Origin of the sequence: Bradyrhizobium sp. NP1 (assembly GCF_030378205.1) — a bacterium.
Classification (GTDB): Bacteria; Pseudomonadota; Alphaproteobacteria; order Rhizobiales; family Xanthobacteraceae; genus Bradyrhizobium.
In genome coordinates, this window is sequence record NZ_CP127385.1 from 5,894,477 (window position 1) to 6,350,203 (window position 455,727).

Here is a 455,727-nt window from a genome sequence, read left to right on the forward strand (position 1 = left end):
CGCGGTGGTGCAGTTCGTCGGCCAGCTGGCCGCGGCCCAGATTGCCGAGAAGATCGGCGACAGCAAGTTCCTGCTGGCGGCCTCGGCGCTGGCGATGGCCGCGCCCTATCCGATGTTCACGCTGGTCGAAACCAAGAGCCAGATCGGCATCGTCGCCGGCGTCTCGATCGCGACCCTCTGCGCATCGGGCTTCTATGCCGTGATCGCCGGCTATGCCAGCAAGGTATTCCCGGTCGAGGTCCGCTACACCTCGATCTCGGCGGCCTACCAGCTTGGCGGCGCGATCTTCGGCGGGTTTACCCCCATCATCGGCGTGATGCTCTCGTCGAGCTACCCCAACGTCTGGATGCCGCTCGCGATCTTCTACAGCATCCTTGCCGGCGTCTCCTTCCTCGGCGTGCTGCTGCTTTCGTACACCGGGTTTGCGGCCCAATACGGCCAGGCATCGACGCAGCCGACAATGCCCATCAAGGCGGCGGCAACGAACTGATGTGAAATGACGGCGGCGCGCCAAGGCGCCGCCGTCCCTTGCGCCCTCCACCTTTCGGGCCAGGGCCAAGCCGGGACGACGACAATGTCCAAGCCAGATCTCTTCGCCGCGCAATCCGCAGCGACGGCGGACAAGGTACGCTGCGATGCATGCCCGGTGATGTGCTACATCAGGCCGGGCGCGGCCGGCGCCTGCGATCGCTACGCCAACGACAACGGCACGATCGTTCGCGTCGATCCCCATGTCGTGCTGGAGCGGACCGTGTCCGGCGGCGGCAGCCTCGTTCCATTCGCCGGAGCTCCCGACTGGGACGGCAATGTCGTCCACGAAAAGAGCCTGTTCGTGACCGCGATCGGTGCAGGCACAACCTACCCCGATTACAAGCCGGCGCCGCTGATCGTCGCATCCGACATCGCCGGCGTCGACATGGTGACCGTCGTCACCGAGGGAATCTTCAGCTACTGCGGCGTCAAGATCAAGATCGACACCGATCGTCATCTCGGCAAAGAGACCGCACTGGTCCGCGCGCAGGGCGAAGTCGTCGGGCACGTGACGACCGGTGAATACGGCTCGCAGATGCTGTCGCTCGGCGGCGTCGATCACCTCACCGGCGGCTCCAAGAAGGAAGGCCGGGTGACCTGCGATACCATCATGGATCTCTGCAACGGCAACGCCGTGGAGCTTGCCATCGACGGCGGCTCATCGGTGGTCGTGCAGGCAGGCAAGGCGCCGATCGTCAATGGCGTCGCGGAAACGCGCATGCGCGCCGGGTGCGGCTCGGCGACGATCGGCATGTTCGCGAAGCAGTGGCAGGGCAAGATCGACGAGGTGGTCGTGGTCGACGATCACATCACCGGCGTCTGGACCGAGCATCAGGCCGGCAAGATGCTTGGCTTGCGTCCAACCGGTGTGAAAGTAAAAGGTCGCCGCTCGACGCCCGGCCGCTACTTCCAGGTCGCCGAGCCCGGCGGCGGCTGGGGCGGCACCGACGTCACCGATCCCCTGTCGATTCTCGGGCCGTTCGATCCAAAGGAGGCGTGGCCGGGACTGCGCATGCTGATGGTCAGCACGACCGGCGAGCAATGGGCCTATTACGAGCTCGACGACGCACTGCGGCCGGTCGAGCGGCCCCTGCCCGCTGCGCTCGTTCCGACCGTCGAGCGGATTGCCGAGAACTGCGAGCCGGCGCTCTGCAACGTGCTGTTCATGGGCGGCGCCGGCGGCTCGCTGCGATCGGGCGTCACCGAGAATCCGGTTCGGCTGACCCGGTCGGTCAAGGATGCGCTGGTTTCCGTTACCTGCGGCGGCGCGCCAGTCTATGGCTGGCCCGGGGGCGGCATCACCTTCATGGTCGACGTCACGCGCGTTCCGCCCGGCGCCTTCGGTTATGTACCCACACCGGCGATCGTCGCCCCGATCGAATTCACGATGCGACGCGCCGACTATGCGGCGCTTGGCGGACATCTCGACCATATCCGCCCGATCGACTCGCTGCGCGCTGCGCAATCCTGACCGGCCGTTCCCTTCTCTCTATCCGGTTTGGCGGCGCGACGCAGCGATCGCCGTTTCCGGCATCACAGGAACGCGGGGGCATCGGAGGCGACGCGCGTCGCGATCACCCTCGAACGCCCTGAGGCGATCGCGCGGCAACGGCGGCTTCGGCCGCGCAGCTGATCAGCGGCATCAGGACACCTCGGGCAGCCAGACGGTGAAGGTCGTACCTTTGCCGGGTTTGCTCGCAACCGAAATCCTGCCCCCTTGACGCGTCACGAGCATCTGACTGACCGACAGGCCGAGCCCGGTACCCTCGCGCCTTTTGGTCGTGAAGAACGGATCAAAGATTCTCTGCATCACCTCCGGTGTCATGCCGGCGCCCGTATCCGCAACCTCGATGACGACCCCGGGACGGCCATCCAGGTCCTGGTCGAACGTCCGCACCGCGAGCCGCCCGCCATCCAGCATGGCATGAATCGCATTGACGATCAGGTTGACGAGGACCTGTTGAAGTTCGGTCCGGTTCATCAGGACAAGCCGCGACGCACTGTCTTCGCGCTCGACCGCAATCGTGGTCTTCTTGAGCAGATGCTGAACGAGCGGCAAAGTGTCGGAAACAATGTCCGCGACGGCCTGCGGCTCCAGGTAGCCGGCATATTCCTGCGGCTTGGCGAATTGCAGGAGCTTGGTCACGATTTCGCTGATGCGATGCATCTGCTCGTCAATCAGGCGAAACTCCGTCCTCGCTGCCTCGGCCTTCTCGCCCATCAGGTCCCGGATCACCTCCAGGTTTCCCTGCATGACCGCGATCGGATTATTGATCTCATGCGCGACGCCAGCGGTGATTTCGCCGATCGCCGCGAGCTTCTCCGACATGACGAGCTGCCTCGTCGTCGTCTCCAGTTGAAGATTGGCTTGCTGCAGCCTGAGGGCACGTTCCTCGACGCGCCGGTTCAATTCCTCGTTCCATTGACGCAACTGCGTGTCGCGCTCCTGAACCTGATCGAGTAGATGATCGAGATGGAGCGCTACCTGACCGATCTCGTCCTTGCTCTCGACATCGCCGGTTCGCGCAGCCAGATCGCCGCTTTCCACCCGGGCGATCGTGCCGGTCATTCGCTCGAGCGGCCGAAAGATGCCGCTGGCCCACTTCAGGAATAAAGGAACGGTGGCAGCAGCCGCCACAAGGAACGCAGCCGCGATCCCCAGCAGGGCCTGGTGCTTCGCTTCGGTGAACGGCTGTTCCAGAAATCCCACATAGAGCATGCCGGCCCGTCGGCCATAGCTGTCGATGATCGGCTCATAGCCCGAGATGTACCAGTCGCTCACGACGAAAGCGCTGCCGAGCCAGGTGCGCCCCTGGTCGAGCACCGCAGCCCGCACCGCTGCCGACACCCGGGTTCCGAGGGCGCGGCGTCCCTCGAACAATCGCACATTGGTGCTGATCCGGACATCATCGAGAAACAACGTGGCTGTGCCCCGGCTGCCTTCGGGCAGGCCGGCGTCGTGGTAGACCAGGTCGTTGATGGTGTCGATAAAGCCAAGATTCCTGTTCAGCAGCATGCCGCCGACCAGCGCCGCACGCCGGCCGTCGGGCAGCAGCAGGGCGCTGGCCGAATGGATCACCATGCCGCGCGTCTCCAGCGTGCGACCGGCATCCGCGATGTCGTTGGCCGGGATCAGTTCAAGACGCGCGCGCTGCGCAAGCTCGGGCGATATCGCGGCAAGATCTGCGCTATCGAATATGTCGATGCCCGTCCTTGCTTGGCCGCCGAGCGCTGCGCGGATGACCGGCCAGTCCCATCGCACCGATGACGATCCGATGGGCCGCGCGCCCGCGATGATCCGTCCGTCGTCGCCGACCAGATAGAGAAAATCGAACCTGAGGGCTTGCGCCTTCTCCGTCAGCAACGCGGCGAGGCCCTCGTTGACGGAGCCACCTCCCGCAAGGAGATCGCGAAACCGCGCCGATTCGCCCACGGAGACGAGCTGTTGTTCGGTGCTCTCGAGGATCCGCGCCAGGTATTGATGGGCAATGGTCAAATCGCCATTGACCTTGGAGATCAGCGCGGCATCGAATTTGGCGTTCCAGCGGTAGATGGTGATGGCAAGCAGCAGCGGCAGAATGACCAGCATCGGCAGGAGCGCGATCGCCAGCAGGCGGTAACGGACCGATCGCCTGCCAGACGCCGGCATGACCTTATACATGCCAGGCCGCACATTTGCGGTCGATCGTCTTGCGCGAGATACCGAGCCGGCGTGCAGCTTCCTCGCGATCGCCGCCCGCCTCGCGGAGCACGGATAAAATATGCCGTCGCTCCACTTCCGCCAGACTCTGGCCGCCCTGCTCATCGGAATCAGCGGCCCTTTCGAAATCCTCCGGGAAGCCGCCGAGGATCACCGTTCGCTCCACGAGGTTGCGCAATTCGCGGATATTTCCGGGCCAGTCATATCTCGAAAGCGCGGCGCGCACCCTGTCGTCGATCGCGACAGGCGGCATGCCGAGCTGCTGGGTGAGCTCGCGCATGAAAAGCGCCGCGAGATACTGCACGTCCTCGCCGCGATCCTTCAGCGGCGGCAGACGAATTTGCATGACGTTGATCCGAAAGTAGAGGTCGGACCGGAAGGTGCCCGCCTCGACGCGGCTTTGCAGGTCAGCGTTGGTGGCAAAGACGAAACGGGCGTCGAACGGAACCTCCCGCTCCGAGCCGACCGGCCGCACGCGGCGGTCTTCCAGGACACGCAGCAGCTTGCTCTGCAAGAGATACGGCAGCTCGCCAATTTCGTCGAGGAAGAGCGTGCCGCCCTGCGCATGCATGAACAGGCCTTCGCGGTCACGGCCGGCGCCGGTAAATGCCCCCTTCAAATGGCCAAACAATTCGCTCTCGATCATGTCAGGCGGAATGGCGCCACAGTTGACCGGCACAAAGAGCTTGTCGGCCCGGTTTGACAGCGAATGGAGCAAGCGGGCCGCCACGTCCTTCCCCGTTCCCGATTGCCCCGTGAACAAGACCGAGGTCGGCAAGGGAGCGACGCGCGCGATGGTCTCACGCACTTTATGGATCGCGGCAGAATCGCCGAGCAGCTTGTCGCGCAAAAGAACCTGATGTGATGCCGATCTCAGTTCCTGGCGCAGCACGTCGTTCTCACGCTGCAGCCGGGTCCGATCGAGACAGCGCGCCACGGCGTTGAGCAGCTGGTTCGATCGGAACGGTTTCAGAACAAAGTCGACGACGCCGGCACGCAAGGCCTCTATCGCGGTGTCCAGATCGGCATAAGCGGTCATCAGGATCACATCGGCGAAGAAGCCGATCGTCCGCTGCTCTGCGAGCCAATCAAGACCGTTCCTGCCGGGCATGATGTTGTCGAGGATCACGACATCGAACGGCTGCTCGTCGAGCTTGCGCGATGCCTCCTTCGTGTCCGCAGCCTCCTCGATCCGCTTGCAGCGCGGCTTGAGCGTCCGAACCAGGAAGTTGCGCATGCCAGGTTCATCGTCGACCACCAGGATGGACGCCTGGGCCAGCCATGGACCAAACTCCGGATCAGCTGCGGCTGCACCGATCCTGCCGGTTGTCTCCAGGGGCATTCGGCTTCCTTCCGGCGCACCAGTCATGCGCTCTCCCTCGATGGTAAGGCCGTCTCGGCGGTAAGGCAAAGAGCTTCGGTCATCAGCGAGAGCCCTGCCCTTTGTCGTGCACCGCCCAGCCCATCGCTGCCCTCAGCGCGTCGCCGGCCGGCCACTCTTGATCGCGAGGCGCTGCGACAGCCGGCGGAGATCAACCACCATCCGCTCGTGGGTGCCTCTTCCGATCTCCTCGACTTCGTCGCGCGCCGTCACGGCGAAGGCGATGCGCCGTCCATCGACCTCGACCACTTCCGCCTCCGCCGTCACGCGCTGCCCGACCGGCGTCGCGGCGAGATGACGAACGTCGACCACCGTGCCGAGCGCGCTCTCGCCGGGCTCCAGGTAGCCGCGCACGGCGTTGAGGGCTGCATTTTCCATCACCAGGACCATGATCGGCGTCGCCAGTACCGGCGGCAGCATCGCATCCTTGAACCGGTTCGCCAGATGTTCGGGTGCGACGACCAGTGTGAAGCTTCCCTTGGCGCCCAGTGGAATCGCCTGCATCTCTCACCTCCTTGCTTCCGTTGAGAGCCTCCCGCGCGACCTGCCAAAGTCGCGGAGCCGGACAGAGGGCCAAACTCCGCCCTCGAAGCTGGCCAGAATCGGCGCCCCTGTCACCCATAGTCCGGTCAGAAAGCGGGCAGCGACGTTCGGTGCCACGCGGGTGGATCTAGTCCGCGTCATCGAGCGGCGGACGCGATGCGCCCTGTCCGTGCTGGTCCGAAAAGCGAAGAGCATCGATAATCATCATCTTGATCTGCTTTGGTTCATCATCATGGTTTAGCTCAAGTTCCCACAGCAGCGACGCAAACGCCTCTTCGTCTACTTTTTCGAGTGCATCAGCAAGTTCCTTGGGGCTCATCATGCATCTCCTTGCTCGCTGCCGAACCATGTCTTGCAGCTTGTGCGCCGGAACGGCCCGCCGCATGTCAGGCCACCTGGCTCAAGCGCAATTTTCGTCGCGGAGCCGGCCCGAGTTGCATACCGACTGCCGCCGCCGGCCACGACAATTGATCAGGGCTTCAAGAACGCGGGTATCAAGTCCTCCTCCACGATGATGTGCGCTGTTTCCGCCGTCAGTTCACCACCGACCGGATCCAGTCCTTTGGCTGCATCGAAAAGGATGGATCGCACGTCGTCCGGCGAGAGCACACCCTTTGCGACAAGCTTGCGTACAAGGGCCCGCAGAATGAGGACGTCGATTTCGCCGTGTCCGAGCGACATTGCCTTTTCGGTCATCCGTGATCTCCCGCATCATGCGCGTCTCGACGGGCAGGCGAAGCCCTAGCGCGACGTTCCCTGAATATCCCTGTTCAATTGCGCGAGCGCGCGACGCAGACCGTGAAGCTGATCCACCAGATGAAGAATCACGTCGACGCCTTCGTCGTTGACTCCGAAATCGGCTTTCAGGTCCCGGATGAGATGCGCCCGCGCGACGTCCATCTCGGAGAAATTCATTCCAGCCGCCGTCTGGTCGGGAACAAGCCAGTGCTGCTCGACCCAGACTTCCAGCGTTTGCACCTCGATACCCGCACGACTGAGGAACTCCACTTTGCTCATGGTCATGATGTGCTGTCCTCGCGCGGATTGAATGCCTTCCCCTTGTCCCAGTTCGAAACGAACGCCTCCAGCTCGGGATCAGGAGGTTTCGGCAAGACCACCTTCAGCTTGACGAACTGGTCTCCGTGCCCGCCGTCGCGGCGTGGCGCGCCCTTGCCTTTCAAGCGCAGCGTCGTGCCGGTGTTCGACCCCTTCGGAACCGTCATGGTGACGTCGCCGGTCGGCGTCGGAACGCGAATCCGTCCGCCCAGCACCGCTTCAGAAAGCGAGACCGGCAATTCCAGGGAGATGTCGTCGCCTTCGCGCGTGAAGCGGGGATCGGGCAGGACCTCGACCTCGATCAAGGCATCGCCGTGTCCCCCTTTCCCGGTGCCGGGCGCTCCCTTGCCTCGCAGACGAAGAATCTGCCCGTCGAGCAGTCCGGGCGGAATCGTCACGTCGAGGGTGCCGCCGTCCGGCAGCGTCAGCCGCTTGTTCGCGCCGGTGATCGACTCTGCAAAGGCGATCGGCAGATGGTAATGCAGGTCCTGTCCGCGGCGGTTCGCGCGCGCCCTTCCGCTGCGCCTGAGAAGCTCGGCGAGCGCGTCATCCTCATCCATGAAATCGGCGAAACCGGAATTGTCCGTGTAGGGATGACCGTGATCCGAGGTGGCGAAATCCCGATAGAAGCGATGCTGCGGCCGCTCCGCGCCCGTCGCATCGATCTCGCCGGCGTCGAAACGTTTTCGCTTCTCGGCATCGCTGAGTAGATCGTAGGCGCCGGCGACTTCCTTGAATTTGTCCTCGGCCGCCTTGTCACCGGGGTTGAGATCCGGGTGCAGTTTCTTCGCCAGCTTGCGATATGCCTTCTGGATATCGGCGGAAGATGCCGTTGGGGCAACGCCGAGAACCTCGTACGGATTTTTCACGACCTACTCCGCAAGGCCTTCAATTCGCATGACGATCATGAGGGCTCAGTTTCGCGAAATTTGCAACAGCATTCGGCACGCACAAAGTGGTTCGTGGTCCACCGGCGATGATGTCAGCCGAACCAATTTCGCGCTTGAGGCAGGAATCGCAGCCGGCCCAGCTTCGCCTCGGCCATGAGGAAATGGCCACGGCTCAGGCCGCGCCGGGCGATCGCCTGCGAAGTGGCGGCTGCAAGCGTTCGCATCGTCTCCTTGCTAGGCCGTATGTCCGGGATCCGTATATCTCGGAAAGTTCTTCTCTTGCTGCGGCGTCATTTTCGCGGTGTCCGGCTTGCCCGGAACGCCGCGCGGGCCGAGCAGCGCTCGCGTGATGTCGTCCTCGCTCAAACGGGGTTTGCCATCTTCGAGTTGCCCGTTGCCTCCGTGACTGATCGTCATTTCGCCCTCCCGCGCATGAATGCTTCGACGGTGTTTGGAGGCCGAAACGGATCGCTCCCGCGCGGCCTCCCGGATTCGAGTTTCAACAACCCGACAGCGGCTTCGACGAGCCCGTTACCTCCCCGGCCGCAGTTCCAGGCTCTCCAGTCCCGCCGCGACACTGAGGCCGACTTCGCCTTGCACACTCAAAGGCTGCAACGCGATGGATCTGTTCGAACCGCCGACCAGCACGTTGCCGCCAAGGCCGAGGCCGACCGCGGCACTGGCGTCGGCGCCCGCATAGGTGCCGGCGAGGTCGCCCGGCCCGAGCCGCGCCACCGGCGCGAACACGCTCCAGGCGAGCGCCGTGTTCTCGGTGATTCCGATATCGAGGCCCACCTTCTGGATGACGGCGACATAGTAATCCGGCGGCACGCCATCGACGCGCAGCATGCATCCGAGATTGGTCACCGATCCCACGATGAAGCCGACGCTGGCACCGCCACGGCACTCGAGCACACCGACCTGCACCCGTTGGGCTGGCTGCTGCGCGTCGGCAGCGAAGGGAGCCGCAAGCATGGTCGTGATGACGGCGGCAAGGATGGTCGAACGGCGCATTCAAATACTCCTGGTTGAGAACGGGCTACAGTTTGTAGGAACGGATGGATTTCGATCGGGGTTTCGAATCGGCACATGGACTCCGGCGCTTCCACCCCCTCGGCCTGGAAGCGCGATCTCTGCACGGGATATCTCAAATCGGCCTTTTGCTGCGGAGACTGCCGATCCCGTCCAACGAACCGTCCCGAGCAGCCGCATCCGGCTGCCCGGCAACGGTATTGGCAAGACAGAAATCAGCCGACCACAGGTCTCCATGTCGTCTGCGAGATCACGCCGACTTCTTCTTGTTTTCGTCGTCGATCTCGGTGAATTCGGCATCGACGATGTTGTCGCCGCCCGGCTCTGCCGTTGCACCGGACGTCTTCTGTGCATAGACCGCCTCCCCCAGCTTGATCGACGCCTGCTGCAGGTCACTCGCCTTTGCCGTGATCAGCGCCGCATCGTTGCCCTTCAAGGCCTCACGAAGGTCGGCCATGGCATTCTCGACCACACGACGGTCCGCATCCGCCAGCTTGGCGCCGTGCTCGGCCACCGTCTTCTCGGTCGCGTGCAAGATCGTCTCGGCGTGATTCTTGGCCTCGACTGCTTCCTTGCGCTTCTTGTCCTCGACGGCATGCGCCTCAGCGTCCTTGATCATTTTCTCGATATCGGCCTCCGAGAGCCCGCCGGAGGCCTGAATCTGGATGCGCTGTTCCTTGCCCGTGCCCTTGTCCTTGGCGGACACGTTGACGATGCCGTTGGCATCGATATCGAACGTCACGTCGATCTGCGGCGTGCCGCGCGGCGCCGGCGGAATGCCCATCAGGTCGAACTGTCCAAGCAGCTTGTTGTCGGCAGCCATCTCGCGCTCGCCCTGGAAGACACGGATGGTGACCGCGCTCTGATTGTCCTCGGCGGTCGAGAACACCTGGCTCTTCTTCGCCGGAACCGTGGTGTTCCGCTCGATAAGTCGCGTGAATACCCCGCCGAGGGTTTCTAGGCCGAGCGACAACGGTGTGACGTCGAGCAGCAGCACGTCCTTGACGTCGCCCTGGAGAACGCCGGCCTGGATCGCCGCACCGATCGCAACCACCTCGTCCGGGTTGACGCCCTTGTGCGGCTCCTTGCCGAATATCTTCTGCGCCACCTCCTGGATCTTCGGCATCCTGGTCATGCCGCCGACCAGCACCACCTCGTTGATGTCCTTGGCTGTCAGTCCGGCGTCCTTGAGCGCATTGAGGCATGGCTCGATGGTCTTCTGCACGAGATCCTCGACGAGCGACTCGAATTTTGCGCGCGTGAGCTTCACCACGAGGTGCTTCGGACCGGACGCATCCGCCGTGATGAACGGCAGATTGATCTCGGTCTGCGTGGTCGAAGACAGCTCGATCTTGGCCTTCTCCGCGGCTTCCTTCAGGCGTTGCCGGGCAAGATTGTCGTTTCTCAGATTGATGCCCTGCTCCTTCTGGAACTCGTCGGCCAGATAGTTGACCAGGCGCATGTCGAAGTCCTCGCCGCCGAGGAAGGTGTCTCCGTTGGTGGACTTGACCTCGAACACGCCGTCGCCGATGTCGAGAATGGATATGTCGAAGGTGCCGCCGCCAAGGTCGTAGACCGCGATCTTGCTTTGCTTCTTCTTCTCGAGCCCATAGGCGAGCGCGGCGGCAGTCGGCTCGTTGATGATGCGCAGGACCTCGAGGCCGGCAATCTTGCCTGCATCCTTGGTCGCTTGCCGCTGCGCATCGTTGAAATAGGCGGGCACGGTGATGACCGCCTGGCTCACCTTCTCGCCGAGATTCGCCTCGGCGGTTTCCTTCATCTTTTGCAGAATGAACGCCGATATCTGCGACGGCGAATAGGCCTTGCCGTCTGCCTCGACCCAGGCGTCTCCGTTGGAGGCTTTGATAATCTTGTACGGGACGAGCCCCTTGTCCTTTTCCACCATGGGGTCGTCATAGCGACGGCCGATCAGGCGCTTCACGGCAAAAATGGTGTTGGTCGGATTGGTCACCGCCTGCCGCTTGGCCGGTTGGCCGACAAGGCGTTCGCCGTCGCTCGTGAATGCAACGATCGACGGCGTGGTGCGCATTCCCTCGGCGTTCTCGATAAGGCGGGCGTTCTTGCCGTCCATCACCGCAACGCACGAATTCGTCGTTCCGAGATCGATTCCGATGACTTTGCTCATCACGGCACTCCCTCAACTCGGTTTACTACTCTGTTCATCTTGTCACACGTCGAAGAGCCCGACCAGAACGGAACGTGGGTTTGGCCGCCGCACCAGGTCCGGCTCGTCATCGACGCCTGACGCTTGATCTGATGGTTCGATGTCACAAGGACCGCAGTGCTTACCGATTATTCTGCATAATCATTGGCCAATGCCAGGTGACGCGCTGGTGACGCCCCGGCTGCAACCCCATATGCCTGGCTCGTCGCTTTGCCACCGCTGTTGTGTTTGCTCAAACGACGGCACCACGGTCACTGATCGGGGTCAGCTCGCCGACCATCCTCATCTCCCTCCTGGCTTCGCGCATGTCGATCTTTTGCGACATGGGACCACGTGATTGCGGTGAGGCACATCATCGAACAGGCGGCTTACCTCGCGATGACGCGCGCGCAAGCGGAGTCCCGAGGTCGCGCTCAAAGAGTCTGCCTGAACCAACCGAGGTTAGAGCGCCTCGCGCCATGATCCCGTCCACCGCTGATGTCCGGATATTGCTAGCAACCGACGTGCCATCTTGCACAGGAAGCAAAATCAACGGTTTAAGATTCGATTTTTCAGTAACGCAGACAAATTGTCCAAAACTGGCCGGACAAACTGTCCGTCGTGACGCTCTCGCTCACGCTGCTTCAGTTTCCCGGCTGCTGTCCGATACGAGCAACGGCACGCTTTGCGAAAGAAGTCGATGCTGGCATGCAAGCAGGACAACCTCCGTCGTTGACTATCGCCTGAAACGATCACACGATGAGACGGTTCAACAAGCAGCGCTCGCCGCTTTGGTCGGCGCCACCGCAAGGCGAATATCGAAATGATGGATCGTCATCGTTGCGCCACTGCCGTGCTGCGGCGACTGACCATCCGACATCGGGATGTTCGGCGGGTGACGACGCGGACCGGCGGCGCGTAGAAGTTTTGCTCGGCCGGCGTCGTTACCTTGAGAGGTGCAACCATGAATATCGACAAATACACCGATCGCGTGCGCGGCTTCGTTCAGTCGGCGCAATCGCTTGCCATGCGCGAAGGACACCAGCAATTCTCGCCGCTCCACATCCTGAAAGTGCTGTTGGACGACAGCGAGGGCCTCGCGGGCAGCCTGATCGACCGCGCAGGCGGCAACTCGCGCGCGATCCTGAAGGCGACCGAGGATGCGCTGAGCAAGCTGCCGAAGGTGACTGGAGCCGGCGCGGGACAAATTTATCTCTCGCCTGAAACCGCGCGCGCCTTCACCGCGGCGGAACAGGCAGCGGACAAGGCCGGCGACAGCTTCGTCACCGTCGAGCGCTTGCTGCAGGCGCTGGCAGCCGACAAGGATAGCGAGGCCGGCAAGCTGCTCGCCAAAGGCGGCGTCACCCCGCAGAATCTCAACGCGGCTGTTGAAGCGCTGCGCAAGGGGCGGACGGCCGACAGCGCCTCGGCGGAAAACGCCTATGATGCGCTGAAGAAATATTCCCGCGACCTCACCCAGGCCGCGCGCGACGGCAAGCTCGATCCCGTGATCGGGCGCGACGAGGAAATCCGCCGCACCATCCAGGTGCTGTCCCGCCGCACCAAGAACAATCCCGTGCTGATCGGCGAGCCCGGCGTCGGCAAGACCGCGATCGTCGAGGGGCTGGCGCTGCGCATCGTCAATGGCGACGTGCCGGAGAGCCTGAAGGACAAGAAGCTGCTTGCGCTCGACCTCGGCTCGCTGATTGCCGGCGCGAAATACCGCGGCGAGTTCGAGGAGCGGCTCAAGGCCGTGCTGCAGGAGGTCACGTCCGCCGAAGGTGGCATCATCCTGTTCATCGACGAGATGCACACTCTGATCGGCGCCGGCAAGGCCGACGGCGCGATGGACGCCTCCAACCTGCTCAAGCCGGCACTGGCGCGCGGCGAACTGCATTGCATCGGCGCCACCACGCTCGACGAGTACCGCAAGCATGTGGAGAAGGACGCCGCGCTCGCGCGGCGTTTCCAGCCGGTATTCGTATCGGAGCCGACCGTCGAGGACACGATCTCGATCCTGCGCGGCCTGAAGGAGAAATACGAGCTCCACCACGGCGTGCGTATCGCGGATTCCGCGCTGGTGGCGGCGGCGACGCTGTCGAACCGCTACATCACCGACCGCTTCCTGCCGGACAAGGCCATCGACCTCGTCGACGAGGCGGCGGCGCGGCTGAAGATGCAGGTCGATTCCAAGCCCGAGGAGCTCGATACCCTGGATCGCGAGATCATCCGGCTCAAGATCGAGCAGGAAGCGCTCAAGAAAGAGACCGACCGCGGTTCAAGGAGCAGGCTGCAGACGCTGGAGCGCGAGCTGGCCGACCTGGAAAAGAAATCGGCCGACATGACGTCGAAATGGCAGGCGGAAAAAGGCAAGCTTTCCGATGCGCAGAAGATGAAGAGCGAGCTCGAACAGCTGCGCACCGAGCTCGCCAATGCACAGCGCAAGGGTGAATTCCAGCGCGCGGGCGAGTTGGCCTATAGCCGCATTCCCGCACTGGAGAAGAAGCTTGCCGCGGTCGAATCGAGCGAGAACTCCTCGATCGGCGAGACGGTGACGGCCGACAACATCGCGCAGGTGGTGTCACGCTGGACCGGCGTGCCGGTCGACAAGATGCTCGAAGGCGAAAAGGACAAGCTCCTGAAGATGGAGGATGCGCTTTCCAAGCGCGTCGTCGGCCAGGCACAGGCGGTCCGCGCGGTGTCGACGGCGGTGCGCCGCGCGCGCGCCGGCTTGCAGGATCCCAACCGGCCGATCGGCTCCTTCATGTTTCTGGGACCGACCGGCGTCGGCAAGACGGAGCTTGCCAAGGCACTCGCCGAATATCTCTTCAACGACGAAACCGCGATGATCCGCCTCGACATGTCCGAGTACATGGAGAAGCACTCGGTCTCGCGGCTGATCGGCGCGCCCCCTGGCTATGTCGGCTATGACGAGGGCGGCGCTCTGACCGAGGCGGTTCGCAGGCGGCCGTATCAGGTCGTGCTGTTCGACGAGATCGAGAAAGCGCATCCGGACGTGTTCAACGTCCTGCTGCAGGTGCTCGATGACGGCCGCCTCACCGACGGCCAGGGCCGCACGGTGGACTTTCGCAACACGCTGATCATCATGACGTCGAACATCGGCGCGGAATATCTGGTCAGCCAGCCGGAGGGCGAAGACACGAGCGCGGTGCGCGAGCAGGTGATGGCCATGGTGCGCGCGCACTTCCGTCCCGAATTCCTCAACCGGATCGACGAGATCATCCTGTTCCACCGCCTGCAGAAGAGCGAAATGGGCCGGATCGTCGAAATCCAGTTCACGCGGCTGCGGAAGCTGCTGGAGGATCGCAAGATCGAGCTCTCGCTCGATGCGAAGGCGCGCGACTGGCTGGCGGACAAGGGCTGGGACCCCGCCTATGGCGCACGCCCGCTGAAGCGCGTGATCCAGCGCAACGTGCAGGATCCGCTGGCCGAGATGATCCTCGCCGGCGACATCCGCGACGGCTCGTCGGTGAAGATCTCCGCCGGCAAGGCCGGCCTCACCTTCAATGGCAAGAGACCATCGGCGGCCGAGGTGGATGAACTCGAATCGGCGTGAGATCTTGCGGCATCGGAGGCTCGTGGGAGACAGGCCTGAAGCCAACCGCTCGCGACCATCCGAGGGATCAACGAAGGAGGAAGTCATGACCAAGCAAGAGATCAGGGAAAACATGGAGGTCATCGGTGCGGACGGCGTCCATGTCGGCACGGTCGATCGCGTTGTCGACGGCCGCATCAAGCTCAAGAAGCGCGACAGCTCCGGGCTACACGGGAGACACCATCACTACATCGAGATGGGCTTTGTCGCCGGTGTCGAGGGCGACAAGGTCCGCCTCTCCGCCAATGCCGACATTGCGGTGACGCTGGAGGAGGAGAAATCCGGACGGCCTGTCGATGATTGACGTGCGGGAATCGAGGCGGTCGCACCGGCTGCCTCGCCCTGTTCGGCAAGGCCGAACGCCGGGGCATGAGCATTGGCAGCGGACGCCACCGGGGCGCGGGCCGGCGACGCTGAGATCGAGGTTGTGCCGATCACGGAACCCGGCATACCATGGGTCGACGAAGAGAAGCACGGCAGATGGGATGGCCATCTGACAACCTGCAAGACCTCAATAGGACAATCGGAGCCATGATGGCGAAACCGCAAACCATCCCGCCGAATGATGCCGCCCCGCCTGCCACGATCTAGAACAAGCCGACAAGAATCCGCGTCTTCGGTCTACCGTGTTTTGGTCGTCGCGCTTGACAGCCATGACGGTAAACGGATGCCGAACAGATTGATTAAGTAAGGAGCAAAGCGTGCCATCCGCTGTTCCGCAACCGGTCGTCGCGCAGCTCACGCGGACCGCCATCTTTCTTGTGCTCACAATCGACCCCGAACCCCGATGTGATACCGTCGTGCGGGCCTTGTGTGGTGACTTGGCCGCCCTGCTGCGCGCGGTAGGCTTCCGCGACCTCGAGGGCCGGCTGTCATGCGTCATGGGATTTGGCTCCGACGCATGGGACCGGCTTTTCGGAGAACCGAAGCCAAAGGGATTGCATCCATTCCGTGAGATCCATGGTCAGCATCACGCCGTCGCGACACCGGGCGACATTCTCTTTCATATCCGCTCCACGCGAATGGATCTGTGCTTCGAGCTGGCGACCCAAATCATGTCGCGGCTCGACGGCGCAGTCTCGGTCGTGGATGAGGTGCATGGCTTCAAATATTTCGATGACCGGGACCTGATCGGTTTTGTCGACGGAACGGAGAACCCCGTGGATCAGGCGGCCCTCGACGCCACCGTCATCGGCGAGGAGGATGCCGCGTTCGCGGGCGGCAGCTACGTCATCGTGCAAAAATATCTTCACGACGTGAAGCGATGGAACGAGCTGCCTGTCGAGATGCAGGAAAAGATCATCGGCCGGACCAAACTGGCCGACATCGAGCTTGACGATTCGGTGAAGCCGACCTCGGCACACAACGCCTTGACGACGATCATCGAAGACGGAAAGCAGCTCGAGATCGTACGCGACAACATGCCGTTCGGCGATGTCGGAAAGGGTGAGTTCGGCACCTATTTCATCGGTTACGCCCGATTGCCGCACAGGATCGAGCAGATGCTCGTGAACATGTTCGTCGGTCGGCCGCCAGGCAACTACGACCGGCTGCTCGATTTCAGCCGTGCCGTCACGGGCACGCTGTTCTTTGTGCCGTCGGCGACGTTCCTGGAGGATGTTGCATCCGGGGACGCTGCATCGCCTGCCGACCCGTCGGCGGACGGACGCAGGACCGACGACACGTCTCAAACGAAAATGCCGCCCGATGGCTCGCTCGGGATCGGCTCGCTGAAAGGAGAGGCTGGACATGAATAACCTTCATCGGGGACTCGCCCCCATCTCGGACGCGGCATGGGCCCAGATCGAGGAGGAAGCCTCCCGCACCCTCAAGCGTCACCTGGCGGCGCGCCGTGTCGTGGACGTCGAAGGCCCGAAGGGCACGGATTTCTCCGCCGTCGGCACCGGTCACCAGCGGCAGATCGAGGCGCCCGGCGAGGGAATCCAGGCCGCGCAGCGCGACGTCAAGGCGCTCGTCGAATTGCGCGTCCCCTTCGAGCTCACGCGCCAGGCCATCGACGATGTCGAGCGTGGCGCCAACGATTCTGACTGGGATCCGCTCAAGGAAGCGGCGCGCAAGATCGCCTTCGCCGAAGATCGAGCGATTTTCGATGGCTACGGCGCCGCCGGGATCGTGGGCATCCGTCAGGGCAGCAGCAACCCGGTGCTGACACTTCCGTCCAACGTGCAGGATTATCCCGGCGTGGTCGCGCAGGCGGTGAGCCAGTTGCGGCTGGCGGGCGTCAACGGACCTTATACGCTGCTGCTCGGCACGGAGCCCTACACCGCGATTGGCGGCTCGAGCGACGACGGGTATCCGATCCTGCAGCACGTCCAGCGCCTCGTGGACGGCAAGATCATCTGGGCGCCGGCTATCGAGGGCGGCGTCGTCCTCAGCACCCGCGGTGGCGATTTTGAGCTGGCCATCGGCCAGGACATCTCGATCGGCTATCTGAGTCATTCCGAGACGGCCGTCCGACTCTACTTCCAGGAATCCATCACCTTTCTGCTGTTGACGACCGAGGCCGTTGTGTCGCTCGCGCCGCAAACGTGAAGGAGACATCTCGATGCAGGAATTCGATCTCTACATCAATCCGCAAAAGCCATCCGTCGGCCTCTACGTGCGGAAAGGAGCAAGTCTCCCCGACCTGGCCGACGCCAAGGAATGGGCGTTCGACGGCACCGCGGCACAGGCCGAATTGCCGGCGGACCTCGTCAAGAGGATCGAAGCCAACGGCCACGCCTTTCGCGACATGGATTGAGCGCGTTCGGCACCGGAACAAAGAGGAAATGCCGACGTCTGCTTTCGCGCGCTGGCGCGCCCGCGCTTCGATGGCAGGCCCGATGCGCGCACCGATGGGCCACGCGCCTGGCAGCTCCGCTCTCCAAAGCGGGAGCCAAATCCGAGGCTGCCAACAGTCAATCACAGGTTTCAGAGCGTGCCTAAATAGGAGTGCTTGATCCGCTCGTCCGTCAAGAGTTGCGCCGCCGGCCCCTGAACGGGAATGCTGCCCTCGTCCAGGACATATGAGTAATCGGAGATCGGCAGGGTTCGATAGGCGTTTTGTTCGACCAGGAGCACGGCCACGCCTGATCGATGGATAGCCTGGATCACGTCCAGAATTCGATCGATTATCTTCGGCGCCAGGCCCAGGCTCGGCTCGTCCAGCAGCAACATCCGCGGTCTCGACATCAGAGCGCGACCGATCGCCAGCATCTGCTGCTGGCCGCCGCTAAGCGTGCTCGCCCGCTGCTTCCTCTTGACGGTCAGCTCCGGAAAAAGGTCGAAAATCTCGGGCAAGCGCCGCATGGCGTCCTGCCTGCTCCCCCGCGTGTAAGCCCCCATCACCAAATTTTCGTCCACCGTCATTTCGGGGAAGAGCTGCCTGTGCTCGGGAACGAGCGACAACCCGGCTTCCACGATCTCCCAAGCCGCCATCCGGGTGAGTTCAATCCCCTCGAATTGAATGGTTCCGGCAAGCGGCCTGATCAATCCAGCAATCGTCGCCAATGCGGTGGTCTTGCCTGCGCCGTTTGCTCCAAGCAGCGTGACGATCGTCCTTGCTTCCACGTTCAACGATATCTCGCGCAACGCTACTGCGCTTCCATATGCGACCTTCAGCTTCCGCACCGAAAGGAGACTCAATTCGATCCTCCCAAATAGGCCGCAATAACCGCAGGATCTTCAACGACGACCTTGGGAGGTCCGCTGGCGATCTTAACTCCATGGTCCAGCACGGCTATCTGATCGGAAAGATTCATCACCAACTTCATGGTGTGGGCCACGAGTATGATCGTCGGCGACAGCCGCTGCCTTATTGACCTGATGGTTTCCGTCAGTCGCTCGACCTCTTCCGAGCTCATCCCGGCGGACGGCTCGTCGAGAAACATCAATCGGGGTCGGTTGACGACGCAACGCGCCAATTCGAGGAGGCGCTGGTGGCCAAGCGGGAGGGAGCCTGCCTGAAGATTGCAGTAAGATTGCAATCCGACCAGCTCAAGTGCGTCGAATGCGCGTTCGCGCATCAAGCGGTCTTCAAATCGCTCCCGACCGACCGCCGTCGATAGATAGTTCGTGGCGAATGAGGAGTGCAGGCCCAGAAGAACGTTCTCCAGCACGGACATGTCTTTCAGGAGCAGCACGTTCTGGAACGTCCGCGCGATGCCTGCCCGGGCCAGCTCGTGCGGTCGCTTCGCAAACAAATCGCTCCCGAAGAATACGGCTTGGCCGCCCTGCGCCTCGTAGTGTCTCGTAAGAACATTGATCAGGCTGGTCTTGCCGGCTCCGTTGGGACCGATCAACGAGAACAGTTCACCGTCATTGATCGACAGGCTTACATTGCTCAATACGCGGTTTCCGCCAAAGGAAAGGCAGACATCGACTATTTTGAGAGCGGATATTGTGGCCATCTGCAAACTTTCAACGGCGCAAGCGTCCGACGCCGCGACCAATCAAAGGCGCGATGCCCTCAGGCATCACGATGAGAAAAATCAAAAGCAGCGAACCGAACACGAGCTCCTTGTACTCGGCGACCGGACGAAGCAACTCGGGAAGCACGGTCAGCAGCGACGCTCCGAACACGGGCCCCCAGAAGACCCCGAGCCCTCCAACCACGCTCATCGTCAGATATGCGATCGATACCTCGAACGAAAACGCATAGGGATTGATGAAATCCGAGACTCCCACGTACAGCGACCCGGAAAGCCCGCCGAACAGCGCGCCAAGCGCGAAGGCCGCTATCTTGTATCGCGCCACCGGAATACCCATCGATTCGGCGGCAGCCTCGTTGCCCTTCAGTGCCAGCAACGCCCTGCCAAAACGGGAAGACAGCAGGTTCCAGGAAATCCAGAGCGCACAAAGGAAGGCCCCGATGAGAAAATAGTACATGAGGACCGGTTGCACCTCGTGACCAAACACCTGTATCGGGGGCACCGCCAATCCGTTAGGTCCCCGCGTCAGCTCCAGCCAGTTCATCAGCACCAGGTTGACCGCTTGCCCGAAGCCGAATGTGATCATCGCGATATAGAGCGAGCTCAGCCTGAGCGATGGAATGGCAATGATGATGCCACACGTGGCAGCGATTGCTGAGGCCAACAGGATGGCGAGGAAGTAAGACACGCCGAGATGGGTCATGAGCAGGACGGTTGCGTAAGCTCCGATGGCCGCGAAGCCGGCGTGACCCACGGAGACCAGGCCCGCATAACCCATGCTGATGTTGATGCCGGTGGCGGCAACGCAGTTGATCAACGCAAGCCCGACCACAAAGCCGAAGTACGGGCCGGCCAGAGCAGGGACGGCAGCGAGCAATGCGCAAATAACCACGCCGAACAACAACTTTCCTTTTGACATCGCCCGAACCGTTTTTGCGGATCGCCCCGGTTCTTTCGACTTTTCAGGAAAAGAATGTTCCGACCCGCGGCTCAAGCTGCTGGAAATCATCTCTAGACCCTCGAGACCGTCGCTTTTCCGAAAATTCCATTCGGCAACGCCGCGAGCACACCAAGCAGCAGGACGAATACGACGACGTCCTTGAAAGCGCTGGTCACGTACACGCCGACGATTATCTCGACGACGCCGAGGATGAACCCGCCGGCGGCGGCGCCGCCCAGACTGCTGAAGCCGCCAAGTATGGCCGCGATGAATCCCTTGTTTCCGATGACGCCCATGTCCGGCGTGACAATGATCATCGGAGCAAGCAGGACGCCGCCGATGGCCGCAAGCGCTCCGGCCATCGCCCACGTCGCAGACAACACGGTCGGCACGTTTACTCCGACGATCGCAGCACCTCGCAAGTTCTGCGAAGTCGCGCGCATACCCCAGCCGAGCTTGGCCAGGGAAAAGAACGCGGCGACCGCAATGAGCGTCGCGGCGGCAACACCGAGAATGCCGAGCTGGAGCGGCGTGACCCTCACCCCGAGCAGGTCGATCTGCTCCGTGCTCAATACAGGTGGCAGGATAGAGACCTCCTGCCCATAGAAGACGCGCACGCCGCTTCTGAGAATCTGGCCGATTGCCACGGTCGAGAGCAGAACGGTGAAGTGAGGCGCGTCGATCAGCGGCCGAAAGGCGATCCTCTCGACCAAATAGCCAAGCAGCGTACAAAGCCCGACGGCAAGCAGCAGCGCGGCGACCTGGCCGAGATGGAAGTCCCTGAGAGAGACCAGCGCCGCCATTGCGCCGATCATCATCATGTCGCCCTGCGCAAAATTGACGACACCTGAAGCCCGGTAGATGGTCGCAAAACCCAGGGCGGTGAGAGCATAGATCGAGCCCAAGGTGAGGCCGCTGACCAGGAGCTGTGCAAAACCCACGGCATTCATTGCGCCACCTCCCACGCCAGGCCGGCATTGATCCTGATCATCGTCGCGGCCGCTGTTCCTTCATGCGAGGCCTTGCTGTAGGTCACGGGGAACATCACGCCGGTGCGAAAGTCGTTGAGGGTTTCAAGCGCCTCGATGAATTTCGCCCGCGTAAGAGAGCGCCCGGCCCGGCTCAGCCCCTCCGCAAATATCTTTATGGCCGCGTAGCCCGCGAAGTCGTATTCGGACGGCCGGCCCGGCGGAAGTCCGCCCGGATATTTCGACCTGAGGGCACTCCGGTATTTCACGATTTCCGCGTTCGTTGAATCGTCGGCCAGGAACGGCGCGAACGTAACCGCGATAAAGCCTTCACCCGACTGGCCTGCGGCCTTCGGAAACAAGGGCGTGGCCGTTCCCGCGCCGCCAAACAGCGGCACTTTCAAGCCAAGGTCCTTGGCCTGGCGCGTGATGACGCCGGCTTCCGCCGCGAATGCCCAGACGTACAGGGCGTCGGCGCCAGACTGAGCGATCCTCAAGAGCTGGGCTGAGAAGTCCTGATCACCCTGGTTGAACCTTTCGCTCGCTTTGAGAGCGATGTTCGACTTTCCCAACCACTCTCGAACCGCTTCCTCACCGCCGATGCCGTAGTCGTTGCTGGTGTAGATCAGCGCCGGCTGCTTCACGCCGAATTTCTTGACGGTGTATTCGAGGAGACGATCGGCATGCGCGATCTCGTTGGAGAATACGCGAAAGACATTGTCGCGCGGCGGGACGAGCAGATTGCGGTTGGACGAAATCGACGCCAGGAAAGGAACCTTTTCCCGCCCGATGAGCGGCAGAACCGGCAACGTGCTGCCGCTCGTCGAACCCGCGATCAGGCCGAAGACGCGATCCTGGCTGAGGAGCCGTCTGACGCTCGCCTGAGCCTCTTGCGGTGACCCGGCATCGTCGTACACCACCAGCCTCAGTTTTCGTCCGTTGATTCCACCCGCCGCGTTGATCTCATCGATTCCGATTTGAATCGCGTCCCGCTCGGATGTTCCGAGTAGCGACGTTGACCCGGTTAACGGCGTCCACATGCCCAGAACGACCTCGTTGTCGGAGACCCCGATCTCCTGACACCTCGCCTGGGTCGCCGCGGCGACCATCGTCAGGGACGCCAGCAAGAGAGACAGCACCGACGACCATGAAAAGATCGCGCTAACCTTTCGAAGACCGATGTCACTCACACGACCCTCCATCTCGGCTGGGAATGTCTGGATAGTTTGCTTCTCTCCGCAACGGCCGAGGCGCGCGCCTGGCCCTCCTGCAAAAGCGCCCCCTCGTCCATCGAGGTCAGCTTTCCCCTTTCGAGCAGAATCCGGCCATCGACCAACACTGTGTCGGCCCCGCCGCGCGTGCTGAAAGCGAGGTTCGCAAGGGGATCGTGCAGCGGCACCCAATCACTCTGATTGACACCGAACAACGCGATATCGGCCTTCTTGCCTGCTTCGAGCGAGCCGATTTCCTTGTCGATGCCGAGCGCTTTGGCGGCCCGAATCGTCGCCATCTCCAATGCCAATTCGGGCGGCGTAATCGTCGCGTCCAGCCTGAACGACATGCTGCCGCCGCAAAACAGAAAGAGCTGCCGCAGCAGGTCGGTGTGATTGCTGGCCATCGCGGAGAAGCTGCCGAGCAGGACATTGACGCCGAAAGCGACGAGCTCCGGATAGCGGCCATATTCCAGCGATCCGGTACCGAGCCTGTGCGAGGCTGACGGCGTGCAAACGACGTGAGCGGCAGCATCGCGCAGCCTGACCATGTCAGTCGGACTGGACCAGCCGGCGTTCGAGATCAAAAGCCTGTCGCCGAGCAATCCGGCCGCGTCGAGACGCTCGACCTCGGTGCGAAAGTGCTCCCGGCGGGATGCGACGGCGTCGTCACGGCAGAAGGCCGCACCTGCCAATGTGATTGCGCCGGTCGTGGCGGCAAGTCTCGCCATTCCTCGGCAAAGGTCGTCGCTGCACGCCGGAAGCCAGGGCAGAGCCAGGGCCGGCCGGACACGAGACGACCCCAGCGCCTGAATTTCGAGAACGGCGCGTTGGGCGTTTTCAATTTCTTCGACGCAATCCGTCGCTCCGATCGGCGCCTCACCAAAAAACGTATCGGTCACGTCAGAGCAAGAACGTGAAACGAATGCCCGGATCCCCAGGGAGGCCGCAGCGCCTGCGACCTGTCCATAAAAGCGGCTGCCCGCGTCCACGAAGCACGTCGTACCCGCATGAACCATTTCAACCTGGCTCAGGAGGGATGCCGCGAATGCGTCTTCGGGAGACAGCGCCGCCTCGTAGGGCAGCCGACGACCGAGATGGTATTCATACATGTCGCAGGCGTCAGCCAGACCACGGCCAAGATGGTGACTGCTGTTGACGCAGCAGTCGACGATGCCCGGCAGCGCGAGCAGCCCGCGTCCGTCGATGGTTTTCTCGGCCTCGATGGAATGATCCAGATCCTCGGATTTCCCGATTGCCACGATCCGGTCGCGGTCAACCGCAATCGATGCGCTCTTCACGATTTCACGGGAAGCGTTGACCGTTACGGCCCAGTCCACGCCCTTGATGAGGACGGAACAGCGCGGCAAACCATCTCTCGCGCTCATCTGACGCTCCAGTGCGGCCTGTGGATCCGATCGAGGCCAGAGCGCTCTGCGATCGCGAGGCCCCGCATCTGGCCTTCGCGAATTGTCTCCTCTTCAGAGAAGGCAGTAATTTCGCCCTCCCGCATGAGCAGGCGGCCATCGACGAACACGTAATTTGCGCCGCCGCGGGAACTGTGCACGAGATTTGAGAGGGGGTTGTGGACCGGGCACCATTCAGATGTCCGCGTGTCGAACAGGACCAGGTCGGCTTTCTTGCCGACTTCAAGGGATCCAATCTCATCCTGCATCCCGACGGCGACGGCGCCATTGATCGTTGCCATTTCGATCATCTGCTCCGGGGGAAAGATGAAAGGACTTATCCGTGTTGATCTCATCATGCCCGCGCCGAGCCCCATCACGCGCACCAGGTCGAGGTGGTTGCTCGACATTGCCGCATTCCCGCCGAGCGCCACGGTCACGCCAAGCGCAGCAAATTCCGGGAAATGGCCGAAGGTCGCGTCACCCAGAGCAATTCGATAGCCGGTGGTCGGGGTATATGAGATCTTGAAGCCGCGCTTCTGGGCGAGCGCTATCTCATTTGGATTGGCCCAGCCCATTTGGATCATCACCATGTCGGGGCCAAGGACATCGAGCGCTTCCATGCGTTCGATATCGGTGAGGCCGCTGGTCCGTCGCGATCCGACGCTTTGATCGTGAGATTCACAGCAATGCGTGACGATGCCGACCTTGTGCTTGTCAGCCAGGCGGCGGATGCCCTTGCAAAGGGCATCGGAACAGCCGACCGGTATGCGTATCGAGAGCCAGGCCCGAACGCGGCCGCCGTGCGCATTCTTGTATGTGACGACGGTTTCTTCAGCCCGATCGAGCGCTTCTTCGGTGCTCTCGCGGAACAGCGGCCTTCGCGGCAGCTTTCCGATTTTCGTATTCTGAATGTCGAAGGCGGTTCGCGAAACGAAGCCGCGCATGCCGGAGTCGCCGGTGGCGCGTGCCGTCTCGTCGGGATAGTAGCTGCTCGGATCGAGAAAGCATGTGGTGCCGGATCGAATCAATTCGAGCTGACACAGGCGCGCCGCCCAGTAGGCGTCTTCGGCAGTCATCACCGACTCGTAGGCGTAGAGACGCTCCAGAAGCAGGACGGGCATGTCGCATCCGTCGCCAAGCCCCCTGCCGAGATGCTGGGTGTTGTGAACGTGGGTGTCGATGAAACCCGGCAGCGCAATGTGGCCGCTGCCGTCAATGACCTCATCCGCCTGGTAGTCGGGCGGCAGGTCCTCCGCCTTTCCGACGAATTCCAGCCTGTCGTCGGCGATGCCAACCGCGCCGTGCCTATAGATTGTCCTTCCGGCATCGACGGTTATCAGCCAGTCTACATTCTTGATCAGAACGCGCCCCATGGGGTTTCGCTCTCCCAACTCATTCTATTTGTTAGAATGACCGTAAGATGGCAAGAATTGGCTGTCAAGAGGACGATTTGCGCTGGGCCGAATGATCCCGTACGTAACTTGACGGAGCGAACCCTGAACGAGCCATGCGGACAGCAGAAAAGAAGTCGCAGCTAAACGCGCCGCTGTATCAGCAAGTCGCCGCTGAGTTTCGCCGCCGATTGGAGACCGCGGTCTGGGTGCCGGGCGCGCGCATTCCCAGCATCGACGCGCTCCAGGAAGAGTTTTCGGTCGCCGGCGTGACGATCCGGCAAGCGATAGAATCGCTTGAATCCGAAGGACTGCTGAAACGATACCAGGGCAAGGGAACGTTCGTATCCGGCGACGTTCAGGCGCGACGCTGGCTGAAAGTAGCCACGACATGGCGCTCTCAATTGGAGACGATCAAGGACGTCGTTCCCAATTTCATTGAGACGTCGGATCCTCCCAAGTCACCGAGACTGGCCAGCACCGAAGGCCGCCCGGCCGCGGACTACATCTATCTGAAGAGCGTGCAGTCGAGAGACGGATCCCCTTACGCATTGGTCAGCTTGCACCTGGCGAAATCGATCTTTGATCAGGATCCGAAGGCCTTTCGCAGTCGGGCAGCAATGGCCGCGCTGGTCGAGATGCCCGGCGTTTCCATCAAGAGAACGCGTCAAACCATCATCATCGGAAAGGCCGATGCCGCCACGGCCGTGCGGTTGGGGCTCGCGTTGGACGCGCCTGTGGTCGAGGCCAGGTGGATCATTACCGATCAGGATGACGTCGCGATCTACGTCGCCGAGATAGTCTATCGCGGCGATCTCATTCGCTTCGAGATCGAGCTTCCCGCGCCCGACGATGACCTGGACCTTCGGCGTGCAGGGACTTCGCGACGATCCGGCTCTAAGAACAGTGGTCGCCGGCGAGCCTAGCCCAGTGGAGGCATCGCCGGCGCCGCCCTCTCCGCAGGCGGTCTTGCCGCGGGCGACGGCGTCGAGTCACCGCCCGGCTGAATGCCATCATTTCCAGTGGATTGTGCGCAGATCATAGAACGCGTAGCCTTGTTGAGGCACCCATTCGATCTGGCTGTCCATCGCAAAGACGGAGAACAGCTCGGAAATCAGAACGGCATGCCCGTCATCGCGCATGATCCGTGCGATCTTGCGGAACAGCTTGTCGCGCTCGGCGGGATCCTCAACCGAGTTCGTCTGTTCGATCAGCGCATCAACTTCGGGATTGTGGTAGTCTGACCAGGTGCCCTTCTTGGCTGCGGTGCCGAAGATCGCAGTGATCGGATCATAGATCGCGTTCGAATACTGCATGACGGTCATCGGCCCGGACGCGTGCGTATTGTTGAGCCGATTCCACGCTGGATAGTCCAGTATCTTGATCTTTGCGCGCACGCCGATGGCCTGCCAGTAGCCGGCGACCGCATCGGTGACATCCTTCGGATAGGAGTTCGGGCTCAGAAGTTCAGTTTCGAAACCGCGTGGATAGCCTGCATCGGCAAGAAGCTTTCGCGCCTGCGTCGGGTCGTATGGATACGGCTTCAGATCCGGATCGACGCCCACGGGATAGTAGGCCGAGATGAAAGACGTCAGAGGTTTGCCGATGCCATGTTGAACATGCTTGATGATGGCGTCGACATCGATCGCGTAGTTCAATGCAAGGCGCACTCGCTTGTCGGCCAGCGGCGTGTTCGGCACGTTCGAATAGAGACGAATGTGCAGCGGACTCCCGGCCGGTACGAGGACAACCGAGAGACCGGCCGTGCTTTTGATCTGCTTCACGTCGCTCGGTGCGATCATGTCGGCCACATCAACCTCGCCGGCGCGCAGCGCGTTCAGACGGCTTGATGCGTCGGGGATGTACCGAAAAATCAGATGCTTGATCGCCGGCTTGGCGCCATAATACGCGTCGTGGCGCTCGAGCTCGAGAGACTGTCCGATCTGGTGCGAGACAAGCTTGTAGGGACCAGCGCCGACCGGCGCCCTGGCGAAAGCCTCGACCGACGGCAACGACTCCAGATATGCCTTCGGCACCAGAGCGACGAAAGCCGCCACCTTGTTCAGGAATACGACGTCGCGTTGCTTGAGCTTGACGTTGACGGTCGCGGGATCAATGACGTCGACCCGGTCGATGATGTCGGCAAGATAAGGCCGCCGCGTACTCTTGATTGCCGGGTCCAGGATCCGATCGAAGGAGAATTTCACGTCTTCGGCAGTCAGTTTGGCTCCGTTGTGAAAGATGACGTCCTGTCGGATGGTGAATCTATAGTCGAGACCGTCGTCGGAAACCTTCACGTCTTTGGCGACCTGAGGGATCAGTTTGCCCTGTTTGTCGAACGTGTAAAGATTGTCGAACATCTGCCAGGCATAACGATCGGAATTTCCGGTGTTGTCGACCTGCGCATCGAGCATCGCGATATCGCGACCGATAGCGATGACGATCGTGTCCTTGTCGACCGCCGGCCTCCCGCCAATCGCCGTGGACGGCGTAGCACCGAGCACGACACCGAAAAGAGCGAGGGCAACGATCGCGACACGCGATCCACGTTTATTCGCCCACATCGTCGTTCCTCACATGCTGCCGTTGGTTTGAATTCTCGACCGACAAAATGACTATGCGTTCTTCGCTCGCAGCAACGGCAGCACCAAGCGGCCAAAGCGCTCCGCCTCCTCGTCGTGGAGATAGCCCGACAGGCAGAAGGAATGGCAGCCAACGTCGATGAACTTCTGCAGCGTGTCGGCGCACTGCCGGGGATCGCCGACAACTGCGATGCCTGCACCGGGGCGCACTTTGGTGATGCCGGTCCACAGATGGGGGATGATGAGGTCCTGACTGGAGAGTTCCTGCATCCGACGGTTCGCCACCGAATTCTGGAAACGACCGGCGATATCCTTGCGGAATTCGGCATCCGCGTGACGAATGAGTTGGTCGGCAGCCGCCCAGGCGTCTTCCTCGCGCTCGCGGCAGATGATTTGCAGGCGCATGCCGAATCCGATCTGGTCAGCCCGCCCATACTTTGCCGCGAGCTGTCGAATCTGGCTCATATTCTCGGCCACCCGGTCCGGGTGATCGCCCCAGAAGAGATGGACGTCCGCGTGCTTGGCCGAGATCTCCCACGCTTCTTTCGAGCCACCTCCCAGATAGAATTTCGGATACGGCTTCTGAAGGACGGGCGGAATGACCTGAACGCCCTTGAGCTTGTAGAATCGCCCGTCATAGTCGATCGGCGCGTCGGCTTTCCACAAGGCCTTGAGGATGCTGACTTCCTCATCCATCAGCAGATAGCGGTCGTTTTTGCTGTAGGGTAGCCCGTCGGCGGCATATTGCTCGTCGCTCAGACCGGCGATCAGATTGATACAAATCCGCCCACCGGAGAGCTGATCGAATGTCGAGATCATCTTTGCCAGCAGCACCGGATTGATGTAGCCGGGTCGGGCCGCGATCAGCGGCTTTATCGATTTGGTTCGGGCCGCCATCATCGCGCCCGTGATCCAGGCTTCCCAGCAATGGACGTTGACCGGAATCAGCAGGTACTCGAAACCAGCGCGCTCCGCACTGAGCGACACGCGGTCGAAAGCGTCGATCGATGGCGGCACGGATGCACCCGGATCTCCGTAGGCCGTCGTGTCACCTTGCGTGGGAATGAACCAGCCCAGCTCGATTTTTCGCATCGCCCGACAAACCTCCTCCATAGACCACCCAGTGAATCCGCTCGACGATCGTCGCGGTGCCGAGCCCGCCATCCGCAGCAGGTGTTGCGGAGGCGGCGTAATCCGCCTCCGCTGAAACGCGCGTCAGCGCTGCAGGGTCGAATCGAAGCTTTCTCCCAGTTCGGACTGGCCGATGATCTGCGCCGTGCGGTCGTGGCCCGCATGCAGGACGTGGGTTTCCAGGTCGCGCAGATAACGGCTGAGCGGGAACTCGTCGAACAGAGCGGTCGAGCCAGCTGCGTGGATAATCTTGTGGGAGAGTTCGAAGGCCACATGCGCCGCCGTCGACTTGGCCGCCATGGATGCAAGCTCCGCCTCGACGACCGGTTTCGTCTTCCAGCACGCGATGGCGTGATGGAAGATCGCCCGCGCCGCCTCGAGCTGGATCTTCATTTCGCCGGTTCGCATCTGGGTGATGCCGTCCCGACCGCGGCCGCGCTTGCGCATGTAGTCGAGGTACCAATCGTACATGCCCTCGGTCGCGCCCAGATAGGTGGCCGCGAATCCGAGGTGGAATTTCCCCTGCCAGCGCTGACGCGGATACGTGCCCGGTTCACCGAGGAACTGGTCTTCGGTCACGAAAACGTTGTCGAGTGTAATGATCGATGATGGAGCCGCCCGCATCCCGTTCGGCCGATACCAGGCGTGATCCATCGAGACACCCTCCATACCCGGCTCGATGATGATCATCTGGTGATTTTGGTTGTAGTCCTCGGTTCCGGCGAGGGCGACGAAGATGATTGCGAAGTCCATCGTCGGCGCATTGGTGGCGTAGTTCTTCTCGCCGTTGATGACCCATCCGCCATCGACCTTCTTGGCGGTCGTATTCATCATATACATATGCTTGCGCTTGGCTTCGCTGCCGACGAACGAGCCCAGGAACGAACGCTCCCGCATGGGCTCAAGATAGCGCTTCTTCTGGCTCTTCGTGCCGATGGCTTCCAGGCACCAGGCGGTGTGATTGGTCACCTGAACACAATGCGCGGTGCCGGGGCAGCCCTGCGCGATGCTGCGCTGGGCCTGCAGATAGGTCGCCGGATCGTCGGTATCGAGATTGCTGCCGCGACCTCCGCGTTCCTTCGACAGGGTGGTGCGTAGCCAGCCACCCTGGTGAAGTTCCCTGATGTTCTCGACCGGCATGTCGCAATTGGCATCGTAGGCGCGCCCGCGCTCGCGAAACTTGGTCGTCGCGAGTTCGCGCAGCGCCGTCATCTCCGCGGTATGCAGGGCTGCTTCCGGATCAATCGGGCGTTCCATCGGGCGATTCCTTTCAAGCATTATTGGTCTCCAGGCGGATCGTTTCGGCGAAATGGCAGGCGACGAGGTGATCAGGCTCCAGCCGGCGCAGGGATGGCGGCTCCAGGCGGCAGCGATCGCGGGCGAAAGGACAGCGAGTGTGGAAGACGCAGCCTGAGGGCGGGGACAGCGGCGAGGGTATCTCCCCGGAAACCGGAGCTGCGTTGACGTCCGGCGTGGCGGAGGCGATCAGGGCCAGACTGTAGGGATGCCGCGCGTCGGAGAGGATCGTCTCCTTCGATCCGACTTCGACAAAGCGCCCCAGATAAAGCACGCCTATCTGCGTGCTCATGAAGCCAATGACGGCGAGGTCGTGTGAAATCAGGAGATAGGTCAGCCCCAGTCGGTCCTGCAAATCGCGGAGCAAATTCAGGATCTGAGCCTGAATCGACACGTCGAGCGCCGAAACCGGTTCGTCCAGGACGAGGAGACGCGGCTCGAGCGCGAGAGCTCGCGCAATCGCCACACGCTGGCGCTGTCCTCCCGACATCTCGTTCGGATAGCACCGCGCCACGCTCTGCGGCAGGCCGACCGCGTCGAGGAGGTAGGCGACCCGTTCCGCCCGCGCCGCTTTGCTCGGATAAGTGCGATGGATTCGAAGCGGCTCATCGATGATGCGATCGACCCGCATGCGCGGACTGAGCGCGCTGTAGGGGTCCTGCAGCACCGGCTGCAGCAAGCGGCGGAACGCAAAGCGTTCCGCCCTGTCGTGCCCGGCAATGTCGCGACCATCGATGACGATCTCACCCGATGTCGGCTCGTCGGCTCCCATGACCATCTTTGCGGTCGTCGTTTTGCCGGAGCCGGATTCGCCCACCAGGCCGAAGGTCGTTCCGGCGGGCACGTCGAACGAAATCCCGGCGACGGCGTGCAGAATCTCCGCCTTCCCGAACAGGCCGCGGGAGATCGGAAACGTCTTTCGCAAATCTCGAACCGAGAGGAAGGCGCTCATCCGAGCACCTCGTCGGCATGCCAGCAGGCCGAGCGGCGCGTCTCGCCGGCCGTTGCCATCCAGTCGGGGTATTCCGTCCTGCACAATTCGGTCGCGCGCGGACAGCGAGGTTCGAACCTGCACCCGGAGGGAAGCGCCGCAAGGGATGGAGGCTGGCCGGAGATCAGCGGAAGGCGATCTTCCTGCCTGCCGAGCTGAGGCAGCGCACGCAGCAGCCCTTCCGTATAGGGATGGGCTGGCCGGGCAAAGATCTCGGCCACCGGCCCCTGCTCGACGATCCGGCCCGCATACATGATCGCGACCTCGTCACAGAAGCGCTGGACGGTGTGCAGGTCGTGCGTGACGAGAATGATCGCCATCCCGGTCTCACGCTGGAGATCGCGAAGCAGGGCCAGGATCTGCTGCTGCACCGTCACGTCGAGCGCAGTCGTCGGCTCGTCCGCGATCAGCAGCTTCGGTGCACAGGCGATGTTGAGCGCGATCGCGACGCGCTGGCGCATGCCGCCCGAAAATTCGTGCGGATAGGACCCGAGGCGCTTCTCCGCGGCCGGAATCTGCACCCGCGACAGCACGTCCACGACCTTGGGCCGTCGCGCGCGACGCGACCGATCGCCGAGGTGATATTTGAAGACCTCTCCGACCTGATCCTCGACATCGAAGAGCGGGTTGAGGGAGGTCATCGGGTCTTGGACGATCATGCCGATCTTGCGGCCGCGAATGGCCTCCATCTCCGCCGGACTCTTGGTCAGGAGATCCTTGCCCTCGAACAGCACTCGGCCGCCCGCGATATGTCCGTTGCCGGGCAGAAGCCGCATGATGGAGGAGCACGTCATGCTCTTGCCGGAACCGGATTCGCCGACGAGGGCGAGCGTGCGGCCGGGCGGGACGGAGAAACTCACATCGTCGACCGCCGTGACGATGCCGGATTCCGTGGCCAGCCAGGTGGTCAGATTCTCGACACGGAGAAGAGTGCTCATCTCTACCATCTCCGCCTTAGGCTGGGATTGAGCCTGTCGCGCAGCGCATCGCCGAGCAGATTGCCGGACAGCACGGTCGCCATGAGGGCAAGACCCGGGAAGACGGATATCCACCATGCTCGTTCGAGATAGCCGCGACCGTCCGCGATCATCGTGCCCCACGAGGGATCGGGAGGCTGCACACCGAGCCCGAGGAACGACAGCGTCGCTTCCAGGATGATGATCAAGCCGACATCCAGCGTCGCGAGGACGATGAAGGTGCCGAGCACGTTCGGCAGGATGTGATGGGCGATGATCCTGAGGGGCGATGCCCCGCCGAGCTTCGCCAACAACACGAAATCCCGGCTCTTGAGCGAGAGCGCTTCGGAGCGGATGACGCGCGTGAAGCGCGCCCAGTTGGCGAGGCTGAGGACAACGACGATGTTGGTGAAACTCGGACCGACGGCACCGACCAGGACGAGCGCGAGGATGACGGCCGGCAGCGAAAACTGCACGTCGGCGATCCACATCACCGCCCTGTCCACGACGCCGCCGAAATAGCCCGCGACGAGGCCGAGGATCGTGCCGAAAGCCCCCGCCAGCGCGACGGCACAGGCGGCAAGAAAGAGCGAGACCTGCCCGCCCCAGATCACGCGCGACAGCACATCGCGTCCGAGTTGATCGGTCCCGAACCAATGCTGCACGGAGGGAGCCTGCAAGGCCCTGTCGAGGCCGATCTCGTTCGGATCGTAAGGTGCCACGAAGACGGCCAGCAGTGCCGAGCCGAAGACGATCGCAAGCAGAATGATCGCGACCCAGACCTGCAGCGAGCCGAGCCAGCGCGAGGAGCGCTTCGCCGCGATCGTCGCCAGCGTGCGATCCTTCGCGCCGGTCGATCGCAGGACGGGCCGGTCTGGCGAGGGGGCATCAAGCATAGCGGATGCGCGGGTCGATATAGGCGTAGAGGAGATCAACCGCGAGATTGATCGCGGTGAACATCAGCGCGGAAAGGGTCACGGCCGCCTGAACGACCGCGTAGTCGAGATTCGCGATCGAATCGAGGATGAGCTTGCCCATTCCCGGCCAGGCGAAAACAGACTCGATCGATACCGCGCCGCCCATCAGAATGCCGAACTGGAGCGAGGCGAAGGTGAGAACCGGGAGCGCCGCGTTCTTGAGCGCGTGCTTGTAGACGACGGTCCGCTCGGGTACCCCCTTGATTCGAGCCATCTTGACGTATTCGGAGGTCAGGACCTCCATCATGTTGGAACGCGTCAGCCGCATCAGGCCGGCTGCGGAATACCATCCGAGCGCGATCGACGGCATGATGAGATATTGCGGGCCGCCATAGCCGCTGGTCGGCAGCCAGCCGAGCTGGACGGAGAATACGAGCACGAAGATCAGCCCGAAGAAGAAGGGCGGCGCCGCCTGGCCGAACAGGGCGATGGCCTTGGCCAGAAAGTCGATCCAGCTGTCCGGGCGAACGGCCGAGGCGACACCCAGCGGCACCCCGACCAGGATTCCGATCGCGAGTGAGGTGCAGGTGAGCAGAAGCGTTGGACCTATCCGCGCCAGCACGACATCGAGGGCCGGCAGGCTGAAGCGATAGGACATCCCCATATCGCCGTGGAGCAATTGCCGCAGATAGCGCCAGTACTGGACCACGACCGGATCGGAGAGCCCCATCTGTTGGCGCAGCAATTCGCGATCCGCCTCCGTCGCCTCGGGAGGCAGCATCAGATGGGTCGGGTCGCCGATCAGGCGGATGATCACGAAGATGATCATCGTGACCAGCAGCACCGTCACGATCGACTGCGCGATACGGAGGGTTAGGTAGCGCAGCATTGCCGCATCTCGCCTCGAGGCCTGATGTCCGTTACTTCCAGCGGACCGTACGCAGGTCGTACCAGGCGATACCCGGCTGAGGCGCCCAGTCCAACTCGCTGTCAGCGCCGTAGACGTAGAAGATCTCGGTAATCAGCACGGCCTGCGCATCGTCGTGCAGGATCGAGCCGATCCGCTTGAAGATGCGATCGCGTTCGGACCGGTCGGCGGTCTTGTTCGCCTCGATGATGAGCTCTTCGATCTCGGGATTGGAGTAGTCGGACCAGGTGCCGGACTTGCTCGCGCCCCCCGTCACCGGATGGATCGGATCGAAGATGGCGTTCGACATCTGCATCAAGGTCATCGGCCCGCTCTTGTGGGTGTTGTTGAGCCGGCTCCAGGCCGCGTAGTCGATCCTTTGAATCTTCGCCTTGACGCCGACCTGCGTCCAATAGGCGGCCAATGTCTCGGCGATCTCCTTCGGCCAATCGCTCGACGAATAGATCGATATCTCGAAGCCGTTGGGATAACCGGCCTCTTTCAAGAGCTGCTTTGCCTTGGCGGGATTGTAGCCGTAGGGCTTGAGATCGCGGTTCACGCCATACGAATAGTAGGACGAGATGTAGCTCGTGAGCGGCGCCCCGGCGCCGTGCAGCACGTTCTTGATCAAGGCGTTGACGTCGATGGCGTAGTTGAGGGCCAGCCGCACCTTCGCCTTCGAGATCGGCGACGACGGATCGTCGGCGTAGAGACGAACCCCGAGCGGGCTTCCGATCGGGACGGAGTGAACCGTGAGGCCGGGCGTCTTCTTGAGCCGCTCGATCTCGGCGGTCGGAATGCCGTCGCTCAGATCGACCTCGCCGGTCAGGAGCGCGTTCACCCGGCTCGAGGGCTCCTCGATCAGGCGCATGATAAGGCGCTTGATGCCGGCTTTCGGACCGAAATAGTCGTCGAAGCGCTCGAAGGTGACGGACTGGCCGATCTTCTGCTCGACGAAACGATACGGTCCGGTTCCGACCGGCGCGCGCGCAAACGCCTCGGGGCTTCCGAGCGATTGCGTATAGGCCTTGGGCACGATGAAGAGATAGCCGGCGATCTTGTTGAGGAACGCCCCGTCCGGCTCCTTGAGCGTGAAGACGACCGTCTTCGCATCCTTGGCCTCGGATTTGGCGACGACCGGCGCGAAGGCGGGACGGCGCGTGCTTTTCACGGCCGGATCAAGAATCCGGTCCATCGAATAGGCCACGTCTTCGGCCGTCATGAGCTGACCGTTGTGAAACTTCACGTCGGTGCGCAGCGTGAACGTGTAGGTGAGACCGTCCTCGGATCGGGTCATGCCGGTCGCCAGACTCGGCACGATGTCGCCTTTGCGGTCGAGCGCGTAGAGCGTGTCGTAGAGTTGCCAGCCGTAGCGCTGGGAGTCCCCGCTCGCGGTGACCTGCCCGTCGAGATTGAATATCTCCTTGCTGACCGCCATGACGACCGTGTCGCGATCGACCGCCGGCTTGCCGCCAATCGCGGCGGCCGGAAGAGGGACGAGAAGCGCGGCCAGACAGGAGAGCATCCGAAGATGCCGCGCGATGCCGGTTGTCATGGTGCTCTCCCTCAGCCGCCGCGGCGGGTTTCCGGCCCGCCGCTGACATAGATGACTTGGCCGGACACGTAGGACGCCTCGTCGTCGGACAGGAAAGCGATCACGGCGGCGACGTCGGCCGGAACCCCGACGCGGCCGACCGCGATGCCCTTCGCGCGCTCCGCCTTGTAGGCCTCCGGATCCTTGCCGAGCCTGCCGGCGGTCTTGCGCGTCATTTCGGTGTCGATGAAACCCGGCGCGACGCAGTTCACCGTGATGCCGAAGCGACCGAGTTCGAGCGCGAGCGATCGCGTGAAGCCCTGCAACCCGGCCTTGGCCGTCGAATAGTTCACCTGGCCGCGATTGCCGAGCGCAGACGTCGAGGACAGGTTCACGATCCGCCCCCAACCGCGCTCCACCATGGCCCGCTGCGCGACACGACTGCACAGGAACGCGCCGCGCAAATGGACGAACATGATGTCGTCCCAGTTCTCGAGGCTCATCTTGTGGACGAGGTTGTCGCGGGTGACCCCCGCATTGTTCACGAGGATGTCGAGCGATCCGAGATCCCGCGTTACGTCCGCAACGAGCTGCTCGACCGCGTCGGGGTCGCCGACATTGGTCCGATAGCCCCGCGCCGGCACGGCATGGTCGGCATTGATCCTGGCGGCAGCCTTCTGTGCCGCCGCGTCGTCGAGGTCGCAGATCGCGATCGCCGCGCCATCGCGCGCGAGGCGCTCGGCTGTCGCGAAACCTATGCCACCGGCGCCGCCGGTAATGAGCGCGACGCGCCCGTGTTTCCGCCCTGACATTGTCTCTTCCAATTGGAGCGCCCGTTTTGGCACCCTGATTGTGTCAATTGTATCTATGAAATTGACGCAATGCCAGTGACAATTTCGCCCGGTCCCATCATGACCACGACACTTGCCGGAGGTTCAGGAAGCCGGACCCCTCTTGCATGCTCCACCGCAGCCCGTCCTTGTGGCTGAACAGGTGAAACAGTTCGGTGATGAAGACCGCGGCTGCATCGTCGTGAAGAAGCTGCCCGATCTGGCGGAAGATGGCTCCGCGTTTGTCGTCGCCGACGGCGGAATTGAGCTTCTCGATCAGCGCTTCGACATCTGGATTGAAATAGTCGGACCAGGTCCCGCTCTTCGAGAAGGAGCCGGCCACCGGGTGGATCGGGTCGTAGATGGCGTTGGTAAACTGCGTGATCGTCGCCGGGCCGCTCTTGTGCGTATTGTTAAGCCGGCTCCAGGCCGCGTAGTCGATGCGCAGAATTTCGGTCTTCACGCCGACCTGGCCCCAATAGGCGGCGATGGCTTCGGCCAATTCCTTGGGATGGTCGTTGGCGCTATAGAGCTTGAGCGCGAACCCGTCCGGAAAGCCTGCCTTCTTGAGGAGCTCGCGGGCCTTCTTGGGATCGTACGCGTAGGGCTTGATGTCGGGATCTGCCCCATAGGGGTAGAAAGCCGAGATGAACGTTCCCATCGGCTGGCCGACGCCGTAGTAGACCGACCGGATGATCGCCTTGCAGTCGAGGGCGTGGTTCAGGGCGAGGCGTACGTCGCGCTTGGAAATCGGCAGCGACGCGTCGTTCGAATAGAGCCTGACATGCATGGGGGCGGAGACGGGATTGGTCAGCGTCTTCAGCCCCGGTGTCTTGCTGAGCCGTTCCTTCTCGTTGAGTGGCGCCTGCACGACGAGATCGACCTCCCCCGTCAGCAGCGCGTTCACGCGTGTCGATCCCTCGGGGATCATCTTCATGACGAGGGTCTTGATGCCGGGCTTCTCGCCATAGAAATCCTCGAACCGCTCCAACTCGAGCGTCTGACCGATATCGTGGCGCTTCAACCTGTAGGGACCCGAGCCGATGGGCGCAGTGGCAAAGGCTTCCGAATTGGGCAGCCCGCTCGTGTAGGCCTTGGGGACGATAAACAGAAAGCCCGCGATCTTGTTGAGAAAGGCACCGTCGGGCTGCTTGAGCTTGAAGACGACAGTCAGCGGGTCGGGCGTCTCGACCCCGGCCATGATCGGCGCGAAGAAGGGCCGGCGGGTGCTCTTGGCGGCGGGATCGATCACCCGCTCCATCGTGAACTTGACGTCCTCCGAGGTCAGCGGATCGCCATTGTGAAAGCGAATGCCGGGACGGAGCTTGTAGGTATAGCTGAGCCCGTCATCGGAGACTTTCACCTCCGTCGCCATGCGGGGGACCGTGCGGCCCTTGAAATCAAATCCGTAGAGCGAATCGAACAGCTGGAGCGCATAGCGCTGTGAATCGCCGCTGGCGGTCACAAGGGCGTCGAGGCTCTGAATCTCCTTCTCCAGCGCGATGACCAGCGTGTCCTTGTCGACGGCAGGCTTGGGGCCGACGGATTTGGCGCCGGATTGCGCATTGGCTCTCCCGATCGTTCCGAGAAGAGCGGCTGCACCGATCGCAGCTCCGAAATCGCGCCGATTGAACATTCATTCCTCCTTGGCGAGCGTTGCCGCCCCGTTTGCTGTGCCCAACACTGCGGTCGGGTTCAGTTGACCACCCTCTTCTCTCGCTCGCCCGGCGATGCGGCCAGCCGGCTGGCGAGCAGACGCTCTCCCTCCGCCCGCAGGACGAATTTCTGGACCTTTTCGGTCCCGGCGGTCAGCGGGAGTTCGGACACGCGCTCAATCAGTTCCGGGAGCTTGAACGACGACAGGCGCGGCTTCAGATATTCGGCGAGTTCCGCCGGATCGGCGGCGCGGCCTTCAGCCGGAACCACGAAGGCGATGCCCACCTGCCCCCAACGCGGATGAGCGACGCCCACAACGGCGGCCGCATCAACGTCCGGGTGGGCCAGGAGCACGGCCTCGACCTCGGCCGGCGAGATGTTGAAGCCCCGGCTCTTGTAGCCGTCGCCGAGGCGCCCGCGAAACGTCAGACGCCCCGTCTCGTCCAGCGAGCCTCCATCTCCCGTCCTGAACCAGCCGTCCGGCGTCAGCGCCTTGCGGCTCTCCTCGGGCTTCCGGAAATAGCCGGGCGTGATGCAATAGCCGCGGGCCCAGATCTCCCCGGTTTCGCCCGTCGGGGCGTCCCGGCCCGATTCGGGATCGACGACACGCAGCTCGACGTCCGGTAGCGCGTAACCCTGCGTGGTGATCCGCGTCTCGAGCGGATCGTCCCACCGGTTGCGCGTGAGGACGGTCGTCGTCTCCGTCAGGCCGTATCCGGTCATCATGCCGGACACGGCCAGATCGTGGGCGACCATTTCCAAAATTCGGCGCTCGCTGCTGAGCACCCAGCCAATTCGAAGGCTCGACAGATCGAAATCGGCGCGCTCGGTCGAGGCGACCAGCGATTCGACCATCGGCGGCAGGAAATGCGCCGCTGTGCAGCGCTCCTGCGAAACGCTCCGCAGGAATTCGCGCACCTCGAACCGCTCCCCGAGAACAACCAACCCGCCGCGCGCCCACAATGGCAGGACGCCGTTCATCATCGCCATCGAACCGAACAGCGGGATGCAGAGATAAAGCCGATCGTCGCCGGTCAGCTCGGCGCGTTCGCCGATATCGAAAGCCTTGCGCCACACGCAGTGGGTGATCAACGCTCCCTTCGGAAGCGCCGTGGTCCCGGAGCTGTAGGAGATCAGGGCAGGCTCGCCGGGATTGTCCGCATAGACGGGAGGTGCTTCTGCATCCGTCTCCTGACCGAAGGGCGGCCATTCGACGAGTCCCGGCCAACCGGGCCCGGCATCCAGCGTTACGATTCGCCGAAGTCCGGGCAGTTCGGCCGGCGCCAGCGCAGCCGCCGACTGTACCCGCACCTCCGGGCACAATTCTGCAACTTCTGCGGGGAAATCGCGAAATGAACCACGACCTGGAATGATCAGCGCAGTACTATCGGATTGCGCGAGCTGATAGCGAACCTCCGGCAGCTTCAGCCGCGTGTTGAGCACGACGGTGATCAAGCCAATTTGCGATGCGCCTAGCCAACACCAGAGGAATTCCGGCCGATTGGGCAACCACAGCGCGACGCGATCACCCGGCCGCAGGCCGAGCGCCTCGAAGCGCCGCGAGGCCTCGTCGACCCTCCGTTTCACGTCGGCGAACGAATATCGCTCTCCCCGGAAGACCAGCGCTTCCCGCGCGCCGAATTCATCCGCCAGCCACTTCAACGCCGAGCCGTAGGTTGCGTCGACGAAGGGATTTCCTGGTGCCGCCATCCTCAATCCGCGTAGCGTCTCGCCCGGCCCCTCCGGCTGGATCGATACATCTGAGCTTAGGACATGGATACAATCGACGTCAATGTCATTGTATGCTAAGATACATTTCGACGACGCCAGATTTTTCTCCCAAAAGCGTAGCGACGGACATGATCCATGTGGACACCTAACATCCGCGATCTCGAAGGCCCCCGCTACATCGTGATCGCGACCGCGATCGCACAGGCGATCGACAGCGGCGAATTGCCTCCCGGCAGCCAGCTGCCGCCCCAGCGGGACCTCGCCGAAAGCCTGGGCGTCACGGTCGGAACGGTGACGCGCGCCTACGCATTGGCCCGCGAGAAGAACCTCGTGAGCGGCGAGGTCGGTCGCGGCACCTTTGTCAGAGCGGGGCGGAATATCGGGCAGCGACTGGAATTCCGGCCTGCGGCGCAAGAGCGCACGGTCGATTTTTCCTGTTATCGCGCGCCGATCGCGGGCCTTGGCGATCTCGTCTCGGCGTCGTTGGCGACCCTGGCCCAGCGCGCTGCCTTTCTGCCACTGCAAAAATATCCGCCCGCGGCCGGGCTCCCGGCCCATCGCGCCGTCGCAGCCACATGGCTTGGTCGGACAGGGCTCTCGGCGCGTCCAGAGGACGTGCTGATCTGCGCCGGAGTTCAGCAGGCGATCCAGGTCGCTCTCGCGACGCTCGCCGGTCCTGGCGACGTGGTGCTGACGGATGAACTGACCTATCCGGGCCTGAAGGCTCTCGCCGCGCTCCAGGGGCTACGCCTCGTCGGCGTCGAAATGGACCAGGAGGGGATGCGCCCCGAGGCGTTGCGTGAAGCCGTCGTGCGAACCGGCGCCAGCGTCGTCGCGCTTCAAACGACCCTGCACAACCCGACGATCGCCACGATGAGCCTCGAGCGGCGGCAGGCGATCGCGGATGTCGCAGAAGAGCTCGGGCTCACGCTGTTCGAGGACGACGCGCAAGCGGCAATCCTGGCGGAGCGCCCGGTGCCACTCGCAGCCCTCGCGCCCGAGAGAACCGTCTATGCGACCGGCCTCGCCAAGGGGCTGAGCCCGGTCTTCCGAACGGGGTTTGTCGTCTGCCCGCCCTCTCTCAACGAGGCCCTGTCGAACACGCTTCACGCGATGACGCTTGGCCCCTCGCCGTTCGTCGGCGAGATGGTATCGAGCATCCTCAGCCATCCCGATCTTGACCGGGTGATCGAGCGAATGCGTGCGATCATCGCCGAGCGTGTCGCCTTCGCGGTCGAGCTTCTCGGACCCGATCGCGTTCGTTCTCATCCGGCTTCGGTCCATATGTGGCTGAGCCTGCCGCCGGAATGGCGGCCGCTGGATTTCGAGGCGGCAGCGCGCCGCAAGGGTGTCGCCGTGGTCGCCGCCGACAATTTCGCAACCGACGGCGTGCGCCCACCTGGCGCCGTGCGGCTCTCACTCAGCCCGGGAGCCGGGGACAACCTCCTTCATCGGGGCCTGACCACACTGAAGGGCATGCTCGACAGCCGGCCGATCCTGTCGGCGACCATCATCTGAGCTTGAGTTTATCGCGAGAGCACCACCCTGATTCGGTCAGAGCGGACTGCGCGCCTAGTGGTCCGATTCTAACATTCGCATCCCGTCGTGGCAGGCTCTTTTGCGAATGTCAGAATCAAAGGACCACTAGCAAATGATTGCTTCTAGTGGAGCTTTGGATTTGACGTTCGCATCAAGGAAGCGCGGAGAGGGGTAGCGAACGTCAAATCCGCTCCACTAGCTCCCCGTCAGGGCGATCTCCCAGTCGAGATAGGCCCGCATCCCTGCCTCTCCCTTGAGATAGGGCGGATCGACGACATCCTGCGGCAGATCGAGAGGAAGGTGTTCGGTCGACTCCAGGGTCCCGCCCTGCGCGACCCAGCCGGCATTTCCGCCCGCGAGCCAGCTTGCACGGTGCCCGAGCCGGCGCAGCGTCGCGACCGCAAGGATGGCTTGGCTTTCGTCCGCGGCCGTCACGACGATCTCCCGGCCGAAGTCCAGACCATCCTGGCTTATCTCGGCCAGCCGCGCCTCGAGCCACCCGCGGGGCAGCCAGAGCGCGCCGGGAATGTGCCCTTTCTTGAAGTCGCGGCTCGTGCCGACGTCGAGCACGATCCGCGACGCCTCGCCAAGGCGGCTCGGCGCAACCGAAGGGACAGTATCACGCAGGCGGGCGAGCCATGCCGGGACCGTGGCCGGCCGCTTCGCGAGAGGGAGGCCCGCGGCCCGCCAGGCCGGAACACCCCCATCGAGCAGTGCGACCTCCGAAAACCCCATCCGGCGCAGCCAATAGGCGGCCATGGCCGCGCGCCCATTGCCGTCGTCGACAAGGATGACGGGTACCGCCTCGACGGCGAGAACTTCGTCCGTGCACTGAATGAGCTGCCCGCCGGGCCGCGAGCAGGAGGACGCGATATGCCCGGCCAGATAGGCTTCCTCGCTCCGCACATCCACGAGGATCACCGGCTCCGAGGCGTGTCGGCGGGCCCGGCGCTCGACCTCCGCCGGCGAAAGACGCAAGACGCCGCTCGCATCCGCGAGGGCGCCGGCGACGGCTCCGTCGTCGTCGAACGGCGCCTCGACCCGATCTCCAGGCACGAGAGTGCGGCCTGAAAGGCGCCAGCCCATCGTGCCGTTCTCCAGCGCGACGACCCGTTCAACTCCGAGGAGCGCCAGCGTACGGGCGGCGATGATTCCGCGTGTCCGCCCGGCGCAGTGAACCACGACCAGCGAGCCCTCGCGTGCCGCCTCCGTCGCCCGGCCGACGATCTCGACGCCTGGAACGTTGCGGCTGCCGGGCAGAGTGGCGCGGCCGAACTCGGCCGGCGTGCGCACATCCCATTGCTCGAACGTCTCGCCGGCGGCCCGCATCTGCGCGAGCCGATCAGAATCGATCGACTCGACGCCGTCATGTTCGTGGATTTCTTCCCCGAAACGCTTGCTGGGAACGTTCACGCCGGTCGCGACGGGACGGCCCGCAGCCCTCCATGCGCCGAGGCCGCCGGTCAGGATACGGACAGCCCGATAGCCGAATTCCGCGAGCGTCGCGGCGGCCAACGCCGCACGTCCGTCCGCCTCGCCCCCATCATAGACGACGATGTCCTGCGCGGTGGACGGAACCAGTTCCCCGATCCGCAATTCGATCAGCCTGCGGGGCAGGAAGGTCGCGAACGGGATGTGCCCCTGCTCCGCTTCGCCTGCCTCACGTATGTCGAAAAGGGCGAGCGAGCGCGGGCGCTCCGCCATGAGTCCCGCGAGCGCATCGACATCGATGTCGCCAGCCATGTCACCAACCATGGCGTCAGCCTGCCTTCTCGGCACGCTTCCATTGATTGTTCGAGCGCTCCAGCAAATCGCCCGCGATCATGTTCTTGTGGATCTGGATCGTGCCGCCGTAGATCGAGCCGCCGCGGACTTCAGCGTAGCGCTGGGCGAGCGGGAATTCCTTCATGTAGCCGTTGGCGCCATGGATCTGCAGCGCATCGTCGCAGATCTCGCGAGCCGCCTGCGCGGTATAGACCTTCGCGATCGAGACCTCGCTGCGGCTCGGCAAGCCGTGGCCGGCATTCGATGCCGCCCTGTAGGTCAGGAGCTGCGCGGCCTCGAGCTTCACCTTCATGTCGGCCAGCATCCATTGCAGGCCCTGGAAATCCGCGATCTCGCGGCCGAACTGACGCCTCTCTTTCGCGTAGGCGACGGCGAGTTCGAACGAGGCCTGGGCCGATCCGAGCATCCGGGCGATGCTCCCGAGCCGTTCGGCATTATAGACGCTGATGAGCCGCCCGAAGGCATTGCCGTCCAGAAGCACATTCTGCGCGGGCACCCGGCAGTCGTCGAAGAAGAGTTCGAACAGCCTCTCATCGGCCATGTTGATCCCACCCTGGCTGTGAGAGAAGCCCGGCGCGTCATGCGGCACGATCACCGCGCCGATATCGGCGGGTTTTCCCGTGCTGCCGAAACGGCAGTAGGTGAGCGTGTAGCTGTTGTGGTCGACGAAGCTGACGAACTGCTTCTTGCCGTTCAACACGACAGCGTCGTTCCCGTCGCGACGAGCAGCGGTTTTCATCGCCGTCGCCGCCGACCCGGCCTCCGGCTCCGTGATGCCGATGCTCACCCCGAACTCGCCGCGGCAGACCCCGCCGACGAAGAACGACTTCTGCTCCGGAGTCCCGAGTTCGAGGATGGCTCCGATCGCGCCGGTCGAGCTGCGATGCGCCAGAGCGCCGACGATCGAGGCGCAGGATTGCAGCTTCTGGATGACGAGCAGCGTGTCGAGAAGAGGCAGGCCGGCCCCGCCATATTCCTCCGGCATGTTGAGGCCGAGGAGTCCCGCCTCGGCCATCTTGCCCCGCAACCGCGCAATACCCTCGCGGGTGTGGTCGGAAGCCAGTTGCTTCAGCGATCGCCGATAATGCTCACCGGCGAGATCGATGAGTTCGCGCTGCCGCTCGGTCAGTTGAAAGTCCATGGATCGCCCCTTGATGGATCACCCCTTGATCCGCGCCAGAACCTGGCCGACACCGACGACATCGCCCGCGGAGACGCAAAGCTCGGCGAGGACGCCGTCACTCCTGCTGTCGACCGGGATTTCCATCTTCATCGATTCGATCACCAGAATTGTCTCGCCGGACGCGACGCGAGCGCCCTGCTCCGCCAGAATTTCGAAGACGATGCCGGCGATCTCCGCCTTGATCTCTATCGACACAATGCCTCCCGGGTCTCGCGCCTGTCTCCATGAGTAGCTGACAATTTCGATCTTTGTCTAGATCGTATCCCTCAAATTGTGTCCCTTGATGTAGATACAATGCCGTGATATTGCACCCACAATGAGAGGATCGCATGGATAAAGCGACCGAGGAGGAGCTTGCGGAGAGGCGACGCCTTGCCCGGCTCATGGGCGGCCCGGAGGCTCTCGATCGTCTGCACGCGGCAGGAAAGCGGAGCGCGCGGGAGCGTCTCGATCTGCTCCTCGACGAGGGCAGCTTCGAGGAGATCGGCGTCCACGGTCGCAGCCAGCATCCCGGCCTGCGCGATCGGACGCCGGCGGACGGTCTCGTGGCCGGTTCAGGGCGGATCGACGGCCGTATCGTCTATGTGGTGTCCGAGGATGCCACAGTGCTTGCCGGCACCCGCGGGCGGGTGGCGGAAGCAAAGATCGCGCGGATTCGCGAACTCGCCCTTGCGCATCGCAAGCCCTTCATCGCGCTGCAGGAGGCTGGCGCCGGACGTTTCCAGGAGAGCAACGGCGCGGTCGCCGCGGGTATGGGCGTCCGCTTCCGCGAGCACTTTCTGCTCTCGGGTGTGGTGCCGCAGGTGGCGGGCCTCATGGGCGCATGTTTCGGAGGACCGTCCTTCACGGCAGCGCAATCCGATTTCGTCACCATCACGCGAACCGGCTTCATGGGGATGTCGGGCCCGGCCGTGGTGCGGGTCGGTATTGGCCTCGACGTCAGCGCCGAGGAGATCGGCGGCGCCGACAAGGTGGCGACCGAGCGCGGCCTCGCCGATCATCTCGGCGAGACGGATGCCGACAGCATCGCCGCGATCCGCGAGGTTCTGTCCTATTTTCCGTCGAGCAGCGACGAGCTGCCGCCGATCCGCCCGTCACGCCCCGCGCCCGGCGACACCGAACAGGGACAGCGCGAGATCACAGCCCTCGTGTCTGACAATCATCGGCGCGCCTACGACATGCGCAAGCTCCTGCGCCTCATCGTCGATGACGGGAAGCTCACGCCGTACAAGGAGAGCTATGGCCCAAACCTGATCACCGCCTGGGCCCGGATCGCGGGGCGCGCGGTCGGCATCGTGGCGAACCAGCCGATGCAGCTCGCGGGCGCACTCGACGAGAAGGCGGCCGTCAAGGCGCGTCGATTCATCGACATCTGCGACGCCTTCCACATCCCGATCGTTTCGTTGATCGACTGTCCCGGCTTCCTGGTTGGCCCGGACATCGAGGATCGGCGCATGGTCGTGCTGGCCTCGCAACTGCTGAATTCGATCGTCAGCGCGACCGTCCCAAAAGTCACCGTCATCCTGCGTAAGGCGATCGGGCTCGCCTATATCGCGCTCGGCGGCAAATCGACCAAGCCGGACCGCATCGTGGCTTGGCCGACGGCGCGGTTCGACGTGATGGGCACCGCGGCCGGCGTCGAACTCGTCCACGGCAAGGAGATCGCCAAGGCATCCGATCCGGCCGCGAAGCGAGCGGAGATCCTCAAGAAAGTCGAGGCGCAATCCTCCGCCTATCTCGCGGCTGAGATGGCGCTGATCGATGACGTCATCCATCCGACCGAAACGCGCCGCGTCATCATTCATGCCCTGGACTGCACGGCGGATCGTGTCGCGCCCGGCTTCAAGCGACGGATCATGCCGTGACGGAGATGGCGAAGGACATGCAGGAAGTCGATGTCGTCGTGGTCGGCCTCGGTGCCGCGGGAGCCGCCGCGGCCATCGCGGCGCACGATGCCGGAGCGCAGGTCGCCGTCTTCGAGAAGATGCCCGATCCCGGCGGTCTCTCGATCGTGTCGGCAGGCGGAATCCGTATCGCCTTCGAGGCCGGCGCCGCCTTCGACTATCTCAAGGCGACCTGCGGCGGACGGACTCCGCATGACGTTCTGCGGGTCCTTGCCGACGGCATGGCGGAGGTCTCCGACTGGGTGCGCGCTCTCGCCGAGGTGAGCGGAGCCACCGTGAAGGTCACGCCGGCAAGAGGGAATTATCCGCTGCCGGGTTCCGAGGCTCTCGGTTACTGCGAGGTGGCCGAGGTCCCGGCGCTCGAAGGTGCCGCTTCATTCCACGCGGTACGGGGGATTCGGCCGGGATGCCGGCTGTTCAAGGTGCTGGAAGACAATCTCCGGACGCGCGGCATCGCCGTCCATCTGGGACATCCGGTCCGGCGACTGATCCGCGAGGGAGCCGGGGTCTGCGGCGTCGTGGTCGAAGCGGGCGGACAGCAGCTGCGTGTTCGCGCGCGACGCGGCGTCATTCTCGCCTGCGGTGGCTTCGAGGCGAATTCCGAGATGAAGCGGAATTTCTTCCAGGCCGATCCGGTGATATCAGCTTCGTTCCTCGGGAATACGGGCGACGGCATCGCCATGGCCCAGGAGGTCGGGGCCGCGCTCTGGCACATGTGGCACTATCACGGACCCTACGGCTTCCGCCATCCGGACCCTTCCTATCCCTACGGTCTGTATCTCAAGGCGATTCCGATGTGGCACCCGGGACATCCGGAGAGCACCTCGGATCTCGGGGTCGTCGACCAGCAGGGACGACCGGCCGGAGGCAGGCAACTGCCGCGGCTCGCCTGGATTCTCCTCGACAAGACCGGGCGCCGCTTCATGGACGAATATCCGCCCTACCCCGGCGATTTCGGCGTTCGTCCGCTCGATCTCTACGATTCGAAGAACCAGGACTTCCCCCGCATCCCCGCCCACATCGTCTTCGACGAGAAGGGTCGCCGGATGTACCCGCTCGGGCGCTGCGCGATCAACGGGCGCGACGGCTGGTACGAATGGAGCGCCGACAATTCGCGGGAGGTCGAACTCGGCTTCTTCCGGCGGTTCGACAGCTGGGACGCGTTGGCGGACGGGATCGGGGTCGATCCCGATATCCTGAGGAAGGAGATCGCGACCTGGAACCGGGCCTGCGCGTCCGGCGATGATGAAGCCTTCGGCCGGCGTCCCGACACGATGGTCCCACTCGATACGCCGCCCTTCTATGTCGGACAGGTCTGGCCACTCGTCATCAACACGCAGGGCGGCCCGGTCCACAACGCGCGGCAGGAGGTTCTCAACCCGTTCGGCGAGGCGATCCCCGGCCTCTACGCCGCCGGCGAATTGGGATCGGTGTTCGGGCATCTCTATCTCAGCGGCGGCAACCTCGCCGAGTGCATGATCGGCGGACGCATTGCCGGTCGCGAGGCCGCAAGCCGGGAGCCGATCCGTGGCTGAGATCCTCGTCGATGATCCCGGCGCGGTGCGCCGATCGGTGCTGAACCGGCCTTTCCAGAAGGTGCTGGTCGCCAACCGCGGAGCCGCTGCATCGCGGATCATCCGCGCGCTCGGCGAGCTCGACATTGCATCGGTAGCCATCTTCTCGGAAGCCGATGCGAAGGCGCCCTATCTGCACGCGGCGACCGAGGCTTTCTGCATCGGCGCCCCGCCGGCGCGCGAAAGTTATTTGCGGGCCGACAAGATCATCGCCGTCGCCCGCGAGAGCGGAGCCGATGCCATCCATCCCGGCTACGGCTTCCTGTCGGAGAACGCTGCCTTCGCCCATGCGGTCGCAGACGCCGGGATGACGTTCATCGGCCCGTCACCGCGATGGATCGAGGCGATGGGCCACAAGACCGAGGCCCGCGATCTGATGCGGCGCCACGGCATGCCTGTCGCCGCCGGCTCGGAGCTGCTGGATGAAGGGGGCGACATCGCCGCCGCCGCTCGAAAGATCGGCTATCCTGTCCTCGTGAAGCCGGCCGCCGGCGGCGGCGGCATCGGCATGATCATCGCCCAGGACGAAGCCAGCCTGTCCCGCGGCGTCGAGCGCGCACGCTCCCTCGCAACCCGCAGCTTCAGCAACGGCCAGGTCTATCTCGAACGCTATCTCGCGCGGCCGCGTCACATCGAGTTCCAGCTCCTCGCCGACAGATACGGGGCCGCGCGTCATCTCTTCGAGCGAGATTGCTCGCTCCAGCGCCGATACCAAAAAGTCGTCGAGGAGGCGCCCGCTCCAGCGCTTCCCCGCGATGCGCTCGGCGCCATCGCCGATGTCGCGACGGGCATCCTGGCCGGGCTCGGCTACGACAATATCGGCACGATCGAGATGCTGCGGGCCGATGACGGCGGCTTCTCCTTTCTTGAGATGAATACCCGCCTTCAGGTCGAGCACGCCGTCAGCGAGATGGTCACCGGCATCGACATCGTAAAGGCGCAGATCCGCCTCGCCGCCGGCGCAGCGATCGCCGACGTGCTGCCCGAGGAGGTCGACGTCGACGGCCATGCCGTCGAGGCACGCATCTACGCGGAAGATCCGCAAAGCTTCATGCCCTCGCCTGGACGGCTCGAGCGCTTCCGGCCCTGTTCGCCGAAACCGGGATTGAGAATCGAGACCGGCTATGCCCAGGGCTGCGAGGTTACGCCCTTCTACGATCCGATGCTGGCCAAGGTCATCGCGCATGGCGCCACCCGCGACGAGGCGCTCGACACTCTCGCGACGGCCCTCGTCGATTTCGAGGTCCAGGGCGTGAAGACCAATATCCCGTTCATCCTGCGCGCGCTTCGCCATGGGCCTTTCCGGGCGGGCGCGATTCATACCGGTCTTGCGGCCGAAATCGCCAATTAAGGAGGCACCGATGACGAGAGAAAGCCAATTGGAGGATCGCGAGCCCGTCATCGTGGAGGCCGTCAGAACGGCGGTTGGACGGCGCGGCGGAGCTCTGCGGGACTGGCATGCGGCCGCTCTTCTTGCCGAGACCTTGAAGGCGATCGTCGCCCGCAGCGGAGTTCCGGCCACGCGGATCGACGATGTCGTGGCAGGTTGCGCGACACAGGTCGGCGAGCAGGCCGGAAATGTCGGACGCACGGCCCTTCTCATGGCCGGATTCCCGGTCACCGTGCCGGGCATGACCGTACAGCGGGCCTGCGGCTCCTCTCAACAGGCCGTGCATGTCGCCGACAACATGATCAGGAGCGGCATCGCTGAAATCGTGATCGCCTGCGGCGTCGAGCTGATGTCGAAGACGCAGGGCGGGAACGAAGACACCAAATATGGTCGTCGCCATCCCGAGGAGCTGGTGCGCCGCTTCTCGATGCCCTCGATGGGCGAGGCCGCCGAGCGGATCTCGGACCGCTGGCAGCTCGATCGTGGCTACCTGGATGATCTGGCGCTGCGCAGCCACGCGCTCGCGACCGAGGCGACGCAGGAGGGTCGTTTCGATCGGCAGATCGTCCCCGTCGTTGCGGTCGACGGATCCCCCCTCACCCGGGACGAGGGCATCCGGGCCGACGCCTCGCGCGAAAAGCTCGCCTCTCTGAAGACGGCCTTTCGTGAGAACGGCCGCGTCACGGCCGGAAACGCGAGCCAGGTCTCGGACGGAGCGTCGGCGATCCTCGTCATGAGCGCGCGAGCGGCGCGCGAATTCGGCCTGCGGCCCCGCGCCAGGCTCAAGGCGCAGGTGGTCGTCGGCGTCGATCCCGAACTGATGTTGACCGGCCCGATCCCGGCGACGCAGGCGATCCTGAAGCGTTCGGGCATGGCGCTGTCCGAGATCGATCTCTTCGAGATCAACGAAGCCTTCGCGCCGATCCTCGGCTCCTGGCTCAAGGAGATCGAGCCCGATCTCGACCGCGTCAATGTGAATGGCGGCTCGATCGCGATCGGTCACCCGCTCGGGTCGACGGGCGCGAGGCTGATGACGATCATGATCGACGAACTGGAGCGCCGCGGCGGCCGCTACGGGCTGCAATCGATGTGCTGCGGCGGAGGTCTCGGCACCGCGACCATAGTCGAGGCGTTGTCGTGAGCGAAGTCGACAGGAGCCTGGTCGGGACACAGACCGCTCCCTTCACCGTCGAGGTCGAACGCGGCGCGATCCGCCGCTTCGCGGAAGCGATCGGGGACGGCAATCCGATCTTCAACGAACCGGCGGCGGCGAAGCAGCAAGGCTATGCCGATCTCGTCGCGCCGCCGACCTTCGCGACCTCCTTCCGCCTGCCAAAGGACCCGCCTTGGATCGCCAATCTCGATCGGCGCCGGATCGTGGCCGGCGAGACGTCCTTTGCGAGCGTTCGTCCGATCACGGCCGGCATGGTGCTGACCTGCCAGATGAAGCTGCGCGCGGTCGAAGACAAGGACGGCCGCAAGGGACGGATGCAGCTCCTGCATCAGGATCTCGAGGGCAGAGATGCGAACGGAGATCTCGTCTTCGTCTCCAGCCGCACGACCGTCTATCGGTCGGCAGAGCAGAGCCTCGCATGATATCCGTGCCCGACCTCTCCACCATCGAACTCGGCTCCCGCTTCGAGGCGGCCTGCGGGCCCGTCACGACCGCCCAGCTCGTCCGCTATGCCGGCGCTTCGGGTGACTTCAATCCGATCCACTACGATCATCACTATGCGGTCGGTGCCAAGCTCGGCGGGGTCATCGCGCATGGCATGTTGACGATGGCCTTCATGTGCCGCGCGCTCACCGATCGCGCCGGCCCGCGCGGCAGTGTCAGCCGCGTCACGGCGCGGTTCCTGGCCCCGGTCCGGCCGGGCGATACGGTCACGACGATCGTGGCCGTCAATTCGCGCCGGGAAGACACAGCCCAGCCCGGCATCGATTGCGACCTCGCAGCCTTCGTGGGCGACCGGCAGGTCGCCGAAGGTAAGGCGACGATTATTTGGCCGGACCAAGAACCGGCTCGTCAGGATTTCGGGGGGATTGGAGAACGGCATGCGTGAGAGCAAACGACCGCTCATCCTTGGGGTCGGCGGGACACCGCGCGGCGGATCGACCACGGAACGCGCCTTGGCGGTATGTCTCGCGGCCGCCGCCGCCGACGGTGCCGAAACCGTGATGATCAGCGGCCCCGACCTCATGCTTCCCATGTACAATCCGGGTCAGATGCCGAACACGCCCGAAGCGGAGCGGCTGGTCGACCTCTATCGCCGTTGCGACGGCATCGTGATCGCGTCCCCGGCCTACCATGGCTCGCTGTCCGGCCTCGTGAAGAACGCACTCGATTACGCGGAGGAATTACGGTCGTCCGAGCGCGTCTATTTCGACGGCCTCGCGGTCGGGCTGATCGCCTGCGCCGCTGGATGGCAGGCGACCGGACAGACGCTCGCCGCACTGCGATCTATCGCGCATGCGCTGCGGGGCTGGCCGACCCCCATGGGGGCGGCACTCAACACCTCGACGAAACTGTTCGACGATGCCGGTCAGTGCATCGATTTGTCTTCTCGTTTCCAACTCGAAACGGTAGGACAGCAAGTCGTGCGCTTCTCGCGGATGAGCGAGGCGGTGATCCGTCTCGAACAGGAAATCATTCGATAGAGCGTGCGGCGGGAAGGCGGAAAGCCGATTTCCCGGACGCAGCGCGCAACACCGATGGGTCAGGCCGGACGATGTTTTGTGGATCATCGACTTGCCCGACGCGGACTTAAAGGAGAGGGCAATGTTCCTTCGTCTGTACTGGAGCCGCCTCCAACCGGGCGCCTGGGAGGCCGTGCACGATCTCTACCGTCGCGACTTCAGCAAGATGAACGTGCCGGGCCGTCTCGCCCGTTGGGTCACCCGCGACACGAACGATCCCGACTGCGTCATCACGGTGACGCTGTGGGAGAACCAGGCCGCTATCCAGGCCTGGGAATCCTCCGAGCAATACGCTCGTTCGATCGTCGCGATCCGCCCGCATCTCGTCGGATCGCAGACTGTATCGCTCTGCGAAGTGGAACTGGAATATCCGTCCGGCTTGCTCCAGGCCCTGCACGAAGCCGCCGAACGATTTCCCCTTTCGCCGGCGTGACGGCCGTCCGTTCCCATTGTTCTGGGATTGGCAATCAGCTGCCGGACGATGCGGCGAACGTCATCCTTCACGTCGCATGTATCGACAGCCGCTTGCTCAAGTTGTGGGAATGAGACTCCGCAATTCTCTGTAAGCGCTTGGAAAGGCTTGGTCGGCGCACCAGGGCCCGAACCTGGGAGCCCCTGATTAAGAAACATCCTGTTGGCCTTGATATTTCGAGAGAATTTTTCCAACTGAGCCAAAATTCGCGCATCAGAGATCAATGGCTTAAAGCGGAAACTCCAACTGCGAGAACGCGTCAAAGTTCATGGATCGATCCATCGCCCCTGTCGCCTCCCCGATCAGGTCGCACTACCAAGATCATGGATGGTTGGCCTAGGACCGCTTGCGGTCAAATCCAAAGTCGCCGCTGTGACGGGCAAGTTGAAACGCCGCGGCCCAGCACTTCCCGGATTGAGATAGAGCACCCCGCGAATAGTCTCGATCCGGGGCCGATGCGAGTGGCCGCAAACGACGACGTCAACCCCGCGCGAGACTGGTTCGGGCCGGAGTGTTCTGAGGTCGTGCAGAACGTAGATGCAGCGTCCACCTAACTAGCCGAATCTGCATAGCGATGGGTTCTCATCGCCCTCAGAGTGCGGCTTCGCATCGGCATGGACGGAGCGAACCATGAGCGCGACAATAAGCATTCGGCGCCGACTGCTAGCAGCGACAGCCATCGCGACCATGTCGGGCCTGCCGGCAGCCGCACAGAAAACCACCGGCACGCCGGGCTCACCCGGCGCCACGACCACTTTCGCCGCTACGTTTGCAACGATTGCTCTCGCGAACGACACTCAAACAAGATTTGGTTGCGCGTAGAAGCTGGCATGCTGGGGCAGCTCCAAGCGAACCCGGTGAGACTGAAAGATGACGGCGGGAAATCTAGATGAAGACGGCCGCGCTGCTATCGCTGGTGCTCTTGGGCAAGCAACCGGTGCCAGCGTCGGATCGTGGCAGCTCGTGCATCAGTAACCGGAGGAAGTCCCCATGAACATCGTATTGTTATCAATCATGCTTGCTAGTCCACTTGGAAACCCGTTGGTTATACCTGTCGGAGATCGTGTGCCGATTATCAATGTCGAAGAGACTTGCAGAGCCACAGCTGCCACGGACAAGGCTATGAATCTCGATTTGCCTCAATCTGTCGAGAACTGCATGCGCGACGAAAACGCCGCCCGAGAGCAGCTTGGTACCGTCTGGTCGACCTACCCCGCTTCCACGCGTGATCGATGCGCGCAGGAAGCGACTCTAGCCGGTACAGGCAGCTATGTTGACCTGTTGACCTGCATGCAGATGACCGACCCGGCGAAATTGATACCAACACCGCCCTTGAGGGGCGCGAGCAAGAATAGAAACAAGACTTAATGCCTATCGCCGCGCGGGTCAGACAGCCGGCTGCCTTGCCCGAACCGAAAGAGAAGCAGCGGACAAGGAATGACCGAGTTGACTGACTGCATTTGAGAAAGACAGGTACGACGGATGCGCGCCGTCCTGGCCGAGGATCATCCTGCGATGGCTCAGCAACTCCACGCACTGATCAGCTCAGATTGCGACGTTCAGATCGTACAGGATGCACAATCGTTGATGGCCGCTTTCGAGTTAGAGATGCCCGACATCGTCATCACTGACATCACCATGCCAGGCAAAAGCGGGCGGGCAGCGGCCCGGGACATCCTCGCCGCGCCTCCGGAAGCTCGCAAAATCCGCTCGCACTCCCCAAAAGTCTGATGGCCGGGAATGGTGGACCGAACATGCGTAATCCGATGTGAGCTTGCCGGGGACCGGTGCGATCGCCGACAATCCATCAGGATGCGAGGCGTCTGCGCCTGGCGAAGTTCAAATCATGGGGCCATAATAGGCGCCCCAGTGGCCCCAGGGATCCCGCTCGTAGCCGCGGCGAACCGACTCTTGCCAGCCATAGTAGCGTTCCCCGCCATGGAGAACGCGCTCGCTACCACCAACTTTGGGTGCGGTTGCAACACGATCAGCCGCGAAGGCACTACGTGCGAATGCGCTGGTGGGGAGCGCGGAACCGCCGAGGGCAACGGCGATAGCAACAACAACCGTGATCTTACGCAACATGGACTTTCTTTCGTTAGGGGCACGTCGATAATATATGAAGCAACTTGCGAAACCGCTGCATTGGTCATGAAGTTGTGAACGCTTGTTAGAACTCGGCCCGAACTGCGAGATCAAAACCGCCGCGCCACAAGAGCAGCGCCCACCGTTGCTGCCGAGCACAGTAAGCACACGCCATGCTGTAGGTCGCGCTACGCCGGGATGATATCGGCCTTATGGGGCCCATCATTTCGATAAGGACCGATGCCAAGCCTCCCCTTTTGAAAATGACCTTTGACCACCTCCAATTCAAAAGCGGAGTTTTCGCGTTCGCGCTTGGGGATAACGACCACGGCGTTGCGCGCACCGCGACCAAGAAAGAAACCGTCGCGTCGGGCGGGTCCGCGCGGCCTTAGACGATTCCGAAATTGCATAGTCGGCGAACCGGCATTAAGTTGCTATGCTTCAACGGCAGAGCGGGTGGCCGGTGCAGGCACATCGCCATTCGCGGCAATCGCATGAGACAACCAGCTCACCCGGGCAGGTGTCATGACTTCAATCTCGCACTCGACCGTGGCCGCGAATGTTGGCACTGCGCCACGGGCCAAAGCGCGCAACGCAGCGCTCGATCGCTCCCGCACCTTCCTGACGCTGGTGGTGCTGCTGCATCACGCCGTCATTCCCTACACCCATTTCGGCCACACCGATCCCAAGTCGTGGATCGGCTTTGACATGATCGTTCTCGCCACCGACAGCTTCTTCATGGCGATGTTCTTCTTTCTGTCGGGACTGTTCGTGTGGTCGGGGCTTGCTCGCAAAGGACCCGTGAACTATTTGGGTGACCGCCTGATCAGGCTTGGATTGCCTTTCGTGATCTGCGCGTTCACGATCATTCCATTGGCCTATTACGCGATTGAACTGCGCCAATCGCCTGACGTGAGCTTTGCCGAGTTCTGGTGGAAAACGGTCACAGTCGGCCCCTGGCCGAGCGGCCCGGTCTGGTTTCTCTGGGTTTTGTTTGCCTTCGACTTGGTTGCGAGCCTCCTGTATCAGCTTTGGCCCCGGCTGCTTGATCCGATTAATCGCCTGTCGCTGCGCGGCCGTGACCATCCGGCCCAGTTCTTCGCGGTCATGCTTGCCGTCACTGCCGCGCTGTATATCCCGGGGCGAGTTTACTGGGGACCGGGCAGTTGGTTCGAGTTCGGTCCGTTCTCGGTTCAGCACGGCCGCGTGCTGCTCTATGCGACCTACTTCTTTTTTGGCGCAGCCATAGGCGCGCAGTATCTGGATCGCGGGTTGTTGGCAGCGGACGGCCAGCTCGCCAAGCGAACCTGGCCCTGGACGATTCCAACGCTCGTTCCCTATTGCCTCATGTGGGTGCTGATCTATATCAAGCGCGAAATACTGGGGAATCCGTTGCGGCTGCCGGATTGGTACGAGGCGACCTATGGCCTGTTCTTCGCGGCGTTCAGCGTCGCCATCATGTTTACGATCCTGGCCTTTTTCCTGAGATTCAAACAATCAGGCCGGAGCATACTCGACCCCATGCAGCCGGATGCCTATGGCATGTTCCTGGTCCACTATCCGATCGTGCTTTGGCTGCAATATTGGCTGTTCGACTTCGACATTTCCGCGATCGCCAAGGCCCTTGTTGCCTTCGTGCTCACCGTCATTCTGAGCTGGGCCGCGACAGCGGCGCTGCGCAAGATCCCTGGCGCGAGCCACGTTCTTTAGATCATGCGCTCGAAGCGTCCCCGATCAACATGCTAACTCAAGCTGCGTGCGGAAGGATTAAGAACGGCGGCTCTTGCATAACCCGCGATGAGCCCATAGCCGGTCCGGTTCGGATGAAGTGAATCGTACATTGCGCGCGAATTCCAGGTGCCGCCAAACAGCCCCCAGACGTCAATAAACGGCACGTTAGCGGAATAGGCCACCGATTTCATGTTTGCAACATAGGCCGCTTGCGTCGCGTAAGATGCATAGACTCCCGCCTGAGATGGAGGACGTCTTTAGTCGTTTGTTCAGCGACGCGGGCTGGTTTGGGGTCGTTAGCCCCTTGGTGAGCGAGGCACAGGGATCGACGATGCCGCGCCGCAACCAGCCCCATCGAATTTGCCGAATCTGCATAGCCGGAATTGATCTGCATCGATCAACTCTTCCTTGAGAATTCCTGGGGGTCTGGCGGGCAGGCCAATGGCACGCGACAGCTGCGGGACCGGCAAAGCTGACAAACCTTCTCCGCACGGGAGCAGCGCGAATCCGGCCGCCATCGATGTTGCCGTACGGGACGCCCCTGGCGGCTGGAAGCCGCGGACCGCGGCATTCACGTCAGTCAGAGAGACAGCAAATGCACTTTGCAGGCCGTTCGCACTTCTGCTTGTCTCCTTGGCCATAATTGCCGCGGTCTGGTGGTGGTTGGCCCTGCCTGTCACGCTGGTATCGGCGCCGATTGATCCCACCAAGAAACTGGATTGCGTGTCCTACGCGCCGTTTCGATACCGGCAGAGCCCGTGGAACTCCCGAATAATCATCAGTCCGGAACAGATCGCGGAAGATCTCGCCGATCTTGCCAAGATATCCAGATGTATCCGCATTTATTCAGTCGAGAACGGACTGGACAAGGTGCCCGAACTCGCCTCGAAGGCGGGTCTGAAGGTTATTCTCGGCGTTTGGATCGGACGCGATCATCTGAAAAACGCGCTTCTTATCGACAGCGCCGTATTGCAGGCTAAGGGTTATCCAGGCGTGGTTACGGCGATCATCGTCGGCAGCGAAGTGCTACTCCGGGGAGAAATGACCGCGTCGCAACTTCGGGAGACGATCCGCTCTGTCAAGGCTCGCGTCACTATTCCGGTGAGCTATGCCGATGCTTGGGAATTCTGGCTGCGCTACCCCGAGGTCGGCAGCGACGTCGATTTCGTGACAATTCACGTCCTGCCATATTGGGAAGACCTTCCAGTCCGCGCCGAAGACGCTGCGGCGCATGTGGATGATGTCCGTAAGAAAATGGTCCTTGCCTTCCCCGGCAAGGAGATCCTGATCGGTGAAACTGGGTGGCCAAGCCGAGGGCGCATGCGCAAAAGCGCGGTGCCATCTCGCATCAATCAGGCTCGTTTCACGTCCGAGGTCCTCGACCTGGCCAGACGAGAGGATTTCCGCGTCAATCTGTTCGAGGCCTATGACGAGCCCTGGAAGCGTCAGTGGGAAGGAACAGTGGGCGCCCACTGGGGCCTGTTCGATGCAGGGACTCGTGGGCTGAAATATTCACCTGGATTGGCCGTCAGCAACTATCCGTTCTGGAAGGTGCAACTGGTGGCCGGCCTCGCTTTCGGCATTTCCGTATTCGTAGCAGCGTGGTTGACGCTTCGGCTTCGGCTCTTGGCAGCAGGAGTCGCAGCACGGTGGCTTGCTGTGGCAACATCCGCCACAGTCGGCGGGATTCTGCTGGGCCTAAGCGCTGAGAAGATGCTTTGTGAGAGCTACGGCTTCGCCGGTTGGCTTGTCCAAGGACTGCTGCTTGCCGTAGGAATAGCCGCGCCCTTCCTGTGCTCCAATGCGTTGATGTCGGGGCGCCCGCTGCCGACCCTTCTGGAATGGTTCGGTCCGAGCGACGGCAGAACGCGATCGTTGCCCACGCGGATCCTCGGGTTCATGTTCACCGTCACCACTCTGGTCGCAGCAGAAACTGCGTTTGTCCTCGTATTCGACCCACGTTCGCGCGATTTTCCGTTTGCCGGCCTGACGATGGCGGTTGTGCCGATTTGGACTCTGACGCAGCTCAATCCTCGAAAATCGGAGATCCGCCCCTTCACTGAGGCCATGTTCGCGGGCCTGTTCCTAGCTGCTGCGCTCTATATCGCTTTCAACGAAGGGGTCCGCAACTGGCAGTCCTTGTGGACCTCAGTGATGTATTTCGTGTTAGGCACCACGCTGTGGCCGACGCGTTCGGTTGTCGTCCTCAGTACGCTATCGAGTATGCCCGTCGTCCTTTGGAAGATGTTCGGCAGGGAACGTCGCGCATTGCAGCCGATCAATGTCGCCTTAGTCCCCGAACTGGAATCGTCGACCGGCACAGCCAGTCGGTCGCTTCGCGGCAACCATCCCATCAAGGGGCGAGCGCGATAGCTAATCCTTTCTTGACGCAAAAGTCTTGGGTTCTGGAAAGTGAGGTTGCGTTAGTGAGCAGACTTTCTCGGCGCCAATTTGGCAAGATTGCGGGATGGGCGGCTCTCGGACCCGCGGCGGCCTCCACTGAGCCCGCCGGTGCCGGCACAGCCCAAGAGAGCCGGTTCACCGGCCAGGGCTTCATATCCGGCTTTCCGAGTGACTTTCTGTGGGGCACAGCCACATCAGCCTATCAGATTGAAGGCGCCGTCAACGAAGATGGACGAGGTCCGTCAATCTGGGACAGTTACACTCACAGACCCGAGACAAGTGCCGAACTTGGCAATGCAGATGTCGCTGATGACCACTACCATCTGTACAAGGACGACGTTCAATTGATGAAGGCGCTGGGAGCGAAGGCCTATCGCTTCTCGATTGCGTGGCCTCGCGTCTTCCCGGAAGGATCAGGCACCCCAAACCCGAAAGGCCTCGACTTCTACAATCGACTTCTCGACGAACTGCTGGCAAACGACATCGAGCCGTTTGCGACCATGTATCATTGGGATTTGCCTCAGGCGCTTCAGGATCGTCTCGGCGGGTGGATATCTCGCGACACTGCGAATGCCTTTGCGGACTATGCGGGACACGTCGCAGAACGTTTGACCGATCGCGTGAGGCACATTTGCACGATCAACGAGTGCGCAAGGTTTGTTCATCTTGGCTATGGCCTTGGCCTCGACGCCCCCGGCCTGAAGCTGTCCCGAGCCGAACTGAACCAGGTTCGTCACAATGTCGCGCTGGCACAGGGTCTTTCGGTGCAGGCGATCCGAGCGCACGGACGGACAGGAACCAAGGTTGGTCCAGCCGAAAACATCGTCATCTGCATACCTGCAATTGAAACACCGGCAAACATACGCGCTGCAGAAATCGCGACACGCGAACTCAATGCTGCCTATCTGACTGTTATGCTCGAGGGAGAATATGCGGAAGGCTATCTGGCCCGGGTCGGAAAAGATGCCCCATCGTACACGGCCAGGGATCTGAGCATCATTTCATCCCAGATCGATTTTGTAGGGCTCAATGTCTACAGGCCGGACCATTACGTCGTTGCGGCTGACAACGACCGAGGCTTCACCCTGATCCCATTTCCCGCGTCGTTTCCACATATGGATTCCGCCTGGCTCAGGATCGCTCCCGAGGCGATGTACTGGGCGCCGCGTCACGTGGCGAAGCTTTGGGGCGTAAAGTCAATCTACATCAGCGAGAACGGAACGTCGGCGACCGATGAACCTGCCGCCGACGGAAATTTTTACGATCTGGATCGGATCATGTATCTCCGCAACCATTTGCTTCACCTGCAGCGCGCGACGTCGGAGGGTATTCCCGTGTCCGGATATTTCGTGTGGAGCCTTATGGACAATTTTGAATGGTCGGACGGCTTCCAAAAGCGCTACGGGCTCTACAACGTCGACTTCGATACGCAGCGTCGCACGCCAAAGCTGAGCGCGTCATTCTATCGCGAGATCATTAGGCACAACGCCGTGGTTTAGTCCGCAAACCGTGTGGGCGGAGTGGATGAGCAAGGCTCCATTTGAAGAACGTGAGTCTCGCACTCCACGGTGGCGGAACGCATGGTGCCTTTGTCTGGGGCGTGGTCAAAGGATGCGGACCGTCCCTCCTCACGCGGCTTAGCGCGTCCAGCACCGATCCCGGCATAAGGGGCGCGTTTTTCAGCCAAATCCGCTTGGCTCACCTGCCTCGTCCGCGGGCGGCTCTACCGGCGCCCATCGTTCCCGTGGGCATGATATTCGAGAACACTACCTCCAGCATCGACTTCGCAACCGGGTCGTCCGGGAATTCCTCCAGAATTTTCTGATAGCGACGAGCCGCCTCGCTGAAATCCCTCCTCTCGAAATACTCTGACGCTTGCCACGTCAGCTGGCTCAACCTTTGGTCGGAGGGCCGCGCTTCAATTTCCGCGTCGCCGCAACCTATCATCCCGAGCAGTTCAAACACCATGAATTCCTGTTCGCGGCCCTTGACGCGAACCTGGCGCAACGGCCGCGCCACCACCTGAGACGACACGGCATTGAACACACTGTCGCTGATGCAGATCGTGGTACCGAAGGCCTTGTTGAGGCCTTCCAGCCGCGCCGCCACGTTTACTCCGTCTCCCATGACGGTGTAGCTCAAGCGCTTGCTCGAACCGACATTGCCGACGAGTACATCCGCGCAATGCAACCCGATCCGAAGCTGCAATGGCGGCCGCCCCTGCCCGCTCCATTCGGCGTTGAGCTGCTGCATCCGCCGTGCTGCGCGCAACGCACCACAACAAGCTCGGAGCACATGGTCGTCGCGATGGGCTGGCGCGCCCCAGAACGCCATGATGCCATCGCCGATAAACTTGTCGACGGTGCCGGATTCCTCCGCGATTGCCTGAGAGACGACCTCGAAATAGCGAGAAAGTTGCTCGAGCAGATCATTCGGCGCCATTTGCTCCGATAGTGTGGAAAAGTCCTTTAAGTCGGTAAAAAGCACAGTCATGAAGCGCTGTTCGACACCGAGCGTCAGGGGCGTTCCGGTCGTGATCAGCTTTCTGACGACATCCAATGGCACGAACGAAGAGAACGAACGCAAGGAAGCATCGAACAGCGAAACCGCGGCTTGCAGCTCCTTGATCTCCTTGATGCTGGACGATGCCGGCGCCGCGTACGAGAACGTCAGGTCCTGGACTGACCGCAACTCCCGCGATATTCCTTCGATCGGTTGCGACAACCGTCGCGAAATGAAATAGATCAACAGCAACTCGATGCCGCTCAGCACGGCAATCAGGGCGATCATCTGCCGGTTCGTTCGTTTGAGGGTGCCGACAAAGTCGTCGGTCGGCGTCAGGATGATGACCTCCCACGGCTGTCCGAAACTACCGGGATATCGGGTGAAAGACGCGCTGAATTCATGGCCGGTCTGCGGAGAGCGGAAGAAGAAGTCGTCGCTGTTGGTCTCGCGCTGCAACCGATAGGCCTCGCGAACATTGTCGTCGGCAATAGTGTCGAGGGTCGTGAGTTCCAGCCGGCCGTTTTCCACACGGGCGGTTTTCTTTGGATCGGGATAGGCAATGATCGTGCCCTTGTTCGGATTGGCAATGATCGTGGTGCTGCGTGGGCTGGCGCGATGGCTGGTGAGAAACCGTGCCAGCACGTCAAACGTAATATTGGCCGACGCGCAACCGATGAAGGAGCCATCCTTGATGATCGGATATCGCAGGGTAATGACGGGAGTGTTGGTATCCGGATTGGGCCAAGGTCCCTCGATGATCAGCGCGCGCGCCTCCTTCACGGCCTGGTAGCCCGAAAGGGCCCTGATATCCTCGATCGTCTCGACATCATAGCTGCCCACAACGTGGGGCCACGTATCGAAGAAGGTGCGATGCCGGACGCGTCGATGAGAGCCAGAAAAGCTGTCGATATAGCTGGAATGCCAATTCGCCGACGGCGGAATCTTCGGATCTGAACGCCTACGGTCATCGTCGACCCGAGTCGCGACCCGGTGAAAGCCGTCTTCGAAGCTGACATAGGCTGCATCGATCTGCCGCGCCGAGGTGAGCGCCTGGTAGAGCAGATTCCGGCTCTCTTCCTTTCTGAAGACCGCCGGATCCTCCGCAGCCACCGCCGCGAGCAGCTCGAGGGTCGCCGCAACGGGGTTGATCAGGTTCTCCGCGTCCTCGATGCTGGCCTGCTTGGTCTTGGTCACGACATCGTTCAGGATCGCGTTAATCGCTGCAGCGCTCTGTCGATAGTTGAACGCAAGGACGAAGATCAGCAGGGGAATGCTGAGAAGGACGAACAAGCCCGCCATTACCGCGCTGAGGTGCAGCGCGCCAAACACGCGGGCGTTGCGGTAGAAGATCCAGCCGAGCGCGGACACTAGAGCCACTAAAAACAGGCCCCAGAGCAGCGGCGCTTGCAGCCGGTGTTGCCATCCCGCGTCATCGGGGTGGTAGATCAGGCCTTCGGGCAGCTTCGTCTCGGTCCGCATACCGATATCGGCGTAAGTCTTGGCAATGCTGGTCCAGCGCTCGATGCTCTGATCGCCTAGCGGCTTGAGACGCGGTCGGATCAGCATTTCGCTTCGTATCGCCTCGAACAGCAGCGCCTTTCGCGTCTTCTGCGCCGAATACTCGCTTCGAATCAGATCGACGATCTCGTCCTTGTGGGCGAGCGCATAGGCCCAGCCCTTCAGACTTGCAGCGCGAAACGCCCGTATGCGCTCAGGATGCTGTGCAACCTGCTGTCTCGATGTGCACAGGTTGTCGCCGTAGAAGTCGAACCCGTAGTCGCGCGGCGAGAAGGCCAGATAGGGTGTGCCGTATTCCTCGAAGAGATAAGGCTCGTTCGTGCTGTACGCGACCATCGCGTCCGCTTTTCCGCTGAGCAAATCACGCGGATCGCCCGAGTGCGCAACGCGGAACAGGTCCGCGTAGTTGACCCCCTCGTGCTTCAGCATCGCCGCGATGTCGTCGCTCCCGGGGGCATCCATCAGGCGGTGCCCGCCTAATTCAGAGACCGCGTGGATGCCGGCGCGGTGGGGTACCATGATGATCGCGGCGGAATGCTGAAAGATCACGGCGAGGACGACATTATGCTCACGCTCAACGCCGCTGGCGAGAACGCTGGTCGTGCACACACCGAAATCGGCATTCCCGTAGGCGACCTCTGTGCCCGCATCTACACCAGGGCCTCCTTCGCGAATCTCGACCTCGAGTCCGTGTTCGCGATAGAAGCCCTTTGCGAGTGCGGCGTAGTAGCCGGCGAACTGGAACTGGTGTCTCCACTTCAACTGAAGCGAGACCTTCTCCAGCGCGTTCGCCGGATGCGGCAGGAGGGCTGCCGCAAGCAACAACACGAGGCTCGCGACGAGTCCTTTGACGAACTGTCGCTTCCATCGACCAATCAAGGAGAATCCCTGCATCGTGCACCTGCCCAGTCTCGCGTTCGACGGATCAAGTGCTCGCGGTGAACACCCTGCGCGCCCGCAGCATTGCAATTCCAGCTAGTTGCTCACGTGTGCCTTCATCGCCCCTCGATCTGACTGCTTCCAGAAGCTCGCACCTTTTGCATCGGCGGAAAGTCGATGGCGGTCTGGGCGAGCTTCGCTACCTCCCGCTGCGCGTTGACGAGGCGCCAGAACTGGTACGCAAACTATTCGTAGAAAGCCATGGAGCCTCTGGAACCCGATCGAAAGAGCGGGCGCTCTCTGGAGAGCGCCCGAATGTTGAATGATCGGGCCGACTACTGCCCTTGATGTGCCTTGATGGCCTGCTCAACCTCCCGTTTTACGGCTTCAAGGTTGAAGCTCGCCGGTGCCTGCATCGGAGGGAATTCGACGGCCGTTTGCGCCAATCGGCCGACCTCCTGCTGAACAAGCACGAACCGCCAGAATTCGCGGGCCATGAAATCATTCATGTAACCTCCACCCATATCGTTCAGGCTTTGACCGCGGATTGACGGTGTCCGCTCAAACGGGTCCTGGCGGATGTTGACCATGGTTGGCATATCGGTCGTGTCCTTTTCGCCTGGCCACCCGTAGGGCTGCTGGAAGAACTGAAACTTGAAGTCATCGTGGCGAAGGGCACCTAGATGCGGGCCGGCAAAATAGAAGATCTCGTGGCGAGCCGAGGGACCCTTGCCCGTCAGAAGATCCATCTGATTGTAGCCGTCGAGGTGGTTCTTGTAGGTGCGGCCGTCCAGCGTCACGCCCTTCAGAAGCTGGTCGGTAATGTTCGGATTTCCCGCCGCAGCGGTCAGTGTCGGGAACCAGTCGAGTCCCGAGAAGATTCCGTTCTCGACCGAACCCGGCTTGATGCGGCCTGGCCAGCGAATAATGGCCGGCACGCGGAATCCGCCTTCATAGCTGGTGCCTTTGGTGGCCTTGAACGGCGTCATGCCGCCATCCGGCCAGGTGAACACCTCGGCGCCGTTGTCCGTTGTGAAGATGACGATGGTGTTGTTGGTTTCGCCCATGTCGTCGATATGCTTGAGCAGCGCGCCGACGCTGTCGTCCAGCTGCGCCATGCCGGCTTCCTCGAGACCATAGTTCGACTCCGAGTTCTGCATCGCGCTGTACTTCTTCGACAGGAAGGTCCAGACGTGCATGCGCGTCGTGTTGTGCCAGACAAAGAAGGGTTTTCCGTCGCGCTTGGCCTTGTCCATGAAGTCGCTGGACGACTTGACCAACACCTCGTCGAAGGTGGTCATGTCGTACTTCGCCTTCAGGAAGGGCAGATCGTGCATGTTCGGCACGTTCGACATGTCGGAAAACGGCGGTAGCGGACCCTCGTCGACGATCCGTTGCTTGCCAATCTTCCCCCATCGCGGCATCTCGGTCGGGTCGTCCTTGTCCGTCGCGTAGCTGTGTATCAAGCTGCGTGGGCCGTACTTGTTGTAGTAGTCCTGATTGGTGGGGAACGAGTACCAGTACGGGTCAGACATCGCGTCGAGGTGGTATAAGTAGCCGAAGAATTCGTCGAAGCCGTGCACCGTCGGCAGAAATTTGTTGAGATCGCCGAGGTGGTTCTTGCCGAACTGTCCCGTTGCGTAACCGAGCGACTTGAGCGCGGTGGCGAGCGTGACAGCCTGGTCCGGTATGCCGACATCGGCGCCAGCCTGACCGACGGTCGTCAGCCCCGTGCGGATCGGCAGCTCGCCCGTGATGAAGTTGGCGCGCCCTGCCGTGCAACTCGCTTCCGCATAGTAGTCGGTGAACATCATGCCTTCGGACGCCAGCCTGTCGAGGTTCGGCGTCTTGCCTGACATCATTCCGCGGTGATAGGCGCCGATGTTGAACCAGCCGACATCGTCACCCATGATGACAAGTATGTTCGGCCGCCCGCCGCCCGGTGCCTGCTGCGCCTGCGCCTGCGTCTGAGCCAGCGCCTTTTCAACCGATGCGGCGGCGCCCAATGCGGAGGCGGCAGCCAGGCTTGTCGTCGCAAGCAGAACATTGCGACGGCTCAGATCGTGCGCGGTGTTATCCTTCGTCTCGACCATAATCGACTCCCCTTTTTATGACGCAACGAAAACCAATGTGGCTCGTGGACGTATCCACCGCTTCGGCGTGGCGCGCAGCCGGGCGATAGCGGCGGCAGTAATTCGGCGCGCACAGATGCGAGCCGCCTTTAAGAACCTTGCGGGGAATCCTGATCTTCGGCAGACACGGATCGCAGCTGTCTTGCTCAAGTCCGCCGCGTGGATCTTCCGGGATGCAACACGGCTTTGCCGCGTCGGCCTGATGTTTGGTCGACCACCAATCTGCGGTCCACTCCCAGACATTGCCGATCATGTCGTGGAGACCGTAGCCGTTCGGTGGGAATGCCAGTACCGGCGAAGTTCGCGCGTGGCCGTCGCGGTTGAGGTTTTGGTGAGGAAAAGCGCCTTGCCAGGTCTTCGCCATTTGCCTGCCGCCCGGCATGAACTCGTCACCCCAGGCGAACTCGGCGCCATCGAGGCCGCCGCGTGCGGCACACTCCCATTCGGCCTCGGTCGGCAACTCCTTGCCGGCCCATTTGGCGTAGGCTTCGGCATCGCGATAGGCGATGTGAACGACGGGATGATCGTCGAGGCCGCTGATCGAGCTGCGCGGCCCGTATGGCCTGCGCCAATTGGCGCCAAACTTGAAACGCCACCATTGCGACCAGTCACGCAGATCGACCTGATGCTTCGGTGGCGTGAAAACCAGCGAGCCAGCTTTGAGCATATGCGGCAGCGCGCCTGGATAGTCCTTCGCATCGGGGGGAATCTCGGCGAATGTCACGTAGCCTGTCGCGTTGACGAATTTGCGAAAATCACGATTGGTGACCGGCGTCCGGTCCATCCAAAAGCCACTCACGGTGACACGATGGGACGGCGCCTCTTCAGGATAGTGCCTGTCGGAGCCCATGCGGAACGTGCCGCCGGGAATCCAGATCATGCCCAGATGGCTTGGCTCATCGGACAAGGGTACGCGTGCCGTGAAGCCAACGTCGCTCATTGGGGTACTCGAAGCAGACGTGTTTGACCATGACGGACGTATGCGAACAGCCGCGGCCAGACTATGCAATTCCGGCGGGAAGCGACTTACTTGCTCGTTAGCGTCACCGACGGAAACTCTCCAAATATCCGGCGGTAGATAGCCGCAAATCGCCCGAGTTCTGAGAAACAATAGCGTCGGGCGATCTGCGCAACGCTGGTCGTAGCGGGGTCCGCGCGCCGGAGCTCCGTGCGCACCATGTTCAGTCGTCGCAGTCGCATATACTGGCCCGGACTCATCCCCAAGAACTTTACGCAGCAGTCCCTCAAGGTTCGTTCCGGTACGCCGATTGTTGCGCAAAGATCGGACAAGCTCGGCGGTTTGCCGAAATCCATCCGGAGCGCATTTTCAAATCGCGTCATGATGTCTGCGTTCTGTTGTCGTATCATTGCATGTTTGCCGACTTCGCCGGCCGTGAGGCATTCGACGAGAGCGAAAATGAGCTCCTGTTCGACCGCTCGTGCCGCTTCTCGATGAATGAATATTTCAGGCTTCATCTCGGCAAGGTGGCAAGCCCTGGAATATAGGCGCCTCAACTGCACTGCCGCGCTCTGCGGCGGTCGCAGGATTCGACCAACCGGGTACGCGATCAAATCCAGTTCGGCCAGCGACTTGCAGTAGTAAGGCAACCGGTCGAGCGGAAGCGAAACGAGCCCCCATTGGCTCGCCCCCTTCGTCCATTGATGCGCACGCTCTCCGCATGAGTGAAGAACGATGTCGCCGGGCTTTAGTTCGACACCGCTCCATACTGACGACGATGGAGAAGTTAGCGGAAATGAAACAAACGTCCGGACCGGCGCCAGCGATACGAAGGCAATGCGCTGGACATTTTCGCGGCCCCGAAACAGGTGGAGTTGCGCTAGCTTCACCCAGGTCAGGCGCGCTTCGAAATTGCCGTTTCCGGTGAGGACAAAGTCGAGGTTCGCGTCTTCGATGCCGGCGCCATAGTCGTCCGGATTGGTAAAAACCGCCGTGCCGGTCGCCATCATGCGCGTGGACCAATGAAACAGGCTGTGGAGCGCCCTCGGGGCTCCGCTTGTGCTTTCCACCCTACATGGAAGTACCAGTATCAAAGGGATCGTCGGCATCGCCTATGCAAAATCGGACTCTGCGAACGAAGCCGAGCGAACTCGGAGCGCTTTGTGGCAGCTCGCCGGTTTGCGCAAAGTCGCCGAAGGTGATTCTCCGAACAAGTCCTGGTAGGAGACGGAGAAGCGCCCCAATTCCCAGAAGCCATAATCCATCGCTATCTGTGTGACGGTGGCTGTTGCCGGATCGGCGCCGAGGAGAGTTCGCCGTGCGAGATGCATACGGCGCAGCCAAAGATACCGAATCGGTCCCATGCCCAGGCGCTCCTCGCAGCTCGCACGAAGCGTGCGCTCCGAGGCACCGACGGCAGCGCAGATATCGGCCAGATACATCGGCCGATCGCAATTCGCGGCCAAGACTTCCTCAAAGCGGTCGATGATTGCGGTGTGATACCGCCATCCGGATCCAGCCTTGGTAGGCACATCGTCGGCCAAGCAGGTCAATAGCGCGTGGACGAGCTCATTTTCCAGAGCGGCTGATACTCCGGGATGCCCAAGCGTTTCGGGCGATGCCTCGGCAAGCCCTCGGATCGCCGCATGCAGGCGCATCAACTGGACCATATGAGCGGGATCCGGATGCACCAGCCGCACGACAGGTCTATTGGTCAGCTCGCGCCCGATCAAAGCGCGACTCGCCGCCGACAGGTTATCGGTCGGCAGGGACATGGCCGCCCAGCTGTGAGGCTCTATCGTCCTAGCGTGAGCTGATGCGGCTGGCCCGTGCACGAAAATCGCGTTGGCGTCGAGTTCCATTCCAGAGTAGTAGCCGGGCGACTGGCTCGGCTCAGCATTGAATGCAAAGCCCACTCGTCGCTCGAGCATCCGGATGTGCGCTATGCGAGGCAGATTTTCCTGGCCTTGCTGCATCCAAACTTTGTCGAGATCGATTTGAACCAGCTCGCCGCAGAAGCAGCCTTTGCCCGTGATCGAGAGATCTACCTGAGCTCCCCGCAGGGCGGCTTGGTATAGGATCGGATCATCGCATGTGAACGTGGCGACTCGGGACATACTCACCACCACGATGCAAACGGGTTCCCTTTTTACATCATCCACCTTCTCAATGATACGAATAAGATAGCTACAACTAGCGGTTGCCCCCTCGTCTACGATTGGAGGTTCTTGCACGGTTGGTGTGAGCCACCGAAAGCACCGGTGAAGCGACAAAGAGTGCCAATCATCAAGCTCTGTGTGACGACAATCTCACAATGGATCTGAGGGTCCCCGAATACGACAGGGCTCCTGTCCTGCCGGTGCCTTGGCATTCCACGATGTCGATAATCTGATCCAATCGACGGCGTGAAAGGCTGAGGGCGGGCTCACGAATCCAAACCTGGCTGAAGTAGCAGATCATCCCGCCCAGCCTCGGGAGACGCCGGAATTGCATAGCCAGCGAAGCCGGCTAGAATCTAACCTGCCGTGGTTTTTTGGCAGGGCGGCGTGGTCAGGCCAAATCCTGGCGACGCGGCACTTTGTCGTTCGAGTCAGTGGGCATCCATCCGGTGGTGCCCCTCAAGTCAGGGTTGCTCCGGCCTGCGCTGCGGCGCCGGAAGGAAAACGTGTGCCTAAGTGAATTTTGCCAAAATTGCGCGGCGACTGTGTTGGCTTTGCCACGCTGCCGAACAATTGGAACGACCTCCGGCTTTCCCTCGTGAATGCGATAGGCGCGGCTTTCGTCCGCGCTTAAACTTGCGCGCGTGAGGGATTCTGGGGGTTCAACTGAAACGTGCGGGGACAATCATGAAATGGAATCCACGCAAGTCAGCTTCCGTCGCCGTTGCAATCTTACAGGCATTTTCCCAGCGGCTATTTGATTGCGCAAATATTCAGCGCGTTCTCCTCGCAGCAGCCTTTGGCTTCGCTGCTCTCCTGGCAACAGCAGAGACGTCGCGAGCCGATGAAAATGGTGTCAGCTTCTGGATTCCAGGTTTCTTCGGCAGCTTGGCGGCGGCGCCACAGCAGGCCGGCTGGTCGCTAGCATCAGTCTATTATCACACCGATGTTTCCGGAAGCGGCAACATTGCCGTATCGCGCGAAATCACTATCGGCCGGTTCAATCCCGCCCTCAACACCAGTCTCAGCGCGAATGTCAATGCACGGGCTGATCTCGGAATGCTCATACCGAGTTACGTCTTTGCGACGCCGGTTCTCGGAGGCCAGGCTTCCGTCAGTCTCCTTGGAATGTATGGCAGCAACGATACCGCACTGAACGGCACACTTTCCGGCACCTTGGCCAATGTCCCCTTTACCAGGTCGTTTGCGCTCGAACAGACCACGATCGGATTCGGCGATCTCGTGCCGCAATTTGCGCTGCGCTGGAATGCTGGCGTCAGCAATTACATGGTCTATTTGACCGGCGATATCCCGGTGGGATTGTACGACAGATTTAATCTGGCAAATCTCGGCCTTGGCCACGGCGCCATCGATGGCGGATTCGGCTATACCTATTTCAACCCGGCGACCGGACACGAAATTTCGGCCACGTTAGGCTTTACCGGAAACTTCAAGAACACATCGACTGATTATACCAGCGGCATTGATTTGCATCTCGATGTCGGGGCGTCACAGTTTTTGACCAAGCAGTTGCAAGTCGGCGTGGTTGCCTATGCCTATGAGCAACTCACTGCCGATCAGGGCTGCGCCCCGCAATTGTGCCCTTTCAAATCCCGCGTCCTCGGTATTGGCCCGCAGATTGGCTATGTGTTTCCCGTCGGCGGCATGCAGGGCTATGTGAACGTGAAAGCCTATAAGGAGTTCGAAAACTCCAATAGGCCGGACGGGTGGAACGCATGGGTCACGTTCGTGCTGTCGCCTGCGCCGCCATCCGCCGCACCGTCGCCGCCGCCAATCACCAAAGCGCCCCGGAGCTGAGAGCCTCATTCCTCAAGCCATTTCGGCCCCTGTCGGTCGATAGCCCGCGCGGAGGTACTATCCGTGTGCATCCAGAAAATCTTTTGGCCACATCACCGTCTATGAAGGTGCCATAGCAATCTCAAACACGTAAGAGGCTTGATCATGAAAAGCAGCAAGCCGTCGTTTGCCTTCGTCTCCATATTCTTTGCAGTGCTTCTCTCGTCGAGTATTGAAACACTCAATGCGCGTGACGCTGATCGTAATACTGATATAGGCTCTCGTACCTTCGCAGCCGCCCAGCCTATGCGGCGATGCATAAACACGTGTCGTGCACGCTATCGCGACTGTCGTCGTTTGAACCAGTTGCCATCGTTCGAGTGTCGGGATGTTTACCAGGACTGCACCCGATACACTTGTACTGGTTCGGGACCAGGATGACCGACGTGCCTTTTTCTGCCCTCGGCGGCGAGGCGCCAGCGCTGTAGCTCTCCACCTTCCAGGTTCGGCTGACCCGTGCCGACGAGGCGATCGGATGATGCTGCGGTGCATGAGTGCGGATGTGACCCATTGCGTCGATCTCAGGATGTCCGCTTTTGCGCCGCTCTTGATGAAGAGCTGACGTCGGCCTGCGACTTTCACTGATCACGCGACCATCGTTTGCCTGGCCAGCGCTATATCGAATGGCTGACTGATCCGCAGGGTTTAAGGGATTTGATCGAGTGCCCGTGCATGCATCCTTCATGTTTCTGGGCGTAGGCAAGCAATCCCATGATAATCAAAGCCACTATGACACATCCGGTTACGATGTTCTTCATCATGGCTGCCACTCCACGGATTGGGTTAGCGCATTACGTAGCAGGCGACTGCGTGGCCAAAGATGATGAACACCATGGGCGCGGCCGTCAATGCTCCGCAAGACCGAGGCGGCCCGAGAAGGCGGGGGTGGATGGCCAGACGGCTCCCCTGCAGGACGGCGACAGAAGTCCGGCGCGGCAAAGAAGCGGCACCGACGCAAGACTGCTTCCGAACTAGACCTTGTATTGTAACTGTTTTGTGCGAGACCTTGCCGCCGGCCGATGATGTTGGGGTTCGCGATCGTTGTACGGTCCGATTACCCTAAACGGCATAGCGACGGCCGGTCAGACAGTGCCTCTGATCCCGCCGGCCGGGCGCGAGCGATGGCTTCGTAGCCCCGCCCGCAAGACAGTTCGTGGCCTGTTGGACCGCGTTATCACGCAAGATACCATCCGCCCTTCGCTTCCTTGCGGGAGCGTTACGCGGCCTGCGGCGCCAACAGGGCACGAAGCGGAGTATCGGAATCGCGAAGACGTCGCGGGTCGATTTCGGTCCTCCGGTCGATCGCCTCCCGTACGGGCCGTACGTTGCGGCCGTCGTTGACGAAAACGCCCCCGACGATCCGACCTTTTTGCAGGAGAAGGACCGAAAAGCGATTGTCGTCGCGGCGTCCTCTGACAACGGCGTCATCGTACGAACCAGGCACACCGAGGATCTGAACGTTGGTGGCGAATTGATCGGTCCAGAACCAGGGCGTCTCGCAATAGGCCGTTGCATGGTCCAGCATCGACCTTGCGGCAACGGCTCCCTGCCGTTCCGCATTCTGCCAGGACTCGAGCCGCAGCTGGCGCTCATGGATGCCGTTCCAATGGCTCGCAACATCGCCTGCAGCGAAGATTGCGGGGTGACTGGATCTCATCGAGGCATCGACACGAATTCCATCGTCGACGTGAAGGTTAATCGCTTCCGCGAGTTCCGTGTTCGGGACAGCGCCGATTCCGACGACGACAACGTTCGCCTCGACCACGGTTCCATCGCTGAGATGCAGCCAGCGATCATTCCCCGATTGCTGGAGCTGCTCGACCGTCACTCCCAATCTCACGGCAACGCCCTTGGATCGGTGCAACTCCAACATATGTTCACTGACTTCCGGGATCACCGACCTTTGCAGCAGCCGCGCCCCCAGATCGACCAGCTCGACACTGCATCCGAGCTCCAACGCGGTGGATGCGACCTCAAGACCGATAAAGCCGCCGCCTACGATGGCTACCTTGACGCCGGTCTTGAGCAATGGTCTCAAGCGCTTTGCGTCATCAAGCGATTGCAGGTAGTGGACGGCCGGCTCCGCTGAGCCAGGTACTCTCAGCTTGCGTGGACGCGAGCCCGTCGCGAGAAGAAGTTTGTCGAACGAGATGCTACCGCCCTTTTCTAGGTAAATTCGTCGTTGCTGCGGATCAATCGAAGCCGCTCGTCCGTAGACCATCTCGACGCGCTGCCGGCTGAAGAAATCTGGATCGCGCAGCGGCAACGTGGCTTCGTCTGCACATCCGGAAAGAAAGGCCTTCGATAACGGAGGCCGCTCATAGGGAATGTAGGTCTCCCCGTTCACCAGGATGAGCCGACCGTCGAAGCCGGTGCGCCGAAGAGTTTCGGCCGCCGATACGGCCGCGAGACCACCGCCAACCAGGGCGATGGCCCGCGTCCTCTCTGACGACAGAGCAGCAGACTGGGCGTGAGGGCGCATACCCTATTCAGCCGCTTCGCTTTGCGACCGCTCAGGCCCGAAGATACGATCGAGGTTGATGTTGAGGAGATTGTACACCCCCAGCTCCTTCTCCGACATGTAACCAGGCACGAAGCGAGGCGAGAAAGCCGCGTCCTGTAACGTGTCCATCATGGCGGAGTCTTCTTCGAGCACGCGGGTGGTATAGAGCGTGTAGTCCTTGACCTTTTCCGCGAATCCGTCGTGGTCGAACCACTCCTTCGGGAAAAGCTGATAGCAGAAGATCCGGGTCTTTGTCGGCGTGATCGGCCAAATGACAAATGGGTGGACGTTGTCGGATCGCGCGAAGAGCTGCACGTTCGGACCGAGGTGACCACCGCACGCAAAGTCCTCAGTCTCGCCCTTCGCAATCAGCGAAGGCATAATGCCGAACCGAGATTTGTTGTCTTCGGTCATCGGCGCCCCGCGATAGAACGCAGTGAACGCGCCCTGACCGCTGCGGGTGCCGGTATAGCGGTTCGGAGAGAGGTTCTTTCCGATCGTTTCCTTGTGAAGAACGGGACTGTGGTACGCGTCCATCAGGTTCTCTTTTGCGAACTTCCAGTTGCACTCGAGCGTGATGTCGAGCTTCTCGGCCAGCCTGCAATCCTCCTGTTTCAGGAATCCGAAGTCTTTGTCGAACTCGGCGATGAAATCGTTAAACGCGACGGGAGCGTCAGCGAAGCTTATGAAGATCCAGCCGCCCCACCGAGACAAAGCGATTGGCCGCAATCGACAGTTCTTCGCATCAAAGTTCTTTGCGTTGCGCATATGCGGCGCACCCAAGAGCTTGCCCGAAAGGTCGTAGAGCCATCCGTGATACGGACAGGTAAATTCGTTGGTGTTGCCACCCTCCCGTGCGACCGCAACACCGCGATGGGCGCAGCGATTGTAGAACGCGTGCAGTTGGCCATGCTCGTCACGGGCGACGATGATGGGCTCGTCAAGGATTCGAAGTGTGAGGTAGTCGCCGGGCTCCTCGACCTCCTCCTCGCGCGCAACCATCAGCCAGTCCTTGAGAAACATGTTCTCCTTCTCAAGGCGAAAGACTTCCGGATGCCAGTACATGTAGCCGGGCAGATGCCTCGCCTCGCTGATCGGCAGACGGGTTGCCTCATAACCCGCCCCCACAGTCGCAGTGGCCCGCGGACCCGCGCGGAGCGCGTCCTCAGGGCTTAATGCCCCCGGCAGGGTCACAGTGTGTACGGGTGCGCGGTAGCCCTGCCCGCCCGCTTTTGGGGTCGAGTTCTTCTCCATCGTCCGCTCCTTGCGCTTTTGTCAGAACGAGGATATGTATACATATCGATGGCAACCCGGTCAATAGTGGGCTATTTACAGTAGTTTTTCACCCAGGTTCCCATCATATGTATCCATAATGACGCTTTGGAGACTGATTTTGAGTTGGATTCATGCCGCCGACGTCGGCGATCTCGATGGTCAAGAAATTATCGGGGTCCGGAAGGAGGGGCACGACATCGCGATCTATCGGCTTGGGACCGACTACTTCGCGACCCACAACATCTGCACGCACCAGTTTGCTCACCTTTCGGAAGGCTACCTGGTCGACGGGTGCGTCGAGTGCCCGTTGCACCAAGGGTTGTTTGATATCCGTACGGGCAAAGCCCAAGGCGGCATCGTCAAAACAGACCTGCGCACATATCCGGTCCGCATCGAGGAAGGCCGGATCATGGTTCTAATTCACTAGGTCGCCAGTGCCGACATCGCCTCCCGAGAAACTCGGCGGCGCTCGATCGCCACGGTACACTTTCGCGTCCCGTCAAACGATCGATCAGGAGGATTCGGATGGATATCGAGGACCTCAGAACGTTCATCAACATCCTCGAATCGCTGAGCTTCACTCGAACTGGTGACAAACTCGGTCGTACGCAGTCCGCCATCAGTCTGCGGATAAAGAAGCTGGAGGACGAACTCGACTGCAAACTGATCGAAAGAGACGGGCGGATGATGCGGGCGACAGCGCAGGGCGAGCTGCTCCGGAACGAGGCGGCCCGACTGGTCGAATTCCACGACAGGCTGAAGTCGAGCTTCAAAAGAAAGGGAATAGGAGGCGTTCTACGTCTTGGAGTGACCGACGATGTGGCGGACGGCCCCCTATCATCCGCATTGCACCACTTCGCAAACGAACATCCAAACATTCAGATCGAGCTTTCTGTCGACCTAACTCAACATATCTTGGCTCGGCTGAAGCGATCGGCGTTTGATGTGGCTGTCGCCAAGGTCGACGGATCTCATCAGCCGACGAAGATCCTTCGCACCGAGCCGCTGATCTGGTGCTCCCAACACGGCGCGCAAGAAGAGGCACCAGGCGTAATCCCCGTAGTCGTGTTCGTCGATGGCTCATATCCTCGCGAGGTGATGCTGACGCACCTCACCCAAGCCCATATCGACTGGAGGATCTCAGTAGTATCGAGCTCACTTTCGGGGTTGAGGGCCGCTGTAGAAGCGGGGCTCGGGGTCACCGCCATTGCTGCCGGAGCGGTGCGGGGACGGTTGAAGCCAGCGCCCGCGTCGTGGTGTTTGCCGGAACTCCCGCCCGCGCAAACAGCGCTGTTTTCAGTGCCGTCGGCATCGCCGGCCCAGGAAGCATTTATCGATTTCGTGTCGGCTTCCTTCGAAGTCTGAGCGATCTGCGCGAAACGCGGCGCCTCCACCGCGCGCTTACGCGATCAAAAGATGCGGTTTGGTCGCAAACTCGGCAGCCGCTGCCGCCGCATCCTTCGAACTGGCGACCATCTGCTGGTAATATTCCGACAACAGATCGGAGGAAAAGCGAATGTGTTCGCGCATCGCGGCCTCGGCACGTCCCGAATTCCGTTCCAAGATGGCGCTGACGATGACGTGGTGATGCGAGTGCGCCTGCTTGGCGAGAAAATAGTTGCGATCATCGAACCGATACCAATGCACGTTTCGCGAACTCGTCAACGGCAGGCGTTGGGCCACCTCAACGAACGAGATCAGCATTTCGTTGCCTGTTGCTTTGTAGATGGTCGAATGAAGGCGCTCGTTCATGTCGACCCAAGATTCCTGATCCTTCTGCGCGAAGTGCCCTTGGGCCAGCGCCCGATCTCCACAGTCGAGGCACTCCTGCAGCACGTCGCGCGTGACGTCGTCTGCGCCTCTCTGTGCCAGGATTCCGCAAGCCAAGGCCTCCAGGGTCGCCCTGACCGCGTACGCGTCGATCAATTCCTCGATGCTGAAGGAACGAGTCTTGTAGCCTCGCTTAGGCCCTGGAACGAGCAAGCCTTCCTGGGCGAGAGTATTGAGAGCGGAGCGCACCGGCGTACGGGATATCCCCAACCGCTCCGCGAGCGGAATCTCCTGAAGATGCGTCCCCGGGGGCATTTCCCCTGACACAATCAGTTCGCGTATACGAATGACTGCTTCCTCGGAGAGGGAAACGACGGCATCTCGTCTGTCCTGAGGTATCGCCTTTTTCACCATGTTCGTTGACCCTGCGAGTTCGTGCCTCTATCGGGAAGCATACCTTTTCGGGGCATCGTCGTGAACCTCGGATGCGGAAGTCTCGTAAGAGTGCCCCATACCCAAATAGGTCTCGACGATCCGACGATCGTCGCGCAGGACGGCACTTTCGCCTTCCATCGAGATCTCGCCATTCTCGAGCACATAGGCATGGTCGGACACTTGGAGTGCCGCCCGGGCGTTCTGCTCGATCAAGAGAATCGCTACATCCGCGGCACGCAAGGCCGCAACGATCTGGAAAACCTCCTTAACGATCCGAGGCGCCAGTCCGAGGCTGGGTTCATCAAGCATGAGGAGCTTTGGTGCGCTCATCAGCGCGCGGCCAATGGCGAGCATCTGCCGCTCTCCTCCTGAGAGGGTCGCAGCGTACTGCTTGCGCCTTTCCTTCAGTCGGGGAAATCGAGAGTAGACCTCGTCCAAACGTGACTTCAGCGCAGCCCGGCCTATCGCACGCGACGGATAGCCCCCAAGAAGAACATTATCTTCGACGCTCATCGAGCCAAAGAGCTCGCGGCGTTCCGGTACCAGACAAAGGCCATTCTCGACACGCTCTTCGGCGTCGGTCGACGAGAAGTCTACGCCACCGAACAATATGCGTCCACGACACGGCAACAGGCCCGCCGCGGCGTTCAGAAGGGTTGATTTTCCTGCTCCGTTCGGACCGATGACCGAAATCACCTGCCCTTTCCCCACAGTGAGTGATACGCCGAAGAGGGCCTCCACCTTGCCGTACGCGACCCGAAGTTGGTCCACAACCAGAAGATCGCTCACTCCACGCCTCCCAGATACGCTTCAAGTACCCGTGCATCCGATTGAATGAACTCCGGCTTGCCTTCCGCGATGAGGTGACCGAAATCGAGCACGATGAGCCTGTCCACGAGATTCATCACGAAATCCATATCGTGTTCGACGATCAGAATGGACACACCCTCCCTACGTAGCTGTCGAAGTGTCTTCGCGAGCGCCACCTTTTCCTGCAGTCTTAGTCCCGCAGCGGGCTCATCAAGCAGCAGTATGGTTGGATCCGCGGACAGTGCCCTGGCGATTTCCACGATGCGCTGTTGACCAAGAGCCAGCGACCCGGCTTCCGCCAACGCCGATTGAGCAAGACCCACTCGATCGAGCTGCCTCGAAGCTTCCAATCTCACCGCCTTCTCACGGCGACGCTCAAGGTGCAGGAGCGCGGGCAGGAAGCCGGTTGACGCGCGATGATCGGCACCAATCATCACGTTTTCGACCACACTCATAGTCGGCAAAAGGAGCACGTGTTGGAAAGTACGCGCCAGACCTTCCGCTGCGATCTTGCGTGAAGGTAGTCGCTCAATGCTTCGACCCCAGAATTGCACAGATCCTGTAGTCGGGGAGATCACGCCGCTGACCACGTTGAACATAGTTGATTTGCCGGCCCCGTTGGGACCGATGACACCGACGATCTCGCCTGCCCTAAGCGAGAAGCTCAACCCCTCTAATGCCACCAATCCGGCAAATTTCTTGCCGAGATCGCTTACCATCAGGACGGTCGCGTCAGGAATGGGCTTGTCGCGGATCGGAAGGTCAACCGGCGTGACGCCGGTGTCCTGTGCAGTGTACTCTGCACTAGTGAAGAACTTCCGGAGCGGATGCAGAAAGCCCTCAGGCGCCTTTTGCAACAGAATGATCAACACCACTCCGAAGACAATCATCTCATAGTTGCCGCCGTGGCCCAAAATCGCCGGCAAGAAGTCCTGAAGCAGTTCTTTGGAGATGATCACGGTCGCGGCGCCGACGAGCGCACCCCAGACGAGTCCAGCGCCTCCCACCACCGTCATGAAAAGGTATTCTATACCGAAGTTCAATCCAAAAGGGGTCGGGTTCACGAACCGAAGCATATGGACGTAGAGCCAGCCCGATAGGCCCGCCAGCAGCGCGGCAAGGACAAACGTCTTCACGCGGACCGTGGCGGTGTCGATGCCGAACATTTCAGCCATTACCGCGCCGCCCTTGAGCGATCTCATCGCGCGGCCTGGTCCCGAGTTGAGCAGGTTTGTCGCTAGGACAAGAGCGAACATGACCACCAGCCAGATCAACAGAAATATCGACCGCGGAGTGTCCAGTGCAAAGGTGAACATTCGAATTGGGGGAATACCGCCCAAACCCGTCTGGCCACCGAGCAGTTCAATATTGCCGAAGAGAAAATAAAGCGCGATTCCCCACGCGATCGTGCTCAACGGCAAGTAGTGGCCTTCCAGCCGGAGAGTGAGGGCGCCAATCACATAGGCCGAAAGCCCGGTGAGGGCCAAAGCGACGAGAAGCCCAATCCATGGATCTAGACCAAAAGCCGAGGTGGTAACGGCCGACGAATAGGCGCCGATGCCAACGAATGCCGCCTGGCCAAACGAGGTCATGCCACCAATTCCGGTGAGCAAGACAAGACCCAGTGCGACCAGCGCTGACAGGCCGATGTAGTTGGCCAGCGTCACCGAATATTCACCGCCGAAGACGAGAACGGCTGCCAGGATCGCAATTAGAACGGCGAAGGGAACCGCACCATGGATGCGCCTGTTCACTTATTCCTCCTCGAAATGAATGCCGCGAAGGGATCGGCAGAGCAGCACCGGAATGATCAGCGTGAAGACGATCACCTCCTTGTAGGCGCTTGCCCAGAAGGAAGAGTATGATTCCAGAATTCCGACGAGAAGTGCTCCCGCGGCCGCGAGCGGATAGCTTGCGAGTCCGCCGATTATGGCCGCTACGAAGCCCTTTAGCCCGATAAGGAATCCCGTGTCGTAGTAGATCGTTGTCACGGGAGAGATCAGAATGCCGCAAGTAGTGCCAATACCTGCCGCAAGCGCGAAGGTGAGCCTCCCCGCGTGCTTACCTCTAATTCCCACCAGCTTTGCACCGACGCGATTGACCGCCACCGCGCGAAGTGCTCGACCGCGCAGCGTAAGGCCGAAAAACAGCCACAGAGCTACGATCGCAGCCAATGAAGCCACGATTACCCAAATACTTTGGGCGGTGACCAACACCGGGCCCAAGGTCATCGAGAAATCAGCAACCGGGGGATTTCTCGATCCCTCGGCTCCGAATGCAAGCAAGCCGACTCCGACCATGACGAAGTGCACGGCCGTCGCAACGATCAGAAGCATCAAGACGGAGGCACCCGCCAGCGGCTCGAACGCCAGCCGATAAATCTGAGGCCCAAGCGGAATCATTATGGCGAGGGTAAGCGGGATTGCCAGAACTTGAGACATCCCCCCTGGCGCAAAACGCCACGCGACGAATACGACCGCCAAAGCGTAGAAGATTCCCGCTAGCGATTTTACAATCGCTTTGGATGTCACGCCACCACGATAGGCTTTCCAGACGTCGATCACGCAGATAGCGATCGCGCCGCCTAACATCAGCCATGCGGTTGTAGGCACTACACCGGAGAGTAACCCCGCGAACGTGAGGGCGCCATAAGCGACGAACTCACCCTGCGGAACGAATACGATACGAGTTACCGCGTAGACCAGCACGATCGCGATCGCCGCAAGCGCGTACACCGCGGCGTTCACCAGTCCGTCCTGCGCGAGAATGAGAACGATATCTGTGTTCATGCGATCCCCAAAAAATGTGGACCGCTCCAATGCAAGAGCGGTCCAGGTCTGGGAGGAACTTAAGACCCGCCAGCCTTAACAAAGGCCCACGTGCCGTTACGGATGGTGATCATCGCCGGCGAATCCGCGGCAAAACCCAGATGATCCTGCGCGCTCATGTTGAACACGCCATGCGTAGCCGGCAAGTTGGCCGTACGCTCGATTTCTTCGCGCAACGCCTGCCGGAATTCCGGGGTTCCGGGCTTCGCCTTGGCCGCGGCTTTTGGAAGAGCGCTCTTAAGCAGAAGCCATGCGTCGTACGCGTTCGCCCCGAATGTCGAGAGCGAATTAGGTCCGTACGTCCCTTCATACAGCTTCTTGTATTCCAGGCCGGACGCCTTCGCCGGGTGATCGTCAGGCAATTGCTCGACGACAATGACCGGTCCGCTGGGAAGCAGAGTGCCCTCTACGTTCTTCGCGCCGACACGGAGGAAGTCATTGTTAATCACGCCGGACGTCTGATAGATTTTGCCCTTGTAACCGCGTTCGCGAAGCGTGACCTGCGGAAGCACCGCTGGGGTACCCGACGCTCCGATGAGAACCGCGTCCGGACTTGACGTCATCACTTTCAGCACCTGGGCGGTAACGCTCGTGTCGGTCCTGTTGTATTTCTCCCAGGCGCTCATCGACACGCCGTTTCGTTCGGCGGCCTTCTGAAGTTCCGTGCCCCAACCTTCTCCATACGCATCGTTGAAGCCGATGTAGGCCAAGGTTTTCACGCCGGTCGCCGTCATGTGTCGTGCCACAGTCTCGGCGATCATGCTGTCGTGATACGGCGTCTTGAACACCCAGCGTCGTTGCGCATCCATCGGATCAACGATGCGTGCAGAGGCGCCAAGGCTAATCATAGGCGTCTGAGCACCACTCGCCACTTCGATCATCGCGAGGGAGTTGGGCGTCGTGCTGGAGCCGACAATGGCATCAACACGGTCTTCCGATGTCAGCTTCTCAGCGTTCTTACGAGCTGCCGTCGTATCCGAAGCATCGTCAAGCACGATCCACTCGATCGACAAACCACCGATGGATTTGGGAAGAAGTTGCAGCGTATTGCGCTCCGGAATTCCAAGTGAAGCCGCCGGACCGGTCGTGGACAATGTCGCTCCCAGTTTGACTTGACCGAAAGCGGGGCTAGCGAGCGCAGCGAGCACCACGGCTAAACAGATCTTCCACATGTTATCCTCCCAATACGAAGTTGACGATTATTCGGCGGCGACGAGATGCACCCCCGTTTGCGGAGTTGCACTTGGCACGCGCTGATCCGCGGCGATGACATCGCCTTCTCGCACCATCGTTTCGCCGTCGAGGAGCACGGTGCAATTCCGCATCGGGATGTCGATGTGGCATGGCGAATTGTTGCAACCACCAGCTTCGGAATTCGGGCCTGTGGAAAAGAGAAAATTTCCGTAAAATGACCGACCGTCCATGCCGAGCGTGCGCGATTTGTCGTGTTGCATCTGAAGGGCCGTCCATTTCGCCTTGGGCTGCAGGCCATATCCCACATGCGAGATCGCGTACGCGCCAGGGTCGTTGTAACTGGCCATGTACTCCTTCAGGTACTCGGCCTCGAAACCGCCTTCGATCGATCGGATGAGACCTCGCTCAATTCGCAGCGTTGTCCGCGACGTCGCGTACATCTTGAACGGAAACAAAAGATCGCCTACATCGATCACAACCGTCCCATCACCCTGTCCCTCGTTCGGCCAAGTCGATGTGAAGCCGCTAGGCCAGTGGTCCCAATGACCGGGTTCGTCGGCGTAGCCGTACTCCGGCAAGGTTGGAAACTGGCCGATCGGCAAAACGAGATCAGTACCCGCCGGCGACGTCACCTTCATGGTCTTGGCGCGTCGCAAGCGATTGTCGGCCGCCATGACGCGCCGCTTATCTTCTTCGGTGGGCACCATGCGCGCGAGGATTTCCGGTGGCTCAAGAACCATAAGCATGCGCGTGCCGGCCTTCAGGATCTCAAGTTGTTCGGGCGAGTGCAGCAAGCCCATCAGATCCGCAACGAACGACACGTTCTTCAGAGTCTCGACGGCGGCGCGATTTCCGGTCAGAGGAGTGACACCAACGAACGAGGTCCGGTCCGCACCTATAGTGGGCAGCGGCGCAGCCGGCGGAATGTGAAGCTGGAAGGTCGTACAGCCCAATTCTTGAGAGGCTCGCATAGCGGCGCGAAAATTCCGTTCGTTGGAGGCGGCGCCGGTTAACACGCAAACCGTCTCTCCCGGCTTCACCCGGGAAAGCCGCAAGACTTCGAGCCACATCGCGGTATCATTCAGACTCTCTGAGTACATCTGACAATCTCCTTTTCGGCTCTTCACGCCGCGACGAAGTTTCGCTGCGAGAGGAATGTGAGCACATCCTCGCTGCTGACGACGTCGGCGTATTTCTGCGAGAGGTCGAACAGGCTTGCATCGTGAGGCGATAGGGCACGATCCCCGACGCAATCGGAGGGAACGATCGGACGGAAGCCGTGACACAGCCCATCCAGGACAGTCGCGCGCACACAGCCGCTCGTCGTGCACCCCGTCACGACGATGGTGTCGACGCCACGACCGTTCAGCAAGCCGTGCAAACCGGTCTCGAAGAAAACCGACGGCAGCCTCTTGTCGAGAACGATCTCGCCTGGGGCTGGGGCGAGCTCATCGATGATCTGACTTGCCGGATTGCTCTTCGTCAGGGATTTGAGCCGCGGGACTTTCAGACAATGAACCGTCGCGTCTGACCCATCCTCGGCGTAGATGATGCGGGAAAATACAACGGGGCAGCCGGCCGTGCGGAATGCCTGCAGGAGCGGCGCGGTGTTCGCAGCCGCCGCGGCGATGTTTCCCCCTCCGAACAATTGCGGATCGACAAATCCGTTTACGAAATCGACGATCAGCAGCGCGGGAAACTTACCCAGCCCAAGCCTGTGGCCGAACTGCTGCCTCTTGAAGACTTCGATCTCGTCCGGAGTCATCCTACCTCCCCAAGCAGTACGCCCATTTAGAATTAGAATTTGTATACATATGGCGATATGTATACATATAGGAAAACTGGTGGTTGGCAAGGTCGAAATTTTGGGCAGCTTTGAGCTCAATGCGGCGTCATATGTATCCAAATGGACGGGAGAAGGGTGAATGACCTGGGTCGGAAAGCAGGTTTCTCGGAGAGAGGACGGGAGGTTTATTACGGGCCGGGGCGGCTACACGGACGACCTGAAACGGGCGGGAATGACCTACGCCGCATTCGTCCGGAGCCCGTTCGCGCATGCGCGCATCCTCTCGATCGAAATTGACGAAGCGGCACGTATGCCAGGCGTGCTTGCCGTTCTGACCGGGGCCATGTGGGCAGCCGAAGGCAGGGGAGAGATGCCCACAATCGCCCCAGTCCGTTTTCCAGACGGCTCACCGATGAACGAAGCATCACGTCCCGTATTCGCGACGGATATTGTTCGGCATGTTGGGGACACGGTGGCCATCGTCGTGGCGGAGACCAAGTGGCAAGCGCTCGACGCGCTCGACAAGGTACAGGTCGACTACGAACCCCTGCCCGCTGTAGTCGAGGCGGCAGACGCCTTGGCAGAGGGAGCTCCGCTCGTTCATCCTCAGTTCGGAACGAACGTTACATTGATAAACACCGTTGGCGACGAGGCAGCTGTGAAGGCAGCGTTCGCCCGCGCGGATTACATTGGTGAACTCGAGGTCGTCGCCAACCGCATAACGGCCAACGCAATGGAGCCGCGTACCTACCTCGGCGAGTACGACAAATCGCGAGATCACTATACTCTGACCGCCAGCACACAAATTCCTCATCTGGTGAAGAATTGGCTCGCTGACGACTCCCTTCGAGTGCCTGAGCATCAGATCCGAGTCGTCGCGCCCGATGTCGGAGGAGGATTCGGGCCCAAGAACACTCATTACGGCGAAGAAGCCGCGGTCCTGTGGGCGGCACAGAAGGTCGGACGACCCGTCAAATTCATTGCAACCCGAAGCGAATCGCTGATCACCGACGCTCACGGCAGAGACCATGTTACCCGCTGTCGGATCGCGATGAACAAGCAGGGTGATATCCTTGGCGTGGAAGCCAGGACGATCGCCAATCTCGGTGCGTACATGACCGCTTTCGGGCCTAGCATTCCGGCGCATTATTACCCGCGCGTTCTCGCTGGACTGTACCGAACGAAAGCAATTTTCTGCCATATCACGGGCGTCTACACGCACACGGTCCCGGTGGAGGCCTACCGCGGGGCGGGCCGACCGGAAGGAATATATGTGCTTGAGCGGCTGCTCGAGAACGCGGCGCGTGATCTGGGCATCGACGTTTGCGAAATCAGGCGGCGCAACTTCATCAAACCTAGCGATTGTCCCTACGAGACCACTATCGGCGTGACCTACGATTCCTGCAATCCCGACGGACTGTTGGATAAGGTGACCTCGCTCGCAGGCTACGATGATCTTCGCCGCGAACAGGCGCAACTCCGCAGCCAGGGCATCCGGATGGGCATCGGCTTGGCCGGCTTTGTCGACTGCGCAGGCGCACCCAGCCGGATCGCAGCGAAAATCGGCCGCCGTATCGGAGGATATGACGTAGCAACAGTACGCGTTCATCCTTCGGGGAAAGTGACCCTCCTCTGTGGCACGCATTCGCACGGACAAGGACACGAAACGTCGTTCTGTCAGATCGCTGCGGACACTCTTGGAGTTCCTTACGAGAACATTGAGCTCGTAGAAGGCGATACCGACCGCATTGCAAACGGCCTCGGTACCTGGGGATCCCGTTCATTGTTCCTCATGGGCCCCGCGATTGCGCGCGCAAGCGGACGTATCATCAACAAGTGCAAGAGGCAATTCGCCCATCTGATGGAATGCTCGACCGAAGACGTAGTCTACCAAGACGGAACGTTTGAACTGGCAGGTACCGACCGCAAGATGACGTTCACCGAGGTCGCGCGCTGGTGCTATCGGGGGCACAGCTACCCTGAGGATATGGAGATGGGTCTCGAGGAAACGGTATTTTACGATCCTCCTGCCCGAAATACGCCTTCCGGAATGCAGCTCGCCGTGGTCATTGTGGACGAGCATACAGGACTGGTCCGTGTGCGGGATTTCGCGGCGATCGACGACTGCGGCAAAGTAGTGAATCCTCAGATTGTCGAGGGGCAGTTGCATGGAGGTGCTGCGCAAGGGATCGGTCAGGCGCTGATGGAACAGTGCACCTATGATCGCGATAGCGGCCAACTCATCGCCGGATCGTTTATGGACTACGCGATGCCGCGCGCCGATGATCTTCCCTCATTCCGCTTTGAATCCCAGGAGACGCTATCGCCTAACAACCCGCTGGGCGTAAAGGGCGCGGGCGAGAGCGGCAGCATCGCAGCTCCTGCTGCCGTCGTGAACGCTGTCGTCGACGCTCTATGGGACCTGGGAGTGCGAGAGATAAACATGCCCCTGACACCACGCAGAGTATGGCACGCGATCCGCGATGCTCGCGAGCAAAAGAGCCCCTGCGGTGCCCGACTTCCCAGCGGCAAGTGGGAGTCCGACTTTCGAAATCTTGCAGCGACAAGTTCGTAACATGTCTGAGAATTTCTTCACCGTCGCTGACCTCCGGTTGCAGTCTGGCGGCACGCTGCCGGAAGCCGTTCTTGCGTATAAGACCTACGGGAAGCTTTCGCATAGCCGCGACAACGCCGTGCTCTTCCCCACTTGGTTCGGCACGAGGTACTTATCCAACGAGTGGCTCATCGGCCCAGGCAAAGCACTCGACACGGAGAAGTGGTTCGTGATTGTGCCAGGCATACTGGGTAATGGCGCCTCGTCATCTCCAAGCAACACGCCGGCTCCGTTCGACCGAGCTCGATTTCCCCTCGTAACGTTGCTCGACAACATCCGTCTCCAGCACGCGATGATCCGAGCGGCTTTCTCGATCGACCGCCTTCACGCGGTGATTGGTAGGTCAATGGGCGCCCAGCAGGCATATCAGTGGGCCTGCCTTTACCCGGACATGGTTCCTCGATTATTGCCGTTCTGTGGCTCGGCACGAACAAGTCGATTTAACTACGTGTTTCTGGCTGGCGTGAAGGCCGCGCTCACCGCGGACACCCTTTGGTCGAATGGCGAATACGAAGCTCCGCCCCTCGCCGGCCTGCGAGCGGTCGGCCGCCTCTATGCGTCCTGGGCACTCAGCTACCGCTTCTACGACAGGCAGTTGGATCAGACCATGCTCGGCTTTTCCAGCCCTGAGGACTTCATGGTGCGCTTCTGGGAAAAGACGTTCGAAGGCAGGGACGCAAACGATCTGCTAGCGCAAATCGCTACTTGGCAGCATGCCGATATTAGCTGCAACGACACGTTCCGCGGGGACCTGGGCCGGGCGCTGGCAGCGATCCGCGCGCGCACGATCGTCATGCCCTGTCGTACGGATCAATATTTCCTGGTGGCGGATTCAGAACGGGAAGTGCAGTCGATCAAGGACGCGGAGCTGCGCGTTATCGAATCTGACTGGGGACACCGGGCCGGCACCGCAGGCACAGATCCGGTCGATATCGCCTTTGTTGAGCGGGCCATCACCGACGTTCTAGAAGACAGGCGGCCTCGCTAGCCCCGCCGTCCCTGACCTTGGTTATCGCCGAACACCGCGCGCCGAGCAGGGCGATGGCGCCCGCACCTACGATCCCAATGCTACCAACCATCCTAGATCTCGTAGAGCCGCGGATCGATCTTGCGTCGCAACGCCTCGAAGATGCGGCGAGCGCCATCGCCGCGGGGATCAAATGATTTGAGCTGCTGGGTGGCTCTCTCGGCTACCGCATCAGGAATTTCGACCACTGGCGAGCCATATGAATAGGTCGCGACCTGAATCTGGCAGGCACGTTCAAGTCGCCAAAGAAGATAGAACGCCTCCGGCACCGACGGGCCGCACGCCAGCAATCCATGGTTTCTAAGTATCATGGCGCTCTTGCCGCCAAGCGACGCCAGGAGTCGTGGTCCCTCACCCTGGTCGACTGTAATACCCTCGAAGTCGTGATACGCGACTTCATTGTGAAGTTGCGCCGCATAGAAGTTCGTGCATTCCAGGCCAAGAGACAACGCAGCTACGGCACAGCCGGCGGTCGTGTGAGTATGAGCGATGCATCGAGCATCGGGTCGCGCTCGATGAATGACGCTGTGAATCAGGAATCCAGCGGGGTTCACGTCGCATTCTGAACAATCTACTGCGCGACCGTCGAGATCAATCTTGACCAGATTTGAGGCCGTGACTTCGTCATACGTCAGGCCGTACGGATTGATCAGAAAGTGACGCTCGGGGCCGGGTAGTTCGAGAGTAATGTGGTTGAATATGAGTTCTGTCCAACCAAGTGCATTGAAAATCCTGTAGCAAGCTGCGAGTTCGCACCTTGCCTTCCATTCCAACTCCGAGAGGGCAGGAGCTGTCGTCCGACGAAGCTGTCCGTTCATATGAGATTTCCTTATGACAAACGGGCGATGGCGGAAGCAACGCGTTGGCAGGTAGCTGTCACCTGGCCTTCAGATGAAGCGAATGGCATTCGAATCTGGTTTCCGGCCGCCGAGGGCTGTGCCATAGGTACCGCCAGTCTCGGTCGAGCTTGCACTCTGGATTTCAATTCCGGCGCCGGCGAAGGCGTCGCTTGCTGTGCCTCCGATTGGAACGCGTGACTTAGGCCCGGGGAGGAGCAATTCAGAAACGAGAATCCCTCATGGAAACCATGAGTTTTGCCAATTTGCCTATAGGATGAGCCGCCTTCATGCTCGATGAGACGATCGGGGCGAAAGCATGATGAAGGACACCTGTAAACTTCGCGTCAACGGTAAGGATTTTTCTCTCGAGATCGACCCGCGAACGCTTCTCGTCGAGGTGCTGCGCGAACATCTCGACCTAACGGGCACACACGTTGGATGCGACACCTCGCAGTGCGGGTGTTGCACCGTTCTGGTCAACGGAGAGGCAATAAAGTCGTGCACAATGCTTGCGGTGCAAGCAACCGGCCAGTCCGTGACCACGATCGAGGGTCTTGAGGCTAGCGACGGCGGCCTTCATCCGGTGCAACGCGCATTTGTCGAACATCACGCTCTACAATGCGGGTACTGCACTCCCGGTTTCGTCATGAGCTCGGTCGAGTTGACTGAGCGCTATGATGATCTCGACGAAGAGAGCGTACGTCATCTGATCGATGGCAATATCTGCCGCTGCACCGGCTATCACAACATCGTCCGCGCTATCCTCGCGGTCGCCTCGGAGACGAACTCGAAGCGAGCACGGAGTGCCGCGGATGTATAGCTTCGACTATGTCCGACCGCGTGATATAGAAGACGCCAGCAGCTATTTGGCCAGTCATGAGGACGCGAAACCCGTCGCAGGTGGCATGAGCTTGCTCCCCAGTATGAAGCTGCGCCTGGCGCAGCCGAGCGCATTGGTCGACCTGGGCACCCTCGAAACACTGCGGCGAATGGAAGTCACGACGGATTCGTTGACCCTCGGTGCAATGACCCGTCATGTTGATGTGGTCCGATCGGAGGTGATTGCACGAGCAATTCCTGCGCTCGTGAAACTTGCCAGCAATATCGGTGATCGCCAGGTTCGGAATCGCGGCACGATCGGCGGATCCGTCGCCAACTCAGACCCGGCGGCTTGTTATCCGTCCGCGTTGCTGGCCCTACGCGCTGTTATCGAGACTTCCACAAGATCCATTCCAGTCGACGACTATTTCAGGGGGCTGTTCGAGACTGCGCTTGAACCGGCGGAGCTGATCACGGCCATTCACTTGAACGTACCTCTCGCCGCGGACTACCAGAAATTTAAGCAGCCCGCATCGCGGTTTGCCATCGTCGGGGCATTTGTTGCGAAGTTCCGAGACGAGGTTCGTGTTGGGGTCACCGGCACAAAGGTCTGTGCATTTCGATGGCGCGAAGCGGAAGCTGCTCTGCAGCGGCAATTTGACTCGAACGCGCTCGAGGGCCTCTACCTCCCCGAACTCGATGTAAATTCGGATATTCACGCGGATGCCGAATACCGTGTCCATCTGGTCAACGTGATGGTGCGGCGAGCGGTGGAGAACTGCTGTTCACAGCTGGGTTAGATGACGCCGCGTCCCACGCTGGGATACCGCAGCGGTAACGCATCGCAAAGCGTGGCGTTAAAAGCGAGATACGCAACGGTCCCCTCCCGCGTTCAGGAGGCCTGACAGCAAGAAGCACCCGCGACGGCAAGGCCGCTGGCAAGTACGCTTCGGGCGTTGCGCTCGGGCGCGATATCGCCTGCGGCGTTGGCCGCGAAAAAGCCGCTCGGCTTGAGCATGAAGCCCGCATATTCGACAGGCATCACCGGGAAATCCTCCGGCTTGCACACATGAGTGTGACCGAAGGTGTGCCAGACGACGATATCGGCATTCTCAATGCTACGATCTTGCGCCACGTAACGTGGTAGGCCGTCGCCACCAGCGTGAACGTTCGGATAGTCGCCACTGGCATACTTCTCGGCAGGATCAAAGAGAGTAACCCAGACATGTTTGGTGGCGAAGCCGGCGCGCTGGCGCACAAAACTGCCTTCCTGCGCGAGCATCAGCGGGCTTGAATTGACGAGTAGCTTATACGCCGGCGGCGCACCGACCGAGTTCGTCACGTTTGGATTGCTGATTTTCCAGAATCGCCCAGTTTCGCCACTGGCAACAGATGCCGCGGCGCGCTCGCTCGCCAATACTCGCGTAGTCATATCAAATACGGTGCCATACGGGTTGTCGGGGCCCCATGGCCGCGGCACGAAATCATGCTCGGTGACGGTGTTGCCTCCGCCGTCGAGATCCATGTGAAGGCGCACGTTGAAGAAGTGCTGATGAGTCGGACCGCCAAGATTGTCATCGACCATCCCTCCCCATTTGTAGTGTTCACCTGGCATTACCGCCGCCGTCTGAATGATACCCGTGAGCTTGGCCTCGAGTTGGATCGTGCCGTCCTGGTAGAGATACCAATAGAAACCGTAGTCATAGTTTCCAACCGTCGCAAAGAAGCTGATGACGAGCCGTCGCGAGCGACGCACCTCAAACAGCCCGTTGCGGAACTCGTAGTGCTTCCAGAGGATTCCGTGGTCCTCTTCGTGCATGCAAATGGCGTTCTTCATGATAAACGGCTCGCCCTTGCTGTCGGCGGCGGGTACGTCGAAATAATGGATGCTTCCCAGGCAATCGCAGCCGAGCTCCAACGCATTGGCTAGCATGCCGAGACCGTATTCGCCTGCATCGAAAGCAGACTTCCAGAAATGGTTGGCGGTTGGGTCGGCGTAGGGCACCACCATCTCGGTGATGCTGGCGCGATGGATCAGCGACCGCTCGTGTTCGCCATCTTGATAGGCGAGTTGATGCAACACGAGACCTTCTCGCGGCGTGAAGCCTACCCGGAAGCTCCATTTTTGCCACTCCACTTTCCAACCATCGACCCGGAAGCTCGGCCCCTCAGGTTGCTCGATATGCAAGGGACGGATGTCCGTGCGAGGGCTTTTGTTCTCATGGGCACCATAGTTGCGCTTTTTGCGCGGGATCGGCACGATCGGATCCTCATCAGTGAGGTCGATTACCTTTCCCGCGATCAGATCAACCACCGTCACCACACCCTCAATGGGATGGGCATAGCCATTATCCTGCGGATGCTCGCGGAAATAGCTGACCGCACGCACAATACGCGCGCCGCGCTCGAACTCCTTGTTGAAAAATCCCGACGAGAATGGATCGACCTGGATCAGCTCGATGTCCTGGTTGGTGAGACCGCGTCGGTGCATCGCCGCGCGCCAGCCCGGATCGGCTTTGACGATGGCCTCGCAACGGAAGAACTCTTCCAGCATCACGGGCGGCTGGCCGTAGGGCGCTTCCCGGTTCGACAAGATCTTGCGCGAGACAATGGCGTCGCGTCCGAGATCGACGATATGTTCGATCACCTCGCCGCTAGCCACATCAAGCGTCAGCACGAACACGCGTCGCGGTAGCTCTGCCGCCGACGTCAGTTTCCGCAGCTCCCGTTTGCTTGGCTCCTCAAGGCGCACGACCGGGAACCGGCAAGCGGCAGAAGATCCCGCAGCGGCATGCACGAGCCGGCAGGCCTTCGCAATCTCTTCGGTATTGAGCGGATCGAGAGGATGAGGTACCGGCCCCCTCGCCTCTCGGCGCTGAGGTTCTCTCACGGTGACATCCGACATGTCGCTCTTCTCCGATCCGGTCCGGTTGAACGTTGAATGACCCGAGTTTTTCTGGGCGGCGGCGACGGTCTCGCTGGATGACGGATCGTACCTTCCCATCTGGCAGGACTGCTTCGCGGCACTCCATTTCCATGTTGCGGTCGCACAATGCAGGCCAGCTGCAGGTCGATGGCTAGGAGGAGTATGCTCGCTGCCGCTTTCCGACGTTATCGAAATCCGGTAATAGTATTTATCCTACGCTCCCCTCGCGGTCGTGGATTCCAGCGATCCCTTTCACGCAAGATTTTGTTTGATATGGCCTCAACCGTTTCAATCGAGTCACCTGCTCCACTCGGAGCGGTTCAGCGAGCGGGTGCGACCGCTAGGGGCGGAGCCGCGTTGCTGCAGACGAACAGCAATGATGTCGATGAGCATTGCGCAAGCCTTGGGCACTGGCGCCTGAGCTATGACCAGCTCAGCGCAGGCGCCTTTCGTGGCGGCTTTACCCAACTCTCCTTGCCCAGGGTTGAGGTATTTCGCGAGACAACCAGTCAGCAAGTCCGCCAATGCGGCCGGATTGGTTGCAGCAGCTTTGCCATTGGTCTGCCCTGGCAGTCAGCCGGTGAGATAAATTGCAACGGCGTCAGAATCGCCGAGGCCAACATCATCGGTTGCCTGGACGCCGATGTCGACATGTGCACGCCAAAAGGCTTCGAGCTTCGTGGCCTCGTGATGGAGGCGGCCTTGATCAAGGATCTCGCCGCGACTCTCAACATCGAACTGCCTCGAACGCTGTGGCACCAGCTGGGCGTCGTTGAGACGACCACAGCGTCGGTTGCAAGACTACGCCATTTGTTGACCATGATCTACGAGACTATTTTGGTGACACCATCCGTATTTGAGGATCCGGCGGTCTGCCGCACGCTCGAAGACAGCCTTCTCTTCGAGGTGGCAAGCATGCTGCCGACCATACGGCTCCGTGAATACGGGCGGAGTACGGCGGCACGCAAACGCACTGTTGAGCTGGCCTGCGAACTCATGCTTGCGAGCGGTGATCGTCACATATCGCTTCTTGACGTATGCAAAGCCGTCGGCGCCAGCCCGCGCAAGCTGGGTTACTGCTTTCATGAGGTGCTCGGTACGAGCCCGATGCACTACTGGCGCGCGATGCGCTTGAATCGCGTGCGTCGTGATCTGAAGCGTTGCACCGACCGGCATAGCGGTGTCTACGACATGGCTGTACGGCACGGCTTTTGGCACTTCGGCCAATTCTCTCTCGACTACAAGCGGCATTTCTCCGAGCTTCCATCGGAGACCCTGCGCCGAGCGCGACCGGCCTAGTTTCCAAGATGTGCGCCTTGGGCGGTCAAACTTTCGCTTCGTCGGTACGCGAATGCCTTACCTCTGGTGTGTCCTGGGGCAGGCGCCTCACGTTGATTGGACTCACGGGCGATGCTCACTTGGCCTGCGCGCCGCTGCCATCCTGTCGATAGACCTCGCGCCCCTCGAAGATCGTCAACTGAACCCGAGTTCCACCTATCTGCGAAACCGGCACTTGGAAGGGATCTCGATCGAGCACCACCATATCGGCAGACTTGCCCACCTCGATCGATCCCACCTTCTGCTCCAGCCTTAATGCCGTGGCAGCCCCAATCGTCATGGTGGCTACTGCATCGCGGAGCGGAATGCGTTGCGCCGGTCCGATGGAGCGGTCGACAAGCGACTCCAAATGGGGCCAGGGATTGAACGACGCGGCAACGGCAGGCCAGTCGGAGCCGTAAGCTACCAGCGCGCCTGCGTGCAGAAGATCGGCAGTCGGTACATAGCGTTCATAGCGCGCTTGGCCGATGGTCGCGACAACGGCCTTGCTGTAAGGCCCCGGGATCCAGATCGGCGGAGCGATGTCCGCAACTGCCCGAAGCTGCTTGAACCGAACCAGGTCGGACGGCGCCACAAGGCCGACATGGGCGATCTGATGCGGCAGCTGACCAGAGGGATTTGCCTTGCGCGCGGTCTCGATAGCGTCCAGACCCGCTCGCACCGAAGCGTCGCCGGTCGCATGCATCTTCACGGTAATTCCCATTCGGTCCATCTCAGCAAGATCTTGCTGGATGCGTTCTGGCTTCATGCGAAGCTGACCTCGGAAATCGGCGGGGTGACTGTCGTCGTGTTCGTAGGGTTCCAATAGCGCACCGCTGTAGGTGATTGGCACGCCGTCGAGGTAGAGCTTTACGAAATCGGTGTAGACGTGCGCAGTCCGATACTGTGCGCGATTGCGCACCGTTTCCTCCTGGACAGCCTGCGTCTCATTGAATTCGGTGTCATACATGAGGAACGTGGCAACGTTGGCGCTTAGCTGTCCGGCCCGGTCGACGACAACAAATGCTTCAACCGTACGACGGTCCGCGCGAGCCTCCGCGAAGGTAGTAATACCGAACCGATTGGCCTCCTGCGCGGACCAGCGGACGGCCGCCTCGTATTTTTCTGACGCCAACGGCGGAATCCTGCTGAGCGCCTGGCTGGCGGCTTCCAAAGTGAGAAGCCCATTCGGTTCGCCCGACGCGTCCTTGAGCACATGCTCTCGAGTCGCTGCCGTTTCCCTGGTCAGGTCCAGTATCGCAAGAGCCTTGCTGTTGACGTAGGCCACCTGTCCCGAATCATCCAGCAGGTATACAGGGTTGTCGGGTGAGACGGCATCCAGCTGGGATCGATGAATCTTGCCTGTGCCGATATAGCCGTTCGCCCAACCACCGCCCGAGACCCATTCGCCTGGCCCCACCTTCTGAGCGCACTCCCTGACTTTCGGCGCGATATCATCGACCGGAGTTTGGGGAGAGAGAACGCAACTAAAGAGCCCCCGAAGTGCACCGCGCACGTAGTGCCCGTGCGCGTCGATGATACCCGGCATCACCGTGGCGCCGTTTAGATCGACAACCCGTGTTTTCGGCCCAACGTGCTGCCGGATGGCCTCGTCGGTACCGACAGCGAGGATCCTGCCACCCACGACCGCCACGGCTTGCACCGACCGATCACTGGCATCCAGTGTGCGGATATTTCCGCCAAGATAAACCGCATCGGCGGGTGTCGCGGCTTGAGCAAGCAGTGGAAGGAAAAACGCCGCAAGGACGAAAGTCGCCAGTGCGGCCACTGCTTTTGGTAGGCGACGGCTCTGCGGCTGCATGAACTCCTCCCTGCGCTGCGGATGCTCCATACTAGGCAGGGCTGCCGCTCGTAGTTATCGAATTTCAGCAACATTGCGGGTGCGGCGCGATGCGCCTGGAGTTGGTCGCGCGTGAGCGAAACTGCAGTTGCCCCGTCGAGACGGTGCTCGCGATCATTTCAGGCAAATGGAAGGTTCGGGTCCTTATCTCCTTTCGTTGGATGGCCTTACGTTTGGAGAAATAGGACAGTTGGTCGGCAGCATCCGTCAGCAGGCGCTGTCTTCCGTGCCGGGAGAACTGATCGCAAGCGGCGCTATTTGCCGTACCGAAACGGTCTGGTTGCAGGTTCGAGTCCTGCCGGGCGCATATGGTAAGGAATGTCGAACCGACCGCTCCTACTGCAAGGCATGGCGCGCGATGATCATCCGCTGCACCTCCGATGCGCCTTCATAGATGCGGGTGACGCGCGCGTCGCGCGCCAGCCTCTCGATGCCGGCATCCTCTACATAGCCGAACCCGCCGTGGAGCTGAATTGCGGTGTCGGTGACGCGATGCGCGGCTTCGGAAGCGAACAGCTTCGCCATGGACGCCTCGCGCGCGAACGGCTCGCCACGATCGCGTTTGGCTGCCGCGTTCAGGATCAGAAGCCGGGCCGCTTCAATATCGACCTCGCGATCCGCGATCATCCATTGCAATCCCTGGAAATTCGCGAGCGATTGTCCGAACTGAACACGCTGCTTGACGTGCTCCTTGGTGCGGTCGAGCGCGGCCCGCGCAATGCCAAGCGCGAGCGAGGCGATGCCGATGCGGCCCAAGGCAAGCTCGGCAACCGCAATGCGAAAGCCATCGTTCAGACGGCCGATCAGCGCCGAGCGTGGGATCCGGCATTTTTCGAATATGACGGTGTTCGTCGCGGATCCCCGCTGCCCCATCTTGTTCTCGGCCTTGCCGACGACAAGGCCGGGTGTGCCCGCTTCGACGAGAAACAGCGATATGCCCTTGCCCTTGGGTGCCGAGCGGTCGGTCACTGCCCATACCACGAAGAGACCGGCGTATTCGGCAGATGTACAGAAGATTTTCTCGCCGTTGAGGACAAATCCCTCGTCTTCCAAATCGGCGCGCGTCTTCATGCTGGCCGGATCGGATCCCGCGCCTGCCTCCGTCAGGGCAAAGGCGCCGGAGACATAACTGCCATCGGCAAACCGTCGCAGATACCTGTCCTTCTGCTCGTCGGTCCCGAACGCCTGAAGGATGAAGGTCACCATGTTGGTCAGCGCAAGCGTCACCGCCGTCGAGGGGCAGGCATAGGCGACTTCATCGATCGCCAAGGCCATCGCGACCGTGGTAGCGTTTGCACCCCCATAGCGCTCGTCCATGCAAAGCGACGCAAAGCCGGCGCGGGCAGCGCTACGCAAATTGTCGAGGAACTCCTGGCGGCCCCCGCCGCGATCGAGGGTCGCGACGAGCGGACCCAACTGCTCGCCCGCCATCCGTCTTGCGCTGTCGCGGATCATCAGTTCTTCTTCGGTCAAAGCGAAATTCATCGGAATCTCCTCATCAGGCGGCTGAAATGCCGCCATTCACGCTGATCGCCTGCCCGGTAATCTTCGCCGCAGCAGGACTGAGCAGGAAAGACACGAGCGGACCGACCTCGTCCGCCTGCACAATGCCCAGCGAGGCCCGCTTCATCGCCGCCGAAAATATTTTGGCCGCGAAAGGATCCTCCATCGCCGCGTCGTGCGCGAGGGTGTTACTGACCACCGACGGCGTCACCGCATTGACGCGCACGCCGTAGCGCTTGGCTTCCATGGCGAGCGCGCGGCAGAACATCACCGTCCCGCCATAAGCGGCGCCAATAACAGCTTCTCCCGGCGTCGCAAACTTACCGGCATCGGACGCAACACAGATGACCACGCCGTGCTTCTGCGCCGACATGTGCTGGATCGCGACATGCGTCGGAAAGATGTTGGGATGCAGAAGGCCAGTCAAGACTCGCTCGATATACGCCGCGTCCGTCCGATCGAAAGGTCGGGGAATGCCATGCGCCCCGGCGCAATTGACAAGAGCGTCGACGCGGCCATGGGCTGTGACGCAAGCGTCGATGCAAGCTTTGGCTCCATCCCAAGTCGTCAGGTCGGCGGCGACAAAGCTGATGTCAGACTTGACTTCCATCGAGCTGGCAAGGTCACCGAGACGCTTCGCGGCTTCCGCACCGCGCTCCGTGCTTCTGCCGACAATGACGAGATGCGCTACGCCGTCGGCGACAAGCGCCTTGGCGATGCCGAGCCCCATCCCTGAGGTTCCGCCGGTCACGACAATCGCCATCTGCTTGAGCGCCTTCACCGTGAAGATTTCGGTCATCGGTCAAGTCCCTGCTTGTTGCGTGCGGTGTTGACGTCGGCCGAGAAAGCGGGTCAAGCGCTGTCGCGCATCCTGGCCTTCGATCAGTTGGGCGATTTCGTCGAGTTCGGTTGCAAGGCCGCATGAAGCGAGCGGGCTCGCCTGACGCAAACAGGCCTTTGCCGCTTTGACGGCGGCCGCCGAGGCGCGCGCGCATTCATTCGCGAATTCGCGCACGCTCGCCTCAAAGGTATCCGCGGGAAACACCTCATCGACGATCCCACCGCGACGCGCTTGTCGTGCGTCGAGCGTCGCACCGCGGAGGATGATGCGGCGCGCCATTCCAAGTCCGGCCAGGCGAACGAGGCGCTGGGTGCCGCCAGCCGCCGGAATTAGTCCAAGGGCGAGTTCCGGCAAGGAGAAGCTGGCGCGATCCGACGCCAGGCGAAAGTCGGCGGCCAGCGCAATTTCGAATCCTCCGCCCGCGGCTATCCCGTCCACGGCGCAGACCGTCACAGCAGACAAGGCCTCGAAGCGATCGATCAGTCGCTGCAGTCTTCCGGCATAGGCGCGCAGCGCCGCGCCGGCCTCCGGCTTGTCAAGAAAGCCAGCGACCGTGGAAAGATCGGCACCGGCGCAAAATTCTCGCGCGCCGCTGCGCAAGACAACCACGCTGACGTCTTTGCAGCGCTCGATTTGCGCCAGCGCATCCTCGAAATGGTCGAGCATGGCAGCATCGAGCGCGTTCACCGGCGACCGTTGGAGAATGATCTGCGCGATCGGTGGCGCCAACTCCAATTCAATCGGCGAGACCGTCAGCGTGGCGGTCGCATCGTCAAATCCGCATATCGACATTGTCAGTCGCCCTGCACGCGGAAATTCGGACGCCGCTTTGTCGAAAAGGCCTTCACGCCCTCTTTGGATTCTTCACTTTCATAGAACAGAGCGAGCGCCTGCATGCCAAGCATGGAAATGCCGCGTATGTTCTCCGAGTCGGCGTTGAACGATCGCTTGGCTAGCGCAAGCGCCGTCGGGCTCTTCTCCATGATCTCGGCACACCAGGCAGCCACCTCGCGGTCGAGATCGGCATCATCGACGACGGCGTTCACAAGACCCATCTGCAGCGCCTGCTCGGCGGTGTAGCGCCGGCACAGATACCAGATCTCACGCGCCTTCTTTTCACCGACTGCGCGCGCCAGCAATGCGGTGCCGAAACCAGGGTCGACTGAACCGACCTTGGGACCGACCTGGCCGAAGCGGGCGCTCTTTGCCGCGATGGTCAAATCGCAGATGGTGGCAAGAACGTTTCCGCCGCCGATCGCATAGCCGTTGACACGGGCAATGACCGGCTTGGGTACGTCGCGGATGACGGTTTGCAGCGTCTCGATCGCGAGACCCACCGTGCCGCGTCCGTCGTAGTGACCGTCATGCGACGACAGATCGCCGCCAACGCAAAAGGCGCGATCCCCGGCGCCCGTGAGCACGATGACCCCGATCGACTTGTCCCAGCCTGCGGTACTGAACGCGTCGATCATTTCGTCGACTGTCCGCGCACGAAATGCGTTGAGCTTGTCGGCACGATTGATCGTGATTCGGGCCACGCCACTTTCGACCCCATAAAGAATGTCACTGTAGTCCATTGCGGTTTTCCTTGCTTCCAGAGCGCCGGATTCAGCCATGCATGGTCAGGCCGCCGGACACGCTCAAGGTTTGCCCGGTGATGAAGGCTGCTTCCTCGCTGGCCAAAAATGCCACGATGCCGGCGACATCCTGCGGCACGCCGAGCCGCTTCATCGGGATCGCACGCCGAAGCCCTTCTGAGATCTTGCGCGCGCCGTCACCGAGGCCGAGCTGCATCGCAAGAAGCGGCGTATCGGTTGGTCCCGGGCAGACTGTGTTCACGGTGATGCCGGCCTGGGCAAATTCGCGCGCCAACGATTTGCCAAGTGCGACGAGCCCTCCCTTGCAAGCCGAGTAGACCGCTTCTCCCGACGAACCGACCCGGCCAGCGTCCGATCCGATATTGATGATCCGCCCACCGACAGCCCGCGGGACCATGCGCGACAACACGTGGTGGGTGAGTGCGATCGGCCCTCTGAGGTTGATCGCTATGATTCGTTCCCACAGCTCGGGCGTTGTTGTGAGAAAGCCCTCGATCTTGTCCCAGCCCGCATTGTTGACCAGGATATCGATCGGGCCCAGGTCCGCCTCGATCTTGTCGAGCGCGGCCGCAACATTCGCCAACGCGGTGACATCAAGCTCCACAGCGCGCGCCCTGATGCCGGCCTGCCCCAGTTCCGCCGTTAACCTTTCGGCCGCGGAAAGATCGACATCCGCAATGGCAACAGCCGTCCCTGCCTGCGTCAGCCGCCTGCAAATGGCGGCGCCGATTCCACCCGCACCACCTGTTACAACGGCGACCTTACCCGACAAACCCATCATGCCACGTCCCTCGCATAAATGACAATATATTTACATATCTGGTTGTCAAGACCGCGCAGCTGTGCTCGGTAACTTCCAGATTCAGCTAACGCCTCTCATCTATCCAGAGAGCATTCTAGGCCAACCCGATTATGAGCCGTCCTCAATCCTCGCCGCCGCCGGCGGAAGACGCCGACTTCGAGATCAGCAACAGGTTGCTGTTTCGGGTCTTCCAAACCGCGAATCTGATGCACACCCAGGGCACCCGCTTCGCGGCCGATATCGGGATCACGACGCAGCAATGGTCCGTGCTCGGCGCGTTGTCGCGGCCACACGTCAAGGCCGGGATGACGGTCGGCGAGTTGTCGGAATATCTCCTGGTGTCGCGGCAGAATCTGACCGGCATCCTGAACAGGCTGGAAGCGCAAGGCTTGACCTCTCGCGTTGCAGACGCAACCGACGGCCGGGCGCGACGTGTCGTCCTGACGAGCGCGGGGCGAGCTGTCTGGCCCAAGCTCACCCAGCGCATCGCGGCCTTCTACACCGAGGCGCTGGCGGGCTTTTCGTTCGATGACCGGGTATCGTTTCTGCATTACGTCGACAAGCTCAAGAGAAACCTGACCAGGCTTTGAACCGCCACGTCAGCCCTTGCGGATCTCATGCGTGAGGCTGCTCGCCATTTCGCGCAGTACGAATTTCTGAACCTTGCCGGTCGCGGTCATCGGCATCTCCTCGATGATCTCAAGCCGCTCGGGCATGAATGATTTGGAGACGCCCTGCGCGCCGAGAAAGGCCTGGACGTCCGGCAGAGTCAGCGAGGTGCCGGCACGCAGGCGCACATAGGCGCAAGGCCGCTCTCCCAACCGCTGATCGGGCATCGCCACGATAGCCACCTGCGCGACGGCTGGGTGCTTATAGAGAACCGCCTCAATTTCGACGACCGGAAGGTTTTCGCCGCCCCGGATGATAACGTCCTTGGAGCGCCCGGTGATCCGAATGTATCCATCCTGATCCCTGCGCGCGAGATCGCCGGTTTCGAACCAGTCGTCGGTAGCAAATGCGTTGAGCTGCGGCCGCTTGAGATAGCCGACGAATACGCTCGCGCCGCGGGTTTGCAGATGACCTTCCGTACCATTTGGGAGCTCGGAGCCCTTTCCATCGACGACGCGGACAGCCATGTGAGGCACGGCGACGCCGTCGGTGCCAAACGCCTTCTCCTCCGCGTCGTCGAGGCGCACGGTCGTCGCGGCGCAGACCTCGGTCATGCCCCATACCGAGACGATGGTCGCGCCAAGATTTGCCCTCGCTCTCCGCACCAGTGCCGAGGGGATCGGCGCGCCGCCCGAAATAAAAAGACGGAAGGCGCCGAGCCGCATATCGCCGGTCCCGTGAAAGTCCGTAAGATCTGCAAGGAACGGCGTCGCGCCCATGCAGATCGTCGCCTTCTCCTCAGCGAGCAGCTTCGCGGCAAGGTCCGGCTTCCAGACGTCCAGCAACACCGTCGTGGCGCCAACCATCATCGGCAGCAACAGGCCCCAGAGGAAGCCGAGCTGATGCGCCAAGGGAGACGGACAAAACATCACGTCCTCCCTGCTCGCGGCAAACCGCTCGCCCGTCGCCACCACGTTGGCGAGAATCGTATTGGCCGTGTGCATGACGCCCTTGGGTTCTCCGGTCGTTCCCGAGGTGTAAAGCAGCTGCATCAGGTCATTCGGATGCGGGCGCAAGGGCTCGACGAACCGCGCAAAATCCGCCGCGTCGAATTCGGACGGCGGTCCCGTCAAGGCACTGCCGTCCGTTCCTTCGAGCACGATGACATGTTCGAGTGCAGGCAGCTCGGCCTTGAGCTTCTCAGCCAGAACGGCATGATCGAACTGCCGAAAGCTTCGCGGCACGACGAAAATCTTGGATTCGGCCAACCCCAACATGAAACGTAACTCACGTTCGCGGAGCACCGGCATCAGCGGGTTTTGCAAGGCGCCGAGCCGAACACAGGCAAGCGATAACGCGATGAACTCCCATCGATTGTTGAGCTGGAAGGAAACGACATCGCCACGTCGCACGCCGAGCCGGAAGAGGCGCAAGGCGATACGATCGACCGCATCGCCAAGTTCACCGAAGCTGACGCGCTTCGTGGCACCGGTTTCCGCAAGCAGCGACACGATCGCGGGTTTGCCCGGTATGCGGCGGCGATGTTCGTCGAAGTAATCCAGGATAATCCTGTCCGCCCAGCCGGCACCGGCCTGAGATGCGATCCGTTCCGTCGAGAGCCGGACAGACCGGTCGCGATAGCTTGGCTCGTGCACCATTCTTCCCCCTGTCGGCTCAGATCGTCAAAGCAAGCCGCGTTGCCTGATCGATCGCCCGCATGGCGTCGAGTTCGGTCGCAACATCGGAACCGCCCACAACATTGATGGGCACGTTCAGACCATCGAGCTCGCCGAGTAGCGACCGCTCCGATTGTTGACCGGTACACAGCACGACGGTGTCTGCCGCAATGGTCTGCGGCTGGTCGTTGCGTTCGACATGAACGCCGACCTTGTCGATGGACCGATAGGTGACGCCGTCGAGCATCGTGACGCCGGCGCGCAGCAGACGGTCACGTTTGATCCATCCCATGGTGATGGAGAGTCCTTGCCCAAGCTTCCCCGGCGTGCGCTGCATCAAGGTGACTTCGTGGTCCGGCTGTGACGACCGCGCCGATCCAAGCAATCCGCCGCGCCCGCGACTTTCGATGTCGATGCCGTACTCGCGCAGGAACGCGTCAAGGCGCGGCGCCTGCCCCGGGCTCCCAACCAAGTATTCCGCGACATCGAAGCCAATGCCGCCGGCGCCCAGGATAGCGACCCGGCGGCCGGACTTGATAGCTCCGGCAAGCACCTGCTGGTAAGTCACGACATGCGAGAGCCCGACGCCGGGTATGTCAGGCACCCGCGGCGAGACGCCGGTTGCCAGAATGATGCGGTCGAATTGCCGCAGGTCGTCGGCCCTTGCTTCGGTATTGAGCCGTACCTCGACGCCTGCCTCCGCGAGCGCGACCGCGAAATAGCGCAAAAGCTCGTCGAACTCGCTTTTATCCGGAATTCGCCGCGCCAGACGTAGCTGGCCGCCGATCAGCGCCTCCCGCTCGAACAACGTCACGCGATGACCACGCGATGCCGCGTTTGTCGCGAAAGAGAGGCCCGCCGGCCCCGCGCCGACAACCGCAATCCGTTTGATCCGTTTTGCGGAAACGACAGGAAGATCCAGCTCGCGCAGCGCACGCGGATTGACGAGGCACGAGGGCACATCGAGAACGAAGATCCGATCGAGGCACGCCTGGTTGCAGGCGATGCATGTGTTGATCGCGTCATGGCGCCCCTCGGCAACCTTGCCTGCGAAATTCGCATCGGCCAGAAACGGCCGGGCCATGGACACGAAGTCCGCGCTTCCCTCTTCGAGAATTCGTTCGGCGACGAACGGGTCGTTGATCCGGTTGGTGGCGATCACCGGAATTGAAACGGCGGACTTCAATCGCCGCGTCGCTTCGGACCAGCCGCCGCGCGGAACGGTGTAGGCAACCGTTGGAATACGTGCCTCATGCCAGCCGATGCCTGTATCGAGCGCATCGACGCCATTGAGCTCCATCGATTGCGCGAGGGCCGCGATTTCGTCGCCCGTCATTCCGCCTTCGACCAGTTCGAGAGCAGATATGCGGAAGATCAGTGGGAAATCCAGCCCGGCATGACGACGGACCGCGCGAACGATCTCGACGGCAAATCGGGTGCGGTTGTCGAAACTCCCCCCGAACTCGTCCAATCGATGATTGGTCCGCGGTGCGAGAAACTGATTGATCAGATAGCCTTCCGATCCCATCACCTCGACGCCGTCATAGCCGGCATCGCGGGCTAGCGCTGCCGCGCAACCGAAGTCCTCGATGGTCCGCCACACTTCCTCCGCCCGCAATTCGCGCGGCGCGTAGCGATTGATCGGCGCACGAAGCGGGCTCGGCGCCACGCATCCGGCAGATTTCGCATACCGTCCGGCGTGCAGGAGCTGCATGATGAGGGTCGCGCCGTGCGACTTGACACTCGATATCAGAGCGCGGTGGTACGCCAGATCCGCCCCTGGAGCGATCATCGGGCCATCATCCTCGAGTCGGCCTTCGCGGTTTGGCGCGAAGCCACCCGTAATGATCATCGCAACACCACCAGCGGCCCGCTCGACGTAAAAGGCGATCTCACGCTCCAGCGGACGATCGCATGTCTCCAGCCGCGTATGCATGGAGCCCATGATCATCCGGTTACGCAGACGCAGCGTCCCGATCGCACCGGGCGCAAGAAGATGCGTAAACGTTGGCGCATTGTGCTCGCCGCTTGCCACGCAACCCGATCGCTCCTGAACCCGCGACACCCCGCCTCCCACATTCTTGGTTGACGGCATCATTGACTTCTCGAATATTAATGTCAATATATTTACATATCTGAAAGTGAAAGTGCCCGGCATGCAAACCGATCAAGAGCATCAGCCCATCATTGTCAGTGGAGAGGCAGTCCGAACGATACGGTTGAACCGCCCATCGCGGTTAAACGCGTTTACGAGCGAACTCGCCGCGCGGCTGACGGATGCGGTGCGGAATGCGGATAGCGATCAGGCGTGCCGCGCCATCATCCTCACCGGCACCGGCCGGGCGTTTTGCGCGGGTATTGACCTAGAAGATTTACGGGCACAGCGGATCGACGACCTTGGGAGACTCATCGAGGGCACCTACAACCCGATGATGGAGGTGATCGGCGCCTGCACCAAACCGATCGTCGCGGCCGTGAACGGTGTGGCTGCCGGTGGTGGTTGCGCACTCGCTCTGGCCTGCGATATCGTTGTGGCGGCCGAAAATGCACAATTTGTGGCCGCTTTCGGCCAGCTCGCGCTGTTGCCGGATTGCGGTGGTACCGCATCATTCCCTCGAACAATGGGTCTTTCCCGCGCGATGGCCTTTACGCTCCTTGATGAACGGCTTTCGGCAACCCTGGCCGCGCAGCGTGGGGTGATCTGGAAGGCTGTGCCCAACAATGAATTTGCTGCCGAGATCGAACGAATAGCGGCCCAATTAGCGGCCGGCGCGGCGATGGCCATGGCTGCAACCAAGGGCGCCTTGCGCGAAGGACTGAAGCGCGACTGGGCGGACCAGCTCAAGCATGAGAGTATCGCTCAGGGCGCGCTCGGTCGCACCAAGGACCACGCGGAAGGACTTGCGGCCTTCCTCGAAAAACGAAGACCTCGTTTTGTTCAAACCAATAGCACTTGAACAATATATTGTTATTTACTGATCGGTCGGCGCCGTACGGTAATGCAATCGCAGCCAAGCCGAAGAGAGGAGCAGAACGTTTAGCTCGCTTATCGACTACTTCAAGGACCAGAGCGAGTACACATGCCTTGGCGACAAGAGCAAGCGCCCCTACGATCAGTATCTCGCGCTGATCGAGGCCAAGTTTGGCGCGATGCCGGTTGGCGCGATCGAGGACCGGCGCGCACGAGCGGACTTCAAGGCATTTTGCAATACGTTCGCTTCCACACCGCGCAAAGCAGATTACGTCTGGACAACGACCGCGCGCGTTCTGTCGGTTGCGAAGGATCGCGGCAAGATCGCTGTGAACGTCTGCGAACGCGGTGGTCGGCTTTATTGATCCGATCGGTCGGAGATAGTCTGGACCGCTGAGGACATCCTTGCCTTCTGCGGTGTCGCGTCCGTCCGCAGCTAACCGGCGCATCATGCCATCCCGAAAGTGTCCGCAAGCGCTCAAGTGAGCAATTTTGTACAGACGCCGATCGGTCGACGTGTCTAGCTTTGTGAACGAATTACCAAACCTCCAAGTCAAGGTGAAAATCATGGACATCTCCAGGGACGCAAAAGCGACCATGCGGCCCGCACTGTGGGGCGCTGCAGGCGGCGCAATCGCTCTGGCGATCGCGGGCTTCGGCTGGGGCGGCTGGGTGACGGGCGGAGCCGCCGAGACCCTCGCCAACAACCGTGCTGCGACGGCCGTCGTGGCAGCTCTCACACCCATCTGCGTTGAGAAGTTCCGACAAGCCGCTGATGCCTCGGCGAACCTCGCCGAAATGAAGAAGGCGACTTATTCATGGGATCAGAGCAAGTTCGTCGAAAAAGGCGGTTGGGCCACGATGCCGGGAAGCACTGAGCCAAACTCGGCCGTTGCAAAGGCCTGTGCCGAATCGCTCGGTAGCGGGAAAGCTGTAGAGCTCCGCGGATAATCAGGCAACCCTGGCCGCAGGGTGAAATCTGCGCAAAGACGCGCAGCCTCTCGACAGGTCTGCACCTCGCCCAGTCGAGGAGGACTCTCGCAACGCTGACCAGACAGTCGTCGCTAGATGGTCTAGCATCAAGACTCGTATCAACTTGAACAAAGGACTCCGGGGCGCCCGTCGATCGACGGGCCAAACGCATCGCATTGGCCGCCTAAATAGCGGAATCAGGTCGAACTGGATCCGCCACTAGTTTGTCCTTGCTGATCCCAGCGAATGACAGACCAGGCTCTTTCGTGAAGATAGTAGAGGATCATTTTCGTGATCGCTTCAGCGCCGGCGATCGAGCCCGCAACCTTGACGCTACCGGTGAAGATGAAACTCAGCACGAAGGTGTCGACACTACCGGTGACCCTCCAACTGACAGCCTTGAGAATGGAACGAAAGTGGGAATCTCGCACCCGAATGAACATCGGTCCCTCCCGCTTCCCTCCTGCGCTCGATCATGTCAGCTACCTCCGCAAAGGCAGAGGAGACTCATCGAATTCGCTACAGCTACTCCTCCCCGGAGGCGACGGATTCGAAGCTTATTCGTACTGTCCTCCTCGCGGGGCTCGGCGACCACGACCGAGCCATCCTCGGCGGCGTTTTCTCGCAGCGTGGTGCAGATCTCAAGTCAGTCTATGAAATTCCGGCGGCAAAGCCTCTCGCACGAGTTCATTGAGATCTAACGCCTCGCCACTTTCTGTAATGTCCGAGAACAGCACCTCGACAAAAGGATGCTGGCGGTTGAACGTAGCGCCTCGCTGGTATTTCGCGCTCACAATCCGCTCAATCGCTGCAAGGTTCAGCTTGCCAAGCGCATTGTATTGATCGCGGAACAGACTTTGTCGTCCTCCGCGATACTGGACAGACTCGGCCCAGACGTCCATCACTTTGCGGCCTATGAACGCCTCGATCCGTTCCGAGCCATCCTGGGCAAACAGCCGTAGCCCGTCCATGCTATGCGGTCCATTATCGACGCCAAACTGTGTAAGTGACATCGAGAGCTCTCCTATTGTTGGCGTTTATTCACGTCGGCAGCCCGTCGCGGACTGCTCCTCCCTCGTCGTCCCACCGCGACAAAGCGGCAGCATCGCTGTGCGTGCTGTCGACTGGAGTGAGTTCGCTGTATGCGCCATCATCCTTGTGCTTGTGCAGAAACCGGGCGATCTGCCCCCGCAGCGCCGCTGTCTCCAGCAACTTACCCACGGACCCAGCGGTGTCGAAGACCTCCCGTTGCAGTGTCGTCGGCAAGGTGTTCCATTGCATGATGAGCGCCGCCCCAAGACACCGCAGAACGTATTCTTCCTCGACGGCCAGGGCCGCGCCGCGGGATTGGTCATGGTTCGAAGCGTACACGGCACTCTTGTGATCGTCCGCGAGGGCCTGTTCGTTATCCGCCAACGAAGCGAAGCGTCGTTCCAGTTTTTGAAATTCAAGGCTTTCCTCGGGGCGGGTCGAAGTCTTGACCAACTCGCCGAACGCGGTTGCCTTTGCACGATACTGCAGAGATTTGAACATGCAGAGCCCTTTCGTTGGAAGTCTCCGCGCATCCCGACCAATCTCGAGGGTTGATCTGGATGATTATAGATATGGGGATCACAGGATCGAATAGCGAGCCCGCCAGCGCGAATTAGCCCTTGCAGATCGTGATATTCTTCTCGCCTCGCTGGTGGCGGGGTGATGACCTATTACTACGCATTTCGCGGCGGCCCTCAGATCAAAGCGTTGCCGGGAACGCCTGATTTTGTCCGGCAATATCAGGAAGCACACGCCAATCTTCGGAAGCCTCGCGCCGGCACCTTCATGTCAGTCATAGCGCAGTACAAGGCGGCGACGAAAAAATAGCGCGTAAAACGAGGCCGTCTTGCCTCACCGCCTCTGCTGCTAAGTGCTTGAAAAGCTTGGTGGGCGCACCAGGGCTCGAACCTGGGACCCGCTGATTAAGAGACATGCTGTTCGCCTTGATTTCTCGAGGTAATTTTTCCAATTAAGTCAAAAAGCGATCATTGGATATCAACGGCTTACATCGAAAAATCCAACTACTAAGGCGCCTCGCTGTTGGCCGATCGACGATCTACCGAAGTCCATGCCGAGGGCATCGAGCATCACTTGTCGGAAGCGACGCGCCGGGCTTTCTCGCGGGATCGAGCATCAAGAAGGTGAGTTGACGACAGGAAATCTCGTCTGGTCTGCCTTCCATCGAGCGCTCCCCTTCTCCTGCAAGCGCAGCCAAATTGCAGACTGTTTTCGAAGCATCGTCGCGCCGATACGCGAGGCCGATCGGCGCACGTTCTTGGCCGCATCAATGGCGATTCCAATTGAGGGCCAGATTGAACTGAGTCTATCTAGCGAGCCTCAAGCCGCGCCCCTGGATCGGGCTGGCGAGGATCACGCCTTAGAATGGGAATGTGGCGGTTCGAACACGACTCCCATGCTGGCGACGCAGTGCTGATCGCGCCGGTCTCCAGCCAAATTCCCTGCAAACAGGGAATTTTCAGGGAATTGGCAGAATTTGGCGTATTCAAGACAGCGAATGCGGCCAAAAAGACTGCAATTCCAGCGATCGTGCTTTGATTCCCTGCCTTGGCTAACAGGGAATTATTTTTGGCTAACGGGGAATTTGCAGCAGCATAACAAGCAAATCCGATGGAACATCATAAGATGTCTCACACAGTTGTCTCGTGGTCGCAAACACGATCTTGTTCTCACTTTCGATTTGCAGACGAGGAGAGCGACGACAATTGAGCGTGGACGCCTCGAGGCGAGGCCCTTTGGCGTAAGCGCCACGAGGCGTGGGAGCTGCAGCGACTTCAAACAAGGGCAGTGTTGCGAGGCGGAACGCATCCCGCCAGGGCGCCGCCGATTTAAGCCGATCCGCGCCAGCGTCTCATAGACTGCAATGTGGCCCTGCCCCATGGCCTGCTAAATAGCCGTGACGGTTGCTTCGTGGATACGGCCGGGATCGTTGTCGAACACGAGCTTGTCTCCTCCGCCGGGCTTGATGGTCTTGAAGCCCTCGGAGAGAACATGCTCGCGATGGAAGTATCGTTAATGAGGATCTATGACATCACGGTGCGCCCGCAAGGTGCGTCCGCCGAGGGCAAGCTCACCTATCTACGGCTTCATCTCGACCCCCGAGCCTGGCTCGCATGTCCTTGAACACGACAGCATCGCTTCTATGATCCGCTCATCGGGGTAAGCCTTGCAGGTCGAACCCATGCCGGCCCGTAAGACCGGGATGGGCTGATTGGTTCCTCAAGTCATTTTCTTCGCAGCAGGAACCGTCCATGTGCCGTTGATGATGGATGGGTCCGTTTCCTGCGGCCAGTACATGCGCAGCATGAGGATGAAGTCTCCCTCAGGTGCGGGAAGCCAGTTTGACTCCTTGTCCTTACCCGGGGAGTCCTTCTGGATGTAGAGATCGGTCGAGCCGTCCGGATTTTGCTTGAGGTCTTGCCGCGCGCTGATCGAGTAGCGGTTGAGCGGATTTTCCACGAAGAAGTAGCCGCTGTTGTACATCGTGAGCGACCAAAATCCCTCGGCGGGAGGCAGGTGCCCCTTCGGGAATCGCATGACGTACTTGTTTGCGCCATTGTACTTGTGGCCATCCGCGTCCTTTTGCGAGGTCGGATAGACCGCATCCTGCGGACGATTGGCGCCAAGCCCGATCGCGGTGATAAGGGCCCGCATCAGATAGTCGGTGCCATAGATGCCGGTTCTCGTCGTGTAGGCAAAGCCATTCTCGTCCTTGATGGACTTGTTGATCTTGAACTGAAGCATGATCCTGTCGAACGAAACCTCCGGCACGCGCTTCACGAAGTCCGCCTTGAGCTTGCTCTCGTCAAAATCCTGCCCGGGAACGATGCCGATGCGGGCAAACTTGGCAAGTTGAGGCGCATCCGCTGCGTAGGGCGGATTGGCTTTCATGAGCTCGCACAGCAGCTTGAAATACGACACCGCGTCCAATCGATTGACCTGTTCGCGGACGGCCGCCTTCATGTCGATCGAGGGATCGACTTTTCCCGCAGGCGGCGTGTACGGCTTGCCGTAGGCGCTGAGCGGAACGAGCTTGAACTCGTCCTGCAGCTTGTGGACCGCCGCATAGTCCTCGGGCGTGCCGGTGCAATAGATGCGGCCGAGCAGCCACACAATGTTGGTCGGCGACTTGTACTCCTTCACGCCGTCCGGCAGCGTGCCCTTCCAGCCAGGTCCGGTGATCGCGTAGGCCTGCGCCCCGGTGCCGGTGGTGCGCTTGCCCGGGACCTGAAACACCGTGGTCCAGCCGTCCAGCATCGGCATCAGGAAATAACGCCCCTTCATGTCCGGGATGCTAAAGACCCACGGTTCTTTCCCGACATCGAAAAAGGAAGTCGTGTAGAGCGTGTCCGCGTTCGGTGCCGTGACGTCTTTGAATGAGGCATCCGGATACTGGCGCATCTTGATGATCTGTCCCATCGGCGCCTTCGTTCCCACGGGTTCAGCGACGTTGGTGAGAACCCGGCGGGTCATCTCCATCGTCACCAACGGATAGCCAAATATGTAGGCGTCGCTCGCGAGCCAAAAGTCCTCCAAACCCTCGCCAATGCCGAGAAAGGATCCCTGCTGAGCCAACGCTGAACGACTCATGACCGCTCCCGTGAGCAGACCTATTCCGCCAAACGCGGCGAACCGACGGGTAATTTCCACTTTTACACTCCTCTTCTGATGAACAAAGATTGATGATGCCCACTAGCGATTCACTGACAGCGCCGAGATAAGAGGCGCACTGTCAGTGCAAGCGCGCCTGGTCGTCCTCATGTTGACTTCCTTTCTTTGCGATCCGGACACGCCGGTGTCGGCGTGTCCGCGCGAGAGACTGTCAAAGATACGCCGTATACGAGCTGATCCAGACCAGGATCGACATGAGCAAGCCGATGACGCCGGCATTGTCCGCGAACGCGGTGGCGGTGCCGGGCATCCCAAGCCTGAGCTGGCCGCGATCGATGGTCTTTGGAATGGAAATGGCCGCCGGATAGACCTTGGCGCCGCCGATCGAGCCGACCCGTGCCAGCGTGCCCGAGACCGTGATCTGGCCCTGCCCCACGCCCTGCGGGATGGCCGTGACGGTCGCTTCGTGGATGCGGCCGGGGTCGTCGTCGAACACGAGCTTGACCCGCGCGCCGGGCTTGATGGTCTTGAAGCCGTTCGGCGAGAACATGCCCGCGATCACAATATCATCCGTAAGGATGTACGACATCACGGCACGCGCCTGCATGGCACGATCGCCGACGGCGAGCGCCATCACCGTAACTGTGCCATCGCCGATCGCGCGGATTGTCGTCTGCTCGAGCTCCCATTTGGCGTTGTCGAGCTGGGCCTGGACTTGCGCGACGGTCGTGTTGACGCCGCCGATCTCCGACTCCATGGCCAATCGCGCACTCAGTTGCGCCGCCTTGGCCGCCTGGAGCTGGAATTCCACCGTCTCGTACTGCACCTGAACGTCTTGCAAGCGAAACTCGGTCTGCGCGTCCTCGCCGACCAGCTTGCGGTAATCGGCAAGCCGCTGGATGTGATAGGCGAGCTGCTTGCTCAGCCCCTCGACATTCGCCCGAGCCTGCTCGTAGTTGGCCGTCAGTTGCTTGGCCTGCTGGCGCGCTTGGGCGAGCGATGCCTCGAGCTGGTTGACTTTGTACTGGAACGGCGCCGGATCAATACGAAACAGCACCGCGCCCGCTTTCACCGGCTCGTTCGGCTTGACCGGAATTTCAACCACCTCGCCGGAGACATTGGGCGTGATCTCCGCGACGCGGGAAACCACGACAAAGCTTCCCGACGGAGTCAGGTAATTGAAGAGCGCCAGGAACGTCGCGAGGATCAGTGCGCCGATCACGGCAGTAACCGTGCCGGATGCCCATCCCCAGCCCACCAACTTGAACTTTCGGAAAATTATCCAGACCACAATCAGATAGAGGAAAAGAATGATCAGCATCGCATTGCAACCAGACCGCCCGTGATCGTCTTTTGCTCATTGAAGTATGAATGGATCGAGCGGGCTATGCAGTTTCGGCAATATGGATGACGCGCCATCAATGCTCCGCTTGAGCAGATCCCGGACACTCCCGACCGGTCCGTGGCCGCCGATATGTTCGGGAGAGCAAAGCACTGGACAATTCGGAGGAAAGCACCACCCAACTGCAGATCGATGCGCCGATCTGTCGTAGGTCATTTCGCAAACGACGGCGTCCGCGTTTCTTCCTGCTACCGCTGCAGCTTTCGAACCGGCTTTTGCAGCGACCGGAATGAGTCAACAGAATTGTCGTCCGGCCTCGCCGCAGATCCATCGGCCTTCTGCTGCGACCATCCTATGCATATGAACCAGGCGCATCAGCCGCAGTTTGCCCGGCGCAAAGACGCCGGGTCAAATTCTGCGCAGTTCTGCTAGGCCGTGAACCCATAAATCTGCCGGTCGGTCGACTTGCCAGAGTCCGCTATGCCCCGATAGCGACCAAATTCCGCAGCACAGCGAAATGACGCGATGGGTCAATTGCGAACATTGCCCAATAACTCCACTCAGGCAAATTTCTTTCTCGAGCAGATATTCATAGCAATCACTCTCTTGCCGAAGATCCTTGTACCCTCCGGGCTCAATGGCAAATCATTTGGCATACCCGCATAAATCCAAAATGCGCCGGCCGCGATGCCGCCGAGCCACGCAATGACCGGGATTGCACACTCACAAGCCCAGTAGCACGGCAGTATCGGCCGAATGCGTTCATCCGTGGCACTGTCGCCACGCATCCGGCCGATACAAATCCGATCTCTACGACACGCGCTTGAAGGCGGGAGGCTTCCATGTTCCCTCGCCAGCCGGCAAGATCGATGGCGGCGTGGTTTTCGGCCAGTACAGCCGCATCACCACATAGATCGGACCATCCGGCGCCGGCAGCCAGTTTGCCTCCTTGTCCGCTCCCGGAGGCTTGTTCTGGATGTAGATCGTCAGCGAGCCGTCGGAGCCGAGCTTCATGTTCGGCAGCATCGGCGAGTTGATCAAGTAACGGTTGATGGGGTTCTTCACCAGGAACTGCGTCTTGCCGTCATACATCGTGACAGACCAGAAGGCATTGACCGGCGGCAACTGTCCCGCCGGGAAGGTCAGCGTGTAGTTCGACTTCGAGCAGTCGAGTTCTTTGCCATCGGCGTCCGCTTTGAGCAGAGGATACATGGCCTCCACCGCGTCGTTGCCATAGATGCCGGCCTTCGCGGCTGCCGCGCGCAAGAGCCAGTCGCCATGAAAGAATGCGGCATCGCCGAACGACGCGCCGACGCGCCAGCCGTTGATGTCCTTGCCGAGGGTCGTAGCGGCTTCGGTGACCTTGCGCTCGCCCTCCTTCATGCCAAGCAGGATCTCGGCCTTGTCTTCCAGCGACAGGCTGCGGAAATCAAAGCTCTTCCCCGGTCCCACACCGATCCGCGCCAATTGCTCGCGGATCCAGCGATCCTCCGGCAGCGCTGGTGCGAACTGAAGCGCGAAATCCAGATATTCGAAGAACTCGGTGCGGACGAGATCCTTCGCGAATTTGGGGAAAGAAAGCGCCGGCGCCGGCGCGGGCGCAGGCTGGTTCAGGAAGCTGGAGAGCGATTGCGCCTTGTAGCCGGCCTGAATCTTCTTGACGGCCTCAATATCGGCCGGGTCGAACAGCTGCGTCCGGAAGAGTGCCAGGCAGAAATCGGTGGTCGAACGGAACACCTTCTTGATGCCGGGGGGCGTCACGCCGGTCCATCGCGGGCCGACGACCATATAGCTTCCGGCATCGCTGCCGGTGGCGCGCGTGCCGACATAGCCGAAATTATACGTGTTAAGGTCGTTCAGCTGCAGCGCGTAGTAGCGCTTGGGATCAATCGCCGGCACCGAAAAGACAATGGGCTCGGCCCGAAGGTCCAGCCATGCGAACGAATACGGCGTGTCGCTATTGGGCGTGATGACGACGGTATCTTCGTAGGTGAAGACGCGCGCTTCGTTGAACAGCGTATTGAACGGCGCCTTGTACTGGCCCGACGACTTGTCGACAGCGTACTCATTCATGACGCCATAGGCCATCACCATCGGCAGGCCATAGATGAAGCCGGCCTCCGCAATGTCCTTGGCCTTGAAGAATCCGGGCCGATCGGACGACTGGGCCAAGGCCTGGCCTGATGTCGCGCCGGCAGCGGTGATCGTCGCCAGTGCGGCAGATCGCAGGAAATCACGCTTCGTCAGCATGGACGGGCTCTGGGTCGATCGCTTTTGCATCAAATACTCCGTTTCCGTGGTGGACGGGCAGAAGCGAGCAGACACGCAACGCGCCTGCTCGTCCGCTTGCCGGCCCGGCGTAAAAACGCCGGGCTAAATTCCGCGCAATTCCGCTAGTAGCATGGAGGATAGGGATAGTATCCGCAAACCGGCGGGCGATAGTAATACGGATACGGATGGTACGCGTAGGCTGCCGCAGCTCCCGCAGCCACAGCACCTGCCGCCGCAGCTGCTCCAGCATAATACGCACCTCGATAGGCTGTACGTCGCGCAACGCCCGCGAACGAAAGCGGCGTAAAGGGAAGGCCGATGATGTCGATAAACACAGAGGCAGGACCGTCGGCGCCCTTGATGTCGCCTTCGAGAACATCGACGTCGAAGGCAAGGTTATCGCCGTCGATCTTGGGATTTTTCAAGGTGACGACGACATCGCGCACGGCGCTGCCATCCTTCTGGAAGACCGACACTGTGGCGTTAGGCGGGTTCTTGGCAAAATTGTCGCTGCCGGCTCCCCAATCTTCCACGATATGACTGGTCAGATCATGACCGGCCGAGCGAACCGGCCGATCCGCAAATATGATCGCATTTGGTGCGACGCCGGTGAGGACCAGCTTGCCAGGCTGCATGTTCGCGCCCCTGGAGTTGAAAACAATCAGCGATGGAACGACCTGGGGCTTGGTGGCCCCGATGGTCTTTAGCGGCGCCGGGTCTTGCGCCAGGGCCATGTTTGTGACCGTCAGAGCACCGAGAAAAACAACCGCACGCATCGCATTTGACAGCATAATCAGCTCCAAAATCAGCAACCATTTGGGTCCAGGCAAGACAGGAAAGAATGGAGGCCGGCTGAATGGCCGGCCTCCTCTCTCCATCAGTATTTGGCGACCACGGGACCGCCGAACTTGTAGTTGACGCGGAGCGTGAGCAGATTCGCGTCAGTCCTGGTATTGGCAGTGATCGAAGTGATCGCAGGCGCAAGCGACGGTGTCAGCCAGGTGTTGCTGTCGTTCACCCGCCAAAGATAGTCGTACTCGATGCCGACCGTCCAATTCGGGGTAAACCCGTACTCGAAGCCGACACCGACGACGCCACCCCAGCGGGTCCGATCAGCATAAGCGATGCCCGTGCCCAATGCTGTGTTGTAGATGCCGAAATTCTGGCTACCAACCGCAGCGCCGCCCTTGACGTAGAACAGAGCCTCGTTCATCGCGTAGCCAAGTTGACCCGTGAAGAGGCCCAAGCCGTTGAGGGTCGACTTGAAGGTGTTGGCGGGGTTCTGCAGACTGACGCGCGAGTTGCGAATGTTGGTCCAGTCGCCCTGCGCTTCCAGACCGAACACCCATTGTCCGGCCTGCCAGCGGTAGCCAATCTGGCCGCCAATGGCGCCGCCGCCGGCGCTCTTGCAGCCTTCCGCGAAGATGCCGCCAATTCCGTTGATGGCGGTGAGATCGACGCACTGGTTGCTCCAGCCATATCCGCCGTTAGCACCGAGATAGAAGCCGGACCAGTTGTACATCATCGGCGCCACGATCGGAGCCGCCTTGTAGGTCGGTGCCTGCGGAAGGTCAGCGGCGCGCGCGACACCCGTGAGCGAAATGGACATCACCGCGGCCGCGGTGAGTAAGCTAATTTTCTTCATTGCCTGCGAGCCTCATCGAATTGGAGAACACATGAGCCATTTGCCATCGAGCCTGGCTCAGTCGGTATGCAGAAACTGTCACGGCGGACCATTTCACCGCGGTGTTGCACCGAAACACCACTCCGAACTCACAGCGAATTGCCAGACTTCACTGCGCGAAACCGACGATACGTCTCGGATGGCAACTCACCGAACAGCGACCGGTAATGTCCGGCAAACCTGCCGAACTCGGTGACGCCATGCGCCGCCAGGATATCGGCGAGTCTGGCCGATGCACCATTCTCGCGACGGATTTGATGGTAAACCAGGTTTAACTGCCGCAGCCTCAGATAGTGCTTTGGCGAGAAGCCCAGATAGCGCTCGAAAGCGCGCAGCAAGGTTCGGTACCCCACCTTGGTAGCTTTCACGATATCCTTGATGTGAACGATGCTTTCCGGCTTTGCCCGCACGAATTCGAGTGCCTCCAGAACGATGCGCTCCGACGAGAGGGTGTACTTGTTGGGCAGGACGGTTTCGCCCAGGCGGTTTTCCCAAACGTAAGCCAGCTCATCCATCAAGGCGTACTCCGTCTCCCGGGCCATGATGGACCGTTCGGCGGGAGAGGCATCGGACATGGAGCGCAGAGCCTGCCTCGATGCTTCGATAAGTCCCGATGCGATCGGCTTCGGCAGCCGGATGACGTGCTTGGCGGTCTTCGGCGAATCCTGACTTGTGGCCGCGGGAAGAATTTTCCTCGCGATACTCTCTTCCCTCGGCACCGACCACGCAACCCATTCGACATGACCGGAACGCACAAAGGTGAAGTGACAGTCCGGAGGGAAAACGACAAGGTCCGACGCTTGGCATCGCGCGCCATCGAGTACGACGCGATCGTCGAAGTTGGACGACTGGATGATTAGCGTCGTAAAGTTCGGATCGGTGACGCCATGGACGATCCCCGGGCCACCGTCGGCGCCGAACTGAAGGATCGTGCGATTCAATGTGAGATACCTTACCCCCCAACGGTGGGAGGACGGGGCGGATTTCAGAAATGTCACACTCGCGCCTTGAATGGCGCCGGCGTATTGCCCGAAATCATTCAAATCCAAAATCCCGCCCCGTCAGAGCGGCAGCTTAGGTGAAACAGTTGGGAGGCTCTGCGGCTTCGGCAAAGCTGCACACGCCGATCCGTTTTGCAGCGGGGGATAGACGACGTTCGCAGAAGATCTACTTCATCTGGATTCCCATCAGCTCCCGCTCCGCTTTGAACACGACAGCGATGGCATCGATGATGCGTTTCTCGGGATTGGCCTTGCAGTAGACGATGACTTCGTGCTCGACGAGCTTGCCCTTGCGCAGGTCGAGGAAATGCTTCTTGGCAAGGCCATTGTACCAGCCACTGTACCAGGCCGTCAGAGCGTCGGCGTCCTCCTGGAAGGTCCCTGCGAGTTGCGCGCAGGTCAGCGTCTGGACGTCGATGAATCCGTTCGCATCTGCATAGGCCGACAGCGGCACCTGGGCTTTGGCTGAAGCCATAGTGGCAACAAGCAGAGCGGCGGAAAGCAGCAGTCTCGAACGCATTGAGGACTCCCATTTGGAATGAATCAGATGTGGAACGATTTCAGACGATCCGGCTTTCAGAATCCGGACGCCTTCGCGGGCGACCGGCGTTCGGACTCGAACCATCGGCTCGGATACGCGATCCGGATCAATGCAACGCTGTCGCATCAGGTCGGTGGATTAGGGACAGCGCATGTAAATTCGGCCATAGGCGTCGACCGCCTGGACGCATGCGGGTGCGACAACAACCGGCGCGGCCGCGGCGGCCGCAGCGCCCGCGGCGACGGCGCCTGCCGTCACCGCTCGCGCCGTCGTGCGCCTGGCAACGCCGGCGTAACTCATGGGCGTCAAGGGCCGGCCGATGATCGCATGGGCCTGGGTGACCACAAAGGAGCCGGGTTCAACCAGCGCCTTGTCGCTCGCGAACAGGCCAACAATCAGGGCGGCCACCACTCCTGCGAGCCGCAGGAACCTGCTGATGGAAGATGTCATTTCTTTCCTCCCTGAGGTGATCCCGGCGGGACCTCATCGATGTTCACAAGTGAGCCGAAAGCCACCGGCTTGGCTTCAGCGGAGGGTGTGAAGGCGAAAGCGTCGGCTGGCGGCTGCACGTTCGTCTTCAAGTCTCTGATCCTCAGGGTGTATTGAGGCGCTCCGGTCACTGCCTTGCTGGTGATGATGAACTTGCGCGGGACCGGACTGGCCCCGGCTTCGATCCATATCTGCCAGTCCGTATCGGGTGAGCGGAAGGCGAGATGCTCGCACTCGACCCCGTCGATAACTCCGCGGCCGACATGTTTGGCATCATATACGCCTGCCATCAGGTCATCGAATGACCGTGACAGCAACAAATCGGCACCTGGAGCCTCGACGCCAAACTCGGAACGCATCTTGTCGATCAGCTGCTCCACGCCGCCGGAAAAATCCGCCTGAGCATAAGCGCCGATATGCTTTCCGAAGACCGTCACCTTCTTGCCGTCGAAGACCAGTTCGACGTCTGCGTAGCCCCCTGTCCGGCTGGCGCGCAGCTTGTCGGGACGGCTAAGCATCACCTGCCCCGAACTCGCAAACTGAATCTTTTGCAGATCGTCTGTGACGACTTCGATATCCGAATCGAAAGCCGCCTGTATGGTCGACTGACCGCCGATATAGGCAGACATTTTCTTCAGTATCTGCAAGGCATCATCGCCTTGCGCCTGCGCGCCGCCAGCCATGATAGCTGTGCAGGAGAAAACGCCCAGTGCGAAGGCGCGTCGAACAAGATCGAATGTGATCATCGATACAGCTCCGTTCAGAACCGATAGTTGACGCCGCCACGCACGATATTCAGTTGATCCGTGCTGATTCCGGTGCCGACGACTTTCGTATAGAGATACTCGGCCTTCACGGACCAGTTGGGCGTAAAGCCATATTCCATGCCCAGACCCGCGGTGATGCCCGGACGCCATGACGAGCCGGAACAATCCGGCAGGACGCCAAGCGTGCCGCAAGGTACGCCCGCGATGCTCGATGCGCTGGCGCTCGACTTGACGAAAGCTCCGCCGCCGGTGGCGTAGATCAGCACGTTGTTCATGGCGACACCGACACGTGCCCTCACCGTTGCCAGGGCGCTGATGCTTGACGAAGTGTTCAGCGTGACGCCCTGCCCGAGGCCGAGAATGCTGGGCCTTACGACGGACGAACCCTTGATGTTGGCCCAGTCCAAATCACCTTCCAGGCCAAGCACGACATATCCCTGCTGAATCTGCGCGCCAAACGTGCCGCCGATCATGCCGCCATTGATGTCGAAACCGGCACGATCGAACCTGTTGGAGAACAGCACAAGCGGGTCTTGGTTGCCCCAGCCATAACCGCCGTTGCCGCCGACATAGAATCCCGTCCAGTTATAGACGGCGGCAACCGGAGCCGGCGCCTTGTAGGCGGGCGCCACCGGCAAATCCGCTGCAGCTGCGTAGCCACCCATTATTGCCGAAGCAGCGATCGCAACTGCAAACTTTCCAATCTTGTTCATAGCCCCACCTGATTGATTGAAGAAATTCATGCAGCATCAAATCGCATCGAACTCGCGCAACCCGCTATGTAGAATCTGACGCCTGCCTTCAATTTTTCCGCCTGTGGCGAAGTTGCCGCAGCCGAAGCCTCGCGCCACCGATGTTGGCCGCAGGCCTACCCTTCAAATGGCCTCTGGGTGTCAAGCGAGCGCGCTGACGAATATGCGAATTCTGACAATCCGATGATATTGGCGGCAACCCGGGCGCTCTGTGCCTGGTTCGACTTTATGTTTCGGCGTACTCGACATCCCCAATCAAGATGGCGAGCACTACTCCCCGGAGGCGAACGCAACGGCGCGCGTCCTGCGCTCTAGCTTTCGCAGCAACCTGCAAGACACGTTCTTCGAGCAAGATTCTGGTACGCGATATCTGACAGTAGTGACGCAGCCAAGCTGATCGATCGAGGGAGTGACGGGCAATATCTCGGTCAAATTGTGCATCATGCCCGGTCCTGCGAACCCGACTCGATATTCCTGGAGATTGCGGGATCGTTGGAAGGAAATCGACAACGCGCCGGAACGGCCTATGCAAAATCTGCCAATGCGTCGGGGCATCGCATCACGGCAAGCTCCTATGGCAGATCCGACTCTTTGATGACCTCGAATGACGCCGGCTCAGCCAATGGCTGCTCGGACGTTTCCGCAAACCAATGGTGAATAACCGTCGAAGGTATTGCCCGTCGCGGCGTGCACGGATTGATGGTGCCCGCGGTCACGACGTATCCTTGCTCGAACTTCTGACGAGCAAAGTTCTGGGCGTCGAGCTCGGTCGGGAAACTCTCACTCAGTCTCGGATATCGCTGCGCAGATGACTTGCGCAGCTTTTTCGGCACCCCGAACGAAACATACCAGGTCTTCGGCTGGTCAGTTGACACTGGGGTCTTCCGATTTGATTTCCCTGTTGGCTCGCCTATCTCTGCCAGCTCGCTTCCGCTATGCAGCTTTCGGTATCACGAACCAGAGCCGCATCCCTTCTGGTTACGCCAAAGGCGCGGTCGGACGGCGGCGCGTCAATAGATGGGACGCAGTTGGAGCCCGGAGAGGCCGACGGTGACATCGATGGCAATCGATCCCTCTACCGAAACGGGCTGCAACGCAAATGACCGCCCGGAGCCACCGACAAGGACATTGACGCCGGCGCCCAAGCCGAGGCCGACGTCACCTGACGCCCCGACATATTCGCCGGCGAGAGCTCCGACCGGAGGGCCTGCCGTCGGGGCAAACACCGCCCAGGCGAGTGCGCCTCCGGCCGAAATGCCGATATCGATTCCGACGGTGTTGAGCGCGCCTTCATAGAGTTGAATCGGGAACGGCGGATTTTGTGTAAAGCGACACGACATCGATTGATGGCCAAATATGACAAACCCGATGCTGGGGTCGACCTTGCACGCCAGCATACCGATCTGGGTCCACGATGCCTGTTGGGCGCCGGCGGAAGACACAAAGCCGGCCCATGCGCAGAGGACAGCCAGGATTCGTGCACGCATTTGCTTCCCGATCATCTCGCAAAAACCTCGTTGGCGCCTGGTCCCGAGCCGCCTTCTGTTTTCGTGGTAGAGCATGCGCGGAGCCGATGCGACTATGCAAAACCGGCAAGCCGAAGCCGCGTGATCGAAAAATCGCGCCCTCGAGGCTGAATGACGGGCGAGACGCGCATGGCCGAGCGGCTTTGCGCATCGCGCGGGGCCCTGGGATAGGCGGGAACGACGAGACCGGACAAGAACTTGCGATCAGCCCGCGGCTGCTTGCCGAAATTGCATAGTCGATCCCTGAAGGCGTGCGCTAGCCGATTTCAATCCGGACATTTCGTCCCGCTGCGCCTGAGAGTCGCGGCACGCGTACCTGGTTTGCGGAGGAAAGCATCCAGATGCTGATCGACACACCGACTGCCGCACACCTGTCGCAGGTCATTTCGCAAGTGACGGCGCCAGCATTTCTCCTTGGCGCTGTTGCAGCTTTCGTCTCGGTTCTGATCGGACGGATGAACCGCATCGTCGACAAGCTACAGACACTGCACGCTATAATCGACGACGACATTTCCGAAGCTCACCCCGACGTGCCGCATCTCAAACGCCGGGCCGTACTTTTGAATAAAGCGATCGTTCTTTCGACGATCAGCGCAATCATCACCTCGCTGCTGGTGGTCGTGGCGTTCGTCTGCGGCTTCTTCCACTTTCAGCATGAATACGGGGTTGCCCTGCTCTTTGTTATTGCGCTCAGCTTCTTCACGCTTTCGCTGGTCGACCTGATCCGCGAGGCCCGACTGTCGCTGCATGACCTCACCCATCACAAACGGAGTAAAAACCGGCCCACGGCACCGAACCCGCAGCAAACGACCGGCTTCGAAATTCAAGCGCCTCAGCGCTCCGACCATCCATCATTCCCGAGATAGTCGAGACCTATCGGTAACCGGATGCGCCAACACGGCGAAAATTCCCCTTTCGGCTCGTCATAACAGCTTCATTGATCGGAAGTTGCATGCAATATTGAACTTCAACTTTACCTTGGAATGCGGCGTTACTTTCGATCTTTCTGAGACATTTAACTGTTGCAGGAGCATCCGAAGTGTTTTGGGTTAGAACGATGAGGATCGAAGATCCGCTGCTTTGTCCGAGTGCCGTTCGAGGATGTGAGATCAACGTATTTCCGACAACGCGTGGTGAGTTTGATCTAAAGATAGAGCAGATTGGTTTGAATCGGCTTTGGATGAGTCGATACGAGGTGAATCTGCCTCAAGTTAACAAACTTGCCGTCCGGCCGGGCCGCAAATCCATCAGCTTTCTGACGCAATTGGAAAGCGATCCAATTCAACACTGCGGCATGGACGTCTCGCCGGGTGATATCATCATCGACAAGTTCGACGTGTCGCATAAGCGTTCCGGCGCCAACCTTCGCCATGGCGGGATGTCGCTCCCCGAGGAGGATATGAATGAAGCCCTCGCGACCGTCATCGGAGCTGACTTTCTGGAAAAGTTGACGACCCACGTGGTTCGGCCCCGCCCGGAGCTGATGGCACGCCTGTTGAAGATGCACCAGACCGTCGGCGATTTGGCTCATACGGCGCCGGACGCTCTGGAATCGCCGGAGCTGCGTCGCGGGTTCGAACAACAATTGTCTTATCTGATGGTTCGATGCCTCGCAGAAGGCGCCGGCATCGAGATTACCGCCGGCAGGCGGAATCACCATGCGATCATCGCGCGGCTCGAGGATCATCTGGCCGAAAATCCGGACCGGGCCATCTATCTGACCGAACTCTGCGCTGCGACTGGCGTCTCCGAGCGGACGCTGCGATCGGCTTGCGAAGCACATCTCGGCATGGCTCCGATCCGCTATCTCACCTTGCGAAGAATGTATCTGGTCCGGCGCGCGCTGCTGCGCGCTGACGCATCCAAAGCCACCGTTACCCGCATCGTGACCGACTACGGGTTCTGGGAGCTCGGGCGTTTCTCAGTCACCTATCGCACGCTGTTTGGAGAGTTGCCGTCGGAAACACTGCGACGGCCCGCGCAGGATCCCGATGTCCATCTCAATCGTCCCACGACGCTGCCGACCGAGATCATCGTGGGACGCCTTCACTAGCGCAGCTTTTTCGTTACCCAACCGCGCAATCGACCAGCCGACTTGCGCTAGCGCAGCATTTGCTGGAGCTGGACATCCTTCCGCTCCTTGAAGCGGCCTTGCGTCTCGCGTTGCCGGAATTGCATAGCCGAAGCCTATCAGTTGTCTGACGGTGCCTCATCGATGAGACCCACGGGCATCAAAAGGTCGCAAGAGCCGTTCGCCCGCCCGATGGAAGAGGGGATATGGCTGAACGCTCCATTCTAAGGTTTGACGATCCCGGAGCATACGAAGCCGGTTTTGGCGACACCGGTGTCAATCTTACAATAACCGGTCCCGGCGATTTCGAAGCGGAACTGCTGCGGCTGAAACTGAACCATCTCATCATCATGCGCCTGCGCGAGCGGCTGCCACGCATTGGCTGCATTTCGCTTGCAGCCGACAGGGTCTTTTTGTCCTTTCCAGTCGGCCGGGCGAGCCTGGAATGCGACGGGCTTACTTTCCAAAGCGGCCAGATCGCCTTCCATGGCGCCGGCCAGCAGATGCATCAGCGGTCGAATGGCAAATGCCAATGGGGCCTGATATCCCTGCCCCTGGATCAACTCGCAAACAGTGCTGCGGCATTGACCGGCCAGCCGATGCTGCCTCCGCGCTCCACCAGACTTCTCCACCCTTTCGGCGCGGACCTGTGCCGTTTTCAACGCCTATTCCAACACGCCTGTCACCTGGCGGCCCCCGCAAGCAAACTGATTGAGCAGCCCGAAGTGGCAAGAGCACTCGAACAGGACATGCTTCATGCCGTGATCCATTGCCTGACCGGCGACAGGACTGAAGACAGTCCCAGGACACGCTCCAAGCACACTTCCTTGATGAGCCGCTTCGAAACAGCGCTGCGCAGATCCGTCGACCGGAAGGTCACGCTGCCCGATCTTTGTGCTGAAATCGGCGTGGCCGAACGCACTTTGCGGATGTGTTGTCGCGAGTTTCTCGGCGTCAGCCCGATGCGATACCTCTTGCTGCGCAGGCTGAACAGAGCCCGCGCTGCGCTACGGCGCGCCGATCCGTCCACAGCGAGCGTCGCGAGCATCGCGCGGGACCATCAATTCTTCGACCTTGGACGCTTTGCCGCGACGTATCGTGCCGCTTTCGGAGAAGCGCCGTTGACGACGCTGCAGCGCAAGACTTAGCTGTTCGGAGAGCTGCCCGATGACCGCGATTAAACTGCCGGCCTGGCTACGTATCGTAATGGTGAGCGGCGCTTTCCTGCTGGCCATTGGTGCCGGGCTGTTCGCCTATCTTTGGTATGTCCGTCCGGTCTCGCTGACAGTCGCAGTCGGATCGCTGGATGGCGAAGCCGACAAGATCCTGTCCGCCATCGCCAATCGGCTGACCGCGACGGGGGCGCCGGTAAGGCTGCGGATCGTCAAGCAACCGGGCCCACTCGAAGCTGCCAAGGCCTTTTCATCGGGCAAGGTCGATCTCGCCGTCGTCCGTGGCGATGTCGGTGACCTGTCGCAGGCTCAGGCCGTCCTCGTGCTTACGCACGCCGTCGTGCTGGTTTTGGCCCCTCCCGGTTCGTCGGTGACTGATGTGCCGAGCCTGAAAGGCCACAGCGTCGGCGTGGTCGGCGGGGAGATCAACAGAACCGTCGTCGACGCACTGCGTCAGGAATATGATCTCGACCGAGCGAAAGTTACCTTCAAGGATATCCCGGCGCCTGACGCACGCCGCGCTATCGCCTCGAGGAGCGTCGACGTGCTCCTGCTTGTGCTTCCCCTGACCAAAAAATACCTGGCGCTGGCGCGCAGCCTCTTCCCGCAGAACGCTAAATCCCAGCCGGTGCTCATTCCCATCGAATCGGCCGGGGCGATCGCGGAAAGCCATCGCGCGTATGAAAGCTTCGATGTGCCGATGGGCACGCTGCGCGGCGCGCCGCCACTTCCGAGCGACGACCTGACGACATTGCGTGTGTCATTCTACCTGGTCGCGCAAAAAAAGCTCAATCCCGACACCATTGCCGACCTGACGAGATCGCTTCTCGCCGCGCGGCGCGACCTCATACACGAACTGCCGATGCTGGCGCAGGTCACCGCTCCCGACACGGACCCCGACGCCTTCCTGCCGGTCCATGCGGGTGCGGCAGAGTACTTCAATGACACCCAGCAGAGCTTTTTGGACGAGTGGAGCAATGCGATCTACCTGACGCCGATGATCCTTGGCGGATTGGCCTCGATCCTCGCGGCGGCCTGGCGGTTCGTCGGCCTGCGGACATCGAAACCGGATGAAGCGGCACTCGACTCGCTCTATGCCCTGGCTCGTCGGGTCCGCAAGGCGGAGCGCGAGGACGAATTGTCCGAGATAGAAAACCGGATTGACGACATCTTAAGCGACCAGCGCCTCAAAATTGCGGATGGGGACGAGGATGCAGTGGACATGGCGACGTTGAACCTTGCCGTCAACAGGGTTGAGAACCTCATACATGCGCGCCGGACCATGCTGAAAACGCCATAATCGAATGGGTGTTTTATTTTGCCGATTTTGCATAGGCGGCCCGCCTGGTGGCGTCTACGGTCCACACTGATCCAACCTGCCGGACGCCTCCGGCCGATTGCAAGGGAGAACGAGATGCGCAACAAGAAGGGCGGGCACATTTGCATCGCATTGCTGGCGGCGACGTTACTGCTCGCGCCCCGGACCGCGCTGGCTCAAAGCGCGCCCAACGGAAACCTGAAGACGATCGGCACGCCCTCTGCTGCACATGATCAAATTGTGCCATCGCTCATCGTTCTCAATTCCCGCGGGGCAACATTGCAGGGCGACAGCCTTGTCCTCACCGGGATCACGCCGAACTCGATCATATTCGCAGACCGGCCTGTGCGCGCCGCCGGCCACCAACTCACGGCTGACATCATCGCCGACTGGGCCACGGGCAAGGACAGCTTCGCCAGCGATCCTCCGAACGCGACCGTTTCGGCTTTCAACAGCAAGGACGGCTCCGTAAAGGATGCCGTGGTCGTCCTGAAAAATCCGAAGCTGGACGGGGACAAGCTGGTCTTCACCGTTCAGACACTCGAGGGTGATCTCACCGGTGCCGACGGCGCAGCGTCGATCTTCATCGATATCATCGGCCGCCCCTTTACACCGCTTTCCTTTGCGGGCGTCGCGCGGCGCACTGCATACCGAGGCGCGATGTATGCCGGAGCCGCTGCTGTTGGAGCTGCCGCCGTCGGAGCCGCCTACGCCCGGCCCTATTGCGGCTATTATCCCTATCCTCCTTGTTATTGAGCGCGTCCGTGCCGGGCGGCACATAGCTGCCGCCCGACACGGATCGGCGATCAACCCCTGCAGACGAGTACGCTCCCAATATTGAGGTTCTAATGCAGCGCAAACCCTGGTTCGTGGCAGGCGTTACGAGCTTGTTAGCCATGTTCGTTCCGCGGAAAGAAACGAGCGCCCGGCCGGCAATCTGCATTGATATAAGCAAGATCGCCGGCGGCATCGCCACAACCTTGGCATTGATCGCCTTCTTCGTCACGGCGCAGGCGCGGGCACAGACCCAGTGCCCCGTGATCGGAAGCGCATCCACCTGGGGATTTCCCGCGACTGGCTATTTCGATGTTTCTGCCGGCGGCGCCTGCCTCTTCTCGCTCAACATCAATGGTGAAATTCTTAGCGCCCAGATCGCAAGAGCGCCCTCGAATGGGAGCTTGAACATGGTGAACGTATCCACCTACACCTATACACCGAACGCGGGCTTCACCGGCACCGACGCGTTCGCAATCGAGGCGACGGGAAATGAGATTGGCGGCCCTGTTGGGACGTCGGTGATCACTATGAATGCGACAGTTCGCTGATGCGAAGCGAGATTTCAATCTCGAAGCCAGGTACACCATGACTGAACTTGGAGGAACAATTATGAGTCCTCGGTCTGCATGCGCTCGTGCAGGCGTCGCCCCGATCGCTTTTCTCGTCCTGTTGTATTCGGTTGCATCCGGCTACGCTCAGCAATCAACGGGCCAATTGTTGATATCGTCGGGGTTTAATCCCATTGCCGCCACGACGCCGGAGATGGTGAATCGGCTGATGTCATTCCCGCCCAATCAGTTCCAGCTACGGCAAAAGGGCGGACGCCCCTACTACGTCTACGCGGATCCCTCCGGATGTACCTGTGCGTATGTCGGCAGCGTGGCCGCGATGGACAAATATCGCGCCAGTTATGGTGCGCTGCCGGCAAATACGCTCTCGGCAGGTGGCTTCACGAACCCCGAGCAGAACCTCATCAACAGCATGGACAACGACGAGGCTTCAGGCCAGTTCAACAATGACGTATTTGGTCCGGACTTTTAGCCTCGTCGAACAGGAATTCCTGCCCTATCATCGACCGCGCGGTGTTGCCGAACACGTCATCTAGAGCGTCTACCGCGCGTGTGCCTGTTCCGCCTATCCGAAGGCGCGAGCCCGAACACGTTAAAAAAGATCATTAGTCCGAATGATCGCAACAAGTCCAAAGGCGAAGTCGCTGGCAGGTTCGCTGAAATCCGCGATCGCAAATTATGTTTGACGAACCTCAAGCGACTCTTCTTGACCCACTCCAGATATGAATGCGGAGGAGCGCTCGCTCCTCACCGGTGATTTAAAGCTCGCCTAGCCCGCGCACAACGAGGTTCTGGCTCAAAAGGACAAAATCGCAGAAAATCGCGGCCCGGTATTTGAGCAGACCGCGGGAGGACCGATAGGCTTATTTTGCGACAAGCCAACATTCCATAACCGCTCATTCCGCGATCACCTGCGGTTGCAAGCTCAAGTTCGACCGGCGGGCTCCAAATGCCCCTCCGATCTTTCAGATTGTCCGATTTGCTCGCCCCAGTATCCTAATCTACGACGAGGACATCTCCGGCCTGGCGTGTCAGACGGATCAAGCTGACCTCCCAACTGAAAGGTCCGAATGCTGGTATCGACCGCTCGAATGTGGATCAAGCAGAGCGGGGCGAGAGAGTGCTTCTGCTTCCGAAAGATCCCGACGTCACGTGCGCGCGCCGGGCGTACACCCGCCCATTCATTATTCGCAAAGCAGATCGAGAATCGCCGCGCTGCGGGCAAAGTTGCCGGCTGGAAGGGCGTGGAACGCCGCACCCGCCGCAGCGCGCGCGAAGTCGACGAACTTACCGTTCTCATCGCCGCAAATGACCAGACGATCGCGGCCTTTCTCAATCAGCTCATACATCGGATAGGTCAGCACCGCCTTCCAGGTGTCCTCATAGCTTTCGTGGTTCTTGAGGTAGGCGTGCACCTCGGTCGTCAGGCGCTCGGGATCGATGTCGGGATCGTTCTTGCGCACCGCCTCACGCGTCCGCTCGTACCAAGGCCAGTAGAGTTCCTGGTCGCGCGTGGCATGCCAGAGACGGATAAGGTGCGCACCATCCCAGTCGAGCTGAATCGGCTCAGCATAGCGCGCCGCGATCTCGTCGCGCTGTGCTGGCGGCAGTGCTGACGGATTGTCGAGGACAACCTTCTTGATCAGCGAAGGCGCGTGCTGGGTCAGCGCGACGGCGACCGCTCCGCCGCCATCCCTGGCATAGACATCAACAGGAACGTCGGCCAGCGCGGGAAGAGCCCCAGCGATCGTCCTGGCATAGGCTTCGACTTCGACGGCGACATTGGCGAGAGCGTCCGAGTCCCCGCATCCCGGCAGGTCGATCGCGATCACCTCGCGATCCTTGCTCAGCAACTCGGGCAGTGTGCCCAGCATGCTGACCGATCCAGGAGCAGGCGGCAGGACGATGATCGTCCGTCCCTTGCCGGCGCCGTAGCGGCGCAAGGCAAGCTGCCCCCCCCCGGCAGGTCGAAATAGTCGCGGGTTTGGCCGGCGGCGCGCGGCGTGGTTCCGATGACCAAGGGCGACTGGCCCCAGTCACCAGCCTCTTTCAGCAGTGCGATCTCGTGCGCGACTCCCGCCGCCTTGTCGATCGGCATTTCCGCAATGCGGCAGCAGTCAGGCAGATTGTGCAGGTGCCGGAGCGCCGGGAGCAGTGAATCGTCCGGGTAGGCGAGAAAATAGACCGGCGTCTTCAGATGGGGGATGGCCTCTTCTGCACGATACCGGAACACCGCCGCGTAGGGTGGCACGTAGCCCATGCCGACCTCGAGGATATCCACGAGTCCATTGTGCAGTTTCTCTGGCGATGGAATGTCGACATCGCCGCGGGTACCCTTGCCGCGGATGTTCCAGGGCCAGAACACATTCTGCTCGCGGTAGCGATACCAGAGCCACATTAGATGCAGCCCTTCCCAGGTCGCCGTATATTCGGGGAAATAGGTACTGAGACGCAGGTTGCGCTCCAGGTCTGAATAGATCGGCAGGCCGTCCAGTAGCGCGATTGCCGATCGCTCCGGGAAGCGGCGTGCGAACTCCAAGCAGATGCTGGCACCGGTGTGAGAGCCGTACAGCCCGACCTTCGCAATCCCCATCTGGTTGAGCATGTCGGCAAGCGCGATGGCCTGATCGGCCACGTCTGGCTTGGGCGTGTTGAGCGCGGTTGACCGGCCCAGTCCGGGTGCATCCAGCGCGATGGCCGTGAAATGCTCGGCGAAGGCCAGAGTCTGACGATCCAGCGTCCGCGAACTGGTTGGGGACTGCCCGATGAGGATCACAACCGGGCCGCTGCCAGCGTAGCGGTAGTGAACCAGACGGTCGCCGACCGTGACAAAGGCGCGGCGAATGCGCTGTTTGGGTTGGGTGTTCGAATCCAAAGTTATGTTCTCCGTCAATCCACGTACGCGCATATGGCGGTACGGTGGCAATCAGTGCGGCGTCCACCCCGGTCCGGAACGGGCGCGGCCGCTGCCGCCCGCGCTACAACACATGACATGCGATCTTGCGACCTCGGGCCTCGGCGCGCAGCTCCGGCGCGGCATTGCTGCAGATATCTTGCCGGTTGGGGCAGCGGGGGCTGAACACGCAACCCTTGGGCGGATTGATCGCAGTGACGTCGATGGCCTCCTTCGGGCCCTGCTGCGCGCCACACGACTGCGCGACACCGGGCACGGCATTCATCAGCATATTGGTGTAGGGATGCTTGGCGTCCGGCCAGAAAGTGCTGCGCGGCCCCTCCTCGACAACCCGGCCCAGATACATGACGGCGATGTAGTCCGAGATGTGCTTCACCACCGCCAGATCGTGCGAGATGAAGACGTAGGATAGGCCGAGCTCGACCTGAAGATCCGCCATCATGTTCAGGATCTGAGCCTGCACCGACACGTCCAGCGCGGAAACAGGCTCGTCGAAGACGACGATCTTCGCGCCGGTGCACAACGCGCGGACAATGGCCAGCCGCTGCCTCTGGCCACCCGAAAATTCGTGCGGGTATCTGGTCAGCACTTCTGGTCCGAACCCGACGGTCTTGATTAGGAAATCGCGCCATTCGTTGTGTTGAGACTGCGAGCGGTCCGACAACGCCAGCGCGTCGTCAAGCGATCGGGAGATCCGCTTGCGCGGATTGAAAGACGAATACGGATCTTGGAACACCATTTGGATCGCGTTCTGGCGCGCCATCGCAACAGTGTCGCCGGGGGAAATCGTGATCGTGCCCCGCGTGGGCTGGACCAACCCCACAAGCGTCCGAGCAAGACTGGACTTGCCACAACCGGATTCGCCCACGATGGCGAGAGTCTCGCCCTTGCGGAGCTCGATCGTCACCGATTCGACGGCCCTCACCACCTTGCCGGCGACGGTGTAGTCGACGCCGACATTGTCGGCCCTCAAGACAACTTCACCGGACGGCATGCGCGCCTCGCGCATTGAAGCAGGCCACGTTGTGCGTGGAGCCCACGGGCAGGAGCAAAGGCTTGTCCGCGAGACAGCGCTCGGACTTGAGGTCGCACCGTGGATGGAAATTGCACCCCGCCGGCAGCATGCCAAGCGGCGGCACGATACCGGGAATCTCAACCATTCTCTTGCGGACATCGCCGTCCACAGAACGGTCGAAACGGGGGGTGGCGGCAAGAAGCCTCGTCGTATAGGGGTGGATCGGGTGATCGAACAGATCGGCACAAGCCGCCCGCTCGACCACCTTTCCTGCATACATCACCGTGACGTTGTCGGCGAATTCCTTCACGACGCCGAAGTCATGCGTGATCATCAGCACCGAGAGCCCAAGCTCTTGCTGCAGGTCGCGCAGCAGGTTCAGGATGTCGCGTTGGATCGTGACATCGAGTGCGGTCGTCGGCTCGTCGGCGATGATGACCTTGGGCTTGCACGCCAGCGCGATCGCAATCATCACGCGCTGCCGCATGCCGCCTGAGAGGCGGTGCGGATATTCCGACATCCGAATCTCGGGCGACGAGATGCGAACCAACCTCAGCAGTTCCAGCGCCCTGGATCTCGCCTCCTTGCGGCTCGCTAGCTGATGGATGATGAGAGACTCGGCTATCTGCGAACCGATGGTCATGAGCGGGTTTAGCGAACTCATCGGGTCCTGGAACACCATCGCGATGTCCCGACCGCGGATTTCCCTTCGCTTGCGGTCGGGCAGAGCCGTGAGTTCCTGCTCGCCTAGCCAGATCCGGCCCGAGGCGATCTTCATGCTGCCTTGGAGTACGCCCATGATGGCCTGAGCTGTCACGGATTTTCCGCATCCGGATTCACCGACTAGTCCCATGACCTCGCCCGGCCGCACCGCGAGCGAGACACCTTCCACGACCTGCAGATCGGTCCCCGTCCGGGTCTTGAGCGTGACGGTCATATCCTCGACCCGAAGCGCCCACGCGACCTTGGCCTCCGACGCGGTCATGGGTTCGGTTGGTTGGGCGCGGGTCACGAGCCACCTCGCGGGTTGAGCCAGTCGTTGAGGAGGTCGCCCAACAGGTTCACGACGATCACGATGAAGACGATCATGAAACCGGGCACGGCGACCTAGAACCAGGCGCTCCGGAGCGACTCGCGCCCCGTGCCGATCATGGTGCCGAGCGATGTGGCATTAGGGTCGCCAAGCCCGAGAAAGGAAAGCGCTGCCTCGCTCAGGATGGCATTGGCAACCAGGATCGACACCATCACCAGGATCGGCGGAAGGGCGTTCGGCAAGATTTCGCCGAACATGATCTTGATATCGCCCATCTTCAGGAGACGCGCCGCGTTGACATATTCGCGCTCGCGTAGCGTGAGATATTCGGCACGGGTCAAGCGGGCAACCGGCGGCCACGACACCACGGCGATAGCGGTGATTATCACAGGGATCGACGAGCCGAAGACGGCGACGAGCACAATCATCATCAGGAACGAGGGTGTCGTCTGAAGCGTGTCGGTCAAACGCATCAGCACGTCGTCGACTATGCCGCGGTAGTAGCCTGCAATCGCGCCCACGAGAATGCCGAGCACAAGGGCCGTTGTCGCAGCGACCATACCGATGACAAGCGACAGGCGCGTGCCGTGGACCAGTCCGGCTAGAACATCTCGGCCGAGGGCGTCAGTACCTAGGATGCAATTCGGGTCTTGAAATGGCCAAACGAAGGGCGATCCGGACATCGCCCAGGGATCGACCGGATAGATGTGTGGACCGATGATTCCGAGCAGGACGAGCAATCCCCCCAGTGCCACGAGAATGATCAACCGCTTCCCGCCGCCCACGGCGGACGCGGCGATACGAAGGGATGTCATTGGAGTTTGATCCTCGGATCGACGACCGAATAGAGGAAGTCGACCAGCAGATTGACGATCGAGACTAGCATGGCTGAGAAGAACAGAATGCCGAGCAGCAAGTTGGCGTCGCGCTGAAGCAGGGCTTCCTGCGCAAGCCTGCCGATCCCCGGCCAGCCGAAGACGACCTCGACCACGACCGCGCCACCGAGTGCGGTCGCGAACTGGACGCCAAAGATGGTCAGAACCGGAAGCATCGCGTTGCGCAACACATGGACGAAAGCGAGCCTCGGACCGGAAGCGCCCTTCGAAATCGCCACACGGATGTAGTCCATGCTCAGGATGTCGAGCGTCGACGCTCGCACGATCCGCGCATAGGTGGCGAGATAGAAAAGCCCCAGCGTCACAGCCGGAAGAACCAGGTGTGCGCCAAGGTCCGCGAGGAAGAAGAGCCCGGTATAATCCGCGCCGACGGTCGTCATCCCGCTGCTAGGCAGCAGGCGAAGCCGCACTGAAAAGATCACCACCAGCATCAGCCCGAGCCAGAACAGCGGCGTGGCATAACCGAGCAGCGCAAGGAACGAGATCGCGGCGTCGGGCCAGCGCCCTCTCGTGAAGCCGGCCAGGAGGCCGAGGGATGAGCCGATCGCCGCGGCAAGAAGGATGCTGACGGACACCAGAAGAAGCGTGGCCGGCAGGCGATCCAGGATCAGCTCGCTGATCGGCATGTTGTGCCTGAACGAGTACCCTAGATCGCCTGTCACGAGGGATTTCATGTAGATTCCGAGCTGCACGACAAATGGCTGAGCAGGTCGCGCGCGCGCTGAATCTGACGCATTCCACCGCCTATCGCTATGTGGCCGCCCTGTGGACTCGACCAAGACAAGGGCGGTCTGGTCGCAAGGCGCTCGGTCGGATGCTGATTCATCCAGTCGGCGAGCTGGGGTGCGCCCATCAGGCAGGACTGCATCGAGACGTCAACGAAGTCCGAGGTGGTGACGGTCTGCTCGTGGCAATTTGCCGGTGAAGACAAACTGCAGAGCACGGCGATGATCGCGATCATGATAGGTCGCCCTCGCCGCGATGGACGTCTGCGCCGATGCGCACATGGCTTGCGGATGCCTTGTCCCGCTGCTCGCGGACGGGATCAGACGGCGGAAAGACGCTGTCGTATATCGCTCGGGCTTCTCGAATAAGGCGAACTCGCTCCCGCTCGGACTTTGGGACAAATCGAATAACCTCACCCATGTTTTCACTCCTATTATCTGACGGGGTCGGGTGTTGTAAGGCGGCGTCCGTTTAGTTCGGTCGAGTCAGTAGTCGTCGAGGACCTTGCAGATTTCCTTCGGCGTCGGGGTGCCGTCGCGCCAGCGAGGACTTGTTCTCCTCGCGGATGATGTCCATGCAACGTTCGACGCATTCGTCGCAGATGAAAACGGTCGGCCCCGCGACCAGCTTGCGGAGTGCACGTGGGTTGTTCAGGGTACGGCTGTAGTTGCGCCACATAAACCATGGCTTAGAAAAGGCGAGTGCCGGTTTCGGATGTCGGCAGAGTGGCAGCCGCCCTCGCCCTCCTAGCGGATCGACTTTCGGCTGAAATTAGATCTCTGGTCGGCTCGAGAGCTGCTGAGAGAAGCTGCCCATCAGCTCATGTATGCTACTCGCATTCAGCGCTAGCACCGGATCGAGCCAATGCTTTGGCTGCATCGTCAAGCGAAGCCTTCTCGGCTCGCCGCTCGTAGTCGTCGGCAAGAGCCTTAAGCTGAGCCGCAATCGCTTGGTCAGTCATGGTTTTGGCAGTGCGGAGCAAAGTCTGCGCTGTCTTCAAGTATTCCTTGCGTCGTTGTGAGATCTGAAGCGTCATGACGCCCTCGCGCGGTTCCCGAGCGACTGGTCGAAAGCGATTTGGAACCAGCTCATCCAATTGTGGTCGCTTTGGCGGCGCGCCTTGAAGCGATCGACGCACTTCCTGGAGCAAAGCGGCGTTCGCCACGAATAATGCCGAACGAGACCAAAGTTGCCCTCACAGACTGCGCATCGCATGGTCTTGTCAGACCCGTCACTTTCCAAGCGGTAAGGCATTGTTTTCTCCTTTTGGCCTGTGCGCATTTCGGATGCACTAAGACTAAGGGGACTGTCACCAACGGCTCAATTGAGCGCGGGTTGAGCTGGGGCATCCAAAGGGGCGGGACGATGATACGAAGGCTCAGAGGAGTCCTAGAGTTCGCCCGCTGCGATCCCGCGACTGCGTTCGTCCGGCGGAAGCCTCGATCACGAGCATGCCAGATTGGCTTCGCAATCAGGCTCGCACCTTCGCGCTGAACGTGTGCTGAGGCACGCCTGGGGTCCTGCGGCGAGAGTGCGGCGCTCGTTCCACGAGGATTCGCTCGAGCGGAACTCTCGGCCGCCGCGAAAGACCAAGGGACGGCTGGCATTTCTCGGGCGATGGAGTACGATTTCTCTAGGCTGAAGAGGGGGCCGCGCGTGTGGCGCACGAAGTGCCTGATCAGCCGACTTCAAGCCGACGCGCGACACCGGAGTCTGATAGATGGTGCAGCCGTCGCTGAACGTCGCCTGCTCGGACGGTAGCTCTCAGGTGTGGGAGGACGGGGAGCGCGTGTTCCGCCGTGGCTGGCGACTGGACGACAATGGCAACCGGATCGCCGTCTTGCTTGTTTCCCCTGCCGCCGACCACCCGTCCCCCTCAAGACTCGATCGCCTCACGCACGAATACGAGCTGAAAGATGAGCTCGACGGGGCATGGGCGGCGCGGCCACTCGCCCTCATGCGCGACGCCGGTCGGACCGTGCTGGTGCTCGATGATCTGGGCGGCGAGCCGCTCGACCGTTTGCTCGGTGGGCCCATGGAGGTAGAACGCTTCTTGCGCCTGGCCACCGCTGTCACCTGGGCTCTCGGCAAGCTTCACCAGCGCGGGTTCATCCACAAAGACATCAAGCCAGCCAACATTGTGGTGGACTGCGCGGATGGACAGGTGCGGCTCACGGGATTTGGCATCGCATCGCGCCTGTCCCGCGAGCGGCAGGCGCCCGAGCCGCCCGAGACCATCGCCGGTACGCTTGCCTACATGGCACCCGAACAAACCGGGCGGATGAACCGCTCGATCGACGCCCGCAGCGATCTCTACGCCCTCGGCGTCACGCTGTACCAGATGCTCACGGGCGTCCTGCCCTTAACAGCGACCGATCCCATGGAATGGGTGCACTGTCATATTGCCAGAATGCCGGTGCCGCCAGGGGAGCGGTTAGAGAGTGTCCCAGCGCCCGTCTCGGCGATAATCATGAAACTGCTCGCCAAGACACCCGAGGATCGTTACCAGACCGCGGGCGGTGTCGAGCGCGATCTGCGACGCTGCCTGGCGGAATGGGAAGCGCGCCAACGCATCGATGACTTCCCGCTCGGACTGCAGGACACGCCGAATCAGCTGCTGATTCCCGAAAAGCTGTACGGACGAGATCGTGAGATCGCGACGTTGCTTTCCTGCTTCGATCGCATCATCAAGACCGGTGTGCCAGAGTTGGTGCTCGTCTCAGGATTTTCCGGCATCGGCAAGTCCTCAGTCGTCGATGAACTGCACAAGGTACTGGTGCAGCCGCGCGGCCTGTTCGCGTCTGGCAAGTTCGACCAGTACAAGCGCGATATCCCTTACGCGACACTGGTGGAGGCTTTTCAAAGTCTCATCCGGCCTCTCCTCAGCAAGAACGACACCGAGTTGGCAAGCTGGCGCCGCGCGCTTCTAGAGGCGCTGGGATCGAACGGGCGGCTCATGATCGATCTCATTCCCGAACTCAAGCCAATCATCGGAGACCAGCCACCGGTTCCTGAGTTACCGCCACAGCAAGCACAAAGCCGTTTTCAACTCGTATGCCGGCGCTTCATTGGCGCATTTGCCCGACCGAACCATCCACTGACGCTCTTCCTCGACGACCTGCAGTGGCTCGACGCGCCGACGCTTGATCTGCTCGAGGATCTGTTGCGGCCAGGTCTGACGCACCTCATGCTGATCGGTGCCTATCGCGACAACGAAGTCACTGCCGCTCATCCGCTAATGAGAAAGCTCGAGGCCATCAAGGCCGCCGGCGGAAAGGTCGTGGAGATCACGCTGTCGCCGCTCGCCCGAGAGCACCTTGGGCAGTTGGTTGCGGACGCTCTTCGCTGCGAGTTAGAGCGCGCTGCGCCGCTTGCGAAGCTGGTGCACGTGAAGACCGGCGGCAATCCGTTTTTCGCCATTCAGTTCCTGTCTTCGCTCGCCGAGGAAGAATTACTCACATTCGATCATGATGGCGCGCGCTGGTCCTGGGATATCGGCCGCATTCACGCCAAGGGCTACATCGACAACGTCGCTGATCTTATGGTCGGGAAGATCACCCGCCTGCCGACCGAGACGCAAAATGCATTGCAGCAGCTGGCTTGTCTTGGAAACATCGCCGAGATCACGGCACTTTCGATGGTCCTCGGGATTTCGGAGGGGCAGATCGATACGACTCTGTGGCCGGCCCGCCATCAGGGGCTGGTCGAACGTGTGGCAGGCGCCTACCGGTTCGTCCACGATCGCGTTCAGGAGGCAGCCTATGGGCTGATCCCGGAGGAACTGCGCGCCGAGGCGCACCTTCGAATAGGGAGACTGCTCGCGGCGCATACGCCTCCGGAAAAACCGGAGAAGGCGATCTTCGATATCGTCAATCAGCTCAATCGTGGGGCGAGCTTAATGACCTCCATGCAGGAGCGCGAACAGCTCGCCGCGCTCAATCTGTTCGCGGGCGAGCGCGCCAAAGCCTCAACTGCGTACGTCTCGGCGCTGAACTATCTCACCGCCGGTACCGCGTTGTTGGCGGAGGATTGCTGGGTGCGCCGGCGCGACCTCCCCTTCGCGCTGGAACTGAATCGGGCCGAATGCGAGTTCCTGACCGGTGCGCTGGCGGAAGCGGAGCAGCGCTTGGAAGCGCTTTCGGCTCACGCCACAGGTCCGGTCGAGCGAGCGACCGTCGCGTGTCTGCGGGTGGATCTGTACGTGACCCTCGATCAGAGCGCCCGCGCGGTCGCCGTCGGTCTCGATTTCCTCCGGCATCTGGGCATCGAGTGGTCGCCGCATCCGACGGCAGAGGAAGCGCGGCGCGAATACGGGCGGATCTGGTCAATCCTCGGGGACCGGCCGATCGAGGCGCTTATCGAGCTGCCTTTGTTAAGCGAGCCGGCATCGCTCGCAACCCTCGATGTTCTGACCAAGCTCGCGGTGCCTGCCTTGTACACGGATGCGAATCTGCTTTCCCTAATTAGCTGCCGGGCAGTCAACCTTAGCCTCGAGAGTGGCAACTGTGACGCATCGAGCTTGGCCTATTCAGTGCTAGGCTTCGTCGCTGGGCCACACTTCGGCGACTACCAGGCCGGATTTCGATTCGGGCAGCTCGGCTGTGATTTGGTCGAAAAACGAGGGCTGAAGCGCTTTCAGACCAGGATTTATTTCAACTTTGGGAGCTTGGTGGTTCCTTGGACGAGACATCTCCGAGGTGGCCGTGATCTGGTGCGGCGCTCGTTCGAAACCGCAAACCAAAGCGGTGATCTCAATTTTGAGGCGTCCTGCTACGCCCACCTGAACACAAACCTTCTCGCGGCGGGCGATCCACTCGATGAGGTGCAACGTGAAGCCGAGCGTGGTCTCACGTTTGCGCTGAAGATGCGGTTCCGTCTCGCCATTGACCGCATCCGAACCCAACTCGGATTGATTCGGACTCTCCGCGGCTTGACGCCGACATTCGGTTCATTTGACGAAGAGGGCTTCGTTGAGCATCTCTTCGAACACGGTTTGGCAAATAACCCAGCTTTGGCGCTGGCCGAGGGCTGGTACTGGATCCGCAAGCTGCAGGCGCGCTTCTTTGCTGGCGACAACGCCAGCGCCCTCGAGGCTTCAGCGAGGGCGCAACGGCTGCTGTGGACATCACCGTCGATGTTCGAAACGGCGGAGTTTCGCTTCTATGATGCGCTTGCTCATGCGGCGTCATGCCATCGCGCACCTCCCGAGGAGAGGCAGCAACATTTTGAGGCTCTTGTGGCCCACCACAAACAGCTCGAAGTATGGGCGGAGCACTGTGCGGAAAACTTCGAGAACCGCGCTGCGTTGGTTGGTGCGGAGATTGCCCGGATTGATGGCCGCGCGTTCGATGCCATGAACCTTTACGAACAAGCCATCCTTTCGGCACAGGCAAACGGCTTTATCCACAACGAGGCGCTCGCCAAAGAGCTGGCGGCGCGCTTTTACACCGCGTGCGGCTTCGAGCAAATCGCGCACCTATATCTACGAAACGCCCGGGACTGCTACCTGCGCTGGGGCGCGCACGGAAAGGTAAGACAACTCGATCAACTCAATCCTTGGCTGAGACAGGAGCAGCGCGCGCGGATGCCCCGCCTGCGCCATGTCAGCTTGCGGCTTTATCCGGGTTCGACGGGCGCGATCGAAGCACCAGTCGAATATCTCGATCTCGAGACGATGATCAAAGTATCGCAAGCGGTATCGGGCGAGATGGTTCTGGATAAGCTCATCGACAAACTCATGCGCGCGGCTCTCGAGCACGCTGGTGCCGTGCGAGGTCTCCTGATTGCGCCGCGAGGCGATGAGCTGCAGATACAGGCGGAAGCGACCGCTAGCCGAGAGAACATAACTGTGCATCTGCGGGAAGGTTGCCCGACTGCAGCCGCGCTGCCGGAGTCGCTCGTTCGTTATGGAATACGCACTCAGGAAATCGTGATTCTCGACGATGCGTCATCTCACAATCCATTTTCTGCCGATCCCTACATCGCTGAGAGTTATCTCCGTTCTATTCTCTGTTTGCCGTTAATCAACCAGGGAAAGCTTACAGGCATTCTCTACCTGGAGAACAATCTGACACCCGGAGTCTTTACGCCTGATCGCGTCGCTGTATTGAGGGTGCTTGCTTCGCAGGCGGCGATCTCGCTCGAAAATTCGCGGCTCTATCACGACGTCGCAGATCGCGAAGAGAAGATTCGGCGTTTGGTCGACGCCAACATCATCGGGATCTTCATCTCTGACCGCGAAGGTCGGATTATTGAAGCCAATGACGCGTTTCTACGTCTCGTAGGATATGGCCGTGAAGACTTGGTTTCGGGCCGCGTGCACTGGACCGAGCTGTCCCCGCCCGAATGGCGCGAGCGCGACGTACTCACCCAGGCTGAACTAAACTCAACCGGCATCGTTCAGCCCTTCGAGAAGGAGTATTTTCGGAAAGACGGCAGCCGCGTTCCGGTGCTTGTGGGCGCCACGCTGTTCAAGGAAGGCGGCGACCGCCTTGCGTTCGTCCTCGATCTGACCGAGCGCAAGCGGGCCGAGGACCGGCTGCGCCGCAGCGAAGCCTGGCTAAGCCAAGCACAGAGGCTAAGCCGCAGCGGAAATTGGGTCTATAGTGCGACAACGAAGCGATTTATTTATTGGTCCGACGAGAGCTACAGAATCTGGGGGTTTGATCCGCTGCAAGGCCTTCCAAGCCGTGAGGATATGCGGCAACGCATCCACCCAGACGATCGAGACCGAGTGAGGGAAACAGTTCAAGAAGCAGTGCGCCAGAAAACGGATTTCACAACCGAGTTCAGAATCTTACTTCCTGATGGAACAGTCAAATACCTTGAAGGAACCAGCCATCACCTGTTTTCCTCCGACGGCGCGCTGTTGGAGGCTATGAATTCGACCGTCGATGTGACGCAACGCAAGCGTACCGAGCAAGCCTTGCGTGAAAGCGAGCGAAGTTTGCGCTCGGCGATTGACGGGATACCGGGCCTCGTTGCAGTCTTGGCCCCGAATGGTGACCTCGAAGCCGTAAATCGTCAAATCTTTGAGTATTGCGGCCAGTCACTGGAAGAGCTGAGGAACTGGGGCACAAACGGAACGATACATCCCGATGACTTTCCCCATCTCGCTGAAGTCTTCACAAAATCGATCGCCGCCGGCGTTCCCTATGGGACCGAAGCACGCGTGAGGCGCTTCGACGGCGAATTTCGTTGGTTTGAGATCCGAGGCATTCCGGTCCGGGATGCCTCCGACCGCATTGTTCGCTGGTATTCTCTGCTGACTGACACCGAAGATCGCACACAAGCGTTGGCGCGGTTGCAGCAGATGCAATCGGATTTCGCCCACATGAACCGCGTGAGCATGATGGGAGAATTGGCCGCCTCGCTCTCACACGAAATTCTGCATCCGATCGCGACCGCACGCAACAATGCTCGTGCGGGAATGCGCTTTTTGGAGATGAATCCGCCGAACCTGGGTGAGGTCAGGGAAGCGCTCGGTTGTGTTGTCAGGGACGCGGACCGGGCCAGGGACATCGTCGGACGGATGCGTGATCACATCAAGAAAGCGCCTCCGCGAAAGGAACGCTTTGATCTCAATGCGGCGCTGAGCGAAGTGCTCGTATTGGCGCAAAGCGTGATCCACAAGAATGGCATTTCGGTCCAGACTCGGCTTGCGGATGGATTGCTTCCGGTTCTGGGGGATCGCATTCAGCTGCAACAAGTCCTACTGAATCTGATTCTCAACGCGGCTGAAGCAATGAGCTCGGTTGAAGAGGGAGCAAGGGAGCTGTTGATCAGCACCGAGCAGGATCAGGCAGGCGCCCTCGTAGCCGTACGCGATTCAGGGCCCGGCATTGATGCGCAGCATCTCGATCGAGTCTTCGACGCCTTTTACACCACAAAGTCGAGTGGAACAGGGATGGGGTTGTCGATATGCCGCTCTATCATCTACGCTCATAGGGGCGAGTTGTGGGCGGAAGCGAACGAACCTCGCGGCGCCGTTTTTCAGTTCACCTTGCCGGCGGACACCGACTCATGAATTGTCTTCGATCGGCGAACCCGGCTGCAGAGCCGAACGCAGGCATCGCTCAAGATAGTCGTCCTCCACTGGCTTGCTGAGGTAGCAAACAACCCCGTCCTTTAGAGCCTGATCCCTGACGACCTCATCGGGGTAGGCGGTAACGAGGATCGTCGGAATCGCGTACCCTGCATCGACCAAATACCTGTGCAGTTCGACACCGGTCATTCCGGGCATGTGAACGTCGGCGATCAAGCAGGTGGTTTCCGACAAAAAGCGTGACGCCAGGAAATCGGCTGCTGACGGAAACGCCTCGACGGTGTAGCCCATTAACGCTACGAGCTTTCGCATTGACTCACGATAGAGCTGATCATCGTCGACGATGGCTATCAGTGCTCGGTTCAACATTGCCGGTTCCAGGCACCTTCCTCGCTCCACACACACTGGCGGCATACCTCGCGCCTGCATGCAATTTCCAGTGTCCGAGACATTCTCCAATAATGCAATGACCGCGCCCCTAAGCGATGGCTTAGGTTTCCGGCTATCCGCTTAGGCAAAAGATACCTGTTCATCTCGACTGATTGTGCGTAGAATGACGCCGAAATAAGCGAAAAATGCGCTTCCCCACGCAGGATACCGAGAATGGGTGAGGCAAATCCCAGTGTCACGGTTATCGATGACGATCCCGAGTTTCGCGACTCGGTCGCGCGGCTGTTACGGACAGTCGGCTTACCTGCCCGACAATTTTCGTCTGTTCCCGATTTTCTCAAGGCCGATCCGCCGGACGGTCCCACTTGCCTGGTGCTCGACGTGAGAATGCCGGGGCGAAGCGGTCTTGAGCTTCAGCGCGACCTTGTCGCCGCAAACAGGCAAGTGCCGATCATCTTCATCACAGCGCACGCCGACGTGCCGATGACCGTGCAAGCGATGAAGGGCGGCGCGATAGAGTTCCTTACAAAGCCATTCCGTGATCAGGATCTGCTTGACGCCATCCAGGCCGGCCTCGCTCGCGATCGTGCCCGTCGAGAGAGTGATAGCGCGTTGGCCGCGCTCAAGGAGCGTTTCGACATGCTCAGCTCCCGCGAGCGTGAAGTCATGCTTGGTGTCGTGGCCGGTCGCCTGAACAAACAGATTGCCAACGATATCGGCATCTCCGAATCCACGGTGAAGGTGCATCGCGTGAACCTGATGCGGAAGATGAAGGCACGTTCGGTTCCCGAGCTCAGCCGGATGGCGGACCTTCTCAATATAAGACCACAGCAGCCGCAGAACCCCTGAGCCGGAAAGGCATGTCTCAGCGTTTTCGTGCGATACGAGCAAATTGCGTCTACCGCATTTGCTGCGCCGCTGATCCCATCCCCTTAAGGGCCCATCCGGCTAACGGATTCTGGGCACGAGGATCACGCACTCGCTTCTAAGCGATCGCTTAGTACAGGCAGCCACAAGAGAACCCTACAGTACCTGCCGCGCAATCGACCGTAGCGCCCCAAACCGTCTAAATGCGCCTCACAAAGGCTCTTCTGGGAAAACCGGCTTTCCCCGGGCACGCGAGGTTACAATGCGCAGTTATCGGACGCTTGGCGCATCCGGAACCGGGAGCCTCCGTGTAGCCCGCCACGAGCACGCCGAGCGATGAACGATCGACTCTCAGCACTCAGACTGTTTTCCCGCGCCGCGCGCGTCGGCAACTTCTCCAGCGCTGGCCGCGAGCTCGGCCTGTCGCAACCGTCTGCATCCCGGCTGATCGCCGCGCTTGAGGAGGAGGTCGGCGCGACGCTCTTCAGCCGCACCACGCGAGCGGTGACGCTGACCGAGGCCGGCGCGACGTACCTGATGCGCATAGAGGCGATCCTGGCGGCGCTCGACGAGGCCGATCACGAGGCGCGCGGAACGGGCGAGTTGCGCGGCTCGCTCCGCGTCGGCACGTCGTCAAGTTTCGTGCTCAGGGAAATCATCCCGCGACTTCCCGCGTTTATGAACCAGCACCCGGCGCTGAAGATCGAGCTCGTGGCGAACGACCGCTACCAAGACCTCGTGACCGAGGGCATCGACGTGGCATTCCGGTTCGGCGCCCTGCCCGACTCGAGCGCGATGGCGCGCAAAATCATCCACCTGCCGAGGATACTCATGGCGTCCCCTGACTACCTACGGGAGCGCGGCACGCCCACGGTGCCGTCGGAGCTCGCGCAGCACTCGGTGATCATCGGTCCGGCGCATCCCTCGCCGACTTTTTCGTTCCGCAAGGACGGCCGCGTCGCCTCCGTGCGCGTTGACAGCCAGCTCGCGATCACCATCAACGAAGGAGCCACGGCAAGCGCCGTCGCCGGGTTGGGGATCGCCGCGTCGAGCGAAAACAGCGCGCGGGCAGAGCTCGAGGCCGGCAAGCTCGTGCGGGTGCTGCCTGACTGGGATTTCGGCTCGATGGAAGTGAATGCGCTCTTCGTCAGCGGAAAGACGATAAAGCCGGCCGCACGGGCATTTGCCGACTTCCTTCTCAGGGAGCTCCGTGCTCGGCGGCGCCTTCGCGTCGTCGGCGACGCAGCACAGCCAGGAGACGACACTGTTCACCATCATCACCAACCTGCTCCACTTCGGCATGACGGTGGTCGGACTGAACTACGGGCTCGCCGGCCAGATGCAAGTTAACGAGATCACCGGCGACGTACCTTACGGTGCGACGACGATCGCCGGGCTCGACGCGCAGCTGCAGCCGAGCGAGAACGAGCTTGCCGGCGCCCGGTACCAGAAGCGGGCCATCGCGGAGACCGCGGCGAAACTCCACGGCTGAACGACACGATCAGAATGCGGTAGGGGCGCTGGCCGCGTCGGCCGCGCAATCGAGCGGAACGGGTGCCGGCAGCGTGGAAGAGAAGGTGGAAGACCAGGACGACATGGAACAGGCCGAGCACGACCTGCTCGCCGACCTACGGCGAGCGCGCCGCTCGCTTCGGCTTCAGGGCATGGATCAGCCCCCGGCGGTCGCGCGCCTAACGCTGGGGCAACGGATAGCGGACGCGGTTGCCACCGTCATGGGATCGTGGAGCTTCATCATCGTCCAGAGCGCGATCCTGTTCGTCTGGATAACCGCCAACCTGATCGGCGCGATGAGAGGGTGGGACCCCTACCCGTTCATTCTTCTCAATCTCGCGCTTTCGTTCCAGGCGGCCTACGCTGCGCCGGTCATTATGATGAGCCAGAACCGGCAGCAGGACATCGATCGCAAGGCCGCGGAGAACGACTACCGGATCAACGTGAAGGCGGAGCTCGAGATAGAGTTGCTGCATGAGAAGATCGACCAACTGCGCGAGCGCGAAGTCCTGAAGCTAACGGAGGCCGTCAGGACGCTCACCGAGCTGCTGGAGCAATCGACGTCGGGTGCACGCGAGTCCGATGCGGAAGGCGGACGGCCGTCATAACGCGCGGCTATCGACTTCATGGCGTGACGTCATTTCCCATTCGCCGCGCGGAATTCCATGCTTCACGGTACGTTGTGAGCGGCAACCTTTCGCCGCCACTGCGAAGTCGAACAAAGGTCCAACAATCAGGAGGCTACAAATGTCAGTCCAGCAGCCGGTTCTCACGCCGCCCCACGGCGGCGAGACGGTCACCTCGAGCGGAGGCTCGAGCGTCGAGATGAAAGTGGAGAGCAGCCAGTCCGGAGGCGAATATGGCGCTGTCATGTGGACGGTGCGGGCCGGGGAGGAGCCGCCGCTGCATACCCACTCGCGCGAGGACGAGCTGCTCTACGTGGTACAGGGGAAGCTAATCGCGCGGGTCGGCGATGCCCGTGTCGAGGTGGGGCCGGGCGCCTACGCGGCTCTCCCCCGCGGTGTGCCGCATACGATCGAGGTGGTCGGCGACCAGGCGACCCTGCTGCTCAGCTTCGTGCCGGGTGGGCTGGAGCGCTTCTTGGTCCCACGGAAAGGCGAGCAGCCCGATCCGGCCGCTTTCGGCCTGACGTTCCCCTAGCGGCGGGGTCCGCGGCGCGCGGCGTTCGTGACCGTGCGCCCGCGCGGGCCCGGGCGGCGGCCGCTCGCGACCGCGCCAGATGATTGATTCCACGCGCCGGCCAGGTGCGCCTAACGGCCTCCCAGCTTCGGACCAACCGCGCTTCGCTGCGGCAGTGATGAGCTGCGCCAACGCGCCTTGTCGTCTGCAAGAATCCCGCTCTCGCCGAAGAGCGTACGCGGGGGCCGACAAGATCGGCCGCGCCGTGCCGTCATAACGCGCGGCTATCGACTTCATGGCGTGACGTCATTTCCCATTCGCCGCGCGGGATTCCATGCTTCGACGGTACCGTGCTCGTCCGGCGCACAACAGCTAAACGGGAGCTCTGCAGATGCTGTCCAGGACGATCGGCGTCGACGGCTTGAAGGTCTTCTGCCGCGAAGGGGGCACGCCTGGCCGAGGCACCTCGACATCGAGATCGACTGCGTCGCCGCACTCTAGGAACGGGATACGAACATGTTTTCAGTGATTTTCGAGGTCCTCCCCAATAGAGGGAACTGGGATGACTACTTCGACAACGCCAAGATGCTGCGCACCGAGCTGGAACAGGTCGAGGGCTTCGTCGACAACATTCGCTACAGGAGCCTGACCCGCGAGCGCTGGATCCTTTCGCTTTCGAACTGGCGGGACGAGAAGTCGCTCGTCCGCTGGCGTACCCACAGGCGCCATCACGAGGTCCAGCAGAAGGGCCGCGACGAAATCCTCGCAGACTACCACCTGCGCGTCGGCCAGATCACTGCCGACAGTCAGGTGCCAACGGGGTACGCCCTCACGAAGCAAAGGCTCGACGAGACCGAAGTCGGGGAGGGAACAACGGTCACGCTGATCAACGCTACGCGCCCCGCGGAGTGGAAGCAGACCTACAACCCTTACGATTGCGCCGAGTGGCTCGGCCTGAACCCGTGGGCCGCCGACAGCACGTCCTGGGACATCTTCGACGCCGTATTTACGCCCGGCGACCTGATTCTGATCATATCCTGGAAGGATGCCGCTGCAGCGCAGGCCTACGAGGACGCTTCCGCGCCGAATGACAAGGCAAGAGTCCGGAGAGTACGGATCGTACGCGACTACGGGAAATACGACCGTCGCGAGGCGCCTCAGTACTACGCAGACGCCAAGGGCGGCGATACGCTCCACGCCTGACACCGCTCCACCGGGAAGGCCGGCCTGCTGCGCTAACGCGCTCATCGCCGTCAGAGAGCGTGAGACTGCCGATGCGCGCGGGAAGCTCCCGCGAGGATGCCGCGTAAACTGATCGACTGCCGCGACCCGCTCTGACGGCCGGCCCGTCAAAATGAAAGGAAAGCACGATGACGAATTCGAACGACGATGGCGCTCCCCGCCCACAGGCTGTGGTGGCCGGCGACCTTGACGGCGCTGGCACGCTCAACGGCCGTGCCGGCACATCAGTGTTCTCGATCGGTGGCCCCGACGGCAGGGGCGGCACCGCGGCCGGGGCGAACCCCTACGAGTTGCTGAGCGCTTCGTTCGCCGCCTGCACGGCGATGACGATACGGCTGCATGCGCGAAGGCGGAAAATCCCGCTTTCCCACGTCGAGGTAGCTGTATCGTACCGCCATGGCGGGGATGGCGGCCGCGACTCCTTCGAGCGCTCCATCACGCTCGAAGGAAACCTTGTCGACGACGAGCGCGCCCAACTCTTGCAGGCCGCGAACATGTGTCCCGTCGGGCGGACGCTCGGCCTCAGCGCCGACATCCGCACCAACGACAACGTCAACGTCGGGCGGACGGCAAGCTATGACGACGACGTGAGCGAACTTCCGATCCCGAACATCTACCCCGACTAGTTTGCCGCGAGGTAGTGCACGAGCGCCACGGCGTTGTTGTGCTCGATGTCGTGCGCGCCGAAGAGCAGCGTCACTTTGCCCGCCGATACAAGATCCGTCAGGTGATCGACGCGGCGTGATTGCCGCGCGGCCGCTTAGCGCCTCACTCGCGGGCGATCATTCATGCATGACAAGAATAACTCAAACTCGCGCGGCAAGACTACCGAAGCCGCACTGGATAAGCGATTATGCCAAGGGCACACCAGGCCGCGCGACGAGACGAAAATGTTACTCCAAGACAAACTGGACGCCCTGAAAGCCGAGTGTCTCGCCAAGACCCCGCCGAAAGTGACGCTGGTTCGACAACGTGCGGTGGAAGGGCTTGCCGCATCTGGATTGGCCGAGCGGGCCATGCACGCCGGGGAGCAAGCCCCCGCTTTCCAGCTGCGTGACGGCTACGGCAGGGCGTTCTCGTCGCGCGAGGCGTTGCACCGGGGCCCAATCGTCCTCGTGTTCTACAGGGGCAGATGGTGCCCCTACTGCAACATCGACCTCCGCGCGATCGAGGCCGCCTCGCACGACATACGCAGCCTCGGCGCTTCGCTGGTCGGCGTCTCGCAGCAGACGCCTGACAACAGCCTGGAGATGCAAAGACGCAACGCGCTTTCGTTCGCGAGCCTGGTCGACGCGGGAGGCAAGGTCGCGCACGCTTTCGGCCTGCGCTGGAAGGTCTCCGACGAACTGCGTGCCGTCGAGGAGGGCTGCGGCATGAATCTCGCGACCTTCAACGGCGATCCGAGCTGGACGTTGACCATGCCGGCCCGGTACGTCGTGGCGCCCGGCGGGATGATCGAGTACGCCGACATCAGCGTCGACTACACGCGGCGCGGCGACCCGTCCGAACTGATCCCGGTCCTCGCCCACCTCGCCGCGCACTAACCCGCGGGCGCGCTAGCCACGTCCGGGAGCGTTGCGTCCGACATTCCCCGGTGGGGGGCTTCGACCGACCAGTCACGAAGCCGCGCGACCTTGACGAAAGCGTCGAGCGCCGGCGAGTAGCGGCGCCCCTGCACAGTCAGCAGCCGCACCTTCCGCGAAATCGGATCGCCTTCGAGCGGAATGGTCTTGAGCGTCGGGAGGCGCGGCATGTGCTCGGGCGCGAGTATCACGCCGAAGCCAGCCGCGGCCATGTGCTGCAGGTGCAAGTCGTGACCGCTGCAGTGGCCGAGCTGGAGCGGTTCCTCGGGAAAACACGACCTCTGTATCTTCAGCGCGACGTCGCATCCGGTGCGCTCCAGCAAGACGGTCTCGCGGAGGTCGTCGATGCCGATCGAGGGACGGTTTGCGAGCTGGTGTGTCGACGCGAGAACCGCGACGTAGCGCTCCTCGAACAGCGACCAGTCGTCGATACGGGCGGGCATGTCCTGCACGTCCTTCCCAACCACTGCGGCGTTGATCTCCCCCTCAAGCAAGAGCTCGACGAGCTTCTCCGCTGCGCCCTCGCGCAGCTCGACGCGAAGTCCAGGGACGCACTTTGCGATCTCCGCGATCGGATCGAGGATGAGCGACGCCGAGATGGAGGGGGCGAGGCCGATCTTCAGTGGCGCGACCTCCTTGCGTCGGAACTCCCGGGCTCTGCGACGCACCGTCTCTGCCGAGGCCAGCGTGCGCTCCAGCATCGGAAGGACTTCCTTGCCAAGGTCGGTGAGCTGCGTCAGCTGGCGCTCGCGGTAGATCAACTCGCCGCCGAGCTCCTGCTCGAGCTTCTGCACCCCCTTGGTCAGGGCGGGCTGCGTGACATTGCACTGCTCGGCTGCGCGGGTGAAGTTGAGTGTGGACGCGACCGCGAGGAAGTAGCGAACTTGATGAAGCTCCATAGGCTGTTCTCCAATTAGTTGCTGCTGTCTATGCAGGGCTCGTCTCCGGGACGATGCCATCTCACGCAGGCAGCCTGCGCAGCTGGGTGAAGGGCCCTTTTCCGCACTCCAACCTGATCTGGGATTTTGACGGGTTGGTCGTCGTTGCCTTCAACTGAATACGCTGAACAACTACTCAGTTGCGGCTGACCGAGTAGTGGTTGCAGCCGAATTAGATAAATTCAGCCGCAACATGAATAATCCGGCTGAGTGTCTCAAAGACCGGCGAAACTCTTTGAATTCACGCGAACGCATGCCGACGCGCGTCAACAGAAGGTCCCGGGCCTCGATCGCACAGCCGGTTTCGTGACGGACCGATCACGACGCGCGGGTGTCGGACGGGCAGGTCGTGCTGTCACCGCGCGTGCCGCGTGACCACCGCGGACTGCTCGGTCTGCGTCGCAACGCCTACTCTCAGCGCAAGCGGAGTTACTCCACCCTCCAACGCGGCAGCGATTCGTCGTCGACGCGTTCGAGCCACACAAACTCAAGCTTCTCTCAGGCGCCGGCGGGGATGTCGTCGTAGTCGCGGCGGTTGCGCGGGCAGCATGACGCGTCAAGCCCGCGGCCACAACGACCTCCGGTGTCGAGGCGACCGATCCGCATGGCATCGTTTCGATAGCCGGAGGTGATTGGACGGTCGATCACCCGGCGCCTATCTGCAAGTCCGAAAGCGGGACGGGATGGCCGAGTTTCACGCGACCCCTCGAGGCCGCGAACAAATCCTGGAGAGAGAACATGAAAACGCTTTTGACTTCTGGCGCCGCGGCGATCGCCTGCGCAGCATTTTTTGGCAGTACAGCACCGACCACGGCGGGCCCACACGAGTATTGCCGCCGTGACATCACGGAATACGGCGCTCTGAGCTGCAGCTTGGACACCTTGGCGCAGTGCCAGGCTACGGCGTCGGGACGCGGCGGTGATTGTCTTCGCGATCCGTCTCTCGATGCCGGAGCCAGCGCGTATGCTTACGCGCCGAACGTCCGCGGGACCTACGCCTACGCCGATTGCACGCAAGCATCACCAGAAATAACGCACGCCTGTGAGGCTGGCGTGATGTCCCGATCAAAGCGTCCCGTGGAGTGACAGCGTGAGCAAACGCGCCGACCGCGCGCTCGCAGTCGTCTACTAAGAACCACGCGAAAGCACTCTCGTATCTCAACCCATCCCTTCACCCATAGGAGTCCCCGTGTCCGACGGAATCACCATGACCAACGACGTCATCGATTGCATCCTGAGCCGCAGCGCCACCAAGTACTTCGACCCTGCTGCCACCTTGAGCGACGACCAAATCCGCGAGCTGGTGCGAATCGGCACCACCGCACCGACGTCCTTCCACTTACAGAACTGGCGCTTCATCGCCGTACGCACGCCTGAAGCCAAGGCTCGGTTGCGTCCGATTGCTTGGGATCAGCCCGCGATCACCGAAGCAGCCGTTACCTTCGTCGTCTGCGGCCAGTTGGCCGATTCCAGCGTAGTCCCCGAGCGTCTGGCACCGCTGGTGGAAGCGGGCATCATGCCAGCAAAGATGGTGCCGGAATGGGAAATCCCTGCACGCGATCTGTACATGGATTACCCGCAGCGTCAGCGCGACGAGGCAGTACGCACCGGCACGTTCGGCGCGGCGGCGATGATCTATGCGGCCCGCTCGCTGGGCCTGGGTTCGACGCCGATGATCGGTTTCGATGCCGAAGCGGTGCATCGCGAGTTCGGACTGGCCGAGGACGAAGTGCCAGTCATGCTGTTGTCCGTGGGGCCGGAGCGTCCGGGAAACTGGGCGCAGAAGCCGCGCCGTCCGATCGCCGATGTGCTGGATCTCGTATGAGTATTAGTAAAGCCCGTAACTTGCGGAAGACTACGATGCCAAGAAGTGCAGCTCTAAAGCCGGAACAAGTGCCGGCCGATAGCAAACCTACTCTCGATGCGTTCACCAAGAACATCGGGTTCACCCCAAATATGCTGGCGACCTTCGCGCAGAGCCCGATCGCGTTCAACGCGTGGGCCGCCCTGCTCGGTTCTTTGAGCAAGGCTCTCGACGTGAAGACGCGTGACAGCATCGGCCTCGCTGTCTCCGAAGTGAATGGCTGCGACTATTGCCTGACGGTTCACAGCTTTACGGCCGAGCATATGGCCAAGCTGCCGGCCGATGAAATCATTCTTGCTCGGAAGGGCCATGCCAGCGACCCGAAGCGGGACGCCGCCGTCCAGTTTGCGCGCAAAGTCATCGAGACCCGCGGCAAGGTCAGTGACGCCGATCTGAAAGCCGTTCGCGATGCGGGCTACACGGACGCGAACGTCATGGAGATCGTCGCGCTGGTGGCGATGTACTCCCTGACGAATTTCTTCAATAACGTGTTCGATCCCGAGAAGGACTTTCCCGCGATTACACGGACTGGCTCGATCTGAACTCTATCCGGTCGCATCGACTTTCTCCGAGAGTGCTTGGAGGCGTCGTGTGATGCGGGCGTGACGTCAAAGCCCAGATGCACCCGGGTACGATTCTCGGGAACGCGTCTGGGCTTTTCGGATGTACCAGCAAGGCGAAGATCGTTTAGCACCACTTCAGGATTCCACGATTATCTCCGCGGCCGAGCATGCAAAACCATTTGCATCTTCCGAGGATCGAATGGCGAAATCAAAGAGAGGCTCCCTTCGTGGAAAGTTTTTCCAAGCCAAGGGTGACGAGCGGTCGATCATCATTATGACGGCCGGCCCTTTGGCCTGAAAAGCAGATGTTTGTTCCGCACCGTTGATTTTTGCACGCGGAGTCGGTGGCATCGATTCCATAGCCGAAGGTCATTGGACCATCGATTTTCGCCGATCTATTTTCGCTCATCTGCAAATGAACTCTGAGAAACGACGACATCCCACACATCGGGAGGTAGATGATGAAGGCGATCGTGGTAACGGACCAGGCTGCGGGAACGGCCGGGATGAAGCTGGAGGAACGGCCCGAGCCGCAGGCAGCGATAAACGACGTCGTCGTTCAGGTTCATGCGTCGGGATTCACCCGGGATGAGCTATCATGGCCCTCGACCTGGACCGATCGTCTCGGTCGTGACCGGACGCCGGTGATTCCCGGGCAAGAGCTGGCTGGAGTGGTCACCGCCCTCGGCTATGGCACGACGGGGCTGTTGGTGGGACAGCGGGTGTTCGGCCTTACGGACTCGTATCGCGGCGGCACCCTGGGGGAGTATGTGGCCGTTGAGGCCCGCAACCTCGCGCCGCTGCCGGGCGACGTGGACTTCACGGTGGGTGCGAGCGTGGCGATGCCGGGCCTGACCGCGTGGCAGGGACTGTTCGAGCACGGCCACCTTCACGCGGGGCAGAGCGTCCTCGCGCACGGCGCGGCCGGCGCAGTCGGTTCGATGGTAACCCAGCTCGCACGTGAGGCCGGCGCCTACGTCATCGGTACCGGGCGCGCAGCCCACCGTCCGAAGGTGCTCGACTTCGGCGCGCAGGAGTTCGTCGACCTTGAGAACGACGCCCTGGAAGACGTCGGCGGAGTCGATCTGGTGTTCGATGTCTTCGGCGGCGACATCGCGAAGCGGTCCGCAGCCGTGATCCGGGCCGGAGGAACGCTGGTGACGATCGCCGGGCCGACCGAAGCACGGCCCGGCGACGGCCTGACGATCGACTTCGTTGTCGTATCCGATCGCGCCCAACTGAGTGAGATCATCCGGCGGGTGCGTGACGGACGGCTGCGGACGAATATTGGCAAAGTTTCGACTCTCGACGATGCCGTCGCCGCCTTCAATCCGACCGAGCGGATCAAGGCCAAGCGGATCACGGGGAAGACGATCATCCGCGTTCGTCCGTAGGGATACGCGCCCATCGATGCACGCGGCCGGCGCTGTCCGGATCGGCCGGCTGCGTCCTACCAGCCCCGTCGAGGGCAACCTGGGAAACCATCCCATGGCCCTTGGCATTAGATGTCGAACGGGTTTCTTACCGCTGGAACATATCCAGCAAAGAGGCAAAAGACCGAGGAGAAAATTGTCATGAAGGCAATCGTTGTGACGGACCAGGCTGCGGGAACGGCCGGGATGGCGCTGGTGCAGCGGCCCGAGCCGCAGGCGGCGATAAACGACGTCATCGTTCAGGTTCACGCGTCGAGATTCGTCCCGACTGAGCTGGCGTGGCCCTCGACCTGGACCGATCGCCGCGACCGTGACCGAACACCGTCGATCCCTGGGCACGAACTGGCCGGAGTGGTCACTGCCCTCGGCTATGGCACGACGGGGCTGTCGGTGGGACAGCGGGTTTTCGGCCTCGCGGACTGGTATCGCGACGGCACCCTGGCGCAGTATGTGGCCATGGAGGCACGCAACCTCGCGCCGCTGCCGGGCGACGTCGACTTCACGGTGGGCGCGAGCCTGCCGATCTCGGGCCTGACCGCATGGCAAGGGCTGTTCCAGCACGGCCGCCTTCAGGCGGGGCAGAGCGTCCTCGCGCACGGCGCAGCCGGCGCAGTCGGGGCGATGGTGACGCAACTCGCACGAGAGGCCGGCGCCTACGTTATCGGCACCGGGCGCGCCGCCGACCGTCAGAAGGCGCTCGACTTCGGCGCGAAGGAGTTCGTCGATCTTGACAACGACGCCCTGGAAGATGTCGGCGAAGTCGATCTGGTATTCGACGTCATCGGCCGTGACATCCAGAAGCGGTCAGCAGGCCTGATTCGAGCTGGAGGAACACTGGTGAGCGTCGTCGGGCCGGCCGAGGCGCGGCCCGCCGACGGCTTGGCGGTCGACTTCGTTGTCGAGTCCGATCGCGCCCAACTGAGTGAGATCGTCCAGCGGGTACGCGACGGAAGACTGCAGACGAACATCGGCGACGTCTCGACCCTCGACAACGCCGTCGCCGCCTTGAACCCGACCGAGCGACGCAAGGGACAGACGGTCATCCGCGTTCGTCCGTGAGCGACACGCGCCTATCGATGCACCCAGCCGGCGCTGCAGTCCAAGTCGGCTGGCGGCGTCCTATATCAGTCTCAGCCACCGAGAGGCGCCTGGCTTTCACGTTAAAGATCGACGGCACACCCTATGAGGTCGATGTCGACGGCGACACCCGCTGCTGTGGGTGCTACGCGACGTGCTCGGCATGACCGGGACCAAGTTCGGCTGCGGCTAGACGCTGTGCCTGCACCGTGCATGTCGGCGGCGCGGCGACGCGGTCCTGCATCACCAAGGCCGACAGCATCTGCGAGAGCGCGATCACCACGAGCGTGCGCCTCGCAGCGCGCACGGGTGACGGTCCGGAGCCCATGGGGCCTTACCCCGTCCTCACTGCAATGATCAATCGATTGTCTGTTTCTGGCCCGTCATTTCGGTGCCGCGCAATCAGTGGGTCCCTTTTGTGCGAAAGCAGACATCGAGCGGCTCACGGAACCCGCAGCAACGGTCGAAATTGACCCGAAGGCGACATGGTCCGTTACCAGCAGGCTATCAAGGCGCGCACCCAAGAGTCCATTTCGAGTCCTGGATTTCTCCGTTAAGATACTCACTCCCGGTGTCTGAGGTTGATCATGACCCGGCGCGATTGCATCACGCGGCGGGGTGGCCGCTCAGCAGCCTCGCGCAGCAGCCACACAAGGCGCCGAGAATTGCCTTTCTCACGAGGGCCTCGCCTCCTGGTCGCAATACACACATGCATTCATACGAGGGCTTGCCGATCTGGGCCGCGTCGAAGGTCACAACATTGCCATTGAGTGGCGATGGGGCCGTGGCTCAACGGAACAGTTCCCCCGGTACGCGGCCGAAGTCGCGGGTTTGAACGTGGATGTCATCGTGGCCGGGAACAGTCCAGCGGGCTTGGCCGCCAAGAACGACCAAGACAATTCCCATTGTCATTTCGACGATGGAGGACTCGGTGCAACAAGGATTCGCCACGAGCCTCGCTCACCCCGGAGGCAGCATCACGGGGCTCAACCTCCAGACGCCGGCTTGCCGCGCACAGGCCTGCCTTTCGTATCAAAATTGCCTGTAACGTAGTGGCCGCTTGTTCCTTTCCGGGCACGCGAACCAAGCAAAGCTTCCGGATCTTCGCGGCCAATTGAGATGCGCGTCAGTGTCAATGGGACTATAGTGCGCTTGGGGCACGAGTGGCGCAAACGTGCGCCCTCACGAGCAAGAGGAGACGATGATGCCAAAGTTCGTGATCGAGCGTGAGTTCGCCGGTGCCGGCAAGTGGCCAAAGCAGGAGCTGCAAGCGATCTCACAGAAGGCCTGTGGTGTCCTGCAGCACATGGGGCCGGAGATCCAGTGGCTTCAGAGTTTCGTCACCGACGACAAAATCTATTGCGTCTATATCGCGCGAGACGAAGCGGCGGTGCGCGCGCATGCACAACTGGGCGGCTTTCCGGCTGACAGCATCGCGCGCGTGCGCGCGATGATCGACCCGACGACAGCCGAGGGCGATACGGTGCTCGAGGAAACGGATAATCCATGAGTGGGCCATGGCACCGAAGAAGCCCCGGATATCCGCGTCAAGCACCCAGCCTGGAGGACAAAATCGTCCGACAGTCAGTCGCGACAGTTCTCACCGCGTGAAGCTATCGCATGTCGAAAGTTTCGGTACAAGCGATGGTTTGGAGAGTGACCTTCCAACGCCGGCAAGGGAAAATCGCCCCTCGCCATAGAGTCGATAGACGATTGTTATTGCCGCTTGCGCGCGGCGTGATGCCGTAGCGAGGAATGCCACGAGCCACATCGCACCTCGAAACCGACGTTAATAATTCTGCAGAGAAGTCTAAGCCGCGTTCAGTCGCCGTATCGGCAATCATTGCCGTCGCAGTTTGCACAACTGGTGCCGCGAGTTTCGGCCGTGAGCCCCGAGAGAAGCTCGTACATGGTGCACGAGAACGGCAAGCAGCGCGCAGGGCACTGCGGGTCGTTCATGATCCGCATGAATAACTCAAATACATTTTCACGATCTAGCGCCTTTTGGACAAATTGGTCATTTTGCGCGCCAACGCACTCGAAGATCACTCAGAAGATGACCAGCCTCTGCGGAAGCTTCGGCTGAAGGTACCCTCGCCCGTTGCTCAAACCTGTCTTGGAAGTCGTCTCGTACACCGGTTTCATTGTTGTGGCTTATAGGTTTATGATGGAAGCATTCACTCGCCACGAGAATCGCAGAACGTTTCTTGAGAAGCGCTTTGATTTGGCTTTGGTTCCCGCAGCGGCGGCGATTTGTTATCCATTTCTGCTCAATGCTTTTCATGCCATCGTCGGCACGCAGGCCGTAAGGCGGCCACCGCTCGCCATCGCCGAAGCGACCTTCATCCTGTTCGTTGCGTTCGGCGTTCCGTTTCTTGGGATCGCTCTGGCTTGTCGTCCCACGTCCAATCCCGGTTCAAGACGCCTAGCCTATGCCAGCGTGGTGTCGCCAACGCTCTATGTCTTGCTCGGCGTTGTCCAGACCATGATCAAAAGCCCTATTCCCGACGAGGTCGTCTGGTGCGCGATTTGGCTCGCAATCGCGATCTGGTCGCAGTCTGCCCGAGATCCGGTCGCTGCGGCTGTCCCTGCGGTCGGGGGTTGGCGGGTTGTCCACGGGGTAACGGCCGCGGTCCTGAGCTTATTTGTGGTGTTTCATCTCATCAATCATCTGTTCGGCTTAATAGGGCCCGATGCACACGCGGCCGTTATGAAGATCGGACGCGTGGTTTACCGGTCTGCCTTAGGTGAACCGCTCTTGGTGGCGACCATGCTTTTCCAGATCGGCACCGGCCTCTTTCTGGCATGGCGCTGGAGCGCCGCAGCGCATGACTTTCAGCGGACCTATCAGGTCGCTTCGGGAGCTTATCTGTCAGCGTACATTCTCGGCCACATGAATTCCGTCTTCGTCTACGCGCGAAGTTTCCTCGGCATACCGACGGATTGGAATTTCGCGACCGGAGCCCCGACTGGGCTCATTCGCGACGCATGGAATATCCGTCTGCTGCCTCACTACGCGCTCGGCGCCTTCTTCGTCCTGAGCCACCTTGCCTCAGGGCTGAGAGTGGTGCTGATCGCACACGGTGTCGATCAACGTAATGCTGATCGCCTTTGGGGTGTCTGCGTCGCGATGAGCGCCATTGTCGCGGCCGCGATCATCGCGGGAATGACCGGCGTCAGGGTCGGCGCATTGGCTTCGTGATTTGCGAACGTGATTATCGCGGTCGCATACGCCGTTCTGTATGGCGCACTCCTCGACGGCTGATCGAAGACGGACGGGCCGCCGAGGCGTACAGCGCTTTTGGACGACGATACCCCGTGACTATCGAATGCATGTCCAAAGGGAATTTCTAATTTCGTCCGCTTCATCCGATCCTGAGGTCGATTGGGCTGTCCGAACACGCGGCCGCCTCGACAGGGATTGAAGCCATTGCGCCGTTCCGCGCGAGCAGCAAAGGAGACCCCATGAAATTATCGAGGACCGTCGGCCTGGCTGTCGCCGTCTCGCTGGTCGCCGGCACCGTGGCGGCGCTCGCGCAGGTCAGCGGAGCGGCTCCGGCCGACCCGACCGCAAACGTGGTGGACGCCGCCGGGCACCTGCGCGTGCCGGCAGACTACCGAGCCCTCTACCAAGCGCTCGGGAGTTGGGCGATTGCAGCCGATAGCGGCGAAGGCTCGAAGGAAATGCACGCCGTCTACGCATCCCCGGGGGCGATCGACGCCTATCGGAAGACGGGGCACTTCCCGGACGGCGCCGTTCTGGTGAAAGAGGTCTTCGCGACATCGACGAACGAGATGACCACCGGCACAGTGAGCCACGCCGACAAGCTCAAGGGCTGGTTCGTCATGGTGAGAGACAGCAAGGGAACGCACCCCGGCAACCCGTTGTGGGGCGACGGGTGGGGATGGTCGTGGTTCGACGCGGACAGGCCGCTCAAGACCACCTCGACCGACTACCATTCCGATTGCCAGGGATGCCACATGCCCGCCAAGGCCACCGATTGGATTTATGTGAACGGATATCCCGTTCTGCGTCACTAGGCGGCCGCATGCGCAGCGCTCTCCTCTTGCTGCTGTTTCGCGGAGGCCACTGTCCTGCAAGCTGATGTGGCAAGGCGTGAGATAGAAGGAATTATTGTGACTATTCGTTTCGATTATCGACCTGTCGGGTCCGACCGACGTTCAGACTACAAACGAGCGCATGGAGGTCAGCGTGTCCTTCGCGGTCTATGACATCACAGTCCCTGTCATGGTGCATGGACTGAACGTAATGGACGACTATCTCGACCACGCCCAAGCACTCGAACGGACCAAGGCGTTTGAGCCTGGGAGGATTCTTGGCGAGCGGCTCGCGCCCGACATGCTCACTTTCGGAGAACAGTTCTCCGTAGGCTGCAACAAGGTCGAGGCGCACATGGCGAAGTTGATGCAGCACGATCCGCCATCACCCAGTAACACCCCGATGATGTATCCGGCGTTGAAGGGGCGGCTCCTTGAGACTCGCGGTTTCCTGCAAAACGTGCAGCCGGACGAGATTTCCGGCGCCCAGTCCCACACATATGAGCTGACGCCGCCTATCGTGCGCGGGTGGTTCGGCGGCGAAGACTACATCCGGCACCTGGTGCTGCCCGACTTCTTCTTCCACATCTCGATTGCGCACGCGATCCTCCGGCACCTCGGAGCGAAGATCGGGAAGCGTGCCTACCTCGGCAACCTCACTCAGCAAAGCGGCGGTGACTACTCGTGAGTAGGCGGGCACGGTGCGCGGCACGAGTCCAGCGAAATCACTCCTCACCATAGAGTCGATAGACGATCGCTATTGCCACTCGCAGCGCGGCGTGACGCAGTAACTCGCCTTGATTTACAAATGGATTGAGGACTCGCACCGCGCCATTCCCCGTCGCCATGAAAACTATGCGCATCGGCTATTGGAAAAGTTCGTCCGGCGTTGCGATTAATAACTGCAACAGCATGCGTATCGTCGCCGAATCGCAGTTCGACCAACACGAACATGAGACCCTGATGTCCGAGTCCTATTCACTCCCTACTGAACCCGAAGGCATTGTCGCGTCGCTGGTTGAGCGATTTAACTCCGGCAAGGTCAGCGCGATGATGGGCTTGTATGCTCCGGAAGCCGTGTTCATCGCGAAAGACGGGCGAACCATCACTGATCACACCGAGATCGCCGCTGAACTCGAGCGCGATCTCAGCCTCGGCCTGCCGCTGGAGGCCAAGGCGCGCCACGTATTCGTCGGCGACGATATCGCCCAGATTGTGCTGGATTGGTCAATTGATGGCACAGGTCCCGACGGCAAGCACGTGCACCTTGGAGGCTCGGCAAGCGATATCGTGCGCCGCGGCGCGGATGGATGCTGGCGGTACCTGATCGACAATAGTCTTGGGACGGCGGTTCGACAGCCCGCCTGACATATGTGCGCCACGGCAGCTCTCAGCGATGGAGCCAACCTTCAGCCTGGCGTCGACGATCACCGCCACTTGGTGAAACTACCCGGTCGGAGATTTGGAGCTGTGCGGCTCGAATTCTGCGGGAGACCATGGATGCACGGCTCAATACGGTCGTTTCGCCGCTCGCAGGCATGCTCTGCCGCCGGTTCGGCCGGCGCTTGCCATTGTTCGCCGGCGGCACCGTCGTCACCTTGGGATGCACCATGGCACTCCGTGTCGGTCCGAACGCGACCTATTGGGCGGACATCTTCCCCAGCATCCTGTTGCTGGCGCTGGGCATGAGCCTGGCGATCGCGCCGTTGACGACCCTCGTCCTCACCTCCGTTGAGTCCAATCGCGCCGGAACCGCGTCTGGCGTCAACAGCGCGGTCTCGCGCGCCGGGTCGCTCTTCGCCATCGCCTTGCTCGGCGGCGTCCTGCAACAGGGTGGTCCTCAGCTGTTCGCAGGATTCCACATGGCGATGGCTGTCGCCGCGGTCGCGTGCGTTCTCAGCACGCTCGCGGTGTTCATTATCGAGCCGGGGCCCCACGTCGACTTCATCCCGCGAGACCGACCGTTCGGTGTCCGTCATCAGAAGGCCGGCAACGCCGGGAGGAAACAATGAAGGACGAAGACCAGCCTAAAGGCAGAAGGAGAAAGCCTATGAATATCCGAACCATCATCGCCGCCACCTGCGCCGCCCGTGCCTACTCGATGGCCGGCTCTACATACGCCCATGATAGCGAAGCGCAAACCGTCACGAAGAACTTCGAGGCGGCCATTCCCAACATCCCTGGCAAGTCACTGATCGCCGTGGAAGTCGATTACGCGCCCGGCGTGGCCTCCGCGCCCCACACCCACGCGAAGTCGGCTTTCATCTACGCCTATGTGATTTCGGGCGCGATCGAGTCGAAGGTGAATGACGGCGAGATGCGCATCTATCGGGCGGGTGAGAGCTGGTCCGAAACGCCGGGTGCGATCCATTCGATCAGCCGCAACGCGAGCAAGACCGAGCCGGCAAAGCTGCTCGCTGTCTTCGTCCTCGACACTAATGATAACCCTCTGACCACGCCCGTCAAATAAACCTTCAGACGCATTGAGATGAACGTAGCGCCAGATCGGAAAGGTGCCGCCATGAAATTTGCCCTCTTTCGCATCGGAGGCGATTCCATCGTCGAATGTCCCACGATGGACGAGGTCTGGACTTACGTCCGAGCCAACGGCCTGTGCTCCGAAGAGATAACCCACGAAGATATGCCGCCGCGCAGGATCCTGAATCCGGAATATGCGATCCACACGTTCGATCCGGACGGCGAGCTCGTCGCGATGTCCCGGACGAGACTTAGCTACGTCAATACGAGCGAGTGGTAGGCATTTATGGCGCGCTACCTTGTTCAGGTTCCACTGGATAGCCTGTCCGAAGATCGCAAGACGGCGTTGCGAACTCCAGACGCGGGCGCCAGAGTAGAATGAAAACGATAACGATCCGGCATTTCTAGCGGCGCAGACGGGAATACCGTCCTTAACACCTCATCGATCCAGACACCGTCGTGTCATGCGGCTGAAGTTCACTCCGCCCTTGGACTGGCGGTCGACGCTCACGTACCTTTCGCCGCGCGCCATTCCTGGAGTCGCGGAGCGACGTCGTCTTCGATTACGACCAGCGCACAGGCGCGGAGGACCTAGTTCCGGTGCTTCAGAGCCTGAGCGGCTCCGCGTCGACGCCACACGACCCGCTTCCCATGGCGCCCGGCGACTCGAATGGAAACCATAACAACCGGGCATTTCCAATAGTTGGCGTGCCGGCATAGCCTTTCTGTGCATCTAACCGGGTTGACCTGTGACGGTTGTCCGGAGTGCTTGCCAGCATAGAGCGGCATGATCGTCCTCTTTGGGTGGCTGGGCTCTCCGCGTCGCAAGGACCCGCTCGAGCAACCAAACACGTAGGAGTCACTCATGTCGTTCCGATTCATCACCAAATCTATCCACGCCTACCTGATCGATTATCCCATCGCGATCGTCCTGATCGCAGCGCCGTTCGTGCTGAAGCTCGGCCAGAGCGGACCGGTCGCAATGTGGCTTTCGGTTGTTGTCGGTGTCGCCGCGCTGCTCTTGGCTGCCCTGACCGACCATCCCACCGGTCTCGTCCGCATCATCCCCTACTGGCTGCACCTTTGGGTCGATCGCGCCGTCGGGATGGTGTTTGTCATCGCACCGTTTGCCTTCAAATTCGTTGGGTTGGACGCCTGGTACTATTGGGTCCTCGCTGCCGGTGTCCTGCTCACGACGTCAGTCTTTAACGCGCCTGAGGAGCCAGTCGCGACGCGTTTGGGATTGGACACGCGCGCAGCGGGTTAGACATGCCGGCCCCACGCACAGCGCACCAAACCTCTCGCGGAATTTGATCGGCATACGACTTCGGTGCGTACCACTAATACCAGGGCCGCGCATACGAGCCGACAGGAGGCGTCGCGCGGCCCTCTGTATTAATGGAAAGCGAAAATCGAGCATGGCCACACGAATGCATCAGATGAACCATTCGATTTATAACGTCAATCGCACCACGCATCTGAAGATCGTCGTGATCACTCTGGCCTTAGCGATCGCAGTAGCGAACCTTGCGATCGATCTTCTCAAAAATCGATATCGTGGCCGTGATCAAGGCAGGCAAACAGATCACGCTATGAGCGGCTCAATTCACTCCCCAATCGGAGGCGCACCATGCGACGTGATAGATATGTTAGGCCACGCGCGAAGGTCTTAACCGGGCACCCCTTCGAGCCAGTGATGTGACCGATCGGGATCCTGTTAAGTGGCGCAATCACCGCTCTGCTTCGGCTCCATCTAAAGAACGTTTTCATGGGTGTTGCCTATGGCAACGCCGCCTGCTCTGGCTTCGCGCGCCGTGTGTCGATCGCGCGACTGAGCAGCGCTGTGGTTCCGTGCCCCGAGCAGGCTCTACTTGATCAGGTAGCAGCCGCCTTCGTTCATCGGCCTGAACGCATGATCGGCATCCACATCGCCGACCGGCTTGTAGTAGTCCCAAGCGGCCTTGCTCTCCTCGGGCGATTTCACCTGGTACAAGGTGATCGGATAAAGTACGCGCCCGTTCGGACGGATCGAGCCGGCATGTCCGAAATAATCGACCGGAATCTTTCGCATCTCCGCAGCCACCGCATCGGCTGGGACGGACATGCAGTCTTGGGCCAACATGCAAAAGGCGCTCGGTCTATATCCAGCGCAGAGCTGTCGATTTGAGTGCAACCAACGCGTCAACTAGAGACGCGACGCCGGCGCGACGCTACGATCTGCTTTGGTTTAGCCCCAGCGTCACGTTTGACATCGGCACGAATTACCGCGGCAAGATCCTTAATGTGATTTCTGGCCTCCCGTTCGGCCAGATCGGGATCGCGCTTGCGCAGCGCTTTCAGGATCTTCTCGTGATCGTTGCAGGAGCGAGGAAGGTGGGTCGGAATGGAATCGCGTTGGCTCCTCATGATCCGAATTTGCGAGAAAACGGATCGCAGCAGGCGCTCCAGAGTGCGGTTTTGCGTGGCGCGCAGGATCACCTCATGGAATTCGAGGGCGCTTGTGTAGTAGCCGTCGTTGTCTCCGTTGGCGAGCGCCGCGCGCTGCTGATCGATGCTCTGTTGCAGCAGCGACAGTTGGAGGTCGGTCACGTTCGTTGCAGCGAGCCGAGCAGCCATGCCCTCCAGGGCTTCGCGGGACATATAGATGTCGAGCACCCGTTCGGGGTCGTAGCTGACGAGATAAACTCCCCGCCGCGGTACGACTTCCAGGATTCTTTCGGCTTCCAGCCGATAGATCGCGGCCCATAACGGCGTCCTGCTGATGCCGAGCTGCGCGCACAGTTCATCGACATTGATCTTGTCGCCGGGACCGTAGGCATCGCCCTGCAGCAGCATGTCGCGAACGACGGCATACGCGTCTTCGCTCAAATTAGACCGCCTCAGCGTCTTCGCCATTCCGGCCTCCGCGCTTGCCCCCAAAATCGACCATTATCGCGCTATTCCGTGCATCACAAGCCACGGATGCGCATTTTCGGCAACAAGCTGAAGGGGTCGTGGAAGAAGATGGCGCCGGTTGATGACCCGGCGAGCAGAAAGATGGTCAGAACAGCGCCACGACAGGGTATTGCTGGACCAGGAGCCTGAGTGCCAGAACAATCGAGATGGTGACCAACACGCGGCGGATCAGGGGAGCTCCCCATCGTAGCGCAAGGCCAGCGCCGATCTGCGCGCCGATGATTCCGCCCAATGCCATGGCGAGGGCGGCCGGCCACGCAATCAGGCCGCCCGGCAGAAAGATGAGCGCGGCGACAACACTGCCTGCGGTGTTGAGGATCTTGGTGTCGGCGGTCGCGCTGCGAAGGTCGCGGCCAAGCAGGAGAACGAAAGCGGCAGCGTACATCGAACCGGTGCCCGGCCCGAAGAACCCGTCGTAGAAGCCGATCGGGAGAACCGCGAGCGCCGCAAAGGCCGCGCCGCCGAGCACGGGCGGCCGCTTTGCGCTCACGTGATTGCGCGAGAAAAGAAAAAAGCACGCCACGCCGATGAGCAGAAACGGCGCGACCCGCGATACCAGCGACGGATCCGCTACCCGCAGACAATAAGCGCCGGCGCAGGCGCCGGCGACGCTTGCGACGAGCCGGCCCGCAAGGCCTGTGGTGTCCGCTTCGCCCGACCTGACATACCGATAGGCCGAGGAAGCCACGCTCGCCAGGGCCTGTATCTTATTGGTCGCGAGCGCCTGGGCCGGAGGCATTCCCGTCAGAAGCAGCGCCGGCAGCGTGATCAGTCCACCGCCCCCGGCGATGGCATCGACGATGCCGGCACAGAGTGCGACGGCGAATAGCACCAGCAGCTCGAGATACATGCAATCCCGCTCGATGTCAGTGCGCGGCGCTGAGGGTCCCGTCCGCGCGATCCAACGCCGAACGTTCTCCCTCGTCCCTGTAGACGCGGCACAGCAGGCCCTTGAGAGGGCTGGAACCGAAGGCCAGATCGCAAAGATCAGGATCGTCATCCGTCAGCACGTTCGAGCATGTCTCGAATATGCCGTGCATCGGATCCGGGTCCTCTGGACGCCACCAGCCATGCGGGATGCCGACCACCCGCTCATGAATCCGATCGTGCAGATGGGCACGCATCCGCAGCTTGCCGTGCGACGTCTCGATCCAGGCAAAATCGCCGTCTCGGATCGACAAGGACGCCGCTGTGCGAGGATGGATCTCCAGGAGCGGCTCCGGCGCGAGGCGCCGCAGCGATTCGACCTGCCGGTTCTGGGAATGCATGTACATCGGCTGCTTCGAGCCGGTAATGAGCAGGAGCGGAAACTCAGAGAATTTCTCGGGATTTCTCACCGGACTTTCCGGAGGCTCGACGTGTCCCGGCAAAGGGTCATAGCCCCACTCACGCATCATCGTCGAATAGAGCTCGAACTTTCCGGTCGGGGTGCCGAACCCGGCTTTCTCGTACTTGCGGTACTCGAGCGGGAATTCGATGAACTCGCGCTGCTTGAGCTGCTCCCAGGTGACGCCGGTCGGTTTCAGCGCCGCATCCGCGATGTCGGCGACCGAGGGGAAATATTCTTCGAACCCGAGCTTCTGTCCGAGTGCAACAATGAACTCCCAGTCCGACTTGCGCTCGGCGATGGAGACGAGCCTGGTCGACACGTTGTCCATGTAGGCCGCATGCGGCCCCTTGAGATGAAGGTGCAACCGCGGCTCGTCCCGCTCCAGATTCCCGGCGGCCGGAAGCACGACGTCGGCAAGTTCCGCCGTCGGCGTCATGAAGATGTCCTGCACAACCAGCAGGTCGAGACTTTTCAATGCGTCGATCACCGCGCGCGTATTGGGATAGGTGGTCGCGATATTGCTGCCCGTCACGATCATCGCTCGCACCGGATACGGCTCACCGGAAACCATCGCACGCAACGCCGTCGGGGGATGAGCAAAGCCATGCCGGTCGAGCGCCTTGAACCTACTGCCGCCGATCCGTTTGGCGGCCTGCTGCGGACTGAGCTTGTCCTTCATGTCGGGATAGTCGAGCGGGATCGCGGGATAGAAGACGTTGCCGCCGGGCACGTCGATGTTTCCCGTGATCGCCATCAGGCAGAACAGCGCGCGCACCGACTGGAAGGTGTTGAGCCCGGCGTGGTCGGTGCCGTTGCCCAATACGATGCAAGCCGGCTTAGTCGTCGCGTAGGTACGCGCCGCGCGTGCGATGGCGCCGGCATCGCACCAGGTGATCTCCGCGACCTTGTGCAGGGGATATTCCTTCGCCCGCGCACGAAGCTCCTCGAACCCATGGCAATATTTTTCCACGAATTCGCGATCGTAGAGGCCCTCCTCGATGATCAGATTGATCCAGCCGAGCGCCATCGCCGCATCCGTGCCGGGACGGATCGCGAGCCATTGGTCGACCGGGCCGGCCGACGACGGCCAGCGCGGATCGACCAGGATGTGTCCGGGACGGCCGCGCAGCGCATCGGTCATCGGAATATGCCCGATCAGCCCGTGATCGTTGCTGGTCCGCTTCTGCGAGCCCCATTCGACGATGCATTTCGGGTTCGAATAGAAATCCGGGACGACCGCGCCATCCCATGTCTTGTTGCTGAACTTGCCGGTCGCCGAGATCTGGCAGGCGGCGACGCGAACCGCGTAGCAGAAGTAGCTGATGGCGATCACGTTGGGGGTGCCGAACAGGTTCGCGAGCCGGCTGACGATGTTGGTGTTGTTCAGGCCCATGCCGCGGGCGAACGCCACCGATTCCGCCCCGGTCTCGTGCCTGATGCGCTGCATCTCGCCAGCAACGAAATCGAGCGCCTCGTCCCAGGTGACGCGGCGCCATTGTCCGCTGCCGCGCGGGCCGACGCGCATCAGCGGGTAGTCAAGTCGATCGGGATGGTAGAGCTGATCGACCGAAGGTTGCCCCGCCTTCGAACAGAGCTTGCCTTTGTTGATCGGGTGATCCGGATCGCCCACGACTTCCGTCACGCGCCCGTCTTCCATGTGGACGATCGTTCCGCAACCGCCGTGGCACATCCGGCAGACCGCCTTGAAGCTCTGCCGCCCTTGCGTCGACGCCTTGTGATCAATTCCGATCCTGGCTGCTACCGGCATGTTGCTCCTCCATGGCGCACTCCCGGCGCGCGTGACGCGCGCCTGGCGACAGAAGCCGTCCTACTCTTCCCAAAGGTCGAACGCGTCAAAGGCCGCCTTGACCTCGTCTCGATGATCCAGAAAGATTTGCCGCGAGATGTCGTCGCAGACGCGCTTGGCGACGAACTGGATTGCCGAGAGGTTGCATCGAAATCCGCTCAGATGCGCGACCCCCGAACAGAGGTAGTAGATCCGCCCAACGAATGAGTCCTCCGGATCTTTGGGCGTGAACTGCAGCGCTTTGCCAAGATACGGGCTCAGCTCCAGCTCCGGGTGCGTCCTGCCGTCCTTCGGCGCGTACACGTCCTTCCAGATCCGGATGCGCGGCAGGATGGACTGCAGCTCGGTCTGGCCAAAGATCGAATTGTTCGAACCCGTCCCGCAGATCATGAAATCGTGCTTGAGCTCGGTGCCGCCGTAATTGCCGACGATCTTTCCGCCCTCGTAGCGGACGCTGTCGATGCCGGCCGCGCCGAACAGGCGGAAGCGGGGATCGCGGATGGCCTCGTAGTAGGTGTCGCGCGGCGGCGGCACGCCGAGATCCAGATCGGCCAGGCTGTAGCTCCATTTCATGTCGTCGGGCAGATCGATGTAGTGGCGGTGATAGCCGACCCATCGGCTACCCCAGCACACGCGATGCGCCTGCGGCAGGTTTGGCCGACGGATCAACAGATCCACGCTCTTCGCGCCGACCGCCATCGCGGCGTTGCCCCAGTCGAAGGCGCTCGCGCCGCCCCCGATGACAACGACATCCTTGCCCACAAGATGTGAAATGTCCGGCTCGGTCATAGTATGGGCGTAGACGCGCTTCGGAAGCGCGTCTTCCACGACCCTGGGAAATCGGTGCTTGCCGGCGCTCTCGATTCCCGTGCAGAGCACGACGAACTCCGCACGAAACAGCCCGTTTGATGTATGAAGTTCGAAGACGCGATCCGCGGGATTCCAGATGATATCGCGCACCGCCGTCTGGTATCGGGTGGGCAGATCAACGGTCTCCGCAAACCACTCGAGATAATCCGCCCACAGCGCACGCGGAATCTTCTGAATATTCTCGAAATAGTCCGCGCCGTAACAAGACTCACACCAGCGGATGAAGTGCAGGCTCGGGATGCCCCATTCGAGACCGCCGGTCGAATCCTTCTTGGTCCGAAGCAGATGGTTTCGCGCGTAGGTGCGCCACGGTCCCTGCCGGCCGGGAGGATTCTGATCGAAGATCATGGTGTTCTTGATGCCCTGCCGCAGCAGGCCGAACGAGGTCCCAAGGCCGGTCTGGCCGCCGCCGACGATCGCAACTTCCAGCACGTCCGCGCGACGCTTGAACGGAAACTGGCGCTTCGGGAATTCGAGGATGTGGATATCCTCCCTCGCCCGGCTGCGCAGCGCCGCCAGGCGTTGATCGGCGTCCGGCAGCGGAGTCGGCCGGTACAGACGTTCGGCCATCGAAAATTCAGGGGGGACCGGAAGATGCTCGTTCAAAATCGCCATGAGAAATGTCCCGTTATTCATCTTTCATTCTTCATTTTACAGACAGGCGCAACCGTGTCAATGGTCGGATGCGCGGATCCCCAAACGGGTCCCGCTTTTTGCTATGCCTTCGCCACTGGCGGCGCCGAAATTCTAACTCGCGGAGCCTCAATTGTCGGAACGACAGCCCATGATCCAAGGCAACGCGACGCCGTCCACCCGGCTGAGGGTGTTCAAATATCACGCTCTCGGTAACAGCTACCTCGTCGTCGATCCGCGCGACGGCAAGGTGGATGGCTGGTTCGCCGAGCCTGCCGACGGATCTTTTCGGTGTTCGGCGGCGCTGGCCACGTGGCTTTGCGACCCGTCGCGCGGGATCGGGTCGAACGGCCTGCTGGTCGGGCCAGTCGAGGTCGCCGAGCCGGATACGTTCGGCCTGTACATCGTCAACTCCGACGGAACGCAGTCGGCCTTCAGCGGCAACGGCATCCGCATCTTCGCGAAATACCTGCTCGACGCGGGCTATGTCGGCGAGGGCGCCTCGATAGGCGTGCGCACGCTGCTCGATGACCGAACCGAATCCCGAATGGTGGCCCCGGTGCATATTGGCGAGGCCGAAGACGGCCGTATCGACGTGACCCTGCCCCATGCACCGCAGTTCGGGTCCGACGCCATCGGAGCGGACCACCGGTCGATCATCCCTCTCACCGGCGACGACAAGGGTCTCTCCTTCACCGTGAAGGCGCTTGCCAGCATCGGCGAGGCGCTGACCGGCGTGCACGAAGCATGGACGGACAGCACGTTCGTCGATATCGGCAATCCGCATTGCACCACCTTTGTTCGTGATCCCGCTCACCTCCCCTCGCGGCGGCAGCTTCTTTCCTCGGATGAAGCGCTGCGCGGGATTGCGTTCCGATCCGATTCCAGCACCACGCGCGTGCCAATCTTCGCGCAGGGCGCGAACCTGCAATGGATCAGGGTTGTCAGCCGGCGCGAGATCGACCTCGTGGTTTATGAGCGTGGCGAAGGCCCCACGGAAGCCTCGGGATCGAGCGCCTCTGCGGCGGCGTGCGCCGCATGCGCGCGCGGCCTGGTCGATCGGAACATTACGGTCAACATGCCGGGCGGATCCTTGATGATCCGGATCGTGGCGGATGCTGGGAGCATCGTTTCCGTGACCTTGTCCGGATTTGCCGCCCGGATACTCGAAGCCTTCGTCGATACGGACGGTCAATGGCCGCCCAGATAGGCCTCCTGCACGCGACGATCCTCCCGCATGCCCCGCGCACTGTCCTTGAAGGCAACGCTGCCCAGCTCCAAAACGGCGGCCTCGTCGGCAATCTTGAGCGCTTTCTTGGCGTTCTGCTCAACCAGGAGAATGGTAAGACCTTTTTCCCGGCTCACTTTCGCAACCGTGGTAAAGACCTCGGTCACCGCGATCGGCATCAGCCCGACCGACGGCTCGTCCAGCAGCAGCACCTTCGGTCTTGAGAGCATTGCGCGTCCCAGCGCCAGCAACTGCCCCTCGCCACCCGAAAGCGACTTTGCCGCCTGATCGCGCCTCTTGCCCAGAATCGGAAAGGCATCGCAGATATCCTGCAGCTCCGACTGCACCCTTGATCGATCCGACCGGTTGATCGCGCCGATCAGGAGGTTCTCCCGTACGGTCAGGTCCGAAAACAGCCGCCGGCCCTCCGGCACGATCGCAATGCCGCGCCGGATCCGTTCATGCGTCGCAAGCCGCGAAATGTCCTGGCCGTCGAGGCGTACCGTCCCGGTGGTCGAGACGAGGCCGAGGATACTGCGCAGCAGCGTGGTCTTTCCCGCTCCGTTGGCGCCAAGCACCGCAAACACGGTGCCCGGTGACATGTTGAGCGTGACGGCGCGAAGTGCCTGAATCCGTCCATAGGACGCGCTGAGATTTTCGATCTTAATCATCAGTCCTCCGTTCCCAGATAGGCCGAGACCACCGCCTCGTTCAGCCTGATCGCGTCGGGGGTTCCTTCCGCGATCTTGTGACCGCGGTCGAGCACGACCAGCCTGTCGCACAGGTTCATCGTGATATGCATGTTGTGCTCGATCAGAAGCACCGTCATGCCGCCAGTCCTGAGTTCGAGCACGAGTTCGGAGAGCGATTCGGTCTCCTTGTGGCTCAGCCCCGAGAACGACTCGTCGAGCAGCAGGAGCTTCGGCTGCAACGCCAACGCGCGAGCGATCTCGAGGCGGCGCAGCAGGCCAAGCGGCAGGTTCCGCGCCACCTCGTTCTCCACCGCCAGCAGCCGCGTGCTCGCAAGTATCGCGCGCGCCTTGTCGAGGTGCTTCTGGCGCTTGCAGAGGCGCAAGGCGCCGGGAAGGCTTCTGCACGGCACCGCGCCCATGCCGGCGAGGACATTGTCGAGCACGCTGAGCTCGCCAAACGGCCGCACGATCTGGAACGTTCTGCCAATTCCGAGATGGGCGACCCGATGCGGCGGGAGCCCGCCAATGCTGCGGCCGTCGAACGTGATGCTTCCCGACGACAGTGGGATGGCCCCGCTGACGAGGTTGAAGAATGTGGTCTTTCCGGCCCCGTTCGGGCCGATGACGCCCATGATCTCGCCTTCGGCAACGTCGAATGTGACCTTGCTGACGGCCGTCAGCCCACCGAAATGCCGGGTCGCCTCATGGATACTGAGCATCGGACACTCCTGCAGGACGAACCAGGGTCGCGCTCCCCGACATCCTCTGGAACAGCGACCAAAGATAACTGCCGCGGCCGAGCAGGCCGCTGGGCTGATACAGCATCATCAGGATGAGGATCACACCGTTGACGAGGTTGCGATACTCCTGCACCGCGCGAAACAGTTCGGGCACCGCGGTCAGCACCACCGCACCGAAAATCGCGCCCCGGATGGTGCCGATCCCTCCGAACACCAGCATCACCAGGACATAGACCGAAGGCATGAATCCGAAGTCGTAAGGGCTGATGAAGCGCATGAAATGCGCATAGAACACGCCCCCCAGTCCCGCGAGGCCGCCCCCGATCGCGAATGCATAGAGCTTGAACCTTGCCGGATAGATTCCAATCACGCTGGTGGCGTGTTCGTCTTCACGGATGCTCTCGAGCGCAAGACCAAGCCAGGAATTCTTGACGTACCAGCAGATCGCACTCGCGACCGCCAATCCGCACAACGCCAGCAAAAGAAACTGTTCGTTGCCGAGTTGCTGACCGGCCAGGGCGACCCGTGGAATCTTGCTGATGCCGACCGGCCCGCCGAAATAAGGCAGATAGACCAGCAGCGACTCGAAGACAAATACGAGACCGATGGTCAGCACGGCCAGGGAATCTTCGCGGACGCGGAGCGCGGGCAGGCCCGTCAGGAGGCCCATCAGCGAAGCCGCTCCAACCGCAAGCGGCATCGCTTCCCAGAACGAAAGGCCGGACTGCGTCGTGAGGATCGCCGAAACATAGGCGCCGGTGCCCATGTAGACGCCGATGCCCAGGTTGAACTGGCCCGACAGCCCGGTAATGACGTTGAGGCCGAGCGCGACGATACTCCAGACCGTCATGAGCGTCAGCACAGTGACGAGGTAAGCGTCGATCACAATCAGGCCCTCTTTCCCATAAGCCCCTGCGGCCGGATCATGACCAACAGGACCAGCATGAACATGGCGATGCCCTCGCGGGAGAGAGGCACGTCCGAATAGGTGGTGACAAATGTTTCGGCAAAGCCAAGCACGAACGCCGCAATCACCGCCCCCATCATGTTGCCGAAACCGCCGATGACGATGAGCGCAAGCCCTTTGTAGCCGATCATGTCTCCCATGCTGGGATATACGGCGTTGTAGAGCACGCCGACCATGATCGCCCCGAAGGCGGCGACGGCGGAACTGAGGAAGAAGACGGCCTGGATGCTGCGATCGACGTCTATCCCCATCATCTTCGCAGCTTCAATGTCCTGGGCAACCGCCCTGATCCCGAAGCCGATCCGCGTCTTCTGAACCAGAAGCCAGAGACCGCCGAAAGTCATCGCGGTTCCCGCTATGATCGCGAAATCGACGCTTGGCGCCGACATGCCTAGGAACCGGATCTCGCCCGCAAGCGCCGGATAGTCGAATGCCAGCTGATATGGGCCGGCCAGGATGCGGAAAAGATCGGACAGACAGATGAAGATACCGATGCTGGCGATCAGCGCCACGATGCGCGGCTTCGGTATGATCGGGCGATAGACCACCCTTTCGATAAGGGCGCCGATCAGACCGGTCAGCAGCATGGATCCGGCAAGCGCAACAAAGAAGCTTCCGGTAAGGTGAAAGAAGTAGAGACCGAGATAGGCCCCGGCCGTGTAGACGCCGGCATGCGCGATGTGCAGGATGCGCAGCACGCCATAGATCATCGCAAGGCCGACCGCGATCATCGCGTACACCGAACCGAGTGCGAGCGCGTTCACGAATTGCTGGCCCAGGGTCGCCCAGCTCATGATGCCTTCCTCCGAAACGCGTTGATTTTTCAATCGGCCGTGGTCACGCGATTCAGAACCAACGGCTGGTTGTCAGCGGCAGCGTTTACATGCCGCCAATCCCGACACTGAAGACGTCGACAGCGTCCGGGAGCGGAGCGAAAAGGCTGCGCCTTTCGGCGCAGCCTTTTCCTCATTTCCTGTTGTGCTTCTCGACAACCTTCAGCGCGGCGAGCGCCACCTGGCTATCACCATCGTCCAATCCCGCGGCGCCAACACCGGACACGCCAATGCCACCGATCACCTTGCCGTCAAGCAGGATCGGATAGCCGCCCTCGAGCGGAATCGCCGCTTCCTGACGCAGATGCCAATAGCTCGTGGATTTTCCGGATGTGAGGTCATCGTGGAAAATTTTGGTGGGGCGCCGAAACGCGGCGGCGGCGCGCGCCTTCGGCGGCGCCAGATCCGTACTGCCGAACTGGCCATTGCTCATCCGGTGCAACAGCACGGGATGACCGCCGTCGTCACAGATCGCGATCGTTGCGTTCCACCCCATCTCGGTCGCAAACGCCTCGCCCGCGGCGGCCATCTCTTTGGCCAGCTCGAGCGTGATGCGCTCACCATAGGGATGCTGATGTGGCACTGGTTTCTTGGACATGTTCTACTCCTTTTCGGGTTTTGAGTTGTGCGGATCGGCCTTCGCCGGTCCGGCTTTCGGAAAAATGGACGCGCGCGGATCGTCGGATCACTTGTAGTATTGGTACCAGGGGCGCGGATCGATCAGCGCGGGATCCTTGACGAACTTGAGCAGCTTGATCTGCTTGCTCGCTCGGTCCCACTGACCAAGCGCGAGCGGCAGGAACGGCTCGCGCAACTCCGAGAACGAGACCTCCACACCCGACAGGTTCATGAAGGCCTTGGTTTCGCCGAGCGCCTTGCGAATGCCCTCGCGATCAACGCCGCCCCGCTTGATCGCATCGATCATCAGCCTCGTCGCGTCGTACGCCAGCCCGGCTTCGTGCTGAATGACCTGATCGCCATATTCCTTCTGGAAATCGGTCATGAACTGCTTGGTGAACGGATGCTCGGTGGGCGCAATGAACTCCAGCGTTCCGATGGTGCCGTCGCCGTTCTCGCCAATTCCGTTGAACCAATCGATCTCGTTCAGATCGCACCCGACATAGAACTGCGCCTTGGGGAACACGCCCATTTCGGTGCCCTGGCGACCGACCGCCGTCAGTTGCGGCCCGAAGCCGCTCATCAAAACGGCATCAACCTCTTGGCTCTTGATCTGCGTGAGCATGGCGCGGAACTCGCGCTCGGACGGCGCGAACGCCTTCTTGAACAAGACCTCGCCGCCGAGCTTCTTCAGGGCCTGTTCGGCTCCATTGACGATTCCGCGTCCGTATTCTTCGTCCTGCATCAGGATCGCGAAACGCTTGTAGCCGCGCTCCTGGATCGCGTGATGGCCCATCACCCAACCCTGCACGTCGGCGACGCTCGCCCAACGGAAAACATATTCGTTTCCCCTCACGACGTTGACGGCGTTGGAATACGCAACAATCATCGGCACGCGCGCGTCATTGATGACCTGTGCCGCCGCGATGCTCGTGAGGCTCAAGGAGCCATCGACGATCGCGACGACCTTGTCCTGCTCGATCATTTTCCTGGAGACGGCGACCGCCTCCGTGCGGTTACCCCGGTCGTCATAGGCGACAAGCTCGATCTTGCGGCCGCCGATTCCGCCGGCTGCGTTCGCCTGCTTGACGGCAAAGTCGGCGCCCTTTTTTGCCTCCTTCCCGAGGCCGGCAAACGCTTCGGTCAGCGGTCCGAAGAAGCCGATCCGCACGGCGTCTTCAGCGGCGGCGTAGCGCGGTCCGAGCACCGCAGCAGCGGCCGACATCGCCGTAACGGAAAGAAACTCTCGCTTGGTCAGGTCCACGAAATCCTCCCACTTGTTCACTTTTTATTATTCATGTTTAATTTTACAGTGCCGCAAATGACGGCTTTGTCAATTGCTTTCTTGGCGGCCGGCCGCACGGCCGTCGAGCCAGGCGCGCAAGACCTGCCGCTCCTCCGTCGTCATCTCCGTCACGTTCCCTGGGGGCATCGCATTCGACCGCACGGCGACCATGTCAATCAGCGCAGCGTAACGCCGCACCATCTCCGGATCATCCAGGATGATGTTCTTTCCTGGCGCTGCGAGACCCGGCCATACCGGTTCTCTGGCGTGGCACATGCTGCACCGGGTCGAAACGATTTCCTGTGCGCGGCCGAAAGTCGCGGCGGAGCCGGCCGGCGCTTCCTCGGCGCGCGCACCGAGCGAGGAAAGATAGAGGATCGCAAGCATTCCGGCTGCGGTGACCATCCATGTCCACCACGGGCTCCCCTTTCCGGCATTCCGGGAATTGAAGAAATGGCGGATGATGGGACCGAGCGCCAGCACGATCGCCACGATCAGCCAGTTGTAGCGCGTGGCATAGAGCAGCGGGTAGTGATTGCTGATCATCAGGAGAATAACCGGCAAGGTGAGATAGTTGTTGTGGATCGAGCGCTGCCGCGCCTTCCTGACCAGCTCTCCGTCAGCGGGCGTGCCCTTGAGCATGGCTGCGACATTTTTCCGCTGGTTCGGGTGAATGACCGTGAACGCGTTGGCGACCATGAAGGTGCCGACGACGGCTCCGACCTGGTTGACGGCGGCGCGCCCGCTCAGCACCTGGGAGAAGGCATAGGCCAAGACCACCAGGAACACGTAGACGATCACCGCCAGGGCCACTTCGTGCCGGCCAAGCGGGGACCGGCACAACCCGTCATAGATGAACCACAGCACAACCAGGCTGATCAGGCTGAAGATGGCAGCCTGTGCCGGAGAAAGATCCATCACCGACTTGTCGATCAGGAACAGGTCGGCCTGCATGTAGTACACGACGATCAGCAGCGCGAAGCCCGATAGCCAGGTCACGCGCGATTCCCAGATGTACCAGGTGAAGACGCTCGGCATGCGCGGCGGCGCCACCGTGTATTTCACCATGTTCCAGAAATTGCCGCCGTGAACCTGCCAGGCTTCGCCCTGGACGCCCTCGGGCAGATGCGCTCCAGGCACCAGCTTCATGTCGGTCTGCATGAAATAGAAGGAACTGCCGATCCAGGCCATTGCCGCCGTCACATGCACCCAGCGTGCGATCAGGCTCAACCATTCGGTGATCACCGGGCTCAGTTCGATCATTTTGCCTCCCAGTCGCACTGCGCCAGTGGACGCGTCATGTGGCCGCTTCGGATCGTTCCGAAGTCGCTCGCTGTCTCGCCTCAGAGATCGAGGATCAGCCGGTTGGTCTTGCTGCCGGAGCAGCAGATCATGATCTTGGTGTTCTTCGCCCGCTCCTCAGCGGTGAGCACGGAGTCACGATGGTCGGGCAATCCGTCGAGAACCGTCGTCATGCACGCGCCGCACACGCCCTCCTCGCACGAGTAAGGCGCATCAATTCCGGCCCGGACCAACGCGGCCAGTATTGTCTCGCCAGGCGAGACGACGACTTCCTTGCCGGATCGCGCAAGACCGATCGTGAAGCCGCCTGCCGTGGCGGCCTCGGCTTGCGCGGTAAAATATTCGACGTGAACGCGGTCGGACGGCCAGGAGGCTGCGGCACCTTCGAACGCCTTGAGCATGGGCGCTGGCCCACAACAGAACGCGTGCGTACCCGCTGGCATCCGACCAAGCAGCGCTTCGATATCGAGTACCGAGCCCGCGTTCTCGTCGTCGAAATGGAATGTGACCCCGTCCTCGCCGTCGAGCTCGGCCAGAAACACCGCGTCGGCGCGCGACCGGCAGGCGTAGACGAGCGTGACGGAACGGCCAAGCAAGTTCAGACGCTGCCACATGCACCAGATCGGTGTGATGCCGATTCCGCCGCCTATCAGCAGCACGTGGGGCGCGTCCTCGACGAGCGGAAAATTATTGCGTGGCGGCGATATCCTGAACATATCGCCGACGCGGGCCTTGTCGTGCAGAAAGCTCGATCCGCCCCTGCTCTGCGGATCCTTCTTTACGCCGAGCAGATAGGCGGTTGGCGCGTCATCCGGCTGAATCAGCGAGTATTGCCGGACCAGCCCTCCGGGCAGATGGAGGTCGACGTGGGAACCCGCGACCGCCGGCGGCAGCCGGCCGCCCGCCATTCTGCTGAACTCGTAGAGATTGGTATCGCGCGCACCGAAACGGATGCTTGTGAGCCTGACGTCGATGGTGTCTTCGGTTTCGGTCACGCGGTCGGCCATCGCTGACAGCGACAATTCGACGTCACTGGTTCGGGGAACGAGCAGCACAATTCCTCCTTAGCCCGGAAGAAATCCGGCCAACGAAACACCATGCGAGAATCTGCGAGATCTCTCAGATCGTGCCGTAATGGATACCCAGGGAGCCGAGCCAGCGGCGATAAGCCTGGCCGAGGCGGTCGGTGCGATGATGAAGCTCCATCCGCAGATCGATCGGAATGCGCTCCGGCCGCTGCGTCTCCACAATGATCCTGTCCTGCTCGAACACGATATCCTGCCTGCGCAGGATATCCTCCTCGGTCAGCTCCGGCGCAAAATTGATGGCGACGCCGAGACGAATGATGCAGCTCACCTCGTCGACCGGCTGGGCCGTCATGAACGTGCAGAAGCGGTCGGTCGGCTTGCTCTTGTGCTTGGAGTTCGGGTCAGCGACCTCAACGCGCTTGGAGAAGTAGGCCGTCAGCGGCCTGAAGCAGCGATAGGTATAGCCTGCCTTGACCGGGACCTGCCGGTGATCGCCATAAGGCTGGAACACCACGATCTCGCTCGTGCGAAGACCTAAACCCGGATCCTCATAAACCTCGTAGGTTTCGATGCGGTCTGGACTATCCTGCACGCCGTTGAGGCCGGCGTGCACAAAGGGAAAATGCGTTGCATCGATGAAATTCTCGACGGAACGGAATCCATTTGCCTGGTAGAAATACGGACCCGCATGGAATTTGCGAAATTCCGCATCATTCCATTCAGGAAAGAACGGAACGTCGTGCTGTGGGTCGCCCAGCGACGCCCAGACAAAGCCGCAACTTTCAACCGCCTTGTGGGGAAACGCGCGCGCCTTCGCAGGCGGCGTCTCTCCAGGCGCGGACGGTATCAGCACGCATTTCGCCGTCCCGTCATAGCGCCAGCCGTGATAGGGGCAAACGACCGTGTCCTTTTCTATCCATCCTTTCGACAATCGCGCGCCGCGGTGGATGCACAGGTCCTCCCATAGGTGGACCTGTCCGGCCGCATCGCGCCACAGCACGAGATCCCGTCCCAGCAGGCGCACCGGAACGAGCTTTCCCGGGACGACATCCTTTGAAAAACCCACGACGTGCCAATCGTTGATCAGAGCCTCGTCTTTGCACGAAAACTGGTCTGCCAACGGAGTAGACTGCACTGCCGCCACGGATGTCTGCACGGTCATCAGGGTCGCCTCCATCGAAGTTTCGACTTTCAGTGTTAAATGCATCATGTTACATTTCACGAACAGTTGCAACTCTTTCACTCCGGGGATCGCAAAAAATTATCTTGCCGCTTCCCAAGCAACTGAAATCACAGGGAATTGGTGGCCCTTCCTTAATTCTTCATTTTATCTTCCGCGGACTTGGCGTAAGAGTGTCGTTGAAAATCCGGTTCTCGAAGGGAATTGCATGCCTCAGAAGCTTACTCGGTCGAACTTGAGCGAGGACGCCTATACCTTTCTGCGGGATCTTTTCGTCAACGGCACGCGATACAACCCGGGCGATAAGATCAGCGTGGAGGAACTGAGTCGGGAACTAGGCGTAAGCCGCACCCCTCTATGGAGCGCGATCAACCGGCTCGAGGCTGAAGGCATCGTCGAGATCGCGCCGCGTCTCGGCGTCTATCTGATTGAATACGATCCCGAGCGCGTGCTGGACATCTACGTCGCGCGCGAGGCACTCGAAGGCATGGCGGCCCGCCTCGCGGCAGAAAACGCCACCGACCGACAGCTGGCCCTATTAAAGACGAACCTGACCCAGCAAAAGCAGCATCTCAAGCGGCGCGAGCTCGACGACTATCACGCAGCAGCAGTGAATTTTCACGAACAGCTGGCCCGGGCGGCACACAGCGTCACGTTGGAGCGGCTGCTAGCGACCATTTTTGCGCAGATACGCGCGATGCGCACGCAGCGAAAGAATTCACCGCCGATGCATCTGCCGCATTCGTGCGACGACCACGAAAAGCTCCTGTCGGCAATCGAGAAGCGTGATTCCGACCGCGCGGAGCTAATTGCCCGAGCCCACATACGTGACCTTACATCGCAAGTTCGAGGCCAGATCGTCCCGCCACAAACAGCATCACGAAGGCGAAATGCCTCTGAGCCGCAATCAAATTCGTCCGGCTAAACAAGCTCAGCATGGCTGACTGAGGCGTTCAAATGCCTCGCCTTCAAGGAAATTTGGTTAGGCTATGTACTGCTGGACCAGGAGCCTGAGTGCCAGAACAATCGAGATGGTGACCAACACGCGGCGGATCAGGGGAGCTCCCCATCGTAGCGCAAGGCCAGCGCCGATCTGCGCGCCGATGATTCCGCCCAATGCCATGGCGAGGGCGGCCGGCCACGCAATCAGGCCACCCGGCAGAAAGATGAGCGCGGCGACAACACTGCCTGCGGTGTTAAGGATCTTGGTGTCGGCGGTCGCACTGCGAAGGTCGCGGCCAAGCAAGAGAACGAAAGCGGCAGCGTACATCGAACCGGTGCCGGGCCCGAAGAACCCGTCGTAGAAGCCGATCGGGAGAACCGCGAGTGCCGCAAAGGCGGCGCTGCCGAGCACGGGCGGCCGCTTCGTGCTCACGTGATTGCGTGAAAGAAGAAAAAAGCACGCCACGCCGATGAGCAGAAACGGCGCGACCCGCGACAACAGAGACGGATCAGCTATCCGCAGACAATAAGCACCGGCGCTGGCGCCAGCGACGCTTGCGACGAGTCGACCTGCAAGGCCTGTGGTGTCAGCTTCGCCCGACCTGAAATACCGATAGGCCGAGGAAGCCACGCTCGCCAGGGCCTGTATCTTGTTGGTCGCGAGCGCCTGGGCCGGAGGCATTCCCGTCAGAAGCAGCGCCGGCAGCGTGATCAGTCCACCGCCCCCGGCGATGGCATCGACGATGCCGGCACAGAGCGCGACGACGAATAGCACCAGCAGCTCGAGATACATGCAATCCCGCTCGGTGTCAGTGCGCGGCGCTGAGGGTCCCGTCCGCGCGATCCAACGCCGAACGTTCTCCCTCGTCCCTGTAGACGCGGCACAGCAGGCCCTTGAGAGGGCTGGAACCGAAGGCCAGATCGCAAAGATCAGGATCGTCATCCGTCAGCACGTTCGAGCATGTCTCGAATATGCCGTGCATCGGATCCGGGTCCTCTGGACGCCACCAGCCATGCGGGATGCCGACCACCCGCTCATGAATCCGATCGTGCAGATGGGCACGCATCCGCAGCTTGCCGTGCGACGTCTCGATCCAGGCAAAATCGCCGTCTCGGATCGACAAGGACGCCGCTGTGCGAGGATGGATCTCCAGGAGCGGCTCCGGCGCGAGGCGCCGCAGCGATTCGACCTGCCGGTTCTGGGAATGCATGTACATCGGCTGCTTCGAGCCGGTAATGAGCAGGAGCGGAAACTCAGAGAATTTCTCGGGATTTCTCACCGGACTTTCCGGAGGCTCGACGTGTCCCGGCAAAGGGTCATAGCCCCACTCACGCATCATCGTCGAATAGAGCTCGAACTTTCCGGTCGGGGTGCCGAACCCGGCTTTCTCGTACTTGCGGTACTCGAGCGGGAATTCGATGAACTCGCGCTGCTTGAGCTGCTCCCAGGTGACGCCGGTCGGTTTCAGCGCCGCATCCGCGATGTCGGCGACCGAGGGGAAATATTCTTCGAACCCGAGCTTCTGTCCGAGTGCAACAATGAACTCCCAGTCCGACTTGCGCTCGGCGATGGAGACGAGCCTGGTCGACACGTTGTCCATGTAGGCCGCATGCGGCCCCTTGAGATGAAGGTGCAACCGCGGCTCGTCCCGCTCCAGATTCCCGGCGGCCGGAAGCACGACGTCGGCAAGTTCCGCCGTCGGCGTCATGAAGATGTCCTGCACAACCAGCAGGTCGAGACTTTTCAATGCGTCGATCACCGCGCGCGTATTGGGATAGGTGGTCGCGATATTGCTGCCCGTCACGATCATCGCTCGCACCGGATACGGCTCACCGGAAACCATCGCACGCAACGCCGTCGGGGGATGAGCAAAGCCATGCCGGTCGAGCGCCTTGAACCTACTGCCGCCGATCCGTTTGGCGGCCTGCTGCGGACTGAGCTTGTCCTTCATGTCGGGATAGTCGAGCGGGATCGCGGGATAGAAGACGTTGCCGCCGGGCACGTCGATGTTACCCGTGATCGCCATCAGGCAGAACAGCGCACGCACCGACTGGAAGGTGTTGAGGCCGGCGTGATCGGTGCCGTTGCCCAATACGATGCAAGCCGGCTTCGTCGTTGCGTAAGTACGCGCCGCGCGGCCAATCGCGTCGGCATCGCACCAGGTGATCTCCGCGACCTTGTGCAGGGGATATTCCTTCGCCCGCGCACGAAGCTCCTCGAACCCATGGCAATACTTTTCCACGAATTCGCGATCGTAGAGGCCCTCCTCGATGATCAGATTGATCCAGCCGAGCGCCATCGCCGCATCCGTGCCGGGACGGATCGCGAGCCATTGGTCGACCGGGCCTGCTGACGAAGGCCAACGCGGGTCGACGAGGATGTGCGCGGGACGACCGCGCAGCGCATCCGTCATCGGAATATGACCGATCAGCCCGTGATCGTTGCTGGTTCGCTTCTGCGAACCCCATTCGACGATGCATTTCGGGTTCGAATAGAAATCCGGGACGACCGCGCCATCCCATGTCTTGTTGCTGAACTTGCCGGTCGCCGAGATCTGGCAGGCGGCGACGCGAACCGCGTAGCAGAAGTAGCTGATGGCGATCACGTTGGGGGTGCCAAACAGGTTGGCTAGCCGGCTAACGATATTGGTGTTGTTCAGGCCCATGCCGCGGGCGAACGCCACCGATTCCGCCCCCGTCTCCCGTCTGATGCGCTGCATCTCGCCAGCAACGAAATCGAGCGCCTCATCCCAGGTGGCACGGCGCCACTTTCCGCTGCCGCGCGGACCGACGCGCATCAGCGGGTAGTCGAGCCGATCAGGATGGTAGAGCTGATCGATCGATGGCTGCCCCGCCTTCGAACAGAGCTTGCCTTTGTTGATCGGGTGATCCGGATCGCCCACGACTTCCGTCACGCGCCCGTCTTGCATATGGACGATCGTGCCGCAACCGCCGTGGCACATCCGGCACACCGCCTTGAAAGCCCGGTCAGATGTTCGATCTGTTTCGCGATTTTGGATAACTACTGCCATTTGGCCTCTCAAAGCCAGTCGCCGGCACGAGCTAGTGCGATCCCACGACCCAATCCGCCAATATTTGTCGTTCCTGGGCTGTCATGTCCGTAATATTTCCCGGTGGCATTGCCCTCGACAGCACGGCCACAATAGCGATCTGCCTCTTTCTGGCGGAAATCTCGGGCGGACTGTCCAGCAGCACGCCCATGGCCGGAAAATTCATCGTACCCCACGACGGCTGGGGCGCGTGACACATGCTACAGCGAGAGATCACGATCTCTGTGGCTAGGGAGGCCAATTTATCCCGTGTAACGAGTGATCCGGAAGTTGTAGTGAGCGCTGCAACGCCATCCGCCTTTGCCCCCAGGGAAGACAGAAAGGCAATTGCCACCATGCCAGTTGCCACCACCAGCCAGATCCACCACGGACTAGCTCGGCCGGAATCCCGCGAGTTGAAGAAGTGCCTTATCACCGGACCAAGAGCGAGAATGATGGCAGCGATAAGCCAGTTGTATCGCGTAGCGTACAGCAAGGGATAGTGATTGCTGATCATCAACAATATGACTGGAAGCGTCAGATAGTTGTTGTGAATTGAGCGCTGTCTCGCTTTTGCCACGGACACCGCATCAGGCAGCTTTCCCGACAGAAGCGAAGCAACGCTCCTGCGTTGGCTTGGGTGAATTACAAAGAACGCGTTAGCCACCATGAGAGTGCCAACGACTGCGCCGATCTGATTGATTGCTGCCCGACCGCTAAGAACACGGGTAAAGGCATACGAAAGGACGACCAACAGAATGTAGACCACGACTGCGAGCGCAACATCGTGTTCGCCAAGCGGCGATCGACAAAGTCGATCGTAGATGATCCAGATCACAATGAGGCTGATCAGGCTAAACAAACCAGCCGCCAGCGGCGACAGATCCATCACCGATTTGTCGATGAGAAACAGATCGGCTTGCAGATAATAGACCAGGACGAGGAGCGCGAAGCCGGAAAGCCAGGTAATACGAGACTCCCAAATGTACCACGTAAACGTCCTGGGCATGCTCTCGGGTGCGACCTTGTATCTGACCATATGCCAGAAATTGCCGCCATGAACTTGCCACGCCTCGCCCAATGCACCCTTCGGCAGACCATCAGCCGATCTAAGTTTCATATCGGTTTGCGTGAAATAGAAAGAACTGCCTACCCAAACCATGGCAGCGGTCACGTGCAGCCACCGCACAGCCATGCTTAGCCATTCCGTGATCACCGGGCTTATCTCATTCATGATGAATTTCTCTCGCACGAGAGGCGTCCTCAGATCGCCGCGCGCCGCTATCAATAGTTGACGGTGGGGACAGCGCGTCCCTTCTCGGAAAACGAATCTGGCGGACGCGCTATCGCCGATTGCGTGGTATCCGGGAAAGCTAGCCTGTGGACCTCCCCTCCACGACTTTCAGTGCGGCCAAGGCGACCTGGCTGTCGCCGTCGTCCAGGCCGGCTGCGCCAACGCCGGACACACCAATAGCGCCGATCAGCTTGCCATTGAGCAGGATCGGATAGCCTCCCTCGAGTGGAATTGCCGCCTCCTGACGGAGATGCCAAAAGCTCGTGAACTTCCCGGCGGTGAGGTCGTCGTGAAAAATCTTCGTTGGCCGCCGAAACGCTGCGGCGGCGCGCGCTTTCGGGGGAGCTAGGTCGATACTACCAAACTGTCCGTTGCTCATGCGATGCAACAAGACTAGATGGCCGCCGTCGTCACATATTGCAATTGTGGCGTTCCATCCCTTCTCCGCCGCAAATTCTTCGCCCGCCCTGGCGATCTCCTTCGCCAACTCCAGGGAAATTCGTTCGCCGTAGGGATGCTGGTGCGGGACTGGCTTCTTCGTCATCGACTCCTCACTTTGTTAGCCGTGCAAAACGCTGACGCATCTTGGAATATCTAGCCCTGTTTGTACAGCTTACTGAATACATTATTCACATGACCACGGCGCAAAGGGTCATCCATGACAAAAAACGCGCAGAACGCTGGAGCGAGGACCGGTGCGGCTTCCGGACCCGACAGACGCTTCCCCAAACCGGAGTGTCGATGCCAGACCTACGGCCGGCGACGTACGATCCAGGCGATCACGGAAGCGGAGCGATCCCGCTCTCTCAAGGTTTGACGCCCGAAATCCACCGTTGTTTCAGTTTGTGCAATGCAGTACACTGTACGCAGTATTAGATGAGCATAGATTCTCCGATGGATCAGAGACTTAAGGCCAAGCAGCCTAACCCAGAAATCGCAAAGAAATTCGAGCGCCTGGAATGGGACACCAATTTTCGGGAGCGAAAAACCACCACGGATTATCTGGCCAACGCCCTCCGAATTGCGATCTACGATGGGCAATTCGACGACAACGAAGAACTTAACCAGGTTGAACTAGCGGAATTCTTCGGAGTCTCTCGAGTTCCGGTGCGCGAAGCTCTCAGACAGTTGCAAGCCGAAGGTCTCGTACAAAGTATTGCGCATTATCGCACGATCGTCAGCGGCATGAGCTTGTCTCAAATTATCGAGTCGATCGAAATGCGCGCGACTCTCGAAGCTCACCTGCTCCGAAAAGCCTCCAAGAAGCTGGATCGCGGAGCGCTGAAGGCGATCCGTCACATCTGCACTGAAGTCGACAACATCAAGGATTATGGCTCTCAATGGGTTCTCAAGAATTGGGAATTCCATCGGGCGCTTTATGCTCGGTCAGAGTCGCCGAGTATCATCGATACGGTCGAGCGTCTGCATCTAAAAATCGAACGCTACCTGCGACGAACCGGCGGCAGGGAACGCCTCCGGCAGGCTGCAGCTGAACACCGCCAAATTTTGAATGCGCTGGAGCAAAAGGATTTTGGCAAGGCGTCGACGCTACTCGAAAAGCACATTCTCAATTCTGGAGAAGTCATAAGGTGGCAATACGGTGCTACAGACGAAAGGCTTACGGACAAGGGCTCTCGCGACACAAAGGCGGGCACCCGGCGAAGGAAATCTTTCGCCGAAAGGCCTGATTGAGTCTACTCCAGTAGCGGGTTCGGTTCGAGTTATCGCGGAATTTTATAGCCCGTTGCACGGCAGGACGCTGCGCAATTGAGCCAGCGGGTCTCGGCGGCAAATCGCTCCTCTGCAGAGGGCGCCTTTCCTGGTCGAACTTTCGAAATGCGTGAGTTTGGCCGAACACCGGGCCAATGCCAACACCCTGCCACCACAACCATTCAAGCACCCGATAGCGCTTCGCCTCGTCAGACGGGATAAGACGACGAGTTTTGTCGGCCAAATACGTGAGGATCGCTCCCGACTCCACGAAAGTCGTTCCAGCTTCAGCATCCACAATAGCCGGAATCTTGTTGTTAAGGCTTGTGCGCAGAACGTCGCCACTAAGCTGGTCACCCCTTGGTGATATCGACCGGATGCACACGATAGGGAATTCCAAGCTCTTCGAGAGCGATCGAAACCTTGCGTCCATTAGGAGTCGACCAAGTGTAGGTCGACCGATCATCTTGCTATCATCCGGTTGCCATCCGACATTCACGTTCTATCAAAAAGGAAGCGGGCCTTTTGGTAGCGGGACGCCGAGCTGGATGAACCCCACATACGAAATTGCGACGCTCATTGCCGCGATCAGCCCAGACGCACGCCACGTCATGTCGCTGAAACCTCTCATCATGAGCATCAATACGAGAATGGTCGCGATCACGAACCCGATGAAATTGAGCACGAACGCGTAGGCGCACAGGGCGGCCGCAGCAACAACCACTCTCATCATGCCGGCTTCAAGCTTCAGCTTTTCAACGCCGCCGCTGAATGACCTTGCATAGATGCCGGCACCAAAGATCAGCAGCAGAACGGACAGAGTCTTCGGGAAAAAACCCGAGTCCGGGGCGCGAACCGAACCATATGGAAGATCCATTGACGCAAGAAGCGCGGCCGCCGAGATGAGACAAATTGCCAGCCCGCTTGTCCGGTCTGAATTTCCGAAAATGAAGCGAACGATTTTGCGCTCCGACTTCCCGGCAACGGTGTGATCCATTTGCGTTTCGCCTGACTGTTGCGCCTAAAGTTGCAATCAGAGCCCGTCCGATCTGGTGAACTCAACTCTTTGCAGCACCGGCGAGCTTATAGTACATACTGTATTCACATTTAGCTGCGTCCGCAAGCAGCATACCCGGGAGTGAAACAATGAGGCGCTTTATACTGTCAGCCGCTGTACTGATCGTCGTTGGTGCGACGCCCGGCGTTTGTTCGCCATCGGACTTTCCGGCCAAGGCCATCAGCTTGGTCGTTCCCTTTCCAGCAGGCGGTCGAACCGACGTGGTGTGTCGGATTGTCGCAAGCGGCCTGTCCAAGGAACTCAAGAAGCCCGTCGTAGTAATAAACCGTCCGGGCGCTGGTGGCGTGCTTGGCGCGCGTGAAGTGGCAGATGCGGCTCCGGACGGCTACACGCTCGGCTGCTTTTCCAGCGCGTCCGTGTCTGCGCAATACACTGTGCCGACGCCTATCTCTCTTTCAGAATTCAAGCTGATCGCCGTCGTAAACACAGATCCTGCAGCGGTCGCTGTTCAGTATTCGGCTCCTTATAAGAGCCTGAAGGACTTGATCGAAGCCGCGCGTTCAAACCCCGGAAAATTGCGTCTCGGTACTATTCCGGGAGCTTCTGCTCAGATCTTCGCCGCCGGTCTGCTGCTCGGGGGCGGAGTAAATATGGTTGAGGTCCCCTTTAAGGGTGATGCGGATGGAGCAATCGCACTAGCAGGGAATCACATCGATGCTCATGTCGCAGTACCGGTTTCTTATCAAGCTCTCGTCGCGGCAAAAAAGGTTCGGATACTCGCCGTTGCGAGCAACCAGAGAAGTTCATTTTATGGAATGCTCCCAACGTTCAAAGAGAACGGGATCGATCTTTCGATATCCGCTTTCCACGGCATTTTTGCACCCAATCGGACTCCGCCGATTGCCTTGAGCCGTGTTGCAGAGGCGATCGAAGCAGCCATGCAGTCGACTGAAGTACGAGACACCATGAATAAAGTTGGCGCTGGCTGGGCTAACATCAACGGTGAAAAAGCAGACGCCTTCCTACAGCAGCAGGACGTTACCTACAAAAACATCATAACGCAGTTGAAGCTCGATGAAGCTCACCAGGTACAAAAATAACAGGGAGAGGGCACCGATCCGTTCGGTGCTCTCTTTTTTCATCCGTCAAGACTATGCCTTTGAAACAGCGCGTACGCCCGCGACAGAGATTCTGGATCACTTGCTGCCTTCGAGCGCGACATCCGGCTTCGCGACGAAGTCTGAAGGGGTGCTGATGGGAACAACAACACCGTTGATTAGACCGCTAGCCTTATTCCCTAGCTCTGTCATCGAATTTCAGGATACTTCGGCGCGCGAGTATCGGGTGCAATCGCAAGCGGGTCGATTTTTCCCGCGTTCCGCATCGTCTTCAGAAACGAAAGGATGTCAAAATCGACATTCATATAGTTGCCCGCGACCGCTCGCTCTCCACCTCTGCGGAACGGTACACGCAAGACGTCAAGATGGGCTCGCTGCGCGGATGCGGCAGCAAAGATCTGCGCGGAACTGCCGATATCGATTCCACCCTGCAACTTGCGGAGAGTCGCGCAAATCCTATGAGCCCCCCAGTTCCTCGAACACGCCAGATGCGGAAACGGCGATCACAGCCGGCACCAATGTCAATCGCCGAGACGAACCCGTAATCAGCAACAGATGTCTTTGTGGGAACTCCGTATTGCGCGGTCGAAAATGTGCGGCACCTTTGGTCCCGAGCACCTCGCTTGTCATGGGTGATTTACGATAACGAACGGCTTTCCCAACGTTCGGCTGAGATATGGGCCGCTGAGCGAGCGACGAGACCCGTACCACCGCCGGTGGCTAAGGCACGACTACGGTAACGGGTTTTCGTTGGATAGGCTCCGGCTGCTTGCGTAGAGGGTGAAAATAGGAAGATCAGGTCGCCACAATCACCTAAGCGATCAAGCTCTTTTTGATTTTTGAGTCCCCTACCTTGTCGCCGCCACGTCCGCCAATTGACAGCAGCTTTCGAGCAATTGGGATTCCAATAACCACGAGAAACGCCGTCATTATCGTGCCCGATACAGGGCTGCCCCAGAAGACGAGAAAATCGCCGTTCGACATGATAAGAGACTGCCGCAGCGCGGTCTCCATTATAGGCCCAAGCACAAAAGCCAATACGAGCGGAGCATGAGGAAAGCGGAACTTGGTCATCAGGTACCCCAGGAGACCAAACAGCGTCATCACTACGATGTCTGTCGGATTATTGTTCACGCCATACGCTCCGGCCAAACATGCGAGTACGATAATTGGCAACAATATCCGGTTCGGTATCAGAGTGATTTTTGACAGCAGACCGATCAGCGGGAGCATCGTGATAAGCAGGATGCAGTTTCCGATAAACATGCTCGTCACGATGGCCCAGAATATCTGAGGGTGTTGCGCCATAAGCGTTGGACCTGGCGTCACGCCGTGCAGCATGAATGCTCCGAGTATGAGGGCCATCACGACATTGTCCGGCAATCCCAATGTCAGAAGCGGGACAAACCCGCTACACGTGGCTGCGTTCGCTGCCGCTTCGGGCGCGGCTACACCAGCGATTGCTCCCTCTCCGAACTGTTGTCCTGGCTTTCGGAAACGCTTTGCTACCGCGTATGCGACGTAGGATGAAATCGTCGCTCCACCACCGGGCAAAAGCCCGACGAAGAAGCCAGTGAACGATCCTTGCAGGATTGCTCGCCAAGCATCCTTCCAATCTTGCCGAGTTGGTAAGACGTTCAAAAGCCCCTTGGGGACGCTGATCGGACGCACCTCCCCTGTCAGCTTCGATTCAACCAAATTGAAGACCTCAGCAATGCCAAACAGTCCCATCACCATTGGGACCAGATCGATGCCGGACTGCAGGCTAAGAGATCCCAAAGTAAATCTGGCTGTACTCCTTACGGGATCCAATCCCACGGTACCCAACAATAGGCCAAAGATCGTTACTGTAACGGCCTTCCACATCGAGTCGGTGGCGAGATAACTCACCAGGGTAAGACCGAGCAGCGTAAGAGCAAAGTACTCGGGGGGCCCGAATTCCAAAGCAAATTCAGCCAGGGTCGGAGCTACGAGACCCAATCCGATAAGCCCGATCATTCCCGCGATGAAAGCACTGAAGATTGACATCCCAAGCGCCGCGCCCGCTCGACCACGTTTGGTGAGTTGATAGCCATCCAAAGCGACCATTACGGAGGCGGATTCGCCTGGAACACTGAGTAGGATCGACGTGACTGAGCCTCCATACATCGAACCGTACCAAATTCCAGCGAGCATGATGACGGCCGTGATCGTGTCGAGAAAATAGGTGATCGGAAGTAGAAGCGCGATTGTCGCTGCCGAGCCGAGCCCAGGAAGCACGCCGATGAGAACACCGAGGACAACCCCGACGAAGCATAGCAGGAGATTGATCGGGAGGAGCGATACGGAAAATCCCATCGCTAGGTTCGAAAAGATATCCATTAAGTTTTCCTCCTCGGGCTTCTCGTCTTTTCGGCAAGAAGTGTATTCAGGCTACTTTGGGTCAACAAATGCAGCCACAGCGCTGATATCTCGCTTTGGCTGAGCTACGGTGTTTTGCGCCGCTAAGTACAGAAGAAACGTCGAGCAAAGGGTATTTAAGGTGGCCCCATGCACGCCGCTTGCTATTCACGAACAACACTTGCTTTGGGGCCCCTGGAAGGTCGAGCGGATCCAAGCCACGAACTCTCATTACCGCTGTGCGGACGGCGCATCTGTCACGTGCCCGTCTTCGAGTGTTCAGCTGATGTGGCGGGCAGAGCTAGTCCGAGCATTTCGGGCGTGGATCTCCAATCGTTCCGTCTATCGCAAACTCCTGGAGGTCTACGCGTTTTCCCTTCGATAGAAGCGCACCCTCATAAACCTTCATAACCTGAAGGGCGAATTCCAGCGAACCCTTCTCGGGCATTTCGTTTTTCAGAATACAACTGCAAAAGTATTGCATCTCGTTGTAGATGCCTTGGGTGAACAGCGACTTGTTCTCCAGCGTGCCTTCCCTGTTTTGCGGCTCCCACACGAGTGCGCCGTGGTCAAAGCCTTCCGGGGCAAATGATGTATTTCGACCATATTCGAACGGAATGCCCCTATTGAAGATTACTCGGCTGCCATTTTCGACTACGACATGAGCCCCTTCACTCGCAAAGCTATACCGCTCAACGGGCTGCCCCCGGTTTGGACCTGAAATCATGTGGAAATTGCCAATGGCGCCATTTGCGAACTCTAAGACGCAGATGCCGCTCCCATCATTGGCGCGATGGACGGTAACGGCGGATACCCCTCCTCCGACAGCCATGCAAAGAGATAGCGGATGGCAACCATTGCGAAGCCAATTTGCAACGACGCCGCTTTTCAATACTTCACCGCCGTCTTCCGGGATGGTCATGGGATATTCGGCAAGTATTGTCTGTAGTGGCCCAAGCTCGGGACGAGAAAATATCTCGATTACCTTTTCGACCGCGGGCATAAAGACCTTCTTAAAGCCTACCACTGCAACACGATCACCTCGATGACGGATCATCTCGGATATTTCGTGAGGCCATCGCGCCGGAGGTTTCTCCAGCCAAACGTGCAAGCCCGCGTCAAACGCGGCGCACGCCAGCTCCGGATGCACTGTCGGGGATACGCTCAGAAGCACTGCGTCCAGCTCGACGTTACGATACATGTCGACGGCGTTTTCAAAGCACGCCTTCACGCCGTATTGGGCAGCCGTCGCACGGCACCGCTCCTTATCCACATCGCAGAATGCCTGTAACGAGACGGGCAAGTAGTTCATGGCCGGAAGCAGGTTTCGATAGGCGTGAGATCCAACTCCGACCATTCCCACTTTGAGTTTTCGAACGAATTCACGTTGATATGTCATGTGTACCGCGCATCACTTGACTGGAAAGAGGCGCGACTCGCGCCGCGCCTCTCGAAGGTTTAATGAACAGGGTCTTTGAGTATCTCTGACGCCTCTTGTTCATCGAAGTATTTTCGAATCAGCTCGGTCAAAACCGGGCTCCATTTATTTGCGGTTCGGGCCCTGCTCCGCAGCTGTGTTTGTTGATAGCCCCAATTGTCCTCATCCTCCACGTGCGGCACGCTAATGCTCTTTGCCTCTCCGGGATCACGGAAGACATTCAGAGGATCTTTTCCGCTCGCCACAACCTGGACTTGTTCGAGGAACATTTCACGAAGCAGGCGAACGCCTTTGTCAGACTCGCAAAGAAGCTCCTTCGTGCGATCGGAGATCGCGCCCTGCGCGATCCAGGCGGCCATGTCCTGCGTCGCATGGGCATCGAGGTCTTTCCACTTGATCTCGCCCATGCGATTTGGATCTTCGATGGGGACCGGAATGTGGAAATACGGGACCTTATCTTGTTTTGCGACGTCCCCCGGCTTGAGCCAGTGCGCCCTGATCAGAAAATAGGTGAAGTGTGCATCGTCAACTGGAACGCGGATTTGCAGGTCATTGACGGCGCGAGCAAAGTTTGGAAATACAACCTGGATCCCAATCCGCCAGTCCACGTCATCCTTCGTACGATCCCCGTATACTGCCCGCCTCAGGATACCAAGATTGTTCCGCTCGTAGAGCATCTCCTTGAGGCGCGCGCGATCTCCGTCGCCCTTGTGTTCGCCAGGCCGCCAGAAGCGCTTCCGTAAATCTGGCCTTCCCTGCCTCTCCAGAACGTAATCGGAGAATGCGACATGCAGCCAATCCAGGTGATCCTGATCGACCGCGTTCTCCATGCTTTGAAACCAATTGCAGGGCAAAGTTGCATAAGCGATTTCGTGAAGGACGTTCTCCTCCGTCATCAAATCCCACATGGGCAGCTCTGGCGCCGGAAGGGGCCCTAAGTACGCAAACACAGCACCGCAAGCTACTCGGACAGGATACGCTTTCAATTTTACTTTCTCGCAGTACGGATGCCCTCGGTCCTTTTCGGCGGGCTGTTCCAAACATTGCCCATTCTCGTTGAAGCGCCAGCCGTGATACGGGCAGCGCAACCCGGATTCTTCCGGCACACCCAAGACCAAATGAGCGCGACGGTGCGCGCAAAGACTGTCAATCAAACCCAGCGTGCCTGAACGGTCCCTGTAGAGCACAAGATCCTCTCCCAACAATCGGATGGATTTGACCGGGTTTTCATCCAGCTCGGCCGCTGCTGCGATCGGGTACCAATAGCGGCGCAATAATTCGCCCCCTGGTGTTCCGGGGCCCACCTGGGTGAGCATTTTGTTTTCTTCAGCGGTCACCATTCGTCATTCTCCCTCATCAAAATCCTTGAGTTCGCGCCCTGGGGTGCGAAGCCTGCACCGGCATACTGGCTACTGTATTCACTTTTTAGGTGACAGACAAGTGCATGGGGTGTATTCAGCCGGCAGGGCGGAAAGCTATTCCGCCGCAGTTAGGCACAACACTCCGCCGATGGGCGCCAATCCAGGCGGGGAGCCCACACAGGAAGCGGCTTTGCCGCAACAACTGATGCTAGATCTGCGCGTAAAATCTACGACCTGGGAAGCTCCCAACATCATTTCGTATGAGCTTAGATCCACCGACGGCTCATCGTTGCCTGAATTCACCGCGGGTGCCCACATCGATTTGAAGCTCCCCACCGGCGTAATGCGGAGCTATTCCTTGCTTAACCCTCAGGGGGAGAGGGACAGGTACATAATTGCCGTACAAAAGGATCGGATGAGCCGGGGAGGTTCGAAGTGGATACATCAAAATCTTAGGGCCGGCGAAGTACTTTCCACTTCCGGTCCGCGCAATAATTTCCGACTTCTGGAAGAGGCCGACAAGTCGGTCCTCATTGCAGGCGGTATAGGTATCACCCCTATGCTAAGTATGGTCGAACGCCTCAAATTCTTAAAGAAAGACTGGGAGCTGTTCTTCTGCGCTCGTACGCGTAATTCCACGCCCTTTGTGGAAAAGCTTCAATCTGACGCGCGCGTCCGATTTAATTTTGACAGGGAACGAGGGGGCAGCATGCTCGACATGGCGACCCTAATCAGTTCATACGACCTCCACACGCACTTTTATTGTTGTGGCCCTCTATCTATGCTCGAGGCATTTGAAACAGCCACTGCACATCTTCCTCGCGAGCAGGTTCACGTTGAATATTTTACGGCGGCAGAGCCTCCTGCTACCGCGGGAGGCTTTAAGGTTGTTCTGGCTAAGTCGGGTCGCGAAATCGACGTCCCTCCTGGCAAGACTATTCTCGATGCTTTGAACGATGCTGGAATTGTGACACCGTATTCCTGCGCCGAAGGAGTTTGCGGGACGTGCGAGACCTTTGTTCTCGAAGGTATTCCTGATCATCGAGACCGAATTCTTACCGAGGCCGAGAAGACGTCGAACAAGAAGATGATGATCTGTTGCTCGGGATCCAAGAGCGAGCGACTTGTCTTAAACCTCTAATGAGCAGAGCAAATTCGAACCTACCTCGCCAAAAGAGCGCTGTAACAAGGTCACGACGCCCTTTTGCTAGCGAGGTTAGAGCTTCACTGTTACTCCGCTATACAGCGACGATTCCGTACAGCTAAACTCAAACCCTTAGTGCGGCGACCTAATCGACTGATGCGTCGCCGTCGATTGCGGGCCAGCGCCGATATGCGTCCACGTCTCAAGCTGACTCTCTGAAATTGCCGCGCTATCCTCCTAGACAAACAACCTTTTCAAATCCGCATCCTGCTTCCCGAACGACTCCGCGCCCCGTTGCCTGAGAATGTTGAGCTTTCGCTGGTCATGCTCGAACAGATCCGTCGCCATTTCGGGCCGGCCGAATGTCTCGCTGACGCGCACCGTTGGCAGGTGCCGAAACAGGACATATCGAAGCTGGTCCATTGACTGCGTATTGATTTCGAGCGTCCGTTGCAGAAGCAGGACGCTGAGCAACCGCTGCGTCCATTTGGTCGAGCTGTACCAAGGACATTTCCGAGACGGATAGCGTCCGGCCAGGCCGACGACCTGATCTCCGCAGTAGAGTCTGGGTCCGACCCGCTAGCGTATTGTTGCTCGGACGAGAACGATCTCCGCGCAAGCGATCAGAACCCTAGCTCGAACTGGGGACCAGTTCATATCATGGGGATTGGCTGGCGTTTTGCATATAGCTTGCAGCACATCCCAGTGCTCAACGAAAACCGTCCTTATCGCGAAAAATGTCGACGAACGGCTGATCCCGCCCACGTCCAGGATCTAGAAGTCGGTAGTGAACCATAGGGGCGAGAACGAAATTGAACGGCGAGCGCCATAGTGTCGGTGCATTGGCCAAGCGCTCGAAGGTCGCAACCAGTGTCTCCTTCACGCCAAAAACCGCGTCGGAGTCGATATAGAAGTCGTCGCCCACAAAGGTGTGCGTGACCAGCCTCTGGAAGCCTTCGGCTGTCACCAGATAGTGCATGTGCGCCGGACGGTAAGGATGCCGACCGAGACGTGCAAGCATTTGACCCACGGGGCCATCATCGGGGAGCGGATAGGATACCGGCTTGATGCCGACGAAGCTGTATCGTCCGTCCGAACCCGTGACAAAGATACCTCGATTGTTCCACTTCGGCTGCGTGTCTGGCTGCTGCACATCGTAGAAACCGTCAGCATTGTCTGACCAGACGTCGAGTCGCGCTCCCTCGATCGGGCGGCCGTCGAGATCGAGGACACGGCCTTCAAACAGACAGCTTTCGCCCTTGCAGTCGAGTGATATCGTATCGCCCATAGCTCGCACCGGCGCCCCCTCTACATAGAAAGGTCCGAGCACGGTGCTTTCGGTCGCCCCCACGGGGCGTCTATTATTGATCGCGTCGATCAGCATTGAGAAGCCCAACGCGTCTGACAGAAGGATAAACTCCTGCCGCTCACTGGTGCAGATCTTGCCCGTACGCGTCAGGAAGTCGATACCGGTCTCCCACTCCGCCTGGGTCATTTGTGTTTCCTTGGCGAAGGCATGGAGATGGCGGACGAGGGCGCTCATCATCTGCACCAACCGCGGATCGATATTCCTGCCCATCCGCGCGTTGACGGTTTCCACTGAATTTTCCTCGACGAAATAGGACGACACGTTGGCCACTCCCTTGTACCTTTCGAAGCGTTGGCTTAATGCGGGTGCGACCCCTCCCAGGCCTTCTGCAGAAGGCCTCGAATGTCCCCTCTCTCGATTGGCTTCGGATTCCAATACGGGTTCTCGGCCGCCAGCTTGGCGGCTTCGTCCAGATCGGTCTCGCTCAAACCGAGGCTCTTGAGCGCGAGGGGCGCCCCAAGCGATGCGGCGAAATCGTAGAGCCTACTGCCAATCGGACCGCCGACAAGCTCCTCTGCGGGCACCAGCATCTCTGCCGCGGCGTCGGCATTGTAGGCCGCCGTGTGCGGCAGCAGAATTGCGTGTGTCGCGGCATGGGGCAGGTTGAAGCGGCCGCCCAGCGTGTGGCAGAGCTTGTGGTGGAGAGCCATGCCGACTTGTGCCAGCACCGTCCCACACAGCCAAGCGCCGAACAACGTCTGCTCCCGCGCCGTGAGGTCGCCGGGACAAGCAACGACCCGCGGTAGGCTAGTGACGAAGGCACGCAACCCGCCGAGCGCAAGCTGCGAGGACAGCGGATTGCGGTCGCGGGCATACAGAGCCTCAACCGCGTGGGCCATTGCATTGAGACCGCTGGTGACCGTCAAGCTCAAGGGCAGCGTGGCCACGAGTTCGGGATCGTAAAGGATGATCTCCGGCTGCACCTTCGGCGACCGCAGTGTTTCCTTCACACCGTCCGCAGACTGCCCCAGTACCGGAGTCGCCTCCGAGCCGGCATACGTGGTCGGAAGCACGATCTGGGGCAGATCAGTCCGCAGCGCGATCGCTTTTGCTAATCCGATCGTGGAGCCGCCTCCGATGGCGACGAGGCAATCCGCCGTCTCCGCCGCGGCAAGCGCGGCCTCGGTGATGCGGACGGGAGTGTGCATAGTCGCTCTGGAGAAAATGCCGAGCGCCCGCGCACCTAGATCGGCCATCGTCGCTTCGCCTTGCGCCACCTGCTCCGGCGTGCTGAGAACCAGTGCGCGGCGGAGCTTGCGCGCATCCATCTCCGCGCCAACCTCGTGCCTCACACCTGCCCCAATGCACACGCGCACCGGCGGATAGCCGCGTTCGAAGCCGGCATGGAAGGTCCGCATACCGTCAGCCCGCCTTCTTTACGAAGCCGGCGACTTGTCGGTAGCGCGCGGCGACCTCCTCCAGCTCCTCCGGCGAAATGAGATCTTCGATCCGATCCTGCGGCCCCTTCACGCGCGCGGCGGCGATGTCAAGGACCTCCTCCGGGCCACTCTTGCGGTTGGCCAGGACCACTTGCGTGGTGGCCGGGCGGCGAACCCGTTCGTAGTTGAGAAGGGCTTTCGGTCCAGGATGGAGATCAAGCGCGTCGGCGAGAGCGCGGGCGTCGATGATGGCCTGCGACCCCCCGTTTGCTCCGATCGGATACATGGGATGCGCGGCGTCGCCAAGCAGCGTAACTCGGCCCTGCGTCCACCGGGGCAGCGGATCGCGGTCAATCATGGGGTACCGAGTGATTTTTTGCGTGCGTGTCAGCAGCGCCTCGATGTCGATATCCGGCATCCGAAAATCCAGGAACTCGGAGATGAAGTTCCGATCTCCCTCGCAGCTCCAATCGGCCTCGTCGGCGGCCCGGGGCTGATCGTGGCGCACTTCGGCCACCCAGTTCACGAGCGCCTTGCCGTCGCGCGCGGCGCGACCGCTGATGGGATAGCATACGATCTTCACATTGTGGTCACCGGCGATGAACATCGTCACGCCGTCGCCGAAGGGCGCCTGCAGGTTGGCGCCGCGCCACATCATCGTGCCCTCGTAACGCGCCGGCCCTTCGTCGGGATAGAGTTGGCGGCGCACTTTGGAGCGAAAGCCGTCCGCACCGATCAGGATTTCACTCTTGAAGGCACCGCCATCTGAGAAAAGCACGTGCAGCCCGTTTTCTTCCTGCGAAAAGCCTGTGACGACCTTCCTGGTCGTCACCGCATCCGCGCCGGCTCGGGCACGGACCTCGTCTAGCAGAAGAAACTGGAGTTCACCGCGGTGGATCGAGTACTGCGGATATTCGAATCCCGCTTCGACGCAGCGCGGGTCGGACTGGATTAGGTGACCGAAGCGGGTACGGTATTCGATCGCACGGGTGCGTATGGCCATCTCGTCGAGAGCAGGACCCAAGCCGAGGCGGTGCAGGACGCCGGAAGCGTGGGGCATGATGTTGATGCCGACGCCTAGCGGCTCCAGAACGTCCGCGGCTTCGAAAACCCGGACTTCATGTCCCTGCTCGTGCAAGCAAAGTGCGGCTGTCAAGCCGCCAATGCCCGCACCCGCAATCGCAATCTTCATGTTGTTCTCCAAGGTCATTCGAGACGGACACGCCCCATGCCGCCGCAGTCCACCGCCGCTCTTGGTACTGTGGTTTATTCGCGATCGGCGCGCATCCTTACGATACTTGCCGATGGTAAAGAGCCGGGTCGCCGGACGCAGAGGAATCACTCATATGCGTCGCAGTTAGCTCCCGCTTAATTACGTTCCAACGCTCGGGTATAGGTACGTTCAGGATTTCAGGCTTGTCGGACTCAAGCACTTTCAAGCGGCAATAGGCATAAAGCGAATCATAGAAAATGAGGCTCTTGTCTATGTTGTCGTTATCATTTGCGCTTATGTTCATCATCCCCTGAGAAAGGGCGTCAAGACCTATTCCAACCGGATCTTTCAGTGCGGCAACGTCTGTGTAGCCACGTTCGATCTGGCTAAAGACATGAGTTATGCCGGAATCAATAATTGTGGCCAATATTTCCAAAGCCCGATCTTCGATCTTGTACTTGCGTAGAATCTTTCGAAACGTCGACCCATCCGCGTCATGGATGCCCAGCTCCACGCCGGGCAACGCGAATGGAATGGCTCCTGATGGCGGCTTAACATCCGAACCGAACGGAACGAAGATGAACTCTGCGTCCGAATCGATAAATCGCTTGATCAACCAAGGCGACGCAACCCGATCCATGTGTACATGATCTCTAGTCACCCATTTCATAGCAGCTACCTTTCCTGAATGCAGATTGACTGAATCGGATTGCGGATAAGATTGCCTGATCAGGCTGAAACCCTAAGACGACAGATAGATACTTTCTCAGAGCATTATTTTCGGAAACTCGCGAATATCCCATTCACTTATCGACTTGGATTCCATTGTTGACCATTGCCTGGGCACATAGGATGCATCATCTAAAATGATCTCTTCTTCGGTCGAGTATTCGATGACGTTTCCAGTATAATCCTCGAAGTAATACGCGATGTTATGACCTGGCCCGTGGCGCATCGGTCGCCAAATAATGTTTACCTTGCCATCCTTTTCCATGGCGGCGTGGGACTCTTCCAAGGCGTTCTTGTTCTTCAACGTAAATTGCACATGATGAAGCCCGTCATACTCGGAAGCAGCGACGGCATAGCAATGCCAAAGCTTTCCCTTGTCGCTTCCACTGCGGAAAAAACCTAGCAACGGTTTGTCGGTGGGATCACATATTCGCCCGGACTCTTGGAGACCGAGAACACGCGCCGCAAAGTCATACGCGGCGGGGATATCGACCGCGCGTATAACCGCGTGGTCGAGGCATAACGGCTGTGGCGCTTTCTCCGATGGAAAAATGTTGCAGGCCATCGGCTCAGTCGTCCTGACACCCACAGTCAGTTCGATCGTGGCGCCGCCGGGATTCCTCACCCTGAGTGCCGGTCCATGGCGCCAAAGATCCGACTTCTCCACGCGCACGATCGGCACGTCAATCTGGGCCAATCTCGTTTCGGCAGCTACCAACTCGGAGGCTTGGTTTACGACATACGATATATGATCGATCTTGCCATGCTCGCCATTTGTATAGACGAGGGAATACGGATCGTGGCCACCTGCTGCAAGATAATGTCTGCCCGCGGAATCGACATGAACTAGATAGAAGCCCATATGCCGGACCGCAAATTCCGCTGCGGCTTCCGGCTCGTCGGCGCACAAGGCGATATAGTTCCCGCGAACGATCCCCAGGGAAGCAAAGTCATTGAACGGCCCAAAGATCTGCTTGGGAATACCATGTCGATTGTCTGCCATATCTTTCCTCTGTTTTTGCGCTGTGGACTGCTGATTTGTTGGCTATTCTACAAGAGCCAGGATGGCGCGTTCATGCTGCCTTAGGACCGACGAGGCGGAACACCCGCCCTTTCGGAAACAACCTCGTAGATCGAAGCGACGTCCGCATCGCCCAGGCCCTTCTCGATCGCGTCGCCATACATGCGGGCGGCGGCCGTGAGCAGCGGCACTGGACATTGGATTTCCCGCGCTATCTCTTGGATAAGGTCGATATCTTTCTTGAGCCCCGAATTGGTTCCCATGGCGGGGGACCATTCACCATCGATCATCCGCTGAGCGCGCGCGGTAAGTTGAACAGAGCCGCCCCCGCTGTTGACGAGCGCATCGACAAGGTTCTTCGAAGGAATTCCCAATTTGCGCCCGAGTGCCAGGCACTCGGCGGCAGCGGACAAGTTCACAGACACGAGGTGATTTGCACATAACTTGATCCGCTGGGCGTTACCGAACCCCCCCATATAGTAGACACTTGGAAGGATCGCCCTCAGGATCGGCAGTAAATTATGGCACTCGCGCTCCCCACCGCTGACGAACATCGCCCCACGCTTGGCGACGACCATATTCGGTGTCGCGCTGATAGCGCCATCCAGCATGACGGTACCGCGAGACGCCAATTCGTCCCGGATAGCCACCTTGTCTGCAATGCCTAGCGTAGAGAGCTCGACCAGAATCTGACCCTCGCGAGCATTCTTCACCAGCCCGTTGACGGCAAAGACCACACTGCGCAGAGCATCGAAGCCGGGCAGGACCGTGAAGATTACCTCGCAACGGGATGACACTTCAGCGCAACTCTCTGCCGCAACGGCTCCAGCGCTGACGATGCATTCCCGATTCGTACGACGAAATGCGACGACTTCGTAACCTCCTTCGAGCAGATTTCGGAGGATCGGCAGGCCAATGTTCCCCACTCCGACCATCCCCACAGGTCCCGGTTTCATCTCATCCTCCACACCTGGCGCTGCGTGCGATTGGAGCCGCCCGAACGTACGGTTCAATTTCCTCAAAACCTCGGGACCAGTTGCCGATTTCGCGCAACGGGTTGCCCGCCGGGATTCGCTTCTCGGTCTGATTGAACGAAGACATTCCGATTTGATCCTGAAACCGCTCGCGCATACCCAGTCCTTCCGGCTAAACAATTGAGGACTGAATCGTCCCCTTCGCTCTGGCAAGTTTTTTCAGAAAACTGCTAGAGCCGGAATCCGACCATGCCGGCCACCGTTGCGCTCGCGAACAGCGCACCGATACATATGACGGCCAACGCCAGGCGGTCCGACAGTAACTTTCCCATGCCGTGCGAAAGAAAGACCACGCGGAGACCGCAAGCCAGGTGAGTAAAGATCGTGAAAACCGCAAACCAGTAGTACGGGACTAGCCGCGAGTAGTTGAGGCTACCTAGGAGTCCAGTTTTAGATCCGGTGGCGAAAATCCAGTTCGTATCAACGTTGTTCACCCACCGAGCGAACACGAGAATGATCAGCAAGTGTGCGCTCAGGAATGTCATGAGGCCTATGCCGGTGCCAATCTGAAGTATGCGAAAGGGCTCGTTTCTTTCGGATTGCTTGACCAATGCGAGTTTTAGTCCCGTGACAACTTGAAACAGAAACAAGCCGAGAATACCGGCCTCGACGAGACCAATGCGGTACCATTTGCGGAGGAAGTCCATTACATCGATATGGACTTGCGCGCCGAGCAGCCCAACAAAGTGATTGCCAAGATGGGCGACCAGAAAAAGCACGAGAATGGTTGCGGCCGACACGCCGTGGGCAAAACGTAGCTTGCGTGTCTGCGCCCCCGTTCGGGCGATGAAACGCTGCTCGCTGGGGATAGCTGCAAAGATGGTCAGCGCCGCCCAAACCGGGAGCCAGAACAGCCAATCATTCGGCGATATGCGCAGCCCGGCAAACACCACGAGTTCGAGGGTAAACAGCGCAGGGCTGGCAAACGCCAGATAGGCGATCCAACGTTTGCCAAGGAACGCATCAGAGTGTTCGCGCGGTCGCAGCAGAAGGAAATAGCTCGCCAAAGTCGGTATGGCGGTTAGGCACAGCGATGCCGCCGTAGCAAACAAGAAGGGCACCTTGCCGTTCCCCTCCGCAGCCCGCATGGCGCTAAGAGACGTGAAGAAGCACCAGACATACAGCGGAAAGGTCATAGCCGCGAGCGGTGGCAATATAGATGCGGCCCTGGCGGACAGTACAGGAGTTGCCTGAACTGCCGGTTCCGAGCCAAGAGGTATATCTGTCATCGGTATCCCCTCCTAAACAGCGCGGCGCGCCGCGCTGTGGGACTGGTGGTGAACGGGTTCAGTCTTGGTGTCATCGTCATCTCCTGTCGGGGGATTGCGGAGACGTGACGAGTTGCGCCCACAACTTGTGACATGGAGAGCAACGTTTTCTCAGAGCGTTGGTCGACATCGATGTTGGTCCGCTACCCGGGATGCGTTAGCGTCCGCTAACGGCGCGCTTCCGCGCACATTTGAGAAACCAGAAAAATTGGTGCCGCGGAGCGTCGCGGCACCCAGTGGGAGGAAGGAAGGCTTAGAACTTCACCGTTACGCCGCCATAGACGGTCGATTCGGTGCAGGAGTTGGTGCTTTGACCGGTTGCTGCGATCGTGCAGACGCCGGGCATCGCATTGCGGTCGAGGCCAAACTTGTTCTGCCAGTAGCGATAGGCGACCCAGAGGTCGACGAAGTGTGAGTACTTCGGACCGACGAACGCTTTGCTCGCGTCAAAGGTCAGACGGATCGGCTCGCTGTTGAATTCGATCTTGGAAGCGGTGCTGAACCGACCGACGCCCGAAAGCGCCGGGAGATTGTTGAAATCGCCTTTCGGCCCATACCAGCCGGCGCGGCCGCTGATCGAGAAGAACTGCATGTTTTCAGGCAGGAAGCCCAGATCCATGTAGTAGTTGGTTTCGACCGCCCATGTTGGATTGTAGTTGACGTTGCCGTCCGCGTTGCAGGTGACGCCGGCAATACCGGGACCAAACAGGCCGCATTGGGTGAACGCGTAGTGGTTTGAGAACTCCCAGTATGCCAACGGAGCGACGTTGAAGTAGCCCTTGTAGGGCAGGTCGAAAGCGAACTGCAGACCGGCAACGACGTCGCGCTTGGTCGGAGCCAGGAAGATGTTTTGCAGGTTACCGTCCATGCCGACTTCGAACGAAATGTTATGCAGCGGTCCGATGCTGAAGGCCTTGGTGTTGAAGATCTGGTTCCAGCCGAAGGTGGAGCGGAACAGGCCGTAGATATCCGTTTCGCCGGCGCAATTGCCGAAGCCACCGGTGATGGTTACACCGGGTGCGACGCAGGGCGAGGCCGGATCGTTATGGCCCGACTTGAGCAGCATAATGTTGAAGAAATTTGTGCCGTAGGCCCATGCATCGAAGTGAGTGAACGAATAGACCTGCCTGGCGGTCGTACCTTCAATCCCGCCACCCGGCTTGACGGTGAACATGCCGGGATCGGTACCCTTCGGCATCCATGAGAAGGAGACCCGGTCATCGATCACGAAGAAGAACGGCAGATCAGCGACCGGATTCGGCTTGGCCTTCACCGGTATCGGGACTGGATCAGCGGCGTTGGCGACGCCAATCAGCACGCTGCTCACAAGCGACAGCGCGGCTGCCGTTGCTATTGATCGGTAGCGAAAGGTCATTTTCATATCCCCCCAAATTGTTAACGATCAAAACTATTCTATACGGTGCAGTGTAATTAAACTATACGGTATGGTGTAGTTTTGCAACGCGATTCTGTGGCAGAACAATCACACACAGAATGTTTTGGTTTTCAGAGCGATCCGTCTTGCGGAACGGTGGCGGTCGACAGCCGCCGGTGCCACTTGCCGGCGGCCGCATCCCGACGGGATACCGGTACGCGCCAAATTAAAGAAACAGGACTGCACCCACGACAAGCATGGTTGGTATTCAGCGCCAGAGAACTGGACCCCTGCGAGCCACGGATGATTCCAAAGACGGAAATGGCAATACCCGCCGTAGACCGCCTAAATCCCCGATTGGCTATCTCATGTGCACTCGTGAGGCGAGACGGCGGGATCAGTCAGCTTGCTTGCGCACTGTCATCGGACATGCAGACCTGGAGCGAGAATGCGCCTTCGTGGATGAACCAAGGCTCGACAGCAAAGTCACGCACACCGGCCTTGACGATAGGCTCGTTTTCCGCGATCGCCCTCGCCTCATCTTCGTCCTTGACAAGAAGCACGGTTACACCGTTTGGGCCTTTTCGTGTGCTCAAGGGACCAGAAGCAAATAGCTTTCCTTTTTCTTCAAGCAGCTTGATGTATTGAAGATGCTCGGTGATCCACGGATCCAGCTCTTTGTCCTTGGCGTACCAAAAGACAATGAAAGACACCAGCTTAGGCATCTTCGAGACGCCCGGCTGTGAAACTTCCGATGGTGTAGACATGTGTTCTTTCCAATGGACGCTAAGCTTTCATGATATTGACTAGTCGGCCGAGTCCCTCGATCTCGATGGCGACCTCATCACCTGCGAGGAGGAATTCTTTCTTGGGCATCCCGACGCCTGCGGGAGTACCAGTCGCGATAACATCGCCGGGGAACAGCGTGATATGCCGGCTGAGATAGGCAACCTGCTCTGCAATTGAGTACACCATTCGAGACGTGTTGGAGGATTGCTTGACGACACCGTTGACGGTCAGCGCTATGTCCAGATTTTGCGGGTCGGCAACGAATTCTGCCGGCGTTAGCCACGGTCCCATGGGTGCACTACCGTCGAAGCACTTTTGCCCCAGAAAGTCGTAGATGAACGGGCTGTCCTCGCGCTTGATCAGGTTGCGGGCTGACAGGTCGTTGATAGCAAGATAACCCGCGACGATCGAGAGGGCGTCTGCTTCCGGGATGTTGCTCGCCTCGCGCCCGATCACGACGCCAAGCTCGGCTTCCCAATCCAGCATCGTGGTAAAGGGCGGAATGCGAATGCACGCACCGGTTCCTACGATCGAGCCACGCGTCGTTTTGACAAAGAACCAGGGTTCTGGTCCTTTCTTGAAGGTCGGAGTAGCCCCCGTTGTCTGTTTGACCGACTCAGTCATTTCGTCGAGGTGGTCCCAGTAATTGGACCCTGCGCAAAAGAACGCTCCCGGATACTGAACGGGCGCACCAAGCTTGGCCTCTTCGAGTGGGATCGACGGAACTGCGGAGAGATCGACCTGCGCAAGCGCCGACGATATGCGAGCACGACTCTCATCCCAGTTCCGAAGGAGTTCGAGGACGGTGCAATCGCTACCGATCAAGTCCACCGTTTGAAAAATGTGCCCTTCATGCAGAATGGCACCCTTTTGGCCCCTGCTATCCGCCAAACTGACCAACCGGTATTCGGCCACTATCTTGCCCCCTCGTTGTCAATGCGCGTGGGTTGGAACTCACCGATGTTGCGTAGCTAAAGGCCGAAGTCTGGGTAGTTCATGGTCGAGGAACGCCTGTGTCCTGGAGGCCAGGAATCCCGATGAGAACGAGACCGTTCATCGTCCGGAATTTGTTAGCTTCGTCGATCGATCATGCAGTGAAGTCAGAAAGCCCATTTCATTTCATCGGGCAATCTTGGTGGTATTGATCCATTCCCGCCTCAGTCAACGTCGCAAGCAGATCATTTTTTAATTCGCCACTTTTGGTCTTGGAGACACGGTTCAGGTAGTAATTCTGAATCGGGAAGTGGTTGTTGTTGAACGCGAAGTATCCGCGGATTGAATCGTATTTCACGTTCCGAAGCGCTTCGCGGAAAGCATCGCTATTTTCCACGTCGCCATTCACTGCGGTGACTGCGGCATTCAAAAGCAGGACCGTGTCGTAGGCCATCGCCGCGAGAATGGATGGCGTTTCTCCATACTGCTCCCTATAAGCTTCGACGAATTTCCGGTTTGCCGCATTGTCGAGGTTCTCGCTCCAGTTTCCGACATGTACCAAGTCGATAGCTGCGTCCCCGGTCGCCTTAAAGGTCGACACATCGGCAATCGTCGTCTGAGTGTAGATCTTGACGGCTTCCCGCAGTCCCGACTGCTTCAGCTGAAGCAGGAATGCTGCACCCGGGGCACCCGGCAGGAATTCGACAATCACCTCGGGGTTCGCGGCGCGCAAACGGCTGATCTCTGCTCCGTAATCAGACTGGCCCAACGTCACGAGGACTTCCGCGACCAGGTCCTTGCCGTAGCCGCGTTTCACACCTGAAACGACGTCCCAGCCAGCCGCATAGTTGTTGGTGATGACTGCGACACGCTTAACGCCTTCCTTGGCAAGATATGCTCCGACCTCCTGGAACGTGCTAGCGATAATCCAAGATGCAAGGAAGTAGTTTGGCTGGCAGTTTTTTCCGGCTCTTGACGTCTCGCCACCCGAAACCGCCATCACGAAACGACCGGTTGGAAGTACGGTGGAGAGCACAGCTTCCGAGACGTGCGAGTAGAGAAGACCGGACATGATATGAATTTTGTCCCGCTCCATCATTTGACGCGCGAGCTGAACGCCAACCTCAGGCTTCGCCTGGTCGTCACCCGTGAACAGTTTGACTGGGAGTCCGCCCAGCTTGTTGCCGGTGTGTTCGAGTCCCAGTCGGAAGGCGTTAAGCATATCGACGCCTTGGTTGCCTCCTTGCCTGGATTGTGGGCTGATAAAGCCAAGTCTGATTTCGTTGGGTGCCGCCGATGCAAAGCTTGACATGACTGCCGCGATGAACGCGGCGACAAATATTCCGGTCAATTTCATGGGTCCCTCCCTGTTTAGACACCGAGATGCTTAAGGTGAAGCTGCCCATCTTCGGCGAACTCCCTCGCCGGTCCCTCCCAGACCGTTCGGCCTTTCGAGAGAACAACGACACGACGTGCAATTCGCGCAAGCGCTTCGATATTCTTGTCGACGACGACGACCGACAGCCCCTCCGACGCGATTTCCTCCAAACTCGCCCAGATTTCCCTTCGGATGAGCGGCGCGAGCCCCTCGGTCGCTTCGTCCATGATCAGAAGCTTGGGGTTGGTGACCAAGGCCCGGACAATCGCCAACTTTTGCTGCTCTCCACCCGACAGCGTGCAGGCAAGTGAGTTGCTGCGCTCGTTCAATCTGGGAAAGAGCTGATAGGCGCGTGATTTTGTCCAAAGACGCCCAGTCGGACCTTCGCGCTCTGCCAGGGTCAGATGCTCGTCCACGGTCAAATCATGAAAAACTTGCCGGCCTTCCGGGACCAAGCCAAGCCAATGCCCATTCTTGCGATGCGATGGATCGAGGCACCGGCTATGTCAGTCTTGTTGAAGGCTAGGGAGCCAGAAGATTTTAGCAGTTCACCGGTTATCATCCTGATCGTCGTCGTCTTGCCCATGCCGTTGCGGCCGACAAGACCGACGACTTCGCGTTCGCCGACGCGGAAATCGACGCCGAAAAGAACCTGAACTGGTCCGTAACCTCCGGTGAGGCCGGACACTTCCAAAAGGCTCACCAATCGTTCCCCGTTCCCAGATAGGCCTGTTGGACTGACTTGCTTGCACGGATGTCGTTGGGATGAGCGGTCGCGATGAGCTGCCCCTCAACCAAAACCGAGATGCGGTCCGCCAGCGCGAAGATCGCATCCATGTCGTGCTCGACCAGGAGGATCGCACACTCGTCCCTCAACGTATCCAACAGCTCCGTGAGGCGTCGCCCTTCATCAGGACCAACTCCGGCCATCGGCTCATCCAGCAGTACAACGCTGGGTTCGAGAGCCAACGCCATTGCCAGTTCCAACTGGCGTCGCTCGCCGTAGGAGAGGGTTGACGCCTTCGCACTGGCACGCTGCGCAAGCCGCACCTTTTCCAGTGCGCACATTGCTTGTTCTGTCGCACTCGCGTCTGCTGTCGCGGGCCGCCACCAATGGAGGGTCGGCAGCTTGCTTCCGATCGCGGCCAGCCGCGCGTTCTCCAGGACAGTGAAGTCGTTAAGTACGCTTGACACCTGGAAAGATCGCGCCAACCCTGCGCGGACCCGCTCGTACGTCGGCATGTTTTCGATGCTTCGACCTCGAAGCGTGACGGTGCCCTTGTCCGGCCGCACTTCTCCCGAAATCTGATTGATAAGAGTCGATTTGCCAGCGCCGTTCGGGCCTATGAGGGCGTGGATCTCGCCCGGCATGAGTGCGAGACTGATGTTGTCGCTCACAACGAGCCCACCAAACGATTTGCAAAGTCCGCGTATCTGGAGGATGGCCTCAGTCATCCCTTCCTCCCAAAGCGCGATTGAGGGCGGGATGAACACCCCTGTCGAAAAGCAGTACCGACAGCACGATGAGCAGCCCGAGAAAGAGACGCCAATAGGTGGTGTACGGCGCCAGGATCACTTCCACGATGACCAGAACGAAAGCCCCAAACATGCCGCCGTAGAGCGATCCAATTCCGCCAAGCGCAGCCATCGCCAGGAGGTCGCCCGACATGATCCAGTGGAGATACGACGGGCTGACGAAATAGTAGTAGTTGGCCGCCAGAATGCCGGCTACGGCGGTCGCAGCGGCAGAAAAGACGAATGACAGCAACTGTAATCGAGGCGTCCTGAAGCCCAGCGCCCTCATTCTGCGCTCGTCACACGCGATCCCGCGAAGCACCGCGCCCATCGACGCGTGCGACAATCGGTAGATGACGAACGAGATCGCCACCAGGACCGCAAGCACCACGTAGTGGAAGGTCACCGTGTCCGCGATCGAGAGTCCCGCGATCGAATTGCGCTCGGGAAGTGCCTTGCCGTCGGCCGCGCCGAATCCCTGAATGCTCGATACGACGATAAAGAACATCTGGGCGAAACCCAGCGTAAGCATGATGAACGACACACCCCGCGTTCTAAGAGAAAGCAGACCGATCAGAGTGGCGACCATTGCCACAAAGCCGATGGCAAGGGGCCATACGATGAACGCGTCCTTCAGACCGGCGAGGTTTGCTGCCAGCACTGCGTACGCTCCAAGACCGAAGAAGGCCGCATGTCCAAAGCTGGCCAGCCCACCGTGCCGGATGGCAAAACCCAACGCGCTAGCGCCAAGCCCATAGATCATGATCCGAGTCACTTCCCCAACGAGGTGACCGCTCAAAAACAGCGGCGCCACGAACGCGCAGAGAAGCAAAGCGAGCAATACGCGGTCGGTGCGTGGCCAGTAACTACTCGCGAGGAATGCCAACCTGATTGGTGGCCTAATGGCCGGAGCGGCAGAATCTCTGTTCATCTTTCAAACAGTCCGTTGGGGCGCACGATCAGCACCACTGCCATAAGGACGTAGATCAGGGTTGCCGATATTGCAGGCGCTATGCTTGACACCAAGCGAGGCTCCAGTAACTCGCTCAGAAGCTGGGGCGTGTACGCCCGGCCAAGCGTATCGAAAATTCCGATCGCCATCGCTGCCCAGAATGTACCGGCAATCGATCCCATGCCGCCGACCACGACGATCACGAAGGCCAGGATCAGAACCTGCTCGCCCATCCCCACTTCGATGGAAACGAGGGGTCCACTCAAGACGCCGGCAAGTCCGGCAAGTGCGGCGCCAACTGCGAAAACCAGCGCGCCGACCAGGTTAACGTCGAACCCAATGTGTTGCACCATCGAGGGGTTGTTGGCCGATGCCCGAATGAGCATGCCGAGTTTGGTGCGCGCGATTACGAACCATAGAGCCGCAGCAACAAGGAGTGCGGCGATTGTCACAGTAATACGAAAGCGCGAATAGAAGAATCCCCTCCACAACTCCTGCGCACCTTCGAACCCGTAGGGAAGAGCCACGAATTGCGGCAGACCTCCCGAGAGCCAATGCAGTAGTTCATTGAAGAACAGGATCAGTCCAAAAGTCGCAAGAACCTGATTGAGGTAACTTCGCGCGTACAGGTGACGTATGACGAATTGTTCAAGGAGCACACCGACCAAAAAGGCGATCGCGACTCCGGCGATTGCGCCTATCCAGAAACTTCCTGCAAGGCCGGAGACAGCTGCGGTCGCAAATGCACCGACCATGTACAGCGAGCCGTGCGCCAAATTGATGAGATGGATGACGCCGAATACGAGCGAGAGCCCTGCTGCAATCAGGAACAGCAGAAGGCCGTAGTTGATGCCGTTCAGGATTTGCTCGGCAAACATGGCTTTACGGTCGGCCGGTCGGCAAAGATATGGATCGCTGGAGAAAAAGTGCCGGCCAAATCGAGCCAGCGGTGCCCACTGAGTGGCCTGATCCTCCCGAGCCGGACCCGTCAGCGCGAACGGGGCCTGAGATGCCCAAAGAATAGGGATAAGCATCCGTTACGGAACACCGGGGCAGCTCTTGTTTCGCTAAGCCCGAATTGGCACTCATGCATTTCCCCCTAGTGTGACGCTCGATGGCCCATCGTCAATTCACACTATACGGTGCGGTTTATTTAATGCAAGAGCTGGCTGGTTCTTGAGGAGCCCGATCCGACGGGTTTTGCCGACGTAGGCCCCGCCCCTCAGCCCCCGAGGTAGCCAAAGATCCTGGCCGCCGGCGAGCCAAGTGGTGAGGACCGGCCGGGGCTACTGCAGCCGCACATTCATGTCGTTCACGTCTGCGGCGATGCCGTAACGGCGGCCGGATGCTCGCAATACCGGCTCGTCATCGGGATGATTGCTTTGTATAGTCGCCCATCGATTTGCAGAACGAGAAGAAAAACGGCGGCTATGAAGCAGAACGAGAAGATTCGCCCCGGTAGCAGAGCTAGGAAGCGTAACGATATCCTTGTGGCAGGAAAAAAGGTGTTCTTGGAGAGGGGATACGGCGCGACCAGCATGGATGAAATCGCCCTTCAGGCGAACGTTTCAAAGCGGACCGTTTACGACAAGTTTGAAAACAAACAGACGCTTTTTGCGGCCGTCGTTCAGGAAATATGCGAGCGGATCGCTCCGCCGGAGTTTTTGGCCACCGACATGCACAAGGACGTCAAGACGGTCTTGACGCAGTTTGGCGAGTGGTTTCTCACCCGGATCTACTCGATCGAACAGGTCAACCTGTTCCAAACGGTCATCAACGACTCCAGGCAATTTCCGGAAATCGGCGACATGTTTCTCAGTGGGCCCGTCTTGCGCACGCAAACCGCCCTTGCAGCCTATCTCGCTGCCCAGGTCCAAAAGGGGCGGCTTGCGCTGAAAGACCCGCAAATAGCCGCGGCGCTCCTTATCGCAATGATGAAGAGCGACGTTCATATGACGCTCCTGCTCGGCCAATCACGTTCGAACCTGCCCAAGCTGATACGTCAACACGTGGCTACCGCGGTATCGCTTTTTCTCACGGGCGCACAAAATCCCAAAGAGAGGTCGTAGCTGTCGACGGAAAAGGAAATGGCATCCGAGCCCAATCCAAGAAGGGTCGTTGCAACTCGCATCGCAATACGCAGCCGCCACTCCGCCACCCCCTACGTCGACGCTTTTTTGGCAAGGAGAAGTCAGGCGAAGGGGCGAACCCACGGACTGGCTGAAAAGGAAGAAGTGGCTGGTCTGATCGCCCCAGAGATGATGTCGGAAACGCCGTCGACACTTTTGTTCGACGAGGTTGCGCGTGCTTATGGAGCTTGCCGTGCGTGTGTATTGCAGGCGCCCGCGCAGATAAGGCTCTCGCGAACCAAGTGCCGGATCGCCCCGCGCAACAAGTCGAGTGCCTCGAAAACCTGATCTTCGTCGCATGAGGACCGCGCCAACACCGAGACCGTACTACTATGCATGCTTCACGCTGGAACGCCCACACCCCAACGAGCAAGGCGGTTGCAGCAAGGACCCAACGCTTAAGGTAGGTCGCGCCATGGGGCCCCGGATCGTAATATCCAGAAGATGCCATTCAGGACACGGCGGTCATTCACGCGTGGAACGCCACGCGCGCATCATCACTGCTTGGCTGAATAAAATTCCGCCCCATGTCACATCCAGCAGATTCAACTCGTCATGTCTCCGGTAACCCTCGAAAGGAGATCACGATGACAGCCAGGCTAAACCCCTTCACCGCCAGTCCCGCAGCAATGCAACCCTGGATCGAACTGGGAAAAACAATTCAAACCAGTGGTCTGGAGCCTTTGCTGAGAGAGCTTGTCATGACGCGGGCGGCTCAGATCAACGGATGCACCTTCTGCATCCACCATCATGTTGCAGATGCCCGCAAGTACGGAGAGACGGAGGACCGGCTTCATCTTCTCAGCGCGTGGCGTGAGTCCGTGCTTTATTCCGATCGCGAGCGAGCCGCGCTGGGTTGGACCGAGGCTCTGACGCTGGTGTCCGAGACCCATGCCCCCGACGATGCCTACGAGATCCTGCTCCAGCACTTTACGGAGGAGGAGCAGGTGAAGCTCACCTTGCTGATCGCGCTAACCAACGCCTGGAACCGGATCAACATCGGCTTTCGTAGGTCCCATCCGGCCGAACAGAAGAAGGCGGCCTGATGGCACCCTCGTCGAGCCAAGACGCCGCCGCCGTCTTCGATCCGCTGCGCCAGCGCCTTGTCCGCGTGGCATACAGGATGCTGGGCTCAGTCGCGGACGCGGAGGACGTTCTTCAGGACGCTTTCTTGCGCTGGCTCGATGTCGACCGAAACGTGGTGCACGAACCGGAAGCATTTCTGCGCCGCGTCGTCACGCGCTTGTGCCTGGACCGGCTCAAATCGGTCCGGCGTGGGCGCGAGACCTACGTCGGTACGTGGCTGCCTGAGCCGATTGTGGAATCGGCTGAGGACGAGATCGACGACGTAACCTTGCCCTTGCTGATGGCGCTGGAGCGCCTGTCGCCGCTGGAGCGCGCTGCCTTCCTGCTTCATGACGTGTTCGGCCTCGGTTTCGAGGAAGTCGCGACCACGATCGGCCGCGAGCCGGCCGCCTGCCGCCAGCTCGCGAGCCGCGCCCGTGGCCATGTTCGTGCAGACCGTCCACGCTATCCCGTGCCGAGGGAACGGGGCCTCACGATCGCGGAAGCCTTCTTCGCCGCCTCCCGGGACGGCAACATGGAGCGCCTGCGCGCGCTGCTCGCGGCGGACGTAACCCTCTACGCCGATGGCGGCGGCAAGGCGCCGGCTCGAAAGGCGCCGGCCGCCGGGCTCAATGATGTCCTGCGGCTGTTCACGACGTTCGCGTCTGTCTATGCCGTGAGCAGGTCTCGCCTCGTGCGCTATGGCTTCATTAACGGCCTGCCGGGGTTCATCACCATCGAGCGAGGCGACATTCTTCAAACGACTGCCCTGGAGATCGAGCATGAGGGCGTCGTCGCCATCTATGTCGTGCGTAATCCCGAGAAACTCAAGCACATGGCTGACACCGTGCATTGACGACTTGGGCCGAGCTTCAGCCATTGCATTGCAGCTCCGGAGCAATGAAGTGGGCACTACCAATCCACCGCCCCAAGTAGCTGGGGGGATACCCACCGACCGAAACCCCACACTGCGTTGCGGGCTCGGAAGTGGCGTTGTCAGGCTGACCGTCGCCACGCGGCAGAGCGCGTGTTCCACGGCAGTTTGACCCAAGCCCTCCTGTTAGCAACTCGGTAACCGGTCAGCGCCCTCCCGGCGGTTTCCCACGCGGCCAGATACATGCCTAGCGCACCCAGAATGACTCATTCAACGCTCTGCGCGCGATCGTCAAAAAGGTGACACGTACGTCAGCCACACACATTCCATAACCGCTCATTCCGCGAATCGCATCACATCGATTTCACTAATGAAGATCGTCTATGATCTTTAAATGGGCTACAAACGCATCAAATTATCGAAGCCACCGAAGCAACACTCGGCCGTCGTGGGGATCAGACACTCATCGCGACGCGGCTGAAGCGCTTGCTACATGCTGATCGGCTGCTGGGATGCAATCCGCGCTCGAAATCACCTGATCAATGCACCTACGCCTTCTTTTCAGGCGTGCTTTCCGGGTCTGGAAACGAGTACCTGTATCATCCACCGCGAGGTGTTTCACCAGGTGCCGCCACGCGTCGAATATTCGGCCACGCCGGAAGGTGCCCAGCTCGACCTGGCGCTCGCCCCGCTGGCGGAATGGGGCAAAAAGCACCAGCAGCGGACGGAAAAGGCGAAGGCCCGGAGCGGCGCCCGAACCGCGGCGGGAGGAGCCGCGCGAGGGTAGCGCCGGATATGGATATACCAATTGCAATTCTAGGGTTGAATAACCCAGCAACGGTCGGCCAAGCTTCCGAGTGTAAGTTGATCGGCCACCCTCATACCTCTGCAAAGCTGGCGACCAGTCTTGTAGATCCGCTCGTGACGAGCCCGATATCCGAGCCAACTGCAACGAACCGGTATCCCCACTTGATGTAGCGCCGGGCACTTTCTTCAGAATTGCTCAGAATGCCTGCGGGTACCCCCATATCGGCGAGCGTCTGTCCTGCTTTGTGAATCGCAACTTGAACATCCTCGTGCAACGGATTGCCAATGTGCCCCATTGAAGCTGCGAGGTCCGATGGACCGATAAAGACGCCATCTACACCTCTCATGTGCGCAATACGATCGAGCTCAAGAAGACCCGAGATCGTCTCGATTTGGACGAGGACGCAAACGTTGTCGTTAGCATCACGGAAGTAATTCACGTTTCGGCCGTACTGGCTCGCCCTCCCGGAACCGGTGACTCCTCGAATTCCTGCGGGAGGATAGAGGCAAGCCTTGACGGCCCTCTCGGCCTCACCCTCGCTCTCAACGAAGGGGACCAATATGGATGTCGCTCCAATATCAAGGACGCGCTTGATCAGGACAGGATCATTCCACGCCACGCGGACGACCGGGTTGGCGGAGCCGGATTTCATAGCCTGCAGTTGAGCGAGCAATCCGGGTAGCTCATTGGGAGAATGCTCCATGTCCAACAATATCCAGTTGAAACCGCTTTGCGCGAGAATCTCGGCAACGATATTGCTGCAAAGGCTGCTCCAGAGCCCGATCTGAAGTTTTTTGGAAGCGAGCGACATCTTGAAGCGGTTGGGAGCTGGCTCCATGCCCTGAACCTCGAACGACCTATAGCTGATTGCGCGGAAATCGTGAGCGGACAGTTCCCGCTCGTTGCGAGGATCGCAAGGTCACAATCAAGACCGTTCGCGTCTTGAACACCTCTGCTCGAACTGGATCGACGCGCTGTCCGCCAGTTCGATGGTCCGGAACGTATCGCCCTATCGTCGAGGCGAGGCCTATTGGGAAAAGTCAACAATCTCCGGCGGCCCAAACGCCGTGACCGGCGGGGGCTCCGACGTGTATTTCTCAATTTCGACCAGAGCCGTCTGAGCCACCGACCCTTGGGACAGTCGGGATGTACCCTTGTCCAGCGTGACGACGTTCGGATTGCCATGCTTTTCCAGGCTGCCAGGCTTTCCGCCTTCGAGCGGATCGTACCAGGCTCCTGTCGCGATCTGAACGACGCCAGGAAGGAGAAAGTCGGCGATAACCGCACTCGCCAGGAATGCCCCGCGATCGTTGAATACCCGCACCACATCGCCGTGATTGATATTCCGCGCCACCGCGTCGTCTCGGTGAATGGCGATCGGCTCCCTGCCCGCGACCTTGCTAGCGCGACTGGCCGCGGCGGGATCCAGCTGGCTATGCAGGCGAGATGCCGGCTGATTAGACAGGAGATGAAGCGGGAATCGTGCTGCGATCCGGGCACCCAGCCACTCCTCCGGCTCAAGCCACGCCGGGTGCGGGAGACAATCGTCGTATCCGTAACTCGCGATGGTATCCGAGAAGATCTCGATCTTTCCCGACGCCGTCGCCAATCGGTTGCGAACTGGGTCCTCTCTGAAATCGCCGAGAAGAACCGGCACGAGCTCCGGCTCGGGAAATTGAAAGCGCCCGGCCGCCCAAAACGTATCGAAGTCGGGAGGAGCAAAGCCATTCTCGGCTGCGATCGCACGAGCGGTCTCGTACATGTGCCGCAGCCACGCCAGCTCGCTGCGTCCTTCGGTATAGGCTTTGGCAAATCCGAGCCGCTCTGCGACATCCGCAAGGATATCGAAGTCGTTCCGCGCCTGGCCGACAGGCTCGATAATCTTGTGCATCGCGATCCAGAACGGCGAGTGCTCATGTGCCAGGATGTCATTCCGTTCCATCGTGGTCGTCGCCGGAAAGACGATATCGGCGTGCCTGGCCGCCGGGCTCCACCAGGGCTCGTGGACGATAATCGTCTCGGGGCGCTGCCAGGCTCGCAGAAAGCGATTGAGATTCGAGTTGTGATGAAAGGGATTCCCACCGATCGAATACACCAGCTTGATGTCCGGAAATGTAATCTGCTGTCCAAAGCAATCGATCCGTCCGCCTGGATCGAGCAGCATGTCTGCGACGCGGCCAACCGGCACATAGGTGCGAATCGCATTCGGCCCCAGCGGCAAGGTTGGACGCGGCATCCCGGCAACCCTGGGCGCCGAGATGCCGTTCACAGCGCTGAATCCGAGGCTAAATCCCCCTCCCGGCAGTCCGATCTGGCCCAGCATTGCCGCGAGCGTCACTGTCATCCAGACGGGCTGCTCTCCGTGGTCGGCGCGCTGAACCGACCAGCTTGTGGCAATCATCGTGCGATTTGCAGCCATTTGTCTGGCGAGGCCAGTGATGACCTCCACAGGTATGCCCGTAATTTCGGCGGCCCATTCCGCGCTTCGCGGCGTGCCCGCGACGCCGAGCAGATAGGCCTCGAAAGGCTCATAGCCGATGCAATATCGCGAAAGAAACTCGCGGTCATGCAATCGTTCCACGACAAGCGTGTGGGCAATCGCCAGCATCAAGGCGACGTCGGTATTCGGACGAATGGGAATCCATTCGGCCCGAACTTCGCCCGGGACGTCCTGGCGTGATGGACTGATGTTGATGAATCTCACGCCCGCGCTGGCGGCGCTTTCAAAGTCGATCCCGCTTCGATGCACGACCGCCCCGCCGGCATCGATCTGCGTATTCTTGAGTGCAGCTCCACCGAACATCACCAAGAGTTTGGTCGATGCAATCACCTCCGGCCAGGAGGCCGTGAGCTCTGTGATGTCAGACCTTCCGAGCACGTAGGGCATAATTCCGAGTGCGGCACCGAAACTGTGGTTGCCTCGCTTGTCGACATAGCCACCATGGAGGCCGAGAAACCGTTTCAGAACACTTGGGCCGTGATGAAATCGGCCCGCGCTCGCCCAACCGTAGGAGCCTCCGTAGATCGCCTCGTTGCCGAACGCCGACTTGACCCTACTCAACTCTTCGGCGACCAGGTTGAGCGCGTAGTTCCAGTCGACTGGTACGAAGGAGTCGCCTCCCCTATTCCTGGTGTCCTCCTTACGCCGCAAGAATCCAGCGCGAACGTAGGGTCGATCGATACGCAGGGGCGACCGTACCAATTCGGGAAGGCCAAAAAGAAGAGCCGGAGGCTGTAGATCGGCTTCAAAGGGTGAGCTCGCGACGATATCGCCCCGCTCGTTGGTTTCGACGTTGTATACACCCCAATGCGAGGCCGTCTGACTGATGCGATGCCTTCCAGCCACAAGATCCTCTTATCGTCTTTGCAGAATGCCGGCTGGGGCGGCCTCACCGCGCCGCCCCACTCTCTTAGGTCATGCTAGCGCGGAGTGGCTGCTACCGGTACCGCGCCTTTCGCCGGAGATGATTCCGCCAAAAGCGCGCTTCTTCGCAGCGCGACGATCCAAAAGCTCGCCAGCAGTCCGATCACCCCGCCTCCTATCCAGCAGAATGCAGGAGCAGGGAGCAGATCGTTCGCCTGGATCAAGTAAGTCGCGACCAGCGGTGCAAGGCCCTGGAATATCGCGTTGCTGACATTGTAGCAGAAGCCATAAGCGCTGAACCTCACGTTGCTCGGAAAGAGATCCGCAAGAAGAGGACCGACTGTCCCGGTTACCAGCGCGAGAAACAACGCACTGACCGTGACGACAAGGACGGGATCGGCGCTCTTGGCCGCGAGCACGGAATAGGCCGGCCATGCCCCGACCATGAGGGCGATCATCCCGATTCTATAGAGCAGACGCCGATTGATGAGATCCGACATCCAGCCGTAGACGACGGCGAAAATGGCGAGCACGACGCTCCCGAGCGTTATCGCGGTCGGCACGATGGCCGGGTCATATCCAACGACCTTGGCGAGGTAGACCGGCATGTAAGCAAACAGCAGACCTCCAAGTATTCCATTGGGCGCAACGATGCAGATGCCAACCAGCAGTTGTGGTCGATATGATCGAATCAAGTCCGAGAACGGAGAACGAACCACGCTGGATTGAATCCGGAGGAACTCCGGTGACTCCTCGATATTGCGCCTGACCAGCAACGCGACGATCCCGAGCGCGCAGCCCAGGACAAAGGCGAGGCGCCAGCCGTACGCCGCCACGTCGGCCGGCGCGAGGAAATGGTGAACGAGCGAGCTGACTAGATTCGCGATGATGACTCCTGTCACGGTCAGGCAAAACAGCAGGCCGCACGCAAAACCCGCCCGCCGGGGTACCACTTCAACACAATACGTCAGCGCGCCGGCTCCCACCCCACCCAGGCATACCCCTTGGACGAGCCGCAAGGCGGTAAACACCAAAGTGGCTAACACGCCGATCTGCGCATAACCTGGGACGAGGCCCATACCGAGTGTCGCCAACGAAACCAGCAGCAGACTGAAAAGGAAGGTGCCGCGCCGACCGTATCGATCTCCGAAATGACCGAGGATGACGCCGCCAAGCGGTCGGGCGAGATAGCCGATGGCAAAGACGGCAAAAGTCTGGACGATGGACGTCGCCGAATCCGACGCGGGAAACATCTGACTTGAAATGTATTGCGCGAACACAGCGTAAATCATGAAATCGTAATATTCGATCGCGTAGCCGAAGGTCGCGAGTGCAATTACACGCCATTCGCGTCCGGTTATTCTGGAACGCGCCTCTCCTGAATTAGCAGATACCATGATGATCCCCTCCCTCCGTCCCGTAGCTTGAGAATGCCATGGCAGACGGTCGGAAAAGGATCGAACCGGACCACAGCAGGTCCGTCCACGCAGAGTTGGACTTCGTTCGTGCAGCGAACGCCATCGCGATTGACTGCACTGGTACGATCGTGCGGTGGCGAGAGCCCGCGCGCCAGACATCAGTTGCAATGATCGAACCTGCGGCAGCAAGCAAGAAAAACATCATCGGCGGCCGCCGCGGCTCCCCCTTCACGAAAAAGCCGCCGCATCGACGTGAGCGGCGGCTCGCAAATCTGCCGTTGGCGACCCGGCTCCAGCCCGCTCTAGTCTTTCGAGCCCGCGTGGCTTTCCTGCCGTTGGGAAAAATCGTCTCTCACCTCGACCTCAAATTCGGACGGCTTCGTCCCACGCGCGTTCTCGCACATCTTGCGCCACTCGATGATGCTCAAATCCGGACGGTACAGTTGCTCCGGCGGCGTCTCCGTCAATTCGACCATCCACGCATCTTCATTATTAAAGCTGACGTGGAAGATCCAGCGGATGTAGGTCCAGTACCGCAGACGCAAGAACAGACGGTTGAATGCATTCGTGTGCTTGACGAGCACCTGCGCATAGCGGTGATGCCCGGCCTTGGTCGGAACGTACCATTCGAAGTGCATGTATTTTCCAAGCTCAACCCGAAGCATGCACGGCAGCCTTATCGAGGGCGTTGAAAGCACCCTCTTGGATTTCCACCAATGGATTTTCGGCCATTTGCCCAGGCGGGGAAACTCGCCCTGGAAATCCACTTTGGTGGGCTTGCGAACGAGCCAGCCCTCTTCATCCAGCACCATCTTGGACTGAATCCAACCGGGCAACTGCATGAACATGGCGAACCAGGAGTTGCGGTGCAGGAATTTTCCGTGACCGTCGTCGAAGCCGTTCTCCGCACCATAGCGCCAGTCTCCCGGCCGTTCGGTAAAGCGCCACATCATCGCGGCGTCGTCGCGTAGAAGTTCGCTCGGGATGTCCTGCTCGACCGGCGGCGGCGTGTCCTTTCCGTTGTAGATCCAGATCAGGCCGGCCCTTTCCTCGACGGGATACACCCGGACATGCGCATTCCCGCAAACCTTCGAGTCCGGGCCGTCCGTCAGCGCGGCGACCACTTTTCCGGTTTCGAGGTCGTAGGTCCAGCCGTGATAGATGCAGCTCCATGTCTTGGGAAAAACCTGCGTGCCCTTGGAAAGCGGAATTCCGCGATGCGGACAGCGATCATGCAAGGCAAAGGCCCGGCCCTGGTCGCGATAGAACATGATCCGCTCTCCGAAGAGCGTCAGCGCCTGCGGCTTGCCGTCCTTCAAATCCTTCGAGCGCATCACCGGGTACCAGTAGTTCTCGAACCCCACCGCAGCCTCGTCGTATCGCGGGAAGCGCGTCTTGCCTCTCTGGAGTCCCGTCACCTGGAAATGTTGATTCATCGATTTGCTCCAGATCCTCACCTAGAGGTCGGCGGCGCCTGCCGTCCGACCGCGTTTAGCGTAAATCCTAGTGCCACACATGCAGCCCAGGCCATGGTTTTGATTCGCAAGTTCACACTGCGAACAATGAAATCAAGGTCGAACCGACCTTTTTTGCATCGCAAAAAGCCGGCCAACCTTCGCGCCACCGCCCTCCCCTCACGTCCCCCAACGCAAAAGATCGACCTCGGGCTGAGCCGATCGCGGCCCTAGTTGGGCGCAAGCATTCGCTCCGCCACTCCGGCGAACAAGGCGGCACCATAAGGAATGGCTTCATCGTTGAAGTCATAGGCTGGCGTATGCAAGAGCGCAGCGCCGGCCTCTCCACGGGCAATGCCGACATTCATGAATGCGCCCGGGCAGCGCTCGAGCATGTAGCTGAAATCCTCTGAAGCCATGAGCAGAGGTCCGCTCGAACTTACATTCTCCGCGCCAACCAGGCTCGCCGCCGCTTGGATGAGCACGTCGGTCGCGTTGGCGTCGTTGACGAGCGGAGGGACAAGGCGCTGAAAGTCGATCGAGGCAGTCGCCCCGAAAGCCGAGGCCACCGACTTGACGATCGCATTCATCCGCTCCTCAATCGTGTCGATGACCCCCGTGCTGAAGGCCCTCACGGTGCCACCGAGCCTTGCCGTTCGCGGAATCACGTTGAATGCATCGCCGGCGGAAATCTGCGTGACGCTTAAAACCGCGGCTTCGACCGGCGAAATGTTGCGCGCCACGATCGCCTGAAGCGAGACCGTGATGTGAGCGGCGCTCAAGACTGGATCGATGGACGCTTCAGGACGGGCCCCATGCGATCCCTTCCCAACAATGTCGATCGCAAATGAGGCCCCGCCGGCCATCATCGCACCTGGCCGGATGACATACTTGCCGACCTCCAGTCCAGGCCGGTTGTGAATGCCAAAAACCGACCCGCACGGAAAACGATCGAACAGACCGTCGTCGATCATGGCCTTAGCTCCGCCGAAAATCTCCTCGGCGGGTTGAAAGATGAAATTGATCGTTCCGTCGAAGTTTTTCGAGTGCGCCAGGTATCGCGCGGCGCCGAGCAGGCAGGCCGTATGACCGTCATGTCCGCAAGCGTGCATCGTGCCTGGTGCCTGGCTTGCATAGGGCCTGCCCGATTCCTCCTGAATGGGAAGTGCGTCCATGTCCGCTCGCAATCCGGTCGAGCGGCTCGAACTGCCCGCCCTGAGCACGCCGACAACGCCGGTTCCGCCGATGCTCGTATGAACTTCGAGGCCGTATGCTGCCAGCTCCTTGGCAACGATACCTGCTGTTCTCTGCGTGTCGAAACCCAATTCAGGGTTCGCGTGCAGATCGCGTCGAATCTCCGTGAGCTCGTTCTGATATCGCATCACGCGATCGAGAATGGCCATTTCCTCGCAAACCTTGATCAAATAAGGGATCGACGCCCGGACAGCCCACCGTCGACATTCACGACCGTCCCGCTGGTATAGGAAGAAAGATCCGACACCAGGAAGGCGACAGTGCTGGCAATCTCTTCCGGGGTCGCTGGCCGCCCATAGGGCAGATTTGCGGAAAACTCGGGCCATCTATTTTCGTCGCCGAACTTTTCGCGCGCCATTTCCTTCTGAAGCTGTATAAGCCGCTCCGTCGCGACCGGCCCGGGATTTACCCCTAGCACACGGACCCCGTCATAGATGCTCGTTCCGCCGACTGCGCGCGTAAACGCCATCAGCGCTGCATTTCCGGAGCTGCCGGCGACGTAATTGGAGTCAACGAGCTCGCCTGCGATCCCGATGATGTTGAGGATTACGCCCTTGCCTCGCCGCTTCATCTCCGACAGATAAGCGCGCGTCAGATTGATGTAACCGAAGACCTTCAAGTCCCATTGCGATCGCCAGAGCTGATCATTGGTCGCATCAAGTGATCCGCGCGGAATGGCTCCGGCATTGTTGATGAGAATATCGACGTCGGAAACGGCTGCGACCAACCGGTCACGCTGCTCGGCGTCGGCGATGTCGACCACCATTGTTTGAACGCCGGCATCCCGTTCCGACCGGAGCTTTTGCTCTGCTTCGTCCAGATCGTGCTTGGAACGCGCGGCAAGAACGACATTGCATCCCGCGCTCATCAGACGAGACGCCGTTGCAAAGCCGATTCCCTTCGAGCCACCGCTAATGAGCGCCTTGCGCCCCGCAAGATTGAGATTCATTTCAAAGAGTACCGAGTTCGGGAGCGCCCCACCGTACACGACGCAGCCTTTCCGAATCAGACGGCAGCATCCGAGGCCTGCTGCGCCGTTAGCTGCTGCAGAAAAACGTCGGATGTCAGAATGCTGGTTGCAATCACGCGAAGCGACTTCAATGAGGCTTCATGATAGGAAGGGTCGGACGAGCAGCAGCAATCCTCGATCAACAGGGTGCGATAGCCGAGTTGGGCTGCGTCGCGGACGGAATGATCGACGGCTACGTTCGTCGCCACGCCTGTGAGGGCAACGGTATCGATCCCGTGACCGATCAATATGCTCTGCAGGTCGGAGCCGTGAAAGACGCTCATCCGGCTGTGCTCGATAATGATATCCGACTTGGCAGGCCCAAACTCCGGCACAACGGCAACGCCGCGAGAACCGCGGATGAACGCGTTATTGCGTTCGGTCACTGTGCGAAATAGGCCGTTGTTTTGAATCAGACCCGCGTAATTTGGCCAGAAGGCCGCATTGACGAAGACGACCAGCACGCCAGCCTTTCGCGCGGCGTCAAACACGCCCGCTGTTCGCGGAATGATGTTGCTGGACTCGACATAGGCACGGAAAATATCACGCATGTCACCTCCGCCCACGACGTCTTCCTGCCAATGGATTCCGATGATGGCTGTTCTGCGCGCATCCATGCCGTTCAGCTCTTCGACTCTGTTGCGCAGCAAACGTTCCATTGGCAGATCCCTTTCAAATTGCGAGGCAAAAAAGCGGCAGATCAGTCGCGCGCCGGGGACGCAGTCATGATTCCCATACCAGTGATCCACTCCTGGATGGGCTCATAGAACAGAACCCGGTTTTCCGTACGCCCCGCGCTCGTCACGGCCGCGAGAGCGGCAATCCACGAACGCAGCTCGTGCGCGCCCGAACCGGCAATGGCGGTCACGGCGTCGTCCTCGGTGTTGTCCAATACGTCGAGGTTTCCCTTGGCGAAGGCGGCCAGGACGTCGCGGTCCCATTCCGGGTTCAGCGGCCTGATCGGGATGCCGGGCTTCTTGTAGTCCAGCTGAAACACCTGGTTCTGACGCCCAACCCGCTCGGAATAATTTGGGGTTGCCCCGGTCGTCAGCCGCTCCCTCACCTGGGGATTGGCGGTCGCCAGCGTCGGCAACGGTGGATCATGCGCAAGGCCGCCCGAGCCAAGAAACAGAATGCGTTCCGGCCTGGAGCACGCCCACTCCCCTACAGTTCGGCCCAGCACGCGTGCCCGTTCGAACGAGGGCCGCGGCGCTGCGACACAATTGATGAAGATCGGGATCAGGCGGGTCAGCGGAAAGAAGCTCGACAAGAGTTCCACTGGTTGCGCGCCGCCATGATCGATCTTCATCTGATAGGATATGCCGACGTCGATGCCGGCCTTGATGCAGTACGCCGCGCAGTCCATGGCAGCGGCCTCGGGAATATCCAGGCGCCCGGGAGCCGTTCCGTAGTCGCCGATGGACTCGCCCTGGACACCGACACAGAACGGCGGGAGCAGATTATAGAAAAAGCCGTTCAGATGATCGGGAAAGAAAAGAACCGTCAAATCCGGCTTCATCTCCGCCGCAAGGCGATTTGCTGCGCGTACCGCCAAGTTGAACCGCTGCTCGACGTCGGCAGGCGCCCGCTTGCGATCCATCAATGGACTATGCGAAATGCAAATCGCGCCGGTAATCATGAGCCCACTCCAATTTATGCGGACGATATGAACCGCCGGACGGATCAGCAACGGCGGATTGCAGAGTGTTCGACCTACAAACACGATGAGTGATCGGCAGCAGGAACCGCGAATGCCGCATCACTGCGCTCAGGTGAAGGACACTGCGATCGACCCGAGCGGCCCGTAATCGGCGTGTATGACGTCGCCAGCCGCTACGGAGACCGGCCGGGTGAACGAGCCGGCGAGCACGATTTCTCCTGCCTCGAGCCTCGCGCCCAACGCCGCCAACTTGTTGACAAGCCACGCCACGCCGGCCGCGGGATGCCCGAGCACCGCCGCGGACACTCCCGACTCTTCGATCACTCCGTTCTTCGAAAGGGTCGCCCCGATCCACCGGATGTCCACGTCCATCGGACGGATCGTGCGGCCACCGATCACCATTGCGGCAGCCGCCGCATTGTCCGCGATCGTATCGGTAACCGCACGCGGAACCTCGGTTCGATAGTCGATGATCTCGAGGGCCGGGACGATGAAGTCCGTCGCCTTCATGACGTCGTATAAGCGGGCGTTGGGTCCCTCAAGCGGATTGCCCAGCACAAATGCCAGCTCGACCTCGAGGCGCGGCGCGCGGAAGCGGTTTGCCGGCACCTGCGCGCCATCATTGTAGATCATGTCGTCCAGGAGATGGCCGTAGTCAGGCTCGGCAATGTTCGACGCCATTTGCATGGCGCGGGAGGTCAGCCCGATCTTATGACCCACGACCCGGCTGCCTTGCGCCACGCGCGCATCGGCCCAAAGTCGCTGGATCGCATATGCATCCTCCAACTCGATATTCGGAAACGTCCGGCTCAATTGCGGAATGACCCCGCGTTCCCGCTCCGCACGAATCAAATCCGCAGCGCCGCGCCGCCGCTCCTCTTCGCTCAACATCCGAAAAATCTCCTGTTCGTTCGAAGCCGGAGGCGGCTCGAACCGGGGCCACCAATCCTAGCCAGCAAGTATTGCTGCGAAGGCATGCTCGCCGTCTGCGCGGTTCTTCTCGTAAAGCGCAGCCGCTCCGTCGCCGATCCAGCGGCTCACGCCTTGTTGTACCGAAGGCCGATTGATCACCCGCTCAGCCCACTCGGCCACGCGCGGATACCGCCCGAACAGCAAACCAAGCCCAAACATCTTGAAGCGAATGAGGTATGGCGCGAAACCCACGTCGGCCAGCGAGAATGCCTCTCCCGCTAGCCACGGCGCCCCGGCGAGGGCCGCGTCGAAATCCGCGAAAAGCTTGGCGCACCGTTGAGCAGCCGGAGCGAAGTAAGGAGAGTGGACGCCCTTGTCCAAGTTTGCTTTTGACCGCTCTCGGCGATCGGTCTGTGGTATTCCCGCGACCCATCTTGCTTGATCGGCCGCGGAGCGCGCCAGCAATTCGTGCCGGACGGCTATACAGAACGACAAAGTCCCGACGGCGGCGTGCACGCCTTCGTCGAGCTGCTTGGTCCAGAGCCGCATCCTGGCACGATCCCATGCATGCGGCGGCTTGAGGGGCGGATCCGGCCACCGATCGTCAAGGTACTCGCAGATTACCGTCGACTCGATCAGCGGGCGCCCGTCTTGCACGATCGTCGGTACGACGGCATTTGGGTTGAGCCTGAGATAGTCCGGCTTCTGCGCATCGCCGCCTCGCAGGTTGAGAAGGACACTGGTCCAGTCGACGTTCTTCTCAGCAAGGACGATACGTACCTTGGCAGCGCAGACAGACATCTCGCTATGGTAGAGGGTAAGAGCAGCCATTGTCTCGATCGCACCTTATGGCAGGATTGATCGATCACGTATCGAGTTGAAGCCCGCCCAGCAATCGGCTATTGCACGTTGTTCGTGGAGCGAACCATCGGACCGGCCGTGGCCAAAGATCGTCAGCCCTATCAATCAGTGTACGCCCTTGAGCGCGGCCTGAGAATTATCGAGATACTCAGCCAAAAGGGATGGACCAGGCCAGGCAAATTGGCCGGCCTCACGTCGATCGATAGATCGTCGACCTATCGCCTTCTCAGTACGCTGATCGGCGCCGGTTATGTCGTCAAGCGAGACTCGGACGGCTCTTACGCACTCAGCTCAAAGATCGGCTTGCTCGCCGACGGGTTCATCCAAACCGATCTCGCGGCGCAAATTGCGGCACCGTTTCTCGAGCAACTTACGAGCGAAATTTCGTGGCCCAGCGATTTCGCGGGTTTGATCGGCGGCGAGATCGTCATCCTCGAGTCCACTCACCGGGTGAGTCCGCTGTCGATACACCGGGCAATGGTCGGAAAGCGCCGATCGCTGGTCAACTCATCGCTGGGTCAGGCGATTCTGAGCGTTCTTCGGAAGGAAGAGCTTGAAACGGTTCTCAGCCTTGTGACCCGACAGGGGGGACCTGATGCCGGCGTCGCGAGCAGCCGATCCGTCATCGGCCAGATTGTTCGCGACGTCAGGCAACGCGGTTACGCCGCGGCGGTGGGCGCCGAGGAAGGTAAACGCGTGGGCGCCATCGCGCTGCCCGTGCGCGCTCCCAACGCCGTGATAGGGGCGATCAATATCATCTTTTTTCACAGCGCCATGACGACAAACGAGGCCGCGGAGCGCTATCTTCCACAACTGCGAAAATGTGCAAACGATATCGCCAAGGCGCTCGCAAGCGCACCAGCACTTCATCACGCCGGCCATTCGCTTGACGAGACCTGATCTGATCAGAGGTCAAGGACGAGCTCTTCGGATTTCGATCCCGAACAGCACACCATGATGGTGTTGTTGGCCGCTCGCTCGGCCGGAGTGAGGACCGAGTCGCGATGATCAGGTACGCCCGCCAGCACTTTCGTTTCGCACGTGCCACAAATGCCTTCGGTGCAGGAGTGGTCGACCGATACGCCGGCCGTTTTCAAAGCGTCGAGGATCGAGCCCCCCTGCGGAATGGTGAGCACCTTGCCGGTCTTGGCGAGCTTCACCTTGAACCCGCCCTGGGGCCGCACCACCTCCTTTGGCGTGAAATACTCGACGTGCTTGCGTGAATCCTGAATTCCTGCTGCCGCTTTCTCGAACGCAACCATCAGCGGCAGCGGCCCGCAGCAGTAGAAATGAGCTCCTTGCGGCGCACGTGCGACGATCCTGCTCAGATCGAGATATTGACCGTTGCTTTCATCGTCGAGATGCAGGTGAATATTCGAACCGCGTGGCATCTCGTCGGCAAAGGCGACATCGGCACGCGAGCGGCACGCGTAGTGCAGCTCCCACGCCTTGCTCAGGCTCAACAGACGATGAGCCATGCTGAAGATCGGGGTTATTCCAATGCCGCCCGCGATCAGCACGGAATGCGGTGCATCCTCGTCCAGCGGAAAATGATTTCGGGGTGCGCTTATCGCGAGGACCGTTCCGACGCGAACGTCGGTGTGAATGTAGGCGGACCCACCCCGACTGTTGGCATCGCGCTTTATAGCAACCCTGTAATCGCCGGTCGGACGTCCTGCCAAGATCAGCGAATACTGACGGATCAAGCCGTTCGGCAGGAGAAGATCGATATGCGCTCCCGCCTCCGCGAACGGCAAGTGATTCCGGTTTAGGGAGCGCAGGGTGTAAGCCCGGATATCGCGTCCGCACTCCTCGATTTCGGCAACCTGCACGTCGATCGGCCCGCTATGGTCAATGCTCATTGTCTTAGCTCACGAATCCTGAAATTGACCCAAGGCCCGCAGGACATTGTCGGGCCTCAGCGGCAACCGAAACAATTGTTCCTGGAGCTCGACTTCCCTTGGCCCTATGGCGCGCCTGACCGCATTCACGATCGCCGGCGGCGCAGCGATGGTTCCTCCCTCTCCTACTCCACGGATCCCCAGCGGATTTGTCGTTGCCTTCGTTTCGAGGTGATCAATCCGAATTTCAGGTGTTTCCGGCGCAGAGATGAGCAGGTAATCGGCGAGTGAACCGGTCAAGAGCTGCCCCTCTTCGTCATGAACAAATTCTGAGAACAGCGTGCAGCCGATTCCTTCGGCAGCGCCGCCCACGATCTGGCCTTCCACGACTTTGGGAACGAGCATGCGGCCGGCGTCATGAACGACGACATAATCCACGACTGAGCAGCCGCCGGTTCTCTCGTCCACGGCGACCTTTGCAGCGTGAACCGAGAGTGCCATCGTAACCGTGTTCTTGTTGTCGAACACGTATGTATCTTCGAGCGCGGCGACATCTCCTGAAAAGAGCAGACCGTTCGGCTGGCAGGCCTGGGCTATGTCCCGCAGCGAGAGTGCCGTTGCCGTTCCGTCGGCACGCACAACCAGGCCGTCGCTTATGTTCAGCATTTCGGGGACGCATTGGAGGAGCTGGGCAGCTCCGGCCAAAATTTTTCTCCGCACCTTGGCTGCCGCCCCGGCGACGGCGTTCCCGCCCATCACGGCGCCGCGGCTCGCGAACGTGCCTCTGCCAAAGCCGAGCAGATCGGTATCGCCCAACCTCACGACCACATATCGCGGGCTGACGCCGAGCGTCTCCGCACAGATGTCACGTAGTGCCGTCACCTGCCCCTGACCTTGCGACGTCAAGCCGCAGTCAACGTGCACGACACCGGAACCGTCCACGCGCACTCTTGCCGTTTCAAAATTGATCAGACCGGTGGCTTCGAGCCCGCAGGCCATACCCCAGGCGATGCGCTCTCCACGAGGCCCCTGCTCGACCTTCTCGTGGTAGCCGCTCGTCAGCATGGCCCTTTGAATCATGGCAGGAAAGTCGCCGCTTTCGAATATGCCCTTCGATCCCCCATAGCTGATCGACGGGTCGTAGGGCATATCCTGCGGACGAACGATGTTCCGATCGCGGATTTCGGCCGCGGAGATTCCAACGTCAGCAGCTATGAGATCCAACAAGCACTCCAAGGGAAAGGTCGCCTCGGGCTGCCCTGCGCCACGACAGGTGGCAAGCGGCGTCTTGTTGGTTCCGACGCAGAACACGTCTACGGCAACGTTCGGGATCTTGTAAGGGCCGCAGCAATGTGCCGCGGCGACCTCCGCCGTGATAATGCCACTGGTGAACACGTAGGCGCCTATGTCGACGACGAGCCGACCCCGTAGCGCCTCGACCCTTCCGGAATCGTCGTAACCAAGCTCCAGCGCAGTCTCGATCCCGCGCGACTGCGTCGTCGCTTGCATGTGCTCAAGCCGATCCTCGATCCATTTCACCGGACGGCCGATCAAACGGCTGGCGTACGAGATCAGCACCTCCTCGTGATACGGCCGCGACTTGGCGCCGAAACCGCCGCCAACGCTTTCCGCTCTGACCCGCACGCTCTGTTCGGGGAGCTGGAGGATTTCCGCGAGATTCGCGCGCACGGCATAGTGCGTTTGGGTGGACGTCCAGATCGTCAAGGCTTCCTGCGCATGGTCGTAATTGGCGACGCAACCGCGCGTCTCCAGCGGCATCCCCCCTTGCCGATGGAAATAGAAACGACGCTCCATTCGTCGCGCCGAGCGGCCAAGCGCAACATCAGCGTCGCCAATGCTGTGCCGGAACTGCGCTGCCACGTTCCCGGGCCACTCCGAATGTAACGGCTCCGATCCTGGGGAGACGCCCTGCCCGGCCTTGGCAACAGCCTCCATCGGCTCGTAATCCACCTCTATCAGTTCCGCCAAATCCTCGGCCCGATACCGATCTTCTGCCACGACAAGAGCAACTGCCTCTCCGACGTAGCGAACCACGTCCACGGCGAGGAAGGTCGGCAATACCTTGCGTATGCTCGGGTGCCAGTACCGCGCAGCCAGTCTCTTTTCGATAAAGGGAAGATCCTTGGCCGTCAGGATCAGGATTGCTCCAGCCTTCTGCGCTGGTTCGGTGTCGATTGATTTGATGCGCGCGTGCGCGATCGGACTGCGCACGAAGACGGCCTGAGCCATTCGGTCCATGTGAATATCGTCGACAAACGACCCGCGGCCGGTCAGGAGCGAATAGTCTTCTGCTCGTAAAAGTCGCGCCTTGTTGTTCTCGTACATCACGCAAAGACCTCGCGCAGGGATTCGAGCAGAAAGATCGACGCGACGTGACGCCGATATGCGCCGTCGGCGTTGAGGTCCGACATCGGTTCTATTCGCTCCAGCTCGGCACGAGCCAGATCGGTGGCTATCGCTGTGTCAAAGCCGGATCTCGAGAAGCGGCGACTCAGTTCACTGCAGAAGAAAGGAACAGACGCTACGCCACCGACGGCCACCAACAGGCTGGACTCACCTGCGGACCGTTGAACGGCCGTGCTCACGATCGCGAAATCGCCTTCACGCCTCGCATATTCGCGAAAGACAACTTTGGCGTCTGGCGGGGATCTCGGAATCATGATCTCGGTGATGATCTCGCCGGCCCCGATCGCCGTCGTCATCGCGTCAATGAAGAACTCGTGTGCCTCGATCACTCTCTCGCCGTTGACGCTCTGGAGCCGCAGCCGCGCGTTTAGCGTGACCATTGCCAGGGCCAGCTCTGCCGAGGGATCAGCGTGCGCCAGGCTTCCGCCTATCGTTCCACGGCTGCGCGTCTGGAAATGACCGACATGCTTCAGAGCGACAACTACGAGTGGGGCGTGCTGCCTGACCTGCGCATCGTCCAGTATGACGGCCTGCCGCGTCATCGCCCCCACGCGCAAGAAGTCCGACTGAAGCGCGATTCCCGAAAGTTCCGGAACGACGTTCAGATCGACCAGCATCGATGGTCGCGCCATCCGCAAGTTCATCATCGGGACCAGACTTTGTCCTCCCGCTAAGGGCCGGGCTTCGTCACCATGGTAATGGAGAAGTTCGAGGGCCTCCCCGAGCGTGGACGGACGCACATACCTGAAGGGCGACGGCTTCAAGGCCTCAACTCCAGAATGGCGTCGACGATTCCCTGGTAACCCGTGCAACGACAAAGATTTCCGGACAGCAGCTCCCTTGCCTCCTCGGCATCAGCAGGCCAAATCTCCTTTTCCAGAGCCGCCGTAAGCGTCATCAAAACGCCTGGCGTACAGAAGCCGCACTGCAGCGCATGACACCGGCTAAACGCCAATTGCAATGGCGTCAGTTCGTGATTCTTCGCCAGGCTCTCGACAGTCCGCACCTCCCGCCCATCGATCTGGGCAGCAAACATCAGGCACGAGCGCACGGCCTCGTCATCCACGATGACCGTGCAGGCGCCGCATACACCGATTTCGCAACCGACATGCGTTCCCGTCAGCCGCATCTCGTGCCGAAGGAAATCCGCCAGCAGCATTCGCGGTTCGACGTTTGCTTCGACGGCTTGGCCGTTGACGATGCATTTGATCTGTACGGAATCAGCCCTATCCACCTTGATGTCTCCGCGAAGAATGGCGCAGGCTGTTTTGATAGCCGTAGCCGCAAATGCTTCCCCACGGCTTGGGGAACCACAAGACGATCGATAGCATCGTTCGCACCTCGAACACCGTTCAGAATTGAGCGGACCAGGCCCGATAGGCCCGTATTCTTCCGTACCGTGATAATACATCGCTATCAAATCCACGCCTTGCGAGGACTTCAATGAGTGCTGAAAAACACGTCGACTGGTTTGAAGAAAGAGTCAGAAGCGCACAGGCGGCGTTCGATCGGGACACATTCAAGAGCCTGATCGACAGGATGGTCAGCATCCCCAGTCCGACCGGCGAAGAGAAGCAGCTGGCCACTTTCCTCGCCGAATTCATGAGCTCTCATGGACTGAAGGGTGAGGTGCAGGACATCTCAGATTCGCAAGCCAACGCGCTCGGACGTCTTGCGTCAAAGATCAAGGATGGACCGTCCCTGCTGATTTACGGCGGCATCGACACGCATATCGGCTACGGCGAGGACGAGAACCGATGGATTGCGGTCCCCTATCCTCAAATTCTCCAGCCCCAAGCGGTCTGGAACGGGGATGAGATCAGCGGGCTCTGCGCGGAAAATCCCAAGGGGTACGCTGCCTGTGCGGTTATGGCGGCCGTCAGCATCGCGAAGGCTGGGATCGAATTGCGGGGCGACATCACGGTCGGGCTGGGCGCCGGCGGCATGCCGGCGCTATCGCGGCCCGGCTGGTCCAATCACTTCATCGGACACGGTCTTGGCGCCCTGTTCATGCTGCAACGCGGCGTCCGTCCCGATTACTGCATCTTCTGCAAGCCGCGCTGGTCGGTGTCATGGGAGGAAGTCGGGATCTGCATCTTCAAAATTATCGTCAAGGGCGGCATCTCATATGTCGGCACGCGTCACGCGGTCGCGGACTATCCGAACCCAATTCCAAAGCTTCCCCGCGTCATCGATGCACTAGAGGCATGGTTCAAGACGTACACAAAGAGGCATGCCCGAGGGACCATTGTCCCACAGGGCGGGCTGGCCTCCATAAACAGCGGAAGCTCTTATGCGCCGATCACCTCGACGGGGCGTGTCGAGCTTCTGGTCGACCTACGACCGCCTCCGGAGCTGTCGCCGGCGCAGGTGCAACGAGAGCTTCAGGAATGCCTGAACAAGATCAGGCGCGACCATCCCGACATCGACACTGAACTCGAACTGGTTCTGGCCATGCCTGGCGCGGCCACACCAAAGGAAAACTGGATCGTGCAATCGATGATCCGCGCCTGGGAGGCTATCGAGCAGCGCCCTCACCAGGATCCTCAGAACTTCAGCGGCTACACGGATGCTTCGGCAATCCGCAAGTGGGGTATTCCGACGGCTCGCCTCGGCGTTCCACCCCGCGCGCGTCCTTCCGATCCGCAGGACACAATGCCGATGAACCGCTTCCATGTCGATGATGCCCAACGCCTGGTCAACGTGATCATCCGCTCAGCGATCGACACCTGCATGCGTCCGTTCGAGGAGACGTGCCAGTGATCGCAACAGATGACATGGCGCCGCTCGATGACGCGGGGACCAGCAGATACGTGACGATTGACGGCAGCCGGGTCCACTACAACCTGGTCGAATGCTCAGGACCATCGGGCATTCCCATCATCCTGACTCATGGCGGTGGCCCAGGCGCAACGAGCTGGAACAACTTTCTTTACAACGCTCGTGCGCTTTCGAGCCGGTATAGCTGCTACTTCTATGACCTGCCAGGTTTCGGCGCCTCGGAGGCCGTGCAGATCAGCGGCCCCGTGCATTCCTGGTACGCCGAAAAGTTTTTGAAGTTCATGGATGCGCTCAAGATCGAACGGGCCCATCTCGTCAATCAGTCCTATGGCGGGGCCATGGCCATCAAGGTGGCAGCAATGGCGCCGTCACGCGTCGATCATCTCGTCATCACCGGCTCGCGGCCTGTTCTCGGCAGTCTTATCGCTCCGGCTTCAACGAGCCGTGGCAAGCTGGCGCTGCAGCGATACTATTCCGGCGAGAACGGTCCGACGCCGGAGCAGATGCGATTTCTGCTGGCTGAGTTGGAATTCCACAACCCGGACAGAATCACGGACCTGAACGTCAAGCTCCGATACGAGACGAGCATCACACCGAACGTGCGTGACTTTCTGTCTCAACCTGTCAAGCGAGGCCAGCCTGAGAGCCTGTTCGAGGAATTTCGCAATGTGAAGGCACGAACCCTCATCATCCACGGCCTGCACGATGCGTTCGGCAGCGTCGACGTCCCCCTCACGATGGTCAATCAATTCGCCGACGCCCGACTCCACCTCGTCGCGAGCGCGGGACATCACGTCCAAACGGAATGCCCGACAGAATACAATCCGGTGGTTCTCGGATTTCTACCGTGACGGCTGTGCCGGTCGCCGTATCCAACGACCGGCAAGCTTATCACCGCCCACGCAAACCAACTTCAACCGCGTCCGCAATCATGCCAGCGGTTGCCGCAGAGAGCGTCCAGCCCAGGTGGCCATGGCCGGTGTTGTAAAAGACACCCGGCCTTCGCCCCGCACCAACGCGCGGCAGCATGCTTGGCGTCATCGGACGCAGTCCGGACCACGGAACCACTCGCGCTGTTGATACGTCTGGAAACAGCTTGCGGGTCCAGTCCACGAGAGGACGTACCCGGTCGGCGCGAATATCGCGATTGAAGCCATTAAACTCCGCTGTTCCGGCGACACGGAAGCGGCCGGAGCCGAGCCGACTGGTTACGATCTTTGCATCGTCGTCGAGCAGACTGACCCATGGTGCAGCATCCCGGCTCTTGGCGTCGTCGAGGTTCACCGTGATCGAATAGCCCTTCACGGGGTAGATATTGATCCGATCGCCCAATGTAGCCGCAAGCCGCCTGCTCGCCACGCCTGCGCAAACCACGACTGCGTCGGTGGCGATCTCCTCCGTTTTGCCTTGAGCCGTCAACCATTGCAGGCGCACGCCGGCTTCCGACACGCTGACGTGCTGGATCGACGATTCATAAAAGAAATGGGCTCCTCGGCGCGCACAGACTGCGGCAAGGCCGCGCGTGAATTTGTGAATGTCGCCGGTTGCATCGGAAGGCGTGAAGAATCCGCCATAGAAGTCGCCATGCAATGTCGGTTCGAGACCCCTGATCTCCTCCGCCGTGACGGGGTGACGTTCGAGACCACCTTCGCCAAGTAGCCCATTGACCCTTTTTGCATGCTCGAAGCCGGTGCGACTCCAATAGACGTGCAGAATGCCGCGCTTTTCCAGATCGAACTCAAGATTCTCTCTCTCTGCAATCGCAAACAGTGTGCGGCGGGCTTCGAGCGCCAGCCGGACCGTTGAGATCGTATTGCGGCGATAGCGCGGAATCTGGGCAATGAACTCGCCGAGCCAGGAGTATTTGTGCCAGCTGGGCTTGAGATTGACGAGCAGCGGCGCGTCCTTCCTGAAAAGCCATTTGATGCCTTTCAGCAACGTCGAAGGATGGTTCCACACCTCCGCGTTGCTGGTCGAAAGTTGCCCACCGTTCGCAAATGATGTCTCCATCGCCGCATAACGTTCTCGTTCGAATACCGTGACGGAGTGCCCCTTCTCAAGAAGGGCATAGGCGGATGTAACGCCCGTAACTCCGGCGCCGATGACTGCTACATGTGCCATGCAATGCTCCCGCAGAAAGATGGAAGAGATCGGGATTGCCGATCGATGACCCCATCTGTCGCGGTACCTGAGAGCTTGACCGCGCTGCGAGGCGCGGATGTCCCCTTCGGTGGACGCGTGGAAGCGCCTCTCTCCAGATCGTCAAGCCAAACGGTCCTTGTGCCTGAGAGTTTCCGGGGTGGTTGCTCCGTCGGCGCTGACGCTCAGTGAGGCGTCAGTCTCTCCCGCATGGCCTTATCAGACCCAACCTGCATCGCATGAGGCTGCCCTGCTTCGCATCAAGCTTTAAGAGATTGTTCGTGCAACGAACGAGCGCGACAGGCTGTTGGACTTCTGCCCGTCGATCCTCGATCGCTGTCGAAGGGGCATATTACGAAGCTTCGCAAACCTTGGGACGACCGACGACGATGGTATTAAGTGGCGAAGTCAAACTCAATGCATCACGCGATCTGCTTTGGAAAATGCTATTCGACCCAGACATTCTCAAGGTTTGCATTCCCGGTTGTGAGGCATTGGAAAAGATCGACGATTCGACCTTTCAGGCTGTTGCAAAAATCAAAGTTGGGCCGGTCGCGGCGCGGTTCAAGGGTAAGGTGAGCCTAGAAGATCTGGATCCACCGAGCGGATGCAAAATCGTCGGTCAAGGCGAAGGAGGCGTTGCGGGTTTCGCCAAGGGCGGAGCAACCGTTACTCTCGCGGAAGACGATGGTGGCACCTTGCTAACGTATAGCGTGGAGGCGCAGATCGGAGGCAAGCTTGCCCAACTCGGGCAGCGATTAATCAGTGGGACCGCGAAGAAGTTAGCAGACGAGTTTTTTTTAGGCTTTGCCAAAGCGGCGCAAAAATAGCGTCATTCAGACGAATTGAACCAGTTCGGAATCCGCCGTGCTGTCAGCGGGCCGGCCTCCCAGCCGGTGAATGGCAGCAACGCCACAGGCGTTTCCTCCCTAGACTGCCCGGGGTTCAAAGCGAACTCCGGGCTCTTTTTTGCGGCGGAACACCCGCTCGGAAAGCGGAAGTCGCCAACGTCAGGAAGCCGAACCTTGAATGTTGACCGCACCAGTTTCGCACCAGAAACGACCTCAACAGAACGCGACGAACGCGATCAAATTCAAACCAAACGCAGCAAAATCAACGATACTGGTCGATATTCAGCCGCTCATAATGGTCTGGTTGCAAGTTCGAGCCCTGCCGGCTGGCTAGTGAAATCCGCCGACTGTCGAATGCGGGTTGGCGTCACCTCGCTCCGATACGCCGCGCAAAGCGGACTACGTCTGGACAACGATCGCGCGCGTTCTGTCGGTTGCGAAGGATCGCGGTAAGATCGCTGTGAACGTCTGCGAGCGCGGTGGCCGGCTTTACGAACCTGATCGGTCGGAGGTCGTATGGACCGCCGAGGACATACGCGCTTTCTGCGATGTGGCGTCCGTCGAGTTGCAGGCCGCTCTCCTGCTTGCGCTATGGACAGGCCAGCGCCAGGGAGACCTGCTTCGGTTAACCTGGACCGACTACGATGGTACGTACATTCGCATGCGTCAGTCGAAGGGACACAGCGGCAAAGGCCGGCGCCGCGTAACCATTCCGGTGGGCCCGCCACTGAAAGCGGCGCTTGATGCTGGTTTGAAGGAGAAGCGCTCGGCTGTGACCATCCTGGTAAACTCGTTCGGCCGGCCATGGACGGAAGATGGTTTCAGGACCAGCTGGGACAAGGCGTTCAGGAAAACGTCGCTTAAGGACCTGCACTTCCATGATCTGCGCGGCACTGCTGTCACGCGTCTGGCGCTGTCGAATTGCTCAGTTCCGGAGATCGCCTCGATCACCGGCCATTCGATGAAGACGGTGGAGGAGATCCTGGACGCACACTACCTTGGTGGCCGCCTCGAACTCGCGGAGTCAGCGATCAAGAAGTTGGGCCAGGTATACGGGTAGGAACCCCAATGAGTTTGGGATGTGGATCGATTCCAGGTGAAGGCGTCCTCGGTCGCCAAGGCTTCTGCGTGGGAGAATGCTCCACGCCGCCGGGAATGAGCTAGCCGCTGTGGTAACGCGCAGCCATCCCGCCAATCGGGAAGAAGGCGCACAGACGACGAACAAAATTCTCAAACCGGACGTCAAACCGAAAGGTCCGTTCTGAGACTTAGCGTTGTAAGTGCTTGAAAAGCTTGGTGGGCGCACCAGGGCTCGAACCTGGGACCCGCTGATTAAGAGTCAGCTGCTCTACCAACTGAGCTATGCGCCCGGAACTGTGCCGGAAGGGCCTTTGCAAGAGCCGGTCGTTTAGCAAAGCGATCCCGCGATGTCCAGCAAAGCGGGACCAGTTTTCCCATGCTTCCGGCTCCCCGCGCAACGGTAAAGCCGCCGGGGTTTCCGGCGGCTTTTCCAGGGGGTTACGGACCTCGCGCCCGGCGCGGTCAGAGCCGCTCGCCGCGGCCGCCGTCTTTCTCGCCATCGCCGCGGTCCCAGCCGCCGCGCTCCATCCAGCGGTGCCGCCAGCCTTCACCACCGAACCGGCCGCGGGTGAGCATCGAAAGCCGCCGCTTCTGGCCCTCGTCCAGCGTCTTGTACAGGGGGTCGGCGGCGTCCGCGATCTTGCGCATCGCCGCGGCGGAAGCCGTCATGTCGTCGGCGCGCTGGCGCAGCCGCGCCACCGGATCCTCCGCCTTCTGGTCCTGGGCGTCATCGGTGGCCTTCATCCGGGCATTGGCCCGGTCGAGCCGCAGCTTGGCGAAATCCCGCACCGCGCCTTCGACCGGCGGCCACAATTTCTCCTGATCGGCGTTCAGCTTCAGACCGGCATGGACCGCGGCGATCCGCGCGTCGACGAAGGCTGCCCGGTCCTCCGCGCTGAAGTGGTGATGGTGGAACCAGGGCCGGTGCTGGGCATAGACCGCGGTCGAGCCGGCAATGGCCAGGGCGGCAATGGCGGCGATGGTGAATTTCCTCATACGAACCTCCGTCGGAAAAGGTCGGCCGATGATGGACGCACACCAGGACGCTCTCAACTTACAGTTTGGACAGGGCGCGCCCTCTTACCGAAATGTAATGCCGCGTCGTTCATCGAATATTCAGATCATGCCGAGCAGCCGCGGCAGCCACAGCGAGATTTCCGGCACATAGGTGATCATGCCGAGGAACACCAGCATGGCGCACAGCCACGGCAGCACCGCGATGGTGATCTCGCTGATCCCCATCTTGGCGATACTCGAGGCGATGTAGAGATTGAGGCCGACAGGCGGATGGCACAGCCCGACCTCGGTATTGACGATCATGAGGATGCCGAGATGCACCGGGTGCACGCCGAGCTTGGTCGCGAGCGGATAGAGGATCGGCGCCATGATCAGCAGGATCGATGACGGGTCCATCACGTTGCCGGCGAGCAGCAGGATGACGTTGACGACCAGAAGGAACATCCAGATCGAGAAATTCTTGTCGATGATCCAGGCCGCCATGGTCTGCGGGATCTGTTCATGCGTCATCAGGAACGAGAACAGCACCGCGTTGGTGATGATGTAGAGCAGCATCGAGCTCATGCTCGCCGCCTGCAGCAGCACCTTCGGCACGTCGGTAAGCTTCAGCTCCTTGTAGATGAAGACGGTGATGCAGAACGCATAGACCGCGGCGACTGCGGCCGCTTCCGTCGGCGTGAAGACGCCGCCATAGATGCCGCCCAGCACGATGCCGATCAGCAGCAGGCCCCACAGGCTTTCGCGAAACGCCTTGAACTGCTGGCCGATGGTCGCCCGCTTCATCCGCGGATAGCCGTTGCGCCAGGCCACGAACCAGGTCACGGCGGCGAGCATCAGCGCGAGGATGATGCCGGGCACGATGCCCGCCATGAACAGCGCCCCGATCGAGGTGTTGGTGGAGACGCCGTAGAGCACCAGGATGATCGAGGGCGGCACCAGGATGCCGAGCGCGCCCGACGTCGAAATCACGCCGACGCCGAAACGCTTGGGATAGCCGTACTCCACCATCGCCGGCATCATGATCGAGCCGATCGCGACCACGGTCGCGACGCTCGAGCCCGAGATCGCGGCGAACATCGCGCAGGCCGCGACGCCGGCGAGCCCGAGGCCGCCCGGCAGATGGCCGACCAGCGAGGTGGTGAACGCGATCATGCGCCGCGCCACCCCGCCCCGGGTCAGGAAGGTGCCGGCGAGGATGAAGAACGGGATCGCCATGATCCCGAAATTGTCGAGGCCGGAAAACAGCTTCAGGCCGACGCTCTCGATAGGCACTTCCGTCATCGTGAACAGGAAGGTGAGCACGGTCAGGCCGAGCGAGATCGAGATCGGCATGCCCGTCAGCATCAGGGCAAACAAGAGGCCGAAGATCAGGGCCGCACTCATCACGCTTCTCCGAGCGCGATCGGCGCGTTCTTGCTTGTTTCGATGCCCTCGACATGCGTGGCATCATGATGCGGCAGCTCGTCGGTCCAGAAGTAGGCCCACATCACCTGCAAAAAGCGGAAGCACATCAGATAGGAGCCGAGCGGAATGCAGGCATAGACCAGCCAGCTCGGCAGTTCGAGGTCGGGCGACACCTGGTCGGTGTGCATCAGCTCGATCACGAACTTGGCGCCCATGGTGCCGACGATCGCGGTGAACAGCGCGCCACCCGCGAGCCCGAACAGGATGGTAGCCTTGCGCCAGCGGTCGTTGAGGCGGTTGATCAGGACGTCGACGCCGACATGGATGCCGGTGCGCACGCCGTAGGCCGCGCCGAACTTGGCCATCCAGATGAACATGTAGATGCACAGTTCCTGCGACCAGGCGAGGTTGATCTGGAACAGGATCGGATAGAGCAACGGCACGTCCACCAGGAAACGGTGGGCCACGGCGATGAAGGTGATCACGGTCGCGGCGCCCATCAGGGACGCGATGATGATCTCCTCCAGCCGGTCGAGAATGCGCAACAGCATGCGTGTCCCCTACGCCAGCCGGGCGGTTGCGAGCCGCCCGACCATGTCCCCTCTTTTCGCGAATTCGACGCGCGCTGGCCCTAGTTCATCGGACCTCGGCCGGTCTCCTTCAGGAATTCGTCGATCAGGGGCTGGCCGACGCGCGAGGCGACATCCTTGTAGACCGGCATCATCGCCTTGCGCATCGCCTCGTCCTGTTCGGGCGAAAGCGAAATGATCTCGGTCTTGCCGGCCTTCTTGATCGCATCCAGCGCGTCGTCGTTTTCCTTCGCCGACTGGTTGTTGCCGTACTCGGTGGCTTCCTTCATCGCTTTGGCGAGCTGGTCGCGAACGTCGCCCGGCAGGCCGTCCCAGAACTTCTTGTTCACGACCACGACGTAGCCGATATAGCCGTGGTTGGTGACGGTGGCGTATTTCTGCACCTCGTGCATCTTCTGGGTGTAGATGTTGGACCAGGTGTTCTCCTGCCCGTCGACGACGCCGGTCTGCAGCGCCTGGTAGACTTCGGAAAACGCCATCACCTGCGGAATCGCGCCGAGCGCGCGGAACTGCGCTTCCAGCACCTTCGACGACTGGATGCGGAATTTCAGGCCCTTGTAGTCGGCCGGCGAAAGCAGCTTCTTGTTGGCGCTCATCTGCTTGAAGCCGTTGTCCCAATAGGCCAGTCCCGTCATGCCCTTCGAGTCCAGGAGCTTGAGCAGCTTGGCGCCGAGCGGGCCATCGGTCACCTTGCGCAGCGTCTTGAGGTCCGGAAGGATGTAGGGCAGATCGAACACCTCGAATTCCCTGATGCCGATCGGGCCGAATTTCGAATTCGACGGCGCGAGCATCTGCACGGCCCCGAGCTGCAGCGCCTCGAGCTCTTCCTTGTCCTTGTACAGCGTGGAGTTCGGATAGACTTCGACCTTGACCTTGCCGTTGGTGTACTTCTCAGCCAGCTCCTTGAACTTGTCGGCCGCCTTGCCCTTCGGCGTGTCTGCGGCGACGACATGGCTGAACTTGATCACGATGGGCGTCTGCGCCGACGCCGGTCCGATCAGGGTGAGCGCCGCAATCGAAGCAGCAGCCAGGATCAATCTTCGCATGGTTCCTCCCGCGTAAGCGAGACGTGCGCCTAAAGCCGGCGCCGCCCCCGGTGTTCTCAGTCACCTGCACCAATACAGAGAAGCCGCCGGGAATGCCATTGCCCCTTTAGCAGGGGTGTTTTCGTCCCTTGCTGCAACGCAAAACGCGGCGCTGGCGGGCGCCGCGTCCTGATTTCCAACTTCGTAGGTTGGGCAAAGGCGCGACTGCGCCGTGCCCACCATCTCGCGTTGACCGGCAATGGTGGGCACGCTTTCGCTTTGCCCACCCTACGCAACAATGGTTTCAATCGCGCCCCGGATTGATGGCTCGCGCGATCAGCCCGCGACCTTGGCCGCCGGAACGCCGTCGCGCTGCCGCTTCATGACGATCTTGTTCAGCGCACCGAGATACGCCTTGGCGGAGGCCACCAGCGTATCCGGATCGGCCGCGCGCGCCGTCATCGAGCGGCCCTCATGAGCGAGCCGCACCGACACCTCGGCCTGCGCGTCGGTGCCCTCGGTCACCGCATGGACCTGGTACAATTCGAGCTTGGCCTCGTGTGGCACCAGGCGCTTGATGCAGTTGAAGACCGCATCGACCGGGCCGTTGCCTTCGGCCTCCTCGATCCGGATCTGGCCATCGACATCGAGCTTCATGGTGGCGCGCTGCGGCCCGTGGGTGCCGGCGATCACCGTCAGCGAGGTCAGCTTGATCCGGTCATGGGAGGCGGCGATCTCCTCGTCGAGCAGCGCCTCGATGTCCTCGTCGTAGATGTCCTTCTTGCGGTCGGCGAGCGCCTTCATCCGCACGAAGGCGTCCTCGATCTGGTTGGCCCCTAACTTGTAGCCCATCTCCTCCAGCTTGTGCACGAAGGCGTGGCGCCCCGAATGCTTGCCCAGCACCAGCGAGGACTGCTTCAGGCCGACCATCTCGGGCCGCATGATCTCGTAGGTCGAGGCATCCTTCAGCACGCCGTCCTGGTGGATGCCGCTTTCATGCGCGAACGCGTTGCGGCCGACGATCGCCTTGTTGTACTGCACCGGGAACGAGGTCGCCGCCGACACCAGCTTCGACGCCGCGGTCAGCCTGGTGGTGTCGATCCTGTTCCACCAGGGAAAGCGGTCGTTGCGCACGTTGATCGCCATCACGATCTCTTCGAGCGCGGCGTTGCCGGCGCGCTCGCCGATGCCGTTGACGGTGCACTCGACCTGTCGTGCGCCGCCGGCGATGCCGGCCAGCGAATTGGCGACCGCCATGCCGAGGTCGTTGTGGCAATGGACCGAGAAGATCGCCTTGTCGGAGTTCGGCACCCGCTCGATCAGCGTGCGCATGAAGTGGGTATATTCCTCCGGCACCGTGTAGCCGACGGTATCGGGAATGTTCACCGTGGTGGCGCCGGCCTTGATCACGGCCTCGACGATCCGGCACAGGAAATCCATCTCGCTGCGGGTGCCGTCCTCGGCCGACCACTCGACGTCGTCGATCTGGTTGCGGGCGCGGGTGACGTTGGCGATCGAGGTCTCGATCACCTGCTCCGGCGTCATGTTGAGCTTGACCTTCATGTGCAGCGGCGAGGTCGCAATCACGGTATGGACGCGGCCGCGCTTGGCGAACTTCACTGCTTCCGCGCAACGGTCGATGTCCTTCGGATGCGCGCGCGAGAGCCCGGCGATGACCGCGTTCTTGGAGCGGCGGGCGATCTCGCTGACCGCCTGGAAATCACCTTCCGAGGTGATCGGAAAACCGGCCTCGATGACGTCGACGCCCATGTCGTCGAGCATCTCGGCGACCTCGAGCTTTTCCTCGAACGTCATGGTCGCGCCCGGGCACTGCTCGCCGTCGCGCAACGTGGTGTCGAAAATGATGACGCGGTCCTTCTCGGACTTGCTGGCTTTAGTCATTGCTGAAAACTTCCTTTGGGTCGTGCGCCTTAGTTCACTGGGCGCTGAAGGGTTTGTGATCTCGTCGAACCCCCTGAGTGCCCAGGCGCGACGCGCCCAGACGGCCCTCAGGGGCCGATAAGAAGCAGAAGCCCGCCAATCAGGAGGGTGGACGCAGCCGGAATCGCGGGGGCGGCTTCGGCCGTCCCACCCCAAATTCCGATCTTTTCGCTGCGAATCAGCATCTTCCGAACCCTTTTGGAGCGAAATCCTCGGTCAAAACCGTTACCGGTTGGTTGCCGGGATGCTTGCCCCGACGTCGTTCTAGACGAGAAAAGGCCAAAACCGCAACGCCAAAAGAAGGGCAGTGGCGCTGACCTAACGTCCACAAGTAAGCCGGCCGGTCAACCGGATGGGGTCGCTTTGGCGACCGAAAATTTCAGCGGATGGCCGGCCTGCTCAGCACAGACTTTCGCACGGCTCGCCAAGTCACGGGCGTGCGTCTCCGCATAGACGCCGCAACTGGCTTGCCCATCGTGATGAGCTTCGAGCATGATTTTGATCGCTTCGTCGCGAGACTTTCCAAAGACGCGCTCCAAGACGTTTACCACAAAGTCCATCGGGGTAACGTCATCGTTGAAGACGAGCACTTCCAGCATTCTCGATCTCCGAAGGGCTGCATCGGTCAAATGGTGTGGCCAACCGCCACAAACAAGCGGAGCCGGCTTGCTTCGGAGCTCCGCGCAGCTGTTGGACATAGGTCCGCCTTCCCGCGGCGCGTTTCACCCGGGTTGTGCATCAGGTCCCTCCTCAAAAGGAGGGCGCAGGGAAAGCCGGGTGCCGACTGCACCCGCAGCCTCGTATGCGAAGTGAGAAAAGCATACGAGTTAGTCACCACAGGTTCAGCCAGATCAACGCCGGCTCTCCCCGCACGAATGGTTTTAACGGTTTCCTTCGCGCTCTCCCCGGTGACCGGGCTTTCTTGCCACCGTCATCAGCGAGAGCTTGTCTCTCGCGAACTTGGCATCAGCGTCGGGATGCCAGGACCACACGACTTCACCGTCCGCAGATCAGCGCATTCGTCTTGTACGCCGCCCGCGTCCATCGCATCCCGCGCTCAACGTTCGTGACGATGCGCAACGCCCCTCTTGGCGAGTGCGGGACGCGCCGATTGAAGCCACTGATTTGCCCGACAAACCAAGCGGAATATTTTTCGCTTAAGGACTGGACGACCCAAATCGGCTTGATGCGCTTCACGTATTTCGATTTTGCGCGCACGTACCCCGGGCTAGCAGAATGTTGGAATCGGACCATTGGCGTCAGCCGAGCCGCGCTCGGTCCGGTCCGTGTGGCTGCGGTGTGAACCGCTGATCCGAGTTTCCCGCCGAAGCCGCCGCATCGCACCCGCCCGCTGCCGGCGCGCCACAGACTGAAACCCGGATATTGTCGATCACGATGCCGCGCGCGTCGATGAAAACGAGATTGGTGGCGCCGGGATTGAGCGGCTCGACCAGCACGGATCGATCGTCATCCGTGCGCACGTTGACGATGTGCGGATCGCCCACCAGCACGGTTTCGAAACTCTGATCCAGCATAAGCCGCGATGCCGTGCCGACCCTGAGCACGACCGCGCGGTCACCGCCCGGCGCGCTGACGTTCGCAATCAGAAGCAGGATCGCTGCGACGACAAGCTCGCGGAAGACCGCTTTCATGGCTGGACCGCTCGATCGTTGGATTCGCTCGGCGCGAAATCGATCGACACGAATGATCACACAACCCGGCCGGTCCGCGTGTGGGCTGGCTCACATCGAGCCGGGCAATTGACGGCCACGGCCGCCTGCGCTCGTGCCACTCTGCAACACGTCAGACCAAACGCGCCGGCGGGCCAACGATCAGAAGCAAAGGCTCAGCAGCTTGAGGTGGCATTCGCCGGCAGCCGCCTCGCGCTTCACCTCGCGCTTGACGACGCGCGGCTGCTTATCGACGACTGCGACCAGCGGCTCCTTGTCTTTCCGGCCCTTGATCCCCTTCGGCTGCTTCGGTTCGTAGTCGCCGGCAATCACCATTGCCCAATAGGTGCGGCGGCCCCTCGGGTCCCTGGCGCTGGCAATGCCGACGCGCGAGGCGTTGCGGAGCAGGAGGTTCTTGCGGTGCCCGCTCGAATTGATCCACTGGTCGAGCGTTTTCGGAAAATTCTCGTAGCCGTAGGCGATGTTCTCGGCGGCGGTGCCGGCGCGCGCCGGCGCGATCCGGGACGAGAACGAGCCGAGCACGCTGTGATCGAGCTTGTCGCTTGCCGCCATCGCCTTGGCCTGCTCCATCGCAATGCGATCGAGCGTGGCATCGCGCGTGACGCGTCCCTCGCCATGCTGGAGGCGAAAGCCCGAGATCAGCTCGGCGGGTGATGATTCGGCGGCAAACGCGGAAGGCGCGGCAAGCGCGAGCCAGAACCCCAGCATCAATGCCGCAGTGACCGGACGTGTCATCGCCCCAACTCTATGATCCCCAAGGAGGGCCCCCACCCTGGGGCCCCGACCCAGCTTTTGGGCCGACAATGCAGGCCTTTCGATGGCTACCGCCCGCGAGCGTGCGGCAGCGGTCCCTCGCCGCCCGACACCACCTGCGTACCAAGGCCGACCTGCCATCCAGAAACGAAGGTTGTGCATTGCAATATCGACGCTAAAACTCCTTTCAAATCAAATCCAAGAAGCAGTTGCGGAAGTTTCATCCACGTGGCCGACATCAATGCCGACGTCCCGATCCAGGTAGAGGTACCTCGACACCGCCCGATGGGATTCACCGAATTCGTCGTCGTGATCGCAGCGATCATGGCGCTGAATCCCCTGGCCATGGACATGATGCTGCCGGCGCTGCCGAACATCGGCGCGAGCTTTCACATCGATCTGGCCAACCGCCTGCAAGAAGTGCTGTCCGCGTTCCTGATCGGCTTCGGCGTCGGCCAGTTCATCATCGGACCCCTGTCGGATTCCTTTGGCCGCCGCCCGGTGCTGCTCGGCGGCATGGTGCTCTACGCGATCGCCAGTGTGCTGGCGGTGGCGGCGCCGACCTTCGAGACATTGCTGCTGGCGCGCGCGCTGGAGGGGCTCGGCACCTCGGCCACCCGCGTCATCGCGACCTCGATCGTGCGCGACTGCTATGCCGGCCGCCGCATGGCGAGCGTGGTGTCGCTCGCGATGATGGTGTTCATCGCGGTGCCCGTGCTCGCGCCCTCGTTCGGCCAGGCCGTGATGCTGATCACGCATTGGCGCGGCATCTTCGTGGCGCTGATGGCCTATGGCCTGGTGGCGCTGGTCTGGAGCTTCCTGCGGTTGCCGGAGACGCTGCCGGCTTCGGAGCGGAAGGCATTCTCGCTCTCCGAAGTGATCGACGCCTACCGGCAGACCGTGACGAACCGGCAGACGCTCGGCTATGCGGTGGCCGCCGGCGGCGTCCAGGGCGCGCTGTTCGCCTTCGTCTTCTGTTCGCAGCAGGTGTTCACCGGCATCTACAAGCTCGGACCCTATTTCCCCCTCGCCTTCGCCGCGGTGGCGATCGGCGTCGCCATCGCCGGCTTCCTGAACGCAAGGGTCGTCGGCCGCCTCGGCATGCGCGTGATGTCGCACAGCGCGCTGGTCGGCTTCCTCGCCGTCGCCGTGACCATGTTCGTGGCGGCGAAGCTTGGCGCGCTGCCGCTGGGATTGTTCATGGCGCTTGCGGCGCTGATGATGTTCGCCTTCGGGCTGATGGTTGCGAATTTCACGGCGCTGGCGATGGAGCCGCAGGGCCATATCGCGGGCACGGCGTCGTCGCTGTACGGAACGATCACCACGCTGTTAGGCATCGGGATCGGCGCCACGATCGGGCAGGACTACGATGGCACGCTGCTGCCGTTCGCCACCGGTTTCCTGCTCTGCACGCTGGCGACGCTCGCGGTTGTCGCGATCACGGAAAAGGGGCGGCTGTTTCGGCCACATCCGCAGCCGAAGGCGTGAGCCGCTACTCCAGTTTGCCCTTCTGCTTCTTCGGCTTGCGCACGGGCTTGCCCTCGTGCTCCAGCGCCTCGCGCACGGCCTTGAACTCCTCGAGCGAGGCCTTGTCGACGCGGGGATAGCGCAGGTTGAGGCCTTCCAGCGCCCGCACGATGGTGGCGCCGATCACCAGGCGCGCGAACCATTTGTGATCGGCCGGCACCACGTGCCACGGCGCCACCGCGCTCGACGTGTGGCGGACGATATCCTGATAGACCGCCTGATAGCGATCCCAGCGCGCGCGCTCGGTGACATCGTCCATCGAAAACTTCCAATTCTTCGAGGGCTCGTCGAGCCGGCCGAGGAAGCGCTTGCGCTGCTCCTCCTTCGACAGGTTGAGGAAAAATTTCAGGACAATGGTGCCCTGGCGGCTCAGATAGCGCTCGAATGACGTGATGTCCTCGAAGCGCTCGCGCCAGATGGCGTGGGTCATCAGTTTCGACGGGATCTTCTCCTTCGCCAGCAGTTCGGGATGCACGCGCGTTACCAGGCACTCCTCGTAATAGGAGCGGTTGAAGATGCCGATATGCCCGCGCTCGGGCAATGCGAGCACATTGCGCCAGAGGAAATCGTGGCTGAGCTCCCTGGTCGACGGCGCCTTGAACGGGGTCACCTCGCAACCCTGCGGATTGACACCTTCGAAGATCGCCTTGATCGCGCTGTCCTTGCCGGCCGCATCCATGCCCTGCAGGACCACGAGCACCGCCCAGCGGTCCTGGGCGTAGAGCTTGTCCTGGAAATCGGTGAGGCGCGTGCGCAGCGCGTCCAGAAGCTTGTAGCCCTCCTCCTTGTCGAGCCCGCCCTTCTCGGCGGTCTTGTGGGACCGCAGGTGGAATTCGCCGCTGCCGTCGACGCGGAACGGCAGGATGAAGCGGTCGAGATCGGTCGACGAGGGTTTCTTGCTCATGGGTGACGGTCCGCATTCCCAGACAGGTCGTCGTAGCGCGCTGAAGCGCAAAGTCTTGCCGCATCGTCATTGCGAGCGCAAGCGAAGCAATCCAGCAAAATCTCGCGGCGACAATAGAAGGCTGGATTACTTCGGAGCTCACGCTCCTCGCAATGACGGATGCGACTAGGCCAGTGTATCGAAAAGATCATTCCATTCCGGGTTCAGACTTTCGATCAAAGCGAGTTTCTTGGCTCGACTACCAGCCTTGATCTGCTTTTCGCGCGTGATCGCATCGATCATGCTCGCGTGCGTCTCGTACCAGATCAACAGCTTGCAGTCATATTTCGAGGAAAATCCCTTGATCAGACCCTCGCGGTGCTCGAAGGCGCGGCGCGGCAGATTGGACGTCACGCCCGTATAGATCGTGCCGTTGCGACGATTTGCCATCATGTAAACGCACGGCTGCTTCATGGCAAAAGACACTAGACCAACCACTTCGTCATTGCGAGCCAGCGGATCGCGCGAACGCGCCCGATGATAGGCTCCGCGAAGCAATCCACGAATCCCGATGCGACAACGGTCTGGATTGCTTCGTCGCTGACGCTCCTCGCAATGACGGCGGCTAGCTGCCCAACTGCTGCTCGATGAAGGCGGTGACGAAGCGCGGCATCGCCGGCGTGAGATCGGAGATCGATCGCACCAGAAGGATCGCGGCAAGCTCCGGATGCGATTGCCGCGCGAGATTGGCTTCGATCCGGGCACGCAAGGCCTCGCCAGGCGTGTCGACGTCGAGCAGACGGATCATCGCGACATAGGCGCTGCTTTCGATGCAGTGCCAATGCGCCGCCGCGCGGTACTCCGCAGATGTCAGCCCGGTCTCCTCCTCGGTCTCCCTGGCGACGCTGCCGGCGATATCGAGCCGGCCATCCCTGATATCGTCAGGGTCGGGCGTTCCGGACGGGAAATAGACGCGACCGGCGTTCGCCGTGTGTTTTCCCATCTCGCCCAGCACGAAAGCGCCGTCGCTGCCGCGCAGCGCGCCCATGCCGAAACCGTTGAAGACGCCAGCGTCGGCGAAGCCCCAGTCGCGCCAGGCGAGGAAGCTCGCGAAATCGGTCTCGAAATAGTCCGCGGCAAAGCGTGCGCCGTCGAAGACCGGATTGCGCCCGAGCAGCACACGTCCGTTCCAGAGCTTTGGCCGCTCGCGCTGCTTCTCGGCGAAATGCGCGTCGATCTCGGCGCTGCGCTCGCGGGCGAACGGCCAGGCCCAGGGCGTGATGCGCAGGTCGAGCGTCGTGACGCGGTGAATGCGCAGGTCAGTCATCGCGTGCCCGCGCTTGCACTGCCGGCGCGCTATTTCGCATTCAGCCCCGTCGTCTTCTTGGCCTGATCGACGAAGCGATTGGTGAACGTCTTGCTGACATCGACATTGGCCTTGGCGACGTCGGGCGAGCCTTCGCTGAACACGGCGAGCACCGCGTCGGCGCCCTTGGGATCCATCTTGCCGGTTTCCGAATACATCGGGATCGTGTTCTTCAGCGCCGCGAGATAGAGCGCCTTGTCCTTGCCGACCAGCTCATCCGGCATCTTCGCCATGATCTCTTCCGGCGAATGCGAATGGATCCAGGAAAGCGTGGCCAGGATCGCACCGGTGAGCGCCTGCGCCTCCTTCTCGTGAGCTTTGACCCAGGCCGCGGTTGAATAGAGCGCGCCGCCCGGATATTCGCCGCCGAAGGTCGCAAGCGTATCGTGCTGCGTGCGCGTGTCGGAGAGGATACGCAGGTCCGGATGGCTGCCCTGCAGCACGGTGACGGAGGGATCGAGCATCACGGCCGCGTCGATCTCGCCCTGCTCCATCGCGGCCACGGCGGTGGCGCCAAGCCCGACGCCGATCACCGCGGCGCTGGTGGGCTCGAGCCCGTTCTTCTTCAGGAGATATTTGAGAAAGAAATCGGTCGAGGAGCCCGGCGCGCTGACGCCGACCTTCTTGCCGGCGAGGTCCTTGACCGACTTGATCTCGCTCGTGTGCCTGGGCGACACCACCAGCACCAGCCCGGGATAGCGGTCGTAGACCACAAAGGACACGAGCTCCTGCTTCTTGGCGGCGAGGTTGACGCAATGGTCGAAATAGCCCGACACCACGTCGGCGCTGCCGCCGAGCACGGCTCTCAGCGCATCCGAGCCGCCCTTGAGGTCGACGAGTTCGACGGCGAGCCCCGCCTTGTCGTATTCGCCGAGCTGCTTTGCGAGCACCGTCGGCAGATAGCAGAGGCACGCGCCGCCGCCGACCGCGATGGTGATCTTGCTCTGCGCGGCCGCCAGACCCGAGGTCAGCGCCAGCGCAAGCAGGGTTCCGGCGAGCCGGCCAAACAGCTTTTTCATGGTTTCCTCCATCGTTGCCGGCCACGATAGAGCAGCGCGACGGGCTTGAGAAGGCGGCTATCTCTCCGTCGTCCCGGCCGAGTAAACGAAGCGAGCGAGAGCCAGGACGACGGCGCGATAACCGACTGTTTGCCATGCCTGCAGGATTATCCGCGGACATCCGCGGGCGCCGGCCGCCATACCAGAAGCCTGCGCTCGACCAGCGTCACCACCATGTCGATCAGGATGACGAAGACCGAGAGCACGAACATGCCGGCGAACACGCCGGCGACGTCGAATATGCCTTCGGCCTGCTGGATCAGGTAACCGAGCCCTGCCGCGGAACCCAGATATTCACCGACCACAGCGCCGACCACCGCGAAGCCGACCGAGGTGTGCAGCGAGGAGAACATCCAGGACAGCGCCGAGGGCCAATAGACATGCCGCATCAACTGCCGCTCGTTCATGCCGAGCATGCGGCCGTTGTCGAGCACCGTGGTCGAGACCTCCTTGACGCCCTGATAGACGTTGAAGAACACGATGAAGAACACCAGCGTCACGCCGAGCGCGACCTTGGACCAGATGCCGAGGCCCAGCCACAGCGTGAAGATCGGCGCCAGCACCACGCGCGGCAGCGCGTTGGCCATCTTGACATAGGGGTCGAACACGGCGGCGACCGTCGGCTGGCGCGCGAACCAGAAGCCGACCGCGACGCCGCCGAGCGAGCCGAGCACGAAGGCGAGGATGGATTCCCACAGCGTGATCGCGAGATGCTTCCAGATCACGCCGGAGGAGAACCATTTGACGACCTGGCTTGCGACATCGACCGGGTTGGAGAAGAAGAACGGCGGCAACCAGACCTTGCCGAGCACCGGCACGGTGGCGAGGAACTGCCACAGCGCGATCGCGACGATCGCGACCAGCACCTGCAGCGCCAACAATCCGATCCGCGACATTTCTTCTCCCCCGCCCCGGCCGCCAACGCTTTACGGCTTCGAGAAGGTGCCGATCAGGCCGGTCGCGCCCTTGGCGTGGCCGTCGAGCGCCTTGATCACCTCGTCGCGCGTCATGCCGGGCTTGAGCGCGGCAGGCTCGAGATCGGTTGCGATCAGCGTGAAGGTGTAGTGGTGCGGCGCCCCGGGCGGCGTGCAGGGCCCGGAATAGGTCGCCAACTTCATGGTGCTCTCGCCGCCGACATATTTGTCGCTCGGCTTGGAGACCTCGCCCTCGGCAAAGCCCTTGACGGAAGCTGGAATGCCGTAAGCGACCCAGTGGCTGACGCCGCCGGGCGGACGGCCCTCGGGATCGAACATCAACAGCGCGAAGCTCTTGGTGCCCTCGGGCGGGTTCGACCAGTTCAGTGCCGGCGAGACGTTCTCGCCGACGCAGTTCGGATTCGACTTGTTGCTGCCGGCGCTCTTGGTCGGAATCCGCTCGCCGTCCTTGAAGGCGGGCGAGGACAGCGTGAATACGCCTTGCGCGTGCGCAGCCGTCGCGCCGCCAAATGCGGCAAGCATCACGGCGCCGGCCAGAATAGAACCTCGAAACATGACCTCTCCTGTTCTTGTTTTGCGTTTGATGTCGTCACGATGACCCGCGTCAGTGGGGGGCGCGGAACGGCTCAGCCTACCCCGGACTGAGCGTATCCCTTCAACACTTCCGCTTTGAGAACACTCCATATTTCACGGTGAAGTGAGTGGAATTCGGGGGTGAGCCGGACCTCGAAAATGTCGCGGGGCCGCTTCAGCGGCACGCGCCAGTCGCCGATGATGCGCGCCGACGGTCCTGCCGACATGATGACGACGCGGTCGGCGAGCGCGATCGCCTCCTCCAGGTCATGGGTGACGAACAGCACCGCCTTGCGGTCGGCGCCCCACAATTCCAGCAGCAGGTTGCCCATGATCTGCCGGGTCTGCGCGTCCAGCGGGCCGAACGGCTCGTCCATCAGGAGAATCTTGGGGTCGCGGATCAGGACCTGCGCGAGCCCAACGCGCTTGCGCTGGCCGCCGGAGAGCATATGCGGATAGCGGCCCGCGAAGCCGCCGAGCCCGACCGAATCCAGAAAGGCCTGCGCGCGCCCCTGCGCCTCGATCTGCGGCACGCCCGCGATCTCGAGGCCGATCGCGACATTGTCGAGCGCGGTCTTCCAGGGAAACAGCGCATCGGCCTGGAACAGGTAGCCGGCGTCGCGGTTGAGCCCCGCGAGCGGCTTGCCGAAGATCCGCGCCATTCCCGAGACGGGCCGCAGCAGGCCGGCCGCGAGGTTGAGCAGCGTCGACTTTCCGCAGCCGGTGGGGCCGACGATGGCGACGAACTCGCCGTCGGCCACGCCAAGCTGCGCCTTTTCGACCGCCGTGTAGCGGCGCCCGTCCGCCAGCCGGAAGGCGACCGTCGCGTCGTCAAGCGCGACCGCCGTCGCCCTGTCCTGATCGTCTGCTCCCATCCGGCGATGGCTTAGCCGCTTGCGCGGACAAGTTCAATCGAGCGCCGCAACGTGCTAGGGGGTGGGATTGCCTCTCGCGCGCGAGCCCCGACCGCATGCCTCCCGCCCCCCTGATCGCCTACGCCCATGCCGGCAAGCGCTTTGCCGGGCGCAACGGCACCGAGGTGGTCGCGGTCGACGACGTCTCGCTCGACGTCGCGGAAGGCGAATTCCTCGCCATCGTCGGCGGCTCCGGCTCCGGCAAGACCACGCTCTTGCGGCTCGCCAACCGCCTGATCGAGGCGGACCAAGGCACGATCACGGTCGAGGGCAGCGACGTGCGCAGCGTCGATGCGGTTCAGCTTCGCCGCCGCATCGGCACCGTGTTCCAGAACGGCGGGCTGTTTCCGCATATGAGCGTGGCCGACAATATCGCAATCACGCCAAGACTGCTCGGCTGGCCGAGGGGCGAGATCGCAGCGCGCGTCGACGAACTGATCGAACTGGTGCGGCTCGACGGCAGCACCCATCGCGACCGCCTGCCGCGGGAGCTGTCCGGCGGCGAACGCCAGCGCGTCGGCGTGGCGCGCGCGCTCGCGGCGAAACCGCGCATCGTGCTGATGGACGAGCCGTTCGGCGCGCTCGATCCCTTGACGCGCGATGCGCTCGGCGATGATTTTCGCGCGCTGCATGACAAGCTCAGGCTCACCACGGTCATGATCACCCACGACATGACCGAGGCGATCCTGCTCGCCGACCGCATCGCAGTGATGCGAAAGGGCCGGCTGCTGGCGCAAGGCGCAGCCGCCGAGCTCTCCACAAGCGACGAGCCCTACGTCCTCGAGCTCCTGCGCACGCCGCGGCGCCAGGCCGAGCGGCTCGGCGGCCTGCTGCCGCGGGACGGCGCGACATGAGTCTGCTTTCCGACCCGCGGTTTTCCGAGGCGCTGGCGCATCTGCCCGATTATCTCGGCAGCCATCTGCGCGTCAGCCTGGCCGCGCTCGCGCTCGGACTCGCGGTCAGCCTGCCGCTTGCGATCATCGCGCGCAACCATGCGTTGGCCCGCGGCGCGCTGCTCGGGCTTGCCAGCATCGTGCAGACGGTGCCGGGGCTCGCGCTGCTCGCGCTGTTCTATCCGCTGCTGCTGGCGATTGCGGCGCTGACGCTGGCCTGGTTCGGCTTTGCCTTTTCCGCCTTCGGCTTCCTGCCCGCGGTGCTGGCGCTCGCGCTCTATTCCATGCTGCCGGTGCTGCGCAACACCATCACCGGGCTTGCCGGCGTCGACGGCGAAATTCTCGACGCCGCGCGCGGCGTCGGCATGACGCCGACCCAGTCGCTGTTTTCGGTCGAGCTGCCGCTGGCGCTGCCCGTGATCATGGCCGGCATCCGCACCGCCGCGGTCTGGGTGATCGGCACCGCGACGCTGTCGACGCCGATCGGGCAGACCAGCCTCGGCAACTACATCTTTGCAGGGCTACAGACCCAGAACTGGGTACTGGTGCTGTTCGGCTGCGTCGCCGCGGCAATCCTCGCGCTCGCCGTCGACCAGCTGCTCGCGCTGATCGAGACCGGATTGCAGCGCCAGAGCCGGCTGCGCACCGCATTCGGCGGACTAGGCATCGCGGCGCTGGTTCTGGCCACGCTGGTGCCGTCGCTGGCGCGGCCGTCTGCCGGCTATGTGGTCGGGGCGAAAACCTTCACCGAGCAATATGTGCTGTCCGCGCTGATCGCCGAGCGGCTGCGCGCGGCGGGGCTGACCACGACCAGCCGCCAGGGGCTCGGCTCCAACGTGATCTTCGAGGCGCTCGCCGGCAACGACATCGACGTCTATGTCGACTATTCCGGCACGCTGTGGGCGAACCAGTTCCACCACAGCGATGTCCGGCCACGCGACGAACTGCTCGCCGAGCTGAAGGACACGCTCGCAAAACAGAAGATCACGCTGTTCGGCGAGCTCGGCTTCGAGAACGCCTACGCGCTCGTGATGCCGAAGAAGCGCGCCGAGGCGCTCGGCATCCGCTCGATCGCCGACCTCGCCGCGCATGCTCCGACGCTGTCGATCGCCGGCGACTATGAATTCTTCTCGCGGCCCGAATGGGCCGGCCTGCAAAAATCCTACGGCCTCGCCTTCCGCACGCAGCGGCAGATGCAGCCGGACTTCATGTATGCGGCCGTCGCCTCCGGCGAGGTCGACGTGATCGCGGGCTATACCTCGGACGGCCTGATCGCCAAATACGATCTCGTCGTGCTCGACGATATCAGGCGCGCGATCCCGCCCTATGACGCGATCCTGTTGCTGGCGCCGAGGCGCGCGCAGGACGAAGCGTTGCAGGCGGCGTTGCGGCCACTGCTCGGCAAGATCGACATCGCGGCCATGCGCGAGGCGAATTTGCGCGCCAGCGGCAACGGAACGTCGCCCGATGCGGTCGCGCGCCGGCTGTGGGAGAATATCGCGAGCCACTAGAAAGAGCGCGGCGAGAAAACAAGAAGTCCGAGGGCTGGATGAATGGAACTCGATGAGATGTTTCGCATTTTGCGGCATAGGTAACCCTTGCGCGCCGGCTTCGCCGAGCGCACTCTTGCGGAGCGTTTTTCACAAGAACTTACGGAGGATGCGCCCATGCCGCGGGTCAAGCACGCTTCGAAGCAGAAACGCACAACCAAAGCCGCCACCGTGAAGGTGCTAGGTGCCGCCGGACTGGGTCTTTCGCTGGCGAGCAGTGCATCCGCATCCACGATGCCCACTGCCGGTATCCCGCAATCTGACAATACCTCGCCAAGTCAGCGCTTCGTTCTTGGCGAAGAAGAAATGGCCGATGTCAGTCTGGCCACGTTCCATCTCTTCGATAGAGAAAACTTTGGCAGCGGCGTGCGGCTAGCGCGCGGCGGATGCGGTGGTTGTGGGTGCGGCCATGGTGGCGGCGGGTGCGGCGGCTGCGGCCATGCTGGCGGCGGTTGTGGCCATGTTGGCGGCGGTTGTGGCCATGTTGGCGGCGGGTGCGCCGGCTTCCGTGGTTGCGGTGGTGGCGCGTTTGTTGGCTGCCGAGGTTGCGGTGGCTTCCGTGGTTGCCGTGGCTTCCGTGGTTGCGGTTGCGGCGGCTGCGGGTTCGGTATCTGGTTCGATGACGACATCGGGTTCGGTGGCTGGGGGTACGGTGGCTACGGTGGCTGGGGGGCCTGCTGCGCATCCTGGGGAGCGTGCCGCTTGTGCTAAGTCCCACGACCATAAGCTGCGATCAGCCTCTCGCTGGTTGCGAGCAAGTGTCGTCGCAATCTTGCTGGCGAGTTTTCCCGCCTTCGTGAGCGCGCAGGTGAACTGCGAGGCGATACCTCACGGACCGGCGCGCACCGATTGCTACCTCGGCCTAAGTCAGTTCTATCGGGGACAATCGGATCTTGCCGCTGCCAGAGCGCGCGCGCAGTCAGACGCCGCGTGGTATCGGGCAATCACCGGAACAGATCCTCCAAAACATAAATCGCATCGGCGACGATAACGGTCAGGACAGTGTTTGCACGAAAATGAGGAAGTCTACTATGTGGTTGTCTAAAGTCGCCGCTTTTGCGCTTATCGTTGAAGCTACAGGCTCAATGTCCGCGTCTCCAGCGCTGGCCGCTTCTGACTGTCCAAAATTGGCAGAACTGGCGGATTGGGGCCAGAACGCGACCGCCGACATTAGCGTCGCGTCCGGAGGAAGTTGCCTATTTCCGATCACGACGCGCGGCACGGTGAGTAGCTCAGATATTTTAGAAAGGCCAACACACGGCAAGTTGAAAAAGCTCAACCTAACTACTTACGAATACAAGGCGAAGGCTAGATATAAGGGGAGCGACACTTTTGCCATCAAAGCAGTGGGACAGGGGCCGACGGCTTCTGGTACGTCGGTAATTACTGTGCACGCGACGATCAAATAGCGTTTCTCGTGTCCATTGAAAGCCTTGATGCGCAGGCCGGAGTTTCCGGCGAATAGCGATCCGTTCGCCTCGTCCACCGTAACCCGGGCGAAGTTCATGGCCGGGGAGCCGATAAAGCCGGGGACGAACCTGTTGGCCGGCTGGTTGTACAACTCCAGCGGCTCCCCCACCTGCTGCACCGCGCCGTCCTTCATGACGACGACCCGGTCACCCAGCGTCGTGGCCTCAAAGCGCAGCGGCGAGTCGTTGCTTGAAGCCGACTCGCCGCCCGCCACCAGATGACGCCTGCCAAGCACCGCGTTAGCGGCACGCAGGTTTTTTTCGTTAAAGATCGAGTGCGTGAGGGCAATTGTCTGCGGGTAAGTTGACGCGTCCCAGCTAATGTCCGGCGGGATGCCGTAGAACTCGTCGAAGCCGTGCGCGGTCGGCAAGCTCTGCGGCGCGCTCCCAAGGTGCCACTTTCCAAAAATCGCGGTGGCATAGCCAACACTCTTGAACAACTCACCCATGGTGAAGGCGCTAGCGGGAAGTGTATAGGGGCTTCCCTCGATGGCGATCAGCGACAGACCATTGCGGATCGAGTATTGTCCGGTCATAAGCGCCGCACGGGAGGGGGTGCACGCTGATTCCACCAGGAATTGTGTGAGACGCAATCCCTCTTGAGCCAGCGCATCAATGCGCGGCGTCGGAGCCCCACGCAACTCGCCGCCGCCATATGACCCAAGGTCGCCGTAGCCGACGTTGTCGGCGAGAATGAAAACAACGTTGGGCTTATTGCTTTGTTGCGCAAAGGCAGTCGCCGATCCCATCAAAGCAAGTAGCGTCGCCGCCGAAGTGATGCGCATTAGGGCTGTGATTTTCATGGCGGTAACTCCTAGGCCGTACTCGGTTGGAAACGTTGCCGCTGCATTCAATTGCCTCAAGCAATTGATGACGCCGTGAGGTGGTGGTGTTGGACCGTCATCGTCCCGTGGATTGATGTCCGCTGCGCAGCGGTCGATCGCGACTGAGTCCAACCAGCAGCAGTCGGTCCATGTCCGCTATGCGTTTTCGGCAAGAACGTAACATTGCGCTCTATGTCCGAGATGGGTCACTAACAGACGTGCCCAGTCCCGGCCTTTGAGGTCCGCTTTACCTCCACAACGGATACGTCGGCACGCGAGTGGCTGTTGCATCGCGATGTCGAGCCGCGATTTCCGATTTTCGACGAGAGTACTCGTGAGGGTAGTGCTAATCTCAAATAGCAGCGGGCCAGCCGGAGTTTGAGCTATGAAAGGATCAATTCTTTCAGCACTCGCGCTAATCTGCACAATAACGTCGTCGCACGGGCAGAACCTCTCCGCAGACGACCTTGCGCGCCGCACCCTCGAGCGCCGGGCCGTCGAGGCTGTGATCTGGGGGATGCCCGCGGTCAATACCGACCTCATGTACCAGGAGATGCTTAAGCTCGGCGGCAAGCCCAACCAGATTGTTTACTGGTCTGGTCTGCTCGACTGGCGCAACCAGACCCTGACTCCCAACCCCGACGTCATCTACTTCATGGCCTTCTTCAACACGAAGGATGGGCCGGTGGTGATCGAGATTCCGCCGGCCGGCGATGGCGTCATCAACGGCAGCATCATGGACCCCTGGCAGGCCGCATTGGAGGATGTCGGCCCGGCCGGCGCGGACAAGGGCGCGGGCGGCAAATATCTGATCGCGCCGCCGGGCCATCAGGGCGCGGCGCCCGATGGCTTTATCGTTCTGCCGTCCGGCAATTATCAGGGCTATGCCTTGCTCCGTTCGATCCTGAAGAGCGGCGGCGACGCCGACGTCAAGGCCGCTGTCGCCTACGGCATGCGGATCAAGATTTATCCGCTCAGCCAGGCGGCCAATCCGCCCGAGACCGTGTTCATCGACGCCATCGGCGCCGCCTACGATTCGACGATCCCCTATGACTTGCGATTCTTCCAATCGCTCGACCGCTTTGTGCAACAGGAGCCATGGCTTATCCGCGACAAGGTGATGATCGATCAGTTGAAGTCGATCGGCATCGAGAAGGGCAAGCCGTTCAGTCCCGACGAAGATACCCAGCGCATCCTCAATGCAGCGGCGGCCGAGGCCCATGCGTGGCTCGACCTGAAATACGAAACCATGTTCTCGCCCTATTACGAAGGGCGCAGGTGGGTCTTTCCCATCGCGCCGGATGTGATTGGAGGTCTTCAGACCCAATTTGCGAATCCGGATAGCTATCCCGTCGATGGCCGCGGTGTCACCTATACGATGGCGTTCTTCAGCACCAAGCATTCGGGGATCGGCCAGTATTACCTAATGACCATCAAGGACAAGGACGGACAGAATTTCTCCGGCGCGAACACCTATCGTCTGACTGTGCCAGCGAACGCGCCAGTCAGGCAATACTGGTCAGCGACGGTCTATGACCGCGCAACGCATGCTCTCATTCGCGACATGGTCCGCGCGGGCCGTTCATCACAAAGTCCTGGACTGCAAACCAACGCTGACGGCTCAGTCGATATTTGGTTTGGACCGAAGGCTGCGGCGGACAATGAGGCCAACTGGGTGCCGACCAGAGCGAACGGGCAATTCGAAGTCTTGTTTCGCTTCTATGGTCCCGAGAAGCCGGTTTTCGACAAAACGTGGAAGCTGCCGGATATCGAGCGGATCGCAGCTCACTAATTGGAGGAGAAGGGTGCATGAGAACCAATCGTCGAGAAATGCTCTCGTTGTTGGCCGGCGCCGCCCCTGCTGCTCTTGGAACGGTCTCTGTCGTCGGCATAACAAGCCCCAGCCGCGCTCAGGAAGCGAGGCGCGTAGCGACGACCGGCCAAGACCAAGTGCAGGGGATCGAGACACGCATCGGCAGGCTCGAATTCACCCACGACTTCGCGAACGGCTATCCAACCGACGCGACGATTGAGAAGCTTTACGACGAGCGCGATTTTCAGCGCGCTTGCCAGGCCTATCTCTGGTCTCTTCCGGCAGTCTCGTTCGCGTCGTGGCAGCGCGGTGTGACGAAGGACCTCGGTGCAAAGAACGGACAGATCGTCGCAATTCTGTCTATCGAGGCCAGGCGCGGCATCTTGACCGCCAATGCCACGACACCGTACTACCTCGGGTTCGCCGATCTCTCGACAGGGCCGCTGGTCATGGTGATTCCGCCGCGCGGTGTGCAAGGTGGGATCAGTGACGCCTGGCAACAAACCATTCCGGGCACCGAATCCCCGGGCACATACCTTGTGTTGGCACCAGGGCAGAACGCGCCAAACGACGTCACAGGCTACACCGTGCGCCAGTCCCCAACCTTCAACATTTTTCTCGGTGCGCGCCTGACTGATGCCGAACCGGATAGAGCGAAGGAAGCGCTGGCGCAGTTACAGATGTACCCTTACGCCCAGCATGACAATCCGCCGAAGATGGACATTCTGGACGCAGGCACCAAGACGTGGAGTGGGCTGCCGTCGCGCGGGATGGAATATTGGCAGCGGGTCAATGAAGTGATTCAGGCCGAGCCGATTGAGACGCGCGACATCTTCTTTCACGCGATGTTGCGGCCGCTCGGCCTGGAAAAGGGCAAACCCTTCAAGCCGGACGTGCGGCAGACGAAAATTCTGACCGATGCCGCGTTCGTTGGCGAGGCAATGGCAAAAGCCAATTCGGCGGATCGCCGATTCAAAGATGGGAGGTATCGATCCGACGCGCACTGGGACTTTGCGTTGCTGCTGGACGCTGACGATCCCGACTCCTTCTGGAACCTGCTCGACGAACGCGCGTCCTGGTTCTACGAGGCCGTGGGCGCGGGCGCGGCGATGGCGCCCAAGCAACCTGGACCTTCGTCCGCGTATCTCAGTGCGTACAAGGATAAGGCCGGTGAGTGGTTGGATGGCGGCAGGTCGTATCGCCTACGCGTTCCGCCCAATCCGCCGATCAAGCTGTTCTGGTCAGTCACACTCTACGACGTCGATACGCGGGCACTGATCCTGAACGAGCAGAAGATTGCCGATCGCTCCTCGCGCATGGACCTGCGCAAGAACGAGGACGGTTCGGTGGATATCTATTGCGGACCCAAGGCGCCGGCCGGCTTCGAGAAGAACTGGATCCCGACCATCCCCGGCAAGAACTGGTTTGCGTATTTCCGGTTCTACCAGCCGACCGAGGCCTACTTCGATCGGTCCTGGCCGCTACGAGACTTTGAGCAACTTTAGACCGAGCACAACGCGCCCTCCGAACCCGCCTATTGCACAAATGCGAGGTGCCAAGGCTCGCTGAGCATTGATGAAGGCGTCGTTGGCATGGGCCATCGTTCCGGCGCCCCGCGCCTTGCAGAAGGCCGCTGTTGCTGCGGTGCATGAGTCCGCAAGTGGCACATAGCGTCATTTCGCTGCGCTGCCGACATAACGGACTCTGGCACGCCGTTCGCCCGGCAAATTTATGAGTTCACGGCCTTAGTGTCCTCTCGGACCTGACATTCGCAAAACAGCGTGGCCCGCTGAATGATGCGAAGTTCGGGTCCGGGACACCGGCTCACACCGGCTGGATTGGCGCGGCCGCCCGGGCTAACGTGAAGACCATGGGATTTGCCGATCGCCTCCTCCGCTCTTCTTTCGTCATCACATGTGCCGCGCTCGCGACAGCTTTGCCGCAGCGAGCGCATGCGGAAGTCAGCTATCCCACGCATTCGGTGCGCATCGTCGTCCCCTTTGCGGCCGGCGGGGTCGCCGACATCACGGCGCGGATCGTTGCGGAAAAGCTCGGCGACAGGCTCGGCCAGCGCTTCTATGTCGAGAACCAGCCCGGCGCCGGCGGGATTGCCGCCGCGCGCACGGTGATCTCCTCGCCGCCGGACGGCCACACGCTGGCGCTGCTGACGAACGGAACGGCGGTCAGCGTGTCCCTGTTCAGGAAGCTGCCGTTCGATCCGCTCAAGGACTTTGCCGCCGTCTCGAGCCTCGGCTTCTTCGACTTCATCTTCGCCACATCGGCCAATTCCGGCTTCAGGATGCTCGCCGATTTCGTCGCGGCCGCCAAGGCGAAACCCGGCACGCTCAATGTCGGCACCATCAATGTCGGCAGCACGCAAAACCTCTCCGCCGAGCTGTTCAAGACGGCGGCCGGCATCAACTTCGCCATCATCCCCTATCGCGGCACGCCGGACATCCAGGTCGCGCTGCTGCAGGGTGACGTGACGCTGATGATCGACAGCTACTCCGCGATGATGGGCAACCTCGCCGACGGCAAGCTGCGCGCGCTCGCCTCATCCGGCGGGCGACGATCGGAGGCAACGCCGCAGATCGCGACCGCGCAGGAGAATGGCGTCAACGGCTACGACGTCGTGTCCTGGAACGCGCTGTTCGCGCCGGCCGGCACGCCGCCCGAGATCGTGGACAGGCTGAATGCCGCGCTGCGCGAGATTCTCGCCGATCCCGAGGTCAAGAAGCGGCTGCTCGGGCTCGGCATCGAGGCGCGCGGCAGCACGCCGCAGGAGATTTCGGACCGGCTGAAATCCGACATCGACAAGTGGCAGGCGGTGATCGAGAAGGCGGGCATTCAAAAACAATAGGCGCGAGATCGCGCCAAGGGAGAGAAGTGCAATGGCTGCGATACCGGACGATCCGAAATTCTGGCGCATCGGCCTCGTCGGCTATGGCGAGGTCGGCCGCATCCTCGGCGAGGACCTGCGCAGGCAGGGCATCGCGGTTCTCGCCTACGACATCAAGCTCGACGGCGGCGCTGGTGGCGCGCTGCGCAGCCATGCCGCCGAACACGGCGTGACGCTGTCGGCCTCGCATCGCGAGCTTGCCGCCTCGGCTGACTTCATCATTTCCGCGGTGACCGCGAGCCAGGCCGTGCCGGTGGCGCAGGCCATCGCGCCGGCCATCAGGCGTGGGGCCTTCTTCCTCGACTTCAACTCGGCCTCGCCCGGCGCCAAGCAGCGCGCGGCCCGGTTGATCGATGCGGCCGGCGGCCGCTATGTCGAGGGCGCGGTGATGACCTCGGTGCCGCCCCATCGCATCAAGGTGCCGCTGCTGCTCGGCGGCGCCAGCGCAGAGGCGCTCGCGCCCCTGCTCATCCAGCTCGGCTTCAATGCCAAGGTCGCCAGTCAAAAGCTCGGCATCGCCTCGGCAGTGAAGATGTGCCGCAGCATCATGATCAAGGGCCTGGAGGCGACCACCATCGAATGCTTCACCACCGCGCGCGCCTATGGCGTCGAGGATGCGGTGCTGGGCTCCCTGAAGGAGACCTTTCCCGGCATCGACTGGGAAAAGCAGGCCGCCTATTTCTTCCAGCGCGTGATCGAGCACGGCCGCCGCCGCGCCGAGGAGGTCCGCGAGGTCGCGGAAACGGTGCGCGAGACCGGCCTGATCCCATGGCAGGCCGAAGGCACCGCCGAGCGGCAGGCTTTTGTGGCCGATCTCGCCGACCAGGGCTGCTTCGGGTCGCGCCAGGACGAGGCGTTCGCGCGCAGTTCCGACTGGCGCATCGAGGCCGACCGCATCCTCGGCGCGGTCGCGCCGAAGAAGCAGGCGGGCTAGCTTATGCAGACATTCGAGAAGACGCCGGGCTGGCTCGACTGGTACGCCAATCCGTCAAAGCCGCGCTTCCAGGTGCCGCAAGGCGCGGTCGACGCGCATTGCCACATCTTCGGCCCCGCCGAAAGATTCCCCTACGCGCCCGAGCGCAAATACACGCCGTGCGACGCGAGCAAGGAGCAGCTCTTCGCGCTGCGCGACCATCTCGGTTTCGCGCGCAACGTCATCGTGCAGGCGACCTGCCATGGCGCCGACAACAGCGCGCTGGTCGACGCGCTCGTCCGTTCAGGTGGCCGGGCGCGCGGCATCGCCACCGTGCGGCGCGACGTCAGCGACGCCGCGCTCGAGGCGCTGCATGACGCCGGCGTGCGCGGCGTCCGCTTCAACTTCATCAAGCGCCTGGTCGATTTCACGCCGCGCGACGAGTTGATGGAGATCGCGGGCCGCATCGCCGGGCTCGGCTGGCACGCGGTGATCTATTTCGAGGCGGCGGACCTGCCTGAGCTCGAGGACTTCTTCACCGCGCTGCCGACCACCGTCGTCGTCGACCACATGGGCCGGCCCGACGTGGGCAAGCCGGCCGAGGCGCCGGAATTTTCGCGCTTCGTCGCCTTCATGCGCGACAACCCGAACGTCTGGTGCAAGGTGAGCTGTCCGGAGCGGCTGTCGCTGTCGGGCCCGGCGGCACTGAACGGCGAGCAAAATCCCTACCGCGACGTGGTGCCGTTCGCGCGCCGCATCGTCGAAGGCTTCCCCGGTCGCGTGCTGTGGGGCACCGACTGGCCGCATCCGAACCTCAGGGATCACATGCCGGACGACGGCCTCTTGGTCGACTTCATCCCGCATATCGCGCGAACCGTCGAGCTGCAGCGCAAGCTGCTGGTCGACAACCCGATGCGGCTCTACTGGCCGGACGAGGCGTGAGCCGTCATCTTCTAGGGCGCGGCTGCGCGCTTCCATGCGGTTCGCAGCGTCATACCGTTTGGGGTTCGGGGATTGTCGAATTTGAGCTCGTCCGAGGTCAGCAGAGTGATCGTTCGCTTCTGGTTGGGAATGGCCGCGACGTTCGCATAGGTGCTGGCAGAAAGGTTGACCACCATCGCCCTGGTGTTTTCGTCAATCGAGTATGTGCCGTAATACGCAATGCTGGACGCTACGATGCCTTGTGCTTCTTCAGCGGTGGCCTTGGCCCGGTCATTGGCCGCAATCTTCGGAATCTCCGCGCGCGACTGAAAGAGCGAGAAATGGCCATCGTTTGAGAATATGATCACGCCCTTTGGGGAAGGACCGAAAGGTTCTCCCGTTTTGCCGTCGTCCATCTCACTGGTGACAGACACAAGAGTCCATGCGCCGACAATCTGTTCTTTAGCCGACTTCTGTTGAGCAGATGCGTCGCCTGACAGGGCGAGGCCAGGCCCGACGGTGACGGAAGCCTCGTGCATGTATCTCTCCACGTTGAGATTCCAGAGATGTGCCCGCTAGTGGTCCGATTCCAACATTCGCATCCGGTCACGGCAGACTCTTTTGCGAATGTTGGAATCAGTGGCCCGCAAAATGATGCGAATTTCGGCTCCGGGACACTAGGATTTCTCGACCTCGCCGCCGCTTGCAACCCAGTCCTTGAAGCCGCCGGCGTTGTAGACATGCTGATAGCCGAGATCCTTCAGCGTCTTGCCGGCGAGCGCGGCGCGCCCGCCCGAGCCGCAATAGAGGATGACGGTCTTGTCCCTGGCAAAATTCTTGTCATGCGCGGGCGAGTCCGGATCGGCGCGAAATTCCAGCATGCCGCGCGAGACGTGCACGGCACCCTTGGCCTTGCCGCTCTGCTCGACTTCGGTCCCGTCGCGCACGTCGACCACAAGCGCATTGCCCTTCGCGATCATCTTGCGCGCCTCCTCGGGCGCGATCTTCGGCACCGCGGCATTCGCCGCTTCCAGCATCTGCTTCACACTTGTCGTCATGGAAGAACTCCTGTCCTGATCGCAGCGATCCTAGTGGTCCGATTCTAACATTGCTCAGACGGGTAGCGAGCGTCAAATCCGCTCCACTAGCACAAGCGTGATGAAATCGAGATATGGCCACATCGTCATTGCGAGGAGCCAACGGGTCGCGCTGGCGCGCGATGACGAACAATCATACCGTCGCGCTCAAGATGGCCGGATGCTCTGGGCTCACGCGTGACGGAAACGTCACAACCCGCGGATCAGGCCGGCATCGATCAGGAGGCGGTTGAAGCGGCGCGCCTCGGCGCCGTCGCCGCAGGCGTAGAAGACGCCCTTGCAACGGAGCATGATCTGCTTCTGCTCGGCAAACGACGGATCGAGCGGGATGCCGGCAGCCTCCTGGACCACCAGCGGCAGATAGGCACCATCGATCGTGTCCATCATCGCCGGGCTCTTCACCGGCTCGAAATTGATGGCGTCGATGGCGTAATAGGTCGCGTAGTAGCGCGGGTCGTAAGTCTCGAGCTTTTTGCCAATGCCGGCCTCGTCGAGGCCGGGATCGAGCAGATGCGGCGAAAACTCCGGCTGATGGTCGCCATAGCGCACGATCAGGAAGGGCTGGCCGGGAAACCGCTTCTTCAGCCCCGCCAGGAACGCCTTGTAGTCCTCGGCGCTGATCGCCTGCCGCCGCAGATATTCGTCGACCACCCGCCTGTTGCCGGTCGGCCGCCACGACGGCAGCAGGTCTGGCCGGAACCGCGTCTCCCAGGGGAAATGATTGGCCGCGAGATAGACGAAGGTGAACAAGGGCGAGGCCGGCGAATGGTCCGCCATCAGCTTCAGCGCCTTGTCGTAGAAGAAGCTGTCGGGCTCGACGTCGCGCGCACCGAGATCATGCGCGTCGTAAAAGTGCTCGATCCCGGTCGTGGTCTGGAAGCTGCGCGCGCTCATGAAGCCGCCGAACGCGGGATAGAGCGAGACGGTCTGATAGCCGCAGCGGCGCAGCGACAGCGGCAGGCCGCGCTCGACCCGGTTCGATGCGATGCGGGTGACGAAATAGGCGAAGCGGCCGAACGAGCGCGAGGACAGCCCGGCGAGCACGTTGTATTCGGTGAACCAGCTCGGACCGCCATTGCTCTCGGCGAGGAAGGTGCGCTCCTTGCCGTCAAACGACTTGAAGTGGCTGCCGTAACCCGCGGGCACCCTGACGCCTTCGGCGGCGCGGATGTCGAAGCTCGACTCGTCATGGATCATGATGATGTTCGGCCGGCGGCCGGCCGGATGGCAGGAATCGAGCAGCGGCACGTTGAGCCGCTCCTTCACCACCGCATCCGATTCCATGAAGCCGTAATGCACGAAATCGTACGCCGCGGTCACGCCGGAGCGCGCGAATTTCGACAGGTAGCCGTCGTCGTAATAGCCGCGCCAGTCCTCGTCCGGCCAGGCCAGCGCATGGCCGGCGAGCGCCGCGAGGCACGCAAGGCCGAACGCCGCGGCCGGCAGGCGGCGGATGCGGAACGGATCGAGCCACCACAGCGCATACATCAGGGGGATGGTGACGAGGCCGGCCGCGATCACCGACCAGCGCAGGTCGGGAAAGATGGTGAACAGGAAGGAAGCCGTGTCGCGGTCGATCACCATCAGGTCGACGAAGTTCGCGGTCATCTGCACGACGTCGTGCTTGAGCCGCGACAGCAGCACCAGCACCACGACGAGCGTGAGCGACAGGGCGCCCGACAGCGCCGGCCGCCGCAACAGCGTGATCCAGAACGCGTTCAGGATTGCCCAGGACAAGAGGAAGCAGGTGCGCGAGCCGAAATCGGTCTCGGTCCACATCATCAGGACCGCCGCCGCCAGATGCGGCAGCGCCACCGCCGACAACCTGGCGAGCCCGATCGAGCCGGCGCGGGCGAGGACCGCGGTCGCCGAAAAGTTCGGATTTGGCGCGGGCGCCATGGACCTGAACGCAACACTGCCCGGCGCGGTGATAAAGTCTTTCCCTGGCGGCTGCCGGGAGACGCACGCCGCAGCCGGCGGATGCCGCGTGTCATAAAACTGTAATTGAAGCGTCATGAACCCGCAATGAATTGCCGGCCCGGCGACGCTTTTCGGCTGCGACCTTTTCGGCTCGCGAGCGACCGCCCGGTCAGGCCGGCCGGCGTATGCCGGCGATGAAGAGGTCGATCACCGCCTCGGCGGTCCGCTCGACCTCGCTGTCCGCGACGCCCCAGCGCGGGAAATGGCCGTCGATCTTCATTCTGGCAAAGCCGTAGACCAGCGCGCGGGCGGCGATCAGGAGCGGCTTCAGCTCGCCGGTGCGCAAGCTGCCGGCCGCCAAAGCCTGCGCCAGCGTCGCCTCGACCGTGGCGATCAGATCGGCATTGTCGCGCGACAGCGCCGCGGCGGCATCATGGTTAAAATGGCGGCCGCTGGAGATGATCTCGAAATGCGCCGGGTTGCGCATGGCCCAGCGCAAGTAGGCCAGGCCAAAGCTGCGGAAACGGCGCAGCGGATCGTCGGTTGCGGCCTCGCCGAGCGCGCGATCGATCTCGGCCCGGAACCGCCGCTGCGCCTCTTCCGCGACCGCCGTCATCAGCGCCTCGCGGCTGGCGAAATGCCGGAACGGCGCGCCCGGCGAGACGCCGGCGCGGCGCGCGGCCTCGCGCACGCTGACCTTTTCCGGCCCGCCCTCCTCCGCCAATCGCAGCGCGGCGTCGATCAGCGCGTGCCGGAGGTCGCCATGGTGATAGGGCTTCGGCTGGGCCTTGGGGCGCGCGGCGCGCGGTTTGGGGCGTGTCGATGCGGGCATGGAGGCGGTCTAGCATCACCGCCTCGTGAATGTAAGCGCCGATTACACGGATTGACCGGCGCGCCGCGACAGATGTAACTGATGATTACATCACACGGAGGCGCAGCATGGCGATGCATCGGCAGAACTGGTTCGAGGGCTGGCGGCTGTTCGGCGTGCTGACGCTGATCCTGATGCTGCTGTGCGTCTGGATCGCCGGCATGCGCGGCTTCGAGGCCGAAGGGATACGGATGGTGATCCGCTTCACCGCGCGGACCTCGCTCGTGCTGTTCTGCCTTGCGTTTGCCGCCGCGGCGCTGGCGCGGCTCTGGCCCAATGGCTGGACCCGGTGGCTGCGCCGCAACCGGCGCTATCTGGGCGTGACGTTCGCCGCTTCCCACGGGCTGCACGCGATCGCCATCGTCGTGTTCGCGCGGCTCGATCCGGCCGGCTTTGCCGCCGCGACCAACCTCGCCTCCTACGTCTTCGGCGGGATCGGCTATGCCTTCATCGTCGCGATGGCCGCGACTTCGTTCGACCGCACCGCGGCGGCGATCGGACCGCGCGCCTTCCGCACGCTGCACCTGGTCGGCGGCTACTATCTGCTCGCGCAGTTCACGGTCTCGTTCGGCAAGCGGATCCCGGAGATGCCGCTCTATGGCCTGTTCCTGATCCTGCCGCTCGCCGTGCTGGCGCTGCGCATGATCGCGATGGCGGCCGGACCGAAGCCGCGGGCGGTCGGTGCGGGATAGCGCAGGGCGCGGTTGATCTAGTCCCCGATCACCAGGTGAAACGTCCGCCCCAGCCGGCGGTGCAAGGTGATGACCGCGCGGTCGACGTCGCTGATCAGGCTGTCGCCGAGGACGACGGACGGGATTTCCCAGTTGCGACCGCCCCGCCCGCCCGGCAGCGCCTGCACGGCGGGAACCCGTGCGGTCTCGCAACCCGGCTCGCGGCGCAGCGCCTCGTCGGCGAGCGCGGCGAGTTCGGCCGAGGTCTTGCCAATGCTCGCCATTCTTACCCCTTCGCTGGCGGCATCAGGCCGAGGCGTTTGGCGATGATCTTGTCGACCATGCGCTTGGGCAGCCATTGCGTCACCAAATGCCGCATCGGGTCGGGCGCGATCTGGTAGCGTACCTTCGGGCGCGACAAGGTCAGCGCGTCCAGCACGCGCTCGGCGATCCGCTCCGGCGGCAGGCCAATCGAATCGAGATGCCGCATGTAAGCGCCGACCTTCTGCAGGGCTGGCAGATAAGGCGAGTTCTGGTAGCGCGCGGTGTCGACCGCCTCCTGGCCCTTGCTCCAGATCGGCGTCTTCACCGGGCCGGGCGCCACGATGATCACGTCGATGCCGAACAGCATCAGCTCGCGGCGCAGGCTTTCGGACAGGCCCTCGATCGCGTGCTTGGAGGCGGCATAGGCCGGCGTCAGCGGATTGCCGTTCTTGCCGGCGACCGATGAGATCATCACGATCCGGCCCTTGGGTCCGGTCAGCGACGGATCGGCGCCGAGCAGCGGCGTGAAAGCCTGGGTCGCGATGATGGGGCCGATCACGTTGACCTCCATCTGGCGGCGGAATTCGTCGACGGCGAGCTCCAGCACGGGGCCGGCGACCGCGATCCCGGCATTGTTGACGAGACCGGCAAGCGTCTCGCCATTGAGCGCGGCGCGGACCTCGCGCGCGGCGGCCAGCACCGCCGCTTCATCGGTGACGTCGAACAGCAGCGCGGTGAAATTGGCGCCGAACTCGCCTTTCAGCCGCTCGGCGTCGGCCGGCTTGCGGACGCTGCCGAACACGCGAAAGCCCCGCTGCAACAGCAATTTTGCGGTAGCCCAGCCAATGCCGGTCGAAGCACCTGTGACGACGACGGATTTCATGGTGAACCCTTCCCGTTCCGCGTTGCCCGATGATGCAATGAGAGCCGGCAGAGGCGCAATCGCGCCGCGTCGCGTTCCGCCATTCAAGAATCTGGATGAGATGTCAGTTCTTCATGCGCAGGGCTGACCGCGACCCAACCAAGGAGTGTCGAACTGGCGCAGAAGATGGATGAGAGATTCGCGCTTCGAATCTGAAGTCGCTGGGCTTTTGGCGAACGCAGACTGCGCGCGAAGAGCTTCACACCAAGAATGTGGTTGAAACCTCAGTTCTTCGCCCCTGCGCCGCCCGCGCGCCGCGATCGGGACGGCGACCACGCTTAAGAAGCTGCATCAAGCTCTCACGACAGAGTGACCGCCGCGGTCAGCGGACCATGACGGCGAAGGCTTAATTTTTGGTGTGCGCACGCGACATTCACGCCCTGCGTGCATCCGGTGACCGCTTCGCCCGCGACCATCCCCTCTTCTCGCTCGTCGCGCTTTTCCACTTGACCATAACATATTGCTTATATAACTTACTTGTTATGATTGAGAGCAGGCGATCGATCGATCTGGACGCGGCGTTCCTGGCGCTGGCCGATCCCACGCGACGGGCGATCCTGGCGCGGCTCGCCAAGGGCGAGGCCACGGTGATGCAGCTCGCAAAACCGTTCGACATGAGCCAGCCCGCGATCTCCCGGCATCTCAAGGTGCTGGAGGGCGCGGGCCTGATCACGCGGCGCGCCGAGGGCACGCGCCGCCACTGCGCTTTGTCGCAGGCCGGCCTCGACAATATCGACCAGTGGCTGGTGATGCTGCGCAAGGCGCTGGCGCGAAACTACGAGCGGCTCGACGAGCTGTTGGACGCGATGGCGGCAGAGAAGGAGAGAAAGTCGTGAGTAAGTTGACGATCAAGACCGAAGGCGATCGTTTCGTGGTGGTGACCCGGCGCTTCGCGGCGCCGCCGGAAACGGTGTACCGCGCCCATACCGAGCCCGCGCTGCTGCAGAAATGGCTGCTGGGGCCGGAAGGATGGACCATGCCGGTCTGCATCAGCGAATTGAGGCCCGGCGGCAAGATCCGCTTCGAATGGAAGGGACCGGACGGCAGCGGCTTTCATCTCACCGGCGAATATGTCGCCCTCGAACCCTTCAGCCGCATCGTCCATGTCGAGCGCATGCACATGCCCGACCCGACGCCCGACAACCATGTCGAGACGCGGTTCGACAAGGACGGCGCGGGCACGCTGCTGACCCTGCGGATGACGCTGCCCGATGCCGAGACCCGCGCCCGGATGCTGGAGACCGGCATGGAGCACGGCATGGAGGCGAGCTACGCGCGGCTGGAGAAGCTGGTCTAGCAGCAAGACCATCCTCGCGCGCGATCGGTCCGCCCTCGCGCGCGAGCGCCGCTTCGATCCGACGATCGCACAGGCAATCCGGACTGCCGGGGTCGTCGCCCCGCCGCCAATAGTCCGATACCGTTCGATAGTCGTCCTGAAGAAATCCTTAAGCGACGCCCCCTCGCAGCGGCAAGGAAACCGCGAATTCGCAGGGAAAGCGCGCTGCGCCGGCCATGGCGCGAGGCAAACCGTTAAGGATGCGGCGCGGCTGCGCTGCCGCTTAACACTGGCGTAAGGCTGAAAGTGCGATGCTTTGCGCTTCCGTCATGCAACAACAACAGGCTGCCCAGGATGGCGCAACAGCCGGCTCAATCGATCATCGCCGAACTCGAGGAAGCAGTCAGCGAAGGCACGCCGGCAAAGCGGGTCGAGACGCTGCGGCGGGTGACCGACCTCTTCCTCAACGACGCAGAACGCCTCAGCGACGACCAGGTCCAGGTCTTCGACGTCGTGCTGTGCCTCCTGATCGCGCGCGTGGAGACGCGCGCCAAGGCCGAGCTCAGCAGGCGCCTTGCGCCGACCGACTATGCCCCGTTCGAGGTGATCCAGCACCTTGCGAGCGATGACGAGATCGCGGTCGCCAACGAGGTGCTTGCGCATTCGAGCCTGGTCTCGACCGATACGCTCGTCAAGGTCGCCAGCACCAAGGGACAGGAGCATCTGCTGGCGATTTCCGGCCGGGCGGACCTGCCCGAGCAGGTCACCGACGTGATCATCGATCGCGGCGAGCGCCGCGTCATCCGCAAGCTCGCCGGTAACGCCAGCGCGCATTTCTCCGAGGCCGGCTATTCCGGCATCATCGCCCGCGCCGGCGACGACGATGAATTGACCGAGACGCTCGGCCTGCGCATCGACCTGCCCGCCAAGTTCCTGCGCGAACTGCTGCGGCGCGCCAAGGATGCGGTCCGGGCCCGGCTGCTGGCGCTGGCGCCGCCCGCCGTCGAGGAAGAGATCAGGCGCGTGCTGGACGATATCGCGCGCGAGAAAGCCGCACCGGCGCGCAGCTTCGGCGTGGCCGAGCAGCTCGTCAGGCTGATGCAGAAGCTGAACGAGCTCGATGACGCCGCCGTCTACAAGTTTGCGGAAGAGCGAAAGTTCAACGAGGTCGCCGCGGCGCTGGCGCTGATCAACGACGTGCCGACCGAGATGATGATGCGGCTGCTCGAGGGGATACGCTCCGACTTGCTGCTGATTCCGTGCCGCTCAGCCCGCCTCAACTGGCCCACCGTGGAGTCGATCCTGCGCCACCGGCCGATGCCGGTGCCGATCGACGAAGCGACGCTCGACGTGGCGCAGCGGGACTACCGCAAGCTGTCGATCGAGACCGCCCAGCGCACGGTGCGCTTCTGGCGGCTGCACGACCGGATCGAGAAATAACGGACGCGCGACCAAGCGCGCAGAAATCAGAAAAGCAGGGTGAGCAAAGGCGCTGTTGCGCCGTGCCCTCCGTCAATCAAACGAGCCTAAGCCCGTAAGGTGGGCACGCTTTCGCTTTGCCCACCCTACGAAGGGGCGTCTCAATTCTTCGACTTGTCGACGAGCACGCCCTTCTTGATCATCGCGATCGCGCCTCGCGCGATCGCGCAACGGAAACGTGGATCAAGCCCTAGTTCTTGGACTTGTCGACGAGCGCGCCCTTCTTGATCCACGGCATCATGTCGCGCAGCTTGGCGCCGACCTGCTCGATCGGATGCGCGGCGAGCTTGGCGCGGGTCGCCTTGAACGAGGTCTGGTTGACCTTGTTCTCCAGCATCCAGTCGCGGGCGAAGCGGCCGGACTGGATGTCGGCGAGCACACGGCGCATCTCCTTCTTGGTCTCGTCGGTGACGATGCGCGGGCCGGTGACGTACTCGCCGAATTCCGCGGTGTTGGAGATCGAGTAGTTCATGTTGGCGATGCCGCCTTCATAGATCAGGTCGACGATCAGCTTCACCTCGTGCAGGCACTCGAAATACGCCATCTCCGGCGCGTAGCCGGCTTCGACCAGCGTCTCGTAGCCGCCCTTGATCAGCTCGACCAGGCCGCCGCAGAGCACGACCTGCTCGCCGAACAGATCGGTCTCGCACTCTTCCTTGAAGGTGGTCTCGATGATGCCGGCGCGGCCGCCGCCGATCGCCGAGGCGTAGCTCAGCCCGAGGTCATGCGCGTTGCCGGAGACATCGCGCGCGATCGCGATCAGGCAGGGCACGCCGCCGCCGCGCTGATATTCCGAGCGCACGGTGTGGCCGGGACCCTTCGGCGCGATCATCAGCACGTCGAGGTCGGCGCGCGGCTCGAGCAGGTTGAAGTGGACGTTGAGGCCGTGCGCGAACACCAGCGCCGCGCCCTTCTTCATGTTGTCGTGCAGATGCTCGCGGTAGATGTCGCCCTGCAATTCGTCGGGGGTGAGCATCATCACGAGATCGGCCCATTTGGCGGCCTCGGCGACATCGAGCACCTTGAAGCCCGCGGCCTCCGCCTTCTTGGCCGAGGCCGAGCCCTTGCGCAGCGCGATTGAGACTTCCTTGACGCCGGAATCCTTCAGGTTCAGCGCATGGGCGTGGCCCTGGCTGCCATAGCCGACGATGGCGACCTTCTTGCCCTTGATCAGGTTCAGGTCGGCGTCGCGATCGTAATAAACACGCATGGTCGTTTCCTTGAGAGAGGTGTTGGCCAAAACGGCCGGTTGGCTGAAAGGCGGTGAAAGCGTGATTTCGGGCGTTGTCTAGATCATTTTCCACCTCGGGGGAAACCCTGTTCTCGCATGGTGCGACACGGCGTCATGCGTCCATGAAGACGGGATAGAGGGAGGCGAGCAGGAGCAGCGCCATGATGATGTTGAAGGCCCGCACCGCCCGCCGCGAGCGCAGGACCGGCCGCAGCGAGGTGCCGAACAGCGCCCAGGCGGTGCAGGACAGCGCGCCCAGGATCAGGCTGAGCGACACCTGGATCGCGATGTTCCAGGGAAAGGACGCGATCGCGGCGTAGGCGGTGATGGTGCCGATCACCATCACCCAGCCCTTGGCGTTGATCCACTGGAACATCGCGGCGCCCCAGAACGACATCGGTCCGCGGCCGTCCGGATCTCCGTCGGGCGCGACCGGCTCGGCCATCGCGATCACGGCCGCGAGGTAGACCAGGTAAACCACCCCGCCATATTTGAGGATGGTCTGCAGCACCGGATAGGCGATGAAGATGGTGCCGAGCCCGAGGCCCACCGCGCCGACCATGAAGGCAAAGCCGAACGTGATGCCGGCGATATGCGGCAGCGTCGGGCGGAAGCCGTAGGTCAGGCCCGAGGACAACAGCATGATGTTGTTCGGGCCCGGCGTGAAGAACATCACGGTGGCGAAGATCACAAAGGCAAGCAGCAGCGAGTGCGACATTGGCGTCCCTCTCATGCAACCTTGGGCAGGCTCTGCGCCCGCCGCGCCAGCAGCATCACCGCGATGCCGCCGATGACGGTGATCATGCCGACGAGCCTTAGCGGCCCGAACCGCTCGCCGAACGCGAGGCTGGAGGCCGCCGAGCCGACGAACGGCACCAGAAGCCCGAACGGCACCACCTGCGCGGTCGGGTGGTCGCGCAGCAGCCGGCCCCACAGCCAGTAAGCGATGCTGGTGGAGATCGCGCCAAGGAACAGCACGCAGGCAAGACTCATGAGCGACATGTGGGTCAGCGCCTGCCAGGTCGGCGCTGCGCCGTCGGTGACAAGCGTGAGCGCCAATAGCGGCACGGCGGCGGCAAGACAGAGCCACGCGAACAGGTCGAACATCGGTGCGCCGCGCGCGCCCCGCAGCAGGATATTGCCGGTCGCAAAGCTGATCGGGCAGATCATCGCGATCGCAAACGCGCTGAGGCTGAAATCATAGCCGACCGTGCCGCAGATCATCAGGAGCCCCGCCGCGGCAATGCCGATGCCGACGGTCTGCATCGGCGTCGGCCGCTCGCCGAAGATGAGCGCGGCGAACGCAATGGTGAACAGCGCCTGGCTCTGCACGATGACGGAGAACAGGCCCACCGGCACGCCGTGGGCGATCGCAAAGGCCTGCGCCAGGAACTGGCCGAGGAACAGGGTGAGGCTGATCGCGCCGAGCAGGCGCCAGGAGACATCGGGCTTGCGCACCAGCAGGCAGGGGACGGCCGCGACCGCAAAGCGCAGCGTCGTCAGCAGCGCCGGCGACAGCTCGTCCAGCGCGACGCGGGCCGCCACGAAGGCAAGCCCCCAGATGACCGCCACCAGGACGGCGATTGAGACATCGGCCGGCTTCATTGTTGTTGTTTTTCTAGCCCTGCTCGCCAGTCCCGGGTTTGCGGAGAAGATAGGTGCCGTGCAGCGGCGCGTGATAGTCCGCCTGCTCCAGCACGAAGCCGACCTCGGTCAGCATGCGCTCGATCACCCAGTCGAAGGTCGAGTATTCGTCGCGCATGTGGATCATGACGCTGTCGCGGTCGAAATCGTGGTTCTTGATGCTGAAATCCGCCCACTGCTCGATGTCGCGCTCGGTCCCGTCGGGCATGCTGACGAACACGATGTCGCGCAGGTAGAAATTCGCGCCCGGCTTCAGCGCGGCAAAGATGCGCGACAGCGCCACCGCCTTCCAGAAGTCCGGCAGATGGTGCAGCGTGAACTCGCTGACGATCAGATCGTAGGAATTCGGCTGATAGGCGAAGCTCAAGAGGCCCGCCGACTGGGTGCGGATCGGGGCCTTGCGGTCGCGCGCGTAGATCTCCGCAAGCTGCAGCACCGCCGGCGAGATGTCGATGGCGTCGACCTCGGCGCCCAGCAGCGCGGCTTCGGTTGCAAGCACGCCATTGCCGCAGCCGATATCGGCGACGCGCCAGCCGGGCTTGACCCCGAGCATGGTCAGCGCGGCGCGGGCGCGCTGGTCGCTGTCGTCGTGCCGGTCGTAGATCGAGGCGACGGCGGAATCGAGCCCGATCCGCCGCCGTTCGTTGTAGTACCAGTCACGCGCCAGCATGGTTCACATCCCCTCGGGTCCTCGCGCGATCGCGGCAACGCCGGTACGCGAAACCTCGACCAGCCCGATCGGGCGCATCAGATCGATGAACTGATTGATCTTGACGGTATTGCCGGTGATCTCGAACACAAAGCTTTCGGTGGTGGCATCGATGACGCGGGCGCGGAACGCATCCGCGAGCCGCAGCGCCTCGACCCGGTTGTCGCCGGTGCCGCGCACCTTGACCATCGCGAGCTCGCGCTCGATCGAGCGCCCGGTCAGCGTCATGTCGACGACGCGATAGACCGGGACCATGCGGTCGAGCTGGTGCTTGATCTGCTCGATCACCATCGGCGTGCCCGTGGTGACGATGGTGATGCGGGAGAGATGTTTCTGGCTCTCGGTTTCCGAGACCGTGAGGCTTTCGATGTTGTAGCCCCGGCCCGAGAACAGTCCGATCACGCGCGCGAGCACGCCGGGCTCGTTCTGCACCAGCACCGACAGCGTGTGCGCCTCGGTCGGATCGTGGCGATCCTCCAGGAAATAGGCCGATGCCGGCTGGTTCATCGTCGTCCCCGTTTGCTTGTCGTTCGTCATGCCGCCTTCTCCCCGGCCGTGTCGACGCCCTCCGGCGCGACCCAGCGGCGAAACAGCTCGAAATCGATATTGCCGCCGGACAGGATCAGGCCGACCCGCCGGCCCTGCAGCCTGTGCTTCTCCTGCAAGGCCGCGGCAAGCGCGGCCGCGCCTGCCCCCTCGGCAAGATTGTGCGTATCGGTCCAGTAGACGCGCATGGCGTCGGCGATCTCCTCGTCGGTCACCTGCACGATGCGCGAGGCGCCCTTCAGGATGATCGCGAGCGCCTGCGCGTCGGGATTGCGGGTCGCCATGCCATCGGCCAGCGTGTTGCTGCTGTTGGTGTTCACCACGCTGCGCGCCGCAAAGGACAGCGCGTAGGACGGCGCCAGCGTCGATTGCACGCCGACGATCTCGGTCGAAAGGCCGAGCAGGTCGCGCGCCAGGATGCAGCCGCAGATCCCCGAGCCCTGCCCGATCGGCACGTAGAGCACGTCGAGGTCGCGTGCGTTGCGCATCAGCTCGAGCGCGTAGGTCGCAACCCCGAGCACCAGATCGGGATGGAACGCCGGCACGATGTGCAGGCCGGCGCGCTCGGCGTGGCGATAGGCTTCCTCGCGCGCGGCCTGGAAATCCTCGCCATGCTCGACGAGCTCGGCGCCGAAGGCGTGCATGGCCTGGTTCTTCTCGACCGAATTGCCATGCGGCACGTAGATCGTGACCGGCAGGCCATGGCGGTGCCCGGCGAAGGCCAGACTCTGGCCGTGATTGCCGCGCGTCGCCGAGATGATGCCGGCCACCCTGGGCTGCGCGCGCGTCAGGCGCTCGAGGTAGACGAGGCCGCCGCGCACCTTGAAGGCGCCGGTCGGGGTGTGGTTCTCGTGCTTGACCACGACGTCGGCGCCGAGCCGCCGCGCCAGCAGCGGCCAGGCATGCGCCGGCGTCGGCGGCATCGCCGCCGTGACGGTTTCGTGTGCGCGCTCGAGTTCGGCAAGATCAAACATCTTGGTTTTCCGTCGAGGCTCTCTCCCTCTTGTCATCCCCGCGAAAGCGGGGATCCAGTATTCCAGAGACGTCGGAAAAAGATCGAGACGCCGCGGCGTACTGGATCGCCCGGTCAAGCCGGGCGATGACAGCGGAATTTGTGTCGCGCATCCTCACACCAGCGCCTTGCCGCCGGCGAAGGCGGATGCCGTGGCCTCGTCGGTCGCCTGCTCCGGCAACAGCATTTCGTTGTGCGCCTTGCCGGAAGGGATCATCGGGAAGCAGTTTTCCAGCGCCGCGACACGGCAGTCGAACAGCACCGGCCGCTGGACACTGATCATCTCCTTGATCGCGCCGTCGAGATCGGACGGCTTGATCGCGCGCAGGCCGACGCAGCCATAGGCTTCCGCGAGCTTGACGAAATCCGGCAGCGCCTCGGAATAGGAATGCGACAGCCGGTTGCCGTGCAGCAGCTGCTGCCACTGCCGCACCATGCCCATGTACTGGTTGTTCAGGATGAAGATCTTGATCGGCAGCTCGTACTGGACCGCCGTCGACATTTCCTGGATGGTCATCTGCACCGAGGCATCGCCCGCGATATCGATCACGAGGCTGTCGGGATGGGCGACCTGGACACCGACCGCGCAGGGCAGGCCGTAGCCCATGGTGCCGAGCCCGCCGGACGTCATCCAGCGATGCGGCTCCTCGAAGCCGAAGAACTGCGCCGCCCACATCTGGTGCTGGCCGACCTCGGTGGTGATGTAGGTGTCGCGGCCGCGCGTCAGCTCGAACAGCCGCTGGATCGCATATTGCGGCATGATGATGTCGTTGCTCTTCCTGTAGAACAGCGAATTGCGCGCGCGCCATTTGCCGATCTCGGCCCACCACGCCTTGATGTCGGGCTTCTTCGCCTCCGCCTTGAACACCTGCAGGATGTCGCCGAGCACGTTGCCGGCATCGCCGATGATCGGCACGTCGACGCGGATGTTCTTGTTGATCGAGGACGGGTCGATATCGATGTGGATCTTCTTCGAGCCCGGCGAGAAGGCATCGGTGCGTCCCGTGATGCGGTCGTCGAAGCGCGCGGCCACGCACAGCATGACGTCGCAATCATGCATCGCCATGTTGGCTTCGTAAGTGCCGTGCATGCCGAGCATGCCGAGCCAGTTCTTGCCCGACGCCGGATAGGCCCCCAACCCCATCAACGTCGAGGTGATCGGGAAGCCGGTGACGTCGACCAGTTCGCGCAGCAGTTTCGACGCCTCGGGGCCCGAATTGATGACGCCGCCGCCGGTATAGATCACCGGTCGCTTGGCAGAAGCGAGCATCGCCACCGCCTTGCGGATCAGCGCCGCATCGCCCTTCACCCGCGGCGCATAGGAGATGTGAACGTCCGACTTGCGCGGCGGATGATAGGTGCCGACCGCGAACTGCACGTCCTTGGGCACGTCGACCACGACCGGCCCCGGCCGACCGGAGCTCGCGACATAGAACGCCTCGTGCAGCACCTTGGCGAGATCGTTGACGTCGCGCACCAGCCAGTTGTGCTTGGTGCAGGGCCGGGTGATGCCGACGGTGTCGCATTCCTGGAAGGCGTCGTTGCCGATCAGGTGCGTCGGCACCTGTCCGGTGATGCAGACCAGCGGAATCGAATCCATCAGCGCATCCGTCAGCGGCGTCACCATGTTGGTGGCGCCGGGACCGGAGGTCACCAGCACGACGCCGGGCTTGCCGGTCGAGCGCGCATAGCCTTCCGCGGCGTGGCCGGCACCCTGCTCGTGGCGGACCAGGATGTGCTGGACGTCGTTCTGCTGGAAAATCTCGTCATAGATCGGAAGCACCGCACCGCCCGGATAGCCGAAGATGTGCTGCACGCCATGATCGATGAGGGCGCGGACGATCATCGCGGCGCCGGTCATCTGGTTCGGATCGTGGCTCTTGTCGCTCATGGCTTGCTCCGGATCCCGCTGTTGGCAGCGGTTCTTTCTGGTTTCTTCCTGGTTCTCGCTTGGGAAATAAAAAAGGGCCCCAAGAGGCCCCATGCACACCGCCTGGAATAAGGATGGCCTCAGCCATCCCGGGCGGCGTGCCTGGGTACGACGACGATAAGGATTTTGGTAATAATATTACGCATCCTGCGCCTCGGACTTCCCAAAGGTTGCGCGAACATAGCCCCCGTCGCCCGAATGTCAAGGCAAAGACGGGTGCGCCGCAACTTTATGAAGCTTAGCGGGCTTCCCGGCCAAGGGCGAGTGCGAATTTGCGGCGGCAGCGCAAAACAGGCATGCCGTCGTAGCCGGCATGCGGTCAAGCTTGCGCAGACTGCGTAAACTTGTCTGTGGTGCCGAAGTCGGCGCTAGAGAGCGCGATCGAGCCACCCCCGCGCCGCCTCCGGGCTCACCCATTCGAAGTCCGCCAGCTGATGCCGGAACCAGGTGAACTGCCGCTTGGCGTAGTGCCGCGTGTCGGCCTTTCCGATCGCCGTGGCCTCTTCGAGGGAGATCTCGCCGGCAAGATGCCGGATCAGCGCCGGCACGCCATGCGCCTTCATCGCCGGCAGCAGCGGATCGAGCCCGCGCGCTGCCAGCCGCTCCACTTCTTCCAGCGCGCCCGTCTTCAGCATGGCGTCGAAGCGCGCGTCGATCCGCGCATAGAGCGGCTCGCGCTCGGGCGCGAGAAACAGCGCGCGGCTGCTGCCCGCAGGCAACAGCGGCGGCAGGCCCTCGCGATGCCAGTCGGTCAGCGACCGCCCGGTCGCTTCCACCACTTCGAGCGCGCGCGCGATCCGGGCGCGGTCGCGCGGGCGCAGCCGCACGGCGGTGGCCGGATCGATCGCCGAGAGCTCCCGGTGCAGCGCCTCGACACCGTCGCGTTCGAGCCGCGCCCGCACGCCATCGCGAATCGAAGGCGGGATCGGCGGCACCGCCGAAAGCCCCGAGGTCAGCGCCTTGAAATAAAGCCCGGTGCCGCCGACAAAGACGGCCAGGCGGCCTTGCGCCCGCGCCTCCGCCAATGCGGTTTGCGCATCCGCCACGAAGGCGCCGGCGGAAAAGTTGATCGCGGCGTCGACATGGCCGTAAAGCCGGTGCGGAACGGCCGCCTCCTCCGCAGGCGTCGGCCGGGCGGACAGGACGCGCAGGTCCCGGTAGACCTGCATGGAATCGGCATTGATCACGACCCCGCCGGCCCTTTGCGCAAATTCGAGCGCCAGCGCCGACTTGCCGCTCGCGGTCGGCCCTGCGATAAGCACGGCTTCGACGCCATTGACCTGCAAATTCACCCGATGTCCCTCGTCGCAACCCTCATCTGCAACCCCGCCAATCCGGCGCTCGATTCGACCATCGTCGACGGCGCCCGCGCCGTGCTGCCTGACGCCGGCCCGGCGCGCTGGCTGTTCGACGAGGTCGCGGTCGATATCCCCTTCGAAAGCCAGCTCAGGGACAAGGACGACATCCGCGCGATCGAGGATCGCCTGCGCCGAGCGCGGGGCGACCTGCCGATCGACATTGTCGTGCAGCCTCGGGCGGCGCGGCGCAAGAAGCTTTTTCTGGCCGACATGGATTCCACCATGATCGGCCAGGAGTGTATCGACGAGCTCGCCGATTTCGCCGGGCTGAGGGCGCATGTCGCAGGGATCACCGAGCGCGCGATGCGCGGCGAGATCGCGTTCGAGCCGGCGCTGCGCGAGCGCGTCGCGCTCCTGAAGGGCCTCCCCGTCAGCGTGGTCGACGAGGTGCTGGCGAGCCGCATCACGCTGACGCCGGGCGGCCGCGAGCTGGTCATGACCATGCGCGCGCACGGCGCCTATACCTGCCTGATCTCGGGCGGCTTCACGCTGTTCACCAGGGCGGTGGCGGCCAAAATCGGCTTCCAGGAGAACCGCGCCAACGAGCTCGTGGTGGAGGACGGCAAGTTCACCGGCGAAGTGAAGGAGCCGATCCTGGGCCGCGAAAGGAAGCTCGAAACCCTGATCGAGCTCCTGGAGAGCTTCGATCTCGACGACATCGACACCCTCGTCGTCGGCGACGGCGCCAACGACCTCGGCATGATCCAGCATGCGGGACTGGGCGTCGCCTACCACGCCAAGCCCGCGGTCGCAGCCGCAGCCGCCGCGCGGATCGACTATGGCGACCTCACCGCGCTGCTCTATGCGCAGGGCTATGCGCGCGGGGAGTTTGTAGGGAACTAGGGATCTATTCCCTGCTGCGGATCTATCGCGCCTTCTTCAGCGGGCGGACGATGCGCGACCGCCTTGAAGAACGGTCACGATCTGATGCCACGCTGTCTAAACGGCTGGAGGCCCGAGGCCGGTCAGCCGGCGTCCAACCGCAGCTCGGGAGCCAGCCATGAAGCTTTCGCCGTTCCTGATTGTCGTTACCGCGGTCAACCTGGCCATTTTTTTGTTCACGCTTACGCATCTGCGGCCGGTCGCGGGCGAAGACGTCGCGCCGGTGCTGCGCGGGCGCGCGCTCCAGATCGTCGATGAACGCGGACAGGTGCGCGCCTCGATCAGCGTGCTGCCGGCGCAGGCGCAGCCGAATGGCGAGGCGTCGCCGGAGACGGTGCTGCTGCGGCTGATCACCGAGCAGGGTCGCCCGTCGGTCAAGATCAGCGCGACGGAAGAAGCCGCCGGCGTGATGGTGGCCGGCCCCTCGAGCACGAAAAACACCTACGCCATTCTGCAGGCGAAACGAACGGCCAGCTCGCTGACACTGAAGGACGAAGACGGCGGACAGACGCTCGTCGAACCGACGAGGTGAGGATGGTCTCACCCCCGCTCAATGCGCAAGCCTATGCGCGCGAGGAGTTTGTAAGCTAGCTCTGCCCGTCATCACCCGCGAATGCGGGTGATCCAGTATTCCAGAGACGGTGGTGATCGAGCCGCGCGGTCGCGGCGTACTGGATACCCCGCTTTCGCGGGGTATGACAGCAAGTTCGTCGAAGCGATCGGCTCTACTGCACGCTCAGCGCGACGAAGCGCAGCTCGCCGTCGGCGTTGGAGACGAGCAGCAGCGCGGATTTCTTGCCGTCCTTCTTGAGCTGGTCGATCCGCTTCTTGATGTCGGCCGCGCTCGCGACCGCCTCCTGCGCCACCTCGACGATGACGTCGCCGGCCGACAGCCGCTTCTCGGCGGCATCCGAGGTGCCGTCGACGCCGGTGATCAGCACGCCCTTGACGCTGTCCTTGATCTTGTAGCGGGTGCGCAGATCCTTGCTCAGCGGCGCGAGATCAAGCCCGAGCGCCTTCTGCGTCACCGGCTTGTCCGCTGGCTCGTCCTTGGCCTTGGCGGAAGCCGGCTGCGCCTTGTCGGGATCCTCGAGCCGGCCGAGCGTCACACGGTGCGTCTCCTCCTGGCCCTTGCGGATCACGACCACTTCGACTTCCTTGCCGACCGCGGTGTCGGCCACCACGCGCGAGAGGTCCTTCGGGTCCTTGACGTCCTTGCCGTCGAACTTGACGACGACGTCGCCGGGCTCGATGCCGGCGGGCTTCGCCGGCCCCTTGTCGTCGACACCGGCGACCAGCGCGCCGCGTGGCGGCTTGATGTTCAGGCTTTCGGCGATCTCGTCGGTGACCTGCTGGATGCGCACGCCGAGCCAGCCGCGGCGCAATTCGCCGAACTGGCGGAGCTGGTCGACCACGCCGGCGACCGTCTTCGACGGCACGGCGAAGCCGATGCCGATCGAGCCGCCGGAGGGCGAGATGATCAGGGTGTTGACGCCGATCACCTCGCCGTCGAGGTTGAACAGCGGGCCGCCGGAATTGCCGCGATTGATGGCGGCATCGGTCTGGATGTAGCTGTCATACGGACCCGAGGAGATGTCGCGGTTCTTCGCCGACACGATGCCGGCCGTCACCGTGCCGCCGAGGCTGAAGGGGTTGCCGATCGCGATCACCCAGTCGCCGAGCCTGAGCTTGTCGGAATCGCCGAACTTCACCGCGGTCAGCGGCCGCGGCGGGGTGAACTTGAGCACCGCGAGGTCGGTCTTCTTGTCGATGCCGACGATGTCGGCCTTGATCTTGGTGCCGTCGTTCATGATCACGTTGATCTCGTCGGCATCGGCAATCACGTGATTGTTGGTGACGACGATTCCCGACGTGTCGATGATGAAGCCGGAACCGAGCGAATTGGTCTTGCGCGGCGTGAGGTCGCCGCCGCCGCGGCCCTTGCCGCCCTGCCCGCCGCGGTTCTTGAAGAAGTCGTCGAAGAATTCCTCGAACGGCGAGCCCGGCGGCAATTGCGGGATCGCGCCGCGGCCCTCGCCCTTGGCCTCCACCGTCTGCGAGGTCGAGATGTTGACGACCGCGTCGATCACCTTCTCGGCGACGTCGGCGATGTTGTCGGGGCCGCGTGCGGCCGCCGGCTGCGCCAGCAGCATTGCGCCGCCAAGGCAGAGCGCGGCGAGCCTTGTCCCGGCAAGCGGCACGCGACGCAGGCGATGGCTCGAGGCGGTGGTCATATCAACATCTCCAGAAGGGGCCGGGGCTCGACTGCGGCACAGTGCCCCCGAACAATGGGTGGTGCAAGGACCGGCGCACGGCAAATCATCGTCATCAATGCCGGTCAATGAGGCGAAAAACGGACGTCAGGCTGACTTGATTTCACGTTGACGTTTCAACGCCGCTTCAGCCGTGGCGGCGGATCGCCCAGATCAGGACCAGGCCTGCGACTGCCGAGCCGATGCCGACCGCCCGCAGGATGTTGTCAGGCGTCGCCATCGCGCTCTTCATGGCCTTGCGCATGAAGGCCGGGCTTGCCGCAAACAGCAGGCCCTCGATCACGAACAGGATTCCCACACCGATGAGGAACTCGGCGACCGCAATGGACCTCATCGGTATGGAACCTCCCGCTTGATCGTTCTTGTTTTGCGGCAGAAGCGGCGCAGGTCCGCTTCAGCCGGTCGTCGTTTCAGCCGTCACGGCTTCGGCGCGGCGGGCGCTGCCGCAGGCGCCGAGGCTGCCGCAGCTGGCCTGCCCGCGGGGTTGCCGAAATATTTGAAGAAGTCGGAGTCCGGCTTGATCAGGAAGCGGGTGTCGTTCGCCTTGAGCCCGTTCTCGTAAGCCGTCATCGAGCGGTAGAAGGCGAAGAAGTCCGGGTCCTTGCTGTAGGCTTCGGCGAACAGCCGGTTGCGCTCGGCGTCGCCTGCGCCTCGCACCTGCTCGGCGGTCGAGTTGGCTTCCGCCACGATGACGGTGGCCTCACGATCGGCGTTGGAGCGAATCTCCTGCGCCTTCTGCGCACCTTGCGCGCGGAACTCGGCGGCCTCGCGCTGCCGTTCGGTCTGCATGCGCTGATAGACCGCCTGGCTGTTCTGCTCCGGCAGGTCGGCGCGGCGGATGCGGACGTCGACCACCTGGATGCCGTAGGCGGCGGCCTCGCGGTCGAGCTGATCGCGGATCCGCGCCATCAGGGCCTCGCGCTCGTCGCGCACCACCTGGATGAAGGTGACCTCGCCGAGCACGCGGCGCAGCGCCGCGTTCAACAGCGTGGTCAGTTGCAGGTTGGCGGCCTGGACGGAACCGACGCTCTGGTAGAACTTCAGCGCATCCTTGATGCGGTAGCGGGCGAAGGCATCGACCACCAGCCGCTTCTGATCCGACGCGATCACTTCCTGCGACGGGTTTTCCAGATCGAGGATGCGCTTGTCGATCGAGATCACGCTGTCGATGAACGGCGCTTTGAAATGCAGGCCGGGATCGGTGACGGGCGGCCGCGGCTCGCCGAGCCGCACCACCAGCACCTGCTCGGTCATGCCGACGGTGAACACCGAGCTGTAGGCCACGATCGCAACCACAAACAGCACGAACAGCGTGACGATTCCAGTAACCGGAGACCTCATCGCGTGCCTCCGCCCTGCTGCTGCGGCTGGTTGGTCGAGCCGGTGGTGGCGCCACGCCGCGTCAGTTCGCTCAGCGGCAGATAGGGCACGACGCCCTGCCCGGCCGCGCCGCCGTCATAGATCAGCTTGTCGGAGCCGCCGAGGATGCGCTCCATGGTTTCGAGATAAATCCGCTCGCGCGTCACGTCGGGCGCCTTCTTGTATTCGTCGTAGACCTTCAGGAAGCGCGCGCTCTGGCCTCTCGCCTCGGCGACCGCCTGCTGCTTGTAGCCCTCGGCGACCTGGAGGATCTGCGCGGCGCGACCCTTGGCGTCGGGCACAACGCGGTTGGCGTAGGTCTGCGCCTCGTTCTGCAGCCGCTCGAGGTCGGCGCGTGCCGCCTGGACGTCGCGGAAGGCGTCGATCACCTGCGCCGGCGGATCGACCTTCTGCATCTGCACCTGCTGCACGAGGATGCCCGAGCCGTAAGCGTCGAGGGTCTTCTGCATCAGTTCCTGCACGCCCTGCTCGGTGGAAGTGCGGGCGCCGGTGAGGATCGGCTGGATGTTGGAGCGGCCGATCACTTCGCGCATCGCGCTCTCGGCCACCGCCTTCACCGTGCCTTCGGGATTCTGGATGTTGAAGAGATAGGCGGCGACGCCGCTCGGCTTGATGCGCCAGAGCACGGTGAAATCGACGTCGACGATGTTCTCGTCGCCGGTCAGCATCAGGCTTTCCTCGGGCACGTCGCGCATGGTGCGGCCGCGCCGCGCCGGATCATCGATCAGCGTCATGCCGATCGAGATGGTGTTGACGCGCAGCGCCTTGGGCAGCAGCACGGTCTCGATCGGATAAGGCAGGTGATAGTTCAGGCCCGGCTGCGCATCACGAACATACTGGCCGAAGCGCTGCACGATGCCGAGCTCTTCGGACTGCACGCGGTAGAAGCCGGACATCGCCCAGATCACCAGCGCGCCGGCGACGACCAGCGCGACGCCGAGGCCGGAGAAATGGCCGCCCGGCAGCAATTGCTGCAGCCGGTCCTGGCCGCGCCGCAATAAATCCTCGAGATCGGGCGGACGCGGCCCGCCCGGTTGCGGACCCGAGCCCCACGGTCCCTTGGGACCCGAGCCCCAGGGGCCACCGCTCTGATTCTTCCACGGCATCTAGCTCTCCTCCGCGAGCCCGCCCCGGCAGGGGACGCGGGTCTCGCCATGTCGGCAGGCTTTATAGGGGAGGCCTCAAGCCCTTACAACGCACGCCTCGGCCCCAAGCAGCTATGCCCGAGGCGATATTTGTCAATGTAAACATTGGGAAATGCAGTTAATGTGGCCGCCGCCGACGATATGTCACATAGGAAAAGGCGGCGCCGTCGTCCGCCCCGGGCGCATTCGCAAGCCGCGCCACCTCCTCCCATTGTGCGGGATCGATGGCGGCAAAATGCGCATCGCCCGCCGGATTGACATGCACCTCGGTGATTTCGAGCCGGTCGGCCGCGGCCATGAACCGGTCATAGATCTCGCCGCCGCCGATCACCGCGATCTCGTCGACGCCGCGCCGCAGCGCGTCGCCGCGCGCAATTGCTTGCGCCTCGGCGACCGAATTCGTCACCACGGCGCCTTTAGCACGAAAGCCGCGATCACGCGTGATCACGATATTGGTACGCCCGACAAGCGGCTTGCGCAGCGAGACGAAGGTCTTGCGGCCCATCACCACCGGCTTGCCCATGGTCAGCGCCTTGAAGCGCTGCATGTCCGATTTCAGCCGCCAGGGGATCGCGCCGTCGGCGCCGATCACGCCGTTGTCGGCGACCGCGGCGATGAGTACGACCTGCATCAGCGCGCGTCCTTTGCCAGCCGCGCGAGCGCCGCGCCATTGATCCGCGCCACCGTCCACTCGTCCATCATGACCGCGCCGAGCGACTTGTAGAACGCGATCGAGGGCGCGTTCCAGTCGAGCACCGACCATTGCAGCCGCGACCAGCCATTGTCGACGCAGTGGCGCGCGAGATGGGCGAGCAGCGCCTTGCCGATGCCCTTGCCGCGCAGCGCCGGGCGGACGAACAGGTCTTCGAGGTAGATGCCGGAGCGGCCGCTGAAGGTCGAGAAATTGAAGAACCACACGGCGAAACCGGCCGGCGCCCCGCTCCATTCCGCGATCTCGCAGAACAGGCGCGGGTTGTCGGAAAACAGCGCCGCAGCGATCATCGCTTCGGTCGCCTCGACCTCGTGAAGCAGCTTCTCGTATTCGGCGAGCTCGCGCACGAAAGAATGGACCAGGCCAGCTTCATCGGGCCGCGCGCGGCGGATCGCGATCGACATGCAGTCCCTCTTCGAATTGGTGAAGCGTCGCGGTGAGCCGCCGCTCACACCGCGACTTCAGCCTTGATGTGCGGGTGCGGGTCGTAGCCGACGAGCGAAAAGTCCTCGTAACGGAAGCCGAAGATGTCCTTCACGTCGGGGTTGATCTGCATGACCGGCAATGCGCGCGGCGCGCGCGCCAGTTGCAGCCGCGCCTGCTCGATATGGTTGGAGTAAAGATGGGCGTCGCCGAACGAGTGCACGAATTCGCCCACCTTCAGATCCGTGACCTGCGCCACCATCATGGTCAGCAGCGCATAGGAGGCGATGTTGAAGGGCACGCCGAGGAACACGTCGCCCGAACGCTGGTAGAGCTGGCAGGATAATTTGCCATTCGCGACATAGAACTGGAACAGGCAGTGGCAGGGTGGCAGCGCCATCTTGTCGACCTCGGCCGGATTCCAGGCGCTGACGATCAGCCGGCGCGAGTCCGGGTTCTTCCTGATCATCTCGACGACATTCCTGATCTGGTCGATGCGGCGGCCGTCCGGCGCCGGCCAGGAGCGCCATTGCGAGCCGTAGACCGGACCGAGATCGCCGTTCTCGTCCGCCCATTCGTCCCAGATGGTGACGCCGTGGTCGCGCAGATATTTGACGTTGGTGTCGCCCTTCAGGAACCAGAGCAGCTCGTGGACGATCGCCTTCAGCGGCAGCCGCTTGGTGGTCACCATCGGAAAGCCGGCCGACAGATTGAAGCGCATCTGGTGGCCGAAGATCGACAGCGTGCCGGTGCCGGTGCGGTCATGCTTCTCGACGCCGTCAGAGAGAATCCGTTCGAGCAGGTCGTGATATTGATGCATGGCGGTCGGCTTTTAAGGGTTCGGCTTCTCGCTGGGTCCGGAGCAAGCGGGCGCCGACTGTAGCGGCGGCTGACGCCAACCGACAGCGGCGACTCAGGCCCACGCGCGGATTATACCCCGAAAAAGTGTGAATTCTGCCCCGAAACGGCAAGGGCGGAACCCGCGTTCCGCCCTTGCCACGGTGGCCAATCCGGCCGGTTTCAGATCAGTTTTGCGCCGTCTTCAGGACCCCGCTCCAGCGGGCGATCTCGCTTTGCACCAGCCTGCCCAGCGCGGCGCGGCTGCGCTCGTCGAGCTTGGGGATATCGCTGCCGAGATCGAGCAGGCGCTTGCGAACATTTTCGTCGTCCAAGGCCTTGGCCGCCGCTGCATTGAGCCTGGCGAGGATCGGCTCCGGCGTCCCCTTCGGGGCGAACATCGCGTTCCATGCCGAAACCTGGAAGGCGGCCAGGCCGGCCTCGGCCGTGGTGGATAGTTCAGGGAGCGACGGGTTGCGTTCCGGCGTCGCCACGGCGTAGGCGCGGATGGTGCCGCCGCGGATCTGCGGCACGGCGTTGATGACCTGGTCGCACATGTAGTCGACCTGTTGCCCCACCAGCGCGTTCATCGCGGGGCCGGTGCCGTTGAACGGCACGCCGGTCGGCTTGATGCCGAGGATGGAATTGAACAGCTCGCACGAGACATGGGACACCGAGCCGACGCCGGCATGGGCCATGTTGAGCTTGTCGGTATTGGCCTTGAGATAGGCCACGAAAGCCTTCAGGTCGGAGGCCGGAAAATCCTTGCGCGCCAGCACCAGGATCGGCGTGCCCGCGAGCTGCGCGATCGGCTCGAAATCCTTTTCGGGATGATAGGCGAGCTTGGGATAGAGCGGCACCGCCGCGGCATGGGTGCCCATGTGTCCCGTGATCAGGGTGTAGCCGTCGGGCGCCGCGCGCGCGGCCCGCGCCGCGCCGGTGGTGCCGCCGGCGCCGACGGCGTTTTCGATCACGATCGGCTGCCCGAGCGTCTGGGCCATGTGGGCCGATACGACGCGCGCCACCACATCGGTCGGACCGCCGGCCGCGAACGGCACGATCATGGTGATCTGCCGCGCCGGATAGTCCTGCGCCCATGATGCGCAGACGGACGCAGCCAGAAGCGCGAGCGCGGCAAGCGGCCACGCCAGCACGGCACGGAATGACATCGCGATGTCCCCCAAACGAGTATCGTTCCGCTGGCCTAGCAGACTCGTTCAGGAGGCGTAACGCATCAAACCGCCGCAGCCTTGCGGCGGTTTGATGCAGCATGTGGCGATCAGCTCTCGGATTCGGCGAACACCTCGTCGCGCTTCTTGCGCAGGGTCGGCAGCACCGCGAGCACGAGCAGGCCTGCGGCGGCCGCGATCAGCACCGCGGACAGCGGCCGGGTGATGAACACCGACCAGTCGCCGCGCGAGATCAGCAGCGCCCGGCGCAGGTTCTCCTCCATCAGCGGGCCGAGCACCATGCCGAGCAGAAGCGGCGCCGGCTCGAAATCATGCTTGATCAGCCAGTAGCCGACCAGGCCGAACAAGCCGGCCAGCACCACGTCGACAGGCGCGTTGTTGATCGAGTAGATGCCGATCGCGCAGAACACCACGATCGAGGGGAACATCAGCCGGTACGGCACCCGCAGCAGGCGCACCCAGATGCCGACCAGCGGCAGGTTGATGATGATCAGCATCAGGTTGCCGATCCACATCGAGGCGATCATGCCCCAGACCAGATCGGGCTGCTTCTGCATCACCTGCGGCCCCGGCACGATGCCGTGAATGGTCATGGCGCCGACCATCAGCGCCATCACCGCGTTCGGCGGGATGCCGAGCGTGAGCAGCGGGATGAACGAGGTCTGCGCGGCGGCGTTGTTGGCGCTTTCCGGCGCCGCGACGCCTTCGATCGCGCCGCGGCCGAAGCGCGAGGGGTCCTTCGCGATCTTCTTCTCGAAGGTGTAGGCGGCAAAGGAGGCGATCACCGCGCCGCCCCCCGGCAAGATGCCGAGGATCGAGCCCAGCACCGTGCCGCGGAAGATCGCCGGCAGCGAGTCCCGCATGTCCTTTTTGGTCGGCATCAGACCGGTGATCTTCTGCTGCACCAGCTCGCGATCCATCTCGGCGCCGGAGTCGAGGTTGCGGATGATCTCGGCAAAGCCGAACACCCCCATCGCCACCGTGGCGAAGCCGAGGCCGTCGGCGAGCTCGGGGACGTTGAACGCCATGCGCGAGGCACCGGTCTCGATGTCGGAGCCGACCATCGACAGCAACAGGCCGAACACGATCATCGCGATCGCCTTCAGTACGCTGCCCTTGGCGAGCACCACCGCGAAGATCAGGCCGAGCACCATCAGCGAGAAATATTCGGCCGGGCCGAACGCGAGCGCCAGTTTGGTCAGCGGCGCGCCGAGCACGGCGATCAGCACGGTCGCCGCACAGCCGGCGATGAAGGAGCCGATCGCGGCAATTGCGAGCGCTGGTCCAGCACGGCCCTGCTTGGCCATCTGGAAGCCGTCGAGCGTCGTCACCACCGAGGTCGCCTCACCGGGGATGTTGACCAGGATCGAGGTGGTCGAGCCGCCATATTGCGCGCCGTAATAGATGCCGGCGAGCATGATCAGCGCACCGACCGGCGGCAGGCCGAAGGTGATCGGCAGCAGCATCGCGACGGTAGCGATGGTGCCGATGCCGGGCAGCACGCCGACCAGCGTGCCGACGAGGGCGCCGACCAGGCAGAGCAGCAGGTTGGTGGGGGAGACCGCGACGCTGAAGCCGAGCGCGAGGTTGTGAAACAGTTCCAACATCGCGACCTCACTGCACCAGGAAACGCGGGAACAAGGGCATCGGCAGCCCGAGCACATAGGGGAAGAGCAGCGCGCATCCGATCGTCAGGAGGACGCCGACGATGATGGTTTCGACCCAGCGGGTTTCCGGGGTGCCGAGCGCGGAGATCAAAAAGCTTGCAAGCCCCGAGACCACGAGGCCGAGCGGGCGGATCGACACCGCAAAGCAGAGAATGCCGAGCGAGACGAACAGCGGGCCGCGCCAGGAATAGTGGGCCATCGCCGGCCCGTCCTGCAAAACGCCCATCACGGCAACCGCGACGCCGAGCCCCAAAAGCAGCACCGCGAACATCCGCGGCGCCGTTCCCGCACCGAAGGAAAAGCCGTGCATGCCCTGCAGGTCGCTCGAGGCCCACAGCGCGAAGATCGCTACCGCCACCAGCACGATCCCGCCGACGAAATCCTGCGGCGCGCGAACCCATCCCGGCATGATGGATTTGGCCGCGCCCTGGCTCGGCGTCTCACTCATCGATATTCTCCCCCCGACTTAGGGCTTATTGCCCACTTTGTTCGGATAGCGTCCCGCTCCGACCATAGTGCCTAGCGATTTTCGTCAGATAACGCCAGCAAAACCCAAGAGCCCCCCGGCCAGCAGCATCCAGAACGGATTGAGCCGCGTGGCGAAGGCCAGCACGGCGGCGCCTGTCGTGACGAGAGCCGCCATCAGGCTGCGATCGGTGGTCCGCGCCAGGATAAGAGCGCTGGCGCCCATCAGCCCGATCGATAGCGGAACCAGGGCCGCCTGGATGATGGCGGGCCAGCGCGAGCCCCTCGCGCGCGCCAGCAGGCGGCTGACATAGAGGGCGAGAACGGCGGTCGGAAGGCACATGGCAAGCGTTGCGGCGATCGCGCCGGAAAGCCCGGCCACCGCAAAGCCGATCAGCGTGACGATCAGGACGTTCGGCCCCGGCGACAACTGGGCGATGGCATAGACGTCGGCGAATTGCTGCTCGGTCAGCCAGTGCCGTACCTCGACCGCAATGCGGTGCATCTCGGGAACGGCGGCATTGGCGCCGCCGATGGCGAACAGCGACATCATGCCGAAGGTCGCAATCAGCGACCAGACGGGATTTTCGTTCATGCCGCAGCCTTTCGTCGCAGGAAGGCGGTCACGGTGAGGCTTGCGGGGACCGCAACCAGCAGCACCAGTTGCAGCGGCAGGCGCGCAACCCCGATGGCGATGAAGACCGCGAGCAGGAAAATGAGCGCCGCAAGGTCGCGCCGCTTGACCAGCGGCATCGCCATGCGAAGCATCACCGCGATCAGCAGCCCGACCGCGGCACAGGAAACGCCGGCCAGGATCCGCCTCAGCGCATCGATCTCGCCATAGCGGGCATAGAGCGCGGCCAAGACCGTCATGATCAGCATCGGCGGCGCGAGCAATCCGGCGAAGGCCGCGATCCCGCCGGCGATCCCGCGCAGCCGCGCGCCGAACACCATCGACAGGTTGACGACGTTGGGACCGGGGAGGAAATGGCAGAGCGCGAAGGTCTCGTTGAACTCGTCCGCGGTCATCCAGCGGTGCTGCTCGACGAGGCCGCGCCGCGCCCACACCAGCACGCCGCCGAAGCCGGCCAGCGACATCTTGGCGAAGGCCAAGAACAGCTCAACCAGGCCGGGTATCGGAACGGCTGAAGCGGGAACGTCCGGCGGGGGTGCCGCAACGGGCGGCGGGTCCGAGAGCATGGTTCAGATTAGGATGGCGATACCGCCACAGCCAAGCCAATTTGCGCCGTTCCCTGACGAAACGGCCGCGCAAGCCACTGTTTTTCTCCATCTTTGCCCCCTATATTGGGGGTGCCGGCTTGCCGGCTATGGAAATAAATCGCCGTCGCAATAAACCATTCGGACCCGGGGGCAGTACCCGGCGCCTCCACCCAAGCCCACGAGCCACGCGGGCTTGGGCGGGGGCGAAACAGGATCGACGAGGGCGTAAAGGGCGTGCTTTTTCCCGGTATTGTTCCGCCGTTATCGGGCTACTGCAATAGTTGCCAACGACAACTATGCTCCGGTTGCTCAGGCTGCGTAACGCAGTTTGAAAGACCACTCTAAAGCCCTAGCGGGTTAAGCTCCGCTAGGCGGGGTTCGGAGGCACCTGGCAACAGAAGCCTCCACTTTAACTACTCCCGCCGGGGCCTCATCGCGGCTTTTCCGCAACCGAATTCCACCGATGATGGCTGCTGACCTGCCGTCGGCGCCGGGGTACGATAGCGGCGCAGGCGAGTCGGCTTTCCGGGCGCGGCAACCAAGGACCAATTGACGCAAGGCGATCATGGCGACCGATCACATCCGATATGACGTGCTGGCGCGCGACGCGCTGCGCGGGGTATTGCGGCGCGTGCTGAGCGATGCCGCCGTGCACGGGCTGCCCGGCGAGCATCATTTCTTCATCACCTTTCTCTCCAACGCCGAAGGGGTGAAACTGTCGCCCCGGCTGCTCGCGCAATATCCGGAGGAGATGACGATCATCCTGCAGCACCAGTTCTGGGATCTGCTGGTTTCGGAGGATCGTTTCGAGGTCGGCCTGTCGTTCGGCGGAATCCCCGAGCGGCTGGTGGTGCCGTTCAGCGCGATCAAGAGCTTCTTCGATCCTTCCGTGCAGTTCGGCCTGCAGTTCGATCCTGCCGACGGCACACGCGAGGCGGCGCCAGGCAACCTTCCCGCCGCGCCTCTTCCCACCGCCGTCGGCGCGCCCGCAGCCGAGCCGGCTGCCGAGAGCGCGGATGAACCCGCAAAGCCCACCGAGGGCGCCGAGGTGGTGCGGCTCGACCGCTTCCGCAAGAAATAATCCGCGCGCAGAAATCCGGCGCGGCGCTATTAGATGAGCATGTCGAAGACCGCGCATCGCGGCTTCAGGCTGGTGGTCCGATTCCAACATTCGCATCCCATTGTGGCGGGCGCTTCTGCGAATGTTAGAATCAAATGACCACTAGCAAACTTGAAAATTCTGGTGGAGTTTTGGATTTGACGTTCGCTGCGCGAACCCGCGGCTAGTGGGAAGCGAATGTCAAATCCACTCCGCTAGCACAGGACATGCTCATGCCCCGCCCGCCCCGATCGCCGCAACGCCAATCGACGCGCGTTGAGACCGACAGCTTCGGCCCGATCGACGTCGCCGCCGATCGCTACTGGGGCGCGCAGACCGAACGCTCCCGGCGCAATTTCCGCATCGGAGCGGACCGCATGCCGCTTCCGATCGTGCACGCGCTCGGCATCGTCAAGCTCGCCGCCGCCGAGACCAACCGCGCGCTCGGCCTGCTCGACAAGCGCCGCGCCACCGCGATCGCGCGCGCCGCGCGCGAGGTCATCGACGGCAAGCTCGACGATCATTTTCCCCTCGTGGTGTGGCAGACCGGCTCCGGCACCCAGACCAACATGAACCTGAACGAGGTGATCGCCAACCGCGCCAACGAGCTGCTCGGCGGCGAGCGCGGCGCCAAGAAGCCGGTGCACCCGAACGACCACGTCAACATGAGCCAGTCGTCGAACGATTCGTTTCCGACCGCCATGCACATCGCAGCCGCAAGCCGCATCACCGCCGACCTGATCCCGGCGCTCTCCGAGCTGTTGCGCGCGCTGCGCGCCAAGGAAAAGGCGTTCGCGAAGATCGTGAAGATCGGGCGCACCCATACCCAGGACGCAACCCCGCTGACGCTGGGCCAGGAATTTTCCGGCTATGCGGCGCAGGTCGAGAGCGGCATCGCACGGCTGCGCGTCGCGGTGAAGGACCTGTTCCCGCTGGCGCAGGGCGGCACCGCGGTCGGCACCGGGCTCAACGCGAAGCCGCGATTCGCCAAAATGTTCGCGCGCCAGGTCGCGAAGATCACGCGATTGCCGTTCACCAGCGCGCGCAACAAGTTCGAGGCGCTGGCGTCGAACGACGCCTATGTGTTCGCGCATGGTGCGATCAACTCGGTCGCGACCGGCCTGTTCAAGATCGCCAACGACATCCGCCTGCTCGGCTCGGGCCCGCGCTCAGGTCTTGGCGAACTGATTCTCCCCGAGAACGAGCCGGGCTCGTCGATTATGCCGGGCAAGGTCAATCCGACTCAGTGCGAGGCGATGACGATGGTTTGCTGCCAGGTGTTCGGCAACCAGACAGCGATTACGGTGGGCGGCAGCCAGGGTCATTTCGAGCTCAACGTGTATAAGCCGCTTCTGGCATATTGTATGATGCATTCCATTCAGCTGCTCGCCGACGCGGCACGCTCGTTTACCGAGCACTGCGTTGACGGAATACGCGCTGACGAAAAACGCATCCGCGACCTTATGCAGCGCTCCCTGATGCTGGTGACGGCGCTGGCGCCAAAAATCGGCTACGATAATGCGGCGAAGGTGGCCAAAGCAGCGCATGCGCGCGGCACGACTCTGAAGGAAGAGGCCGTGCGGCTTGGCTTCGTCTCCGCGGCCGAATTCGACCGGCTTGTGCAGCCGGACAAAATGACACACCCGGGTTGATCGCCGCGAAGCTTCGGTAGAAGTACGGTGGTATGGTTATCAATCGTATCACCTGAAAGGCTGAGGCGGGTCGCCTACCAGGGCGACAGCCGTGCGTGTTAGTGCGCGGCTATTTCGTTTTTGCCGGGTGATATCTATTTTGGTGATATCGAAGGGCCAGATGGGGATTTCTGAAATGACGATCGGGTCGTCCGGCGCGTGGCGCAACCACACATGCGTTGGGCACGAATGGCTTCCAGTGCTCGGATGATGGAGACGAGCATGGGAGAGTTGATCAATATGAAGCGTTTCAAGAAACGCAGCGAGCGCGAGCAGGCGGCGCGACAGGCCGACGCCAACCGCGCGCGTTTCGGCCAGAGCAAGGCCGAGCGCGCCGGCGAGGCATCGCGCAGCAAGCGCGCGAGCAAACTGCTCGATCAGCACCGCATCGAAGGTGAGGACGCGTCATGAAGTCGCCCGTGGTGAAACGCTCGATCGTCGTCGCCGGGCACAAGACCAGCGTCAGCCTCGAAGAGGCGTTCTGGAACGGCATGAAGGAGATCTCGGGCCTGCGCAACATGACGCTGTCGGAGCTCGTGGGCGAGATCGACAACAACCGGCAGCAGGGCAACCTGTCGTCGGCGATTCGCCTGTTCGTGCTCGACTACTTCAAGACCCGCGCCAACGGCTCCGCGCACGAGATCAAGGCGCAGCTCTGAGACACTCCGCCGGAAGCGGAGGGCGCGGGCGCACATCAGCGCGCCCGCACGCCCCGCCTTGCGCGAACGTCAGTAGACGAGCCCGGAGCCGGGCGGCTGCGCAAGCGCGGCGGCCAGCGAGCGGTACTCGTCACAATCGGTGCCGCAGATCGAAGCGATCCTGCGCAAATGATACTCCGCCTGGTCGCGGTTGCCCTGCTCGATCTGCCACAGGCCGTAATATTGCCAGGTCAGCACGTGGTTCGGATCGGACTTCAGCGCGCGCTCGTACCAGACCTGCGACAGCCTGTAGTCGCCGAGCTTGCGGTAGGAATAGCCGATCAGGTTGGCGACATTGGCGTAGTCGTCATGGCCGAGCGCATGGAGTTGCCGGATCGCGCCTTCGTAGTCGTTGCGATCGTAGATCGTCGGATAGGCCGCCCGATAGCCCGCAACGAAGGCGGGATCGGACAGGAAGGACTGCTTGCTGGATTTCTTGGTGCGGTGGCTCGATCGCTCGGCCGGGGCAGGTTTCGTGTTCGAGGACGATGACGGCCTCATGATGTCCTCGCCGGGGGGACCGCCCCCTCCTCCTCCGCCGCCTCCGGCGGCGAATGCCCGATTGGCCGGGGTTCCTGTCAGCGACGCCAGAAAAAAGAACGTCAGCGTCACCACTTGGGTCGCCGATTTGATCATGTGCGTCTCCCAATTGCGGTGTGAACTGATGCCCCCCTGCCGTTGCCGTAAACCCCGCCTTGCACCCGGCATTCCCGCCCGTTCCGCGCAAGACCGCGCGATCCGTGTTTAAAATCGCTCTAAGGTCGCGCGTCATTGCAGGCACCGCGCTTGACCTTGCGGTTGCCGATTGAAAATACAGGCCATGACCGAAATGACCGATACGCGGGCCCGGATGCCGCTCGGACTGGCCAGGCGCGGCTATTCCGGCGTGATTCAGCACATCAATGCCCACGACGCGGGCTCGGCGCTGTCAGACGCCGAGCTGGAAAGCCGCCTGATCGAGCTCGGCTTCGTCGAAGGCGCCAGGGTCGAGGTGCTCCACGAAGGCATTGTCGGCCGCGACCCGATTGCGGTCAGGGTCGACAACGTCACCATTGCAGTGCGCCGGCGCGAAGCCATGGCCGTCATCGTGGCCTGAGGCAAGGCAGATTCCCGAGCCATGGAAGCACCGTTGATGCATCTCGCCCTCGTGGGCACGCCGAACAGCGGCAAGACGTCGCTGTTCAACGCGCTGACCGGCAGCCGCCAGAAGGTGGCGAACTATCCGGGCGTCACGGTCGAGCGCAAGGAGGGTTCGTTCGTCACGCCGAAGGGCCGCCAGGTTTCGCTGGTCGATCTGCCCGGCACCTATTCGCTGCGCGGCCGCAGCCCGGACGAGGAGATCACCCGCGACGTGGTGCTCGGACGCGCCACCGGCGAGGCGCTGCCCGACCTCGTGCTCTGCGTGGCCGATTCCACCAATCTGCGCCTGACCATCCGCCTGGTGCTCGAACTGAAGAGCACCGGCCGCCCGCTGGCGCTCGTGCTCAACATGTTCGACATCGCGACCCGGCGCGGCGTCACGGTCGACGTGCCGCGTCTTTCGGAGGCGCTCGGCATCCCCGTCGTCACCTCGATCGCGGTGCGCAAGGGCGGCACCGCCGACCTGTTGCAGCTGACCGACGAATTGCTCACCGAGGCGCCGGCGCCGGACCGGCGGAACCTGTGGGAGCCGCTGACGGTGTCGCAGCTGCGCGCCTTCCAGCGCGAGGCCGACCGCATCATCGCGACCACGGTCAGCCTGCCGGCCCGGCCCGACACCTGGACCGCGCGGATCGACGCGGTCGTGCTGCACCCGGTCGGCGGGCTTGCGATCCTGCTTGCGATCCTGTTCGTGATGTTCCAGGCGGTGTTCGCCTGGGCGCAACCCCTGATGCAGCTGCTGTCGGCCGGCTTCGACGCCGCCGGGCAGTTCGTTCACGACACCCTCCCTGCGGGCCTGGTACAGAGCTTCCTGCAGAACGGCGTGATCTCCGGCGTCGGCAGCGTCATCGTGTTCCTGCCGCAGATCATCATCATCTTCCTGTTCATCCTTCTCCTGGAAGACTTCGGCTACATGGCGCGCGCCGCGTTCCTGATGGACCGCATCATGGGCGGCGCTGGCCTGCACGGCCGCGCCTTCATTCCGCTGCTATCGAGCTTCGCCTGCGCCATCCCCGGCATCATGGCGACGCGGGTGATCGACAACCGGCGCGATCGCCTGACCACGATCCTGATCGCGCCGCTGATGACCTGCTCGGCGCGCATTCCGGTCTACACCCTGATCATCTCGGCCTTCATCCCGCCAAAACTGATCGGCGGCTGGATCAATCTGCAGGGGCTCGTGATGTTCGGCCTCTACGCCACCGGCATCGCCTCGGCGCTCGGCGTCTCCTTCGTGATCAAGCACCTGATGCTGCGCGACTACCAGCCCGCGCCCTTCATGCTGGAACTGCCGGACTACAAGATGCCGCGGCTGCGCAGCATCGCGATCGGCATCTACACGCGCGCCAAAATGTTCCTGCAGCGCGCCGGCACCACGATCTTCTCGATGATGGTGCTGATCTGGTTCCTGGCGTCGTTTCCGCAAGCGCCGGAAGGCGCCACCGAGCCCGCGATCAACTACAGCCTCGCCGCCATGATCGGCAAGGCGATCGAGCCGCTGCTCGCCCCGCTCGGCTTCAACTGGCAGATCGCCGTCGCCCTGATCCCCGGCATGGCCGCGCGCGAGGTCGCCGTCGCGGCGCTCGGCACCGTCTATGCGATCGAGGGCGGCAAGGAAGCGGCCGAGCAGATCGGCGCGGTGCTCGCCACCAAATGGAGCCTCGCCACCGCGCTCTCGCTGCTCGCCTGGTACATCTTCGCGCCGCAATGCGCCTCCACGCTCGCGGTGATCCGCCGCGAGACCGGAAGCTGGAAATGGATGGCGGCGACCTTCGCCTACATGCTGGCGCTCGCCTATGCCGCGAGCCTTGCGACCTACAATATCGCGGTCGCGCTGGGGGCCGGTTAGTTCCCGCTTGCGCTGTCGGCGCCTGACTTCTATCTATGGCGCTCCGATCCGATAACCCCATGGAGCCCGAAATGGATTTCGCCCCGCACACCGCGCCGCGATCCCAATCCATTCCGGAAGCTCTGCATGACCGCCCTCGTTATCCTGGATTCGATTTCCCTTTCCACGCCTGACGGACGCCCCCTCTTCGACCATCTGACGCTTGCGCTAGCGCGCGAGCGGACCGGCTTGGTCGGACGCAATGGCTGCGGCAAATCCACGCTGCTCCGCCTGATCTCGGGCGTGGCCGAACCTGCCAAAGGCACCGTCCATCGGTCGGGCTCGATCGGCACGCTGGCCCAACACGTCGACGAGCGGCTCACCGTCGCGCAGGCGCTCGGCATCGACCGGGCGCTGGCGCGCCTGCGCCGGCTTGCGCGCGGCGACGGCTCGCTCGACGATGTCGGCGATGCCGACTGGACGCTGGAAAGCCGCGTCCATGCCGCGCTCGCCGAGACCGGATTGCCCGGCCTGCCGCTGCAGCGCCCGATGGCTTCCTTGAGCGGCGGCGAACGCACGCGCGTGGCGCTGGCGCGTCTCCTGGTCGAGGCGCCGGATTTGCTGCTGTTGGACGAACCGACCAACAATCTCGATGCGGACGGCCGCAAGGCCGTCGCCGCACTGCTGGCGCGCTGGCAAGGCGGTGTGGTCGTCGCCAGCCATGACCGCGAACTGCTGGAGCAGGTCGAGCGCATCGTCGAGCTGACGCCGGTGGGCGTCACGGTGTTCGGCGGGGCATGGAGTGCGTTCGCCGAGGCGCGTGACGCCGCACGGGCGCGGGCCGAAGCCGATCTCGAGCGCGCCGCCGATGCGCTGCGCCATGCCGAGCGCAGCACGCAGAAGGCCAGGGAGAAGAAAGCGCGGCGCGACAAGGCCGGCCGCGCCTGGCGCGACAAGGGCATCGAGGACAAGATGTTCATGGACCGCGAGAAGCAGCGCGCCGAGAACAGCGCCGCCCGCGAAGGCCGCATCGCCGAGCGGCAGATCGAGGATCGCAGCGAAGCGCTGGCCGAAGCCCGCACGCGCGTCGAAGTGCTCACCCCGCTCACGATCGAGCTGCCGAAGACCGGATTGCCGCACAGCCGCGAACTGATCGCGTTCCGTGACGTCGTGATGGCGCAGGGCGACCGCCCGCTGTTCGGCCCGCTGTCGTTCGAGATACGCGGCCCCGCACGCATCGCCGTCAGCGGCGCCAACGGCTCCGGCAAGACCACGCTGCTGCGTCTTATCTCCTGCGATCTCGAACCCCGCTCGGGCGAAATCCGCCGCCAGACCGGGCGCATCGCCGTGCTCGATCAACATGTCGGCTTGCTCGATCCGGCCTCCAGCATCCTCGACAATATGCGCCGCGAGAACCCCGACCTCACGGACAACGCGGCATACGCGACGCTGGCGCGCTTTGCCTTCCGCAACCGCGCGGCGCTACAGATCGCAGGCACATTGAGCGGCGGAGAATGGCTGCGCGCCGGCATGGCGTGCGTGTTCGCTCGACCCGAGCCGCCGTTGCTCCTGCTGCTCGACGAGCCGACCAATCACCTCGACATCGCTTCGATCGAGGAACTGGAGCAGGCGCTGCGGACGTTCGACGGCGCACTGGCCGTGGTAAGCCACGACCGGGCCTTTCTGCGCAACATCGGAATCGACCGCGAGATATCCCTCTAATTCTGCGCGGGCGGCCGCTCGGCCGCCCGCCGGAACGGCCGCGCCGCCTCGACCGCCCAGGCGCGGAAGGCCTCAAGCAGATGCAGGTTGCGCGCATCCGCCCGGTGCACGAAGTAGTAGCCGGTGGCGAGCTTCAGCGGCTGGTCGGCCAGCAGCGCGAGCCGCCCGGCCGACACATGCGCACCGACATAGGCCATGTCGATCAGCGCGATGCCGGCACCGGCAAGCGCGGCGTCGAGTGCCTGCGCACGCGTTTCCACCGTCAGGCATTTCAGTGATCTTTTCGGAAAACTGCGGTCGGCCTTCTGCCATTTCGACCAGTCGGCGAAGCGCGAGCGCGCGCGAATCAACGGCACGCCCTGCCAGGTTGAACGTGTGCCGGCCGCGATGCGCGACGCCAGCGACGGCGCTACGACCGGCATCAGGGTTTCCCTGAACAGCAGCGTCGAGACCAGTCCGTTCCACGCGCCGAGGCCGTGACGGATCGCGCCATCGATATCCTCGCGGGCGAGATCGACGGCGCGCGTGGTGGTCGATATCGCGACCTCGATGTGAGGATGGCCGGCCTGGAATTCGGCGACGCGCGGAAGCAGCCAGTGCGAGGCGAAGGTCGAGACAGTGGAGAGCCGGATCTGGCCGCGCTCGCGCCGGAACGGCTGCACCGCGGCCTCGATGCGATCGAGCGCATCACCCATGCTGGCCAGAAGCCGCTCGCCATCCTCGGTCAGCCGCAGGCCGCGGCCGGCCTTGCGCACCAGCCTGGCGCCGAGGCGATGCTCCAGCTCGGCGATCCGGTGCGACAGCGCCGAGCGCGTCACCCCCAGTTCGGCCGCTGCCTCCGTCAGGCTGCCGCGCGCGGCGAGCCCTGCCAGCGCGGCCAGCGCACGCGCCGAAGGCTGGAGCGACCTTATTGTCGCGGGCTCCGTCATTGGTGAGATAATCTCACCAATGACGGCGTCCGATCAAGCTAGGATGCGCCGGCGTTTCGCGGAGACAAAAACCATGCGCATCGACGATTTCCGGCAACTCGCCGCCTACAACCACTGGGCCAACCGCCGCCTCTATGGCGCCGCGCTGGAGCTGCCGGACGAAGCCTATCGCCGGCCGACCGGCGTGTTCTTCGCAAGCCTGCACGGCACGCTGAACCATCTGCTCCTGACCGATCGCGTCTGGCTGAAGCGGCTGACCGGCGAAGGCGAGCACCCGGCGCGGCTCGACGCGATCATCCATGACGACCGCAACGAGCTGTTGCGCGCGCGGATGGCGGAGGATGCGCGGCTGATCCGTGTGATCGGCGGCTATCGCGAGGCAGATCTCGACGGCGTGGTGTCCTACCAGAACATGGCCGGCAAACCATTTGAGCAGCGGCTGGTCGACATCCTGCTGCACCTGTTCAACCACCAGACCCATCACCGCGGCCAGGCCCATGCCTGCTGCTCGATCCTGACCGGGCAGGAACCGCCATCGCTGGACCTTCTGGCCTTCCAGCGCGGCGCGCCGGCGCCGGAGTTTTGACGCTGATCAGTTCGGCGGCGGCAGCGGCGTGATCACCATCGGCGGCCGCGGCTTGGGCCTGGGCGGCGGCGGCGCCGGGGCCGGTCGCACCTCGATCAGCGGCGGCAGCGGCGCGGCCTGCTGACCGACGACAGGCGTACCGGGGGCCAGTGGCGGAACCGGCGGATGCGGCACGAGCCGCACCTTCGGCTGCAGGCGGCGCGGATCGCGGCCCGGCAGCGGCACCTCCGACAGCGGCTGGTCCGATCCGGCGCCGGCCGGCGCGGACAGCTCCGGCAGTGCGGCAGTCGCGGGCGGCGGCACCGAGGCCGGCGTCGGCGACGGCGCCTCGCCGCGCTCGATCGCGTCGAGCCGCCGGGTCTCGCGATCGATCGCCCGCACCGCAAGCCAGGACGACAGCGCAGTGACGTCGACGGTACGGCTGAGCGCGTCGGGCGTGCCGGTCGTGAAGATCTGGATCTCGGGGCGGCTGTTCGAAGGTCCGGTCACCGGCGACGTCAGGCTGGCGCGGATGTCGACCTGGTCGGCGGGGACGTCGTAGCCGCCCGACACGATGGCGTGCGCGGTCTGTGCATCAAGTGCGGTGGCGCCGACGCGCAGACGGCCGTCGCGGACCGTGAACGGGAATTGCGCGGACGCGACCAATAGCGCGCCCGACGACAGCACCGGCTCGACGAGCTGCCGCAGCTTCGCATCGTCGGCCGCCTGGCCCGCGTCGCTGGCGCGGATCGCGACCTCGAAGGCGCGCGGGTCGAGCCCGGTGACCGCAGCCTGCTCCAGCGTCACCGTGCCGCTGCCGGAGAGGCCGCCCGTCAGCGCCGAGGCGCTGCGGCCCTGGCTCGCGAGCGTCATCTGCAGCGAGGCGCGCCCCGCCGGCATCTTCAGCCCGCGATAGCCGAGCGCCGCGCCGTCGACGCCCGAAAGCTCCACGCGGGCATTGAGCGCGATGCCGTTGCCGGAGGGCCTGGCATCGATGGTCGCGCTCGCCGTGCCGCCGCCGATATTGCCCTTGAGGCTGTCGAGCGTCAGCGACTGGCCGTCACTCTTCACGGTGCCGCCGAGCGGTCGCAACTCCGCGCCGTCAGGCAGCGTGCCGCGCAGCGCCTGGAAGCCGACCCGGCCGCGCCAGCCCTTCAACAGTCCCGCACCCAGCGGCTCGGCCGCGTCGCGGTTGGCAGCACCGATCGCGAGCGCCAACGCCGGCGCAAGCTCGAGCGCGTCGAGCCCGATCTCGCCGTCGACGCTCTTTTCCGTATCCAGCGTCAGGGCGAGATGCCCGCGCAGCCGCGAATGCGAGGCCGTGCTGTCGAGATCGTCGAAGCTGAGCTGGTTGCCGGCCAGCGTCACCCGCGAGGACAGGCTGATATTCTGCGCCAGGGTGTCCGACGGCTTCAGGCCGAACAGCGGCGCCAGATTGACGCTGCGCACTTTCGCATTGAGGTTGGCCTTGAGTTCCGTTCCCCAGGGATCGGCGGTGCCCTGCACCTCGGCGTCGAGCCCGCTGCCGGTGATCTTGCCCTCCAGCCGCAATGGCGCATGCCAGGCGCCATGCAGCGCGGCATCGAACTGGCTTGCGCCCTCGCCCACGGCGACCGCGCGATCGAGCCCGAGCAGCGCGGTCAGCGCCTGGCCGCGCGCGGACGAGAGCCTTGCGGTGATGTCGAGGTCGCTGCGGCGCAGCCCGTCGAGATCGATACCGCGGATCGCTGCGACGTCGGGCTTGGCCGCGATCGTGGCGCGGCCCTTCAGGTCAGGTGAATCGAGCTCGAGCGCCGCACGGGCGTCGGCATGTTCGGCGGTGCCCTTGTCGAGGTCGAGGGTGAGCTTCGCCCGCGCCTCCCCGGCGCCGGTGGCGACGGCATCGATCCGCGACGCGAGCGAAGGCGCAAGCGGCGCGATCAGCGCGGTGATCTGCGTCAGCGAGGCGGCACGCGCGCTCAGCGCCAGCTTGCCTGTCGCATTGGTGCGGTCGAAGCGGCCGCTTCCTTCGGTTGCAACCCCATTGCTGCCGCCAAAGCGGAGCTGATCGAGCGACATCGTCTTCGGGTCGTAGCTGAGCTTGGCGGCGAAGCCGCGCAGCTCCTGCCCCGCCGACATCGCGCGATCGACATCGAGCGAAATCTGCGCCTGCTCCGGCCAGGCGCCTTGCGGACCGCCAAGCGCGCGCACAAAGCCGCCGGCGCTGTCGAGATCGAGCCGCTCGGCCCTGAGCGCGGCATCAAGGCGCGAGCCGCCTTTCGCCGGCACCGTCAAGGCAAGCCGCCCTTCCAGCGTGCCGCCGTCGATCTCGGCCTTGAGGCCTTCGATCCCGAAGCGATCGGAAGAGAGCGCGACATTGCCGTGCAGCCGCAGCGGCTTCTGGCCGCGCAGCGCGATATCGCTGCGGCCCTGCAGCCAGCCCATCAGCGTGTCGGAATCGGCGGAATCGATGTCGAGCGTGCCCCTCAATCCGGCAGCGGAACCGGCCGGCGCGCTGCCGCCCCCGAGCACGACATGGGTGGCGCCGGGCGCACGGAAGTCCAGCCGGTCGACTGTCCACGCCGTCGCATCGCCATGCAGGCCAGCTTCGAGGTTCTGCAACGGGCGGCCGCCCAGCATGATCTGCTCGGCGCTGAAGTCGAGGCGCGCGGCGAACGGCGGATGCGGTACGGATTCGAGAACGTCGCGCAAGCCCGGCACGAGCCGCAGCGGACCTGCATTGTCGGTGAGGCGGTCGGCGTCGAGCTGGCGGGCGGACAGCGACGCGCGCAAGGCCGGCGCGGCGCCGAACCTGATATCGGCGACGCCGGTCGCGCGCAGCGCGTTCTCCTCGGCGCCATAGCTCGCCTCGACCTGCTCGAAGCGCGCCTGCGCCGCATCGGCCTTGACCTTGGCGGAGAGCTTCCACGGCACCGGCGAGGCCTCGCCGGCCTTCGCCTTCGGCACGGGGCGCGCCAGCACGAGGCTGCCGTCGAAGCGCGGCGCGCGCTGCTCGGAGGCGAGAATGCCGTCGAGATCGGCCGAGAACGGGCGGTCCCCCGGCTCGATGGCAAGATGCACCCGCGTGCCGTTGCCGTCGGTGGACTGGCCCGATGAGACACGGAACGGATAACGTATGCCAGAGACGGAAAAGTTGCCGTCGCCGCGCACCGCACCGGCCAGCGAGCGGACGTCGCCGGAGAAGATGATGTCGCTCAGTTCCAGCGTGCCGCGGCTTGCGGCATCATGCAGCGCGATGCGGCCGGTGAGGTTCAAGCGGTCGATCGCGAGCGCGGCGAGGTTCGACGCGCCGCTGGCGGCCGGCAGGTCGATCCGGCCCTGCGGGTCGAGGCCGAGATCGACGGCCAGGCCGTCGATCGTCAGCTCGGTGGCGCGCCACTGGCCGCGCATCAGGTCGCCAAGGCTGAATTCGACGTCCAGCCGGGCGGCGCGGACCTTGCCGAGATCGTTGGCGCCGCCGACCGTGACCGAGCGCAGCCGCAGGCTCGGCGCCGGCAGCAGCCGTGCATCGAGCTCTCCACCGACGCGCACCGGCGTGCCGAGGACGCGGCTCGCCTCCGTCTCGAACTGCGGCCGGAACTGGTTCCAGTCGATGAAAAGCGGCCCGAGCAGCGCGGCAACGAGCGCAATGATCAGGGTAATCGCCAGTCCGAGCAGCGTCGTCTGCACCGGGTCTCCTTTTGGACTAGTGGTCCGATCCTAGCATTCGCATCCCATCGTGGCCGGCACTCTTGCGAATGTTGGGATCAAGGACCACTAGCAAGCTATTGTTTCCAGTGGAGCTTCGGATTTGACGTTCGCTCATAAGGAATCGCGGCTGGCGGATAGCGAACGTCAAATCAGCTCCACTAGAGCATTGGTTCTGATTAAAATCAGAACCAATGCTCTAGATTCTTGTTTTGCCGCGTTTTCTTCACGCGAACCGGTGTCCACTTCGCTCGAAAACGCTATCGCTCCCGCCCTGCCGCCGCGCGTGACGGATCCGCCGCGCCAAAAACTGTCGGAACCTCGTCCTATATAGAAGAAATCGTGGCGAAGTCACAGCAACCCGCCGTGACGGCCGGCGTCGGCCTTACCAGCTCGCGGGCAGCCGCAGCAGGCCGCGCAGCACGAAGGTCGGCCGCCACTGCGGATTGTCCGCGTCATCGAGCCGCAGGTCCGGCAGCCGGCGCAGCAGCGTCGAGATCGCGATCTCGGCCTCGATGCGGGCGAGCTGGGCGCCGAGACAGAAATGGATGCCGCCGCCGAACGACAGCGGCTTGACATTCGGCCGCGTGATGTCGAGCCGATCGGGGTGATCAGGATAGACGGCCGGGTCGCGGTTGGCCGAGCCGAGCAGGCACAGCACGCTCTCGCCCTTCGGGATCTGCTTGCCGCCGAGATCGTCGATGTCCTCCAGCGCCACCCGGCCGGTCAGCTGCACCGAGGAATCATAACGGAGGAACTCCTCGATCGCGCCCGTGATCAGCGGCGGGTTGGCCTTGAGCAGCGCGAGCTGGTCGGGGTTGCGGTGAAGCGCGAGCAGGCCGTTGCCGATCAGGTTGACGGTGGTCTCGTGGCCCGCGCCGAACAGCAGGATGATGTTGGCGGTCAGTTCCTCGTTGGAGAGCTTGCTGCCGTTCTCTTCGGCCTGCACCAGCTGGGTAGTGAGGTCGTCACCCGGATTGCGGCGGCGCAGCTCGAAGAGCTGGTGGAAGTACATCTGCGCCATGGCGTGGCCGGCATTGGCCTGCGCGATCTCCTCCTTCGTCATCGGCACCGGATCGAGGATGCGGCCGCCGTCACGCGAGCTCTTGTAAAATACCTCGCGATGTTCCTCGGGAATGCCAAGCATGTCGCAGATGATGGTGACCGGCAGGCGAAAGGCGAAATCCTCGATCAGGTCCATATGACCGCGATCGATGATGGCGTCGATGGTCTGGTCGACGATCTCCTGGATGCGCGGCCGCATGTCCTCGACCCGGCGCGCCGTGAAGGCCTTCACCACGAGTCCGCGCAGGCGGGTGTGGTCGGGCGGGTCCTGCTGCAGCATCCAGTGACCCATCGCGCGGAAGATCGGCTCCTCCATGATCTTCGGGCCGTAGCGGCGGACTGTGCGCTCGACGTAATCCTTGCCGAAGCGCTTGTCGCGCAGCACGAGGCTCGCTTCCGCGTGCCGGCTCGCCACGAAGGCGCCGAACTGGGTGCGGTGCATCGGGTCGGCCGTGCGCAGCCGCTCGTAATGCGGATAGGGATCCCTGATGAAGTCCGGCGCCAGGGGATTGAACAGCGGCGCGGTGCCTTCTGCCTGGACATGCTCGTTCATGGCCGTCCTCCTCTGCCCGCGCCAAGGGCGCCGGCCTCGCGCCACGGGTGCCGGTCCGGCGCGGCGGCGCGGATCGCTGTTCCCGATTGCGCAACTCGATACAGCCTTGTATCGAGTTGCATTCTCGCCTAAATTGCGCCGATGTCAAGAGTTCGTACCAGACCGACCCGGGACGACACCCGCGAAAAGCTGTTCGAGGCGGCGGCGCAGGTGTTCGAGGAACAGGGCATCGGCGGCGCCAGCATCGAGGCGATCGCGGCCGCCGCCGGCTTCACCCGCGGCGCGTTCTATTCGAATTTCAAGAGCAAGGACGAGCTCATCATCGCCATGCTCGAGGATCACGTCGAGCAGACCATCCGGCGCAACCTCGAGCTCCTCGCCACGCACAGGAACGTCGCCGACTTCATCGAGGCGCTCAGGAGCATGGATCGCAGCCGCCAGGATCCGCTCGGCCGCTCGCCCTTGCTGCACATGGAGATGATCCTGTTCGTGGCGCGCGCCGAGCAGCGCCGGCCGGAACTGGCAAAGCGGCTGCGGGCGCGCCGCAAGCTGGTCGCCGAGATCGTTGCGACCACAGTCAAGAGCGGCGGCAACCGCCCGCTGGACACGGCTTGGACCAGTGCGGTGCTGCTGGCGCTCGAGGACGGCTTCCGCCTGCACCGGCTGATCGATCCGGAGACCACGCCGGCGGACAGTTTTCTGCGCGCCGTCACCGACCTGCAACGGGCGATCGGGGTTTCGTAAGCGCGCGCTGCCCCTCCTCCGCTCAGCCCTTCGCCGCCTTCAGCCGGTGCAACTGGCCGGCGACGAGACGAATCTGGCGCGGACCGGCGAACCAGATCGCCACCGCCGACAACACGCTCATCATGATGCCGATGACAAAGGCGATGGTGTAGTCGCCGGTGATGTCGTGCAGGAGGCCGGTCGCCCACGGGCCGGCCGCGCCGCCCGCAAGCGCGGCGAGCATGATGGTGCCGAAGATGCTGCCATAGTGCCTGCCCTGGAAGATCTCGAGCACGACGGCGCCCATCACCGAGGTGAGGCCGTAGCCGAGCGCTCCTTGCGTCAGCACCATGAAATAGACCAGCCACAGCGAGGGCGTGAATTTGAGCGCGATCAGCGTCGCATAGCAGATCGCAAAGCCCAGGCTGCTCGCGGTCCAGACCCATTCGCGTCCGATCCGGTCCGAGACATGGCCGAGCAGGATCTGGCCGGGAATGCCGAGCAGGCTGACGACGCCCAGTGACCAGACGCCGACCGAGGGCGAGAAGCCGATGTCGAGCAGGAATTTGGTCTGGTGCACCTGCACGGCGTACCAGACGTAGAGGCCGCAGAAAAAGCCGAGCGATATCCACCAGAAGCGCGCGGTGGAAAGCGCCCGCCGCAGCGTCCAGTCGGTGCCGGCCCAGACCGGATCGACGATGTTGGAGACAGGCTTCGCCGCGGCCGCCGACGGCGCCGCTTCGCCATCGGGCCGCAAGCCGATATCCTCCGGCTTCTTGTGCAAGAGCAGGTTGATCGGCGCGAGCACGATCAGGATCATCAGCCCCATCGCGGTGCAGGCGGTGCGCCAGCCGGCCTGCTCGATGACGTGCTGCACCCAGGGCAGCAGCGTCACCGAGCCGATCCCGACGCCGGCAAACGCAATGCCAATCGCAAGCCCGCGGCGACGGAGGAACCAGTTCGGCAGGAAGAAGGACTGCCCGGAATAGCCGAGGCAGACGCTGCCGGCGCCGACCATCACGCCGATGGTGAGATAAAGGTGCCATGGCTCTTTGGTCAGCGGCGCGAGCAGCAGGCCGCCCGCCATCAGCGCCACGCCAAGCTCCATCACCGCGCGCGGACCGGAGCGGTCCATCAGGCGGCCGATCAGCGGGCTCATTATTCCCGACACCACGAAACCGAAGGAGAAGGCGCCTGCGGTGATGCCGCGCTCCCAGCCGAACTCGGACAGGATCGGCGGGTAGAACAGCGAGAACGCGGTGCGCGCGTTGACGCCGATCGCCATGGTGACGAAGGTCACCGCGACGACGACCCAGCCGTAGTAGAAAGGCAGCCGCCGCATCAGCCCGCGCCGTTTCCGGCTTGAAGCTCGCCAGCAGATCCAGCTCGACCCGATTTCATCATGTCCTAGTGTCCCGATTCCGAAGTTCGTATCACTCTGCGGCCCCTCGTTGCAAACTTCGGAATCGAAGGGACACTTGTTGATCTAGTGTGGCTTTGGTTCAGAAGTCCGCATGACGAACTTGCGGCGACAATGATGCGGACTTCTGAGCCGCCACACTAGACTTCCATCCACTCCCTGCGGATGGCGTCGTTGGCCTTGAGTTCGGCCGGCGTGCCCTCAAACACCATCTGGCCATGCCCCATCACATAGACGCGGTGGGAAATCCGCATCGCGATCGACAATTTCTGTTCCACCAGCAGGATGGCGACGCCGCGCTTTGCGATCTCGGCGATCAGATCGCCGACCTGCTGCACGATCAGCGGCGCCAGTCCCTCGGTCGGCTCGTCGATCATCACGAGCCCGGGATCGCCCATCATGGTCCGGCAAATCGTCAGCATCTGCTTTTCGCCACCGGACAGCACGCCCGCGGCGGTGTCGGCGCGGTTGGCAAGATTGGGAAACATCGCAAGGAAGTCTTCGAGCTTCCATTTGGTCGGGCGCGACGGGTCCTTGATCCCCATCAGGAGGTTCTGCCGCACCGTCAATGTCGGGAAGATATCGCGGTGCTCGGGCACGTAGCCGAGCCCGAGCCGGGCGATGCGGTAGCTCGGCAGGCCGGCGATGTCCTGGTCCTTGAAACGAATGACACCCTGCGGCGGCACCTCGCCCATGATCGCCTTCACGGTGGTCGACCGTCCGACGCCGTTGCGGCCGAGCAGACTGACCACCTCGCCCGCCTCGATGCGCAGGTTGACGCCCTGCAGGATGTGGCTCTTGCCGTAATAGGCGTGCAGGTTTTCGACCTCGAGCATCAGGCCGCCTCCTGGCCCAGATAGGCTTCCCTCACCTTGGGATCGGCGCGGATCTCGTCGGGCGTGCCCGAGGCGATGATCTGGCCGTAGACCAGCACCGAGATGCGGTCGGCAAGGCCGAACACGACGCTCATGTCGTGCTCGACGATGACAAGCGTGCGGCCTTCGGTAAGGCGGCGGATCAGCGCGACCGCGCGCTCGGTCTCGGCGTGGCTCATGCCGGCGGTCGGCTCGTCCAGCAGGATGACATCGGCGCCGCCGGCGGTGGTGATGCCGATCTCCAGCGCCCGCTGCTCGGCATAGGTCAGAAGTCCCGCCGGCACGTCGCGCCGAGCGGCCAGGCCAATGCTTTCCAGCACCTGCGCCGTGCGCTCGCGCACCTCGGGCAGGCGGTCGACATTCTTCCAGAACGAATAACCGTGTCCGGTGGCCCACAGCACCGCGCAGCGCACGTTTTCCCAGACACTCATGTTGGCGAACACATTGGTGACCTGGAAGCTGCGCGACAACCCGCGGCGGTTGATCTGGTAGGGCGGCAGCCCGGAGATCACCTGGTCGCGCAGCAGAACCTCGCCCGAGGTCGGCGTGATGTAGCCGCTGATGAGATTGAACGTCGTCGACTTGCCGGCACCGTTCGGCCCGATCACGGCGTGACGCTCGCCCTGCGCGATGGAAAGATTGAGGTCGCGGATGATCGAGACGTTGCCGAAGCTCTTGTTGACGTTGCGAATGGCGATGGCGGGAGGCGGCGGCATGGTCATGCGAGAAACCCCTGCTCGCGCGCCGCGGTCGTGGCCTTGTCCCAGACATTCGCGACGTGAGCCCAGGTCCTGCGCGCCACGAGATAGCCCAGGACGATCAGCGCCGCCGCTAAGGCCCAGATGATCGGGCTCGACGCGTCGAAGCTCATCCCGAACGCCCTGATGTGCGGATCGTCAGCCGCATTGACGGTATAGTGCACGGTGATCTCGATCGCGAGCACCAAGCCTGCGAGCATCGCAACCGTCGGCGGCAGCGCGACCAGATAGGAGCGCAGCACCGGCACCAGCGCGCCGGCGCGCATCACCGGCCGATGCTTCATCAAAAGGCCGGCGAGGCCGCCAGGCGCGAACACCACGACCGCGATGAAGATCAGGCCGAAATAGAGCTGCCAGACCGAGGTGAGATCGCTGAGCGTGAGCGACAGATAGGTGACGAAGATCGCCCCGAGGATCGGGCCGATGAAATAGCCGATGCCGCCGATATAGGCCGCGAACAGCACGGTGCCGGACTGCACCGCGCCGAGATAGGCGGAATTGGCGATCTCGAAATTGATCGCGGTCAGTGCGCCGGCGATGCCGCCGAAGAATCCGGCGAAGCAGAACGCGATATAGCGGATCACGTGCGGATCATAGCCGACGAACTGCACGCGTTCGGGATTGTCGCGGACCGCGTTGCACATGCGCCCCCACGGCGTGCGGGTCAGCGCATACATCGCGATCGTCGCGATCAGCGTCCAGGCCGCGATCAGGTAGTAGATCTGGATCTGCGGACCGAAACTCCAGTCGAACAGCCGGAACAGCCGCGTCCGGTTGGCGGTGATGCCGGCTTCGCCGCCGAAGAAGCTGCGCAGGATCAGCACGGAGGCGCCGACCAGCTCGGCGACGCCGAGCGAGATCATGGCGAACGCCGTGCCGCTGCGTTTGGTCGAGACCCAGCCGAGCGCCAGCGCGAAGGCCAGCCCGGCGACGCCGCCGATCAGCGGCACCAGCGGCAGCGGGATCGGCCATCTGGAGGCGGCGATCAGGTTCATGCCGTGGACCGCGAGAAAGCCGCCGAACCCGTAATACACCGCGTGGCCGAACGACAGCATCCCGGTCTGGCCGAGCAGGATGTTGTAGGAGAGCGCAAAGATGATCGCGATGCCGATCAGGCTGAGCGTCGTCAGCGCGCCGCCCGAGGGGAAAATACGCGGCAGCACGAGCAGCGCCACGGCGGCAGCCAGCCACATGCCGTAGAACCGTACGCCATCGGATACGGCGGATCGCGGCTTCGGCATCGATTCCACGGACTCGCTCATGTCTCGCGCGTTCCCAATAGGCCCATCGGGCGGAAGATCAGGATCAGGACCAGCAGCACATAGGGCAGGATGGGCGCGATCTGCGCGATCGTGACGTTCCAGATGTCCGACAGCAACGGGTATCCCGCGCCGAGCGGTCCGAATAGGCTGGCAAGCGAGCCGTTGATCGAGACGGCGAAGGTCTGCAACAACCCGATCAGAAGCGAGGCGATGAAGGCGCCGGGCAGCGAGCCGAGTCCGCCTACCACGACCACCACGAACAGGATCGGTCCGAGCAGTCCCGCCATGTTGGACTGCGTGACCAGCGCGGGACCCGCGATCACGCCGGCGACGGCGGCGAGCGCCGTGCCGAAGCCGAACACCAGCATGAAGATGCGGCCGACATTGTGCCCGAGATGACCCACCATCTGCGGGTGGGTGAGCGCCGCCTGCACGATCATGCCGACCCGGGTCTTCTTGATCCCGATCAGGAGCGCCGCGAAGATCGCAACCGCCACCAGCAGCATGAAGATCTTGTAGGCCGGATAGTTGGTGGAGAAGATGGTGAAGGCCGGGAAATCCAGCAGCGCGGGCACGCGGTAGTCCACCGGGCTTTTGCCCCAGATCATCTGCACCACCTCCTCGATCGCGAAGGCGAGACCGAAGGTGAACAGCAGCTCGGCGACATGGCCGTTCTTATGGACGTTGCGCAGGCCGTAGCGCTCGACCGCGGCGCCGATGACGCCCGCGAGCACCGGCGCGATCAACAATGCCGGCCAGAAGCCGATCCAGCGCGTCAGCTGGTAGCCGAAAAATGCGCCCAGCATGTAGAACGAGGCATGCGCGAAGTTGAGAACGCCGAGCATACTGAAGATGACGGTCAACCCGCTCGACATCAGGAACAGCAGCATGCCGAACAGGATGCCATTCAGTGTCGATATGATGACCAGTTCCAGCACCAGGAGTCCCCAGCTCGGCTACCGCATGACGCCTTCCCTGAGGTACGCCGCATGCGCGCCCATGCGCCGCCTGCGCCATCCGCAGGGCGTGCCCGACATCAAGCCGGGCACGCCGATCGTGCAACGCACCGGCCCGCGTTACGGCCGGGCCATCTGGCAGGTCGTCGGCAACACCGTCTTGTCGGTGTCGATCTTGGCCACCAGCCTCCAGCCCCAGCCCGTCTTCTCCTCGTCAAACGCCTCCTTCTCGGACCGATCGCCGAATGAGGAGATGTACATCGGCTGGAAGAACTGATGGTCGTCCTTGCGCATGGTGCCCTTGCCCCCGTTATAGACCTCGAACTCCATGCCTTCGAGCGCGGTTGCGACCTTCACGGGATCGACGGACTTGGCCTTGTCGGCGGCGGCGGCCAGCATCCGCATTTCATTGGCCGCGCGCGGGTACCACATCGACACGTCGTATTTGGCGCGCAGCGCCTTTTCGAAAGTGTCCGACGACGGCGTGCTGATATTGGCCTGCCCCTCGCCGATCACGAACACCTGATGATTGAGGCCGGCCTGCTTGATCGCGGTCGGGCCGCCGGCGCCGCCTGCATAATAGGTGTACCAGTTGACCTTGAGGCCGGCATCAGCGGCGGCTTTCAGCAGCAGTGCGAAATCCTGGCCCCAATTGCCGGTGATGACGGAATCGGCGCCCGACGCCTTGATCTTGGCGATGTAGGGCGCGAAGTCGGTGACCTTCAGCAACGGATGCAGTTCGTCGCCGACGATCTGGATGTCGGGCCGCTTCTTCGCCAGCATCGCCTTGGCCTGGCTGCGCACGGATTCGCCGAAGGAATAATCCTGATTGATCAGGTAGATCTTTTTCGTCGCCGGCGTATCCTTGATGTAGTTGGTCAAGGCTTCCATCTTGATGTCGGAATTCGCGTCCCAGGCGAAATGCCAGTAGCTGCATTTGGCGTTGGTCAGGACCGGATCGACCGCGGCATAGTTGAAATACAGCACCTCCTTGCCGGGGTTGCGCTCGTTGTGCTTGGTCACGAAGTCCGACAGCGCCGCGGCATTGGCCGATCCATTGCCCTGCGTCAGATAGCGGATGCCGGCGTCGATCGCCTTTTGTGCCTGAACCAGCGACTCCTGCGGATTGGCCTTGTTATCGAACGGCACGATCTCGACCTTCTTGCCGCCGATCCCGCCCTTGGCGTTGAGCTCTTCGGCAAGGAACTGGTAGATCTTGAGGCCGACCTCGCCGACGCTCGCGCCGCCTCCCGACAGCGGGTCGATGTAGGCCACCTTCACCGTCTCCTGCGCCATTGCAGCGCCAGTCAAAAACGGCAGTGCCAGCACGGCAGCGGTCAAAATCCTGCGCATGGTCGTTCCTCCGATGGTTATTCTTGTTGCATGCCGGGACATGCAGGGCTTGTTTCACCAAACTATTGAGAGAAGACGGCCGCCCTTGTCAATGTCCGTCGGCCGCCGCCCGTCCGGCGGAATGTCGCAAAAAGGTCGCGCGACCTCACGGCCGGCGTGTCCAGCGGTCCGCATTGACCGCGCCGACCGGCGCCTCGCCCTTGATGATTGCTGCGACCTGGCGCACGGTCTCTGACGCTTGGTGCTCGATCGCCTGCGGCGTCAGCCCGCCGATATGCGGGGTCGCGATCACGTTCGGCAATTTCGCAAGCTCCGGCGTCGGCATCTGGTCCGGCGCGCGGCCGACATCCATCGCCGCACCGGCGATGCGGTGGTCGCGGAGCGCTGCGGCCAGCGCCGCCTCGTCGACCAGATTGCCGCGCGACAGATTGATGAAGAAGGCATGCTTCTGCATGCACGACAGCGCCGCCTGCCCGATCAGGTTCTCGGTCGCTTCATTGGCGACCGCGAGACAGACGACATAATCGGCGCGCGACAGCAGGTCGTCGAGCGGCACATGCCGGATGGCGGGGTCGTCGATGCTGACAAAGGGATCGGCGACCAGCACCTCCATGCCCAGCACCTTCGCAATTCCGGCGAGGGCGCGGCCGATGCTGCCATAGCCGATGATGCCGATGCGGCCGCCCGCGAGCTGCCGGCCCATCGCCACCTCCGGCCTGCGACCGGCGTGAAAATCCGCGGCCGCGCGCGAGACCCCGCGCGACAGGTCCACCATGAAGCCGAGCGCAAGCTCGGCGACCGCCGGCACGAAGCCCGGCGAAGCGCGCGTCACCAGCACGCCCGCTCTGGAAGCCGCGTCGACGTCGATGTTGCGGATATCGACCGCGCAGCGAACGAAGGCGCGCAGGTTCGGCAGTTGCGGAAAGATCGCGCCCTGCCCTTCGGTCATGCGGTCGGCAACGATGATGTCGGCATCTTTCGCTTTCGCGACGAGGCCGGCGGCATCGAGCGGCTCGTCGCCCTCGTGCAGGCGGACCTCGGCGAGCGCCTGCAGGCCCTTCAGGCTGCGCTCGCCGTAATATTGTCGCCGGAACTCCGGCGGATGGGTCAGCAGCACTTTCACGGTTTCATTCCGTCAGTAGCCGAAGGCGCGCGGCAGCGCCGTGCTGATAGAAGGCACGAATGCAACCACCAACAGGCAAAGCAGCAACAATCCGAGATAGCCCATGATCGGCTTCACGGTCTGCTCGATCGGTACGTTGCCGATCAGGCAGGCGCCGTAAAGGCCGAGCCCGAGCGGCGGCGCGAACAGGCCGATGCCCATCGCGATGACAAGCACGACGCCGAAATGCAGGGGATCGATGCCGAGCTTGACCGCGACCGGCAGCAGCAGCGGGCCGAAGATGATCAGCGCGGCCGCGCCCTCCAGCACCGAGCCCATCACGATCAGCACCGCGATCGACAGCAGCATGAACAGCCAGACGCCATTGGTCTTGGACAGCGCCAGCATCATGTCGCCGACCGCATGCGGCACCTGCTGCAGCGTCAGGATGAAGGCGAGCGACTGCGCGGCGGCGACGATGAACAGCACCAGCCCCGAACGTGTCGCGGCCTGGACGAAGCTCTGGGCTGTCGCGCGCAAGCCAAGCTCGCGGAACACGATGCGGCCGACCACCAGCGCATAGAGCGCGGCAAACGCCGAGATTTCGGTCGCGGTGGCAAAACCGCTCTTGAAGCCGGCGAAGATCATGAAGATCAGCCCGAAGGAGGCGACGGCGCCGCTCCACAGCCCGGAGACGGCCGCGCGCGGCTCGGCGTCGTCGGCGGCTGCGGGACGCCTGCCGAAGATGATGCACACCGCGATCAGCGCCAGCGCCATCAGTCCGGCCGGCAGCAGCCCGGCGACGAACAGGCCGCCGATCGAGAGGTTGGCGACGAAGCCGAGGATGATCAGGTTGATGCAGGGCGGGATGGTCTCGGCCATCACCGCGGAGGCCGCGAGCAACGCGACCGCGCTGCCGGGATTCTGCCTTGTGCGGCGCGCCGCCGGAATCAGCACCGAGCCGACGGCGGCGACGTCTGCCATCTTGGAGCCGGAGATGCCGGAGAACAGCACCATCGAGGTCACCATGACGACGTTGAGCCCGCCGCGCATGCGCCCGACCCCGCGCTGCAACAGCTCGATCAGGCGGACCGACATGCCGTTGGCTTCCATGAGGTAGCCGACCAGGATGAAGAACGGGATCGCAAGCAGCACGAAATTGTCGATGCCACGCGCCATCTGCTGGGCGAAGATGACGCCGGGCAGCGAGCCCTCCACCCAGATGAAGATCAGCGCCGCCAGCGCCAGCGCAAAGCCGATCGGCAATCCAGCGAACAGCATGACGAAGAAGCCGACCAGCATCAGCGTGCCGGACTGCGGCACTGATGCAGGCGCGAGATAATCCCACGCCAGATAGAGACCGACGATCAGCGCCGCGGCAACGATGCCTTCGGTCATGGCGCGGAACCCGCGGCCGCGAAAGATGTCGAACGCGAAGATGGTCATGAACAGCGCGCCGACGCCCATCGGATAGAAGGTCAGCTCCAGCGGCAGGCCGGAACCGGTGGTCTGACCTGCCGTCAGGCTGCCGAGCATCAGCGCGTGCCAGGCGACGTAGGCAGCGATCAATGTCGTCAAGAGCGCGACCACCGCATCGACCACGATGCGCACGCGCGCCGGCAGCATGTCGGCGAGGAAAGCGACGCCGAGATTCTCGCTGCGCGCCAGCGCGCTCGCCGCGCCGAAGAAGCTGGAACCGACCATCAGGCCGCGCGCGACGTCGTCGGACCATTCGACCGGCGCGTTGAACAGGAAGCGCAGCAGCACCGAGCCGCAGACCACGAGCAGGTCGGCCGCCAGCATGATCGCGGCGACCGCATCGCTCAGCGCCAGCAGCCACGCCACGAGGACATGACGATCAGCATGGGAAGCGGAAGCGACGTTTGCCCCCGCCTCGCCGCTATTGCCGGATGCGAAAGCCGGCTGCGCCGCGCCCGACATCGCCCTGCCGCCTCAGGCCTGGGTCGCGCGGATCATCTCGACGACGGGCTTGGCCTCGGGATGCGCCTTGATGAAATTGTCGGTCTGCGGAGCTACGCGCTTGCGGAAGGCTTCCCTGTCGCATTCGACCACGGCAACGCCCTTCTCCACGATCGCGGCCTGCGCCTCCTTCTCGACCGCAAGGCCGTGGGCGCGGGTGTCGATGGCCGCCTTCTGCGCGGCATCGAGGAAACCGTTGCGCAGCTTCGGATCCATGCGCTTGTAGGTCGCGTCGCTGAAATAGACCGCAAGCGGGGAAAAGATGTGCTGGGTCAGCGCGTAGTTCTTCGCGGTCTCGTAGAACTTGCTGGCGAGGATGGTCGGCGGGTCGTGCTCGAGCCCGTCGAGCACGCCGGCCTGCAGCGCGGTGTAGATCTCGCCAAAGGCGAGCGGCGTTGCGGCGGCGCCCATCAGGCGCAGGCATTCGGTGATGATCGGGTTCGGCAGCGTCCTGATCTTGAGGCCGGCGAGATCCTCCGGCGTCTCCACCTTCTTCTTCGCCAGCACGCTGCGCGCGCCGAAATTATAGGCCCAGGCAATGATGCGGATGTTGCCGCCCTTGAGCAGCGCCTCCTCGATCGGCTTTGCGGCGCCGCCGTCGAACGCCTTGGTCTGCTGCTGGTAGCTGGTGAAGAGATAGCCGAGGTCGAAGGTGCCGACCAGCGGCACCAGATTGGCCGAGATCGACGAGCCAGAGATCATCAGGTCGATGACGCCGAGCTTGACCGAATTGATGACGTCGATCTCCTGGCCGAGCTGGTTGTCGGGAAAGAAGGTGACGTCGATCTGCTCGGAAAGGCCGCCTGCCTTGATCTGCTTCACGAGATTGTCGTAGTAGACGCGGCCGTTGGCATATTTCGGATCGTTTGGCAGCGACGAGGAGCATCTCAGCTTCAAGGTCGCGGCCTGCGCGCGGCCGATGATGGCGGGAGAAAGCGCGATCCAGGCGGCCGCGGCCTTTGACGAACGCAGCAACGTGCGGCGGCTGACGGGCCCGATTGTCATGGCGCTTCCTTCCCAGATGTTCTTATGCCGGCGCGATCGTCGTCGCTGCCGTTGCGTTCAACTGTAGGGCCAAAGCGAACGGGCAGGCAAGGGTGACGCCGGCCGGCCCATCGATCCTGTTCCGGTCGTGATCGATGCTCGCGCCGCATCGATCATGGCGGGCCGGAATGATGCTCGAGCACGCGACTCTCGTGCCCGAAATAAGCGCGCTCCAGCCGCTTCGGCAAATCGGCTTCGCCGGTCGACGCCTCCAGCGCGATGCGGCCCTGCACCAGCGCATAGACGCGGTCGGCGCAGGCCAGCGCCTTCTCCAGCAACTGCTCGACCAGCAGCACCGCCGTGCCCTGCCCGCGCAGCCGGGCGATGACGTTGAGCACGCGATCGACCAGCACCGGCGACAGGCCGGCGGAGGGCTCGTCCAGCATCAACAGCCGCGGCCGGTGCACCAGCCCCTGCGCGACCGTCAGCATCTGCTGCTGGCCGCCGGACAGCGCGCCGCCGCGCTCGTGACGCTTCTCGGCGATCTCGGGGAAATAGCACAGCGCCTCCTCGACGCGCGCCAGACGCTCGCCGCGCGGCAGGTCGTAGCCGGCGAGCAGGAGGTTATCGAGCACCGAGATCTGGGTGAAGACGCGGTGGCCCTCGATGACATGGATGAGGCCGGCGCGCACCGCCTCGCGCGGCGTGATGTTGGCCACCTCTCGCCCGTCGAAGCCTACATGGCCGGCGGTGACCGGCAGCAGGCCGGACAGCGCGCGCAGCATCGTGGTCTTGCCGGCGCCGTTCGGCCCGAGCAGCGCCACCACCTCGCCGGCGGCGACCGCGAGGTCCACGCCGTGCAATACGCGGATCTTGCCGTAGCCGGATTCGAGGCCGCTCACGGAAAGCAGCGGCTCAGCCGCCGAGATAGGCACTGACGACCTCCTTGTGGACGCGAATTTCGTCGGGCGTGCCGGCGGCGAGGACGCGGCCGAGATTGAGCACGGTGACCTGATGGCAGATGTCGAAGATCAGGTCGGCATGATGCTCGACCAGCAGCACGCCGACGCCGCGCCGGGCGATCGCCTTGATCAGTTCGGCGAGCCGGTCGATCTCGTCATTGGCAAGGCCGGCGGCAGGCTCATCCAGCAGCAGGAAATCCGGATCCAGCATCAAGGCGCGGGCGATCTCGATGAAGCGCAGCTCGCTGTGCTGCAGGCGGTCGGTGCGGACATCGGCGAGCGTCTCGAGGCCGACGACGCCGAGCAGAGCCCTCGCCTTCTCCGCAAGGGTGCGCTCGTCGCGGCGATTGCGCGGCAGCGCCAGCAGCGCCTCGGCGAAGCTCGCTTTGCCCGCCACCGTGCCGCCGATCATGACGTTCTGCAGCACCGAGGCTTCGCCGATCACGCGCGGGGTCTGGAAGGTGCGCGCGATGCCGCAGGATGCGCGCAGCGCCGGCCGGCCCGGCGGCAGCGCTTCGCCGCCCAACGTCATCGTGCCCGCTTTCGCAGCGTAGTAACCCGAGATCACGTTCAGCGTCGTGGTCTTGCCGCTGCCGTTGGGCCCGATCAGACCATGGATCTGGCCGGGCACGATATCGAGATCGAGGCCGTCGATGGCGCGCACATTGCCGAAGCTCAAGGCGATTGCGCGGAGCTGCAACGGCTTGTCGCCGGTGCGCTCGCGCATGATTGCGCCGAGCGCCGCCGGGCGCGGCAAGATGGCACGGTTGCTGGCGAGCGGGCGGCGGCTGCGGAAGTCGAGCAGCGCCGCGATGCCGCCCGGCATCACCAGCACGATCAAAAGCAGCAGCACCGCATAGAGGAAGGTCGACCAGGCCGCGAGCGGTGCCGCGATCTCCGGCAGGATGGTCAGGATGATGGTGCCGAGCAGCGGGCCAAGGATCGAGCCGCGGCCGCCGATCAGGATCGCGATGAAGAACAATATGGAAAGATCGAAGGTGAAGGCATCCGGCGTGATGTAGGTCTGCAGCGACGCGAACAGGCCGCCGGCCACGGCCGCGAGCGCGCCGGCGAGCAGGAAGATCGCAACCAGCATGCGCGGCTTGGAAATGCCGGTCGCTTCTGCGGCGACCTCGGCGTCGCGCACCGCGATCAGCGCGCGGCCGAAGCGGCTCCTCGCCACGTTGGCGCTGATCCAGGTGCTGACGACGGCAAAGGCGATGCAGAGGAAATAGAAGCCCCAGGCGGTGTTGAAGGGTGCGGGGAATTCCGGCCCGGGAATGCCGATGCCGCCGCCGGTGACGCTCTGCCAGGCCAGCGCGATCTGCGTGACGATGGTGGCGAAGCCTAGCGTCGACATCGCGAAATAGAAGGTGCGCAGCCGCAGCGCCGGCAGGCCGACGATCACGCCGAACAGCGCGCCGACGATGGCGGCACACGGCAGCGCGACGAACACCGGGATCGCCGGCATCACGTTGCCGGCGACCAGCACGCTCGTGGTGTAGGCGCCGAGCGTCAGCAGCGCGACATAGCCGATCGCGAGGTGTCCGGCGAAACCGACAATCAGGTTGAGGCCGGACACCAGGACCCAGTAGATCGCCATGCGCGCGCCGATCAGCGCCCAATAGTCGTTGCCGACCACCGGCAGAAGCAGTGCGATGGCGAGAATGCCGAGGAACGGCGCGAGATGCGGCAGCGCCGCGCGCCAGGCGCCGCTCTCGGCGCGCGAAGGCACGGTGCTGAGCGCGACCATCACACCCTCCGCGCCGCGGCTGCGCCGAACAGGCCTTGCGGCGCCGTCAGCAGCACGACGATGAAGAGTGCGAACACCGCGACGGAGGAGAAGATGCCGCCGACCAGGAAATTGGCCGCCTGCTGGAACAGCCCCAGCACGAGGCCGCCGACGATGGCGCCGCGGTTGTTGCCCAGCCCCCCGAGCGCGACCGGCACGAAGCCGTAGAAATTGAGCAGCGCGCCGTTGGCGAAGAAGGCGAGCAGCAACTCGCCGCCGGAAAACCCGGCGATGCCGCCGACGATGCCGGCGAGCGCGTAGCTTGCGACCCGCAGATTGCGCTCCGGAAGGCCGAGCGCGCGGGCGGCGAAATTGTCTTCCGCGATGGCGACGAAGGCGCGCCCGACCAGGGTGCGGCGGTAGAGATATTCGAGGCCGAGGATGGTGATCGCGCAGGCGGCCACCGGCAGCCAGAATTTCTCGTCGAGCGCGCCGCTGCCCCACCCGATCAGGCGCGGGAAGGGCTGCGGCTCGGTGCCCCATTTGATCGCGGCGACCTGCTGGATCATCAGCGCCACCGCGAGCGTCGAGAGCACGTAGAGATGCTGGTCGAGGCTCTTGAGCACCGGCCGCACCGCGATGAATTCGGTGATGATCCCGATGATGGCGCAGCAGAGCAGCGTCAGCACGAAACCCGCCAGCACCGGCAAGCCGAGCTTCAGCGTGAACATCGAGCCGAACACGCCGCCGAGCATGGCGAGCTGGCCCGCGGTGAAGCTCATCACCCGCGAAGTCGAGAACATCGTGTTGTAGGTGACGCCGACGAGCGCGTAGACCGCGCCGGCCGCCAGTCCGGATGCGAGGATCGAGGCCAGCATGGGCCCGGCTCCGCGCGCTTTACGAATATCCCGGGGCCAGCGCGAAGGTGCCGTTCTTCGCGGTGCTCGCCTGCGACATCACGATCTCGTCGGTCGGGTAGCCGTTGTGCTGGGTCGGCGTCCAGGTGTAGTCGCCGAAATAGCCGGGATAGCGGGTCAGCGAGTTCAGGTAGGCGACGATGCCGGTCGGGTCCGTCGAGCCGCTCGCCTCCACCGCCTTGGCGAACAGCTCGATCGCATCGATGCCGCCGGCGATCCACCACAGCAGCGTGTCGCTGAGCATGACATTGGCCTTGGCCAGCCGCGCGACGAGGTCCTCGCTCTTCGGCGGCAGCTTGCCGCCCGCATCATAGCTGCAGCTCTTGTAGCCGACCGCATAGACCTTCTCCCAGTTCGCCGGCTTCTCGACGAGCCCTGCGATCTCGCCCGAGGAGAGCGAGGGGTGACCGACGAAGGCGACGTCCCAGTTCATGGCGGCGCGGGTGTTGAACATGCGCGCCTCCATGCCGGTGGTGACGCTCCACACCACGATGACCTCGGCGCCGGCATTGCGGGCGCGCAACAGGTCCGGCGTCATGTCGGGCTGGGTCGCGTCGATATTGGCCTGGTAGACGATCTCGGCGCCGTCCTTCTTGAACGCCGCAACGGACGCGCCGACCGCGGTGACGCCATAGCCCGTGGTGTCGCCGATCACCGCGACCTTCTTCACCTTGAGGATATTGAGGCAGTAGTTGCGCACCGCGTCGTCCCACTGGCTGTTGGACGGCGCCATGCGGAAGGCATTGGGATATTTGGCGGGATCGATCAGCGTTTCCACCACGCAAGGGTGGATGTTCGGCATCTTGGCGCGCGCCATGATCGGCGTGGTCGCGAGCGACTCGCCCGAATTGAGCGGCCCCCAGATGCCGTGAACCCTGAGCTGGCTGATCATTTCCTGGGTGGCGTTGACCGCCTTGGTCGGGTCGCCCTGGGTGTCGCGGGTGATCAGCTCGATCTTGCGGCCCTTGACGCCGCCGGCCGAATTGATCGCCTCGACGGCAAACATCACGCCGCGGTTGAAGCCGACCGTCGGCGCCGAGCTCGGGCCGGTCATCGCCGCCAGGAAGCCGATCTTGATCGGCTCGGCTTGCGCGACCGCGGGCGACGGAAATGAAAATGAGGCAGCACTGAGCGCGCCGGCGCTGCCCAGCAGGACGTCACGACGTGAAATGGCCATGAAATGCTCCCGATCGTTCCCTCCCGGCGCCCGTCTGTCGCGGGCGTCCGGTGCCTGTTTTTTCGGCATCAAGGCCGAATTGTTGTTTGGCGGGCGCGAGTTTGGGCCAGACTGCGACAACTTGTCCAGAGGCTCTGAAGTAAGGCGCCTGCGATCGGCAGCTCACACCGCATCGGCTTCCTTGATCCGGCAGGAGGTGGTCGGCGTGCCGCGCGACGAAGTCGCCATGTGCGCTTGCGCCTGATGCGACGATTTGGCTCGTGCGGGGGCAGCACGACTGACGCATCGACGCGCGTCCCGAATTGAAATTTCCTGTAGTGAACTTGGCTGCTCCGATCGAGCACTAACTTCGCAGAGGGCGCCGGCAGGCCATGGCGGTATCATGACCATTGCCAGCACGGTCGCGCCCGATCGTCGAGGTGTCGCCATGCGCCGTCCATTCATTCGCAACGCCTTGTTTGCATCCGGCCTGTTGCTGTCTCTGCCAATCCTGAACCTGCCGGCGGAGGCCACGGAAAGCCGCGTCGCGCTTGTCATCGGCCAGTCCGCCTATCGCGCGGTGCCTGCGCTGCCCAACGCCGCCAACGACGCCAGGCAGATGACCGACCTGCTCGGCGCCGCCGGCTTTTCGGTGACATCAGCGCCCGACCTCGGCCAGAACGAGATGCGGCAGGCGGTCAGCGACTTCGCCGGCAAGATCGCGGCAAGCGGGCCCGACACGGTCGCGCTGGTGTTCTATGCCGGTCACGGCCTGCAGATCGACGGCGAGAACTATCTGGTGCCGGTCGATGTCGATCCGAAACGGGAGAGCGACATTCCGGTGCAGGCGGTGCGGCTGAACGATCTCATGAACACGCTCGGCGCACTGCCGACCAGGATGCGCATCGTCATGCTCGATGCCTGCCGCAACAACCCGTTCCCGGCCCTGAGCGGCGCCACCGGCCACGGGCTTGCCATCGTCGACACCAAGGCGGGCGCGTCCGGCTCCTTCATCTCCTACTCGACCTCGCCCGGCGCGGAGGCCGAGGATGGCAGCGGCGAGGACAGCCCCTACACCACGGCTGTGCTCTCGATCGCCCGCCAGCCGAACCTGTCGATCGAGGAAGCCTTCAAGCGCATACGGGTCGCGGTAAACCAGGCGACCGAGGGACGGCAGACGCCCTGGGAGAGCTCGTCGCTGACCAGCGACTTCAGGTTCTTTTCGGGTGACGGCGCCCCGCCAGCCGCGGCGACGACACCGGCGGCCGCCTCTCAGCCTGCTTCCGCAACGCGCACGGTCGAGGACTGGCGCAAGGCGCTCGCGGGCAAGGAGCCGAAGGTGGCCTATGAACTCGTCGTCGCCGACGACACGGTCGCCGCCTATGAGGCCTATGTCGCGCAGTTCGCGCAAGGCGCTTACGCGCCGCGGGTGCGCTCGCTGCTCGAGCGCAGGCGCGAGATGATCGCCTGGGCCAAGGCGGTTGCGATCAACACCACCGCCTCTTACGCGGAGTTCCTCGCTCTCTATGGCGGCAGCGATCTCGCCGCCACCGCGCGCAAGATAGAAGAACGGGTGCGCAACCGCGCGCTTGTGGCCGCGATTGCGCCGACGACCGTTGCCCTGGGGCCGACCTGCCCGTGCTCCACGCCACCCGCATCACCGGCGATCTCGCCGGCACGCAAGAAGGCGGATATTTCGCCGCCGGTCAAGGACACCAGGAAGCGGGCCGACACGTCGACGCCGAAGCGGCGGCCGCCACCGGATGAGATCGTGGTCGACCGCGGTCCGCCGCCCGGTGCCATCATGGAAGGCATCGGCCTTGGCGTCGGCATCGGGCTTGGCATGGGTGGTGGTGGAATGGGACGCGGCGGCGGCGGAATGCCGAATGGTGGCTACCGGCGGTATTAGCGTCGCCCACTGCCACGCGGCCTCACACGCCGGCCCGCAGATGCCGGCGTGTCCCGCCCTTTTGACTTTGGCGGTCGAGCCGGTAGGCTTTGACGGTTCGACGCGAGCAGGGATCGATGGCGCAGGGCGTTGCAGAGAAAGCCAACCACTCGTGGCTGCCATTCCGTTCGCTGCGTGCCTATCGCCCAGGCTTCCTGCCGGGCGACCTCGCAGCCGGCCTGACGCTGGCCGCGATCGCGATCCCCGAGCAGATGGCGACCGCGCGGCTCGGCGGCTTCCCGCCGGAGATCGGCTTCTTCGCCTTCATCACGGGGTCGGTCGGATTTGCGATGTTCGGCGCCAACCGGTTCCTGTCCTGCGGCGCCGATTCGACCATCACGCCGATCTTCGCCGGCGGGCTCGCGATGCTCGCCGCGGTCGGCTCGCCGGATTATCAGGCACTCGCGATCGCTCTCGCCCTGCTGGTCGGCGTTATGCTGACGCTGAGCGGCCTGTTTCGCCTCGGCGGGATCGCCAATTTGCTGTCGGTGCCGGTGACGGTCGGGTTCCTCGCCGGCATCGCCGTGCACATCCTGGTGTCGCAACTGCCCGGGGTGCTCGGGCTGCCCTCGCCTTCCGGATCGACGATTGAGCGCATCGGCGTGCTCGCGGGCGAGCTCGGCCATGTCAATATCTTCACCCTTGTCATCGGCCTCGGCGTGCTCGCCGTGGTGTTCGCCTGCGAGTTCGTCAGTGCGAAGATTCCCGGCGCGCTGATCGGGCTGGTCGCCGCGACGCTCGCGGTGATCGGGGCCGGCCTCGAAGCCAAGGGCGTGCGCGTGGTCGGCGCGGTGCCGGGCACGCTGCCGATACCGTCGCTGCCCGACATCGCGCCGGAACGCTGGGCGCGCCTCGTGTCGCTCGCGCTGACGATCGCCATCGTCGTGATGGTGCAGACGGCGGCGACCACGCGCGCGTTCCCGTCCGACCCCGACAAGCCCGCCGACGTCGACCGCGATTTTCTCGGCGCCGGCGCCGGCAGCATCCTCGCCGGCCTGTTCGGCGCCTTCCCGGTCAACGCCAGCCCGCCGCGGACCGGCATCGTCGCCGAGACCGGCGGCCATTCGCAGGCTTCTGGCCTCTTCGCCGCGACCATCGTGCTGGCGCTGCTCGCCTTCGGCACCGGACTGCTCGCGCATGTGCCGGACGCGGCACTCGGCGGCATTCTGCTGTTCGTGGCGCTGCGCATCATCCGGCTGCGCCAGATCCTCACCATCTACCGCCAGTCCAAGGCCGAATTCCTCCTCGTCCTTGCCACCGTGGCCGCCATCGTCGCGCTGCCGATCCAGCAGGGCGCCGGGCTCGGCATCACGCTGTCGCTGCTGCATGGCATCTGGAGCACGACGCGCGCCCGGCTTGTCACCTTCGATCGCGTGCCCGGCACCACGATCTGGTGGCCGGCCCATCCGCATGTCGCGGGCGAACGCGTCCCCGGCGTCGCCGTCGTCGGCATGCAGGCGCCGCTGTCGTTCCTCAACGCGCCGAGCTTCCGGGCCGACGTGCTCGGCGTCGTCAAGGCCGCGGTGCCGAAGCCGAAGCTGCTGGTGCTGGAAGCCAGCGGCATGGTCGAGATCGACTTCACCGCCGCGCAGGTGCTGCACGAGTTGCTTGGCGAGTGCCGCGACGAAGGGGTGACGGTGGCGATGGCGCGGCTCGAATCGACCCGCGCGCAGGCAGCCTTCGAGCGTTTCGCGCTTTATGATGTCCTGCCGCGGGACCACATCTTCCACAGCGTCGAGGAAGCCGTGCGCGCGCTGGCGAAGTAGCCGCGAGCCTTCATAGCCGCAGCGCCGGATGGGCGTTGGTGACATCCGTCCGGATCGTTTCGGCCTGGATGGCGCGGAACAGGATCCGCGCCGTCTTCATGTCGTTGGCCTTCGCGCAGAGGTCCACGATCTGGGCGACCGCGGAATCGCGCATCAGGTCGTCGGAAATCTTCATGGCGATCTCCATCGCGGCGCGCGCCGCGCGCTCATAGCGTTCGGATTCGCGCTGCCGCTTGGCCTGGTCCGACTTTTGCCTCGCATCCGGCCCGCCCGCGGAGCCGGCGACCTGCTCGGCGCTGTCGGCCGCGGAGCGGCAGATGTTGCGGATACGCTCCGCCGCCGCGATATCGCCGATCGGCCCCGCGATCGGCTCGTCCCAGACCTCCTTTGGCGTCGTTTTGCCAAACCGCCACATCGCGCCGACCCTGGCTGCACGGGGAAGCTAGTGGTCCGATCCTGACATTCGCATGCCGCCTGAGGAGGCACGTTTGCGAATTTCTGAACCAAACCACACTAGTGTTCCGATTCCGAAGTTCGCATCATTCTGCGGCCCCTCGTTTGCGAACTTCGGAATCGAAGGGACACTAGCAACTTATTGATCTAGTGTGGCTTTGGTTCAGAAGTCCGCATGACGAACTCGCGGCGACAATGGTGCGGACTTCTGAACCGCCACACTAGTGGAGCTTTGGATTTGACGTTCGCTTAGGGGAGTCGCGGCAGCGAACGTCAAATCCGCTCCACTAGGTTGCCATGGTCATTTGCGACGCCGGCCAATGCAAGCCTAATCCTTGTGCCCCGAACGGGGGCTCCGCTTCGCTCAGCTCGTGCGCTTCGCTCCGATCGTCTCGAATTGCGCCTTCTGTTCGTCATTCAGCGTCGCATAGAAATCGTCCACCGCCGGCCGCACCAGCTTGAGCGCATCCAGCATGGCGTCGAGCCGCGTGTCCGCTGTCGCGAGCCGGTCCGGCGGCGCGAGCCCTTCGTCCGGCTGGCAGTCGAAGTTCAGCGTGTTGTTGGCGTAAGCATCCGCGCGCTGGAGCGCCGCGAGCTCGCCGCGCTGCGCGTCGTTGAGATGCAGCCTCGCCTCGAGCTCGCCGCCGGGCCATTGGAACGTTCCGGGCTGTGTGCAGCTCTGGGCGGCCGGGACCTTGGGAGCGAACGCCGTGCGCTGATCCGCGAACGCCGTCAGCTTCCGCTTCTGCTCGTCGTCCAAGAGCTCGTAGAGTTTCTCCAGCGGCGGCCGTATCGTGGCGATCGCGGATTTCATCGCCTCCACGCGCCGCTGCATCGCAGCCAGCCTGCCCGCAGGCGTCAACGCCGCCTCGGTCGGGCATGCCGAACGGATGGTCCGCGCCGCCTCCGCCGATGCGCCGGCGAGATCATCGAGCGCGGCGCGCTGCTCGTCGCTCGGCTGGATCGCCTGCCTGAGCTGATCGACCGGAAGGCCCGCCGTCTCGCTTCCGTCATCGCCGCACATTTGCGCCAGCGACGGCAAGCGGCCATGCCTGCCGCGTTGCGGCACCATGTAGCGCTGGAGGTCGTCATCGCCGTAGGGCACGAAAATCGCGGCATAGATGTCGCGGTAGCCGTAGCCCCAGAAGCCCATGCCATCGCCCCAGAGCGTGTAGTCGTAGATGTCGTTGTAGGCGAACGGCCAGAACAGCGGCCCCACCCAGCCATAGCCGCCGTCGCCGTGCTGCCACCATCCATTCGTGCCGCGACGGGCATGCCAGCCCGCCAAGGCGGCCGCCGCGGCGACCTGCACCCGCGCCACCGGCTTGCCGACCCAGTCGCCGTTGCGGGTTATTTCGACGCGCGGCAACGCCTCGACGGTGTCGCGCGCGCTCGCCACCCTGATGCGGCGCCCGGAATAGTGCCGGCCGCGCAAGCCGCCGATCGCCAGCACGCGCGAGGCGGCCATCCTCACGATGCCGATGGGGCCGCCGCCAATGCGCAAGCCCCTGGCCAGGGCTGCGTCCGGCGGCAGGGCAGCCAGAAGCACGGACGAAACGCCCAAAGCGGCAATTCCGATGCGGATCTTCGACATGGCACTCTCCTGCGCCGGCACTCTCCGCTGGACCGATCAGTCAGCTTGTACGCCTTGGTCCGATCGCCTCGAATTGCGCCTTCTGTTCATCACTGAGCGTTGCATAGAAATTCTCAAGCGCCGTGCGCACCGACTTGACCGCCTGCAGCATGGCGTCGAGTCGCTTGCCGACGATATCGAGTCGCGCCGTCGGCGTCACGGCATCGGCGGGCTGGCAGGCCGCTTTCAGCGTTTCGGCGGCGCGGCTGCTTGTGTCCTGAAGCCCCTTGAGCGCGGCGCGCTGGGCATCGTCCGGATGCAGTCTCGCCTCGATCTCGTCGGCCGGCCAGGCCATCGCCGCCGGCGGCGCGGCGCCGCAGCCCGTCGCGATGGAGCCGCTCGTGTTGCTGGCCTCGGCCTTCCTGCGCTGATCCGCGGCGAGCGCGTTGAACCGCGCCTTCTGCTCGTCGTCCAGCAGGCCGTACAGCTTTTCGAGCGGGGGCCGCACCAGCGCCACCGCCGAAATCATCGCCTCGATGCGCTGCTGCATGTTGGCAAGCCTGCCTGGCGCCGTCGCGGCTACCCGCATCGGGCAGCTTGCTCGAATGGTCTGCGCGGCCCTGAGCGAGGCGTCGGCGAGGTCGTCAAGGGCGGCACGCTGTGCCTCGGTCGGGCCGATCGCCTGCGCGATCTCCTCGACCGGAAGGCCCGCAATGTCGCGGCTGTCGTCACTGCAGATCTGTGCGAGCGCGGCTGCGCCGCGCAACCTCCGGCCGCCCGAGGGCGTCACGTAGCCGGAGAGCTCGTTATAACCGTAAGGCGCGAAGATGCCGGCATAGATGTCGGGATAGCCGTACTCCCAGAAGCCGATGCCATCGCCCCAGATCGTATAGTCGTAGATGTCGTAGTAGGCGAATGGCCAGAACAGCGGGCCCACCCAGCCATATCCGCCGTGGCTGTGGCGCCACCATCCGTTGGCGCCGCCATGCCAGCCAGCAACGGCGACGCCGGCCGCAAGCTGGGCGCGGGCCATGGGATTGCCGAGGATGCGCGCACTGCGCAACCCCCGGCCGTGGGAGAATGAGTTCAGCGCGGCGTTTCTGGTCTGGCCGAAGCCATGCCGGGCAACCCCTCCACCGAAATGGCGGCCGCCGCCAAAATGACCATGGTGGAAATGGGCATGGCCGCCGCCGTGGAAATGGCCTCCGCCGTGAAAGTGGCCGCCGCCGTGACCTCCGCCATGACCTCCGCCATGGCCTCCGCCGTGGCCGCCGCCATGACCGCCCCCGCCCCGCGCCACTGCCGCGACCGACAGCATGGCCGTCAGCAGGACGACGACGATTGCCATGACTGGTTTTGACTTGGCCCTGGACATCGGCCTTCTCGCCGCGCCGCAGATCGCGGCGCTACGGAGACTACGCGTAATGGAACCAAAAGTTCCATGCGCGGGCCGCCATTACGAGCGTCCCTCCGCGGGCGGACGGCGCGCCTGCAGGGCCGTCGCCATCGCCCGCAGGGCCGCCCGCGAGCGTGGATCGGTAAGCGTGGAGTGCAGCACGATCGCGGAGGGCGGCAGCGGCGGCAATCCGAGCCGCTCGCTCACCTCGATCGCGTCGGCAGGCGCGACGCGGTGTGCCAAGGACGCGACTGCAAGGCCCGCGGAGACCGCCGCTGCCACCGCGGCCGTCCCGCCCCCGACAAAGACCTCGGTCCAGGCAATACCGGCGGCATCGAGCGCGCGGGTCGCGAATATCCGTTCGCCACAGGTCGCCGCACAGCTCGCCAGCCGCAATGGCTCGCCCTCGCGGTGGACGAAGCCCGGGGCGGCAAACCAGCCGTGGGGCATCTGCATCAGCAGCTCGCCGTCGCGCCGGTCATCCTCGCGGCGCACGATCACCGCATCAAGCGTGCCGCGACCGAACGCATCGAGAAGATTGCGCGAACTGTCGATCCGGATCTCGAAAACAAGCGATGGATCATGCGTGTGCAGCCGGGCCAGAAGCTCGGGAAGCTCCGCACCGATCGTGTAGTCCAGAAAGCCGATCGCAAGGCGGCGCGGCTCGGCGACCAGACCTGCAACGGCACGCTCGTGAGCCGCAATGAAATCGCGCGCCGCGCAAAGGAACAGGCTGCCGCGCACGGACAGGCGCACGTGACGCGGCGTTCGCTCGATGAGCCTTTCGCCGAGGCGATCCTCGAGCCGCTTCAGCTTTGTGCTGATCGCCGCCTGGCTTGAGCCCAGCACTTCGGCGGCTCGCGTGAAGCTCTGCAATTCGGCGACCGTCACGAAGGCCCGCACGGAATCGACGTCCAGGGTAAGCGGCACAAGCATAACGAAATGACATCTCTGATATCAGAATTCATACCATTTATATATGAAAAAGCGCGGCGTATCTAGCCCCTCACATCGCAACAAGGGGTTTGGAATGCTGGTCTCTCACAACGGCAACGTCGCAGCCCTGGCTGCGAGCTGCCTGGCGGCGCTGATGTTCGGTCTGGAAATTTCGACGGTTCCGGTGATCCTGCCGGTCCTTCAGGGGGTGCTGCATGCCGACTTCAAGGGCATGCAGTGGATCATGAACGCCTACACCATCGCCTGCACGACGGTGCTGATGGCGGCGGGAACGCTGGCCGACCGGTTCGGCCGCAGGCGGGTGTTCGTCGTTACCATCGTCGCATTCGCCGCCACGACGCTGCTCTGCGGACTGGCGCCGAGCACGCAGATCCTGATCGTCAGTCGTTTCCTGCAGGGCATGGCCGGCGGCGCCATGTTCATTTGCTCGATCGCGATCCTCTCCCACGCGTTTCAGGATGGCGCAGGTCGCGGCCACGCATTCGCGATCTGGGGCGTGGTCGCCGGCATCGGCCTCGGATTCGGCCCGCTGATTGGCGGCGCAGCGCTCGGACTATCGAGCTGGCGGGCCGTCTTCCTGATCCATGTGCCGATCGCGATCGTCTGCGGCGTCCTTGCACGCGCCGGCATCACGGAGTCGCGCGATCCGCACGCCGGGAGCCTCGACGTCGTCGGCATCGTCACGCTCACGCTCGCCGTATTCGGCCTGACCTATGACATCACCCAGGGCGCCGATCTCGGCGTCACCAGGGCCATCGTCATTGCCGCCATCGCAGCGCTGAGCTTTGCGGCCTTCATCGTCGTCGAGAACCTCACGGCCCACCCGATGTTCGACTTCTCGGTATTCAGGATCAGGAATTTTTCCGGCGCCATCATCGCCTGTATCGGCATGAATTTCAGCTACTGGCCCTTTATCATCTTTCTGCCGATCTATCTTTCGGCCGCGCTCGGCTACGACAGCACCATGACGGGGCTGGCGCTGCTCGTCTACACGATCCCCTTCCTGGTGATGCCGCCCGTCGCGCAGTATCTCCTGCTGAGCTATCAGGCGCGGATCGTCATTCCGCTCGGCCTGTTCACCATCGGTCTCGGCTTCGTGACGATGGCGGCCGGCATTTCGGGGGCCAATGCTCCCGTCGTGTTGTCCGGCGCCCTGATTGCCGGCATCGGGCTTGGCCTCACGACCACGCCGGCCACCAACATGACGACCGGCTCGGTGCCTGCGAACCGCGCCGGCATGGCCTCCGGCCTCGACGTCAGCGCAAGGCTGATCACGCTCGCCATCAACATCGCGGTGATGGGACTTATCCTGGTCGAGGGCATTTTGTCGTCGCTGCGGTCGACGCTGGCGCCGGCGCACGGTGTGGACGAGCTGCGCACCCTTGCGGAGACCATCGCCGCGGGCAGCATCTCCTTGCTGCGACAGGGCGGCCCGGCGTCGCCGCTCGTGCCGGAGGGTGTCGCACAGGCGGCGCTCGCGCAGGGCTTTGGCTGGGTCACACTATATGGCGGGATCGGCGTGTGGATTCTGGCCGCGCTCAGCTTTGTGGTGTTCGGCCCGCAGCGCCGGCAGATGGTTCCGGCCGCGCTCGACCCGCAGCCCGACGGGCTTGCACCGCTGCAACCGCTTGTCGACGCATCGCCGGACCGGGCGCGCGGGCAGCTGGCGGATATGTAGCTTCCTAGTCCGGCGGCGGCGCGTCACGCCGCCGGCACGATCTTGCCGGGATTGAAGATGTTGAGCGGATCCATCGCCTGCTTGATGGCGCGCATCGCCTCCAGCGCCTCGGACCCGAGCTCGGCCTTCAGATATTTCTGCTTGCCCTGCCCGACGCCATGCTCGCCGGTGCAGGTGCCATCCATCGACTGCGCCCGCTCGATCAGGCGATGCATGAACTCCTCGCCGCGCGCCATCTCGTCGGGATCGTTGACGTCGCACAGCAGCGAGCAGTGGAAGTTGCCGTCGCCGACATGGCCGACGATCGGCGACAACAGATTGAGCCGCTTCAGGTCGGCTTCGGTCTCGGTGACGCAGTCGGCAAGCCGCGAGATCGGCACGCAGACGTCGGTCGCGACCACGCCCGCGCCCGGCCGCAGCGCCTTGACCGACCAGTAGGCGTCGTGCCGCGCCTGCCACAGTTTGGTGCGGTCCTCGGGCCGCGTGGTCCAGGTGAAATCGCCGCCGCCGCATTCTTTGGCGATCTCGCCGAAATTCTTCGACTGCTCGGCGACCTCGATCTCGCTGCCGTGGAATTCGAGCAGCAGCAGCGGCGTCTCCGGCAGCGACAATTTCGAATAGGCGTTGCAGGCCTTCACCTGCTCGGCATTGAGCAGCTCGATGCGGGCAACCGGAATGCCGGTCTGGATCGCCAGGATGGTCGCCTGGCAGGCGCTGCGCACGCTATCGAACGAGCAGGCCGCGGCCGCAATGGTCTCAGGGATGCCGCGCAGCCGCATCGTGAGCTCGGCGATGATGCCGAGCGTGCCTTCGGCGCCGACGAACAGATGGGTGAGGTCGTAGCCGGCGGAGGATTTCTTCGCCCGCGTACCGGTCGTGATGATCTCGCCGTCGCCGCGCACCACCTTCAGCGCAAGCACGTTGTCGCGCATGGTGCCGTAGCGCACCGCGTTGGTGCCGGAGGCGCGCGTCGAGGCCATGCCGCCGAGCGAGGCGTCGGCGCCGGGATCGATCGGGAAGAACAGGCCCTGGTCGCGCAGATGCTCGTTCAGCGTCTTGCGGGTGATGCCGGGCTCGATCACGCAGTCGAGGTCCTCGGCATGCACCGCCAGCACCCGGTTCATGTCGCGCAGGTCGATGGTGACGCCGCCGGCCGGCGCGTTGACATGGCCCTCCAGCGAGGTCCCGGTGCCGAACGCGATCACCGGCACGCGGTGCTTGGCGCAGATCCGCACCGTGTCCTGGATGTCGGCGACTTCCTGCGCCATGACGACGGCATCGGGCGGCTGCGTCGGAATCCAGGTGGTGGTATGGGCGTGCTGCTCGCGCACCGCAAGCGAAGTGATCAGCCGGTTGCCGAACCGCGCCGTGAGCGCCTCAAGCGCACTCGCCAGCGCCTTCGGCTCCGGCCGCGTCAAATTATTGGTCGTCGTCGTTGCCACATCATGTCTCCCGGCTTCAGCCGACCGTGGCAAAGGATATATAGGGGGTCAAGAGAACAATCAGGACCCTTCATGAGCGCCTTCAAGGACATGCCGCTGCCGCCCGCCCCGTTCAAGTCTTCGGTGATGCAGCTCGAGCCGCAATGGATCGACTACAACGGGCATCTCAACATGGCCTATTACAACGTGATGCTCGACCGCGCCATCGACGAGATGTGGCTGCAACTCGGGATCGGGCCGGCCTACATGAAGGAGCGCCACGGCTCGACCTTCACCGCGGAAGCCCATGTGCGCTATCTGCGCGAGATCCATCTCGGCGACCCTGTGCAGGTCTCGGTCTATCTGCTCGACGCCGACGAGAAGCGCATCCACACCTTCGAGGAGCTGCGCCACGCCCGCGAAGGCTGGCTGTCGGCGACGTCGGAGAACATGTCGCTGCACATGGACATGAACGCACGCAGGACCGCGCCGTTTCCGCCCGATATCCGCGCCCGCATCCGGGCGGTCGTCGAGGCCCACGCCGCGGTCGCCCGGCCCGAGGGCATCGGCCGCAAGGTGGCGATGCCCCCGCGATGAAGCGGGTGACAGCGGCCTAGACCCGACTGCGGCCGCGCGCGACGCCGACCACGGCCGAGACCAGGAACAGCACGACCGCGATGAAGAAGATGACCTTGGCGATTTCGATGGAAGCGCCGGCAACGCCGCCGAAGCCGAGAATACCGGCAATCAGCGCGATGATGAGAAAGGTGACGACCCAGCCTAACATGCTCAGAACCTCTTGAACGGACGGCGGGCATTCTTCGCCTCGCCCTTTGCGTAACAATCCGCCGCGGAAACAGGGGTTCCGACGTGCGAAACCGTCAAAACTGCGCGAATTGCGGGAACAAAATCGAGCGCTGCGGCGCGCCGGGCCGCCCGCATAAGCCTGTGAAACGAGGCGCGAAAACCCCATATGAGCCGCAATCCCTGCTAAGAAGCTCCCTCCCCTTTACGGCCCCACGGTGCCAACGTGGGCAACACCTGATTCGCATGACCGAACCGAGCAAGCTGAGCCCCATCCGCGCACCCGACCACCAGCCGGTGGCCGGCGGCATTGCCGCGCGTGCGCGGGCGGCCGCCGGCGGCTTGCGATACCTCGACGGCCTCAATCCCGAGCAGCGTGAGGCGGTGGAGACACTGGACGGCCCGGTGCTGGTGCTGGCCGGCGCCGGCACCGGCAAGACGCGGGTGCTGACCACGCGCATCGCCCACATCCTGAGCCAGGGCCGCGCCCGGCCGAACGAGATCCTGTCGGTGACTTTCACCAACAAGGCGGCGCGCGAGATGAAGCTGCGGCTCGGGCAGATGCTCGGCCAGGCGGTCGAGGGCATGCCCTGGCTCGGCACCTTCCATTCGATCGGCGGCCGCATCCTGCGCATGCATGCGGAGATGGCGCAGCTCAAGTCGAACTTCACGGTGCTCGACGTCGACGACCAGGTGCGGCTCTTGAAGCAGCTCCTGCAGGCCGAGGACATCGACGACAAGCGCTGGCCGGCGCGCATGCTCGCCGGCCTGATCGACGGCTGGAAGAACCGCGGCTTAGGTCCGTCACAGGTGCCGGCGGGCGAGGCCGCCGTGTTCGCCAACGGCAAGGGCGGCAAGCTCTATGCGAGCTACCAGGAGCGGCTGAAAATCCTCAACGCCGCCGATTTCGGCGACCTGCTGCTGGAAAACATCCGGATCTTCCGCGAGCACCCCGACGTGCTCCGGCAGTACCAGCAGCGCTTCAAGTACATCCTGGTCGACGAATACCAGGACACCAACGTCGCGCAATATCTCTGGCTGCGGCTGCTCTCGCAGGCGCCTGGTTCTTCTGCCGCGCGCGCGGTCGTACCCTCTCCCCTTGTGGGAGAGGGTGGCGAAATCGACCGCAGGGAGATTGAGCCGGGTGAGGGGTCGTCTGGCGATGCGAGCAACCCCTCACCCGCCTCACCGCTGCGCGGTTCGGCACCCTCAGAGCGAGCTTCGCTCGTCTCGGCTCCCACAGGGGGAGAGGGTAAGAACACGTCTGCTGCCGCCTCGCCGCCGAAAAACATCTGCTGCGTCGGCGACGACGACCAGTCGATCTATGGCTGGCGCGGCGCCGAGGTCGACAACATCCTGCGCTTCGAGCACGACTTTCCCGGCGCCAAGGTCATCCGGCTCGAGCGCAACTACCGCTCCACAGGCCACATCCTCGCCGCCGCCTCCTACCTGATCGCGCACAATGAGGGCCGGCTCGGCAAGACGCTGCGCACCGAGGACGAGGACGGCGAGAAGGTCACGGTCACCGGCGGCTGGGACTCGGAAGAAGAGGCCCGCGCCATCGGCGAGGAGATCGAGCAGCTGCAGCGCGCAGGTGAAAACCTCAACGAGATCGCGATCCTGGTGCGCGCCTCGTTCCAGATGCGCGAGTTCGAAGACCGCTTCGTCACGCTGGGGCTCTCCTACCGCGTGATCGGCGGTCCCCGGTTCTACGAGCGCGCCGAAATCCGCGACGCGCTGGCTTATCTTCGCACCATCAATTCGTCGGCCGACGACCTCGCCTTCGAGCGCATCGTCAACGTGCCCAAGCGCGGGCTTGGGGACGCCACCGTGCAGCTTCTGCACGATCACGCCCGCAAGCGCCGCATTCCGCTGTTCGAGGCGGCGCGCGCCGTGGTCGAGACCGACGAATTGAAGCCGAAGGCGCGCGGCAGCCTGCGCGATCTCGTGCTGCAGTTCGACCGCTGGCGCGCGATGCGCGAGGTGACGCCGCATACCGAGCTCGCCGAGATCGTGCTCGACGAAAGCGGCTACACCGAGATGTGGCAGAAGGACCGCTCGGCCGACGCGGCGGGCCGGCTGGAAAACCTCAAGGAGCTGGTGCGCTCGATGGAGGAGTTCGAGAACCTGCAAGGTTTCCTCGAGCACATCGCGCTGGTGATGGACCGCGAGGACGGCAGCGGCGAGGAAGCGGTCTCGCTGATGACGCTGCATTCGGCCAAGGGGCTGGAGTTCGACAACGTCTTCCTGCCGGGCTGGGAGGAAGGCCTGTTCCCGAGCCAGCGCACCCTCGACGAACAGGGCCGCGCCGGGCTCGAGGAGGAGCGCCGCCTCGCCCATGTCGGGCTGACCCGCGCCCGCCGCCGCGCCAAAATCTATTTCGCCACCAACCGCCGCATCCATGGCACCTGGTCGACCACGATCCCCTCACGCTTCCTCGACGAATTGCCGGCGGCGAGCGTCGAGATCACGGAATCCAAGGGCGGCTCGGGATGGGGCGGCGCCGGCGGCTACGGCGCCTCGCGCTTCGACAATGTGGAATCCTTTGGCTCTAGCTATGCGACCCCGGGTTGGCAGCGGGCGCAGGCCAACCGTGCACGCAACCGCGGCGGCGGCCAGGCCCGCGGCGGATTTGCCGAGGAGCAGTCGCCCTTCTCGGGCTCGCGCAGCGATGCCGCAGGCTCGCGCGGCGATGCCTCAGGCTCGCGCGGCGACGCCTCCGGCCGCGGCGATTTCGGCTTCTCGCGCAGCCGGCGCGCCCCCTTGACCATCGAGGGCGAGCTGGTGGCGAAATCGACCGGCACGACGTCGGAATTTTCGCTCGACGACCGCGTCTTCCACCAGAAGTTCGGCTATGGCCACGTCGTCAGGATCGACGGCAACAAGCTCACGATTGCGTTTGAAAAGGCCGGCGAGAAGAAAGTGGTGGACAGCTTCGTGGAGCGGGCGTGAGCGAGATTGTCGCACAGCCTTCCACCCCATTTGCCCGCCATGGGTCTTGACCACCGGCAACCCCGCATATCAGATGCCGCCATGGTCCGGGGTTGGGTCATTCTCGTCATGGCTTTATTCGCCGCGCCGCAGATTGCGGCGGCGGAAACGATGAGCTTTGGCGATGCGGCAGCGCTGCTCGCCAAAAACTGCGGGGCGGATATCGTCGCCAACTGCCGGGGGGTCAACCTCGATTCCAGCCGCCTCAAGGAATGCCTGTCGCGCAACCGGGACGTCGTCTCACCGCAGTGCAGGGACAGCTACCTCTCCAGCTTTGACGCCATCCAGAAGCGGATCGCGGCGCGTGTCACGGTGGCCAATGCCTGCACGCGCGAGATCGTCAAGCTGTGCGCCGGCTCGACCAAGGAAACCAGCAAATCGGTTCCCTGCCTGGTGACGGCCAAGGGCGTCAGCCGCAACTGCGGCCAGGCCATAACCGACGCGGGGTACCAGTGATTCGGCCGGCACGAGGCCTGCGCGCCGTCGCCTTCGTGGCGGGCGCCGCGCTGCTGATAGTCGCCGCACCGGCGCGCGCGCAAGCCCCCGCCACGCGGGACGACATCGTGGCCCAGCTCAACCGTTTCGAGAGCGCGCCCGACGTCAACGTTGCGACCTTGCGCGAGCAGGTGCTGACGCGGTCACGGTCGCGGTCGAAGAACGAGCCGCCACCGCAGAAGCGGCCACCGATCGCGCCGGAACTGACCGCGCTGCCGGCCTTCAATGCCGACATCCAGTTCGACGTCGATACGCCGATCGTGCTGCCGGATTCCTATCAGACGGTCGGACGCATCGCCGACGCGCTGGTGCAGGCGCAGCTCCTGCCCTACAGCTTCCTGATCGTCGGCCATATCGAGGCCAATGGCAGGCGCGAGAACAACGTGCTGCTCAGCCAGCGGCGCGCGGATGCGATCCGCGACGTCCTCGTCAACACCTTCAAGATTTCGGCGAAGCGGCTGCAGGCGGTCGGGCTCGGCGAGGAGCAGCTGCTCGATGCCGCGCATCCCAACGCGCCGGTCAACAACGCGCTGCAGATCATCACGATCGCAAAAGTCCCCGAGCAGAGCGAACAGCCCGCGCAGCCGAAGGCGGCTGCGCCGGCGTCCGCCAAGAAGTCGGCGCGGAAAAGATAGAAGATTTCTTCCGTCTCCGATTGCGGAGCCGGATTTCCGTTCCTATCTGATCCGGACTCTCACCGCTCCCCATTCTCCGGCGCCCTCGCGCGGGCGTTCCGCCGCCGCAAAACCCGAGATGTCCCCGATCATTTCCGTTGCCAACCTGTCGAAGATCTATGGCTCCGGCTTCAAGGCGTTGAACAACGTCAACCTCGAGATCGGACGCGGCGAGATCTTCGCGCTGCTCGGGCCGAACGGCGCCGGCAAGACCACGCTGATCAGCATCATCTGCGGGATCGCCAACCCGACCACCGGCCGCATCACCATCGACGGCCACGACATCATCACCTCGTATCGCGCGGCGCGCTCGCTGATCGGGCTGGTGCCGCAGGAGCTGCACACCGACGCCTTCGAGACGGTGTGGGCGACCGTGAGCTTCAGCCGCGGCCTGTTCGGCAAGCCGAAGAACCCCGACTATGTCGAGAAGGTCCTGAAAGACCTCTCGCTGTGGGACAAGAAGGATTCCAAGATCGTCACGCTGTCCGGCGGCATGAAGCGCCGCGTGATGATCGCGAAAGCGCTGTCGCACGAGCCGCAGGTGCTGTTTCTGGACGAGCCCACCGCCGGCGTCGACGTCGAGCTGCGCAAGGGCATGTGGGAGGTGGTGCGCGCCCTGCAGGCCTCCGGCGTCACCATCATCCTGACCACGCATTACATCGAGGAAGCCGAGGAGATGGCCGACCGGATCGGCGTCATCAACAAGGGCGAGATCATCCTGGTCGAGGAAAAGGCCAAGCTGATGGACAAGCTCGGCCGCAAGCGGCTGACGCTGCATTTGCAGGGCAGGATCGAGGCGATCCCCGCGGCGCTTGCGCCCTACCAGCTCGAACTGTGCGACGGCGGCCACGCGCTGATCTATGACTACGATACCCAGGGCGAGCGCACCGGCATCACCAGCCTGCTCGGCGACCTGCGCAACGCCGGGATCCGCTTCTCCGACCTCGAGACCACGCAATCCTCGCTCGAAGACATCTTCGTGAGCCTGGTGCGGCGAAACTGAAACCCAAGATCGACCTGACCCAAGCCTGAGCCAGACCCATGAATTACCGGGCGATCCGCGCGATCTATCTGTTCGAAATGGCGCGCACCTGGCGCACGCTGCTGCAGAGCATCGTGTCGCCGGTCGTCTCCACCTCGCTTTATTTCGTGGTGTTCGGCGCCGCGATCGGCTCGCGCATCACCGAGGTCGAGGGCGTCAGCTACGGCACCTTCATCGTGCCCGGGCTCGTGATGCTCTCGGTGCTGACGCAGAGCATCGCGAACGCCTCCTTCGGCATCTACTTCCCGAAATTCGTCGGCACCATCTACGAGATCCTGTCGGCGCCGATTTCCTATTTCGAGATCGTGCTCGGCTATGTCGGGGCGGCCGCGACCAAGTCGATCATCCTCGGGCTGATCATCCTGGCGACCGCCGGCCTGTTCGTTCCGCTGCACATCCAGCATCCGGTCTGGATGCTGGCCTTCCTGGTGATGACCGCCGTCACCTTCAGCCTGTTCGGCTTCATCATCGGCATCTGGGCCGATGGTTTCGAGAAGCTGCAGATGATCCCGATGCTGGTGGTGACGCCGCTGACCTTCCTCGGCGGCAGCTTCTATTCGGTGAACATGCTGCCGTCGGGCTGGCGCACCATCACCCTGCTCAACCCGGTGGTCTACCTGATCTCCGGCTTCCGCTGGAGCTTTTACGAGATCGCCGACGTCAGCGTGGCCTTGAGCATCGGCATGACGGCGGCGTTTCTCGTCATCTGCATGGTCGTGGTGTGGTGGATCTTCAAGACCGGATACCGGCTGAAGAACTGAGCCGAAGGGTCATCCCGGGATGCGCGAAGCGCAGACCCGAGATCTCGAGATTCCCCGATGCGCAATTGCGCATCTGAGGTTCGCATCTGCGATGCGCCCCGGAATGACAGCTCAAAGTCACCGGTAGCAGTGGAAGTGCCCGTAGCCGTCGCGGTAGCCATTGCAGTGATGACGGTAGCGGTAATGCGGAACGCCGAACACCCCTTCGACCGCACCCACCGCGCCGCCAACGCCGGCACCGACCGCGCCACCCACGACCCCGCCGACGGGACCGGCGACCCGGTTGCCCTCATAGGCGCCTTCCTGCGCCCCGCGCACGATGCCCTGCCCATGCCCGGCATGGGGCATGGCAAGCCATGCGAGCGCCAGGCCCGCAGCCGCAAACGCGAGGCGAAGCGGCAGGCCCTTCGTCGCCGCCGCGGTCTTGATCTTGGTCTTGTTCATCTTGCTTCCCTGAAATCCGGCGACAAATCACACCGGGAGAAACAGGAATCTGAAACGCCCGTACGGCGAAATGGTTGCGCCTTTACGGCCGATCCGCGTCGCCGAAGCGGCCTCCCCTCGCGAAAATGTCAGCACCGCATGCCGGCCATAGCCGCCGCGCGCCTTGCCTGGGCCTCAGCGCCTGTTAACGATGCTGATTGCGGGCCGCTGGAACAAAGGCCGGATTCCCGGCATAGTGAATGCCGGGGACGGTGAGCCGCGGCGCTGTGTGTGTGTGTGTGAGGCCCGGAGGCCAGTACGATGCGTTTCCTTCTTGTTGCCATTGCCGGCGCGACGCTGTTTGCGACCGCCGCCCAGGCCAACGTCTCCATCCTCGTCGACAAGAATTCGCAGACCATGACGGTCTCGGTCGACGGCGTCGAGCGCTACCACTGGCCGGTCTCGACCGGCATCCCCTCCTACGAGACGCCGAACGGCGCGTTCCGGACCTTCCGCATGGAGGAGGACCACTACTCCAAGGAATTCGACGACGCGCCGATGCCGCACTCGATCTTCTTCACCAAGATCGGCCATGCGATCCACGGCACCGAATCGGAAGGCCGGCTCGGCACGCCCGCGTCCCACGGCTGCGTGCGCCTGTCGCGCGCCAATGCCACCACGCTCTACGCGCTGGTGAAGGCGCAGGGCGTGCTCAACACCACCGTGACGCTGACCGGCTCGTCGCAGATCGCGCTTGCGCGCAACCCGCGCCGCGCCACCGCCGCAGTCGCGCGCCGCGACATGGCTCCGCAATATGATCAGCAGCAGTACCCGTCCGACCAGCAATATGGCAGCGCCGGCGAGCCGGTGCTGCTGACGCCGCAGCCGCAGCTCTTGCCGGGACGCCGCGTCGTTCCGCAGCAGGCGCAAGACGACGGCTACATCTATCCCGCCGACGGCAGCTCGAACGCGCAGATCTACCCGGCGCCGCGCCGCCGGACCTACAACAACGCGCAGGCCTATCCGCAGCAGCAGTACCAGTACGACAACAACCATGGCTATGCGCAGCAGCCGCAAGGAGGCTACTACCAGCAGCGGCAGTACTACCAGCCGCGCGGCCTGTTCGACTGACGCGTGAGGCGCCGGTCGCACGCCTTAAGCACTTGGCTCACATGAAAAAGCCGCCGAACAACAATTCGGCGGCCTTTTAGTCGTTGTTACGACTTACCAGCGGTCGCCCACACCCACGCCGACGCTCACGCCGGGGGCATAGACGCCGACGCCGGAGCGCGGTCCGTCATCCCAGTCGCGGTAGGTTCGACGCTCGATATAGCGGTCGCGCGGCATATAGCCGTAGGAATCGCGGACGATCACCCGGCTTCCGCCGCGGGTCCGGTAGCAACGGCCGTCTTCATCGCAGACCAGCCGAACCTGCTGAACCAGGCCGGGGCCGGCATATTCGCCGGTGGCATAGATGTCCGATGCCTTGGCGGCACCGCCGACGGCCAGTACGGCAACGCCAGTCATCAGCGCAATTGCAAATGTCCTCATTCGGTCCTCCTCGTTTTGTCGTGATGTCAAGGCATTCAACCGCCGGCAGCGGAAAAGGTTGCCATCTCCGATAAGCCTGACCGGCGTGGGTCCCGCGGGTGATCCTGGGCGGGTGGAACCTTTTCGCGGTACCCGAGCGCCGGTAATCGTGACCACGCCGCCTCGCGGTGTCACCGTCCCGTAAAACAACTGTAAAAAACCCGGCCGATATAGACGCGTAACAAGCCGCCACCGCGCCGCCGGAGCAGCGGTCATGAACACCAGAATTTTCTGACCAAACGCATAAGACCAAATTTCATTGGAGGCTGAGATGAAACGTGGCTTTACCGTGCTGGCGGTTTGCGCGCTGATCACCCTTGGCTATTTCACCGCGAGCAAATGGGCGATCCGTCACCGGACGCTCACCTTCGAAGACGTCCTGCGCGCCGACCGCCCCGTGACGATCGACGTCGCCGTCCGCCGCGACCGCGAGATGGAATCGATCGCCGAGATGATCGAGCTGCCGGTCGCGATCCTGAGTCATGGCAACACCGTCAAGAACACCGAATACTCGTTCCTCACCAATCTGTTCGCCTCGCGCGGCTATCTCGTGGTCAGCATCCAGCACGACCTCGCCAGCGACGATCCGATGGTCACCAGGACGGGCGAGGAATATGTCGGCCGCCGCATGCAGTACAACCGCGGCATCTCCAACATCATGTTCGCAGTCGACGAGCTGAAGAAGGTCTATCCGAACGCGGACTACAAGCATCTCACCCTGATCGGGCATTCCAACGGCGGCGACATCTCGATGTATTTCGCCAAGCTGCATCCCGATCTCGTCAAGAAGGTCGTCACCCTCGACAATCTGCGCGTGCCGTTCCTGACCGACGGCAAGGTCAAGATCCTCTCCTTCCGCTCCAGGGACCCGGTGTTCAAGGCCGATCCCGGCGTCGTGCCCGACGACGAGATCTGCGAGAAGGCCGGCATCAAGGTGGTGCGCACCGAATTCCAGCACAATGAGCTGAGCGACCGCGGCTCGGATCGCGTCAAGACGGCGATCCAGGCCCAGGTCCACAAGTTCCTCGACGACGAGGAAGGCCCCTCGCCGATCCCGCTGCTCTCCGCGGCCGATCCGACCCAGTTTGGCGTGACGACGGCGGCGGAAGCCAAGAACTGACGCCGCCTGCGGCGTCATCGCGACGCCATCCCTGCAACCGCTCTCACTGCTCGCCGTAGCGCAGCCGCCGCCAGACCGCGCCCAGGATGTTGGAATAGTCGTCGGTCCAGACCCGCTGGTCCTCGGTCGGCGGCGTCTCGGTCCATTGCTCCGAGGAGGCGAGCTTGCCGACGTCCTCGTCCTCGCGGGCGGAGACCACGACCGAAGTCGCGAAGATATACTCGTCGTCGCGTCCGGAATCCTCGCTGTACACCCAGCTCTTCAGATCGTTGGCATCGGCAATGCCGACCACGACGCTCTCGAGCTCGAGGTGGCGGTTGGAGACGTGCATCACGACGGCGCCCTGCGGGGCCAGCTTGTCCTTGTAGATCTTCATCGCCTCCGCGGTGGCGAGATGGATCGGGATCGCGTCCGAGGAATAGGCATCGACGATGATCAGATCGTAGATGCCGTCGGGCTCCCTGGCGAAGGTCAGCCGCGCGTCGCCGATCACGGGCTTCATGTCCGGCGCGCAGCGCTGGATGTAGTTGAAATATTTCGGGTCGCGCGCGGCGTCGACCATGGTCTGGTCGATCTCGAAGAACTTCCAGATCTCGCCTGGCTCCGCCGCGCAGGCCAGCGTGCCCGAACCGACGCCGATCACCGCGACCCTGAGCGGCGCGCCCTTGCGCTCCCGCATCGCCGTGATCGCCTGCCCGATGCCGCCGTCGCGGTGATAATAGGTGATCGGCTCGGGCCGGCCGGTGACCGGCGTGCCGTCATTGTTGAGGAATTTTTCCGCGCCGTGGATCGTGGTGCCGTGCATCAGCACGTGATACTGCCCGTTCGGCGTCACCACGATCTTGTGCACGCCGAAGAAGCTGCGCACGGTGACGACGCGACCCTCGTCCGCCGGATAGACGCGGATCAGGACCAGCGCCACCGCGACGGTCGCGAAGATCTTCCAGCGGTTGGCGTTGAATGCGAGCGCAAGCAGCGCCGCAAGCACGCCGACCCCGCCGGCCATCCAGACGCGATGGCCTTCGAGCCAGGACGTGGCACTGCCGCTGGAATAGGACAATCCGATCAGCACAGCGGCCAGCAGCGCCAGCACCGGCCAGTACCAGGCGCTCCAGCGCGGCAGCCGCTCGGCGCCGGTCGACGGCCGGCACAGCGCCGCCAGCGCCACCAGGATCGGATATTCCGCGACCCACGAAAAAGCATTGGGAGCAATGAGCCCGGCGAACAGGCCGCCGACCATGCCGCCGAACGACAGCGCGACATAAAAGCCGGTGAGGTATTTTGCCGCCGGCCGCGTCCGCGCCAGTTCGCCGTGGCAGGCCATCGCGATCAGGAAGAAGCAGAGCTGATGGCCGCCGAGGGTGAGCAGCAGGTTCTGCTCGCCACCGACCGCGAGCAGCACCACCACGCCCGCGATCGCGAGCGGCTGGATCATCAGCATCCAGCGATGCGGCAATAGCGGCCGCGACTGGAACACCAGCACCCAGGTCAGCAGATACAGCGACAGCGGCAGCACCCAGAGCAGCGGCGCCGCCGCGACGTCGGTCGAGATATGCGCGGTCACTGCGATCAGGAGACCTGACGGCACCGCGGCAAGGAAGATCCAGCGCGCGCGCTGGCTCCACGAAGGCGGCGGCGCGTCGGTCGCTTCGGTCTGTGCGTCGGCATGCGCCAGCGCGGGCGAGCGCAGCAGGAGCGCGCCGCAGGCTGCGATCAGCGCGATCAGCAGCGCATAACCGGAGGTCCAGATCAGGTTCTGCGTGCGCAGCGTGAATACCGGCTCCAGCAGCACCGGATAGGACAACAGCGCCAGGAAGCTGCCGATGTTGGAGGACGCGTAGAGAAAGTAAGGATCGGGTCCCGCGGGATGACCTGTTCGAACGAACCAGGCCTGCAACAGCGGGTTGTTGGCGGCAAGCGCAAAGAACGGCAGGCCGATCGAGACCACGAACAGGCCGAGCAGCCAGAACGCATAGGCGTGCGTCGGCGGCTCGCCGAAGGAATTGGCGATCGACAGCGGCAAAGTGAGGAAAGCCAGCACCAGCAGCACCAGATGCACCGCGACCGGGATGGTCCGGTTCCTGATCTGCATCAGCAGATGCGCGTAGGCGTAGCCGGCCAGCAAGAGCGACTGGAAGAACACCATCGCCACCGACCACACCGCGGGCGAGCCGCCGAGCCGCGGCAGCACCATCTTGGTGAACAGCGGCTGCACCGAGAACAAGAGCAGCGCGCTGACGAAGATCGCCGCCGTGTAGACCGTGAGCACCAGCCGGTTGCGCGAAGCGGATGGCTGGTCCTTGGAGACGTCGGAAGGCGGCATGAAAACTCCGGCTCAAGCCTGGTGGGGAGGAAGCGCAATGGACCATATGGCACCAAGGCGGGCAATCCAGTGCCGCCGATTTGAAGTTCCTGCTCCCCTGCGGCAAGTTCAATCCAGGAACTTCAAATCGAAAGCGGCACTGGTATCATCGATTTCGCTAGTGCCCTTTGCTTTCCGAAGTTCGCACAGAGGCTGCTGCGACGGATCGCGAACTTCGGAAAGCGGGCACTAGCCGTTCGATCAAACCGCTGTGCTGAAGCCTGCGAGTTCGCTATGACAGGCCCGGATTAATCAAGGCTTCTTGAAAGCAAGATGAACGAAACCGATGTCGTCATCATCGGCGCCGGCCATAATGGCCTCACCTGCGCCGCCTATCTCGGCATGGCCGGCCTCAGGGTGACCGTGGTCGAGCGCCGCAAGGTCGTCGGTGGCGCCGCGGTGACGGAGGAATTCCATCCCGGTTTCCGCAACTCGGTCGCGGCCTATACCGTCAGCCTGCTCAACCCCAGGGTCATCGCCGACCTGCGCCTGCACGAGCATGGGCTGAAAATCGTCGAGCGCCGCGCGCAGAACTTCCTCCCTGCCTCCGACGGCAGCTATCTCCTTACCGGCGAGGGCCGCACTGCGGCTTCGGTGGCGCTGCTCAGCGAGCACGACGCCGACCACATCGCGGCGTTCTCGCGCGAGCTTGAGGCGATCGCCGACGTGCTGCGGCAATTCGTGCTGCGCGCGCCGCCCAATTTGGTCGAAGGTTTTGGCCCAAACGCGATCCGCGAGACGCTGAATGCGCTTGGCACGGCCAATATCCTGCGCGAGCTGACGCTTGCGCAGCAGCGCAACCTGCTCGATTTGTTCACGCGCTCGGCCGGCGAGATGCTCGACGAGCGCTTTGAGCATGATCTCGTCAAGGCCGTGTTCGGCTTCGACGCGATCGTCGGCAACTATGCGAGCCCCTACGCCGCGGGCTCGGCCTATGTGATGCTGCACCACGCTTTCGGCGAGGTGAACGGCAAGAAAGGCGTCTGGGGCCATGCGGTCGGCGGCATGGGCGCGATCACGCAAGCGATGGCGCGCGCCGCGCGTTCGCATGGTGTGGCGATCGAGACCGGCGCCGGCGTGCGCGAGGTGATCGTCGAGCGCGGCCGCGCCGCCGGCGTCGTGCTCGACAACGGCACCTCCATCCGCGCGAGATATGTCGCGTCCAGCGTCAACCCGAAACTGCTCTACACCCGCCTGATCCCGGGCGACGCGCTGCCGGCGGATTTCCTGGCCCGCATCAGGCACTGGCGGAACGGCTCAGGCACCTTCCGCATGAATGTCGCGCTGAGCCGCCTGCCCTCGTTCACGGCGCTGCCCGGCGCGGGCGACCACCTCACCGCCGGCATCATCATCGCGCCGAGCCTTGCCTACATGGACCGCGCCTTCCACGACGCGCGGCAAGCCGGCTGGAGCCGCGAGCCCATTGTCGAGCTGCTGATCCCCTCGACGCTGGACGACACGCTCGCGCCCGAAGGCAGCCATGTCGCAAGCCTGTTCTGCCAGCATGTCGCCCCGGAACTGCCGGATGGAAAGTCCTGGGACGATCACCGCGAGGAAGTCGCCGACCTGATGATCGCGACCGTCGACCGCCATGCGCCGGGTTTTGCTGAAAGCGTGATCGGACGGCAGGTGCTCTCGCCGCTGGACCTGGAGCGGGAGTTCGGCCTCCTCGGCGGCGACATCTTCCACGGCGCGCTGACGCTGAACCAGCTGTTCTCGGCGCGGCCGATGCTGGGTCATGCCGACTATCGCGGACCCGTAAGGGGCCTCTATCACTGCGGGTCCGGCGCCCATCCCGGCGGCGGGGTGACCGGCGCGCCCGGCCACAATGCGGCGCGGACCATCCTGCGCGACCACCGGGCCTTGTTCAGGACCGGTGGATAAGTCGGTGGACAAGCTGTGGACAATCTGTGGACTGGGCGGAGGATGACGAGAGCGGAGGCGGTTGAGACGTTCCGAAATGGGGCGCGGTGCCCCCCGCCCTTGTGGTCGACTTATTGCGGCCTGGAACAGCGCGGCGCTGTTCGGGAGCAATCCGACAATGCTGTGGATCTCGGCTGTGGATCTCACTTGATAAAGCCGGTGGGCACGTTGTGGGTAACGCCTCCCTTCCGCGACGCGTATCCCTGTTGAACAGGTGACGTCTCGATTCGAAATCATGAGCGCCAGTAAGCCAAGGCGGTCAAAAATCCCGCGCTCTGGCGGGTGCGACCGGAGTCCAGTGCAAGATGTTTCGAGATGATCGTTCCGCCGACAGGTTCGTCGTCATCTCGGGATGCTCGGGCGGCGGCAAATCCACGCTGCTCGATGAGCTGCGGGCGCGTGGCCATGCGGTGGTCGAGGAACCCGGCCGCCGCATCGTGGCGCGAGAACTGGCGGGCGCCGGTCTTGCCCTGCCATGGGTCGATGGCGTGGCGTTCGCCCGGCAGGCCATCGAGCTTTCACTCGCCGATCGGGCGGCAGCCGAACGAAGCCAGGGCCTGGTGTTTTTCGACCGTGGACTGGTCGATGCCGCTGCCGCACTGGAGCATTTGACCGGGGAGCCGGTCATCGACCGGCTCTGCCATGCCCACCGCTACAACAGGCATGTGTTCCTGACGCCGCCGTGGCCGGAAATCTACCGGGCGGACGCAGAGAGGCGGCACGGCTTGGCCGATGCGGTGGCCGAGTACGACCGGCTGGTCAACGTCTACGCCCGCCTCGGGTACGAGATCAGCATCCTGCCCAGGATCGGCATCGAAGGACGCGCCGACCTCATCCTGGCCGCGCTGCATGCCCAATGAAGCGGCCGGATGGCGCCGCTCCGCCCGTCAGATCGCTTCACAAAAGAAAAGGCCGGGCGCATCTGGCCCGGCCCCTGAGAACGCGACGTTAACTCGATTATTTCAGCGAGGTGCTGATGGTGCTGAAATTTCCGCTGAGCGAGGTGCCGACGCCCTGTACCGCGGTGATGATCGCGATGGCGATCCCCGCCGCAATCAGCCCATACTCGATCGCCGTGGCACCCGACTGATCCTTGAAAAAGCGCGCAAGCAAAGCCTTCATTGTTGATCCTGCCCTTTTTGATCCTGGAACGATGGAACTCCGTTCAGTTCCGTACCCGGAACGCCAGGTTCCAGTCACCGTAATAATACGGCGGAACCTAAGGTTGCTTTAAGGGCCGTCCGATAAATCTTCGCGATAGTCCGATGCAATCATGGTTGAAATTCAAATAAAATTAGCCGGATCCCAGCCCATGCCAGCACAGTCCACCCACCGCGTCTGGTTCGCCATCGGGGATGAAGCGGCCGCCAGGCGCGCGGTCGACGTCCTGACCGAGATCCTCTTCGAGGGGGATGCCGCGGTCGGCGGCTTCGAGCAGCCGGACGGGCGCTGGGCCGTCGCCGTGCATTTCGCCGAAGCACCCGACCAGACGCTGGTCCGCGAGCTGGTGGAGGGCGCAGCCGGCGCGGAGGTCGCGCGCGAAATCCGTTTCGACACCGTGGAAGCCAGGGACTGGGTCAAGGCCAGCCTCGACGATCTGGTCCCGGTGCCGGCCGGGCACTTCGTCGTGCATGGGGCGCATGACCGCGCCCGGGTGCCCGCCAACAAGCTCGGCATCGAGATCGAGGCCGCGCTCGCCTTCGGCACCGGCCACCACGGCACCACCCGCGGCTGCCTGCTGCTGCTCGACCACGTGCTCAAGGCACACCGGCCGGCCCGCGTGCTCGATCTCGGCACCGGAACCGGCGTGCTGGCGATCGCCGCCGCCAAGGCGCTACGCAAGCCGCTGCTCGCCAGCGACATCGACGCGCCGTCTGTTGCGGTGGCGCGCGAGAATGCGCGGCTCAACGGGGCGGCAAACCTGGTTCAGGTGATCGAAGCGACCGGCTTCTCGGCGCCGGCGTTTTCAGGTCATGGTCCGTTCGACCTGGTGCTGGCGAATATCCTCGCCAATCCGTTGCGGCAGCTCGCCGGGCCGATGCTGCGGCATCTGGCGCCGTCCGCCTTCGTGATCCTGTCGGGGCTGCTGACGCCGCAGGCGACAGCGGTGGTCGCCGCCTATCGTGCGCGCGGACTGGTCCCGGTACGGCATCTGAAAATCGAGGGGTGGAGCAGCCTGCTGCTGCGACGGACGGATTGATCCGGCTATTTGCCCGGTTTGTCGCCGCGACGGGCCATCGCGCTTTGCTCGTCGCGCGAGGCGCGCTTGGCGCGCGCCCCGGCGAACCGGTCGAGGATCTGCACGATCATTCCGCGCGGCTTCTTCTCGGCCGGTGCGGTCGGGTTGCGGCGAGCCGGCGGGGCAATCTTCTCGAACGAAAACGCAGGCATGGTGCATTCCCCTCGTGGTCGAGTTGAAATACTCCCGACGTTTCCTCATTTCTTTGATGAAGCCTATGTGACACGAACCTGCAACGCCTGTCGAATCTTTTCACAGGCGCGACCGAATTCAGCAAAATTCGGTCACGTTGCGGACTTTCCCACGGAATCCTACACTGACGCCATGTTCGAAGCCCACTTCCAGACTTTCGAGGAGCCCGAGACCGGCATCGCGCTGGCGTCGCGGCTCTCCGCCTTCCGCGAGGAATTGACCCGGCGCAAGCTGTCGGGCTTCGTCGTCCCGCGCGCCGACCAGCAGCAGAACGAATATGTCGCACCTTCCGAGGAGCGGCTGGCCTGGCTGACCGGCTTCACCGGCTCGGCGGGCCTGGCGATCGTGCTGGCGCACGAGGCGGCCCTCTTTGTCGACGGCCGCTACACGCTGCAGGCGGCAAAGCAGGTCGATACCAAGGCCTGGACGGTCGAGTCCCTGATCGATCCGCCGCCGGAGACCTGGTTGACGAAACATCTGAAGGCCGGTGACCGCCTCGGATTCGATCCCTGGCTGCACACATCGACGGCGGCCGAGCGGCTGGCGGCCGCCTGCGCCAAGGCCGGCGCCGAACTGGTTGCGGTGGACAGCAATCCGCTCGATTCGGTGTGGACCGAGCGCCCGCCGCCCCCGCTTGCCCCCGTCACCATCCATGGCGCGCAGTTTTCCGGTGAGACGGAGAAGGAAAAGCTGGCGCGCATCCACGCCGAGATCGCGCGGCTCGGCGTCGACGCGCTGGTGCTCTCGGACAGCCATGCCGTTGCCTGGGCCTTCAACATCCGCGGCGCCGATGTCGCCCATACCCCGCTGCCGCTCTCCTATGCGCTGGTGCCGAAGGACGGCCGCCCGACCATCTTCATCGACCATCGCAAGCTGTCGAACGCCGCGCGCGACCATCTCGAACAATCCGGCGACGTCCGCGAGCCGGAAGCGCTGACGGCCGAACTGACCGCGCTGGCGCAACGCGGCGGCAAGGTCGCGCTCGATGCCGCCACCGCCGCCGATGCGCTGAGCCGGCTGATCATTTCGGCCGGCGGCAAGGTGGAGCGCGGCAGCGATCCCGTCGCGCTGCTCAAGGCCGCCAAGAACCCCACCGAGATCGCGGGCACGCGCAGCGCGCACCGGCGCGACGCGGTGGCGCTGGCGCGCTTCCTCGCCTGGATCGACCGCGAGGCGCCCTCGGGCGCGCTGACCGAGATCGACACGGTGGAAGCGCTGGAGACGTTCCGCCGCGAGACCGGCGCGCTGAAGGACGTCTCGTTCCCCACCATCGCCGGCACCGGGCCGAACGGCGCCATCGTGCACTACCGCGTCACCCGCAAGAGCAACCGCCGCATCGTGCGCGGCGACCTGCTGCTGATCGATTCCGGCGCGCAATACGAGGACGGCACCACCGACGTCACCCGCACCATCGCGATCGGCGAGCCGACCGCGGAGATGCGCGACCGCTTCACCCGGGTGCTGCGTGGCCATATCGCGATCGCGCGCGCGATCTTCCCCGACGGCACCACCGGCGCGCAGCTCGACACGCTGGCGCGGCAGTTCCTCTGGCAGGCCGGTATCGACTTCGAGCACGGCACCGGCCACGGCGTCGGCAGCTATCTCTCGGTGCATGAAGGCCCGGCGCGGATCTCGAAGCTCGGCACCACGCCGCTGAAGCGCGGCATGATCCTGTCCAACGAGCCCGGCTACTACAAGGCCGACGCCTACGGCATCCGGATCGAGAACCTGGAGCTCGTCGTCGCAGTCGATATTTCGGGCGGCGAAAAACCGATGAATGCCTTCGAGACGCTGACGCTGGCGCCGATCGATCGCCGGCTGATCGATGTGGCGATGCTGAGCAAGAACGAACGCGACTGGCTCAACGCCTATCACGCCCGCGTGGCGGCCGAGGTCGGCCCGCAGCTCGACGACGCGACAAAGGCCTGGCTCGACCAGGCGACCGCGCCGCTCTGACCGCCCGGTCATCGCCCGCGAAAGCGGGCGACGACGGAGCGCGCGGATGATGACGGCGGAATGGGCAGCCCAGCCTGTTATTATAACAGTCCCGGTTTCGGAATAGCCGCATTCCGAAACGTCCGTATTCGTCCCGGCCAATCCCGCTACATTTCGATTCGAACCAACCGGATCGGACCTTCATGCACGGCAGGGTAGGCAAGCCGCCCTCGGCGGCGACCGCCGAGAGCAGCGTCGCGAAATCGCGCGTCATGCTCTTGATGCTGGTCGCCATGACCGGCGTCGCGCCGATCTCGCTCTACATGCTGGTTCCCGCGCTGCCGATGCTGGCGACGACGTTCGGGCAAGGCATCTCGGTCGCGCAGATGACGGTGTCGCTCTACATGGTCGGCATCGCCTGCTCGCAGCTCCTGATGGGCCCGCTGTCGGACCGCTTCGGCCGCCGCCCGGTGCTGCTCTTCGGGCTCGGCCTGATGGTCGCGGCCAGCATCGGCTGCGTCTTTGCCGAAACCCTGCCGCAGCTGATCGCGGCGCGCTTCTTCCAGGCGCTGGGCGGGGCGACCGGCATGGTGGTGAGCCGCGCCATTATCCGCGATCTCTACGACCGCGACCGCATCGGCTCGATGATCAGCCTCGTCGTCGCTGTCATGATGATCGCGCAGATGCTGAGCCCCTTGACCGGCGGCCTGATCGAGACCGCGTTCGGCTGGCGCGCGATCTTCTATCTGATCACGGCGGCATCGCTGTCGGTTTCCGTGCTGATCGCGCTGGCGCTGCCGGAGACGCGTCGTGTTCGCCTGGAGGGCGGCGGCTTCCGCGGCGATGTCGGCAAGCTTTTCAGGAGCCGTGCCTTCCTCGGCTACATGCTGTGCCAGGTGCTGGCCTCGCAGATCATCTTCGCCTTCGCCGGCGGCGGCCCTTATATCGTGGTCAACCAGATGGGCCGCACCAGCGCCGAATACGGCGCCTGGTTCGCCACCACGGGCTTCGCCTATCTGGTGGGCAACCTGTTTTGCGTGCGCTTCGCGCCACGGCATTCGCTGGAGAAGCTGATCTGGTTCGGGCTTGCGCTGCAACTGACCGGCAGCCTGTTGAACCTGATCTGGAGCATGACAGGGGCGAACCAGGCGCCGCTCTGGCTGTTCGGCACCCAGATGATCGTGATGGTCGCCAACGCGTTCGTGATGGCCAATTCGGTGGCCGGTGCGATCAGCATCCGTCCCGAAGCCGCCGGCACCGCCTCGGGCGCGATGGGGTTCCTGCAGCAGGGCGTCGGCGCGCTGGTGTCGCAGTTCGGCGCTTATCTCGGCGGCCACTTCGCGACCACCTTGCCGCTCACGGCAGCGATTTTCGTGCTCTCGCTCGCCTGCGCCTCCAGCATGGCCTTGCTGGTGCCGCGACGCACCGTCGTGGTCAGCGCGGAGCTGATGGAGCAGGCGGAAGAGGAAGAGACGAGGATGCTGTGAGGGTTCTTCACCTCTCCCCGCATTGCGGGGAGAGGTCGGAGTCGGAGCGCCAGCGACGACTCCGGGTGAGGGGCGAGGCACACCGGCAGACGCAAAGGGCAGCCTTCTCTGACTCGAAGTTCTGGCAAGCACTGTGCCACGCCCCTCACCCCAACCCTCTCCCCGCATTGCGGGGAGAGGGAGTGCATCACCCTCATTCCCCCACCAGCTTCAGCCATTCCTCCTCGGAAAGCACCGTCACGTCGTGCTTCTTGGCTTCCGCAAGCTTGGAGCCGGCGCCGGGGCCGGCCACCACGTAGTCCGTCTTCTTCGACACCGAGCCGGAGACCTTGGCGCCGAGCCGCTCGGCGGTGGCCTTGGCCTCGTCGCGCGTCATCTTCTCCAGCGTGCCGGTGAACACCACCGTCTTGCCGGCGACCGCCGAATTGCTCTTCGGCTTCTCGGCATCGAGCACGTCGACTTCCTTCTTCAGCCGCTCGACGATGCCGCGGTTGTGGCTCTCGCCGAAATAGGCCGCGATGCTCTTGATCACGGTGTCGCCAATCTGGTCGAGCGCATCCATGTCGGCCATGGCCTCCTCGTCGTCCTCGGCGACCTTCAAACAGGCCTCGTGAAACGCCTCCCATGAACCATAGCCGCGCGCCAGCGCCAACGCCGTGGTCTCGCCGACATGGCGCATGCCGAGCGCGTAGATGAAGCGCTCAAGCGCGATTTTCCGTCGCCCCTCGATGGCGGCAAACAGATTGCGCACCGAGGTCTCGCCGTAGCCCTCGATCTCTTCCAGTTTCAGTCTGTTGTTGCGCTTTTGCAGCGTGAAGATGTCGGCGGGCTCCTTGACCCAGCCCTCGTCGAAGAAGAACTGCAGCTGCTTCTCGCCGAGCCCGTCGATGTCGAAGGCGCGGCGCGAGACGAACAGCTTCAGGTGCTCGATCTTCTGGAACGGACAGGCGAACTCCCCGGTGCAGCGGGCGCGCGAGCCTTCCTCGCCGGCCGCGGTCTCCTCGCGCACCACGTCGGTGTGCAGCGGGCACGGGCACTTCTTCGGAAAATGAAACGGCTTTGCGCCTTTCGGCCGCTTGTCGATGATGACATCGACGATCTGGGGGATCACGTCGCCGGCGCGCTGCACCACGACGGTGTCGCCGATCCTGATGTCGCGGCCCTCGCGCAGTACCTCGCCCTTGTTGCCGATGCCCTTGATGTAGTCCTCGTTGTGCAGCGTCACGTTCTGCACGATGACGCCGCCGACGCCGACCGGCTCGAGCTTGCCCACCGGCGTGAGCGATCCGGTGCGGCCGACCTGGATCTCGATGTCGCGCAACTCGGTCATGGCGCGCTCGGCCGGGAATTTGTGCGCGATCGCCCAGCGCGGCGTGCGCGAGACGAAGCCGAGTCGCTCCTGCCAGTCGATGCGGTCGACCTTGTAGACGACGCCGTCGATGTCGTAGTCGAGCTCGGCGCGCTGCTCCTCGATCTTGCGATGGAAGGCGATCAGCTCCTCGACCGAGTGGCAGAGCCTTGTCAGCGGATTGGTCTTGAAGCCGCAGCGCTCGAACCAGTGGATCATGCCGGTCTGGGTGTCCTCCGGCATCGCGCTCATCTCGCCCCAGGCGTAGGCGAAGAAGCCGAGCGGACGCGAGGCGGTGATGGTCGGGTCCTTCTGGCGCAGCGAGCCGGCCGCCGAGTTGCGCGGATTGGCGAATATGGTGTCACCGGCTGCCTTCTGCCGCTCGTTGAGCGCCAGGAACGCCTTCTTGGTCATGTAGACCTCGCCGCGCACCTCGCAGATATCGGGGATGTTGCGGCCCTTCAGCTTGTGCGGCACATCCTCCAGCGTGCGGATATTGGCGGTGACGTCCTCTCCTGTAAAACCATCGCCGCGCGTGGCAGCGTTGACGAGCTCGCCGCCCTCATAGCGCAGCGACATCGAGAGCCCGTCGATCTTGGGCTCGGCGGAAAAATCGATCTTGTCGTCGGCGAGTTTGAGAAAGCGCGCGACGCGGCCGACGAAGTCGACCACGTCCTCCTCGGCAAAGGCGTTGTCGAGCGACAGCATCGGCACGGCGTGCCGCACTTTCCTGAAACGTCCCGACGGCGCGGCGCCGACCTTCTGCGATGGCGATTCCGCGGTAACCAATTCCGGGAAGCGTTTCTCGATCGCGTTGAAGCGCTGGCGCAGCGCGTCGTATTCGGCGTCCGAGATGGTGGGCGCGTCTTCCTGGTAGTAGCGCCGGTCGTGCGCTTCGAGCTCGAGCGCAAGGCGCATGTGCTCGACCTTGGCTTGAGCCTTGGTCAGCTTGGCGACGTCGGGAAGGGTTTTTGCTTTTGCGGTTCTGGCCATGACCCTTGAATACGACGAAGGCCTTCGGGATGAAAGACGGCTCAGGGGTGCCGCGCATCGCTCCGGAGATGACGGATAGCCACTACGCCGTCGCGGCCTTGAGCAGCCGTTCGGCGGCGGCGCGCGCCTCCGCGGTGATCTCGGCGCCCGCCAGCATGCGGGCGATCTCCTCGCGCCGCTTCTCCGCCACCAGCGGATTGACGCGGGTGGCGACCCGCTTGCCCTTGTCGAGCGCGTCCTTGGAAATCAGGAGATGCTGGCTGGCGCGCGCTGCGACCTGCGGCGCATGCGTCACCGCCATCACCTGCACCTTGCCGGCGAGGCGCGACAGCCGGGCGCCGATCGCATCCGCGACCGCGCCGCCCACGCCGGTATCGATCTCGTCGAACACCAGTGTCGGGGCCGAGCCGCGATCGGACAGCACGACCTTGAGCGCGAGCAGGAAGCGCGACAGCTCGCCGCCGGAGGCCACCTTCATCAGCGGTCCCGGCTTGGTGCCGGGATTGGTCTGCACCCAGAACTCGATGCGATCGATGCCTTCCGGTCCCGGCGCGGCCGCATCGCTCTCGACCTGCGTCGTGAAGGTCGCGCGCTCGAGCTTGAGCGGCGCGAGCTCGGTGTTGACGGCTTTGTCGAGCTTTTCCGCGGATTTCTGCCGCGCCGCCGACAATTTCGCGGCGGCGGCCGCATAGCGCTTGTCGGCTTCAAGCGCAGCCGCTTCGAGCTTCTTGAGGCGGTCGGCGCCGGCATCGATCAGCGCGACGTCGGCGGCATATTTCGCAGCCAGCGCCGCGAGGCCATCGACCGGCGTCGAATATTTGCGGGAGGCCGCGCGCAGCGCGAACAGCCGCTCCTCGATGCGCTCGAGCTCGGCGGGATCGAAGTCGGCCGCGGCGAGCGCGGCGGCCAGATGCTGGTCGGCTTCTTCCAGCGCGTTGATCGCAGTGTCGATCGCCTTCACTGCGGGCTCGACGAGGGAGGGCGAATGGGCCGCGCGCCGCTCCAGCCGCCGCACCGCCGCCGAGAGCGCGGCGATCGGCGAATGGTCGCCGGACACCGCGTCCTGCGCCTCTTTGAGGTCGGCCGCGATCTTCTCGCCGGCCATCATGGTGGTGCGCCGCGCGGCAAGCGCCGTCTCCTCGCCGTCCTTCGGCGCCAGCGTCTTCAATTCGTCGGAGGCATGGCGCAGATAATCGGCCTCGCGCGCGGCGCGCTCCATGCCGGCGCGATGCTCTTCCAGCGCGGCATTGGCGGTGCGCCGCGTCTCCCACAGCGCCTGCAGCGCTGCGACGTCCTTTTCCAATCCTGCGAAGGCATCGAGCAGGCGGCGATGGGTGGAGGCATCCACCAGCGCCCGCTCGTCGTGCTGGCCGTGGATCTCTACCAGCGCGGTGCCCACCGCCTTCAAGGTCTGCACGCTGATCGCCTGGTCGTTGATGAAGGCGCGGGTGCGGCCGTCGGCAAGCTGCACGCGGCGCAGGATCAGCTCGCAGGAATCGACGGAATCCGTGTCGTCGAGCCCGTTCTCGGAAAGGATCCTGGTCGCGGGGTGCCCCTTCGGCACGTCGAACACGGCGGTGACCTGCCCCTGCTCCACGCCATGGCGCACCAGGCCAGCGTCGCCGCGGCCGCCGAGCGCGAGCGCGAAAGCATCGAGCAGGATGGATTTGCCCGCGCCGGTTTCGCCGGTCAGCACCGCAAGCCCACGGGAAAACTCGATATCGAGCCGATCGATCAGGACGATGTCGCGGATCGACAGACGCGCCAGCATGAGAGACAAGCCCCACCAGTGTGGCGGATCAGAAGCGCGCTTCGTCTCCGCCGCCATTCTTCCAAGAGAACTTCGGGATCAAAATCGCACCGGACCGTGAAGACCGCCAGTGCCGTCGGATCGAAGCTCGCTTGCGCGGATGCAGCGAGACCGCACGAAGCCGGGATCCGGAAGACTAGCCCAGGCCGATCTTCTTGAAGGCCTTGCTCATCCAGGAGCCCTGATTCTCGCTCGGCTCGACGCCGCCGGATTTTACAAGATTATAGGCGTCCTTGTACCAGCGGCTGTCGGGAAAATTGTGCCCGAGCACGGCGGCCGCGGTCTGCGCCTCGCCGACGATGCCGATCGCCAGATAGGCCTCGGTGAGGCGGAACAGCGCCTCCTCGACATGGCGCGTGGTCTGGTACTGCGTCACCACCGTCTTGAAACGGTTGATGGCGGCGGTGTAGTCGCGCTTGCCCATGTAGTAGCGGCCGACCGTCATCTCGCGGCCGGCGAGCTGGTCGCGCGCGCCTTCGAGCTTGGCCTTGGCGCTGATGGCATATTCCGAGGTCGGATATTTGCGGACCACTTCCTCGAGCGCCGCGATCGCCTTCTCGGTGCGGCCCTGGTCGCGGGTGACGTCGGGAATCTGGTCGTAATGCGAGGCCGCGATCAAATACTGCGCATAGGCCGCGTCGGGACTGCCGGGATGCAGCGTCACGTAACGGCTGGCGGCGCCGATGCAGCTGTCATAGTCGCCGGACTGATAGAAGGAATAGGCCGACATCAAAAGCGATTTGCGCGCCCAGTCCGAGTAGGGATGCTGGCGGTCGACTTCCTCGAATTTCTTCGACGCCGCCTTCGCATCCTTGCGCTCGTTCATCAGGTACAAGCCCTCATTGTAGAGCTTGTCCGCGGGCTCATCGACGAAGGTGTCGTCCTTCGCCATGAACTTGTCCCACAGCGCGCCGGTGCCGCAGCCGCCAAGTGGCAGCGCCAGCAGAACGAGAGCCCCGGCGAGCCGCAGCCCTGCCGATGCCCTGCGCGATTCACGCATCCTACGCTGTGCCGACATGCTTTAAGACCTGAGCCCCGCGATGCGGTACCTGCCGCGCGCCACGAACGAGTTCATGGACGCAAATGTTGCCCTGCCTGTGGCGCCCGCTTTGCAACCACGGCCTCTGTAACCGAAAAACGACCGTTAACCAACCGCATAGGCAGGCATTCCGCCCGGATTAAGGCGTTCCTGTGGAAGCCGGCGTCAATCATGGTTACTACGGAAAGGCTCAGGCGACGCCGCTGCGCCGCCCGCGCAAGACAAGCGCCCTGCAGGGCGCCCGGACGGTATCAGGAGACGTCGGGACCGTAGGCCGGAGCGACCATACCGCCCACAATGCCATGGCCGGCTTCGGCGGGCGCGCGCGAACGGCGTGCCGCTTCGCTGGATTCCACGACGCGCCAGGCGGTGCGGTCGGCGAGCAGCGCGATCAGCACGGCATGGTTGAGCTTGTGGCCGCCGCGGTAGGAGCGGTAGGCACCGAGCAGCGGCAGTCCGGCGAGCGCAAGGTCGCCGATGGCGTCGAGCACCTTGTGGCGGGCGCACTCGTCGGCAAAGCGCAGGCCTTCGCTGTTGAGCAGGCGGGTTTCGTCGAACACCACCGAATTCTCGAACGAGGCGCCGCGCGCAAAGCCGGCGCTCCAGAGCTTCGCCACGTCGCTCATGCAGCCGAAGGTGCGGGCGCGGGAAACCTCGCGACGGAAGCCCTCCGGGCTGAGCTCGAGGGCGTATTTCTGGCGGCCGATGACGGGGTTGGCGAAATCGATCTCGACCTCGGCGCGGAACCCGGCCGCATGCGGGCGCAGCTCGCCGAAGCAGTCGCCCATCGCGACCTGCACCGGCTTCAGCACCTGGATGAAGCGGCGCATCGCCTGCTGGGTCACGATCCCGGCCTGATCGATGGCGGCGACAAAGGCCGCGGCGCTGCCGTCCATGATCGGCACTTCGGGGCCGTCGATTTCGATGGTGGCGTTGTCGACGCCCATGCCGCGCAGCGCGGCCAGCACGTGTTCCGCGGTGGAAACCAGCGCGCCCTCGCCGTCTCCCAATACCGTCGCCAATTCGGTTGCGATCACCGATTCGGCGGTGGCGGGAACCTCGCGGTCGGCGCCCTCAAGTCCGGTGCGGATAAAAATAAAACCTGCATCGATAGGAGCAGGTCCGATGGTCAGATTGACCGGTAACCCGGAATGAACGCCGACACCATAGACGGTGGCTTGCGACCGAAGCGTTGTCTGCCGGCTAAATTTCATCGAAGACCGCCCACTTACGACTTTACCCAGAGACTTACCGACTCAAACGCGAGCGCCGATTCGAACTCTAAGCTTCCCCAAGTCGGGGCCGACCATATCACCGCCCTAAAGAGCGCCAACTCACGCTTTTTTACGGATTGTTACCCCATCTCTGCCGCATTGGTGCCCAAGCTTGACCAAATTGCGGCTCGTCCACAGCTGGTCCGGGCCCAGCGACGCTGCCCTAAAACAATTAATTAATAATTTAAAATCAGTAACTTGCGGACGCAGTCGACAAGCCTGCCGGTAAAAGAGAACGGGTCCCGGCTGGCATCAGCCGGGACCCGTTCCAACGTCCGGATTGTAACAAACTTCAGGTTGCCTGCCGGCGCAGGAAGGCGGGGATATCAAGATGGTCGTCGCCCTGTGGCGCCGGCGCAACAGGCGCCGGACGGCCGTGGACATCCAGACCCTGCGGCGCGGGCCGTTTTGCATACTCTGATACCGGCTCGTGGTGCGCAACCTGCTCGGAAACAGTGCGGCGAATCGGCTTGCGCTCGGGCAGCGGCGGCATCGCGGGCCCGGCGGAGCGGGCCGCGATCGGCGGCTCGCTCTCCTCGTCGCGCCGGCCGAGGCCGACATTGGCGAGCCGCTGCAGCAGCGACAACCGGTTCTTTTGCGGGTGCTCCTCCTCGGCCTCGCCGCGGGCGTGGCGAATCTCGGCCTGGGCCGGCATCGGCAGTTCCTCGAACTTCGGCATCCGCGGGGTGCGGGTCGGCGGCCGCTCGGCAGCCTGCGGAATGAAGGTGTCAGGCGTCATCGGCTCCTCGGACGCGGCGGCTGCGGCCTTGGGCTCGGGGAACAGCGAGGGCTTCTGCGCGATCGGACGCACCATGACGTCGCCATAGGAGGCCGGCTGGACCGGCGCGTGCGCGGGCTGCTGGGCCGGGGTTTCCGGAGCGACCGCGGCCGCGATCGCTGCAAGCGCTGCGCGCTCGACATTGTGCCCTTGATGCGCCTGATGCTGTCCCTGGCGCGGCGCGGGCGCGGCGGCGGGGGCCGGCGCCTGCGTCTCCAGCTTCTGGGCGCGCTCGGCGAGGCGCTGGTTATCGGCGCGGAGGCGAGCCGTGAGATCGGCGAGCCGGTTTTCCGTCGTGCCGGGCGCCGCCACGGGGGCCGCGGGCGACTGAGCCGGCGGACGCGAGGAGAACTGCGCCTGCTCGATGCCGGTGGCAACCACGGAGACGCGAATGATGCCGTCGAGGCCCTCGTCGAAGGTCGCGCCGACGATGATGTTGGCGTCCTGGTCGACTTCCTCGCGGATGCGGGTCGCGGCCTCGTCGACCTCGAACAGCGTGAGGTCCTTGCCGCCCGTGATCGAGATCAGGAGGCCCTTGGCGCCCTTCATCGAGGAATCGTCGATCAGCGGGTTGGCGATCGCAGCTTCCGCCGCGGTCAGCGCGCGCTTGTCGCCGGAGGCCTCGCCGGTGCCCATCATCGCCTTGCCCATTTCCCTCATCACCGCCCTCACGTCGGCGAAGTCGAGGTTGATCAGGCCTTCCTTGACCATCAGGTCGGTGATGCAGGCGACACCGGAATAGAGCACCTGGTCGGCCATCGCGAAGGCATCGGCGAAGGTGGTCTTCTCGTTGGCGACCCGGAACAGGTTCTGGTTCGGGATGATCAGGAGCGTATCGACGACCTTGTGCAGCTCGGCGATGCCGGCTTCCGCCGTCCGCATGCGGCGCGCCCCTTCGAAATGGAACGGCTTGGTCACCACGCCGACGGTGAGGATGCCCATCTCGCGCGCGCTCTTGGCGATGACGGGGGCCGCGCCCGTGCCGGTGCCGCCGCCCATGCCGGCGGTGACGAACACCATGTTGGCGCCGGTGAGATGGTCACGGATCTCGTCGATCACCTCCTGCGCCGCCGCCGCGCCGACATCCGGCTGCGAGCCGGCGCCGAGCCCCTGCGTCACCTGCGTGCCCATCTGGATGATGCGCTGCGACTTCGACATCGTCAGCGCCTGCGCATCGGTGTTGGCGACGACGAAGTCGACGCCCTGCAGACCGGCGGTGATCATGTTGTTGACCGCGTTGCCGCCGGCGCCGCCGACGCCGAACACGGTGATCCGGGGCTTCAGCTCGTGAATGTCAGGAGGAGTAATAGTGAGTGCCATGGTTGCCTCTCGGATTACGCGCGCGTTGGTTCTCCCGCGGCCGCGGGATTTGGTGAGTGTCGATAGTTGCGGAAATGAATCATCAGAAGCCCTCGCGCAGCCATCGTCCGACCTTGCCGAAATAGCCGTCAGTCCCTGTCTTGAGCTGCCGCGTATGCCGCGGTTCGACATGTTCGAGATGGGCGTATTGCGGATAGACCAGAAGCCCCGTGGGCACCGCGAAGGAGGCGCTCTTGGCCTCGTTGGGCAGGCGGCCGAAGCCGAGCGGCCGGCCGACCCGCACCGGGCGGTTGAGGATCTGGGTGGCAAGCTCGACCATGCCGGTGAGCTGCGAAGCACCGCCGCTCAGGACAACCCGCGCCTTCGGCTCCGCCGCAAAGGGAGAATCCGCAAGCCGGTCCCGGACCATCTCAAAAATCTCCTCGGCACGCTGTCGGACGATGTTTCCGATCGTGGCGCGGGATACGATCTGGGGAACATCCTGTTCGTCGCCGGCAGTCGGCACGGACATCAACTCACGCGCGTCGGACCCGCCGGTCAGCACCGTGCCATATAACGTCTTGATTCGCTCGGCATCCGCAATGCAGGCGGAGAGTCCCCGCGCCAGGTCCATGGTGATGTGGTGGCCGCCGACGGCGAAGCCGGAGCAATGGACGAACCGGCCGCCGGAATAGATCGCAATCGTCGTGGAGCCCGCGCCCATCTCGATCACGGCCGCGCCCAGGTCGGCCTCGTCGTCGGTCAGGATCGACAATCCGGCCACATAGGGGCTCGCCGCCATGGCCTCGACGTTGAGGTGGCAGCGCTCGACCACCAGCATCAGGTTGCGGGCGACGGTGGCGTCCGCGGTGACGACGTGCATGTCGACGCCGAACTGCCGCGCCACCATGCCGCGGGGGTCGCGGATGCCCTTGACCCCGTCGAGCGCATAACCGACCGGCAGCGCATGCAGCACGGTGCGCCCCTCCCCGGTGGCGTGGCGCATCCCGGTCGAGATGACGCGTCCGACATCGGCCGCCGTCACGGCGCCGCCACGAATGTCGGCCGAGGCCTCGATCAACTGGCCCTGCAGCCTGCCGCCGGAGACCGACAGCAGGACGGATTCGACCCGGACCTTGGCCATGCGCTCGGCGAGTGAGACCGCCTGCCGCACCGCCTGCTCGCATTCGGCGAGGTCGATCACCGCGCCCGCCTTGACCCCGCGCGACTGGATCTGGCTGTAGCCGATCAGCTCGACGGCGTGGGTGCGGCCGCCCAGCGCCTCGCTCGGCGGACACGGCTTCAGCCGCGCAATCATGCAGGCGATCTTGCTGGTGCCGATGTCGAGCGAGGCGACCATCGTGACGCGCTTCTGCGGCGTGGTGCGGATCTTCGGGGTCTGGCTGCGATCGAGGCCGGTCATGCTTCACCAGCCTTCTTCTTGGGCTTCTTGTCCTTGAACAGATCTTCGCGCGCTTTCGCGGCGTCGTCGGAGAGCTGCACGGTCAGCCGGTCCGGCAGGCGCATGTCGATCGCGACGATGTCGCGCGAGAACAGCTTGTCCTCCTTGTCGAGCCGGCTCAGTTCGGCGAGCGCGTTGCCGACGTCGTTCTCCGGCAGGCGGACGTCGAGGCCGTCCTTGAGGCGCAGGTTCCAGCGCCGCTCGCCGACGAGGATCGCAGCCCTGGTGACCGACTTGACCTGCGGATAGCGCGAAAGCAGCGCCAGGAAATCCTTTGCTCGGGTTCCGGCGCCGTTGCCGACCACGAGCGGCAGCGAAACGAAGCGCTGCGACAGATAGGGCTCGAGCACCGCGCCGTCCTCGGCGATGACGGAGAGCTTGCCGTCGCACTGCCAGAGCGCGAACGCGGTGCGCTCGACGATGTCGATCTGGAGCTGGCCGGGATAGAATTTCAGCACCGTGGCGTCGGCGATCCAGGGGTTGGACTTGAGCCGGTCGCGCACGGCAATGGCATCGAGGAACAGCAGCGAGGAGCGGCCGGTGACGCCGCCGACCGCGAGCACCTCGTCCTGGCTCAACTGCCGGCGGCCGTTGATGGCGACCGAGGTGATGCGGAAGCCCGCGGAATTCGCCAGCGCGTTGCGCGTGTCGCTGAGCGCCGCGGTGAACGCATCGAGGTGACCGCCCTTGACCACGCCGAGGCCGGCGCTGCCGAGCAGGATCAGGACGGTCGCGGCAATGCCGCCGCGCCGTGGCACATAACGTTCGATCAGCGCAATGAGGCGGTTGGGCGGCGCGCGATCAAGCGGCGTTGCGGCGCGCCTCCTGCGCTGCCGGCCCATGCGCTCGCGCAACAGCACGACCGCGCCAATGGCGGCCGCCTTCAGGTCAGCTTTCGGCGCCTGCGATCTTTCGGATCGGGTGAGGCGTCCTGCTCCATCCATTGCACGAACTCGTCACAGGTTGTCCGCAACTGCGGCTCGGCCCATGGGTTGCTCGGCTCACCGGGTCTGGAGGCGAAACTTCCTCGATGCGGTCGTCGAAGCGGAAATCCGCAACAGCTCACGCCCCGGCAGCCAAGCGCCACACGCGCCGCTGCCGTTAACCTTCTGCCTTCCTGGTAAACAAAAGGTAAAACCGGGACCGCAACGGCGCTTTTTGCCCCGTCCTGTGAGGGGTTTGCCGCAGAATATTAACAATTCTACAAATTCCGGGTCCGAGCCGGCGAACCGGGTCCCCGGTCGGGATTATTTCCTGATGCGGTGCTGCGCCAGCTCGATCTGGCCCTTCAGGAAGTCGGCGAATTCGATCCCTTCGACCTTCAGCGCCTTGGGGTAGAGCGAGGCGCGGGTCAGGCCCGGCAAGGTATTGGTTTCCAGATAGATAGTGCCCTGAGGCGAGACGATGAAATCGCTCCGCGAATAGCCGGCGCAGGACAGCGCATGATGCGCTTTAAGCGCCTGATCCATGATCTCAGCGGTGACCTCGGGCGCGAATCGGCCGGGACAGATCTCCTGGGTCGATTTGGCGAGATATTTGGCGACGTAATCGAAGCCGCCGTCGGCCGGCACGATCTCGATCGGCGGCAGCGCGCGCACCGATCCGTCCGCCTGTTCGAGCACGCCGCAGGTGGCCTCGATGCCCGATATGAACGGCTCGATCAGGTATTCTTCCGTCTTGGCGGCGCGGCGGACGGCGACGAGATCCTGCTTCGCATTGACGAAGATCAGGCCATAGCTCGAGCCGTCGTGCACCGGCTTGGCGATCAGCTTGCCGTATTCGGCGAAGGCGGCGTCGATCTCTCCCAGCGCGACGCCATTTGGCGCCTTGACGCCCGCGATGGCGGCGAAGCGCTTGGCGGCGACCTTGTCGAAGGCAAGGTGCGATGACGCCGAGCCCGAGCCGGTAAACGGGATTCCGCGCGTCTCGCAGGCCGCCTGCAGTTCGCCATTTTCCGCCCGGCCCCCATGCAGGCCGAACACGAACAGGCGATCGTCGCTCTTCGCCTGATCCAGCGCCAGCTCGATCGTGGTGGCGATGCGACGGCCGCCGGGCCTGAAGGCGAGTTCGAACGGCCGCGCATGCTCGCGCAGTGTGCTGGCCAGCGTTTCGTGCACGCTGTCATCGGCATCCCAGAACCACAGATCGGCTTCGGGCAAGGCGTCGCACAATGCCTGGGCGCTTGCGACCGACACCAGCCGCTCCTTGTTCGTGCCGCCGAAAAGAATGGTGATCCGCATCGTTCAAAGCTGCCTTCTTCGTCATTCCGGGATGATCCGAAGGATCAGACCTCAGGTGCGCTATTGCGCACCGGGGAATCTCGAGATTCCGGATTCGCGCTGCGCGCGCTCCGGAATGACTCTTTAGGATGGAATCCCGATCCGCTTGATTTCCCAGTGTAACTCGATTCCGGAATTTTCCTTCACCCGCGCGCGCACGGTTTCGCCCAGCATTTCAATGTCATGCCCGGTGGCGTTACCGGTGTTGATCAGGAAATTGCAGTGCATTTCGGAAACCTGCGCGCCGCCCAGCCGCAGGCCACGGCAGCCCGCGGCATCGATCAGCTTCCAGGCGCTGTGACCGGGCGGGTTCTTGAAGGTGGAACCGCCGGTCTTCTCGCGAATCGGCTGCGCGTTCTCGCGATGCGCCTGCACCTCGTCCATGCGCTTGCGGATCGCTTCCGGCGCGGTGGGAAGCCCACGAAAGCGGGCGGCGGTGAAGATCAGGGAAGGATCGACGCCGCTGTTGCGGTAGCTGAACTTCATCCCGGCATTGTCGAAGACATGGCGGCTGCCGTCGCGGCCGATGCCCCTCGCCTCGATCAGCACGTCCTTGGTCTCGCCGCCATTGGCGCCCGCGTTCATGCGCAGCGCGCCGCCGATCGTGCCGGGGATGCCGAAGAAGAACTCCAGCCCGCCGAGGTTGGCCGCAGCCGCAGCCTCCGCGACGCGCTTGTCGAGCGCGGCCGCGCCAGCCGTGACGACATCGCCCGAAGCGCTGGCGTCGCCGAAAGCGCGCGGCGAAAGCCGGATCACCACGCCCGGCATGCCGCCGTCGCGCACGATCAGGTTGGAGCCGACACCGATGACATGGACCGGCAGCTCCTTTTGCAAATGATTCAGGAAATAGGCGAGATCGTCCTCGTCCGCCGGCGTGAACAGCGCCTGTGCCGCGCCGCCGACGCGAAACCAGCTGAGCTCGGCGAGCGACTGGTTGGCGAGCAGCCGGCCGCGCAGTTGCGGCATCGCGGCGTGGAGGTCGGGCGTGATGTCGGGGAAGGTCATGACGAGATCGCTGGTCCACCCCTCATCCCAGTGCCTTCAGCTCGCCCGGCAGCGCATAGGCCCATTGCGTGATGCTGCCGGCGCCGAGGCAGACCACGAGATCGCCTGACTTCGCGATGTCCTTGACGATGCGCGCGAGATTGGCCGGCTTTTCCAGCGCGATCACCTCGCGGTGGCCATGCGTGCGCAGGCCCAGCACGAAATGATCGCGGTCGACGCCCTCGATCGGCGCCTCGCCCGCCGGGTAGACGTCGGCGACGACGACGGCGTCGGCATCGTTGAAGCAGGTGCAGAACTCCTCGAACAGCGACTGCAGGCGGGTGTAGCGATGTGGCTGCACCACCGCGATGATCTTGCCGTTGGTGGAGCCGCGCGCCGCCTTCAGCACCGCCGCGATCTCGACCGGATGATGGCCATAGTCGTCGATCACGGTGACGCCATTCCACTCGCCGGTCTTGGTGAAGCGCCGCTTCACCCCGCCGAAGCCGGCGATCGCCTTGCGGATGGCGTCGTCGGACATGCCGAGTTCATAGGCGACCGCGATCGCGGCGGTGGCGTTCGACGCGTTGTGCTGTCCGGGCATCGGCAGCGTGATGTCTGATATCTCGTGCGCTGCGCCCGACTTGCGGTCGCGGATCACGACCTTGAACCGCGAGCCGCTGCCCATCGGCACAAGATCGACGAGCCGCGCATCGGCCTGCGGGTTCTCGCCATAGGTGATGATGCGGCGGTCCTCGATCTTGCCGACGAGCGTCTGCACCACGGGATGATCGATGCACATCACCGCGAAGCCGTAGAACGGCACGTTCTCGACGAAATTGCGGAAGGCGTCCTGGATCGCCTCGAAGGTCTTGAAGTGATCGAGATGCTCGGGATCGATGTTGGTGACGATGACGACGTCAGAGGGCAGCTTCAGGAAGGTGCCGTCGCTCTCGTCGGCCTCCACCACCATCCAGTCGCCGGCGCCGAGACGCGCGTTGGAGCCATAGGCGTTGATGATGCCGCCGTTGATGACGGTCGGATCGAGGCCGCCCGCATCAAGCAGGGTCGCAACCATCGTGGTCGTCGTGGTCTTGCCATGGGTGCCGGCAATCGCGACGCAGCTCTTGAGCCGCATCAGTTCGGCGAGCATCTCGGCGCGGCGCACCACCGGAATGCGCTGCGCGCGCGCCGCCATCAGTTCCGGATTGTCGCGCTTGATCGCGGTCGAGACCACCACGACGTCGGCGCCGTCGACATTCTCCGCCTTGTGGCCGATCGAGACCTTGATGCCCTTCTCGCGCAGCCGCGTGACGTTGCCGCTCTCGGAAGCGTCCGAGCCCTGCACGGTGTAGCCGAGATTGCACAGGACCTCGGCGATGCCGCTCATGCCGATGCCGCCGATCCCGACGAAGTGGATGGGTCCGATCTCGCGCGGCAGTCTCATGGTCGTGCTTTCCTGGCGTCGCTCAGCGAGGCCGCAAATCAGCCGCGCCCAATACTGGATGCCCCGCTTTCAAAGCCGCTGACAAGGGCTTTTTAGCGTCATTCCCGCCCGCAGGTACTGCGAGCGACCCTGAAATCTCGGGATTCCGGATCGGCCTCCGATCCGGTCCTTCCGGAACGACTGGAGTCAAATTCCGGCAACTTTCGCCACCAGATCGGCCAGCCGCTCGGCGGCGTCGAGCCGGCCCGCGCCGCGGGCGGAAGCCGCCATCGTCGCAAGCCGCGCGGGCTCCCCCGCAAGCGCCGATATTTCCGATGCCAGGCGGTCGGGCGTGAACTCGGCTTGCGCGATGCGCAAGGCGCCGCCGGCCGCTGCCAGCACGCCGGCATTGGCGAACTGGTCCTGGTCGATCGAGCCGGGCAGCGGCACCAGGATCGAGGGCCGGCCGATCGCGGCGAGTTCGGCCACAGTGCCGGCACCGGAGCGCGAGACCACGAGATGGTTCGATGCAAGGCGCGCCGGCAGGTCGGTGAAGAACGGCGCGAGCTCGCACCTGATCTTCAAGCGATCATAGATGCCGCGGACGCGCGCCATGTCCTCCTCGCGCACCTGCTGCGTCAGGACCAGGCGCTGCCACAGCGAGGGCTCCAGCCGCTCGATCGCGCCGGGCACGACGTCGCTCATCACGCGCGCGCCCTGGCTGCCGCCGACGACCAGCAGGCGGAACGGCTCGCTGGTTTGCGGCGGCACATAACTCACCGCCGCCGCGGCGAGGATCGCGGGGCGCATCGGCGTGCCCACCGTGGTTGTCTTGGCCGACAGCGCCGGGTCGCGATCGAGCACGCCGGGCAGCGAGGTCGCGATCGCGCTGGCATAGCGCGCGAGCAGGCGGTTGGCGCGGCCGAGCACCGCATTGGCCTCGTGAATGACCGACGGAACGCCGCAAAGCTTCGCAGCGAGCAGCGGCGGCAGCGTCGGATAGCCGCCAAAGCCGACCAGGGCCGCGGGCTTCAATCGCCGGATCAGGCTGAACGCGACCGCGGTGCCGTAGCCGAGCATGAGCATGGTGCGGGCGAGCGACAGCGGGTTGCGGCTGCGCACCGTCTCGCTCGGCACCACGTCGATCATCTCCCTGGTGAACAGGCCGCTGTAGCGCAGCGCGCGGGCGTCGGTCGCCAGCCGCACCCGATAACCGCGCCTGATCAGCTCGACGCCGAGCGCTTCGGCCGGAAACAGGTGACCGCCGGTGCCGCCGGCGGCCAGCAGGATTAAGGGCTTGGTGTCCATCGCGCCTCAATAGCCGATGGCGCGACGCCAGTCACGCCAGCGTGGGCCGCGCCTGGGCCGCGCTGATCGACTCGACCTCGGTGCGCGGCCGCAGCCGCGTCAGCGCCAGCATCATGCCGACGCCATACGCGAGCGACACGATCGAGGAGCCGCCATAGGAAATGAAGGGCAGCGTCATGCCCTTGGCCGGGATCAATTGCAGGTTGACCGACATGTTGATCGCGGCCTGCACCCCGAACAGGATGGCAAGCCCTGAGGCGGCAAAGCGCGAGAACATGTCCTCGTTGGCGTAGGCGCGCGTCAGCGTGCGCAGCACGATGAAGGCGAACAACAGAAGCAGCGCGAGGCAAAGGATGATGCCGAACTCTTCGGCGGCGACCGCGAACACGAAGTCGGTGTGGCTGTCGGGCAGATTGCGCTTGGCGATGCCCTCGCCCGGCCCGAGCCCGAACCAGCCGCCATTGCCGAACGCCTCCATTGCGGTGTCGACCTGGAAGGTGTCGCCGGAGGCCGGATTCATGAAGCGCTTGATGCGGCCGGCGACGTGAGGAACCAGCAGGTAGGCGCCGAACAGGCCGGCGCTCGCGACGCCTGCAAGCCCCATCACCCAGATCATCCGCATGCCGGCGATGAAGAACAGCGCGCCCCACACCATCAGGATCAGCATGGTCTGGCCGAAGTCGGGCTCCATCACCAGCAGCGACACCAGCGTGAGCAACAGCACCAGCGCCATCGAGGTTGCCGGCATCTCGGGACGCTTGGTGGATTCGGCAAACAGCCAGGCCGCGAGGACGACGAAAGCGGGCTTTGCCGATTCGGAGGCCTGGATGTTGACGCCGATCAGCGTGATCCAGCGCCGCGAGCCCTTCACCTCAGGGCCGATCAGGAGCGTCGCCACGATCAGCGCGATCGAGACCGCGAACACGAGCAGCGCGCTGCGGCGGATCTGGCGCGGGGAGAGGAAGGAGACCGCGATCATCACCATGAACGACGGCAGCAGGAACATGGCGTGATGATTGAAGAAATGGAACGGGTCGAGCCCGATCCGGGTCGCGACCGGCGGGCTTGCCGCCAGCGACAGGATGATGCCGGCGAGCATCAGCGCGATGATGGCGCCGAGCAGCGGCCGGTCGATGGTCCACCACCATTCCGAAAGCGGGGTGCGTTGTTCACGGGAGATCATCGAGGGCCCCACTGGTCAGCAACTGACCATTGGTCGCCGATGATGGTTGCCGAAGGGTTAACGGAAGAGATGAACTTTTGCCGATATGCGCAGTCCCTCCGCCACCCCGGCCATGCCCCGCGAAAGCGGGGCATCCAGTACGCCGCGGCTTTGGAAATTCGCACAGATCTCTCTGGAATACTCGATCACCCGCTTTCGCGGGTGATGACAGCCTTCGCGCGGCTCGCGGCGCGCCTCACACCACCGGCTTGACGCCGGGCAGCGCCTGGACCAGATCGCGGAAGGCGGCGCCGCGGATCTCGAAATTGCGGTACTGGTCGAACGAGGCGCAGGCCGGCGACAGCAGCACCACCGCTTCGGCGAGCCCCGCGGCCTCCGCATCGCGCGCGGCGCTTGCAACCGCAACATCGAGCGCTCCACTCATCTCGTGCGGCACGCGGTCCCCCAGGGTCGCGGCAAATTCCGCTGCCGCCTCGCCGATCAGGTAGGCTTTTCGGATGCGCGGGAAATAGTCGGTCAGGCTGGTGATGCCGCCGGCCTTCGGTTTTCCCCCGGCGATCCAGAAGATGTCGGCAAAGGACGACAGCGCGTGCGCGGCGGCGTCCGCGTTGGTGCCCTTGGAATCATTGACGAACAGCACGCTGCCGCGGCGGCCGACCTGCTCCATGCGATGCGCCAGTCCCGGAAAGCTGCGCAGGCCATTCTGCAGGACCTCGGCGCCGATCCCCATCGCGAGCGCGCAGGCCGAGGCACACGCGGCATTCTGGGCGTTGTGCAGGCCGCGCAGCGAGCCGATGCCGCCGAGCCTGGCCACCTCCGACCGCGCGCCGCCGGACGCCCGCACGATGGTCTCGTGCTCGACATAGATGCCGTCGGCAACCGGGTTCCTCACGGAGATGCGAACCACGCGCTTGCCGGCCCGCTCGATGCGGTCGGCGATGTCGCGGCAAAAGCCGTCATCGACGCCGACGATCGCGGTGCCTCTCGGCTGCACACCCGCAACCAGCCGCTCCTTCACCGCCGCGTAATTTGCAAGCGTGCCGTGGCGATCGATATGGTCCTCGCTGATGTTGAGCAGGATGCCGACGGAGGGATCGAGCGAGGGACAAAGGTCGATCTGGTAGGACGACATCTCGATGACATGGACACGGCCCATCCGCGCCGGCTCCAGCGACAGGATCGCGGTGCCGATATTGCCGCCCATCTGGGTGTCGTAGCCGGCAAAGCGGGTCAGATGCGCGATCAGCGCTGTCGTGGTCGACTTGCCGTTGGTGCCGGTGATCGCCACGAACGGCGCATCGGGTGCGTGGCGGCGCCGCTCGCGACAGAACAGCTCGACGTCGCCGATCACCTCGACGCCGGCCTCGCGCGCCATCAGCACGCTCCAGTGCGGCGCCGGATGCGTCAGCGGCGCGCCGGGAGTGAGGACGAGCGCGGCGAAGTTCGCCCAGGAAACCTGTCGCAGGTCCGCGGTGATGAAGCCGGCCTGCGCGGCCTTTGCGACATTGTCGGCATTGTCGTCGCCGGCGATCACCTCGGCGCCGCCAGCCTTGAGCGCATGGCAGCTCGCCAGTCCCGAGCCGCCGAGACCGAACACGGCGACCGCCCTGCCCGCAAAGGAGGTGACGGGGATCATGCGTCGCTCATCGCAGCTTCAGCGTGGCGAGGCCGGCGAGCGCCAGCATCACCGAGATGATCCAGAACCGGATCACGATCTGCGGCTCGGTCCAGCCGAGCTGCTCGAAATGATGATGCAGCGGCGCCATGCGGAAGATGCGCTTGCCCGTGAGCTTGAAGGAGGCGACCTGCACGATGACGGAAACCGCTTCCAGCACGAACAGCCCGCCGATGACGGCCAGCACGATCTCGTGCTTGACCGCGACCGCGATGGCGCCAAGCATGCCGCCGAGCGCGAGCGAGCCGGTGTCGCCCATGAAGATCGAGGCCGGCGGCGCGTTGAACCACAGGAAGCCGAGGCCTGCGCCGAGCACGGCGCCGGCAAGCACCGCGAGCTCGCCGGTGCCGGCGACGTAGTTGATCTGCAGATAGTCGGAGAACACGGCATTGCCGGCGAGATAGGCGATCATGCCAAAACTCGCGGCCGCGATCATGACCGGCACGATGGCAAGCCCGTCGAGGCCGTCGGTGAGGTTCACGGCGTTGCCGGCGCCGACGATCACGAAGGCGCCGAAGATCACGAAGAACCAGCCGAAATTGATGACGATGTCCTTGAAGAAGGGGATCGCAAGCGAGGTCGAGGACGCGTCGCGCCCGAGCTTCACCAGCGCGTAGCAGGCGGCGAGCGCGATCACCGCCTCGATCAGAAGGCGCGCGCGGCCGCCGAAGCCGCTGTGGCTCTGCTTGGTCACCTTCAGATAGTCGTCATAGAATCCGACGAAGCCGAAGCCGAGCGTCACCGCGAGCACGATCCAGACATAGGGATTGAGCGGATTGGCCCACAGCACGGTCGAAACCACGAGGCCGGACAGGATCATCAGGCCGCCCATGGTGGGCGTGCCCTTCTTGGTGATGATGTGCGATTGCGGCCCGTCGGTGCGAATCGGCTGGCCCTTGCCCTGGCGCAGCCGCAGATGATCGATGATCCAGGGCCCGAACAGGAACACGAACAGCGCGCCGGTCGCGATCGCGCCGCCGGTGCGGAAGGTGATGTAGCGAAAGACGTTGAGCAGCGTGCGGAATACGCCAAGCGATGGAAACGTGTTGGAAAGCTCGATCAGCCAGTAAAACATTCAACCTGCCCTATGCCGCCGCGTGCCGCGCGGCGATGTCCTTGTTGCCGGCTCACAGCCGGAAAGCACGCTTTGCGCGAACGCCTTCGCGGTCACCTTCATCCTTGTTCATCCTTGCGCCTTTAACCATGACCGGCGCGCCGGCGCGAGTGGGGACGAGCGGAAAGAAAGGCTGCCGGCGACGCATGGCCGAACTTACGCCCTTGCCTCAAGCGCGGCCACCAGGGCGGGCACGAATTTATTCACCCAGAACATCTTCTTGCTGCCCTTGACGACCACGACGTCGCCGCCCTTCAGCAGCTCCGCGACCGCGCCAGGCCGCAGCGTGGCCGGGTCCTCGTGCCAGCCCAGCCGCATCGGCTGCGGCACGCGTTCATACAGATGACGCATCAAGGGCCCGACGCAGTAGATCGCGTCGATTCCAGGCAGATCCTTCGCCAGCTTCTCATGATAGGCCGGCGCGTCGGAACCGAGTTCCAGCATGTCGCCGAGAATGGCGATGCGCCGCCCGCGTTCGACCGGGCGCGCTTTCAGGCTGTCGAGCGCGGCCACCATGCTCGCGGGATTGCCGTTGAAGCTGTCATCGATGACGGTGACGCCGCCGGCATGCTGCTCGACGCCGCGCCCGGTCATGATGCCGACCGCGTCGAGCCTCGGCGCGAGCGCCGCCGGATCGAGACCCGCGGCATGGACGGAGGCGAGCGCAGCCAGCGCATTCTGCACGCGATGCGGCGCGCCGGGCGTGAGCGCGAATTCAATGCGCCTGCCGCCGATCTCGGCCACGACCTGCCAGCGCTCGCCTTGCGCGAGATGGCTCACCTCCCTCACCTCGGCGCCGTCGCCGAAGCGCACGATCCGGCCTCGCCATTCGGCCGCTTCGATATCATGAGGCAGCACAAGCACGCCGTCGCTCGGCAGGCCGCGCACGATGCTGACCTTCTCGCGCCGGATCGCCTCCAGGCTGCCGAGCTTTTCCAGATGCACCGGCTGCACGTTCACCACCAGCGCGACGCTCGGCCGCGCCAGCTCGCTGAGCCGCGCGATCTCGCCGGGCTGGTTCATGCCCATCTCAACCACCCACACGCTGGCATCGGGGTGCGCATTGCACAGCGTCAGCGGCACGCCCCAGAAATTGTTGAAGCTGCTCGGGCTCGCAAAGGCGTCCGGATAGGCGGCGATGAATTCCTTGGTCGAGGTCTTGCCGGCGCTGCCGGTAAGACCGATCACCGGGCCTTCGAAGCGCGCCCGCGCCGCGCGCGCAAGCCGCCACAACCCGTCGAGCAGCGTGTCCTTGACGACGAGCTGCGGAATGCGGATGCCCTCGATCCGGTGCGGCACGATCATCGCCGCCGCGCCGGCGGCCTGCGCATTGGCGGCAAACTCCCAGCCGTCGCGGGCGCTGGCAAAGCTCGAGACGAAGCCGCCGCTCGGCGTGCCGCTCAACGCCACGAACAGGCTGCCGGGCTTCACCACGCGGCTGTCCTGCGTGACGAAATCGATTTCGGTTTCCGGAAAGCTGCCGACGACGCCGAGCGCGCGCGCCGCTTCCGCGATCGTCCATAGCGGTTTGGCGCTCATGCCGCCTCCAGCGCTGCGGCCACGGCATCGTGGTCGCTGAACGGCAGCGTCTTGTTGCCGACGATCTGCCCGGTCTCGTGACCCTTGCCGGCGATCAACAGCGCATCGCCTTGCTGCAATTCCTCGATCGCTGTCCTTATCGCAAGCGCGCGGTCGCCGATCTCGCGCGCGCCGCTGGCGGCCGCCAGGATCGCGGCACGGATCGCCGCCGGATCCTCGCTGCGCGGATTGTCGTCGGTGACGATGACGCTGTCGGCATGCTCGGACGCGATCGCGCCCATCAGCGGACGCTTGCCGGCGTCGCGGTCGCCGCCGGCGCCGAACACGACGACGAGCCTGCGCTTGGCATAGGGACGCAGCGCCTGCAGCGCTTTCGCCAGCGCATCCGGCTTGTGGGCGTAGTCGACGAAGATCGGCGCGCCCTGATGCTCGCCGACACGCTCCAGCCGGCCCTTGGCGCCTTCGAGATGCTCGAGGCTTGCGAACACGGCATCCGCGTCGCTGCCGGTGCCGATGGCAAGACCGGCGGAGACCAGCGCATTCTCGACCTGGAAGCCGCCGACCAGGGGCAGGCACAGCTTGATGCTGCGCCCGCGATGTTCGAGCATGAGCCGTTGCGCCACGCCGTCGATCGCGGCGTCCACAAGGCGAATCCCCTCGCCCGCCCCGTCGCCATGGCGGCCGACCGTGATGAGCCGCAAGCCGCGGGCGGCCGCCGCGTCGATCACCTCGCGCGAGCAATCATGGTCCGCCGAGATCACCGCCGCGCCGCCGGGCGCGACCAGATCGCGGAACAGCCGCAGCTTGGCGGCGAGATAGTGCGCCACGTCAGGATGATAATCCATGTGGTCGCGCGACAGGTTGGTGAAGCCGCCGGCCGCAATCCGCACGCCGTCGAGCCTGAACTGGTCGAGCCCATGCGAGGACGCCTCAAACGCCAGATGCGTAACGCCGTCGCGCGCGATCTCGTCGAGCTGGTGGTGCAGCGCGATCGGATCGGGCGTCGTCAGCGAGCCGTAGACGGTGCGCTTCGGCGAGACGAGGCCAATGGTGCCGATGCTGGCCGAGACATGACCGAGCCGTTGCCAGATCTGCCGCGTGAAGGCGGCGACCGAGGTCTTGCCGCTGGTCCCGGTCACCGCGGCGATGGTCGCGGGCTGCCGCGGAAAAAACCTTGCCGCCGCCAGCGCCAGCGCGCGGCGCGCATCGGGGATGACGATGAAGGGCACGGCGAGGCCGGCTTGCGGCTTTTGCTCGCCGGCGACCGCCACCGCGCCGGCCGCGATCGCGGCGTCGACGAAGCGCGCGCCGTCGGTCTTGGAGCCCGCGAGCGCGAAGAACAGGTCGCCCGGCTTCACGACGCGGCTGTCGAACGCGAGCCCGCCGACCTCGATCGCCGCGGCGGCGTGGTCGATCGCGGCATCATCGCCGAGGAGGTCGCGAAGTCTCATGCTCGTCCAGTGCCCTCTTTCCCACACGCGCGGGGCCGCGGGAACCTCGAATCCCAGCGCTCTTACGGCTTACTGGGTTAGTCTCGATGCCGCAAGAATAAGGCGGTCGGACGGCGGCATGTTAAAGCGTGGCTCGATGCCGAGCAGCGGCGCGATGCGGGCAATGACCGCGCCGCCGGTCGGCACCGCGTTCCAGCCCGACGTGATGAAGCCGTAGGTCTCCTTCAGCGCCTGCGGCTCGTCGATCATGATCAGAAGCTGGTATTGCGGATTGTCCGCCGGCAGGATCGCGGTGAAGGAGTTGAGCACGCGCTTTTTGGCGTAATGGCCGTTGACGATCTTCTCGGAGGTTCCGGTCTTGCCGCCGACATAGTAGCCGTCGACGTCGGCCTTCTTGGCGGTGCCGATCTCGGCGTTGAGCCGCATCAGGAAGCGCATCTTGTCCGAGGTTTCCGGCTTGACCACGCGCTTGGCGAGCGCCATCGCCTCCGGCTCGGAGCGCTTCAGGAAGGTCGGCGGGATCAGATAGCCGCCATTGACCAGCGCGTTGATGCCCATGACCGCCTGTAGAGGCGCCACCGACAAACCTTGTCCGAAGGCGATGGTGACGGTGTTGAGCTCGCCCCAGCGCCGCGGCACCAGCGGCGAAGCGCTTTCCGGCAATTCGGTGCGCAACCGCTGCAGCTGGCCCATCTTGGCGAGGAACGCCTTGTGCGCCTCGACGCCCTGCCCGAGCGCAATGCGCGCCGCGCCGATGTTCGACGAATAGGTGAACACCTCCTTGGTGTTGATGTAGCGGCCGAGCGGATGGCTGTCGTGGATGGTGAACTTGCCATAGTGCAGGTTGCCGCGCGCATCCCACATCGAGTTGAGCGTGATCTTGCCGGAATCCAGCGCCATCGCCAGCGTGAACGCCTTGAAGGTCGAGCCCATCTCGTAGACGCCGGTGGTCAGGCGGTTGATGCGATCAGGGTCGTGCGCTTCCTTCGGGTTGTTCGGATCGAAATCCGGCACCGAGACCATCGCCACGATCTCGCCGGTCTTGACGTTGGAGACGAGGCCGGAAGCCGCCTTGGCGTGGAACTTCTCCTTCGCCTTCAACAGCTCGTCGCGCAGCGCGTGCTCGACGCGCAGGTCGACCGACAATTCGACCGGCCGCTGCAGCCGATCGGTGGCAAAGCCCGCGCGATGCAGGTCGGCGAGCCCGTTGTTGTCGAGCCACTTCTCCATCCCGGCAATGCCCTGGTTGTCGATGTTGACGAGGCCGATCAGGTGCGCGACCTCGTTGCCGGTGGGATAGACGCGCTTGTTCTCGCGCAGGAAGCCGATGCCGGGAATGCCGAGCCGATGGATCTCCTGCTGCTGCTGCGGCGTGATCTCGCGCTTGAGCCAGGCAAAGCCCTTTCGCGACGACAGGCGTTCGCGCACCTCCGCGGTGTCGAGGTCGGGCAGCGTCGCGCTCAGAAGCTCGATCGCCTCGTCCTTGTCGATGATGCGCCGCGGCTCGCTGAACAGGCTCGGCGCCTTGACGTCGGTCGCCAGGATCGCGCCGTTGCGGTCGACGATGTCGGGCCGCGCGGTCGCGATCGCGTCCTGCGAGGCGGTGCGGCGGCCGCCATGGCCGTCGGCGCCGAGCGCGAACATCACGAGCCGCCCGCCAATCACCGCATAGATCGCGGCAAAGGCGAGCATGGCAAAGCCGACGCGGGCGCGCGCCTTTGCGGTGCGGTCGACATTGCGCCCGTACAGCAGGCTGCGGATCAGCCGCTGCCGCCACGGCTCTGCCGGCCTCGCTTTGTCGGGAGCCGCGCTCATTGCCTGTCCTCCGGCGCGTTGACCGAGCCGGTGACGGCGGGATCGGCGGCCTTGTCGGTCGCCTTGGCCTCGATGACGCCGATCATGGCGCCGATCGGATCGGACGTGCCCGGCGGCACCAGGCTCGGCGGCCGCTCCGGCAGGTTCTTCAGGGAGTCATATTGATTGGCGTTGATCGGCTTCATCGGCAGATGCCGCTCGGCAAGGCCCTGCAGCCGGAGCGGCGCATCGAGCCTGGCCCATTCCGAACGCAACACCGCGATCGCCTCGCGCTGCTCGCGGATTTCCGCGCGCAGCCGCAGCACGCGCTCGACGCGCGCGGTGGAGTCCATCTTGATGCGATAGACGTAGCTCGCCGCGAACACCAGCATGCCGATCACGAGGAGGTGGAGGATGCGCAACGCTCAGCCTCCCCTCAGCACATCGGAAAGCCGCGGCCAGGACGGCAGCTCGGCTGCCGCATGGGCAGGCGCATCAGTGCGTTCCGCAGCGCGCAGCTTGGCCGAGCGCGCGCGCGGATTTTTTGCCTCCTCGGCCTCGCCCGGCGTCACCGGCCGCTTGGTCAGGATCGCAAAGCTCGGCGCTACTTGCGCGATTTCGGGCCGGTGCCGGGAGCCGCCGGCGCTCTTGCCGCGCTCGGCGAAGAAGTTCTTCACGATGCGGTCTTCCAGCGAATGGAACGACACGACCACGAGCCGCCCGCCCGGCCTGAGCACGCGCTCGGCCGCCGACAGCGCGCCATGGAGCTCGTCGAGCTCCTCGTTGACGAAGATGCGCAAGCCCTGGAACGTCCGGGTGGCCGGGTGAATGTCACCGGGCTTGGCGCGGACCACGGAGGCGACGATGTCGGCGAGCGCCCGCGTCGTCGTGATCGGCGCCTGCCGGCGCGCGGCGACAATCGCGCGGGCAACGGTGCGTGAATGCCGTTCCTCGCCGAAGATGTAGATGATGTCGGCAAGCTCGCGTTCGCTGGCCCTGGCGACCACGTCCGCCGCGGTCGGACCGGCATGGCCCATCCGCATGTCGAGCGGACCGTCGAGGCGGAAGGAAAAGCCGCGGCCGGCCTCGTCGAGCTGCATCGAGGAGACGCCGACGTCCATCACGACGCCATCAACGGCGGCGCAGCCCTGCGCGGCGCACACCTCGGCAAGATTGGAGAAACGGTCCTCGACCAGCGTGAGCCGGCCGTCCGCCCGGTCGACCAGGTCGAAGCCGCCGGCGATCGCATTGCGGTCGCGGTCGATACCGATCAGGCGGGTTCCCGCGATCTTCAGGATCGCCCGGCTGTAGCCGCCGGCGCCGAAGGTCGCGTCGACATAGACGCCGCCCTCCTTCGGGGCGAGCCAGGCGATGGCTTCGTCCGCCAATACCGGGATATGGCGAGGAACCAGCATCATGCGCCGACCCCCGGCTGATTCCGGCGGCAAAATTGGAAACTGGACGCGACCGGGCCCATTGCGCCTTATACTCCCGCGCCCGGCCCGGCCGCTCCGGATGGAGCGCCGCAGACGCGCGCGATCGCCTTCACCGCGGATCCCGGGCCGCAGCCCCTGTTTTCCGCAAGGAATTTGCTGGCCTGCCATTGGGGTCGAACAAACCGCTGCGGCCGTCCCCGGACCGGTTTCGGCTCTTCACGACTTAGTAACGGCAGTTAGCGTTAAGAAAGCGTTGAAGCGAATGTTAGAATCGGGACCACTGGTGATGCGTTGTCCACACACTTCCGTCAAAATGCGGCGGACCTGCGCAGTTCCCGGATTGCGCTGCAGCAAGGGTGAATGAATAGTAAACCCCGATCGGTGGTCGTACCGCCGTCCTGCCCGGCTTGAGTTCAACGATGTCGCTTGGTTCGTTCGTGTCCGATGGTGTTGATTCGAAGCGTCAACGCGCCCTTCCGATTCCCAGGGCCAGCACGAGCATGCGGACCTTTACCCCGGATTCCTCGATCGCCTCCGACGTGATCCCGTCGGCGAACTATGGCGAGCGCAACAAGGGCCGGCTGCCCGACATGATCCTGCTGCACTACACCGGCATGCCGGACGTGGAAGCGGCGATCGCCCAGCTTTGCACGCCGGGCACCGACGTCTCGGCCCACTACATCGTGCTCGAGGATGGCCGCATCGTGCAGCTCGTTCCCGAAGCCAAGCGCGCCTGGCATGCCGGCGTATCGTCCTGGGCGGGCGAGGACGACATCAACTCCTGCTCGATCGGGATCGAGATCGTCAACCGCGGACATGACTGGGGCTATCCGGAGTTCCCGCTGCGCCAGATCGCCGCCGTGATCGCGCTCTGCCGCGGCATCATGCTCCGCCGCAACGTGCCCTCGCACCGGGTGCTCGCGCATTCCGACGTAGCGCCGGCGCGCAAGAAGGACCCGGGCGAGAAGTTCCCGTGGCATTCGCTGGCCAATTCCGGGGTCGGTCATTGGGTGCAGCCGGCGCCGATCGTGCGTGGCGAGACGCTCAAGCTTGGCACCATCAGTGACGACGTCGCGCACATGCAACGCGCGCTCGCCAAATACGGCTACGGCGTGCCGGTCACCGGCAAATATGACGGCGCCACCATGGAAGTGGTCTCGGCTTTCCAGCGCCACTTCCGTCCCGCCCGCATCGACGGCGTCGCCGACCACTCGACGCTCGTCACGCTGCAGGCGCTGCTGGCGAGCCTGCCGCCGGACGCGATCGCCGCAGCGACGTAGCCTTAGCCGCGATCGAGCTCGGCGATCCGCAGCGCATAGAACCGCCGCAGTGGTTCGAGCTGAGTGGCTTCGGCTGCCGCCTGATAGGCCTCGCGGGCCGCTTCCTTGCGGCCGAGCCGGCGCAACAGATCGGCGCGCACCGCGGGCAGCAGGTCATAGCCGTCGAGATGCCCGCGGGCCTCGATCGAGGAGATCAGATCGAGCGCACGCGCCGGGCCGTCCACCATCGACACCGCTGCGGCATGATTGAGCTCGACGACCGGCGAGGGGCTGATCCGCAGCAGCACCTCGTAGAGCCCGGCGATCTGCTGCCAGTCGGTTTCCCGATAGCTCGGCGCGCGCGCATGCAGCGCGGCGATCGCGGCCTGCACCACATAGGATTGCGGCCGGCCCGGTATCCGCAGCGCTTCATCGACGAGCCGCAAGCCTTCGGCGATCTGATGATAGTTCCACAGCGAGCGGTCCTGCTCCTCGAGCAGCACGATGTCGCCGGCTTCGGTCTCGCGCCCGGCGCGACGGGCGTCGTGCAGCAGCATCAAGGCGAGCAGTCCCTTGATCTCGCCGCGCGCCGGCACCAGACCGTTGAGCAGACGCGCCAGCCGGATCGCCTCGCGCACCAGGTCCGGCCGCATCAGCCCTTCGCCTGACGTCGCCACATAGCCCTCGGTGAAGACGAGATAGATGACCGCGAGCACGCCGCGCAGCCGCGGCTCCAGCGCGTCGCGATCCGGCACCTCGTAAGGGATGCCGGCGAGCCTGATCTTCTGCTTGGCGCGCAACAGGCGCTGCGCCATCGCATCCTCGCCGATCAGGAATGCGCGCGCGACCTCGGCGGTCGTCAGCCCGCAGACGGTGCGCAGCGTCAGCGCCACCTGCACCTCGGGCGCGAACGCCGGATGGCAGCAGGTGAAGATCAGCCGCAGCATGTCGTCGTCGAAAACCTGGTCGGCCGCCGCCTCGTCCGCCGGCAGCGCATAAAGCTCGATGTCGTGCGCGAGCGCGCGCTGCCGGTCGCGAAACGCCGCCTGCCGGCGCAGCCGGTCGATCGCCTTGTTGCGTCCGACATTGACGAGCCAGGCACGCGGATTGGAGGGCGGCGGCTCTGCCGGCCAGCGCTCGAGCGCCGCGGCAAACGCATCCTGCAGCGCGTCCTGGGCGAGATCGAAATCGCCGACCAGGCGGATCAGCGTCGCAAGCGACCTGCCCGCTTCGTCGCGAAATATCTTTTCGATCTCGCCTGGCGTCATGCGGTCGCGCCCATGAATGAGTCTCAGTTCGGGTCTGCGGGCATTGCCCGCAGACCCGTTTGCATATCGGCGCGCGCGCCCGAACCCGGCCGCTCGGCCCGCGCCCCGGAACAGCAGCGGGGCCATCAATCATAGACCCAGATCGGACGCACCTCGATCGAGCCGATCCGGGCGCTGGGGATCCGCGCGGCCATGGCAATTGCGGCGTCGAGATCCTTGGCGTCGACCAGATAGTAGCCGGCGAGCTGCTCGCGGGTTTCCGCGAACGGACCGTCGGTGGTCAGCGTCTTGCCGTCGCGCACGCGCACCGTGGTCGCGGTCGTGGTCGGCCGCAGCCGGTCGCCGGCCTTGAAGTTGCCGCTCTGGATGATGGACTGCGTGAAGGCAGCATAGGCTTCCATGTTGTTCTTGGCGGTCGCCGGATCGATCTTCGCGTATTCCGCCTCGTTCTGGTAGATCATCAAGAGGTACTGCATGTCACTTGCTCCTGTTGTTGTCGGCTTGTTGCCGACATCCAGTCGAACGGGCGCGGGCCAAAACGACATCTCCGCGAAAATTATTTTGGCCGACGGAAAAGCGCGAGTTTCAGGCTCCCGCGCTCGGCACGAGGGGGGACATCATGATCGCGCCTTGGTTTGGGCGGTTTCGGCGAGCCGGCGCTTCAGGTCCCTGACTTCCTCGAAGCGGGCCGTGACATCACGCATCACAGCCACGGTTCCGGATGTCTCGCCTCGCTCGTTTCGCAACAACGCAATGGTGAACTCGACCGAGATGCGCCGTCCGCCCTTGGCCAGCGCCGGCACGGACAACAGATCGCCGTGACCGTATCGGCTCGTTCCCGTCTCCATCGTATGGCGAAAGCCTGTCCAGTGCCGCGCGCGCAGATTCTCGGGAATGATCAGGTCGAGCGATTGTCCCTCCGCTTCCGCGGGCGAGAAGCCGAAGATGCGCTCTGCGCCGGGATTCCAGAAGGTGATCAGCCCGTCGCGATCGGTCGCAACGATCGCGTCGGACGCGCTTGCAAGCAACGCGTCGGCAATTCCGGCTGGACTGTTCGTCAAGCTGGCCATGTCCGCTCCATTCGCTGATCTGTCCCCTGCCCATGCACTATATCGGGCATCGACCAGGCCGGTATCAAATGAAGATGCGCGTCGCTTGCGCGCACCCAACCACTTGACGCGGCGGGATAAAATCATCATGCAGGGGCGTCAGTCGGCCGGACGGCCGCTCCGGCAAGCGCCGAAAGGCCGCCGGGGAGGAAAGTCCGGGCTCCATCGACATGCGGTGCCGGATAACATCCGGCGGGGGCGACCCCAGGGAAAGTGCCACAGAGAACGAACCGCCCGCCTTTGCCTTCGGGCTTTGGCGGGTAAGGGTGAAAAGGTGCGGTAAGAGCGCACCGCGGCTCCGGCAACGGGGCCGGCATGGTAAACCCCACCGGGAGCAAGACCGAATAGGGACGGCAACGCGGGCAGTTCGCGAAAGCGACAACGTCCGCGGGAGCGATGTCAGGCTCGCTGTCCGGGTAGGTTGCCCGAGGCCATGTGCGAACATGGCCCCAGAGGAATGGCCGTCACGTATCGGCTCGCGCAAGCGGGGCGGTGCCCTACAGAACCCGGCTTACAGGCCGGCTGATGCTCTAAAAGCGTTTTCAAGCGAAGTGGACTTCCGGTTCGCGTGAAGAAAACGCGACTAAGAAAGAGAATGAGGGGTTCGGCGCCAGCGCGCCGGACCCCTCGCCATTTTTCAGGCTGGGTTGAGCGCGCTGATGGTGACGTAATATCCGTCAGGGTCCCGGAGCGAAAACTCCGTCGTTCCGGTGTTGGGATTCAGATGTGGCTCCTCTTCCAGGCGGCTGACGAGTGCGCGCGCCCTTGGCAAAGCCACGTCGAAATTGTCGACCCGGAAGAACAGCAGCAGGCCGTTGCCAGGCTTGGCGTGGTGCGGACTTGTCAACGTGGGATGTTCGTGAGCACCCCACGCGTGCAGACAGAGCAGAACCGTTCCGTCGGAGTCGACGATTTGCCCGAAATAGTCGTGCGCCGGCATCGTCTCCGGCAGGCCAAGCAGCGACTGGTACCATTTGAAGCTCCTCGGCACGTCAGCGACGCCAATGATCGTCCATATGCGCTTCATGACTTCCTCTGCGGCCGAACGATCATCGGAATTGTTCCTTAGCCGCCCATAACGAGATCTTCAATGCGGATCGGGAAGCGCCGGACACGCACGCCGGTCGCATGCCAGACTGCGTTGGCAATCGCGCCGACGGTGCCGGTGATGCCGATCTCGCCAACGCCCTTCACGCCGAGCGGATTGACGTAAGGATCATCCTCCGCAACGAGGATCGCGTCCAGCGAGGGCACGTCCGCGTTGACCGGCACATGATACTCCGCAAGGTCGGCATTCATGATCCGGCCAGTCCTGCGGTCGACGATTGCCTCTTCCTGCAACGCGAAGGACAGGCCCCAGATCATGCCGCCAAAATACTGGCTGCGCACAAGTCGGGGGTTGATGATGCGCCCCGCAGCGAAGGCACCGACCAGGCGTGTCGCTCGCACCTGGCCGAGGTCGGGATCGACCTTCACCTCGGCAAAGACGGCGCCGTGCGAAAACATCGCATGAGCCTCGGCAGCCTCCGGCGCACGCGCGGCCTTGGCCGTGCCGACCACCTCGGCGCGGCCGGCGCGGGCAAGGATCTCCGCATAGCTTTCGCTGCGCTCTTCGTCGCCGCGGCGATGCAGCCGACCGGAGCGGGCCACCACGCCGATATTGCCGGCGCCGAACAGCGGCGATGCAGGATCGGTGGTGGCGAGTTCCGCGAGCCGGGCGATCGCATCCTCACCGGCATTGTGGAGTGCGAGGCCGGCACTCGCCGTATGGCCGGAGCCGCCGGCTATGCCGCCGTCGGGTAGATTTGATATCCCGGAATGGAATTCGACCTCGTCGGGGTCGAGACCGAGCGCCTCCGCCGCGATCTGGGCCAGCGCCGTCCAGGCGCCCTGTCCCATGTCGGCGCCGGCCGTTTCCACCAATGCGGTTCCGTCGGCACGCAAGGTGGCGCGCGCCTCGGCCGGGAAATGCGGGCAATGGAACAGCGCCGTGCCCATGCCCCAGCCGACGAGGAATCCGTTCTCATCCCGCATCCGGCGCGGCGCGAGCGGCCGGCCCGCCCAGCCGAAACGTTTCGCCCCTTCGGCGTAGCATTCGCGCAGCGCCTTCGACGAAAACGGCCTGCCGGTGCCCGGCTCCGTCTCGGCGTAGTTGGCCAGCCTGAAGTCGAGCGGATCCATGCCGCAGGCTTCGGCGGCCTCGTCCATCGCGACTTCGAGCGCCGCCGATCCGGACGCCTCGCCGGGTGCGCGCATCGGTCCCGGCGTGCCGATGTCGAGCCGCAGGCCCTCGTGCTCGGCGAGAATAGCCGGGCTGGCATAGAGCGGCAGCGACGCGTTTGCCGCCGGCTCGATGAATTCGTCGAAGCTGGAGGTCGCGCAAAGCGCATGGTGATGGAGCGCGGTAAGGCGCCCGTCCTGATCAGTGCCGATGCGCAGCTTCTGCCAGGTGTGGGCGCGATGGCCGACCGGGCCGTACATCTGCGCCCGGGTGAGCGCGAGCTTGACCGGCCGCTTGAGCATGCGGGCGGCCAGGATCGCGAGGATCTGCGGTCCGTTGAGGATCGCCTTCGAGCCGAAGCCGCCGCCGAGGAATGGCGAGCGGATCAGCACGTTCTCGGCCGGGATGCCGAAATAGGCCGCATAGGAAGCACAGCTCAGCGCCATGGCCTGGTTGGGCATGTCGAGGGTCACGCGGTCGCCGTCCCACTGCGCGACCACCGCGTGCGGCTCCATCGCGTTGTGGTATTGCGACGGCGTGAGATAGTCGGCTTCCGTCACTTGGGCAGCAGCCGCAAGGCCGGCCTCGATGTCGCCATGGGCCGTCCGCGGCGGGGAGCCGATGCCGACGGCGGCAAGATCGCAGCGCTCGCCGCTGTCAGGTCCCGTGCGGGCGCTCTCGACTTCGTATCGCGGATTGAGCAGTGCTGCTCCCTCCGTTGCCGCCTCGAGCGTCTGCGCGATCACCAGCGCGATCGGCTGGTTGACGTAGCGAACGCGGTCGTTCTGAAGCACCTCCACGCGAAACCCGAACGGCGGCATCTTCTCGTCCGGATCATGCGCCAGTGGCGGGCGGTTGGCCGGCGTGAGCACCTCGACGACGCCGGGATGCGCCTTGGCGGCCTCGACATCGAGCGCCGTGACACGCCCGCGCGCGATGCTGCTGACGGCGGTGACGGCGTAGAGCATGCCTTCGGGGTGGTTGTCGGCGGCATAGGTCGCGCGGCCGGTGACCTTGAGCACGCCGTCACGGCGCGTCAGCGGCTGGCCGGCATTCGACCCGTGCCGGCGGTGCTGGGTGGCTTGGGCAGTCTCAAGCGACATGGTTCGCTCCGGGAATGGTGGAGAAGGGCGAGGCCGGCAGCGCGGGCATGACCTCTGGCGTGCCTTGCAGAGCGAGGCTCAAGGCGCGCACGACGATGCGGCGCGCCAGTTCGATCTTGAAGGCGTTGTCGCCGGACGGCCGTGCCTGCGCGAGCGCCAGCTCGGCCGCTCTCGCGAAGGCCTTCGCGGTGGGGCGCTCGCCCTCCAGCGCGACTTCCGCCTCTCGCGCGCGCCAGGGCTTTGCGGCGACACCGCCGAGCGCGATGCGCGCGCTACGGATCGCGCCGCTTTCGATCTGAAGTCCCGCCGCCGCCGCAACGACGGCAAAGGCATAGGAGGTGCGCTCGCGCAGTTTCAGATAGCGCGCATGGCGCGAGAAGGTGGCGGCTTCCGCCGGGAGTCTCACTGCGACGATGAGTTCGCCCGGCGCCAATGCGGTTTCCCGTTCAGGCGTCGCGCCGGGCAGGACATGCAAAGTGTCGATCGGGATTTCGCGGGTGCCATGCGGACCCTCGATTTCGACAACCGCATCGAGCGCAACCAGCGGCACGCAGAAGTCGGAAGGGTGCGTGGCGATGCACTGCTCGCTCCAGCCGAGCACGGCGTGGAGGCGGTTCTCGCCCGCGCGCGCATCGCAGCCGGATCCGGGCGCGCGCCGGTTGCAGGCGCTTGCGAGGTCGTGGAAATAGGCGCAGCGCGTCCGCTGCATCAGATTGCCGCCCACGGTCGCCGCGTTGCGAAGCTGCGCTGACGCTCCCGAAAGCAACGCTTCGGCGACCGCCGGAAAGACCTGCGCGAAGCGCTGGTCATAGGCGAGGTCGGAATTGCGAACCAGCGCGCCGATGCGCACGCCGCCGTCCGGCAGCCATTCGATGCGGTCGAGGCCGGGCAGCCGTGTGATGTCGATGACCCGCTCGGGCCGTGCGGCGCCCCCCTTCATCACGTCAAGCAGATTGGTGCCGGCTGCCAGATAGACCGATCCCCGACGGGCCGCGGCCGCGACGGCCTCCGGCACGCTGGCCGGCCTTACGTAGTCGAAGCGATTCATGCCGCGTCCTTCCGGTTACGTTCTGCGAGCGTCTTCTGCGCTTCCAGCACCGCTTCGGTGATGCCCTGATAGGCGCCGCAGCGGCAGATGTTGCCGCTCATCAATTCGCGGATGCGCTCCGGATCGTCTCCGGCATGGCCTTCCGCGATGAGACCGACGGCGCTCATGACCTGACCCGGCGTGCAGTAGCCGCACTGGAAGCCGTCATACGCGATGAAGGCGGCCTGGACCGGGTGCAGCGTCTCGCCGCCGGCGAGCCCCTCGATCGTGGTGACCTTGGCGCCGTCGAGGCTGGCAGCCAGCACGAGGCAGGAATTGATGCGCCGTCCGTCGACGAGCACGGTGCAGGCGCCGCACTGTCCCCGGTCGCACCCCTTCTTGGTGCCCGTCAGGTCGAGCCGCTCGCGCAACAGGTCGAGCAGCGTCACCCGCGGGTCGTCGAGCGCAATCGCTCGCGGCAGACCATTGACGGTGAGGCTGATGGAGAGTGACATCAAGGTACTCCATTCAGTGATCGTGATGTATGGATCGAAGCCGCCGACCGGCGGCAGGAAAGCGGGCGCGGAGGGATCTGAACGGTCCATCGGCCCTGACCGGGAATGGGTGCGTTGCGCGTTGTCCCGGCCTACTGGCTATTTATACGGAGGAACCCTCCGTTTATCAAGAGGGAACAAGCCCTGGCTGGACACAAAAATGGGAAGTGAAACCGCAAAGGCAAACCGCAAGCCGCGCGCGGATTCGATTCGCAATCGCGAGCTTCTTCTTGAAGCGGCGACGCAGGTGTTCAGCGCCGGCGGCCAGCAGGCGAGCCTGGAGGCGGTTGCGCGCCGGGCGGGGGTCGGGATTGGCACGCTCTATCGCCATTTCCCCACGCGGGAAGCCCTGTTCGAAGCGGTCTACCGGCACGAGGTCGATCAGCTGGGGGCGCTCGCCGAACGGCTTGCGCGCGACGCCGCGCCCGTGGAGGCGCTGCGCCAATGGCTGCATGCCAACGTCCGCCTCGTGGCTACCAAGAAAGGCATGGTCGAAGCTCTGCAACTCGTCGCCCACGGCTCGACCGAGCTGAAGGCCTATTCGTTCGAGCGGCTGACCGATGCGATCGGCCTCTTGCTCGAGCGCGGGGTCAAGGCCGGCGAGCTGCGCTCCGACATCGCGCCGGAAGACCTGCTGCGAACCCTCATCGGAATCTTCTATTCCCAGGGCACAGCCGACTGGCAGCCGACCGCGCAGCGCCTTGTTGACGTCTTCGTCGACGGGCTCCGCAAGCGCTGACACAATCGTACGAGGTTGGATCGCAGCTGGTGCGGCGGTTCAGAAGTCCGCATCATTCTGACCCACGAGTTCGCAATGCGGACTTCTGAACCAAAGCCGCACCAGGTCTATAATTTGCTGGTGTCCTTCAATTTCGAAGTTCGCAAGGGAGGATGCCGCGGAATGATGCGAACTTCGGAATTGGGACACTAGTGGAAACGTCCGCCTATGCGGTTCTGCTGTTCGGCGCGCTGGCCGGCGGCTTCATTTCCGGCCTCGCCGGGTTCGGCACCGCGCTGATGGCGCTCGGCATCTGGCTCTTTGTGCTGCCGCCGTCGCTTGCGGTGCCGCTGGTGCTGAGCTGCTCGGTGATCGCCCAGAGCCTGACCCTGCCCTCGATGTGGAAGGATTTCGATCTCTCGCTGGTCTGGCCGTTCCTGATCGGCGGGCTCGCCGGGGTGCCGCTCGGCACGCTCCTGATCGCGCATGCCGACCCTGCCGTCTTCAAGCTGACGATCGGCGTGTTCCTGGTGGTGTTTCCGGTCGTGCTGCTGCTGCAGCGGCGGCCGATGGCGTTCCGCTTCGGCGGCAGGCTCGCCGACGGCGCGATCGGATTCGCCGGCGGCATCATGGGCGGGCTCGCGGGCCTTTCCGGGCCGCTGCCGATCCTGTGGGCGAGCGTGCGCGGCTGGGGCAAGCATGAGCGGCGCGGCGTGTTCCAGATCTACAACTGGACGGTGCTGCTGACGGCGCTCTGCCTGCAGATCGGCTCCGGCCTCGTCGAGCGGCGGGTGATCTGGCTGATCCTGCTCGCCTTTCCCGGCACGCTGATCGGCACCCGGCTCGGCGCGCGGGTCTATCGCGCGCTCAGAGACCGCCATTTCGCCGACGTGGCGTTCGTGCTGTTGTTTTTTTCCGGTGTTGGCCTGGTCTGGAACAGCCTCGCGCGTTGAGTTGGCGCCGCCTCACCCGCACGGCCAACGCCGCAGCACGGCTCTGAATGTCTGTCTCGACACTCACCGCCCCCTGTGCTCCTGCCATTTTTTTTCGCCGATCAGACAGGGCACCCGGGGCTCTTTCTCGGCGGCCGGGACGATCCGATGCTCCGGCGTGAAGCCTGCAACTTCGAGAACAAGCTTGGTCCGGATCGCTTCCTGGAATTTTTCGCGATCCTTGATCGTCATGATGAAGGCGCCCGGCCCTCCGATCACGCAGTCCTCGTAATAGAGATCGAGATTCTCGATATCGATCGTCGAATAGGATGGCTCCTTCACCATGATAGGCAGGCCGTTGATGATGACGCCCTTCGCCACGGCAGCGTCGCGCGCGACGGTCACGGGGGCTCCGTCGTTGTTCGGCCCGTCGCCGGAAATATCGATGACGCGCCGCAACCCGTGATAGGGATTCTCTTCGAACAGCTGCACTGCGAAATCGATCGCGCCGGAAATCGAGGTGCTCGAACCGCGGCGAACCGGCGTTTTCATGATCTCGGCGGCCACGGCATCCGCCGATTCCGGGCCGTCGATCACCCGCCAGGGAATGATGATCTTCTCGTCGCCCGACATCGACCACTCGAAATAGGTCACGGCCACCTTGCTGCCCGGACCGGCCCTCAGCGCCTGAAGGAAGTCTTTCGAGACGATGGCCTGTGCGTAGCCCTCGCGCTGAATGGCAAGTTCGTCCATATCCATCGAATAGGAGACGTCGACGGCGATAACGAGCTCGACATTGACGGATGGCACATTGTGCCTGGTGTCGGCGAATCGAGATTTCGGGCTCGGCGCGGCAATGCCAGCAACGTCACCTCCGACTATCGCCCCCGCAATAAGCACCGCCCCGACCGAGACACACCAGCGCACGGCGGCCCTCCCGTCCGTTCAGGGGATGGTGACACCCAAACCGCGCCGCGAAAAGCGGAAACTCGCAATTGTCGTTCACGTTCGCAGCAATCGAGGCGTGATCTCAGCGCGCGATCCGCCGCAGCACCTCGCCGATCATGTCGACGCCGGCATCGATCTCGCGCTCGTTCCAGGCGGCGAAGCCGAGAAACAGGCCGCGCTCGCTGGTCCTGCCGACAAAGAGCGGTGACAGCGCGCGCGCCGTGACGCCTGCGTCGCGAAGCTGCCTGACGACGGCGACATCGTCGGTCGGCCGGCGCAAGTGCGCGACAAGCTGCATCCCGCCGCTCGGCGGAACCACGCGCAGCCGCTCGCCGGCGGCCCGCTCCAGCGCGCGCACGAAATGATCGCGCCGGTCGCGGTAGAGGCGCGACATCTTGCGGATATGGGCCGCGAAATGGCCGTCCTCGATGAACGCGGCCAGCGCGTCCTGCAGCGGCGCGGCACCGAGCTGGCCGGCATGGCGCTGTGCCCGCCCGAACAGATCGACATAGCCCGGCGGCACCACGACATAGCCCAGCCGAATGTCCGGGCAGGTCGATTTGGAAAACGTGCCGACATAGAAGATGCGGCCGGCCGCATCGAGCCCTTGCAACGCAGCCACCGGCCGGCCGTCGAAGTGGAACTCGCTGTCATAGTCGTCCTCGATGATCAGCGCGCCCGCGGCCGCGGCGAAGCCGAGCAATTGCTGGCGCCGCGCAACGTCCATCAGGCGGCCGGTCGGATACTGGTGCGATGGCGTGACGAAGATCAGCCGCGGCTGATCGTTGCGGCCGTCGATCGCGAGCCCGCTGCCGTCGAGCGCGACGCCGCAGACGCGCGCGCCGGCGGCCTCGAGCGCGACGCGCGCGCCGATATAGCCGGGGCTCTCCAGCCAGGCGAGATCGCCGGCATCGAGCACGACCCGCGCGACGAGCTCGATCGCAGCTTGCGCCGACGGCAGGATCATCACCTGGCGTGCATCCGCCCTGACGCCGCGGTGTTCGACCAGATAGCGCAGCAGCGCGGCCTGCAGCGCCGGCCGGTTCACCTCGGATGCGCCGCTTGCCGGCCGGCCGCGCGCCGCGCGGCGCAGGTAGCGCGCCCAAAGATCGTGCGGAAATTCGCGCGCGTCGGCGAGCCCGGGCTGGAACGGCCGCGGCACCCCGTCGTCGAGGATCGGCCAGTCCGCCCGCGAAAGCCGCCTCGCCCATTGCGACATCCGTGGCTGCGCCGCCATGCCCCGCGATGCGGGCCGCGCACGCATGAGGCCGGCCTTCGTTCCGGCGACGGCCGGACGGCGCCCGCGCGACAGCAGCAGATATCCCTCCATCGCCAGCTGATCGACGACCGCCGACACCGTGTTGCGCGACAGGCCGAGCTGCGTCGCGAGACTTCGGCTCGACGGCAGGCGGTAGCCCGGCGCAAGCGCGCCCGAGAGGATCGCCTGGCGCAGCGCGTTGCAGAGCTGCCGCGTCAGCGTCTCACCCGGTTTCGGCTGCAGCGCGACGTCGATCAGGCCGGACAGTATCTCGGTCATCGAACTGGCACCATGATTTTATCACAAATGGAGCTTTTCAAGATACCAGTTAGACCTATGATGCCTTGTCCGTCCAGCCGCCGCGGCTTCGCGCGGCGCATCTTTTTGAAAGTGCCGACCGTTCCATGGACCATGCCCTTTCCCGCCGCGCGGCGCTGATGCTGTTTGCGGTCGTCGTGTTCGCCTGGGGCCTCAACTGGTCCGTCACCAAGGTCATCGTGCAGAGCGTGACGCCGCTCTGGACCACCACGATCCGCTCGGCGGTGGCGACGGTGGCGCTCGCCGTGCTGCTCGCCGCGCGCCGGCAGCTCATCCTGCCGCCCCGCCGCGACATGCCGGTCGTCGTCGCGATCGCGATGCTGCACATGGTGGCGTTCTCGGCGCTGGTCGCGTTCGGCCTGCAGTTCGTCCCGGCGGGGCGATCGGCGGTGCTCGGCTACACGACACCGCTGTGGGTGGTACCTGGCGCCTGGCTGTTCCTGCGCGAGCCGATGAGCCGGATGCGCCTTGCCGGCGTCGGGCTCGGCCTCGCCGGCATCGCCGTGATGTTCAATCCGCTGGCCTTCGACTGGAGCGACCACAAGGCGTTCATCGGCAGCGGATTGATCCTGCTCGCGGCGCTGTTCTGGGCCGCCAACATTCTCTACGTCCGCTCGCACAAATGGATCGCGACGCCGTTCCAGCTCACCTTCTGGCAGACGCTGCTGGCAACCTTCGTGCTTGGGGCGATGGCGCTCGCGGTCGACGGCCCGCCGCATATCGAGTGGACGCCGCGTCTTGTCGCCGGCTTTCTCTACGGCGGCATCATCGGCACGGTGCTGGCCTACTGGGCGATGGCCACCGTCAACCGCAGCCTGCCGGCGGTGACGACATCGCTCGGCATCCTGGCGACGCCGGTGGTCGGCCTGGCCAATTCGGCGATCGCGTTCGGCGAGCCGATCACCGCATCGCTGGTCTGCGCGATGGCGATGATCCTCGGCGGCATCGCCATCGGCACGCTTCCCGCCGGCAGCGGACGCGCCGATCGCAAGAGCGACGCGCCCGCCCTTGGCAAGGCCGGCGAGGTAATGGCGGAGTGAGCGCGATAGCCGAGATCTATCGGGCTATCGCGCTTTAGCTTTTTGTTCGAGCATGATCTCCGCGCAAACGCGTTCCGCGCTTGTCGCGAGGGATCATGCTCCTTACTCCGCCGCCGACATGCGGGCGAACTCCGCGACCTGACGCTCGAACAGGCTGCGATAGAGGCCGCCGGGCCGCGCCGCAAGCGCGGCGTGGTTGCCCTGCTCGATGATCCGGCCGCGGTCGAACACCAGGATGCGGTCGAGGCTGCGCACCGTCGACAGCCGGTGCGCGATCACGATCGCGGTGCGCCCCTTCATCAGCCGTTCCATCGCCTCCTGGATCAGCGCCTCCGATTCCGAATCGAGGCTCGAAGTCGCCTCGTCCAGGATCAGGATCGGCGCGTCCGCCAGGAACGCGCGCGCCAGCGCCACGCGCTGCCGCTCGCCACCCGACAGTTTCACGCCGCGCTCGCCGACCAGGGTGCCGTAGCCCTTGGGCAGGCGCAGGATGAAGTCATGCGCGTTGGCGAGCCGCGCCGCCTGCTCGATCGCGGCCATGCTGGAGCCGGGCCGGCCATAGGCGATGTTCTCGGCCAGTGACCGGTGAAACAGGATCGGGTCCTGCTGCACGATCGCGATCTGGCTGCGCAGCGAGTGCTGCGTCACTCGCGCGATGTCCTGGCCGTCGATCAGGATGCGGCCGCCGGAGACGTCATGGAGCCGCTGCACCAGCTTGACGAAGGTGGTCTTGCCGGAGCCGGAGCGGCCGACCAGGCCGACCCGCTCGCCGGCGCGGATCTCGATCGACAGCCCGTCATAGAGCGGCTCGCGATGGCCGCCATAGTGGAACACGACGTTGTCGAACACGATGCGTCCGTTCGTGATGTCGATCGGCCGCGCGTCGGGCGCATCGACAATCCCGATCGGCTCGTCGTGGATCGCGACCAGCTCCTCCATGTCATTGACCGAGCGCTGCAGGTTGTTGAAGTGCATGCCGACGTCGCGCAGATAGGCGTGGATGATGTAGTAGCTCGTCAACACATAGGTGACGTCGCCCGGCGAGGCGCGCCCCGCGAGCCACAACAAGAGCGAGCCGCCGATCACGGAGGCGCGCAGGCAGAGCAGCACCGCAAGCTGCGCCGTGCTTGTGTAGTTGTAGCGCAGCCAGGTCCGTCGCACCCGCGTGCGCCAGCGGTTGATCACCCGCGCAAGCCGCGCATCCTCGCGCGCCTCCGCGCCGAACGACTTCACCACGGCGTTGCAGGTCAAGGCGTCGGCGAGCGTGCCGCCGACCTTGGTATCCCAGGCGTTGGAGACGCGCGCGGCGGGCGCGATGTAATGCGTCGAGAACGCGACCGTCATCGCCACATAGACGACCGCGCCAAGCGCGATCACGGCGCCGAGCGAAGACCAGTGCAGGCCGAGCAGGATCATCGAGCCCACCAGCACCGCGGCCGACGGCAGCAGCGCCATCAGCAGCGTGTCGTTGAGCAGGTCGATCGCCCACATGCCGCGGGTGACCTTGCGCACCGTGGAACCGGCGAAGCTGTTGGCGTGCCAGTCGGTCGAGAAGCGCTGCACGCGCATGAAGGTATCCTGCGCGATGTCGGACATGATGCGCAGCGTGAACGGCACGATCGCCTGCAGGCCGACCAGGCGCAGGACCATCGAGACCAGGCCGAGCGCCACGATCGCGCCGAACGCCGCCCAGGCCGCAGCCCGCGCGGCAGGGTCGGCGGCGCCCGCGGTCAGCGCATCGACCAGATGGCCGGAGAATACCGGCATGAACAGGTCGGCGACGGTCGCCCCGAGCAGGCCGCCGGCAACGGTGAGCGTCATCGCCGGCTGCTTCAGCCAGTGCCGGAACACGAACGGGATCACCAGGCGAATCGCCGCGGGTTTCTTGTTGTTTTGAGCGGTCATGGCGTCATCCGGCTGCGCGCAGTGCGCAAGCCGGCTCCAGATGCTGGACGCGCGACGGCAGAGCGGCCGAACGCAAGCGTCGAAAAGGACTTACGGGAAGTTGGGAAACCGGGGCGTCGAGCCCCGATCGGTGCTGTCGGAAGCGGTCCCTAACGGGCGGCTACGGCGTCCAGCGCGAGCTTCGGACGCGAGGATACGATCTGCGAATTTGTCGAAATCATGCAAATCTCCCCGGTTCGAGCCAATGAGGCGCTGCTTATAAATTGATCATGGCAATTTTGCAACCGACTGCGCGGCGGGTGCTAATGTGCCGCACCTCCGGCGGCGGTGGCCGAGGGCTTGTTCAGCAACAGCACCATCGCGCTCAGCCCGATATAGAACAGCGTCAGCATGAAGAAGGCGTCGCCATAGCCCATCACCACCGCCTGGCGGTGCACGATCTGCGACAACTGCTTTAGCGCCATCAGCGTCGCGTCGCCCATGCCCTGCATGCGCTGGGTCAGCATGTTCAGCGTCTCGGTTGCCGTCGTATTGCCCCAGGTGACGCGATCATGCAGGCGCGAGATGTGCAGGTCGGTGCGGTCGTTCAGCACCTGGTTGATGATCGCAAGCCCCACCGCGCCGCCGAGATTGCGCGTCAGGTTGAACAGCCCGGAGGCGTTCTTCACCCGGTCCGGCGGCAGCGTGCCGAGCGCGATGTTGTTGGTCGGCACCATCGCCATCATCATGCCGATGCCGCGCAGGATCTGCGGCAGCAGCAATTCGTAGAAGTCATAGTCGCGGGTGATCCAGGTCATCTGGAAGGCGCCGAGCGCGAAGATGATGAGGCCGGCCGCGATGATGTAGCGCATGTCGAACTTCAGCATCAGCCGCCCGACCACCGGCGCCATCAGGAACATGGTGACGCCGGAGACGAACATGGTCTCGCCGATCATCAGCGCGCTGTAGCCGCGCACTTCCGCAAGATAGCGCGGATAGATGTAGGTCAGCCCGTAGAGGCCGATGCCGATGCAGAAGGAGATCAGGCAGCCGATGCCGAAATTGCGGTTGGTGAACGCGCGGATGTCGACGATCGGCTCCTCGGCGGCGAGCACGCGCCAGAAGAAGGCGATCGCCGAGAGCGCGCAGACCCAGGCGAAGATCGCCACCGACGTGTCCTGCAGCCACTCATATTGCGGCCCCTCCTCCAGCACATATTCCAGCGAGCCGAGGAAGCCGCCCATGAAGAGCAGGCCCCACCAGTCGAAGCGCTCGAGCAGGGCGAAATCGGGCCGGTCGAAATCGACCAGCGCCAGCACGCCGACGGTGATGCCGATGCCGGGAACGATGTTGATGAAGAACAGCCAGTGCCACGACATCATGTCGGTGATGTAGCCGCCCACCGTCGGACCAATCGTCGGCGCCAGCGTCGCGACCAGTCCGATGATCGGGCCGACGATGTGGAATTTCGAGCGCGGGAACACCGTGTAGGCGGAGGCGAACACGGTCGGGATCATGCCGGCGCCGAGAAATCCCTGCAGCGCGCGCCAGACGATCATCTGCTCGATCGAGGAGGCGAAGCCGCAGAGGAAGCTCGAGACCGTGAAGCCGAAGGCCGAGATCGCAAACAACAGCCGCGTGCCGAGCGCGCGCGACAGGAAGCCGGACAGCGGTATGGCGATCACTTCGGCGATCAGATAGGCGGTCTGCACCCATGACACTTCGGTCGAGCTTGCCGAGAGGCCGGCCTGGATGTCGGTGAGCGAGGCGGAGACGATCTGGATGTCCAGGATCGACATGAACATCCCGAACACCATGATCAGGAAGGCGAACAGCCGCTGCGGGGCGATGCGCTCGCTGGGCGCTTGCGTTCCCGTCATGACAGGCGCCTCGGCCATCTGATGCGCAACCCTATTGCGGGTGGATCATGGTGGGGTCGTCGAGATCGGTCTCGCTGTCGGCATCGGCCGCGCCCTTGTTGGTATCGACGGTGGCGTAGACCGACATGCCCGCGCGCAACAGGTTCTGCCGCGCCACCGCCTTCGGGACGCGGATGCGGACCGGCAGGCGCTGCACGATCTTGGTGAAATTGCCGGTGGCGTTGTCGGGCGGCAAGAGCGTGAACACCGAGCCCGCCGCCGGCGAGATGCTGTCGACGATGCCGGCAAACTTGCGATGGCCATAGGCGTCGACCGAAATCGTGACCGGCTGGCCGGGACGGATGCGCTTGAGCTGCGTCTCCTTGAAATTGGCGTCGATATAGACGTCGTCGAGCGGCACGATGTTGCCGAGCCGCTGCCCGACCGCGACGAAGTCGCCCGTATTGACGAGGCGGTTGGAGAAGATGCCGTCGATCGGCGCGCGCACGGAGGCGAAGGCGAGGTCGCGCTCGGCCTTCGCGAGCTGCGTCTGCAATTCAGCAAGCTGCGCCTTGGCCTCGGCCTGCTGCGCCTTCGTCACGTCGACATTGCTGAGGGCGGCGTCATAGGCGGCCTGTGCCGCGTTCACGGCGGCAACGCCCTGGTCGCGTCCGGCTTCCGACTGCTCGAAGGTGGCGCGGGAAGCGAATCCCTTGCTGCTCAGCGACTGCTGGCGGTCATAGTCGAGCCCGGCGCGCTTCAGGCCGGCTTCCGCCGAGACGAGATTGGCCTTGGCCTGCTCCACCGCGCTTTCCTGCGCGGTGACCTGCCGTCCGATCCGCTCGATCGTCGCCGCCTGCGTCGCGATGCGGGTACGTGCGGCATCGACCGCGATGCGGTAGTCGCCGTCGTCGATCCGCATGACCACGTCGCCGGCACGGACCAGCGTATTGTCGGCGGGAATGATCGTGGCGATATGGCCCGAGACCCGCGCGCCCAGCATGGTGTTGTTGGCGCGCACATAGGCGTCGTCGGTCGAGACGTAGAAGCGTCCGACCAGGAGATAATGCACGCCGTAGCTCGCCAGCGCGAGCGCGACGAGCGCGCCCATGCCGATCAGGATCAGCTTCTTGCGGCGGGCGGGCTTCGGCGCGGCGCCACCCGCGGCTGGTGCCTCGGTCGCGGGGGTTTCGATGGCGGGCTTTTCGGGCGCCGGCCTGCCCGGCGTTTCCACCGTGCGGCGCCTCGCCTCGTCAGCGAACTGGCTGCGCAACGCTTCGACGGCTTCCATGTCGCGTGCGTCGGCGCTCTCGTCCGGCTCAGGCAGAACGATCCGCGCGGCTTGATCTCTCGCTGCGGCCATGACGGCCTCCCACTCCAATACACGGGCGGAGCCGACCCCGGCCCGGCCATCACGCCCTCTAAAACAATACATTGACCGAACGGTTCGGTCAAGTTAACGTCAATGAGAGGAGTTCTAAACCAGCGACTCCTTGCGAACACCTTCTAAAATTGGGTTCTTTGCCGAAAGCTAAACCAATGGTTGCAGAAATCCGCACACCCCTGCACGTCGTAACCGAGGAAGACAGCTCGAAGCGGCGGCAGATCCTCGACGGGGCCCGCAAGGTCTTCATGGATCTGGGATTTGACGGCGCCAGCATGGGCGAGATCGCCCGGGCGGCCGGCGTCTCCAAGGGCACGCTTTACGTCTATTTCGCCGACAAGAGCCGCCTGTTCGAGGCGATCGTCGAGGAAGAGAAGATCGAGCAGGGCAAGGTCGCCTTCAATTTCGATCCCGCACGCGACGTCGATACCACCCTCCCCGAGTTCGGCCGCGCCTATATCGGCCTGCTGTGCCGTCCCGGCGGCGGCTCGGCGATCCGCACCGTGATGGCGATCGCCGAGCGGATGCCGGAGGTCGGCAGCCGGTTCTACCAGCATGTGATCGCCCACACCGTCGATCGCTTCGCCGCCTATCTCGAAGCGCGCGCGCAGCGCGGCGAAATCGTCATCGATGACTATCAGCTCGCGGCCTGGCAATTCATGCAGATGTGCCAGGCGACGCTGTTCCAGGCGTTCATCTTCCAGGCCAAGCCGTCGCCCTCGCCCGAGCAGATCGCAAGGGTCGTCGACAGCGCCACGCGCGTGTTCTTCGCGGCGTACCGGCCGAAGAAGTAGCGGCGCAAGCCGGCGACCGGCGGGCGATAGCGAACAGGATTTCCGCTCGCGACGGGCGCCTCGACCTCCGCTTCATCGACCCGCTATTCGCGAATCGCGTCTCGGAGGCGCCTGATATTCCCGCGGTGCACTCACGTTCTCGCGATTTGACAGTTTTGCGTAGGCTGTCAAATTCGTCGAATGACGACCCGCGACCGTATCCTCGAGGCGGCGATGCAGGTGTTCCGCCGGCACGGTTTTCGCCGTTCCTCGATCGAGCAGGCAGCGGAGGCGGCGGGCCTGACCCGGCAGGCGCTCTACCATCACTTCTCCTCGAAGGAAGCGCTGTTCCGCGCCGCGATCGAGCGCGTTCATGAGGCGGCGCTCGCGACCGGCGCGGAAGCCGCGGCGCGTGCGGAAGCCGCCGGCCACGACCTTGCCGACGTCCTGATCGGCCAGATCACGGCGCGCCTCAAGGCGCTGGTCGCCGCCCTCGACGGCTCGCCGCATGTCGAGGAGTTGTTGTCGGAACACCTGGCGCAGGCGCGTGATCTCTACCAGGATTTTGCCGCGCGCCACCAGGCCGCGCTCGCCGCCACCATCGCGCGCGTGCGCACGAAACAGAAGCTGGAGCTCAATCCCGGCATGACGCCTTCAGGGCTGGCGCGCTACGTCGAGATGGCGGTGAACGGCGCCAAATCAGCGCATCCCAACATGCAGCCGCTCGACGCTTTCCTGCGCGATCTTTCCCTGATGGTGCGCACGCTGGTCGCGGGCGCCATCACCAAGACACCGAAGTCCGCAACATTGCCGCGCAAAAGACCCGCCGCCCGCCGCAAAACTGGAGATCGGAAATGAGCAGCATGACGATCAACGGCCAATCCGCCACGCTGCCCGACAGCGCGGACGCGCTCCTCGTCGAGGTGATCCGCGACGGTCTCAACCTGACCGGCACCAAGCTCGTCTGCGGCTCGGGCGTCTGCGGCGCCTGCACGGTGCTGCTCGATGGCGCGCCCGTCGTGAGCTGCCTGTTGCCGGCGCAGGCGGCAGCCGGCAGGACGGTGACGACGGTCGAAGGCATCTCCGCTGGCCATCTGCATGCGGTCCAGAAGGCGTTCATGGCGCACGACGCCCTGCAATGCGGCTTCTGCACGCCCGGCTTCATCGTCGAGGCAACGGCGTTCCACGATCGCTGGCGCGCGGCCAACGGCACGGCCGCGCCCTCGCGCGAGGAAATCGCCGCCGCGCTCGCCGGGCATCTCTGCCGCTGCGGCGCCTATGAAGGCATTTTCCGCGCGGTGACGGAAGCCTGCAGCGGGCGCTTCGACGGCAAGGACGTGGTCGCGCCGCGCATCGAGGCGCGTGACAAGGTGACGGGCGCGGCGCGCTACACCGTCGACATCAGGCATGACGGCCAGCTCGAAGGCGTCATCCTGCGCTCGCCGCATGCGCATGCGAAGATCAGCGCGCTCGATCTTGCGCCGGCGCGCGCGATTGACGGCGTCGCCGCCGCCGTCTCGCTGCTGCCCGACGACGGGATGGTGCGCTATGTCGGCAGCCCGATCGCGGCGGTCGCGGCGAAAGATCGCACGACCGCACTGAAGGCGCTGGCCGCGATCCGCTTCGCGAACGACGCGCGGCCGGCGGTGATCGGCCTCGCTGCGGCGCGCCGCGGCGACGCGCCCGTGGTGTTCGAGCGCGCCGACCGCAAGAAAGCCGGCAACGTCTCCGAAGGCAGTGCCGCGCCGGCGCCGTGGCACGGCAATGTGCGCGGACCGTCGGCAGCGTTTTCGCAAGCGGCACGCAAGGCAAAGAGCGCGATCGAGGCAGCCCGGCAGGCACGCGATCCGCTGCTCGTGGAAGCAACCTTCCGGGTTGCGACGCAATCCCATGCGTGCCTGGAACCGCATGCCACGGTGGCCCGCTTCGACGGCGAGCAGTTGACGCTGCACGTCTCCACGCAGGCCGTGTTCCAGGTGATGGAGGACGTCGCCAAGCGCTACCGGCTGTCGCACGACAAGGTGCGGGTGATCGCCGACCATGTCGGCGGCGGCTTCGGCTCCAAGGGCGGCCTCGGGATGGAAACCATCGCCGCGATCGAATTGTCGCGCGCCGCCAACGCCCCGGTGCGCGTCGCCTATGATCGCGAGGAAGAGCTTTCGGTGAGCGGCTATCGGCCCGCGGCCGAGATCGAGGTCGCGCTGCTTCCTTCGGCGCAAGGCAAGCTCGCCGCGCTTTCGCTCACCGCCTATGGCGACACGGGAGCGGCGACCAATTCGACGATCGCCGCACTGGCGCGGCTGATCTATCCCGCGGAAGCCAAGGCGCTGGCCGATTACGACGTCATCAGCAACCTGCCGCCCGGCGCGCCGTTCCGCGGCCCCGGCGGGCCGCCGATGGCATTCGCGCTGGAGCAGGCGGTCGATGAGGCAGCCGATCGGCTCAAGATCGATCCGATCGCCCTGCGCCAGCGCTGGGACGTCGATCCAAACCGGCAGCGGCTCTATCGATGGGCCGCCGGGCTCGAGCTCTGGCGCAACCGCAAGCCGCAATCGGCCGGCGGCGGCCGCTACCGTCGCGGCATCGGCGTTGCCGCCGGCTACTGGCTCTATCTTTGGCAGCCGGGATCGACCGTCGAGATCGCGGTGAAAAGTGGCCGCATCGTTGCAAGCTCCGCCGTGCAGGACATCGGCACCGGCACGCGCAGCGTCATCGCCAACACGATCGCGCGCGAATTTTCGCTCGAGCCGCAGGACATCGAGGTGCGCCTCGGCGATTCCCGCCTGCCGGAAGGCCCGGGCTCCGGCGGCAGTCGCGTCACCGCCTCGATCGTGCCGCCGACGCTCGCCGCGGCCGAAAAGCTCAAGCAGGCGATTGCGCGATCCGCCGCGCGGCCTCCCGCTCCCGGCTCCAATGCGCCGTGGCGCGACCTGATCGCAGCCTGTCCCGACCTTTCGGTGTCGGCGGCGCGGCCAAGGGATGCGCAGCCGGCTGCCGGGATCGCCTCGCCGCTCAGCCAGGCCGGCTTCATGGGCATGGTGTTCGGCTGGATGCTGCGCTTCTTCAACAACATGATGGTCGGCGCCGGCGTGCCGAGCTCGGTGCAGGTGGTCGAGGTCGAGGTCGACACCTGGCTCGGCCATGTGCGCGTGCTCAATGTCGCGACCGGCCTTGCGGTCGGCAGGCTCGCAGCTCCCGTTCTGGCGCGCAGCCAGGCGGCTGGCTCCGTCATCCAGGGCATCGGCTATGCGCTCTATGAGGCGCGCGAGACCGATCCGCGCGATGGCCGCGTGCTCTCCGCCAGCATGGAGGACTACCGCATTCCCGGAATTGCCGACATGCCGGGGCTGGACGTGCATTTCGACGAGGCCGGCTTCGATCATGTGCCGGGCGGCAGTGTCGGCATCGGCGAGGTCGCAACCGTTCCGACCTCGCCGGCGGTCGCGAATGCGATCCACAACGCGATCGGCGTGCGGCTCACGGAAATACCATTCCGGCCCGACCGCCTGCTCGCCGCGCTTGCCCGGAGGGACGCCGCATGAATCCCGCTGTCATGAATGCTGCGCCCGAATTCCGTGCCGCCGGCACCGATCTTTCCGAGCGGCGGCGCAGCGGCGTCTCCCGGGGGCCGCTGCGCGACATCAGCGCGCAACTCGATGCCTCCTTCAGCTGGAACGCCGACGGCGCGGCAACGATCGGCGCAGGCGCGACCATCGCGGCGATCGCAGCCGATGCGCGCATTGCGCAGGCCTATCCGGGACTTGCGACAAGCGCGCACGGGCTTGCGACACCGCAGGTGCGCCACCTCGCCACCATCGGCGGCAACCTCGCCCAGCGCTCGCGCTGCTGGTACTACCGCAACCCGCATGTCGACTGCCTGAAGAAGGGCGGCGACGCCTGCCCGGCGCGATCCGGCAACCATCTCTACGCTGTCGCCTTCGATCTCGGCCCCTGCGTCGCGCCGCATCCCTCAACCATGGCGGCGGCGCTGCTCGCCTATGACGCGACGGTTGCAACCGACCGTCGCGACAGCGTTTCAATCACGCAGCTGCTCGGCGACGGCAGCGACGGCGGCCGCGATCTTCGGCTTGAAGCCGGCGAGCTCATCAGCCATGTCCGTCTCCCGCCGCCGCTGCCCGGCGAGCGCGCGCTCTACAAGCGCGCGATCAGCCGCAGCGATGCCGAATGGCCGCTGGTCGAGCTCTGCGCACGCGCCGTGGTGGAGAACGGCAGCTTCCGCTTCGTGCGCCTCGCCGCCGGCGGGATTGCCCCGGTGCCGCTGCGCCTTGCCGCATCGGAAGCGGCACTCGCGGGTGCGAAGCCCGATGCAGCCGCCATCGAAGCGGCCGCGCGCCAGGCGCGTGCCGGCGCAAAGCCGCTGCCGATGACCGGATACAAGCTCGATCTGCTCGAAGGGCTGGTGCGCGATCTCCTGACGCAGCTTGCGGCGTGAGCGGCGTGGCTTGCACGCGCAATGACGGTTCTATTGGCCTGGGTTGACCTCTTGGTTCGAGACGCGTCGCAAGCGCGACGCGCCTCACCATGAGGGGTTCTGGCGGCAGGCATGCCACAGACCAAGGTCGAATTTACCGGGCGGACCGAAGGACTAGATTTCGGATTGCAAGACCGTGTCATGAGGGATGTCGCAGTCCCGCGATGGCGTTCGGTTAGTGCCGCTCGCCATCCAGGACCGGCTTCCTGAGGCCTGCATGGGCACGACGCGCGCAATGACGGCGTAGCCCCAACCAGACAAGACAACAGACCTTGGTACCACCATCCGCCTCCGTGGATGGTGGACGAAACCCGTTCCCGGAGGTCCCAGCTGATTTGCGCCAAGGAGATGCACAATGACGACATTGGACATTGCGGCCGCCCCGCTGCCGGAAGCCGAGCACCGGGCGCAATTGCGTCGCGCATTGATCGCCAGCACGGTAGGCACCACCATCGAATGGTACGACTTCCTGCTTTACAGCACGGTGACTGGCCTCGTCTTCGGCAAACTCTTCTTTCCCAAGTCCGATCCCCTGGTTGGCGTGTTGGAGGCATTCGCCATCTACACGGTGGGCTTCATCGCGCGGCCGATCGGTGCTGCGATCTTCGGCCACTATGGCGACCGCATCGGCCGCAAGGCGGCGCTGATCGCCACGTTGCTGCTGACCGGGCTTGCCACTGCGGCGGTCGGCCTCGTCCCCACCTATGAGACGATCGGCATCTGGGGTGCCGTCATCCTGACGGTCATCCGCTTCATCCAGGGCGTGGGCGTCGGCGGCGAGTGGGGAGGCTCGGTGCTGCTGTCGATGGAGTGGGCGCGGACCAACCAGCACCGCGGCTTCATCACCTCGTGGCCGCAGCTCGGCGGTCCCGCCGGCTTGCTGCTGGCAAATATAGCGGTGCTGGTGTTCAGCCGCATTTCCGGCGACCAGTTCCTGGTTTGGGGCTGGCGCATCCCGTTCCTGCTCAGCCTCGTGATGATCGCCATCGGGCTTTACATCCGGCTCGGCATCATGGAGACGCCGACGTTCCGGCGGATCGTGGCCGAGAACCGCGTCGCGCGAGTCCCGGTGATCGAGGTGATCAAGCGTCAGCCGCGGTCGATCATTCTCTCGGCGCTGGTGCGGATGGTCGAACAGGCGCCGGCCTATATCTACCTGGCCTTTGTCTTCGCCTACGGCACCCAGGTCATCCATCAGGATCGCGACTTCCTGCTCATCTGTCTGATCTGCGCCGGCACCCTTGAGCTCTTCAACATCCCGCTGGCGGGGCACCTGTCGGATCGCATCGGGCGCAAGCGCCTGTACCTGATTGGCTCGGTCCTGACCGGGCTGTTCGGCTTTGCGTATTTCGGCCTGCTGAACACTGGCGCGCCGTTGCTGATCTTCATCGCCATCGTTCTGTCATTCGTACCGCACGCTCTGACGTATGGCCCGCAGGCGGCGTTGATCGCCGAGTGCTTCACCCCGCGGCTGCGGTACAGCGGCTGCTCGATCGGCTATCAGCTCTCCTCGGTCATCTCCGGCGGGCCGGCACCGCTGATCGCTACCGCGCTGCTCGCAGCCACCGGCTCAGGCTACGCGATCGCGTTCTACATTCTGTTCTGCGCGGCCGTCAGCATTGTCGCGACCACCTTGATGCCCGACTACACCAACAAGGACATTTCCGAGGAACACGACAGGCCTTGATCAGATGCGCTGTGGCCGCCGGATCGAGACTCGCGCCGGCCCTATTGCAGGAGAACCGGCAGATTGAGCGGGCCGCGGAAACCGAAACCGTGCCAGCGCACGCTCGCGGGATCAGGCAGCGTCATGTTGGGGAAGCGCTCGAACAGCATGGGGAGCAGGATGGCACCGACGGTTCGTCGCGACAGGTGCGCGCCCGCACAATGATGCGGGCCGTTGCCAAAGGCCTGGTGAGCATTGGGCTCGCGCAACCCGTTGTAGTACTCGCCATCTTCGAAGACGTCCTCGTCTCGGTTTGCCGACGCCTGGATCGTCATCACGGTGTCGCCCTTGGGGATGAAGCAGCCGCGAATCTCGGTGTCCTCCATCACGAGCCGTGAACTCGCCTGGATCGGCGCTACCCACCGCACCCCTTCCTCGAAGGCAGAGCGCCATTTGCCGCCTGCGCGCACAGCCTCAAGCTGATCCGGATTGGTGAGCAGGCCGTAGAGGATCGTCAGCAGGGCATCGCGCGGCTCGTTGATGCCGCCGCCGATCGCGATCTTTACATTGGCGATCATCTGGCTTTCTGGAATCGGGTTCGTCGCGTTCACCATGACGGAGAGCGCTGAGGGGTCCGGTTCGGCCCGCACCCGTTCGGCGTTGGCGCGGATACATTTGTCCATCTCCGCATTGGCGATGTCGGTCGTTTCGAAAGGCCCCGGCGTCCAGCCGAAATTGCCGGCTCCGTCGATCAACGTCTGCGACCATCGCTGCATGTCCTCATCGCTCGCGTCCGGAACGCCCATGGTGTGCGCCAGAATCCGCGCGGCAAGCGGTCCCGCGAGAGCGGGAAAGAGATCGACCACCTCGCCTCGCGGCAGCCGGTCAAGATATGCCGCGGCCAGTTTCGCATACAGCGGCGCCCAGACCGATTCGATCGTCTTCGGCATGAGGGCCGGCATCATCGCCATCCGTTCGGTCCGGTGCTCGTCGTGGTCCTTGCGCATCAGCGTGTGCGCGAGAAAGGCGCGCTTCATGGGCGTGTTCGGGTCGTCCGAGCTGAACAACGCCGCATTGTCCTTCACGTACCTGGTGTCGGCGGCCTTGGTGAGGAAGGTTCGGCCCACTGATTTGACCCGCAAGACGGGCGCTTCGCGTCTCAGGCGCTTGTAGATCGGATAGGGATCGCGCGTGAGCTCCTCGATCGTGATGGCCTCGTCCAGGGGGGCCAAGCCGGCGGTCGGCATGGGGTGATCCTGTTGGCTGCGCACGCATCATTGTGAACGGTGGCGGAGCATAATGGCCGGCGCGAAACGGCGCAATGACGGCGTCCGCCGCACTGGCAGGCGCGAGGCGGCACGCCGCCCCTTGGGATGTCTCAAACGTGCCAACAACCGGGGTGCGGCGATTTCGCCTCGCAATGCTTCTCACATTTTCCGAACAAGGCAGAAACGGCCGACACCGTAATCTTCCGGCATTGGCGGCGGCCCTGACTTCGCGTAAGAAACGCCCACATCACTGCCAATGCGGCAGGGGGAAGATCACGAGGCCCGGTCTCCTAGGCTCACCGGGCCTCGTGTATTTTGTGCCTCGCGCAAGACGACGCACAGACGCGGCAACCGCGCGCTCGACGGAAGCAACCCGCGGGTTTGACGTCGCTCACTCGCCGGCCGCGATCGGCAGTTTTGTCTCTCGGGAAAACACCTGCCTGGCGGGAAGCGTCTCGAGAAGCTCGGCGTCAGCCACCGCCTGACGGGCGACGCGGAGGCTGGTGCAGACCAGGACCGCTTCCTCCTCAGTGCCGACAATGACGCGCGAGCCGAATTGCGTGATGCGATAGGCGGCCATATGCCAGTCCTCCCTAACGCGACAGCCAACAATGGGCGGCGAGCGTTGTTGCCGGCAACTGTGGCGGGCGTACGCCGGCAAGATGAAGATCGAAGGTTGGGTGAGCGAACCGTTAACCCGATTGGAGAGCAAGCCGAAGTTGCAGGCGAGCGGTCCGATTCTAACACACGCCTCCCATCAGGGAGGCACGTTTGCGAATGTTAGAATCAAAAGCTCCACGAGTGTCCCGGATCCGAAGTTCGTATCATTTGGCGGGCCACGCTCTTTTGCGAACTTCGGGTCCGGAAGGACACTAGCAAATTTATGATTCTGGTGCGGTTTTGGTCCCGAAGTTCTCTTGACGAACTCCGGCACAAATGAAGAGAACTTTCGAACCACTAGGGCGTGAGCCCATAAATTCGAGGGGTCGGCGGACATCGGCTCTGGTGCGCATTCCGGACTCAAATCGGACATCGCCTCGTCCGTTTCGTGCCAACAACGGAAGTTGCTCTTTCGACCGCGATCGCGCGTGTGGTGCTCGAATCGGCGTCGCCTATAGAGCGCGCATGTTGCCACGCCCACCGCAGCCTTCCATGCGGAGGGACCATGCATAAAGCCGCAGGTGCGGTTCGCCTCACGGATGGCTTTCTTGGCGGCTTCCCGCGCCCTCTGTATGGCGTAGCTATGTCGAAGACGGGTTGTCCCCGTCATTCAATTTCTTTTCAGTCTGGACCGCAAGGCGCCGCGCTATTTCGGTCGAAGAAAAAGCCCCGCAGAAACGCGGCGCTTACTCTTAGGGCTTGTAAGTACCGGGGTCCGCGCCGCCAACTAAGCCGCCTCTGCTGTTCGAGGAGCCGCCGTAACGCCCCATGCCGACCGTACCTTGGTTGGTCCTGTTCGTCGAACGCGCCATGCCGACCGTACCTTGGTGGGTCCTGGCGCCTGACCTGTACTTATGATGACTTGTGTATGCAAGTGCGAACGTGCTTGAGAGTGCGAACGCAGAAGCCAATGCTATTGTTGCAAGTTTCATGGTCGTCCTCCCTTGATATTTTGTTCCAAGTTCTCCCTTGATGTTTTTGTTCCAAACCGTTTCATGATTTTTTTGTTCAGCCGACAGTCGCCAATGGGGCAGGCGACGTCATTCGACAATCGCGTGCGCAGCATCGGTTGGCGCTCTAGCTTATTGATGTTCGCATAAGGGAAGCGTGGCAAATGGGTAGCGAACGTCAAATCCGCTCCACCAGCCCGATTTCAAGCCGCGGAAGTCGCAAACACGGCGCCCGCCACGGCCGATTCCCCGATCGCGCTCATTTGCATAGGTAATTCATTCACATAGATTGTATCCTGCCGAGCCGTCCGATATCCGCACGCCGCGAGGCGCGCCTGTCGCGGGAGGAAGCGATGATCGACCGCCGGTCACATTGGGAGAACGTCTACACCACCAAGCGCGAAGACGAGGTAAGCTGGTTTCAGGAAAACCCCGCCTTGTCGCTTGAACTGATCATGGCGGCTGCCCCCTCGAAGGACGCGAGCATCATCGACATCGGCGGCGGCGCATCGCGCCTGGTCGATGCGCTGCTTCAGAAGGGCTTCCGCAGAATCGCGGTGCTCGACCTCTCGGCCACAGCCCTGCAAACCGCGAAGCAGCGGATCGGTCCGGCGGCATCGGCAGTCGACTGGATCGTGGCCGACGCCGCGCAATGGACGCCGCAGCGCGCCTATGACGTCTGGCACGATCGCGCCGCCTTCCACTTCCTCACCGATCCCGCCGACCGCGCCGCCTATCTCGATCGCCTGCGCGCCGCGGTCGCGCCCGGCGGGCAGGTGATCATCGGCACCTTCGCGCCGGACGGGCCGGAGAAATGTAGCGGCCTGCCGGTGCAGCGCTATGACAGCGACGCTCTTCAGGCGGAACTCGGCGGCGGCTTTGCGCTGCTGGAGACGCGTGCCGATCTGCATCACACCCCCTGGGGCGCGACGCAGTCGTTCCAGTTCAGCCGGTTCCAGCGGCGCTAGTGGTCCGATTCTGACATTCGCACCCACTTTGGGAGACACGTTTGCAAACGTTGGAATCAAAGGACCACTGGCAAACTGTTGATGCCAGTGGAGCTTTGGATTTGACGTCCACGTGGGGGTAAAGCGGCAAACGGGCAGCGAACGTCAAAATCCGCCCACCAGCGGTGAAGCCGATGGAACCCTTGCGCGACCGGGCGTTGCGACAAAGTGTTCAAATTTGCACACAGCGTGAAACCAAACGCGCCCTGCCGCGTCATCTGTGGATTCGGCATCGTGAATCGGGGCAAGAAGAAATTGCAGACAGAACTACCGCTCGTCATGGTCGTCGAGGACGACGACCCTGTGCAGAATGTTGTTGAGGACGCGTTGGCCGAGGGGGGCTTCGAATCCGCGATCGCCGCGTCAGGCGAGGAAGCGGTGACCCTGCTCAGGAGCGGCGCGGTCAAATACCGCGCACTCGTCACCGACATCAACCTGAAGGGGCGAATGACGGGCTGGGAGGTTGCGAAGGCCGCGCGCGAGATCGATCCCGCCCTCCCGGTCGTGTACATGACCGGCGCCGCCGCCGCGCAATGGTCTTCCCACGGCGTTCCCAACAGCATTCTCCTGGAGAAGCCGTTCGCGCCGGCGCAGCTTGTCACCGCCGTCGCGCAATTGCTGAACGCTGGCGGCCCGCCACCGCCACCGGCCTGAGCCGTCATGAAGCCGCTTGAGCGGCACGAGTGCGCGGTGATCACCGCGCCTCAATCGATCACCTCAATCGTCCTGGAACTCGTCTTCCTCGTTCACCCTGTCGTTCTTGCGCGGGCGCGATGCGGGCCTGCCCAGCGATCCCGTGGCGTAGGGCTCGCGCGAGGCATAGGGGTTGCGGGCACCGGCGCGCGCCGCGATCTCCTCGCCCGAGGCCGCCGACGGCTCGCAGATGACGCGGCGCGAGGCGCGGCGCATCAGATCGACGTGGATGTGATCGTAGTGATAGACGTTGGAGCCCGGCGCCAGCACCGTCGTGAACTGCTGGCAGGCCGCGGCCTGCACGTCGCGCAGAAAGCCCTGCTCTTCCGGCAGCCCCTTCCAGCCATCCTTCACCGAGATGCGGCGGCCGTCGGCCAGCGTGAAGGCTGCGATGTCGAGCGCGTTGCCGAAGGCGTGCTCGGAAATATGCGCATGCGGGTTGCCGTTCATGCCGCGGCAGGAATAGGCCGAGATCTGCTTGATCTCGACCACGCGCGTGCCGAACCAGCGCGCGGCCGCAGGCTGCACGGAATCGGCAAACCAGCGGTCGAGCGCCGAGACGATCGGACAGGCAAGCGTGGCAGCCGGCTTCACCGCGACCGGGCCGACGGATGCCACGGGGTTGCCGCGCGCAGGCCCGAGCGCCGGCGGCGGCAGGCTGTCCGGACGTTCCTGATAGGGCGGGGCATAGCGGTCGCGCGGCGGATAAGGCTGCGCCGGATAGGGCTGCTGCGGGTAAGGCTGCTGCGCTTGATAGGGTTGCCGCGCTGGATGGGACGGCGACGGCACGCCCTCCGCCGGCAGGTCGATGCCGTCTTCGCGCGGCGCGAGACCGGGCGCGCTGAGCGAGATCGGCGCGCCGGAGGACGCGCCGTAGCTCGGCGGCCGCGCGGCGGCGCCGGGATAGTTCTGCTGATAGGTCGAGGCCGGCGGTGAGAGGCGCTGGTTCTGGATCGGCCAGCGCGGCTGATTGCCGATCGCGGCCGGCGGCCGCAGATCCTCATCGGCAAAGCCGAACGAGGACGCATTCTCGCCGAGTGCCGCGACCTTGAGCGGATATTCTGCGCCGCAGACCCCGGGACCGGAGATCGGATCGATCCGCACGATGTCGGCACTCTCTTTCACCGCGCCGGATTTCAGGCACGCCATCTCGGCCTCGGCCCGCCATGGCTCGCGCTCGGCCTGGAAGAATCCACGACCGCAGCCCGCCAACGAGACAAGGACGACGGAGCCGACGAGATACAAACGAACTCCACGCGTCATGCGTGGAAGATTTGCGCCAATTTATTTAAGGACTCTTCAATGCGTTGATTTCACGATCCTTTAACCACGTCGCCGGCGGTTCCACGTAAGCCGGCGGCGGGGATAGACAGCAGCGCTGACTTTTTCGTGAAGGAACGCTTTGGTAATCTGGTCGATTGTGGGCAGCGACGTAAACCAAGGGAGCATTCCCATGACTTTCGTCGGCAAGCTGAGCATCTTGACCGCTTATGTCGCGTTCGCCTTTGTCGGCGCGATCGTGCTCGGCGTCATCTAGAAGCCTCACCCGTTTTAAGCCAGGCGCCCGGCGGCAGCATCGACCGCCGGGCGTTTTGCGTTTGTGGGTCATGGTTCAGCAGCGGACGTGCCATGTGATGCGTATCACGGAAGGTATGAACCGGCGGGCTTAACGTCGCGTCGAATTCGCGAAAACCCCGCTGCCCAAGGAGACCGTCATGAGGAAGCTCACCCTGATCGCCGCGATGCTGATGGCAAGCACCGCCGCCCACGCCGGCAACGCGGTTTCCATCGAGATCGACGGCCACAAGATCCGGATCGAGGCGCCACGCCATTGCGACGCGATCTCCTGCCTGAAGATTTCCGGCATCAACCTGAACGGGATCAAGTTCGGCAACAGCAGCAAGGATGACGACGACGATGCGAGCCTCCCGCCGCCGCAAGCCGCGACGGTGCCCGCTCCTGTGCCGCAAGCGTCGGCCCCCGTGGTGACGGCGGCTCCGCCGGTGCCGACACCGAACCCGGCAATCGCCTCGCCCGCGCCAATCCCCGCGCCTGTCACGAGCACCGTCGCGCCGCCGCCCGCGCCTGCCATGGCGCCCGTGCCCCCGGCGCCCGCACCCGTCGCCGCCGCGCCGGCGCCGGCCCCCGCACCGACCACGCCGCTCGGCGTGTGGGCGACCGAGGAGAACAAGGGCAATGTCCGCATCGAATCCTGCGGCGCCAATCTCTGCGGCTATGCCGAGAAGACCGGCGAGAGGATCCTGATCAACATGCGCCCGCAGGAGAACAAGTGGGTCGGCCGTATTCACGATCCCGATGGCGGCAGCAACTACGACTCCACGATCGCGATGAAGGGACCGAACCTGCTCAAGGTCCAGGGCTGCGCCTTCGGCGGCATGTTCTGCGGCGGACAAACCTGGAAGCGCGTGAGCTGATCATTGCGCGACAAAAAGCGAAGGCCCCGCGGGCCGATCCGCGGGGCCTTTGTCGTTGGATTGCGCTAGCTTGCGCTTGATCGACCGCGCCGAACCCAAATAGTCTATTCATCCTGCATTCAGCCGGCCGAGGCTGATATCACCTTGCCTGTCCGTTTCCACCCGCCTGGAATCCTTCGTGACATTGCATCGGCTCTCGCTCGGCTATTTCGCCCTGGTCACGCTTTGCGCGGCGAATGGTATTGCGGGTGAAGCCCCCGCGAGCGAGACGCTCGTCGCACCGGTGCAGCTTGCGCAAAGCCAGCCCGCATCACCGCCGACGCCGCAGCCGGGCGCGCCCGCCGCAAATCCCGCACCCGACGCGAACACCGCCGCGCCCGCACAAAACGCATCCGCCGAGCCGATCGGCAATGTCGCCGCCATCACCGGCGTAGCCACCGTGATCCGCAACAAGGATTCGGTCGCGCTGAAGCTCAAGGACGACATCTATCTCAACGACACGGTGCAGACCGCGGCGAGCTCCTCGCTCGGCATCACCTTCAACGATGCCACCACCTTCAACATGAAGGCCAACGCCAGGATCACCATCGACAATTACGTCTATGAGGACGGCGGAAAGAACAACGCCGGCGTATTCGACATCGCGCGCGGCACGGTCGCCTTCGTCGCCGCCGCGGTCGCCAAGACCGGCGACATGTCGATCAACACGCCGACCGCGACGCTTGGCATCCGCGGCACCACCGGGCTCGTCGAGGTGCCGGAGAACGCGGCCGCAGGCAGCGCCAACAACGTCAACATCAAGCTCTATCCGGACCAGGACGGCCGCGTCGGTCATATCGACATCAACGACCGCCAGGGCGCGCGGCTCGGCTCGCTCACGCAGGCCGCGAGCGGCTTTGCGATCCGGCCCGGTGCAGGCGGGGCGCGCTTTGCCGCGGTGCCGCTCGCGATCTCGCCGCAGCAGGCGCAGCGCGACCAGGGCTTCGTGCGCCAGGTCCATGCAACGCAAGGCGTCGGGCGGCAGATCGTCACCGAGCAGCGCGCCTTCCGCCGCGCCAACCCCGGCCTCAATCGCGGCAACCAGCCCGGGCGTCCGGGCGGGCAACAGCCCAACAACGCGCCCGGCCAGAACCGTCCCGGCCAGCCCGGTCAGCAGCAGCCCGGCCAGCAGCGGCAGAACGGCACGCCCGGTCAGCAGAAGGGCCAGCCCGGCACGCCGAACCGGCAGGGTCAGCAGCAACAACGGCCGGGCTCGCCGCAACAGGGCACGACGCCGGCACAGGGCGGCACGCCGCAGCGGACCGGCCAGCAGCCCGGCACGCCCGCACAGCCGGGCAACGGAGCGCGGGCGAACCAGCCGACGCCATCAAACGGAGCGGCACCGCCTCCGCTGCCGCGGCCGAACCAGAACGCACAACCTGGCGCGCCCGCGCGGCCCGGCGTGCAGCCGCGCCCGCCTGCCCCGCCGCAAAACGCGCAGCGGCCCGGCCTGCAGAATCGTCCCGTGCTGCCGCGCCGGCCGCCGCCGAAAGGAAAGAAGGAGCGCCGCTAGACGCCCTGCGACTGCGGCGCGAGCGTCACGCCTCGCGGCGCAGCCAGTTGCGAAAACGCTGCAGCAGGCCGCGGCTTGGAGGCTCAAGCTCAGCTTCGACCGGAGCCGGGGCGACGACCGGCGCGAACACCGGTGCTTCAGCGGTTTCGCCCGAGGCGGGCAGCCCTTCGACCGCAACGGTCTCGGCTGGGGCCACGACGGTCCCGGCCATGTCAGGCGCAAGCTCCGGCGCTGATGGCACAGCCACGGGCACGCTGACTTCCGGCGCGGGCGCAACGCGGCGCGGGCGACGCCGCTCGGTCGTTACAGGCTTCTCACTTGCCTTGGCCTTGCTGCGCCGGCCGCCATCCGCGAGCGTCGCCGCCTGCAGCGCGATCGGCCCCACATTTTCCAGAAAGACGCGCTCATGGGCGCGCGACAGCCGTTGCAGCGCTTCGGCGAGCGGCAGCCATTCCACCGCGCGCACGTCGGGCATCAACGGGTAGGCCGGCTCGTCATCCGCTTCCATCCGCCAATAGTGCACGACCTTGGAGCCTCCGGCCGTCTCATAGACCAGCGTGCCCAGGAATTCGTGCACCGAGACCGCGTGCCCGGTCTCCTCCCTCGCCTCGCGCGTCGCAGCCGCCCGTGGCGTCTCGCCATCGTCGAGCTTGCCCTTTGGCAGCACCCATTCATTGCGCTTGCGCAGGCGCACCACCGCGATCCGCGGCGTCTTCTCACGCCGCAGCACAATGCCTCCCGCCGCCAGAACCGGCACCCGCGCCATTGCCAATCAATCCCGCTGAATTCGAATCGCGTTCGACCGGGCGCTGATATAGGGGCTGGCGCGCAAAAAATCGAGCTTTAGGGATTGCGCGCGAAAATCGAGCTTACGGTTTGCGCAGCAGCGGCTGGCCGGCGCGGATCCGCGCGCCCTCGGCGAGGCCATCGCAGAATTCGAAGCCCTCCGGCGCAAGCACGATGATGGTCGAGCCGTGCTCGAACCAGCCGAGCTCCTCGCCCTTGCCGACGCGCACGTCGCAGGGAAAAACTGCCGGTCCCCTGCTCTGCGCGTTGAGCACGCGGTCGAGGAAGTGCAGGCGGATGCTGGCGACGAGAATCGCGGCGACCGGCACCAGGGTGAGCGCCTCGCCGCTTGCGAGCTGCATCTCGATCACCGCGCGCTCGTTCTTGCAGAACAGCCGCTCGATCCGCTTCAGCGCGATCGGATTGACGTTCCAGACGTCGCCATGGATGAAGCTGACCCGGCTGATATGCGCGTCATAAGGCGCGTGGAAACGGTGATACATGCTCGAGGTCAGCCGCAGCGTGACGAAGCGGCCGTTGCTGTGCTTCTCGACCAGGGCGCGATCGCCGACGAGGTCGATCAGCGAATAGGGCGCGCCCTTGATCTGGTACAGCTCGCCGTCGCGGATCGCGCCATGCGCGCCGACGATGGCGTCCGACGGGCTCGCCACGATGGCAGGATCGGGATCGCAGGGCCGCAAGCCCGGCTTCAGCTCGCGGGTGAAGCAGTCGTGCAGGCTCTTGAACTCGGTTTTCTTCGCTTCCGACAGATCGAGGTCGGAGAACAGCCGCCAGCAGGCGATCGAGACATCCCTCGCCAGAGGGTTTTCCACCTTGCTGAACCAGCCCATGAAACGGGTCACCGCGGCGCGCGGAATCCGGTTGGTGAGCAGGAAATTGATGTTCTCCTGCCCGGTGAAAGCGGCGATCAGCCCCTTCACTGTCATGAATCTGTCAGCAGGTCTGGTTAGCGCTTCTGGCATGGATTCGCCCCTTCCGATTCTCGCCCTGTCCACCGCCGCGGTTGCCGGCGCAGCGGCAGTCTTCCCGAAGGTCAAGGCCCGCCTGGCGCTCTCGCGCGCCAAGCACCGCTCCCTGACCGGTCATTCCAAGATGTCCAAGCTCGTGGCGCGGATGGTGCCGTTCTACGATTTCGACATCGGCCAGTTCTTCCGCGCCGACGACGCGCCGACCGACATCGCCACCAGGCGCCAGGACGGCTTCTTCCGCCTGGCGCGGCTCTGCAGCGAACGCTACCCCAAGGGCCGGCAGATGACGGCCGAAGCTGCCGAGGTGATCTCCGATCTCAACTTCACCGAGAGCTACCGGGTGCCGTTCCAGTTCAGCCGCCTGGTGCGCGAGAACCTCTCGGCCGGCGCGTTCATGGAGTCGTCGGCCGGCGTCACCGTCACCGACGTCGACGGCAATGTGTTCTACGACCTGACCGGCTCGTACGGCGTCAACATCTTCGGCAACGACTTCTATAAAGAGTGCATCGAGAGCGCCGAGATGCGCGCGCATGCGCTCGGCCCCGTGCTCGGGCCGTATCATCCCGTCATCCTCGACAACGTGGAGCGGCTGCGCGCTATCTCCGGCCTCGACGAGGTCTCCTTCCACATGTCGGGCACCGAAGCCGTCATGCAGGCGGTGCGGCTCGCGCGCTATCACACCCGCCGCACGCATCTCGTGCGCTTCGCCGGCAGCTATCACGGCTGGTGGGGCGACGTGCAGCCGGGCGTCGGCAATCCGGTCTCGCCGCACGAGACCTATACACTGGCCGACATGTCCGAGCGCACGCTGCATGTGCTGCGCACGCGGCGCGACATCGCCTGCGTGCTGGTCAACCCGTTGCAGGGCCTGCACCCGAATTCCAACGCGCCTGGCGATTCCGCGCTGGTCGATTCCTCGCGCGGCGGCCGCTTCGACCGCGCGGCCTACACCGCCTGGCTGACGAAGCTGCGCGAGGTCTGCAGCGAGCGCGGCATCGTCCTGATCTTCGACGAGGTGTTCGTCGGCTTCCGGCTTGCCGCCGGCGGCGCGCAGGAATATTTCGGCGTCAAGGCCGACATGGTGACCTATGGCAAGAGCCTGGCCGGCGGCCTGCCGGTCGGCGTGGTCTGCGGACGCAAGGAGCTGATGCGCCGCTTCCGCGACGACCGCCCCGCCGACGTCTGCTTTGCGCGCGGCACTTTCAACTCCCACCCTTACGTCATGACGGCGATGGACGAGTTCCTCAGCCGGCTCGCGAGCCCGAACTTCCGCGCCGTCTATAACGGCCTCGACGAGCTCTGGAACGGACGCGCCAGGGCCCTCAACGATCGTCTCGCCGCGGCCGAGGTGCCGGTGCGCGTCGCCAACCTGTCGTCGATCTGGACGGTGCAGTACACGACGCCGTCGCGCTACAACTGGATGCTGCAATATTACCTGCGCGCGGAAGGCCTCGCGCTGAGCTGGGTCGGCACCGGACGGCTGATCTTCAGCCTGAACTATACCGATGCGGATTTTGCCGAGGTCTGTGACCGCTTCGTCGCGGCCTGCGGGAAGATGAAGCAGGACGGCTTCTGGTGGCATGACGCCGCGCTGACCAACAAGGCCATCCGCCGCAGGATCCTGCGCGAGATGGTCGGCAGGAGACTGGGGCGCTAGGCACGCTCCCACCCTCCCCTGGAGAGGCAGAGTCGAGCTCTTCTCCCTCTCCCCGCTTGCGGGGAGAGGGTTGGGGTGAGGGGGATTCACCGCATACCGGACTCGCGGAGAGTCCCCCTCACCCGCATCGCTGACGCGATGCGACCTCTCCCCGCAAGCGGGGCGAGGTGAATCGAGTGCACTGACAGACCGGTTCAACGAAGACATTCTGGCTTTAAAACGTGGATGCCCGGCACAAGGCCGGGCATGACGGTTGCTTTGAGAGCTTTCAAGACTCAGGCGTGCTGCTCTTCCAGCCCGTGCTCGACGATGTCGAGACCCGGATCGATCAGCTCGCCGCGCAGCAGCGCCAGCGGCGCCTTGCAGTAGAGCTTGAAGTCGTTGAAGGGGTCGGTGAGGATCTTGGTCATCCAGACAAGACCCGTCTCGACGTCGCGGATGAAGAACAAATGGACGGTGCGGAACAGCAGTCCACCGACGCCGACCACGAGCCAGATCTTGGCGGTCTGCCGCACGAAGTCAGCCGCCGTGGTCCAGGGCTCGACCAGGCCGAACAGGGTCGGACTGGCGAACAGCACGACCGGTGACAAGACCCAGATCGTCATCAGCACGACCTTGCGCTGCAGGTTGTAGCCGACCTTGATCTCTTCCTTGTGCTCATGGGTCGCCTGGTTGATGTGGTCGTAGCCTCTCGGCTCGAAGAAGAAATGGCCGGCCTGGCGCGACGTCATTGAGATCAGCCAGCCGATCAGCGCGGCCTTCACGGGGTCGAAGAACATCATCGCGTAGCCGATCATGAAGCTGACCGCGCTGACGAAGTGCAGGCTCTGGTTGATCCGGCTGTGGTGATAGTAGCGATGGTCGTCCCAGCGCTGGATGCGCAACTGTTCCAGGAAATTCTTGATCATTATCTCCCCCATGAAAGGCTGATTCGTTTTTAGCCGGATTCGATGTAGCGGATGTGACATCATCAAAACGTCATATGACGTCGCACAACCGTCACGCACGGCGCGAAGCGCAGGCTGCCGCGCTTTACGCGGCCGCCGCCTTGCCGGTCTTGCGGAAGCGGATCAGGGAGAAATGCCCGAGCGGCGGCACCAGGCGGCGCTCGACCAGCTCTATGCCGGGCACGCCGACGGCCCAGCTGGTGAAGCGCGACCAGGCGAATTCGGCGGTGCGGAAGCCGAGCGGACGCACCACCGGCTGCAGCCGCTGCTCGATGAAGCGGCGCATGCCGGCATCGGCGGAGACCCGGCTCAGGATGATCATCTCGCCGCCGGGCCGCAGCACGCGGGCGAACTCGTCGAGCGCGGCTTCCGGATTCGGCACCGCGGTGACGACATATTGCGCCATCACGACGTCGAAGGAATTGTCGGGGAATTCCAGCTTCTCGGCATCCATCACCGCGAGTCCCTCGACATTCTTCAGGCGCAGCTCGGTGACGCGGCGCCTGGCCTTGTCCAGCATCGCTTCGGAAATGTCGGTGCCGAAGATGCGAAGGTTCGGCGCGTATTGCGGCAACGAGATGCCGGTGCCGACGCCGACCTCGAGCACGCGGCCACCGATCTTGTTGGTGGCAAGGATCGCCTCGCGACGGCCTTTGCGGAACACACCGCCGAACACCAGATCATAGACCGGCGCCCAGCGATCATAGGCCTGTTCGACCGTCGCGCGGTCGAAGTCCAACCGGCTTGCGTCGTCGAGTTTCATCGTTTCAGACATCATTGCTCTCGTTCGTTTGAGATAGATTCCAAGTCAGCGCGGTCAGTTCCAATCAGCCGTTTCAACTACCCTTGCATCACGCCTTGACCGGCCAGGCGGCGCGTCGGCTCCAGCGCGCGGCTCGGCGCCAAGGGCGCGAGATTGCCGATGAACTGCCGCGCGCTGTTCTCCCAGGAGCGCTCCAGCGCGAAATTCCGGCAGGCCTCGCGCGACATTGTGAGGGCGCGCAGACACGCGCCGCGCAGATCCTGATCCAGCGCGCCGATCGGATGATCCGCGATGACGTCGAGCGGGCCGGTGACCGGAAAGGCAGCAACCGGCGTGCCGCAGGCGAGCGCCTCGAGCTGCACCACGCCGAAGGTGTCGGTGAGGCTCGGGAATACGAAGACGTCGGCGGCGGCGAGATGGGCTGCGAGGTCGGCGCCCTTCTTCTCGCCGAGGAATTTCACGTCGGGATATTTCGCTTCCAGCGCGGCCTTCTGCGGCCCGTCGCCGACCACGACCTTGGTGCCGGGCAGGTCCAGCGCAAGGAACGCCTCGATGTTCTTCTCGATCGCCACGCGCCCCATGGTCATGAAGATCGGCCGCGGCAGATCGAGCGTTGCCGGCGCTTGCGGATTGAACAGCCTGGTGTCGACGCCGCGGGTCCAGAAGCCGAGCTTCCTGAAGCCGCGCGCGGCAAGCTCCTGCCGCAGCGAGGCCGTCGCCACCATGACGGTGGAGGACGGCGCGTGGAAATGGCGCATCACGGCGTAGCCGACGGCACCCGGAATGCCGGTTCGCACCGAGACATATTCCGGAAAGCGCGTGGTATAGGAGGTGGTGAAGGCGAGGTTGCGGCGGCGGCAGTAGGCGCGCGTCCACCAGCCGACCGGGCCTTCGGTCGCGATGTGGATCGCGTCGGGCGCGGCCCGCTCGATCCGCTTCTCGACCTCGCGCCGGTTCGGCAGCGCGATGCGCAGGCTCGGATAGGTCGGCACCGGCATCGAGGGAAAGCCGTCCGGCGTGAGAAACGCGATCTCGGCGCCGAGCGCAGGAGCCGCCGCTGCCAGCGAGGTTAACGTTCGAACAACGCCGTTGACCTGCGGGTGCCAGGCATCGGTCGCGATTAATATCCGCATGAGGAAGACCAGAGCATTCGATGATTCCCGGGAAGGGAAAATCAGGCATGCGTGTTTCAGGCGTGTGACATCATCAAACTGTTGCAGATTCTTTTTGGGATGGATTGCCGGCGCTGTCGTCGCGAAACCGTCATGAAACAGTTCGTTACCGCGACGAAACCGTTTTTCGATTCGCGCGCAAACGTCCCGAAACTTCCTTGCACTAGGGAAACGTCAACGACACGCCGGAACACGGCGTAGTGATCAGACAGGGACCGTCCATGCTCAACCGGCAAGCCTTCCGCTTTCGCCGCGCCGTCGTCTTCGGCGCGTTCGCCCTCACCGCTTTTGCGCTTCCGGGCGCAGCCGCTGCCTCGCAGCTTTTTCCCTTCATCCTGACACCCCCGGTGCAGGCCGCACCGCCGGTGCAGGCCGCACCTTCCGAAGACGAGGTCGCGCCGTTCGAACTGCCGGCACGGCTGAAGCGCCAGGTCGTCAACTACGCCACGCGCGAAGCGCCGGGCACAGTGATCATCGATACGCCCAACACCTATCTTTACTACGTGCTCGGGGGCGGCCAGGCGCTTCGCTATGGCATCGGCGTCGGCCGCGACGGTTTCACCTGGTCGGGCACGCAGACCATCACGAAGAAGGCGGAGTGGCCGGACTGGACGCCGCCGTCCGAAATGATCGCGCGCCAGCCCTATCTGCCGCGCCACATGGCCGGCGGCCCCGGCAATCCGCTCGGTGCCCGCGCCATGTATCTCGGCGGCACCGTCTACCGCATCCACGGCACCAACGCGCCGGAAACCATCGGCACGCATGTGTCCTCGGGCTGCCTGCGCCTGACCAACGACGACGTGATCGATCTCTATTCGCGCGTCAACATCGGCACCAAGGTGATCGTGCTGCCGATGACCGAGCGCCGCGCCGACCTCGGCAGGACCCTGCGGTAACTTCCTGGCGGATCGAACGAGCTGAACGGCCCCGGCCCCCGCCGGGGCCGCTTTTCGTTCATATTTGCATCCCTCCGCCGCACTGGCGTCCTCCCCGTCTACCCTGTAAAATCAATGACTTGAATCGGGAATGGGACTGGTACCGGGGGATTGATGCGACTGCCGCTGAAGGTCGGGCCGAAGACCATCCTGCTTGCCGCAGTCGTCGTGGCGATTTCCTTTTTCGTCAGCCTGAAAGCCATGGACTGGCTGTCGCCGCGCGCCAGGACGCCGGCGCCGGCGGTCGCCGACCTGCCGCCGCTGCCGCCGGCAAGCCGCAACTCGATCGTGGTTGCGCCGGTTGCGATCCCGCTGTCGGTGATCCGCGAGCAGGCCGAGCGAGCGGCGCCGCGCAACTTCGCCGGCAAGGCCGACAACCCGGTCTCCCAGATCCTGCAGGACGCCGATATCGGCTGGACCGCCACGCGCGGCCCGATCCTCGCGAGCGGCGGCCAGGACGTGCTGTCGCTGACCACGCCGCTGACCGGAAAGCTCAACGTCACCGGCACGCTGTCGGCCAAGGCGACCGGCGCGGTGGGCGACGCGATCGGCGGGCTGCTCGGCGGCAACGTCGCCAAGCAGATCGGCGGCCTCAACATCAAGCAGCTCAACGCCAATGCCGAGATCCGCGGCTCGGTCGTCATCACCTCGCGGCCGAAGCTTGCCGCCGCCTGGCACCTGGAGCCGAACCTGGGCGCACAGGTGACGCTCGGCGACACCAGCCTCACGGTCGCGGGCGCGCGCGTCAACGTGCCGGCGCAGGTCAAGCCACTGATCGACAAGACCGTCGGCGAGCAGCTCAATGTGGTGGGCGACCGCATCCGCGCCGACCAGACGCTGTTGCGCAACGCGCGCCAGCAATGGACCAAGGCGTGCCGCTCGATCCCGCTGCAGGGCGCCGGCGCCGACGCCTCGCTGCCGGCGCTGTGGCTCGAGCTGAAGCCGGTGCGCGCGATCGCGGCGCAGCCCAACGTCGATGCCAAGGCCGTGACGCTGATGCTCGGCATCGAGGCGGAGACCCGCATCACGCCGAGCGAGACCAAGCCGAGCTGCCCGTTCCCGGACAAGATCTCGATCATCCCACCGACCCCCGGCGGCGTCAGCATTGGCGTGCCGATCGACCTGCCCTTTTCCGACCTGAACAAGATCCTGGCGAGCCAGCTGGCCGGGCGAACCTTTCCGGAAGACGGTTCCGGCTCGGTCGACGTCACCGTCAAGCGCGCCACCATCGCTCCTGCCGGCGACCGCCTCCTGATCTCGCTCGACGTCAGGGCGAAGGAGAAGACGAGCTTCTTCGGGTTGGGAGCCGAAGCCACCATCCACATCGTCGGCCGGCCGATGCTCGACCAGGCACAGCAGACGCTGCGGCTCGCCGACATTCAGCTCGCGGTGGAATCGGAGGCCGCCTTCGGCCTTTTGGGCGCGGCGGCGCGCGCGGTGGTGCCGCATCTGCAGAAGGCGCTGGCGGACAAGGCGACCATCGACCTGAAGCCGTTCGCGAGCAACGCCCAGAAGAAGATCGCGGCGGCGATCGCCGATTTCCAGAAGAACGATGACGGCATCCGGGTCGACGCCAATATCGACAGCCTGCAGCTTGCCGACATCGCCTATGACGCCAAGACGCTGCGCGTGGTCGCGCTCGCCGAGGGCTCGATCAACGTCTACGTCACGGCGCTGCCGGGGCCTTAGTGTCCCGAATCCGAAGTTCGCATCATTTCGCGGCAAGCGACGCAGTTGCCGCACGGCGTCGAAATGACGCGATGGGCGCGAAGCAGGCATCCCACGCTTCAGTCGAGCGATCTCTCGGGCTTCGGCCGCTGCTCCAATACGCCTGCGTGACCGACAAGGGCGTGAGTTCGATTTGGAAGCAAGATTCGGAGTGCGAAAGCGAAAGCGGCGACAGAGGCTTAACGACCACATCGTGTCGGGGAGCATTTCATGAGGAGAACGCTAGCGCTGGCGTTGTTCCTTTCGGGAACAGCCGCAAGCGAGGCAGCTTCTTTGCTCGAAAGGCGTCAAGTGGCGCAAGGCGACGTGCCAACGCAGTGCGTCGCAACTTGCAACTCAGCCAACTACGCGTGCGCGACGAATTGCGGCTTGTCGGGAGCATGCGTCGCCCGATGCACTGCTGAGGCTGCCGCGTGCAAGAGCCGTTGTGGCGAAAGAAAGTAAGTCTGTCGGCTTCACGGTCTCCGTGCCCTACCTCCCGTGAATGAGTTGAATAGCTGAAGGAGTATCTATCTCCACTTCCACAGACGTCGTGGCATTTGGCGGAACGGCCAGCGCGTCCGACGTTGGGTCAGGGCCCGCCTGAAGCATGCCGTCACCGCGAACCGTTAGTTCAGAAAACGGCCGTGCGGCTGCCCGATCAAACAGTTCGCGTAGCTTGGGGTGCAGTCCCTCGCCGCGCGCAACGACAAAGGCATCGAAGGCGTTTCGAGACGTCATGAGCCAAACTCCCATTTTCCTATATTGGAAGGTTGGACTGCGAACGTCGCGCTGCCACTCCGTTTTATGCTTTCAAATTAGCGCCTTGGAATGGCCCAGCCGATCCGTTCCTTGCTTTCAAGCTCGAAAACGATACGTCACCGTTTCGATAGTTCGTCCTTCTTGGGACGCACAAAGCCGATGACTTGAGCCGCCTCTGCCATGGCGGCCGAGTCCGCTTCGATCGCATTCTGAGGCGGCGTCACGAACTGGCGTTCCATGGCACGTCGGCCGGTCGGGTCACGCTCCTCGAGCGGCTGCATGTCAGTGATGTCGATGGCGACAATCGGATTGGCGGACTCGCTTTTCAAATTCCGATCGGCAAGAGATCGCAGGACGAGGCCTGGGTGACCTGGACAAGTTTCGGCGATGAGACCAAGCCGCTTGAGCGGCCTCTGCAAATGCGCCCAGTGCTTGACGATCGACGGCCAGTCGCCGCCATCGTTGAACGCGCCGTGCAAAAGACCATTCGACAGCGGATCGTGCGGCGCAAAGACGCCCACGCTTTCGGCGATATCGACGATATGCGGTCCATTGGGAAGGGCTACGACCAGCCCGATTTTATCATCTGTTATCTTCGCTAGTTTCATGACGTCCTCGTGTTCTCGCCCGCAAGCAATGGCCGGTCATAGGCGACGACCCTGGTCTCTGCCGGGATACCCGGCGAAACCGACGCGATAGGGGATGAGTGCGCCTTCATGCGCCGGCTTCCTTTTCGAGCAATTCGCGCTTGCGTTCGAGGCCCCAGCGATAGCCGGCGAGTTCGCCGTCCTCGCGAATAACGCGATGACAGGGAATGACGAGCGCGAGCGGGTTGGCAGCGCAGGCATTCGCCACGATGCGAGCCGTCAGCTGCGGATAGGCGCCGTTGATCAGGCGAGCCACCTGCATGTAGCTCTTGGTCTTGCCGGGCGGGATCGAACGAAGCGCGTTCCATACGCGACGCTGGATCGGTGTACCGCGCATATCGAGCCTGAGATCGAGTCCCTCGGAGGGCTTGTCGGCGTAGCGTGCCACCTTCGCCAGGTCGTCGCGAACCATCACCTCGTGCGGAACGAGCGTGGAGTGCGGGAAGCCTTTCGCAAGATCATCTTCCAGTGCGCGAGCGTCATCACCGAGCAGGATGGCACAAATACCCTTGATGCTGCGCGCGATCAGAACCGTGCCGAACGCGCAGCCGCCGGTCGCATAGAAAAGAACGTCGGCGGCGGTGGTGGTGGCCAGGTCGGCCGAGGGCTCAGCGTGTGTCATGAGATTCATGGATCGTCTCCTTCATCCGTCCTCATGACCGAATGTACGTGGAAGCGCCCTACGCCAAACTCCGATGCTTGCTTTCAAATCGAGCAAGGCTTCACGCCGTTGACGAAACAAGAAAAGCCGAGCGCAGTGGCGAAAAGGATCAGAGAACCGTCTCACCAATCACGCGATGCGCGTGATCGTGGTCTGTTCAAGGAGATACGTTTCGCCCGTGTCCAGCCGCAGGCGGACGGTCCCGCAGTCCAGCGTCTGCCATTCGGCAAACCCGTCCGCGACGAGTTTCCGGAAATGGGCCATCACCTTCACCTTGGCGAGATCGGACTGCATCAGGGCCACAATCGCATCGAACGTCGCATCGACACGCGCACGCTTATCGAGCCGTTTGTTCGGTGCGGTGCGAGGATCCATCGTCAGGACATTTCGGAGAGACTCGGAAAGATCATTGATTCAGTTCAGGATTGACGGGCGGGCACCTGGACTTTCTGCGATCCCTCCCGATCGAGCAGAGCGCGCTTTCGCTCAACGCCCCACGCGTAACCTGAGACCGAACCATCCGTGCGGATGACGCGGTGGCAGGGAATTGCCACAGCGAGCTTGTTTGCGGCGCAGGCGCCGGCAACCGCGCGCACGGACTTGGAGGAACCTATGCGTTGCGCGAGTTCGGCATAGGTGACAGTCGTACCGACGGGAATCTCCTGGAGCGCCTGCCAGACGCGCTGTTGGAAGGCGGTGCCCCGGACATCGAGCGGCAGATCGAGCCCGAGTTCCGGTGCTTCCACGAAGCCGACAATGCGCGCGACTACAGCCTCGTATTCCCGGTCGGCACCAATCAGGCGGGCTTTTGGGAAGCGGTCCTGCAGATCGCGGAGCAGCGCCTCCGCATCATCGCCCAAAAGGATCGCGGCAACACCCTTCGTGCTCGACGCGACAAGTATGGCGCCCAGGACGGTCTGGCCGATCGCGAACTTGATCTCCTCATTCGCGCCGCCTGCGCGGTATTGCGATGGCGTCATGCCGAGCATGCCGGTGGATTTTTCGTAGAAACGGCCGCTTGAATTGAACCCGGCGTCATAGATCGCCTCTGTAACCCTGTTTCCCGAGATGAGACTTTCGCGAACCTTGTTGGCGCGGTTGGCGGCGGCATAGCCCTTGGGTGTCAGGCCGGTCGCCGCTTTGAACATGCGGTGGAAGTAGCTGGGGCTCAAGCAGACCGCGTCAGCCAACTCTTCGAGCGAAGGCTCTTCTTCCCGCTCTTCGACAAGACGGCACGCTTTGACAACAAGTGCAGCGTTCTCTGCCTCGATCGACAGCCCGTTCGGATTGCAGCGCCGGCAGGGCCGAAAACCGGTTGCCTTGGCGCTTTCCAGAGTGTCATGCAACTGAACATTCTTGGGATTCGCGGTGCGCGAAGGACATGAAGGCCGGCAGTAGACTCTGGTCGTCGCAACCGAATACCAGAACTCGCCATCCGCCGTCCTGTCGCGTGCGAGAACCCGAGCCCATCGCGGGTCGGCCGCGACGGAGAGCGGTGTCATTTTCTCGATCTTTCTGAGGTTCATGTCCATCGATAGCGCCACAAGACGGCCAACACTGCCACCCGATTTCGGAAAGGCACACTCCGATCCTTGCTTTCAAATCCGGACGGACGGGGCCAATCAAAGCCGGGAATCAAGGCCTTGGCCGGTCCAAGCGTCGTAGCCGACCACAGCGGCAAAGATGCCGACAGCGACGAGCGGGTGTACAAGCCGGCCCAGCAGGGCGGCAACGACGTAGAGCGCTATGCCGACAATTGGCAACAAGACCTGTGATGCGAAGAAGCCGGCCGGCAATTCGGGCCTCAGCAGGTCGGGGTAGCGATATACGTGCGGGAAGACGAAGTATCCGCCTGCCATGGGCAAACGAGGCCCGCAGATCGGTGCGGGCCTCGCTCGACTTCGCCGTTAGTGCTCGATCTTGCCGATTACGCAGCCTTCAGCAACCCGAGCTGTGTCAGCGCGGTGACGCCATCGTCGAGGCCGATCTCCTCAACGATCTTGCCGTTGACGACCTTCAGCACGGTGGTGCCGGTGAAGTGCATCTTGCGTCCCGTTGCGGCCGGCAGACCGCCGATCAGGAAGTCCCTGAAAGCAGGCCCTGTGTGGGTGCCGCCGCCTTCCCACTGACCGACAACATAGTCGCCCTCGGCGATGAGATCGGCCGTCCCCCAGAAATTGAGATCGGGGAATGCAGCCCGGAAATCGGTCATGAATGCCCGAATGTCTTCGCGTCCGCGGCGCGGCTCGTGCAGCGAATATTTCAATAGCATGTCGGGCGCGGCGATCTCGTTGATAACACCGAGATTGACGGTCTTGCCCCAAAACTCGGTGAACCAACGGCCGACAACCGCCTTGTTATCTTCTTCCTTGCTCATTCGGATGACTCCTTGATCAGACTCGTAGAAGGTCGCTGGCTTGCCTAGCGACCCGGGAAAAGGGTCTACGTCTGATTCCGATCGTCCAAACTCCGGTTCTTGTCGTTGAATTCCAAGGCTGTTCGCGGTCGCTGATATGCTCCATGTCGGCTTTGGGTCATTTTCGACCAAAGCGACGCAGTTGCCGCGCGGCGTCGAAATGACGCGATGGGCCATAACCCGACTTAGCACGCAGCTTGGGCTCGAGAATGCTGCGGACAAATGCTTTCGCGCCAGCCGCGTGTCATTAAGGCTGGCGACAGCCAGATGACAGGTCTTGAGCGGATCGCTCTCACCGAAGGAAAGTTGGTCAACTGTCGCCGCTAGATTGCCGCCTCAGTCTTCGCGTCGAAGACATGAAGCCCGGACGGACGCATGGCAATGCGCAGCTTGTCGCTTACCTTCACCCGGACGCCAGGCTCGACGCTCGCGACCATGACTTCGTCGCCGACCTTCATATCGAGCAGAATTTCTGAGCCGAGCTGCTCGACCACCTCGATCACAGCATCAAAGCAGGAGTGATCGGAATCGGCTGTATCAGCCACGGAGAGGTCCTCCGGGCGCACACCGAGCAGGACCTCGCGACCTATATGTCCGCGCAAGCGCCCCGCCGTCTCGTCCGGCAGCGTGATGCGCAAGCCGGAGCTTTCCGCGATCAGGGATCCGTTTGCCTCGGTTACAGTCACGGGGGCGAAATTCATCGACGGCGAACCGATGAAACCGGCGACGAACTTGTTGGCCGGATGGTTGTAGAGTTCGAGCGGCTCCCCAACCTGCTGCACCATGCCGTCCTTCATAACGACGACCCGGTCGCCCAGCGTCATGGCCTCGACCTGATCGTGGGTCACGTAGATGGCGGTGGTGCCGAGGCGCTGATGCAGCTTCTTGAGCTCGACGCGCATCTGCACCCTGAGCTTGGCGTCGAGGTTCGACAGCGGCTCGTCGAACAGAAACACGCGCGGGTGACGCACGATGGCACGGCCTAACGCCACGCGTTGGCGCTGGCCACCTGAAAGCTGTCGCGGCTTCCGCTTGAGCATTTCGCCGATGCCGAGGATGTCCGCCGCCTCGCGCACGCGCTTCTCGATCTCTTCTCTTCCGAATCGGCGCATCTTCAAGCCGAATGCCATGTTGTCGTACACGCTCATGTGCGGGTAGAGCGCGTAGTTCTGGAACACCATGGCGATGTCGCGGTCCATAGGCGCGAGTTCGTTGACCACATTGCCGTCGATCGAGATCTCGCCGGAGCTGATCGCTTCGAGCCCGGCAATCATCCTGAGCGTCGTCGTCTTGCCGCAGCCGGACGGTCCGACCAACACCAGGAATTCCTTGTCGCGGATCTGCAGATTGACGTCTTTGACGGCGTGCACGCCGTCGTAGAACTTGTTGATCCCCTTGAGGACGACCTGTCCCATTGATCTCATCTGCCTCCCAACAGTCAGCCCTTCACCGATCCGGTCAGTCCCGCCACGTAGTGCTCGACGAAGAACGAATAGACGATGGCAACCGGGATCGATCCGAGCAGCGCGCCGGCCATCAGCGGTCCCCAGAAGAAGACGTCGCCGCGGATCAGCTCCGATGTAACGCCGACCGGCACCGTCTTCTGCTGAGGCGAGGACAGGAAGACAAGCGCGTAGATAAACTCGTTCCAGGACAGCGTGAACGCGAAGATGCCGGCCGAGAGGATGCCGGGAATCGCCACCGGAATGACGATGTAGAGCATCGCCTGCCAGCGCGACGCGCCGTCGATGCGCGCGCATTCCTCAAGCTCCTTTGGCACCGCCTTGAAATATCCCATCATCAGCCAGGTGCAGAATGGAATGAGAAAGGTCGGATAGGTCAGAATCAGAGACCAGGGCGTATCACCCAGCCGATAGTTTCGGACGATCTCGGCCAGCGGAATGAACAAGAGCGTCTGCGGCACCAGATAGGTGATGAAGATGCCGGTGCCGAGGCTGCCGGCAAAAGGAAAGTTCAGGCGCGACAGCGCATAGCCGGCGAAAACGCCGCAGACGAGCGAGATCGCGGTGGACGCGAGCGCGATGAAGGTCGTGTTCCATAGCCACGATGCGAAGAGCGTCTCCTCGAACAGGTATCTGACGTGCTCCAAGGTTGGTTTCCAGGTCCAGAACGGATTGTAGTTGATCGAATTCCAGGGCCGGTAAAGCTCGCCGTCCGGCCGCATCGACGTGATCACCATCCAGTAGAATGGGAACAGCAGGAAAAGCAGGAACAGCGCCATCGGCGCGTAGAAGAAGACCCACTTTCGCCACAACGCGCCCTCGATCATTAGCGCACCTCAACGCGGCGGATATATAGAAGCTGGATGATGACGACCAGAAATAGCGCCGGAAACATTGCGAGCGAGATGGCGGCGCCCTCGCTCAAGAGGCCCGTGCCGATGCCGATCTGATACGCATAGGTGGCGAACAAGTGTGTCGCGTTGGCGGGACCGCCGCCCGTCATCACATAGACGATCTGGAAGTCGGCGAAGGTCTGAATCACCGAAAACAGCACCACGACCATGGTCACCGGCAAGAGCAGCGGCCAGGTGACGTACCAGAACCGCTGCCAGGGCCTTGCGCCATCTATTGCCGCGGCCTCGCTGAGCTCGGGACTGATGGTCTGTAGCCCGGCGAGCAGGCTGATGGCGAAGAACGGCACGCCGCGCCAGATGTTGACGATGATGATAGAGATCATCGCCAGCTGCGGGTCGCCCAGCCAATTGATCCGACCGGTGATCAGCCCAAGATGATAGAGGAGCCAGTTCAGAACGCTGAATGTCGGATCGAACATCCACTTCCAGGCGAACGTCGACAGTACCGTAGGGATGATGAAGGGCAGCAGGATGAAGGCACGCGTGAACGCCTTGCCGCGAAAATTGCGGTTGAGCAGCACGGCTAGCCATAGCCCGAGCGCCAGCTTGAAGACGGTGGTCACACCCGTATAGAGGAAGGTGTTGTAGACGGAGGTCCGGAAGATCCCGTCATTGAGGATCTTGTAGAAGTTGGCGAGGCCGACGAAGTTGCCGGGCACACCCACGCGTGCGTCCGTCACTGACAGCAAAATGCCGCGCAGGAACGGATAGGCGATGAACGTGGCGAGCAGTACCACGGTCGGCAGCAACAACACGAATGCAAGCCAACGCTCGTCTTCGAGCAGCCGGAGCCTCGGCCGCGGCGCTTGTGGCATGTAGACCTTGGTCTCGACCCGGCTCTCTGCGATCGCCATTTGGCTTCGCCTCGCTGCGGTCCCGGCCTGCGGCGGCAACCCCGCCGCCTCGGGGCCCGATGCGTGCATAGTTCAGGTGTAGATCTTCTTCAGCTCATCTTCCGCCCACTTCACGGCATCCTCCGCACTGCTGCCCTGTACGGCTTTGGCGTACATGTCGGTGATGACGTATTTGGTGAGCACTTCAGCGGCCTTCTTGCCCGACGTGGGCAAAGGATAGCCGGGCGTCTGGCCGAGTCGGCCGGCGATCTTGTAGGGCGTCATGACCTTGTCTTCGTCCCATAACTTGTGCGTCTCCCACTCGTGGGTCGGAGGCGTCGCAAAGCCCTTTTGGGAGACGAACCACGGCTCGTAGTTCGCTCGTGTATGGATCCACTTCAGCAACGCCTTCGCACCGTCCTGATTCTTCGAATAGTTCGGAATGACGTGAGAGAAGTAGGTATGCATGGCAAATTGGCCCGCCGGGCCCTTGGGTAACGGCGCATGCTGGATGTCAGTTCTGAGCTGCGCGCCTTTCTCGGTGATGTACTTGTCTGGGTTGCGCAACGCCTCGAGGTAGATCGACGCACCATTGAGCGTGGCGCAGATCGTTTGCGACAGGAACGCCCGGTTGTTGTTGGTGTCGTCCCAGGCAAGGCCGCCCTCGTCATGGGCTTCCTTCCAGAAGGCCGTCATGAACTTGACGGACTCGATCACCTCTTTCTTGTTGATATTGACGGTCTTGCCATCCTTCTCGACTTCCGTGCCGCCCCATGACCACAAATAGGGGTAGCTGAAGGTCGGCGCGTCGCCGAAGGTGTGGCCAAGAGTCTGACCGATCGGCCGGCCCTGGGCTTTGAGCTTCTTGCCGACCTCGCGATACTTCTCCCAAGTGTCCGGGAAGGTCGGGGAGCCGACCTCGTCGAACCACGATTTCCGGTAAGCGATCATGGCGCCGACGATTGCCCAGGGCAATGAAATCCATTTCTTGCCGTCGTCGGAGTTGGCTCTGCACAGATCATAGTAGCCATCCTCGGCCTCGCTCACGCGACCTGCGATGTCTGACAGGTCGATGACGCTCTCCGCATAGATCTGCGGATGGTTGTTGAAGAGCATGACTATGTCGGGACCTGAGCCTGACTGGATCGCTGAGGTGATCCGCGGCTGCAGGTCGTTGCCGTTCACGGTCTCCAGATTGATCTTGAGTCCCAGGGCTTTCTCGGCGGCGGGCAGCAGCTCCTTGCGCAACAGCTGATCGGACGTCGGCACGAAGTCGTTCCAGCGCAGCCAGTGAACCGTGGTGCCTTGCGCGAAAGCGGGTGCCCGGCCAGTGGCAAGGATGCCGGCCATGCCACCCACGAGCGCGGTACCCGCCTTGAGGACGTTGCGTCGGGTTATCCTCGTCATGCATTCCTCCCATTGTGATCGTGAGCCCCTCGGCCGATCTGACGGCGGCTTGGCGGGCCTTTCAGATGATTGCGCCTCCATAAGCGAGAGCATGCGCGCGCTCTCGCGCGCGCAATGCGTCGTCGCCATGATCATTTATTGGTGTTCGCGTTCTTCCGGCGCGAGCGGCGATGTCGGCGTCAGACAGCGGAGATTGCTCGCAGGGCACACCCTGCCGCCAGCGCATGAACCAAACAGCCATGCCCTTCCCTCCCACGCAGCAATGCTATTGCCGCAGCCCAGCGGGTTTCCCCCGTCTTATCGCCTGATATCGGAGTGCTTGCGCGGCGTCATTGTCGCCCGCTAGAACGGGAAATCAAGCGCTACCTTTGGCAGGCCCTCGTAAAGTGGTGCCATGCCTATCAAGGCATAGCTCGCCAGAGCGGCCCCGCGGTTCGGCGAGGGTACCCACCATGTCCGTTCAGGGTCATTTTCGACCGAGTCTGTGGGCGCCGCCTACCATTTGATGTCTGCTTTGCCTCATAAGCAACCGCGCCATAACCGGCTTGCCTCCAACCACCTCGCATTCGTCCAGCTTGCGTCTATCAGGCTATGGCTGCGCGCTAGTCAGTCCACGCCCTCGCCAGGCATGATGTTCTCAGCACAAACGGTTCGGCGTCTGTCGCGAGAAAGCCGGTATCCACGTTTCCGCATCATGCCGTAAACCCTGCCCAAAAGTTGGCTTTGCGGCCATCGCCGAAGCCCGTTAGAACCGGAAGCTCTGAACAAGAAGCGAGGGAGAGAAACATGAAAGCAGCCGCTGCCGCGCTCGCGGCGGGCCTGGCCCTGTCGGCCTTTTCCGGTTCCGCGCAGGCGCAGATTTCCGACGACGTCGTCAAGATCGGCGTTCTCACGGACATGTCGAGCCTCTATGCCGACGCCACCGGCAAGGGCTCGCTCGCCGCGGTGCAGATGGCGGTCGCCGACTATGGCGGCAAGGTCAAGGGCAAGCCGATCGAGGTGATCGCGGCCGACCACCAGAACAAGCCCGACGTCGGCATCAACATCGCGCGCAACTGGTACGACAACGACAAGGTCGATGCGATCTTCGACGTGCCGACCTCCTCGGTGGCGCTGCCGATCTCGGCGCTGACGCGCGAGAAGAACAAGATCCACATCAATTCCGGCGGCGGCTCCTCCGACATCACGGGCATCGCCTGCTCGCCGAACACCGTGCACTGGACCTACGACACCTATGCGCTTGCCAACGTCGCCGGCAGGGCGATGGTGAAGCGCGGCGAGGACACCTGGTTCTTCATCACCGCCGATTATGCCTTCGGCATGGCGCTGGAGCGCGACGCCGCCAATGTCGTCAAGGAGAGCGGCGGCAAGGTGCTCGGCGACGTCCGCCATCCGCTCAACTCGTCGGACTTCTCCTCCTTCCTGCTGCAGGCGCAGGCCTCCAAGGCCAAGGTGATCGGGCTGGCCAACGCCGGCGGCGACACCACCAACGCGCTGAAGCAGGCCTCGGAATTCGGCATCACCCAGGGCGGCCAGAAGATGATCGCGCTGCTGCAGGAGATCACCGACACCCACGCCCTCGGCATCAAGGCGACGCAGGGGCTGATCGTCACCGACGCCTTCTACTGGGACATGAACGACGAGACGCGCGCCTTCTCAAATCGCTTCAACGAGAAGGTCGGACACATGCCGAGCATGATCCAGGCCGGCCTCTATTCGGCGACCATGCATTACCTGAAGGCGATCGAGGCGATCGGCACCGACGAGGCGCCGAAGGTGATGGCGCAGATGCGCGCCACGCCGATCAACGACTTCTTTGCCAAGAACGGCAAGATCCGGATCGACGGCCGCATGGTGCACGACATGTACCTGTTCGAGGTCAAGAAGCCTGAGGAATCCAAGGGCGAGTGGGACCTCTACAAGCTGATCGCCACCGTGCCCGGCGACGAGGCGTTCCGCCCGCTGGACAAGGGCGGCTGCCCGCTGGTGAAGACGAACTGACTTCACTGCGCGCGAAGCGACGCAGTGAAGTCATTCCGGGGCGTCGTGAAGCGACGAACCCGGAATCTCGAGGTTCCGGGTTCGATGCTTTGCATCGCCCCGGAACGACGATGGTGCGCTGTTCGTGCCCAGCGTCTTGCGCCTACGAACCTTCGAACTTGAAGGAGACGTTGAGCTTGGCGCGGTAGGCTTCGATCTTGCCCTTGGCGTCAAGTTGAAGGTCAAGCTCCCGGACTTCGGCAACGCGAAGCTCACGCAGCGTCTTTGCCGCCTGCTCGACCGCATTGGCTGCGGCCTTCTCCCAGGAATCCTTGCTGGTACCGATCAGTTCAATGACCTTGTAGACGCTCTCACTCATTGTCGTCCTCCCGTTCGGTATGAAGCAGGAAGCAGGCTCTGCTCCTGCCGACGGGAAGCCTAGCATCGCCGCATCGATGCCGGAAGGACGCCGCCATCGAACTCGCGGCACGGCGGGGATGCACAGGCCCCTGAAACGGCAAATGGCCTGATGGCGTCACCGCCACCAGGCCATCAAAAAGAACGCGTGTTCGCGCGCCCTACTCTGTCGAATACTTGAATTCGGGCATCGCCTTCAGGTCATCCTTGGTCGCGTTGAACACCGCGTGGTCGGGATACCACGGATTGGGCTTCGAGCTCGCCGTCGGGGTGGTTGCGGTCGAGTCCTTGGCCGATCCGGTCGTCGTGGCCGGTGCCGGGCGGTTGCCGGTGCTGTTCGACGCGCCGGTATAGGTCACCGGCTGATCAGAGAATTTCAGCTTGTCGAAGGACACCGCGACCAGATGCTCGCCCACGCCGAGGAAGCCGCCGACGCCGATCACGGCAGCTTTGATGTTGCCGCTCTTGTCGACCAGGAGATCGTTGATCGAACCGACATTCTCATTGTTGTCGTTATAGACCTTCAGGCCGATGACCTTGGACGCGCGCCAGTCGCCCTTGAGCGTGGATTCCTGCATCGCCATGCCGGCCTTGTCGGAGGTCGTGGTCGGAGTTTGTGCGAACGCAACTGAAGCAAGCAGCGCCGACCCGACGACGCCGGTCGCAAGATACTTCGCCAACATTGGATTTCTCCCTCGTTATTGATCGATGAGGGAAGAACCCGGCTCGGGCCGGCACGTTCCCGCCGCGCGACGCAAAGACGCGAATCAAGGCAATGGAACGCGCTGCTTCACAGGACGCGTCGCCTCGTTGCAGCATTTGCCGCGCGACGCGGATCACGCATTCAGCGCTGCGATCAGAAGCCGCCCCAGTAGGGCGGGATTCCGTAGTAGCGATGCAGCGCCGCTTCCTGCGACCGATCGCCCCAGTCGAAATCCTGGTCGGCGCCGAACGACGGCGCGTTCCTCAACTCGCTTTCGCTGATGTCGAGCTCGTAGGCCTCGAAGCGCGTGTTGTAGCTGAGCTTGCCCCAGGGCACCGGCAGCAGCTTCGAGCCGAGCCCGAAGAAGCCGCCGAACGAGAGCACGGCATACGACACCTGGCCGGTGATCTTGTCGATCATCAGCCGCTCGATGTGGCCGACCAGGTCACCGCTCGGCCGTCGCACCGCAGTGCCCTCGACACGATCGCTCGCGATCAAGGGGTGCGGTCTGGACATGACGTCAACCATCATCCCCTCCCTTGGGGTTGATGAAGACTTCAACGCCGGAATTGGGAACCCGTTCCCTGCTCTAGGCGCGATCACGGCAGGCGCCGTGCGCAATCTGCCTTTTAGGCCGCGAGCGGTTCCTGCTCGGTGTGGGATCGGTCGAAGAAGGCGATCGCCTCGAAGCGATAGTTGCAGGACCTGCAGCACCAGAGATACGTGACGCGGCCGTCATCGCCGGTTTCGACCCAGTCCGGCAACGCGATAGGTTCGCCGCACTGCGCACAGGGATTGTATCGAGGCAGATAGCCGAGGAACGGTCTGGCCATGGCGCGTCTCCCTATGTTTCGTTGAAGAACGTTTCTTGTGCGCGGCGGTTGAGACAGGCTTGTTGCCAGAGTGGCGCGCCGGACATGGCATCCGGATTTCGCAAGCGCAGCACCCGCCCGGGCGCAACACTAGAATAGCATTGCGACGATAAAACGGCGATGACACGCGTCGCCGCACCAAACTGCGCATTTTAATTTCAATTCGCCGCTTTGCGTTCGCTCACGCCGGGCAGCCGCGCGCGATGCGAGGGGCGCGTGCCGGCTTTTCGCCAAAATCAGCGCGCCTAAAGCGAACAGCGCGCCGTTCGCGCCCTGAGGTTATTTTGATGAAACGTTTACTGATTGCTACAGGCCTCGTTTTCGCGAGCGCGCTACAAGCCGCACATGCCGGACAGAAAGAGCAATTCGACGCGATGGTCGCGGCGCACGCGCAGGCCAACAACGTACCGGAAGCGCTGGTGCATCGGGTGATCGTGCGCGAGAGCCGCTACAATCCCGGCCTCGTCGGGCGCGGCGGCACCATCGGTCTGATGCAGATCAAGCTCGCGACCGCGCGCGGCCTCGGCTACACCGGCGACGCTGCGGGCCTGCGCGATCCCGAGACCAACCTCACCTATGGCGTCAAATACCTCGCCGGCGCGTATCACGCCGCCCACGGCGATCACGGCCGCGCCGTCCATTATTATGCGAGCGGCTACTACTACGCCGCCAAGCGCGCGCGCGTGGCCGAGGCGCGCGCCTCCGCCCCGCTCGTGCTTGAGAGTGCACCGCGAAAAGAAAGGTTGAGGCGCGCCAGGACCCAGGTTCCCGGCGCGTACTAGCCCGCGCCCGCGCCCATACCACCGTGCAAACGCATGACTGATGCGTTGACACGCGCCCGCTTCCGCCTACATTAGCCCTGTTCCGAGGGGAGCTCCGAGGAGGAGCTGAGAAACCGCTATCGCGGTGACCCTTTGAACCTGATCCGGGTCATGCCGGCGAAGGGACAGGGATGTACCAGAACATCAGGCCGGGCGGGCAAACCGCCGTTTCCATCATCGGCGCAGGCATTGCTGGCGCCTGGCATGCGCTGCTGTTCGCGCAGGCCGGCCACGCCGTTACCCTGCACGAGCGCGGTGACGCCACGATGACGGAATCCACAAGCCATTTTGCCGGCGGCATGCTCGCGCCCTGGTGCGAGGCGGAAAGCTCGGAGCCGGTGATCGCAAGGCTCGGCATCCGCTCGCTCGACCTGTGGCGGCAGCACTTCCCGAACACCCCGTTCAACGGCTCGCTGGTGGTGGCGCATGCCCGCGACCGCGCCGATTTCGAGCGCTTCGCCCGGCTCACCTCCAATCACCGGCGGCTCGACGCGCGCGCCTTGAGCGAGCTTGAGCCGTCGCTGGAGGGCCGCTTCCGCGAGGGCCTGTTCTACCCCGAGGAGGGCCATGTCGAGCCGCGGCGCGTCTTGCCCGAGCTGCATGCGCGCATTGCGGCGCTGGGCGCCACCATCCGCTTCGGCAGCGAGGCCAGGGCTGCTGACCTCGACGGCGTCGTGATCGACTGCCGCGGGCTTTTCGCCCGCGACGCGCAATGCGAACTTCGCGGCGTCAAGGGCGAGATGATCGTGATCGAGACCGACGAGGTCACCCTTGCCCGCCCGGTGCGGCTGATCCATCCGCGATTTTCCCTCTACGTGATCCCGCGCGGCGACGGCCGCTTCATGCTGGGGGCGACCTCGATCGAGTCGGAGGATACCGGCGTCAGCGTCCGCTCGGCGCTGGAGCTGCTGGGCGCCGCCTATGCCGTGCATCCGGCCTTCGGCGAGGCGCGCATCGTCGAATTCGGCTCGGGCCTGCGCCCGGCCTTCCCCGACAATCTGCCGCGCATCGCGATCAATAACGAGAAGATCGCGGTGAACGGGCTCTACCGCCATGGCTTTTTGCTGGCACCGGCGCTTGCGGAGCTTTCGCTCGGCTATGTCGCGCGCGGCGAGATCGACAACGAGGTGATGCAATGCGCGTGATCGTCAATGGCGAAGAGCGGGACATCGCCGCTTCCCGCGTCGACGCGCTGCTCGCCGAGCTCGATTATGAAGGCACGCATTTCGCGATCGCCGTCAACTACGACGTGGTGCCGCGCGGCCTGTGGGCGGCGACCGAACTCAACGCCGGCGACGAGATCGAGATCATCACGCCGCGGCAGGGAGGCTGAGGGATGGGTGCGACGCACGCCGCACACTCCCTTCACCTCGCCCCGCTTGCGGGGAGAGGTCGGATCGCATCGCAAGATGCGGTCCGGGTGAGGGGGACTCTCCACGCCTCCCACTCTCACCGCCCTCGCGGAAAGCCCCCCTCACCCCAACCCTCCCAGAGCGAGCTTCGCTCGTCTCGCCCCCGCAAGCGGGGCGAGGGGGCAGACCGCAACATGCGGAGACATTGATGCTGAACTTCTACGGCAAGAGCTTTTCCTCCCGCCTCCTGATCGGCAGCGCGCTCTATCCCTCGCCCGCGATCATGCAGGCGGCGATCCGCAGCTCAGGCGCAGAGATCGTCACGGTGTCGCTGCGGCGCGAGGCCGCCGGCGGCAAGACCGGTGACGCCTTCTGGTCGCTGATCCGCGAGCTCGGCGTCACGGTGCTGCCGAACACCGCCGGCTGCCGCAGCGTCCGCGAGGCGGTGACCACCGCGAAGCTGGCGCGCGAGCTGTTCGGCACGAGTTGGATCAAGCTGGAGGTGATCGCCGACAACGACACGCTGCAGCCCGACGTGGTCGGCCTGGTCGAGGCCGCCACCATCCTGATCAAGGACGGCTTTGAGGTGTTCCCCTACTGCACGGAAGATCTGTCGGTGGCAACGCGGCTGGTGGACGCCGGCTGCAAGGTGGTGATGCCCTGGGCAGCTCCAATCGGCAGCGCAAAGGGCATCATCAACCGCGACGCGCTAAAGCTGTTGCGCGACCGCCTCTCCGACGTGACACTGGTGGTCGATGCCGGCCTTGGCGCGCCCTCGCACGCCGCGGAGGCGCTCGAACTCGGCTATGACGCCGTGCTGCTCAACACCGCGATCGCAAAGGCCGCCGATCCCGTCGCGATGGCGAACGCATTCCGCCTCGGCGTCGAGGCCGGCCGCACCGCCCATGAGGCCGGGCTGATGGAAGCCCGCGATTTCGCCTCCCCGTCAACCCCTGTCGTTGGGACCCCGTTCTGGCATGCCGTATCCTGATCGTTTCTACCCCGTCGTCGACAGCGTCGCCTGGGTCGCGCGCCTGGCGAAGCTTGGCGTCGGCACCATCCAGCTGCGCGCCAAGAACCTCAACGACGCCGAGGCGCTGCAAATCGTCTCGGACGCGCTTAGCCTGACCAGGGGCACGCCGACGAAGCTCGTGGTCAACGACTACTGGCGCGCGGCGATCGTGGCCGGCGCGGAGCATCTGCATCTCGGCCAGGAAGACCTTGCCGACGCCGATCTCGCGGAAGTCCGCAAAGCGAAGCTCACGCTCGGCATCTCGACCCATGACGACGCGGAGCTTGCAACCGCGCTTGCCGCCAAGCCCGATTATGTCGCGCTCGGTCCGATCTTCCCGACCACGCTGAAGTCGATGCGCTTCGCGCCGCAAGGCATTGCGAAGATCAGCGAGTGGAAGCAGCGTGTCGGCCAAATTCCGCTGGTTGCGATCGGCGGCATCAAGTTCGAGCAGGCGGCGGAAATCTTTGCCGCCGGCGCCGATTCCATCGCTGTCGTTTCCGATGTCACCCAGAATGCCGACCCCGATGCGCGGGTGCGGCAGTGGCTGGGCGAGAGCGCGGAGGCCGCGTGATGCATTTATCCGCCGGCGTCATTCCGGGGCGCGCAGCGACAAAATTGGCGCAATGCGCCAATTTTGCGCCGAAAAGCGCGAACCCGGAATCTCGCTCAATAACCTCGAGGTTCCGGATCAGCCCGCTGCGCGGCCTGTCCGGAACGACGCACCAAACAAGGAGGATCGCATGAACATCCGCTCCAACCCGAAAAAGACTGTGCCGGCCGTCACCACGGGATCGCTGCCCGCCTCGCGCAAGATCTTTGCGACGCCGGAAGGAGCGCCTGACATTCGCGTACCCCTCCGCGAGATCATCCTGTCCGAAGGCGCTGGTGAACCGAACCTGCCGGTCTACGACACCTCGGGCCCCTATACCGACCCCACCGTCACCATCGACGTCAACGCGGGTCTCGCCCGCAACCGCCGGGCCTGGGTGCTCGAACGTGGCGGCGTCGAGGAATATGAGGGCCGCACCATCAGGCCGGAGGACAACGGCAATGTCGGCGCGACGCACGCCGCAAAGGCCTTCACCGCGCACCACAAGCCGCTGCGCGGGCTCGACGGCCACAAGATCACGCAGCTTGAGTTTGCCCGCGCCGGCATCATCACCAAGGAGATGATCTATGTCGCCGAGCGCGAGAATCTTGGGCGTAAAGCACAGGTCGAACGCGCGGAGGCCGCCCTTGCGGACGGCGAGAGCTTTGGCGCGGAGGTCCCCGCCTTCATCACCCCGGAATTCGTCCGCAGCGAGATCGCACGCGGACGGGCCATCATCCCCTCCAACATCAACCATGCCGAACTCGAGCCGATGATCATCGGCCGCAACTTCCTCACCAAGATCAACGCCAATATCGGCAACTCGGCGGTGACCTCGTCGGTCGAGGAGGAAGTCGACAAGATGGTGTGGGCGATCCGCTGGGGCGCCGACACCGTGATGGACCTCTCCACCGGCCGCAACATCCACACGACGCGCGAATGGATTTTGCGCAACGCGCCGGTGCCGATCGGCACCGTACCGATCTACCAGGCGCTGGAGAAGTGCGACGGCGACCCGGTCAAGCTGACCTGGGAATTGTACAAGGACACCCTGATCGAGCAGTGCGAGCAGGGCGTCGACTATTTCACCATCCATGCCGGCGTGCGCCTGCCCTACATCCACCTCACCGCCAACCGCGTCACCGGTATTGTCTCGCGCGGGGGCTCGATCATGGCGAAGTGGTGCCTGGCGCATCACAAGGAGAGCTTCCTCTACACGCATTTCGACGAGATCTGCGATCTGATGCGCAAATATGACGTCTCGTTCTCGCTCGGCGACGGCCTGCGTCCGGGCTCGATCGCCGACGCCAACGATCGCGCGCAGTTCGCCGAGCTCGAGACGCTCGGCGAGTTGACAAAAATCGCGTGGGACAAGGGCTGCCAGGTCATGATCGAGGGGCCCGGCCATGTGCCGATGCACAAGATCAAGATCAACATGGACAAGCAGCTCAAGGAGTGCGGCGAGGCGCCGTTCTACACGCTGGGGCCGCTGACCACCGACATCGCGCCGGGCTATGACCACATCACCTCGGGCATTGGCGCGGCGATGATCGGCTGGTTCGGCTGCGCCATGCTCTGCTACGTCACGCCGAAGGAGCATCTCGGGCTCCCTGATCGTAACGACGTCAAGGTGGGCGTCATCACCTACAAGATCGCGGCGCACGCGGCTGATCTTGCCAAGGGACATCCCGCGGCGCAGCTTCGCGATGACGCTCTCTCGAGGGCGCGCTTCGATTTCCGCTGGGAGGACCAGTTCAACCTCGGCCTCGATCCGGAGACCGCGCGCGCCTTCCACGACGAGACGCTGCCGAAGGAAGCGCACAAGGTGGCGCATTTCTGCTCGATGTGCGGTCCGAAATTCTGCTCGATGAAGATCACGCAGGACGTGCGCGACTATGCGGCGACCCTGAATGATCCATCCGCGGTCGGCATGTCGATCTCGGGCACGATCGAGGACGGCATGAAGCAGATGAGCGCCAAGTTCAAGGAGATGGGCTCTAACGTCTATCTCGACGCGGACAAGGTGAAGGAGAGCAACAAGGCGTTGTGAGCAGGCGCCCTCTCCGCTCGTCATGCCCGGGCCAAAAGCGCAAAGCGCGTCTTTGCGCGAGGCCACCCGGACATCCATCAGAAAATGAAAAGGCCGGGCGAGAGCCCGGCTTTTTGTTGGGTCGCCCGTAGGGTGGGTTAGCGCAGCGTAACCCGCCCATCATGATCATGACGACCGACGACATAGCTGGTGGGTTACGCCGGAGCCTGTCATCGGGTCGCGCTTTGCGCGGACCCGTTGGGCTAACCCACCCTACAACACTACGCCGCCTCAAGGATGCGGCGGCGCGTTACGCACTTTGGCAGCGCCCCGCTGGCAGACGGAATCTGCACATTGTTGGTGGGGCCTTACAGGCGTATGGTTAAACGTAGGCCGCAATCGCCCGCATCGTGAGGCGACACACGACCGGTGCGATCGGCAATGGTGCCGCACGTTTCAGACTGACGTACAGCACATTGAATTCAGTGATCCCGAAATGACGGCTGGAGGCACAGGCAGGAGTTTGCGATGGATGATCGAACCGTGCGGGCGGCGCTGGAGCGCCATTGGAAGGCTTCGGACGCGAGCGATTTCAAGGCCGAGCATGACATCTACCGCGACGATGCCGTGCTTGAGTATCCGCAATCGGGCGAGCGGATTCGCGGCCGGCACAACATTCAGGAGAGCCGAACGGTCCAGCCCAACAAGAAGCGCTTTACGGTCCGGCGCATTATCGGCAGCGGCGATCTCTGGGTCACCGAGTTCGTACTTTCCTATGACGGCGTACCATCCTACACGGTGAGCATCATGGAATTCCGCGACGGACTGGTGGCCAACGAAACGCAGTATTTCGCCGACCGGTTTGAGCCTGCACCCTCGCGGGCGCATCTTGTCGAGCTGGTGGACGCAACCACGTCATCCTGAAGCACCGCCGGGGAGAACCCGGATCGGCGCTGATGCAGATTGCAACGGCTGGCGTTCGGCGAACGCCCGGTCGCGAACGTCAGCCCACAACGACTTCACTGATCTGGATGACCGGAGCCAGGTCGGTGTAGTTCTTGATGTCTCCCATGATCTCGTTCGCATGCGGTCCGAAACCGGCCTGAAACGCCTCGACCGAGTCGCAGAAGATGTGGCACATCGCGACGTATGCCGCGGGAGCACCGGGCGCCCCGCCCGCAAGGCCCTTGTCCACGGTGTAGGATTTGCAGGCATCCCCCATCCGGGTCTTGACGAGCGGCATATGCTTGTCCCGGTAATAGTCGTGGTCGAAGCGCGCTCCAGCGTTGTTCGGATACATGACGCTTACTTTGATCATGGCGTTTTCCCTGTTTTAACTCACCGTTGAACCATGGACAGGTGAGGCGTTGCTCGGACAATGAGCTGGCGGGTGTCGCTAACGCTCAACTCACCCTACAACGAGATTGGAAGTCATGCGAACGGTCATGTTCGTCCTCGCTTCGCTCTTTTTCGGCATCACGGTCAGCCTTGGCATTGGGCCCGCCTGCCCCAGCCTCCGGGGTGCGGACTAATTATCGCCAGTTCCTCGCCGAACATATCGCCGCGCGCCAGACCAAGTGGTGCGTGACGCGCAAATCACGAAACCCGATGAACGATGGGGTGGCCTGCTTAAGGGCGGCTCGTTCACCGCGTTCTGCGTTTGGGCATAAGCGCGAAGCGCATCTTCGCACAAGACCACCCGGGGCATCCACGCAAAATAAAAGACCGGGCGAGGGCCCGGCCTTTCGCATATTTGCATTCCGTTCGGTCAAACGGAGGCCGCTTCATCGAGCGCACGCTTCTCAATAGCTTCAGCTTTGGACTTCAGCTTTTTCACTCGTCGTCGCGCATCGACCCACAGAGAACCAAGGATAACCGGAGCCGGCAGGAAGGATGCCGCTATGGCGAAAACGGCAAAGAATTCGTATCCACCCAATATTTGATCATCAGCTTTCAAAGCGATCACGATCAAGAGCACTGCCAACAAGAACGCTACAGCAGAGTTAAGTGCGACGCACCAACGATACTCACGAAAGAATTCGATCTTGAAGAGTTCGTATCTGCTTTCAACCCAGTTCAGTTCCTCTTCAAGTTCGCGCGACGGGCGTTCTGCTTCGTCCGGTAGTCGGAATAGCCTTCTGATACGAGAGATACGCCGCTCAAGGGGAGCGATGCCGAGTTCTCCATATAGTTGGAGAACGGCGGTTCCCACGTGCAAACCAACCCCTAGTTGCACAATGCTCGAAAGGTCGCCATATTTCACGTGCTAGCCCCTCCGGTAACATTCGATTCGTGGCATATAACCCCAACATTCTCCAAGAGGCTCTTCGAGCCCGGCAGTTGACTCCTGCTAAGCTCTCAGAGCGGCTCGGTATGGACCCTTCCGCCCTGGCTCGAGAACTGCGGCGCGATCCGGAGCCGAAGCCCGACCTACTTCGGTCTGTTGCCCGTGAGTTGGTGTTACCACCATTTGCGTTTTACATGCAGCGCCTGCCCGCTCTTGACGAGGCTATTCCGGATTTTCGGTCCCTCGTTCCAGAGCCCGGCCCAAAGTCCCGAGAGACGATTGAGGCCATCAAGCTTGCGGAAGGCATTCAGAGGGCGACAATTCAATTTGAAGCTCGCGCCGCAGCTGATCTTCCCAAATTTACGGCCATCAGCGATGAGGAAATCGATCGCTTTGCCCTCAAAGCTCGGGCGTACTTCTCAATCACACTCGAGGATCAGCGAGAGGCGACAGACGCGCGGACGTTCTACGTCTTGGTTCGGCGGAAAGTCGAAGAGAAGGGCATTCTTGTTCTCCAGGATTCATTTCCGCGCGAGGATGGAAGCGGGTTCTGCCTAGCGCACGATACGCATCCACTCGTCCTAATAAATACTAAGCAGCAAACGCGCGCCCGCCGACTTTTCACGCTTGCGCACGAGCTTGCGCACATCCTCATGGGGCAGACCGGCATTTCGGACCCGTTTGTCAGAAAAAACGCGATCGAACGCCGCTGCAACCGATTTGCAGGCAGCTTTCTCGTTCCACAGATTTATGCATCGAGCTTACTCGGCACGTCGGTTACACGAGACCCCGACTTAGATGATGTGAGATGGGCTGCCCGCAAGCTCAAGCTAAGTCAGGAAGCAACTGTCCTGCGTCTTGAGCAGCTTAAGATTTATCAGATCGGAAGCCACAATAAGTGGCTTTCGTTGGTTCATAACGACAATCCTGACTATTCCGAGAAGGGAGGCGGCGGCAAACAACCGCCAGCTCAGGAAAAGGTAAAGCTCGCAAAATATGGCTTCACATTCGCAAGAGAGTTCAAGCGATTTCTAGATCAGGGACTGATTAGCGAAATTGACCTCTATCGTGCCTCCGGGTTGAAGCCGAAATACCAAAGGTCATACTTCGAATACGTAAACTCCCTCTCAACGAACGAGCTCCGAAATCTGGAGCTTGATGATGGCTAATAAGCCTGAGTCCGACTGCTCGTGTGTTATCGATACAAGTGGCCTTCACGAGTTAGCGACTGCATCGGGCAATCTGAAGGCAACGCTGATCGCCAGCTTGGACAACGGCACAATTGGCGTGCCGAGTTGGGCTTGGCAAGAATTTAAGGACCTTTACGAGGACGAGGCTAAAGAACTCGCTCCGCATGTCAGCAAGCGACTTCAGTTGACACCCCATGTAGAGGTACGAGCCGCGCGGATCACCGAAGAGCTGAATTTGGGGTTTTCACGAGGCGCCTATGACAATCATGTCGAACTACACACTGCATCGATCGCGTTGAACAAGGGTTATAAGGTGCTCACATCTGCCAACAATGTCAGCGCGTATGATGGTATGGATTGCCCTGTCCTTGACCTCGCCGGCTGGGTTAACGAGACCAACTAGCTAACTCCCAAAACTCTGCCCGACGGGCAAAACACCTTCGCTCCCGAAATCCGGCTGTCCAGCCCTCAGGCAAAAAATTTTCCGCTTAACACGTCGGGCAAATCACCCTTACGACTCCGCGCGTCTCACCGCACATAGAGGGGCGGGTCGCGATCGTCACGAACGTTGCGGTGGGATGCGGTGGACGTGAGCGGCGCGCCAGACGAGCGCGCAACTTGCGGACGGCGAAGTCGTGTGGTCCTGACGCCCCGACGCTGGCGTCACGTTCGCGGACGAATGTCCCGCGGGCAACGGTGGCAAGAAAGCCCGGTCACCGGGGAGAGCACGAAGGAAACCGTAAAACCATCGCGCAGGGAAAGCCGGATTGTTCGGTTGAGCCTGTGGTGACGAACTCGTGTGCTTTTTCCATTTGCGCACGAGGCTGCGGGTGCAACCGGCACCCGGCTTTCCCTGCGCCCTCTGCTTCCCAGGGGAGGGTGGAACGATGCAAAGCCCGGGCATCTCCTGCCGCGGGAATGCTGCGTCGTACCTCCCAACCGTCATCCTCCGCGAAAGCGGGGGATCCAGTACGCCGCGGATTCTCGGTTCAAGCGAGGGTCCCTGGAATACTGGATCGCCCGGTCAAGCCGGGCGATGACATTGCAAATTGGCAGCTTGATAATCAAATCAGCAATCGCTCGGAGGCGCCTCCCATTTTGTCCTGACCTGCGGGAGACGATTGCGGGGCAACGCTCACACGGAGACACGCACTGATGCACAACCTCACCCCCTGGTCGGGACTGCTGGGCGGCGCGCTGATCGGGCTTGCCGCGGCAAGCCTGATGCTGCTCACCGGCCGGATGGCCGGGATCAGCGGCATCTTCGGCTCCCTGGTGTCGCTCGCGCCCTCGAACCGCGACTGGCGGCTCGCCTTTGTCGCCGGCCTGATCGCCGCGCCGCTTCTGGCCGCGCTGGCCGGCGCGCCGCTGCCGAGACCGGCGATCAACGGCAACATCATCCTGGTGGCGGCCGCGGGCCTTTTGGTCGGCTTCGGCAGCCGGCTGGGCAATGGCTGCACGTCGGGCCACGGCGTCTGCGGCTTCGCGCGGCTCTCGACCCGCTCGATCGTGGCGACGATGATCTTCATGGGCACCGCCATCATCACCGTCGCGGTGATGCGCCACGCGATCGGAGGCTGATGCGATGCCGGTCATGATCGCCTCCTTTCTCTGCGGCCTGGTGTTCGGCGCCGGACTGCTGATCTCCGGCATGACGCAGCCGGAAAAGGTGCTCGGCTTTCTCGACGTGTTCGGCGCCTGGGACGCGACGCTCGCCTTCGTGATGGCCGGCGCCGTCGCGGTCTCGGCGGCCGGGTTCGCGCTCGCCCGCCGCCGCGGCGGGCCGGTGCTGGCATCGGCGTATCGCTGGCCGACGCGCACCGACATCGACGCGCCGCTGGCTGCGGGCGCGATCCTGTTCGGCATCGGCTGGGGCCTCGTCGGCCTCTGCCCGGGACCGGCGCTGGTCAATCTCGCAGGGTTGAGCCGGCCGATCCTGGTCTTCGTCGTCGCGATGGCGATCGGCATGCTGTTCCATGAGCGCTATCGCACGCTCGGCGCGACGCGGCAGCCCGCCGGCAGCGCGCAAGCCTCTTCGCGCGCTGATGGATAGTTCGCCTGTTGCACCGTCGGCCGACCGGCTTCCCGACCAGCTTGCGCACGATCTTCGGCTGGTCTTCGTCGGCACCGCGGCAAGCACACGCTCAGCGGCGCTCGGGCACTACTATGCCCATCCGGGAAACCGGTTCTGGCGCACGCTCCACGCGGTCGGCATCACCGCTCGCCAGTACGAACCGGGCGAGTTCGCCGCGCTGCTGCCGCTCGGCATCGGCTTCACCGATCTCTCCAAGACCGGCGCCGGGATGGATCACGAGATCGACGCCGCGTCGATCGACATTGCGGCCTTCACGGCCAAGATCAGACAATATCGACCGCGCACCATCGCCTTCACCAGCAAGAAGGCCGCAAGCCTTTTCTACCGCCGGCCCACCACGGCGATCGCGCTCGGCCGGCAGCCGCGGCAGGCGGATTTTCCTGACGTGTTCGTGCTGCCGTCGCCGTCAGGCGCTGCTTCGGGGAGCTGGACGGTGCAGCCGTGGCAGGAGCTCGCCGCGTGGATACGATCTACCTCATCGTGATCGCAAGGCCGGAGAGATCCGCATTCGCCATCAGCCCGACCTGGCGGCCGGAGAGCTCCAGCACCGCGCCCTTCTGGTTGGTGAGCACGATCGCCCGCGCGCCCGAGCCGACCGCGAGCCCGGCGCCGGCCGCGCCATAGACGCCGGCGACATCGGAGGGACGATAGATGTTGCTGACGCGCCCGCGCAGCACCGTCTTCGAGCCGCCGAACACCAGGCCATAATCGAGCCCGCCGGTGGAGAGCGCGTAAGCGCGGCCACGGAAATACAGCACGCCGGTGCCGCCGGAGCCGCCGATGATCCACCCGGCCTTGTAGATCGTGAGCGAGATGGTTCCCTCGTCCGCGCGGGCGGCGGTGAGGCCAGGGGAAGCGACAAGGGGAGCGACCAGGGAAACGATCAGCGCGACCAGCGCGGCGCGGGCGAAGGAAGAGAGCGTCATGGGCAGTCTCCGGGACTATTCGGTCAGCAGGACAGACGAATCAGGCGCGCGCCGAATCTAGCCGATGCCCCGGGCGTAAGGAATCGGCGAAGACGCGCGGACGCAGCGCAGCCCCCGGGAGCATCCCCGATATGCGAAGCCCACATCCACCCTTGCGCGCGCCCGTCAGGCCACTACGCTGAGCCGCGATCCCGACCATCGAAATGGTGCAACCATGGCAATCCAGCACTACCCCGCCCCGTCCCACATCAAGGCGCCGCCGCTGTCGTTTGCGACCCGCGTCGGGGATCTCCTGTTCATCTCGGGCATCCCCGGCTTCGACGAAAAGGGCGAGCTGCCCGACGGCTTCGAGCCGCAGTTCAACAACGTCGTGAAGAACATCACGCGCGTGCTGACGGAGGCCGGCGCGACCTTCCGCGACCTCGCCAAGGTCAACGTGCTGCTGACGCGGCCTTCCGACGTCGCGCCGATGAATGCGCTCTATGCCAGCGCCTTTGGCCCGCCGCCCTATCCGGCGCGCACCACCTGCGTGGTGCAGTCGCTGCCCAATCCGAAAATGCTGATCGAGATCGAGGCGGTGGCATCGCTCAAGCGCTGATCGCACCGACTGACGGCGTTTTACGGCTAGCGCTGTCAGGGGCCGGACGCGAAGCTTCATCGGCCTTTTTCGCCGCCCGGCACGGGAGCGCCCGGATGCTTACGCTTTACTCCTATCCCACCCTGTTCGGCGTCGCCGACAACAACGGCTACGGGTTGAAGGTGTTTGCCTTCCTCAAACTTGCCGGCGTGCCGTTCCGCCACGAGCATATCTTCGACGCCTCGAAGGCGCCGCGCGGGCAACTGCCCTATATCGTCGACGGCGACGACACCGTCGGCGACAGCGAGAGCATTTTGGCCTATGTCACCGAAAAATACCGGGTGACCATCGACGGCGGGCTTTCGCAAGGCCAGCGCGCGCAAAACCTCCTGATCACGCGCATGCTCGACGACCTCTACTGGGTGATGTCGTATTCGCGCTGGAAGGACGAACGCTACTGGCCGCTGTTCCGCGATGCGCTGATGCGCGAGCATCACGCCCTGACGGAAGAGGGTCTTGCGAAAGCAAAGGAGTTCAACGCGCAGCGCTATTACTACCAGGGGATCGGCCGCTACGATGCCGATGCGGCGATGGCGCGCGGGCTCGCCGACCTCAATGCGCTGGCGACGCTGATCCCGGCGCGCGGCTATGTGCATGGCGCGACGCCCGGCAGCATCGATGCCGGCATCTATGGCTTCATCGCCAACATCTATTTCTACGAGATCGACACGCCGCTGAAGCAGTTCGTGGTCGCGCACGACAACATCGTGCGGCACTGCCGAAGCATCCACGAAGCGGTGAGCTGAGGCGCAGTGTGTCCAGGTCGAGGCGCGCTAGCGATAGCGGATGCCGTGCTTCATCAACGCATCGCGCGCCGCGGAGAGCTCGAGAAAGGCCTGGGTGTCGCCGCCCATATCCGGATGCACGGCCTTGGCCGCGCGCTTGAAGGCCTGATGGATTTCCGGCGCGCTGAGGCGGCAATCGAGCGGCAGCCCGAGCATCTGCCGGTAACGCTCTTCCGTGGTCAGCTGCTTCGGCGTCGCGCAGCGCTGGCCGAAGCGCGGTGCGGTCAGCGCATGCAGCGCATCGCGGATGACGCCGAGCCGGCGCCGCGCCGCTTCCCGGGTGGCGCGGTCAGCGCCGCGGATCGCCGCGCTGTGCAGGATCGGCAGCGCCTGCGACGCGGCCTGGCCGAGCGTCTTGTCCTCGCTTACCTCCGCGATCGCGGTGGCCAGCCGCGCGGCCGCGATCCAGTCGATCTCGGCGCTCGACCAGAGCCGGTCCACACTGTGCTGCCATGCGCTCAGGCACCTTTCCATGAGGCCGATTCTGCTCCAGCAGGGTGAAAAAATCGTATCGAAACCGAAAGACCGCAACGCAGCGAAGCGAGCCCGGTGTTCCGGATCGCTCGGATTCGGCTAATATTTGTCTCGAGTTCTCGCAAAGACCAACGAAGGGTAAAGGAAACGCCATGCCGCTTCTCGAAGGCCACATCGCAGTCGTCACCGGCGCCGGTTCCGGCATCGGACGCGCGATCGCAACCGGCTACGCAAAGGAAGACGCGCGCGTCGTCGTGCTCGACATCAACGAAGGGGCGGCGGCCGCCGTCGCCGACGAAATCCGAACGGCCGGCGGCAAAGCGGAAAGCTTTCCGCTCGACGTGACCAGGCGCAGCGATTGCGTCGCGCTGGCAAAACGGATCGCCGATACGGTCGGACAGGTCTCGGTGCTGGTCAACAATGCCGGCATCGTTCGGCGCAACGGCATGCTGGGCGCGGACGAAGCCGTGATCAAGGACTGGGAGGACGTGATCGCGGTCAATCTGACCGGCGTGTTCAATGTGACGCATGCGTTCCTGCCGGCGCTGCGCGCAACGACAGGGCGGATCGTCAATATCGGCTCGATCCAGTCCTTCGTGCATCTGCGCACGCCAAGCTCGCCCGCCTATACGGCGTCCAAGCACGGCGTGCTCGGCCTTACCCGCGCGCTCGCCGCCGAGCTCGGCAAGGAGGGCGTGCGCGTCAACGCGATCGGGCCGGGCTTCATCGAGACGCCGCTGAACGCGAATGCGCGCGCCAACAACCCGGACCTGGTGAAAACCTTCATGACCCACACCCCGCTCGGCCGGCCCGGCCAGGCGGAGGACATCGTGGGACCGGCGGTCTTCCTCGCCTCCGACCTCTCGGCCTATGTCACCGGATCGATCGTGATGGTCGATGGCGGCTACCGGGCGGTGTAGCGATGACCGTCGCCTCGTCATTGCGGGCGACGCGGTTACTCCTTGCGGCGATCGTCGCGTCGGCGGCGCTCGCCTCCCCTGCCTGCGCCGGCACCTGGAGACACGAATATGTCTCCAACGACGGCAACGTGCTGACCTACAGCGAAGGCGGCAAGACCGTCTTCTATGTCGGCTGCGGCCGCGGCTTTGCCATTCACGTCAAATATCCGGCGACAGCAAAGCAGGAAGGCGATGCCGACATCGCGATCTCGACGGCGCGCGGCCGCATGACCTTCAACGGCGACTTCGAGGATCCGGAAGTCTTCAAGGGCACCGATTTCGGGCAGGCCTATCTCGGCTACGTCCATTCCGATCCCCGTGTGTTCGGCCGGAAGTGGAATGCGACCAAGGCGCGCGTGCTCAATATGCTGGATTCGCGCGGACCGATCACGATCTCGGCCGAGGGGCACAGCTACCGGATACCTCCGGTCGATGTGACCAGCGACTGGCACAAGGCGCTCGACGAATGCAAGTTCTAGAGCCGTCGCGGCCGCGCGGCATTTGACAGCAGAGCCCTGCTTCGCCACGCTGGCGGCAAAGCAAGATCAGGCAGGAAACGCCATGTCCAACGCGCCCCATTATCCGATCGACGTCGCCGCCTTCTGGGCCGACCCCTATCCCGATCTCGCCAGGATGCGGAAGGAAGCGCCGATCGCGTATGTGCCGCAGCTCGGCTCCACCATCTTCACCCGCCGCGACGACATCTTCAGCCAGGAGAAGCGCATCGACGTGTTCTCATCGCACCAGCCGCAGGGGCTGATGAACCGCATGATGGGCCACAACATGATGCGCAAGGACGGCGACGCGCACATGAGCGAGCGCACGCAGATGTTCCCGGCGGTTTCGCCGCGCGCGGTGCGCGAAGCCTGGCTCGCCAAGTTCAAGGCGCATGCCGAACGCATCCTCGATGAGCTCGCGCCGAAAGGACAGGCGGACCTCGTCAAAGAATTCGCACTGCCGCTCTCCGGCGAATGCCTCAAGGACATCACGGGGCTGACCAACATCCGTTACCAGGAGATGGATGCGTGGTCGCAGGCGATGATCGACGGCATCGCCAATTATGCCGGCGACAAGCAGGTCGAGGCGCGCTGCCATGCCGCGACCGCGGGCATCGATGCGGCGATCGACGACATGCTGCCGGTCGTGACGAAACAGCCCAACGCCTCGATCCTGAGCGTGCTCGTCGCCGCAGGCCAGCCGATGGAAAGCGTGCGCGCCAACGTCAAGCTTGCGATCTCGGGCGGCCAGAACGAGCCGCGCGATGCGATCTCCGGCTCGATCTGGGCGCTATTGACCCATCCCGCACAGCTTGCGCTGGTGCGCGAGGGGAAGGCGAAATGGATCGACGTGTTCGAGGAATATGCGCGTTGGATCGCGCCGATCGGCATGTCGCCGCGCCGCGTCGCAAAACCCTGCAACTATCGCGGCGTCGATTTCGAGCCCGAGGACCGCGTGTTCCTGATGTACGGCTCGGCCAATCGCGACGAAGCCTGTTTCGAGCATCCCGACCGCTTCGACATCATGCGCGACACTTCCAAGAGCATCGCGTTCGGCGCCGGCCCACATTACTGCGCCGGCGCCTTCGCCTCGCGCGCGATGGTCGCCGACGTGGCGCTCCCCGCGATCTTCGCGCGGCTGAAGAATTTGCGGCTCGATACGCGCGAGCCGGTGCGGATCGGCGGCTGGGCGTTTCGCGGCCTGCTCAACCTGCCCGTTGCGTGGGACGTGAACTAGTCAAGCGGGACGCGAAACGATGCCGCGCCCAGTTGTCGAACATCACGGCGAACGCCATCGTCGCGGCGCCTGACATCATCAGCTCGATCGCGCGCAGCACGAAGGCGGCTTGAACCGCCCACACCGCCTGCGGCTCTTCCGCAAAGGCGATCGGCACGATGTCGGGCACGAACAGGCGTTCCGCGGCGAACGCGGCCGCAAGGCCCGCGAGCGAAAGCAAGAAGAGCTTCATACCTTCGATCATCGAACACTCCAGCAGTGATCTCACGTCGAGCATGACACGGCCGTCGCGCGTGGTGATTGATGTTGATCAAAGGCGTCGTGCAATTGCTGGCTGCGTTGGACCTCTGCTAAGAAATGATCGACCACGATCACCGCGGGAGCGCGCCATTGGCCGACGAAACGACGAGCCGGCGAGGATCGCCGGGTTCACCGGGGCCGCAGGGCCCGCGCGGACGCCAGGGCGAGCCGGGACGGCCAGGACCACAGGGGCATCCCGGGCGGCGCGGTCCGGATGGCGCGCGGGGCAAGCCGGGGCCACAGGGCAAGGCGGGGACGCAAGGCAAGCCCGGGCCGCAGGGCAAGCGCGGCGAGCCGGGACCAGCCGGTCCGCGCGGTGAGCCCGGCGCGGCAGGAGCGCCGGGGCCGCGCGGCGAAGCAGGTCCACCCGGCCAGCTTCCCTCGATCGAGCAGGTCATCCCGTGGCTGACGCAGATCTTCGATGCCTGGGAAGAACACCGCCGCATGCGCGAGCAGGAGGCCGCCGAGCATCAGGCGCTCGAGGCGGCCGTGCGGGAAGCCTCGATCGATCCCGATGACGAGGCTGATGACGACGGCCACAAGAAGAAAAAGAAGAAAAAGCACAAGGGCAGGAAAGAGCGCGACGACTAGTGGTCCGATTCTAACATTCGCATCCCGTTTTGAGAGGCATGTTTGCGAATGCTGGAATCAAAGGACCACTGGCAAATATAGGTCTCAGCGGCCGCTGTCTGGACCGGCGGGAGGCAACATCCGCGTGCGGCGGAACTGCCATCGCATCAGGCGATGCCAGAGATAGCCGACGGCGATCCCGCAGACCGAAAGTATCGCGACATTGGCGCGGTCGAGCGATCGCTCCACCACAGCATCCAGCCAGTCCATAGCACCGCGAAAACGATTGCGTTCCACTTCAGCGCAGTTTCGGGATTCCTGTTCATGGCGCAGCTCCAAAGGCCGAGATGATTACGCCATGTTGCGCGCTGCCATCTCACCGCACCGTGCGCCAAGTCACGCCTGGGAAGTCCTCACCTTGCGAAGCGCAGCCGCGAGCGCTCCTTCGCCTTCTCGGCCTCGGTCGCACGGTCGCGTGCCGGTGCATGGGTATGCAGGGATGTCAAAAGCCGCCGCGCCGCCTCGGCGACCTCCTCCACCGCGCGCTCGAACGCCGCCTCGTTGGCCTGCGACGGCTTGTTGAAGCCGGAAAGCTTGCGCACGAATTGCAACGCGGAGGCCTCGATTTCATCCTCGGTCGCCGGCGGCTCGAAATTGAACAGCGTCTTGATATTGCGGCACATTCTCAGTCTCCCTGGGGCCCCAGCCCTCCCTTCAAGGACGTTCGGCCTCGGCAAAATTCTACATTGCCGCCAATTCTGTCATAGAATGGACGGACCTTCAGCCCGGTCGTGGCGCCTCAAAACAGCGAGTTCCGCATGATCCACGTCAC

422 protein-coding genes, 1 tRNA gene, 2 other RNA genes, 7 pseudogenes and 2 riboswitches (2 of these 434 only partly in view) are annotated in these 455,727 nt (G+C 62.9%); of the genes and pseudogenes, 159 read left to right on the plus strand and 273 right to left on the minus strand.

Annotated elements, in window-relative coordinates; genetic code table 11:
- Together QOU61_RS28620 and QOU61_RS28625 are read left to right on the plus strand one after the other, a co-directional pair.
- A protein-coding gene (locus QOU61_RS28620) for an MFS transporter (RefSeq protein WP_289654563.1) crosses the window boundary here: on the plus strand, positions 1 to 490 show its 3' end. 854 nt of this gene lie to the left of the window's left edge; only the last 490 of its 1,344 coding nucleotides appear in the window; the start codon falls outside the window, past its left edge; it ends in the stop codon at positions 488 to 490.
- 84 nt (positions 491 to 574) lie between these two features.
- Positions 575 to 2,002 (plus strand): 6-hydroxynicotinate reductase, encoded by a 1,428-nt coding sequence (locus tag QOU61_RS28625; RefSeq protein ID WP_289654564.1) that lies wholly within the window; start codon positions 575 to 577, stop codon positions 2,000 to 2,002.
- Between the two features lie 171 nt (positions 2,003 to 2,173).
- Here the strand turns inward: QOU61_RS28625 and QOU61_RS28630 are convergent, their stop codons facing one another.
- The 10 genes from QOU61_RS28630 to dnaK form a co-directional block, all read right to left on the minus strand.
- On the minus strand, positions 2,174 to 4,192 hold the full coding sequence (locus QOU61_RS28630) for a sensor histidine kinase (RefSeq protein WP_289654565.1): 2,019 nt from the start codon (positions 4,190 to 4,192) through the stop codon (positions 2,174 to 2,176).
- Positions 4,185 to 5,573: a sigma-54-dependent transcriptional regulator gene (locus QOU61_RS28635; RefSeq protein ID WP_289654566.1), complete on the minus strand. Its 1,389-nt coding sequence runs from the start codon at positions 5,571 to 5,573 to the stop codon at positions 4,185 to 4,187. Before QOU61_RS28635 ends, QOU61_RS28630 begins: the two co-directional genes overlap by 8 nt.
- Before the next feature lie 132 nt (positions 5,574 to 5,705).
- Positions 5,706 to 6,116, minus strand: coding sequence for a thioesterase family protein (locus QOU61_RS28640; RefSeq protein ID WP_289654567.1), 411 nt, complete (start codon positions 6,114 to 6,116; stop codon positions 5,706 to 5,708).
- A gap of 166 nt (positions 6,117 to 6,282) precedes the next feature.
- On the minus strand, positions 6,283 to 6,474 hold the full coding sequence (locus QOU61_RS28645) for a hypothetical protein (RefSeq protein ID WP_289654568.1): 192 nt from the start codon (positions 6,472 to 6,474) through the stop codon (positions 6,283 to 6,285).
- A gap of 152 nt (positions 6,475 to 6,626) precedes the next feature.
- Positions 6,627 to 6,851, minus strand: a complete 225-nt coding sequence (locus tag QOU61_RS28650; RefSeq protein WP_289654569.1) for a hypothetical protein — start codon at positions 6,849 to 6,851, stop codon at positions 6,627 to 6,629.
- Positions 6,852 to 6,896: 45 nt separating this feature from the next.
- Positions 6,897 to 7,178 (minus strand): chaperone modulator CbpM, encoded by a 282-nt coding sequence (locus QOU61_RS28655; RefSeq protein WP_354142480.1) that lies wholly within the window; start codon positions 7,176 to 7,178, stop codon positions 6,897 to 6,899.
- A complete protein-coding gene (locus QOU61_RS28660; RefSeq protein WP_289654570.1) occupies positions 7,175 to 8,080 on the minus strand; it encodes a DnaJ C-terminal domain-containing protein in 906 nt (301 codons plus the stop codon). The genes QOU61_RS28655 and QOU61_RS28660 overlap by 4 nt, the downstream gene beginning before the upstream one ends.
- A 255-nt stretch (positions 8,081 to 8,335) precedes the next feature.
- On the minus strand, positions 8,336 to 8,518 hold the full coding sequence (locus QOU61_RS28665) for a hypothetical protein (RefSeq protein ID WP_289654571.1): 183 nt from the start codon (positions 8,516 to 8,518) through the stop codon (positions 8,336 to 8,338).
- A 114-nt stretch (positions 8,519 to 8,632) separates the two neighbouring features.
- The gene (locus QOU61_RS28670; protein ID WP_289654572.1) at positions 8,633 to 9,115 is read right to left on the minus strand and encodes a DUF992 domain-containing protein; all 483 of its coding nucleotides are present in this window, start codon (positions 9,113 to 9,115) and stop codon (positions 8,633 to 8,635) included.
- Positions 9,116 to 9,383: 268 nt separating this feature from the next.
- Positions 9,384 to 11,279: a molecular chaperone DnaK gene (gene dnaK, locus QOU61_RS28675; RefSeq protein ID WP_289654573.1), complete on the minus strand. Its 1,896-nt coding sequence runs from the start codon at positions 11,277 to 11,279 to the stop codon at positions 9,384 to 9,386.
- 982 nt (positions 11,280 to 12,261) lie between these two features.
- Here dnaK and clpB point away from each other — a divergent pair.
- The 5 genes from clpB (at position 12,262) to QOU61_RS28700 (ending at position 17,674) form a co-directional block, all read left to right on the plus strand.
- Positions 12,262 to 14,874 carry an ATP-dependent chaperone ClpB gene (gene clpB / locus QOU61_RS28680; protein ID WP_289654574.1) on the plus strand — a complete coding sequence of 871 codons (2,613 nt, stop codon included), beginning with the start codon at positions 12,262 to 12,264 and terminating at the stop codon, positions 14,872 to 14,874.
- 85 nt (positions 14,875 to 14,959) lie between these two features.
- Entirely contained in the window at positions 14,960 to 15,217 is a 258-nt protein-coding gene (locus QOU61_RS28685) for a DUF2171 domain-containing protein (protein WP_289654575.1), read from the plus strand.
- 397 nt (positions 15,218 to 15,614) lie between these two features.
- Complete coding sequence (locus tag QOU61_RS28690) at positions 15,615 to 16,670, plus strand: Dyp-type peroxidase (RefSeq protein WP_289654576.1); 1,056 nt, start codon at positions 15,615 to 15,617, stop codon at positions 16,668 to 16,670.
- Positions 16,663 to 17,466: a family 1 encapsulin nanocompartment shell protein gene (locus QOU61_RS28695; protein ID WP_289654577.1), complete on the plus strand. Its 804-nt coding sequence runs from the start codon at positions 16,663 to 16,665 to the stop codon at positions 17,464 to 17,466. The genes QOU61_RS28690 and QOU61_RS28695 overlap by 8 nt, the downstream gene beginning before the upstream one ends.
- A gap of 13 nt (positions 17,467 to 17,479) precedes the next feature.
- Positions 17,480 to 17,674: a PDZ domain-containing protein gene (locus tag QOU61_RS28700; RefSeq protein ID WP_289654578.1), complete on the plus strand. Its 195-nt coding sequence runs from the start codon at positions 17,480 to 17,482 to the stop codon at positions 17,672 to 17,674.
- 170 nt (positions 17,675 to 17,844) lie between these two features.
- Here the strand turns inward: QOU61_RS28700 and QOU61_RS28705 are convergent, their stop codons facing one another.
- Genes QOU61_RS28705 through QOU61_RS28735 form a run of 7 tightly spaced genes read right to left on the minus strand, consistent with a single transcriptional unit; the run spans position 17,845 to position 25,244 of the window.
- Positions 17,845 to 18,558: an ABC transporter ATP-binding protein gene (locus QOU61_RS28705; RefSeq protein WP_289654579.1), complete on the minus strand. Its 714-nt coding sequence runs from the start codon at positions 18,556 to 18,558 to the stop codon at positions 17,845 to 17,847.
- Entirely contained in the window at positions 18,555 to 19,322 is a 768-nt protein-coding gene (locus QOU61_RS28710; protein ID WP_289654580.1) for an ABC transporter ATP-binding protein, read from the minus strand. The genes QOU61_RS28705 and QOU61_RS28710 overlap by 4 nt, the downstream gene beginning before the upstream one ends.
- A gap of 10 nt (positions 19,323 to 19,332) precedes the next feature.
- Positions 19,333 to 20,352 (minus strand): branched-chain amino acid ABC transporter permease, encoded by a 1,020-nt coding sequence (locus QOU61_RS28715; RefSeq protein WP_289654581.1) that lies wholly within the window; start codon positions 20,350 to 20,352, stop codon positions 19,333 to 19,335.
- 2 nt (positions 20,353 to 20,354) lie between these two features.
- The gene (locus tag QOU61_RS28720) at positions 20,355 to 21,188 is read right to left on the minus strand and encodes a branched-chain amino acid ABC transporter permease (RefSeq protein ID WP_289654582.1); all 834 of its coding nucleotides are present in this window, start codon (positions 21,186 to 21,188) and stop codon (positions 20,355 to 20,357) included.
- A gap of 41 nt (positions 21,189 to 21,229) precedes the next feature.
- Positions 21,230 to 22,441 carry an ABC transporter substrate-binding protein gene (locus QOU61_RS28725; RefSeq protein ID WP_289654583.1) on the minus strand — a complete coding sequence of 404 codons (1,212 nt, stop codon included), beginning with the start codon at positions 22,439 to 22,441 and terminating at the stop codon, positions 21,230 to 21,232.
- Positions 22,438 to 23,850 (minus strand): amidohydrolase family protein, encoded by a 1,413-nt coding sequence (locus QOU61_RS28730; protein ID WP_289654584.1) that lies wholly within the window; start codon positions 23,848 to 23,850, stop codon positions 22,438 to 22,440. The genes QOU61_RS28725 and QOU61_RS28730 overlap by 4 nt, the downstream gene beginning before the upstream one ends.
- A complete protein-coding gene (locus QOU61_RS28735) occupies positions 23,847 to 25,244 on the minus strand; it encodes an amidohydrolase family protein (protein WP_289654585.1) in 1,398 nt (465 codons plus the stop codon). The genes QOU61_RS28730 and QOU61_RS28735 overlap by 4 nt, the downstream gene beginning before the upstream one ends.
- A gap of 134 nt (positions 25,245 to 25,378) precedes the next feature.
- On the opposite strand from QOU61_RS28735, the gene QOU61_RS28740 reads away from it, so the two are divergent.
- Entirely contained in the window at positions 25,379 to 26,188 is an 810-nt protein-coding gene (locus QOU61_RS28740) for a GntR family transcriptional regulator (RefSeq protein ID WP_289654586.1), read from the plus strand.
- 87 nt (positions 26,189 to 26,275) lie between these two features.
- Here QOU61_RS28740 and QOU61_RS28745 read toward each other — a convergent pair whose 3' ends face one another.
- From QOU61_RS28745 to QOU61_RS28795, 11 genes are all read right to left on the minus strand, one after another.
- Entirely contained in the window at positions 26,276 to 27,622 is a 1,347-nt protein-coding gene (locus QOU61_RS28745; protein WP_289654587.1) for an ABC transporter substrate-binding protein, read from the minus strand.
- A gap of 255 nt (positions 27,623 to 27,877) precedes the next feature.
- On the minus strand, positions 27,878 to 28,936 hold the full coding sequence (locus tag QOU61_RS28750) for an LLM class flavin-dependent oxidoreductase (RefSeq protein ID WP_289654588.1): 1,059 nt from the start codon (positions 28,934 to 28,936) through the stop codon (positions 27,878 to 27,880).
- A 123-nt stretch (positions 28,937 to 29,059) separates the two neighbouring features.
- Positions 29,060 to 30,232 carry an acyl-CoA dehydrogenase family protein gene (locus QOU61_RS28755; protein WP_289654589.1) on the minus strand — a complete coding sequence of 391 codons (1,173 nt, stop codon included), beginning with the start codon at positions 30,230 to 30,232 and terminating at the stop codon, positions 29,060 to 29,062.
- Positions 30,233 to 30,245: 13 nt separating this feature from the next.
- Positions 30,246 to 31,223, minus strand: a complete 978-nt coding sequence (locus QOU61_RS28760) for an ABC transporter ATP-binding protein (protein WP_289654590.1) — start codon at positions 31,221 to 31,223, stop codon at positions 30,246 to 30,248.
- Positions 31,220 to 32,200 (minus strand): ABC transporter ATP-binding protein, encoded by a 981-nt coding sequence (locus QOU61_RS28765; protein WP_289654591.1) that lies wholly within the window; start codon positions 32,198 to 32,200, stop codon positions 31,220 to 31,222. Before QOU61_RS28765 ends, QOU61_RS28760 begins: the two co-directional genes overlap by 4 nt.
- 2 nt (positions 32,201 to 32,202) lie before the next feature.
- Positions 32,203 to 33,114 (minus strand): ABC transporter permease, encoded by a 912-nt coding sequence (locus QOU61_RS28770; protein ID WP_289654592.1) that lies wholly within the window; start codon positions 33,112 to 33,114, stop codon positions 32,203 to 32,205.
- Positions 33,107 to 34,024: an ABC transporter permease gene (locus QOU61_RS28775; RefSeq protein ID WP_289654593.1), complete on the minus strand. Its 918-nt coding sequence runs from the start codon at positions 34,022 to 34,024 to the stop codon at positions 33,107 to 33,109. Before QOU61_RS28775 ends, QOU61_RS28770 begins: the two co-directional genes overlap by 8 nt.
- A gap of 31 nt (positions 34,025 to 34,055) precedes the next feature.
- Positions 34,056 to 35,597 carry an ABC transporter substrate-binding protein gene (locus QOU61_RS28780; RefSeq protein ID WP_289654594.1) on the minus strand — a complete coding sequence of 514 codons (1,542 nt, stop codon included), beginning with the start codon at positions 35,595 to 35,597 and terminating at the stop codon, positions 34,056 to 34,058.
- Positions 35,598 to 35,608: 11 nt separating this feature from the next.
- The gene (locus QOU61_RS28785; RefSeq protein ID WP_289654595.1) at positions 35,609 to 36,388 is read right to left on the minus strand and encodes an SDR family oxidoreductase; all 780 of its coding nucleotides are present in this window, start codon (positions 36,386 to 36,388) and stop codon (positions 35,609 to 35,611) included.
- A 97-nt stretch (positions 36,389 to 36,485) separates the two neighbouring features.
- The gene (locus tag QOU61_RS28790) at positions 36,486 to 38,042 is read right to left on the minus strand and encodes an ABC transporter substrate-binding protein (RefSeq protein ID WP_289654596.1); all 1,557 of its coding nucleotides are present in this window, start codon (positions 38,040 to 38,042) and stop codon (positions 36,486 to 36,488) included.
- 59 nt (positions 38,043 to 38,101) lie between these two features.
- The gene (locus tag QOU61_RS28795; protein ID WP_289654597.1) at positions 38,102 to 39,724 is read right to left on the minus strand and encodes a class I adenylate-forming enzyme family protein; all 1,623 of its coding nucleotides are present in this window, start codon (positions 39,722 to 39,724) and stop codon (positions 38,102 to 38,104) included.
- 204 nt (positions 39,725 to 39,928) lie between these two features.
- Here QOU61_RS28795 and QOU61_RS28800 point away from each other — a divergent pair, with 204 nt between their 5' ends.
- Complete coding sequence (locus QOU61_RS28800) at positions 39,929 to 41,311, plus strand: aminotransferase-like domain-containing protein (protein ID WP_289654598.1); 1,383 nt, start codon at positions 39,929 to 39,931, stop codon at positions 41,309 to 41,311.
- A 216-nt stretch (positions 41,312 to 41,527) separates the two neighbouring features.
- On the opposite strand, the gene QOU61_RS28805 is transcribed toward QOU61_RS28800, so the two are convergent.
- The 3 genes from QOU61_RS28805 to QOU61_RS28815 are packed head-to-tail and all read right to left on the minus strand — an operon-like array spanning position 41,528 to position 44,495.
- Positions 41,528 to 43,075 (minus strand): rhodanese-like domain-containing protein, encoded by a 1,548-nt coding sequence (locus QOU61_RS28805; protein ID WP_289654599.1) that lies wholly within the window; start codon positions 43,073 to 43,075, stop codon positions 41,528 to 41,530.
- 16 nt (positions 43,076 to 43,091) lie between these two features.
- Positions 43,092 to 44,258 carry an acyl-CoA dehydrogenase family protein gene (locus tag QOU61_RS28810; protein ID WP_289654600.1) on the minus strand — a complete coding sequence of 389 codons (1,167 nt, stop codon included), beginning with the start codon at positions 44,256 to 44,258 and terminating at the stop codon, positions 43,092 to 43,094.
- Between the two features lie 18 nt (positions 44,259 to 44,276).
- On the minus strand, positions 44,277 to 44,495 hold the full coding sequence (locus QOU61_RS28815; protein WP_289654601.1) for an acyl-CoA carboxylase biotin carboxyl carrier protein subunit: 219 nt from the start codon (positions 44,493 to 44,495) through the stop codon (positions 44,277 to 44,279).
- A gap of 134 nt (positions 44,496 to 44,629) precedes the next feature.
- Between QOU61_RS28815 and QOU61_RS28820 the strand changes: the two genes are divergently transcribed.
- The 8 genes from QOU61_RS28820 to QOU61_RS28855 all read left to right on the plus strand — a co-directional run bounded on the left by QOU61_RS28820 (position 44,630) and on the right by QOU61_RS28855 (position 52,298).
- Complete coding sequence (locus QOU61_RS28820; RefSeq protein WP_289654602.1) at positions 44,630 to 46,165, plus strand: acyl-CoA carboxylase subunit beta; 1,536 nt, start codon at positions 44,630 to 44,632, stop codon at positions 46,163 to 46,165.
- 5 nt (positions 46,166 to 46,170) lie between these two features.
- Complete coding sequence (locus QOU61_RS28825) at positions 46,171 to 47,739, plus strand: FAD-dependent oxidoreductase (RefSeq protein ID WP_289661826.1); 1,569 nt, start codon at positions 46,171 to 46,173, stop codon at positions 47,737 to 47,739.
- Positions 47,732 to 49,129 (plus strand): acetyl-CoA carboxylase biotin carboxylase subunit, encoded by a 1,398-nt coding sequence (locus QOU61_RS28830; RefSeq protein ID WP_289654603.1) that lies wholly within the window; start codon positions 47,732 to 47,734, stop codon positions 49,127 to 49,129. The genes QOU61_RS28825 and QOU61_RS28830 overlap by 8 nt, the downstream gene beginning before the upstream one ends.
- 10 nt (positions 49,130 to 49,139) lie before the next feature.
- On the plus strand, positions 49,140 to 50,309 hold the full coding sequence (locus tag QOU61_RS28835) for a thiolase family protein (protein ID WP_289654604.1): 1,170 nt from the start codon (positions 49,140 to 49,142) through the stop codon (positions 50,307 to 50,309).
- Entirely contained in the window at positions 50,306 to 50,764 is a 459-nt protein-coding gene (locus QOU61_RS28840) for an FAS1-like dehydratase domain-containing protein (protein ID WP_289654605.1), read from the plus strand. Before QOU61_RS28835 ends, QOU61_RS28840 begins: the two co-directional genes overlap by 4 nt.
- Positions 50,761 to 51,231, plus strand: a complete 471-nt coding sequence (locus QOU61_RS28845; RefSeq protein ID WP_289654606.1) for a MaoC family dehydratase — start codon at positions 50,761 to 50,763, stop codon at positions 51,229 to 51,231. The genes QOU61_RS28840 and QOU61_RS28845 overlap by 4 nt, the downstream gene beginning before the upstream one ends.
- On the plus strand, positions 51,212 to 51,826 hold the full coding sequence (locus QOU61_RS28850; RefSeq protein ID WP_289654607.1) for an NADPH-dependent FMN reductase: 615 nt from the start codon (positions 51,212 to 51,214) through the stop codon (positions 51,824 to 51,826). The genes QOU61_RS28845 and QOU61_RS28850 overlap by 20 nt, the downstream gene beginning before the upstream one ends.
- 121 nt (positions 51,827 to 51,947) lie before the next feature.
- Positions 51,948 to 52,298: an antibiotic biosynthesis monooxygenase family protein gene (locus tag QOU61_RS28855; RefSeq protein ID WP_289654608.1), complete on the plus strand. Its 351-nt coding sequence runs from the start codon at positions 51,948 to 51,950 to the stop codon at positions 52,296 to 52,298.
- A gap of 341 nt (positions 52,299 to 52,639) precedes the next feature.
- Here the strand turns inward: QOU61_RS28855 and QOU61_RS37285 are convergent, their stop codons facing one another.
- Complete coding sequence (locus QOU61_RS37285) at positions 52,640 to 52,876, minus strand: metallophosphoesterase family protein (protein ID WP_354142549.1); 237 nt, start codon at positions 52,874 to 52,876, stop codon at positions 52,640 to 52,642.
- Between the two features lie 451 nt (positions 52,877 to 53,327).
- Between QOU61_RS37285 and QOU61_RS28865 the strand changes: the two genes are divergently transcribed.
- Positions 53,328 to 53,705 carry a hypothetical protein gene (locus QOU61_RS28865; RefSeq protein WP_289654609.1) on the plus strand — a complete coding sequence of 126 codons (378 nt, stop codon included), beginning with the start codon at positions 53,328 to 53,330 and terminating at the stop codon, positions 53,703 to 53,705.
- Between the two features lie 114 nt (positions 53,706 to 53,819).
- Positions 53,820 to 54,068 (plus strand): response regulator, encoded by a 249-nt coding sequence (locus QOU61_RS28870; protein ID WP_289654610.1) that lies wholly within the window; start codon positions 53,820 to 53,822, stop codon positions 54,066 to 54,068.
- Positions 54,069 to 54,176: 108 nt separating this feature from the next.
- Here the strand turns inward: QOU61_RS28870 and QOU61_RS28875 are convergent, their stop codons facing one another.
- Entirely contained in the window at positions 54,177 to 54,422 is a 246-nt protein-coding gene (locus QOU61_RS28875; protein ID WP_289654611.1) for a hypothetical protein, read from the minus strand.
- A gap of 525 nt (positions 54,423 to 54,947) precedes the next feature.
- On the opposite strand from QOU61_RS28875, the gene QOU61_RS28880 reads away from it, so the two are divergent.
- Positions 54,948 to 56,132, plus strand: a complete 1,185-nt coding sequence (locus QOU61_RS28880; RefSeq protein ID WP_289654612.1) for an acyltransferase family protein — start codon at positions 54,948 to 54,950, stop codon at positions 56,130 to 56,132.
- Between the two features lie 32 nt (positions 56,133 to 56,164).
- Here QOU61_RS28880 and QOU61_RS28885 read toward each other — a convergent pair whose 3' ends face one another.
- Positions 56,165 to 56,344 carry an SGNH/GDSL hydrolase family protein gene (locus QOU61_RS28885; RefSeq protein WP_289654613.1) on the minus strand — a complete coding sequence of 60 codons (180 nt, stop codon included), beginning with the start codon at positions 56,342 to 56,344 and terminating at the stop codon, positions 56,165 to 56,167.
- A 250-nt stretch (positions 56,345 to 56,594) separates the two neighbouring features.
- Between QOU61_RS28885 and QOU61_RS28890 the strand changes: the two genes are divergently transcribed.
- Entirely contained in the window at positions 56,595 to 58,526 is a 1,932-nt protein-coding gene (locus QOU61_RS28890) for a glycoside hydrolase family 17 protein (protein ID WP_289654614.1), read from the plus strand.
- 53 nt (positions 58,527 to 58,579) lie between these two features.
- A complete protein-coding gene (locus QOU61_RS28895; protein WP_289654615.1) occupies positions 58,580 to 60,055 on the plus strand; it encodes a GH1 family beta-glucosidase in 1,476 nt (491 codons plus the stop codon).
- A gap of 199 nt (positions 60,056 to 60,254) precedes the next feature.
- Here QOU61_RS28895 and QOU61_RS28900 read toward each other — a convergent pair whose 3' ends face one another.
- From QOU61_RS28900 to QOU61_RS28920, 5 genes are all read right to left on the minus strand, one after another.
- On the minus strand, positions 60,255 to 63,473 hold the full coding sequence (locus QOU61_RS28900) for an ABC transporter substrate-binding protein (protein WP_289654616.1): 3,219 nt from the start codon (positions 63,471 to 63,473) through the stop codon (positions 60,255 to 60,257).
- 320 nt (positions 63,474 to 63,793) lie between these two features.
- A complete protein-coding gene (locus QOU61_RS28905; RefSeq protein ID WP_289654617.1) occupies positions 63,794 to 65,551 on the minus strand; it encodes an arylsulfatase in 1,758 nt (585 codons plus the stop codon).
- A complete protein-coding gene (locus QOU61_RS28910) occupies positions 65,532 to 66,530 on the minus strand; it encodes a formylglycine-generating enzyme family protein (RefSeq protein WP_289654618.1) in 999 nt (332 codons plus the stop codon). Before QOU61_RS28910 ends, QOU61_RS28905 begins: the two co-directional genes overlap by 20 nt.
- Positions 66,531 to 66,616: 86 nt before the next feature.
- Complete coding sequence (locus tag QOU61_RS28915; RefSeq protein WP_289654619.1) at positions 66,617 to 67,558, minus strand: helix-turn-helix transcriptional regulator; 942 nt, start codon at positions 67,556 to 67,558, stop codon at positions 66,617 to 66,619.
- Positions 67,559 to 67,660: 102 nt separating this feature from the next.
- Positions 67,661 to 68,665, minus strand: coding sequence for a helix-turn-helix domain-containing protein (locus QOU61_RS28920; protein ID WP_289654620.1), 1,005 nt, complete (start codon positions 68,663 to 68,665; stop codon positions 67,661 to 67,663).
- A gap of 729 nt (positions 68,666 to 69,394) precedes the next feature.
- Between QOU61_RS28920 and QOU61_RS28925 the strand changes: the two genes are divergently transcribed.
- Positions 69,395 to 70,525, plus strand: a complete 1,131-nt coding sequence (locus QOU61_RS28925) for a SphA family protein (protein WP_289654621.1) — start codon at positions 69,395 to 69,397, stop codon at positions 70,523 to 70,525.
- A 1,255-nt stretch (positions 70,526 to 71,780) separates the two neighbouring features.
- On the opposite strand, the gene QOU61_RS28930 is transcribed toward QOU61_RS28925, so the two are convergent.
- Together QOU61_RS28930 and QOU61_RS28935 are read right to left on the minus strand one after the other, a co-directional pair.
- Positions 71,781 to 73,046 (minus strand): NAD(P)/FAD-dependent oxidoreductase, encoded by a 1,266-nt coding sequence (locus QOU61_RS28930; RefSeq protein WP_289654622.1) that lies wholly within the window; start codon positions 73,044 to 73,046, stop codon positions 71,781 to 71,783.
- 3 nt (positions 73,047 to 73,049) lie between these two features.
- Positions 73,050 to 74,321, minus strand: a complete 1,272-nt coding sequence (locus QOU61_RS28935) for a Rieske 2Fe-2S domain-containing protein (protein ID WP_289654623.1) — start codon at positions 74,319 to 74,321, stop codon at positions 73,050 to 73,052.
- 139 nt (positions 74,322 to 74,460) lie between these two features.
- On the opposite strand from QOU61_RS28935, the gene QOU61_RS28940 reads away from it, so the two are divergent.
- Together QOU61_RS28940 and QOU61_RS28945 are read left to right on the plus strand one after the other, a co-directional pair.
- Entirely contained in the window at positions 74,461 to 74,769 is a 309-nt protein-coding gene (locus QOU61_RS28940) for a non-heme iron oxygenase ferredoxin subunit (RefSeq protein WP_289654624.1), read from the plus strand.
- A 98-nt stretch (positions 74,770 to 74,867) separates the two neighbouring features.
- Positions 74,868 to 75,707 (plus strand): LysR family transcriptional regulator, encoded by an 840-nt coding sequence (locus QOU61_RS28945; protein WP_289654625.1) that lies wholly within the window; start codon positions 74,868 to 74,870, stop codon positions 75,705 to 75,707.
- A 36-nt stretch (positions 75,708 to 75,743) separates the two neighbouring features.
- Here the strand turns inward: QOU61_RS28945 and QOU61_RS28950 are convergent, their stop codons facing one another.
- The 7 genes from QOU61_RS28950 to QOU61_RS28980 are packed head-to-tail and all read right to left on the minus strand — an operon-like array spanning position 75,744 to position 83,144.
- Positions 75,744 to 76,526 (minus strand): GntR family transcriptional regulator, encoded by a 783-nt coding sequence (locus QOU61_RS28950; protein WP_289654626.1) that lies wholly within the window; start codon positions 76,524 to 76,526, stop codon positions 75,744 to 75,746.
- Between the two features lie 27 nt (positions 76,527 to 76,553).
- Positions 76,554 to 77,336 carry an ABC transporter ATP-binding protein gene (locus tag QOU61_RS28955; protein ID WP_289654627.1) on the minus strand — a complete coding sequence of 261 codons (783 nt, stop codon included), beginning with the start codon at positions 77,334 to 77,336 and terminating at the stop codon, positions 76,554 to 76,556.
- Positions 77,333 to 79,111: a branched-chain amino acid ABC transporter ATP-binding protein/permease gene (locus QOU61_RS28960; RefSeq protein ID WP_289654628.1), complete on the minus strand. Its 1,779-nt coding sequence runs from the start codon at positions 79,109 to 79,111 to the stop codon at positions 77,333 to 77,335. The genes QOU61_RS28955 and QOU61_RS28960 overlap by 4 nt, the downstream gene beginning before the upstream one ends.
- Positions 79,112 to 80,146, minus strand: coding sequence for a branched-chain amino acid ABC transporter permease (locus tag QOU61_RS28965; RefSeq protein ID WP_289654629.1), 1,035 nt, complete (start codon positions 80,144 to 80,146; stop codon positions 79,112 to 79,114).
- Between the two features lie 59 nt (positions 80,147 to 80,205).
- Positions 80,206 to 81,357, minus strand: coding sequence for an ABC transporter substrate-binding protein (locus tag QOU61_RS28970; RefSeq protein ID WP_289654630.1), 1,152 nt, complete (start codon positions 81,355 to 81,357; stop codon positions 80,206 to 80,208).
- Positions 81,358 to 81,384: 27 nt separating this feature from the next.
- The gene (locus QOU61_RS28975; RefSeq protein ID WP_289654631.1) at positions 81,385 to 82,479 is read right to left on the minus strand and encodes a 2,5-dihydroxypyridine 5,6-dioxygenase NicX family protein; all 1,095 of its coding nucleotides are present in this window, start codon (positions 82,477 to 82,479) and stop codon (positions 81,385 to 81,387) included.
- A 23-nt stretch (positions 82,480 to 82,502) separates the two neighbouring features.
- Entirely contained in the window at positions 82,503 to 83,144 is a 642-nt protein-coding gene (locus QOU61_RS28980) for an isochorismatase family protein (RefSeq protein WP_289654632.1), read from the minus strand.
- A gap of 160 nt (positions 83,145 to 83,304) precedes the next feature.
- On the opposite strand from QOU61_RS28980, the gene QOU61_RS28985 reads away from it, so the two are divergent.
- Both QOU61_RS28985 and QOU61_RS28990 read left to right on the plus strand, forming a co-directional pair.
- Entirely contained in the window at positions 83,305 to 85,740 is a 2,436-nt protein-coding gene (locus tag QOU61_RS28985; protein WP_289654633.1) for a xanthine dehydrogenase family protein molybdopterin-binding subunit, read from the plus strand.
- A gap of 1 nt (position 85,741) precedes the next feature.
- The gene (locus QOU61_RS28990) at positions 85,742 to 86,767 is read left to right on the plus strand and encodes an alpha/beta fold hydrolase (RefSeq protein WP_289654634.1); all 1,026 of its coding nucleotides are present in this window, start codon (positions 85,742 to 85,744) and stop codon (positions 86,765 to 86,767) included.
- A gap of 92 nt (positions 86,768 to 86,859) precedes the next feature.
- On the opposite strand, the gene QOU61_RS28995 is transcribed toward QOU61_RS28990, so the two are convergent.
- Positions 86,860 to 87,624 carry a class II aldolase/adducin family protein gene (locus QOU61_RS28995; protein ID WP_289654635.1) on the minus strand — a complete coding sequence of 255 codons (765 nt, stop codon included), beginning with the start codon at positions 87,622 to 87,624 and terminating at the stop codon, positions 86,860 to 86,862.
- Positions 87,625 to 87,961: 337 nt separating this feature from the next.
- Between QOU61_RS28995 and QOU61_RS29000 the strand changes: the two genes are divergently transcribed.
- On the plus strand, positions 87,962 to 88,465 hold the full coding sequence (locus tag QOU61_RS29000) for a (2Fe-2S)-binding protein (protein WP_289654636.1): 504 nt from the start codon (positions 87,962 to 87,964) through the stop codon (positions 88,463 to 88,465).
- The gene (locus tag QOU61_RS29005; RefSeq protein ID WP_289654637.1) at positions 88,458 to 89,264 is read left to right on the plus strand and encodes an FAD binding domain-containing protein; all 807 of its coding nucleotides are present in this window, start codon (positions 88,458 to 88,460) and stop codon (positions 89,262 to 89,264) included. Before QOU61_RS29000 ends, QOU61_RS29005 begins: the two co-directional genes overlap by 8 nt.
- A gap of 92 nt (positions 89,265 to 89,356) precedes the next feature.
- Here QOU61_RS29005 and QOU61_RS29010 read toward each other — a convergent pair whose 3' ends face one another.
- Positions 89,357 to 91,369, minus strand: coding sequence for a primary-amine oxidase (locus tag QOU61_RS29010; protein ID WP_289654638.1), 2,013 nt, complete (start codon positions 91,367 to 91,369; stop codon positions 89,357 to 89,359).
- Positions 91,370 to 91,747: 378 nt separating this feature from the next.
- Between QOU61_RS29010 and QOU61_RS29015 the strand changes: the two genes are divergently transcribed.
- On the plus strand, positions 91,748 to 92,689 hold the full coding sequence (locus QOU61_RS29015) for a helix-turn-helix domain-containing protein (RefSeq protein ID WP_289654639.1): 942 nt from the start codon (positions 91,748 to 91,750) through the stop codon (positions 92,687 to 92,689).
- Positions 92,690 to 92,804: 115 nt separating this feature from the next.
- Here the strand turns inward: QOU61_RS29015 and QOU61_RS29020 are convergent, their stop codons facing one another.
- From QOU61_RS29020 to QOU61_RS29045, 6 genes are all read right to left on the minus strand, one after another.
- A complete protein-coding gene (locus QOU61_RS29020; protein ID WP_289654640.1) occupies positions 92,805 to 94,529 on the minus strand; it encodes an amidohydrolase in 1,725 nt (574 codons plus the stop codon).
- 375 nt (positions 94,530 to 94,904) lie between these two features.
- Positions 94,905 to 96,053 carry an acyl-CoA dehydrogenase family protein gene (locus QOU61_RS29025; protein ID WP_289654641.1) on the minus strand — a complete coding sequence of 383 codons (1,149 nt, stop codon included), beginning with the start codon at positions 96,051 to 96,053 and terminating at the stop codon, positions 94,905 to 94,907.
- A 13-nt stretch (positions 96,054 to 96,066) separates the two neighbouring features.
- Entirely contained in the window at positions 96,067 to 96,870 is an 804-nt protein-coding gene (locus QOU61_RS29030) for an SDR family NAD(P)-dependent oxidoreductase (RefSeq protein WP_289654642.1), read from the minus strand.
- 3 nt (positions 96,871 to 96,873) lie between these two features.
- The gene (locus QOU61_RS29035; protein WP_289654643.1) at positions 96,874 to 97,704 is read right to left on the minus strand and encodes an enoyl-CoA hydratase/isomerase family protein; all 831 of its coding nucleotides are present in this window, start codon (positions 97,702 to 97,704) and stop codon (positions 96,874 to 96,876) included.
- A gap of 2 nt (positions 97,705 to 97,706) precedes the next feature.
- A complete protein-coding gene (locus QOU61_RS29040; protein ID WP_289661829.1) occupies positions 97,707 to 98,489 on the minus strand; it encodes an enoyl-CoA hydratase-related protein in 783 nt (260 codons plus the stop codon).
- Between the two features lie 31 nt (positions 98,490 to 98,520).
- Entirely contained in the window at positions 98,521 to 99,291 is a 771-nt protein-coding gene (locus QOU61_RS29045) for a glucose 1-dehydrogenase (RefSeq protein WP_289654644.1), read from the minus strand.
- A 131-nt stretch (positions 99,292 to 99,422) separates the two neighbouring features.
- Here QOU61_RS29045 and QOU61_RS29050 point away from each other — a divergent pair, with 131 nt between their 5' ends.
- Positions 99,423 to 99,902 (plus strand): MarR family winged helix-turn-helix transcriptional regulator, encoded by a 480-nt coding sequence (locus QOU61_RS29050; RefSeq protein WP_289654645.1) that lies wholly within the window; start codon positions 99,423 to 99,425, stop codon positions 99,900 to 99,902.
- A 9-nt stretch (positions 99,903 to 99,911) separates the two neighbouring features.
- Here QOU61_RS29050 and QOU61_RS29055 read toward each other — a convergent pair whose 3' ends face one another.
- Positions 99,912 to 101,579 (minus strand): AMP-binding protein, encoded by a 1,668-nt coding sequence (locus QOU61_RS29055; protein WP_289654646.1) that lies wholly within the window; start codon positions 101,577 to 101,579, stop codon positions 99,912 to 99,914.
- 16 nt (positions 101,580 to 101,595) lie between these two features.
- Positions 101,596 to 103,692 carry an oxidoreductase gene (locus QOU61_RS29060; RefSeq protein ID WP_289654647.1) on the minus strand — a complete coding sequence of 699 codons (2,097 nt, stop codon included), beginning with the start codon at positions 103,690 to 103,692 and terminating at the stop codon, positions 101,596 to 101,598.
- Between QOU61_RS29060 and QOU61_RS29065 the strand changes: the two genes are divergently transcribed.
- Both QOU61_RS29065 and QOU61_RS29070 read left to right on the plus strand, forming a co-directional pair.
- Entirely contained in the window at positions 103,679 to 104,554 is an 876-nt protein-coding gene (locus tag QOU61_RS29065) for an enoyl-CoA hydratase-related protein (RefSeq protein WP_289654648.1), read from the plus strand. The genes QOU61_RS29060 and QOU61_RS29065 overlap by 14 nt on opposite strands.
- Positions 104,555 to 105,135: 581 nt before the next feature.
- Positions 105,136 to 105,519: a hypothetical protein gene (locus QOU61_RS29070; protein ID WP_289654649.1), complete on the plus strand. Its 384-nt coding sequence runs from the start codon at positions 105,136 to 105,138 to the stop codon at positions 105,517 to 105,519.
- A gap of 218 nt (positions 105,520 to 105,737) precedes the next feature.
- Here the strand turns inward: QOU61_RS29070 and QOU61_RS29075 are convergent, their stop codons facing one another.
- The 3 genes from QOU61_RS29075 to QOU61_RS29085 form a co-directional block, all read right to left on the minus strand.
- On the minus strand, positions 105,738 to 105,983 hold the full coding sequence (locus QOU61_RS29075; RefSeq protein WP_289654650.1) for a DUF2061 domain-containing protein: 246 nt from the start codon (positions 105,981 to 105,983) through the stop codon (positions 105,738 to 105,740).
- A gap of 198 nt (positions 105,984 to 106,181) precedes the next feature.
- The gene (locus QOU61_RS29080) at positions 106,182 to 106,553 is read right to left on the minus strand and encodes a signal transduction histidine kinase (RefSeq protein WP_289654651.1); all 372 of its coding nucleotides are present in this window, start codon (positions 106,551 to 106,553) and stop codon (positions 106,182 to 106,184) included.
- Between the two features lie 28 nt (positions 106,554 to 106,581).
- Complete coding sequence (locus QOU61_RS29085) at positions 106,582 to 107,073, minus strand: hypothetical protein (RefSeq protein WP_289654652.1); 492 nt, start codon at positions 107,071 to 107,073, stop codon at positions 106,582 to 106,584.
- 162 nt (positions 107,074 to 107,235) lie between these two features.
- On the opposite strand from QOU61_RS29085, the gene QOU61_RS29090 reads away from it, so the two are divergent.
- The 3 genes from QOU61_RS29090 to QOU61_RS29100 all read left to right on the plus strand — a co-directional run bounded on the left by QOU61_RS29090 (position 107,236) and on the right by QOU61_RS29100 (position 108,714).
- Positions 107,236 to 107,400: a hypothetical protein gene (locus tag QOU61_RS29090; RefSeq protein ID WP_289654653.1), complete on the plus strand. Its 165-nt coding sequence runs from the start codon at positions 107,236 to 107,238 to the stop codon at positions 107,398 to 107,400.
- A 561-nt stretch (positions 107,401 to 107,961) separates the two neighbouring features.
- Positions 107,962 to 108,129 (plus strand): hypothetical protein, encoded by a 168-nt coding sequence (locus QOU61_RS29095; protein WP_289654654.1) that lies wholly within the window; start codon positions 107,962 to 107,964, stop codon positions 108,127 to 108,129.
- Positions 108,130 to 108,456: 327 nt separating this feature from the next.
- On the plus strand, positions 108,457 to 108,714 hold the full coding sequence (locus QOU61_RS29100) for a hypothetical protein (protein ID WP_289654655.1): 258 nt from the start codon (positions 108,457 to 108,459) through the stop codon (positions 108,712 to 108,714).
- A 96-nt stretch (positions 108,715 to 108,810) separates the two neighbouring features.
- On the opposite strand, the gene QOU61_RS29105 is transcribed toward QOU61_RS29100, so the two are convergent.
- The 12 genes from QOU61_RS29105 to QOU61_RS29160 all read right to left on the minus strand — a co-directional run bounded on the left by QOU61_RS29105 (position 108,811) and on the right by QOU61_RS29160 (position 120,611).
- Complete coding sequence (locus QOU61_RS29105; RefSeq protein WP_289654656.1) at positions 108,811 to 110,241, minus strand: DUF1254 domain-containing protein; 1,431 nt, start codon at positions 110,239 to 110,241, stop codon at positions 108,811 to 108,813.
- A gap of 172 nt (positions 110,242 to 110,413) precedes the next feature.
- Complete coding sequence (locus QOU61_RS29110; RefSeq protein WP_289654657.1) at positions 110,414 to 111,523, minus strand: HlyD family secretion protein; 1,110 nt, start codon at positions 111,521 to 111,523, stop codon at positions 110,414 to 110,416.
- Positions 111,524 to 112,354: 831 nt separating this feature from the next.
- Positions 112,355 to 113,794 (minus strand): DUF1254 domain-containing protein, encoded by a 1,440-nt coding sequence (locus tag QOU61_RS29115; RefSeq protein WP_289654658.1) that lies wholly within the window; start codon positions 113,792 to 113,794, stop codon positions 112,355 to 112,357.
- A 143-nt stretch (positions 113,795 to 113,937) separates the two neighbouring features.
- The gene (locus tag QOU61_RS29120; RefSeq protein ID WP_502876984.1) at positions 113,938 to 114,606 is read right to left on the minus strand and encodes a hypothetical protein; all 669 of its coding nucleotides are present in this window, start codon (positions 114,604 to 114,606) and stop codon (positions 113,938 to 113,940) included.
- A gap of 86 nt (positions 114,607 to 114,692) precedes the next feature.
- Complete coding sequence (locus QOU61_RS29125; RefSeq protein ID WP_289654659.1) at positions 114,693 to 115,460, minus strand: outer membrane protein; 768 nt, start codon at positions 115,458 to 115,460, stop codon at positions 114,693 to 114,695.
- Positions 115,461 to 115,588: 128 nt separating this feature from the next.
- Positions 115,589 to 116,440, minus strand: a complete 852-nt coding sequence (locus QOU61_RS29130; RefSeq protein ID WP_289654660.1) for a helix-turn-helix domain-containing protein — start codon at positions 116,438 to 116,440, stop codon at positions 115,589 to 115,591.
- A 226-nt stretch (positions 116,441 to 116,666) separates the two neighbouring features.
- Entirely contained in the window at positions 116,667 to 117,020 is a 354-nt protein-coding gene (locus QOU61_RS29135) for an HdeA/HdeB family chaperone (protein WP_289654661.1), read from the minus strand.
- A 159-nt stretch (positions 117,021 to 117,179) separates the two neighbouring features.
- Positions 117,180 to 117,491: a hypothetical protein gene (locus tag QOU61_RS29140; protein WP_289654662.1), complete on the minus strand. Its 312-nt coding sequence runs from the start codon at positions 117,489 to 117,491 to the stop codon at positions 117,180 to 117,182.
- Positions 117,488 to 118,276, minus strand: a complete 789-nt coding sequence (locus tag QOU61_RS29145; protein ID WP_289654663.1) for a DUF2092 domain-containing protein — start codon at positions 118,274 to 118,276, stop codon at positions 117,488 to 117,490. The genes QOU61_RS29140 and QOU61_RS29145 overlap by 4 nt, the downstream gene beginning before the upstream one ends.
- A gap of 14 nt (positions 118,277 to 118,290) precedes the next feature.
- A complete protein-coding gene (locus QOU61_RS29150; RefSeq protein WP_289654664.1) occupies positions 118,291 to 119,040 on the minus strand; it encodes an outer membrane protein in 750 nt (249 codons plus the stop codon).
- Between the two features lie 581 nt (positions 119,041 to 119,621).
- The gene (locus QOU61_RS29155) at positions 119,622 to 119,924 is read right to left on the minus strand and encodes a hypothetical protein (RefSeq protein WP_289654665.1); all 303 of its coding nucleotides are present in this window, start codon (positions 119,922 to 119,924) and stop codon (positions 119,622 to 119,624) included.
- Positions 119,925 to 120,059: 135 nt separating this feature from the next.
- A complete protein-coding gene (locus QOU61_RS29160) occupies positions 120,060 to 120,611 on the minus strand; it encodes a DUF992 domain-containing protein (RefSeq protein WP_289654666.1) in 552 nt (183 codons plus the stop codon).
- 305 nt (positions 120,612 to 120,916) lie between these two features.
- Here QOU61_RS29160 and QOU61_RS29165 point away from each other — a divergent pair, with 305 nt between their 5' ends.
- The 7 genes from QOU61_RS29165 to QOU61_RS29195 all read left to right on the plus strand — a co-directional run bounded on the left by QOU61_RS29165 (position 120,917) and on the right by QOU61_RS29195 (position 126,954).
- Positions 120,917 to 121,441 (plus strand): DUF2721 domain-containing protein, encoded by a 525-nt coding sequence (locus QOU61_RS29165; protein WP_289654667.1) that lies wholly within the window; start codon positions 120,917 to 120,919, stop codon positions 121,439 to 121,441.
- A gap of 191 nt (positions 121,442 to 121,632) precedes the next feature.
- Complete coding sequence (locus tag QOU61_RS29170) at positions 121,633 to 122,628, plus strand: AraC family transcriptional regulator (RefSeq protein ID WP_289654668.1); 996 nt, start codon at positions 121,633 to 121,635, stop codon at positions 122,626 to 122,628.
- Positions 122,629 to 122,852: 224 nt separating this feature from the next.
- Entirely contained in the window at positions 122,853 to 123,794 is a 942-nt protein-coding gene (locus QOU61_RS29175) for an AraC family transcriptional regulator (RefSeq protein ID WP_289654669.1), read from the plus strand.
- 19 nt (positions 123,795 to 123,813) lie between these two features.
- Positions 123,814 to 125,118, plus strand: a complete 1,305-nt coding sequence (locus tag QOU61_RS29180; protein ID WP_289654670.1) for an ABC transporter substrate-binding protein — start codon at positions 123,814 to 123,816, stop codon at positions 125,116 to 125,118.
- 114 nt (positions 125,119 to 125,232) lie between these two features.
- Positions 125,233 to 125,892: a hypothetical protein gene (locus tag QOU61_RS29185; protein WP_289654671.1), complete on the plus strand. Its 660-nt coding sequence runs from the start codon at positions 125,233 to 125,235 to the stop codon at positions 125,890 to 125,892.
- A 92-nt stretch (positions 125,893 to 125,984) separates the two neighbouring features.
- Positions 125,985 to 126,461, plus strand: coding sequence for an Ig-like domain-containing protein (locus tag QOU61_RS29190; RefSeq protein ID WP_289654672.1), 477 nt, complete (start codon positions 125,985 to 125,987; stop codon positions 126,459 to 126,461).
- Positions 126,445 to 126,954 (plus strand): hypothetical protein, encoded by a 510-nt coding sequence (locus QOU61_RS29195; RefSeq protein WP_289654673.1) that lies wholly within the window; start codon positions 126,445 to 126,447, stop codon positions 126,952 to 126,954. Before QOU61_RS29190 ends, QOU61_RS29195 begins: the two co-directional genes overlap by 17 nt.
- Before the next feature lie 712 nt (positions 126,955 to 127,666).
- Here the strand turns inward: QOU61_RS29195 and QOU61_RS29200 are convergent.
- The 10 genes and pseudogenes from QOU61_RS29200 to QOU61_RS29245 all read right to left on the minus strand — a co-directional run bounded on the left by QOU61_RS29200 (position 127,667) and on the right by QOU61_RS29245 (position 134,102).
- The gene (locus QOU61_RS29200; protein WP_289654674.1) at positions 127,667 to 128,356 is read right to left on the minus strand and encodes an alpha/beta fold hydrolase; all 690 of its coding nucleotides are present in this window, start codon (positions 128,354 to 128,356) and stop codon (positions 127,667 to 127,669) included.
- Positions 128,329 to 129,357, minus strand: a complete 1,029-nt coding sequence (locus tag QOU61_RS29205) for an alpha/beta fold hydrolase (protein ID WP_289654675.1) — start codon at positions 129,355 to 129,357, stop codon at positions 128,329 to 128,331. Before QOU61_RS29205 ends, QOU61_RS29200 begins: the two co-directional genes overlap by 28 nt.
- A gap of 103 nt (positions 129,358 to 129,460) precedes the next feature.
- Positions 129,461 to 130,390 carry an oligopeptide/dipeptide ABC transporter ATP-binding protein gene (locus QOU61_RS29210; protein ID WP_289654676.1) on the minus strand — a complete coding sequence of 310 codons (930 nt, stop codon included), beginning with the start codon at positions 130,388 to 130,390 and terminating at the stop codon, positions 129,461 to 129,463.
- Positions 130,377 to 131,423 (minus strand): ABC transporter ATP-binding protein, encoded by a 1,047-nt coding sequence (locus QOU61_RS29215; protein WP_289654677.1) that lies wholly within the window; start codon positions 131,421 to 131,423, stop codon positions 130,377 to 130,379. Before QOU61_RS29215 ends, QOU61_RS29210 begins: the two co-directional genes overlap by 14 nt.
- 95 nt (positions 131,424 to 131,518) lie before the next feature.
- A complete protein-coding gene (locus QOU61_RS29220) occupies positions 131,519 to 132,259 on the minus strand; it encodes an ABC transporter permease (RefSeq protein ID WP_289654678.1) in 741 nt (246 codons plus the stop codon).
- On the minus strand, positions 132,256 to 133,014 hold the full coding sequence (locus QOU61_RS29225; protein ID WP_289654679.1) for an ABC transporter permease: 759 nt from the start codon (positions 133,012 to 133,014) through the stop codon (positions 132,256 to 132,258). The genes QOU61_RS29220 and QOU61_RS29225 overlap by 4 nt, the downstream gene beginning before the upstream one ends.
- Entirely contained in the window at positions 133,011 to 133,301 is a 291-nt protein-coding gene (locus QOU61_RS29230; RefSeq protein ID WP_289654680.1) for a hypothetical protein, read from the minus strand. The genes QOU61_RS29225 and QOU61_RS29230 overlap by 4 nt, the downstream gene beginning before the upstream one ends.
- Positions 133,298 to 133,486, minus strand: a complete 189-nt coding sequence (locus tag QOU61_RS29235; protein WP_289654681.1) for a hypothetical protein — start codon at positions 133,484 to 133,486, stop codon at positions 133,298 to 133,300. The genes QOU61_RS29230 and QOU61_RS29235 overlap by 4 nt, the downstream gene beginning before the upstream one ends.
- A gap of 68 nt (positions 133,487 to 133,554) precedes the next feature.
- Positions 133,555 to 133,744, minus strand: a pseudogene (locus QOU61_RS29240) (ClpX C4-type zinc finger protein); the annotation flags it as partial.
- A 151-nt stretch (positions 133,745 to 133,895) separates the two neighbouring features.
- Positions 133,896 to 134,102 (minus strand): hypothetical protein, encoded by a 207-nt coding sequence (locus QOU61_RS29245; protein WP_289654682.1) that lies wholly within the window; start codon positions 134,100 to 134,102, stop codon positions 133,896 to 133,898.
- Between the two features lie 684 nt (positions 134,103 to 134,786).
- Here QOU61_RS29245 and QOU61_RS29250 point away from each other — a divergent pair.
- Complete coding sequence (locus QOU61_RS29250) at positions 134,787 to 141,092, plus strand: AAA family ATPase (protein WP_289654683.1); 6,306 nt, start codon at positions 134,787 to 134,789, stop codon at positions 141,090 to 141,092.
- On the opposite strand, the gene QOU61_RS29255 is transcribed toward QOU61_RS29250, so the two are convergent.
- Positions 141,087 to 141,479 (minus strand): response regulator transcription factor, encoded by a 393-nt coding sequence (locus tag QOU61_RS29255; protein ID WP_289654684.1) that lies wholly within the window; start codon positions 141,477 to 141,479, stop codon positions 141,087 to 141,089. The genes QOU61_RS29250 and QOU61_RS29255 overlap by 6 nt on opposite strands.
- A 234-nt stretch (positions 141,480 to 141,713) precedes the next feature.
- On the opposite strand from QOU61_RS29255, the gene QOU61_RS29260 reads away from it, so the two are divergent.
- The 7 genes and pseudogenes from QOU61_RS29260 to QOU61_RS29290 all read left to right on the plus strand — a co-directional run bounded on the left by QOU61_RS29260 (position 141,714) and on the right by QOU61_RS29290 (position 146,887).
- Positions 141,714 to 142,349 carry a response regulator transcription factor gene (locus QOU61_RS29260; RefSeq protein WP_289654685.1) on the plus strand — a complete coding sequence of 212 codons (636 nt, stop codon included), beginning with the start codon at positions 141,714 to 141,716 and terminating at the stop codon, positions 142,347 to 142,349.
- A 354-nt stretch (positions 142,350 to 142,703) separates the two neighbouring features.
- Positions 142,704 to 143,516 (plus strand): annotated as a pseudogene (locus tag QOU61_RS29265) (LysR family transcriptional regulator); the annotation flags it as partial.
- A 64-nt stretch (positions 143,517 to 143,580) separates the two neighbouring features.
- Positions 143,581 to 143,859 (plus strand): annotated as a pseudogene (locus QOU61_RS29270) (NADPH-dependent FMN reductase family protein); the annotation flags it as partial.
- 73 nt (positions 143,860 to 143,932) lie between these two features.
- Positions 143,933 to 144,487 carry a DUF1003 domain-containing protein gene (locus QOU61_RS29275; protein WP_289654686.1) on the plus strand — a complete coding sequence of 185 codons (555 nt, stop codon included), beginning with the start codon at positions 143,933 to 143,935 and terminating at the stop codon, positions 144,485 to 144,487.
- Positions 144,488 to 144,626: 139 nt separating this feature from the next.
- On the plus strand, positions 144,627 to 145,040 hold the full coding sequence (locus QOU61_RS29280) for a cupin domain-containing protein (protein ID WP_289654687.1): 414 nt from the start codon (positions 144,627 to 144,629) through the stop codon (positions 145,038 to 145,040).
- Positions 145,041 to 145,535: 495 nt separating this feature from the next.
- Positions 145,536 to 146,222, plus strand: coding sequence for an antibiotic biosynthesis monooxygenase family protein (locus QOU61_RS29285; protein ID WP_289654688.1), 687 nt, complete (start codon positions 145,536 to 145,538; stop codon positions 146,220 to 146,222).
- Between the two features lie 167 nt (positions 146,223 to 146,389).
- Entirely contained in the window at positions 146,390 to 146,887 is a 498-nt protein-coding gene (locus tag QOU61_RS29290) for an OsmC family protein (RefSeq protein WP_289654689.1), read from the plus strand.
- Here the strand turns inward: QOU61_RS29290 and QOU61_RS29295 are convergent.
- Positions 146,884 to 146,961, minus strand: a complete 78-nt coding sequence (locus QOU61_RS29295; protein WP_502876985.1) for a hypothetical protein — start codon at positions 146,959 to 146,961, stop codon at positions 146,884 to 146,886. The two genes, QOU61_RS29290 and QOU61_RS29295, sit on opposite strands and share 4 nt — an antisense overlap.
- 88 nt (positions 146,962 to 147,049) lie before the next feature.
- Here QOU61_RS29295 and QOU61_RS29300 point away from each other — a divergent pair, with 88 nt between their 5' ends.
- Entirely contained in the window at positions 147,050 to 147,805 is a 756-nt protein-coding gene (locus tag QOU61_RS29300; RefSeq protein WP_289654690.1) for a peroxiredoxin-like family protein, read from the plus strand.
- Here the strand turns inward: QOU61_RS29300 and QOU61_RS29305 are convergent.
- Positions 147,802 to 148,743: a LysR family transcriptional regulator gene (locus tag QOU61_RS29305; RefSeq protein WP_289654691.1), complete on the minus strand. Its 942-nt coding sequence runs from the start codon at positions 148,741 to 148,743 to the stop codon at positions 147,802 to 147,804. The genes QOU61_RS29300 and QOU61_RS29305 overlap by 4 nt on opposite strands.
- A gap of 777 nt (positions 148,744 to 149,520) precedes the next feature.
- Between QOU61_RS29305 and QOU61_RS37290 the strand changes: the two genes are divergently transcribed.
- The 15 genes and pseudogenes from QOU61_RS37290 (at position 149,521) to QOU61_RS29380 (ending at position 161,523) form a co-directional block, all read left to right on the plus strand.
- Positions 149,521 to 149,868, plus strand: coding sequence for a DUF3551 domain-containing protein (locus tag QOU61_RS37290; protein WP_354142481.1), 348 nt, complete (start codon positions 149,521 to 149,523; stop codon positions 149,866 to 149,868).
- A 121-nt stretch (positions 149,869 to 149,989) separates the two neighbouring features.
- Positions 149,990 to 150,607 (plus strand): nitroreductase family protein, encoded by a 618-nt coding sequence (locus QOU61_RS29310; protein ID WP_289654692.1) that lies wholly within the window; start codon positions 149,990 to 149,992, stop codon positions 150,605 to 150,607.
- 35 nt (positions 150,608 to 150,642) lie between these two features.
- A complete protein-coding gene (locus tag QOU61_RS29315; RefSeq protein ID WP_289654693.1) occupies positions 150,643 to 151,188 on the plus strand; it encodes a carboxymuconolactone decarboxylase family protein in 546 nt (181 codons plus the stop codon).
- A 482-nt stretch (positions 151,189 to 151,670) separates the two neighbouring features.
- Positions 151,671 to 152,603 (plus strand): NADP-dependent oxidoreductase, encoded by a 933-nt coding sequence (locus tag QOU61_RS29320; RefSeq protein ID WP_289654694.1) that lies wholly within the window; start codon positions 151,671 to 151,673, stop codon positions 152,601 to 152,603.
- A gap of 180 nt (positions 152,604 to 152,783) precedes the next feature.
- The gene (locus QOU61_RS29325; RefSeq protein ID WP_289654695.1) at positions 152,784 to 153,701 is read left to right on the plus strand and encodes an NADP-dependent oxidoreductase; all 918 of its coding nucleotides are present in this window, start codon (positions 152,784 to 152,786) and stop codon (positions 153,699 to 153,701) included.
- Between the two features lie 89 nt (positions 153,702 to 153,790).
- Positions 153,791 to 154,003, plus strand: a pseudogene (locus QOU61_RS29330) ((2Fe-2S)-binding protein); the annotation flags it as partial.
- A 920-nt stretch (positions 154,004 to 154,923) separates the two neighbouring features.
- The gene (locus tag QOU61_RS37295; protein ID WP_354142482.1) at positions 154,924 to 155,229 is read left to right on the plus strand and encodes a DUF4242 domain-containing protein; all 306 of its coding nucleotides are present in this window, start codon (positions 154,924 to 154,926) and stop codon (positions 155,227 to 155,229) included.
- A 591-nt stretch (positions 155,230 to 155,820) separates the two neighbouring features.
- Positions 155,821 to 156,921, plus strand: coding sequence for a hypothetical protein (locus QOU61_RS29345; RefSeq protein WP_289654696.1), 1,101 nt, complete (start codon positions 155,821 to 155,823; stop codon positions 156,919 to 156,921).
- A gap of 263 nt (positions 156,922 to 157,184) precedes the next feature.
- Positions 157,185 to 157,760 (plus strand): cytochrome P460 family protein, encoded by a 576-nt coding sequence (locus QOU61_RS29350; RefSeq protein WP_289654697.1) that lies wholly within the window; start codon positions 157,185 to 157,187, stop codon positions 157,758 to 157,760.
- A 172-nt stretch (positions 157,761 to 157,932) separates the two neighbouring features.
- A complete protein-coding gene (locus tag QOU61_RS29355) occupies positions 157,933 to 158,466 on the plus strand; it encodes a DUF1993 domain-containing protein (protein ID WP_289654698.1) in 534 nt (177 codons plus the stop codon).
- 167 nt (positions 158,467 to 158,633) lie between these two features.
- Complete coding sequence (locus tag QOU61_RS29360) at positions 158,634 to 159,146, plus strand: YybH family protein (RefSeq protein WP_289654699.1); 513 nt, start codon at positions 158,634 to 158,636, stop codon at positions 159,144 to 159,146.
- A gap of 128 nt (positions 159,147 to 159,274) precedes the next feature.
- Positions 159,275 to 159,790 carry an MFS transporter gene (locus tag QOU61_RS29365; RefSeq protein WP_289654700.1) on the plus strand — a complete coding sequence of 172 codons (516 nt, stop codon included), beginning with the start codon at positions 159,275 to 159,277 and terminating at the stop codon, positions 159,788 to 159,790.
- 38 nt (positions 159,791 to 159,828) lie between these two features.
- Entirely contained in the window at positions 159,829 to 160,248 is a 420-nt protein-coding gene (locus tag QOU61_RS29370; protein ID WP_289661834.1) for a cupin domain-containing protein, read from the plus strand.
- 51 nt (positions 160,249 to 160,299) lie between these two features.
- A complete protein-coding gene (locus tag QOU61_RS29375; protein WP_289654701.1) occupies positions 160,300 to 160,536 on the plus strand; it encodes a hypothetical protein in 237 nt (78 codons plus the stop codon).
- Positions 160,537 to 161,121: 585 nt separating this feature from the next.
- Positions 161,122 to 161,523, plus strand: coding sequence for an SPW repeat domain-containing protein (locus QOU61_RS29380; RefSeq protein WP_289654702.1), 402 nt, complete (start codon positions 161,122 to 161,124; stop codon positions 161,521 to 161,523).
- Between the two features lie 600 nt (positions 161,524 to 162,123).
- On the opposite strand, the gene QOU61_RS29385 is transcribed toward QOU61_RS29380, so the two are convergent.
- The 5 genes from QOU61_RS29385 to QOU61_RS29405 form a co-directional block, all read right to left on the minus strand.
- Complete coding sequence (locus tag QOU61_RS29385) at positions 162,124 to 162,360, minus strand: hypothetical protein (protein ID WP_289654703.1); 237 nt, start codon at positions 162,358 to 162,360, stop codon at positions 162,124 to 162,126.
- Positions 162,361 to 162,437: 77 nt separating this feature from the next.
- Positions 162,438 to 163,151 (minus strand): GntR family transcriptional regulator, encoded by a 714-nt coding sequence (locus tag QOU61_RS29390; RefSeq protein WP_289654704.1) that lies wholly within the window; start codon positions 163,149 to 163,151, stop codon positions 162,438 to 162,440.
- A gap of 145 nt (positions 163,152 to 163,296) precedes the next feature.
- A complete protein-coding gene (locus tag QOU61_RS29395) occupies positions 163,297 to 164,061 on the minus strand; it encodes a TSUP family transporter (RefSeq protein ID WP_289654705.1) in 765 nt (254 codons plus the stop codon).
- A gap of 16 nt (positions 164,062 to 164,077) precedes the next feature.
- The gene (locus tag QOU61_RS29400) at positions 164,078 to 166,309 is read right to left on the minus strand and encodes a molybdopterin-containing oxidoreductase family protein (protein WP_289654706.1); all 2,232 of its coding nucleotides are present in this window, start codon (positions 166,307 to 166,309) and stop codon (positions 164,078 to 164,080) included.
- A gap of 60 nt (positions 166,310 to 166,369) precedes the next feature.
- Positions 166,370 to 167,788: an NAD(P)-binding domain-containing protein gene (locus QOU61_RS29405; RefSeq protein ID WP_289654707.1), complete on the minus strand. Its 1,419-nt coding sequence runs from the start codon at positions 167,786 to 167,788 to the stop codon at positions 166,370 to 166,372.
- Between the two features lie 214 nt (positions 167,789 to 168,002).
- On the opposite strand from QOU61_RS29405, the gene QOU61_RS29410 reads away from it, so the two are divergent.
- Positions 168,003 to 169,061 carry a diaminopimelate epimerase gene (locus QOU61_RS29410; protein WP_289654708.1) on the plus strand — a complete coding sequence of 353 codons (1,059 nt, stop codon included), beginning with the start codon at positions 168,003 to 168,005 and terminating at the stop codon, positions 169,059 to 169,061.
- Here the strand turns inward: QOU61_RS29410 and QOU61_RS29415 are convergent.
- From QOU61_RS29415 to QOU61_RS29455, 9 genes are all read right to left on the minus strand, one after another.
- The gene (locus QOU61_RS29415) at positions 169,043 to 169,750 is read right to left on the minus strand and encodes an ABC transporter ATP-binding protein (protein WP_289654709.1); all 708 of its coding nucleotides are present in this window, start codon (positions 169,748 to 169,750) and stop codon (positions 169,043 to 169,045) included. The genes QOU61_RS29410 and QOU61_RS29415 overlap by 19 nt on opposite strands.
- Positions 169,750 to 170,490 carry an ABC transporter ATP-binding protein gene (locus QOU61_RS29420; protein WP_289654710.1) on the minus strand — a complete coding sequence of 247 codons (741 nt, stop codon included), beginning with the start codon at positions 170,488 to 170,490 and terminating at the stop codon, positions 169,750 to 169,752. The genes QOU61_RS29415 and QOU61_RS29420 overlap by 1 nt, the downstream gene beginning before the upstream one ends.
- Positions 170,474 to 171,397 carry a branched-chain amino acid ABC transporter permease gene (locus QOU61_RS29425; RefSeq protein WP_289654711.1) on the minus strand — a complete coding sequence of 308 codons (924 nt, stop codon included), beginning with the start codon at positions 171,395 to 171,397 and terminating at the stop codon, positions 170,474 to 170,476. The genes QOU61_RS29420 and QOU61_RS29425 overlap by 17 nt, the downstream gene beginning before the upstream one ends.
- A gap of 2 nt (positions 171,398 to 171,399) precedes the next feature.
- Complete coding sequence (locus QOU61_RS29430; RefSeq protein WP_289654712.1) at positions 171,400 to 172,272, minus strand: branched-chain amino acid ABC transporter permease; 873 nt, start codon at positions 172,270 to 172,272, stop codon at positions 171,400 to 171,402.
- A gap of 172 nt (positions 172,273 to 172,444) precedes the next feature.
- Entirely contained in the window at positions 172,445 to 172,909 is a 465-nt protein-coding gene (locus tag QOU61_RS29435; RefSeq protein ID WP_289654713.1) for a GlcG/HbpS family heme-binding protein, read from the minus strand.
- Positions 172,910 to 172,996: 87 nt separating this feature from the next.
- Complete coding sequence (locus tag QOU61_RS29440; protein WP_289654714.1) at positions 172,997 to 174,193, minus strand: ABC transporter substrate-binding protein; 1,197 nt, start codon at positions 174,191 to 174,193, stop codon at positions 172,997 to 172,999.
- Positions 174,194 to 174,262: 69 nt separating this feature from the next.
- Positions 174,263 to 175,477, minus strand: a complete 1,215-nt coding sequence (locus tag QOU61_RS29445) for a urate hydroxylase PuuD (protein ID WP_289654715.1) — start codon at positions 175,475 to 175,477, stop codon at positions 174,263 to 174,265.
- An 80-nt stretch (positions 175,478 to 175,557) separates the two neighbouring features.
- Entirely contained in the window at positions 175,558 to 176,523 is a 966-nt protein-coding gene (locus QOU61_RS29450) for a PDR/VanB family oxidoreductase (RefSeq protein ID WP_289654716.1), read from the minus strand.
- Between the two features lie 112 nt (positions 176,524 to 176,635).
- On the minus strand, positions 176,636 to 177,778 hold the full coding sequence (locus QOU61_RS29455; protein WP_289654717.1) for a Rieske 2Fe-2S domain-containing protein: 1,143 nt from the start codon (positions 177,776 to 177,778) through the stop codon (positions 176,636 to 176,638).
- Positions 177,779 to 177,959: 181 nt separating this feature from the next.
- Between QOU61_RS29455 and QOU61_RS29460 the strand changes: the two genes are divergently transcribed.
- The gene (locus QOU61_RS29460) at positions 177,960 to 178,649 is read left to right on the plus strand and encodes a GntR family transcriptional regulator (RefSeq protein ID WP_289654718.1); all 690 of its coding nucleotides are present in this window, start codon (positions 177,960 to 177,962) and stop codon (positions 178,647 to 178,649) included.
- Positions 178,650 to 178,706: 57 nt separating this feature from the next.
- Here QOU61_RS29460 and QOU61_RS29465 read toward each other — a convergent pair whose 3' ends face one another.
- The 4 genes from QOU61_RS29465 to QOU61_RS29480 form a co-directional block, all read right to left on the minus strand.
- Positions 178,707 to 179,459 carry a TSUP family transporter gene (locus QOU61_RS29465; protein ID WP_289654719.1) on the minus strand — a complete coding sequence of 251 codons (753 nt, stop codon included), beginning with the start codon at positions 179,457 to 179,459 and terminating at the stop codon, positions 178,707 to 178,709.
- Between the two features lie 16 nt (positions 179,460 to 179,475).
- Positions 179,476 to 181,698, minus strand: coding sequence for a molybdopterin-containing oxidoreductase family protein (locus tag QOU61_RS29470; RefSeq protein WP_354142483.1), 2,223 nt, complete (start codon positions 181,696 to 181,698; stop codon positions 179,476 to 179,478).
- Positions 181,699 to 181,729: 31 nt separating this feature from the next.
- The gene (locus QOU61_RS29475; RefSeq protein WP_289661837.1) at positions 181,730 to 182,950 is read right to left on the minus strand and encodes a urate hydroxylase PuuD; all 1,221 of its coding nucleotides are present in this window, start codon (positions 182,948 to 182,950) and stop codon (positions 181,730 to 181,732) included.
- A gap of 139 nt (positions 182,951 to 183,089) precedes the next feature.
- Positions 183,090 to 183,554, minus strand: coding sequence for a GlcG/HbpS family heme-binding protein (locus tag QOU61_RS29480; RefSeq protein ID WP_289654721.1), 465 nt, complete (start codon positions 183,552 to 183,554; stop codon positions 183,090 to 183,092).
- 350 nt (positions 183,555 to 183,904) lie between these two features.
- On the opposite strand from QOU61_RS29480, the gene QOU61_RS29485 reads away from it, so the two are divergent.
- Entirely contained in the window at positions 183,905 to 184,702 is a 798-nt protein-coding gene (locus QOU61_RS29485; RefSeq protein ID WP_289654722.1) for a GntR family transcriptional regulator, read from the plus strand.
- Between the two features lie 371 nt (positions 184,703 to 185,073).
- Here QOU61_RS29485 and QOU61_RS37400 read toward each other — a convergent pair whose 3' ends face one another.
- Positions 185,074 to 185,136 carry a hypothetical protein gene (locus QOU61_RS37400; protein ID WP_502876986.1) on the minus strand — a complete coding sequence of 21 codons (63 nt, stop codon included), beginning with the start codon at positions 185,134 to 185,136 and terminating at the stop codon, positions 185,074 to 185,076.
- Positions 185,137 to 185,225: 89 nt separating this feature from the next.
- Positions 185,226 to 185,717, minus strand: coding sequence for a tripartite tricarboxylate transporter TctB family protein (locus QOU61_RS29490; RefSeq protein ID WP_289654723.1), 492 nt, complete (start codon positions 185,715 to 185,717; stop codon positions 185,226 to 185,228).
- A 149-nt stretch (positions 185,718 to 185,866) separates the two neighbouring features.
- Between QOU61_RS29490 and QOU61_RS29495 the strand changes: the two genes are divergently transcribed.
- On the plus strand, positions 185,867 to 186,838 hold the full coding sequence (locus QOU61_RS29495) for a tripartite tricarboxylate transporter substrate binding protein (RefSeq protein WP_289654724.1): 972 nt from the start codon (positions 185,867 to 185,869) through the stop codon (positions 186,836 to 186,838).
- Positions 186,839 to 187,669: 831 nt separating this feature from the next.
- Here QOU61_RS29495 and QOU61_RS29500 read toward each other — a convergent pair.
- From QOU61_RS29500 to QOU61_RS29510, 3 genes are all read right to left on the minus strand, one after another.
- Complete coding sequence (locus QOU61_RS29500; RefSeq protein WP_289654725.1) at positions 187,670 to 189,217, minus strand: tripartite tricarboxylate transporter permease; 1,548 nt, start codon at positions 189,215 to 189,217, stop codon at positions 187,670 to 187,672.
- A gap of 319 nt (positions 189,218 to 189,536) precedes the next feature.
- A complete protein-coding gene (locus QOU61_RS29505; RefSeq protein WP_289654726.1) occupies positions 189,537 to 190,634 on the minus strand; it encodes a Gfo/Idh/MocA family protein in 1,098 nt (365 codons plus the stop codon).
- Between the two features lie 59 nt (positions 190,635 to 190,693).
- Entirely contained in the window at positions 190,694 to 192,013 is a 1,320-nt protein-coding gene (locus tag QOU61_RS29510; protein ID WP_289654727.1) for a Rieske 2Fe-2S domain-containing protein, read from the minus strand.
- 100 nt (positions 192,014 to 192,113) lie between these two features.
- On the opposite strand from QOU61_RS29510, the gene QOU61_RS29515 reads away from it, so the two are divergent.
- Positions 192,114 to 193,175: a PDR/VanB family oxidoreductase gene (locus QOU61_RS29515; RefSeq protein WP_289654728.1), complete on the plus strand. Its 1,062-nt coding sequence runs from the start codon at positions 192,114 to 192,116 to the stop codon at positions 193,173 to 193,175.
- A gap of 240 nt (positions 193,176 to 193,415) precedes the next feature.
- Here QOU61_RS29515 and QOU61_RS29520 read toward each other — a convergent pair whose 3' ends face one another.
- The 16 genes and pseudogenes from QOU61_RS29520 to QOU61_RS29595 form a co-directional block, all read right to left on the minus strand.
- Positions 193,416 to 193,652 (minus strand): hypothetical protein, encoded by a 237-nt coding sequence (locus tag QOU61_RS29520; protein WP_289654729.1) that lies wholly within the window; start codon positions 193,650 to 193,652, stop codon positions 193,416 to 193,418.
- A gap of 235 nt (positions 193,653 to 193,887) precedes the next feature.
- Positions 193,888 to 194,808: a dioxygenase family protein gene (locus tag QOU61_RS29525; protein ID WP_289654730.1), complete on the minus strand. Its 921-nt coding sequence runs from the start codon at positions 194,806 to 194,808 to the stop codon at positions 193,888 to 193,890.
- Between the two features lie 35 nt (positions 194,809 to 194,843).
- Positions 194,844 to 195,905: a maleylacetate reductase gene (locus QOU61_RS29530; RefSeq protein WP_289654731.1), complete on the minus strand. Its 1,062-nt coding sequence runs from the start codon at positions 195,903 to 195,905 to the stop codon at positions 194,844 to 194,846.
- Positions 195,906 to 195,909: 4 nt separating this feature from the next.
- Positions 195,910 to 197,118, minus strand: coding sequence for a flavin-dependent oxidoreductase (locus tag QOU61_RS29535; RefSeq protein WP_289654732.1), 1,209 nt, complete (start codon positions 197,116 to 197,118; stop codon positions 195,910 to 195,912).
- Positions 197,119 to 197,215: 97 nt separating this feature from the next.
- Positions 197,216 to 197,779 (minus strand): chromate resistance protein ChrB domain-containing protein, encoded by a 564-nt coding sequence (locus QOU61_RS29540; protein ID WP_289654733.1) that lies wholly within the window; start codon positions 197,777 to 197,779, stop codon positions 197,216 to 197,218.
- Between the two features lie 126 nt (positions 197,780 to 197,905).
- On the minus strand, positions 197,906 to 198,871 hold the full coding sequence (locus QOU61_RS29545; RefSeq protein ID WP_289654734.1) for a VOC family protein: 966 nt from the start codon (positions 198,869 to 198,871) through the stop codon (positions 197,906 to 197,908).
- An 80-nt stretch (positions 198,872 to 198,951) separates the two neighbouring features.
- Positions 198,952 to 199,845, minus strand: a complete 894-nt coding sequence (locus tag QOU61_RS29550) for an NAD(P)-dependent oxidoreductase (protein WP_289654735.1) — start codon at positions 199,843 to 199,845, stop codon at positions 198,952 to 198,954.
- 248 nt (positions 199,846 to 200,093) lie between these two features.
- Complete coding sequence (locus QOU61_RS29555; protein ID WP_289654736.1) at positions 200,094 to 201,152, minus strand: hypothetical protein; 1,059 nt, start codon at positions 201,150 to 201,152, stop codon at positions 200,094 to 200,096.
- A 292-nt stretch (positions 201,153 to 201,444) separates the two neighbouring features.
- Positions 201,445 to 202,566, minus strand: coding sequence for a hypothetical protein (locus tag QOU61_RS29560; protein ID WP_289654737.1), 1,122 nt, complete (start codon positions 202,564 to 202,566; stop codon positions 201,445 to 201,447).
- 401 nt (positions 202,567 to 202,967) lie between these two features.
- The gene (locus tag QOU61_RS29565; protein ID WP_289654738.1) at positions 202,968 to 203,333 is read right to left on the minus strand and encodes a YciI family protein; all 366 of its coding nucleotides are present in this window, start codon (positions 203,331 to 203,333) and stop codon (positions 202,968 to 202,970) included.
- Positions 203,334 to 203,352: 19 nt separating this feature from the next.
- Positions 203,353 to 204,270, minus strand: coding sequence for a fumarylacetoacetate hydrolase family protein (locus QOU61_RS29570; protein WP_289654739.1), 918 nt, complete (start codon positions 204,268 to 204,270; stop codon positions 203,353 to 203,355).
- 199 nt (positions 204,271 to 204,469) lie between these two features.
- Positions 204,470 to 205,645, minus strand: coding sequence for an ABC transporter substrate-binding protein (locus QOU61_RS29575; protein ID WP_289654740.1), 1,176 nt, complete (start codon positions 205,643 to 205,645; stop codon positions 204,470 to 204,472).
- A 14-nt stretch (positions 205,646 to 205,659) separates the two neighbouring features.
- Positions 205,660 to 206,369: pseudogene (locus QOU61_RS29580) on the minus strand (ABC transporter ATP-binding protein).
- Entirely contained in the window at positions 206,366 to 207,121 is a 756-nt protein-coding gene (locus QOU61_RS29585) for an ABC transporter ATP-binding protein (RefSeq protein WP_289654741.1), read from the minus strand. The pseudogene QOU61_RS29580 and the gene QOU61_RS29585 overlap by 4 nt, the downstream one beginning before the upstream one ends.
- Positions 207,114 to 207,944: a branched-chain amino acid ABC transporter permease gene (locus tag QOU61_RS29590; protein WP_289654742.1), complete on the minus strand. Its 831-nt coding sequence runs from the start codon at positions 207,942 to 207,944 to the stop codon at positions 207,114 to 207,116. The genes QOU61_RS29585 and QOU61_RS29590 overlap by 8 nt, the downstream gene beginning before the upstream one ends.
- A 164-nt stretch (positions 207,945 to 208,108) precedes the next feature.
- Positions 208,109 to 209,167 (minus strand): branched-chain amino acid ABC transporter permease, encoded by a 1,059-nt coding sequence (locus tag QOU61_RS29595; protein ID WP_289654743.1) that lies wholly within the window; start codon positions 209,165 to 209,167, stop codon positions 208,109 to 208,111.
- Between the two features lie 396 nt (positions 209,168 to 209,563).
- On the opposite strand from QOU61_RS29595, the gene QOU61_RS29600 reads away from it, so the two are divergent.
- Positions 209,564 to 210,202: a TetR/AcrR family transcriptional regulator gene (locus tag QOU61_RS29600; RefSeq protein WP_289654744.1), complete on the plus strand. Its 639-nt coding sequence runs from the start codon at positions 209,564 to 209,566 to the stop codon at positions 210,200 to 210,202.
- A gap of 18 nt (positions 210,203 to 210,220) precedes the next feature.
- Complete coding sequence (locus QOU61_RS29605) at positions 210,221 to 210,550, plus strand: hypothetical protein (RefSeq protein ID WP_289654745.1); 330 nt, start codon at positions 210,221 to 210,223, stop codon at positions 210,548 to 210,550.
- A gap of 113 nt (positions 210,551 to 210,663) precedes the next feature.
- Here the strand turns inward: QOU61_RS29605 and QOU61_RS29610 are convergent.
- Positions 210,664 to 210,750: pseudogene (locus QOU61_RS29610) on the minus strand (transposase); the annotation flags it as partial.
- 99 nt (positions 210,751 to 210,849) lie between these two features.
- On the opposite strand from QOU61_RS29610, the gene QOU61_RS29615 reads away from it, so the two are divergent.
- The 3 genes from QOU61_RS29615 (at position 210,850) to QOU61_RS29625 (ending at position 212,988) form a co-directional block, all read left to right on the plus strand.
- The gene (locus QOU61_RS29615) at positions 210,850 to 211,308 is read left to right on the plus strand and encodes a carboxymuconolactone decarboxylase family protein (RefSeq protein WP_289654746.1); all 459 of its coding nucleotides are present in this window, start codon (positions 210,850 to 210,852) and stop codon (positions 211,306 to 211,308) included.
- A complete protein-coding gene (locus QOU61_RS29620; RefSeq protein WP_289654747.1) occupies positions 211,308 to 212,183 on the plus strand; it encodes a sigma-70 family RNA polymerase sigma factor in 876 nt (291 codons plus the stop codon). Before QOU61_RS29615 ends, QOU61_RS29620 begins: the two co-directional genes overlap by 1 nt.
- Before the next feature lie 511 nt (positions 212,184 to 212,694).
- Complete coding sequence (locus tag QOU61_RS29625) at positions 212,695 to 212,988, plus strand: winged helix-turn-helix transcriptional regulator (protein ID WP_289654748.1); 294 nt, start codon at positions 212,695 to 212,697, stop codon at positions 212,986 to 212,988.
- A gap of 91 nt (positions 212,989 to 213,079) precedes the next feature.
- On the opposite strand, the gene QOU61_RS29630 is transcribed toward QOU61_RS29625, so the two are convergent.
- From QOU61_RS29630 to QOU61_RS29675, 10 genes are all read right to left on the minus strand, one after another.
- Complete coding sequence (locus QOU61_RS29630; RefSeq protein WP_289654749.1) at positions 213,080 to 213,847, minus strand: HpcH/HpaI aldolase family protein; 768 nt, start codon at positions 213,845 to 213,847, stop codon at positions 213,080 to 213,082.
- 189 nt (positions 213,848 to 214,036) lie between these two features.
- A complete protein-coding gene (locus QOU61_RS29635; protein ID WP_289654750.1) occupies positions 214,037 to 216,355 on the minus strand; it encodes a molybdopterin-dependent oxidoreductase in 2,319 nt (772 codons plus the stop codon).
- Positions 216,356 to 216,429: 74 nt separating this feature from the next.
- Positions 216,430 to 217,770 carry an MFS transporter gene (locus QOU61_RS29640; protein ID WP_289654751.1) on the minus strand — a complete coding sequence of 447 codons (1,341 nt, stop codon included), beginning with the start codon at positions 217,768 to 217,770 and terminating at the stop codon, positions 216,430 to 216,432.
- A gap of 323 nt (positions 217,771 to 218,093) precedes the next feature.
- Positions 218,094 to 219,227, minus strand: coding sequence for a Rieske 2Fe-2S domain-containing protein (locus QOU61_RS29645; protein WP_289654752.1), 1,134 nt, complete (start codon positions 219,225 to 219,227; stop codon positions 218,094 to 218,096).
- Positions 219,228 to 219,475: 248 nt separating this feature from the next.
- Positions 219,476 to 220,648: a M20 aminoacylase family protein gene (locus QOU61_RS29650; protein ID WP_289661840.1), complete on the minus strand. Its 1,173-nt coding sequence runs from the start codon at positions 220,646 to 220,648 to the stop codon at positions 219,476 to 219,478.
- Positions 220,649 to 220,665: 17 nt separating this feature from the next.
- Positions 220,666 to 221,448: a short-chain dehydrogenase/reductase gene (locus tag QOU61_RS29655; protein ID WP_289654753.1), complete on the minus strand. Its 783-nt coding sequence runs from the start codon at positions 221,446 to 221,448 to the stop codon at positions 220,666 to 220,668.
- 56 nt (positions 221,449 to 221,504) lie between these two features.
- Complete coding sequence (locus QOU61_RS29660; protein ID WP_289654754.1) at positions 221,505 to 222,167, minus strand: cysteine hydrolase family protein; 663 nt, start codon at positions 222,165 to 222,167, stop codon at positions 221,505 to 221,507.
- Positions 222,168 to 222,208: 41 nt separating this feature from the next.
- Positions 222,209 to 223,147: a 3-carboxyethylcatechol 2,3-dioxygenase gene (locus QOU61_RS29665; RefSeq protein ID WP_289654755.1), complete on the minus strand. Its 939-nt coding sequence runs from the start codon at positions 223,145 to 223,147 to the stop codon at positions 222,209 to 222,211.
- A 129-nt stretch (positions 223,148 to 223,276) separates the two neighbouring features.
- Complete coding sequence (gene hpaH, locus QOU61_RS29670) at positions 223,277 to 224,059, minus strand: 2-oxo-hept-4-ene-1,7-dioate hydratase (RefSeq protein ID WP_289654756.1); 783 nt, start codon at positions 224,057 to 224,059, stop codon at positions 223,277 to 223,279.
- Between the two features lie 57 nt (positions 224,060 to 224,116).
- The gene (locus QOU61_RS29675) at positions 224,117 to 224,911 is read right to left on the minus strand and encodes a glutathione S-transferase family protein (RefSeq protein ID WP_289654757.1); all 795 of its coding nucleotides are present in this window, start codon (positions 224,909 to 224,911) and stop codon (positions 224,117 to 224,119) included.
- 84 nt (positions 224,912 to 224,995) lie between these two features.
- On the opposite strand from QOU61_RS29675, the gene QOU61_RS29680 reads away from it, so the two are divergent.
- Positions 224,996 to 225,841, plus strand: coding sequence for an IclR family transcriptional regulator domain-containing protein (locus QOU61_RS29680; protein WP_289654758.1), 846 nt, complete (start codon positions 224,996 to 224,998; stop codon positions 225,839 to 225,841).
- Between the two features lie 5 nt (positions 225,842 to 225,846).
- On the opposite strand, the gene QOU61_RS29685 is transcribed toward QOU61_RS29680, so the two are convergent.
- From QOU61_RS29685 to QOU61_RS29700, 4 genes are read right to left on the minus strand one after another with little or no spacing between them, the layout of a single operon-like run.
- The gene (locus QOU61_RS29685) at positions 225,847 to 226,803 is read right to left on the minus strand and encodes a PDR/VanB family oxidoreductase (RefSeq protein WP_289654759.1); all 957 of its coding nucleotides are present in this window, start codon (positions 226,801 to 226,803) and stop codon (positions 225,847 to 225,849) included.
- A gap of 9 nt (positions 226,804 to 226,812) precedes the next feature.
- Positions 226,813 to 229,128 carry a xanthine dehydrogenase family protein molybdopterin-binding subunit gene (locus QOU61_RS29690; RefSeq protein ID WP_289654760.1) on the minus strand — a complete coding sequence of 772 codons (2,316 nt, stop codon included), beginning with the start codon at positions 229,126 to 229,128 and terminating at the stop codon, positions 226,813 to 226,815.
- Positions 229,128 to 229,949, minus strand: a complete 822-nt coding sequence (locus QOU61_RS29695; protein ID WP_289661842.1) for an FAD binding domain-containing protein — start codon at positions 229,947 to 229,949, stop codon at positions 229,128 to 229,130. Before QOU61_RS29695 ends, QOU61_RS29690 begins: the two co-directional genes overlap by 1 nt.
- 20 nt (positions 229,950 to 229,969) lie before the next feature.
- Positions 229,970 to 230,443, minus strand: coding sequence for a (2Fe-2S)-binding protein (locus tag QOU61_RS29700; RefSeq protein ID WP_502876834.1), 474 nt, complete (start codon positions 230,441 to 230,443; stop codon positions 229,970 to 229,972).
- A gap of 209 nt (positions 230,444 to 230,652) precedes the next feature.
- On the opposite strand from QOU61_RS29700, the gene QOU61_RS29705 reads away from it, so the two are divergent.
- A complete protein-coding gene (locus QOU61_RS29705; RefSeq protein ID WP_289654761.1) occupies positions 230,653 to 231,972 on the plus strand; it encodes a M20 family metallopeptidase in 1,320 nt (439 codons plus the stop codon).
- Positions 231,969 to 232,841, plus strand: a complete 873-nt coding sequence (locus QOU61_RS29710; RefSeq protein ID WP_289654762.1) for an alpha/beta fold hydrolase — start codon at positions 231,969 to 231,971, stop codon at positions 232,839 to 232,841. The genes QOU61_RS29705 and QOU61_RS29710 overlap by 4 nt, the downstream gene beginning before the upstream one ends.
- Before the next feature lie 40 nt (positions 232,842 to 232,881).
- Here QOU61_RS29710 and QOU61_RS29715 read toward each other — a convergent pair whose 3' ends face one another.
- A complete protein-coding gene (locus QOU61_RS29715; RefSeq protein ID WP_289654763.1) occupies positions 232,882 to 234,111 on the minus strand; it encodes a D-amino acid dehydrogenase in 1,230 nt (409 codons plus the stop codon).
- A 141-nt stretch (positions 234,112 to 234,252) separates the two neighbouring features.
- A riboswitch (glycine riboswitch) is annotated at positions 234,253 to 234,348 on the minus strand.
- Between the two features lie 170 nt (positions 234,349 to 234,518).
- Between QOU61_RS29715 and QOU61_RS29720 the strand changes: the two genes are divergently transcribed.
- Both QOU61_RS29720 and QOU61_RS29725 read left to right on the plus strand, forming a co-directional pair.
- Positions 234,519 to 234,959, plus strand: coding sequence for an SRPBCC family protein (locus QOU61_RS29720; protein WP_289661848.1), 441 nt, complete (start codon positions 234,519 to 234,521; stop codon positions 234,957 to 234,959).
- Between the two features lie 382 nt (positions 234,960 to 235,341).
- Positions 235,342 to 236,040, plus strand: coding sequence for a tyrosine-type recombinase/integrase (locus QOU61_RS29725; RefSeq protein ID WP_289654764.1), 699 nt, complete (start codon positions 235,342 to 235,344; stop codon positions 236,038 to 236,040).
- 234 nt (positions 236,041 to 236,274) lie between these two features.
- Here the strand turns inward: QOU61_RS29725 and QOU61_RS29730 are convergent.
- The 9 genes from QOU61_RS29730 to QOU61_RS29770 all read right to left on the minus strand — a co-directional run bounded on the left by QOU61_RS29730 (position 236,275) and on the right by QOU61_RS29770 (position 244,463).
- Positions 236,275 to 236,350, minus strand: a tRNA-Lys gene (locus QOU61_RS29730).
- A 172-nt stretch (positions 236,351 to 236,522) separates the two neighbouring features.
- Positions 236,523 to 237,056, minus strand: coding sequence for a Spy/CpxP family protein refolding chaperone (locus QOU61_RS29735; protein WP_289654765.1), 534 nt, complete (start codon positions 237,054 to 237,056; stop codon positions 236,523 to 236,525).
- A 120-nt stretch (positions 237,057 to 237,176) separates the two neighbouring features.
- Positions 237,177 to 238,460, minus strand: coding sequence for a TRAP transporter large permease (locus tag QOU61_RS29740; protein ID WP_289654766.1), 1,284 nt, complete (start codon positions 238,458 to 238,460; stop codon positions 237,177 to 237,179).
- Positions 238,460 to 239,032: a TRAP transporter small permease gene (locus QOU61_RS29745; RefSeq protein WP_289654767.1), complete on the minus strand. Its 573-nt coding sequence runs from the start codon at positions 239,030 to 239,032 to the stop codon at positions 238,460 to 238,462. Before QOU61_RS29745 ends, QOU61_RS29740 begins: the two co-directional genes overlap by 1 nt.
- A gap of 80 nt (positions 239,033 to 239,112) precedes the next feature.
- On the minus strand, positions 239,113 to 240,117 hold the full coding sequence (locus QOU61_RS29750) for a TRAP transporter substrate-binding protein (protein ID WP_289654768.1): 1,005 nt from the start codon (positions 240,115 to 240,117) through the stop codon (positions 239,113 to 239,115).
- A 315-nt stretch (positions 240,118 to 240,432) separates the two neighbouring features.
- Positions 240,433 to 241,998, minus strand: coding sequence for a 2-isopropylmalate synthase (locus QOU61_RS29755; protein ID WP_289654769.1), 1,566 nt, complete (start codon positions 241,996 to 241,998; stop codon positions 240,433 to 240,435).
- A 383-nt stretch (positions 241,999 to 242,381) separates the two neighbouring features.
- On the minus strand, positions 242,382 to 242,636 hold the full coding sequence (locus tag QOU61_RS29760) for an ATP-dependent Clp protease adaptor ClpS (protein WP_289654770.1): 255 nt from the start codon (positions 242,634 to 242,636) through the stop codon (positions 242,382 to 242,384).
- A 660-nt stretch (positions 242,637 to 243,296) separates the two neighbouring features.
- Positions 243,297 to 243,689 (minus strand): pilus assembly protein N-terminal domain-containing protein, encoded by a 393-nt coding sequence (locus tag QOU61_RS29765; RefSeq protein WP_289654771.1) that lies wholly within the window; start codon positions 243,687 to 243,689, stop codon positions 243,297 to 243,299.
- Between the two features lie 180 nt (positions 243,690 to 243,869).
- The gene (locus QOU61_RS29770; RefSeq protein ID WP_502876835.1) at positions 243,870 to 244,463 is read right to left on the minus strand and encodes a CAP domain-containing protein; all 594 of its coding nucleotides are present in this window, start codon (positions 244,461 to 244,463) and stop codon (positions 243,870 to 243,872) included.
- A gap of 246 nt (positions 244,464 to 244,709) precedes the next feature.
- On the opposite strand from QOU61_RS29770, the gene QOU61_RS29775 reads away from it, so the two are divergent.
- The gene (locus QOU61_RS29775; RefSeq protein ID WP_289654772.1) at positions 244,710 to 245,969 is read left to right on the plus strand and encodes a multidrug effflux MFS transporter; all 1,260 of its coding nucleotides are present in this window, start codon (positions 244,710 to 244,712) and stop codon (positions 245,967 to 245,969) included.
- A 4-nt stretch (positions 245,970 to 245,973) separates the two neighbouring features.
- Here the strand turns inward: QOU61_RS29775 and QOU61_RS29780 are convergent, their stop codons facing one another.
- The 7 genes from QOU61_RS29780 to QOU61_RS29810 form a co-directional block, all read right to left on the minus strand.
- The gene (locus tag QOU61_RS29780) at positions 245,974 to 246,912 is read right to left on the minus strand and encodes a polyphosphate kinase 2 family protein (protein ID WP_289654773.1); all 939 of its coding nucleotides are present in this window, start codon (positions 246,910 to 246,912) and stop codon (positions 245,974 to 245,976) included.
- Between the two features lie 165 nt (positions 246,913 to 247,077).
- Positions 247,078 to 247,365, minus strand: a complete 288-nt coding sequence (locus QOU61_RS29785) for a GIY-YIG nuclease family protein (protein ID WP_289661852.1) — start codon at positions 247,363 to 247,365, stop codon at positions 247,078 to 247,080.
- Positions 247,366 to 247,516: 151 nt separating this feature from the next.
- Positions 247,517 to 248,218: an NUDIX hydrolase gene (locus QOU61_RS29790; RefSeq protein ID WP_289654774.1), complete on the minus strand. Its 702-nt coding sequence runs from the start codon at positions 248,216 to 248,218 to the stop codon at positions 247,517 to 247,519.
- 29 nt (positions 248,219 to 248,247) lie between these two features.
- Positions 248,248 to 249,276, minus strand: a complete 1,029-nt coding sequence (locus QOU61_RS29795; RefSeq protein WP_289654775.1) for an ABC transporter substrate-binding protein — start codon at positions 249,274 to 249,276, stop codon at positions 248,248 to 248,250.
- 146 nt (positions 249,277 to 249,422) lie between these two features.
- Positions 249,423 to 250,211, minus strand: a complete 789-nt coding sequence (locus tag QOU61_RS29800; protein WP_289654776.1) for an ABC transporter permease — start codon at positions 250,209 to 250,211, stop codon at positions 249,423 to 249,425.
- 30 nt (positions 250,212 to 250,241) lie between these two features.
- Positions 250,242 to 250,805: a YbhB/YbcL family Raf kinase inhibitor-like protein gene (locus QOU61_RS29805; protein WP_289654777.1), complete on the minus strand. Its 564-nt coding sequence runs from the start codon at positions 250,803 to 250,805 to the stop codon at positions 250,242 to 250,244.
- A gap of 71 nt (positions 250,806 to 250,876) precedes the next feature.
- Positions 250,877 to 251,698, minus strand: a complete 822-nt coding sequence (locus QOU61_RS29810; protein WP_289654778.1) for an ABC transporter ATP-binding protein — start codon at positions 251,696 to 251,698, stop codon at positions 250,877 to 250,879.
- A 95-nt stretch (positions 251,699 to 251,793) separates the two neighbouring features.
- On the opposite strand from QOU61_RS29810, the gene QOU61_RS29815 reads away from it, so the two are divergent.
- Together QOU61_RS29815 and QOU61_RS29820 are read left to right on the plus strand one after the other, a co-directional pair.
- Positions 251,794 to 252,591: an ATP-binding cassette domain-containing protein gene (locus QOU61_RS29815; protein WP_289654779.1), complete on the plus strand. Its 798-nt coding sequence runs from the start codon at positions 251,794 to 251,796 to the stop codon at positions 252,589 to 252,591.
- Positions 252,588 to 254,141 (plus strand): glycine betaine ABC transporter substrate-binding protein, encoded by a 1,554-nt coding sequence (locus tag QOU61_RS29820; RefSeq protein WP_289654780.1) that lies wholly within the window; start codon positions 252,588 to 252,590, stop codon positions 254,139 to 254,141. Before QOU61_RS29815 ends, QOU61_RS29820 begins: the two co-directional genes overlap by 4 nt.
- 1,327 nt (positions 254,142 to 255,468) lie before the next feature.
- Here QOU61_RS29820 and QOU61_RS29825 read toward each other — a convergent pair.
- Positions 255,469 to 256,452: a sulfatase-like hydrolase/transferase gene (locus QOU61_RS29825; RefSeq protein ID WP_289654781.1), complete on the minus strand. Its 984-nt coding sequence runs from the start codon at positions 256,450 to 256,452 to the stop codon at positions 255,469 to 255,471.
- A gap of 538 nt (positions 256,453 to 256,990) precedes the next feature.
- Between QOU61_RS29825 and QOU61_RS29830 the strand changes: the two genes are divergently transcribed.
- The 5 genes from QOU61_RS29830 to QOU61_RS29850 all read left to right on the plus strand — a co-directional run bounded on the left by QOU61_RS29830 (position 256,991) and on the right by QOU61_RS29850 (position 263,040).
- Positions 256,991 to 258,265 (plus strand): DUF1254 domain-containing protein, encoded by a 1,275-nt coding sequence (locus QOU61_RS29830; protein WP_354142484.1) that lies wholly within the window; start codon positions 256,991 to 256,993, stop codon positions 258,263 to 258,265.
- A 17-nt stretch (positions 258,266 to 258,282) separates the two neighbouring features.
- Entirely contained in the window at positions 258,283 to 259,791 is a 1,509-nt protein-coding gene (locus tag QOU61_RS29835; RefSeq protein ID WP_289654783.1) for a DUF1254 domain-containing protein, read from the plus strand.
- 431 nt (positions 259,792 to 260,222) lie between these two features.
- Entirely contained in the window at positions 260,223 to 261,146 is a 924-nt protein-coding gene (locus QOU61_RS29840; protein ID WP_289654784.1) for a tripartite tricarboxylate transporter substrate binding protein, read from the plus strand.
- Positions 261,147 to 261,177: 31 nt separating this feature from the next.
- Positions 261,178 to 262,119 carry a DUF1932 domain-containing protein gene (locus QOU61_RS29845; protein ID WP_289654785.1) on the plus strand — a complete coding sequence of 314 codons (942 nt, stop codon included), beginning with the start codon at positions 261,178 to 261,180 and terminating at the stop codon, positions 262,117 to 262,119.
- Positions 262,120 to 262,122: 3 nt separating this feature from the next.
- On the plus strand, positions 262,123 to 263,040 hold the full coding sequence (locus QOU61_RS29850; RefSeq protein WP_289654786.1) for an amidohydrolase family protein: 918 nt from the start codon (positions 262,123 to 262,125) through the stop codon (positions 263,038 to 263,040).
- Positions 263,041 to 263,051: 11 nt separating this feature from the next.
- Here QOU61_RS29850 and QOU61_RS29855 read toward each other — a convergent pair whose 3' ends face one another.
- The 4 genes from QOU61_RS29855 to QOU61_RS29870 all read right to left on the minus strand — a co-directional run bounded on the left by QOU61_RS29855 (position 263,052) and on the right by QOU61_RS29870 (position 266,868).
- Positions 263,052 to 263,558: a lipocalin-like domain-containing protein gene (locus QOU61_RS29855; protein WP_289654787.1), complete on the minus strand. Its 507-nt coding sequence runs from the start codon at positions 263,556 to 263,558 to the stop codon at positions 263,052 to 263,054.
- A gap of 138 nt (positions 263,559 to 263,696) precedes the next feature.
- Entirely contained in the window at positions 263,697 to 264,077 is a 381-nt protein-coding gene (locus QOU61_RS29860) for a rhodanese-like domain-containing protein (RefSeq protein ID WP_289654788.1), read from the minus strand.
- A gap of 228 nt (positions 264,078 to 264,305) precedes the next feature.
- Positions 264,306 to 266,015: a sulfatase-like hydrolase/transferase gene (locus QOU61_RS29865; RefSeq protein WP_289654789.1), complete on the minus strand. Its 1,710-nt coding sequence runs from the start codon at positions 266,013 to 266,015 to the stop codon at positions 264,306 to 264,308.
- Positions 266,016 to 266,205: 190 nt separating this feature from the next.
- Entirely contained in the window at positions 266,206 to 266,868 is a 663-nt protein-coding gene (locus QOU61_RS29870; protein WP_289654790.1) for a TetR/AcrR family transcriptional regulator, read from the minus strand.
- 107 nt (positions 266,869 to 266,975) lie between these two features.
- Here QOU61_RS29870 and QOU61_RS29875 point away from each other — a divergent pair, with 107 nt between their 5' ends.
- A complete protein-coding gene (locus QOU61_RS29875) occupies positions 266,976 to 267,599 on the plus strand; it encodes a ferric reductase-like transmembrane domain-containing protein (protein ID WP_289654791.1) in 624 nt (207 codons plus the stop codon).
- 17 nt (positions 267,600 to 267,616) lie between these two features.
- On the opposite strand, the gene QOU61_RS29880 is transcribed toward QOU61_RS29875, so the two are convergent.
- Both QOU61_RS29880 and QOU61_RS29885 read right to left on the minus strand, forming a co-directional pair.
- On the minus strand, positions 267,617 to 267,862 hold the full coding sequence (locus QOU61_RS29880; protein WP_289654792.1) for a hypothetical protein: 246 nt from the start codon (positions 267,860 to 267,862) through the stop codon (positions 267,617 to 267,619).
- 2 nt (positions 267,863 to 267,864) lie between these two features.
- Positions 267,865 to 268,725, minus strand: coding sequence for an SDR family oxidoreductase (locus tag QOU61_RS29885; protein WP_289654793.1), 861 nt, complete (start codon positions 268,723 to 268,725; stop codon positions 267,865 to 267,867).
- 521 nt (positions 268,726 to 269,246) lie between these two features.
- Here QOU61_RS29885 and QOU61_RS29890 point away from each other — a divergent pair.
- The 3 genes from QOU61_RS29890 to QOU61_RS29900 all read left to right on the plus strand — a co-directional run bounded on the left by QOU61_RS29890 (position 269,247) and on the right by QOU61_RS29900 (position 271,480).
- Positions 269,247 to 269,600 (plus strand): ArsR/SmtB family transcription factor, encoded by a 354-nt coding sequence (locus tag QOU61_RS29890; protein WP_289654794.1) that lies wholly within the window; start codon positions 269,247 to 269,249, stop codon positions 269,598 to 269,600.
- Entirely contained in the window at positions 269,597 to 270,061 is a 465-nt protein-coding gene (locus QOU61_RS29895) for an SRPBCC domain-containing protein (protein ID WP_289654795.1), read from the plus strand. Before QOU61_RS29890 ends, QOU61_RS29895 begins: the two co-directional genes overlap by 4 nt.
- Positions 270,062 to 270,394: 333 nt before the next feature.
- Positions 270,395 to 271,480 carry a DUF2336 domain-containing protein gene (locus QOU61_RS29900; protein ID WP_289654796.1) on the plus strand — a complete coding sequence of 362 codons (1,086 nt, stop codon included), beginning with the start codon at positions 270,395 to 270,397 and terminating at the stop codon, positions 271,478 to 271,480.
- A gap of 229 nt (positions 271,481 to 271,709) precedes the next feature.
- Here QOU61_RS29900 and ilvC read toward each other — a convergent pair whose 3' ends face one another.
- From ilvC to miaA, 8 genes are all read right to left on the minus strand, one after another.
- On the minus strand, positions 271,710 to 272,729 hold the full coding sequence (gene ilvC, locus QOU61_RS29905; RefSeq protein WP_289654797.1) for a ketol-acid reductoisomerase: 1,020 nt from the start codon (positions 272,727 to 272,729) through the stop codon (positions 271,710 to 271,712).
- A 133-nt stretch (positions 272,730 to 272,862) separates the two neighbouring features.
- Positions 272,863 to 273,468: a LysE family translocator gene (locus QOU61_RS29910; protein ID WP_289654798.1), complete on the minus strand. Its 606-nt coding sequence runs from the start codon at positions 273,466 to 273,468 to the stop codon at positions 272,863 to 272,865.
- Positions 273,469 to 273,479: 11 nt separating this feature from the next.
- A complete protein-coding gene (locus tag QOU61_RS29915; protein WP_289654799.1) occupies positions 273,480 to 274,355 on the minus strand; it encodes an EamA family transporter in 876 nt (291 codons plus the stop codon).
- A gap of 13 nt (positions 274,356 to 274,368) precedes the next feature.
- Positions 274,369 to 275,064, minus strand: coding sequence for a class I SAM-dependent methyltransferase (locus QOU61_RS29920; protein WP_289654800.1), 696 nt, complete (start codon positions 275,062 to 275,064; stop codon positions 274,369 to 274,371).
- Between the two features lie 3 nt (positions 275,065 to 275,067).
- Complete coding sequence (ilvN, locus tag QOU61_RS29925) at positions 275,068 to 275,610, minus strand: acetolactate synthase small subunit (RefSeq protein ID WP_289661857.1); 543 nt, start codon at positions 275,608 to 275,610, stop codon at positions 275,068 to 275,070.
- Positions 275,611 to 275,636: 26 nt separating this feature from the next.
- Positions 275,637 to 276,623 (minus strand): threonine dehydratase, encoded by a 987-nt coding sequence (locus QOU61_RS29930; protein WP_289654801.1) that lies wholly within the window; start codon positions 276,621 to 276,623, stop codon positions 275,637 to 275,639.
- 153 nt (positions 276,624 to 276,776) lie between these two features.
- Positions 276,777 to 278,552 (minus strand): acetolactate synthase 3 large subunit, encoded by a 1,776-nt coding sequence (locus QOU61_RS29935; RefSeq protein ID WP_289654802.1) that lies wholly within the window; start codon positions 278,550 to 278,552, stop codon positions 276,777 to 276,779.
- A gap of 407 nt (positions 278,553 to 278,959) precedes the next feature.
- Positions 278,960 to 279,883 carry a tRNA (adenosine(37)-N6)-dimethylallyltransferase MiaA gene (gene miaA, locus QOU61_RS29940; RefSeq protein WP_502876836.1) on the minus strand — a complete coding sequence of 308 codons (924 nt, stop codon included), beginning with the start codon at positions 279,881 to 279,883 and terminating at the stop codon, positions 278,960 to 278,962.
- A gap of 3 nt (positions 279,884 to 279,886) precedes the next feature.
- On the opposite strand from miaA, the gene serB reads away from it, so the two are divergent.
- Both serB and QOU61_RS29950 read left to right on the plus strand, forming a co-directional pair.
- A complete protein-coding gene (serB, locus tag QOU61_RS29945) occupies positions 279,887 to 280,792 on the plus strand; it encodes a phosphoserine phosphatase SerB (RefSeq protein ID WP_289654803.1) in 906 nt (301 codons plus the stop codon).
- Positions 280,793 to 280,949: 157 nt separating this feature from the next.
- On the plus strand, positions 280,950 to 281,363 hold the full coding sequence (locus tag QOU61_RS29950) for a hypothetical protein (protein ID WP_289654804.1): 414 nt from the start codon (positions 280,950 to 280,952) through the stop codon (positions 281,361 to 281,363).
- A 193-nt stretch (positions 281,364 to 281,556) separates the two neighbouring features.
- Here the strand turns inward: QOU61_RS29950 and QOU61_RS29955 are convergent, their stop codons facing one another.
- The 12 genes from QOU61_RS29955 to QOU61_RS30010 all read right to left on the minus strand — a co-directional run bounded on the left by QOU61_RS29955 (position 281,557) and on the right by QOU61_RS30010 (position 292,123).
- Positions 281,557 to 283,065: a Do family serine endopeptidase gene (locus QOU61_RS29955; RefSeq protein WP_289654805.1), complete on the minus strand. Its 1,509-nt coding sequence runs from the start codon at positions 283,063 to 283,065 to the stop codon at positions 281,557 to 281,559.
- Positions 283,066 to 283,231: 166 nt separating this feature from the next.
- Positions 283,232 to 283,438, minus strand: a complete 207-nt coding sequence (locus tag QOU61_RS29960; protein WP_289654806.1) for a DUF2065 domain-containing protein — start codon at positions 283,436 to 283,438, stop codon at positions 283,232 to 283,234.
- 83 nt (positions 283,439 to 283,521) lie between these two features.
- The gene (hflC, locus tag QOU61_RS29965; protein WP_289654807.1) at positions 283,522 to 284,445 is read right to left on the minus strand and encodes a protease modulator HflC; all 924 of its coding nucleotides are present in this window, start codon (positions 284,443 to 284,445) and stop codon (positions 283,522 to 283,524) included.
- The gene (hflK, locus tag QOU61_RS29970; protein WP_289654808.1) at positions 284,442 to 285,590 is read right to left on the minus strand and encodes an FtsH protease activity modulator HflK; all 1,149 of its coding nucleotides are present in this window, start codon (positions 285,588 to 285,590) and stop codon (positions 284,442 to 284,444) included. Before hflK ends, hflC begins: the two co-directional genes overlap by 4 nt.
- Positions 285,591 to 285,747: 157 nt before the next feature.
- Positions 285,748 to 286,260, minus strand: coding sequence for a dihydrofolate reductase (locus QOU61_RS29975; protein WP_502876837.1), 513 nt, complete (start codon positions 286,258 to 286,260; stop codon positions 285,748 to 285,750).
- On the minus strand, positions 286,260 to 286,745 hold the full coding sequence (locus tag QOU61_RS29980; RefSeq protein ID WP_289654809.1) for a GNAT family N-acetyltransferase: 486 nt from the start codon (positions 286,743 to 286,745) through the stop codon (positions 286,260 to 286,262). The genes QOU61_RS29975 and QOU61_RS29980 overlap by 1 nt, the downstream gene beginning before the upstream one ends.
- 44 nt (positions 286,746 to 286,789) lie before the next feature.
- Positions 286,790 to 287,584: a thymidylate synthase gene (locus tag QOU61_RS29985; protein ID WP_289654810.1), complete on the minus strand. Its 795-nt coding sequence runs from the start codon at positions 287,582 to 287,584 to the stop codon at positions 286,790 to 286,792.
- A gap of 205 nt (positions 287,585 to 287,789) precedes the next feature.
- Positions 287,790 to 288,770, minus strand: a complete 981-nt coding sequence (locus QOU61_RS29990; protein WP_289654811.1) for a tripartite tricarboxylate transporter substrate-binding protein — start codon at positions 288,768 to 288,770, stop codon at positions 287,790 to 287,792.
- Positions 288,771 to 288,880: 110 nt separating this feature from the next.
- Positions 288,881 to 290,398: a tripartite tricarboxylate transporter permease gene (locus tag QOU61_RS29995; RefSeq protein WP_289654812.1), complete on the minus strand. Its 1,518-nt coding sequence runs from the start codon at positions 290,396 to 290,398 to the stop codon at positions 288,881 to 288,883.
- 7 nt (positions 290,399 to 290,405) lie between these two features.
- Positions 290,406 to 290,906 (minus strand): tripartite tricarboxylate transporter TctB family protein, encoded by a 501-nt coding sequence (locus tag QOU61_RS30000; RefSeq protein WP_289654813.1) that lies wholly within the window; start codon positions 290,904 to 290,906, stop codon positions 290,406 to 290,408.
- A gap of 84 nt (positions 290,907 to 290,990) precedes the next feature.
- Positions 290,991 to 291,518 carry a chromate transporter gene (locus QOU61_RS30005; RefSeq protein WP_289654814.1) on the minus strand — a complete coding sequence of 176 codons (528 nt, stop codon included), beginning with the start codon at positions 291,516 to 291,518 and terminating at the stop codon, positions 290,991 to 290,993.
- Complete coding sequence (locus QOU61_RS30010; RefSeq protein ID WP_289654815.1) at positions 291,515 to 292,123, minus strand: chromate transporter; 609 nt, start codon at positions 292,121 to 292,123, stop codon at positions 291,515 to 291,517. The genes QOU61_RS30005 and QOU61_RS30010 overlap by 4 nt, the downstream gene beginning before the upstream one ends.
- A gap of 74 nt (positions 292,124 to 292,197) precedes the next feature.
- Here QOU61_RS30010 and ssrA point away from each other — a divergent pair.
- The 5 genes from ssrA to QOU61_RS30035 all read left to right on the plus strand — a co-directional run bounded on the left by ssrA (position 292,198) and on the right by QOU61_RS30035 (position 295,593).
- Positions 292,198 to 292,553, plus strand: a transfer-messenger RNA (tmRNA) gene (gene ssrA / locus QOU61_RS30015).
- Positions 292,554 to 292,709: 156 nt separating this feature from the next.
- Positions 292,710 to 293,225 carry an SspB family protein gene (locus QOU61_RS30020; RefSeq protein ID WP_289654816.1) on the plus strand — a complete coding sequence of 172 codons (516 nt, stop codon included), beginning with the start codon at positions 292,710 to 292,712 and terminating at the stop codon, positions 293,223 to 293,225.
- Positions 293,226 to 293,476: 251 nt separating this feature from the next.
- The gene (fumC, locus tag QOU61_RS30025) at positions 293,477 to 294,895 is read left to right on the plus strand and encodes a class II fumarate hydratase (RefSeq protein ID WP_289654817.1); all 1,419 of its coding nucleotides are present in this window, start codon (positions 293,477 to 293,479) and stop codon (positions 294,893 to 294,895) included.
- Between the two features lie 261 nt (positions 294,896 to 295,156).
- Positions 295,157 to 295,345, plus strand: coding sequence for a DUF4169 family protein (locus QOU61_RS30030; RefSeq protein WP_289654818.1), 189 nt, complete (start codon positions 295,157 to 295,159; stop codon positions 295,343 to 295,345).
- Positions 295,342 to 295,593 (plus strand): ribbon-helix-helix domain-containing protein, encoded by a 252-nt coding sequence (locus QOU61_RS30035; protein ID WP_289654819.1) that lies wholly within the window; start codon positions 295,342 to 295,344, stop codon positions 295,591 to 295,593. The genes QOU61_RS30030 and QOU61_RS30035 overlap by 4 nt, the downstream gene beginning before the upstream one ends.
- Before the next feature lie 69 nt (positions 295,594 to 295,662).
- Here the strand turns inward: QOU61_RS30035 and QOU61_RS30040 are convergent, their stop codons facing one another.
- Positions 295,663 to 296,268: a tetratricopeptide repeat protein gene (locus tag QOU61_RS30040; protein ID WP_289654820.1), complete on the minus strand. Its 606-nt coding sequence runs from the start codon at positions 296,266 to 296,268 to the stop codon at positions 295,663 to 295,665.
- Between the two features lie 184 nt (positions 296,269 to 296,452).
- Here QOU61_RS30040 and QOU61_RS30045 point away from each other — a divergent pair, with 184 nt between their 5' ends.
- The 3 genes from QOU61_RS30045 to QOU61_RS30055 all read left to right on the plus strand — a co-directional run bounded on the left by QOU61_RS30045 (position 296,453) and on the right by QOU61_RS30055 (position 300,322).
- Entirely contained in the window at positions 296,453 to 296,728 is a 276-nt protein-coding gene (locus QOU61_RS30045; RefSeq protein WP_289654821.1) for a FeoA family protein, read from the plus strand.
- A 21-nt stretch (positions 296,729 to 296,749) separates the two neighbouring features.
- Positions 296,750 to 298,621, plus strand: a complete 1,872-nt coding sequence (gene feoB, locus QOU61_RS30050; RefSeq protein ID WP_289654822.1) for a ferrous iron transporter B — start codon at positions 296,750 to 296,752, stop codon at positions 298,619 to 298,621.
- Between the two features lie 126 nt (positions 298,622 to 298,747).
- Positions 298,748 to 300,322: an ABC-F family ATP-binding cassette domain-containing protein gene (locus tag QOU61_RS30055; RefSeq protein ID WP_289654823.1), complete on the plus strand. Its 1,575-nt coding sequence runs from the start codon at positions 298,748 to 298,750 to the stop codon at positions 300,320 to 300,322.
- On the opposite strand, the gene QOU61_RS30060 is transcribed toward QOU61_RS30055, so the two are convergent.
- Positions 300,319 to 301,251, minus strand: coding sequence for a LysR substrate-binding domain-containing protein (locus QOU61_RS30060; RefSeq protein WP_289654824.1), 933 nt, complete (start codon positions 301,249 to 301,251; stop codon positions 300,319 to 300,321). The two genes, QOU61_RS30055 and QOU61_RS30060, sit on opposite strands and share 4 nt — an antisense overlap.
- A 73-nt stretch (positions 301,252 to 301,324) precedes the next feature.
- Here QOU61_RS30060 and QOU61_RS30065 point away from each other — a divergent pair, with 73 nt between their 5' ends.
- The gene (locus tag QOU61_RS30065; RefSeq protein WP_289654825.1) at positions 301,325 to 301,837 is read left to right on the plus strand and encodes a DinB family protein; all 513 of its coding nucleotides are present in this window, start codon (positions 301,325 to 301,327) and stop codon (positions 301,835 to 301,837) included.
- Between the two features lie 6 nt (positions 301,838 to 301,843).
- On the opposite strand, the gene QOU61_RS30070 is transcribed toward QOU61_RS30065, so the two are convergent.
- Entirely contained in the window at positions 301,844 to 305,485 is a 3,642-nt protein-coding gene (locus QOU61_RS30070; protein WP_289654826.1) for an AsmA family protein, read from the minus strand.
- Positions 305,486 to 305,888: 403 nt separating this feature from the next.
- Entirely contained in the window at positions 305,889 to 307,121 is a 1,233-nt protein-coding gene (locus tag QOU61_RS30075) for a cytochrome P450 (protein WP_289654827.1), read from the minus strand.
- Positions 307,122 to 307,262: 141 nt separating this feature from the next.
- Here QOU61_RS30075 and QOU61_RS30080 point away from each other — a divergent pair, with 141 nt between their 5' ends.
- The gene (locus QOU61_RS30080; protein ID WP_289654828.1) at positions 307,263 to 307,865 is read left to right on the plus strand and encodes a TetR/AcrR family transcriptional regulator; all 603 of its coding nucleotides are present in this window, start codon (positions 307,263 to 307,265) and stop codon (positions 307,863 to 307,865) included.
- A gap of 22 nt (positions 307,866 to 307,887) precedes the next feature.
- Here QOU61_RS30080 and QOU61_RS30085 read toward each other — a convergent pair whose 3' ends face one another.
- From QOU61_RS30085 to QOU61_RS30145, 13 genes are all read right to left on the minus strand, one after another.
- Entirely contained in the window at positions 307,888 to 309,186 is a 1,299-nt protein-coding gene (locus tag QOU61_RS30085; protein WP_289654829.1) for an MFS transporter, read from the minus strand.
- Positions 309,187 to 309,404: 218 nt separating this feature from the next.
- Positions 309,405 to 310,100, minus strand: coding sequence for an ABC transporter ATP-binding protein (locus QOU61_RS30090; RefSeq protein ID WP_289654830.1), 696 nt, complete (start codon positions 310,098 to 310,100; stop codon positions 309,405 to 309,407).
- On the minus strand, positions 310,100 to 310,855 hold the full coding sequence (locus QOU61_RS30095; protein ID WP_289661864.1) for an ABC transporter ATP-binding protein: 756 nt from the start codon (positions 310,853 to 310,855) through the stop codon (positions 310,100 to 310,102). The genes QOU61_RS30090 and QOU61_RS30095 overlap by 1 nt, the downstream gene beginning before the upstream one ends.
- A 2-nt stretch (positions 310,856 to 310,857) precedes the next feature.
- Positions 310,858 to 312,159 carry a branched-chain amino acid ABC transporter permease gene (locus QOU61_RS30100; protein ID WP_289654831.1) on the minus strand — a complete coding sequence of 434 codons (1,302 nt, stop codon included), beginning with the start codon at positions 312,157 to 312,159 and terminating at the stop codon, positions 310,858 to 310,860.
- Positions 312,156 to 313,097, minus strand: a complete 942-nt coding sequence (locus QOU61_RS30105; RefSeq protein WP_289654832.1) for a branched-chain amino acid ABC transporter permease — start codon at positions 313,095 to 313,097, stop codon at positions 312,156 to 312,158. The genes QOU61_RS30100 and QOU61_RS30105 overlap by 4 nt, the downstream gene beginning before the upstream one ends.
- A 138-nt stretch (positions 313,098 to 313,235) precedes the next feature.
- On the minus strand, positions 313,236 to 314,468 hold the full coding sequence (locus tag QOU61_RS30110) for a branched-chain amino acid ABC transporter substrate-binding protein (protein WP_289654833.1): 1,233 nt from the start codon (positions 314,466 to 314,468) through the stop codon (positions 313,236 to 313,238).
- Positions 314,469 to 314,613: 145 nt separating this feature from the next.
- Complete coding sequence (locus QOU61_RS30115) at positions 314,614 to 315,591, minus strand: NAD(P)-dependent oxidoreductase (RefSeq protein ID WP_289654834.1); 978 nt, start codon at positions 315,589 to 315,591, stop codon at positions 314,614 to 314,616.
- A gap of 12 nt (positions 315,592 to 315,603) precedes the next feature.
- A complete protein-coding gene (locus QOU61_RS30120; protein ID WP_289654835.1) occupies positions 315,604 to 317,511 on the minus strand; it encodes a TRAP transporter large permease in 1,908 nt (635 codons plus the stop codon).
- A 12-nt stretch (positions 317,512 to 317,523) separates the two neighbouring features.
- Positions 317,524 to 318,555 (minus strand): TRAP transporter substrate-binding protein, encoded by a 1,032-nt coding sequence (locus QOU61_RS30125; RefSeq protein ID WP_289654836.1) that lies wholly within the window; start codon positions 318,553 to 318,555, stop codon positions 317,524 to 317,526.
- Positions 318,556 to 318,707: 152 nt separating this feature from the next.
- Entirely contained in the window at positions 318,708 to 319,469 is a 762-nt protein-coding gene (locus QOU61_RS30130; RefSeq protein WP_289654837.1) for an ABC transporter ATP-binding protein, read from the minus strand.
- Entirely contained in the window at positions 319,450 to 321,249 is a 1,800-nt protein-coding gene (locus QOU61_RS30135; protein ID WP_289654838.1) for a branched-chain amino acid ABC transporter ATP-binding protein/permease, read from the minus strand. Before QOU61_RS30135 ends, QOU61_RS30130 begins: the two co-directional genes overlap by 20 nt.
- Positions 321,249 to 322,106 (minus strand): branched-chain amino acid ABC transporter permease, encoded by an 858-nt coding sequence (locus QOU61_RS30140; protein WP_289654839.1) that lies wholly within the window; start codon positions 322,104 to 322,106, stop codon positions 321,249 to 321,251. Before QOU61_RS30140 ends, QOU61_RS30135 begins: the two co-directional genes overlap by 1 nt.
- A gap of 19 nt (positions 322,107 to 322,125) precedes the next feature.
- The gene (locus tag QOU61_RS30145) at positions 322,126 to 323,322 is read right to left on the minus strand and encodes an ABC transporter substrate-binding protein (RefSeq protein WP_289654840.1); all 1,197 of its coding nucleotides are present in this window, start codon (positions 323,320 to 323,322) and stop codon (positions 322,126 to 322,128) included.
- 427 nt (positions 323,323 to 323,749) lie between these two features.
- Between QOU61_RS30145 and QOU61_RS30150 the strand changes: the two genes are divergently transcribed.
- Entirely contained in the window at positions 323,750 to 325,210 is a 1,461-nt protein-coding gene (locus QOU61_RS30150; protein WP_289661866.1) for a caspase family protein, read from the plus strand.
- A 116-nt stretch (positions 325,211 to 325,326) separates the two neighbouring features.
- Positions 325,327 to 327,015: a SulP family inorganic anion transporter gene (locus tag QOU61_RS30155; RefSeq protein WP_289654841.1), complete on the plus strand. Its 1,689-nt coding sequence runs from the start codon at positions 325,327 to 325,329 to the stop codon at positions 327,013 to 327,015.
- Between the two features lie 10 nt (positions 327,016 to 327,025).
- On the opposite strand, the gene QOU61_RS30160 is transcribed toward QOU61_RS30155, so the two are convergent.
- From QOU61_RS30160 to QOU61_RS30175, 4 genes are all read right to left on the minus strand, one after another.
- Complete coding sequence (locus tag QOU61_RS30160; RefSeq protein ID WP_289654842.1) at positions 327,026 to 327,430, minus strand: hypothetical protein; 405 nt, start codon at positions 327,428 to 327,430, stop codon at positions 327,026 to 327,028.
- 402 nt (positions 327,431 to 327,832) lie between these two features.
- A complete protein-coding gene (locus QOU61_RS30165) occupies positions 327,833 to 329,062 on the minus strand; it encodes a Spy/CpxP family protein refolding chaperone (RefSeq protein ID WP_289654843.1) in 1,230 nt (409 codons plus the stop codon).
- 40 nt (positions 329,063 to 329,102) lie between these two features.
- Positions 329,103 to 330,416 (minus strand): Spy/CpxP family protein refolding chaperone, encoded by a 1,314-nt coding sequence (locus tag QOU61_RS30170; protein ID WP_289654844.1) that lies wholly within the window; start codon positions 330,414 to 330,416, stop codon positions 329,103 to 329,105.
- 81 nt (positions 330,417 to 330,497) lie between these two features.
- Entirely contained in the window at positions 330,498 to 331,373 is an 876-nt protein-coding gene (locus QOU61_RS30175) for a LysR family transcriptional regulator (protein WP_289654845.1), read from the minus strand.
- Between the two features lie 94 nt (positions 331,374 to 331,467).
- Between QOU61_RS30175 and QOU61_RS30180 the strand changes: the two genes are divergently transcribed.
- Positions 331,468 to 333,072 (plus strand): MFS transporter, encoded by a 1,605-nt coding sequence (locus tag QOU61_RS30180; RefSeq protein ID WP_289661869.1) that lies wholly within the window; start codon positions 331,468 to 331,470, stop codon positions 333,070 to 333,072.
- A gap of 23 nt (positions 333,073 to 333,095) precedes the next feature.
- On the opposite strand, the gene QOU61_RS30185 is transcribed toward QOU61_RS30180, so the two are convergent.
- On the minus strand, positions 333,096 to 334,514 hold the full coding sequence (locus QOU61_RS30185; RefSeq protein WP_289654846.1) for an FAD-binding oxidoreductase: 1,419 nt from the start codon (positions 334,512 to 334,514) through the stop codon (positions 333,096 to 333,098).
- A gap of 72 nt (positions 334,515 to 334,586) precedes the next feature.
- On the opposite strand from QOU61_RS30185, the gene QOU61_RS30190 reads away from it, so the two are divergent.
- Positions 334,587 to 335,090: a thioesterase family protein gene (locus QOU61_RS30190; protein ID WP_289654847.1), complete on the plus strand. Its 504-nt coding sequence runs from the start codon at positions 334,587 to 334,589 to the stop codon at positions 335,088 to 335,090.
- 16 nt (positions 335,091 to 335,106) lie between these two features.
- Here QOU61_RS30190 and QOU61_RS30195 read toward each other — a convergent pair whose 3' ends face one another.
- A complete protein-coding gene (locus QOU61_RS30195) occupies positions 335,107 to 335,280 on the minus strand; it encodes a DUF1328 domain-containing protein (RefSeq protein ID WP_289654848.1) in 174 nt (57 codons plus the stop codon).
- Positions 335,281 to 335,543: 263 nt separating this feature from the next.
- Between QOU61_RS30195 and QOU61_RS30200 the strand changes: the two genes are divergently transcribed.
- From QOU61_RS30200 to QOU61_RS30220, 5 genes are all read left to right on the plus strand, one after another.
- A complete protein-coding gene (locus QOU61_RS30200; RefSeq protein ID WP_289654849.1) occupies positions 335,544 to 338,249 on the plus strand; it encodes an ATP-dependent helicase in 2,706 nt (901 codons plus the stop codon).
- A gap of 81 nt (positions 338,250 to 338,330) precedes the next feature.
- Entirely contained in the window at positions 338,331 to 338,744 is a 414-nt protein-coding gene (locus QOU61_RS30205) for a hypothetical protein (RefSeq protein ID WP_289661871.1), read from the plus strand.
- Positions 338,741 to 339,418: an OmpA family protein gene (locus tag QOU61_RS30210; RefSeq protein ID WP_289654850.1), complete on the plus strand. Its 678-nt coding sequence runs from the start codon at positions 338,741 to 338,743 to the stop codon at positions 339,416 to 339,418. Before QOU61_RS30205 ends, QOU61_RS30210 begins: the two co-directional genes overlap by 4 nt.
- 118 nt (positions 339,419 to 339,536) lie before the next feature.
- Positions 339,537 to 340,460 (plus strand): ABC transporter ATP-binding protein, encoded by a 924-nt coding sequence (locus tag QOU61_RS30215; RefSeq protein ID WP_289654851.1) that lies wholly within the window; start codon positions 339,537 to 339,539, stop codon positions 340,458 to 340,460.
- Positions 340,461 to 340,498: 38 nt separating this feature from the next.
- Positions 340,499 to 341,260: an ABC transporter permease gene (locus tag QOU61_RS30220; RefSeq protein WP_289654852.1), complete on the plus strand. Its 762-nt coding sequence runs from the start codon at positions 340,499 to 340,501 to the stop codon at positions 341,258 to 341,260.
- A 117-nt stretch (positions 341,261 to 341,377) separates the two neighbouring features.
- On the opposite strand, the gene QOU61_RS30225 is transcribed toward QOU61_RS30220, so the two are convergent.
- Positions 341,378 to 341,704 carry a hypothetical protein gene (locus QOU61_RS30225; protein WP_289654853.1) on the minus strand — a complete coding sequence of 109 codons (327 nt, stop codon included), beginning with the start codon at positions 341,702 to 341,704 and terminating at the stop codon, positions 341,378 to 341,380.
- Between the two features lie 300 nt (positions 341,705 to 342,004).
- Between QOU61_RS30225 and QOU61_RS30230 the strand changes: the two genes are divergently transcribed.
- Complete coding sequence (locus QOU61_RS30230) at positions 342,005 to 342,814, plus strand: L,D-transpeptidase (RefSeq protein ID WP_289654854.1); 810 nt, start codon at positions 342,005 to 342,007, stop codon at positions 342,812 to 342,814.
- A 93-nt stretch (positions 342,815 to 342,907) separates the two neighbouring features.
- On the opposite strand, the gene QOU61_RS30235 is transcribed toward QOU61_RS30230, so the two are convergent.
- Complete coding sequence (locus QOU61_RS30235; protein ID WP_289654855.1) at positions 342,908 to 343,234, minus strand: hypothetical protein; 327 nt, start codon at positions 343,232 to 343,234, stop codon at positions 342,908 to 342,910.
- Positions 343,235 to 343,544: 310 nt separating this feature from the next.
- Between QOU61_RS30235 and QOU61_RS30240 the strand changes: the two genes are divergently transcribed.
- Positions 343,545 to 344,393: an alpha/beta fold hydrolase gene (locus QOU61_RS30240; RefSeq protein WP_289654856.1), complete on the plus strand. Its 849-nt coding sequence runs from the start codon at positions 343,545 to 343,547 to the stop codon at positions 344,391 to 344,393.
- Between the two features lie 43 nt (positions 344,394 to 344,436).
- On the opposite strand, the gene QOU61_RS30245 is transcribed toward QOU61_RS30240, so the two are convergent.
- Positions 344,437 to 346,716: a spermidine synthase gene (locus QOU61_RS30245; protein ID WP_289654857.1), complete on the minus strand. Its 2,280-nt coding sequence runs from the start codon at positions 346,714 to 346,716 to the stop codon at positions 344,437 to 344,439.
- Between the two features lie 312 nt (positions 346,717 to 347,028).
- Here QOU61_RS30245 and QOU61_RS30250 point away from each other — a divergent pair, with 312 nt between their 5' ends.
- Positions 347,029 to 348,639, plus strand: a complete 1,611-nt coding sequence (locus QOU61_RS30250; protein WP_289654858.1) for a phytoene desaturase family protein — start codon at positions 347,029 to 347,031, stop codon at positions 348,637 to 348,639.
- Between the two features lie 344 nt (positions 348,640 to 348,983).
- Complete coding sequence (locus QOU61_RS30255; protein ID WP_289654859.1) at positions 348,984 to 349,538, plus strand: AAA family ATPase; 555 nt, start codon at positions 348,984 to 348,986, stop codon at positions 349,536 to 349,538.
- A 97-nt stretch (positions 349,539 to 349,635) separates the two neighbouring features.
- Here the strand turns inward: QOU61_RS30255 and QOU61_RS30260 are convergent, their stop codons facing one another.
- On the minus strand, positions 349,636 to 349,800 hold the full coding sequence (locus QOU61_RS30260; RefSeq protein ID WP_289654860.1) for a Flp family type IVb pilin: 165 nt from the start codon (positions 349,798 to 349,800) through the stop codon (positions 349,636 to 349,638).
- Positions 349,801 to 349,990: 190 nt separating this feature from the next.
- Between QOU61_RS30260 and QOU61_RS30265 the strand changes: the two genes are divergently transcribed.
- Positions 349,991 to 350,878 carry a 50S ribosomal protein L11 methyltransferase gene (locus QOU61_RS30265; protein ID WP_289654861.1) on the plus strand — a complete coding sequence of 296 codons (888 nt, stop codon included), beginning with the start codon at positions 349,991 to 349,993 and terminating at the stop codon, positions 350,876 to 350,878.
- 5 nt (positions 350,879 to 350,883) lie between these two features.
- On the opposite strand, the gene QOU61_RS30270 is transcribed toward QOU61_RS30265, so the two are convergent.
- Complete coding sequence (locus tag QOU61_RS30270) at positions 350,884 to 351,069, minus strand: hypothetical protein (RefSeq protein WP_289654862.1); 186 nt, start codon at positions 351,067 to 351,069, stop codon at positions 350,884 to 350,886.
- 172 nt (positions 351,070 to 351,241) lie between these two features.
- Between QOU61_RS30270 and QOU61_RS30275 the strand changes: the two genes are divergently transcribed.
- Together QOU61_RS30275 and QOU61_RS30280 are read left to right on the plus strand one after the other, a co-directional pair.
- Positions 351,242 to 353,065: an aminopeptidase P family protein gene (locus QOU61_RS30275; RefSeq protein ID WP_289654863.1), complete on the plus strand. Its 1,824-nt coding sequence runs from the start codon at positions 351,242 to 351,244 to the stop codon at positions 353,063 to 353,065.
- Positions 353,066 to 353,247: 182 nt separating this feature from the next.
- The gene (locus tag QOU61_RS30280) at positions 353,248 to 354,531 is read left to right on the plus strand and encodes a multidrug effflux MFS transporter (RefSeq protein ID WP_289654864.1); all 1,284 of its coding nucleotides are present in this window, start codon (positions 353,248 to 353,250) and stop codon (positions 354,529 to 354,531) included.
- A gap of 193 nt (positions 354,532 to 354,724) precedes the next feature.
- Here QOU61_RS30280 and ligA read toward each other — a convergent pair whose 3' ends face one another.
- The 20 genes and pseudogenes from ligA to rsmH form a co-directional block, all read right to left on the minus strand.
- Positions 354,725 to 356,872 (minus strand): NAD-dependent DNA ligase LigA, encoded by a 2,148-nt coding sequence (ligA, locus tag QOU61_RS30285; protein ID WP_289654865.1) that lies wholly within the window; start codon positions 356,870 to 356,872, stop codon positions 354,725 to 354,727.
- Positions 356,873 to 356,954: 82 nt separating this feature from the next.
- The gene (recN, locus tag QOU61_RS30290; RefSeq protein ID WP_289654866.1) at positions 356,955 to 358,643 is read right to left on the minus strand and encodes a DNA repair protein RecN; all 1,689 of its coding nucleotides are present in this window, start codon (positions 358,641 to 358,643) and stop codon (positions 356,955 to 356,957) included.
- Positions 358,644 to 358,818: 175 nt separating this feature from the next.
- On the minus strand, positions 358,819 to 359,700 hold the full coding sequence (locus QOU61_RS30295; RefSeq protein WP_502876838.1) for an outer membrane protein assembly factor BamD: 882 nt from the start codon (positions 359,698 to 359,700) through the stop codon (positions 358,819 to 358,821).
- Positions 359,701 to 359,972: 272 nt separating this feature from the next.
- Complete coding sequence (gene lpxC, locus QOU61_RS30300) at positions 359,973 to 360,935, minus strand: UDP-3-O-acyl-N-acetylglucosamine deacetylase (RefSeq protein WP_289654868.1); 963 nt, start codon at positions 360,933 to 360,935, stop codon at positions 359,973 to 359,975.
- A gap of 352 nt (positions 360,936 to 361,287) precedes the next feature.
- Positions 361,288 to 363,093: a cell division protein FtsZ gene (ftsZ, locus tag QOU61_RS30305; RefSeq protein WP_289654869.1), complete on the minus strand. Its 1,806-nt coding sequence runs from the start codon at positions 363,091 to 363,093 to the stop codon at positions 361,288 to 361,290.
- An 82-nt stretch (positions 363,094 to 363,175) separates the two neighbouring features.
- Positions 363,176 to 364,495, minus strand: a complete 1,320-nt coding sequence (ftsA, locus tag QOU61_RS30310; RefSeq protein WP_289654870.1) for a cell division protein FtsA — start codon at positions 364,493 to 364,495, stop codon at positions 363,176 to 363,178.
- The gene (locus QOU61_RS30315; RefSeq protein WP_289654871.1) at positions 364,492 to 365,478 is read right to left on the minus strand and encodes a cell division protein FtsQ/DivIB; all 987 of its coding nucleotides are present in this window, start codon (positions 365,476 to 365,478) and stop codon (positions 364,492 to 364,494) included. Before QOU61_RS30315 ends, ftsA begins: the two co-directional genes overlap by 4 nt.
- 82 nt (positions 365,479 to 365,560) lie before the next feature.
- Positions 365,561 to 365,678 (minus strand): annotated as a pseudogene (locus QOU61_RS37405) (D-alanine--D-alanine ligase); the annotation flags it as partial.
- 103 nt (positions 365,679 to 365,781) lie between these two features.
- Complete coding sequence (locus tag QOU61_RS30325) at positions 365,782 to 366,774, minus strand: D-alanine--D-alanine ligase family protein (RefSeq protein WP_289654872.1); 993 nt, start codon at positions 366,772 to 366,774, stop codon at positions 365,782 to 365,784.
- A gap of 123 nt (positions 366,775 to 366,897) precedes the next feature.
- Positions 366,898 to 367,818, minus strand: a complete 921-nt coding sequence (murB, locus tag QOU61_RS30330) for a UDP-N-acetylmuramate dehydrogenase (protein WP_289654873.1) — start codon at positions 367,816 to 367,818, stop codon at positions 366,898 to 366,900.
- A gap of 22 nt (positions 367,819 to 367,840) precedes the next feature.
- Positions 367,841 to 369,244 carry a UDP-N-acetylmuramate--L-alanine ligase gene (gene murC / locus QOU61_RS30335; RefSeq protein ID WP_289654874.1) on the minus strand — a complete coding sequence of 468 codons (1,404 nt, stop codon included), beginning with the start codon at positions 369,242 to 369,244 and terminating at the stop codon, positions 367,841 to 367,843.
- Positions 369,245 to 369,430: 186 nt separating this feature from the next.
- Entirely contained in the window at positions 369,431 to 370,531 is a 1,101-nt protein-coding gene (gene murG / locus QOU61_RS30340) for an undecaprenyldiphospho-muramoylpentapeptide beta-N-acetylglucosaminyltransferase (RefSeq protein WP_289654875.1), read from the minus strand.
- Between the two features lie 31 nt (positions 370,532 to 370,562).
- Positions 370,563 to 371,714, minus strand: a complete 1,152-nt coding sequence (ftsW, locus tag QOU61_RS30345; RefSeq protein WP_289654876.1) for a putative lipid II flippase FtsW — start codon at positions 371,712 to 371,714, stop codon at positions 370,563 to 370,565.
- 235 nt (positions 371,715 to 371,949) lie between these two features.
- The gene (gene murD, locus QOU61_RS30350; protein ID WP_289654877.1) at positions 371,950 to 373,350 is read right to left on the minus strand and encodes a UDP-N-acetylmuramoyl-L-alanine--D-glutamate ligase; all 1,401 of its coding nucleotides are present in this window, start codon (positions 373,348 to 373,350) and stop codon (positions 371,950 to 371,952) included.
- 7 nt (positions 373,351 to 373,357) lie between these two features.
- Positions 373,358 to 374,464 (minus strand): phospho-N-acetylmuramoyl-pentapeptide-transferase, encoded by a 1,107-nt coding sequence (mraY, locus tag QOU61_RS30355; RefSeq protein ID WP_289654878.1) that lies wholly within the window; start codon positions 374,462 to 374,464, stop codon positions 373,358 to 373,360.
- A 195-nt stretch (positions 374,465 to 374,659) separates the two neighbouring features.
- Entirely contained in the window at positions 374,660 to 376,042 is a 1,383-nt protein-coding gene (locus QOU61_RS30360) for a UDP-N-acetylmuramoyl-tripeptide--D-alanyl-D-alanine ligase (protein ID WP_289654879.1), read from the minus strand.
- Positions 376,039 to 377,493, minus strand: a complete 1,455-nt coding sequence (locus QOU61_RS30365) for a UDP-N-acetylmuramoyl-L-alanyl-D-glutamate--2,6-diaminopimelate ligase (protein ID WP_289654880.1) — start codon at positions 377,491 to 377,493, stop codon at positions 376,039 to 376,041. The genes QOU61_RS30360 and QOU61_RS30365 overlap by 4 nt, the downstream gene beginning before the upstream one ends.
- Positions 377,494 to 377,562: 69 nt before the next feature.
- The gene (locus QOU61_RS30370; protein ID WP_289654881.1) at positions 377,563 to 379,308 is read right to left on the minus strand and encodes a peptidoglycan D,D-transpeptidase FtsI family protein; all 1,746 of its coding nucleotides are present in this window, start codon (positions 379,306 to 379,308) and stop codon (positions 377,563 to 377,565) included.
- A complete protein-coding gene (ftsL, locus tag QOU61_RS30375) occupies positions 379,305 to 379,709 on the minus strand; it encodes a cell division protein FtsL (RefSeq protein ID WP_289654882.1) in 405 nt (134 codons plus the stop codon). The genes QOU61_RS30370 and ftsL overlap by 4 nt, the downstream gene beginning before the upstream one ends.
- A gap of 3 nt (positions 379,710 to 379,712) precedes the next feature.
- Positions 379,713 to 380,705 (minus strand): 16S rRNA (cytosine(1402)-N(4))-methyltransferase RsmH, encoded by a 993-nt coding sequence (gene rsmH / locus QOU61_RS30380; protein ID WP_289654883.1) that lies wholly within the window; start codon positions 380,703 to 380,705, stop codon positions 379,713 to 379,715.
- Between the two features lie 518 nt (positions 380,706 to 381,223).
- Between rsmH and QOU61_RS30385 the strand changes: the two genes are divergently transcribed.
- Complete coding sequence (locus QOU61_RS30385; protein WP_289654884.1) at positions 381,224 to 382,003, plus strand: N-acetylmuramoyl-L-alanine amidase; 780 nt, start codon at positions 381,224 to 381,226, stop codon at positions 382,001 to 382,003.
- 2 nt (positions 382,004 to 382,005) lie between these two features.
- Here the strand turns inward: QOU61_RS30385 and QOU61_RS30390 are convergent, their stop codons facing one another.
- From QOU61_RS30390 to QOU61_RS30400, 3 genes are all read right to left on the minus strand, one after another.
- Positions 382,006 to 383,250, minus strand: a complete 1,245-nt coding sequence (locus QOU61_RS30390) for an RNA polymerase sigma factor (RefSeq protein ID WP_289654885.1) — start codon at positions 383,248 to 383,250, stop codon at positions 382,006 to 382,008.
- 125 nt (positions 383,251 to 383,375) lie between these two features.
- On the minus strand, positions 383,376 to 383,726 hold the full coding sequence (locus QOU61_RS30395; protein ID WP_289654886.1) for a YciI family protein: 351 nt from the start codon (positions 383,724 to 383,726) through the stop codon (positions 383,376 to 383,378).
- A gap of 141 nt (positions 383,727 to 383,867) precedes the next feature.
- Positions 383,868 to 384,320 carry a PAS domain S-box protein gene (locus tag QOU61_RS30400; protein WP_289654887.1) on the minus strand — a complete coding sequence of 151 codons (453 nt, stop codon included), beginning with the start codon at positions 384,318 to 384,320 and terminating at the stop codon, positions 383,868 to 383,870.
- 138 nt (positions 384,321 to 384,458) lie between these two features.
- On the opposite strand from QOU61_RS30400, the gene rnpB reads away from it, so the two are divergent.
- Positions 384,459 to 384,889: RNase P RNA component class A (rnpB, locus tag QOU61_RS30405), an RNA gene on the plus strand.
- Positions 384,890 to 384,996: 107 nt separating this feature from the next.
- Here rnpB and QOU61_RS30410 read toward each other — a convergent pair.
- The 4 genes from QOU61_RS30410 to QOU61_RS30425 are packed head-to-tail and all read right to left on the minus strand — an operon-like array spanning position 384,997 to position 389,225.
- Positions 384,997 to 385,386: a VOC family protein gene (locus QOU61_RS30410; protein ID WP_289654888.1), complete on the minus strand. Its 390-nt coding sequence runs from the start codon at positions 385,384 to 385,386 to the stop codon at positions 384,997 to 384,999.
- A 38-nt stretch (positions 385,387 to 385,424) separates the two neighbouring features.
- On the minus strand, positions 385,425 to 387,683 hold the full coding sequence (locus tag QOU61_RS30415; protein WP_289654889.1) for a xanthine dehydrogenase family protein molybdopterin-binding subunit: 2,259 nt from the start codon (positions 387,681 to 387,683) through the stop codon (positions 385,425 to 385,427).
- Positions 387,673 to 388,731 (minus strand): FAD binding domain-containing protein, encoded by a 1,059-nt coding sequence (locus QOU61_RS30420; protein ID WP_289654890.1) that lies wholly within the window; start codon positions 388,729 to 388,731, stop codon positions 387,673 to 387,675. The genes QOU61_RS30415 and QOU61_RS30420 overlap by 11 nt, the downstream gene beginning before the upstream one ends.
- The gene (locus QOU61_RS30425; RefSeq protein WP_289654891.1) at positions 388,728 to 389,225 is read right to left on the minus strand and encodes a (2Fe-2S)-binding protein; all 498 of its coding nucleotides are present in this window, start codon (positions 389,223 to 389,225) and stop codon (positions 388,728 to 388,730) included. The genes QOU61_RS30420 and QOU61_RS30425 overlap by 4 nt, the downstream gene beginning before the upstream one ends.
- A 199-nt stretch (positions 389,226 to 389,424) precedes the next feature.
- Here QOU61_RS30425 and QOU61_RS30430 point away from each other — a divergent pair, with 199 nt between their 5' ends.
- Entirely contained in the window at positions 389,425 to 390,003 is a 579-nt protein-coding gene (locus QOU61_RS30430) for a TetR/AcrR family transcriptional regulator (RefSeq protein ID WP_289661873.1), read from the plus strand.
- 191 nt (positions 390,004 to 390,194) lie between these two features.
- Positions 390,195 to 390,935 (plus strand): sulfite exporter TauE/SafE family protein, encoded by a 741-nt coding sequence (locus QOU61_RS30435; protein WP_289654892.1) that lies wholly within the window; start codon positions 390,195 to 390,197, stop codon positions 390,933 to 390,935.
- A 63-nt stretch (positions 390,936 to 390,998) separates the two neighbouring features.
- On the opposite strand, the gene QOU61_RS30440 is transcribed toward QOU61_RS30435, so the two are convergent.
- Both QOU61_RS30440 and pdxR read right to left on the minus strand, forming a co-directional pair.
- Positions 390,999 to 391,841: a DUF1194 domain-containing protein gene (locus QOU61_RS30440; RefSeq protein WP_289654893.1), complete on the minus strand. Its 843-nt coding sequence runs from the start codon at positions 391,839 to 391,841 to the stop codon at positions 390,999 to 391,001.
- Positions 391,842 to 391,944: 103 nt separating this feature from the next.
- Positions 391,945 to 393,399 carry a MocR-like pyridoxine biosynthesis transcription factor PdxR gene (pdxR, locus tag QOU61_RS30445; protein ID WP_289654894.1) on the minus strand — a complete coding sequence of 485 codons (1,455 nt, stop codon included), beginning with the start codon at positions 393,397 to 393,399 and terminating at the stop codon, positions 391,945 to 391,947.
- 125 nt (positions 393,400 to 393,524) lie between these two features.
- Between pdxR and QOU61_RS30450 the strand changes: the two genes are divergently transcribed.
- Entirely contained in the window at positions 393,525 to 394,478 is a 954-nt protein-coding gene (locus QOU61_RS30450) for a DMT family transporter (RefSeq protein ID WP_289654895.1), read from the plus strand.
- 102 nt (positions 394,479 to 394,580) lie between these two features.
- Here QOU61_RS30450 and QOU61_RS30455 read toward each other — a convergent pair whose 3' ends face one another.
- The 3 genes from QOU61_RS30455 to QOU61_RS30465 form a co-directional block, all read right to left on the minus strand.
- The gene (locus QOU61_RS30455) at positions 394,581 to 396,383 is read right to left on the minus strand and encodes an ABC transporter ATP-binding protein (RefSeq protein WP_289654896.1); all 1,803 of its coding nucleotides are present in this window, start codon (positions 396,381 to 396,383) and stop codon (positions 394,581 to 394,583) included.
- Between the two features lie 302 nt (positions 396,384 to 396,685).
- Entirely contained in the window at positions 396,686 to 398,242 is a 1,557-nt protein-coding gene (locus QOU61_RS30460) for a DHA2 family efflux MFS transporter permease subunit (protein ID WP_289654897.1), read from the minus strand.
- A gap of 31 nt (positions 398,243 to 398,273) precedes the next feature.
- Positions 398,274 to 399,584: an HlyD family secretion protein gene (locus QOU61_RS30465; RefSeq protein WP_289654898.1), complete on the minus strand. Its 1,311-nt coding sequence runs from the start codon at positions 399,582 to 399,584 to the stop codon at positions 398,274 to 398,276.
- 176 nt (positions 399,585 to 399,760) lie between these two features.
- Between QOU61_RS30465 and QOU61_RS30470 the strand changes: the two genes are divergently transcribed.
- The 5 genes from QOU61_RS30470 to QOU61_RS30490 all read left to right on the plus strand — a co-directional run bounded on the left by QOU61_RS30470 (position 399,761) and on the right by QOU61_RS30490 (position 406,557).
- Positions 399,761 to 400,399 carry a TetR/AcrR family transcriptional regulator gene (locus QOU61_RS30470; RefSeq protein WP_289654899.1) on the plus strand — a complete coding sequence of 213 codons (639 nt, stop codon included), beginning with the start codon at positions 399,761 to 399,763 and terminating at the stop codon, positions 400,397 to 400,399.
- Positions 400,400 to 400,579: 180 nt separating this feature from the next.
- Complete coding sequence (locus QOU61_RS30475) at positions 400,580 to 401,236, plus strand: TetR/AcrR family transcriptional regulator (RefSeq protein WP_289654900.1); 657 nt, start codon at positions 400,580 to 400,582, stop codon at positions 401,234 to 401,236.
- Positions 401,233 to 403,920 (plus strand): molybdopterin-dependent oxidoreductase, encoded by a 2,688-nt coding sequence (locus QOU61_RS30480; protein WP_289654901.1) that lies wholly within the window; start codon positions 401,233 to 401,235, stop codon positions 403,918 to 403,920. Before QOU61_RS30475 ends, QOU61_RS30480 begins: the two co-directional genes overlap by 4 nt.
- Entirely contained in the window at positions 403,917 to 404,831 is a 915-nt protein-coding gene (locus QOU61_RS30485; RefSeq protein ID WP_289654902.1) for an FAD binding domain-containing protein, read from the plus strand. The genes QOU61_RS30480 and QOU61_RS30485 overlap by 4 nt, the downstream gene beginning before the upstream one ends.
- A 394-nt stretch (positions 404,832 to 405,225) precedes the next feature.
- Positions 405,226 to 406,557 (plus strand): MFS transporter, encoded by a 1,332-nt coding sequence (locus QOU61_RS30490; protein WP_289654903.1) that lies wholly within the window; start codon positions 405,226 to 405,228, stop codon positions 406,555 to 406,557.
- Between the two features lie 41 nt (positions 406,558 to 406,598).
- Here the strand turns inward: QOU61_RS30490 and QOU61_RS30495 are convergent, their stop codons facing one another.
- Positions 406,599 to 407,783, minus strand: coding sequence for a cytochrome P450 (locus tag QOU61_RS30495; protein ID WP_289654904.1), 1,185 nt, complete (start codon positions 407,781 to 407,783; stop codon positions 406,599 to 406,601).
- Positions 407,784 to 408,195: 412 nt separating this feature from the next.
- The gene (locus tag QOU61_RS30500) at positions 408,196 to 408,384 is read right to left on the minus strand and encodes a hypothetical protein (protein WP_289654905.1); all 189 of its coding nucleotides are present in this window, start codon (positions 408,382 to 408,384) and stop codon (positions 408,196 to 408,198) included.
- Positions 408,385 to 409,767: 1,383 nt separating this feature from the next.
- Here QOU61_RS30500 and QOU61_RS30505 point away from each other — a divergent pair.
- Together QOU61_RS30505 and QOU61_RS30510 are read left to right on the plus strand one after the other, a co-directional pair.
- A complete protein-coding gene (locus tag QOU61_RS30505) occupies positions 409,768 to 410,382 on the plus strand; it encodes a class I SAM-dependent methyltransferase (RefSeq protein ID WP_289654906.1) in 615 nt (204 codons plus the stop codon).
- Between the two features lie 318 nt (positions 410,383 to 410,700).
- Positions 410,701 to 411,075, plus strand: a complete 375-nt coding sequence (locus QOU61_RS30510) for a response regulator (RefSeq protein ID WP_289661875.1) — start codon at positions 410,701 to 410,703, stop codon at positions 411,073 to 411,075.
- 63 nt (positions 411,076 to 411,138) lie between these two features.
- Here QOU61_RS30510 and QOU61_RS30515 read toward each other — a convergent pair whose 3' ends face one another.
- Positions 411,139 to 412,377: an extensin family protein gene (locus QOU61_RS30515; protein WP_289654907.1), complete on the minus strand. Its 1,239-nt coding sequence runs from the start codon at positions 412,375 to 412,377 to the stop codon at positions 411,139 to 411,141.
- A gap of 452 nt (positions 412,378 to 412,829) precedes the next feature.
- Between QOU61_RS30515 and QOU61_RS30520 the strand changes: the two genes are divergently transcribed.
- Together QOU61_RS30520 and QOU61_RS30525 are read left to right on the plus strand one after the other, a co-directional pair.
- Positions 412,830 to 413,549: a DUF2147 domain-containing protein gene (locus tag QOU61_RS30520; RefSeq protein ID WP_289654908.1), complete on the plus strand. Its 720-nt coding sequence runs from the start codon at positions 412,830 to 412,832 to the stop codon at positions 413,547 to 413,549.
- Positions 413,550 to 413,727: 178 nt separating this feature from the next.
- Entirely contained in the window at positions 413,728 to 415,101 is a 1,374-nt protein-coding gene (locus QOU61_RS30525; RefSeq protein WP_502876839.1) for a FecR family protein, read from the plus strand.
- A 25-nt stretch (positions 415,102 to 415,126) separates the two neighbouring features.
- On the opposite strand, the gene QOU61_RS30530 is transcribed toward QOU61_RS30525, so the two are convergent.
- Positions 415,127 to 415,867: an NUDIX hydrolase gene (locus tag QOU61_RS30530; protein ID WP_289654909.1), complete on the minus strand. Its 741-nt coding sequence runs from the start codon at positions 415,865 to 415,867 to the stop codon at positions 415,127 to 415,129.
- Between the two features lie 103 nt (positions 415,868 to 415,970).
- Positions 415,971 to 416,834, minus strand: a complete 864-nt coding sequence (gene asd, locus QOU61_RS30535; protein ID WP_289654910.1) for an archaetidylserine decarboxylase — start codon at positions 416,832 to 416,834, stop codon at positions 415,971 to 415,973.
- A 34-nt stretch (positions 416,835 to 416,868) separates the two neighbouring features.
- Between asd and QOU61_RS30540 the strand changes: the two genes are divergently transcribed.
- Positions 416,869 to 418,533 carry an aminotransferase class III-fold pyridoxal phosphate-dependent enzyme gene (locus tag QOU61_RS30540; RefSeq protein WP_289654911.1) on the plus strand — a complete coding sequence of 555 codons (1,665 nt, stop codon included), beginning with the start codon at positions 416,869 to 416,871 and terminating at the stop codon, positions 418,531 to 418,533.
- 275 nt (positions 418,534 to 418,808) lie between these two features.
- On the opposite strand, the gene QOU61_RS30545 is transcribed toward QOU61_RS30540, so the two are convergent.
- The 3 genes from QOU61_RS30545 to QOU61_RS30555 form a co-directional block, all read right to left on the minus strand.
- On the minus strand, positions 418,809 to 419,441 hold the full coding sequence (locus tag QOU61_RS30545; RefSeq protein WP_289654912.1) for a hypothetical protein: 633 nt from the start codon (positions 419,439 to 419,441) through the stop codon (positions 418,809 to 418,811).
- 124 nt (positions 419,442 to 419,565) lie between these two features.
- Positions 419,566 to 420,255 (minus strand): class I SAM-dependent methyltransferase, encoded by a 690-nt coding sequence (locus QOU61_RS30550; RefSeq protein WP_289654913.1) that lies wholly within the window; start codon positions 420,253 to 420,255, stop codon positions 419,566 to 419,568.
- A gap of 65 nt (positions 420,256 to 420,320) precedes the next feature.
- Complete coding sequence (locus QOU61_RS30555) at positions 420,321 to 421,376, minus strand: glycosyltransferase family 4 protein (protein WP_289654914.1); 1,056 nt, start codon at positions 421,374 to 421,376, stop codon at positions 420,321 to 420,323.
- Positions 421,377 to 421,636: 260 nt separating this feature from the next.
- Between QOU61_RS30555 and QOU61_RS30560 the strand changes: the two genes are divergently transcribed.
- Together QOU61_RS30560 and QOU61_RS30565 are read left to right on the plus strand one after the other, a co-directional pair.
- Positions 421,637 to 422,311, plus strand: a complete 675-nt coding sequence (locus QOU61_RS30560) for a L,D-transpeptidase (RefSeq protein ID WP_289654915.1) — start codon at positions 421,637 to 421,639, stop codon at positions 422,309 to 422,311.
- Between the two features lie 153 nt (positions 422,312 to 422,464).
- A complete protein-coding gene (locus QOU61_RS30565; protein ID WP_289654916.1) occupies positions 422,465 to 424,039 on the plus strand; it encodes a DUF4403 family protein in 1,575 nt (524 codons plus the stop codon).
- Between the two features lie 896 nt (positions 424,040 to 424,935).
- On the opposite strand, the gene QOU61_RS30570 is transcribed toward QOU61_RS30565, so the two are convergent.
- From QOU61_RS30570 to QOU61_RS30615, 10 genes are all read right to left on the minus strand, one after another.
- Positions 424,936 to 425,427 carry a hypothetical protein gene (locus tag QOU61_RS30570; protein WP_289654917.1) on the minus strand — a complete coding sequence of 164 codons (492 nt, stop codon included), beginning with the start codon at positions 425,425 to 425,427 and terminating at the stop codon, positions 424,936 to 424,938.
- Positions 425,428 to 425,533: 106 nt separating this feature from the next.
- The gene (locus QOU61_RS30575) at positions 425,534 to 426,097 is read right to left on the minus strand and encodes a methylated-DNA--[protein]-cysteine S-methyltransferase (protein ID WP_289654918.1); all 564 of its coding nucleotides are present in this window, start codon (positions 426,095 to 426,097) and stop codon (positions 425,534 to 425,536) included.
- Between the two features lie 159 nt (positions 426,098 to 426,256).
- Positions 426,257 to 426,502: a hypothetical protein gene (locus tag QOU61_RS30580; protein ID WP_289654919.1), complete on the minus strand. Its 246-nt coding sequence runs from the start codon at positions 426,500 to 426,502 to the stop codon at positions 426,257 to 426,259.
- 44 nt (positions 426,503 to 426,546) lie between these two features.
- Positions 426,547 to 427,659 (minus strand): bifunctional DNA-binding transcriptional regulator/O6-methylguanine-DNA methyltransferase Ada, encoded by a 1,113-nt coding sequence (gene ada / locus QOU61_RS30585; protein WP_289654920.1) that lies wholly within the window; start codon positions 427,657 to 427,659, stop codon positions 426,547 to 426,549.
- A gap of 90 nt (positions 427,660 to 427,749) precedes the next feature.
- On the minus strand, positions 427,750 to 427,986 hold the full coding sequence (locus QOU61_RS30590) for a hypothetical protein (protein WP_289654921.1): 237 nt from the start codon (positions 427,984 to 427,986) through the stop codon (positions 427,750 to 427,752).
- Positions 427,987 to 428,054: 68 nt separating this feature from the next.
- On the minus strand, positions 428,055 to 428,504 hold the full coding sequence (locus QOU61_RS30595) for an ester cyclase (protein ID WP_289654922.1): 450 nt from the start codon (positions 428,502 to 428,504) through the stop codon (positions 428,055 to 428,057).
- 362 nt (positions 428,505 to 428,866) lie between these two features.
- A complete protein-coding gene (locus QOU61_RS30600; protein WP_289654923.1) occupies positions 428,867 to 429,958 on the minus strand; it encodes an ABC transporter ATP-binding protein in 1,092 nt (363 codons plus the stop codon).
- A gap of 23 nt (positions 429,959 to 429,981) precedes the next feature.
- Entirely contained in the window at positions 429,982 to 430,833 is an 852-nt protein-coding gene (locus QOU61_RS30605; protein ID WP_289654924.1) for a carbohydrate ABC transporter permease, read from the minus strand.
- Complete coding sequence (locus QOU61_RS30610; RefSeq protein WP_289654925.1) at positions 430,833 to 431,774, minus strand: carbohydrate ABC transporter permease; 942 nt, start codon at positions 431,772 to 431,774, stop codon at positions 430,833 to 430,835. Before QOU61_RS30610 ends, QOU61_RS30605 begins: the two co-directional genes overlap by 1 nt.
- A gap of 72 nt (positions 431,775 to 431,846) precedes the next feature.
- Complete coding sequence (locus QOU61_RS30615; RefSeq protein ID WP_289654926.1) at positions 431,847 to 433,295, minus strand: ABC transporter substrate-binding protein; 1,449 nt, start codon at positions 433,293 to 433,295, stop codon at positions 431,847 to 431,849.
- A 651-nt stretch (positions 433,296 to 433,946) separates the two neighbouring features.
- Here QOU61_RS30615 and QOU61_RS30625 point away from each other — a divergent pair.
- Positions 433,947 to 435,161 (plus strand): ABC transporter substrate-binding protein, encoded by a 1,215-nt coding sequence (locus QOU61_RS30625; RefSeq protein WP_289654927.1) that lies wholly within the window; start codon positions 433,947 to 433,949, stop codon positions 435,159 to 435,161.
- A gap of 142 nt (positions 435,162 to 435,303) precedes the next feature.
- Here the strand turns inward: QOU61_RS30625 and QOU61_RS30630 are convergent, their stop codons facing one another.
- The 4 genes from QOU61_RS30630 to QOU61_RS30645 all read right to left on the minus strand — a co-directional run bounded on the left by QOU61_RS30630 (position 435,304) and on the right by QOU61_RS30645 (position 437,093).
- Positions 435,304 to 435,519 (minus strand): dodecin family protein, encoded by a 216-nt coding sequence (locus QOU61_RS30630; RefSeq protein WP_289654928.1) that lies wholly within the window; start codon positions 435,517 to 435,519, stop codon positions 435,304 to 435,306.
- Between the two features lie 199 nt (positions 435,520 to 435,718).
- Positions 435,719 to 436,240, minus strand: a complete 522-nt coding sequence (locus QOU61_RS30635; protein WP_289654929.1) for a PRC-barrel domain-containing protein — start codon at positions 436,238 to 436,240, stop codon at positions 435,719 to 435,721.
- Positions 436,241 to 436,413: 173 nt separating this feature from the next.
- The gene (locus QOU61_RS30640; protein WP_289654930.1) at positions 436,414 to 436,776 is read right to left on the minus strand and encodes a PRC-barrel domain-containing protein; all 363 of its coding nucleotides are present in this window, start codon (positions 436,774 to 436,776) and stop codon (positions 436,414 to 436,416) included.
- Positions 436,777 to 436,889: 113 nt separating this feature from the next.
- Positions 436,890 to 437,093: a hypothetical protein gene (locus QOU61_RS30645; protein ID WP_289654931.1), complete on the minus strand. Its 204-nt coding sequence runs from the start codon at positions 437,091 to 437,093 to the stop codon at positions 436,890 to 436,892.
- 326 nt (positions 437,094 to 437,419) lie between these two features.
- On the opposite strand from QOU61_RS30645, the gene QOU61_RS30650 reads away from it, so the two are divergent.
- The 7 genes from QOU61_RS30650 to QOU61_RS30680 all read left to right on the plus strand — a co-directional run bounded on the left by QOU61_RS30650 (position 437,420) and on the right by QOU61_RS30680 (position 443,862).
- Positions 437,420 to 437,914: a transglycosylase SLT domain-containing protein gene (locus tag QOU61_RS30650; RefSeq protein WP_289654932.1), complete on the plus strand. Its 495-nt coding sequence runs from the start codon at positions 437,420 to 437,422 to the stop codon at positions 437,912 to 437,914.
- A gap of 75 nt (positions 437,915 to 437,989) precedes the next feature.
- Positions 437,990 to 438,097: riboswitch (TPP riboswitch) on the plus strand.
- Complete coding sequence (locus QOU61_RS30655) at positions 438,085 to 439,098, plus strand: FAD-dependent oxidoreductase (RefSeq protein ID WP_289654933.1); 1,014 nt, start codon at positions 438,085 to 438,087, stop codon at positions 439,096 to 439,098. (Overlaps the previous riboswitch by 13 nt.)
- Positions 439,089 to 439,286, plus strand: coding sequence for a sulfur carrier protein ThiS (gene thiS / locus QOU61_RS30660; RefSeq protein WP_289654934.1), 198 nt, complete (start codon positions 439,089 to 439,091; stop codon positions 439,284 to 439,286). The genes QOU61_RS30655 and thiS overlap by 10 nt, the downstream gene beginning before the upstream one ends.
- 227 nt (positions 439,287 to 439,513) lie before the next feature.
- Positions 439,514 to 440,296, plus strand: a complete 783-nt coding sequence (locus QOU61_RS30665) for a thiazole synthase (RefSeq protein ID WP_289654935.1) — start codon at positions 439,514 to 439,516, stop codon at positions 440,294 to 440,296.
- The gene (locus QOU61_RS30670; protein WP_289654936.1) at positions 440,283 to 440,891 is read left to right on the plus strand and encodes a thiamine phosphate synthase; all 609 of its coding nucleotides are present in this window, start codon (positions 440,283 to 440,285) and stop codon (positions 440,889 to 440,891) included. The genes QOU61_RS30665 and QOU61_RS30670 overlap by 14 nt, the downstream gene beginning before the upstream one ends.
- Positions 440,892 to 441,060: 169 nt before the next feature.
- The gene (thiC, locus tag QOU61_RS30675; RefSeq protein WP_289654937.1) at positions 441,061 to 442,959 is read left to right on the plus strand and encodes a phosphomethylpyrimidine synthase ThiC; all 1,899 of its coding nucleotides are present in this window, start codon (positions 441,061 to 441,063) and stop codon (positions 442,957 to 442,959) included.
- Positions 442,960 to 443,466: 507 nt separating this feature from the next.
- On the plus strand, positions 443,467 to 443,862 hold the full coding sequence (locus QOU61_RS30680; protein WP_289654938.1) for a nuclear transport factor 2 family protein: 396 nt from the start codon (positions 443,467 to 443,469) through the stop codon (positions 443,860 to 443,862).
- Positions 443,863 to 443,941: 79 nt separating this feature from the next.
- Here QOU61_RS30680 and QOU61_RS30685 read toward each other — a convergent pair whose 3' ends face one another.
- Together QOU61_RS30685 and QOU61_RS30690 are read right to left on the minus strand one after the other, a co-directional pair.
- The gene (locus tag QOU61_RS30685) at positions 443,942 to 444,256 is read right to left on the minus strand and encodes an EthD family reductase (protein WP_289654939.1); all 315 of its coding nucleotides are present in this window, start codon (positions 444,254 to 444,256) and stop codon (positions 443,942 to 443,944) included.
- A 450-nt stretch (positions 444,257 to 444,706) separates the two neighbouring features.
- Positions 444,707 to 445,201, minus strand: coding sequence for a hypothetical protein (locus QOU61_RS30690; RefSeq protein WP_289654940.1), 495 nt, complete (start codon positions 445,199 to 445,201; stop codon positions 444,707 to 444,709).
- A 110-nt stretch (positions 445,202 to 445,311) separates the two neighbouring features.
- On the opposite strand from QOU61_RS30690, the gene QOU61_RS30695 reads away from it, so the two are divergent.
- The 5 genes from QOU61_RS30695 (at position 445,312) to QOU61_RS30715 (ending at position 448,994) form a co-directional block, all read left to right on the plus strand.
- Entirely contained in the window at positions 445,312 to 446,394 is a 1,083-nt protein-coding gene (locus QOU61_RS30695; RefSeq protein ID WP_289654941.1) for an ImmA/IrrE family metallo-endopeptidase, read from the plus strand.
- Complete coding sequence (locus QOU61_RS30700) at positions 446,387 to 446,818, plus strand: hypothetical protein (RefSeq protein ID WP_289654942.1); 432 nt, start codon at positions 446,387 to 446,389, stop codon at positions 446,816 to 446,818. The genes QOU61_RS30695 and QOU61_RS30700 overlap by 8 nt, the downstream gene beginning before the upstream one ends.
- Positions 446,819 to 447,570: 752 nt before the next feature.
- Complete coding sequence (locus QOU61_RS30705) at positions 447,571 to 447,996, plus strand: YeeE/YedE family protein (protein ID WP_289654943.1); 426 nt, start codon at positions 447,571 to 447,573, stop codon at positions 447,994 to 447,996.
- A 4-nt stretch (positions 447,997 to 448,000) separates the two neighbouring features.
- On the plus strand, positions 448,001 to 448,468 hold the full coding sequence (locus QOU61_RS30710; protein WP_289654944.1) for a DUF6691 family protein: 468 nt from the start codon (positions 448,001 to 448,003) through the stop codon (positions 448,466 to 448,468).
- Positions 448,461 to 448,994, plus strand: a complete 534-nt coding sequence (locus tag QOU61_RS30715) for a mismatch-specific DNA-glycosylase (RefSeq protein ID WP_289654945.1) — start codon at positions 448,461 to 448,463, stop codon at positions 448,992 to 448,994. Before QOU61_RS30710 ends, QOU61_RS30715 begins: the two co-directional genes overlap by 8 nt.
- On the opposite strand, the gene QOU61_RS30720 is transcribed toward QOU61_RS30715, so the two are convergent.
- Positions 448,981 to 449,436 (minus strand): lipid-binding SYLF domain-containing protein, encoded by a 456-nt coding sequence (locus QOU61_RS30720; protein WP_289654946.1) that lies wholly within the window; start codon positions 449,434 to 449,436, stop codon positions 448,981 to 448,983. The genes QOU61_RS30715 and QOU61_RS30720 overlap by 14 nt on opposite strands.
- Positions 449,437 to 449,650: 214 nt before the next feature.
- Here QOU61_RS30720 and QOU61_RS30725 point away from each other — a divergent pair, with 214 nt between their 5' ends.
- Both QOU61_RS30725 and QOU61_RS30730 read left to right on the plus strand, forming a co-directional pair.
- On the plus strand, positions 449,651 to 450,034 hold the full coding sequence (locus QOU61_RS30725) for a RidA family protein (protein WP_289654947.1): 384 nt from the start codon (positions 449,651 to 449,653) through the stop codon (positions 450,032 to 450,034).
- Between the two features lie 95 nt (positions 450,035 to 450,129).
- Positions 450,130 to 450,819, plus strand: coding sequence for a glutathione S-transferase C-terminal domain-containing protein (locus QOU61_RS30730; RefSeq protein WP_289654948.1), 690 nt, complete (start codon positions 450,130 to 450,132; stop codon positions 450,817 to 450,819).
- A gap of 27 nt (positions 450,820 to 450,846) precedes the next feature.
- Here the strand turns inward: QOU61_RS30730 and QOU61_RS30735 are convergent, their stop codons facing one another.
- The gene (locus tag QOU61_RS30735) at positions 450,847 to 451,332 is read right to left on the minus strand and encodes a hypothetical protein (protein WP_289654949.1); all 486 of its coding nucleotides are present in this window, start codon (positions 451,330 to 451,332) and stop codon (positions 450,847 to 450,849) included.
- 152 nt (positions 451,333 to 451,484) lie between these two features.
- Between QOU61_RS30735 and QOU61_RS30740 the strand changes: the two genes are divergently transcribed.
- The 3 genes from QOU61_RS30740 (at position 451,485) to QOU61_RS30750 (ending at position 454,025) form a co-directional block, all read left to right on the plus strand.
- The gene (locus tag QOU61_RS30740; protein WP_289654950.1) at positions 451,485 to 452,252 is read left to right on the plus strand and encodes an SDR family NAD(P)-dependent oxidoreductase; all 768 of its coding nucleotides are present in this window, start codon (positions 451,485 to 451,487) and stop codon (positions 452,250 to 452,252) included.
- A 2-nt stretch (positions 452,253 to 452,254) separates the two neighbouring features.
- Complete coding sequence (locus tag QOU61_RS30745) at positions 452,255 to 452,770, plus strand: hypothetical protein (RefSeq protein WP_289654951.1); 516 nt, start codon at positions 452,255 to 452,257, stop codon at positions 452,768 to 452,770.
- 82 nt (positions 452,771 to 452,852) lie between these two features.
- Positions 452,853 to 454,025, plus strand: coding sequence for a cytochrome P450 (locus tag QOU61_RS30750; RefSeq protein ID WP_289654952.1), 1,173 nt, complete (start codon positions 452,853 to 452,855; stop codon positions 454,023 to 454,025).
- Here QOU61_RS30750 and QOU61_RS30755 read toward each other — a convergent pair.
- On the minus strand, positions 453,994 to 454,269 hold the full coding sequence (locus QOU61_RS30755) for a hypothetical protein (RefSeq protein ID WP_289654953.1): 276 nt from the start codon (positions 454,267 to 454,269) through the stop codon (positions 453,994 to 453,996). The genes QOU61_RS30750 and QOU61_RS30755 overlap by 32 nt on opposite strands.
- Positions 454,270 to 454,415: 146 nt before the next feature.
- Here QOU61_RS30755 and QOU61_RS30760 point away from each other — a divergent pair, with 146 nt between their 5' ends.
- The gene (locus QOU61_RS30760; protein ID WP_289654954.1) at positions 454,416 to 454,916 is read left to right on the plus strand and encodes a collagen-like protein; all 501 of its coding nucleotides are present in this window, start codon (positions 454,416 to 454,418) and stop codon (positions 454,914 to 454,916) included.
- 84 nt (positions 454,917 to 455,000) lie between these two features.
- Here the strand turns inward: QOU61_RS30760 and QOU61_RS30765 are convergent, their stop codons facing one another.
- Both QOU61_RS30765 and QOU61_RS30770 read right to left on the minus strand, forming a co-directional pair.
- Positions 455,001 to 455,234: a hypothetical protein gene (locus tag QOU61_RS30765; protein ID WP_289654955.1), complete on the minus strand. Its 234-nt coding sequence runs from the start codon at positions 455,232 to 455,234 to the stop codon at positions 455,001 to 455,003.
- 74 nt (positions 455,235 to 455,308) lie between these two features.
- Complete coding sequence (locus QOU61_RS30770; protein ID WP_289654956.1) at positions 455,309 to 455,578, minus strand: DUF2277 domain-containing protein; 270 nt, start codon at positions 455,576 to 455,578, stop codon at positions 455,309 to 455,311.
- A 135-nt stretch (positions 455,579 to 455,713) separates the two neighbouring features.
- On the opposite strand from QOU61_RS30770, the gene QOU61_RS30775 reads away from it, so the two are divergent.
- Positions 455,714 to 455,727, plus strand: the 5' portion of a protein-coding gene (locus tag QOU61_RS30775) for a DUF2188 domain-containing protein (protein WP_289654957.1). It continues 235 nt past the right edge of the window; 14 of the gene's 249 nt are visible here — the first part of the coding sequence; it begins with the start codon at positions 455,714 to 455,716; its stop codon lies off the right edge, out of view.

Excerpts from the sequence above, each read along its gene's own strand:
- QOU61_RS30245 (WP_289654857.1), bottom strand. The coding sequence starts at position 346,716 with ATGCCGCCTTCCGACGTCTCCAAGGACCAGCCATCCGCTTCGCGCAAC.
- QOU61_RS29620 (WP_289654747.1), top strand. The coding sequence starts at position 211,308 with ATGGCACCCTCGTCGAGCCAAGACGCCGCCGCCGTCTTCGATCCGCTG.
- QOU61_RS28920 (WP_289654620.1), bottom strand. The coding sequence starts at position 68,665 with ATGTCCCGAGTCGCCACGTTCACATGCGATGATCCGATCCTATACCAA.
- QOU61_RS30680 (WP_289654938.1), top strand. The coding sequence starts at position 443,467 with ATGGATGATCGAACCGTGCGGGCGGCGCTGGAGCGCCATTGGAAGGCT.
- QOU61_RS30000 (WP_289654813.1), bottom strand. The coding sequence starts at position 290,906 with ATGAGTGAGACGCCGAGCCAGGGCGCGGCCAAATCCATCATGCCGGGA.
- QOU61_RS29690 (WP_289654760.1), bottom strand. The coding sequence starts at position 229,128 with ATGTACGAGAACAACAAGGCGCGACTTTTACGAGCAGAAGACTATTCG.
- QOU61_RS29535 (WP_289654732.1), bottom strand. The coding sequence starts at position 197,118 with ATGAAGATTGCGATTGCGGGTGCGGGCATTGGCGGCTTGACAGCCGCA.
- QOU61_RS30200 (WP_289654849.1), top strand. The coding sequence starts at position 335,544 with ATGACCGAACCGAGCAAGCTGAGCCCCATCCGCGCACCCGACCACCAG.
- QOU61_RS28950 (WP_289654626.1), bottom strand. The coding sequence starts at position 76,526 with ATGGTGAAAAAGGCGATACCTCAGGACAGACGAGATGCCGTCGTTTCC.
- QOU61_RS30415 (WP_289654889.1), bottom strand. The coding sequence starts at position 387,683 with ATGTCGCTTGAGACTGCCCAAGCCACCCAGCACCGCCGGCACGGGTCG.
- QOU61_RS29705 (WP_289654761.1), top strand. The coding sequence starts at position 230,653 with ATGAGTGCTGAAAAACACGTCGACTGGTTTGAAGAAAGAGTCAGAAGC.
- QOU61_RS30600 (WP_289654923.1), bottom strand. The coding sequence starts at position 429,958 with ATGGGACAGGTCGTCCTCAAGGGGATCAACAAGTTCTACGACGGCGTG.
- QOU61_RS29960 (WP_289654806.1), bottom strand. The coding sequence starts at position 283,438 with ATGAGGTCCATTGCGGTCGCCGAGTTCCTCATCGGTGTGGGAATCCTG.
- QOU61_RS29780 (WP_289654773.1), bottom strand. The coding sequence starts at position 246,912 with ATGAGCAAGAAACCCTCGTCGACCGATCTCGACCGCTTCATCCTGCCG.
- serB (WP_289654803.1), top strand. The coding sequence starts at position 279,887 with ATGTCCCTCGTCGCAACCCTCATCTGCAACCCCGCCAATCCGGCGCTC.
- QOU61_RS28875 (WP_289654611.1), bottom strand. The coding sequence starts at position 54,422 with ATGTTGCGTAAGATCACGGTTGTTGTTGCTATCGCCGTTGCCCTCGGC.
- QOU61_RS29715 (WP_289654763.1), bottom strand. The coding sequence starts at position 234,111 with ATGGCACATGTAGCAGTCATCGGCGCCGGAGTTACGGGCGTTACATCC.
- QOU61_RS29235 (WP_289654681.1), bottom strand. The coding sequence starts at position 133,486 with ATGGGTGAGGTTATTCGATTTGTCCCAAAGTCCGAGCGGGAGCGAGTT.
- QOU61_RS29010 (WP_289654638.1), bottom strand. The coding sequence starts at position 91,369 with ATGTCGGATGTCACCGTGAGAGAACCTCAGCGCCGAGAGGCGAGGGGG.
- QOU61_RS30175 (WP_289654845.1), bottom strand. The coding sequence starts at position 331,373 with ATGCTTGTGCCGCTTACCCTGGACGTCGATTCCGTGCGGGCCTTCGTG.
- QOU61_RS30095 (WP_289661864.1), bottom strand. The coding sequence starts at position 310,855 with ATGCCGCCGCCTCCCGCCATCGCCATTCGCAACGTCAACAAGAGCTTC.
- QOU61_RS29320 (WP_289654694.1), top strand. The coding sequence starts at position 151,671 with ATGAAGGCGATCGTGGTAACGGACCAGGCTGCGGGAACGGCCGGGATG.
- QOU61_RS29245 (WP_289654682.1), bottom strand. The coding sequence starts at position 134,102 with ATGACGCTTCAGATCTCACAACGACGCAAGGAATACTTGAAGACAGCG.
- QOU61_RS30280 (WP_289654864.1), top strand. The coding sequence starts at position 353,248 with ATGCACGGCAGGGTAGGCAAGCCGCCCTCGGCGGCGACCGCCGAGAGC.
- QOU61_RS29910 (WP_289654798.1), bottom strand. The coding sequence starts at position 273,468 with ATGTCGCACTCGCTGCTGCTTGCCTTTGTGATCTTCGCCACCGTGATG.
- QOU61_RS29870 (WP_289654790.1), bottom strand. The coding sequence starts at position 266,868 with ATGCCCGCATCGACACGCCCCAAACCGCGCGCCGCGCGCCCCAAGGCC.
- QOU61_RS29955 (WP_289654805.1), bottom strand. The coding sequence starts at position 283,065 with ATGACCACCGCCTCGAGCCATCGCCTGCGTCGCGTGCCGCTTGCCGGG.
- mraY (WP_289654878.1), bottom strand. The coding sequence starts at position 374,464 with ATGTTTTACTGGCTGATCGAGCTTTCCAACACGTTTCCATCGCTTGGC.
- QOU61_RS30040 (WP_289654820.1), bottom strand. The coding sequence starts at position 296,268 with ATGATCAAATCGGCGACCCAAGTGGTGACGCTGACGTTCTTTTTTCTG.
- QOU61_RS30430 (WP_289661873.1), top strand. The coding sequence starts at position 389,425 with ATGGGAAGTGAAACCGCAAAGGCAAACCGCAAGCCGCGCGCGGATTCG.
- QOU61_RS30215 (WP_289654851.1), top strand. The coding sequence starts at position 339,537 with ATGTCCCCGATCATTTCCGTTGCCAACCTGTCGAAGATCTATGGCTCC.
- QOU61_RS29395 (WP_289654705.1), bottom strand. The coding sequence starts at position 164,061 with ATGTATCTCGAGCTGCTGGTGCTATTCGCCGTCGCACTCTGTGCCGGC.
- QOU61_RS30460 (WP_289654897.1), bottom strand. The coding sequence starts at position 398,242 with ATGACGGGAACGCAAGCGCCCAGCGAGCGCATCGCCCCGCAGCGGCTG.
- QOU61_RS28855 (WP_289654608.1), top strand. The coding sequence starts at position 51,948 with ATGTTCCTTCGTCTGTACTGGAGCCGCCTCCAACCGGGCGCCTGGGAG.
- QOU61_RS30055 (WP_289654823.1), top strand. The coding sequence starts at position 298,748 with ATGACCGCCCTCGTTATCCTGGATTCGATTTCCCTTTCCACGCCTGAC.
- QOU61_RS29990 (WP_289654811.1), bottom strand. The coding sequence starts at position 288,770 with ATGTCATTCCGTGCCGTGCTGGCGTGGCCGCTTGCCGCGCTCGCGCTT.
- QOU61_RS29530 (WP_289654731.1), bottom strand. The coding sequence starts at position 195,905 with ATGCGGACCTTCCATGCCGGCTTCGAACGCGGCTATCCGCCGGTGCGC.
- QOU61_RS29280 (WP_289654687.1), top strand. The coding sequence starts at position 144,627 with ATGTCAGTCCAGCAGCCGGTTCTCACGCCGCCCCACGGCGGCGAGACG.
- QOU61_RS28985 (WP_289654633.1), top strand. The coding sequence starts at position 83,305 with ATGACCTGGGTCGGAAAGCAGGTTTCTCGGAGAGAGGACGGGAGGTTT.
- QOU61_RS29900 (WP_289654796.1), top strand. The coding sequence starts at position 270,395 with ATGGCGCAACAGCCGGCTCAATCGATCATCGCCGAACTCGAGGAAGCA.
- QOU61_RS30630 (WP_289654928.1), bottom strand. The coding sequence starts at position 435,519 with ATGAGTGAGAGCGTCTACAAGGTCATTGAACTGATCGGTACCAGCAAG.
- QOU61_RS28835 (WP_289654604.1), top strand. The coding sequence starts at position 49,140 with ATGACGAGAGAAAGCCAATTGGAGGATCGCGAGCCCGTCATCGTGGAG.
- QOU61_RS28760 (WP_289654590.1), bottom strand. The coding sequence starts at position 31,223 with ATGAGCGCCTTCCTCTCGGTTCGAGATTTGCGAAAGACGTTTCCGATC.
- QOU61_RS29140 (WP_289654662.1), bottom strand. The coding sequence starts at position 117,491 with ATGACATCTTCCATCAGCAGGTTCCTGCGGCTCGCAGGAGTGGTGGCC.
- QOU61_RS29885 (WP_289654793.1), bottom strand. The coding sequence starts at position 268,725 with ATGAAATCCGTCGTCGTCACAGGTGCTTCGACCGGCATTGGCTGGGCT.
- QOU61_RS29135 (WP_289654661.1), bottom strand. The coding sequence starts at position 117,020 with ATGCGTTCGAGACTGCTGCTTTCCGCCGCTCTGCTTGTTGCCACTATG.
- QOU61_RS29190 (WP_289654672.1), top strand. The coding sequence starts at position 125,985 with ATGCAGCGCAAACCCTGGTTCGTGGCAGGCGTTACGAGCTTGTTAGCC.
- QOU61_RS30665 (WP_289654935.1), top strand. The coding sequence starts at position 439,514 with ATGCTGAACTTCTACGGCAAGAGCTTTTCCTCCCGCCTCCTGATCGGC.
- QOU61_RS30625 (WP_289654927.1), top strand. The coding sequence starts at position 433,947 with ATGAAAGCAGCCGCTGCCGCGCTCGCGGCGGGCCTGGCCCTGTCGGCC.
- QOU61_RS29615 (WP_289654746.1), top strand. The coding sequence starts at position 210,850 with ATGACAGCCAGGCTAAACCCCTTCACCGCCAGTCCCGCAGCAATGCAA.
- QOU61_RS29475 (WP_289661837.1), bottom strand. The coding sequence starts at position 182,950 with ATGAATGAGATAAGCCCGGTGATCACGGAATGGCTAAGCATGGCTGTG.
- QOU61_RS30455 (WP_289654896.1), bottom strand. The coding sequence starts at position 396,383 with ATGACCGCTCAAAACAACAAGAAACCCGCGGCGATTCGCCTGGTGATC.
- QOU61_RS29430 (WP_289654712.1), bottom strand. The coding sequence starts at position 172,272 with ATGAGCTGGGCGACCCTGGGCCAGCAATTCGTGAACGCGCTCGCACTC.
- QOU61_RS29000 (WP_289654636.1), top strand. The coding sequence starts at position 87,962 with ATGATGAAGGACACCTGTAAACTTCGCGTCAACGGTAAGGATTTTTCT.
- QOU61_RS30720 (WP_289654946.1), bottom strand. The coding sequence starts at position 449,436 with ATGACGCTCTCTTCCTTCGCCCGCGCCGCGCTGGTCGCGCTGATCGTT.
- QOU61_RS30715 (WP_289654945.1), top strand. The coding sequence starts at position 448,461 with ATGGATAGTTCGCCTGTTGCACCGTCGGCCGACCGGCTTCCCGACCAG.
- QOU61_RS30410 (WP_289654888.1), bottom strand. The coding sequence starts at position 385,386 with ATGAAGCGCATATGGACGATCATTGGCGTCGCTGACGTGCCGAGGAGC.
- QOU61_RS29975 (WP_502876837.1), bottom strand. The coding sequence starts at position 286,260 with ATGCAGGTCGTACTCATCGCCGCGGTCGCCGACAACGGCGTGATCGGC.
- ilvN (WP_289661857.1), bottom strand. The coding sequence starts at position 275,610 with ATGAACCAGCCGGCATCGGCCTATTTCCTGGAGGATCGCCACGATCCG.
- pdxR (WP_289654894.1), bottom strand. The coding sequence starts at position 393,399 with ATGACCGAGATACTGTCCGGCCTGATCGACGTCGCGCTGCAGCCGAAA.
- QOU61_RS29785 (WP_289661852.1), bottom strand. The coding sequence starts at position 247,365 with ATGAAGCAGCCGTGCGTTTACATGATGGCAAATCGTCGCAACGGCACG.
- QOU61_RS29915 (WP_289654799.1), bottom strand. The coding sequence starts at position 274,355 with ATGAAGCCGGCCGATGTCTCAATCGCCGTCCTGGTGGCGGTCATCTGG.
- QOU61_RS29420 (WP_289654710.1), bottom strand. The coding sequence starts at position 170,490 with ATGCTCAGTATCCATGAGGCGACCCGGCATTTCGGTGGGCTGACGGCC.
- QOU61_RS29225 (WP_289654679.1), bottom strand. The coding sequence starts at position 133,014 with ATGAAATCCCTCGTGACAGGCGATCTAGGGTACTCGTTCAGGCACAAC.
- ligA (WP_289654865.1), bottom strand. The coding sequence starts at position 356,872 with ATGGCCAGAACCGCAAAAGCAAAAACCCTTCCCGACGTCGCCAAGCTG.
- QOU61_RS29655 (WP_289654753.1), bottom strand. The coding sequence starts at position 221,448 with ATGAATCTCAATCTTGCGGGGCGCAAGGCGCTCATTAGCGGTGGCTCG.
- QOU61_RS30725 (WP_289654947.1), top strand. The coding sequence starts at position 449,651 with ATGGCAATCCAGCACTACCCCGCCCCGTCCCACATCAAGGCGCCGCCG.
- QOU61_RS29845 (WP_289654785.1), top strand. The coding sequence starts at position 261,178 with ATGGCTGCGATACCGGACGATCCGAAATTCTGGCGCATCGGCCTCGTC.
- QOU61_RS30580 (WP_289654919.1), bottom strand. The coding sequence starts at position 426,502 with ATGGATCCTCGCACCGCACCGAACAAACGGCTCGATAAGCGTGCGCGT.
- QOU61_RS29195 (WP_289654673.1), top strand. The coding sequence starts at position 126,445 with ATGCGACAGTTCGCTGATGCGAAGCGAGATTTCAATCTCGAAGCCAGG.
- QOU61_RS29550 (WP_289654735.1), bottom strand. The coding sequence starts at position 199,845 with ATGAAACCGGGACCTGTGGGGATGGTCGGAGTGGGGAACATTGGCCTG.
- QOU61_RS29585 (WP_289654741.1), bottom strand. The coding sequence starts at position 207,121 with ATGACTGAGGCCATCCTCCAGATACGCGGACTTTGCAAATCGTTTGGT.
- QOU61_RS28775 (WP_289654593.1), bottom strand. The coding sequence starts at position 34,024 with ATGCTGCGCTACCTAACCCTCCGTATCGCGCAGTCGATCGTGACGGTG.
- QOU61_RS28715 (WP_289654581.1), bottom strand. The coding sequence starts at position 20,352 with ATGATTTCCAGCAGCTTGAGCCGCGGGTCGGAACATTCTTTTCCTGAA.
- QOU61_RS30645 (WP_289654931.1), bottom strand. The coding sequence starts at position 437,093 with ATGGCCAGACCGTTCCTCGGCTATCTGCCTCGATACAATCCCTGTGCG.
- QOU61_RS29565 (WP_289654738.1), bottom strand. The coding sequence starts at position 203,333 with ATGTCTACACCATCGGAAGTTTCACAGCCGGGCGTCTCGAAGATGCCT.
- QOU61_RS28890 (WP_289654614.1), top strand. The coding sequence starts at position 56,595 with ATGGCACGCGACAGCTGCGGGACCGGCAAAGCTGACAAACCTTCTCCG.
- QOU61_RS28990 (WP_289654634.1), top strand. The coding sequence starts at position 85,742 with ATGTCTGAGAATTTCTTCACCGTCGCTGACCTCCGGTTGCAGTCTGGC.
- QOU61_RS29400 (WP_289654706.1), bottom strand. The coding sequence starts at position 166,309 with ATGCCGGTAGCAGCCAGGATCGGAATTGATCACAAGGCGTCGACGCAA.
- QOU61_RS29385 (WP_289654703.1), bottom strand. The coding sequence starts at position 162,360 with ATGTCCGTCCCAGCCGATGCGGTGGCTGCGGAGATGCGAAAGATTCCG.
- ada (WP_289654920.1), bottom strand. The coding sequence starts at position 427,659 with ATGGACATGAACCTCAGAAAGATCGAGAAAATGACACCGCTCTCCGTC.
- rsmH (WP_289654883.1), bottom strand. The coding sequence starts at position 380,705 with ATGATGCTGGTTCCTCGCCATATCCCGGTATTGGCGGACGAAGCCATC.
- QOU61_RS29075 (WP_289654650.1), bottom strand. The coding sequence starts at position 105,983 with ATGTTCATTCGGGTGCGAGATTCCCACTTTCGTTCCATTCTCAAGGCT.
- QOU61_RS28740 (WP_289654586.1), top strand. The coding sequence starts at position 25,379 with ATGCGGACAGCAGAAAAGAAGTCGCAGCTAAACGCGCCGCTGTATCAG.
- QOU61_RS30235 (WP_289654855.1), bottom strand. The coding sequence starts at position 343,234 with ATGAGGACATTTGCAATTGCGCTGATGACTGGCGTTGCCGTACTGGCC.
- QOU61_RS29200 (WP_289654674.1), bottom strand. The coding sequence starts at position 128,356 with ATGCTGGGCACACTGCCCGAGTTGCTGAGCAAGGATCGCGAGGTGATC.
- QOU61_RS30635 (WP_289654929.1), bottom strand. The coding sequence starts at position 436,240 with ATGTTGGCGAAGTATCTTGCGACCGGCGTCGTCGGGTCGGCGCTGCTT.
- QOU61_RS29765 (WP_289654771.1), bottom strand. The coding sequence starts at position 243,689 with ATGAAAGCGGTCTTCCGCGAGCTTGTCGTCGCAGCGATCCTGCTTCTG.
- QOU61_RS29465 (WP_289654719.1), bottom strand. The coding sequence starts at position 179,459 with ATGTATCTCGAGCTGCTGGTGCTATTCGTCGTCGCGCTCTGTGCCGGC.
- QOU61_RS28980 (WP_289654632.1), bottom strand. The coding sequence starts at position 83,144 with ATGACTCCGGACGAGATCGAAGTCTTCAAGAGGCAGCAGTTCGGCCAC.
- QOU61_RS28995 (WP_289654635.1), bottom strand. The coding sequence starts at position 87,624 with ATGAACGGACAGCTTCGTCGGACGACAGCTCCTGCCCTCTCGGAGTTG.
- QOU61_RS30035 (WP_289654819.1), top strand. The coding sequence starts at position 295,342 with ATGAAGTCGCCCGTGGTGAAACGCTCGATCGTCGTCGCCGGGCACAAG.
- QOU61_RS29810 (WP_289654778.1), bottom strand. The coding sequence starts at position 251,698 with ATGGGAGCAGACGATCAGGACAGGGCGACGGCGGTCGCGCTTGACGAC.
- QOU61_RS29815 (WP_289654779.1), top strand. The coding sequence starts at position 251,794 with ATGCCTCCCGCCCCCCTGATCGCCTACGCCCATGCCGGCAAGCGCTTT.
- QOU61_RS30730 (WP_289654948.1), top strand. The coding sequence starts at position 450,130 with ATGCTTACGCTTTACTCCTATCCCACCCTGTTCGGCGTCGCCGACAAC.
- QOU61_RS30655 (WP_289654933.1), top strand. The coding sequence starts at position 438,085 with ATGTACCAGAACATCAGGCCGGGCGGGCAAACCGCCGTTTCCATCATC.
- QOU61_RS30005 (WP_289654814.1), bottom strand. The coding sequence starts at position 291,518 with ATGAACGAAAATCCCGTCTGGTCGCTGATTGCGACCTTCGGCATGATG.
- QOU61_RS30195 (WP_289654848.1), bottom strand. The coding sequence starts at position 335,280 with ATGTTAGGCTGGGTCGTCACCTTTCTCATCATCGCGCTGATTGCCGGT.
- QOU61_RS30590 (WP_289654921.1), bottom strand. The coding sequence starts at position 427,986 with ATGGCAGGCGGATACTTCGTCTTCCCGCACGTATATCGCTACCCCGAC.
- QOU61_RS28825 (WP_289661826.1), top strand. The coding sequence starts at position 46,171 with ATGGCGAAGGACATGCAGGAAGTCGATGTCGTCGTGGTCGGCCTCGGT.
- QOU61_RS37290 (WP_354142481.1), top strand. The coding sequence starts at position 149,521 with ATGAAAACGCTTTTGACTTCTGGCGCCGCGGCGATCGCCTGCGCAGCA.
- QOU61_RS29300 (WP_289654690.1), top strand. The coding sequence starts at position 147,050 with ATGCATGACAAGAATAACTCAAACTCGCGCGGCAAGACTACCGAAGCC.
- ftsZ (WP_289654869.1), bottom strand. The coding sequence starts at position 363,093 with ATGGCACTCACTATTACTCCTCCTGACATTCACGAGCTGAAGCCCCGG.
- QOU61_RS30090 (WP_289654830.1), bottom strand. The coding sequence starts at position 310,100 with ATGCTCGAGGTCGAAAACCTGCACGCCTATTACGGCAAGAGCCACATC.
- QOU61_RS30520 (WP_289654908.1), top strand. The coding sequence starts at position 412,830 with ATGAGGAAGCTCACCCTGATCGCCGCGATGCTGATGGCAAGCACCGCC.
- QOU61_RS28915 (WP_289654619.1), bottom strand. The coding sequence starts at position 67,558 with ATGATGGCGACCGGCACGGCGGTTTTTACCAATCCGGACGACTATGGC.
- QOU61_RS29760 (WP_289654770.1), bottom strand. The coding sequence starts at position 242,636 with ATGCTGGAAGTGCTCGTCTTCAACGATGACGTTACCCCGATGGACTTT.
- QOU61_RS30490 (WP_289654903.1), top strand. The coding sequence starts at position 405,226 with ATGACGACATTGGACATTGCGGCCGCCCCGCTGCCGGAAGCCGAGCAC.
- QOU61_RS30155 (WP_289654841.1), top strand. The coding sequence starts at position 325,327 with ATGGCGCAGGGCGTTGCAGAGAAAGCCAACCACTCGTGGCTGCCATTC.
- QOU61_RS29510 (WP_289654727.1), bottom strand. The coding sequence starts at position 192,013 with ATGGTGACCGCTGAAGAAAACAAAATGCTCACCCAGGTGGGCCCCGGA.
- murB (WP_289654873.1), bottom strand. The coding sequence starts at position 367,818 with ATGACCTTCCCCGACATCACGCCCGACCTCCACGCCGCGATGCCGCAA.
- QOU61_RS29855 (WP_289654787.1), bottom strand. The coding sequence starts at position 263,558 with ATGCACGAGGCTTCCGTCACCGTCGGGCCTGGCCTCGCCCTGTCAGGC.
- QOU61_RS28670 (WP_289654572.1), bottom strand. The coding sequence starts at position 9,115 with ATGCGCCGTTCGACCATCCTTGCCGCCGTCATCACGACCATGCTTGCG.
- QOU61_RS30260 (WP_289654860.1), bottom strand. The coding sequence starts at position 349,800 with ATGAAGGCTTTGCTTGCGCGCTTTTTCAAGGATCAGTCGGGTGCCACG.
- QOU61_RS29125 (WP_289654659.1), bottom strand. The coding sequence starts at position 115,460 with ATGAAGAAAATTAGCTTACTCACCGCGGCCGCGGTGATGTCCATTTCG.
- QOU61_RS30365 (WP_289654880.1), bottom strand. The coding sequence starts at position 377,493 with ATGAGACTTCGCGACCTCCTCGGCGATGATGCCGCGATCGACCACGCC.
- QOU61_RS29030 (WP_289654642.1), bottom strand. The coding sequence starts at position 96,870 with ATGACCGAAATCTTCACGGTGAAGGCGCTCAAGCAGATGGCGATTGTC.
- QOU61_RS29485 (WP_289654722.1), top strand. The coding sequence starts at position 183,905 with ATGGATCAGAGACTTAAGGCCAAGCAGCCTAACCCAGAAATCGCAAAG.
- QOU61_RS29370 (WP_289661834.1), top strand. The coding sequence starts at position 159,829 with ATGAATATCCGAACCATCATCGCCGCCACCTGCGCCGCCCGTGCCTAC.
- QOU61_RS28945 (WP_289654625.1), top strand. The coding sequence starts at position 74,868 with ATGGATATCGAGGACCTCAGAACGTTCATCAACATCCTCGAATCGCTG.
- QOU61_RS29115 (WP_289654658.1), bottom strand. The coding sequence starts at position 113,794 with ATGCTGACGAAGCGTGATTTCCTGCGATCTGCCGCACTGGCGACGATC.
- QOU61_RS29750 (WP_289654768.1), bottom strand. The coding sequence starts at position 240,117 with ATGCGAAGATTGATCCTGGCTGCTGCTTCGATTGCGGCGCTCACCCTG.
- QOU61_RS28640 (WP_289654567.1), bottom strand. The coding sequence starts at position 6,116 with ATGCAGGCGATTCCACTGGGCGCCAAGGGAAGCTTCACACTGGTCGTC.
- QOU61_RS29890 (WP_289654794.1), top strand. The coding sequence starts at position 269,247 with ATGATTGAGAGCAGGCGATCGATCGATCTGGACGCGGCGTTCCTGGCG.
- QOU61_RS29880 (WP_289654792.1), bottom strand. The coding sequence starts at position 267,862 with ATGGCGAGCATTGGCAAGACCTCGGCCGAACTCGCCGCGCTCGCCGAC.
- QOU61_RS29005 (WP_289654637.1), top strand. The coding sequence starts at position 88,458 with ATGTATAGCTTCGACTATGTCCGACCGCGTGATATAGAAGACGCCAGC.
- QOU61_RS28730 (WP_289654584.1), bottom strand. The coding sequence starts at position 23,850 with ATGAGCGCGAGAGATGGTTTGCCGCGCTGTTCCGTCCTCATCAAGGGC.
- QOU61_RS30685 (WP_289654939.1), bottom strand. The coding sequence starts at position 444,256 with ATGATCAAAGTAAGCGTCATGTATCCGAACAACGCTGGAGCGCGCTTC.
- QOU61_RS29365 (WP_289654700.1), top strand. The coding sequence starts at position 159,275 with ATGGATGCACGGCTCAATACGGTCGTTTCGCCGCTCGCAGGCATGCTC.
- QOU61_RS29120 (WP_502876984.1), bottom strand. The coding sequence starts at position 114,606 with ATGCTGTCAAATGCGATGCGTGCGGTTGTTTTTCTCGGTGCTCTGACG.
- QOU61_RS29380 (WP_289654702.1), top strand. The coding sequence starts at position 161,122 with ATGTCGTTCCGATTCATCACCAAATCTATCCACGCCTACCTGATCGAT.
- QOU61_RS30735 (WP_289654949.1), bottom strand. The coding sequence starts at position 451,332 with ATGGAAAGGTGCCTGAGCGCATGGCAGCACAGTGTGGACCGGCTCTGG.
- QOU61_RS37295 (WP_354142482.1), top strand. The coding sequence starts at position 154,924 with ATGCCAAAGTTCGTGATCGAGCGTGAGTTCGCCGGTGCCGGCAAGTGG.
- QOU61_RS30400 (WP_289654887.1), bottom strand. The coding sequence starts at position 384,320 with ATGGCCAGCTTGACGAACAGTCCAGCCGGAATTGCCGACGCGTTGCTT.
- QOU61_RS29850 (WP_289654786.1), top strand. The coding sequence starts at position 262,123 with ATGCAGACATTCGAGAAGACGCCGGGCTGGCTCGACTGGTACGCCAAT.
- QOU61_RS28970 (WP_289654630.1), bottom strand. The coding sequence starts at position 81,357 with ATGTGGAAGATCTGTTTAGCCGTGGTGCTCGCTGCGCTCGCTAGCCCC.
- QOU61_RS30565 (WP_289654916.1), top strand. The coding sequence starts at position 422,465 with ATGCGACTGCCGCTGAAGGTCGGGCCGAAGACCATCCTGCTTGCCGCA.
- QOU61_RS29625 (WP_289654748.1), top strand. The coding sequence starts at position 212,695 with ATGCTGATCGGCTGCTGGGATGCAATCCGCGCTCGAAATCACCTGATC.
- QOU61_RS29745 (WP_289654767.1), bottom strand. The coding sequence starts at position 239,032 with ATGCTGTTGCGCATTCTCGACCGGCTGGAGGAGATCATCATCGCGTCC.
- QOU61_RS30250 (WP_289654858.1), top strand. The coding sequence starts at position 347,029 with ATGAACGAAACCGATGTCGTCATCATCGGCGCCGGCCATAATGGCCTC.
- QOU61_RS28810 (WP_289654600.1), bottom strand. The coding sequence starts at position 44,258 with ATGGACTTTCAACTGACCGAGCGGCAGCGCGAACTCATCGATCTCGCC.
- QOU61_RS29795 (WP_289654775.1), bottom strand. The coding sequence starts at position 249,276 with ATGAAAAAGCTGTTTGGCCGGCTCGCCGGAACCCTGCTTGCGCTGGCG.
- QOU61_RS29875 (WP_289654791.1), top strand. The coding sequence starts at position 266,976 with ATGGCGATGCATCGGCAGAACTGGTTCGAGGGCTGGCGGCTGTTCGGC.
- QOU61_RS29285 (WP_289654688.1), top strand. The coding sequence starts at position 145,536 with ATGTTTTCAGTGATTTTCGAGGTCCTCCCCAATAGAGGGAACTGGGAT.
- QOU61_RS30270 (WP_289654862.1), bottom strand. The coding sequence starts at position 351,069 with ATGCCTGCGTTTTCGTTCGAGAAGATTGCCCCGCCGGCTCGCCGCAAC.
- murG (WP_289654875.1), bottom strand. The coding sequence starts at position 370,531 with ATGGACACCAAGCCCTTAATCCTGCTGGCCGCCGGCGGCACCGGCGGT.
- QOU61_RS28655 (WP_354142480.1), bottom strand. The coding sequence starts at position 7,178 with ATGACCATGAGCAAAGTGGAGTTCCTCAGTCGTGCGGGTATCGAGGTG.
- QOU61_RS29175 (WP_289654669.1), top strand. The coding sequence starts at position 122,853 with ATGGCTGAACGCTCCATTCTAAGGTTTGACGATCCCGGAGCATACGAA.
- QOU61_RS28780 (WP_289654594.1), bottom strand. The coding sequence starts at position 35,597 with ATGACAACCGGCATCGCGCGGCATCTTCGGATGCTCTCCTGTCTGGCC.
- QOU61_RS29825 (WP_289654781.1), bottom strand. The coding sequence starts at position 256,452 with ATGAAAATCACAGCCCTAATGCGCATCACTTCGGCGGCGACGCTACTT.
- QOU61_RS28885 (WP_289654613.1), bottom strand. The coding sequence starts at position 56,344 with ATGAAATCGGTGGCCTATTCCGCTAACGTGCCGTTTATTGACGTCTGG.
- QOU61_RS30695 (WP_289654941.1), top strand. The coding sequence starts at position 445,312 with ATGGACCCTTCCGCCCTGGCTCGAGAACTGCGGCGCGATCCGGAGCCG.
- QOU61_RS29505 (WP_289654726.1), bottom strand. The coding sequence starts at position 190,634 with ATGACATATCAACGTGAATTCGTTCGAAAACTCAAAGTGGGAATGGTC.
- QOU61_RS30640 (WP_289654930.1), bottom strand. The coding sequence starts at position 436,776 with ATGTCCAGACCGCACCCCTTGATCGCGAGCGATCGTGTCGAGGGCACT.
- QOU61_RS30145 (WP_289654840.1), bottom strand. The coding sequence starts at position 323,322 with ATGGCCATTTCACGTCGTGACGTCCTGCTGGGCAGCGCCGGCGCGCTC.
- QOU61_RS30515 (WP_289654907.1), bottom strand. The coding sequence starts at position 412,377 with ATGACGCGTGGAGTTCGTTTGTATCTCGTCGGCTCCGTCGTCCTTGTC.
- QOU61_RS29045 (WP_289654644.1), bottom strand. The coding sequence starts at position 99,291 with ATGATGGGTTTGTCGGGTAAGGTCGCCGTTGTAACAGGTGGTGCGGGT.
- QOU61_RS30595 (WP_289654922.1), bottom strand. The coding sequence starts at position 428,504 with ATGAGCAAGGAAGAAGATAACAAGGCGGTTGTCGGCCGTTGGTTCACC.
- QOU61_RS29665 (WP_289654755.1), bottom strand. The coding sequence starts at position 223,147 with ATGATTACCGGCGCGATTTGCATTTCGCATAGTCCATTGATGGATCGC.
- QOU61_RS29110 (WP_289654657.1), bottom strand. The coding sequence starts at position 111,523 with ATGCTGATCATTCTTTTCCTCTATCTGATTGTGGTCTGGATAATTTTC.
- clpB (WP_289654574.1), top strand. The coding sequence starts at position 12,262 with ATGAATATCGACAAATACACCGATCGCGTGCGCGGCTTCGTTCAGTCG.
- QOU61_RS29445 (WP_289654715.1), bottom strand. The coding sequence starts at position 175,477 with ATGATCGAACTGAGCCCGGTGATCACCGAATGGTTGAGCCTGATCGCA.
- QOU61_RS30065 (WP_289654825.1), top strand. The coding sequence starts at position 301,325 with ATGCGCATCGACGATTTCCGGCAACTCGCCGCCTACAACCACTGGGCC.
- QOU61_RS29025 (WP_289654641.1), bottom strand. The coding sequence starts at position 96,053 with ATGAATTTCGCTTTGACCGAAGAAGAACTGATGATCCGCGACAGCGCA.
- QOU61_RS29255 (WP_289654684.1), bottom strand. The coding sequence starts at position 141,479 with ATGTTGAACCGAGCACTGATAGCCATCGTCGACGATGATCAGCTCTAT.
- QOU61_RS28635 (WP_289654566.1), bottom strand. The coding sequence starts at position 5,573 with ATGCCCCTGGAGACAACCGGCAGGATCGGTGCAGCCGCAGCTGATCCG.
- QOU61_RS28845 (WP_289654606.1), top strand. The coding sequence starts at position 50,761 with ATGATATCCGTGCCCGACCTCTCCACCATCGAACTCGGCTCCCGCTTC.
- QOU61_RS29375 (WP_289654701.1), top strand. The coding sequence starts at position 160,300 with ATGAAATTTGCCCTCTTTCGCATCGGAGGCGATTCCATCGTCGAATGT.
- QOU61_RS28925 (WP_289654621.1), top strand. The coding sequence starts at position 69,395 with ATGAAATGGAATCCACGCAAGTCAGCTTCCGTCGCCGTTGCAATCTTA.
- QOU61_RS28755 (WP_289654589.1), bottom strand. The coding sequence starts at position 30,232 with ATGGAACGCCCGATTGATCCGGAAGCAGCCCTGCATACCGCGGAGATG.
- QOU61_RS30390 (WP_289654885.1), bottom strand. The coding sequence starts at position 383,250 with ATGACGCCAGGCGAGATCGAAAAGATATTTCGCGACGAAGCGGGCAGG.
- QOU61_RS29405 (WP_289654707.1), bottom strand. The coding sequence starts at position 167,788 with ATGGCCGAACGTCTGTACCGGCCGACTCCGCTGCCGGACGCCGATCAA.
- QOU61_RS30545 (WP_289654912.1), bottom strand. The coding sequence starts at position 419,441 with ATGATCAAGAATTTCCTGGAACAGTTGCGCATCCAGCGCTGGGACGAC.
- QOU61_RS30575 (WP_289654918.1), bottom strand. The coding sequence starts at position 426,097 with ATGAATCTCATGACACACGCTGAGCCCTCGGCCGACCTGGCCACCACC.
- QOU61_RS28785 (WP_289654595.1), bottom strand. The coding sequence starts at position 36,388 with ATGTCAGGGCGGAAACACGGGCGCGTCGCGCTCATTACCGGCGGCGCC.
- QOU61_RS28735 (WP_289654585.1), bottom strand. The coding sequence starts at position 25,244 with ATGGGGCGCGTTCTGATCAAGAATGTAGACTGGCTGATAACCGTCGAT.
- QOU61_RS30395 (WP_289654886.1), bottom strand. The coding sequence starts at position 383,726 with ATGCAGTACCTCTTGATGATCTACCAGAACGAGGCGGAATACGCGAAG.
- QOU61_RS30230 (WP_289654854.1), top strand. The coding sequence starts at position 342,005 with ATGCGTTTCCTTCTTGTTGCCATTGCCGGCGCGACGCTGTTTGCGACC.
- QOU61_RS29360 (WP_289654699.1), top strand. The coding sequence starts at position 158,634 with ATGCGCATCGGCTATTGGAAAAGTTCGTCCGGCGTTGCGATTAATAAC.
- QOU61_RS29410 (WP_289654708.1), top strand. The coding sequence starts at position 168,003 with ATGATCCAAGGCAACGCGACGCCGTCCACCCGGCTGAGGGTGTTCAAA.
- QOU61_RS29805 (WP_289654777.1), bottom strand. The coding sequence starts at position 250,805 with ATGTTTCGAGGTTCTATTCTGGCCGGCGCCGTGATGCTTGCCGCATTT.
- QOU61_RS29055 (WP_289654646.1), bottom strand. The coding sequence starts at position 101,579 with ATGGTGCACGAGCCAAGCTATCGCGACCGGTCTGTCCGGCTCTCGACG.
- QOU61_RS29595 (WP_289654743.1), bottom strand. The coding sequence starts at position 209,167 with ATGCTTATCCCTATTCTTTGGGCATCTCAGGCCCCGTTCGCGCTGACG.
- QOU61_RS29160 (WP_289654666.1), bottom strand. The coding sequence starts at position 120,611 with ATGCTCTACCACGAAAACAGAAGGCGGCTCGGGACCAGGCGCCAACGA.
- QOU61_RS30615 (WP_289654926.1), bottom strand. The coding sequence starts at position 433,295 with ATGATCATGGCGACGACGCATTGCGCGCGCGAGAGCGCGCGCATGCTC.
- QOU61_RS30710 (WP_289654944.1), top strand. The coding sequence starts at position 448,001 with ATGCCGGTCATGATCGCCTCCTTTCTCTGCGGCCTGGTGTTCGGCGCC.
- QOU61_RS29090 (WP_289654653.1), top strand. The coding sequence starts at position 107,236 with ATGACCTATTACTACGCATTTCGCGGCGGCCCTCAGATCAAAGCGTTG.
- QOU61_RS28975 (WP_289654631.1), bottom strand. The coding sequence starts at position 82,479 with ATGTACTCAGAGAGTCTGAATGATACCGCGATGTGGCTCGAAGTCTTG.
- QOU61_RS29310 (WP_289654692.1), top strand. The coding sequence starts at position 149,990 with ATGACCAACGACGTCATCGATTGCATCCTGAGCCGCAGCGCCACCAAG.
- fumC (WP_289654817.1), top strand. The coding sequence starts at position 293,477 with ATGCCCCGCCCGCCCCGATCGCCGCAACGCCAATCGACGCGCGTTGAG.
- QOU61_RS29145 (WP_289654663.1), bottom strand. The coding sequence starts at position 118,276 with ATGATCACATTCGATCTTGTTCGACGCGCCTTCGCACTGGGCGTTTTC.
- QOU61_RS28745 (WP_289654587.1), bottom strand. The coding sequence starts at position 27,622 with ATGTTCGACAATCTTTACACGTTCGACAAACAGGGCAAACTGATCCCT.
- hflC (WP_289654807.1), bottom strand. The coding sequence starts at position 284,445 with ATGAGGTCTCCGGTTACTGGAATCGTCACGCTGTTCGTGCTGTTTGTG.
- QOU61_RS29770 (WP_502876835.1), bottom strand. The coding sequence starts at position 244,463 with ATGACACGTCCGGTCACTGCGGCATTGATGCTGGGGTTCTGGCTCGCG.
- QOU61_RS29230 (WP_289654680.1), bottom strand. The coding sequence starts at position 133,301 with ATGATCGCGATCATCGCCGTGCTCTGCAGTTTGTCTTCACCGGCAAAT.
- QOU61_RS29260 (WP_289654685.1), top strand. The coding sequence starts at position 141,714 with ATGGGTGAGGCAAATCCCAGTGTCACGGTTATCGATGACGATCCCGAG.
- QOU61_RS28900 (WP_289654616.1), bottom strand. The coding sequence starts at position 63,473 with ATGCAGGGATTCTCCTTGATTGGTCGATGGAAGCGACAGTTCGTCAAA.
- QOU61_RS28930 (WP_289654622.1), bottom strand. The coding sequence starts at position 73,046 with ATGCGCCCTCACGCCCAGTCTGCTGCTCTGTCGTCAGAGAGGACGCGG.
- QOU61_RS30385 (WP_289654884.1), top strand. The coding sequence starts at position 381,224 with ATGCGGACCTTTACCCCGGATTCCTCGATCGCCTCCGACGTGATCCCG.
- ftsW (WP_289654876.1), bottom strand. The coding sequence starts at position 371,714 with ATGATCTCCCGTGAACAACGCACCCCGCTTTCGGAATGGTGGTGGACC.
- asd (WP_289654910.1), bottom strand. The coding sequence starts at position 416,834 with ATGACAGTGAAGGGGCTGATCGCCGCTTTCACCGGGCAGGAGAACATC.
- QOU61_RS28665 (WP_289654571.1), bottom strand. The coding sequence starts at position 8,518 with ATGACGATCAGTCACGGAGGCAACGGGCAACTCGAAGATGGCAAACCC.
- QOU61_RS30610 (WP_289654925.1), bottom strand. The coding sequence starts at position 431,774 with ATGGCGATCGCAGAGAGCCGGGTCGAGACCAAGGTCTACATGCCACAA.
- QOU61_RS29185 (WP_289654671.1), top strand. The coding sequence starts at position 125,233 with ATGCGCAACAAGAAGGGCGGGCACATTTGCATCGCATTGCTGGCGGCG.
- QOU61_RS29545 (WP_289654734.1), bottom strand. The coding sequence starts at position 198,871 with ATGGCAGACAATCGACATGGTATTCCCAAGCAGATCTTTGGGCCGTTC.
- QOU61_RS28865 (WP_289654609.1), top strand. The coding sequence starts at position 53,328 with ATGAACATCGTATTGTTATCAATCATGCTTGCTAGTCCACTTGGAAAC.
- QOU61_RS28910 (WP_289654618.1), bottom strand. The coding sequence starts at position 66,530 with ATGAGCGACGTTGGCTTCACGGCACGCGTACCCTTGTCCGATGAGCCA.
- QOU61_RS29645 (WP_289654752.1), bottom strand. The coding sequence starts at position 219,227 with ATGAATCAACATTTCCAGGTGACGGGACTCCAGAGAGGCAAGACGCGC.
- QOU61_RS30140 (WP_289654839.1), bottom strand. The coding sequence starts at position 322,106 with ATGCTGGCCTCGATCCTCGCATCCGGACTGGCGGCCGGCGCGGTCTAC.
- QOU61_RS28625 (WP_289654564.1), top strand. The coding sequence starts at position 575 with ATGTCCAAGCCAGATCTCTTCGCCGCGCAATCCGCAGCGACGGCGGAC.
- QOU61_RS30275 (WP_289654863.1), top strand. The coding sequence starts at position 351,242 with ATGTTCGAAGCCCACTTCCAGACTTTCGAGGAGCCCGAGACCGGCATC.
- QOU61_RS30555 (WP_289654914.1), bottom strand. The coding sequence starts at position 421,376 with ATGCGGATATTAATCGCGACCGATGCCTGGCACCCGCAGGTCAACGGC.
- QOU61_RS29935 (WP_289654802.1), bottom strand. The coding sequence starts at position 278,552 with ATGAGCGACAAGAGCCACGATCCGAACCAGATGACCGGCGCCGCGATG.
- feoB (WP_289654822.1), top strand. The coding sequence starts at position 296,750 with ATGGAAGCACCGTTGATGCATCTCGCCCTCGTGGGCACGCCGAACAGC.
- QOU61_RS30125 (WP_289654836.1), bottom strand. The coding sequence starts at position 318,555 with ATGACAATCGGGCCCGTCAGCCGCCGCACGTTGCTGCGTTCGTCAAAG.
- QOU61_RS30030 (WP_289654818.1), top strand. The coding sequence starts at position 295,157 with ATGGGAGAGTTGATCAATATGAAGCGTTTCAAGAAACGCAGCGAGCGC.
- lpxC (WP_289654868.1), bottom strand. The coding sequence starts at position 360,935 with ATGAAATTTAGCCGGCAGACAACGCTTCGGTCGCAAGCCACCGTCTAT.
- QOU61_RS28685 (WP_289654575.1), top strand. The coding sequence starts at position 14,960 with ATGACCAAGCAAGAGATCAGGGAAAACATGGAGGTCATCGGTGCGGAC.
- QOU61_RS30080 (WP_289654828.1), top strand. The coding sequence starts at position 307,263 with ATGTCAAGAGTTCGTACCAGACCGACCCGGGACGACACCCGCGAAAAG.
- QOU61_RS30420 (WP_289654890.1), bottom strand. The coding sequence starts at position 388,731 with ATGAATCGCTTCGACTACGTAAGGCCGGCCAGCGTGCCGGAGGCCGTC.
- QOU61_RS29210 (WP_289654676.1), bottom strand. The coding sequence starts at position 130,390 with ATGCCGTCCGGTGAAGTTGTCTTGAGGGCCGACAATGTCGGCGTCGAC.
- ftsA (WP_289654870.1), bottom strand. The coding sequence starts at position 364,495 with ATGACCGGCCTCGATCGCAGCCAGACCCCGAAGATCCGCACCACGCCG.
- QOU61_RS30265 (WP_289654861.1), top strand. The coding sequence starts at position 349,991 with ATGCCAGCACAGTCCACCCACCGCGTCTGGTTCGCCATCGGGGATGAA.
- QOU61_RS29865 (WP_289654789.1), bottom strand. The coding sequence starts at position 266,015 with ATGGCGCCCGCGCCAAATCCGAACTTTTCGGCGACCGCGGTCCTCGCC.
- QOU61_RS29790 (WP_289654774.1), bottom strand. The coding sequence starts at position 248,218 with ATGACTGACCTGCGCATTCACCGCGTCACGACGCTCGACCTGCGCATC.
- QOU61_RS29325 (WP_289654695.1), top strand. The coding sequence starts at position 152,784 with ATGAAGGCAATCGTTGTGACGGACCAGGCTGCGGGAACGGCCGGGATG.
- QOU61_RS30755 (WP_289654953.1), bottom strand. The coding sequence starts at position 454,269 with ATGATCGAAGGTATGAAGCTCTTCTTGCTTTCGCTCGCGGGCCTTGCG.
- QOU61_RS28700 (WP_289654578.1), top strand. The coding sequence starts at position 17,480 with ATGCAGGAATTCGATCTCTACATCAATCCGCAAAAGCCATCCGTCGGC.
- QOU61_RS29165 (WP_289654667.1), top strand. The coding sequence starts at position 120,917 with ATGCTGATCGACACACCGACTGCCGCACACCTGTCGCAGGTCATTTCG.
- QOU61_RS30100 (WP_289654831.1), bottom strand. The coding sequence starts at position 312,159 with ATGAGCGAGTCCGTGGAATCGATGCCGAAGCCGCGATCCGCCGTATCC.
- QOU61_RS29435 (WP_289654713.1), bottom strand. The coding sequence starts at position 172,909 with ATGTCCAAGAAACCAGTGCCACATCAGCATCCCTATGGTGAGCGCATC.
- QOU61_RS29920 (WP_289654800.1), bottom strand. The coding sequence starts at position 275,064 with ATGCTGGCGCGTGACTGGTACTACAACGAACGGCGGCGGATCGGGCTC.
- QOU61_RS29820 (WP_289654780.1), top strand. The coding sequence starts at position 252,588 with ATGAGTCTGCTTTCCGACCCGCGGTTTTCCGAGGCGCTGGCGCATCTG.
- QOU61_RS29575 (WP_289654740.1), bottom strand. The coding sequence starts at position 205,645 with ATGAAATTGACCGGAATATTTGTCGCCGCGTTCATCGCGGCAGTCATG.
- QOU61_RS30605 (WP_289654924.1), bottom strand. The coding sequence starts at position 430,833 with ATGATCGAGGGCGCGTTGTGGCGAAAGTGGGTCTTCTTCTACGCGCCG.
- QOU61_RS29070 (WP_289654649.1), top strand. The coding sequence starts at position 105,136 with ATGGACATCTCCAGGGACGCAAAAGCGACCATGCGGCCCGCACTGTGG.
- QOU61_RS28965 (WP_289654629.1), bottom strand. The coding sequence starts at position 80,146 with ATGAACACAGATATCGTTCTCATTCTCGCGCAGGACGGACTGGTGAAC.
- QOU61_RS30315 (WP_289654871.1), bottom strand. The coding sequence starts at position 365,478 with ATGGATGGAGCAGGACGCCTCACCCGATCCGAAAGATCGCAGGCGCCG.
- QOU61_RS30205 (WP_289661871.1), top strand. The coding sequence starts at position 338,331 with ATGGTCCGGGGTTGGGTCATTCTCGTCATGGCTTTATTCGCCGCGCCG.
- QOU61_RS29540 (WP_289654733.1), bottom strand. The coding sequence starts at position 197,779 with ATGGATCGGGTTGCGTCGCCTTGGTTGATCAAGCGATTTATCGATTCG.
- QOU61_RS29720 (WP_289661848.1), top strand. The coding sequence starts at position 234,519 with ATGGTATTAAGTGGCGAAGTCAAACTCAATGCATCACGCGATCTGCTT.
- murD (WP_289654877.1), bottom strand. The coding sequence starts at position 373,350 with ATGATCCCCGTCACCTCCTTTGCGGGCAGGGCGGTCGCCGTGTTCGGT.
- QOU61_RS30370 (WP_289654881.1), bottom strand. The coding sequence starts at position 379,308 with ATGAGCGCGGCTCCCGACAAAGCGAGGCCGGCAGAGCCGTGGCGGCAG.
- QOU61_RS29835 (WP_289654783.1), top strand. The coding sequence starts at position 258,283 with ATGAGAACCAATCGTCGAGAAATGCTCTCGTTGTTGGCCGGCGCCGCC.
- murC (WP_289654874.1), bottom strand. The coding sequence starts at position 369,244 with ATGAGACTGCCGCGCGAGATCGGACCCATCCACTTCGTCGGGATCGGC.
- QOU61_RS28650 (WP_289654569.1), bottom strand. The coding sequence starts at position 6,851 with ATGACCGAAAAGGCAATGTCGCTCGGACACGGCGAAATCGACGTCCTC.
- QOU61_RS29390 (WP_289654704.1), bottom strand. The coding sequence starts at position 163,151 with ATGGCGAAGACGCTGAGGCGGTCTAATTTGAGCGAAGACGCGTATGCC.
- QOU61_RS29555 (WP_289654736.1), bottom strand. The coding sequence starts at position 201,152 with ATGACAGATATACCTCTTGGCTCGGAACCGGCAGTTCAGGCAACTCCT.
- QOU61_RS29035 (WP_289654643.1), bottom strand. The coding sequence starts at position 97,704 with ATGTCGATATGCGGATTTGACGATGCGACCGCCACGCTGACGGTCTCG.
- QOU61_RS29830 (WP_354142484.1), top strand. The coding sequence starts at position 256,991 with ATGCCCGCGGTCAATACCGACCTCATGTACCAGGAGATGCTTAAGCTC.
- QOU61_RS29590 (WP_289654742.1), bottom strand. The coding sequence starts at position 207,944 with ATGATCTATGGGCTTGGCGCTAGCGCGTTGGGTTTTGCCATCCGGCAC.
- QOU61_RS30325 (WP_289654872.1), bottom strand. The coding sequence starts at position 366,774 with ATGCGGATCACCATTCTTTTCGGCGGCACGAACAAGGAGCGGCTGGTG.
- QOU61_RS28645 (WP_289654568.1), bottom strand. The coding sequence starts at position 6,474 with ATGAGCCCCAAGGAACTTGCTGATGCACTCGAAAAAGTAGACGAAGAG.
- QOU61_RS29640 (WP_289654751.1), bottom strand. The coding sequence starts at position 217,770 with ATGGTATCTGCTAATTCAGGAGAGGCGCGTTCCAGAATAACCGGACGC.
- QOU61_RS30180 (WP_289661869.1), top strand. The coding sequence starts at position 331,468 with ATGCTGGTCTCTCACAACGGCAACGTCGCAGCCCTGGCTGCGAGCTGC.
- QOU61_RS30075 (WP_289654827.1), bottom strand. The coding sequence starts at position 307,121 with ATGAACGAGCATGTCCAGGCAGAAGGCACCGCGCCGCTGTTCAATCCC.
- QOU61_RS30010 (WP_289654815.1), bottom strand. The coding sequence starts at position 292,123 with ATGCTCTCGGACCCGCCGCCCGTTGCGGCACCCCCGCCGGACGTTCCC.
- QOU61_RS29470 (WP_354142483.1), bottom strand. The coding sequence starts at position 181,698 with ATGGCAGTAGTTATCCAAAATCGCGAAACAGATCGAACATCTGACCGG.
- QOU61_RS29020 (WP_289654640.1), bottom strand. The coding sequence starts at position 94,529 with ATGCAGCCGCAGAGCCGTCGCCTACCAAAAGCAGTGGCCGCACTGGCG.
- QOU61_RS30360 (WP_289654879.1), bottom strand. The coding sequence starts at position 376,042 with ATGAGCGCCAAACCGCTATGGACGATCGCGGAAGCGGCGCGCGCGCTC.
- QOU61_RS29150 (WP_289654664.1), bottom strand. The coding sequence starts at position 119,040 with ATGAATTTCTTCAATCAATCAGGTGGGGCTATGAACAAGATTGGAAAG.
- QOU61_RS28805 (WP_289654599.1), bottom strand. The coding sequence starts at position 43,075 with ATGGCTGGCGACATCGATGTCGATGCGCTCGCGGGACTCATGGCGGAG.
- QOU61_RS29080 (WP_289654651.1), bottom strand. The coding sequence starts at position 106,553 with ATGTCACTTACACAGTTTGGCGTCGATAATGGACCGCATAGCATGGAC.
- QOU61_RS29490 (WP_289654723.1), bottom strand. The coding sequence starts at position 185,717 with ATGGATCACACCGTTGCCGGGAAGTCGGAGCGCAAAATCGTTCGCTTC.
- QOU61_RS29350 (WP_289654697.1), top strand. The coding sequence starts at position 157,185 with ATGAAATTATCGAGGACCGTCGGCCTGGCTGTCGCCGTCTCGCTGGTC.
- QOU61_RS28630 (WP_289654565.1), bottom strand. The coding sequence starts at position 4,192 with ATGTATAAGGTCATGCCGGCGTCTGGCAGGCGATCGGTCCGTTACCGC.
- QOU61_RS30485 (WP_289654902.1), top strand. The coding sequence starts at position 403,917 with ATGAATCCCGCTGTCATGAATGCTGCGCCCGAATTCCGTGCCGCCGGC.
- QOU61_RS30110 (WP_289654833.1), bottom strand. The coding sequence starts at position 314,468 with ATGCGCAGGATTTTGACCGCTGCCGTGCTGGCACTGCCGTTTTTGACT.
- recN (WP_289654866.1), bottom strand. The coding sequence starts at position 358,643 with ATGCTGGCGCGTCTGTCGATCCGCGACATCGTCCTGATCGATCGGCTC.
- QOU61_RS30700 (WP_289654942.1), top strand. The coding sequence starts at position 446,387 with ATGGCTAATAAGCCTGAGTCCGACTGCTCGTGTGTTATCGATACAAGT.
- QOU61_RS30060 (WP_289654824.1), bottom strand. The coding sequence starts at position 301,251 with ATGACGGAGCCCGCGACAATAAGGTCGCTCCAGCCTTCGGCGCGTGCG.
- QOU61_RS29220 (WP_289654678.1), bottom strand. The coding sequence starts at position 132,259 with ATGACATCCCTTCGTATCGCCGCGTCCGCCGTGGGCGGCGGGAAGCGG.
- QOU61_RS29800 (WP_289654776.1), bottom strand. The coding sequence starts at position 250,211 with ATGTCGCGGATCGGATTGTTGGCGCTGCAGGTGCTGGTCGCGATCGTC.
- QOU61_RS28710 (WP_289654580.1), bottom strand. The coding sequence starts at position 19,322 with ATGGCCACAATATCCGCTCTCAAAATAGTCGATGTCTGCCTTTCCTTT.
- thiC (WP_289654937.1), top strand. The coding sequence starts at position 441,061 with ATGAACATCCGCTCCAACCCGAAAAAGACTGTGCCGGCCGTCACCACG.
- QOU61_RS30120 (WP_289654835.1), bottom strand. The coding sequence starts at position 317,511 with ATGTCGGGCGCGGCGCAGCCGGCTTTCGCATCCGGCAATAGCGGCGAG.
- QOU61_RS29290 (WP_289654689.1), top strand. The coding sequence starts at position 146,390 with ATGACGAATTCGAACGACGATGGCGCTCCCCGCCCACAGGCTGTGGTG.
- QOU61_RS29675 (WP_289654757.1), bottom strand. The coding sequence starts at position 224,911 with ATGGCTGCTCTTACCCTCTACCATAGCGAGATGTCTGTCTGCGCTGCC.
- QOU61_RS28765 (WP_289654591.1), bottom strand. The coding sequence starts at position 32,200 with ATGAGCACTCTTCTCCGTGTCGAGAATCTGACCACCTGGCTGGCCACG.
- QOU61_RS30745 (WP_289654951.1), top strand. The coding sequence starts at position 452,255 with ATGACCGTCGCCTCGTCATTGCGGGCGACGCGGTTACTCCTTGCGGCG.
- QOU61_RS28880 (WP_289654612.1), top strand. The coding sequence starts at position 54,948 with ATGACTTCAATCTCGCACTCGACCGTGGCCGCGAATGTTGGCACTGCG.
- QOU61_RS29605 (WP_289654745.1), top strand. The coding sequence starts at position 210,221 with ATGGCATCCGAGCCCAATCCAAGAAGGGTCGTTGCAACTCGCATCGCA.
- QOU61_RS29415 (WP_289654709.1), bottom strand. The coding sequence starts at position 169,750 with ATGATTAAGATCGAAAATCTCAGCGCGTCCTATGGACGGATTCAGGCA.
- QOU61_RS29170 (WP_289654668.1), top strand. The coding sequence starts at position 121,633 with ATGAGGATCGAAGATCCGCTGCTTTGTCCGAGTGCCGTTCGAGGATGT.
- QOU61_RS30450 (WP_289654895.1), top strand. The coding sequence starts at position 393,525 with ATGGACCATGCCCTTTCCCGCCGCGCGGCGCTGATGCTGTTTGCGGTC.
- QOU61_RS28935 (WP_289654623.1), bottom strand. The coding sequence starts at position 74,321 with ATGGAGAAGAACTCGACCCCAAAAGCGGGCGGGCAGGGCTACCGCGCA.
- QOU61_RS29950 (WP_289654804.1), top strand. The coding sequence starts at position 280,950 with ATGAAGCTTTCGCCGTTCCTGATTGTCGTTACCGCGGTCAACCTGGCC.
- QOU61_RS30530 (WP_289654909.1), bottom strand. The coding sequence starts at position 415,867 with ATGGCGCGGGTGCCGGTTCTGGCGGCGGGAGGCATTGTGCTGCGGCGT.
- QOU61_RS30770 (WP_289654956.1), bottom strand. The coding sequence starts at position 455,578 with ATGTGCCGCAATATCAAGACGCTGTTCAATTTCGAGCCGCCGGCGACC.
- QOU61_RS29985 (WP_289654810.1), bottom strand. The coding sequence starts at position 287,584 with ATGCATCAATATCACGACCTGCTCGAACGGATTCTCTCTGACGGCGTC.
- QOU61_RS28750 (WP_289654588.1), bottom strand. The coding sequence starts at position 28,936 with ATGCGAAAAATCGAGCTGGGCTGGTTCATTCCCACGCAAGGTGACACG.
- QOU61_RS29305 (WP_289654691.1), bottom strand. The coding sequence starts at position 148,743 with ATGGAGCTTCATCAAGTTCGCTACTTCCTCGCGGTCGCGTCCACACTC.
- QOU61_RS30220 (WP_289654852.1), top strand. The coding sequence starts at position 340,499 with ATGAATTACCGGGCGATCCGCGCGATCTATCTGTTCGAAATGGCGCGC.
- QOU61_RS28820 (WP_289654602.1), top strand. The coding sequence starts at position 44,630 with ATGGATAAAGCGACCGAGGAGGAGCTTGCGGAGAGGCGACGCCTTGCC.
- QOU61_RS30475 (WP_289654900.1), top strand. The coding sequence starts at position 400,580 with ATGACGACCCGCGACCGTATCCTCGAGGCGGCGATGCAGGTGTTCCGC.
- QOU61_RS28790 (WP_289654596.1), bottom strand. The coding sequence starts at position 38,042 with ATGTTCAATCGGCGCGATTTCGGAGCTGCGATCGGTGCAGCCGCTCTT.
- QOU61_RS29180 (WP_289654670.1), top strand. The coding sequence starts at position 123,814 with ATGACCGCGATTAAACTGCCGGCCTGGCTACGTATCGTAATGGTGAGC.
- QOU61_RS29630 (WP_289654749.1), bottom strand. The coding sequence starts at position 213,847 with ATGGAGCCAGCTCCCAACCGCTTCAAGATGTCGCTCGCTTCCAAAAAA.
- QOU61_RS29860 (WP_289654788.1), bottom strand. The coding sequence starts at position 264,077 with ATGACGACAAGTGTGAAGCAGATGCTGGAAGCGGCGAATGCCGCGGTG.
- QOU61_RS29040 (WP_289661829.1), bottom strand. The coding sequence starts at position 98,489 with ATGGACTACAGTGACATTCTTTATGGGGTCGAAAGTGGCGTGGCCCGA.
- QOU61_RS29650 (WP_289661840.1), bottom strand. The coding sequence starts at position 220,648 with ATGGCCATTCTCGATCGCGTGATGCGATATCAGAACGAGCTCACGGAG.
- QOU61_RS29600 (WP_289654744.1), top strand. The coding sequence starts at position 209,564 with ATGAAGCAGAACGAGAAGATTCGCCCCGGTAGCAGAGCTAGGAAGCGT.
- QOU61_RS29685 (WP_289654759.1), bottom strand. The coding sequence starts at position 226,803 with ATGAGCATTGACCATAGCGGGCCGATCGACGTGCAGGTTGCCGAAATC.
- QOU61_RS30500 (WP_289654905.1), bottom strand. The coding sequence starts at position 408,384 with ATGGCCGCCTATCGCATCACGCAATTCGGCTCGCGCGTCATTGTCGGC.
- QOU61_RS29480 (WP_289654721.1), bottom strand. The coding sequence starts at position 183,554 with ATGACGAAGAAGCCAGTCCCGCACCAGCATCCCTACGGCGAACGAATT.
- QOU61_RS29315 (WP_289654693.1), top strand. The coding sequence starts at position 150,643 with ATGCCAAGAAGTGCAGCTCTAAAGCCGGAACAAGTGCCGGCCGATAGC.
- thiS (WP_289654934.1), top strand. The coding sequence starts at position 439,089 with ATGCGCGTGATCGTCAATGGCGAAGAGCGGGACATCGCCGCTTCCCGC.
- QOU61_RS28905 (WP_289654617.1), bottom strand. The coding sequence starts at position 65,551 with ATGGTCGAGACGAAGGATAACACCGCGCACGATCTGAGCCGTCGCAAT.
- QOU61_RS29495 (WP_289654724.1), top strand. The coding sequence starts at position 185,867 with ATGAGGCGCTTTATACTGTCAGCCGCTGTACTGATCGTCGTTGGTGCG.
- QOU61_RS30425 (WP_289654891.1), bottom strand. The coding sequence starts at position 389,225 with ATGTCACTCTCCATCAGCCTCACCGTCAATGGTCTGCCGCGAGCGATT.
- QOU61_RS28800 (WP_289654598.1), top strand. The coding sequence starts at position 39,929 with ATGTGGACACCTAACATCCGCGATCTCGAAGGCCCCCGCTACATCGTG.
- QOU61_RS29755 (WP_289654769.1), bottom strand. The coding sequence starts at position 241,998 with ATGACTAAAGCCAGCAAGTCCGAGAAGGACCGCGTCATCATTTTCGAC.
- QOU61_RS29085 (WP_289654652.1), bottom strand. The coding sequence starts at position 107,073 with ATGTTCAAATCTCTGCAGTATCGTGCAAAGGCAACCGCGTTCGGCGAG.
- QOU61_RS29250 (WP_289654683.1), top strand. The coding sequence starts at position 134,787 with ATGGTGCAGCCGTCGCTGAACGTCGCCTGCTCGGACGGTAGCTCTCAG.
- QOU61_RS30465 (WP_289654898.1), bottom strand. The coding sequence starts at position 399,584 with ATGGCCGCAGCGAGAGATCAAGCCGCGCGGATCGTTCTGCCTGAGCCG.
- QOU61_RS29095 (WP_289654654.1), top strand. The coding sequence starts at position 107,962 with ATGTGGCGGTTCGAACACGACTCCCATGCTGGCGACGCAGTGCTGATC.
- QOU61_RS30240 (WP_289654856.1), top strand. The coding sequence starts at position 343,545 with ATGAAACGTGGCTTTACCGTGCTGGCGGTTTGCGCGCTGATCACCCTT.
- QOU61_RS29740 (WP_289654766.1), bottom strand. The coding sequence starts at position 238,460 with ATGAGTGCGGCCCTGATCTTCGGCCTCTTGTTTGCCCTGATGCTGACG.
- QOU61_RS30540 (WP_289654911.1), top strand. The coding sequence starts at position 416,869 with ATGGATTCGCCCCTTCCGATTCTCGCCCTGTCCACCGCCGCGGTTGCC.
- QOU61_RS30170 (WP_289654844.1), bottom strand. The coding sequence starts at position 330,416 with ATGTCCAGGGCCAAGTCAAAACCAGTCATGGCAATCGTCGTCGTCCTG.
- QOU61_RS30255 (WP_289654859.1), top strand. The coding sequence starts at position 348,984 with ATGTTTCGAGATGATCGTTCCGCCGACAGGTTCGTCGTCATCTCGGGA.
- QOU61_RS30495 (WP_289654904.1), bottom strand. The coding sequence starts at position 407,783 with ATGCCGACCGCCGGCTTGGCCCCCCTGGACGAGGCCATCACGATCGAG.
- hpaH (WP_289654756.1), bottom strand. The coding sequence starts at position 224,059 with ATGTTGAGCGAAGAGGAGCGGCGGCGCGGCGCTGCGGATTTGATTCGT.
- QOU61_RS30470 (WP_289654899.1), top strand. The coding sequence starts at position 399,761 with ATGGTTGCAGAAATCCGCACACCCCTGCACGTCGTAACCGAGGAAGAC.
- QOU61_RS29735 (WP_289654765.1), bottom strand. The coding sequence starts at position 237,056 with ATGAGGAAATTCACCATCGCCGCCATTGCCGCCCTGGCCATTGCCGGC.
- QOU61_RS28770 (WP_289654592.1), bottom strand. The coding sequence starts at position 33,114 with ATGCTTGATGCCCCCTCGCCAGACCGGCCCGTCCTGCGATCGACCGGC.
- QOU61_RS28870 (WP_289654610.1), top strand. The coding sequence starts at position 53,820 with ATGCGCGCCGTCCTGGCCGAGGATCATCCTGCGATGGCTCAGCAACTC.
- QOU61_RS30160 (WP_289654842.1), bottom strand. The coding sequence starts at position 327,430 with ATGTGGCGGTTTGGCAAAACGACGCCAAAGGAGGTCTGGGACGAGCCG.
- dnaK (WP_289654573.1), bottom strand. The coding sequence starts at position 11,279 with ATGAGCAAAGTCATCGGAATCGATCTCGGAACGACGAATTCGTGCGTT.
- QOU61_RS29560 (WP_289654737.1), bottom strand. The coding sequence starts at position 202,566 with ATGACCTTTCGCTACCGATCAATAGCAACGGCAGCCGCGCTGTCGCTT.
- QOU61_RS30045 (WP_289654821.1), top strand. The coding sequence starts at position 296,453 with ATGACCGAAATGACCGATACGCGGGCCCGGATGCCGCTCGGACTGGCC.
- QOU61_RS29050 (WP_289654645.1), top strand. The coding sequence starts at position 99,423 with ATGAGCCGTCCTCAATCCTCGCCGCCGCCGGCGGAAGACGCCGACTTC.
- QOU61_RS29450 (WP_289654716.1), bottom strand. The coding sequence starts at position 176,523 with ATGGCCGACCGCGTGACCGAAACCGAAGACACCATCGACGTCAGGCTC.
- QOU61_RS29980 (WP_289654809.1), bottom strand. The coding sequence starts at position 286,745 with ATGTCGATCGCGATCCGCCGCGCGCGGCCCGATGAAGCTGGCCTGGTC.
- QOU61_RS29995 (WP_289654812.1), bottom strand. The coding sequence starts at position 290,398 with ATGTTGGAACTGTTTCACAACCTCGCGCTCGGCTTCAGCGTCGCGGTC.
- QOU61_RS30505 (WP_289654906.1), top strand. The coding sequence starts at position 409,768 with ATGATCGACCGCCGGTCACATTGGGAGAACGTCTACACCACCAAGCGC.
- QOU61_RS30165 (WP_289654843.1), bottom strand. The coding sequence starts at position 329,062 with ATGTCGAAGATCCGCATCGGAATTGCCGCTTTGGGCGTTTCGTCCGTG.
- ilvC (WP_289654797.1), bottom strand. The coding sequence starts at position 272,729 with ATGCGTGTTTATTACGATCGCGACGCCGACCTGAACCTGATCAAGGGC.
- QOU61_RS30550 (WP_289654913.1), bottom strand. The coding sequence starts at position 420,255 with ATGTCTGAAACGATGAAACTCGACGACGCAAGCCGGTTGGACTTCGAC.
- QOU61_RS30510 (WP_289661875.1), top strand. The coding sequence starts at position 410,701 with ATGGTCGTCGAGGACGACGACCCTGTGCAGAATGTTGTTGAGGACGCG.
- QOU61_RS28695 (WP_289654577.1), top strand. The coding sequence starts at position 16,663 with ATGAATAACCTTCATCGGGGACTCGCCCCCATCTCGGACGCGGCATGG.
- QOU61_RS30225 (WP_289654853.1), bottom strand. The coding sequence starts at position 341,704 with ATGAACAAGACCAAGATCAAGACCGCGGCGGCGACGAAGGGCCTGCCG.
- QOU61_RS30480 (WP_289654901.1), top strand. The coding sequence starts at position 401,233 with ATGAGCAGCATGACGATCAACGGCCAATCCGCCACGCTGCCCGACAGC.
- QOU61_RS30705 (WP_289654943.1), top strand. The coding sequence starts at position 447,571 with ATGCACAACCTCACCCCCTGGTCGGGACTGCTGGGCGGCGCGCTGATC.
- QOU61_RS30020 (WP_289654816.1), top strand. The coding sequence starts at position 292,710 with ATGGCGACCGATCACATCCGATATGACGTGCTGGCGCGCGACGCGCTG.
- QOU61_RS30085 (WP_289654829.1), bottom strand. The coding sequence starts at position 309,186 with ATGCGGCGGCTGCCTTTCTACTACGGCTGGGTCGTCGTCGCGGTGACC.
- QOU61_RS29500 (WP_289654725.1), bottom strand. The coding sequence starts at position 189,217 with ATGGATATCTTTTCGAACCTAGCGATGGGATTTTCCGTATCGCTCCTC.
- QOU61_RS30560 (WP_289654915.1), top strand. The coding sequence starts at position 421,637 with ATGCTCAACCGGCAAGCCTTCCGCTTTCGCCGCGCCGTCGTCTTCGGC.
- QOU61_RS30295 (WP_502876838.1), bottom strand. The coding sequence starts at position 359,700 with ATGTCGGCACAGCGTAGGATGCGTGAATCGCGCAGGGCATCGGCAGGG.
- hflK (WP_289654808.1), bottom strand. The coding sequence starts at position 285,590 with ATGCCGTGGAAGAATCAGAGCGGTGGCCCCTGGGGCTCGGGTCCCAAG.
- QOU61_RS30570 (WP_289654917.1), bottom strand. The coding sequence starts at position 425,427 with ATGAAACTAGCGAAGATAACAGATGATAAAATCGGGCTGGTCGTAGCC.
- QOU61_RS29660 (WP_289654754.1), bottom strand. The coding sequence starts at position 222,167 with ATGGAACGTTTGCTGCGCAACAGAGTCGAAGAGCTGAACGGCATGGAT.
- QOU61_RS30740 (WP_289654950.1), top strand. The coding sequence starts at position 451,485 with ATGCCGCTTCTCGAAGGCCACATCGCAGTCGTCACCGGCGCCGGTTCC.
- QOU61_RS30135 (WP_289654838.1), bottom strand. The coding sequence starts at position 321,249 with ATGGTCGCGCTCAGCACCGTGCCTTCGCGCGCCGAGAGCGGCGCCTGG.
- QOU61_RS30150 (WP_289661866.1), top strand. The coding sequence starts at position 323,750 with ATGCGCCGTCCATTCATTCGCAACGCCTTGTTTGCATCCGGCCTGTTG.
- QOU61_RS30670 (WP_289654936.1), top strand. The coding sequence starts at position 440,283 with ATGCCGTATCCTGATCGTTTCTACCCCGTCGTCGACAGCGTCGCCTGG.
- QOU61_RS30750 (WP_289654952.1), top strand. The coding sequence starts at position 452,853 with ATGTCCAACGCGCCCCATTATCCGATCGACGTCGCCGCCTTCTGGGCC.
- QOU61_RS30190 (WP_289654847.1), top strand. The coding sequence starts at position 334,587 with ATGAGCGCCTTCAAGGACATGCCGCTGCCGCCCGCCCCGTTCAAGTCT.
- QOU61_RS29060 (WP_289654647.1), bottom strand. The coding sequence starts at position 103,692 with ATGCCGTCAACCAAGAATGTGGGAGGCGGGGTGTCGCGGGTTCAGGAG.
- QOU61_RS30650 (WP_289654932.1), top strand. The coding sequence starts at position 437,420 with ATGAAACGTTTACTGATTGCTACAGGCCTCGTTTTCGCGAGCGCGCTA.
- QOU61_RS29930 (WP_289654801.1), bottom strand. The coding sequence starts at position 276,623 with ATGTTTGATCTTGCCGAACTCGAGCGCGCACACGAAACCGTCACGGCG.